The organism is Ferrovibrio sp. MS7, from assembly GCF_038404985.1.
GTDB classification, from domain to species: Bacteria; Pseudomonadota; Alphaproteobacteria; order Ferrovibrionales; family Ferrovibrionaceae; genus Ferrovibrio; species Ferrovibrio plantarum.
On sequence record NZ_JBBKBA010000001.1, the window covers coordinates 2,081,803 to 2,529,491 of the forward strand.

The window sequence follows — 447,689 nt, forward strand, 5'->3', positions numbered from 1 at the left end:
CGGCCATTGCCGGTCGGCTTCATGCCCATCAGCCGCGCGTTGAGGCGGTCCTGCATGTAGCCCTTGAGGATGCCATCCTCAATCAGCACGGTATTCTCGGTCGGCGTGCCTTCGTCATCGACGCTGAGCGAGCCGCGGCGGCGGTCCAGCGTGCCGTCATCGACGATGGTGACGCCGGGGGCGGCAACGCGCTGGCCCATCAGGCCGGCGAACACGGATGTCTTCTTGCGGTTGAAGTCGCCTTCCAGGCCATGGCCGATGGCTTCGTGCAGCAGGATGCCGGGCCAGCCGGGGCCAAGCACCACCGGCATTTCGCCAGCGGGTGCAGGCACCGATTCCAGATTGGTCAGTGCCATGCGGAGGGCCTCATCCACTTCCGCCTGCCAATGGCTCGGATCGAAATACTTGGCGAAGCTGACGCGGCCCCCGGCGCCCCGGCTGCCGCTTTCCTGGCGGTCGCCCTGGCCGGCAACGACGGCAATGTTCAGCCGCACCAGCGGGCGGATGTCTTCCACCAGGGTACCGTCGGCGCGCAGGATCGCCACCGCCTGCCATGAGCCCGCGAGGCTGGCACTGACCTGCCGCACGCGGCTGTCCTTGCCGCGCGCATAGGCGTCGATGTCCTGCAGCAGCTTCACCTTGCGGTCGAAGGAAATCTCGGCCAGCGGATTGTCGTCGCCATAGAGGTGGCGGTTGGTCGCCAGCGGCGGCGCGCTCATCTCGCCGCCATGGCCGGCGCGCACCGCACGCACGGTGCTGGCGGCACGGCGGATGGCTTCCTCGCTCAATTCGGATGCATGGGCATAGCCGGTCTGCTCGCCGGAGACGGCGCGCAGGCCGAAGCCCTGGCTGGTGTCGTAGCTGGCCGATTTCAGGCGGCCATCGTCAAAGCTCAAGGATTCCGACTGGGCATATTCGAGATACAGCTCGCCGTCATCGGCGCCATGCAATGCGTCGCCCACAAGCCGGTCCAGCCGGGCGCGGTCGAGGCCGGCGCGGGTGAAAAAGAGCTGCTGGGCGGTGTCGATACCACTCATGGCGGTTTCCTCGGAAAAACGAACGGTCTTAACGGATTATATGGGGCACGGCAGGGGAAAGAACAGGCCTGAAGCGTGCTTCAGGGAACCTGTCGGCTCAGTGGCGGCGGCGGTCGGCCTGGCGCAGCATGTCGGCCATGGCCTCGGCCGGCATCGGCCGGCTGATCAGGTAGCCCTGCAACTCGCTACAGCCGACGCCGCGCAGGAAGTCGCGCTGCGCTGTGGTCTCGACGCCCTCGGCGACGACGGGCAGATCGAGACCTTTGGCCATACCGACCATGGCGCGGACCAGGGCGACATCCTTCTCATTGGTCGGCAGGTCGGCGATGAAGGCGCGGTCGAGCTTGATCTTGCGGATCGGCAGCCGCTGGATGTAGCTCAAGCTTGAATAGCCGGTGCCGAAATCGTCCAGCGCCGCATCGATGCCGATATCCGCCAGTTCCTGAATGGCGCGCACGGTTTCTTCCATATTCTCGATCGCCGCCTGTTCGGTCAGTTCGATGCCGAGATAGGGGATCAGGTCGGGTTCCTGGTGCGCCATGCGGCGGAAGAAGCCGGGCAGGTCGTCGCGCACGAATTGCTGGCCGGAGACGTTGACGAACACGCGGCGCGGCTCGATCTCTTGCGCCCGCCATTGCCGTATCTGCTCGGCGACATGGCCGATGACCCAGCGGGTGATCGGCACGATGGCACCGCTTTCTTCTGCCAGCGGGATGAATTCCGCTGGCGACACGGCACCGAGTTCGGGATGGTTCCAGCGCAGCAGGGCTTCCAGCGCGGCGATGGCGTTGCTGCCAGCTTCCACCACCGGCTGGTAGACGAGGCTGAACTCCTGGTTCTCGATGGCAGCATCGAGATTGAGCGTCAGGCGCAGGCGGCGCTCGGCGGCACGGGTCATTTCCGGGCTGTAGAAGCGGGTGGAGTCGCCTCCCGAGGAACGCACCAGCTTCTGCGCCAGCTCGGCTTTTGCCAGGGCTTCGTTCACCTTCTCGGCGGGATCGTCGATGATCGCCGCGCCCATGGAAATCTTCATCGTCAGCACGCGGCTCTCGGCCGATACCGGCCGGGTGAGATGGGCATGCAGCGATTGCGCCAGGTTCAGCGCATTGTTGAGGTCGTTCACGGCGGCCAATGCCGCGAACTGGTCGGCGGCGATGCGGCCGACTAGCGCCTCGCGCGGCAAACCTTCGCCGAGCCGCTCGGCCACCGTCTTCAGCACCGTATCGCCGATATGGTAGCCGAAGCCTTCGTTGATATCGCGGAAGGAGTCGACGTCGAGGTCGAGCAGCACCCACAGGCCGGGATCGACGCGATGCTGGGCGCCGAGCATGCGTTCGGCCTCGGCGATGAAGCTGGCGCGGTTGAGCACGCCGGTGAGTGGATCGTTGCGGCTGGCGAATTCGGCCCGCAGTTCCACGTCGCGGCGGTCGGAGATATCGCGGATCACGCCGATGAAGGCCGGCTCGCCGTTGTCGTCGAATTCACCGACGCTGATGTGGATCGGGAAAATCTCGCCGTTCTTGCGCCGTCCTAGCGTGTCGCGGCCCAGGCCCAGAATCTTGGCGCGCTTGGTGTTGAGGTAATTGCGGATATAGCTGTCATGGCCGGAGCGGAACGGCTCAGGCATCAGCACGCGCACATTCTGGCCCACGATGTCGAGCGGGTCGTAGCCGAACAGACCGGCGCCGATGGCGCTCATTGAAACAATGGTGCCCTGCCGGTCGATGACGATGACGCCTTCGCCCATGGTGTCGAGCAGCACGCGCAGGGTGTCTCCCGCCGAGGCATCGAGCTGGCCGGGCTGGCGCTCGGGCTCCTGGCTGGTGCTGGCCGGGCGGGTCTGGGCCGCGCGCGGCGCGGGGGCAGGGGGCGGAGGCACATGCTCGCGCGGCGCCACCCAGCTATCGTCCATATCGTCGATCAGGCGCCAGGCCGGAAAATTGAGGCGTGCCTCGGTGCCGACGCCCACCGTGCTGCTCAGGATCAGGGTGCCGCCATGCAGCTCCATCAGCCGCTTGGAAATGCTCAAGCCCAGGCCGGTGCCGCCATGCTGGCGTGCCACCTCGGCCTTGGCGAGCTGGAACGGCTCGAAGATATGTTCCAGCCGGTCCGGCGGGATGCCGATGCCGGTATCGACCACGCCCAGTACCAGCCCGCCGTCATGGTCCAGGCGGTAGATCACATCGATGGTGCCGCCTGACGGGGTGAATTTCACCGCATTGCCGAGCAGGTTGATCAGCACCTGTTTCAGCACGCGCTCGTCGGCGCGCAGCTTCGGCAGGGCCTCGGGGCAGAGGTTGCGCAGCATCGCGCCGGCGCGCTCGGCCTGGGGCCGCACCATGGTCAGGGCCGAGCCGATTACGGCGCCGAGATCGACCGACTTCTCATCCAGGGCATAATAGCCCGCCTCGATGCGCGACATGTCCAGGATGTCACCAATCACCGCCAGCAGATGGCTGCCCGAGGCATTGATGTCGCGGGCATAGTCGACATAGCGCGGGATGCCGACCGAGCCGAACATCTGGTCACGGATGATTTCCGAGAAGCCGATGATCGCGTTCAGCGGCGTGCGCAGCTCATGGCTCATATTGGCCAGGAACTGGCTCTTGGCCCGGCTGGCTTCCTCGGCCCGGCGCAGGGCGGCTTCGATGCGGCGCTGCTGGCGGTATTGCTCGGTGATGTCACGGCCCGAACCGCGATAGCCCATGAAGCGGCCCGCCGCATCGAAGATCGGCTTGCCGTTGATCTCGATCCACATTTCCTGGTTGTTGAATACCGAGCAGTAGCGGAAGCCCCGGAACGGCTCCCTGCGCTCGAGCTGGCGCCGGTGCTCCTGCCAGAAGGCCTCTTCCTCCTCGCTGGAGACAACACCGACCTCCCAGCGCCGGCGGCCCAGCAGGCGCGGTCGGAATTCGTTGGTAATGATGCTGGCGCTCTCGGAAATCCAGGAAAAACGATGCTCTGAGTCGGTTTCCCAGAACCAGTCGGAGGCCAGTTCGGCGAAATCCCGGATTTTGTGCTCGGCAACCTGCAGGGCGGCATGGTGCACCGCCTCCGGCTGGGTCGCCTCGGCGATCACGATCAGCGCCGCGATGCCGCCTTCCTCGTCGCGGATCGGAGCGATGGTAACGGTCTGACACAACCAGCCGTTGGCCCAGCGCAGCAATTCGTTGACCACCTGGCGACTGCCCGAGTCGCAGACCAGTTCCAGGGCGCCGCGCAGCTTTTCCGCCTCGCCGAGGGCGAAGCCGATGGAAAAATCCTGTCCCACCAGGCCAGCCACGGGCAGGCCGGCGATGGCGGCATAGGCATTGTTGCAGGCGAGGTAGGTGAAGCTGCCGGGGGTGCGACATTCGACGGCGAAGCCCGGCCGGTCGAGCCATTCCAGCACGTCTTGCGTCAGCTTTTTCTGCGCCGGATCGAGCATCGGCAGCCCCCTCGGTTCCCGCAGCTTACGGGTAGCCCGGCCCTGGCGCAAGCATGAGCAAAATCAAAGCGTAAGCAGGTGAAAACCGTGCTGCCGAACGGTCGCGACAAATCGTCGCACAAAGGGCCGGGACTGTCCGTGAAATAGGCTTCGGTGTATGTTCTGCCCTTGAAAAACACGAACCCTGCCCGAGCAGTAGCGAGGAATTGGACAATGCGGCGGATTTTGGATCGGCGGACCCGGCTTGATCAGGTTGGCCTGGTGGCCCGGCTGGGCATGGGCGCGGCGGCTTTTGTGGCCATGCTGACGGTTATGTTCGGCAATGTGGCGCAAGCCCTGGCGCAGCAGGTGCCGCAGCAATTGCCGCATGCCTGGGGCCTGAACTTCCAGGATGCCGCCAGCCCGGTGATGCGCGAAGTGCATAACTTCCACCACATGCTGATGTGGGTCATCACCCTGATCACCATCTTCGTGCTGGCGCTGCTGGTTTACGTCATGGTGCGCTTCCGCGCCTCGGCGAATCCGGTGCCGTCCAAGACCTCGCACAACACCCTGGTCGAGGTCGCCTGGACCGTGGTGCCGATCCTGATCCTGATCGTGATCGCGGTGCCGTCGTTCAAGCTGCTGTATTTCGGCGACAAGACCAAGGAAGCCGGCCTGACCATCAAGGCGATCGGCAAGCAGTGGTTCTGGAGCTACGAATATCCGGATAACGGCAACTTCACCTTCGACGCCATCATGGTGGCGGAGAAGGACCTCAAGCCGGGCCAGCCGCGCCTGCTCGAGACCGACAACACCGTGGTGGTGCCGGTGGACACCAATATCCGCCTGCTGGTGACGGCCGCCGACGTGATCCATGCCTGGGCCATGCCGGCCTTCGGCGTGAAGAAGGACGCGGTGCCCGGCCGCCTGAACGAGACCTGGTTCCGCGCTGAGCGCGAGGGTCTGTTCTACGGCCAGTGCTCGGAAATCTGTGGTGCCTATCACGGCTATATGCCGATCAAGCTGCAGGTTGTCTCGAAGGAGGCCTTCGCCAAGTGGGCGGAGGAAGCCAAGCAGAAATTCGCTTCCGTCGACGGTCCGTCGCCGCGGCTCGCCGCCGCCGACGCTGCCGCGCAGTAATCGACCGCATTAAGCGTCAAGGGGAACAACATGGCCCAGGCTCACGCTAACGTCGCCCACGATCATCACGATGATCACCACGATCTGCCCACCGGCTTCCGCCGCTGGGTGTTCTCGACCAATCACAAGGATATCGGCACGCTGTATCTGATCTTCGCGGTCTGCGCGGGTCTGATCGGCGGTCTGATGTCGGTGCTGATGCGCGCCGAACTGATGAACCCGGGCAACGGCATCCTTGGCGACAACCATCACCTGTTCAACGTGCTGGTGACCGGCCACGGCCTGATCATGATCTTCTTCATGGTCATGCCCGCCATGATCGGCGGCTTCGGCAACTGGTTCGTGCCGCTGATGATCGGCGCGCCGGACATGGCCTTCCCGCGCATGAACAACATTTCCTTCTGGCTGCTGATCCCGGCCATCGGTCTGCTGGTGATCTCGATCTTCGTGCCCGGCCCGGCCGGCGGCAACGGCGTCGGCGGCGGTTGGACGATCTATCCGCCGCTCTCCTCCGATGTCGGCCATCCCGGCCCGGCGGTCGGCTTCGCCATCCTCAGCCTGCATATCGCCGGTGCTTCCTCGATCCTCGGCGCCATCAACTTCATCACCACCATCTTCAACATGCGCGCGCCGGGCATGACCCTGCACAAGATGCCGCTGTTCGTGTGGTCGGTGCTGATCACCGCGTTCCTGCTGCTGCTGTCGCTGCCGGTGCTTGCCGGCGGCATCACCATGCTGCTGACCGACCGCTACTTCGGTACCGCCTTCTTCAAGCCGGAAGGCGGCGGCGACCCGATCCTGTTCCAGCATCTGTTCTGGTTCTTCGGTCACCCCGAAGTGTACATCCTGATCCTGCCCGGCTTCGGCATCATCAGCCAGATCGTGTCCACCTTCTCGCGCAAGCCGGTGTTCGGCTATCTCGGCATGGCCTATGCCATGGTCGCGATCGGCTTCGTCGGCTTCGTCGTGTGGGCGCACCACATGTACACCGTGGGCCTGGACGTCGACACCCGCGCCTACTTCACCGCCGCCACCATGGTGATCGCGGTGCCCACCGGCGTGAAGATCTTCTCCTGGATCGCCACGATGTGGGGCGGCTCCATCGAGTTCAAGGTGCCGATGCTGTTCGCCATCGGCTTCATCTTCCTGTTCACCGTCGGCGGCGTTACCGGCGTGGTGCTGGCCAATGCCGGTATCGACATGGCGCTGCATGACACCTACTACGTGGTGGCGCATTTCCACTACGTGCTGAGCTTGGGCGCCGTGTTCGCCATCTTCGCCGGCTTCTACTACTGGTTCGGCAAGATGTCGGGCTACGAGCTGAGCGAGACGGCGGGCAAGATCCACTTCTGGACCACGTTCATCGGCGTGAATCTGCTGTTCTTCCCGATGCACTTCCTCGGCCTGCAGGGCATGCCGCGCCGCATCCCGGATTATCCGGATGCCTTCCATGGCTGGAACTTCGTCGCCTCGATCGGCTCCTATATCGCCTTCGCCTCGACCCTGTTCTTCGTTGCCTCGGTGATCTACGCCTTCGCGCGCAAGAAGCCGGTGCCGGCCAATCCGTGGGGCGAGGGTGCCAACACGCTGGAATGGACGCTGTCTTCGCCGCCGCCGTTCCACCAGTACGAAAAGCTGCCGGTCATTAAGTAAGAAGTCCCGGCTGGCGGTGGCCGTCATCGGTCGCCGCCGGTCAGGTTCTGGAGTGAATGAAGTCCCGTGACTGACGCGAGCTATACCAGCAAAAGCCCCGAGGCCGGCCAAACCGGCCTCGGCGTCGCTTATGGCGCCGGCAATTTCGCTGGCGAGGGAGACGCGCGCGCTTCCGATTACATCGCGCTGCTCAAGCCGCGCGTGATGTCGCTGGTGGTGTTCACCGGTCTGGTCGGCATGGTGCTGGCGCCGGGTTCGCTGCATCCGGTGCTGGCCTTCACGGCGCTGCTTTGCATCGCCATCGGCGCCGGTGCCTCGGGCGCGATCAACATGTGGTACGATGCCGATATCGATGCGGTGATGTCGCGCACCCGTGGCCGTCCGATTCCTCAAGGGCGTATCGGCGCCAATGAGGCGCTCGGCTTCGGCGTGGTGCTGTCGGTGGCTTCCATCGCCGTGATGGGCCTGGCGCTGAACTGGTCGGCCGCCGCGCTGCTGGCGCTCACCATCGGTTTCTACGTTTTCATCTACACCATGTGGCTGAAGCGCCGCACGCCGCAGAATATCGTCATTGGCGGTGCCGCCGGTGCCTTCCCGCCGATGATCGGCTGGGCCGCCGTCACCGGCGATATCGGCCTGCTGCCGGCCTTGCTGTTCGGCATCATCTTCATGTGGACGCCGCCGCATTTCTGGGCCCTGGCGCTGTACCGCTCGGAAGACTATCAGCGCGCCGGCGTGCCGATGCTGCCGGTGGTGGCGGGCGAGGCCGAGACGCGCCGCCAGATCCTGATCTATTCGCTGCTGCTGGTACCGCTCACGCTCGCGCCGTGGCTGCTCGGCCTGGTCGGACCGGTCTATGGCATCGGCACGACTTTGCTTGGCGGCGGTCTGCTGCTGCTCGCCTTCCGCATCTGGCGCGGCCAGGACATGCGAGCGCCGAAGCAGATGTTTGGCTATTCGATCCTCTACCTTTTCCTGCTGTTCGCGCTGCTGCTGGCTGAACGCGGCCTTGGTGTCGCGCCGGGCTTTCCAGGCTTTGTGGTGACGCCATGAGCCAGGAGAAGAAGCCGAGCCAGCCCCCGCGCCGTGGGCGCAATATCGCGCTGGCGCTCGTCCTCGGTGGCTTGGCGATCCTGTTCTACCTGATCACCATCGCCAAGATGACCGGGCCGATGCTGAAGGGGGGCGCCGGATGAGCCACGCCGACACCACGCCTGTCAGCAGCAAGGCCACCCGCAATAACGCAAACCGCCGCGTCGCCATGATCTGCGTCGGCGTGGTCGCCTTCATGACCGCCGGTGCTTTCGCCTCGGCGCCGCTCTATGACCTGTTCTGCCGCGTCACCGGCTTTGCGGGCACGCCGCAGCGTTCGGCGGCAGCGCCAGGCAGCCAGGGTGTGATGCCGGGCCAACTCGTCACCGTGCGCTTCAATTCCGATACCGCGCCTGACATGCCCTGGCGTTTCCAGCCGGTGCAGCGCGAGGTGAAGGTGGTGCCGGGCGAGGAGACACTGATCTTCTACCGCGCCACCAACCCCACCGATAAGCCCATCGTCGGCACCGCCACCTTCAACGTGGTGCCGGAAAAGGCCGGGCCGTATTTCGACAAGATCGCCTGCTTCTGTTTCAGCGAGCAGGTGTTGCAGCCGGGCGAAAGCGTCGACATGCCGGTGTCGTTCTTCGTTGATCCGCAGATGCTGAAGGATCCGAAGGCGCGCGACGTGAAGACCATCACGCTCAGCTATACGTTCTTCCGCAAGCCGGAAACCCGCGTATCCGACCGTGGCGCTGGCACTCAGCCGGCGAAGGCGGTGAACTGATGTTAACTCGTGAAGTACTGAGGGGGTAAAAGCCATGTCCGCTGGCAGCGCACGCAACCACGACTACCATCTCGTAGACCCGAGCCCGTGGCCGTTCATCGGTTCCATGGGCGCCTTCATCCTGGCCATCGGTTCGGTCGCCTATTTCCATGGCGCCAGCCTGTGGTGGACCGCGCCGGGCTTCGCCATCGTGATCTACACCATGATCGCCTGGTGGTCGGATGTGGTGCGCGAGGCAGAGCATGACGGCCACCATACCCCGGTGGTGCAGCTTCACATGCGCTACGGCATGGTGATGTTCATCGCCTCCGAGGTGATGTTCTTCGTTGCCTGGTTCTGGGCCTATTTCGGCGCCGCGCTGTATCCCACCGAGGCTATCGGCCACCAGTGGCCGCCGGCTTCGATCGAGACCTTCAATCCCTGGGAACTGCCGTTCATCAACACCCTGATCCTGCTGCTCTCGGGCACCACGGTCACCTGGGCGCACCATGCGCTGCTGCATGGCGACCGCAAGGGCCTGATCCAGGGCCTCACGGTCACCGTGATCCTGGGCGTGCTGTTCACCGCCTGCCAGGCGTTCGAATACAGCCATGCCGCTTTCGGCTTCAAGGATGGCATCTACGCTTCGACCTTCTACATGGCCACCGGGTTCCACGGCTTCCATGTGCTGGTCGGCACCATCTTCCTCGCCGTCTGCCTGGGCCGCGCGCTGAAGGGCCACTTCAAGCCGGATCACCATTTCGGCTTCGAGGCGGCTGCCTGGTACTGGCATTTCGTCGACGTGGTGTGGCTGTTCCTGTTCGCCTGCATCTACTGGTGGGGTTCGGCTCCGTCGGTAGCCCATTGATGATCCAAAAGGCGCGATAGCGGTGCTGTATCCGCCGCTATCGCCGGTTTCCACGGGGCTTCGCTGCCGCTGCCCCCGCTGCGGCGAAGCCCCGCTCTTTTCCGGCCTGCTGACCGTGCGGCCGACCTGCCCGGCCTGCGGCCTGGATTACGCCAAGGTCGATTCCGGCGATGGCCCGGCGGTCTTTGTCATCCTGATCCTCGGTTTCATCGTCGTCGGCCTGGCGCTGTGGCTTGAATTGAAATACGAGCCCCCTATGTGGGTGCATATGGTGCTCTGGGTGCCGCTGATCCTGGGCGGTTCAATCGCCATGCTGCGGCCGTTCAAGGCGATCCTGATCGCGCTGCAGTTCCGCCATAAGGCGTCCTCCGATATCGAGTTGCTCGACGAGTAATGCCGTGACCATTTTCGGTTTCCGCCCGGCCTTCTGGCCCACCCTGATCACTGTGCCGGCCCTGGTGCTGCTGCTCTGCCTCGGCACCTGGCAGGTGCAGCGCCTGTTCTGGAAGCTGGACCTGATCGAGCATATGGAACGCGGCCTGGCGGCCGAGCCGGTCGCCTTGCCGCCGGGCAAGCTCGACCCGCATGAATGGATGTACCGCCGCGTCACGCTGCGCGGCACCTTCGACTATGCCAACGAATTCCACATGCTGGCGCATTCCGAGCGCGGTAATTTCGGCTACCTGATTATCGTGCCGATGCGGCGGGCCGATGGCCAGGGCCATGTGCTGGTGCGCCGTGGCTGGGTGCCGCCGGAATTCAAGGCGCCGGAAACCCGCGCCGCCGGCCAGGTGGCGGGCGAGGTCACGGTTACCGGCGTGGTGCATGTGCCCGGTATCCGCGGCTGGATGATCCCCGATACCGACCTCAAGGCCAACCTGTGGTATTATGCCGATGCCCAGGCGATGCTGGCCAAGGCCGGCATCCAGGATGCGCCGCTGCTGTTCGTCGATGCCGATGCCACGCCCCCGGTGCCGGGCGGCTGGCCGCGTGGTGGCCATGCCCGGCTGAATATCCCGAATAACCACCTGGCCTATGCCTTCACCTGGTACAGCGCCGCCGTGGTGCTGGCTGTGATCTACGTGTTGTGGCATCGTCGGCGGCAGCGCAACCTGCTGTGACAGGTCGCCCCGGGATACCTGAACGATGAAACCCCCTGAGCTATGAAACCCTATGCTGCCCTTGAACAGCGATTCCGCCGCCTCTCGGCGCTGAACGGCGCGCTGGCCATGCTCGGCTGGGATCAGTCGGCGATGATGCCGGAGGGCGGCGCCGGGGCGCGGGCCGAACAGCTCGCCACGCTCAGCGTGATCCGCCATGAATGGCTCACCGACCCGGCCTTGGGCGACCTGATCCAGGGCGCCGAGGCGCAAGCGGGCTTAAGCGACTGGCAGCAGGCCAATCTGCGCGAGATCAGCCGCAAATGGCGCCATGCCACGGCGCTGAACACCGATCTGGTGGAGGCTTTGAGCAAGGCCGCCAATGCTTGCGAGATGGTGTGGCGCAAGGCCAAGCCGGCGAATGACTTCAAGGCTTTTGCCAAGGCCTTCGCGCCGGTGCTGGACCTCACCCGCGAGGCCGCTGCCGCCAAGGCCGAGGCTTTCGGCTGCTCGCCCTACGATGCGCTGCTGGATGAGTATGAGCCCGGCGGCTCGGCGGCGCGGATCGACAAGCTGTTCGCCGATCTCGGCAAATTCCTGCCCGGCTTCATCGACAAGGCGTTGGCCCGCCAGGCCAAGCGGCCCGAGCCGCTGTCGCTGGAAGGCCCGTTCGCGGTGGACAAGCAGCGCGAGGCCGGCCTGGCGCTGATGAAGGCGCTCGGCTTCGATTTCAAGCATGGCCGCCTGGATGTCTCGGCGCATCCTTTCACCGGCGGCGTGCCGCAGGATGTGCGCATCACCACGCGCTATGCCGAGGCCGATTTCACCAAGGCGCTGATGGGCGTGCTGCACGAGACCGGCCATGCGCTCTACGAGCTGGGCCTGCCGCGCAAATGGGCCGACCAGCCGGTGGGCGAGGCGCGCGGCATGGTGCTGCATGAGAGCCAGAGCCTGCTGGTGGAAATGCAGGTCTGCCGCGGCCGCGACTTTCTCACCTTCGCCGCGCCGCTGCTGCGTCGCATCTTCGGCGGCAAGGGCCCGGCCTGGGAATTGGATAACCTGCAGAGCCTCTATGCCCGGGTGAAGCCGGATTTGATCCGTGTCGATGCCGATGAAGTGACTTATCCGGCGCATGTCATCCTGCGCTACCGGCTGGAGCAGGCGATGCTGGCCGGCGACCTCGCCATCAACGACCTGCCCGATGCCTGGGCCGATGGCATGCAGACTTTGCTGGGTGTCGATGTGCCGGACCACGCTCATGGTTGCCTGCAGGATATCCATTGGCCGGCAGGCTCGATCGGCTATTTCCCCACCTACACGCTCGGCGCCCTGGCGGCGGCGCAGCTTTATGCCGCCGCGCGCGAGGCCGATCCGGGTATCGCGCCCGGCATTGCCCGGGGCGATTTCAAGCCGCTGCTGCGCTGGCTGCGCGCCAATGTGCACGGCCAGGGTTCGCTGCTGTCCACCGACGACCTCGTGCGCCATGCCACCGGCAAGCCGCTCGGCACCGATGCCTTCAAGGCGCATCTCAAGGCGCGCTACCTGAATTGAGTATGACCATGCGATATGTTTCCACACGGGGCCTGGCCCCGGTTCTCGACTTCGAAGGCGTGCTGCTGGCGGGCCTTGCCAGCGATGGCGGCCTCTACTTGCCGGAAAGCTGGCCGCAATTCTCGGTGGCCGAATGGCGGGCCATGCGCGGGCTGTCCTATAACGAGCTGGCCTTCCGCCTGATGCGGCCATTCCTCGGCGGGCTGATTCCGGATGCCGATTTCCGCCGCATGATTGCCGAGGCCTATGGCACCTTCGGCCACAAGGCGGTGACACCTTTAAGCCAGCTCGATGCCAATGACTGGCTGCTCGAGCTCTATCACGGCCCGACCATCGCCTTTAAGGACGTCGCGCTGCAGTTGCTCGGCCGGCTGTTCGACTGGGCCTTGGCACGTTCAGGCAAGAAGGCGACCATTCTCGGCGCTACCTCGGGCGATACCGGCTCGGCGGCGATCGAGGGCTGCCGTGGCCGCAAGGCGCTGGAGATTTTCATTCTCTTCCCGCACGGCCGGGTATCCGATGTGCAGCGCCGGCAGATGACCACGGTGCCGGATGCCAATGTGCATGCCATCGCGCTGGAAGGCACCTTCGATGATGCCCAGGCGATGGTGAAGGCGCTGTTCGGCGATGCCGGCTTCCGCGACCGCGCCGGCCTCACGGCGGTGAACTCGATCAACTGGGCGCGCGTGATGGCGCAGATCGTCTATTACGCGGCGGCTGCCCTCAGCCTCGGTGCGCCTGATCGCCCGGTGTCGTTCTGCGTGCCCACCGGCAATTTCGGCGACATTTTCGCCGGCTATTGCGCCCAGCGCATGGGCCTGCCGATCCACAAGCTGATCGTCGCCACCAACCGCAACGACATTCTCACCCGCTTCTTCGAGACCGGCGATTACCGCAAGGGCGGCGTCGCCCCCACCATCAGCCCGAGCATGGACATCCAGGTGGCGAGCAATTTCGAGCGCCTGCTGTTCGATTTGCATGGCCGCGACGGCGCCGTGCTGCGCGACATGATGGCGGCGCTGGATGGCAGCGGCGGCTTCAGCGTCTCGTCCAATGCCCTGGCCGAAACGCGGCAGCTTTTCGCCGCCGGCCGAGCCGATGAAGCGGCGACGAAAGCCGCCATCACCCAGGGCTTCCGTGATACCGGCCGGCTGATCGACCCGCATACCGCTGTCGGCCTGCATGTGGCGGCCGAGGCGCGCGCCAAGGGCGTAGTGCCGTCGGATATCCCGCTGGTGACGCTGGCCACCGCCGATGCCGCGAAATTCCCCGCAGCCGTGCAGCAGGCCACCGGCCAGCATCCGCCGCTGCCGGCCCGCATGGCCGATCTGTTCGAACGCCCGGAGCGCATGACCATCCTGCCCAATGATGCCAACGCGGTACGCCGCTTTATCGACAGCGTGATCGCATGAGCCCGCGCCTTACCACGCTGCCCAGCGGCCTGCGCATTGTCAGCGAGACCATGCCGCATGTGAAAACCGCCTCCGTCGGCGTCTGGGTTGATGCCGGTGCGCGCGACGAGACGCCGGAAATCAATGGCGTGGCGCATATGCTGGAGCATATGGCCTTCAAGGGCACCGAGCGGCGCAATGCGCGCGCCATCGCCGAGGAGATCGAGGCGGCGGGCGGGCATCTCAATGCTTTCACCTCGCGCGAGCAGACCGCCTATTACGCCCGCGTGATGCAGCCCGATATGCCGCTGGCGCTGGATATGCTGGCCGATATCCTGCAGCACTCGACCTTTGATCCGGAGGAACTGGAGCGCGAGCGCGAGGTTATCATCCAGGAAATCGGCCAGTCGGAAGACACGCCGGACGACATCATCTTCGACCATCTGCAGGAGCAGGCTTTCCCCGACCAGGCCTTGGGCCGTGCCATTCTCGGCACCGTCGAGCGCGTCGAGGGCATGCGCCGCGAGGATTTGCAGGGCTTCCTGGATCGCCATTATCATGCGCCCAATCTTGTGGTCGCGGCGGCGGGTGCGGTGGATCATGACGCCCTGGTGGACATGGCAGCGAAGCATTTCGCCGGCCTGCCGACCACGCGGCGGCGGCCGAACGAAGCCGCCAGCTATAGCGGTGGCGAGCGGCGTGAGGAGCGCGATCTCGAGCAGGCGCATATCGCCTTCTCGGTGCCGGCCTTTGCCTTCGGCGATCCGGATTTCTATGCCCTGCAGGTCTATGCCACGGTGCTCGGCGGCGGCATGTCCTCGCGGCTGTTCCAGGAAGTGCGCGAGAAGCGCGGCTTGGCCTATTCGGTCTATGCCTATCCCACCAGTTACCGCGATACCGGCCTGCTCACCATCTATGCCGGCACTGGTGGCGACAAGCTCGGCGAACTGACGCCGGTGCTGGCCGATGAAATGGCGGCGCTGACCCAGTCTGTCGGCGCTGATGAAGTGATGCGTGCGCGCAACCAGCTCAAGGTCGGCCTGGTGATGTCGCTGGAAAGCTCCGGCTCCCGCCTGGAGCAATTGGGCCGCCAGATGCTGGTCTATGGCCGCACGCTGGATATCGACGAGATCCTCGCCGCTGTCGAACGCGTCGACGAAGCGGCGGTGAAGCGGGTGGCCGAACGCATCATGCGCGCTGGCAAGCCGGCGGTGGCCGCCCTGGGGCCGATACAGCAGCTCGAAGCCTATGACCGCTTCGCGGCGCGGTTCGGCTGAGGCGGACCGATGATCTTCGGGCGCTTCCTCTCGCAGCCAGCGCCCGCGATGACGACCGACCGGCTGTATCTGCGCAGCCCCGATGCCGGTGATTTCGAGGCCTGGGCGGCCTTGCGCGCGGTCAGCCGCGAGCATCTGCAGCCCTGGGAGCCGAGCTGGGCCGAGGATGCGCTGACCCGCGATGGCTTTCGCCGCCGCCTGATCTGGTTCGACCGCCTGCGTCGCACCGATACCGGCGCCGCCTTTTTCATCTTCGCCCGCCAGAACAACGCACTGCTGGGTGGAATTACCCTGTCTAATCTTCGCCGTGGCGCAGCGCAGTGTGGTGAATTCGGCTATTGGATCGGCAAGCCCTATGCCGGACAGGGCCATATGAGCGAGGCCATCACCATGATGGTGGCGTGGAGTTTTGCCGAACTGAAGCTGCATCGGCTGGAGGCTGCCACCTTGCCTGAGAATCAGCCCAGCCAGCGCCTGCTGCTGCGCGCCGGTTTCAAGCCGGAAGGGCTGATGCGCGAATACCTCAAGATCGATGGCGTGTGGCGCGATCATCGCCTCTATGCGCGCCTCGTCACGGACTAGTTTGACTACCAACATCCTCTTGTTTGCTTTGCGCACGTTGCCGTTTTAAGGTTGCGTGAAACCCGGCACAGACCGTGGTGCGCAGAAGTGGGGAGGGTGTGATGGCTGGCAGCAGAATTGCGCGCTTGCGCCTGATCGCGGCAGGCATGATGGCGGGCCTTGGCTTCGCCACGGCTGCGCAGGCGGCTGATCCCGGCGTATTTTCCGACCGGATCGTTTTCGGCCAGGCAGCGGTGATGGAAGGGCCGGCCTCGGCGCTCGGCACCGGCATGCGCGATGGCATCCTGGCGGCTTTCGGCGAAGCCAATGCCGCCGGCGGCGTGAAGGGCCGCAAGCTGCAGCTTGTGGTGCGCGACGATGGCTACGAGCCCAGCAAGGCGGCAGTAGCGGCACGCCAGCTTCTGAATGAAGACAAGGTCTTTGCCCTGATCGGCCCGGTCGGCACGCCGACCTCGGCCGCCATGGAGCCGATTGTCGCCGCCGAGAAGGTGCCGTTCATCGGGCCGTTTACGGGGGCGGAATTCCTGCGCAATCCCTACAAGCCGCATGTGGTGAATGTGCGCGCCTCGTATTTTCAGGAAACCGAGGAAATGGTGGAGCGCCTCACCACCGACCTGAAGCATGAGCGCATCGCTATTCTGTATCAGAATGATTCCTTCGGCCGTGCCGGCCTTGCCGGCATCCAGCGCGCGCTGGCCAAGCGCAAGATGGAACTGGCCGGCGAGGCGACTTTCGAGCGCAACACCACCGCCGTGAAGCGGGCGCTGCTGGAACTGCGCAAGGGCAATCCGCAGGCCATCATCATCATCGGCCCCTATGCGCCCTCCGGCGAATTCATTCGCGCCGCCAAGAAGATCAATCTCAAGGCGGTGTTCGTGAACATCTCCTTCGTCGGCTCCGATGCGCTGGCCGCCGATCTTGGCACGGATGGTGCCGGCGTGGTGGTGACGCAGGTGGTGCCGTTCCCGCGTGATACCAGCATTCCGCTGGTCGCGGCCTACCAGAAAGCCCTGGCCGAACATGTGCCGAAGGCCTGGGGCGGCTTCATCTCGCTGGAAGGCTACATGGTCGGCAAGCTGGTGATCATGGCGTTGCAGAAGCTGGACGGCGAACCGACGCGGGCCAATCTGCTGAAGGCGCTGAATGCAGGCAGCTATGACCTCGGCGGTGTCACGCTGACCTTCGGGGAAAATGACAACCAGGGCTCGGACGCGGTGTTCCTCACCGTGATTGGTGCCGATGGCAGTTTCAAAGCGATCAAGGCCCTGCAATGACCACGATGACCGAGACTCAGCCGGTGGAGGCCGATATGGATCATGCCGTGACCGCTCCGGTAGCCGCAAACCGTCCCGCCGCCCGGCGCCACGCCCGGGGCATGGGCATCCGCCAGAAGCTGTTCCTGGCCTTCGGCGCCATTGCCGCGCTTACCGTGGTCTGCGCGCTCAGCGCCGGCCTGTTCATGAACCGGATCAATGACACGCTGGATCATGTGATGAAGGATAGCCTGCCGGCGGTGACCGCATCGCTGAATCTGGCGGCGTTGTCCTCCCAGCTCGCCGCCGCCGCGCCGGCCCTTGGTGCCGCGCGCAGCGAGGCGGATCGCAACGATCAGGAGCAGCAGATTCACAAGCGCATCGACGCCATTGCCAATGCGCTGACCCGGATCAAGCAGAGCGGCGCCACCAGCGATACCGGCCGGATCGAGGCGGCGATTTCCACCATGGATCGCCAGATCAACACCATCGGCGAGCGCACCGCCTTGCGGCTGCGGCTAGCCGAACAGCGCGGCGATATCATCCGCAATGTCAACCGCACGCTCGATGCCTATACCGCTTCCACCGCCAAGCTGTTGGACGACACGGTATTCTCCGTCGTCATGACGCTAGAAGGCGTTGCCCAGAGTGGCCGCAATCTGAGGGATGTGGCCGAGTATATGAAAGGCGTGTCCGAGTTCGAATTCGCCCTGGTCGATGGCCTATCGGAACTGACCGCCGGCATGAACCAGGCGGCAAGCCTGCTGGAAGCCATGGCGAATGCGCCGGGTGAGGCGGCATTGAACGGCCTGGTGGACCGTTTCCAGAGCACCGAGACGCGTATGCGTGGTGCGCTGAAAAGGGTGAGTGATGCCTATAACGACGAGGCGATCCGCAAGGCCGTGGATGACATGATCAGCTTTGGCACGGCACGTGATGGCATCATCGCGCTGCGTCGCCGTGAGTTGCAGGCCCAGACCCAGGTCGACAATGCGCTGGCCTCGGCACGCCAGGCGGCATCGACACTCGCCCAGCAGACCGAAGCGATTGTAGCCATTGCAGAGCAAGGTGCCAGCGCGGCGGCGGATGCCTCTTATGCCACGGTGAAAACTGGCATTGCTGTGCTGGCGGTGCTGACCGGCCTGAGCCTGCTGGCGGCAGCGCTGATCGGCTGGCTCTATGTCGGCCGTCGTGTGGTCGACACCATGGTCGGCCTGACCGGCGTGATGGACCGCCTAGCGCATCGCGACTGGAGCACCGAGGTGCCGGACCGCACCCGGCTGGATGAAATCGGCGACATGGCGCGTGCGGTGCAGGTGTTCAAGGAGAACGGCATCGAGAACGAGCAATTGCAGCGGCAGGTCGAGGATAACCGCCAGCGTTTCGAGCGCGAACGCGAGGCGCAGGAGGAACTGATCGACCGCTCGGTCGGCCAGATTGTCTCGGCGGCGGCGGCCGGCGATTTGACCCAGCGCATTGATGCCTCGGCCCTGGATGGCGTGATGCAGCGTCTGGCGGAAGGCGTGAACACGCTGCTGGATAGTTTCGCCGGTGCCATCGAGGCGGTGAACCGCACGCTTGACCAGATGGCCCATGGCGACATGACGGGCCGTGTGCAGGGCGAGTTCAAGGGCGTGTTCGCGGCTTTGCAAGGTAATGTGAATCAGACCGCAGAGCGGCTTGCCGGCGTGGTGCAGCGTATCAGCCAAACTGCCCAGGCAGTGCGCGAGGCGGCGGCTGAAATCTCCGCCGGTTCCACCGATCTTGCCGGGCGCACCGAACAGCAGGCGGCGAGCCTGGAGCAGACAGCGGCCTCGATGCATGAGATCACTTCCACGGTGAAGCAAAATGCCGAGAGCGCGGAAGCCGCCAACCGGCTCAGCCAGGTGGCGCGCAACACTGCCAATACCGGCGGTGATGTGGTGGAGAAAGCGGTGGTTGCCATGGCCGGCATTGAGGCCAGCGCCGGCAAGATTGTCGATATCGTCGGCCTGATCGATGAGATCGCCTTCCAGACCAACCTGCTGGCGCTGAATGCCAGCGTGGAAGCAGCACGCGCCGGCGAGGCCGGCAAAGGCTTTGCCGTTGTGGCACAGGAAGTCCGTGCACTTGCTCAGCGCTCGGCCAATGCCTCAAAGGACATCAAGGCGCTGATCAACGAGTCCAATGTGCAGGTGCGTCAGGGTGCCGATCTGGTGAAACGCGCCGGCGAGGCGCTGACCGAGATCGTGACATCGGTGAAAAAGGTGGCGGACATCGTCGCCGAGATCGCTTCGGCGAGCCAGGAGCAGGCGACGGGACTTGATGAGGTCAACACCGCCGTATCGAACATGGATGAGATGACCCAGCGCAATGGCGCCCTGGTGGAGCAGACCACAGCCTCGGCCCAGGCGATGTCGACCCAGGCCGATCAGCTCAACGAACTGGTGGCGTATTTCAGGCTTTAGGCGTGACCGGCGACGCCTGAGAGATGGCTCAGGTTGATGCCGAGCGTGGCAATCGAGCGTTCCCACAGCGAGTCGAGATCGGGATCGAATACCAGATCGAAATCCGCCGGCACGGTCAGCCAGCCATTCTGCTGCAACTCGGTATCGAGCTGTCCGGCACTCCAGCCGGCATAGCCGAGCGCGAACAGGCGATGTTGCGGCCCGGTGCCGCTGGCGATGGCGCGCAGCACATCCAGTGTGGCGGTGAGGCCGATGCCGCTGCGCTCATCTATCGGCACGCTGCCGGGCTGCATGTAATCGGTGGAATGCAGCACGAAGCCACGGCCGGTTTCGACGGGACCGCCGAGCCGCACGGTGATGTTTGATTCCACCGTGGTTTCGATGCTGAGCTGGCGCAGCAGGTTCGGGAAGGTGAGGCCGGGATAGGGCTTGTTGATCACCAGGCCCATCGCGCCTTCGGCGTTATGTGAACACATATAGATGACGGTGCGGGCGAAACGCGGATCGCCCATCCCGGGCATCGCCACCAGAAGCTGACGCTCCAGGTAGCCAGACATTTTCTTGCCTTTGGCCGATCGTTTCATACCGATCTCCGGACTTGCGAGTCTCACCCGAATGTTACCCCCTTGGGCGGCAATGTCCATATGGCGGCGCCGGTTGATCTTGCCTAAAAAGGGACCATGCGAATCGGGATATGGGCAGTTGTGGCGGCTTTGGGCCTGTTATTGCTGGATGCTGGCGGCAGCCTGGCAGCCGAGCCGGTGCGCGCGCGTCTGGTGCAGGGCACGGCGGGTTCTGCCGGATTGCATTTTCAGTTGGAGCCGGGCTGGAAATTCTACTGGCGCCAGCCGGGTGAGGGCGGAGTGCCGCCGCGTTTCGACTGGTCGGGCTCGCGCAATCTCGCCGGCGTCGATGTGGAATGGCCGGCGCCTCGGCGCATGTCCATCGGCGGTGTCGATCTGATCGGCTACAAGGGCGAGGTGGTGCTGCCGCTGCGCTATCAGGCGCATAAGGCGGGCAAGCCGGTGACGTTGAAGCTGCTGGCCGAATTCGGCGTCTGCAAGGAAATCTGTGTGCTGCGCGAGGAACGCCTGACGCTGACCATCAACCCGGGCGAGGGCCCGGCGGCGGCGCTGATCGAGCGGTTCCGTGCCGACGTGCCGGGCAATCTCGCCGCCGCCGGCCTGGAGCCGCCGGCGCTGCGGCTGAAGGAAGGCAAGCTGCTGCTGCGCTTCGGCCCGCAGGCTGGCCTGCAGGCGCCGGATATCTTTGTTGAAGGTCCGGCGGAATACTGGTTTGGCAAGCCGAAACTGCTGCCACAGGGCGATGGCGGCCTGGAACTGGCCTTGCCCTATACGCCGGCAGCCCAACCGCCGGTTCTCGGCGGCTTGCGTTTCACCCTGGTGGATGGTCGCCGCAGCGCCGAATTCACACCGTGAGCGGCTTGTTTCCGGCTCATTCCCGACCCATGTTATGGGCGCCTTGGCACCGCCATGCGGCTGCCCCACGAACCATAAGCAGAACGAGGACATCATGACGATCAAGGTCGGCGACAGCATCCCTGACGTGACCATTTTCACCCAGGGCGCCAATGGCCCGGAAGCGGTGAAGACCGGTGAGCTGTTCAAGGGCAAGAAGGTGGCGTTGTTCGCCCTGCCGGGTGCTTTCACCCCCACCTGCTCGGCCAAGCACCTGCCGGGCTATATCGAGAAGGCGGCGGAATTCAAGGGCAAGGGCTTCGACCTGATCGCCTGCCTGTCGGTCAACGATGCCTTCGTCATGGGCGCCTGGGGCAAGCAGCAGGAAGCCGGCGAAAAGGTGATGATGCTGGCCGATGGCAGCGGCGAATTCACCAAGGCCATCGGCATGGAATTCGACCTCACCGCGCGCGGCCTCGGCGTGCGCTCGCAGCGTTATTCGATGATTGTCGATAACGGCAAGGTTACCAGCCTGAATCTGGAAAAGCCGGGTGCTTTCGAAGTCTCGGATGCCGCCACGCTGCTCGGTCAGGCTTAAGTAAAAGGCTAGCCGCTGCCATCGCGCTGGGCGGTGGCGGCGGTTCTGGCCAGCACATCGACGCGTTCATTCTCGGCATGGCCGCTATGGCCGCGCACCCATTCCCATTCCACTTTATGCGGCGCCATGGCCGCTTCCAGCCGCTGCCATAGATCCACATTCTTCACCGGCTGGCGGTCGGCGGTTTTCCAGCCACGCGCCTTCCAGGGCCGAAGCCACTTGGTCACGCCATCGATCACATAGCGGCTATCGGTGAACAGATGCACCGCGCAGGGGCGTTTCAGTGCCTCGAGCGCCGAGATCGCCGCCATCAGCTCCATGCGGTTATTGGTCGTGGTCGGGCCTTCGGCGCCGGATAATTCGCGCTCATTGCTGCCAAAGCGCAGCAGCACGCCCCAGCCGCCGGGGCCGGGATTTCCCAAACAGGCGCCATCGGTGAAGGCTTCGACGCGGGTGAGTTCATCCACGCTCATGACGAGCGTTCGATGCCATAGGCGCTGGGGCCAAGCACCAGGCGATGGAAATTCAGCTTCTGCCAGTATTCCATCGGGTCTTTCGGCCGCACCAGGGCGCCGGGCACCTGGTTCAGCCAGTCATACAGCCGGGTCAGCAGGAAACGCAAAGCGGCACCGCGCGCAAACAGCGGCAAGCTGTGAACTTCGCCATCGGTCAGTACCCGCACGCTTTCATAGCCGCTGATTAAGGCCCGGCCCTTGGTGACATTGAAGGCGCCATCGGCCTCGAAGCACCAGGCATTCAGCAGCACCGCCAGGTCATAGGCATAGTAATCGTTGCAGGCGAAGTAGAAATCGAACATGCCGCTGAAGCTGTCGCCGATGAAAAAGATGTTGTCGGGGAACAGGTCGGCATGGATCACGCCATGCGGAAGCGGGCGCTCACCTTGACGGCCCGGCTGTTCGGGCCATGTGGCGCGCAGGCTGTCCCATTCACGCGCCAGTTCCACTTCCAGGCCGGCGCGCACCTTGCTGGCGCGCGGGCCGCAGGCATCGATCAGGCTTTTCCAGCCATCGATGCTCAGTGCATTGGCGCGCTGGCCGGGGAAATCGGCGCCGGCGATATGCAGCCGGGCGGTGGCGGCGCCCACTTCGAAGCAATGTTTCGGGGTCAGCCGTTTCGGCGACACACCATTGAGGAAGCTGATGATGGCGCAGGGCCGGCCGGCCACTTCGCGCAGGATCTTGCCGTCGCGGCCATGCACCGGCACCGGGCAGGGCAGGCCCTTCTGGGCCAGATGATCCATCAGGCTGAGGAAATACGGCAATTCCTCGCGGTTCACGCGCTTCTCATACAGCGTGAGGAAGTAATTGCCCTTATCGGTGCCGAGCATGTAGTTGGAATTCTCGACGCCTTCGGCGATGCCCTTGCAGGACAGCAGCATGCCCAGATCGTATTCGGCAAGCAGGGTGCAGAGCTGGTCTTCGTTGATTTCGGTGTAAACGGCCATGGCTGTTATGCGGCGCTGCTTTCCAGGGCCGAAGGCAGCTTGAACTGCACGGCCTCGGTGGCGGTGGTGACTTCGCGCAAGGTGACGCGGAAGCGGGCGCGGATCGCGTCGATGACTTCTTCCACCAGCAATTCCGGCGCGCTGGCACCGGCGGTAATACCAATGCGCTGCGGCTGGCCGAGCGCCGCCCAGTCGATCTCGCTGGCGCGCTGCACCAGCAAGGCGACGCGGCAGCCGCTGCGCTGCGCCACTTCCACCAGCCGCAGCGAATTCGAGGAATTCGGCGCACCGATCACCAGCAGGGCATCGCATTCCGCGGCAATGGCCTTCACCGCGGCCTGGCGGTTGGTGGTGGCATAGCAGATGTCTTCCTTTTTCGGGCCTTCGATGCCGGGGAAGCGCTGCTGCAAGGCGGCAATGATCTCGGCGGTATCGTCCACCGAAAGCGTGGTCTGGGTGATATAGGCGAGCGGCAGGTCCGGTCGCTCGGGCAGCTTGGCGACATCCGCCACGGTCTCCACCAGGCTGACGGCGCCATCGGGCAACTGGCCCATGGTGCCGATCACTTCCGGATGGCCGGCATGGCCGATCAACAGGATATGGTGGCCCTCGCGGTGATGCCGCTCGGCTTCGCGATGCACCTTGCTGACCAGCGGGCAGGTGGCATCGAGATAGAATAGGGCGCGCGCCTTGGCCGCCGCCGGCACCGATTTCGGCACGCCATGGGCGGAGAAGACTACCGGCACGCCGGCCGGCACCTGGTCCAGTTCATCGACGAAAACCGCGCCCTTGGCGGCCAGGCTTTCGACCACGAAGCGGTTATGCACGATCTCATGGCGGACATAGACCGGGGCGCCATATTTCTCGATGGCGCGTTCCACGATCTGGATGGCGCGGTCCACCCCGGCGCAAAAGCCGCGCGGCGCCGCCAGCACGATTTCCACTGCCGGAAGTGGCGATTCGGCCGTCCTGGTCTCGTGTTGCGGGGGGCTAAGCGGGCTGTCCATCCGGGCCTTGGGGGCTGTCGCTTGTAAGGGGGCGGGGCCTCTTCTATACAGGAATTCGGCCCGCCAAACTGCCGGGCAAGCTATCGTACCTGACGCGGGAAGGAAAGTGCGCCATGACCAGTCCGGCCGGTTCCGGAAGCCTTGTCCGCCGTCTGCGTCCGGCTGCCCTGCTGCTGCCCCTGGTGCTGCTGGCGAGCTGCGGTTCGGGCGGCTGGTTCGGCAAGAAGGAGGTCGAACCGCCATTGCCCTGCCCCCGTATCGGCATTCTGGGCGATGCGCGCAAGGCTGTGCAGTTCCGCCCCGGCCCGGGCCGCGACCTGACCGATGTGGCCTATGAGGTCGAGCTGCTGGACTATAACGGCGGCTGCAAATTCGAGGACAAGGACAAGGTCAAGAATGTTGCCGTAACGGTGACCTTCACCTTGCAGATCGCCGCCACGCGCGGCCCCGCTGCTGGCGACAGCCGCGAGTCGGTGGTGCCGTATTTCATCGCCGTGGTCGACAAGCAGCAGAATATTCTCTCGCGCGATGCCTTCTCGGCGCGGATACCGTTGCCGCCGGGCCGCCGCCGCGTCGCCGTGGGCGACGAACTGGAGCAGCGCATTCCGCTGCCCGCCGGTCGCAGCACGCGGGATATCGAAATCCTGATCGGCCTGCAGCTCGATAACGAGCAGCTCGACTTCAACCGCAAGCAGCGCGGCTTCTAACTTGCTTCTGCCGCCCAGTCGGCAGCCCAGCGGTCCAGCGCCAACAGCAGCGGTTGCAGCTTCATGGCCTGATCGGTGAGCGCGTAGCCGCTTTCGCCGTCATGCCCCACCAGCCGTGCCTCGCGCAGATCGTTCAGCCGCTGTTGCAGCACGCTGGGCGATAGCTGACCGCAGGCCGCCTGCAGGGCGCGGAAGCTAAGCGGTCCACCGCGCAATTCCCACAAGATCCGTAGGCTCCAGCGCCGCCCCAGCAGATCCAGCGCCACCATGATCGGGCGGCCGGTGCTGGAGCCACGCACACGCTTTGCTGTTTTGGTCGTCGTTTTTGCCATGCCGGCCTCTTGCGCTACTAAAACAGTAGCGGTATGGTTTGATTGCTACGGAAAAAGTAGCATAAAGGAAGGGGCCTTGCCATGACCGAACCACGCCTTGCGCCATTGCAGCCACCCTATGACGAAGCGGTGGCCGCCGAATTCGCCCGCATCATGCCGCCGGGCGTGCCGCCGATCGCCCTGTTCCGCCAGGTGGCACATAACCCGCGCGTGCTTGGCCGCTGGCGCGGCGGCAGCCTGCTCGATCCCGGTTCGATCAGCCTGCGGCAACGGGAAATCGTGATCCTGCGCGTCACCGCGCGGCTCAATGCCGAATATGAATGGAGCGTGCATGTCGCCTTCTTCGCCGCCAAGGCCGGTTTCACGCCAGCCGAAATCGCCGGCACCCGGCTGGGTGGCGGCTTCGCGGCAGATGCGGACAAGCTGCTGCTGCGCATCGTCGATACGTTGATCGATGCCAAGGGTCTGGATGATATGCTCTGGGAAGAGGCCAGCGCGGTCTTCTCACCGGCGCAGTTGGTGGAAATCCTCAGCCTTGTCGGCTTTTATCACACGGTATCCTTCACCGTGAACACACTGCGCACCCCGCTGGAGCCGGGTGCGCCGCGTTTCCCGCAGTGATCCAGGCTCAATAAGCGAGCGCGCAGCCGTCCTTGCGCGGATCGGAGCCGGCCATCAGCACGCCATTGGCGTTGAGCATGATGGCCTGGCCGCCGCCATGGGGCATTTCCGCCATCTTGATTTCATGGCCCAAAGCGGCGAGGCCGGTCAGCACTTCCTTTGGGATGCCGCGCTCAGCCTCGAACTTGCCGGCGACATGGAAACCGCGCGGGCTATCGATGGCTTCCTGCACATCCATGCCGAAATCGACGATGTTGGTCAGCACATGGGTCTGCCCGACCGGCTGGAAGCCGCCGCCCATCACGCCATAGCAGAGCCAGGGTTTGCCGTCTTTCAGCGCCATCGCCGGGATGATGGTATGCATCGGGCGCTTGCCCGGCGCCACGTTGTTCGGATGCTTCGGATCGACGCGGAAGCCGGCGCCGCGGTTCTGCAGCAGCAGGCCGGTCTTCGGGCTGCTCAAGCCGGTGCCGAAGGGCCAGAACAGCGAATTGATGAAGGAGCAGCAATTGCCCTCGCCATCCACCACCGAGATATACACCGTGTCGCGATAGACAGCGCCATTGCCGGCCGGGCCGGGCGAGGCCATGGCGCGCTTGAGGTCGATGCGGCTACGCAACTCATCGGCGAAGGCGGCGGAGAGCAGCTTTTCCACCGGCACATCGGCGAAGGCCGGATCGGCGACATAGGTGTCGCGGGCCTGGAAGGCCAGCCGGGTCGCCTCGGCTTCGAGATGGAAACGCTCGACGCTGTGCGGCGCGTATTTGCCCAAATCCAGGCCGGCCAGGATGTTGAGCATGATCAGCGTGGTGATGCCCTGGCCCGAGGGCGGGATTTCCAGCAATTCGACGCCGCGATACTGCGTCGCGATCGGCTCGACCCAAAAAGCCTCCTGGGTGGCGAAATCCTCCAGGCTGTGGGTGCCGCCGAGGCTCTGGCAATAGCTGACAATATCTTCCGCCACCCAGCCGGTATAGAAGCCATCGCGGCCTTTGGCGGCGATTTCGCGCAACACCTTGGCATAGGCTTCAAGCTGCATCAGGTCGCCTGCCTTCGGTGGCTTGCCGCCGGGCAGGTAGACGACGGCGGAATTCTTGTCGGCGCTCAGCTTGTCGATATTGATCTGGCGGCCGAAATCGACGCTGACGCGCTCGGTGATCGGAAAGCCTTCTTCCGCGAATTTAATCGCCGGCTGCAGCAGGTCGGCCAGCGGCAGCTTGCCGAAGCGCTGGTTCAGCTTCGCCCAGGCATCGACGGCACCGGGAATGGTGACGGCATGCACGCTGTTGAGGCCGATTTCCTTGAAGCCCTTTTCGAGCAGGAAATCCGAGGACAGGCCGGCGGGCGCACGGCCGGAGCCGTTCAGGCCGTAGACCTTGCCGCCCTTGCGGGTATCGGTGCCCGCCGGAGCATAGAGCACGAAATTGTCGCCGCCGATGCCGGTGGATTCCGGCTCGACGATACATTGCACGGCGCAGGCGGCAATGGCGGCATCGGTGGCATTGCCGCCGCGCTTCAGGATATCGAGCGCGGTAATGGTGGCGAGCGAATGCGAGGTGGCGGCGGCGCCGTGGCGGCCCATGGCGACGGAACGGCCGGGCAGGTGCAGGTCACGCATGATGGGGAACTCCGGAATGAACATGGCAGGCGACGCCGCCCACGAGCGCGGGCATGGCCGTGCGGCAGGTATTTATGGCATCGCCGCAGCGGGGATGGAACGGGCAGCCGGGGGGCGGATTAAGCGGATCGGGGAAGGCGAGGCCGAGCCCGGTATCGGGCACGCCGAGCTGTGGCTCCGGCGTCAGCACCGAGGCCAGCAGCGCCCTGGTATAGGGGTGGCGCGGGTTTGCAAAAAGTTGCCGCGTCTCCGCCTGTTCGACAACACGGCCCAGATACATCACCGCCACGCGGGTGGCGATATGCTCCACCACGGCCAGGTTATGGCTGATGAAGACATAGGTGAGCGAGAAGTCGCGGCGCAGGTCGAGCAGCAGGTTGATGATCTGCGACTGCACCGACACATCGAGCGCCGAGGTCGGCTCGTCGCAGACCACGATATCGGGCCGCATCACCAGGGCACGGGCGATGGCGACGCGCTGGCGCTGGCCGCCGGAAAGTTCGCGCGCATAGCGGTCGGCGTAGCGGCTGCTCAGGCCCACCCGTTCCAGCATTTCGATGGCCTGGCGGCGGCGCGAGACGGCATCGCCGATGCCATGCACTTCCAGCGGCAAGGCCACCAGGGAGGCCAGGCTGCGGCGCGGATTGAGCGAGGAATACGGGTCCTGGAAAATCGGCTGCACCCGGCGGGCCACGGCACGGCGGCCCAAGGCCGCCAGCGGCTGGCCGTCCAGGGTGATTTCGCCGGCATTGGGCGGCAGCAAGCCGAGCAGGATGCGGGCCAGCGTGGATTTGCCACAGCCGCTCTCGCCGACAATGCCGAGCACGTCGCCGCGTTGGATTTCCAGCTCCACGCCGTTCACCGCATGCAGCAGCCGCTTCGGCTTGAACATGCCCTGGCCGACCGTGAAGCTCTTGGTCACGCCCTTGATGGCGAGCAGCGGCGCAGTTGATGCCATGTCGCTCATGCCGCTCCCCGGATGCAGGCCCAGGCATGGCCGTGATCGTCGTGACGCGGCGGCGTATCGGCGCAGATGGCTTCGGCGAAGCCGCAGCGGCTTCTGAAGCCGCAGCCCTTGAGGCCGCCGACCAGATTCGGCACCACGCCTGGCACCACGCCCAATCGTTCGCCCGGCAGCGTGCGACCCGGCACCGGGATACAGCTCAGCAGGCCTTGCGTGTAGGGGTGACGCGGCTGACGCAGGATGGCGTCAGTAGTGCCGCTCTCGATCACTTCGCCGGCATACATGACGCCGACCCGGTGCGCCACATGCGCCACCACGCCCATGTCATGGGTGATCAACAGCAATGCAATGCCGAATTCCTTCTGCAACTCGAACAGCAGGCGGAGGATCTGCGCCTGGATAGTCACGTCCAGCGCCGTGGTCGGCTCATCGGCGATCAGCAGGTCCGGCTCGCACATCAGCGCCATGGCGATCATCACGCGCTGGCGCAGGCCACCGGAAAGCTGGTGCGGGTATTGGCCCAGGCGTTCGCCGGCCGAGGCAATGCCGACCTTGCCGAGCAGATAGATGGCGCGCTCGCGCGCCGCCGCCGCCGTTGCCCGCTTGTGCTTGATGAAGGCCTCGGTGAGCTGGTCGCCGATGGTGTAGGCGGGATTCAGCGCCGTCATCGGTTCCTGGAAGATCATGCCGATGCGGTTGCCGCGCAGGCTTTCGATGGCGCCACGCTTGGTCAGGTCGATGCCATCGAACACCAGGCGGTCGGCCTGGCGCTTCGCCCGGCGCGGCAGCAGGCCCATGATGGAGAGTGCTGTCATCGACTTGCCGCAGCCGCTTTCGCCCACCAGGCAGAGCGTCTCGCCGCGCATGATGGAAAAGCTGATGCCACGCACCGCCTCCAGTGGCCCGTCGCCGGTCGGCAGGGTCACGCGCAGGTTGGCCAGGTCGAGCAAAGGTGCGGTCATTTCAGCCCCGCCCGTCCGGCGAGAGGAAATCGCGCAGGCCATCGCCGGCCAGATTGATGCAGAAAACCAGCAAAGCCAGCATGGTGCCGGGAATGGCAATCAGCCAGAAGCTGAAGAACATGTAGGTCTTGGCTTCGGCGATCATCAGGCCCCAGGAGGGCAGCGGCGGCTGCACGCCAAGGCCGAGGAAGGACAACGCGGCCTCCAGCAGGATGGCGCTGGCGGCTTCCAGCGTGGCAATCACGATCAAATGCGGCGCCACGTTGGGCAGCACTTCGCCAAGGATGATGCGCGGTGTCGAGGCGCCTGCCGCTTCGGCGGCCGCGATATAGTCGAGCGCACGGGTCTGCTGCGTAGCGCTGCGCATCACCACGGCGAAGCGGTCCCATTTCAGCAGGCCAAGGGTGAGGATCACGACAACGAGCGAGGAGCCGAGGATCGCTACCACTGCCAGCGCCACCAGGATCACCGGCATCGCCAGCCGGGTGGTGGTGATGAAGGTGACGATCATGTCGATGCGGCCGCCGAAATAGCCGGCGCAGAGGCCAATGGCGGTGCCGATGGCGCCCGAAATCGCCACCACCGAGAGGCCGATCAGCAGCGAGATGCGGGCGCCATAGATGGTGCGCGAGAAATAGTCACGGCCGAGATTGTCGGTGCCGAGCGGATAGAGCCATTGGCCCTTCTCATGCCAGATCGGTGGGATCAGCCGGCGTGTCAGGTCCTGGGCATAGGGATCATGCGGCGCCAGCAAAGGCGCCAGGATCGCCATGATGATGATCAGCAGCAGCAGGCCACCACCCCAGAGCAGGCTGGGATTGCCGCGCAAGCGGCGCAGCATTTTGGCGCGCGGCGAGATTTCGGTGAGTACGGCGTCGGTCATGTCACGATACCCGGATGCGCGGATCAAGCCAGGCATTGGCCAGATCGGCGAGCAGGGTGAGCAGCACATAGAATACCGAGAGCAGCATCACCACGGCCTGGGTGACGGGGAAATCCTTGTGCGTGATGCTCTGGTAGGCGAGGTAGCCAAGGCCATCGAGGGCGAAGATCGCCTCGATCACCACCGAGCCGCCGAGCAGGAAGCCGAGTTGTACGGCGGCCAGCGCCACCACGGGAATGGCGGCATTGCGCAGGCCATGCTTGAACACCACCATGCCCTCGTTCAGCCCCTTGGCCCGCGCGGTGCGGATATAATCGGCGGACAGCACCTCCACCATGCCGGCGCGCACCAGGCGCATGAAGGCCGGCGCGATATAATAGCCGAGCGCGATGGTCGGCATCACGAAATGCGCCCAGGACTCGCTGCCCGAGACTGGCAGCCAGCGCAGCTGGATGGCGAACAGCATGATCAGCAGCAGGGCGAAGAAGAAATTCGGCAACGCCTGGCCGAGCACGGCGATGCCGAGCGCCAGGCGGTCGATCCAGCTATTGGCGAAGATCGCCGCCGCGACGCCGAGCGGGATCGAGATGGCCAGGGCGAATAGCAGCGAGCAGAGGCCGAGCATCAGGGTAGTGGGCAGTTTGGCGAAGATCAGCGCGGTGACGTCGGTCTTGAAATACAGCGAGGTGCCGAAATCGCCCTGCAATGTGCGCCACAGCCAGTCGAGATACTGCACGATCAGCGGTCGGTCGAGGCCGTAATTCTTGCGCACGGCATCGATATCGACCTGGCGCGCGCCTTCGCCGGCCAGGGCGGCGGCAACATCGCCGGAAAGCCGCACCAGCAGGAAACAGACAACGGAGACGGCAAGCGCGACGAGCAGCGCAAGGCCGAGCCGCTTGGCAATGAACATCAGCATGCCAGCGGCCCAGCGCTATCGCTTGGCCTCACTTCCAGGTCATTTCCCAGAAGCGCGGCAGTTCATCCGGATAGGCCTTGAACACCAAGTCGGATGTTGCGGCGTAGAACACGGGAAGCGAATAGAGCGGCACCGCATAGGCGCGCTCGGCGATCAGCGCCAGCGCCTTGCGGTAGGCATCCTTGCGCGCCGCCGGGTCCACGGTGTTGTTGCCCTGCTTCAGCAGGTCGCGCACCTCGGGGTCACGGGTGATGTCCTCGCCCTCGAAGGCATAATAGTTCGGCGTCGAAGCCGACACGTCATTGACCGAGAAGGAGCCCCAGGTCTGGTGCGTCAGTGCCGCCTTGTTGGAGCGGATCTGCTCGCGCATTGCCGCGTATTGCAGGAAGTTCAGGTTGGCGGTGATGCCGACGGCCTTGAGGTAGCCGATGATGGCTTCCGATTGCGGCCGTTCGCGGTAGGCGACGAAGGGCAGTTCCAGGCCATTGGGGAAGCCGGCTTCGGCGAGAAGCTGCTTGGCCTTGGCCGGATTATACTCATACCGCTTGGCGCCTTCATCAGTGCAGCCGAACTGGCTCGGGAAGCAGATCGTGTGCAGCACGCGCGAGCCTTCGCCGACCAGCGCCTTGACCATTGCTTCGCGGTCGATGGCATGGTTCACCGCCTGGCGCACGCGGATATCCTTCAGCGCCGGGAAGGCGCTTTCGGCCTGGCTGTTCATCTGCATGAACACGATGCGCATGGTCTCGCCGCTTACCACCTGCAGGCCGGGCTGACCTTTGAGCTGGTCGGCCTGATCCTTCGGCACATGCATCAGGAAGTCGGCGCCCCGGCTCATCAGCTCGGCAAGCTGGGTCTGGCGGTCCGGGATGAAGCGGATCTCGATCTTCTCGATCTTCGGCACGCCCTTGGGCGAGGCCTTGAAGTAATCCGGGTTGCGCTCCAGCGAGATCGACTTGCCGGCGATATGCTGCACCACGCGATAGGGGCCGGAGCCGACCGGCTTTTCGTTCTGCCCCTTCGGCCCGACCTTCTCGTAATACTCATTCGGGTGGATCACCACTGGGCCGGACAGGTATTCCAGGATCGGCGGGAAGATGCCCTTGGTGGTGACACGCACCTTGTACTTGTCGACCTTCTCGGCCTTTTCGATCCAGTTGACGTTGCTTTGGGTCGTGACCTTGTTTTCCGCCTTGCCGACGAAATTCAGGGTGTAGACCACGTCATCGGCGTCGAATTCCTCGTCGTTGTGGAATTTGATGCCCTGGCGCAGGTCGAATTCAGTGGTGCGCTCGTCGATCTGGCGCCAGCCGGAGGCGAGTTGGCCCTTGTATTCGTTGGTATTCGGGTCGCGGTAGACCAGCGTGTCCCAGACATGCTGGCCGATGATCACGCCGATGCGCACATTGTTGAAGAAGGGATCGACATTCTCCGGCACCTGATCGTAGACGAAGCGCAGCGTATTGCTGCGCTTGTCGGCCATCGCGGGACCGGAAAGGCAGACCGCCAGGGCCGCCGCTGCCATCAGGCTATTACGCCAAGTGACTGATTTCATTGTCGTTCCCCTCGTTATCTGGTCCTGCCGGGCGGCGCTGTCCGCCGTCCCTTTCAGGCCATTGTCATCCAGGCCGCCGTTGAGTCGCAATGATTATATGTGCGCGAATGGCGAGGCGGCCGTGAAATAGCACTTCAAAGTGTTGGGGGCTGTCTCTACACTCCCCTATCAGGCGCAAAGCCGATAACGACAAAAGCTATAACCGGGAGCAACGCATGAATCGCCTGGCCACTCTGTGTGCCGCCGGCCTGCTGGCCGTCTTACCCTTCGCCAATTCTTATGCGCAGGCCACTTACCCAAACGGCCCGGTGAAATTCATCGTGCCGTATCCGGCCGGCGGCAGCACCGACATCATCGGCCGCCTGATCGGGCAGAATCTTTCCGATAACTGGAAACAGCCGGTGGTGGTGGAAAACCGCACCGGCGCCTCGGGCACCATCGGTACCAGCGCGGTGATCGCCGCCCCGCCGGATGGCTACAATCTGCTGATGGGCATCACGGTGCTGATCCAGATGCCGCATCTGAAGAACGATCTGCCCTACGATGCCTTGCGCGACCTGACGCCGATTTCCCAGGTGGCGCTCTCCACCGACCTGCTCGCGGTGAGCAACAGCCTGCCGGTCAATACGCTGGAAGAGCTGATCGCACTGGTGAAGGCCAATCCGAAGAAATACAGCTACGGCTCCTATGGCAATGCCACCTCGTCGCATATCCGTGGCGAGACGCTGAACCGCGAAGCCAAGATCGACATGACCCATGTGCCCTATCGCGGCAGCGCACCGATGCTGGCCGATCTGATGGGCGGCCATCTGCCGATTGCCTTCGTCGATGTCGGCTCGGCCTATGGCCATCTCAACAGCGGCAAGTTCAAGGTACTGGCGGTGAGCGGCACGCAAAGGCTGCCCTTCCTGCCGAATGCGCCGACCATGCAGGAACGTGGCTACAAGGGCTTCGAGCCCTATGGCTGGTTCGCCGTGTTCGTGAAGGCCGGCACGCCGAAGGAGATCGTCGACAAGCTGTCGCGTGAAGTCTCGGCCATCGTGAAGAAGCCGGAAATCAGCGCCAAGCTGATCGAACTCGGCCTCGTGCCGGTCGGCGGCTCCAGCGAAGAACTGGCCGCCGCGATGAAGCGCGATTCTGCCATCTGGGGCCAGCTCATCCAGGGCGGCGGCATCAAGCTTGAGTGATCGCCGTCACGCGTCAGGAGCACTAACACCTAAGTATCATCACGGTAACCGGCTGGTGAATGGACACCAGCCGGGGCCTGCGGTGTGATGGCAGGCACAGGCGCGGCGGATGGCGCGGCGAGGGCGGTTTACTTCCCCGCAACTCGGATCATCTTCTGCGGCAGCCAACATCACCCGGAAAGGCTTGTGCCATGTCCATCCGCAGTACGCTTTTCGCCAGTGCGCTTACCTTCGCGCTGATCCTGTTCGCCTATGCCGCCCATGCCGGTCAATACACCCTGGCGCCGGGCGCGCAGACTTATATCGATGTCAGCACGCAAGGCAGCTACACCACCATCACCGTGGTGAATACCGGTTCGGCGCCGGCCGTGGTCGAATTCGATGCACCGCTCAATCGCCGCGTCGACGTGGCGCCGGGCCAGCGCAACGAGTTTTACGGTTCGATCCGCACGCGCGGCAGCCTGCTGGTGCGCAATAGCGGCCAGAGCGCCGTCACCGTCACCTCGAGCTATCAGGATCGTCCGCCATCGCCGTAATGCGTCAGGCGAAAGGATACGGCCCGGGGAAATCGCCGACCGGGACGAAATGCGTGATCAGGCCGGTTTCCGCCCGCCAGTGATGCAGCAGGAAAGCCGGCGGCTCGATATAGGAGCGCGGCTTTGCGGCAGGATCGAGTTGCAGGGCAATCGCCGTGGTGGTGCTGGGCGTCGTGCAAAGAAAAGTACCGCCGAAGCGTAGCTGCATGAAGCGGTGCACGTGGCCGCAGACGACGCGCTCTACTGACCGATAGCGCGCCAGCAGTTCGGCCAGGCCATCGCCGCCCTCGCACCAGTATTTATCCAGATAGGGAATGCCGCAGGCAAAGGGCGGCTGGTGCAGCATGACAATCGAGGGCCGTTGCGGCTCTTGGGCGAGCGCCTGTTCCAGCCAGGCAAGCCGTGCTGAGTCGATGAGGCCGTGATGCAGGCCGGGCAGGGTGACATCCAGCGCCAGGATGCGCAGCGGCCCGGCTTCCACTACATAGTGGAAGGGATGCGCCGCCGGCAGATAGGCGTGATCCTGGAAAGCGTCGCGGAAAGCGGCATGGCCTGCGGCAAAGCCGCCGTCATGATTGCCCGGAATCACCAGGTAGGGTACGCGCAGTTCGCTCAGCAACGCGCGCGCCATCTTGTATTCCGCCGGCTGGCCTTCATCCACGATATCGCCGCTCAGCAGTACCAGGTCGATGGCCGGGCTGAAGGCATTCACCTGGGCGATGGCGGCGGCGAACATGGCATTGGAATCGACCACGCCCTGATACAGTTCGCCGCACGGCCGGATATGCGGGTCGGATAGCTGCGCGATCAGCATGGCGTATTCAACTGCTTCAGGAAAGACAGCAGCCGCTCCGAGATAAGGGCCGGCTGTTCCAGGCTTGGCAGGTGCGCGGTGCCGGGCAGCGGTTCGAAGCTGGCCTTCGGCATCATCCGAGCGATCTGCCGGCCACGCTCCTGGATATAGGGAAAGTCGTAAGCGCCGCAGAGGATCATCGCCGGCGCCGCTATCTCGCCAAGACGCAGGTAATTGGCAACGGCATCGGTATTCGCGCCAACAGGCGGCGCGCGCAAAGCGATGCCATTCATCTCCAGAAACAACTCGCGCGCCGCACCAGACACGCGGCCTTCCGGCTGCAATGGGCCATCGAGCCATAGCCGCGCTTTGAGTTGGTTCAGCGCCGCCGCATCGCCAGCCGCCTCGGCCCGCTTCTGCTCTGCCAGCAGGGCAGCGATTTCCGGCGCGTGCTGCGGTTCCGGCGCGCCGATCAGCGACGGCGAGATCAGGAACAGGCCACGGATGCGCTCCGGATGCAGGATCGCCGCATCCAGCGCGATGCGGCCGCCCTGGGAGCAGGCAACCAGGATGGCCGGTTTGCCATCGGCCAGGGCGTCGATCACCGCCAGCAGGTCGCCGACCGCCGAATGATCCTGCTTTTCAGCATGGCTGGCGCCAAAGCCGCGCCGGTCATAGGCGATGGCGCGGTATTGCCCGCCAACCGCCTGCCATTGCGCCTGCCACTTGCGGCTGTCGCAGATCGCCGCATGCAGGAATACTACTGGAATGCCGTCGCCAGTGACGGCAGCGGCGAGATGGGCCTGGCCGGAAGTGACTTGATGGCTATATCGCATCATCCACTCCGGGCAGGGGCAATGGGCCGATCAAATATCCAGGTTGGCCACGGCCAGCGCGTTGCTCTGGATGAAGTCGCGGCGCGGTTCTACCACGTCGCCCATCAGCGTTTCGAAGATGTTGTCGGCATCCTCGGCGTGATCGACCTTCACCTGCAGCAGGCTGCGCACATTCGGGTCCAGCGTGGTTTCCCAGAGCTGTTCCGGGTTCATCTCGCCGAGGCCCTTGTAACGCTGCATGGTGAGGCCGCGCTTGCCGATGGTCATCACGGCTTCGAGCAATTCCGATGGCCCGCGCACGGCGTGGGTCTCGTCCTTGCGGCGAAGCTGCGCCGGCACCAGATAGGCGGCCTGCAATTCGTCCGCCAGTTCGTTGAGCTTGCGCGCTTCCGCCGAACGGAACAGCGGCGCATCGAGCAGGTAGCTTTCGGTATAGCCGCGCAAGCTGCGGCGGGCCACCAGGGTGCCGTCGCCGGGGGCGGTGCATTCCCAGCCCTTTTCCAGATCGGAGGCGAGCGCATTCAGCCGCTGCGCCATGGCTTCCGCCGCTGGCACTGACTTCGCCGCATCGTCCAGCACATCGTTGCGCAGCAGGCCGAGAACGGCGGCCTGTTCCACCAGCCAGGCATTGTAGCGTTTGCCGGCGGAATCCAGCATGGCGCGGGCCTGGCGGGCCTGGTCCACCATGCGGCGCAGATCGGCACCGGCGCGCTGGCTGCCGTCCTGCAGGTTCAGCACCGCGCCTTCCAGGCCTTCGCCGATCAGGTATTGCTCGAGTGCCGCCTCGTCCTTCAGATAACGCTCCGACTGGCCGCGCTTCACCTTGTAGAGCGGCGGCTGCGCGATATAGAGGTGGCCGGCATCGATCAGCGGCCGCATCTGGCGGAAGAAGAAGGTGAGCAGCAGGGTGCGGATATGGGCGCCGTCCACGTCGGCGTCGGTCATGATGATGATCTTGTGGTAGCGCAGCTTGGCGAGGTCGAAATCGTCATGGCCGATGCCGGTGCCGAGCGCGGTGATAAGCGTGCCGATTTCCGCCGAGCCGAGCATCTTGTCGAACCGCGCGCGTTCCACGTTCAGGATCTTGCCGCGCAAAGGCAGCACGGCCTGATTGGCGCGGTGGCGGCCCTGCTTCGCCGAGCCGCCGGCGCTGTCGCCCTCGACCAGGAAGAGTTCGGACTTGGCCGGATCGCGCTCTTGGCAATCGGCAAGCTTGCCGGGCAGGGAAGAGACATCCAGCGCGCCCTTGCGGCGGGTGAGTTCACGCGCCTTGCGCGCCGCTTCGCGCGCGGCGGCGGCTTCCACCACCTTGCCGACAATGGTGCGGGCATCCGAGGGATGCTCCTCGAACCAGGCGGCAAGCTGCTCATTGACCAGGTTTTCCACCGCCGGGCGGACCTCGGAGGAAACCAGCTTGTCCTTGGTCTGGGAGGAGAATTTCGGGTCCGGCACCTTCACGCTGAGCACGCAGGTCAGGCCCTCGCGGCTATCCTCGCCGGAAAGCGTCACCTTCTCCTTCTTCAGGATGCCGCTCTCTTCCGCGTATTTGTTCACACAGCGGGTCAGCGCGCCACGGAAGCCGGCGAGATGGGTGCCGCCATCGCGCTGCGGGATGTTGTTGGTGAAGCAGAGCACGGCTTCGTGGTAGCCATCATTCCACTGCAGCGAAATCTCGATGCCGATGCCGTCGCGCTCGCCCCGGATGGTCACCGGCGGCTTGTGCATCGGCGTCTTATTGCGGTCGAGATAGGCGACAAAGGCTTCCACGCCGCCTTCATACATCAGTTCCACGCTCTTCGGCTCGACGCCGCGCAGATCCTGCAGCACGATCTTCACGCCGCTGTTGAGGAAGGCGAGTTCGCGCAGACGGCGCTCCAGGGTGGCGAAGTCGAACTCGGTCTTGGTGAAGGTCTCGGGCGAGGGCAGGAAGGTCACTTCCGTGCCGCGCTTGCCGTCCTCAGCCGGGCCGACTTCAGCCAGCGGTGCTTCGGCATCGCCATGGCGGAAGCGCATGAAATACGCCTTGCCGGCACGCCAGATGCGCAGTTCCAGGGTCGAGGACAGCGCGTTCACCACCGAGACGCCGACGCCATGCAGGCCGCCGGAAACCTTGTAGGAATTCTGGTCGAACTTACCGCCGGCATGGAGCTGGGTCATGATGACCTCGGCCGCGGAAACGCCTTCCTCGGGATGGATGTCCACCGGGATGCCGCGGCCATTGTCGCGCACGGTGCAGGAGCCATCGGGATTGAGCACCACGGTCACCTGGTCGCAATAGCCCGCCAGCGCCTCGTCGATGGCGTTGTCCACCACCTCGTAGACCATGTGATGCAGGCCCGAACCGTCATCGGTGTCGCCGATATACATGCCCGGCCGCTTGCGCACTGCATCCAGGCCCTTCAGAACCTTGATCGCCGAGGAATCATAGCCTTCGCCGTTGCGCGCCGCTTCGTCCTTGCGGAATTGCTCTTCACTCATCGTCTCACCCTCATGCCGGGGCGGCCTGGGGCATTACCGCCCCATCCGCCACCGCGAAGAATTCGGCCCGCTCGCGCAGGCCCTTGAACAGGTCCAGGTCGGTGCCGGTCAGCCAGGCTTGGCCGCCGAGCGCCAGGATTTCGCCATACAGCGCCGTGCGCCGCGTGGCATCGAGATGCGCCGACACTTCATCCAGCAGCAGCAACGGCGCGAAGCCCTTGCGCTCGCGGATCAGCCGCGCATTGGCCAGCGTGATGGCGATCAGCAGCGCCTTCTGCTCGCCGGTGGAGCAATGCGCGGCGGCCTGATCCTTGGCGCAATGCCACACCGCGAAATCGCTGCGATGCGGTCCTTCGGTGGCGGCACCGGCATCGCGGTCGATGAAGCGGCGCTCCTGCAGCAGCCGGCGCAGCTTCTCTTCCGCTGCCAAGGCCGGCATTTCCGCCAGCCAGTCTTCCACGATGCCCTTGGCGGCAAGGCGGCCGCGCGGGAAGGCACCATCGCCGGAGGCTTCGCTCAAGGCCATGCCGGCTTCCACCAGCGCCAGGCCGTCACGCCGCGCGGCGGCCACGGCCACGCCATGTTCGGCCATCTGGCCTTCCAGCGCCCCGAGCCAGCTTGGATCGGCGCCGCCTGATTTCAGCAGCTTGTTGCGCTCGCGCATCGCCTTCTCATAGGCGCCGACGCGGCGGGCATGGCCGCCATCCAGGCCATAGACCAGGCGGTCCATGAAGCGCCGCCGGGTGGAAAGGCCATCGACGAACAGGCGATCCATCTGCGGCGTCAGCCACACGATATCGAGATACTCGGCCAGCGCATTGGCACTGGAAGCCGCTTCGCCATTGATGCGCACATGGCGCCGCTCACTGTCCTCGTCGCCGGCGGCTTCCACCAGGCCGGTGCCGATGCTGACCGGGCCGATGCAGCTTGAAAGCTCGGCATGCATTGCCCAGCGGCCACCGCTGGCTGTCTGTCGCGTCACCTCGCCGAGCTTGGCACGGCGCAGGCCACGGCCCGGCGAAAGGAAGGAAAGGGCCTCGAGGATGTTGGTCTTGCCGGCGCCGTTCGGGCCGGTAAGCACCACGGGCATGCCTTGACTGGGCAGTTTCAGCGTCGCGTAGTTGCGGAAGTCCTGCAGCATCAGGCCAAACACCGCCGCACCGGAACGCAGATCCCGGGGCGCTGCCGCTTGGCTTATATTCTGCCTGTCAAGCTCCCCCGCCAATAGCGCGGCGCTGCTGGCCATCACACACGCATCGGCATCAGCACGTAGAGCACGCCATCATCGGCGGGATCGCGCACGATGGTCGGCGCCAGGGCGTCGGCCAGCAGGAAGCGGGCATTCTCGCCTTCGATCTGGCCGGCGATATCCAGCAGATAGCGCGAATTGTAGCCGACCTCGATCGGCGCCGCGCTGTAGGCGATGGTAAGCTGCTCGGTGGCGGAACCCTGGTCCGGGCTGGTCGCCGACAGTTCAAGCCCTTCCGGCTTGAGCGTCAGCTTCACGGCGCGGCTCTTCTCGGTAGAGATGGTGGCGACGCGGTCGACGGCGGCCGAGAAGGCCTTGCTGTCGACTTCCATCACCTTGTCATTCTCGCGCGGGATGACGCGCTCGTATTCGGGGAAGGAACCGTCGATCAGCTTCGACACCAGCACCAGATCGCCGAAGGTGAAGCGGATCTTGGTGTCGCTGAGTTCGATGCGCACTTCGGCGCCGCTGCCATCCAGCAGCTTCTGCAATTCGTTCACCGTCTTGCGCGGCACGATCACGCCGGGCATGCCGCTGGCGCCAGTGGGCAGCGGCGTCTCGACGCGGGCGAGGCGATGGCCATCGGTGGCAACAGCGCGCAGCATCGGCACGCCGGCGGAAGCGGCGGCATGCAGGTAGATGCCGTTGAGGTAATAGCGCGTCTCTTCCGTCGAGATCGCGAAGCGGGTCTTGTCCACCAGGCGGCGCAGCTGATCGGCCGGCAGCGGGAAGCTGTTCGGCAGCTCGCCCGGCGCCATCACCGGGAAATCTTCCTTCGGCAGGCAGGAGAGTTTGAAGCTGGAGCGGCCGGCACGCAGCTCAAGCCGCTGGTCGCCGGCAGAGTAGGTGAGCTCCACTTCCGAGCCATCGGGCAGCTTGCGCACGATGTCGTAGAAAGTATGCGCGGCAACGGTGGTGGCGCCCGGTTTGCTCACCTTGGCGGCGAGTTTCTCCACCACGGCGATGTCGAGGTCGGTGGCGGTCAGCGCCAGCTTTTCGCCCTCGGCCTCGAGCAGCACGTTGGAGAGGATCGGGATGGTGTTGCGGCGCTCCACCACGCTCTGCACATGGCTCAGGGCAGTCAACAGAACGGCACGCTCGATGGTGAGTTTCATGGCTGAAAACCGGGAATGTTGCCTCCCCCGGCGGCGGTTCCGCCGAGTCTGGCGAGTATAGCAAACGGAGACGGCGGAAGCTATTGAAACGCAACGCAAAAACGGGCCGCTGGGGATAATCCGGCGGCCCGTTTAAGTGGTTGATTTCTTAAGGAAATGTTACGCCGTCAGCCTTCCAGTTTGCGGCGCAGCAAATCGATATCCTCGGCAAAGGCGCTGTCGATCTCGCGCAGCTCCTCGATCTTGCGCACGGCATGCATCACCGTGGTGTGGTCGCGGCCGCCGAACTTGCGCCCGATCTCGGGCAGGCTGCGCGAGGTGAGCTGCTTGGCCAGATACATCGCCACCTGGCGCGGGCGGGCCACGGCGCGGGCGCGGCGCGGCGAATGCATGTCGGCGAAGCGGATCGAGAAATGCTCGGCGACGCGCTTCTGGATTTCCTCGATCGTGACCTTGCGGTCATTGGCGCGAAGCAGGTCGGACAGCACTTCCTGCGCCGACTGCACGGTGATCGGGCGGCCGACCAGGCTGGAATAGGCCGAGATGCGGTTCAGCGCGCCTTCCAGCTCGCGGATATTGGACGTAATGCGGCGGGCGAGGAAATCCATCACCTCCGGCGGCACGCCGCGCAGGCCGCTGCGCTCCGCCTTGGCCTGCAGGATGGAAAGCCGCAGTTCGAAATCGGTCGGGTGGATGTCCACCACCAGGCCCCAGCCGAGGCGCGAGCGCATGCGCTCCTCGATGCCCTCGAGATCGGACGGCGAGCGGTCGCCAGAGACGATGATCTGGCGGTTCTGGTCGCACAGCGCATTGAAGGTGTGGAAGAACTCTTCCTGCGTGCTTTCCTTGCCGGCGATGAACTGGATGTCGTCGATCATCAGCACATCAACCGAGCGGAACTGCTCCTTGAACGCCATCGTGTCCTTGAAGCGCAGCGCCCGGATGAACTGGTACATGAACTTCTCGGCCGAGAGATAGACCACGCGGCGCTCCGGGAAGCGCTGGCGGATATGCCAGCCGATGGCATGCATCAGATGGGTCTTGCCCAAGCCCACGCCGCTGTAGAGGAACAGCGGATTGTAGGCGACCTGCGGGCTTTCGGCGACGCGGAGCGCCGCGGCGCGGGCCAGTTCATTCGACTTGCCGGTGATGAAGCTGTCGAAGGTGAAGCGCGGATCGAGCGGCGCGGAAAGCTCGCGCTCGACATCGTCCATGTCGCGCGCCGGCATCGCCACGCCGCGTTCGGCGGCCACAGCGCGCTCGGAGAGGCGGTCGGCGCCATCGAAGCTGGCAGCAGGGCGCAGCAGTGAGGCCTGCTTGGCCGGAACTGCTGCCTGGGCCTGGCCGGGAACATTCGCCTGGGCGGCTGCGGCCGAACCCTGGGCGGCCGGTGCCGTGGCGGCAACACGGACATGGATCAGCACCCGGCGCACATCCGGGTTTTCCAGCCGCCAGATTTCGCGCAGGCGTTCGCTGTAGTGGTTCGCCACCCAGTCGCGCATGAAGCGGGTCGGCACCGAAAGATGCACGTCGCCATCGCCCAGCGTCGCCTTGGCCAGCGCCAGCGGCTTGAGCCAGGAATTGAACGCCGCCTCGCCGAAGGCGACGCGAAGCCGGCTGCGCACGCGCTGCCATTGCGGCTCCAGCGCGGCAGTGGCCTCGGCGGTGGTGTCGATCTGGATCTCGCTATCCTCGGGGCTGATGAGACCCTTGGCGGAGACGGATTTGGGCTGCGGCTGCGAAGACTTCACCATGGCGCGGCCTCAGCTCTGCGACCAGGCGAGGCCGGCGGCCTTCCAACCATTGAGGTGGCCACGCTGCTTCTGGGCATCCATGTCGCCTTCGAAGCCGCCAGCGATATTGTAGCAGGGGCCGAAGCCCGCGGCGGTCATGGCGATAGCCGCGGCGCGCGAGCGGGCGCCAGAACGGCAGAGGAAGTAAAGCGGCTGACCCGGCGCGATATTCTTTGCGCGCAGTTCGTCAGCGAAATGCGAATTCACGGTCATCTCGGGATACACTTGCCAGGAAATCAAAAGAGGAGACTTGGACAGAGCGTTCAGGTCGGGCGTGCCGACATAGCTCCATTCCGGCTTGGTACGTACGTCTATCAGAATTGCGGCCGGATCTTGCTGCAGCTTCGACCAGGTATCGTTCGGTGTGATATCGCCTGCATAGCTATCTACCCCCGTCGTTGCCGCCGCCTGCATCCCCAACCTCGCGCCACGTGATTTGTAACTCGTTTTTGTCGTGCGTAACGCGCTGCCTGCGTCGCCATCACTGCTTGCAAAAAACACGTTCTCAACAAAAACGCGACCACTCACCCCCGCAAACCCAATAGCTTCAGCCTTCATTCATGTCGTCTGTTGCGGTCGGCGCGGCGACCGTTTCCTTATGAGCGCGGGCTTTCGAGATGTCGAAAAACGCACAAAGAAAACTCAATCACCGCACCGCCTGTCGCGTCATGTAATGTCAGCGTCCACCGCGAGGCAGCGGTGCATTAAAGGCAAAAACGCCGGAGCGAAGCAAGCAGACTATTCGCGACTCCGGAAAATAATTTTTCGGTGTTGCAACATTAGAACTTGTCGCGTGGTTTTGCGGCATTTGATGCGTGTTCCATTCGATGCAAGGGAATTGTTGCCGCGCGAAAGAAACAGCAGTGAACATCGCTGCGCGGAGTCGCAACGCGCCATCTCGTTCATAAGGATAAGGCGGCGCCCAAGCCACGGCAGAAGCACAAAAAAATATCGCCACGCACTTAGGGTTAAGTGCGTGGCGATATCGGAATTTTTATGCGGGCGGCGACGGCCAGGCCGGCGCCAGCGCCGATCAACCCATCGTCTTGATGGCGGCGTTCAGACGCGACAGCTTGCGCGAGGCGGTGCCCTTGTGGACCACGCCCTTGTTCACGCTCTTGTCGAGAGCCGGCTGCGCCAGCTTGAAGGCGGCCTGCGCGGCAGCCTTGTCGCCGCTGGCGATAGCGGTCTCGACCTGCTTCACAGCGCTGCGCACCTTGGTGCGGCGGGCGCGGTTGACGGCAGTGCGCTTCGGGGTTTGGCGGGCGCGCTTCTCCGCGGACTTATGCTGAGCCATGGATAGTGTATTCCAGTTGCTTGGATCGTGCCTTGCGGCGAAATCAGAGGGGCGCGTTATAGCCCCCATGCCCCCCGCCGTCAACCCCATGTGACGGCCTGTATTTTTCCGCCTTCGGGGTCCGCATCGGCGCTGGGCCTCGGGGCTGCCTTGCCGGGCTCGGCGGCGCTGGGGCATAGTGCCGCCATGGGCGGATTTTCCTTTCCAGATGTGGGGCTTGTGGCCCAGGCGCTATGCCTGCTCGGCACCCTCGCCGGCTTGCTGCTGGCAGCCGGCAGTCCGCTGCCGGCGGCTTTCTTCTGGGGCATCGGCATCGGCCTGCAGGCGGCGCTGGCCGCAGCGGAACTGGCGGATCGCCTGGATCTGCCTGGAATCGCCGGCCTGTTGCCGCTGCTGCGGTTTCACAGCCTCACGCTGGGCGGCCTCGCCCTGGCACTGGGCGCCCTGCTCGGGCTGGTGTTGCCGCCGGGCAACAAGCGCACCGGGCTGCTCACTGCCATCGGTATCGCGCTGCTGATCGCCGTGGCGGCGGAACGCCTGTCGCTGGGGTCGCTGCCGTTGCCGCTGATCGTGCTGGGCGTGCTGATGCTGGCGGTGCTGATCGGTCTGCGCCACCGTCCGGCCCCCGCCCGCTGGCTGCTGCTGGGCACATTATTACTGGCGCTGGCTGAACTGGCCCGCTACCGCTATCTCGGCGGCCTGCCGATCGCGCCCGAGGCGCTGGCGCGGCTCTGCCTCGGCGGCGGCTTCCTCTGTTGCGGGCTCGCGGCGCGAGCGACGCGGTAGCTTGAGCGACACGCTAAACTAGAAGCCGTATATTTCCGCCGGGTTGTCGACGAAGATGCGCCGCCGGTCGGCTTCGTTCGGCGCCCATTCCAGCATCAGGTCGAGCAGTTTGGCTTCGTCGGGATAGCCGAACTTGTCGGCCTGGGCATGGGGGAAGTTGCTGGCCCAGATCATGCGCTCGGGCGCGTGCCGCACCAGGGCAGAGGCCAGGGCGCCGACATCCTCGTAGCGCGGCTTGCCGGCCTTCGAGGTCTCATACACGCCGGCCAGCTTGACCCAGACATTGCCGGTATCCACCAAGCGCAGCAGGCATTGGAAGGAAGGATGGTCCACCGGCACCGGATCGATGAACTTGCCGACATGGTCGATGATCACCTTGCAGGGCAGGCGGCGGATCATCGCTTCATGCTCAGGTAATTCACGGCCATTCAATTGCAGCAGGATGCTCCAGCCGAACGGTGCGATGCGGTTGGCCATTTGCTCGGCCACGTCCAGCCGCAGCATGCCGCCATAGAGGTTCATGGTGCGCAGCCCGCGTGCACCGCCCTTGGTCAGGCGTTCAAGTTCGGCATCATTCACGCCGGGTTTCACCACCACCACGGCGCGGGCGCGCTCCAGGCCAAGCTCGGCGGTGCAATCCATCGCCAGGCGGTTGTCGTCGCCATAGGCATTGGCCTGCACCACGATCACGCGCTCGATGCCCAGCCAGTCCATCACCTGGCGATATTCGGCCACGCCCACTGCCGGCGGCGTCGGCGTGTTCGGCAAAGCCGTGTAGCTGTCGGAATAGAAATGGATATGGCTGTCGCAGGCGCCCTTGGGCATCACAAGCTTCGGCTTCGGGCCGGTGAAGACACGGGTATAGGTCATGGTCGCAACCCCGATACTATATGTGCGGCTACTTCTTCACGCGCCTACTTCTTCAGACGGGCGAGATCGCTGGAGAATTCCTGGGAGCAGAACGGGCTGCCGCCCTGGAAATAATCGCCGATGGGATCGGCGGGGAGGGCTTTCTGCGCTTCCAGCGCTTCCGCCGCGAAAGCCTCGGACTGGCCTTCCGGCCTGTAGCCGAGGCTCAAGGCATGGCCGTTATCCCACCAGGCGCGCTTGTTATCCGACATGCCATAGACGACTTCATAGACCAGGCCGGGCTTTTCCAGGCCGATGCAGATGAGCTGCACCAGGTCGGCGGGTTTCAGCCAGATCGCCAGGCGGCGCTCGTCGATCGGCTTGTCGCCGAAATTGCCGATGCGGATGCTCAGCACGCCCAGGCCATGCTTGTGGGCATAGAGCGAGCCGAGGCCCTCGCCAAACAACTTGGACAGGCCATAGCGCGTATCGGGCAGCGGCACGGCCTCGATGCCGATTTTCCGCTGGCGCGGGTGGAAACCCATCACATGGTTGGAGGAGGCGAAGACCACGCGCTGCACACCCTGGCGCCGCGCGGCTTCAAACAGGTTGTAGCAGCCGATGATATTTGCGTTGAGGATGGTGTCCCACGGCCCTTCCACGGAAAAGCCGCCCAGATGCACGATGCCATCCACGCCCGCGCAGGCTTTTTCCACGGCGGCGGCATCGGCCAGATCGGCGGCGATGAAGCGTTCGTCTGGCCCAAGGTCGGCCGGCGCCTTGATGTCGCTTAAAATCAGCTCGGGGTAGAGCGGCTTGAGCAACGGGCGCAGGCGGCTGCCGATGCCGCCGGCGGCGCCTGTGAGCAGAACGCGCTTCATCGGTTTTCACTCCCCAGTTATTGCCGCCCCATTTTTTCGGTCAGGGCTTGCGGCATAGTATGTCTTCTTCCGGGCAATCCACCAGCGGCGTCAGCCTGGCTGACTTGGGCTAAGGCTATGGCGGACTGGCGGCACTCTGTTCCATCGCCTTGCGCAGCCGCTCGCGGCTGTTGCTCAGGTGCAGCCGCATCGCCGAGCGGGCGGCGTCGCTGTCCTGGCGCAGTATCGCCTGATAGATGTCTTCATGCTCGCGGTTGACGCGGCTGAGATATTCGCTGCGGTCGTCGGCGAAGAAGCGGAAGGTTTGCAGCCGGGTACGCGGAATCATCAGCGCGCCGAGATAGCTGAATAGATGCGTGAAATGCGCGTTGCCGGTGGCTTCGGCGATGGTGCGGTGGAAATCGAGATCCGGCGCCACGGCATCCTCGGATGCCGCGATGGCGGCCTCCATGCGGTCGAGCGCCACGCGCATCGCCTCCAGATGCGCCTCGCCGCGCCTTTGTGCCGCCAGCGCGCAGGCCTCCGCCTCCAGCGCGATACGCAGTTCCAGCACACTGATCACTTCCTTCAGCAGGTCGAGATTGGCTTCATCGATGCGGAAGGGCTGGGTGAGGGCATCGGCCTGCACGAAGGCGCCGACACCCTGCTGCGTCGTGACCATGCCGGCGGCGCGCAGCGACGAAATCGCCTCGCGCACCACGGTTCGGCTGACGCCGAATTCTCCGATCAGTTCCTGCTCGCTTGGCAGCTTGTCGCCGGGTTTCAGCATGCCCTGGGCGATCCGCCCGGTGAGGGTGCGGGTGAGCTGCGAGGTCAGGGTTTCTCGTCGGCGCAGAGCCGTCACGATATCCTCCGAATGACTGGCTAACTTGTATGACAAGTGGGGGTGCGTGTAAAGTCATCGTATACGTTTTAGTTGGTTTTACTAAAATTCTTGACGGCCTGCCGGCGATCACTTGTATGATGACACAACAATATGCCGGCGACTCAGCAGAACCAGACCGGCGTGCAACAGGAGGAAATCATGCACAAGCTTATTGCCGCCGCGGTCCTCGCGGCGCTGGCTGCCACGGGTGCGACTGCCAAGGAATTCCGCTCATCCGATGTTCATCCCATGGATTACCCCACCGTTCAGGCGGTGGTGCATATGGGCAAGCTGATCAACGAGCGCACCACCGGCAAGCATAGCGTGAAGGTGTTCGGCCAGAGCGTGCTCGGTTCGGAGAAGGACACGATCGAGCAGACCAAGATCGGCGCGCTCGACATGGTGCGCGTCAACATTTCCGCCTTCAACAACATCGTGCCGGAAACCAACGTGCCGGCGCTGCCCTTCGTGTTCAAGTCGAAGGCGCATATGCGCAAGGTGCTGGATGGCGCCGTGGGCGACGACATCCTCAAGGCGCTGGAAGCCCAGGGCTTCATCGGCCTGGCCTTCTACGACAGCGGCTCGCGCAGCTTCTACACCACCAAGAAGCAGATCAAGACCGTGGAAGACATGAAGGGCATGAAGATCCGCGTGCAGCAATCGGATATGTGGGTGGCGATGATGCAGGCGCTGGGTGCCAATGCCACGCCGCTGCCCTATGCCGAGGTCTATACCGCGCTGAAAACCGGCGTGGTGGATGGTGCAGAGAATAACTGGCCGTCCTATGAATCCTCGCGGCATTATGAAGTGGCGCAGACCTATTCGATCACCGAACATTCGATGGCGCCGGAACTGCTGGTGTTCTCCAAGCGGGTCTGGGATGGCCTGCCGGTGAATGAGCGCGACATCATCCGACAGGCGGCGAAGGATTCCGTGCCAGTGATGCGGAAATTGTGGGACGACCGCGAGGCGGCGGCGGAGAAAACCGTCACTGCCGGCGGCGCCAAGATACTCACCGATGTTGACAAGAAGGCTTTCGCCACTGCCATGCAGCCGGTCTATGCCAAGTTCGCGGCGGATGCCAAGCTGCAGGATCTGGTGAAGCGCATCCAGGCCATCGACTGAGCCAAATGCTGGGTTTGCTGCGTTTCATCACGCCGCTCAACGCCACGGTTGCGCGCCTGTGCATGATCGTGGCGGTATGCGGCCTGTTCGCCATCGTCGGCGTGGTGGCGTTGCAGGTCTTTGGCCGCTATGTGCTGAACGACACGCCGACCTGGGCGGAAAGTCTGGCGCTGGTGCTGATCCTCTATGTCACCATGCTTGGCGCGGCAGTTGGCGTGCGCGATGCTGGCCATATCGGCCTGGAATCGCTCCTCGCCATGCTGCTCCCCGAAGCGCACCGGATCTGGGTCGAAATCCTGATCCATGTCCTGGTGGCCTGTTTCGGCATCGCTATGGCCTGGCATGCTGGCGAACTGGCGGCTTCCGTGATGCCCTACAAGATTCCCAATCTCGGCCTGCCGGAAGGCATCAACCATGTGTCGTTGAGCCTCGCCGGCGGGCTGATCGTGCTGTTCTCGATTGAACATATCCTGGCGCTCCTGGCGGGCGAGAAGGTGCGTCCGGCATGGCATTGACGATTCTGGCCGTCAGCTTCTTCGGCTTTCTCATCCTCGGCGTACCGGTCGCTTTCTCCATCGGCCTCTCGGCGGTGGCGACCATTCTCTACGAGGGCCTGCCGCTGGCCGTGGTGTTCCAGCGCATGGCAGCAGGAATGAACATCTTTTCCTTCCTCGCCATTCCGTTCTTCATCTTTGCCGGCGAATTGATGCTCTATGGCGGCGTCGCCGACCGCATCGTGCGTTTCGCCAAGGATGCCATCGGCCATATCCGTGGCGGGCTGGGCATGTCGAATGTGGTTGCCTGCACGCTATTCGGCGGTGTTTCCGGCTCGCCGGTGGCCGATGTCTCGGCCATGGGCGCGGTGATGATCCCGATGATGAAGAAGGAGGGGTATGACGCCGACTATGCCGTCAACGTCACCACCCATGCCTCGCTGGTGGGCGCGCTGATGCCTACCAGCCACAACATGATCATCTATTCGCTGGCGGCGGGCGGCAAGGTATCGATTGCGGCGCTGATCCTGGCCGGGCTTATTCCCGCAGCACTGCTTACACTCTGCATGCTGGTGGCGGCCTATCTGGTGGCGATCAAGCGAGGCTATCCGGCCGGCATATTTCCCGGCTGGCACCAGGTGGCGCGGTCGGCCGCCGCCGCCATTCCTGGCCTGTTCATCATTGTCATCATCCTGTTCGGCATCCTGCAGGGCATCTTCACCGCCACGGAAGCAGCGGCGGTGGCGGTGATCTACGCCATCCTGCTCGCCAGCCTGGTCTACCGCTCGCTCACCTGGGCGCATCTGGTGAAGGCGGCGGCCAAGGCGGTGAAAACCACCGGCATCGTGCTGCTGCTGATCGGCGTGTCGAACACCTTTGGCTATCTGATCAGCCTGTACGAAGCCGCCGAGCTTACCGGCAAGGCACTCTCCAGCATTTCCACCTCGCCCTGGGTGATCTTCCTGCTGGTGAATGTCATCCTGTTCGTGCTCGGCACTTTCCTGGATATGGCGGCGACGATCCTGATCTGCACGCCGATCTTCCTGCCGATCTGCATTCAATACGGCATGGGGCCGGTGCAGTTCGGTATGCTGATGCTGATCAACTGCGCACTCGGCCTCAACACGCCGCCGGTCGGCACCACGCAATTCGTCGGCTGCGCCATCGGCGAAGTCAGCATCGGCCATGTCATGCGCACGATCTGGCCGTTCTACGGCGCACTGATCGCCGCGCTATTCCTCGTCACCTATGTGCCGGGCTTTTCGCTCTGGCTGCCGGATCTATTTCTGGGTGGCAAGCACTAGGTTCTAGAACTTGCGCGCCGCCACCACCAGGGCCGGGATCGCCGCTTCGCCAAGGAAGCGGAAGGCTTCCAGCCGGTGCAGCCCGGCCACCAGCACATAGCGGTCCTTGTCGACACGCACCTGGATTGGTATCTGCAGGCCGTTCTGCACGATATCGTCGGCCAGGGCTTCCATCTTGGCCGGTTCCAGCGTGCCTTTGAATTTCTGCGGCACGTAGATTTTCGCGAGCGGGATCGGTACGGGCTTCATCATGCGGGTAATCTCCGGTGCAGCCGCAGGATGGCCTCATGCAGCGCGGAAAGGAAGGTCGAGCGGTCTTTAGCCGAGAAGGGCCGCGGGCCACGGGTGGCTTCGCCGGCCGAACGCAGGTCGGTCATCAGGTTGCGGGTGGCCAGCGCCATGCCGATGTTGTTTTCGTCGAATGCCTTTCCTGTGGGGGCCAGCACGGTGGCGCCGGTCTTGACGCAGCGCGCGGCGAGCGGAATGTCGGCGGTGATCACGATGCTGGCAGGATTGGCGCGGGCGGCGATCCAGTCATCAGCCACATCTAGGCCTTCCGCCACCTGCTCCAGGCGGATCCATGGCACGCGCGGCAGATTGATGAAGCTGTTCGCCACCACCTGCACGCCGATGCCATGGCGTTCTGCCACCTTGAATATCTCCGCCTTCACCGGGCAGGCATCGGCATCCACCAGTATCTCGATTGCGGTCGGCATTATCCCCCAAGCACCGTCAACGGGTTAGCGCAAATTAACAGCGGCAATGGTGCGACTTTGCCGCTTTGGTATGCGAATTGCTAGTCTGTAAGGCATAAAGCCTGACTTGGGTGAAGCATTGTGAGTGGTTTGCGTATCCTTCTGATCGACGAGAACCCGGAACGGGCCGCGGTATTGAACGAGGCGTTGCGGGCTCAGGGCTATGAACTGGTGGCACGCATGGCGCCACGCGAACTGAGTGCGCGCCGCGTCGCCGAGATTGCTCCCGATGTGGTGATCGTCGACATGGATTCGCCCAGCCGCGACACCATCGACAGCATGCGACAGATCAACGACGACCAGCCGCGTCCCATCGTTATGTTCGTCGATCAGTCCGATGTCGGCATGATCGAACAGGCCATGCAGGCTGGCGTTTCGGCCTATATCATCGACGGTCTGAACGTGAAGCGGGTGAAGCCGATCCTCGATGTTGCCATCGCGCGCTTCCGTGAATTCCAGGCGTTGCGCGATGAACTGAAGAAGACCAAGGCGACGCTGCATGAGCGCAAGCTGATCGAGCGCGCCAAGGGCATGCTGATGCGCGAGAAGAAGCTGAGCGAGGAGGAGGCCTATGCCGCGCTCCGCAAGCTCGCCATGGACCGGCAGCAGCGCCTTGTCGATGTGGCCGAAACACTGCTCGCTTTCGCTGATCTACTGAAGAAGGATTGAGCCCGTCTGCATAGTGCGCGTGCAGGCTTCGCCTGTTTTGTGTGCAGTGCAGCAGAGTCACACCCCCTTCGACTTTCGTCGTGGTGCAGCGGAAAACCGCCAATTTAACTGATTCTGCGACTTGGCACGCTTCATGCTTTGTTAATCCCGACCACCTGCTGCAACGGCGCAGCAGGTTCATATGATCGGACAATGGCGTCCTGCGATGCGGCTCCGGGCCTTTTTGGCTTCGGATCACCTGCATCGGAGGGCGCCTTTTTTGTTGCCGCGAGCACAAGTGGCAACGCAACGGACAACCAGCAGGAGGCTTCGACATGCGTGGCACGATTGGCAAGAAGGGTGTGAACCGGCGTCAGGTGTTCAAGGGGGCGGCGGGCGCGGCGGCTTTGTTCGCGTCTGCGAAGCTGGCTTTGCCGGCGGGTGCTTTCGCACAGGCAGCGGGCCCGGAAGTGAAGGGCGCCAAGCTCGGCTATATCGCGCTCACCGATGCCTCGCCGCTGATCATCGCCAAGGAAAAGGGCTTTTTCGCCAAGTATGGCGTGCCCGACATGGTGATCGACAAGCAGGCTTCCTGGGGCGCCACGCGTGACAATATCGAACTCGGCGAAGCCGGCGGCGGCATCACCGGCGCGCATATCCTGACGCCGATGCCCTACCTGATCACGGTCGGCAAGATCACCAAGACCAAGATTCCGATGGCGATGCTGGCGCGGCTCAACACCAACGGTCAGTCGATCTCGGTGTCGAACACCTACGCCAATATGGGCGTCACCACCGATGCCAAGGCACTCGGCGCTGCCTTCAAGAAGGCCAAGGCGGAAGGCAAGGACATCAAGTGCGCCATGACCTTCCCCGGCGGCACCCATGACATGTGGATCCGCTATTGGCTGGCCGCCAACGGTATCGATCCGGAGAAGGATGTTTCCACCATCGTGGTGCCGCCGCCGCAGATGGTAGCGAACATGAAGGTGAACACCATGGAAGCCTTCTGTGTCGGCGAGCCGTGGAATTCGCAGCTTGTGCACCAGAAGATCGGCTTCACCGCGCTCACCACCGGCGAGTTGTGGAAGGATCACCCCGAAAAGTCGCTCAGCCTGCGCGCCGATTGGGTGGAGAAGAACCCGAAGGCCGCCAAGGCGATTTTGATGGCGGTGATGGAAGCCCAGATGTGGTCCGACAAGATGGAGAACAAGGCCGAGCTGTGCAAGATCGTCGGCGGTCGCGACTGGTTCAAGGTGCCGGTGGAAGACATCCTCAACCGTCAGACCGGTGATATCGATTACGGCGATGGCGGCCGCAAGGTAAAGGTTGGCCTGGATAGCCCGCTGGTGATGAAATTCTGGCGCGACTACGCTTCCTATCCGTTCCAGAGCCATGAACTCTGGTTCCTCACCGAGAATATGCGCTGGGGCTACTTGCCCGCCGATACCGACACCAAGGCGCTGATCGGCCAGGTGAACCGCGAGGATCTGTGGCGCGATGCGGCCAAGACGCTGGGCGTGGCGGCGGCTGATATTCCGGCCTCCACCTCGCGCGGCAAGGAAACCTTCTTTGATGGCAAGGTGTTCGATCCGGCCGATCCGGCTGCGTATCTCAAGAGCCTCGCCATTTCCCGCGTCGCCTGATCAGGAAAGCATGGCCATGAAAATGGAAAGCATCGACAAAGCGGCCCTCACGTATGAGGGCCGCGACTGGCGCGTCACCCTGCTGCCGAAACTGACGGCAGGCGCCAAGCATATCGCCGCACGCGTGTTGCCGCCGGTGCTGTTCCTCGCGCTGCTGCTCGGCATCTGGCAGATCGCCTGCTCCTCGCCCGGCGCCACCTTGCCGCCGCCGACCAAGGTGCTGGACGAAACCTGGATGCTGATCGTCGATCCGTTCTTCGACAAGGGCAACCTGGACAAGGGCCTGTTCTGGCATATTGCCTCCAGCCTCAAGCGCGTCGCCATCGGTTTCTCGCTGGCCGCCGTGATTGGCATCGCGCTTGGTGTGCTGATCGGCCAGTCGACCCTGGCTTTCCGCGGCCTCGATCCGATCTTCCAGGTACTGCGCACGGTGCCGCCGCTGGCCTGGCTGCCGCTGTCGCTGGCGGCTTTCCGCCATGCCGATCCGTCGGCAATCTTCGTTATCGCCATCACCGCGATCTGGCCGATCATCCTCAACACCGCCGTCGGTATCCGCAATATTCCGCAGGATTACTGCAATGTCGCCAAGGTGCTGCAACTCAATGGCTTCGAGTTCTTCTTCAAGGTGATGCTGCCGGCGACCGTGCCGTTCATGTTCACTGGCCTCAAGATCGGCATCGGCCTGTCCTGGCTCGCCATCGTTGCCGCTGAAATGCTGATTGGCGGCGTCGGTATCGGCTTCTTCATCTGGGATGCCTGGAACTCCTCGCTGATCAGCGAGATCATCCTGGCGCTCATCTATGTCGGTCTGGTCGGCTTCATGCTCGACCGCCTGATCGGCTTCATCGGCAGCCGCGTCGGCGGCTACTCCCAGCAGTAACGGGGAACACGTATGGCGCCGCGTCCGAAGAAGAGCAAGCGTGCGGCAGTCGCCAATGCGGCGGCTCCCCTCACGATGCGTATCGGCTTCATTGCTCTTTCCGACAGCGCGGCGCTGTTCGTTGCCCAGGAAAAAGGCTTCTTCGCCCAGCACGGCCTGAAAGTCGAACTGGTGCGGGAGCCCTCCTGGGCCAATATCCGCGACAAGGTGGCGCTCGGTGCGCTGGATGCGGCGCATATGCTGGCGCCGATGCCGCTCGCCGCCACGTTGGGCGCCGGCGGTTGGAAGAAGCCGCAGATCACCTCGTTCGTGCTGGCGCTGAACGGCAACGCCGTCACCATTTCCGCCAAGCTGTGGGATCGCCTCGTTGCCATCGAGCCGAGCTTGCAGCATAGCCGGGCCGAAAGCGCCAATGCGTTGCGCCGTCTGATCAACCAGGACCGCAAGGCCGGCAAGCCGCCGCTCACCTTCGCCACCGTGTGGCCGTATTCTTCGCACCAGATCCAGCTCCGCTACTGGCTCGCTGCCGCCGGTATCGATCCGGACCGCGATGTCAACCTGGTGGTGGTGCCGCCGCCGCAGATGACCGACCGCCTCGGTGCCGGCGAGATCGACGGCTTCTGCGTCGGCGATCCCTGGAACACCCTGGCCGTGCTGCGTGGCGTCGGCCGCATCCTGATTTCCGGCTACGAGATCTGGAACAACCGCATGGAAAAGGTGGTTGGCGCCAACCGCGATTGGGTCGAGCGCAATCCCAATGCGCATAAGGCCATGCTGATGGCGCTGATCGAGGCCGGCGAATGGCTGGATAAGCCGGAGAACCGGCTTGAGGGCGTCGATATCATGGCGCGCGATGCCTATGTCGGCAGCCATGCGGCGGAAGCCATCCGGCTCGGCATGCTCGGCATCGTGCGCTATGGCCTCGATACCAATCCGGAGCATATGCCGGATTTCCATGTCTTCAGCCGCTACACGGCGAATTTCCCCTGGCGTAGCCAGGCGGAATGGTATTTGAGCGAAATGCGGCGCTGGAATCTGATCGATCCGGCCACCGATATCGCGGCGCTGGCCGATCAGGTCTACCGCACCGATCTCTACCGCGAAGCCGCCGCCGCGCTGGACAAGCCTTTCCCGCTGATCGACCGCAAGCCGGAAGGCCTGCATGCCGGCCCCTGGCAGCTCGCTCAGGCCAGTGCCCCGATCCCGATGGGGCCGGATCTCTTCTTCGATGGCAGCTATGTCTCCTCGGCGCGTTCCCAGGCTATCGGCCTGCGCCGCGAGGCCGATGCTGCCGCCAATGCCTCTCCCCGCCGTTTGCCGGCCAACCGCTGACAGGAGTTGCCCCATGTCCACTTATCTTGCCTTCGACGATGTCGGCATGAGCTTCAAGGGTGCCAACGGAACCTTCGTGGCGTTGCGCGAGATCAACCTGCAGATCAAGCAGGGTGAATTCGTTGCGCTGATCGGCCATTCCGGCTGCGGCAAGTCGACCCTGCTCAATATCGTTGCCGGCCTGTTGCGCGCCACCACGGGCGGTGTGCTGCTGCAGGGCAAGGAAGTGAACGATCCCGGTCCGGATCGCGCCGTGGTGTTTCAGAACCATTCGCTGCTGCCCTGGCTGACGGTCTACGACAATGTCCGCCTGGCAGTGGACAAGGTGCACCGCAAGGCCAAGTCGGCGGCGGAGCGCGATGAATGGACCAAGCATAATCTCGCCCTGGTCGGCATGGATCATGCGCTGGAGAAGCGGCCGCATGAAATCTCCGGCGGCATGAAGCAGCGCGTCGGCATCGCCCGCGCGCTGGCCATGGAGCCGAAGGTGCTGCTGCTGGACGAACCCTTTGGCGCGCTTGATGCGCTCACCCGCGCGACGTTGCAAGATACGGTCATGGAGTTGCAGGCAAAGCTGCAGAACACCGTGATCATGATCACCCATGATGTGGATGAAGCCGTGCTGCTGTCCGACCGCGTGGTGATGATGACAAACGGCCCGGCGGCAACCATCGGCGAGGTGCTGAATGTCAACCTGCCGCGTCCGCGCAATCGCCTCGCCATGGTCAGCGACCCGGAATACAACCGCTGCCGCAAGGAGATCATGAACTTCCTCTATGCCCGGCATCGTGCGCCGGCCACGCATGCGGCCTGAGGCCAGGGCGATGACGGGGAATTCAAAACCGGAGCGGCTGGTCATCATCGGCAACGGCATGGCGCCGGGCCGCATGCTGGAGAATCTGTTCGAGAAGGCGCCGGGCCGCTACGCGGTCACCATTTTCAACGCCGAACCGCGCGTGAATTACGACCGCATCATGCTGTCGCCGGTGCTCTCGGGCGAGAAGACCTATGAGCAGATCGTGATTCATGGCGATGGCTGGTATATCCAGAACGGCGTCACCCTGCATAAGGGCACGCGCGTTACCAGTATTGATCCGGCTGCCAAAACGATCAGCACCGATAACGGCCTTGTCGAATCCTACGACAAGCTTGTGATCGCCACCGGTTCGGTGCCGTTCATCATTCCGGTGCCGGGCCACAAGCTGCCCGGTGTGCTGAGCTACCGCGATCTCGACGATGTCGATGCCATGATCCTGGCCGCCAAGGCGCGCGGCAAGGCCGTGGTGATCGGCGGCGGCCTGCTGGGCCTGGAGGCCGCGGCGGGTCTGGCCGAGCAGGGCATGCAGGTCAGCGTGGTGCATCTGATGCCGACGCTGATGGAGCGGCAACTCGATCAATCCGCTGGCTACCTGTTGAAGAAAGCCATCGAGGCGCGCGGCATCACCGTGCATACCGGCGCCAATACCAAGGCCATTCTCGGCGAAAAGAAGGTCGAGGGCGTGGAACTGGAGGACGGCACGGTGCTGCCGGCCGATCTGGTGGTGATGGCGGTGGGCATCCGGCCGAATGGCACCCTGGCCAAGGAAGCCGGGCTGACCGTCAATCGCGGCATCGTGGTGGACGACCAGATGCGCACGTCGGATCCGCATATCTTTGCGCTTGGCGAATGCGTCGAGCATCGCGGCGCCACCTATGGCCTGGTCGCGCCGCTCTATGAGATGGCCGGCGTGCTGGCCCGCACGCTGATCGGCGAGGAAGCCGCCTATACCGGCTCGGTCACCGCCACCAAGCTGAAAGTCACCGGCATCAGCCTCTATTCCGCCGGCGATTTCGCCGAGGCCAAGGACCGCGAGGAAATCGTGCTGCGCGATGCCAGCCGTGGCGTCTACAAGCGGCTGGTGCTGAAGGACAGCCGCATCATCGGTGCCGTGCTCTACGGCGATACCGAGGATGGCGCCTGGTTCTTCCAGTTGCTGCGCGAGGGCAAGGATATTGCTGATCTGCGCGAGACGTTGATCTTCGGCCAGGGCTATGCGGGAGGCAGCCCGCTGGACCCTATGGCGGCCGTTGCAGCCTTGCCGGATGAGGCAGAGATCTGCGGCTGTAACGGCGTATGCAAGGGCAAGATCGTCGCAGCGATCACGGAAAAGAACCTGACCAGCCTGGATCAGGTGCGGGCCCATACCAAGGCATCGGCCTCCTGCGGCTCCTGCACCGGTCTGGTGGAAAAGCTGATCGGCTTCACGCTCGGCGATGGCTACCAGCCGGCCACCGTGAAGGCGATGTGCGGCTGCACCGATCTGGGCCATGACGATGTGCGCCGCCTGATCGTCGCCAAGGGCCTCAAGTCGATGCCGGCGGTGATGCAGGAACTGGAATGGAAAACCTCCTGCGGCTGCTCGAAATGCCGTCCGGCACTGAATTTCTACCTGCTCGCCACTTGGCCTGGCGAATATGCCGATGACAGCCAATCGCGTTTCATCAACGAACGCGCCCATGCCAATATCCAGAAGGATGGCACCTATTCGGTGGTGCCGCGCATGTGGGGCGGCGTCACCTCGGCCAAGGAACTGCGTGCCATCGCCGATGTCGCCGAGAAGTACAATATCCCGACGGTGAAGGTGACGGGTGGCCAGCGTATCGACCTGCTCGGCGTGAAGAAGCAAGACCTGCCCGGCGTGTGGGCCGATCTCAATGCCGCCGGTATGGTTTCCGGCCATGCCTATGCCAAGGGCCTGCGCACAGTGAAAACCTGCGTCGGCACCGAGTGGTGCCGTTTCGGCACCCAGGATTCCACCGGCCTCGGCATCAAGCTGGAGAAATACACCTGGGGTTCCTGGACCCCGCACAAGGTGAAGATGGGCGTCTCCGGCTGCCCGCGCAATTGCTCGGAAGCGACGGTGAAGGATATCGGCATCATCTGCGTCGATTCCGGCTATGAGCTGCATATCGCCGGTGCCGCCGGCCTGGAAGTGAAGCAGACCATCCTGTTCTGCAAGCTGGAGAGCGAGGCGGAGGTGCTGGAATATACCGGCGCCCTGATGCAGCTCTATCGCGAGCAGGCGCATTATCTCGACCGTATCCATAAATGGGTGCATCGCGTCGGGCTGGACAGCATCAAGCAGCAGATCATCGAGGATGCGGCGCGGCGGCGCGAACTGAATGCCCGTTTCGTGTTCTCCCAGACCTTCGCGCAGATCGATCCCTGGGCCGAGCGCGTTGCCGGCGCCCAGGCGCATGAATTCAAGCCGATGGCCGATCTCACCGTGCGCGAGGTGGCGTGATGACAATGATGCAGGATGAATGGGTTGAAATTGGCGGCATCGAAGAAATTCCGCGCCGGGGCGCTCGCGTGGTCAAATCGCCGGTGGGCGACATCGCGGTGTTCCGCGCCATGGATGACAGCATCTTCGCGCTGGAAGACCGTTGCCCGCACAAGGGCGGCCCGCTGAGCCAGGGCATTGTGCAGGGTCATGCGGTTAACTGCCCGCTGCACAATTGGCTGATCAGCCTGGAAACCGGCAAGGCCCAGGGTGCCGATGAGGGCTGTGCCCGCACCGTGCCGGTGAAGCTGCAGGGTGGCCGTATCCTGCTTGGCCTTTCCGCGCTTATCTCCCGCGCCGCCTGAGATGACGGAAACCCGCACCACCTGCCCCTATTGCGGCGTCGGGTGCGGCGTGATCGTCACGCGGGACGACACAAACGGCGCGGTGTCGCTGCGTGGCGACCCGGAGCATCCGGCCAATTTCGGTCGCCTCTGCTCCAAAGGCTCGGCGCTCGCCGAAACGCTCAGCCTGGATGACCGGCTGCTGTATCCGGAACTGCACGGCGAACGCATCGGCTGGGATGCGGCCCTGGATCATGCCGCCGCGCGCTTCACCCAGGTGATCGATGAATATGGCCCGGAGGCGGTGGCCTTCTATGTCTCGGGCCAGTTGCTGACGGAGGATTACTACGTCGCCAACAAGCTGATGAAGGGCTATATCGGCTCAGCCAACATCGACACCAATTCGCGGCTCTGCATGGCGTCCGCCGTGGTTGGCCATAAGCGTGCCTTTGGCAGCGACACAGTGCCGGTGAATTACGAGGATCTGGAGCTTGCCGATCTCGTGGTGCTGGTCGGCTCCAATCTTGCCTGGTGCCATCCGGTGCTGTTTCAGCGGCTGGCGGCGGCCAAGGCGGAACGGCCGCAGATGCGCGTGGTGGTGATCGACCCGCGCCGCACCATGACGGCGCAATTCGCCGACCTGCATCTGCCGTTGGCGCCGGGTTCGGATGTCGCGCTGTTCAATGGCCTGCTGGCCTATCTGGAAGCCGATGGCCGGGCCGATGCCGGCTTTCTTGGCGATCATACCGGCGGCGCCGAGGCGGCCCTGAAAGTCGCGCGCGAGGCTGGCATCGATGCGGCGGTCAGCGCCACGGGCTTGAGCCGCGCCATGTTGCTCGATTTCTATACGCTGTTCGCGCGCACCGAGAAGGTGATCACCGGTTTCAGCCAGGGCGTCAACCAGTCCAGCCATGGCGTCGACAAGGTCAATGCGATTCTGAATTGCCATCTCTATACCGGCCGCATCGGCAAGCCAGGGCAGGGGCCATTCTCGATCACCGGCCAGCCCAATGCCATGGGCGGGCGCGAGGTCGGCGGTCTCGCCAACCAGCTTGCCGCGCATATGGAGATAGACAACCCGACGCATCGCGCGCTGGTGCAGGGTTTCTGGCAGTCGCCGGCGATGGCCGCGAAGCAGGGCTTGAAGGCAGTCGATCTGTTCCAGGCGGTGCGCGAGGGCAAGGTGCGGGCGGTGTGGATCGCCGGCACAAATCCAGTCGATTCCATGCCGGATGCCGATGCGGTGCGCGATGCCCTTAAAGCTTGCGATTTCGTCGTGGTCTCCGATGTCACGCGGCACACCGATACGGCGGCGCTGGCACATCTGCTGCTGCCGGCCGCCGCCTGGGGCGAAAAGGACGGCACCGTCACCAATTCCGAACGCCGGGTTTCGCGCCAGCGCGGCTTCCTGTCGCTGCCGGGAGAGGCGAAGCCGGACTGGTGGATCTTCGCCGAGGTGGCACGCCGCATGGGCTGGGGCGCGGCTTTCGCCTATGAGAATGCCGCCAGCATCTTCGCCGAACATGCCGCGCTCTCCGGCCATAATAATGCCGGCAGCCGCGATTTCGACCTGTCGCATTTAAGCGGCATCACGCCGGAAGCCTATGACGCCCTGGCGCCGCTGCAATGGGGGCCGGCGCGGTTTTTCGGCGATGGCCGCTTCTACACGCCCGATGGCCGCGCGCGGCTGCTGCCCACGGTCTATGTGCCGCCGGCCAGCCAGCCGGACGACCGCTATCCGCTGATCCTCAATACTGGCCGGGTGCGCGACCAGTGGCATACCATGACACGCACCGCCAAGACGGCGCGGCTGATGAGTCACATCGCCGAGCCATTCGTCGAGCTGCATCCTGACGACGCGGCGGCGCGCGGCATCGCACCGGCTTCGCTGGTGCGGCTGGAAAGCGAACGCGGCCATGTCATCGCCCGTGCCCTGGTGACGCCGGAGCAGCAGCGCGGCTCGGTCTTCGTGCCGCTGCACTGGACCGATCAGTTGGCGTCGCGCGGCCGCGTCGATGCCCTGATCGCGCCGCATCGCGATGCGCTCTCCGGCCAGCCGGAACTGAAATACACCATCGCCGAAGCCAAGCCGTATCAGGCCGCCTGGTATGGCTTTGCCGTGCTGGCCGAACGGCCGGCGGTGCTGGAGGCGGAATACTGGGCGCTGGCGCCGGCCAAGGCCGGCTGGCGTGTCGAACTCGCCGATGCCGCCCTGCCGGATGATTGGGATGCCTATGCGCGCCGCCTGTTCGCGGCTGATGATTTCACGGCGGGCGATGATGTGGAGATGCTGGCCTATCGCGATGTCGCCGGCGGCCGGCATCGTTTCGCGGCCTTCAAGGCGGGCAAGTTGCTTGGTGCGCTGTTCGTGGCGCCGGAACCGGTGGCGGTATCGCGCGCCTGGGCCGCCGAAAGGCTGGAAGAGGAAGCGCAGGACGCCGCCGCGCGGCTGCGGCTGCTGGCTGGCCGCGCCGGTGCCGACCGGCCGGAGCGTGGCGCCATCGTCTGCGCCTGTTTTGAAATCGGCGTCAACCAGATCGTCGCGGCTATCGGGCAAGGCTGTGCCGATGTCGAAGCGGTCGGCGCCGCGCTCAAGGCTGGCACGAATTGCGGCTCCTGCCGCAGCGAAATCCGGAGGCTGATCGATGGCACCCGTATCCAGAAAGCCGGCTGAGGCCGAACCGGCGCGCATCGCGCCGCTGGCCCGCCTGCCGCTGTTCTTCGATCTGCATGGCCGCCGTGCCGTGGTCGTGGGGATGAGCGAGGCGGCGGACTGGAAAGCGGAATTGCTGCAGGCCGCCGGTGCCGACCTGCTGCGACTGGAAAGCTGGCACGCAGCGGATTTCGCCAATGCCGTTCTCGTGGTCGCGGATATCGATGATCTCGACGAAGCCGCCGCCCTGCAAGCTGCCTGCCGCGCGGCCGGCGCGCTTTGCTGCATCATCGACAAGCCGGCTTTCTGCGATGTGCAGTTCGGCGCCATCGTCAACCGTTCGCCGGTGGTGATCGGCATTTCCACCGATGGTGCGGCGCCGGTGCTGGCGCAGGCGATCCGCCGCCGTATCGAAACCGCCTTGCCGCTGGCGCTCGGCGCTTGGGCAGCGGCTGCCAAGGCGATCCGGGGCCGGCTGGCGGCGCTGCTGCCCGACAAGGCGGCGCGGCGCGGCTTCTGGGAACGCTTCGCCGATCACGCCTTCAATCGCCCCGCCGAGGAAGCGCAGGCGGAAAGCCTGCTGGCCTTGGCCGATCCGGCTGGCCGCGTCATGGGCGAGGTCGCCCTGGTTGGTGCCGGGCCGGGCGATGCCGAATTGCTCACGCTCAAGGCGATGCGCGCGCTGCAGTCTGCCGATGTGATCCTGTTCGACGATCTGGTTTCCGACGATGTGCTGGAGCTGGCGCGGCGCGAAGCGAAGCGGATGATGGTGGGAAAGCGCGGCAAGCGGGCCTCCTGCAAGCAGGACGATATCAACGCGCTGATGATCAAGCTGGCCCGCCAGGGCAAACGCGTGGTGCGGCTGAAATCCGGCGACCCGATGATTTTCGGCCGCGCCGGCGAGGAGATCGAGGCATTGCAGGCTGCCGGCATCAGCGTGCGCGTGGTGCCGGGCATCACCACGGCGCTGGCGGCGGCGTCCGAGCTTGGCGTGTCGCTGACCCATCGGCAGGCGGCGCATTCGGTGCGTTTCGTCACCGGCCATTCACGCCAGGGCAGCCTGCCCGAAGGCCTCGACTGGCGCGGCCTCGCCGACCCGGAAACCACGCTGATCTTCTACATGGGCGGTCGCACCGCACCGGAGATCGCGGCAAAGCTGATCGCCGAAGGCATGCCGGCAGACCTGCCGGTGGTGGCGCTCAGCAATGTGTCGCGCCCCGATGCGCGCCGCTGGTGCGGTCGCCTGGACGATCTGCATCAGGGCTTGGACATGAACGATGGCGCGCCGCTGCTGCTCGGCATTGGCGCGGTATTCAAGGGGGCGCGAACCAGCGCGTTACCTGCCGATCCGGCAGCACAGCCAGCAGCTTCGCCAGCGCAGCCACGATCAGCAGCGTAAGCAGCAGGCGGCCGACCAGGATCACCATCAGGTCGCCGCCCATCGCCAGCATCAGCAACGTGTCCTCGATCAGGCCATGGCTCAGCGACAGCCAGGCTAATGCCAGGAAGCGCGGGCGCGGCGGAATATTCTGCTCGCGCGCCTGTTCGATGATCAGGCCGCCGCCATAGGTGAGGCCCAGCAGCACGCCGACAGTGGTGACCGGTGCCGCCTGGGCATCGAGGCCAGAGACGCGCAGCAGCGGCTCCAGCATGCGGGTGATGCGTTGGGTAATACCGCTGCGGTCGAGCAGGTCGAGCAGCAGCAGCAATAGCAGGATGATGGCGAAGATCAGCGCGAAGCTCTGCACTGTACCCCAGGTCCAGGCGAGCCAGCCGGCCTCTCCATCGCCGCCGCTGCTGGCGATGCGCGAGAGATCGGCGGGCTCGGCGAGCCAGCCGGTAGCGTTTGAGACCGCGACAATCGCCCAGCCATAGGCGAGGCCCGTGCCGATCCGCAGCAACGTCGTGAGCCAGAAGCTGGCACCAGCGCGGCGCACGATGGCCTGCTCGACGGGCAGCGAATGGGCGAACAGCATCATGGCGGCGAGGGCGGAGAGCTGCGCCACGCTTACCTGCATATGACCGGCAAGGCCGACCAGGGCACCGACACCGCCATACATGCCGACCAGCGCGGTTGTCACCCAGACGATGCCGGCTTCCACCGGCAGGCCGACCGCGCGGGTGATCGGGTCCAGGCTCTGCGCCGCGCGCTCGATCAGGCCCAGTTCCTCGGCGACTTTGACGGCCAGCATCACCGGCAGCATCACCTTCACCAGATCGAGGAACAGCCGGCGGCTGCGCCGCAGCATGGTCAGCGTGTAATCAAGCATGGCCGTCAGCGCACCGTAGCCATGGGGAAAACCAGTGTGGCGGTGGTGCCTTCGCCCTTGCGGCTTTCGATTTCGAGCCGCCCGCCATGCAGTTCGATCAGCGATTTCACCAGCGGCAGGCCAAGCCCGGTGCCGGCCTGGCCACGGCTGAGCGGGCCGCTGCGGGCACCGTCATATACCTGGCCGAAAGGTTCGAGCGCGATCTTGATATCGCCCGGCGCCATGCCGATGCCGCTATCGGCAACACTGATGCGGATCTGTCCCGGCTGCGCCTGGGCGGCAAGATGGATGCGGCCGCCGGAGGGGGTGAATTTCACCGCGTTGCTCAGCAGGTTGAGCAGCATCTGACGCAGCATGCGCTCATCCGCCAGCAGCAGCGGCAAGGTCTGCGGCACTTCCGAACTCAAGGTAACGCCGGCCTTGGCTGCATCAGGACGGATCAGATCAAGGCAATCGGCCACGGCATTGTCGATTTCGAGCGGCGAGGGATGCGGCTCCATCTTGCCAGCTTCGATCTTGGCGAGGTCGAGCACATCGTTGATGAGTTGCAGCAGATGCCGGCCGGATTTGTGGATATCCTCGACATAGGATTGCTGCTTCTCGTTCAGCTCGCCGAAATAGCGCGCCGCCAGCATTTCGGAAAAGCCGATGATGGCATTCAGCGGCGTGCGGAATTCGTGGCTCATATTGGCCAGGAAGGTACTCTTGGCGCGGTTCGCCACTTCCGCCATTTCCTTGGCGCGGCGCAGTTCGCGCTCGGCGCGGCGGCGCTCGTCCACTTCGCGGGTCAAGGCTTCGGTGCGCTCGCCCACGCGGCGCTCCAGGCTTTCCGCCACATCGCGCAACTGGTCCTGGGCGCGGCGCAGTTCGGTGATATCGGAATAGGTGGTGACGAAGCCGATGCCCGGTACCGGCGTGCCGATTACCTCGACGACGCGGCCATCGGGCCGCACGCGCTGCAGCCGATGCGCCTCGAAACGCTGTGCCAGTTGCATCCGCTGCGCCACAAGTTCATCGATATCGCCGGGGCCGTATTCGCCGCGCTCGGCATTGAAGCGGTATTGCGCCGCGATCGGCGTGCCGGGACGCATCAGATCTTCCGGCAGATCGAGAATGTCCATCATCCGCTTGTTGCACAGCACCAGATCCAGGTTCTGGTCGAAAAGGGAAATGCCGTGGCTCATGTTGCTGACGATGACGTCCAGCATGCGGTTCTTGCGCAGCAATTCGGCCTCGCGCAACGCCAGATCCTGGGTGCGGCGGACGACCGTGTTTTCCAGTTCGTCGCGGGCCTGGCGCAGCGCATCCTCGGCGCGGCGGCGCTCGGTAATGTCGGTATAGGTGGTAACCCAGCCGCCGCCGGGCAGCGGCGTGCCGCGGATATCCAGCACGGTGCCGTTGGTGCGCGCGCGTTCCAGCCGGTGCGGCAGGAAACGCAACGCCAGTGCGACGCGCTCCTGAACCATCTGTTCCACATCACCGGGGCCGTATTCGCCGCGTTCGGCATTGAAGCGATAGATCGCATCTACGGGTGTACCGGGGCGGCAGAGTTCATCCGGGAAGTCGTAGAGTTCGGCATAGCGTCGGTTGCAGGCGACCAGCCGCAGGTCGCGGTCGAAAACGCTAATCCCCTGGTTCAGGTAATCCAGGCCCTGCAACAATAGGTCGGCGTGCCCCACCGGCATGCTCCCGAGACATTTTGACTAGGGTCCGAACCCGTTGGGGATGGCCCGTGACGCTGTGATTTTCTTGCCTGGCTAGGAGAAAAGCCGAAAGCGATGTGGGGCATCGGTGAGGGTTTTCGACAACGCCAGGCAAGAAAATCACAGCGCCCGCAAGGGTTGGTCTGGGAAGGTCGCCGGATGTCGTCGCAAATCTTGCCCGTAGCCCCACTACGCGCTGCGATTTGCTCCTAACCGGCGACCTTCCCAGACCAATCCCGGACCATCCCCAACGGGTTCGGACCCTAGAGTCTATGCCAGCGCCGTTCAGGGCGCCAGTATTCCCCACAGCAGCGGTACGAGCAAAGCGGTGAGCAGGCCGGTGAGGCCGAGCGCAATGCCGGCGAAACTGCCGGCGGCATCGCTGTGCTGGAAGGCGCGTGCGGTGCCGATGCCATGGGCGGAAAGCCCCAGCGCCAGACCGAAGGCGGCATCGTTGCCACGTGCGATTCGGCGCAGCAGCAGCGGTCCGAGCAGGGCGCCGCACAGCCCGGTGAGGATCACCATGGCGGCGGTCAGCGATGGCAGGCCGCCCAGGCTTTCGGCGATGCCCATGGCAATCGGCGCGGTGGCCGATTTCGGCGCCAGCGCGGCGAGCAGGCCCGCATCCAGCCCGAAGGCACGGCCGATCAGGATGGCCGAGCCGGCGGCGACCACGGCACCGACCAGCAATGCCGCCGCCATCGGTGCGGCGGCGCGGCGCACCATGTCGCGATGGCGATAGAGCGGCACGGCCAAGGCCACCGTGGTTGGCCCGAGCAGGAAATGCACGAACTGCGCGCCTTCGAAATAGCGGCTGTAAGGCGTGCCGGTGAGCAGCAGCACCGGGATCAGCAGCGCCACGCTCAAGCCCACCGGGTTGGCCAGCGGCGCATGGTTGCAGCGTTCCGCGAACCAGCTTGCGAAGGCATAGGCGGCGAGCGTCAGGGTCAGCCACAGCAGCGGCTGCGCCGAGAGATAGACCCAGATATCGCCGACGCGGCTCATCGACCCAACACTGCTCATTTGCGTAGCCAGCGCTGCACCAGCACGAACGCACCGGCGGCGGCGAGTATGGCGAGCAGGGTGGAAGCCACCAGGGTCACGGCCAGCGGCAGCAGCCGGGCCTGCAACAATTCCCAATGCTGCACCACGCCGACGCCGGCCGGCACGAACAGCAGCGAAAGATGCTTGAGCAGGAAATCCGCGGCCTGACCGAGTGGCGCCCAGGTAGTGCCGCGCCTCAGCAGCAGGGCGAACAGCAGCGCCATGCCGAGCACCGGCCCCGGTATCGGCAGGCCGAGGGCGCGCACGATCAGTTCGCCGACAAGCTGGCAACCGAGCAACAGGGTAAGGGCAGGAACCATGCGGCAAGCTTAAACGAAAAAAGCCGCCCGGTTGGGCGGCTTTTCCTGCAGCGCAGCTATGCGCGCAATACTGATATACTAGGAGCGGCTGCCTTAGGCAGCGGTGCCTTCGCGCTGGGCGCGCTTGCGGGCCAGCTTGCGGGCGCGGCGGATCGCCTCGGCCTTCTCGCGGGCGCGGCGCTCCGAGGGCTTCTCGTAATGGCCGCGCAGCTTCATCTCACGGAAAATACCTTCGCGCTGCATCTTCTTCTTCAGCGCCTTCAGAGCCTGGTCGACATTGTTGTCACGAACGAGCACTTGCACGTCTGATATTTCCTTTCAGTCGTTTTCCGCCGTCCAAGGCAGAAACTGTAGCTATCAAATTCCGTGGCCGGGGCCGGGGGCACGCCAGCGAGGTTGGGCTTGTACCATGCCCGATTTGCCTTGTGAAGCGGGTTTTACCCCCGGATAGTCGCTTTTTTATGAGGTTTTTTCGCGGTTTACCGGCTAATGCCGGCTTCTGCGGCAGCCTGTCCCTCGCTCCTTGGCCGGCTTTGCCCTAGATTCCGGCCATGGCCATCCTGAAAATCGCCCGCATGGGGCATCCGATTCTGGCCCAGCCGGCCGCCGAGGTTCCCGATCCTCTGGCGCCCGAGGTGCTGCAACTGGTGGACGACATGGTGGAAACCATGTTCGACGCCCCAGGACAGGGCCTGGCGGCGCCGCAGGTGCATGTCGGGCTGCGCGTGGCGGTGTTCATCACCCCGCCCGATGCCGCGGGCAAGCGCGAACTGGTGCGGCTGATCAACCCGACCTGGGAGAAGCTGGACGACGCGCAGGACATGGCCTGGGAAGGCTGCCTCTCGGTGCCGGGCCTGCGCGGTCTGGTACCGCGTTACACCCGCATCCGCTATGCCGGCATCCTGCCCGATGGCGGGCGGCTGGAGCGCGAAGTGGAGGGCTGGCACGCCCGTGTCGTGCAGCATGAATTTGACCATCTCGATGGCATACTCTATCCGCAGCGCATGCAGGATCTGCGCGATCTGGTATTCGAGAGCGAATTGCGCCACCGTCAGGCGCTGAAGCCCGAGGAGCAAGAGGAATGAGCGAGCATCTGGAAACCGAGAAGCGAGCCCTGCTCGACGCGATGTTGCCCAATGTCGCCTTCGATGGCTGGAGCATGGCGGCGCTGAAGGCCGGTGCGGAGTCGATCGGCATGGATGCCGGCCTGGTCAGCCGGGCTTTTCCCGGCGGCGCGCTGGAAGCCCTGGATTTCTGGGTGCGCGAAACCGACCGCGCCATGATCGAAGCCTACGAGGCGCGCGAGGGCGGCGCGCTGAAGATCCGCGAGCGCGTGGCGCTGGCGGTGATGCTGCGTTTCGAACTGGTGGCGCCGCATCGCGAGGCGGTGCGCCGCGCCATGACGCTGGCGATGCAGCCGCATCTGGCGCCGCGTTTTCTCGCGCAGCTTTACCGCACCGTGGATGCGATCTGGTATGCCGCCGGCGACAGGTCGACGGATTTCAACTTCTACACCAAGCGTGCCCTGCTGGCGGGCGTGTATTCCTCGACGCTGCTGGTATGGCTCGACGACAAGAGCGAGGATTTCAGCGTCACCCGTGCCTTTCTGCTGCGCCGCATCGACAACGTGATGCAGATCCAGAAGGCTCGCGGCAAGCTCGAAACCCTGGCCGAGCGCCTGCCGAATCCATTGCGTCTGTTCAAGCGGGCGTAATCTGGCGAGCATAAAAAAAGCCCCGCCGGAGCGGGGCTTTTTCATTCCTGCGGAATGCTTATACCGAAAGGCTCAGCCGCTGGCCGGCCTGGTTCGGGTTGCTCGACGTGTTCACCGCGCCATTGGCGCTGAAGCTGAACGGCACGCCATTCTGATTCTGATCTTCCTGGGCGCGGCCACCGGCCGGCTGCTGGCGATCATTTGCGGCGCCCTGTGCCGCCTGGTTACCCTGGGGCGAACGGATGTCGAGGCGGAAGGCCTGATCGAAGCCGCCGTTATCCTGCTGCTGCTGCACCCGGTTGTCGCGGGTATCGCCGCCGCGTTCCTGCTGTCGGGTCTGGTCGACAATGGTCGGACGCTGCGCCGCTTCAGTGGCGGCATTCACCGAACCCTGATTGACGGCAGAGCCGGTCTGCGCGCCAACCGTGCGGTTGTCGCTGCCCGAGGATTGCTCAGCGGCAGGCTGGGAACGCTGCAGCAGCGATTGCTGCAGCGTGGTGGTCGAAGACGAAGTATCAATGGTTGCCATGATGGGCCCTGATGGCGCGCTGCCTCCATGCCTTCTGGCGGGAGGGCGCTGCCGGCAACCATTCTGGGTCGCCTAACGTGTAATTTCGCCAGAATTATAGCGCGTTGAACGGGAAGAGTCCAAGCCAAGCCGAACTGGCTGCTAAAGCCTTGATTCGCTTATTGCTCTGAGGCCGGCGGCCGCTGGCCGAGGGGGTAGAGGCGGTTGACATGGCCCATCTTGCGGCCGGGTCGGGCTTCGGCCTTGCCGTAGAGATGCAGCTTGGCCATCGGCTCTTTCAGCAGGTCCGGCCAGGCATGTACTTCGTCGCCGATCAGGTTCTGCATCACCGCATCGCAAAGCCGCGCCGGATTGCCCAGCGGCAGCCCGGCTACGGCGCGCACATGCTGCTCGAATTGCGACGTGACGGCGGCATCCATGGTCCAATGGCCGGAATTATGCACGCGCGGCGCCATCTCGTTGACCACGACGCGGCCCTGCACCACGAACATCTCAACCGCCAGCACGCCGACATAATTGAGGCCGACGGCCAGACGGCGCGCCATGGCTTCAGCCTCGGCGGCGAGTGCCGCATCGATGCCGGCCGGCGCATAGCTGCGCCACAGGATGTGATGGCGGTGAATATTCTCCACCGGGCCGAAGCTTGCGACGGCGCCATCCAGGCCGCGCGCCAGCACCATCGAGATTTCCTTCTCGAACGGCACGAAGCCTTCGGCGATCAGCATATCCGAGCGCAGGTCGTTATAGGCGGCTGCGGCCTGTTCGCGCGTATCAATGCGGCGCTGGCCTTTGCCGTCATAGCCCATGCGGCGGGTTTTCAGGATCAGCGGCAGGCCCAGCGCGTCAATCGCGGCATTCAGGTCGGCAAGGCTGCTGACGGCATGAAAGGGCGCGGTGGGCGCGCCATGCTTGTTGGAGAAATCCTTCTCGAACAGGCGGTCCTGGGTGATGCGCAGGGCGGCAACGCCGGGGCGCACCGGCACCAGATCGGCCAGCATCGCCACCGGCTCCACCGGGATATTCTCGAATTCATAGGTCACGACATCGACGGCGCCGGCGAAGCGTTCCAGCGCGGTGCTGTCGGTATAATCGGCGCGGGTGACTTGCGCCGCCACCTGGGCCGCCGGCAGATCGGCTTCCGGGGCAAGGATATGGCAGCGGTAGCCCAGCGGTGCGGCGGCGAGCGCGATCATGCGGCCAAGCTGGCCACCGCCCAGGATGCCGATGGTGCTGCCGGGCGGTAGCGCCGTCACGCTCAGGCCTCGTCGCGCGGTTGCAGCTTCACCGCCTTGGTCTGCTTGGCCCGCCAGGCCTTGAGGCGGACGGCGAGCGCCTCGTCCTGCAGGCTGAGGATCGCCGCCGCCATCAGGCCGGCATTGATCGAGCCGGCGCGGCCGATGGCCAGGCAGCCGACCGGAATGCCGGCCGGCATCTGCTGGATCGAGAGCAGGCTGTCCAGACCCTTCAGCGTCTTGCTTTCCACCGGCACGCCCAGCACCGGCAGATGCGTCATCGCCGCGGCCATGCCGGGCAGATGCGCGGCGCCGCCGGCGCCGGCGATGATCACCTGCAGGCCGCGTTCCGCCGCCGAGGCGGCATAGGCATAGAGGCGGTCCGGCGTGCGATGCGCGGAAACGATGCGGTGTTCGGCGGGAACCTTCAGCTCGCGCAGGATATCGGCGGCATGCACCATGGTGGCCCAGTCAGACTGGCTGCCCATGATGATGCCGACCAGCGGCGCGCGGGTTGCGGCGGTTGTGCTGGTGCGGGTCTTGGTTACAGAAGTCTTACGCGGGCTCGCCATGCCGGTTCCTTCCGGGCGGGTGCTGGAAAGCGGGGGATTATAGGGATGGGGGAACGCCTGTAAAGCTCGGCATCGCTAGGCTTTATTAACAAACTCGGATGCTATAGTGCGGATTGTTCTAAACTAGGCCAGGACCTTCTGCGCATGGTGGCGCGCGCATGACCAGGATCGACGACCGCAGGCCGCTGGGGCCGGCGCCTACAGGGACACCGCAGATCGGCGCGGTGGGCTCGGGTGCGGCTGCGTCGCGGCCGGCTCCCTCGGCGGCGGCTAGCGCCTATGGCGCGGCAGCGGGCGGCACTGCCAATCCGGCTGCCACCGCCACGGTGATGGGGATTCCAGAAACCGAGCTGACGCCCCGGGTGCGCGACGCGGTGATGGCGCTGATGCGCGAAGTCGACCACCTGCGCAACGAACTCAATCGTACCAAGCTGCGGCTCGCTGATCTCGAACGCCTGGCCGACCGCGACACGCTGACGCCGCTCTACAACCGCCGGGCGTTTGTACGCGAACTGAGCCGTGCCATGGCGCATGTCGAGCGCTTCAACCGGCCATCCTGCCTGATCTACTTCGACCTCAACGGCCTGAAGGAGATCAACGACAAATACGGCCATGCCGCCGGCGATGCGGCGCTGATCCAGGTCGGCCAGATCCTGATCGACGCCACCCGGGATACCGATGTGGTGGCGCGGCTGGGTGGCGATGAATACGGCGTCATCCTGGCCGAGACCGATGCGCAGCAGGGGCGCGAGAAGGCGGATCAGTTGGCGGCCGCGATCCAGCGCCGGCCATTGCATTGGGAAGGCAAGGTGCTGCCGCTGGATGCCGCCTATGGCGTCTATCCGCTGAAAGCCGGCGAGGATCCTGGCAGCGCCCTGGCCGCCGCCGACCAGATGATGTACAGCCATAAACTCGCACGGCGCGCAGCGCGCGCTTGAAGCACCAGTCCGGGAGCCGGGAAGCATGAGTAACGAGGCCGCATCCTTGCCGCTCGCCGGCCTGCGTGTCGTGGAATTCTCCCACATGGTGATGGGGCCGACCTGCGGCCTGGTGCTGGCCGATCTCGGCGCCGAGGTGATCAAGATTGAGCCGGTGCCGGAAGGCGATGGCACCCGCCGCCTGGTTGGCGCTGGCGCCGGCTTCTTCGTGATGTTCAATCGCAACAAGCGCAGCTTCGCCATCGACAGCAAAAGCGAGCAGGGCCGCGCCGCCTTGCTCAAGCTGATCGACAGCGCCGATGTGGTGACGGAGAATTTCCGTCCCGGTGCGCTGGAAGCTCAAGGCTTCGGCTACGAAGCGCTGCGGCTGCGCAATCCACGGCTGATCTATTGCTCGCTGAAAGGCTTCCTCGCCGGGCCGTATGAACATCGCACGGCGCTTGATGAAGTGGTGCAGATGATGGGCGGCCTGGCCTATATGACCGGCCCGCCCGGGCGGCCGTTGCGTGCCGGCTCGTCGGTGAACGACATTATGGGCGGCATGTTCGCCGCCATCGCGATTCTGGCCGCCCTGCGCCAGCGCGAAGCCACCGGCTTGGGCCAGTATGTGAAAAGCGGCCTGTTCGAGAACAATATCTTCCTGGTGGCGCAGCACATGGCGCAGTTCGCCGTCACCGGCAAGGCGCCGGCGCCGATGCCGAACCGCATCTCGGCCTGGGGCATTTATGATCTCTTCACCGTGAAGAATGATGAACAGGTTTTCGTCGCGGTGGTGTCTGATACGCAGTGGAAGATTTTCTGCGACGCCTTCGATCTGCCGGATCTCTTTGCCGACAAGACGCTTGCCACCAACAGTCAGCGCGTGGCCGGGCGCGACCGCCTGATTCCGCGCCTGGCGGAAACCTTCGCCGCCTACAGCAAGGCTGAGCTATCCGCCAAGCTGGAGCGCCATGGCCTGCCTTTCGCGCCGGTGACGCGGCCGGAGGAATTGTTCGACGACCCGCATCTCAACCAGTCCGGCGGCCTGCTGGAGATGACATTGCCCGATGGCCGCGTTACCAGGCTGCCGGGATTGCCGGTTGAAATGGGCGAGGGCCGCCTGCCTTTGCGCCGGTCGCCGCCGCAGATCGGCGAGGATGGGGCAGCACTGCTTGCCGAACTCGGTTATAGCCGCGAGGAGATCGCGGCGCTGGCGGCGCAGGGCGTGGTGCGGCTGGCGGATTAGTCGAGCACCAGCTCGCTCTTGGCGTTGATATCGAACGGGATCGAGATCACGAAGCGTCCGTTCACCGGCACGGTGAGGCGGCGATAGGTAGTGATGGCGGAGCTGATCCGGTGCAGCATCGGGCGGTCGCGCTGCAGCAGTTCGCGCGCCTGGCGATGCAGCAGCGCGCCATAGGCCTGATCGCTCAGATGCCGCACATCGCGGCCGAACACATCCGGCCCCAGCCGCATCGGCAGCTTGGCGCCGACATGCACCGGCATCACCGCATCATCGGCGCGCAGCAGGATGCTGCAGTTTTCCAGCAGGCCCTGCGCGGCCAGCAGTACCGCCGGCTGGCGTATTTCGGCCCGCAGGGCCTGGGCGATCTCGGTGTATTGCGCCGGCAGTGATTGCAGCGGCAATTCTTCCGCCTGCCAGGCGGCGCTGCTGGAATCCGTGCGCATCTCATCCAGCAGGCCGGGCAGGCCCTGGCGGGCGAAGAAACTGTCCAGGATCACCGCATCCTCAAGCGTGACGCGGTTCACCCCGCGCAGCCAGGCACGCACGGTTGTAGGGTCACGGTTGATGGATTGGGCCAGGTTGGCGAGTGACAGGCTCAAGAGGTTACAACGCCCCTGAACTCCAGTTCGCAGTTTCTCTGCGACGATTTTGCGCATGCTTGTCGGCCCATTCTGTCTCGGGGAGCATTCTGTCCCCTTTTTGTGTGGTATAGTTAACCGCAATCTGGGGATGTATGCCAGCGAGTAGTCATCTCGCCATCATTTTTTCTGCTAATAAGGGGCAGAAAAAAACCGCTCCAATCCTATCCAGGGATGTTGTTGCAGGCGCTGGCTGCGGTTCTGACGAGATGCAGGATGCTGGCGCGCAGCGCGCCATCCCGGATGCGGCCGAAATGCTGCAGCAGTTCCACCGCCTGGCGGTGGCTGTTGCCGGCATCATCCTGACGGCCATCCAGCATCGCCGCCACTTCGGCAAAGCCGGGCACGCTGGTCGGCGCCAGCGGTTCGGGCGTCCGCAGCGGGAAAGCCGCGCCATTGCTGCCAAGTGCGGCATTGGCGGCCTGGCCGTCATTCAACTGCTCGAAGAAATAGCCCGGCGGTACATTCAGCAGTTGGGCGAATTGCTGCAACCGGCTGGCACCGATGCGGTTCATGCCCTTCTCGTATTTCTGGATCTGCTGGAAGGTGAGGCCGACATGGTTGCCGAGCCGGCTCTGACTGAAACCGGCGAGCAGCCGGGCGGCGCGCAGACGTTTGCCAACATGGACATCCATCGGGTGCGGCACGCCAGAAGACTTACGTTTCATGCGGGCTTCTTCCTTGTCCGACTGGCCCGGCTAGCAAGCCGCGCGGGCATACGACGCTAATCATCGCGACCTTCACGGAACTTTCCCACGAAGTGTGGGGCACATTTGGGGAAACTTCCTCTCCCGGTGATAGTTGAGTGTCGCGATATACTTACTATTGATAAGTATTAATCACGTTTATCTCGGTTTGCTTAGAATGCAAGTCGTATTGCTCAACTAGAACAAACTTTTCCAGGATAATATTTCCTTAAAATACATATCAAATACTTATATATCCTTTTTGGATATGTTGCCCTAAGGGTATGATTTAACATGCCCTGTGGCTTTTGCCGGGCACTGAACGAGCAAAAAACCGAGACGAATCAGCGGTAGCGGTGTTCCAGTATGTGCAACAAGGCACGCAGCCCCATGGCCTCGCCACCAACCGGCCGGCCAGGGCGCGGACGCGCTGTCCAGGCATAGACGTCGAGATGCGCCCAGGCCTTGGTGTTGCTGATGAAATCCCGCAGGAATAGCGCGGCGGTGATCGAGCCGGCGAAGGGCGTGTCGCCGGCATTGTTGATGTCGGCCACCTTGCTGTCGAGATAGTCGCGATACGGGCTGTGCAATGGCAGCCGCCAGAACGGATCATTGGTGACGCGGCCTGCCGCCAGCAGCGCATCGGCCAGCGCGTCATCTGGGCTGAACAGGGCCGGCAGGTCCGGGCCCAGCGCCACACGTGCGGCACCGGTAAGCGTCGCCGCATCCAGCAGCAAGGCCGGCTTCTCGCTGTCGGCTTCGGCCAGGGCATCGGCCAGGATCAGGCGGCCTTCGGCATCGGTGTTGCCGATCTCGACAGTGAGGCCCTTGCGGCTCTTGCAGACATCGCCGGGGCGGAAGGCATCGGCGGAAATCGCATTCTCCACCGCCGGGATCAGCAGCCGCAGCCGGATCGGCAGCTTCAACGCCATGATCGCCTGGGCGAGGCCAAGCATGATCGCGGCGCCGCCCATATCCTTCTTCATCATCAGCATGCCCGATGGCGGCTTGATATCCAGGCCACCGCTATCGAAGCACACGCCCTTGCCGACCAGAGTCACCTTCGGCGCCTTCGGATTGCCCCAGGTGATGTCGATCAGCCGCGGCTGGCGATGCGCGGCTGCGGCACGGCCCACCATATGCACCAGTGGATAATTCTGCTTCAGCAACTGCTCGCCGACGATGACGCGGCATTGCGCCTTGAAGCGCTTGGCCACGGCCTGCGCGGCGACGGCGAGTTCAGCGGGCCCGAGATCGTTGCTCGGCGTGGTGATCAGGTCGCGCGCCAGCGCGATGGCTTCATAGATCGCCTGCACCCGGGCCTTGTTCGCGGCCCTAGGCAAGGCCAGCCGCGCCAGCGGCTTGGCTGAAGGCTTGCGGTAGCGGTCGAAGCGGTAGCCGGCCAATGCCCAGCCGAGCGCCGCATCGTCGGCATCGTGGGGCTGGAAATCCAGGCGGTAATCGCCTTCCGGCAAGGCGGCTGCAAGGGCGGCATAGCTCCACAGGTCCGGCTGCTCCGGCAGGCCGGCGAGCACGGCGCGCGGCTGGCCGGCGGCATCGGGCAGCAGCAGCACCTGGCCGGGCTTGGCGGCAAAGCCCTGGGCTTCGGCCCAGCTTCGGGTGGCAGCGGGTTCGCGGCGGCTGTCCTTGCTCCAGGCGGCGGCGGTGAAGCCACGGATCGGCAGCGCTTTGGCGCTGGTCTCGGCAAAGGGCAGCTTCAAGGCGGACAGCTTCACGGCAGGCTCCAGGTTGGCAGCGGGGGTACAAGCGTTTTATAAGCCGGGCGGGAACGCGGCAAAAGGCGGAGACGCAGCACAATGACCAGCCTCATCCTGGTGATCGGCAACAAGAACCACTCTTCCTGGAGCCTGCGGCCCTGGCTGGCGCTGAAGGCGGCCGGCCTGGCCTTCGAGGAACGCCTGATCGGCCTGCGCCGGCCGGAAACCAAGGCGGAGATCCTGCGCTATTCGCCGTCGGGCAAGCTGCCGCTGCTGATTGACGGCGCCTTGAGCGTCTGGGACTCGCTGGCGATCTGCGAATATGTCGCCGAGCGCGCGCCGCAGGCCGGGCTGTGGCCAGAGGCCGCCGATGCCCGCGCCGTAGCCCGCGCGGTGGCGGCGGAAATGCATTCCGGCTTCATGCCGCTGCGGCGCGACTACAGCATGGATATCTCCCGCCGCTTTCCCGACCAGGGTTCGCCGGAAGCCAAGGCCGATGCGCTGCGGGTGCAGGAAATCTGGCGCGACTGCCGCGCCCGCTTCGGCCAGAGCCGGGGCGACTTCCTGTTCGGCGGCTTCGGCATCGCCGATTGCATGTATGCGCCGGTGGTAACGCGCTTCCGCACCTATGGCCTCGCGCTCGATCCGGTGAGCCAGGCCTATTGCGATGCGGTGATGGCGCATCCGGCGATGCGCGAATGGTGCCAGGCGGCGGAACAGGAAACGCCGCTCGAGAATACGAACTAATCTAACTGAGCAGGCCGGCTTCGCGGTAATACCGCTCGGCGCCGAAATGCAGCGGTGTCGAGAGGCCGCTTAACGCGCTGTCGCGGCGGATCTGCTGCGCCTTCACATGGCCGCCATCCAGGATCTTGCGGCTGGCCGGTTGCCACAATGCCGAGACGATATCGTAGACCAGCCCGGCATCGGCGGATTCCGCCACTACCCATTGCATGCCGATGCTCAGCGTTTCCGTTTCCGGCACGCCGGCATAGGAATTGGCCGGGATCACCTCGCGGCTGAAAAAGCGGTGCCGCTTCAACGCGGCCTCGATCGCGCGGGCGGCCAGCGGCACCACGGTGGCGCCCTGCTTCTCGGTGAGATCGGCAACGATCTGCGCCGGATAGGCGGCGATGACGAAGAAGGCGTCGATCTCGCCGCGCGTCAGCCGGTCGCTGGCTTCGCCGGGATCGAGTTCGGCGACCTTGATCTGGCTCAGCCTCACGCCATAGGCATTGAGGATGATCTCGGCGTTGAATCGCGTGCCGGAGCCGGCGCGGTCGATGGAAACCGTCTTGCCCACCAGGTCGCGGATATCCTGGATGCCGCTGCCGCGCCGCGCCACCAGATGCACGGTCTCGGGGTAGAGATTGGCGATCACCCGCAGGTTGGGGAAACGGGTGCGGCGGAAATAGAAGCCTTCGCCGTTATAGGCGGAATAGACTAGGTCGGCCTGGGCGAAGCCGCTTTCGATGGATTCATTGGCGATGGCTGCCAGGTTGGCCACCGAGCCGGCGCTGGTCAGCGCCACGGCGATCAGGCCGGGCACGCCGCAGGAGCCGCCCCGGTCGCACGGTCGGCTGCCGGCCGGATTGGAAATCGCCGAGGCGACCAGGGTGCCGATGGGAAACGCTGTCGCGGCGGCCGAGCCGGTGAGGATGCGGAAAAAGCGCAGGTCGTCGGCAGCCGTGCGCGCGGTTGCCGGGCCAGCCAGGGATAGACTGGAAGCGGCAAGGGCAAGCGGGGAAAGCAGCAGGTCGCGGCGGCGCATGCGCCTTTATAGCCGGATCAGGCGGCGCGGTCGAAACGCAATTTGCCGATCAGGATCAATGTGGCCAGAATCAGCGTGACGGTGTTGGAGAGGATCAGCGCCAGCGAGCCGATCAGCAGGCCATAGGCGAGCCAGAGGAGGAGACCGACCACCATCAGGCTGAACATGCCGAGCGAGACATCGCGGGCGGAGCGGCTGCGCCACACTTTCAGCACCTGCGGCAGATAGGCGGCCGTGGTGAGAAACCCCGCCACCAGGCCAATGATTTCGACCCAGTTGGTAATTTCAACCCACTCGGCGGCAGCCTCGGCAGATGGCATGAAAAGAGGTCAGATGCGGGAGATGAAGGCGTTCTGCAGTTTGGCGATGATACCGCGCAAAGCGGCCGGGTCATAGGCCTTCGGCGCCACCTTGCCCCAGATCGGCTGCGGCCAGGCCGGGTCGTTGTGGAAGCGGCCGATAACATGCACGTGCAACTGAGAGACCTGATTGCCGAGCGCGCCGACATTCATCTTCTGCGGCTCGAACACGCTTTTCAGCACCCGCTGTGCCTGGGCGATCTCGTTGATCAGCAGCTTGCGCTGTTTCTCATTCAGATCGGCGATCTCGACCATGTTTTCCACTGCGGGGACCAGCACCAGCCAGGGATACTGATTGTCGTTCATTAGCTGGACCAGACAGAGCTTCATGCGACAAATCGGCAATGTGTCGCGGCGAAGCTGGTCATGCAGTTGGAACATCAAACTTCTCGCTTTATCGTTGTTTATCGAGTATCGCCTGGGCTGGATAACGCATTTGCGGGGGAAATGTCCATGCCTGTATCGAGTATGCCCGTCCTGCGCGTGCAACCACGCGAAGATCGCCGCATTCGTAGCGGCCATCCTTGGATCTACGCGAACGAACTTGTTCTCGACGCTGCAGCCAAAACGCTACCGCCGGGCGAGATGGTGCGCGTCTACGACGCTCACGGCGGCGGTTTGGGTATCGGTAGTTTCAACCTGCATTCCCTAATTGCCGTGCGATTGTTCGTTAGGCATATGGAGACGCGCATTGACACGCGTTTCCTGTCCGACAAGTTGGCTGCGGCGGAAGCGCGCCGCCGGCCTTTCTTTTCGCAGCCGTTTCACAGGCTGATACATGCCGAAGGCGACGGACTGCCTGGAATCATCATTGATCGCTTCGCCGATTCGTTTGTCGTGCAGGCGAACACTGCCGGTGCCGAGCTGCTCACGCCGCTGCTGCTCGAGGCGCTGCAGGATACCTTCAAGCCGCGCGCCGTGGTGTTGCGCAACGACAGCCCGGTACGACGCCTCGAAGGCCTTGGCGAGACCATCGCGCTTGCCTATGGCAGTCTCGATCCGGCACCTCAGGTGGAGGAGGGCGGCGTGCGTTTCTCGCTCGATCTGCTGGAGGGGCAGAAGACCGGCTGGTATTTCGATCTGCGTTTCGCCCGCGACCTGATCGCCCAACTCGCCGCCGGCGCCCGGGTACTCGACTGCTACTGCCATACCGGTGCCTTCGCGCTCCGCGCGGCCAAGGGCCTGAACGGTGCCGGGGCGGCCAGCGTGCTTGGCGTCGACCGCTCCGAGCTTGCGATCCAGCTTGCCGGCCAGGCGGCGGCGGCGAATGGCCTCGCCGCCACCTGCCGCTTCGAGAAGGCGGATGCCTTTGAAAAACTCGAGAGCCTGAATGCCGCCGGCGAGCGCTTCGACCTTGTTGTCACCGATCCGCCCAACTTCGTCAAAAGCCGCAAGGATCTCGGGCCGGGCAGCCGGGCCTACCGGAAGTTGGCACGGCTGGCGGCTCCACTCGTGACACCAGGTGGCTTCTGGTTCGTTGCCTGCTGTGCCCATCTGCTGCCGGGCGAGCTGTTCGCCAAGGAGGTCGCGGCCGGGCTAACTGCTTCCGGACGCGAGGGCAGGCTGCTGGCCCAGGGCGGCGCCGGCCCGGATCATCCGGTGCACCCGCATCTGCCGGAGAGCGCGTATCTCAAGTGGTTGCTCTATCAGGTCGACTAAGTCACCGAAAAATATGCGTAACCAGTTTTTGAAACGCCCGCAAAACAGGCAGTGGAGCGGATGTCACAATTTGACATTAATGCCTGTGAAACATAGATAATTCGCGTATTGACCGCGTTGACCATATAGTTGATAAGCACAAGGTCACCTAGAATTGAGTTGCGTTGATTTTCTCGTGAACCGGATCGCCACCCCGCAGAATGCGATGACCAAGAAACCCCGCAAAACCTCTCGCAAGGCAATGTCACCGCTGCTGGAAAAGATCCTCTCGGATCGTTCCAACGTGGTTTTCAATGTGCCGAAGAAGGTGAAGAAGATCGGGCGTGACTTCTTCGACAATCCGCGTCTGAACAAAGCGATCATCTTCAAGTATCCGAATTTCGAAACCGATATCGATGAATTCATCGATGGCGGCGGCAGCAAGAAAGAGCGCCCGGTCGAGACCTGCCTGTATTTCCCCTATGACACCAACGTGCCGCAGGATGGCGGCCATGGCGTCTATCTGCGCGAACAGGATTTCTCGGCCAAACTGAAATACTTCATAGGCATCGACCTCGATGTGATCTCGCCGGAGAATGCGCGCGATCTCGAATTGCTGTCGCTGCTGGACGATATCCCGTCGCTCGATCCGTTCCTGATGCGCGTGAAGTTCGATGAGGCGCGGGTTGGCATCGATGCGGAATTCCTCGGGCTGGACAAGGTCGAGGAGCTGAATATCAAGAGCATCGTCACCCGCGATGTCTATCCGATCATCACCAAGGCGTTTCCGCCGGGCTATATCGAGAAGCGCTCGCGCTCGCTTTCCGACTTCATCAATTCGCTGTGGAAGGCACAGTCGGCGGAAGCCGAACTGTTCATCGAGTCGTTCAAGATCGACAAGTCGCTCTCGAACCGCATCCTCACCGCCTGGAAGGGCGTGGCATATTACGAATACAAGTATTCGGAAAATATCCGCCGCTCCACCGAGATCATCAAATGGCTCGCCTCGCCGGATTCCGATCCGTATGACCTGGCGATGGTCGGCCATATGAAAGAGCTCTACAGCATGCACAAGCGCACCACGATCGAGCAGATCCGTGGGCTGACGCGGAGCACGATCAATATCTTCAAGAGCTACCGCGAGTGCCACACGCTGTTCATGGAGCGCAACGATCCGGGGCCGTTCCGCGACTTCCTGAGCAAGGCGAATGAGCGGTTCTGGGCGCTGGGCTTCTGCGTCAACGCGCTCGACCACTGCAACTACATCTTCGAGACCGATGTGATGGACAAGCCGGGCATGAAGCTACGCTCGGACCAGTTCGAGGTGTTCCTGAACAAGCTGAACGCCACCATCGAGGCGAATTCCAACCCCGAGCAGCAACTCAATTAGGGCAGCCGCTCAACTGATTGTTCTGAATTTTGGAACGAACATCACGCCCAGGCCCAGGACCAAATCCTGCCCTGGGCGTTTTGCGTTTCAGCCGGCAATAATTCAGTCGGTCTTTTCGCCGACCTTGTCGACGGCGCGGTTCAGCATTGACAGCATCGCCTTCTCGCTGGCGCCGCCGACACCGGTAACATGCTGCCCCAGCATCACATACATGGCGTCGACATGGATGCGGATGACCTCGAACTGGGCATCGGTGGGCATACCCAGCGCGCCGATGAAATCGTTCAGCGACTTCGCCAGCATGGTGAGCAGAGGATAGCCGAAGGTGCCGCCCATGCCCTTGATGTCGAGCGCCATCTCGGCCACCGAGGGCAGCATCAGCATGCGCGCGATGCTGTCCGGCCCGACTCCGTTGATGGTGGCGCGCATGGTCTTGAGTTTCTCCATCACCTCGATCGCGAAGGCGTCGCCGTTAGCGGAGATGGTGGCTTCCAGTTTTTCGGTGATCTCATCGGTCAAATTGACCGAGAAGCCAGTCTTGTAGTTGACGGCTTTGCGCTTCAGCTCTTGCGGCGGATTAATGAATTGCGGCTTAGCCATGAACACCGTTGCGACAAAAGCGCCACCCAAAACCCGGCAGCTTGCGGTGAATCATAACAAATCGCCCCACAGACGCAATATTACGTCAGCGGATGGGAATTAGAGATTGCTGTAGTGGCCAGTATTAACGGCGGTTTTGCCGTGGCAACCACTCAGAGAGTCTGTTGATGGCTTGGTCTACAACTTCTGGCTCAACGCAGAATGAGAATCTGACAAAATGTGATCCATTTGCGGTGTCAAAGTCGGCGCCGGGCGCGGCCACCACGCCGGTTTCATCCAGCATGCGACGGCAGAAGCCTTCGGCATCGTCCGTGAAGGCGCTGACATCGCAGAACAGGTAGAAGGCGCCATCGGCCGGCGCGATGCGATCCAGCCCGAGACGCGGCAGGGCTTCGAGCAGGCGGGCACGGTTGCGGGCATAGACCGCGACGCGCTCGCTCATCTCGTCATCGGAATCGAGTGCCGCCTCGGCGGCGATCTGCGACAGTGTCGGGGCTGAAATCTGCAGACTGCCGGACAGCGCCTCGACGCGCGGCACCAGGCGCTCGGGCAGCACCAGCCAGCCGATGCGCCAGCCGGTCATGCCCCAGTATTTCGAGAAGCCGTTCACCACGATGGCTTCCGGGCCCTGGCTCAGCACAGTCTCGGCGGCCTCGCCATACGTCACGCCGTGATACAGTTCATCCACGATCAGCCAAAGGCCCCGGCGGCGGCAGGCGGCATAGAGCGCGGCCAGGTCGTCGCGGCGCAGCATGGTGCCGGTGGGATTGGCCGGGCTGGCCAGCACCACGCCGGCGATATCGGCCGGCAGCGCCTCGATCATCGCGGCATTGGGCCGGAAGCCGGAAGCGGCATCGGTGCCAAGGCGGTAAGGCTCCAGGTTCACCGCGCGCAACGCGCCGCGATAGGCCGGGTAGCTCGGCTCCACCACAGCAACGCGCTGGCCGGCCTCGAAGGCGGCGAGGAAGCTGAGCATGAAGCCCGACGACGAACCAACCGTGACGGCGATGCGCTCGGGCGCAATGTCGAGGCCGTAGCGGCGGCCGTAATAGCGCGCGATGGCCTGGCGCAGGCGGCGCAGGCCCAGGGCTTCGGTGTAGGGGATCGGGCCGGCGCGCAAAGCCGCTTCAGCAGCGGCGATGGCGCGGTGCGGCGGCGGGAAATACGGCTCGCCGACCAGCAGGTTCACCACCTCGTCGCCGCGCCGCTTGCGTTCCAGCAGCGCATTATAGATGCGCCACATGCGGTAAATCTCGATTTCGCTGCGCCCGGAAAGCTGCGGCAGTTTCACGTCATCCAGCAAATCCGCATCCATCACTGAAATCTCCGTAAGGCAACCGCACCGGAGGCGAGCGCCACGCCGGTGCCGATCAGGGCAATGCCGCCCCAGGTCACCGGCTCGGGCCATTCGCCGAGCAGCGGGATCGCCAGCAGGGCGGCGAGCGCCGGCACCAGGGCGGCGAAGGCGGCGGCGCGGCCAGGCCCTAAGCTGCGCACCGCATAGCCATAAGTATACATGCTGACCAGGCCGGAAAAGATCGACTGCGCCACCTGGAGCCAGACCTCGAAGGCCGGCACCTGCAGCAGCCTTGGCTCCAGGGCGAGGAAATAGATCGGCAGATAGAGCAGCCAGGAATAGACGTAGATCACTGCCGCGCCATGCCAGGGGCTGAGGCCGCTCTGCCGCACCGCCAGCGTATAGGTCGCCCATAGCGAGCCGCCGAGCAGGAACAGCAGATGGCCGCGCCACAGGCCCGGCTCGCCGGCAAACAGGTGATAGCCACCCAGCGCGATCACGCCGACGAGGATGCAGGCAAAGCCGATCAGGCGGGTGCGGCCCACCATTTCGCGCAACACCAGCCAGGCCAGCAGGGCGGTGAACAGCGGCATGGTGCCGGGCATCATCGCACCGGCATGGGCCGCCGGGGCAAACAGCGTGCCGGCGCTGCTGACGCAGACGAAGGGCAGGCCGGCGCACAGCACCACCAGGCTGACCGAGCCATGGCGGCCGCGCGCGAAGCCGGGGCCGAGCTTGAACAGCACCGGGATCAGCAGCAGCGCCGGGGCGGTGAGGCGCAGGAAGATCACGTCCCAGAGGCTGAGCGCGTGGGTGACGCCGAAGCGGGTGATAGCGAGGCCGGCGGCCCAGAGCAGCATGGTGGTGAGCGCCGCCACCACGCCCAGGACGGGGAGGGCAGCGGCATCAGGCTTGGTCAGGGCGGCGGCTGGGCTGGTCATGGCCGGAAGTGTCGCCGAAAACCGCCCGGCATGTCCTTGCGAATTTCATCCTCCTATCCGGGATTTTTGGCATATCATGCCAATGTAGGCATATTAGGGGATAAAACATGCCAAGTGATGCCCTCGACCGCTTCGATCATGCCATTCTGGCCGCTTTGCAGGCAGATGGCCGCCTGAGCAATGTCGAACTCGCCGAGCGGGTTGGCCTGTCGCCGTCGCCCTGCCTAAGGCGGGTCAAGCGGCTGGAGGCGGAGGGCTATATCGCCGGCTACCGTGCGGTGCTGGACCGCGACAAGACCGGGCTCGGCCTCACTGTGTTCGTCGAGATCAAGGCGGCGCGCCACCGCATCGACGATTCCCAGGCCTTGCAGGCCCATCTCGCCGCGATCCCGGAAGTGGTGGCGGCGCATATGGTATCGGGCGAGGCGGATTTCCTGGTCGAGGTGGTGGTGCCTGACCTCAAGGCCTATGAGCGTGTGCTGAACGAGCGCCTGCTGGTGCTCGACATGGTGAAGGATATCCGCTCCAACTTCGCCATCCGCATCATCAAGACCGCCGCGCCGCTGCCGCTGGCGGCGGCGGCTGCCTAAATGCCGTGAATTCGCCGCAATGCCGCCGTGCTGGCGGCACGATGGCAGCATAAACCTGCTGTCCCAAGGGGGCTGACACAGGCGCCGCTCCCTTCGGAGGCGGACATGACCAGGGTCGGGGGATGGGTATTGGGCGGGCTGCTGCTGGCCTTGGGCGGCTGTGCCGAGGTGAGCTGCATGACGGCCCCGGACCGCAACGCCTGCTATGCCGCCTATGACACCTACGAGGGCTGCAAGACCGCCCATGCGCCACTGATCCGGCGGATTGGCGAACAGCCGGTTACCACCTGCCGCCGCGATCCGATCCAGCATTGCTCGCGCGGCCGTGACGGCAAGCGGCGCTGCTACACCGCCACCTATACCGAAACCTGCGCCACCCGCTGGGAACCCATCTATGACTTCAGCCAGTACAATATCGGCGTCCGCTCCTGCATGGCCCTGGCCGGGCAGGGGGGCTATACCGGGCGTTTCACCGCCTGGGATTAATCGCCGGAAACCAGCTCTGCCCTCGACTCTTGGCCGGGGCCGGCGGTATAGTCCGCCAGCGCCGTAAAGCCGCCATATTCCACAGCTATTTCCCAATGCCACGCGGCGGATCGCGTGGCGGGAAAAGCGTGGCGGGCGGAGCCGGCGCAGACAGCAACGGCCCTTCTCATCACCAGCCTGTCTCATCACCAGTATCAGGCCCCATCAGTATCAGCTTCGCAGGCATCCATGCGCTATTCGGGACTGTTCGTCCTTCTTCTCGTTATCGCCGCCAATATCGCCGGGTGGATTTATCTCAATCCACCGGTCGAGCCGCGTCCCTGGGGTGAGCTGATCAACGGCGTCGACTATTCGCCGTTCCAGGCCGACCAGGGGCCGCAGCAGAAAAAGTATCCGAGCGCCGACGAGATCGACCGCGATCTGCAATTGCTCTCGAGCAAGGTGAAGTATCTGCGCACCTACTCGGCGCTGGATGGCCAGGGCGAGATCGCGCCGATTGCCAGCCGCTATGGCATGGAAGTGCTTCAGGGCATCTGGCTCGATGGCCGGCTGGAGCGCAACGAGGAAGAGATCGCCAACCTCGTGCGCATCGTCAAGCAGAACAAGAATGTGCGTCGCGTGCTGGTCGGCAACGAAACCATGTTGCGGCTCGACATGCCGATTTCCGACCTGATCCAGTATATCCGCCGCGTGCGCACCGAGCTTGCCGGCACTGGCGTCGAAATCTCTACCGCCGAGACCTGGGATATCTGGCTGCGCTATCCGCAGCTTGGCCGCGAGGTCGATTTCATCGCCATCCATCTGCTGCCCTATTGGGAAGGGCAGGCGCCGGACAAGGCGGTGGAATACGCGCTCGGCCGCTATCAGCAGGTGAAGGACGCGCATCCGACCAAGAAGGTGGTGATCACCGAGATCGGCTGGCCATCGGAAGGCCGCACGCGCCGCGAAGCCGTGCCGAGCCCGACTTCGCAGGCCACCTTCCTGCGCCACTTCCTCAATATCGCCAATACCCGTGGCCTCGATTACTTCATCATGGAAGCCTTCGACCAGCCCTGGAAACGCAATATCGAAGGCTCCGTCGGCGCCTATTGGGGCATCTACAACGCCGACCGCACGCCGAAATTCCCGATGATCGGCCCGGTGGAGGATCGCCCGCACTGGCCGCAGCTTGCCGCCGGCTCGATCCTGATCGCGCTGCCGCTGATGGTCTGGTTCCTGGCGCGCTGGAGCGACCTGCGTTTTTCCGGGCGGCTGTTCTTCGGTGCGCTGATCCAGGTGGTTGCCGCCGCCATCGTCTGGGTCGTCGATACCGGATTCCGCACCTACATGAGTCCCGGCGTGGCGCTGATGTGGGCGATGCTGCTGCCGCTCTTGGTGATGCTGTTCATCATGGTGCTGGCGGAAGGCCTCGAAATGTCGGAGGTGATCTGGTCGAACCGGCGCAAGCGCCTGTTCCTGCCGCACAAGGCAGACCTGTCGCGCCAGCATTGGCCGAAAGTGTCGATCCATGTGCCGGCCTATAACGAACCGCCGGAAATGCTGAAGCAGACGCTGGATGCACTGGCGGCGATGGATTACCCGAATTTCGAAGTGCTGGTGATCGACAACAACACCAAGGACGAGGCGGTATGGCGCCCGGTGGAGGCGCATTGCGCCAAGCTGGGGCCGCGTTTCCGCTTCTTCCATGTCTCGCCGCTGAAGGGCTTCAAGGCCGGCGCGCTGAATTTCGCGCTGCGCAACATGGCGCCCGATACCGAGGTGGTGGGCGTGGTCGACGCCGATTACCTGGTGGAGCCGGACTGGCTCAGCGCGCTGGTGCCGCATTTCGACCAGCCGGATGTGGGCTTCGTGCAGGCGCCGCAGGACCACTACGACTGGAAGGAAGATGCGTTCAAGGAATACATCAACTGGGAATATGCCGGCTTCTTCCAGATCGGCATGGTGCAGCGGAATGAACGCGACGCCATCATCCAGCACGGCACCATGACCCTGGTGCGCCGCGCCGCCATCGATCATGTCGGCCCCTGGGCGGAATGGTGCATCTGCGAGGATAGCGAGATGGGCCTGCGGCTGCTGGCCGGCGGCTGGAAGTCGATCTATACCGACCGCCGTTTCGGCTATGGCCTGACGCCGGACAGCTTCGGCGGCTACAAGACCCAGCGTTACCGCTGGGCCTATGGCGCGGTGCAGATCCTCAAGCGCCACTGGCGCGATATGCTGCCGGGCGACACGCGCAAGCTCGATCCGATGCAGCGCTATCATTTCGTCGCCGGCTGGCTGCCCTGGTTCGCCGATGCGCTGGGTCTGGTCTTCGCCATCTCGTCGCTGGCCTGGACCGTCGGCGTGCTGGTGATGCCGAAATATTTCGAACTGCCGCTCGGCCTGTTCCTGCTGCCGGTGGTGGCGGTGTTCATCGCCAAGGTGGCGCAGTTCCTGTGGCTCTATAAGATTCGCGTGCAATGCAGCTTCCGCCAGCGCCTTGGCGCCGGCCTCGCCGGCCTGGCGCTCACCTACACCATCGCCAAGGCGATGCTGGCCGGCCTGTTCACCTCGAAACTGCCCTTCATCCGCACGCCGAAGCATGAGAACCAACCCGCCCTGGTGCAGGCGATGATCATTGCCCGCGAGGAATCGCTGCTCGGTGCGCTGCTCACCGCCGCCGGCATCGCGATGTGGAATTTCCAGGGCGGCCAGGACCCCGAAGCCCGGCTCTGGGGCGTGGTGATGCTGGCGCAGGCTTTGCCTTATTATGCCACGCTGGCGCTGGCGATGATCTCGACCGCCAAGGGTCGCTTCCGCAAGCCCGGCGACGTGGCGAAGAATGCCCCGGTGCCCAGCCTGTTCGCGCTGCCGAAAGCCGGCTCCCCCAACCCCAGCGCCGGTGCCGACTAGGCGCCGCCGCATAACGATCCGAGTAGAGACCGACGATGACCGCGCCGGCCCGCCGCTTCCTGTATCTGCTGTGCTTCCTGGCCCTGGCGGCTTTGCTCAACGCCGCCGCCTGGTGGTATCCGAACCGGCCGCTGCCCTATGGCAACACCGCCGTCGGCCAACCCATCGGGCAGGTGAAAAGCGTGTCCTTCGCGCCGTTCAAGCGCGGCCAGAGTCCGCTCACCAAGGTCTATCCGACACGCGAGGAAATCGCCGAGGACCTCAATGCCGTGCGTGCCGTGGCGCGCGGCGTGCGCACCTACACCTCGCGCGAAGGCCTGGAGGCGGTGCCTGAACTGGCCGGCCGCTACGGCCTCGAGGTGACGCATTCGGCCTGGCTCGGCCAACTGCCGAATGTCAACGAGGAAGAGGTTGAGGCGCTGATCGATCAGGCCAACCGCTATCCCGATACCATCAAGCGCGTCATCGTCGGCAACGAAGTGCTGCTGCGCAAGGACCTCACGGTCGACCAGCTCATCAGCTATATCCGCCGCGTCAAGGCGGCGGTGAAGCAGCCGGTTTCCTATGCCGATGTGTGGGAATTCTGGCTGCGCAATCCGCAACTGCTCGACGAGGTCGATTTCGTCACGGTGCATTTCCTGCCCTATTGGGAGGATGTGCCGATCGCGGTCGATCACTCGATGCCGCATATCCTGGATGTCTACAACATCGTGCAGGCCAAGCTGCCGGGCAAGCCGATCCTGATCGGCGAAGTCGGCTGGCCATCGCTTGGCCGCTCGCGCCGTGAAGCCGTGCCGACGCGCCATGAGGCCGCCAGCTTCATCAGCGATTTCATCCGCCTCGCCGAAGAGAAGAAGCTCGACTACAACCTGGTCGAAGCGTTCGATCAGCCCTGGAAGGTGGCGCTGGAAGGCACCGTCGGCGGCGCCTGGGGCCTGCTCGATGAATTGCGCCATCCGAAATACGACGCCGATGGCCGGTTGTCTGAGCTGCCTAACTGGTCGATCTATGCCGCGCTGGCCAGCCTGATCGGCCTGATTCTGGCGGTGCTGCAGGTCTCGCGCCTGATCAGCCTGCCGCCCTGGCGCATGCTCGGTGCCGTGCTGCTGATCCAGGTCGCCGGTGCCGCACTGGCCGCCTGCGTCGAGCATGGTGTCAGCTACAATTTCAGCACGCTGCGTTTCAGCGAATTCCTCATCATGCTGGGGCTGCAATCGATCTTCGCGCTGCTGCTGTTCTCGGAAGTGCTCGACCGCCTCTCCGGCAAGGAGGCGCCGCGTGCCGCCTTCATCGGCCTGGGCCAGCGGCTGCGCGAACTGAAATCCTTCGCGCCGCTCTATCTGCCGCTCGGCAATCACACCGTCAGCGAAGCCAAGCTGGCGGAATACCGCCGGCTTTATCGCGTGCGGCTCGGCGAGTGGCTGTTCGCTGCCTTCGCGCTCTATGCGCTGTACCAGAATCTGATGCTCGCCATCGCCGGCCGCTATCGCGATTTTCCCATCGATTACGCTTTGCTGCCGATTGCTGGATTCCTGCTGCTGGCGGTTTTCGGTGCCGCCTCGCGCGGCAGCTCTCTGGCCACCGGCTTTGCTTTGCCCGATAAAACGGCAGAATCGCCAATCACCTTGCGCTGCGAAGCGATTCTCGCCTGGCTGCTGCTCTGTTCGGCGGTGATGGTGGTGCTGATCGAGCGCCCGAGCAATCGCGAAGGCCTCGCCTGGGCGCTGATTTCCGCGGCGTATGCGCTGCCGCTGCTGGGCAATCTGCGGCTTCTGGCCCGGGATGGCATTGCCCGGTTGGCAGCGGCGCGCTGACCACTTATAGTTGGGGCGAGGGACAGCCAATAGTTCCCGTCAAGATCCCATAAACGGAGGAACGAACGATGAAGCGGATTCTGTTTAGCATGGCGCTGATCGGCGCGGTTGCGATGGCGGGCAGCGCCGAGGCGCAGTCGCGCAACCTGTCGATCGCCACCGGCGGTACCGGCGGCGTCTATTATCCGATGGGCGGCGGCCTCGCCAATCTGCTCACCAAGTATGTGCCGGGCTGGCAGGCGACTGCCGAAGTCACCGGCGGTTCGGTCGACAATCTGAAGCTGGTTGGCGCCAAGAAGGCGGATATCGGTTTCTCGATGGCCGATGCCTCGCTCGATGCCTCGCGCGGCGAGGACAAGTTCAAGGGCGCCCCGGTGGCACATAAGGCGCTGGCCGTGCTGTATCCGAACATCATGCATGTGGTGTCGGTGGATGGCTCGGGCGTCAACAGCATGGCGGACCTCAAGGGCAAGCGCGTCTCAACCGGCTCGCCGGGTTCGGCCACCGAAGTGATGGCCTTCCGCGTGCTCGAAGCCGCCGGCATCGACAAGGACAAGGACCTCAAGCGCGAGCGCCTGGGTGCGGCCGAGTCCACCAACGCGATGAAGGACAAGAAGATCGACGCCTATTTCTGGGTCGGCGGCCTGCCGACCGCGGCGGTGACCGATCTCGGCGCCACGCCGGGCACCAAGCTGAAGCTGATCGATCATTCCGATCTGGTGGCGAAGATGAACGCCAAGTACGGCCCGCTCTATGCCGCCGGCACCATCCCGGCCGGCACCTATCCGGGCCAGGACAAGCCGAACGCCATTTCCAGCGTGTGGAACATCCTGCTGGCGCATGACTCGATGCCGGACGACGTTGCCTACAACATCGTCAAGACCATCTTCGAGAAGCGCGATGAACTGGCCCAGGTGCATGCCGAGGCCAAGAACATCAAGGCCGAGACCCAGAAGAAGACCAACACGCCGGTGGCCTTCCATCCCGGCGCGCTGAAGTACTTCAACGAAAAGGGCATCAAGACCGAGTAAGCCTGAGCGTCAGCGTTCAGGCCGAACCCTGCTCCAGCGGAGGCTGGAGCAGGGTTTGTTTTAAGTGGGGTGCGTAAACTCTACATAAGATAAGCAGGGATTCAGATAAACGTAGCGTAAGGGGGAGTGGGATGAGCGACGACAGCGGCAAGATCACGCAGGGCCTGGACGCCGACACTCAGCGCAAGGTCGAGGAATATATCGAGCAGGAAGAGGGCGCGGCCAACCGGCTTTCCGGCTGGAGCGGCCATCTGATCACGGCTTTGGCGGTGATCATGACGCTGTTCCATCTCTATGCCGCCTACGACATCGTGCCGACCCAGGAATTGCGCCCGATCCATGTCGGCTTCGTGCTGCTGCTCACCTTCCTGCTGTTTCCCATCGCCGCCCGTTTCCGCGACCGCATCCGTTGGTGGGATGTGCTCACCGCCCTGATCGGCATCGGCACCATCTGGTATCTGCTCCAGGGCGGCGAGGACCTCACCGACCGCGCCACCTTGCCGAACCAGACCGACATGATGGTCGGCGCCGTGTTTATCCTGCTGGTGCTGGAGGCAACGCGCCGCACCACCGGCTGGATCATGCCGGTGGTGGCAATCCTGTTCATCCTGTATGCGCTGTTCGGGCCCTACCTGCCGGCGCCCTGGACTCACAAGGGCTATGATCTCGACCGGCTGGTCGGTCATCTCTACATGACGCTGGAAGGCATCTTCGGCACCGCGGTCGATGTGTCCTCCAGCCTGATCATCCTGTTCACCATCTTCGGTGCCGTGCTGCAATTCTCCGGCGCCGGCAAATTCTTCATCGATTTCTCCTTCTCGGCGCTGGGCGGCAAGACCAACTCGACCGGCCGTGCCATCGTGCTGTCCTCCTTCCTGCTCGGCGGTCCCTCGGGCTCCGGCGTCGCCACCACCGTCACCATCGGTTCGGTGGCCTGGCCGATGCTGAAGCGCGCCGGCTATCTGCCGGCAGCCGCAGGCGGCTTGCTGGCGGCGGGCGGCCTCGGCGCCATCATCTCACCGCCGGTGCTGGGCGCGGCGGCCTTCCTGATCGCCGAGTTCCTCAAGATTTCCTATCTCGACGTCATCCGCATGGCGGCGATCCCGACGCTGCTCTACTACTTCAGCCTGCTGGTGATGGTGGAGCTGGATACCGGCAAATACGCCATCGCCAATGTTGATATGGGCGAGCGCCAGAGCTTGTGGGCGCTGACCAAGCAGTATGGCTATCACTTCACCTCACTGATCTCGATCGTGGTGCTGATGCTGCTCGGCTTCTCGCCGGTGTTGAGCGTGTTCTGGGCCACTATCCTGGCTGTCGCCGTGAGCTATTGCCGCCGCGATACCGCCCTGGTGCCAAAGAAGCTGATCGAGGCGCTGGCATCGGGCTCGGTCGGCGTGCTTGGCACGGCGGCGACCTGCGCTGCCGCCGGCATCATCGTCGGCGTCGTCACGCTCACGGGTCTGGGCTTGAAGTTCAGTTCCATCGCCATCGCCTATGCCGGCGGCAGCCTGGTGCTGACAGCGGTCTACACCGCGCTGATCGTGTGGATCGTCGGCCTCGCCGTGCCAGTCACGGCGTCCTACATCATCTGCGCGGTGATCGCGGCGCCGGCGCTGATCCAGCTTGGCGTGAAGGATTACGCCGCGCATATGTTCATCTTCTATTACGCGGTGCTCTCCGAAGTGTCGCCGCCGACTGCCCTGTCGCCCTTCGCGGCGGCAGCGATCACTGGCGCCAGCCCCTACACCACGACGCTGCAAAGCTGGAAATACACCATGCCGGCCTTCCTGGTGCCGTTCGTGTTCGTGCTCGATCCGCTCGGCATCGGTCTGCTGCTGGAAATGCCCAAGGATGGCTCCTGGCTGCAGATCGTCTGGGTCAGCTTCTCCACCTGCGTCGGCATCTTCGCCTATGGCATCGCCACGCAAGGCTTCTTCATGAAGCGCACCGGCCTGGCGCTGCAGCTTGCCTTCATCCTGGCCGGCACGATGCTGCTGTTCCCCTCGATCATGGATGCCCTGTTCGGCTTCATCGAGGTGCAGCATATCGAGCCGATCAAGATCGCCGGCATCCTGCTCACCGCCGTGCTGTGCGGCGTGCAATGGCTGGGAAGAAGTAAGCCGGCGGCGGCTTAAGCGCGCGACCTGGGGACGACGAGGCGATGCGGGAATTGCGTTTCTCCACTGATGGCCTGCCGGCGTCGCAACGCGCCGAGGCCTGGAGAACCGTACTGTCCGGTATCTGGGGCGAGGTGGAGATCGAGCCGACCGGGCGCGAGCCGCTCGCCGGCTCGATCCATAGCCGTGCCATGGGCGGGCTGGTGTTCAATACCGTGTCCTACCGTGGCCAGAACCTGATCCGCACCAAGCGCAATCTTGCCGCCATGGCGGATCAGTTCTATGCACTCAGCCGGCCGCTGTATGGTCCCTGGGGCATCAGCACGGCGCGGGGCGAGGTTCTGCTGGCGCCGGGGCAACTCTATCTGTTGTCCAATGCCATTCCTTATCGCTCGCATGACCGGAGCGGTTTCGACACCGCGAATGTGATGATCCCGCTGGGGCGTCTGCGCCAGCGCCTGCCACGGCTGGCGCCTACCTACCAGTTCGCGCTGGGCGGGCCGGGTTGCCGCGCCAATCTGGTTGCCGACTTCGCGGCGCAGGTATCGGCAACATTGGCGGGCTGCACCGAAGCCGAAGCGGATTTCCTCACCGAGCGGCTGATAGACCTTGTCGCCTTCCTGCTGGCGCGACCGGAAGATGACATGGAGGCTGATGACGGTAGCGTGCGTGCCGCCCATAGCGCCCGCATCCGTCGCCATATCCGCCAGAACCTGGCTGGCGACCTCTCGCCTGCGGCGGTGGCTGCCGGGGTGGGGATTTCTGTGCGCTACCTGCATCAGGTGCTGCGCGCCACGGGCCAGAGCCTTGGCGAGCATGTGCTGGAAGCCCGGCTTGAGCATTGCCGCCGTACCCTGCTGGATCCGCGGCAGTCCGGCCGTAGCCTCACGGATATCGCTTTTGCCGCCGGCTTCAACCACCCGACCCATTTCAGCCGCGCTTTTCGCCGCCGTTTCGGCGAAACCCCCAGCGCGTTGCGCCGGGCCGGAATGCGCTCTGGTGCATGACGCGGTGCGCGCTGGGTTGAGCCCGGCCTGAGCGTTTCGGCGAAGATCCCGGCAACCAGAACCCGCCGGGAGGAAATCATGCTGAAATGCCGCCTTACCGCTGCCGCGCTCGTTAGCTTGCCGGCCATGTTCGCTGCCTCGCCGGCTTTGGCGCAATATTCCGACAATGCCATTGTCATTGGTGTGCTGACCGACCAGGGCAGCGTCTATTCCGATGCTAGCGGCACGGGTTCGATCATCGCCGCCCGCATGGCGGTGGAGGAATTCGGCGGCAAGGTCAACGGCGTGCCGGTCGAACTGGTTTCCGCCGACCATCAGAACAAGCCCGATGTCGGCTCCGCCATCGCGCGCCAGTGGTTCGACAAGGATCGCGTCGATGTCATCGCCGACCTGCCCACCTCCTCGGTGGCGCTGGCGGTGCAGGAACTGGCCAAGCAGAAGGGCAAGGTCAGTCTGGTCTCCGGCGCCGCCACCACGGCGCTGACCGGCAAGGCCTGCTCGCCCACCGGCTTCATGTGGACCTACGACACCTATGCCTTCTCGGTCGGCACCGCCAAGGCGGTGTTCCAGGAGGGCGGCAAGAGCTGGTATTTCATCACGGCTGACTATGCCTTCGGCCATGCCATGCAGGCCGATGTGGCCCGCCTGCTCGATAGTGTCGGCGGCAAGATCGTCGGCGAGGCGAAGCATCCGCTGAACAGCGCCGATTTCTCTTCCTTCCTGCTGCAGGCGCAAAGCTCCAAGGCGGATGTGATCGGTCTGGCCAATGCCGGCGGCGATACCAGCAATGCCCTGAAGCAGGCCGCAGAATTCGATATCGGACGCGGCAAGCAGCGGCTGGTGCCGATGGTGGTGTTCATCAACGATGTGCATTCCATGGGCCTGCGGGTGGCCCAGGGCCTGAATTTCACCACCTCCTTCTATTGGGACCGCACGCCCGCCAGCCGGGCCTGGTCGGCGGAATTCGAGAAGCGCACCGGCAAGAAGCCGAGCGGGCCGCAGGCGGGCACGTATTCGTCGGTGCGGCATTATCTCAAGGCCATCGAGCAGGCCGGCACCGATGATGGCGCCAAGGTGGCGGCGGCGATGCGCACCATGCCGGTGAACGACATGTTCGCCGAGGGTGGCAAGATTCTCCGTAATGGTCGCATGGTGCATGACATGTATCTGGTGCAGGTGAAAACGCCGCAGGAATCCAAGGGGCCGTGGGATTACTACAAGATCCTGCGCACCCTGCCGGGTGAGCAGGCCTTCATGAGCGAAAAGGAAAGCGGCTGTCCGCTGATCGGTGGCTGAGCGAATTGGTCGGGTGTGGCGATGAAAATTGAACCATCCCTGTCGGCATTCATCGCCGCGCTCGACCAAGCCTTTCCTGAGCCGCCCGAAAGCCTGCCGGTGGTTGAATACCGCCGCCGCATCGCGGCATTGGCCGGGCCACCCGCGCCGTTGCCCGAGGCGCTGCTGGTGAGCGACCATGATGCCGATGGCGTTGCCGTGCGCTGCTATCATCCGAAAACGGTGCGTGGACCGCTGCCGGCCCTGCTTTACTTCCATGGCGGCGGCTGGGTGATGGGCAGCATCGCCAGCCATGAAGCGATCACCGCCGCATTGGCATTGCAGGCCGGCATTACTGTGTTCAGCGTCGAATACCGACTGGCCCCGGAGCATCCTTTCCCTGCCGGCTTCATCGACGGCGTCAGCGCGCTGCGCTGGCTGCACCGCAAGGCGACGGCACTGGGGATTGACGCGGCGCGGCTGGCCATTGGCGGCGACAGCGCCGGCGCGAATATCGCCGCGGCCATAGCGCAGCAACAACGGACCGTGCCTCTGGCCGCGCAATGCCTGATCTACCCGGCGCTGGACGATTATTTCGATACGGTTTCCTATCACCAGAATGCCGGCGGGCCGTTTCTCAGCCGCGCCCTGGCGCGCAGTTTCTGGATGCATTACACGGCGGGAGAGGGGTCACGCGGCCGGCCGGAAGTGGCGCCCCTGCGCCATGAGGAACTGCAAGGGCTGCCACCCACGGTCATTCTGGTGGCAGAGCATGATCCGCTGCGCGATGAGGGCCGCGCCTATGCCGCCAAGCTGGCCAACGCCGGCGTCGCTGTCGATTTTCATTCTGCCGAGGGCATGATCCACGGCTTTCTGCGCGCGGCTGCCATGTCGCCGGCCGCTGCCCGACACCTTGCCTGGCTGGCAAGCCGGCTTGTGGAACGGCTCAAGCCATCGGGGTGAGGCCTAAGCCATCTGCGTAAGGATCGGCAGGCGGGTCAGGCGTGGCCCGCCGGCACGCTGGATGGCGTTGGCTAAAGCCGGCGCCAGCGGCGGCACGCCAGGCTCGCCGGCACCGCCGGGGGGCGCGCCGCTGGCGATGAAATGCACCGCAATCGGCGGCGTGTCGGCCAGGCGCGGCATCTGGTAGCTGTCGAAATTCTCTTCCACTACGCCGCCGTTCTTCAGGGTCACTTCGCCATGCAGCGCGGCGGCCAGCGCGAACACCACGGCGCCGGAGAATTGCGCCTCGGCGATATTCGGGTTCAGCACGCGGCCGATATCGGCGGCCACGGTGATGCGGCTGAGGCGCGGCTTACCCTTATCGAGTTCCAGTTCCACGACTTGCGCGACGATGGCGCCGAAGGAGGTGTGCAACGCCAGGCCACGGCCCTGGCCGGGCAGCAAAGGCGCATCCCAGCCAGCCTTGGCGGCGACGAGTTCAAGAACAGCCTGATGGCGCGGCGCATTGGCCAGCAGCTTCATGCGGTAGGCCAGCGGATCGATGCCGGCCTGCAACGCCGCCTGGTCGATCATGGTTTCCTTCACAAAGGCGGTATGCGAATGGCCGACCGAGCGCCAGAAGCCCACCGGCACCGGGGTTTCCACCGGCAGCCAGTCCAATCGCAGATCGGGTATCGCATAGGCCGCTTCATGGGCGCCCTCGAAGGCGGTTTCGTCCGGCCCGAGGAAGCGTGAAGGCGGAAACACCCGGCGCATGATCGAGGGGCAGGCGATGGTCTGTTTCCAGGCGGCGATATTGCCCTGTGCATCCAGGCCGACGCGCAGGCGATGCAGGCTGGCCGGGCGGTAGAAATCGTTGCGCATATCCTCTTCGCGCGGCCACAGCACCTGGATCGGCAGGCCGGGTACCGCCTTGGCGACGCGCGCCGCCACCGCCACGAAATCGCCTTCCGCGCGGCGCCCGAAACCGCCACCAAGGAAGGTGGTATGCACCCGCACCTTGTCGGCATCAATGCCGGTGCCATCGGCGGCGGCCTTGCGTGCGAGGTCCTGGCCCTGGGTCGGCGCCCAGACATCGACAAAGCCATCGCGGCCGAGCCGTACCGTGGCATTCATCGGCTCGAGCGCAGCATGGGCCAGCAGCGGCAGGCGGTATTCGGCATCAAGTGTTGTCGCGGCGGAAGCCAGTGCCTTGTCGGCATCGCCATGGCTCACCGCCTTGTCCGGCTTGCCGGTGACGAAGCTTTGCTCATACATGCGCCATAGCGTGGCGCTATCCAGCAGGTCCTGCGCGCCCGGGCCCCATTGAGCGTTTACGGCGTCGCGCGCGCTCAGCGCCCGCCAGGTGCTGTCGGCGACCACAGCGAAGCCATTGTCCAGCGCCACCACGGCCTTCACGCCGGGCAGCGCCAATGCCTTGGTGCCATCCAGGCTTTTCAGCTTGGCGCCCAGTTGCGGCGCGAAGCGCACCACGGCGAAAAGCTGCCCCGGTTCGCGCACATCGATGCCGAAGCGCGCTGAGCCGTCAATCTTGGCCGGCGTATCGAGGCGCTGCTGCGGGCTGCCGAGCAGGGTCCATTGCTCAGGGTCTTTCAGCACCACATTGGCGGGCGCGGGCAGTGATGCTGCGGCTTCCGCCAGTTCGCCATAGCCGAGGCTGCGGCCTGAAGCCGGATGCAGCACACGGCCGGCCTCGGCGCGGCATTCCTGCACGGCCACGCCCCAGGCCGAGGCTGCGGCCTGAACCAGTTGCAGCCGTGCCACGGCGCCGGCGCGGCGCAAGGGCTGGAACAGCCAGCGCACCGAACTGGAGCCGCCGGTGATCTGCTGCCCGGCGACACGGCCCATGCGTTCCAGCAGCCAGTCGGCGGCGGGCCCAAGTTTCTCCGGTGTGCCGCCGGCCAGCATCGCCTTCACCAGATAGGTGTTGCGGTAGATCGCATCCGCCGGCGCATTGCGCACGTCGATGCGCTCCAGCGGCATTTCCAGTTCCTCAGCCACCAGGGTCGGCAGCATTGTATGCACGCCCTGGCCCATTTCCGACTGGCACAGCAGCACGGTGGCGCGGTCGTCGGCGCCGATATGCAGCCAGATGCCAAGCTGGAAGCTCTGCACGCTGCGCACGCGTTGCTGTCCCTGGGCTTGAGCCTCGAAGGGAAGCGGCATGCCCACCAGCAGGCCGGTCGCCGCGATGCCTTTCAGCAGGTCGCGGCGGCTTACTGACCGAGTTTCATCGTGGAGGGAAGCCATAGCGCCACTTCCGGAAACAGCATGATCAGGGCAATACCCAACCCGAGCATCAGCATATAGGGGATGGCGGCCTTGTCCACCTCGACCAGCGGCGCGCCGGTGATGGAACGGATGACAATCAGGTTCATGCCAACCGGCGGCGAGATCAGCGCCAGTTCCAGGTTGATGGTGAGCAGCACGCCATACCACACCTTGTCGATGCCGAGCGCCGCCATCACCGGCAGGATCACCGGCGTGGTGATCAGGATGATCGAGAAGCTTTCCAGGATCAGGCCCAGGATGAAGATAACCACCATCAGAATGGCGAGGAACTGGTACTTGGTCAGGTTATTCTCGACCACTATGGCAACGAGTTGATCCGGGATATGCAGCTTGGTCAGCATATGGCCGAACAGGCCGGCGGAGACGATGATCAGGAACAGCACCGCCGAGGTGCGCGCCGCTTCCTGGCCGCCCTGCCAGAGATCCTTGAGGCCGAATTTGCGGTAGATGAAGGTGGCGATGAACAAGGCCCAGAGCGCGCCGGTGGCGGCGGCCTCGGTGGCGGTGAAGATGCCGAGATACATGCCGCCGAGCACGAAGGGCGGCAGCGTGAAGGCCCAGAAGGAACGTTTCAGCGCGGCGCCCATCTCGGCCGGCGAGGCGCGGGCCGGGCGGATATAGCCGCCGGCATTGATGCGCTTCTGCTCCATGCGGCCTTCGGTGAACCAGCAATAGGCGGCGAAGATCACCGCCATCAGGATGCCGGGGAACACGCCGGCCATGAACAGCGCGCCGACCGAGGTATCGGAGGCGACGCCGTAAAGCACCATCGGCGCGGAAGGCGGAATCAGGATGCCAAGGGTGCCGCCGCCGGCCACCACGCCATAGGCGCCGCGCGGCGTGTAGCCGTATTTCAGCATCTGCGGAATGGCGACGGCGCCGATGGTCAGCGCGGTGGCCACCGAGGAGCCGGAAATCGCGGCAAAGACCGCGCAGGCGAAAACGGTGGCGATGCCGAGGCCGCCGGGGATATGGCGCATGAAGGTGTAGGCGGCGCCGTAGAGGTCATCCACCACTTTGCCGCGCACCATGAAATGCGACATCAGCATGAATAGCGGGATCGCCACCAGCAGGTAGCCATCCAGTTGCCCGATGATGAATTCGCCCAGCGTCGGGATGCTGCCCTCGACGTAGAACAGCACGGCGGCAGAGAACAGGAACATGCCGGCGAACATCGGCAGGCCGGTATAGAGCAGGGCGATCAGCAGCGTGAGGATGATGATGAAGGACATGGCGCTGCGTTACTCGTGGCTGCGGGTGCCGTGGATCGGATCATCGGCGACCGGCGGCTGCCATTTCGGGCTCAGGGCTTCGGCCAACTGCACCAGGGCGACCAACAGCAGCAAAGTGCCGCCGATGGGCAGGAAAATATGAATCCACCACATCGGCACCCAGGCCAGCGTGTTGGCCTTCACGCCGATCATCTGCGAGAAGCTGACGGTATCGATGCCGGCCCACAGCATCAGGCCGCCGACCACCGCCACGGATGCGGCGGAAAACACCGCCAGCAGACGCTGGCCGGTGCGGTTGAACTTCGTCACCAGGGCATCGACGCCGATATTGGCGTTCAGCCGTTGCGCTTCCGGCATCGCCAGCAGCACCATGATGATCACCAGCCAGGTGGCGCTTTCATCGATCCAGCTTTGCGCCGCATGGAAGAAATAGCGCGCTACCACGCCGGCACCCACCAGCGCAAGGCAGACCAAAGCCGCGAGCCCCGCCACTTGCGCGGCGAGGCCCGACAGCAACGCGATGAAGCGTGTGATCAAAGCCATCTCAGAGCTTGTTGAGCGCGTCGATCAGCTTCGGGCCGTTTTCTGGCACCGCCTTCACGAAGGCATCGATCACCGGCTTCTGCAGCGCCGCCTTCCAGGTGGCGGCCTCGGCCGGGGTCTGCATGTGGATGGTCATGCCCTTCTGCGGCAGTTCCTTGATCGCCGCTTCGGCGGTTGCCTCGGTCAGGCCGATCATGTCGGCTTCGGCCTTCTTGGCGGCGGCCGCCAGCGCGTCCTTCTCGCCGGTGGTGAGGCGGTTATACCAGGCCGGATTGGCGAACATGTGGAAGTAGACCGAGAAATACGGCGCCACGGTGCCGAACTTCTGCACTTCGTAGAAGCGGCGGCTGACGGCGGCCGACACGTCGGTGAGGCCGGCATCGAGCACGCCGGATTGCAGCGCCTGATAGACTTCCGGTGCCGGCGTCGGGGTCGGCGAGGCGCCTATGGCGGCCAGACCGGTATCGGAAAGCGCCGAGAGGCCGCGGATCTTCAGGCCCTTGAGGTCTTCAAGCTGCACCAGCGGCTTCTTCGCCGAGGTGAAGATCGATTGTCGCGTGGTGTAGAACCAGGTGATGTTGCGCACGCCCTTGGCCAGCAAGGCCTGCTCCAGGATCAGCGCCGCCGGCGAGCCCGGAAACTTCTTGATCCTCTCCAGGTCGGTCAGCAGGTAGGGGATGGTCAGCACGTTCATCTCAGGGACGGTGTTGCCCCAGGTGAAGTTGGTCAGCACGCCGGCCTCGAAGGCGCCGCGCGCCACGCTGGCATGGGTCTCGCTCTGCTTGGCGAGCTGCTCGGCGGGGAAGATTTCCACCCGCATGGTGCCCTTGGTGCGGGCTTCGAGATCGGCCTTGAAAGCTTCCACGGCCTTGTGCACGTGGTGCGCGGTCGGCACCGGATGGCTGATGCGCATCACGGTCTGGGCCTGGGCGGCGCCGGCCATCAACGAGCCGGCGGCGAGGGCGGCAATAGCGGTAACACTGAGCGCGACGAGACGCATGGTTGTTGTTCCTCCCGAAAATTCGATCCGGTGTATTTATCAGAACCCTAAGTTTAAGGTAACTGCCCGGTTGGGGCGAACAAATTTATCTCCCGCGTGGCTTGAGCGTGGCTCCGTCCGGGCGTAACGATCCGGCATGGAAACGCCCGCCGAGACCCCGAACCCGGCCACACCCCCACTTGCGCATAAGCCCCAGAACTGGGCCCTGGCGGCCTTGATCATCGGCGCGCTGGCCATCGCCTTCTCACCGATCTTCGTGCGGCTGTCCGAGGTCGGCCCCACCGCCACCGGCTTCTACCGCACTGCACTCGCGATCCCGCCGCTATGGCTGTGGTGGATGGTGCGCGCGCCGGCACCAGAGCGCGCCACCCTGCCGCCGCTCAGCCTGATCCTGCTGCCCGGCCTGCTGTTCGCCGGCGACCTGTTCTTCTGGCATCTGGCGATCAAATACACGTCGGTCGCGAATGCCACCTTGCTCAGCAACTTCGCCCCCGTCATCGTCACGCTCGGCGCCTGGCTGATACTGCGCGAGCGCATCAACAGGCTGTTCATGTTGGCGATGGCGGTGTCGATCTGCGGCGCCCTGATGCTGGTCGGTTCCAGCTTCCAGCTTGGCGGCACCAATGTGTTCGGCGACATGCTGGCCTTCGCCACCGCCGGCTTCTATGGCCTCTACATGATTGCCGTGGCCAAGCTGCGCGGCCGCCATGGCACGCAGTCGCTGATGCTGTGGTCCAGCCTGGTGACGGCGCTGGCCTTGCTGCCGGCGACCTTGCTGATGGGCGAGGGGCTGCTGCCGGCGACGGGGCAGGGCTGGCTGACGCTGTTCGGCCTCGCCTGGGTCAGCCATGCGCTGGGCCAGGGATTGATCGCCTATGCGCTTGGCCACCTACCGGCGTCATTTTCCTCGCTGGTGGTGCTGCTGCAGCCGGTGGCGGCCGCCTTCTTCGGCTGGCTGTGGCTCGGCGAAAGCCTGAGCGGCCTGCAGATCGGCGGCGGCCTGGTGGTGCTGTTCGGCATCTACCTGGCACGCCGCGCGCAGCTCAAGTGAAGACCGCGCCGTCCACTCACTACCGTCATGCCGGCGAAAGCCGGCATCCCATTTTTTACCATTGAAATGGGACTCTCGCTTCCGCGAGAGTGACAAACAATAAGTATCGTCATGCGCGGACTTGATCCGCGCATCTCTCTCCGTACGGCATGAGATCCTTGGGTCGAGCCCGAGGATGACGAGCTAAAAAAGCATTGTCATGCCGGCGAAAGCCGGCATCGCATTTTTGCCGTCGAAATGGGACCCTCTGTAAGCGCGCGAACGCCAGAGGCGTTCGTGGGCGCACAGGCCCGAAGGGCTGGCGCGAGGGTGACAAAGAACTTCAGCCGTTCAGCTTGCGGGCGTAATCCGCATACCATTTCAGGCTGTGCGGATTGCTCATGGCGCCGGGATTGGCGACCTTCTCCATCGGCTGGCCGAGCAGGATTTTCTTCACCGGCACTTCCAGCTTCTTGCCGGAAAGCGTGCGCGGCACATCCGCCACCTGCACCATGTCGTTGGGGATGAACCGCGCCGACACCGCCTGGCGGATAGCGCCATTGATCTTCTGCTTCAGCGCGTCGTCCAGCACCAGGCCCTCGCGCAGCACCACGAAGAGCGGCATGAAGCTTTCGCGGCCCAGGTATTCCAGGTCGATCACCAGGCTATCCAGCACTTCCGGCAATTCCTCGACGGCGCGATAGATTTCCGCCGTGCCGAGGCGCAGGCCATGGCGGTTGATGGTGGCATCCGAACGGCCGTAGATGATCGAGCCACCGCGTGGCGTGATGCGGATCCAGTCGCCATGGCGCCAGATGCCGGGATAGACATCGAAATAGCTGCCCTTGTAGCGCGCACCATCGGGATCGTTCCAGAGATAGAGCGGCATCGAAGGCAGCGGCTTGACGCAGACCAGTTCGCCCACCTGGTCGATCACCGGATTGCCGCCTTCATCGAAGGCCTGAATGTCGGCGCCGAGGCAACGCACCTGCATCTCGCCGGCATGGACCGGCAGCATGACGCAGCCGCCGACAAAGGCGCCGGCGAAATCGGTGCCACCGGAAATCGAGGTCAGCCATACGTCGTCGCCCAGTTCGCGATAGATCCAGGCATAGGCATCTTCCGAAAGCGGCGAGCCGGTGGAACCGACCGAGCGCAGGGCGGCAAGATCGGCGATCTGGCGCGGCTTGATCTCGGCTTTCAGGCAGGAAGCGAAAAACGCCGCGCCGGCACCGAAGAAGGTCGCCTTGGCCTCGCCGATGAAGCGCCACAGCCGGCCCCAATCCGGCCAGGCCGGGCTGCCGTCGTAGATCGCGATGGTGGCGCCGGTACACAGGCCGGCGACCTGCGCGTTCCACATGATCCAGCCGGTGCTGGAATACCAGTGGAACACATCATCGGGGCCGAGGTCGTTATGCAACTGCATCATCTTCATCAATTCGAGAATGATGCCGCCATGGCCATGCACGATGGGCTTGGGCAGACCCGTCGTGCCGGAGGAATACACCACCCAGATCGGATGGTCGTAAGGCACCGGCAGCACTTCAAGTTCCGCGGGCTGGAAGGCGATATCGGCCCAGCGTGCCACTGCGATGCGTTCCGGCAGGCTCACCGCCTCGGCCTGGCTCGGCAGCAGGATCACGTCGCGCAAGCTCGGCAAGGCGGCGACGATCTCGCCCACCATGTCGCGCCGGTCGATCGGCTTGCCATTGTAATGCACGCCTTCCACGGCGAACAAAGCCACCGGCTCGATCTGCTTGAAGCGGTCGAGCACCGCCTGCAGGCCCATATCGGGGGCGCAGACCGACCACACGGCGCCGGTGGAGACGGTAGCGAGGAAGGCGATCAGGGTTTCCGGCGTGTTCGGCGCATAGGCCACCACGCGGTCGCCCGGCTTGATGCCGCGCTGGCGCAGATGGGCGGCAACGGCAGCGACGCGGTCGCGCAGTTCATGCCAGCCCATCGCCTTGAGCGGCTCGGTCTCGGAGGCATAGAGGATCGCCGGGCGGCTGTCGGTGACATGGCGCATCACCTGATCGACATAATTCACCTCGGCGCCGGTGAACCACTTGGCGCCGGGCATCGACGCATCGGCCAGCACCTTGGTGTAGGGCTTGTGCGTCTTGATATCGTAGAAATGCCAAAGGCTGTCCCAGAACGGCTCGGTCTCGGTCACCGACCAGCGATAGAGCGAGTCATAGTCCTTGAAATCGAGGCCGCGCTTTTCCTTCAGCCAGGTCATGTAGCGGTAGAGCTGGCTGCGGCGGATGCGGTCGGGCGTCGGGGTCCAGAGCGGCTTTTCGCTCACGGTCATTGCGATTCCTCCGGGGAAGCTTTCGGCCCTTTTACCCCGGCCGGCGCCGGGGCAGCAACTGGGCTTGGCGCCCAGGGAGTAGTAAACTGCAGCAAGAGCCTCTGGCGTGGCGATCACAGGGAACGGGCAATCGATGAAGCTTTGCACTTACAGCCATCCCGGCACCGGCAGGATGCGGCCCGGCGCCTTGACCTCGGACGGCGCCATGATCGTCGATCTTTCGGCGCGGTTCCCCGACGTATTGTCGCTGATCAAGGCCGGCGATGAAGGCTTGGCAGCGGCCCGCAGCCATCTCGATGACGGCGAAATCCGCGTGCCGGCGCTGGATGCCACCCTGCATGCGCCGCTGCCGGTGCCGGAGCAGATCCGCGACTGCATGCTGTTCGAGAAGCATGTGCGCCAGGCGATGCAGCGCATCGCGGTGATGCGCAAGCCACTACTCGGGCCCTGGCTGGTCAAGGCTGGCTTTGTGAAAGTGCCGGCAAGCTGGTACGCGATGCCGGTCTACTACAAGGCCAACCGCTTTTCCGTGATCGGCACCGGCGAGGATGTGCTCTGGCCGCGCTACAGCCAGGTGATGGATTTCGAACTCGAAATGGGCTTCGTGCTCGGCAAGGGCGGCAAGAATATAAAAGCCAAGGATGCCCGTCGGCATATCTTCGGCTACACCATCTTCAACGATTTCTCCGCCCGCGATGCACAAAGCACCGAGATGCAGTCGATGCTCGGTCCCTGCAAGGGCAAGGATTTCGATACCGGCAACGCGATGGGGCCGTATCTGGTCACCGCCGACGAGATCGACGACCCCTACGCGCTACGCATGCAGGCCCGCGTCAACGGCAAGACCTGGTGCGACAGCAATTCCTCCACCATCCACCATACCTTCGAGGCGTTGCTCGAACGCATCTCGGCTGACGAGACGCTGCATCCGGGCGAGTTCTTCGGCTCAGGCACGGTCGGCGACGGAAGCGGCCTGGAACATGGCCGCTTCCTCAAACATGGCGATGTGGTGGAGCTTGAGGTCGAGAAGATCGGCGTGCTGCGCAACCGCGTACTGCGCCAGGGGTGATGGCCTTTGTGATTACCAGTCGTCATGCCCGGCCTTGAGCCGGGCATCTTACGCAATTCGGGAAAAGACCGCCGGGTCAAGCCCGGCGGTGACGATGTGTTTTAGTAGAAGCTAGTTCTGCTTCTGCGGCGGCACCGGCAGGTCGAACAGCAGCACCTCGGCGCCTTCCGGCGCGGTGATCTCCACCGACTTGGCTTCGAACACCGCCATGCCGTCGCGGGTCGAGAGCTTGTTGCCGTTGACGATGGCGGTGCCATCGGCCACCACCACATAGGCGATGCGCTGGGCCTTGTCGTCCCAGGGCAGCGTATGGGTGACGCTGTCGCCCTTGCCCAGCAGCGCGCCGTAGAGCGTGGCGTCCTGGTGGATCAGCAGGGTTTCCGGGTTGGCCGCGCGCACGGCTTCCTCACCGGAGGCGAGGGGCACAAGCTTGCCGGCGCGGTCATCCTTGGGGAACTGCGCCTGCGCCCAGCGGGGCTTGAGGCCGCGCTGGCGCGGCTCGACCCAGATCTGGAACAGATGCGTCGCCTCGTTCTCCTCGTTCCACTCGGCATGCATGATGCCGGTGCCCGCAGACATCACCTGCACGTCGCCGGCCGGCGTCCGGCCGCGATTGCCGAGCGAGTCTTCATGGGTGATGGCGCCGCGCCGCACATAGGTGATGATCTCCATGTCGCGGTGGCCATGCATCGGGAAGCCGGAATGCGGCTTGATATGATCGTCGTTCCACACCCGCAGCGGGCCGAAGCCGAAACCCATCGGCGCGGCAACGCCCGAGAAGTTGAAGTGGAAGCGGCTGTCGAGCCAGTCATTGCCGAAGCGGCCAAGACGGTCGAAGGGAATGGCAACGGTCATGATACGTCTCCTTGCCTCGTTGGTCCCGGGCGCCTGGCCCGGGACCGTCGCTGAGGCGGCGTGTTGGTTACTCTATGGCTGCTCGTTACTTGGCGAGCTTGGCGGCGATACCCGCCACATGCTTGCCCTGGAAGCGGGCGATCTTCAGTTCGGTCTCGCTCGGCTGGCGCGAACCATCCGGGCCGGCGATGGTGCCGGCGCCATAGGGCGAGCCGCCGCGCGGGGCCGACACATCCATGGTCTCCGGGATGGCGTAGGGCACGCCCACCACCACCATGCCATGATGCTGCAGCGTCACCTGGAAGCTGGTGATCGTGGTCTCGTTGCCGCCGCCGGTGCCCGTCGAGGTGAACACGCTGCCGACCTTGCCGACCAGGGCGCCCTTCATCCACAGGCCGCCGGTCTGATCCAGGAAGGTGCGCATCTGGCCGCTCATCATGCCGAAGCGGGTCGGCGTGCCGAAGATGATGGCGTCGTAGTTCGGCAGTTCGTCGATGGTGGCGACCGGCGCGGCCTGGTCCCACTTGCCATGGGCGGCCTTGAAGGCGGCTTCCGGCATGGTTTCCGGCACGCGCTTCACCACCACCTCGGCGCCGGCCTCGCGGGCGCCCTCGGCGACGGCCTGGGCCATGGTCTCGATATGGCCGTACATCGAATGATAGAGAACCAGAACCTTGGTCATCGAAGTCTCTCCTTAAATCCTGCCGCCGCCCCAGCGGCGTCGGATGAGAGCAATCTAAGCTTCCTATTTATGGAAACAATATTATATTTGGAACATTATTGTTTCCTGTAGAGGATAATACCCATGGACTATCTATCCGACCTGGCGGTTTTCGCCCGGGTGGCCGAGCAGATGAGTTTCACCGCCGCCGCCCAGTCGCTCGGCCTGTCGAAATCCGCCGTTTCCAAGCAGATCGCCCGGCTGGAACAAAGGCTCGGCAGCCAGTTGCTGCAGCGGACCACGCGGCGGCTGCAACTCACCGAAACCGGCCGCATCGTGCAGGCCCATGCCGAGCGGGTGATGGCCGAGGCCCAGGCCGCCGAGGCGGCGGTGCAGAACCTGCAGGAGGCGCCGCGCGGGCTGCTCAAGGTCAATCTGCCGATGAGCTTCGGCTTGAGCCATGTGGCGCCGTTGCTGCCCGAATTGCTGGCGCAATGCCCGGACCTGCGCATCGAGGCGAGCTACAACGACCGCCGCGTCGATCTGCTGGAAGAGGATGTGGATGCGGCGGTACGCATCGGCGACCTGGCGGATTCGACGCTGAATGCGCGGCGTCTCGGGCCGGCCCGCGTCGTCTATGCGGCGGCGCCCAGCTATATCGAGAAATTCGGCACGCCGAAGCACCCGGATGAACTGAAATGGCACCATTGCCTGATCTACAGCTATCTAGCCGATCCGCTGCTCTGGCGTTTCGCCTCACAGCCCGGCGGCGAGTCCGATATTGCCGTGCGGGTGCAGGGGCCGCTCACCGCCAATAACGGCGATGCGCTCAGGCTGGCGGCACTCGCCGGCACCGGCATCGCCCGGCTGCCCAGTTTTGTGATTGGCCCGGATATCGCCGCCGGCCGGCTGGTGCCGATCCTGGAGGAATACCGTGTGGCGGATCTGGGCATCTACGCAGTCTATCCGGCGCAGCGCCACCTGACGCCCAAGCTGCGCGCCTTCATCGACTTCCTGGCCGACAAATTCGGGCCCGAGCCGCCCTGGGATTGCGCCTGGATCGGCCTGCGGCAAAAGTGAAGAGCCTGCGGCAGCCTGCCGCAGATAACCGTTTACGGCCCGGAGTCGCCATGCTAAACAGGCCGTCCGAAAACGGGAAAGTCAGATGATTCGCCCCATGATGCACCGACGAGCTAACCGACGCGTAGCGCAACGAAAGCGCTGCGCGGCCGTTGTTCGCGTGCATTGAGGCCCTGGATCAGACCTGACAGCCTGATCGTCTCCCAGCAGACACCCAGCACTTCCAATGCACCCGAACAACCGGCCGGTCGGACGGAAGGCGAAAGCCGCTCCCCCGCTCACGTTGGTCTCGGATCTAGTGCCAGGAAGCAAGCTGATGTTCCCGATTTCCCCAGAGCGGCCCTCGGACGCCGCCCAGATTGAAAATCTCCTCGACCTGACTTTCGGCTCCGGCCGCACCGCCAAGACCGTCTACCGGCTGCGGGAAGGCGTGGCGCCGATCAAGGCGCTGAGCTTCTCCGTGCGCCAGGGCAGCCGGCTGCTCGGCTCGATCCGCTATTGGCCGATCTCGATTGGCGAGGCAGCAGTGCCGGCGGTGATGCTCGGCCCGGTGGCGGTGCATCCGGATTTCCAGGGCCAGGGCATCGGCCGGGCGCTGATCCGGCACAGCCTCTATGCCGCCACGCGCCAGGGCCACAAGCTCTGCATGCTGGTGGGCGACAAGGACTATTACGAGCCGTTCGGCTTCGTCAGTGCAGCCGAGCGCGGCCTCGAGATGCCGGGCTGGGTGGAGCTGGAGCGGTTCCAGATCATGGAGCTGGTGCCGGGCGCGCTGGAAGGCGTCAGCGGCATGGTGGCCAAGCCGAAAATGCCGCGCAGCCGCAAGTCGGCCGCCTGAACCATGCGGCGGGCGGCGCCGGATGTGCATGATCCGCGCGTTCAGTTGCTCGACAGTATCACCGAGATCAAGCCGGAGGATCGGGGCCGCGTCATCGTCGCCGCCTCCCATGCCGGCGTCTCGGCGGTGAGCTACGCCTTCAACGACCAGCCGCTGGCCTGCTTCTTCAACGATGCCGGCGTGGGCAAGGATGCCGCCGGCATTTCCGGCCTCGGGCCGCTCAATGATCACGGCATCATCGCCGCCACCTACAGCCATGACAGCGCCCGCATCGGCGATGCGTCGGATGCCTGGGCCAGCGGCATCCTCACTCATGTCAACGCGCGTGCCGTCGCGCGTGGCATCGCCGCCGGCATGAGCGTGCGCCAGGCGGCGCTACGGCTGCTCGGTCGGAGCTAAAGCCCGCGCGCGGCAATTTCTTCCCGCACCAGGCGGGCCACGGTGGCGGCAACCTCCTGGCGCCGTGCCGTCATGTCCGCCGCCGTGCTCGCCGCCCGCAGGTCCAGTTCGGCGCGGGTGAAGCCGCGCAGGCTGCGCAGCCGTGCCAGGCCTTCCAGCTCGGTGCCGCTGGCGGAATCGCCGAGCCGGGTGATGGTGATCTCGATCAGTGCATTGCTTGGCTGTGCCGTGTTGCGCGGCACCGCCGCCAATACCGCCTCGCGCAACGCAGCAGAGAAGCCGTCATCCAGGGCAACGCCGATATTGCCCGCCACCCGCACCGCTTCGATATTCAAGGCGCCGCTGTCATTGGCGGCGGCCATGCGCGTGAGTTCGGTTTCGCGGCAGCCGCCAAGGGCCAGCAGGATCAGTGCCAGCGCCCCTATGCCGCTGCGCCGGGATAAAGTAGTCGCACCAAATGTCACGCGCATTGTCGGCCCCCCAATTTCATCTTTGATATTTGATTCAGCCGGCGCAGGTCGCAACAAGTATCTTCGTCACATGCTGCCGCCATAATTCCCCGCCTTCGCCATGATGCTGCCATCGCGCGGCTTATCCTGTTCACTGCCGGCGGCCCCCATGCCCCACAATCAGGCAGCCGGTGGAACAGGAAGGATGCCATGCATCGCAGCACGGGTTTTGTTTCCAAGGTTATTCTCGCCGCCGCTATCGGTGCCGTCGCCTTCGGCAGCACGGCCTGGGCCGATGGGAAGGGCCGTGGCCGCCATGACGACGATGACCGCCGGGGTCCACCGCACCACCATGACCATGGGCCACGCGGCGGCGACACCAACATCCAGATCAATTTCCAGTTCGGCGACAGCGACCGCCGCGCGGTCTACGATTACTACACCGCGCCGCGCTATGCCGTGCATTGCCCGCCGGGCCTGGCCAAGAAGGGCAAGGGCTGCGTGCCACCGGGCCATGCCAAGCGCTGGGTGGTGGGGCGTCCGCTGCCGCCCGACGTGATCTTCTATGAGGTGCCGCGCGACCTGATCGTGGTGCTGCCACCGCCGCCACCGCGCCATCGTTATGTCCGCGTCGACAGCGACATCCTGATGATCGCCATCGGCACCGGCATGGTGCTGGACGGCATCCAGAATCTCGGCCGCATGTAGCAACGCCTGCGGCCCAGGCGCCATTGCTGGTGCCTGGGCCGCGGTGTTTGCTGCGGCTGCTTAAGCCACCTTGTTCTGCTGGAAGTCGGTTGAGAGCGTCAGCGTCTTCCACGCCTCCAGTTCGCCCTCGACAAAGGCATGCTTGCCCTTGATGCGCTGGTAGGTGTCGCTGCCCAGCGCCAGGCGCAGCGGCGGCAGGCCGCTTTGCGTCAGCAGCAGAATCGCCTTGGCCAGCTTCGCCGGGTCGCCCGGCTGGGCATGGTTGACCTGGGCGGCGAAGCTGCGCATGGCGCCGACGGTCTCATGGTAATCGGCAATCTCGGTGCGGGTCTTCACCAGCGACTGCTCATCGAGGAAGTCGGTGCGGAAGAAACCGGGCTCCACCACCGTCACCTGGATGCCAAGCGGCTTCAGTTCCGCATGCATCGCTTCCGAGATGCCCTCCACGGCGAATTTGGTGGCGCCGTAAACGCCCCAGCCGTGATAGCCGCCATAGCCGCCGATCGAGGAGATGTTGATGACATGGCCGCTCTGCTGGCGGCGCATATGCGGCAGCACGGCGCGGGTGACGTTAAGCAGGCCGAACACGTTGGTGCGGAACACGCCTTCCACTTCCTCTGCGCTGGTTTCCTCCACGGCGCCGAGCACGCCATAGCCGGCATTGTTCACCAGGATGTCGAGGCGGCCGAATTTGGCGACCGCCTGGTCGGCGGCGGCATGGGCCTGGGCTTCGTCGGTGACATCCAGCCGCACCGGCAGCAGGCGGGGATGGCTGCCCAGCCGCTCGATCACGGTCCTGGGGTCGCGGGCGGTGGCGACCACGGCGTCGCCGGCATTGAGGGCTTCCTGGGCAATCAGGGCACCGAAACCGCGCGACGCCCCAGTGATCAACCAAACACGCATGGCACTCTCTCCTTCGTTCGTTTCTGGCGCCGGACCATCCGGGCCTGATGGAGAGAGGTTTACCCCCTGGCTTTCGATGAATTAATCCAGTAATAATTCGTAAGACTACTGAGATAAACTCATCAATGAAACGGATCGACCCGGCCGACCTGATGGTCTTCCTCGCCATCGCCCGGCATCGCAGCTTCCGCAAGGCGGCCGTCGAGCTGGGTGTGACGCCCTCGGCGCTGAGCCACAGCCTGCGCGCCATCGAGGAGCGGCTGGACCTGCGGCTGGTGAACCGCACCACGCGGTCGGTGGCGCTGACCGAGGCCGGCGAGCGGCTACAGGCGCGGCTGCTGCCGGCCTTCCGCGATATCGACGATGCGCTGGAAGACCTCAACACGCTGCGCGGCAAACCAAGCGGGCGCCTGCGCATCAACGCCTCGCAGGTGGCGGTGCGGCTGGTGCTGCTGCCGGTGCTGCGCCGCTTCCTGCCCGCCTATCCCGATATCGAGGTGGACCTGGTGGCCGATGATGCCTTCGCCGATGTGGTGGGCGAGGGCTTCGATGCCGGCGTGCGGCTGGGCGAAAGCCTGTCCGCCGACATGATCGCCACCGCCATCGGCCCACGCCAGCGCTTCGTTGCCGTGGCAGCGCCCGAACTGCTCAAGCAGCATCGCCGCCCGGCCATGCCGCAGGATCTGCACGAACTACCCTGCATCCGTTTCCGCCTCGCCAGCGGCATGCTCTACAACTGGGAATTCGAACGCGGCGGCATCGCCCAGGAAGTCAGCGTGACTGGCGCGCTCACCCTGAACGACATGGATGCCATGATCGACGCCGCCCTGGCTGGCCTCGGCGTTGCCTATGTGATCGAGGCGATGGTGCAGCCGCATCTCGATGCCGGACGGCTGGAAGTGCTGCTCGGCGACTGGTCGCCCTACGATCCCGGCTTCTTTCTCTACTATACGAGCCGCCGCCAGATGCCGGCGGCGCTGAAGGCCTTCGTCGATTTCGCGCGCGGCGATGCGAAGGCAGGCAAATCAGGCTAGGCGGTTTCCGCGTCGAGTTGATCGGCGACCAAGGTGGCGATGGCGAGCGAGGCGGTGAGGCCAGGGCTTTCGATACCGAAGAGATGCAGCAGGCCGGGCGCGCCATGCTCGGCGGCGCCATGGATCACGAAGTCATCGGCCTTGCCGCCGCCCGGCGACAGCTTGGGGCGGATGCCGGCATAGCCCGGCTGGATCGCGCCATCGGGCAGGCCGGGCCAGTAGCGCCGCACGGCGGCATAGAACTTGTCGCCGCGCGCCGGATCGACACGGTAGTCGATGGCGTCGATCCATTCGACATCGGGGCCGAAGCGCATCTGACCGCCGAGGTCGATGGTGACATGGGTGCCAAGCCCGCCCGGTTCCGGTACCGGGTAGATCAGACGCGAGAAGGGCGGCTTGATCCCTGAGAGCACGAAGTAATTGCCCTTGGCATAATAGGTGCCGGGAATCAGGTCGTGGCGCGTGCCGGCAATGGCTTTCGCCACCGCCTGGGCATGCAGGCCGGCGGCATTCACCACAAAGCGCGCGGCAAGCTGCATCGCATCGGGCCCGCCGGTCTCGATCTCGAAACGGCCATGGCGCCAGGCGGCGCTTTGCAGCGGCGCGTTCAGCGCCAGCATGGCGCCGTGTTCCTCGGCTTCGCCGAGATAGGCCAGCATCAGGCCGTGGCTGTCGATAATGCCGGTGGACGGCGAGAGCAGGGCGGCGGTGCAATAGAGGTCCGGTTCCAGCGCCCGGGCTTCCTCCGCGCTCAGCATGCGCAGATCATGCACGCCATTCGCCGCCGCCTTGGCCTGCAAGGCTTTCAGTTCGTCATTCTGCGCCGTATCGGTGGCGACGATCAGCTTGCCGATGCGGCGCGCATCGACGCCGCGCTCCTGGCAATAGCTGTAGAGCCGGTCGCGGCCCGCGACGCAGAGCCGCGCCTTCAGGCTGCCCTGCGGATAATAGATGCCGGCATGGATCACTTCCGAATTGCGCGAACTGGTTTCGGTGCCGAAGGCATCGGCGGCTTCCAGGATCACCACTTCGCGGCCGCGCCGCGCCAGTTCGCGCGCCACCGCCAGGCCCACCACGCCGGCGCCGATCACCAGGCATTCCACCGAATCCATTGCCGCTCCAGGCCTCTGTGAATACTCGCCGCGTTGGTTATCCCTCGGAGGCCGGGGCGGTTTCAAGCCGGGGCATCACCCGGGCATGGAATGTTACTGGCAGGGCTTGACGGGGCAGGCGCTTTCCCGTATCACACCGCCCTCGACGGGACCCCCGGGTCACGCGATGCCCAGATGGCGGAATTGGTAGACGCGCTAGCTTCAGGTGCTAGTGACCGAAAGGTCGTGTAAGTTCGAGTCTTATTCTGGGCACCAATTCTTTTCGTTGCTCTTTCGCCACCCGGCGCGGCAGCGCATAATCCCCCTCCGAAAATCAGCGAATCAGAGCAAGCGGCGCGCATGGCTATCACCCTGCATCAAGGCGACCTGCCCGATGGCCTCGACCTCGGCGCCAGCGTGGCCGTGGATACCGAAACCATGGGCCTGCGCACGGCCCGCGACCGCCTCTGTCTGGTGCAGCTTTCAAGCGGCGACGGCAATGGCCATCTGGTCCGCTTCGGCGCCGGCAAGGGCTATGACGCGCCCAACCTGAAGCGCCTGCTGGGCGATCCCAAGGTGTTGAAACTGTTCCATTTCGCGCGTTTCGACCTGGCCGCGATCCAGCATTACCTGGGGGTTGCCTGCACGCCGGTCTACTGCACCCGCACCGCCTCGCGCCTGGTCCGCACCTTCACCGACCGCCATGGCCTGAAGGATCTCTGCCGCGACCTCATCGGGGTGGAGATTTCCAAGCAGGAGCAGAGTTCCGACTGGGGCGCCCCGGCGCTTACCGAGGCGCAGCAGAAATACGCCGCCTCCGATGTGCTCTACCTGCACCAGCTAAAAGTCGTGCTGGATGGCATGCTGGCCCGCGAAGGCCGCACCGCCCTGGCCCAGGCCTGCTTCGATTTCCTCCCCGCCCGTGCCGCCCTGGACCTCGCCGGCTGGCCGGAAGAAGATATTTTCGCCCACAACTAGATTGAGGGCTAACCCGCCGGGCTGTTTGCTTTTTTCCTGGGCATTCCCCATACTTGGCACGAATCTTGTTAGACGGTTTCCTGCAGGTGGGTCTCGCTGCGTATGTCCAAAACCGCCCTGTCGTCGGCAGCGCCCCGCAAGGCCGCCGGCTCCCGTACCAAAACGCGCCCGGCCAAAGCGCCGTCTGGGGCTAAGGCTGTGGCTAAGCCCAAGGCTCGTGCCGGGGCCGTGGTGACGCGTCTGCCCAGCGCCCCTGGGCAATCGCCATTTGGGCAACCGCCATTTGGCCAGCCTGCTGGCGATATCGCTGTCGCGCGCCGCGTACTGCTCACCGAAGCCAATGGCCTTGCCGCGCTGGCAGCCAATCTCAACAGCCAGTTCACCCAGGCCATCGACGTGCTGAACCGCATCAGCGGCGATGGCAGCCAGGGCCGTGTCATCGTTTCCGGCATGGGCAAGTCCGGCCATGTGGCGCGCAAGATCGCGGCGACCATGGCTTCCACCGGCACGCCGGCGCTGTTCGTGCATCCGGCCGAGGCCAGCCATGGCGATCTCGGCATGGTCACCACCAGCGACGTGCTGCTCTGCCTGTCGAATTCCGGCGATGTGCCGGAGATGGCTGACCTCATCGCCCATGCCAAGCGGTTCGGCCTGCCGCTGATCGGCATGACCTCGAAGCCGAAATCGGCGCTGGGCCAGGCCGCCGATATCGCGCTGATCCTGCCGCCGGTGGAGGAAGCCTGCCCGATGGGCCTGGCGCCTACCACCTCCACCACCATGATGCTGGCGCTGGGCGATGCGCTCGCGGTGGCGCTGATGGAGCGCAAGGGCTTCAACCGCGACCATTACCGCGTGTTCCATCCCGGCGGCCGGCTCGGCAAGCAGCTCATCAAGGTGAAGGACCTGATGCATGCCGGCCAGGCGATACCGCTGGTGCCGGCCGGCACCGCGATGCGTGAGGCGCTGGTAACGATGGCCGGGCGCAGCTTCGGCTGCATCGGCATCACCGGCCGCCAGGGCCGCGACAAGGGCCGCCTGATCGGCATCGTCACCGACGGTGACCTGCGCCGCCATATCGATGGCGATATCCTGGCGCGCAAGGTGGAAACAGTGATGACCAAGTCGCCGCTCACCATCCGCCAGGACATGCTGGCGGTGGAAGCCCTGCGCGAGATGAACCAGCGCCGCATCACGGCGCTCTTCGTGATCGACGCCGGCCGCCCGATCGGCATCCTGCATATGCACGATTGCGTGCGCGCCGGGATCACCTGAGGCAACGATGACCAACGCGCCGCAGGATACTGCTCCCAGCCCCAACCGCCGCCTGCGCGATGATTTCGCGCCGCGCAGCGAGCAGGGCATGGTAGGCCAGGTGGTGCAGCGGCGGCGCGGCTTCGTGCGTTTCATGAAATTCGTGCTGCCGATGGGCGCCGTGGCCCTGGTGGGCGTGATCGCCGCCTGGCCGCAACTGACCAAGCGCGATACCGGCTTCCGGCTCTCTTTCTCCAATATCGAGACTCAGGAGATGGCGCTGGTGATGAATAACCCGCGCTTCCGTGGCAACGACAGCAACGGCCAGCCCTATATCGTCACCGCCGACCGCGCCTTGCAGGATCCGAACGATTCCAAGCTGGTGACGCTGGACAAGATCGCCGCTGACATCACCATGAATGACGGCGCCTGGATCTCGCTCACCTCCAATACCGGCGTGTACAACAACACCACCCGGATGCTGACGCTGCATGGCGATATCAACGTCTACAGCGACCGGGGCTATGAGTTTCACGGCATCAATGCCGAGATCGACCTCAATACCGGCGTGCTGGCCAGCGACGACAAGGTCTGGGGCCATGCATCGCTCGGCAGCATCCGCGCCAACGGCATGCGGGTCTATGATCGCGGCAAGACCATCGTGTTCATCAACGGCGTGAAAACCACGCTCAATCCCCGCGGCGCAGGATGACCAGCATGCGCAGAATTACCGCCCCCTCTGTTGTTGTTGCCGGCCTCGCCTTGCTGCTGGCCGCCCAGGCTTTTGCTCAAGGCTTGCCCGGCCAGCGGCGCGGCAACAACTCGAACAATTCCAACCTGCCGATCGAGATTGCCGCCGATAATCTCGAGGTGCTGCAGGAGCGCCAGCAGGCCATCTTCCGTGGCAATGTCGATGTCGCCCAGGGCGACATGCGGCTGCGCGCCGATGAACTGGTGGTGTATTACCGCGACCGCAACAACAGCGCGCCGCAAGGTCAGCGTCCGGCGCAGCAGCAGTCCCGCCCGGCGGCGCCGGTGCCGTCTGCCGGCGGTCCCGATATGGGCGCGATCAGCCGTATCGAGGCCAAGGGCAAGGTTTTCATCTCGTCCGCCGACGAGAAGGCGCAGGGCGATTACGCCGATTACAATGTGGATAAGAAGCTGATCGTGCTGCAGGGCAATGTGGTATTGACGCAGAAGGAAAGCGTGCTGCGTTGCGCCAAGGTGACGATGCAGCAGGATATCGGCCGTTCGGTCTGCGATCCGCTGCCGGGCCAGCGCGTAATTGGCGTGTTCCGCCAGGGGGGCTGATGACGCCGCAGAACGACGATAGCGTGATGAACGGCCCGCGCCTGGTGGCAGACAACCCGCATCCGGGATTGTCCGCGCATCGCCTGGGCAAAAGCTTCAAGAAGCGGCCGGTGCTGCGCGATGTTTCGCTGAGCGTGCAGCGCGGCGAGGCGGTCGGCCTGCTTGGCCCCAATGGCGCCGGCAAGACCACCTGTTTCTACATCATCACCGGGCTGATCTCCGCCGATCACGGCTCGATCATGCTCGATGGCGTCGATATCACTGGCCTGCCGATGTATCGCCGCGCCCGCCTCGGCATGGGCTACCTGCCGCAGGAAGCCTCGATCTTCCGTGGCCTCACGGTGGAGCAGAATATCCGCGCCGTGCTGGAACTGGTGGAAGCCGAGACCGACAAGCGCGAGGCGATGCTGGAAGACCTGCTCGCTGAATTTTCCATCAGCCATCTGCGCCGCACCCCGGCGCTGGCCTTGTCTGGCGGCGAGCGGCGGCGCTGCGAAATCGCCCGTGCCCTGGCAACACGGCCAAGCTTCATGCTGATGGACGAGCCGCTGGCCGGCATTGATCCGATTGCCGTGGGTGAAATCCGCGAGCTGGTGTCGCATCTCAAGCATCGCGGCATCGGCGTGCTGATCACCGATCATAATGTGCGCGAGACCCTGGATATCATCGACCGTGCCTACATCCTGCATGACGGCAAGGTGCTGATGGAGGGGTCGCCGAACGAGATCGTCGCCGACGAGAACGTTCGCCGGGTCTATCTCGGCGAGCGTTTTAGCTGGTGACCCATTAGCATGGCAATCGGCCCGCGTCTGGAGCTGCGGCAGGGCCAAGCCCTGGTGATGACGCCGCAGTTGCAGCAGGCGATCAAGCTGTTGCAGCTTTCCAATATCGAACTCACCGCCTATGTCGAGCAGGAGTTGGAGCGCAACCCGCTGCTGGAGCGCCAGGATGGCGAGGGCAGTGCTGAGGATGCTCGCGATTCCTTCGAGGTTGCGGAAGGTGGCGGCGATCCTGCCCGCCTCGATCTCGATGGCGACGCCAGCGTCGTCTCGGCGCGCGAGGCGATGGATGTGGAGGCCGATGGCCCCGATAGCGGCGCCGATGCCTATGGCTATGGCGGCGAGGGCGGTGGCCTGGGGCCATCCGATTCCTATATCTCGGGCCGTGGCGGCGACATGCGCTTCGAGGATGGCGAGAGTTCGCTCGAGCAGACGCTGTCGGAAGACCTCTCCCTGCGCGCCCATGTCGAGGAGCAATGGCGCCTGGTGCCGGCCAGTCCGGCGGAACGGCTGATCGGCCAGGCGCTGATCGACAGCCTGGATGAAGCCGGCTACATCACCGAACCGTTGGCGGATCTGGCGGATCGCCTGGGGGCGCCGCTGAGTGTTGCCGAGGCGGTGCTGGCCAAGCTGCAGCAGATCGACCCGGCGGGTCTGTTCGCCCGCAGCCTGAAGGAATGTCTGGCGCTGCAGTTGCGCGAGCGCAACCGCCTCGACCCGGCGATCCAGGCGTTGCTCGACAATCTCGAATTGCTTGCCAAGCGCGACATACCGGGCCTGCTCAAAGTCTGCGGCGTCGATCAGGAAGACCTGACCGACATGATCAAGGAAATCCGCGCGCTGAACCCGAAGCCGGGACTGGTATTCGGCGGCGAGCCGGTGCAGACGCTGATCCCGGATGTGTTCGTGCGCCGCGGCCCGGATGGCGGCTGGCTGGTGGAACTGAACAACGACACGCTGCCGCGCGTGCTGGTCAACACGCGCTATTATGCCCGCGTCGCGCGCAGCAAGCCGGAGGCCAAAGGCGAGGGCCGTGGCGGTGAGGGCAAGGGCGAGCGCGAGAAGGCGACCAAGAGCTATCTTTCGGAATGCCTCAACTCGGCCAACTGGCTGGTGAAGTCGCTCGACCAGCGGGCGCAGACCATCCTCAAGGTGGCGAGCGAGATCGTGCGCCAGCAGGAGGCTTTCCTGCGCCTCGGCATCGATCATTTGAAGCCGCTGAACCTCAAGGCGGTGGCGGAAGCCATCGAGATGCATGAAAGCACGGTCAGCCGCGTCACCTCGAACAAGACCATGGCGACGCCGCGCGGCATTTTCGAGATGAAGTATTTCTTCACCGCCTCGATCGGCGCTACCGATGGCGGCGACAGTTTCTCGGCCGAGGCAATCCGTCACCGCATCAAGGATCTGATCGACGCCGAAAGCGCCGACGATGTGCTGTCCGACGACAAGATCGTGGAAATTCTCGCCGGCAAAGGGGTGGACATCGCCCGCCGCACCGTGGCGAAATACCGCGAGGCAATGAACATTCCGTCCTCGGTGGAGCGGCGCCGCTTGAAGAAAGCTGGCCTGCTTCCCGTTGGCTAAGTTGAGCACGAGGACCCATGTCCGATATCGAAAAGCTTTTTGACAACAACCGCGCCTGGGCCATCGGCAAGCTCTCGGTCGATCCCGGCTTCTTCGACCGCCTGTCGCATCAGCAGAATCCGGCCTATCTGTGGATCGGCTGCGCCGATAGCCGCGTGCCGGCGAATGAAATCGTCGGCCTCGATCCGGGCGAATTGTTCGTGCACCGCAATGTCGCCAACCTGGTGCAGCCGTCGGATATGAACTGCCTGGCGGTATTGCAGTACGCCATCGAGTTCCTGAAGGTGAAGCATGTCATCGTCACCGGCCATTACGGCTGCGGCGGTGTGCGCACGGCGTTGTTCCAGGAACAGCTCGGCCTGATCGATCATTGGCTGCGCCCGATCCGCGATACCCGCGAACGCAATGCCGCCGAACTCGATGCCATCGTGGATGAGTACAAGCGCGTCAACGCGCTCTGCGAAATGAATGTACGCGAACAAGTGCTCAATCTGGCCAAGACGACGATTGTTCAGAATGCCTGGGCCAGCGGCCAGCCCTTGAGCCTGCATGGCTGGGTCTACGGCATTTCCAATGGCCTGGTGCGCGACCTTGGTGTCACGGTCAGCAGCCCTGACCATCTCTCGCCGATTCATCGCACGGCGCCGCCGAAAACGTCTTAAGGCCCCTTGAATCTCAAGGATTCATAACCAGATCAAATACATAGGTGCGGTTGACAGTCCTGGGGCGCTTCTCTATGGTCCGCCCCCGCTGGTCGCCCGTATCGACCGCCGTTGCAACCCTGCCGGCAAAGCCGGCAAGAATAGTTTGTATCTCGGCGGCGAATTGTGGATCATGCCGTAACCGACCGTCATTCGGATCGTGAGACACCATGAAAATCCTCATCTCGGGTAAGCAAGTCGATCTCGGCGAGGCCCTGCGTGGTCATGTCGAGATGAAACTCATCGCCGCTGTCTCGAAGTACATGGAAAATGCCATCGAGGCGAATGTGGTGTTCAGCCGTGAAGGCAGCATGTTCCGTTGTGCCTGCGCCGTGCATGTCGGCACCAGTATCGACATGCAGGCCGATGCCAGCGACCCGGAGATCTATGCCAGTTTCGACCAGGCGCTGGACAAGCTGGCCAAGCAGGTGCGGCGCGACAAGCGCAAGCGCCGCAATCATCACGCCCGCAAGCCGGATCTCGATGCCACCGTCTGATGACGGCATGGCAGATCGAGCGAAGCCGCGCGGCAACAGGATTCATGGATAAAGACGCGTCATGGAAATACACGAGCTTTTGAGCCCCGATGGCGTTGTCGCCAATCTGAAGGCCAACAGCAAGAAGCAGGCCTTGCAGGAACTGGCATCGCGCGCTGCGCGGCTGACCGGCCTGCATGAGCGGCAGATTTTCGAAACCCTGCTCGAGCGCGAGCGGCTCGGCACCACGGGCGTCGGCAATGGCATCGCCATTCCCCATGGCCGCATCGCCGGCCTGCCGAAGCTCTACGGCCTGTTCGCCCGCGTCGAGCGGCCGATCGACTTCGACTCGATCGACGAGATGCCGGTGGATCTGGTGTTCCTGCTGCTGGCGCCGGAATCGGCGGGCGCGGACCATCTCAAGGCACTGGCTCGCGTGTCGCGCCTGCTGCGCGACAAGGGCATCTGTGAGAAGCTGCGCGGCGCCGACAGCGCCGATGCCATCTACGCGCTGCTCACCGATACCCCGGCCAGCCACGCGGCTTGAGCGAAAAGCTGCCACGCGGCTTGAGCGAAAAAACCGCCACGCCGCGTAAGGGTTATAAAACCCGCATAAATCGCAGCTAAGACTTAATCTCGCACCGAGGCATCGTGCCGCAGGCGGCGGCCACACCAACATGACATAACCTCGGCCTTGCCGGCGCATTCGCCGCAGGGAGATTTGTCATGGTGTTGCATCGCTCATTCTCTATCCTCATCCTGGCCGCACTGGCTGGTTGTGCTGCCGCCACGCCGCCCGGCGCCACGCCGTCTGTCGTCCAGGCGCTGCCGGCCGATGGCATGGCGCGGCTCTATCTCTATCGCACCACGTTCACTCTTGGCGCGGCTGGCGGCCTGATCGGCGGCGCGGCGGAAAAGCCGCTGGCGGTGGATGGCCGGCGTGTGACGGCGCTCGGCAATGGCGGCAGCGCCTATTGCGATCTGCCGCCGGGCCGGCACCGGGTCACGGATATGGAGAATGGCGGCGAATTGCTGGTCGATCTCACCGCCGGCCAGGCGGCGTATTTCCGCCTCGATACCGGCATCAACGGCCTCACCCGCCAGGGCCGCGTCGCAGTGGTGGACGCGGCTTCGGGGGCGGCTGAATTGCAGGGCCGCCAGCCGCAGGCGATCACCTGCGGCGGCTGACCTGGCACTACATTGCTGCAGTCTGAATTACTGCAGGCTGACCGGCTCCAACTCGTGCTGGCGCGCGGCGGCGAAAGCTAGGTCGCGTTCCGGCGCGTAGCCGAGCTGCTGCCCGCTGGCCGAGAAGATGCCGAAGATTTCGGCGCCATCGGGGCCCTGCACCGGACGGATATAGGCAAGCTGCGGTGCGCCGAGATTGGCGAAGGCTTCCGGCGTCATTGCCAGACTCGCCGGCTTAGGGCTGGCGGTGTTGTTATCGTTGTTGCTGGGGATAGCCATGACGAACTCCTTTCATGGTACGCGCTACTGGAAAGACTGAAGCCGGCTCTACTCGCCGAGGCCGATACGGCCCTCGCCGCTGCCGTCGCCGGCATTGATCTGGATGGTGCGCACCTGTGGCTGCGGCTTCGGCCGCACCAGGTCGATATGCAGCAGGCCGTTGCTGAGCTGGGCGCCAGTCACCTGGATGCCTTCCGCCAGCACGAAGGCGCGCTGGAATTGCCGCGCCGCGATGCCGCGATGCAGGAAGATGCGGTCCTTGTCCTCGCTCTGGCGGCCCCGGATCACCAACTGGTTGTCCTCCAGGGTGATCGCCAGGTCAGCCATGCTGAAGCCGGCGACCGCGAGCGTGATGCGCAGGCCGTCTTCGCCGATCTGTTCGATATTGTAGGGGGGGTAGCCTTCCGCACCCGACTTGGCGGCGCGCTCGATCATCCGTTCCATGTGATCGAAGCCGAGCAGCAGCGGGCTGGAAAAAAGCGATACGCGTGTCATGGCCGGACTCCTAAACAATAGCGAGTGCCTTGCACGGGGCCCGGTATCGGCACCCCGCTTGACTCAATAGATGGGGCGGGCAGGCTTGCGGTTCAAGGGCCGCAACGGCAGGATGGCGGCCCGCCGTAAGCGGGCGAAAAGATGAAGCAATAAAGGAGGATAGGCCATGGCACTGAGCATCGGGAGCGTTGCCGTGATCGGCGCTGGCGCCATGGGCCGGGGCATCGCGCAGGTCGGCATCCAGGGCGGCATGCAGGTATGGCTGTTCGATGCCGCGCCGGGCGCCGCCGCCAAGGCCGCCGAGGCGATTGCCGCCCAGCTCGATTCGCTCGTCGCCAAGGGCCGCCTGCCGGCGGACGAGGCCGCTGCCGCCAAGGCACAGCTCCGCGTTGCCGATGCCTTGGAGCAGATCAAGGAGGTCGATCTGGTGGTCGAGGCGATCATCGAGAATCTGGAAGTGAAGCAGCAGCTTTTCACCCAGCTCGAGGCCATCGTGCGCCCGGATTGCCTGCTGGCCTCCAACACCTCGTCGTTGCGAATCGCCGCCATCGCACGGAGCTGCCAGTATCGCGAGCGCGTCGGCGGCCTGCATTTCTTCAATCCGGTGCCGCTGATGAAGCTGGTGGAAGTGATCCGCGCGCCGGCCACCAGCGACGAAACCGTCGCCGCCCTGGTCAAGGTCGGCGAGCGCATGGGCCGCAGCCCGGTGGTGGTGCAGGACAGCCCCGGCTTCCTGGTCAATCTCGGCGGCCGCTGCTTCACCCAGGAAGGCCTGCGCATCGTCTCGGAAGGCGTTGCCACGCCGTCCCAGGTCGATGCGGTGATGCGCGATTGCTGGGGCTTCCGCATGGGCCCGTTCGAGCTGATGGACCTCACCGGCATTGACGTGAATTTCCCGGTCAGCCAGATCATCTCGGCGGGCTATTTCCATGACCGCCGGCTCGCCACCGCGCCGCTGCATCAGGCGATGGCGGAAAGCGGCCAATTGGGCCGCAAGACCAAGCGCGGCTTCTATGCCTATGACGATGCCGGCCGGATGCTGGCGCCGTCGCCCGATGCGGCATCCGAGTCGGCGCCGATCGAGAAGGTGGCACTCGCCGAGGATGACGATGCCTTGGCCGAATTGCTGCGCGAGCTTGGCTTCTCGGTATCGAATTTCGATGATGGCCAGAGCCCGATCCTCTGCGCGCTGCTGGGCGAGGATGTGTCGGGCTACGCGGCGCGGCGCGGCTTCGATCACCGCCGCCTGTTCGCCATCGACCTCACCGGCCGGCTGGACAAGCGCCTGACCCTGATGCAGGCGCCCGGTGCGGTGCATGCCTTGCGCGATGGCCTGGTGGCGCAATTCAACAAGGCTGGGCGCAAGGTGACGGCGATCCGCGACAGCGCCGGCTTCATCGGCCAGCGTGTTGCCGCGATGGTGGCCAATCTCGGCTGCGAGATGGCGCAGATCCGCGTTGCCGGGCCGGCCGATATCGACAAGGCAATGACACTCGGCCTGAATTATCCGCTCGGACCGCTGGCGCTCGCCGATCATCTCGGGCCGCAGACGGTGCTGAATATCCTCACCCAGTTGCAGGCGATCACCGGCGACGACCGCTATCGCCCCAGCCTGTGGCTGCGCCGCCGCGCACTGCTCGGCCTTTCGGCGCTGACCGAGGATTAAGGTAAAATCAGCCGTCATTCCCGCGCACGCGGGAATCCCATTTTTTCTCACTGACAAAAATGAGACTCTCGCTTTCGCGAGAGTGACAACTCAGTCTCTGTCGTCATGCGCGCCGGGCCCTTCGGGCCTGTGCGCCCATGAACGCCGTAAGGCGATCGCGCGCTTACAGTGATCCGCGCATCTCTTTGGGAACGGGGTGAGATGCCCGGGTCAAGCCCGGGCATGACGATGATTATTATTCCCTAAACCCGCAGCCGCAGGAACGGCACCGGCTGGGTGAAGCCTTTCAGTTCGGCCATCTCGCGGCTGGCGGGCAGGCCGTCGAGCAGCGGCGCCACGGCGGGATCGGCGGCGAGCGCCTGCGACAGCACGATCTCGCCGCCACGGCTGCGGCCCTGCAGGCGGGCGGCGAGGTTGACGCTGGAGCCGAAATAGTCGAGCCGGTCATTCAGGTTCACGGCGATGCAGCGGCCGCCATGCAGGCCCATCTTCAAGGTCACGGCCTCGGCGATCTGCCGGCCTTCGCCTGCCGTCTTGGCGTGAAACTTGGCATTGAAGCGCTCGATGCCGCGCTGTGCCGCCAATGCCGCGCGCAAGGCCTGCGCCGGATCGGCGAAAGCCGCCATCACGGCGTCGCCGATGGTTTTCACCAGGGTGCCGTCGAAGGCGCGCACTTCTTCGGCGAGATAGGCGAAATGCCGCCGCACCATGCGGTAGGCGGCCCCATCGCCGATGCGTTCATACAGCGCGGTCGAGCCTTCCAGGTCGGTGAACAGCAGGGTCACATGCTCGATGGCGACGGTTTCCCCCGGCCGCAGCACCTGGGTCGGCAGCAGGTCGCGGAACGCCTGCAGGGTCGTCACTTCATGCGCCGTCACCGCTTCCTGGCGCCAGTGCCGCGATTCCATCACCAGGGTCAATGTCCGCTGCGTGCGATTCTCGAAGCGGGCGATGCCACGTGCCGGGTCGAGGCCAGGTCGGATGCTGAAGCTGCCGCCCTCGACCGGTTCGGCGATCATTGCGGCGCCGCCGCCGGCCAGCGTCACGATACATTCGCCGCCCGGCTCCAGCGCGCGCAGGCGGTATTCGCCGGGCGGCAGTTCGGCGACCACATCGCGGCTTTCGCCGGGTGCCAGGATCTGCTGCACCAGGATATGGCGCGAGACATGCGGCCCGCCCATGCAGAACTCGCCCAGCGATAGCGGGCGCAGATTGGCGGCGGGCTGAAACGCGATCTCGACATTGCGGGCGAAATCGCCGTCATAGACGATGTTGCAGGAGGGGCAATGCGCCTGGCCGGGCAGGTCGGCGAGCGACGAGACCTGGCTCTTGGCACCACCGCAGCGCGGGCAGAGCAGATTCCAGCTCATGGTCAGCATGCCGCGCTTGGTGGCATCGAGGCAAAGCTCAAGCACATGGCGCAGCGGCGCGTTCCAGGCGGCGGCCAGCCGGCGCGGGCGCATCCGCACCAGGTCGACTTCCTGTGCGGTGGTGATTTCTGCTGCCAGCCTTTCCGCCAGGCCATGGGCATAGCCGCCGCCATTCAGCGCCAGGATCAGGCCCTGCAGTCTTTCGGCAGCACCCGCAGGCGGTGGCGGCGAGGTATAGTCGAAAGGCAGCGGGCGGTGGCCCAGGGCATGCTCGGCGGCCTGGCGCAGCATCGCTTCAATGGAGACACCGGATTTCCGGATGAAGCCGGTGAGCAGCAGCAGGCGGCCAAGAAAACCGCGCGGCACCGCATGCAGGCGGTAGGTGATACGGCTGCCGTCTTGCTCCGGTTCGAGCGAGACATCGATGCCGAGCTGGTGCAGCGGTCCGTTGTCGAAATCCCGGCGATGCCGGAAATGCCGTCCCGCCACCCATTCATAGGGGCGTTCCTCCCAGCGAACCTTGATGCCTTTGTAGTCGGCTTCTGCCTGACGCTGCACCGAGCCATCGGGGCGCGGGGTTTCATTCACGCTGTAGCGCGGCGTGCCGGCGGCTTCATTGAAGCGGGCGGTATCCGAAATCAGCGGCCACAGGGCATCGGGCGATGCCGGCAGATGCCAGACCCAGGTTTTAGTCTGGCCGCCAGCGAGGGCGTCGGCAGTCATGGCTCATATGTAGCATGAAGGCGGCGGGATTGCCTGCCGCCTCAAGCGGTTTTGAACGGAGGCCGACGGTTTTGAACGGAAGCTGGCGGTTTTGAACGGGAACCCGTTGTTGGTCACTGCGCCGGCTGCTGCTGTTGCAGCGGTTGTTCCTGGGGCAAACCGGCGGCGGAGGGCGCCATCGGCACCTTGGCACTGTTCTGGCGCTCGAATTCGGCCTTGGCAGCGGCCTCGCGGGCCATGGCTTCCCTGCGCTGATTCTGCATGTCCTGGTCCAGGTTCTCCACCACCTTCTGCAGGTCGTTGGGCCGTGGTTCCATTGGCATGCGCGGATCGGCAAGCTGGCGTGGCGCGGTCGGCAGCGAACGCCCGGCGAGCATGTAGGGGTCGCGCTCAGCGTAGCAGTCGACGCCGCCGAGTGTCTTGAAGCAGAAAACTTCCTGGCGGTCGGTCGGCTTGTATTTGTGGACGCAGTATTCGCCCTGCTCAAGGATATTGAAGACGCTGCATTCCACGTCGTAGCGCTTCTCCACCTTCTTGACCGTGTAGTCGACACCGAGGCCGAGCGCGCCGGTGGTGCCGGCGGAAGGCAGTGGCGAAGAACAGGCGGCAAGGCCCAGCAGCAGGGGCAGGGCAAGCAATGAGAGCAGGCGGCGTAGGGGGAGCAGGGTGGGCAGCATGGTCGTTTCTCCATCGGTGGCGCGCTGATGCGGGCCACAGCCTTTTTGGCATGATGCAGCCTAGAGCAAATGGATTGAACTTTGCGTTAAACGACGTGGTTAACCCTGGTTAACCACGTTTTTCAATCCTCGCCGCCTTCGCTATGGGGCAGCAGGATGCGGAAGGTGGTGCCGACCGGGCCGGTGCGGGCGAGTTCCAGTTCGCCGCCATGGCCGCGCACCAGTTCGCGGGCGATGGCCAGGCCCAGCCCGGTGCCGCCGCGCCGCGCGCCGCCCCGGAACGCCTCGAACAGATGCGTTCGTGCCGCATCGCTCAAGCCGCTGCCGGTATCGGCGATCTCGATCGCCACCTGGTTTTCCAGCACGGCGGCGTTGACGCGGATTTCGCCGCCCTGCGGCATCGCCTGCACGGCATTGCGCATCAGGTTGCTCATCAGCCGGTAGAACTGCGCCGGATCGGCGCGGATCACCAGGCCCTCAGGGACGCGGTTCTTCCACAGCATGCCGGGCGCGTGGTTGATGCCCAAGGCCGCCGCCACGTCGTCGCAGAACTCGTGCAACGGCACGGTCTCGGGCTTCGGCGCCGGTTCCTCGGCCTTGCCGTAGCGCAGGATCTGGGTGCAGAGCGCGATGGCGCGGTCGAGGCTGTCGACCAGGCGCGGTGCCGCCTGGCGCACCGTCGGGTCGTCGGATTCTTCCAGGCGGTCCGACACAAGCTGCGCCGAGGCCAGCATGTTGCGCAGATCGTGGTTGATCTTCGACACCGCGATGCCGAGCTGTGCCAGACGCTGGCGCTGGGTCAGGGCCTGGCGCAGTTCCTGCTGCATCATTTGCAATTCGCGCTCGGCGAGGCCGAGCTCGTCGCTGCGCGCCGAAGGCTTGATGATCTGGCGCGCATCTTCCGGCGCGGCGCGGAAGCCGACGATGGAATGGGTCAGCCGCCGCATCGGCCGCACCAGCAGCCATTGCAGGCTGAGATAGACCAGCGAGGCGGTGAACACGGAGATGGCCAGCGACACCCAGAAGATGCGGCTGGAAAAATCGCGCATCGCCTGTATCAGCGGCTCGGATGGCAGCACCACTTCGATAAGCGCATCCGGGCTGCGCGGCGAGGGGCCGACGACGCGCAGGAACGGATCGACCTCGCCGATCAGCGTCATCGCGGCATCGCTCATCGCTTCCCACCACATCCAGTTGCGCAGGTCGATGGGCGGCCCCAGCATCGGCAATTCGCGGCGGTCGGAAAGCATCAGCGCGCGGGTGTTGTCGCGCCGCATCGCCACCAGCCGGGCGCCGACGCCGCGCAGCAATTCATCTTCCAGCTCCTCGCTCAGCATGGCATCGGGCGCCGCCAGCAGCGCCAGGGCGGCCTGGTTGGCCAGTTCGATGCGGGCGGTGAAATAGTCGATGCGGAAACGGGCCGCCGAAGGCAGGTAGATCAGTACTTCGGCCAGCATGGCGAACATCAGGGTGAGCAGCAGCAGGCGTCCGGAAAGGCTGGTGCGACCGCGCAGGGGCGCAATGGCGGGCGGCGCGGCCTGGCGCGATGCGGCCTCGGCTTTGTCCCTGGCCTCGCCGGCTGCCGCGCCCAGGCTGGTGCCTGAACCGGTAGCCGGGGCGGAAGCAGTGGCGGTATGCAGCGCCTCGTCCATGCCGGTTGATTTTACCTTTTGCGCGTCAGGCTTTCCAGCAATCGAGGCTGGTAATTGATACGGGACAGTTCCCGGTCAGGTGAGTGCCGGGGTCTTGATTTTGCCCAATTCCCCTTGCAATCAGGATACGCTTGTTCCCCGGCGCCGGATCACTGGCCGCCGGCGGGGTGGATTTGTTTCCGGGAGTGCCGTATGCGTCGCCTGTTCATCCTTATGTTCCTGCTGTTGGCCGCGATTGGCCCCCTGCCGGTTGCCGCTCAGACTGGCCCGGGAGCGTCTGCCGCTGCCTATGACCAGGCGCGGCTCGGCATGCTGCGCGACCTCGACCGGCTCGACCGCCAGCTCAACGACCCGCGGCTTTCCGATAGTGATATCGACCGCCTGCGCAGCGAGCTGGAGCAGCAGCGCGATGTTGTGACCAAGCAGCGCACGGCGCAGCGCGAGGAGGCCACCGCCGCCCAGACATTGCTGGAGGCGCTTGGCCCGGCGCCAGACGCCAACCAGCCGCGCGAGAGTGCCGCCGTAGCGGAAACCCGGCGGCAACTGACCTTGCGGGCGCAGCGGGCGCAGGATGCGGTGAAGGAAACCGACCTCGCCTTGGTGCGTCTGGCAGCGATGCAGGAAAAGCTCACCACGGAATCGCGCGAACAATTCACCCGCCGCCTGGCCTATCGCGGTACGGCGCCGATTGTGCCGGATTTCTGGGGGCAGGCGTTAACCGACCTGCCGACGGCGTGGAACGAAGCCATGAATGGCCTGGCGCCTGAGGCACTGCCTGGGCGCACCACCCTGATCCAGACCGCGCTGGTGGCGGTTGCCATGCTGCTGCTTGGCCTGCCGCTGGCGGCGCTGTTGCGCCGCCGCCAAGGCGTCAATGGCCACGTTACCTCGCCGACCGCCGAACGCCGCTCTGTCGCCGCCCTGGTGGAATGGCTGCGCCGTGCTGCTGTGCCGGTCGCGGCGCTGTGGGCCTGCTATGCCGTGTTGAATGCCAATGGCTGGCTCGATGCCGGGCCGTTCGGCTTGCTGGTTGGCGGGCTGGGCTATGGCTTGAGCCTCGGCCTGCTGGCAACCGGCCTGGCCGGCGCCGCGCTGGCGCGGCGGCATCCGGAATGGGCGCTGATTGACCTGCCGAGCGGCGAACGCGACAGCCTACTCGTCCGCGTGAAGGTTTTCAGCCTGCTGGCCTTGCTGGGGGCGCCTTTCGTGACGCTGTTCGGCGCGCATCAGACTGGTAGTGCCGGGCGTGATGTCGTCGCTCTGGTGGTGACGCTGTATTTCCTCAGCTTCAGCCTAGCGATCGCCGACCGCCGCCTGTGGCGTGCCACCACCGCCGAACAGCGCCGCCTGCTGGGCAGTTGGTATTCCGTGCTGGGCATAGCGGTGCTGGCGCTGTTCGCGCTCCTGCTCGGCTATTACAGCATCGGCCGCTTCCTGGCCGCCGGTCTGCTGCTGACGCAACTGAGCTTCGGCACCTTCCTGCTGCTGCGCTTAGGGTTTCGTGATGCCCTGAAGCCCGCCGCGGAAAACCCGAGCGTTGAACTCGGCGACGGCCAGAAGCCGGGCAGCGAGGCCGCGCGCCGGCTCAGTTCCACCGGCCGCTTCATGGCCGGCCTTGCCATCGATCTGCTGCTGCTGTGCGGCTTCATCGCCATGCTGCTTCTGGCCTGGGGCATGAGCGTGTCGACGCTCGGCGGCTACGCGCTGCAACTGGTCTATGGCGTCACCATCGGCTCGGTCACGCTGTCACTGGTCGATGTACTGGTGGCGATGCTGCTGCTGGCCGGCGGCGTCGGGCTGACCCGCTTCATCAGCGGCGGCCTGAACATGCGGCTGGAAGGCCAGACCCAGATCGATGTCGGGGTGCGCAATTCCATTGTCACCGGCGTGGCCTATATCGGCTATGTGCTGTCCGGCATCCTGGCGGTGGGTGCGCTCGGCCTCAACCTGTCGAACCTCGCCATCATCGCCGGTGCGCTTTCGGTCGGTATCGGCTTCGGCCTGCAGAATATCGTCAACAACTTCGTCTCCGGCCTGATCCTGTTGATCGAGCGGCCGGTGAAGGTCGGCGACTGGGTGGTGGTCGGCGGCAAGGAAGGCTATGTTCGGCGCATCAACGTGCGCTCCACCGAGATCGAGACGTTTCCGCGCGCCTCGGTGATCGTGCCGAATTCCGAGCTGATTGCCAACTCGGTGATGAACTGGACGCATCGCGACAAGTTCGGCCGCGTCGACATCGAGATCGGCCTCGCCTATGGCTCGGATGTCGACAAGGCCGAGACGGTGCTGCTCGGTTGCCTCAAGCAGCACAAGGAAATTCTCGCCTATCCGCCACCCTATGTGGTGCTGCGCAGCTTCGGCGACAGTGCCCTGAACTTCGTCATGCGCGGCCATATCGCCAATGTCGAGCGCCGCATGACGGTGGAAAGCGAAATCCGCAAGGAGATCTACAAGGCCTGCCTGCGCAACGATATCGCCATTCCCTATAACCAGACCGATGTCCACTTCGCCGACCTCGACCGCATCGAGGGTTTCCTGCGCGACCTCAAGGGCAAGGGGCGCGATGGCGTGTGAGCCTTGGCACCTGTGTGCCGGCGAACGGTGTACGCTCTATAGTTGACGGATCGCCATCTGTGATTTATAAATCACAGAAATGGAGATTGAGGTCCAACTCACCGAGACATTCGAGCAATGGCTCTCTGACCTGCGTGATCGTCAGGCAAGGGCCAGGATTACCGCTCGGTTGGCCAGACTCCAGATCGGTAATTTTGGCGATGTGAAGTATTTCGATGGCATCGGAGAGCTTCGTATTCCCTATGGGCCTGGATAAAGGCTGTACTTTGTGCGGCAAGGACTTGTCGCGGTGATCATGCTCTGTGGCGGCGACAAGGACTCTCAGGCGCGGGATATCGAGCGAGCCAAACTTATGGCGAAGGAAATCGAGGTGTAAAATGGTCAAGACAGTGCCATTTGACGCGACCAAGTATCTTTCCGACCCGGAATCGCAGATTGTATTTCTGGAAGAAGCATTCGAGAGCGGAGACCCGCAATTCGTTGCTCATGCTCTAGGCATTATTGCACGCGCGCGCGGCATCTCGAGCATCGCCCGAGAAACCGGACTAAGCCGAGAGGCGCTGTATCGGTCGCTAAGTAGTGATGGCAATCCAACAATTACGACAGTAATGGATGTGATGCGGGCGCTAGGCTTGAAGCTGTCGCCCCATAAAACTGCGGCTTAGACCAAAGCCATTTTTCGGCGACGACGGCAATATGCCGTCATCACGCCTTACCGGCTCTCGCGGCGCCACATCAGCATCAGGCCGGAGACGGCAAGCGCCAGCATCAGCAGGGCGGGCGCCAGCGGCGTCAGGGTCAGGCCGGTGATGACGTAATCCTCCTGGCGGATCAGGCCGAGCCAGCCGCGGCCCGCGGCTTCCCGCGTACTGCTGCCGCGGCCTTTATCAAGCTGGCGGATATCCGGCAGGCCCTCGCGCAGCCAACTGATCCCGCCATTGGAGGCTGTCACGATGGGGCGCAGCTTGTCCGGTGTGGCGCGCACATCGGCGAATTCGCGCGGGTTGACGGCGCCGACCGTGGCGAGCGCCTCGCGCTGGCCATCGCGGATGCGCCAGATACCCGGCAGCGTGGCGCCGAGCGCACCAGCCGCCGAGCCGTCGCCGCGCTCATCCAGTTTCAATTGCTGTTCGGTGCCATCGGGGCGCAGAACCGTGACCGGTTCCTCGCTCGGCTTCAGGCTGCGGCGCTCGATCTCGATGCGACCGTCACGCGCCTCGGCGCGCAACGCTTCCTCCTCGAGATCAGGCTCCTTCATCAGCCAATGCGCCAGCCGGCGCAGCAATTCCGCCTGCGGCCCGCCGCCCTCGAAGCCGCGCGCCCATAGCCAGATGTGATCCGAGTAGAGCTGCGCCACGCGGCCCTTCTCGTAGCGGTCGAGCAGCAGCAGCGGCTCGTTGGTAGGGGTCCGCATCAATGTCTCGCCGCGCTTCGGCTCGACGATCACGGTGCGGAACCAGCGGCTCCAGTTCGGTGCGCCGCCGGCTTCGCCGGAACCGCTCAGGTTGGCGGTCACCGGATGGCGGCGGCCGATCTCGGAAAGCTGCGGCACGAAGGGCTCGTTGCGCACCTGGCCGGTCGGGCGGCCCGGAAACACTTCGGATAGCGGCGTGCGGTAGAGCGACAAAGGCGTGGCATAGGCCGGGCCGGAGGCTTCCAGCAGGGCGCCACCGCGCGCCACATAGCGCCCGATATTCTCGTAATACGCATTCGGCAGGATGCCGCGCCGGCGATCACGGTCGAAAATGATCAGGTCGAATTCATTCAGCTTGATCTCGAACAGCTCGCGGATCGGGAAGGCGATGAGCGAGAGTTCGCGGATCGGCGTGCCGTCCTGCTTGTCCGGCGGCCGCAGAATGGTGAAATGCACCAGATCGACATTCGGATCGGCCTTGAGCAGGTTGCGCCACACGCGCTCGCCGGCATGGGCCTCGCCGGTCACCAGCAGCACACGCAGGCGGTCGCGAATGCCGTTGATCGAAAGGGCGGCGCGGTTGTTCAGCGGCGTCAATTCGCCCGGCACCGGCGGCACGTCCAGTTCGATCAGGCTGCGGCCGGCGCGGTCGAGCTTGAACGGGATGTTGACGTCGCGGCCCACCGGCACGCTCTGGGTGAAGCTCGGGCCATCCTGCTGCTTGAAGCGCAGTTCGGCCATCTCGCCGGGCTGGATGGCGCTGTCCTCGACCCGCAGCGTCATGCTGAGCTGCTGGTTCAGCATGCCGAAGGTCGGCGCGTTCTTCACCACCAGGCGGCGGTCGCGTTCGTTGGGCTGGCCGGTAAGCAGCACATGCAGCGGCGCGCGCGTATAGTCGCCGGCAGCCGCCGGCTCGGGAATGTCATGCACCTGACCATCGGTGACCAGGAAGGTGCCGGCGAGGCGATGGCGCGGCACATCGGTCAGCGCCTGGTTCAGCGCCTGAAACAGCCGCGTGCCTTCATCGCGCCGCGCCGTCTCGGCATCCGCCGCGCCGGCCTTCACCACACGCAGTTCAAGGTTCGGCAGCGCGTTCAGCTTCTCGGTCAGGTCGCGCGCCGCCTGTTCGGTCTGGCGCTTGCGGTCGGCGATGCCCTGGCTCGGGCTTTCATCCACCACCACCACGGCGATATCGGGCAAGGCCGCGCGGTCTTCCTTGCGTGCCACCGGATTGGCCAGCGTGATCAGCAGCAGCAAAGCCACGCCGCCACGCAGCAGCGAGCCACGCGCGCGGCGGAACAGGCCGAAGCCGAGCAGCAAGGCCGAGAGCGCCGCCAGCAGCCACAGCACCGGCTCCGGCAGCAGCGGCGCGAGGGTCAGCGTGGTGGCGGACACGGCATCCATCAGTTGCCGAGCCTTTCCAGCAGGGCCGGGATATGCACCTGATCGGCCTTGTAATTGCCAGTCAGCGTGTACATCAGCAGATTGACGCCGAAGCGGAAGGCATATTCGCGCTGGCGCGGCGTGTTCGGCTGCGTCGGTGCCATCGGGCGGCCCTGGTTGTCGATGGCCCAGGCGGCGGCCCAGTCATTGCCGCCGATGACGATGGAGGTGACGCCATCCTTGTCGCCGCCGGGATTGCGTTCCACCCAGACCGGCCCGCCGACATAGCGGCCGGGAAAGTCCTGCAGCAGATAAAATGCCTTGGTCAGCACATGGTCGTCCGGCACCGGCATCAGCGGCGGAATGTCGAGCCGGCCGAGCAACTGGCGCAGCTTCTCGGTGCCGGGACTCGCCGCTGTGCCGGCAAACGGCATGCCCTGGTCGCGGGTATCGAACAGGATCAGGCCGCCGGTCTTGGTGAAGGTATCCAGGCGGCGCAGCGCGCTATCGGAAAGCGGCGCCTGGGTCGCGGTCATCGGCCAATAGAGGAAGGGCAGCAGCGAGATGTCATCCTGCTCCAGGTTGACGCCGATGGGTTCGGAAGCCTCAATCGAGGTGCGGCGGTACAGCACATCGGTCAGGCCCTGCAGGCCGGCGCGGCTTAAACCATCGGCGGTCGGATCGCCGGTGATGACATAGGCGAGCCGCAGGTCCATGGCGGCGCGGAGCACGAAATCTTCCGCCGGCGAGGGCTGCCCCGGCTGTCCTCCCGGGCGGCGCTGTTGCGCATCGGCAACGTTCGGCATGAGCATCAGCCCAAGCAGCAGGCCGGCAGTGGCAACGCGGCGAGGTACATTCGGCAGCAGGCCGCGCAGCCACAGGCCGATCAGCCAGTCGGCGAGGAATAGCAGCAGGGCGAAGGCCATCAGCCACGGCATCAGGCGGGTTTCCTGGCCGGCTTCATCCAGCGCCACCAGGCGCACGTCTGAGGGCCAGCGCGTTATAAGCTGCGGCTTGCTCTGCGCATCCGAGAGATTGACGGCCTGGCGCGCATCCCAGCGGCCATAATAGCCCGGCGGCGTGCGCGGCGTCGGCTTCGCCGTCTCACGCGCCTTCAAAGGCTGCACGGCGGGGCCGGGCTCGTTGGCGCGGCCGAAGCCATCCAGCACGCTCAAGGGCGCCAGCGCCTGATCGGCTGCCGCGTCGCCGCCGACGCCATGGGAAAGATCGACCACCTTGCGCAGCAGATCGACGAAGAAGCCCGACAGCGGCAGGTCGGTCCACAGCGAATTGGCGGTGGTATGCACCAGAATCAGCCAGCCCTTGCCGCGCTTCTCTGCGGTGATCAGCGGCGTGCCGTCTTCCAGCCGCAGCCAGGTCTTGTCACCGAGATTGGGTTCCGGATCGGCCAGTACCTGACGGCTCACGGTCACTTCGCCGCTCACTGTCAGTCCCTGCAGCGGGCTGGCATCCGGGATCGGGCCAAGTTTCAGCGGCTGCGCCCAGGACAGCGCACCGCCCAGCTGGCGTGAGCCCTGGCGCAGCTTCACCGGCAGCAGGTTGTCGGTGGTATCGGCCATGCGCGGACCGGCAAAGCGCAGCAGCACGCCGCCCTTGTCGAGCCATTCGCCAAGCTGGCGCGCTTCGCCGCCGACAATATTGCCGACATCGGCCAGCACGATCACCGCGATCTCGCGTTCCAGCAATTGCGCGATATTGCCCTGGCGCAGTTCGGCAAACGGCGACAGCGCGCGGTCCAGATAGAACAGGTCGGCAAGCAAAGGCTGGCGCTGTTCCAGGCCGGCGCCGGAAATCAGGCCCACCGGGCGACGGCGCCAGCGGTCGTCGAGCAACTGCACCGCGCCGACGCCGGGCTGTTCCTCGATTTCCAGCCGCGCCAGCATGTTGCGCAATTCGGTCGGCAGGTTCAGCAGCACGCTGGCCTCGGTGGCATTGGCATCGAAGCTCATCGGCTGGCGCGACAGCACGCGGCCCTGGTCGCTCACCGCTCGCAACGTGTAGCTGATCGCTGCGCCGGCTTCGGCGCGGCGCAAGACAACGCGGTCGCCCTGGGCTTCGGTGATCGGCGGCAGCAGCGTCAACGCGGTATCGCTGCGGCGCGGATTGAGCACGCTGACATCGCCGAGCCAGCGCAGCCGCTCGGCCAGCGCATAGCTGCCATTGCCATCGGCATCATCCATCAGGCCATCGGCCAGCCAGACGACTTCGGCATTTTCCGGCAGCTTGGCCTTGGTCAGCACTTCGGCAAGCTGCGCGCGATCGCTGGGCCAGGATTTCGGCTGCAGGCCATTCAGCAGCGGCCGCACGTCGCCGGCCGGCAGCAGCGCGCCGGGCTGCATCGGTTCGCCATTGGCAGGCGGCGCCGTGGTTATCAGCAGGGCGGCGCGGCCTTCGCGCTCGGCACGTTCCAGCAAGGCATTGCCGCGTTCGATCTTGTCGCGCCAGCGCGGCGCGGCGCTCCAGCCATCATCCATCACTAGCACCAGCGGGCCGCTGGTGATGCGGGCGCGGTCCGGGTTCAGCAGCGGCTCGGCCAGTGCCAGGATCACCAAGGCCGCGACGATCAGGCGCAGCAGCAGCAGCCACCAGGGCGTATGCGCCGGGGTTTCTTCCCGGGGCCGCAACGCCAGCAGCAGGCGCAGCGGCGGGAATTCCACCAGCTTGGGCCGTGGCGGCGTGATGCGCAGCAGCCACCACAGCACGGGCAGCGACGCCAGGGCGGCGAGTGCCCAGGGTGTAGCGAAAGCGAGAGCGCCTAAGGAAAGCACTAGCGGCGCCTCCCATCGCGGCTGCCGCCGCCTTCCAGCGCCAGGTACAGCGCCATCAGCACCGATTCAGCCGGCTTGTCGGTGCGGTGCTTGATGTGATGCCAGCCGAGCCGGCGGCAAATTTCGGCAACGCCTTCCTGATGCGCGGCGAAGGCCGGGCGCCATTCGGCGGCAAGCTGTTCGGCGCGCGGCGCCAGCATGTCGCCCTCGCCTTCCAGGCCCAGAAAACGCGTGCGACCGCGATAGGGGAAGTCTTCTTCCGCCGGATCGACAATGCGCACCACGCAGCCCTTCACGCCCTGGTCGGCCAGGCCGCGCAGCCGCGCCGCGATCTCGGGCAGCGGATAGAGGAAGTCGCCGATCAGCACGGTCTGGCCGTAGCGCGGCAGCGGCACCAGTGGCGGCAGGCTGGCCTCGGCGCGTTTGCTGGCTTCCAGGCCGCGCTGGATCGCCAGCCGTTCGGCCATGCGCGGCAGCACGCTGCGGCCATTCGCCGGGCGTTCCGGTGCGCCAAGCAGGGCAACGCGCTCGCCGCCGCGCAGCAGCAGGCTGGCGCAGGCCAGCAGCAGCAGGTCGGCGCGCTCGTCCTTGCGTTCGCGCGCCTGTTCCGAGGCCCAGGCCATCGAGGGCGAGGGGTCGCGCCACAGCCACACGCTTTCGGCGGCTTCCCATTCATTCTCGCGCACGAAGGCCTGCATGCGCTTGGCGGTCTGGCGCCAGTCGATGCGGCCGATACTGTCGCCGGGGCTGTAGCGGCGGAATTGCCAGAAGGCATCGCCGGCGCCGGTGCGGCGGCGGCCATGCACGCCCTGCTCGACGGTAGCGGCAACGCGTTCGGCTGCCAGCAGCAGGGGCGGCAGGAAGGCGGCGAAATGCTCCGCCCGCGTCACGGTATTACGTGGATTGGCTGCGTTATTCGACGCGGCTGTTTTTTGCTGAACCACGGCCGCTGCCGCCATGATCACCGCAGCGGCTGAGTCAGGCGATTGATGACATCGCCGACACCGACGCCCTCGGCGCGTGCGGCGAAGGTCAGCGCCATGCGGTGACGCAGTACCGGACCGGCCAGCGCCAGCACGTCCTCGATGGACGGCGCCAGGCGGCCCTGCAGCAAGGCGCGGGCACGCACCGCCAGCATCAGCGCCTGGCTGGCGCGCGGGCCGGGGCCCCAGGCAACCAGGTTCTTCACCTCGGCATCGGTGCTTTCTTCCGGGCGGCCGGCGCGTACCAGGCCAAGGATGGCTTCCACCACGCTCTCGCCAACCGGGATGCGGCGCACCAGGCGCTGCGCGGCGATCAGGTCGGCGGCACTCAGCACCGTCGGCACTGTTTCCTCGGCGGCGCCGGTGGTGGCGAACAGCATGCGCCGCTCGGCCTCGCGGTCGGGATATTTCACGTCGATCTGCAGCAGGAAGCGGTCAAGCTGCGCTTCGGGCAGCGGATAGGTGCCTTCCTGCTCCAGCGGATTCTGCGTTGCCAGCACATGGAACGGCGCCGGCAGGTCGTGGCGCTGGCCGCCGACGCTGACCTGGCGTTCCTGCATCGCCTGCAGCAGCGCCGACTGGGTGCGCGGGCTGGCGCGGTTGATTTCGTCGGCCATCAGCAACTGGCAGAACACCGGCCCCTTGATGAAGCGGAAGGAGCGGCGGCCTTGCTCGTTCTCTTCCAGCACTTCCGAGCCGACGATATCCGCCGGCATCAGGTCTGGCGTGAACTGCACGCGGCGGGCATCCAGGCCCAGCACCTTGGCCAAGGTCTCGACCAGCTTGGTCTTGGCCAGGCCGGGCACGCCCACCAGCAGGCCGTGGCCGCCGGCCAGCAGCGTCACCAGCGTTTCCTCGACCACATCATTCTGGCCAAAGATGACGCGTTCGACGGCTTCGCGTACCGCGCCCAGGCGTCCGCCCAGGCGATCAATTTCGGGGAGGATTTGGTCGGCGGTGTCGCTGAAATTCTGCATGCGTCATACTATATAAGGATTCCGATTTGAAAGCCCAGCACAACCAATGCCAACGCAGCAGCCTTCACCCGCGTTTCTCAAAGAGTTGATGAGCCGCTTCGGCAACCTCGACGAGGCGGCGCCGCGCCGGCTGCCGCCGGTGCATCTCTGGAACCCGCCGCATTGCGGCGTGATCGACATGCGCATCGCCCGGGATGGCCGTTGGTATTATATGGGCACCACCATCGACCGCCCGGCGATGGTAAAACTTTTTAGCGGAATTCTGCGCCGCGAGCCGGATGACTCCTATGTCCTGGTAACGCCGGTGGAGAAGGTCGGCATCCATGTCGACGACGCCCCCTTCGTGGCCGTTGAACTGGCGGTAAGCGGCAGCGGCAAGGAGGGCAGGCAACTCGCCTTCCGCACCAATCTCGACGACGTTGTGCCACTGGATGGCGAGCACCCGCTGCGGGTGGCCGAAGATCCCGAGACGGGGGAACCATCGCCCTATATCCTCGTCCGCGACCGACTCGAGGCGTTGATCAGCCGCCCGGTTTATTACGAACTGGTGGCCCTGGCGGAAGAACGCGCTGTTGCCGGTGGCACGGAATTGGGCGTCTGGAGTGCCGGGCGGTTCTTCCCGCTGGGGCAGATTGAGCAAGATGCAGATTGAAACCATGACCTCTCCGCTGGCGCTGAATGCCGGCGGCTATCTTGAGAAGCTGCGCCACAGCCTGGCGCCGCCGCCGCCGCTCGCCAGCTTGCCCCAGGGGCCGGAGGCGGCGCGCTTTGGCGACTTCCAGCTCAATCCAGGCGTGGCGCCCTTGCGCAAGGGACCGCTGATGCCGGCCGCCGTGCTGGTGCCGGTGGTGTCTTATGGTGATGGCGAGCGCGTCATCCTGACCAAAAGACAGGCAAACCTGTCCAACCATGCCGGGCAGATCAGTTTCCCCGGCGGGCGCGTCGATCCCACTGATGCCGATGTGGTCGCCGCCGCCCTGCGCGAGGCGGAAGAGGAAATCGGCTTGGCGCGGCGCCATGTTGATGTGATCGGAGCGCTGGATCCTTATGTCACCGGCACCGGCTTTGCCGTGGTGCCGGTGGTGGCGCAGGTGACGCCGGGCTTCGTGCTGAAGCCGGAGCAGGGCGAGGTGGCGGAAGTCTTCGAGGTGCCGTTCGGCTTCCTGATGGACGAACGCAACCACCAGCGCCATTCCGGCATCTTCAATGGCGTGCAACGCCATTGGTGGGCGATGCCCTATCATGATTATTATATCTGGGGCGCCACGGCCGGGATGCTGCGCAATCTGCATCAGGCGCTGGCGCGTAACGTATAACCAAGGGAGGGCAAGCATGGGCCGCGTCCTGGTGCATGGCTTTGTGCTGATTCTGCCTTTCCTGCTCTATGGCCTGTATCTCTGGCAGGTGAAGCGCGCGGGCAAGGATGGGCCGGAAACCACGCCGTGGTTCTGGCTCTCGGTTGCCGGCCTGGTGCTGATGATCTTGAGCTTCGTTGCCTATGGCGTGCTGGGCGAGCATGGCGATGGTTCCTATGTGCCGGCGCGCTGGCAGGATGGCCAGATCGTGCCCGGCGATATCAAGCGATGAGTCTGCCGGCAGCCATGGCACGGCGCCTTGAGCCCCAGCAATGGATGCAGGCGCCCTGGATGCATGCGGCAGCGGTGCGGCGCCTGCTCGATGTACTGGGTCCGCAGCCGGCTTTGTTCGTCGGCGGCTGCGTGCGCGATGCCCTGCTGGGCCAAGCGCCGGCCGATATCGATATCGCCACGCCGCTGCTGCCCGATGAGGTGCTGCGGCGGCTCCGCCAAGCCGGCATCAAGGCGATTCCCACCGGCATCGCGCATGGCACCGTCACGGCGCTGCTTTTGCCCGCGCAGTTTGAGATCACGACGCTGCGCCGCGATGTCGCCACCGATGGCCGCCATGCCGAGGTTGCCTTCGGCACCGACTGGCAGGCCGATGCCGAGCGGCGCGACTTCACCATCAATGCGCTTTACGCCGATGCCGAGGGCGTGCTTTACGATCCGGTCGGTGGTCTGGCCGATCTGGAGCAGGGCCGCGTGCGCTTTATCGGCACGGCTGCGTCGCGGGTGGCGGAAGACTATCTCCGCGTGTTGCGCTTCTTCCGCTTCCATGCCCGCTTCGCCAGCGGCGCGGCAGATGCGGAGGCAATGGCGGCCTGTGGCGCAGCGGCCCAGGCCGGCGCGCTTGAGCGGCTGTCGGCTGAACGGGTGCGCGACGAACTGGTGAAGATCCTCGGCCTGCCGCGTGTGGTGGAGGCATTGAGCCTGATGCAGCAGAGCGGCGTGCTCGATGCGTTGTTGCCGGGCCACCGATTCGCGCCAATTGTGTTCGAGCGGCTGGTGGCTTTGAGCGATGATGCCTGGCTGCGGCTGGCGGCGTTGCTGCCGCGTCAATCCCCAGGGCAATCCGTGGCGGCGATCGAGCGGCTGAAACTCTCGCGCGCGCAGCAGCACCGCATGGAGGTGCTGACCGCGCCGGCGCCGTTCGACTGGGCGGCCCTCACGGATGAAGCCGCCTGGCCGTCGCTGTTCTATGCCCATGGCGCCGAGTATTGCCGCGACCACGCCATCCTGATGGCGCTCGAAGACGGGACGCGGCTCGATCTGCTGCCGCGCCTGATCGACGCGGCCGCGCGCTATCGCCGCCCGGTCTTTCCGCTGCGCGGCGCCGATCTGCTGAAGCATGGCGTGCAGGCCGGGCCGGGCGTCAGCTATATCCTGAAAGAACTGGAAGCCTGGTGGCGCGATGGCGGCTTTGCTGCCGGGCGCGAGGCCTGCCTGGCGGAAATGCGGCTGCGTATCCGCTTTGCCGGCGATGAACCGCCGCCGGAAGAAGAGCAGCCAAAGCCGCCGGCTGAGGTATGACGCTCTAAACCCGCCGCGTCCCCCTCCGTCGTCATGCGCGGACTTGATCCGCGCATCTCAGTGTGAATTGGAGAAAGATGCCCGGGCTCTAAGCGCACGCCGCTGAAGGCGGCGTGGGCGCAGAGGCCCGAAGGGCAGGCCCGGGCATGACGACGTGAAATTGCATGATGCCCAGGTCTCTGTATGCGCGCGAACGCTTAAAGCGTTCGTCGGCGCACGAGCCCGAAGGGCTTTGGCTCGTATGATGAGGGGTAAAAACGGGGCAATCCCCACAGGCTTAGCCCACCGGCATCGATCCCTATACGAATGGACTAGAAGGGGCCCATATGGGCAATAAAAAAGGCGCCGCTGGCGCCCGTGAAAATCTGTCTGATGTTTTACTTCCTACCCAGTTTTACCCCCTTGAGCGGGGGAGGGTGGAACTCGAGCTCCACGCCGGCGCCGTAATCCCGGTCGTCGATGTGGAGCTCGAGGCCATAATCATAAGACGAAGAATTACTTCTTCTTCGCGGCCTTCTTGGCGGCCTTCTTCACGACCTTCTTAGCGGCCTTCTTGACGGCCTTCTTAGCAGCCTTCTTCTTAGCAGCCATGTTCTCCTCCATGGATTAAGCGGTTCACCTGAACCGCACGAAGTTTCGAGAAATGTTTCTCGAACATCATTTCTGTAGCATAGAGATTGCCTGTTAACCACTAAATCTTGCGTCGGCGCAGAATTTTTTTGACAGCGTGATTTTTTTGCCATAGGCGCCGAAAAGAAGCCGAACGAGAACGGAATGCATCGTCCTGTTTTCTTCTCATCGATGCTGTTTGCAGCACACAAATTCTGTCGCTGCAAAATTTCCGACATATAAAAAAGCCGCATGAAATGCGGCTTTTTCAGCTATGGCCATTTCACTTCTGGCGGCATCGACATCAGGATCGCTTCGGTGTTGCCGCCGGTCTTCAGACCGAATGTTGTGCCGCGATCATAGATCAGATTGAACTCGACATAGCGGCCGCGGCGGACGAGCTGATGTTCGCGATCAGCGTCGCTCCAGGTCTCGTGCATGCGTTTTTGGACGATTTTTGGGTAGGCGGCGAGGAACGATTCGCCGACCGCTTTGGTGAAGGCGAAATCCTGATTCCAATCACCGCTGGAGAGGTTGTCGTAGAAGATGCCGCCGGCACCGCGCGGCTCGTTGCGGTGCGGTAGGAAGAAGTACTCGTCGCACCATTTCTTGAAGCGCGGATAGTAATCCGGGTTGAACGGATCGCAGGCGCTGCGCATCGCGGCATGGAAGTCGGCGGCGTCTTCCTCGTTCGGCCGCATCGGCGTCAGATCGGCGCCGCCGCCGAACCAGGCGCGGCTGGTGGCGATAAAACGCGTATTCATATGCACCGCGGGCACCTTGGGCGAGCGCATATGCGCCACCAGCGAGATGCCGCTGGCCCAGAACTGGCCATCTTCCGCCGCACCGGGAATCTGTTTGCGGAATTCCTCGCTGAATTCGCCGTGTACGGTGGAGACGTTGACGCCGACCTTCTCGAAGACCCGGCCGCGCATCACGCTCATCACGCCGCCGCCGCCACCCGGACGGTCCCAGGCCTTGCGCTCGAAGCGGCCGGCAGGCAGCGACGCATGCGGCGTGCCCTGCAGATCATCTTCCAGTTTCTCGAAGGCGGCGCAGATAAGATCGCGGAGGTTGACGAACCATGCGGCGGCCTTGGCCTTGCGCTCCTCGAGTTCGGTCTTATTCAATACAGGGGCATCCGCCATGGTCACGCTGCTCATTATATATATGTCTCCGTTTGGGGCGGCCGGTCAGCTTCGGTGATCTGTCAGGCCTGCGGCGCCGAGGGGAAGCCGCCGGTCTGCCGCAATGCTTCACCGAGTACCATGGCTGCCGCCGTCGCCACATTGATCGAGCGCAATCCGGGGCGCAACGGAATGATCAGCCGGGCATCGGCGGCTTCATGCACATAGTCCGGTGCGCCCTTGCTCTCGCGCCCCATCAGGATGATGTCGTCAGGTTGAAAGCTGAACTGGGTGTAGGGCACCGGCGCCTTGGTGGTCAGCAGCAGCAGCCGGCCGGGCGGTTTCTCGACCAGGAAATGCTGCCACGAATCATGGCGGAGGATTTCCGCCTGGTCGAGGTAATCCATCGCGGAACGGCGCACGGCAGCGACCGAGAAGGGGAAGCCGCAGGGCTCGATGACATGCACCGGCACGCCAAGGCAGGCGCCAAGCCTGAGCATTGTGCCCAGATTGGGCGGGATATCGGGTTCGAACAGGGCCAGACGCATGGCCCCGGAATGGCAGCCTAAGCTTTCGTAATCAAGCGGTTTTCCGCACTTCCAGCCCCTGCGGCAACCTGTCGCACACGGGCGGCGGACTACTGGACATGAGCGATGGATAATGAGAAATAACGGGCTCGTTTTCCGTTACTTATCCCGAGGGAACAATGGCAGGGACTGCGCCCCATTCCCAGGCTGGCAATGCCGAGCCGACCCGTCGTGACTTTATCGTCGTGGCGGCTTCGTCCTTTGCTGCGGTTGGTGCCGCCGCCGCGGCCTGGCCGTTCATCCACCAGATGAACCCCTCGGCCGACGTGCTGGCACTGTCCAGCACCGAGCTGGACCTGAGCCAGATCGCCGCCGGCCAGAGCGTCACCGTGCTGTGGCGCGGCAAGCCGGTCTTCGTGCGCCACCGCACCGAAGCCGAGATCGAGCAGGCGAAGAAGGACGACACCGCCGCCCTGCCGGATCCGGCCAAGGACGCCGATCGCGCCAAGAAGCCGCAATGGCTGGTGATGATGGGCGTCTGCACCCACCTGGGTTGCGTGCCGCTCGGCCAGAAGGGTGAATACGGCGGCTGGTTCTGCCCCTGCCATGGTTCGCACTACGACACCTCGGGCCGCATCCGCAAAGGTCCGGCGCCGGCGAACCTGCCGATCCCGGAATACACCTTCCTCTCTGACAGCCGCATCCGCATCGGCTGAGGAGCAAAAAGATGGCCACGAACGAAACCGGCTTTTTCGCCAACCCCGTCGTCAAGTGGATTGAATACCGCCTGCCGGTCTTCTCCACCATCGACCACATGGTCGGCACCAAGTACCCGACGCCGAAGAATCTGAACTACTGGTGGAATTTCGGCTCGCTCGCCGGCCTCTGCCTGGTGGTGCAGATCATCACCGGCATCGTGCTGGTGATGCATTACACGCCGCATACCTCGATGGCGTTCGACTCGGTCGAGCACATCATGCGCGACGTGAATTACGGCTGGCTGCTGCGCTACATCCACGCCAACGGCGCGTCGATGTTCTTCATCGTGGTCTATATCCATATCTTCCGCGGCCTGTATTTCGGTTCCTACAAGAGCCCGCGTGAAATCCTGTGGTTCCTCGGCGTCATCATCCTGCTGCTGATGATGGCCACGGCGTTCATGGGCTATGTGCTGCCCTGGGGCCAGATGTCCTTCTGGGGCGCCACCGTGATCACCAACCTGTTCTCGGCGCTGCCGGGTGTGGGCGAGCCGATCGTCACCTGGCTGTGGGGCGGCTTCGCCGTCGACAACCCGACGCTGAACCGCTTCTTCTCGCTGCATTACCTGCTGCCGTTCGTCATTGTCGGCGTGGTGCTGCTGCATATCCTGGCGCTGCACCAGCATGGTTCGAACAACCCGCTGGGCATCGACGTGAAGGGCCCGCAGGACACCATCCCGTTCCACCCGTATTATACGGTGAAGGATGCGGTCGGCGTCGGCGTGTTCCTGCTCGTCTTCTCCTTCTTCGTGTTCTATCAGCCGAACATGCTGGGCCATCCGGACAACTACATTCCGGCCAACCCGCTGGTGACGCCGGCGCATATCGTGCCGGAATGGTACTTCCTGCCGTTCTACGCCATCCTGCGCTCGGTGCCCGACAAGCTCGGCGGCGTGCTGCTGATGTTCGGCGCCATCGCCATCCTGTTCCTGCTGCCCTGGCTCGATACCTCCAAGGTGCGCTCGGCCAAGTTCCGCCCGATCTACAAGCAGTTCAGCTGGATTTTCCTGCTGGTCTGCGTCGGCCTGACCTGGGCTGGCGGCAAGCCGGCGGAAGGCATGTACCTGATCATCGCGCGTATCTGCACGGCATACTATTTCATCCACTTCCTGGTGGTGATGCCGCTGGTCGGCTGGTTTGAAAAGCCGAACAAGCTGCCGGCCTCGATTGCCGAACCGGTGCTCAAGCCGGCCAGCGCCGCGGCGGGGGAGTAAAGCCAATGAAGACCAGCATCAAGACCCTGCTCGCCGCCCTGGCGCTGACGATGGCTTCGGGCCTGACTGCCCTTCCGGCCCTCGCGGCTGGTGGTGAAGAGCTGCCGCCGCCGAAGCAGAACTGGACCTTCGGCGGTCCGTTCGGCACCTACGACCGGGCCGAGCTGCAGCGTGGCTATCAGGTCTACAAGGAAGTCTGCGCCGCCTGCCACGCCATGAAGTTCGTGGCCTTCCGCAACCTCGCCGATCCTGGCAGCCCGGGCTTCACGGCGGCCGAGGTCAAGGCGCTGGCGGCCACGTTCCAGGTCACCGATGGCCCGAACGACTCGGGCGAGATGTTCCAGCGTCCGGGCCTGCCGCAGGACAAGTTCCCGTCGCCGTTCCCGAACGAGAAGGCGGCCCGCGCCGCCAATGGCGGTGCCTATCCGGTGGATCTTTCGCTGGTTGCCAAGTCGCGCGGCCATGGCGAAACCGGTGGTCCGGATTACATCCGCGCCCTGCTGACCGGCTATGCCGAACCGCCGGCCGGCTTCCAGCTTGGCGAAGGCCTGCACTTCAACAAGTATTTCCCCGGCCAGCAGATCGCCATGCCGAATCCGCTGAACCCGGACCAGGTGACCTTTGCCGATGGCACCAAGGCCACCGTGGAGCAGATGGCGCATGACGTTTCCGCCTTCCTGATGTGGGCCGCCGAGCCGAAGCTCGAGGACCGCAAGCGGCTGGGCTTCAAGGTGATGATCTTCCTGGTGATCCTCACCGGCCTGTTCATCGCCGCCAAGAAGCGCGTCTGGGCCAGCGTCAAGTAAGCTTCATCCACAGCTTGAGAAAAGGCCGCCTTCGGGGCGGCCTTTTTTATTGCGCCGGGGGGCCGCCTTTGCTTAAGTCGGCCCCGACTTTACCCCTCTGATTCCGGGAGCGATCACCCTATGGCGAAAGCTAAGAAGACGGCTAAGAAGCCAGCCAAGAAGACGGCGAAGAAATCCGCCGCCAAGCCGGCCAGCAAAGCTGCCGTGAAGAAGGCTGCGGTGAAGAAAGCCCCCGCCAAGAAAGCGGCCAAGAAGGCGCCCGTCAAGAAAGCGGCTGCGAAGCTTTCCTGGACCAAGCCGCATATCGCCAAGTCCGGCGATCCGGTGCGCATCGGCGTGCTTGGCGGCAGCGGCCTCTATGGCATGGCCGGCCTCACCAACACCCAGTGGCGCAAGGTTTCGACGCCCTGGGGCGATCCTTCCGATGAATTGCTGTTCGGCAAGCTCGAAGGCGCCGAACTGGTATTCCTGCCCCGGCATGGCCGTGGCCATCGCCACTCGCCGTCCGAAGTGAATTACCGCGCCAATATCGATGCGCTGAAGCGCGTCGGCTGCCACGATGTCATCTCGGTTTCGGCCTGCGGCTCGTTCAAGGAGCATCTGCCGCCGGGCAGCTTCGTCATCGTCGATCAGTTCATCGACCGCACCTTCATGCGCCAGAAGAGCTTCTTCTCCACCGGCATGGTGGCGCATGTCTCGGCGGCCCATCCGGTCTGCCATCGCCTCGGCGATGCGCTGGAACAGGCAGCGAAGGACGCCGGCATCAATGCCCAGCGCGGCGGCACCTATCTCTGCATGGAAGGCCCGCAATTCTCCACCCAGGCCGAGAGCTTCCTCTACAAGAGCTGGGGCTGCGACGTGATCGGCATGACCAACGCGCCGGAAGCCAAGCTCGCCCGCGAGGCCGAGCTTTGCTACGCCAGCGTCGCCATGGTCACGGATTTCGATTGCTGGCATCCGGACCACGACCATGTCGATGTCGCCTCGGTGATTCGCGTGCTGCTGGATAACGCCTCCAAGGGCCAGTCGCTGGTGGCGCATGCGGTGAAGTACCTCAAGGACCGCCCGGAGCATTGCCACCAGGGCTGCGACCGCGCGCTCGACAATGCCCTGATCACCGCGCCGGAAAAGCGCGACCCGGCGGTGCTGAAGAAGCTCGACGCTGTCGCCGGCCGTCTGCTCAACGCCTGATTTCTGGAATAAGGACCAAGTCTCCCATGCAGGGCATCAAGGAAAAGATCCGCACCATCCCCGATTATCCGAAGCCGGGGATCATGTTCCGCGACATCACCACGCTGCTGCAGGATGCGCGCGGCTTCCGCAAGACCATCGACGAAATGGTGCAGCCCTTCGCCGGCACCCGCATCGACAAGGTGGTGGGCATCGAGGCGCGCGGCTTCATCCTGGGCGGCGCCATCGCGCATCAGCTTTCCATCGGCTTCGTGCCGGTGCGCAAGCGCGGCAAGCTGCCGCACAAGACCCTGGCGCAGGAATACCAGCTCGAATACGGCACCGATTCGATGGAAATTCATGTCGATGCCATCAATGAGGGCGAGAATATCCTGCTGGTCGACGATCTGATCGCCACCGGCGGCACCGCGGAAGCGGCGATCAAGCTGATCCGGCATTACAAGGGCAACGTGATCGGCGGTTCCTTCATCGTCGATCTGCCCGAACTCGGCGGCCGCAAGCGGCTTGAGGCGCTGGGCATCAAGGTGCTGGCGCTGACGGAATTCGACGGCCACTGATGGCGCATAACCTCATCGGCATCGACCATACCGTCGTTGCCGCCAGCGATCTGGAGGCGGCGCGGGCAACCTATGCCCGCCTCGGCTTCACGCTGACGCCGCGTGGCCGCCATATCGGCTGGGCGACGGGCAATTACTGCATCATGTTCCAGGGCAATTACATCGAATTGCTCGGCATCGCCGAACCGGGCGGCTTCACCGCCGGGCTCGAAGACGTATTGGCGGCGAAAGGCGAGGGGCTGCACAAGATCGTGCTCGGCTCCGATGATGCCGAGAAAAGCCGCGCCGCGCTGAGCTTAAGCGGCCTGAACCCGACGCCGGTGCAGAGCCTGAAGCGCGAATTGCAGTTGCCGGAAGGCACCGTGCTGCCGGCCTTCGCGCTGGTGCATCTGCCGCCGGAAGCCACGCCGCCGGTTTCCATGTTCATTTGCCAGCATCTGACGCCGGAATTGCTGCGCCAGCCTTCCTGGCTGCTGCATCCCAATGGCGCCACCCATCTCGCTGGCTGCGTCGTGGTCTGCGACGATCCGCTCAGCGTTGAAGAGGCTTACGAAAAGCTGTTCGGCGCCGGCTCGGCGGTGCGCACCGACCGCATGATCGCCGCCCGCATCGGCAACGAACATGTGCTGTTCGTAACGCCCACCGATCTCGCTACGCTGTTCCCCGATCTCGATCACGACGAAAATCGCCCGACGCCCTATGTCGCCGGCATGCGGCTCCGCGTGCATAACCCGGAAGCCGCAGCGGCTTATTTCAAGGCCACCGGCGCCGACCATGTCCGCGCCATCGACGGCACCGTGCTGGTGCCTTCGGAAGCGGCGCATGGGGTGTTCCTGGAATTCAGCAGCCGGGTTTAGGCGCCTTACCGTCTCGCGTCACTCCCGGGCTTGACCCGGGAGTCTTTCGCAAACCCGACGAGGTGCCCGGGTCACTTTAAGCCCACGAATGTCCTGTGGACATTCGTGGGCGCAACGGCCCGAAGGGCTGGGGCATGACGTGATAGTTGAAGCATTGCCTCGAACCGGGCGAAGGTTAGGGCGGCATATATTCTGGCGCCTGTAATTTAATGGATTCATAGGGTGACACGACCGAAATTCGATGCGATCCCACTCGGTCCATTGCCTGTGGACTTAATAAATCTGGCTCTTGGTGTGGTGCTGGCACCTGGCAATGCACGCTTAAGCGCACAGGCGCACCGGCATATGGCAACGGACCACCCAGAGGACTACCCCCTTTGCGTGGCCTCTTTAGGAAATGCGATAAAATATCCGCACTATGTCGGGCAGGGGCCGCAGCATGAGGCCAATTTTGAGTTGATCTATCGGATTCCGAGGATTGGGCCTCGCGCGATGCTTTTAGCTATCAGCATGGAGCGGGACGCAAATGGCGATTATTCGGTGCGTACCGCCTATTTGATATCTCAGGCCAAATTAGAGCACCGCCGGCAGCAAGGCCGCATAAAGCCCATAAATCAAAAAGGCCCGGCGTGAGCCGAGCCTTTAGATTTGCCTGATCCGGATGCAAACTCGGATCTCTTGGCCGCCGAAGCGGTTAGTTACCTAGCGTTGCCACTAGGTGCGTGGGGTAGCCGTTCCCACCTATCAGGCATGTCCTGAATATTAGGACGTGGCGGGGCGATATACAAGTGAAATACACCCGACTACACCCCGCTCAGCGGCAGAAAACGATAGTTAAGCTCTATTAATTATTGGGTTTTTCGCTTTAATAGTGACCACGCCGCTGGCTATCGGCACGCCGGCTGACGTAGCTCTCTGATGCGGCTAGGGTAAAGTAAGGAATTTTCCTTGCCTCATTCTGAGGGCGCCCTATAATTCCAGCCATGGCCAATCTCGAAGAATTCTCCACTGTCACCACCAAGGGGCAGACGACTCTGCCCAAGGCGGTGCGTCAGGCGTTGCAGCTCAATGCCGGCGACAAGGTGCGTTTCCGTGTCGAGGGCGACGCCGTGGTGCTGTCGCGCGCCGAGGAGAAGCCCGATCCCGCCATGCTGGCCTTCCTGGATTTCCTGGCGCGCGATGTGGCCGCGCATCCCGAAGCCGTGCAGGCGCTGACACCGGCCTTGAAAGCCCGGCTGGATGAACTGGTGGCCGGTGTCGATGACGATCCCGATCAGGATATCGAGGGCGAGGTCGCGCTCTGATGCTCTCGGCCAACGGCTGGGCGCTGTTTGCCCATCCGCTGTTTCTCGATCAACTTGAGAAACTGTCTGCCGCCGTTGCCAAGGAACGCGCGAAAAACCCAACAAAGGCGCGCGATTCCACCAATGCCAAGCTGCTGGCGATGATCCATCGCCTGATCTTCCGCGATATTCCCGCCGATCCGCTGAGTCCGCATTTCCGCCAGGGCGTTACGCTCGGGGCGGGACGCCAGCACTGGTTCCGCGCCAAGTTCGGCAATGGCCGTTTCCGTCTGTTCTTCCGTTTCGACAGCGCGTCGAAAACCATTCTCTATGCTTGGGTCAATGACGAGACCACGTTGCGCACTTATGGCTCACGCACGGATGCCTATGCGGTGTTTGCCCGCATGCTTGATGGCGGCAATCCCCCGGAGGATTGGGCGAAGCTGTTGCCGGAATGCCGCGCGGCGGAAAAGCGTTTTGCGGCGGCGGCACCAGATTGAGCACTGGAGATCATGTGCGGCCTGAATTCCTAGGAATTCATATGTTCTTCTAATGTTCTGAAACTGTGGTAGGATGGCCGATCCTGAAAACGGAGGCCGTCATGACTGACCTCAATCCGCCTGTTTCTGATCCGCCTGTCGCAGATCAGCCGATCCCCGATCCATCCGGCGCCGAAGCCGCCCAGCCCCCTAAGCCATCGCCAGCCCAATCATCATCGCCCTGGCAGCGCGAGCCGGTGCGGATTTCCGGCCGGGCTTCGCCGCGCCGCTATGACTGGCCCCAGGCCGCCAAGCTGCTGGCGGTCGGCACGCCGGCTGCCGAAGTCGCCGAGGCCCTGGGTTGCGACGAGGCGCGGGTGTGGCGCCATCTGCAGGCCAGCGCCACCTTCCGTGCCATGGTGGAGAAGGAAGCAGAGCGCAATCGCCTGCTGCATGGCCTGCGGCTGCAGGAATTGCAGCGGGATTTTGCCGAGGCACTTTACGCCCGCCAGGATCACGCGCCTGAAACCATCGAGCGTATGGCGGCGGCCCAGCCCGAGGTTACGGGCACTCAACTGGCGGCAGCGGCGCGGCGGGCGCGGGCGCCGGGCAGCCGCAAGGTGACCCTGCTCAGCGGCGAAAAGGAATCGATCAGGGCCGGCCTGCGCGCCAACCAGATCATCCGCGAGGCGGCGGCGGCGCGGCGCGAATTGCGCGAGGCCATGGCACCCGCGCGCGTCCCGGCAGCATCAGCGGCTGCGCCTGTGACAAAAACGCCGGAATGTCCGGGAAGCACAGCGAAGCTTTCCGAAGCGAGTGGGAAGCCCGGAGATGCCGACGCGGGACAGGGCGAAGCCATGCGCAAACCGCCGCCGGTCTGGCCGCCGCCGCCCAAGACCTATCCGCTGGTGCCGGAGGGCTGCGAGTATCTCTATTACTATGGCACGCGGGTGCCGATCATGCCGGAATACTGGGGCAAGGAGATGGCCGAGGGCTGGAGCATCACGCCAAACCCGCGCAGCCCAGAGCCGCCGCCGTGCGATGTTGAACCCGATGATACGGACACATGAGAGGCCCCCCCTCCGTCGTCACTCCCGGGCTTGACCCGGGAGTCTATCGCAGGCTTGCATGAGATGCCCGGCTCACTTTAAGCACGCGAGTGTCCTGTGGACGCTCGTGGGCGCAAAGGCCCGAAGGGCCCGGGCATGACGATGGTAACGAAGAACTACAGCACCGCCTCGAACAGTGCCAGCGTGCGGCGCCGCGCCAATGCTGCCGAGAAGGCATCGTAGGTGCCGCGCTGGTCGCAGTTGAAGCCGTGGTCGGCATCGTAGATATGCGTGGTGATGCTGGGATGCCGCGCCTTCATGCTGTCGGCGATGCTGGTCGGGATCATCTTGTCCTTGGCGCCGAAATGCAGCAGGGCAGGGCAGGCAGGCGCGCGCTCGGCCAGTTCGGCCCAGTTGCCGCCGTAATAGCAGCTTGCCGCCGCCAGCCCATTGGCGGCGCAGGCGGCGAGCCAGGTGACGCTGCCGCCGAAGCAATAGCCGACCGTGCCGACGCGGCCGGCCGAGGCAACGGCGGCAATCGCGGTGTTGGTGTCCTTCAGCACCTCGGCCCAGCTCAGTTTGCCGCGCAGCTCGCGGCCACGCGCCACGTCATCCGCCGTATAGCCGAGTTCGATCTCGCGGTCGGTGCGGTCGAACAGCGCCGGGGCGACGCAGTAATAGCCATCGGCGGCATAGCCATCGGCCACGGCGCGGATATGGCTGTTGACGCCGAAAATCTCCTGCACCACCACCAGGCCGCCTTTGGGGGTGCCTTTCGGTTCGGCGAAATAGGCGGCGAAGCGGTGGCCGTCCTCGGCGGTAAGCGTGGTGAAAGCACCCATAATCAATCCTCCAGCGAGACCTATGCCAAACTAGACCTATCGGCCTGATGATCCGTAATGACGTATTTCCGTTACCGTGGCATGATCGTCATCGTCTCGCAACAATCGTTAACGCCGCCGCCGGCCCCCTGATGCAGCGCCGCCGGTCGGTCGGTTTCCCAATCAGAACAGTTCCCAAAAAAATGGCTTTGGATCCCTTCGTCGCGGCCCTGGTGCTGCTCGCCGCCCTGATGCACGCCACCTGGAACGCGGTGGTGAAATCCGATACCGACCGCCAGACCAGCATGGCCCTGGTGATGCTGGCCGGTGTCGGCATGGGGCTGGTGCTGCTGCCCTTCACCAACGATCCGTTCGGCGCCGGCATGGGGCGCGAAGCCTGGGGCTGGCTTGCCTGCTCGGCGCTGATCCATTGCGCCTATTATACCTGCCTGCTCAAGGCCTATCGCCATGGCGACCTGAGCCAAGTCTATCCCATCGCCCGCGGCATGGGGCCGCTGGCGGTGGCCTTGCTCTCCGGCTTCGTGTTCGGCGAAACGCTCTCATCGCGCGAGATGCTCGGCGCCCTGGTGATTTCGCTCGGCATCGCCAGCCTGGCCTTCGGGCCGTATCGTGGCACGCCGGAGCAGCGCCGCCATTCGCTGCTTTATGCCGTGCTCACCGGCTGCACCATCGCCGGCTATCTGGTGTTCGATGGCCGTGGCGTGCGCGCCGCCGGCGATCCGATGGCCTATATCGCCTGGCTCAATATCGTCGAAGGGCCGTGGGTGGCGCTGTTCGCCTTCGCCACGCGCGGCACCGAATTCCTCTCGGCGGCGAAACGCGGCTGGAAGCGCGGTCTGGCCGGCGGCGCCATCGCCACGCTCGGCTATGGCATCGCCATGTGGGCCTTCACCAAGGGCGGCGCGGCGCATGTGGCGAGTTTGCGCGAGACCAGCGTGATCTTCGCCGCCGTGATCGGCGCCGTGCTGCTGGGCGAGGGCTTCGGGCCGCGCCGCATCATCGCGGCGGCAGCGGTCGGCGCCGGCCTCGTGTTGATGAACTGGCGCGGCTGACGCTAATTCAGCTTGCGCAGCCAGCTATCCTGTGGCGGTTGGCCAGTTTCGGTGCGGCGGAATTTCAGCCTTCCATCGGCTTCCAGGCTGAGGTCGAGGCTCAGGTTGCCCTGGCTCCAGCGCTGGCGCCGGCCTTCGCTCACCAGCGGCACCGGCTGGCTCGAGGCCGCCTCGTTGTTGATGCTGCGGCCAAGGCCATAGAGCGCCTCGCGCTGCTGACCCGCCCCCAGCGGGCGCAGCTCCAGCAGCATGTAGCGGCCATTGGCGCTGGTGCCCTGCCACAGCCCGGCAAAGGCATCGCTTGGGCTTGAGGGCAAGGCAGCGGGGGTTGTGAGGCCGAAGGTGGCGATGGCATTGCGGTCGCCATCCTCGCAGGGCGGCGGCCTGCCCTGGTCCAGCATCACCACCAGGCAGGGCGCGAAGCGGCGCGCGAAAGGCAAGGTCATGCCGGCGGCGTGGCCATGCAGCACGGCGGGCGCAGGGCGGTCCAGCACCAGGGCGGGCAGGCCGAGTTCGCCCAGGCGCTGCTTGGCAAAGGGGCCGCGCACGCCCGGTTCGCTCTGCTCGAAATAGGGGTCCTCGGCGAAGAAGGCGGTGAACAAGGCGGTCTGGCGGCCGGCGAAATACTCCCAGATTGGCCGCAGGCGGCTGTCATTCTGGCGCCAGTTCATCGGGCTGGCCGGCGTGCCGAAAGCCGCCGGCGCCAGCGCCAGCACGGCATCGGGACGTACAGCCGCAGCGTCGCGTCGCGCGGTTTCGCCGAGTGCGATCCAGGCCCCGACCGATTGCCCGGCCAGCACGATACGGCGATAGCCCTGGGCGCGGCCGGCATCCAGCCCGGCGCCGACAATGCGCAACGCCACCGCCAGCACGTCATGGGTGCCATGGCGCTGCAGGGTCTGCACATCCCAGCCCTGGCGCGCCAGTTCCCAGATTACCGGCGGCGCCAGCGCCATGGCTTCAACCGCGACATCGCGGCCATGATTCCAGATGATCAGGCCCTTGGCTTGGGCCGGGCCGCGCGGCGGGATCGGCGGCAGGCCGGGCAGGTATTGCGCCGGCTTCAGATCGTAGAGCGCCGGGTCGAGCGGCCCGGATTGCAGGTGGCGCGGATCGCGCTGGTCCACCGGCTCGCGGCTCCAGGCCGGCGCCGGGCCGGAGAACAGCAGCGCACAAAAGCAGGCGGCGGCAAGCGCCAGCCTGCCGCCGCTGCGCATCGTAGCCTGAACCGGGTTCAGGTCTTGGCTGACTGTCGCGCTTCGTATTTCTTCTTCTCCTCTTCGACCAGCTCCTTCTTCGAGAGCTTGCCGATCAGCGTCTTGGGCAGCGCCTCGCGGATTTCCATGGCGGCCGGCATTTCATGCTTGCCGAGCTTGTCCTTGAGGAAGTCTTTCAGTTCATCGAAGCTGATCGCTGAGGCACCCGGCTTCAACTTGATGAAGGCCTTGGCCGACTGGCCGCGATACTCGTCCGGCACGCCGACCACGGTGCATTCCTCGACACTGGGATGCTCGTAGATGGCTTCCTCGATATTGCGCGGATAGACGTTGAAGCCGCCCGAGAGGATCATGTCCTTCTTGCGGTCGACGATGAAGATGAAGCCATCCTCGTCCATGTAGCCGACATCGCCGGTATGGAAGCGGCCGCCGGCAAAGGCTTCTTCGGTCGCCTCCGGCTTGTTCCAGTAGCCCTTCATCACATTCGGGCCGCGGATGCAGATCTCGCCGCGTTCGTTGACGCCTAGCACCTTCAGCGGGTCCTCGACATCGACGATCTCCATGATCAGGCCGGGCAGCGGCAGGCCGCAGGAACCCTTGCGGCGCTCGCCATCCATCAGCGTCTGGGTGCCGGCCGGCGCCGTCTCGGTCATGCCCCAGCCTTCGATCATCTTGCAGCCGGTGGTCTGCTCGAACTTGTCCTGCACTTCGACGGGCAGCGGCGCGCCGCCGGAGCCGCAGAATTTCAGCGACGACAGATCGTAGTCCTTCAGGTTCTGCAGGTTGTTGATCGCGGCATACATGGTCGGCACGCCGGGGAATACGGTGATTTTCTTCTTGTGCAGATCCTCCACCACTGCCTTCAGCTCGAAGCGCGGATGCAGCACCAGTTCCGCACCGATGGCGATGAAGCGCAGCAGCACCGCGCTCAGGCCATAGATATGGAACATCGGCAGCACGATCAGCACGCGCTCCTCGCCCTCCTTCAGCAGGTCGGGCCGCGCATTGGCCCAGGTGAGGTACATCTGCACCGTGGCGACCACGTTGCTGTGGGTCAGCATGGCGCCCTTCGGCACGCCGGTGGTGCCGCCGGTATATTGCAGGATCGCCACTTCATCCGTCGGGTCTTTCACCGGATGCGGCGTGTAGCGGCCGTCATTGGCCACCAGGTCCTTGAAGCGGACATGGCGGTCGTCCTTCGGCACGGCGGCGATTTCCTTGCCCTTGACCAGGGGAAACAGGAAATTCTTCGGGAACGGCAGCACATCGGGCAGGCCGCCGACCACGATCTTCTTCAGCCGCGTGCTGCCCAGCATCTTGGCGATGTTGGGATACAGCGCGTTGAGGTCGAGGGTGCAGATGATGTCGGTCTGGCTGTCCTCGATCTTGTAGCGCAGCTCGCGCTCGGCATCGAGCGGCGAGTAGTTCACTACCCGGCCGCCGGCCTTGAGGATGCCGAAGAAGCAGATCACATAATGCGGCGTGTTGGGCAGGAACAGGCCGACATGCACGCCCGGACCGACACCGAGCTGCTGGAAACCCTTGGCGGCGCGGTCGACGAGGTCGGACACGGCGGCGTAGGTCAGGGTCTTGCCCATGAATTCCAGGAAGGGCTTCGGTGCGAACTTGGCCACCGCCTCGTCCAGCAGCGACCAGATCGGACGCGGCTGCAGGCTCAGCGCCCACTGCACTCCCTCAGGATACGACTTCTCCCAAAATGGCGCGGTCATGCGTTCCCTCCCGTCGGCTCGGAATTGGCCAACCTCTTTCTGGCGTCAGTTTATTGGTCTGGAACAGGGGATTCAACAGCGCCAGAGCCTGCCGTAGGGGTATCCGAGTTGCCGCCACGGTGCGACTCTGGCAGAGTTGGCTTGGCGATTTCGCCCCAGGAACAGCGAAGGATCGATGGATGAGCGGCGATGCCGCCAAGGATATGCGTGCGGAGCGTGATCGCTTCGTCGCCTTCGCTTTCTCCGCCGCCGACCTGATGCTGGAAGTGGCCGAGGATGGCCGGGTCACCTATGCCTCTGGCGCCGGCAAGCATCTCATCGGCGTCGAGCCTGCCGACCTGATCGGGCGCCAGCTTGGCCCCCTGGTTGACGACAGCGACCGCCATTTCCTGCTCAATCTGCTCGCCTCGCTCGGTGTTGGCGGCCGCATCGAGCCGGTCACCATCCGGCTGGCTGGTTCTCCGGGCCGCGAGCCGGTGCTCTGCGTGCTGGGCGGCTGCTGCCTGCCGCGCAAGGAAGGCCGCTATTATCTCACGCTGTCTGGCGCCCGCCTGCCGATGGCGGAAGCGGCGCTGCAGAACAAGCGCGATTACCAGACCGGTCTGCTCACGGCGGAAGATTTCGAGGAGCGCGCCTCCGACCGGCTGAAACTGGCCCGTGAACTCGGTTCGGAAGTGAAGATCACGCTGCTGGAGATCGTCGGCCTCAAGGATCTGGCCAAGGACCTGCCGCCGGAAACCCAGGCGGTGCTGATGGGCGATGTCGGTGCCTATCTGCGTTCCAAGTCGATTGGCGGCGATACGGCGGGCCGCATCGATGGCGAGAAATACTCGATCCTGCATGCCGGCACGGTGGATCAGGCCGCGGTGGCCGACAAGGTGCGCCAGCTTGTCGCCAAGGCCAATCCGGCGGCGCAGGTGGCCCAGGCTTTGGGCGTGCAGGGCGCGACGCTGGAACTGCATGCCAAGGGCATGAGCGATGAGGATGCGGCGTCGGCCATGGCTTTCGCGGTGCAGCGTTTCGCACAGCAGGGTGCTGCCGGGCTGTCTTTCCGCAACACCGAGGAAAGCCTCAAGCTGCTGCTTTCGGAAACCGTGGCACAGGTGCGGGCGCTGCGCTCCACCATGAGCCAGAGCGATTTCCAGATGGTGTATCAGCCGATTGTCAGTCTGGCGGATCGCCGCATGCATCATTACGAGGCGCTGGTGCGTTTCGGCGACGACCAGTCGCCGTTCGAGACCATCCGCCTGGCGGAAGGCGTGCACATGATTGGCGAGTTCGATCTTGCCGTGGTGCAGCGGGTGATTGATCAGTTGCAGACGGCGCGCAAGACCGGGCAGCGGCCAGAGGTGGCGGTGAATCTTTCCGGCCATAGCCTGGAAAGCACCGTGTTCATGGCAGCGTTACGCGAATTGCTGGCGCCCGACCCGGATTTGCGCAAGCAGCTTATTTTCGAGATCACGGAATCGACCCAGATCACCGACCTGGTGCATGCCGGCAACGCCGTGCGCCAGTTACGCCAGGACGGCCATTCGGTCTGTCTCGATGATTTCGGTGCTGGCGCTGCGTCCTTCCCGTATCTGCAGGCGCTGGAAGTCGATTTCGTGAAGATCGACGGCGCCTATGTGAAGGCGCTGCAATCGCGCGAGAAGGAGCGCGACCGCGCCATCCTGCGCGGCATGGTCTGGCTATGCAAGGAATTGAAGATCGGCACCGTGGCCGAAATGATCGAAACCGAGGACCAGGCCCGCCTGCTGCTGGATTTCGGCATCGATTACGGCCAGGGTTGGCTGTTCGGTAGGCCCGAGCCTGATACGTCAAGCTGGCTGCACCGGGATGCAATCCAGGCCGCTGCACCTGGCGGCAACCACCGCGACCCCAGCCAGTTCAGCCTGAAGCGGAAGTGACGTTTTATCTGCCTTGGCAAAAGGCGGAGAATGTCACGTCCTTGCCTTCGCAATTGGCAAGCTTATCGCTGCTGTTGAGCAGATTGGCCAGCACGCGGCCGACATTCTCGCGATAGATATCGCTATGCGAGCCGCCGCCGGTACGGTGGGTGTTGTATTTGATTGAATCCGAGGCATCGAGATAGAGCACGCGTGGCCGGCCTTTTTCTGGTGCCGGGGCCAATGCCGCGCAGGTTTGTCGGTTGCCGGCTTTATCAAGACAGGCGCCGTTCTCGTCCATTATGCCTTGGGCGAACAGCTCGCAATAGGCGGCTTCCTTGCTGCTGGCAAGGTAACCGTCATGCTGGCCGGCATAGGTACCGAAGAAAGCCAGGTTCACCGCCCCGTCACCTTTGGAAGCGGTCAGCACGACACGATTGAAGCCTGCCGCCAATTGGCGCGTCGGCGTTATGCAGCTATGGCGCCGGCCATCGCCATCGAACAGGCGGTCTATCTCGAAGGCACCTTGCAGGGCGAAGAAGATGTCCAGGCCGCCAGGACCGGCGGTCCGTTGGTTCGGGGTGAGGTAACGGGCACTGCGGGCTGACTGCGCCAGCAGCCGGGCGCCGAAGGAATGGCCGACGCCGACGACTTTTAGCTCGACATCCTTTGCTTTCAGATCCCGTTTCAGATCGTCGTCAGTGACAATTTTGGCCAGCGCTTTGTTGATCAGGTAATTCGCTGGCCCGAAACCGACCTCGCGCGCATCGCTGGCCTTGATCGGAAAGCTGGCCAGTTTCGCCAGGGCATCGAAGCCGCCGACGGCGAGCAGGTTGCTCCAGTCCCACAAGGATGGCCAGGTGAGAACGATCACCAGGGGGCGTATTTTGTGGGCCGCTTTGCAATAGTTGTCGTTGGGCACCGGGCAGCCTTCCACCGCGCGGGCGAATTCATTGGCAATGGAGTTGAAGTTGCGCAGCGCCTCGAACTGGTCGGTGTTCCAGCCCATGGCGAAGACTAGCAGATGCGTGTAGGGCCGGTCGGTCTTGGCTGATTCCGCAATATCGGCCTTGGCGTAATCCGCCAGCCGGTCGAGGGCTTTCAGGCCATGCTCCCAGGCATGCACGGGGGCCGGCACATCCAGTGGATTACCCTTCTCGGTTACGTTGATCGCTTTTCCATTGACGGCAGGGCAGGGGCGCGATGGCGCCGGCCCGGTCGCCTCAGGTTTCAAATCACCCCTTTTCTCATAGATCGAATAGAGGAAGCAGGCATCGATGCGGCCAGGCAGACTGCTGGTTACCGGGGTGCCATCGGGCTGTGGCGATTTGGCGCCGATGCTGGCATAGCGCAGGATTTGCGTGACAGTCATCGCCTTCGGTTCGCGGAACAACTTGCCGCGCAGATTCTGCAGGTCGTCTTCGTCATCCGCGTTGGCGGCGTGTTCAATGAGATATTTGTTCACCACCGCCGGATCGGGACCGATGATGCTGCGGGAAATTTTTTCGATACCGACGACATAACCAGGGAAGTTCAGCGTCAGGCCGCTCGGGAAATGTACCGTGGGATGCAGGTTGCGGCTGAGGAAACTGTCGGCGTCGTAGACTTTCTCTTCTTTGACCAGCCGGTTTTCCGGGCCGTTGCAGCCGGCGAGGATCGCTGCCACCACGGTCCCGGCAATCAGGCCGCCGAGCGGCCTTGCGGCGCGATGTAATGTCCGTACTGCCCCGACCATGCCATGCCCCCATGCATAACCGATGCGGGCATGATGTTCTCACTTATGCGAGTGAGTCCAGGGAAATATGCACTAAAATAGGGTATTTAGCGCAATTCGACCTTGCCGTGGTCCAGGGCGACCAGGCCGCGTTCCTCCAGCCGGGCGCGGAAGGACACAGTGTTGCCGTCGCGCCAGATATCGGTGGCGATGGTCTCGCCGGGGAAGACCGGGGCGGTGAAGCGTGCCTCGATATGGGCTACCCGCGCCGGATCATGGTCGCAGGCACCTTTCACCACGGCGCGCACGGCATGGCCGTAGGTGCACAGCCCGTGCAGGATCGGACGCGGGAAGCCGGCGCCCTTGGCGAAATGCGGATCGGCATGCAACGGGTTGCGGTCGCCGCAGAGCCGGTAGAACAGCGCCTGGTTCGGCTGCGTCCTGGCGCTGATGGTGAGGTCCGGGGCGCGGTCCGGTACTGCATGCGGCTTGGGCGGCGGTGGCTGGTTCCCCGGCCCGCCGAAGCCGCCATCGCCGCGCGCGAACACGGTGGAGATCAGCGTGACCAGCAGTTCCTTGCTCGCCGCATCGCGGATCGCGGTTTCCACCAGCACCACGGCGCCCTTGCCGGCACCCTTGTCATAGGCCTCCTTGATCCGTGTCTTGGAGAGGATGCGGCCTTCCGGCGCCAAAGGCTTATGCAGGGTGATGCGCTGCTCGCCATGCACCACCATCATCATGTTGATACCGGAGGCAGCACCCCAGCTATCGTCCCAGCACAGCACCGTCGCCTGGCTCGGCAATGCCTTCAGCTTGGCCGTATAGGCGCCGTTCTCCACCACGAAGGGGAGTTCGTTTTCGTCCATCGGATCGACGCCCATGCCGACGCTCAAGGCATAGAGCATGCTGTCGCGCGTGGAGTAGGAGGCTTCCAGTTCCGGCAGCTCGAGGCCGAGCAATTGATCGTAGACAATCGTCATGTTTCCTCCTTATTTAACGGCAAGTGTAAAGGCGGCTTGTCGACCTGACTAGGGTTGACGCAACGTCAAGGGAGGAAGCCATGAGCTACAGCACGTTCGATTTCAGCGTGACCGATCATGTCGCGCATATCGTGTTCAATCGGCCGGACAAGGCCAATGCCATGGTGCTGCCGTTCTGGCAGGAAATGGTGGATGTGTTCGCCGAAATTGATGACCGCCCGGATGTCCGCGTGGTGGTGATTTCCTCTACCGGCAAGCATTTCACCGGTGGACTCGACCTTTCCGCCTTCGCCGGCATCGCCGGTGACCTGATGAAGGGCGACCGTGGTCGGCTCGGCGAGCAATTCCGCCGCACGGTTGCCGAGATGCAGGAAAGCTTCACCGTGATCGAGCGTTGCCGCGTGCCGGTGCTGGCGGCGATCCAGGGCGGTTGCGTCGGCGGCGGCGTCGACCTGATCTCGGCCTGTGACATGCGCTATTGCACCGACGATGCCTGGTTCTGCATCCAGGAAATCAATATCGGCATGACCGCCGATGTCGGCACGCTGCAGCGCCTGCCGCATCTGATGCCCTCGGGTCTGGTGCGCGAGCTGGCCTATAGCGGCCGCCGTTTCCAGGCCGCCGAAGCGCTGCAATGCGGCCTGGTGAACGCCTCGTTTGCCAATCACGGCCTGATGCTGGAAGAGGTGATGGCGCTGGCGCGCACCATTGCTTCGAAGTCACCGCTGGCGATCCACGGCACGAAGCAGATGCTGAACTACACCCGCGACCATAGCGTGGCCGATGCACTGGATTACATGCAGGTGTGGCAGGCGGGCATGTTCCTGACTGGCGACCTGCTGGAGCAGATCCAGGCCAACCAGGAAAAGCGCCCGGCGAAGTTCGACAATCTGATGCCGAACAAGAAGCTGGTGCAGCGCCGCCGCTACTAAGGTCTTGGGCTACTGGCCCAATATCTTCCAGATACCGTCGCAGACCATCACTTCGGCGCCGGCCACCGTCAGGCTGCCCTGGATGAAGACCAAGGAGCGGGTGCGGCGCACGATGCGGCCGCGCCCCTCCACCAGATCGCCTTCGCGCGCCGGGGCGACGAACTGGCTGTTGAGGCCGACAGTAACGCAGGCCTGGCGGTTGACGGCGTGATACACCGTCCGCCCCATGAACTGGTCGGCGAAGGTCATCAGCATGCCGCCATGTACCAGGTTGCGGGCATTGAGATGCTTGGGCTCGGCCAGGAAGGCATAGGCCCATTGCCCCTCCGCTTCCTGCCGTGACCAGAGCGGCCCGACCAGGCCGGTATATCCAGGGTTTTCCGGGTTGCGCTCGGGCTTCCAGCCATGCTGGCCGGGATCGAAAGTCATCGGGGGCTCGCGTCTGTCTTGCTTGGGTTACTCCCTCTTTACGCCAAGCCGGCAGCTTTCCGCAACGTCACGCCCATTGCCAAGTGCTGCCGGGCCTTGCCTACCCGCCGGGGGCTTACTAACCTTTTCGCCAGAACAGGGGAGCAAGCGCCATGAATTTGGACCTGACGCCGGAAGAGCGTGCTTTCCGCGACGAGGTGCGGGCCTTCATTCGCGAAAATCTGCCGGCCGACCTGGCCGAGCGCAATCGCCGCTCGGTGCATCTGGCCAAGGCTGATTATGTGCAATGGCATCGCGAGCTCTACAAGCGCGGTTGGGGTGCGCCGGGCTGGCCGGTGGAGTATGGCGGGCCAGGCTGGTCGCCGGTGCAGCGCTATATCTTCGATGAGGAAAGCGCCATCGCCGATGCACCGCCGCTGCTGCCTTTCGGCATCGCCATGGTCGGGCCGGTGATCTACACCTTCGGCACGCCGGAGCAAAAAGCCTATTACCTGCCGCGCATCCTGAGCATGGAAGACTGGTGGTGCCAGGGCTATTCCGAGCCGGGCTCCGGCTCCGATCTCGCCTCACTGCGCACCAAGGCGGAAAGCGACGGCGACCATTACATCGTCAACGGCCACAAGATCTGGACCACCCAGGCGCATTACGCGGACATGATGTTCTGCCTGGTGCGCACCGATCCCACGGCCAAGCCGCAGGAAGGCATTTCCTTCCTGCTGATCGACATGAAAACGCCCGGCATCACGGTGCGGCCGATCATCTCGATCGATGAGGGCCATGGCGTGAACGAGGTTTTCCTCGACAATGTGCGGGTACCGAAGAAGAACCTGATCGGCAAGGAGGGCAAGGGCTGGACCTATGCCAAGTTCCTGCTCGGCAACGAGCGTACCACCATTGCCGAGGTGGCGACCTCGAAACAGCGCCTGCGCCGCCTGAAGGAAATCGCCCGCGCCGAATCCGCCACGCTTGGCGGCGCGCTGCTCGATGATGCGGATTTCAGCGCCAAGGTTGCTGCGGTGGAAATCGAATTGCTGGCGCTGGAATATACCAATCTGCGCGTGCTGGCAGCCGAGACTGCCGGCAAGGGGCCGGGGCCGGAAGCCAGCATGCTGAAAATCCGTGGTTCGGAAATCCAGCAGACCATCACGGAACTGGCCTGCGAGGCGCTGGGCTACTATGCCTCGCCCTACGAGCATTACCCGGATGGCACCAACCAGCCGCCGGTTGGCCCCGACTACGCCCAGGGCCGCATGGAAAGCTACCTCTATTACCGTGCCACCACGATCTATGGCGGCTCGAACGAAATCCAGCGCAACATCATCGCCAAGATGGTGCTGGGCCTCTGACCGAAGGAAATACTGACCATGGATTTTCAGCTCAACGACGAACAGAAGCTGCTGGCCGATAGCCTGGAGGGCTGGCTGCGCAAGGAATATTCCTTCGAGCATTGGCGCAAGCTGGTGAAGACCGACCTCGGCTATTCGGAAGCCAACTGGGCGCATTTCGCTGAAATGGGCTGGCTGGGCGTGGCGCTGCCGGAAGGTCACGGCGGGCTGGGCGGCTCGGCCGTGGAAACCATGGTGATCGCCGAGCGGTTCGGCGGCGCCATGGTCGCCGAGCCGTATTACTCCAGTGTCATCCTCGGCGGCGGCCTGGTGGTGGCTGCCGGCAATCAGGCACAGCAGGCGGAAATCCTGCCCAAGCTTGGTGAAGGCAAGGTCAAGCTCGCTTTTGCGTATGCTGAACACGGTGCGCGCTTCGCGCTCAACGACGTCTCGACCAAGGCGGCGAAGAGCGGCAGCGGCTACACGCTTTCGGGCAAGAAGATCGTGGTGGCGGATGCGCCGAGCGCCGATCTGCTGATCGTGCTGGCGCGCACGGCGGGTGGCCGCACTGATGCCAAGGGCCTCGGCCTGTTCTTGGTCGACAACAAGGCCAAGGGCGTCAATCGCCAGGATTACCGCACGGTGGATAATCGCCGGGCTTCCGACATCGTGTTCGAGAATGCCCCAGCCATTGCGCTCGGCGATGCCGAGAATGCGCTGCCGGTCGTGGAAAGCGTGATGGATCAGGCGCTGGCCTATCTCGCCGCCGAGGCCGTTGGCGCGATGCAGAATCTCTACGAAACGACGCTGGCCTACCTCAAGACGCGCAAGCAGTTCGGCCGTGCCATCGGTGAGTTCCAGGTGCTGCAGCACCGCATGGTGGATATGATGATCCATGTCGAGCAGTCGCGCTCGCTGGCGCTCTACGCCACCCTGGCGCTGGGGCTTTCGGCCAATGAACGCGCCAAGGCTGCCGCCGCCGCCAAGGTGCAGGTCGGCAAGTCCGGCAAATGGGTCGGGCAGCAGGCAGTGCAACTGCATGGCGGCATGGGCATGACCGACGAACTCACCGTCGGCCATTACATGAAGCGCCTGATGCAGATCGACACGGCTTTCGGCCATGCCGATCACCACCAGCGCCGTTTCGCCGCGCTCAGCAACGCCGAAGCGGCTTGATCGTCGCTAAACACAAAAGCCCCGGCGGTGCTGCCACCGCCGGGGCTTTTTCATGGCCGCAGCTTACATTGCGACCAGGGTCTTGAATCCACCGCAGCTCATCTTCTTGACGTCGAACGGCATGTTGCCGGGATCGCAGCTATTGGCGATGCGCGGGTCCTTCATCACCTTGGCATTGATGCGCTTCCGGTCGGCCTTGGATTTGTAGAGGATCCAGGAGAACACCACTGTCTCGTTCTTCTTCAGCTTCAGCAGCTTCGGATAGGGCAGGCCGAACGGTATGGCGAGATCGTCGCCGATACATTCGCGGTAATCCAGCGCGCCGTATTCCTTCCACACCTTGCCGGCGAGCTTCGCCAGCTTCTTGTAGGCGGGGAGTTTCTTGGTCGGCACGATCAGCAGAAAGCCATCGACGTAACTCATTGCGTTGCTCCTTGGTGTTTTTGTTTTGACGGGGTGTTTTCGTTTTGATGGGGCGTTTTCGTTATAAGTGAAGCAAGCGGGCTGCCCTAGTTGTCGCTTGACTATATATGTTGATATCAACATAGTCACTGCATGTCAAAGGCGAAACCACCGCACGGGAATCCGCTGCCCTATGAAACCACCATCATGGTGCGCGACACCTGCCTATGCCTGCATGTGCAGCGCGCGGCGCGGGCGGTGGCGCGGCGCTTCGATGAAGCCTTGCGGCCCCTCGATCTCACCAATGGACAATTCTCCTTGCTGATGTCGCTGAACCGGCCGGAACCGCCGGGCATGGCGCCGGTGGCGGAACTGCTGGCGATGGACCGCACCACGCTGACCGCGAATCTGAAGCCGCTGGAACGGCGCGGCCTGCTGCGGGTTGAAGTGGATGCCGACGACCGCCGCCAGCGTCGTCTGATACTCACCGATGCAGGCCGCGCCCTGCTGGCGGCGGCGATGCCGATCTGGACCAGCACCCATGCCGTGCTCGATCCGCTTGTTGCGGCCAGCGGCCTGGAGGATTTCCGCAGCGATCTGCGGGCCTTGTCCTAACCGCCTTCAATTTCCAGCAAAGGAACTGTGATGCAGACCAATCCATACTTATCCTTCAACGGCGATTGTCGCGAAGCGATGACGCTCTATGCCGAAGTGCTGGGTGGCAAGGTGCAGGCAATGATTGCCATCGGCGACACGCCGATGGCGGCCGATACACCCAAGGAGCGGCATCACCGCATCGTGCATGCCAGCGTCAGCATCGGCGGCAGCATCCTGATGGCAGGCGATGTGCCGGGCGAGATGTATCAGCCGCCCGTGGGCATCACGATCAATATCGGGTTGCAGACGGTGGCCGAAGCCGAGCGCGTGTTCAAGGCGCTCTCGGCGGGGGGCAGTGTGCAGATGGAACTGACCGAGACCTTCTGGGCCGACCGTTTCGGCATGTTCACCGACCGCTTCGGCACGCCGTGGATGATCAATTGCGGTTCCAAAGAGGTAAAGCCGGCCTGAATGCAAAAAAGCCCCGGCGGTTTCCCGCCGGGGCTTTTTTTGTGCGGCTCGGAACCGGTCAGGCGGCGTTCGCGGCCTTCACGGCCTCGATGGCGGTTTCCGGATTCCAGTTGGTGTAGGCCTGGGCGCAATGTTCGGCGCAATAGGGCTTGCCCGGCAACGCGACCTTGGAGCAGAAGTCGAATTCAGAACTCTTCGGGTCGCCGATCGGCCATTTGCAGCGCGGCCCCGTTGAGGGGGTGAGGGCGGCCAGCATGGCGGCGGAAAGCTGCTGCGTCGGCTTATCCGGTGCCGGCGGCCGCGGCGTGTCGCTGCTGGCGCGGCTCTCCGGGGCATGCTCGGCGTTGCTGGCGGCAGCCTGGCGCGGCGCATGATGCGTGACATGGTGATGGCCGGTATTGGCCGGGCGCGGCTGGGCCGGCTTGTCGCTGCGCACAATGGGCGAGGCCCGCTTGGCCAAGCCGATGCGATGCGCCTTGCCGACCACGGCATTGCGGGTCATCCCCAGTGCCTTGCCGATCTGGGTGATCGACTGCCCGGTTTCCCAGAGCTGCACGAGCATTTTAACTTTTTCGTCAGTCCACACCATATGTAGCCCCCGTTTTTGGACCAACACGCTACATGCAGTAAGCACCGGGACGCCTTTCCGGTCAATCCGGCTTAAGTGCTTATCCACAGGAAAAACCCGAGTCGCAGCCCGAGTCGCCTCCGATTCCTGGGGATGAAATGGCCAGTAGGGCGATTGAAGGCCGGCAGCCAGCATGACAGGCTAGGGCCATGAGCAACCCCAGCGGCAGTTTCTCCTTCGATATGGTTGTGTTCGGTGCAAGCGGCGATCTGGCGCTCCGCAAGCTGCTTCCGGCACTCTATCTGCGCGACGTCGCCGGCCAGCTCAACCCCGATACCCGCATCCTGGGGGTGGCCAGGGGCGAGATGACCCTGGAGGAGTTCCGCAGCCTGGCCCATGACGGGCTGGCGCGGCATCTGCCGCCAGGGGAACTGAATGATGCCGCCTGGCAGCGCTTCGCCACCCGGCTGAGCTATCGCGCCGCCGATGTCGAACAGCTTGCCGACTTTGCCGGTCTGGCCGACGACCTGCCGCCCGACGACAGCCGCGTACGGGTGCATTACCTGGCCGTGGCGCCGCGCTTCTTCGGCGTGATCTGCCAGCATCTCGGCGCCGTGAAGCTCAATCGCGGCCAGTCCCGCGTGGTGCTGGAAAAGCCTATCGGCCACGACGTCGCCTCGGCGAATGCGATCAACGATGCCATCGGCGCGGTATTCCGCGAGGAACAGATTTTCCGCATCGACCATTATCTCGGCAAGGAGACGGTGCAGAACCTGATGGCGCTGCGCTTCGCCAATGCCCTGTTCGAGCCGGTATGGCATCGCGGCCATATCGAGCATGTGCAGATGACGGTGGCGGAAACCGTCGGCGTCGAGAAGCGCGGCGGCTATTACGACCAGTCCGGTGCGATGCGCGACATGGTGCAGAACCACCTGCTGCAACTGCTTTGCCTGGTGGCGATGGAACCGCCGGCGTCATTCGAGGCCGATGCGGTGCGCGACGAGAAGCTGAAAGTGCTGCAGGCCTTGCATCCCATCGGGCCCAACACCGTGGCGAGCAAGACGGTACGCGGGCAATACCGCGCCGGTGCCATGCAGGGCCAGGCCGTGGCCGGTTATGCCGAGGAAGTCGGCAACCCGGATACCACCACCGAAAGCTTCGTGGTGCTGAAGGCCAAGATCGACAACTGGCGGTGGGCCGGCGTGCCGTTCTTCCTGCGCACCGGCAAGCGGCTGCCGATGCGGCGTTCCGAGATCGTCATCCAGTTCCGCCCGGTGCCGCATCTGATCTTCCCCGGTGCTGAGCGTGATGTGGTGGGAAACCGCCTGGTGATCCGCCTGCAGCCGGATGAAGGCATCGAGCTGCATATGATGACCAAGGTGCCGGGGCCGGGCGGCATGCGCCTGCGTCGCGCGCCGCTGAATCTGAGCTTTGCCGAAACCTTCCGTGGCCGCCAGCCGGAAGCCTATGAGCGGCTGCTGATGGATGTGGTGCGTGGCAATCCGATGCTGTTCATGCGCCGCGACGAGGTCGAGGCCGCCTGGCATTGGGTCGAGCCGATCCTGGCCGGCTGGGCGGCGCTGGGCGATGCACCGAAGCCCTATATGGCCGGCAGTTGGGGCCCTTCCGCCGCCATGGGGCTGATCGAGCGCGATGGCCGCGCCTGGCATGAGGACATGCCGTGAGTCTCGCTTCGGCGCTTAATGAACGGCTCGACCGCATGATGCATCGCCTCATGGTGAGCCGGCAGGCGGGCGATACCGCACCGGGCCGCGTGCGCCTGCAAACCCTGGTATTGCTGCGCTGGATCGCCATTGTCGGCCAGTTACTGGCGTTGCTGTTCGTGCATTTCGGCCTCGGCTTCACCCTGCCGCTGGTGCCATCGCTGCTGGTGGTCGGCGTCAGCACTTTGCTCAACATTGCGCTGTTCCTGATCTACCCGACGGCCAAGCGGCTCTCGGAACAGGGCGCCACCGGCTACCTGGCTTTTGACCTGGTACAGCTTGGCGCGCTGCTCTATCTCACCGGCGGCGTGGAAAATCCCTTCGCGCTGCTGGTGCTGGTGCCGGTCACGATCTCGGCCACCATTCTCAGCCTGCGCTCCACCGTGCTGCTCGGGCTGCTCGCCTTCTCCATTGCCGGCTTGCTCGCCGTGTGGCATCAGCCGCTGCCCTGGAGCGAGCCGCGCCTGGTGCTGCCGCATGCCTATCAGGCCGGTGTGTTCGTGGCGCTGGTGCTCGGTATGCTGTTCATCGCCGCCTATGCCTGGCAGGTGGCGGAGGAAGCACGGCGCATGTCCGATGCGCTGGCGGCAGCACAGATGGCGCTGGCGCGCGAACAGCAGGTTTCGGCGCTCGGCGGCTTGGCGGCGGCGGCGGCGCATGAACTCGGCAGCCCGCTCGGTACCATCGCGGTGGTGGCCAAGGAGTTGAGCCGCGAGGTAGAGGAAAACGATCCGATCGCGGAGGATATCGCGCTGCTGCTGAGTGAAGCGCAGCGCTGCCGCGATATCCTGGCCCGTATCTCGCGGCGCCCATCCGACGAAGCAGACGACGAAGCCTTTGCCGATCTTGGCATCGCCAACCTGCTTACCATGGCGGCCGAACCCTGGCGCCGTTCCGGTATCGATTTCCGTGTACGACTGAAGCAGGAAGGCGTGCCGCCAAGTCTGCCGCGTCGGCCGGAGATCATCCAGGGCTTGAGCAACCTGTTCCAGAATGCCATGGAATTCGCCCACAGCGCGGTGACGGCGGAGGTCAATTGGGATCAATCTTCGCTGCGTCTCGATATCCTGGATGATGGCCCGGGCATCAATGTCGATATCCTTTCGGCTCTCGGCGAGCCCTATACCACCAGCCGGCCCGAATCCGGCGGCATGGGCCTGGGCGTGTTCATCTCGATGAATTTGCTGCGCCGCAGCGGTGCCAGCGTCGGCTTTTCCAATCGCTCCGGTGGCGGCGCCCGGGTGCGGGTTAACTGGCCCCTGCCATTGCCGGTCTCGGCGCGGGTGCCAGGGCAGGCGGCAAGGGTTGCGCCCCAGTCCGGCTCGGGTACATTGGCGCCATGAGTACGGATTTGAGCCTGCTGATCGTCGATGACGATGAACCTCTGCGCCTGCGCCTGGCCCGGGCGATGGAGAAACGTGGCTATATGGTACAGGCGGCCGATAGCGTGGCTGCCGGCATCCAGATGGCGCGCAGCCGTCCGCCGGCTTATGCCGTGGTCGATCTCAAGCTTGCCGATGGCAATGGCCTGGATGTGGTGAGCGCGATCCGTGCCGTGCGCCAGGATGCCCGCGTGGTGATGCTCACCGGCTATGGCAACATCGCCACCGCCGTCGCCGCCGTGAAGGCCGGCGCGGTGGATTACCTGCCGAAGCCCGCCGATGCCGATGACGTCGACCGCGCGCTGCGCGCCGGCAATGCCGCGCATCCGGCACCGCCCGATGAGCCGATGTCGGCCGAGCGGGTGCGCTGGGAGCATATCCAGCGCGTGTTCGAATTGTGCGACCGCAATGTTTCGGAGACGGCCCGCCGGCTCAAGATGCACCGCCGTACCCTGCAGCGCATCCTGGCCAAGCGGTCGCCGCAATAGCGGATGAGCCACGCCCCCCTTGATCTCGACGCCTTCGCCCGCGCCCGCATTCTGGTGGTTGGCGATGTCATGCTCGACCGCTTCATCTATGGCGGTGTGCAGCGCATCTCGCCGGAAGCGCCGATCCCGGTGATGCAGGTGCAGCGTGAACTGGCTATGCCCGGCGGTGCCGGCAACGTCGCGCGCAATATCGCCTCGCTTGGCGCCCATGCACGGCTGATCGGTCTGGTTGGCGACGACAATGCCGGCGATGAATTGCATGATGCCTTGACCCAGACGCGCATCGAGCCGCTGCTGGTGGTGGATGAAGCCCGCCCGACCATCGAAAAGACCCGCTTCATCGGTGGCCAGCAGCAATTGCTGCGTGTTGACCGCGAGCGCAATGGCGAGCCCGGCGAAGCCGCGCTCGGCACCTTGATCGCTACCGTGCTTGAGGCGCTGGCCGATGCACAGGCGGTGGTGGTTTCCGATTATGCCAAGGGCGTGGTCAGCGATGCGCTGCTTGCCGCCCTGCTGCCCGAGGCGCGCAAGCGCGGCCTGCCTGTACTGGTCGACCCCAAGGGGACTGATTTCGCGCGCTATCGCGGCGCCACGCTGGTGACGCCGAACCAGAAGGAAGCGGCGCTTGCCACCGGCCAGCGCTGCGACAGCGATGCCGATGCGGAGGCCGCCGGACGCAAGCTGATCGAAGCCTGTGGCATCGACGCGGCCCTGATCACCCGGGGCGCCCAGGGCATGACGCTGGTGACTGGCACCAAGGCCGGTGCGCTGCATCTGCCAGCGGAAGCGCGCGAAGTGTTCGATGTGTCGGGTGCCGGCGATACCGTGGTGGCGGCCTTGGCCGTGACCCTGGCTGCCGGCCAGCCGCTGGCCCAGGCAGCCCGTCTCGCCAATGCCGCCGCCGGTATCGTTGTGGCCAAGGTTGGTACGGCTGTGGTGCTGCCAGAGGAATTGCGCGCCGCGCTGCATCTGCCAGACCCGCTTGGGTTGGATGGCAAAGTGGCGACAGCGGCACGGGCCAGCGACGTTGTTGCCGCCTGGCGCGCGCGCGGGGAACGCATCGGCTTCACCAATGGCGTGTTCGATCTGCTGCATCCCGGCCATCTCGCGCTGCTTGCCGAAGTACGCGGGCAATGCGACCGCCTGATCGTGGCGATCAATGCCGATGCCTCGGTGCAGCGCCTGAAGGGGCCTTCGCGCCCGGTGCAGAACGAACAGCATCGCGCCCGCCTGCTGGCGGCACTGAGCCTGGTCGATCTTGTGGTGATCTTCGCCGAGGATACGCCGATCCCGCTGCTCGAACAGTTGAAGCCCGACCTGCTGGTGAAGGGCGGCGATTACAGTGTCGATCAGGTGGTTGGCGCCGATATTGTGCGGGCCTATGGCGGCGAAGTGAAAGTCTCGCGCCTGATCGAAGGCCAGAGCACCACCGCGACCATCGCGAAATTGCGGAGCTGAGCGTGCGGCTCGATGTCGCGATCCTCGGGGGCGGCATTGCCGGCCTCTGGCTGCTGGCACGTCTGCGCGCGCAAGGCTACGCCGCGATGCTGTTCGAGGCCGAGGCGCTCGGTGCCGGACAGACGCTCGCCTCGCAGGGCATCATCCATGGCGGCCTGAAATATGCCATCGACCTCAAGCTCGGCCAGGATGCCGATGCGTTGGCTGACATGCCGACGCGCTGGCGGGCCTGCCTGGAGGGCAAGGGCGATGTCGATCTTGCCGGCGTGCAGGTGAATGCCCTGCATCATCTATTCTGGGCCCGGCGCAGCATTGCCAGCCGCATTACCGGCTTCTTTGGTTCCAAGCTGTTGCGCGGCCGCGTCGAAGCCATGCCCGAAGCGGACTGGCCGCCGGCATTGCGTGACCCGGCGCATGTCGGCGCGGTGTATCGGCTGGATGAAATCGTGCTCGATGTGCCGAGCCTGCTGGCGCATTTCGCCACACGGCTTGCGCCCTGGATCAAGCTGTGCGGCGCGGATTTCCGCATTGAGCGCATGGGTGATGGCATCGCGGCTTTGCTGTTGCGTGATCCGATGGGCGAGGAGCGGCGCATCGAGGCCGGGCGTTATGTATTCGCCGCTGGCGCCGGCAATGAGCAGGCCCTGGCCATGCTCGGCCAGCCGGCCAGCCGGGCACAGCGGCGGCCCTTGCGCATGCTGCTGATCGAAGGCGTGCCTTCGCCGCTTTATGCCCATTGCTTCGATACCAGCGACAAGCCGCGCGTCACCGTCACCACGCATCGAACGGCTGCCGGCAAGCTGGTCTGGTATGTCGGCGGCCAGATCGCGGAAGCAGGCGCCACACAGGATGATGCAGCGCTGATTGATGCGGCGAAGCGTGAATTCGCTACGCTGCTGCCGCGCCTCGACCTTTCCACCTGCCGCTTTGCCGGCTGGCATGTCGACCGTGCCGAAGGTGCCACGCCCGATGGTCGCAAACCGGATGCACCGGTGATCCAGGCCCATGGCAATGCCTTGCTGGCCTGGCCGACCAAGCTGGCACTGGCGCCCGGCCTTGCCGATACGCTGCTGCCGATGCTGCCGCCGCCTGCGGTTGGCACTATCGCGGCCGATGGCTGGCCGGCACCGCCTATCGCCACGCCGATCTGGGAGCGCGCGGCATGGAGATGAGGCAACTCGGCAGGGGCGGCCCCAGGGTCAGCGTGCTGGGCCTCGGCACCGTGAAACTGGGGCGCAATCAGGGGGTGAAATTCCCTCAGGGTTTTGAGTTGCCAGACGATACTGCTGCATTGGCCCTGCTCAGCGCGGCGCGGGCACTTGGCATCAACCTGCTGGATACCGCGCCGGCTTATGGCCTGGCCGAAACCCGCCTCGGCCAATTGCTGCCGCGCTTGCCGGATTACCGCCGCGAGGATTGGGTGCTGTTGAGCAAGGCCGGCGAAATTTTTGCAGACGGCGAGTCGCGTTTCGATTTCTCGGCAGCCGCAATCGATGCCTCGGTCCGGGCTTCGCTGCACCGTCTCGGCACGCCCTATCTGGATGCGGTTTTGTTACATTCCGACGGAATCGATGAAGCCGGTGAGCGGTTCCTGCCGGCCATCGCGGCATTGGATGCACTCAAGGCCGAGGGCCTGATCCGCCACACCGGTTTCTCCGGCAAGAGTATTGCGGGCGGACTGCAGATGGTGGATTGCACAGACATAGTGATGGTGACGTATAATGAGCGCGAGACCGAGCAATTGCCGGTGATCGAAGCGGCGGCCGCCAAAGGCCGTGGCGTATTGATCAAGAAGGCGCTGGCCAGCGGCCATAGCAGCGATCCCAATGCGGCGCTGGCGGCAGTGGCGGCGCTGCGGGGCGTGAGTTCGGTGGTGGTTGGCACGATTTCTCCCGCGCATCTGCGCGCCAATGCGGCGGCCTGCGCGGTAAGCTGAGCAGAAGGGTTTGTATGAACGGCGAAGAGGAGCAGGCGGCGCGGCAGGCGGCTGAGGAAGAGTTCCTCGCCTTCGGCTGGCAGCGCAGTCAGATCACCGCGCCTGATACCGGCCACGGCAAGCGCGCGGTGGAAGCTTTCCAGCATGGCGATTTCGCCGCCTATGCCGGTCCGGCCGGCTGGGAGGTGGTGGCGCTGCCCGCCGATATGCTGCTCGGACGCTTGCCGAGCGCGTCTGCGGTGCGCCGCTTCGCGCAGAAATGCGTCAGCTTTCCGGCCCAGCCCAATGGTGCCGTGATCGGCGCTGCGCGTCAGGCGATGCTGCAGGCCGTGGAGGAAGAACTTTCCCTGGCGCGGCAGGCGGCGAATCTACTGGAAGGCAAGATCGACGATCTGATGTCGAGCATTGATGATATTCGCGCCAAGGCGATCCTGTTCGCTCGTGATGATGACGAGGCATCATGAACCAGCCAGTGAAGACATTTCAGCGCGGTGAAGTGATCCTGCGCGAAGGCGATGTCGGCATGGATGCCTATCTGCTGGTGGATGGCAAGGTAGAGGTGTTCCAGGGCAACGGCCCGGACCGCAAGCTGCTAGGATATGTGACGCGCGGCGGCGTTTTCGGCGAAATGGCGCTGATCGATCCGGCGCCGCGCATGGCCAGTGCGGTGGCCATGGAAATCTGCCGCTGCCATGTGGTCAATCGTCCGGCATTGCAGCGCGCCATGGAGCAGGCACCGGCCCTGGCGCGCTACCTGCTGCAAAGCTTCATCCGCAACATCCGCACCGCGGCCGGCAAGCCGGCGACCCTGAGCGGCGTGTTATCGGATAGCGGTAACATCCTGTCGGAACGCCAGCCGCATCGCATCCTGACCCGCAAGTCGTATGCCGCCGGCGACACGGTGTTTCATCAGGATTCCGGCGGCACCACGGCCTATCTGATCCAGACCGGCGAAGTGCATCTGATCCGCACCGAACCCGGCGGCCAGCCCAAGCTGATCCGTCAGCTCGGGCCTGGCGAGGTGTTCGGCGAAATGGCCCTGCTGCATTCGCTGCCGCGCTATGCCACCGCCAAGGCGGCAACAAATGCCACGCTGGAGGTGATCCGTGCGGATCACTTCAACCAGCTTATGGGCGAAGCACCGCCGATCCTGCAGGCGTTGACCCGCATCTATGCCAGCATGATCCGGTCGCAGGCGGCAAAATAACGGACTGAATCAGGAAGTGCGGCGCGGCACTTCCTGCAGGCTGCGGATCAGCACGGCCTTGATCTCCGGGCCCCTGAGGGCGCGGTTCACCTGATACAGCAGGCGGCGCTTCATGCCTTCCAGGTCCTGGTCGGTGACGCGGCCATCGCGGCCAAGCGGCTCGCGGTTGAGTTCCAGGATCACGGCATTGTAGGCGCGCGGCAGCAGGTTATCGACCTGCTGTGCATTCTCCACCGTGCCGCAATCGAGCGTGAAGGTCATGATGATGGTGCCCGGCGGATTGCCGGATACCGGCGCCGTCACGGCTTCGATGGTCAGGAGTGGCGAGTTGACCGGCGGGCGCTCCGGTATCTTGTTCGGATCGCCCTTCTTCTTCTTGTCGTCGGCAGCAAGCGAGATGCCGGGCAGCAGCAACAGGGCCGCCAGCGCTGCCAGCAGATGCCGGCGGCGCGGGCGGAGGCTCGGATCAGGCGCGTTCCCGTGTCGCATGGAAACGTATCTTATCCCATTTTTTCTCTGTGTAAGAGAGTTCCCATGCGTTGCGGGCCAGAAAGACCGGCGCGCCATCGCGGTCGTCGCCGATGGCGGCGCGGTTCTGGTCGATGAACTGATCGACATCTTTCGGGTTTTCCGCGCTGATCCAGCGGGCCGTATCGTAGGGCGCCTGTTCGAAGCCGACTTCCAGATTGTATTCGTCGGCCAGGCGGGCGGAGAGCACATCGAGCTGCAGCGGGCCGACCAGGCCGACGATCCAATCGGAACCCAGCCGGGGGCGGAATACCTGGGTGACGCCTTCCTCGGCCAGATCCTCCAGCGCACGTTGCAGATGCTTGGCCTTCATCGGATCGGAAAGCCGCACGCGGCGCAGGATTTCCGGCGCGAAATTCGGAATGCCGGTGAAGCGCAGATCCTCGTTCTCGGTCAGTGTGTCGCCGACGCGCAGCGTGCCGTGGTTCGGGATGCCGATGATGTCGCCGGGCCAGGCTTCGTCCGCCAGCGAACGGTCGCGGGCGAAGAACAGGGTCGGGTTCGACACCGTGATCGGCTTGCCGCTGCGCACCTGGCGCAGCTTCATGCCACGCTTGAAATGGCCCGAGCAGAGCCGGAAGAAGGCAACGCGGTCGCGGTGGTTCTTGTCCATGTTGGCCTGGACTTTGAACACGAAGCCGCTCACCGCCTTGTCGGTCGGCAGGATCATGCGCTTGTCGGATGGCTGCGGGCGCGGCGGCGGCGCGAATTTTCCCAACCCTTTGAGCAGTTCATCGACGCCGAAATTCTTCAACGCCGAGCCGAAATAGACCGGCGTCATATGGCCCTGTCGATAGCTCTCGACATCGAATGCCGGGCAGGCGCCCTGGATCAGCTCGATATCCTCGCGCAGCTTCGCAAGCTGCGCCGCGGGGATCATCTCGGCAGCACGCGGATCGTCCAGGCCAGCTTCGAGCACGATCACCTCGGGCTCGAGATTCTTGTTTTCCTTGCCCACCAGCAGCAGCCGTTTGCCGAACAGGTCGTAGCAGCCGCGGAAATCGTGGCCCATGCCAACGGGCCAATTGGCGGGGACACACTCCAATGCGAGCGTGGAAGCCACTTCGTCCAGCAGTTCGAACGGATCGCGGCTTTCGCGGTCGATCTTGTTGACGAAGGTGGCAATCGGCACGTCGCGCAGGCGGCAGACCTCGAACAGCTTGCGCGTCTGGGTTTCGATACCCTTGGCGGCGTCGAGCACCATCACGGCGGAGTCGACAGCGGTCAGCGTGCGGTAGGTGTCTTCCGAGAAATCCTCGTGGCCTGGCGTATCGAGTAGATTGAAGGTCCAGGCTTCATACTCGAAATTCATCACCGAGGTGGAAACCGAGATGCCGCGCTGCTGCTCGATCTTCAGCCAGTCGGACCGCGCGCGCCGGCTTTCGCCACGCGCCTTCACCGCGCCGGCGAGATGGATAGCGCCGCCGAACAGCAGCAGCTTCTCGGTCAGCGTGGTCTTGCCGGCGTCGGGATGAGCGATAATGGCGAAAGTGCGCCGGGCGCCGATGGGGTCGGCGCCCGGATGGGATTGGGCAATGGCTTCGGACATGATGGCCGCTGATAACCTCTACGCGCGGTGCAGCGGCTGAAAGGTCTTAGCCCTTCGGCCATCCCGTGCCGGCTTCGGCGCAACGCACCAGAAGCGGAGCAGGGGTCCAGGCCTTGCCATGCACCTTGTGGAATTCCCGGATCGTGGCGAGCACCTTGTCGAGCCCGATCTGCTCGGCCCAGAACATCGGCCCGCCCCGGTAAACGGGGAAGCCATAGCCGAAAAGGTAGGTGATGTCGATATCGCTGGAGCGGATCGCGATGCCTTCCTCCAGGATCAGGGCGCCCTCATTGACCAGCGGATACATACAGCGCTGCACGATTTCCTCGTCCGAGATGCTGCGGCGCTGGATGCCCTGTTCCTTGGCTGAGGCCAGGATGATTTCCTCAACCACCGGGTCGGGCGTGGCGTTGCGGCCCTCGTATTTGTAGAAACCGGCGCCGGTTTTCTGCCCGAAACGGCCCTGTTCACAGAGCCGGTCGGCCACCGGCGAGTAGCGCTCGTCCTTGGGCCGCAGATGCGCCTTGCCCTTGCGGATGCGCCAGCCTACATCCAGGCCGGCAAGATCGCTCATGCGGAACGGGCCCATGGCCAGGCCGAAGGCTTCCAGGGCGTTGTCCACCTGGGCCGGGCTGGCGCCTTCCTCAAGCAGGAAATTGGCCTCGCGCAGATAACCGGCCAGCATGCGGTTGCCGATGAAGCCATCGCAATTGCCGGCCAGCACCGGCACCTTGCGCAGGGTCTTGCCGAGCTGCATCACGGTGGCGATGGTTTCCGGCGAGGAAGCCTTGCCGCGTACATTCTCCAGCAGCTTCATCACATTCGCCGGACTGAAGAAATGCGTGCCGATCACATCCTGCGGCCGCTTGGTGGAGGCCGCGATCTCGTCGATATCCAGAGTGGAGGTATTTGTCGCCAGAACCGCGCCGGGCTTCATGATGGTGTCCAGCTTCTTGAACACCTCCTTCTTTACGCCCATTTCCTCGAACACCGCTTCCACCACGATATCGGCATCGCCGATATCCTCGTAGCGCTGGGTGCCGCTGATCAGCTTCATGGCGCGGTCCATGGCTTCCTGCTTCATCGAGCCGCGCTGCACGCTGGTGGCGTAGTTCTTCTCGATCACGCCGAGGCCGCGGGCCAGGGCTTCCTGCGACACTTCCAGGATTTTCACCGGGATGCCGGCATTGGCGAAATTCATCGCGATGCCGCCGCCCATGGTGCCGGCGCCGAGCACGGCGGCGGACTTGATCGCCTTGGGCTTCACGTCCGCCGGCAGGCCGGGAATCTTGCCGGCTTCGCGCTCGGCGAAGAAGGCATGGATCTGCGCCGCGCGCTGCGGACTCTGCATGCATTGCATGAACAGCTCGCGCTCGCGCTGCAGGCCTTCGGCAAATGGCAGCGTGCAGGCGGCTTCCACGGCATCGACGCAGCGCCAGGGCGAGAAGAAACCCTTGGCCTTCTTCTCCATGCCTTTGCGGAAGGCTTCGAACAATGCCGGGTCGACATTGCTGACCTTCTCGTTGCGCTGGCTGACCAGCGAAACCGGGCGCTTCTCGGCCACCACCTGGGCGGCGAAGGCGACGCCGACAGCGGTGACATCGCCATCCGCCACATGATCGACGACGCCAACATCCAGCGCCTTCTTGGCCGGAATCGGATTGCCGGAGGTGATCATCTCAAGCGCCATCTGCGGCCCGACCAGGCGCGGCAGACGCTGGGTACCGCCGGCACCCGGCAGGATGCCGAGCTTCACTTCCGGCAGGCCGACCTGGGCACTGGGGACGGCCGCGCGCCAATGGCAGGCAAGCGCCACTTCCAGGCCGCCGCCAAGGGCAGTGCCATGGATCGCCGCCACCACCGGCTTGGCGCTGGCCTCAATGGCAGACAGCACCGAATTGAGGTCCGGCGCCTGCGGCGGCTTGCCGAATTCACGGATATCGGCGCCGGCGATGAACGTGCGGCCACCGCCGACGATCACGATGGCCTGGGCGGCGGTATCGGCATTAGCGCGGGTGAGGCCTTCGATCAGGCCCTGGCGCACGGCCTGGCCGAGCGCATTCACCGGTGGGTTGTTTACGGTCAGTACGGCAATATTGCCGGAAAGGCTGTAGAGCACGGCCTCGGTCACGGTTTCTCTCCCAAGCTTTTCATAGGTTTCTGGACTTTGTCGGACAAATTATAGCCCAGGAAACCGGGCGCCTAAAGGCCCGGGCCTTGGCGAAGCCGGGGCGAAGAGCTACCTGTACCCTATGTTCGCAGCCGCAGCAGATTTCCATCACTTAAGCAGCCGACCGGCCAACCGGCGCTGGGTGATGCTTGCCTTGATATTGTCGCTGCTGCTGCATCTGGGCCTGGCCTGGCTGCTCTACCTGCAGCCCTGGAGTCAGGGCCTGAAGATCGCCGAGGCGCCGCTGGAAGTCGAAGTGGTGATCCCGCCGCCAGCACCGCCCCCGCCACCCCCGCCGCAGCCGCAGCGGGCTGCCGAGCCGCCGCCGCCGACAGCGCCCTTGCCCCCGCCGGAAGTGCCGCAATTGCAGCGCGCGCCGCAGGCCGAAAAATCCACCGCGCCGCCACCCAAGGCCCAGGCCGAGGCGCCAAAGCCACTGGCGCCGCCGCCAGCGCCGCCGACACAGCCGCGCACCACCGAGGCCGCCCCGCCGCCGCCGCGCCCGGTGCAACGCCGGACCGAGGCATCATCCGTACCGTTGCCAAAAACGGCAGCGGAAACGATGCAGGCTTTGAAGGTTGCGCCGGAAATGAAGCAGTCTGAGCAGGATTTCTTCCTGTCGCAGATTGTCGACCATTGGCTGCTGAAGCGGGAGGCGCCGCAATTCGAGGAGGTCCAGATCGGCGGCGCTTATCTGGTGCTGCCCAATGGCATGCTGGGGCCGCCCTTCAACGCCAATGATCCGGAAGACTTTCGCCTGATGATCAAGGATTGGGATGTGATCAGCCGGCGCCCGGATTTGGAATCCTTCGCCACGGCGATCCGCACTTTTGTGATTGCCATGCGTCGTGCCCAGCCTTTCGATCTGCCGCCGGATTTTGGCGACAAGCCAAAGCGCATGACGCTGAATTTCCGCGTACGTGATATTCCCTGACCAGGGTCAGCGCTTGATGCCGCGCCGGCCCTGCAGCAGCAAGGCGATGCCGATCAGCGTGGCCACTGCCATCAGCGCGTAAGCGGCGCCATAGCTCATGCCGGCCTTGTCATGCAGGGCGGCGAACAGCGACGGACCGGCCAGCACGCCGGCATAGGTGATGCTGAGGGTGCCGCCGGTGGCGTTGCCGATCTGGCCCGGCGGTGCCTGACGGGCGATCACCGCAATGAACACGCCGTTCCAGCCGATGGCGCAGAAGCCGAACAGCATGGTGGCGGCGGCAATGGCCAACCAGGGCCAATGCGGCGTCATGGCGGCGGTGGCAAAAGCGGCGAGCACGGCGATGGCGCCATTGATGATCAGCACCAGCAGGCCGGAACGCAGCCGGTCTGCAAGCCAGCCCCAGGAGAGGCGGCCTGCGGCGCCGGCCACCTGCACCAGCGCCAGCAGGCTGCCGGCGGCAAGCAGGCTGAACTCGATTTCCGCCACCAGATACGTGACAAGGAAGCCGGTGACGCTCAGCTGCACGGCGGAATAGGCCAGCGAGGCGAGGCCAAGCCAGCGCAGGATCGGGTGGCGCCAGATCATGATCAGGCCATCGAGCGGCCGGCTGAAAATCCGCGTCTCGGTCTCGCGCTCGGCATCCCATTGCTGCCGCACCCGCTGCAACAGCAGGCTGAGGCCCAGCGCCAGCAAGGCGCAGAGCAGCATCGCCGCCTGCCAGTCGAAGGCCAGAGTCATCGGCGGCAGCAGCAGCCCGGCCAGCATGCCGCCGATTGGCACGCCGCATTGCTTGATCGAGAAAATCAGGTTCATCCGCCCGCTGGCGGGCAGCCGGCTGAGCAGCAGCGAGGCTGCCGGATTGGTGAAGCCGTAGCCCGAGCCCATCACCCAGGCACCCAGCGCCATGCTCCACAGGCTGCCATAGGCGGTGAGGGCGCATCCGACGACCGATACCCAGAGCGCGATCTGGCTTGCCCGTGTCGGGCCGAAGCGGCGCACCACGCTGCCGCCGATCAGCGAGGTCAGCATGGCACCAAAATAGACGATGGCGACTTGGTAGCCGACCATGGCCGGGCCGACGCCAAGGGATTCGGCGGCCCGCGGCGCCACGGCGGAAAGGCCGAGCGCACAGAGCGTGGTGAGGGATTGCGTGCCGGTTGTGGCCGCCAGTACCGGCCATACCGGCAGGGCTTGAGTTTGCTGCGTTTCCGTACTGGCGCTCACTGCTGCGCCTGCTGTTGCGCCTGGATCGCCAGCAGATCGGGCCAGCGCGCCAGCTTCTCGCGTGGAGCGCCAGGGCGGGCGGCGGCGATCTCGGCGGCTTCAATGTGTTTCCAGGCGGCGAAATCCAGCACGGCAATACCCTGCTGCTTGAGCCATGCATCCAGGCCGGCACTGCCCGGCTTGGCCGGGGCGGCATCACTGGCGAAATCGGCCAGCAGCCGGTCGGCGACCGTTTTGGCTTCGGAACGATTGGTCGGGATAGTGCCGCTGGGGCCGCGCTTGGCCCAGCCGACCACATAGAGGCCCGGCGCGATCAGGCCGTCGCTGTTCGGCAGCCTGCCGTTCGATGCCGCTGCCGGCAGGTCGCCCTTCGGCGCCGTGTGATAGCCGATGGCGCTGATCACAGTGCCGACGGTCAGCGGCTTGGTGCCGCCGGCAACATGCAGGCCCTCGACGCGGCCGTTGCCGACCAGTTCGAGCGGCGCGCTGTGAAACAGGAAATGCAGCATCACCGGCTTTTCGTCGGTGCGGCCTGCATATTCATGCAGGAGCTGCAGGTTGCGTTCCTTCACCTTGGCCTCATTCGGATCAAGGCCGGCGGGAATGCTGTCGGGCAGGTCGCTCTTGCGCAGCACCGGGCGCAGGCGTTCGAGCTTGCCGAGTTCGGCGAGTTCGGCACTGGTGAAGCTGGCCTCTATCGGGCCGCGGCGACCGATCATGTAGATATCGGTGATGCCGGCGGCCTGGATCGCTGCTGCCGCATGGGCACAGAGATCGCTTGCTGCCAGTTCCGCTGGCGTCTTGGCCAGCAGGCGGGCGATGTCGACGGCCACATTACCCTGGCCGATGATGGCGATACTGTTGCTGAGCTGCGGGTTCAGGTCGGCGAAATCGGGATGGCCGTTATACCAGCCGACGAAAGCCATCGAACCATAGACGCCGGCAAGGTCTGCCCCCGGGATCCCGAGCGGGCGATCCTGGTGCGCGCCAACCGCCAGCACCACGGCATCGTAATGCGCCTGCAGCACGCTGAGCGGCAGGTCGGTGCCGACCTCCAGCCGGCCAAGGAAACGGATATTCGGGTTGGTGAACAGGCGGTCGAATTGCCGCGTCACCGCCTTGGTTCCCTGGTGGTCCGGCGCCACGCCGAAACGCACCAGGCCATAGGGGGTGGGCAGACGGTCGATCACATCGATCTTCAGAGCGGGATTCTGGCGGATCAGGGCATCGGCGCAAAACAGGCCGGAGGGGCCGCTACCGACAATGGCGACATGCTGCAACACTGGGATACCTATGGCCTTTTTTCTTCACGGTCAGTTTATGCGGGCCGGGGTGGCCTTGCAATTAACCGGGGCCGGGCCTATCAACGAAGGGTAGCCTGCCCATGAACGAGCCTGTCTCTTTTCGCATCCTCAACGGTTCCGGTCGCGCACCGGCCGTGCTGCTTTGCGACCATGCCAGCCATGCCGTGCCGGCGGAACTCGGCGATCTGGGCCTGAGCCATGAGCAGATCACCCGACATATCGGCTGGGACCCCGGCGCCGCCCTGGTGACGGAAAAGCTGAGCCGGAGCCTGGATGCGCCGGCTTTGTTCAGCGGCTATTCCCGCCTGGTGATCGATATCAACCGCGCGCCGGATGATCCTACTCTGATCTGCGAGATCAGCGATGGCGTGATCGTGCCGGGCAACCGCGCCCTCGACGATGCCGAACGCCAGCGCCGCATCAGCGCCTATTTCACACCCTACCATTCTGCGGTGGCGGCGCAGATCGACAGCGCATTGCAGCGTTGCGCAAGCCCGGCAGTGCTTTCGATCCATTCCTTTACCCCGCGCATGAAGGGCCGCGACCGGCCCTGGCATGTCGGCATCCTGTGGAACCAGGATGGCCGCCTGGCGATTCCGCTGATGCAGGCCCTGCGCGAGGAGGGCGAACTGGTGGTGGGCGACAACGAGCCCTATAGCGGTCGCAGCCAGGCCGGCTACAGTATCCGCGAACATGGCGAGCGCCGTGGCCTGCCGCATGTGCTGGTGGAAATCCGCCAGGACCTGATCGCGGATGAGGCCGGCGTCGCCGAATGGGCGGCACGGCTGGACCGCTGCTTCCGCCGCATCCTGGCCGAAAACGGCACCGCGATCCTCGCTGCATAAGCCATGGCCGATTTCACCATCGGCATCGAGGAGGAATATCTGCTGGTGCAGCGCGCCAGCGGTGTCCTGGCCGTGGAGCCGCCCGATGCCATGCTGGCCGAGGCACAGCAGGTGGCCGGCGGCCAGGTCAACCCGGAATTCCTCAAATGCCAGATCGAGGTTGCCACCGGGGTCTGTGGCAGCCTGGGTGAAGCACGTGCCGATCTGGTACGGCTGCGCCGTGCCGTGGCAGAGGTTGCCGCGCGCCACGGCCTGGCGCCGATTGCCGCCGGCACGCATCCCTTCGGGCGCTGGGCCGAACAGCGGCATACCGACCGGCCGCGCTATGATGCCCTGGCCAGCGACCTTGCCGGCGTCGCCCGCCGCCTGGTGATCTGCGGCCTGCATGTGCATGTCGGCATCGCTGACGAAGATCTGCGCATCGACCTGATGAACCAGGTCAGCTACTTCCTGCCGCATCTGCTGGCTTTGTCCACATCGTCGCCATTCTGGCAGGGCGAGGTGACCGGCTTGCAGAGCTACCGTGTCTCGATCTTCGACAGCCTGCCGCGTACTGGCCTGCCGGAGCGGTTCGAGAGCTGGGGCGAATATCAGCGGATGGTCGGCCGCATGGCGGGGGCGGGCCTGATCGACGATGGCACCAAGCTGTGGTGGGATATCCGCCCTTCGGCGCGTTTCCCGACCCTGGAACTGCGTGTCACCGATGTCTGCACGCGGCTGGATGATGCCATCAGCATCGCGGCGCTCTATCGCGGCCTGCTCGCCGCGCTGTTGCGGTTGAAGCAGCGCAACCAGCGCTGGCGGCTTTATGCCAATGCCCTGATCGACGAGAACCGCTGGCGTGCCGCGCGCTATGGCGTCGAGGGCCGGCTGGTGGATTTCGGCAAGGGCGAGGCGGTGGACTATGCCCTGCTGCTGGAGGAACTGATTGAACTGGTGCGCGAGGAAGCCCAGGCCGGCGGCTATTGGGCGGAAGTGCTGGGCGCGCGGGCTATCCTGGCGCGGGGCACTTCGGCGCAGCGCCAGTTGCAGGTCTACCGCGCCGCCCTAGATAACGGATTGGACCATGCCGCGGCGCTCCGGGCCGTGGTAGACTGGCTGTGCCAGGAAACACTGAATTTTGATTGAAGGAGAGGGCGATGACCCAGGCCATCGACGATAAGACCCGCACCGAGCTGGAAGCTGCCGCCTTCCGCCGCCTGCTGCAGCATCTCGGCGAACGCACCGATGTGCAGAATATCGACCTGATGAACCTGGCCGGTTTCTGCCGCAATTGCCTGTCCAACTGGTATCAGGCCGCCGCCGAGCAGAAGGGCATCGCGCTGGACAAGATGGCGGCGCGCGAGATCGTTTACGGCATGCCCTACCCGGAATGGCAGGCGAAGTACCAGAAGGAAGCCTCGGCCGAGCAGAAGGCGAAATTCGCCGATGCCCAGAAGGCGCATAACCACTGAGTTGACCCCAGGGGCGACCTATTGAGTTTGCCCACAAGCTGTCATGTTGCTTGTGGATAACTAAGGCGCGGCGGTTCCGCGCCGGCCCGCCTCGGCTATAATCCGGTCCCTGGAATTCCGCCTAGCCTGAGGATTGTCATGGCCACCAAGTTGAAGACCGGCAATTTCGCCGCCGACCAGCTCCAGCAGCTCGTCATGCGCATCGAGCGCCTGGAAGAAGAGAAGAAGGCCCTGGCCGACGATGTGAAGGAAGTCTATGCCGAGGCCAAGGGCCATGGCTTCGACATCAAGATCCTTCGCCAGGTGATTCGCCTGCGCAAAATGGACAAGGCCGACCTGGACGAGCAGACCGAATTGCTCGACCTCTATATGGGCGCGCTCGGCATGCAAGAGGCGGCGGAGTGAGATGCAACGCGGCGCCGCGCTAGTCCTTAGCGTCGCCGCCGCTTTGCTGCCGGCCCTTCCAGCCGTTGCCCAGGGCCGTCCGCCGATCGTCACAGACGACGCCCAGGCATGCGTCACCGTCGCCAATCTGACGCAATATAACTGGCCGATCCGTATCAAGCGCGAAGGCCGCGTGCATTCCACGGTGAATTCCAAGCCGCGTGAAGTGACGCGCTATTGCGCGCCGGACCGCCTTGGCTCCGGCGAATTCATTTATGTGATCCTGCTGTCGTCCTGGCTGCCGCTCGGCGAATGCAAGCTGCGCAATCGCGGCACCATGGAAATCTTCCGCGAACCCAGCACCGAGACGGATAGCGGCGAAGTCACCCGTATCAAATGCTACGAAGGGCGCTGAGCTAAGCGCGCTGCGCTTCCAGCCATTTCGTCACCTCCGGCATCACCAGGGCCGGCTGCCGCACCCAGCGGAAATGGTCGATCTTCTCGAAACCCAGCGCCTTGGGATCGAGGTGGATGCGGGTGAGGGCGGCCTTGGACATCTTGCCGATCAGCGCATCCATGGTGTGGCGCGGCGCAAAGAAATCACCCTGCAATGAGATCGCCAGCACTGGCAGCGTCACCTCGGCGAGTTTCGGCTCGTAATCGACGCGCGGCTGGCCGAGCATGAAGCGGCCGGTGCGCGCCTGGCGTGCCCAGTCGCGCATCACGCCGCGCGCCTCGCGGCCGGCGAAGCGGAAACGCTTGCCGGGAAAATGGCCCAGCAGCCGCCCGATCTGGCCCGCCACCTGGCTGTAGAGCAGGAAGGGGAAACCCCAGAGTTTCCAATGCACCGAGCAGGCCGCGATGATGATCAGGCCATCCAGCTTCGCCGGCTGGGTGCTGGCATAGAGGTTGCTGATCTGGCCGCCGAGGCTGTGGCCGAGCAGATAGAATTTCGATGCCGGAAAACGCGCCTGCATCGCCTGCACCGCCAGCGGCCAGTCCTCATGCAGCATGTCGTGGTAGCTGAAATCGTAATCCCAGCCGGGTCGCTTCGCATCCTCGGCGGCTTCATGGCCGCGCAGTTCGGAAACGCCGACATGGCAGCCGGCGGCATGCAGGGCTTCCGCCAGCAGGCTGTAATAGCCGGCCTGCACGCCCATCGCCGGCTGGATCAGGATGGCGGGTGCGTCGGCCCGTTCATGCTGAAGCAGCGTCAGCGTGAAGCGCGTGCCATTGTTCCGCGTGAGGGTGACTTGTTCGCTCATGCCGCAATCAGGCCATGAGCTAGGCTGCTTGGCAATTACCTTTCTGGTAATGACGCAGCGGCATGCCGCGAGGGAAATGCCGATTTTATCCCTCTCCGTCACCCTCGCGGAAGCGAGGGTCCCATTTTGCCGAAAATGGGATACCGGCTTTCGCCGGTATGACACAGAAAAGGATTTCTACTCCGCCGCCGTCGCCAGCGGGGCCGGGTTGCGGAAGCTGGCGAGCAGGGCAGCTTCCTTTTCCTTCGCCGCCTGCAGGTGCTTCAGCTTCACATGGCCGTAGCCACGGATTTCCTCCGGGATCGCCGCCAGTTCCACCGCCAGGGCGTGATTGGCCGGGGTGAGGTTGGCGCAGAGTTCGGTGAGCAGCTTTTCGTAATCCTTGATCAACTGCCGCTCGGTCTTGCGCTCCTCGGTGTAGCCGAAGATATCCAGGGCCGTGCCGCGCAGATGCTTGAAGCGGGCCAGCACACCGAAGGCCTTCAGCATCCAGGGGCCGAACTGCATCTTCTTCGGCAGGCCGGTCTGCGGGTCTTCCTTGGTCAGCAGCGGCGGCGCGAGGTGGAATTCCAGTGTGAAGTCGCCCTCGAACTGCGCATTCAGCTTGGCCTTGAAGTCGCCATCGGTATAGAGCCGCGCCACTTCATACTCGTCCTTGTAGGCCATCAGCTTGTAGGCATAGCGCGCCACGGTTTCGGCGAGGCCGGTGAAGCCCTTGGCCTTGGCGGTTTCCGCCTGGCGCACGCTTTCCACCAGCGCCTTGTACTTCTCGGCATAGGCCTTGTCCTGGTAGGCGACAAGCAGGTCATAGCGCTTGGCGACGATGTCTTCCAGGCTGGTGGCGAAGACCTGCAATTCCGCTGGCGGGATCGCCGGGCGGGCTATTGCTTCCACCATCTTCGGGTCCTGGGCATAGAGTCGGCCCCAGTTCAGTGCGCGGATATTGCCTTCCACGGCGGCGCCGTTGAGTTCAATGGCCTTGAGCACGGCATTGAGCTTGAGTGGGATCAGGCCGCGCTGCACGGCATAGCCGAGCATGAACATGTTGGTGGCGATGGCATCGCCCATCAACGCCGTGGCGATGCGGGTGCCTTCGAGGAATTCGCTCAGGTTGTCGCCGGCTGCCTTGCGGATCGCCTGCACCATGCCGCTCTCGTCGAACTGGATATTCGGGTTGAGCGTGAAGGCGGCGGTTGGCGTGCGGTGGCTGTTGATCACCACGCGGGTGGCGCCGCTATGCATCTTGTCCAGTGCGTCGGGGCTGGCTGCCACCACCATGTCGCAGCCCAGCACCAGGTCGGCGCCGCCGGCGGCAACGCGCACGGCGTGGATGTTTTCCGGCTCGCGCGCAATGCGCACATGGCTCAGCACGGCGCCGTTCTTCTGCGCCAGGCCGGTGAAATCCAGCACGCTGGTGCCGTAGCCTTCCAGATGCGCCGCCATGCCGAGAATCTGCCCGATGGTGACAACGCCAGTGCCGCCGATACCGGTGATCAGGATGTTGTAAGGCTGTTCCAGGCCCGGCACTTCCGGCTTCGGCAGCTTCTCGATCATCGCCGCGATATCGGCTTCCGAGGGGCCGCTCTTGCTCGCCTGCACCTTGGCGCGCTTCAGGCGGCCGCCATGCACGGTGACGAAGGAGGGGCAGAAGCCGTTGACGCAGGAGAAGTCCTTGTTGCAGGCCGACTGGTTGATCTTGCGCTTGCGGCCAAGTTCGGTTTCCAGCGGCTCGACCGAGACGCAGTTGGATTTCACCGAGCAATCGCCGCAGCCTTCGCAGACGGCATCATTGATGAAGGCGCGCTTCTGCGGGTCGGGGAAGGTGCCGCGCTTGCGGCGGCGGCGCTTCTCGGCGGCGCAGGTCTGGTCGTAGACCAGCACGGTGCAGCCCTCGATCTCGCGCAATTCCTTCTGCACGGCATCCAGTTCGTCGCGGTGGCGGATAGTCACGCCCGGCGCCCAGGGGGTATCCACCGGGTATTTGTCGGGATCGTCGGTCACCACCACGATCTTCTTGGCGCCTTCGCCATAGACCTGCTGCGTTATAGAAGCCGGATTGAGTACGCCGTCATGCTGCTGACCGCCGGTCATCGCCACGGCGTCGTTGTAGAGGATCTTGTAGGTGATGTTCACCTTGGCGGCGATCGACTGGCGCACCGCCAGCAGGCCGGAATGGAAATAGGTGCCATCGCCCAGGTTAGCGAAGATATGCTTCTCGTTGGTGAACGGTGCCTGGCCGACCCAGGGCACGCCTTCGCCGCCCATCTGGGTGAAGGTGGCGGTCTCGCGGTTCATCCACAGCGCCATGAAATGGCAGCCGATGCCTGCGGCGGCGCGGCTGCCTTCCGGCACGCGGGTGGAGGTGTTGTGCGGGCAGCCGGAGCAGAAATACGGCGTGCGCTGGGTGGTTACTTTCAGCGCATTCTTTTCGCGCACCTTCTGCTCCAGGAAGGCGATGCGCTCTTCCATCAGCGGATTGGTATAGAACCGCTTGATGCGGTTGTAGATGGCGCGCGCCACCATGCCGGGATTGATTTCGCCGGCGGACGGCAGAATCCACTCGTGGTTTTCATCGAACTTGCCGACCACGCGGGGACGCACATCCTCGCGCCAATTGTAGAGCTGTTCCTTGAGCTGGTTCTCGATCATGGCGCGCTTTTCTTCCACGACCAGGACTTCCTCGAGCCCTTCCGCGAAATGCCGGGCGCCTTCGCGCTCCAGCGGCCACACCATGCCGACCTTGTAGAGCCGGATGCCGATTTCGGCGGCCAACTTGTCGTCGATGCCGAGTTCATCCAGCGCCTGGCGTACATCAAGATAGGACTTGCCAGTGGTGATGATGCCGAGCCTGGCGCGCGGGCTGTCGATCACCACGCGGTCGATCTTGTTGGCGCGGGCGAAGGCCAGCGCGGCATAGACCTTGTGCTGCTGCAGGCGCAGTTCCTGCTCCAGCACGCCATCCGGCCAGCGGATATTGAGGCCACCTTCCGGCATGGCGAAGTCGGTCGGGTATTGCAGCACCAGGCGTTCAGGGTCGATGGAAACACTGGCCGAGCTTTCCACCGTCTCGGTCTGGCATTTGAAGCCGACCCAGATACCGGCATAGCGCGACATCGCCCAGCCGATCAGGCCGTAATCGAGGAATTCCTGCACGCTGGCGGGATTCAGCATTGGAATCATCGCCGCCATCATCATGTGCTCGGACTGATGCGCCAGCGTGGAGGAAGCCGCACCGTGGTCGTCGCCGCACAAGGCCAGCACACCGCCATTGGGCGAGGTGCCGGCGGAATTGGCATGCTTGAACACGTCCATGGCGCGGTCGACGCCGGGGCCCTTGCCATACCAGATGCCGAACACGCCGTCGTAATTGGCGCCCGGGAACATGCCGACCTGCTGGCTGCCCCAGACCGAGGTGGCGGCCATGTCTTCATTCAGGCCGGGCTGGAAATGGATGTGATTCTCTTTCAGGAACTTGCGCGCCTTCCAGAGCTGCTGGTCGAACATGCCGAGCGGCGAGCCGCGATAGCCGGAGATGAAGCAGCCGGTATTCAGGCCAGCCAGCAGGTCGCGCTTACGTTGCAGCATGGGCAGGCGAACCAGCGCCTGGGTGCCGGTGAGGAACACACGCCCTTTTTCCAGGGTGTATTTGTCGTCGAGCGTGACATTCGTCAGCATCCCGTTTTTCCTCCTGCTGGCGCATTGCCACCGGCCCTTGGGGTCTGGACCAAATAGGTAAGCAATACTGACCTAATTATAAACCAGCCCGTGCCTGAGTCGATAGTCTTATTATCGCCGGGCAGGCGCTATCCGGGCTGGTTGCTCTTTGCTTTGATTCTGGTAGATAGCCGGCCATAGTCAATGAGAGGCACCGCCTAAGCGTTCCAGTCGAGCGTTCCGGGGCGGTTTTCCGGCCCGCATAAGGACCTGTACATGACCGTTCTGCTCACCGGTGCCGCCGGTTTCATCGGATACCATGTCGCCGAGGTGCTGCTGGGGCGCGGGGAAGAGGTCATCGGCGTTGACAATCTGAACGACTATTACGATCCCGCCCTGAAGCAGGCCCGCCTGGCCCGGCTGCAGGGTCGCAAGGGCTTCCGCTTCCTGAAACTGGATATCTCCGATTGGGATGCCATGCGCGAGGCGCTGGCGCATGAGCCGGTCACCCGCGTGGTGCACCTCGCCGCCCAGGCCGGCGTGCGCTATTCGCTGATCAATCCCTTCGCCTATATCCGCGCCAACCTGATGGGCCATACCACGATCCTGGAGCTGTGCCGGCAATGGCCCCAGCTTAAGCACCTGGTCTATGCCTCATCCTCCTCGGTCTATGGCGGCAACACCAAGCTGCCGTTTGCGGTGGAGGACCGCGTCGACCAGCCGGTGTCGCTCTATGCTGCCACCAAGAAGGCCGACGAACTGATCAGCCACGCCTATTCACATCTGTTCCAGATTCCGCAGACCGGCCTGCGCTTCTTCACCGTCTATGGTCCCTGGGGCCGGCCGGACATGGCGATGTATCTGTTCACCAAGGCGATCCTGGAAGGCAAGCCGATCGACGTGTTCAATCACGGCGACATGCAGCGCGACTTCACCTATATCGACGACATCGTGCGCGGCATCATCGCCTGCCTCGACAATCCGGCGCCGCCGAACGAGCAGGGGCGGCCCTACAAGGTCTACAATATCGGCAACAACAAGCCGGAAGAGCTGCTGCGCCTGATCGAGGTGCTGGAACAGGCTTTGGGCCGCAAGGCCGAGAAGCGCCTGCTGCCGCTGCAGCCCGGCGACGTGAAGTCCACCTATGCCGATATCGAGGCGATCCGCAACGACCTCGGTTTCCAGCCCACCACGCCGATTGATGTCGGCGTGCCGCGTTTCGTCGAATGGTACCGCAATTACCATGGGCGGAATGAGGCATGAGCGACATCAACCCGGAAGGCGTCGATCCCAAGGTCATCGACGCCTATATCCGCCAGGGCATTCCGCATTGCGGCGCCACCGGCATGCGGCTGGTGCGGATGGCGGCGGAAGATACCGTGATGGCGCTGCCCTATAACCCGGATCTGGTGGGTGACCCCACCACCGGCGTGCTGCATGGCGGCGCGGTGACAGCGCTGATCGATACCGTGTGCGGCATGGCGGTGCTGGCTGGCACGCGCAAGCTGCAGGCCATCGCCACGCTGGATCTGCGCATAGACTATCTGAAGCCGGCACGGGCGCAGGCGGAATTGCTCGCTGCCGCCCATTGCTACAAGATCACCCGCACCATCGCCTTCGTGCGTGCCCGCGCCTATCACGAGGATGCGCCGGACGATCTGATCGCCTCCTGCGTCGCCACCTTCATGCTGGGTTCCTCCGACAAGCCGGCGGTAAGCCTGCGCCGCAAGGAGAAGCCGGCATGAGCAGCGATCTGGAGACTTTCGTCCGCGAGGCACGCCAGGCCGAGGATTATGCCCGCTTTGTGCAGGCCGTGCCTTACCTGCGCTTCCTGGGCCTGTCCGTGCGCAAGGGCGCCGAAGGGCCGGTCTGCGTGCTGCCGGCCGACCCCAAGCTGATCGGCAACGCGCAACTGCCGGCTTTGCATGGCGGCGTGATCGGCGCGCTGCTGGAATCGGCAGCGATTATCCAGCTCATCTTTGCCGCCGAGACCGACACGATTCCGAAGATCATCGACCTGAGCGTGGATTACCTGCGCTCGGCCCGCCCGGTGGAAACCTTCGCCCGCGCCACCATCACCAAGCATGGCCGCCGCGTCGCCAATGTGCGCGCTGAAGCCTGGCAGGACGATCCGGCCAAGCCGGTCGCCGCCGCCCACGCGCATTTCCTGCTGGGGTAATCGCCCCCCCATTCGTCATGCCCGGACTTGATCCGGGCATCTGTCTCGGATTGCAAGAGATCCCCGGGTCAGGCCCGGGGATGACGATTTGCGATCAATTCAACTGCGCATACACCGCGCGGGCAATCGGCAGCAGCTTGTCGCGCTCCAGCGCGCCGACCAGGGCGTAGCCATAGCCGCCATCGATCCAGTAGAAGCCGGCGGCGCCGTTCTGCTCGTTGAAATGGAAGGCGGTGTCAGTGCCGGGTTCGCCGGAGCGGACATAGAGCGTCAGCCGTTCGCCGCGCTTGTTCTCGTACATGAACTGCGCCGCCGCGCCATTGCTGGCTGCCGGCAGCAGCCGCCCGCCGATCAGGCTGAAGCCGGCTTCCGCCAGATACGGCGCCTTGAGCTGGGTGCCGAGGCGCTTGGAGAGCCAGGCGACGAGATGCTTTTCTTCCGCCGCCGGCACTTCCACCGGATGCAGCACTTCCGCCGTATAGAGCAGATGCGCGCGGGCCGCCTCACGTGACAGCGGCGCTGCTGCCACCTGCGGCTGGCGTTCCAAAACACTGCCGCGGCCCCACCAGCCGAGGCCGGCGCCCAGGGCAGCCACCAGCAGCAGCGCGGCGATACGCGGCAATGCCTTGCGTGCACGCTCGGCGAAAGTCGGGCGCAGGAACACAGCGCCGAGCATCGCCGGCATTGCATCATTGGATTGGACATCATCAAGCTGCGCGCCGAAATGCTGGCGCAGGGCATCGGCCTGTTCCTGCCAGGCGGTGACGCGCGCGGCGGCCTCCGGGTTGCGCAGCAGATAGGCCTCGACGCGGCTGCGTTCGGCGCCGTTCAGCCGGTCATCGACATAGGCATGCAGCGTCGCGTCGTCGATGCTCTCGTCGCGGTCGCTCATTTCACTCTCCTCAGGCTCGGGCTTTTCTGGCGCGGGCGGTTCGGGTCGGCATCGCTTTCGCCATGCAGCAGGCGGTGCAGCCGGTCGCGGGCGCGGGTCAGGCGCGACATCACGGTGCCAAGCGCCACGCCCTGCACGCGGGCGCATTCCTCGTAGCTCAATCCTTCCACGGCGACCAGCAGCAGTAGGCTGCGCTGTTCCTCGCTCAGGCTATCCAGGGCGGTTTGCATATCCAGCAGTTCCAGCCGCTCGAACTGGCCGCCGCTCACCGCCGGTTCGTCGGCGTCATCCAGCGCTGCGCCATCCGGGCGCCGGCCTTCGCGGCGCAGGCCATTGGCCCAGGTATTGTGCAGGATGGCGAACAGCCACGGGCGCAACGCGCCGTCGTCGCGCCGCTGGCCCCAGGCAGCCAGCGCCTTGGCCAGGCTATCCTGCACCAGGTCATCGGCTTGGGCCGCATCGCGGCAGAGCGAACGGGCATAGCGTCGCAAGCGGGGAATCTCCGCTTCCAGCAGATGCGGCGGTTGGCGCCTAAATAGCATCAGAGAAACAGCACAGCATCGGGCGAATCCGGCCCGGGCGCGGCTCGATTGCGCCGCCCGGGCCGGCAGCATGCCTCAGGGCCGGGCGACGTGCCAGGCATTGTTGAGGAAACCGTCGCCGGTGGTGTCGCCCGGCTTGGTATCCTTGGCCCAGGCATAGAGCGGCTTGCCCTTGTAGGCCCACTGCTTGCCGCCATCGTCGCGGGTGATGATGCTCCAGTCGCCCATCGGCTTGGCGTCGGCTGCCGCCATCAGCGGCGGCCAGTTGGTGGCACAGGGGCCGTTGCAGGCCGATTTGCCAGGCGTGGCGTCGCGGTCGAAGGTATAGAGCGTCATGCCCTTGGCATCGGTGAGTACGCTGCCGATGGCGGTGCTGCCGGGCTTGGCCGGCGCCATGTCGGCGGCGCAGGCCGCCAGCAGCAGGGCCAGCCCGAAGCCGGCCAAGGTGGTCTTGAGAGTGCGGGTGGTCTTGATCGTCATATGGTTCCCCTTCTTGGGTGGTTGCACTGTCCTGCCCTCTTTAGGTGAGACGCGCGGGAATGTGATTTATTCCGTCTTGCCGCCGGAAAATTGCGGCACTAACCTCAAGCTCATGCGGATCGGCTGGAGTCTCCTCGTTTTTCTGCTGATTTTCGCGGCGCCCGCCCGGGCCGCCGAGTCGCTCGATGCGCTGTTCGACAAGCTGCATGAAACCGAAAACCCGATCGAAGCCCGCCAGATCGAGCGCAAGATCTGGGAAGCCTGGGGCGTTTCCGGCTCCGACACCCTGGACAGCCTGCTGCAATCCGGCATCCAGTTGATGAACCAGGGCGAGTTGCAGCGCGCCGATCAGGTTTTCACCGCCATGATCGAGCTGAAGGGCGATTTCGCCGAAGCCTATAACAAGCGCGCCACGGTGCGCTTCATGGCCGGCGACTATGCCGGTTCGGTGGCCGATGTGGAGCGCACGCTGCGTCTGGAACCGCGCCATTTCGGCGCGCTGGCCGGCCTGGGCCTGATCATGGAGCGGGTCGACAACCTGCCCGAGGCGCTGCGCGCCTATCGCCGCGCCATGGCGGTGAACCCGCATCTGGCGGATATGGCGAACAAGCTGAAGGAAGTCCGCCGCAAGCTGGACGCCAAGGAACTTTAGCCGCTTCTAGAATTTGAAGATGAATACCACTGCCGCCACCAGGCAGGCGAAGGCGGCGAGATAGTTCCAGCGGATCGCTTCGCCGAGATAGAAGATCGAGAACAGCGCGAAGACGCCGAGCGTGATCACCTCCTGGGTGATCTTGAGCTGCGCCGCCGTGAAGCCGCCGGTGGTGAAGCCGATGCGGTTGGCCGGCACCGCCAGGCAATATTCGAACAGCGCGATGCCCCAGCTTATGGCAATCACCTTCCACAGCACCTGTTCAGGGAATTTCAGGTGCCAGTACCAGGCGAAGGTCATCAGCACATTGGAGCCGATCAGCAGCAGTATCGTGGTCATGAAGGGGCTCCGGGATGTCAGGCCTTGGCGATGCGCAGCACATTGGTGCGGCCGGGCGTGCCGAAAGGCACGCCGGCGGTGATGACGAGATAGTCGTTCGGCTTGGCCAGGCCGCTTTCGCGCGCCATGGCTGAAGCACGCTGCACCATGTCGGAGAAATCCACCGCATCGGGCGAGACCACCGGGTTGACGCCCCAGGCCAGCGCCAGGCGCCGCGCCGTGGCGGTAGAGGGCGTGAGGCAGAGGATCGGCGATTTCGGCCGTTCGCGCGCCGCGCGCAAAGCCGTGGAGCCGGACATGGTGTAGGTGACGATGGCGACGGCGTTGATGGTTTCCGCCACCTGGCGCGCGGCCGCCGTGATCGCATCGGCGGAGGTGGAATCCGGGCTGGCATGCTCGGCATCCATGATGCCGCGGTAATGCGGATCGCGTTCGACCTGGGCGGCAATCGAATCCATGGTGGCGACGGCGGCCACCGGATGATCGCCGGACGCGGTTTCCGCCGAGAGCATCAGCGCATCGGCGCCGTCATACACGGCGGTGGCGACATCCGAGACTTCGGCGCGGGTCGGCACCGGCGCCTTGATCATGCTTTCCAGCATCTGGGTGGCCACCACGACAGGTTTGCCGGCACGCCGCGCCAGCCGCACGATGCGCTTCTGCAGGCCCGGCACTTCCGCCAGCGGCAATTCGACGCCGAGATCGCCGCGCGCCACCATCAGCGCATCGGCCAGTTCCACCAGCCGGGGCAGGCAGGTGATCGCCGCCGGCTTCTCGATCTTGGCCAGCAACGCCGCGCGGCCCTGGATCAGCCCGCGTGCTTCCTCCAGATCCTCGGGCCGCTGCACGAAGCTCAAGGCCACCCAGTCGACGCCCATATCCAGTGCCACCGCCAGGTCGGCGCGGTCCTTCGGCGTCAGCGGGCTCATCGGGATCAGCGCGCCGGGCAGGTTGACGCCCTTGCGGTCGCTCAGGCGCCCGCCCACCAGCACCTCGGCCTCGGCCCAGCCGGCCCCGGTGGCCACCACTCTGAGGCGCAGCTTGCCGTCATCCAGCAGCAATTCGGCGCCGACGCCCAAGGCTGCCATTACCTCCGGATGTGGCAGCGCGACCCGGCTCGAATCGCCCGGTGCCGCTTCGCCATCGAGGCGGAAACGCTGCCCGGCCACCAGCTCCACGGCGCCTTCCTTGAAGGTGCCGATACGCAGCTTGGGGCCCTGCAAATCGGCCAAGAGGCCGATGGGCTGGCCCATTTCCCGCTCCAATGCCCTCACGGCATGGATGCGGGCGCGGTGATCGTCATGGCTGCCATGGCTGAAATTCAGCCGAAAAACATCGGCACCGGCCTCCACCAGGGCGCGAATCTGCTCCGGCTGCGAACTGGCCGGACCCAGGGTGGCGACGATTTTGACATTCCGCGTGCGGTGCATGGCCGATTCCTTCTTTCCCGTCAGCCTAGGGGCAACCGGGCCGCGACCCAAGGGAATCCGTGGATTATGCTACGGCTAGGCGTTGCGGCATATGCTGCGGCGCAGTAAAAGTCTGCCGCATCGCAGCATCCCGGAGCCAGCCATGGACATCGCACGCATTCCGGTGGGGAAGAACCCGCCCCACGACGTCAACGCCGTGATCGAAATCCCGGCCGGCGGCGTGCCGGTGAAGTACGAGCTGGACAAGGATTCCGGCGCGCTGTTCGTCGACCGCTTCATCCACACCGCGATGTTCTACCCGGCGAATTACGGCTTCATCCCGCACACGCTCTCGGGCGACGGCGACCCCTGCGACATCCTGGTGGTGAGCCATATCCCGGTGGTGGCCGGCGCGGTGATCCGCTCGCGGCCGATCGGCGCCCTGCTGATGGAAGACGAAGCCGGCGGCGACGAGAAGATCATCGCCGTGCCGGTGGACAAACTGCACCCGTTCTACACCGATGTGCGCACCTACGAAGACCTGCCGGCCAGCCTGCTGACCCAGATCGAACACTTCTTCAGCCACTACAAGGACCTGGAGAAGGGCAAGTTCGTCAAGAACACCCAGTGGGTCGGCCCGGAAGAAGCCGCCAAGCTGATCACCGATGGCGTGAAGCGCGCGGCCGGCTTGAGCTAACACTTCCTACCAGTCTCGTCATCCTCGGCCCAGTCTCGTCATCCTCGGCCCAGTCTCGTCATCCTCGGCCTTGAGCCGAGGATCTCCCGCAAGCACAGACTCCAGCCGCCACGCGGCCTGAGATGCCTGGCTCAAGGCCGGGCATGACGACGGGTTTTGGCGTCTATCTTACCCCCTTGCATCGCGGATAATGCTCTCGGCGGCCTTCTCCGCGATCATCAGGGTCGGCGAGGCCGTATTGCCCGAGGTGATCAGCGGCATTGCCGAGGCATCCACCACGCGCAAGCCATCAATGCCGCGCACCCGCAACTCGCCATCCAGCACCGCCATGCGGTCGTGGTCCGGCCCCATCTTCGCGGTCGACACTGGATGGAAGATGGTGGCGCCGAGATCGCCCGCCGCCTTTACCATGTCGGCCTCGCTCGCCACCCCGGGGCCGGGCAGGTATTCCTCCGGCTCATAGGGCGCCAGCGCCCGGGCCTGTGCCAGCCGCCGCGTCAGCTTGATGCTGTCCACCGCCACGCGCTGATCCTCTGGTGTCGAGAGATAATTCGGCTGGATCGCCGGGGCGGTGAAAGCATCGCGGCTCTTGATCCGCACATGGCCGCGCGACGTCGGGCGCAGATTGCAGATACTGGCGGTGAAGGCGGGAAACTTGTGCAGCGGATCGCCGAACTTATCCAGCGACAACGGCTGGATGTGATACTCGACATTCGCCGTGGCATGCTCCGGGCTTGAGCGCGTGAACATGCCGAATTGCGAGGGCGCCATGGTCAGCGCGCCGCGCCGGAATAGCGCATATTCCAGCGCGATCTTCGCCTTGGCGAAGAGCGACTGATCGAGTTCGTTGATAGTCGTGACGTTCTTCACCTTGTAGATCAGCCGCACCTGCAGATGATCCTGCAGATTCTCGCCGACGCCGGGTGAGTCATGCAGCACCGGGATGCCATGCTGCTGCAACAGCGCCCCCGGCCCGATGCCCGATAGCTGGAGCAGTTGCGGCGAGGCGATGGCGCCAGCGGTGAGCAGCACTTCGCGCGCCGCGCGCACGCGGTAGCGGCGGCCATTCAGCGTGTAGATCAGCCCGGTGGCGCGGCGGCCTTGCAATTCGATCCGCTCGGCATGGGCCTGCAGGCGCACGGTGAGATTCTGCCGGTGCATCACAGGCTTGAGGAAGCCCGTCGCCGCCGACCAGCGCCGGCCCTTATGCTGGTTGACCTGGAAATAGCCCGCGCCTTCATTGTCGCCGCCATTGAAATCCGCCACCGGCGGAATGCCGATTTCAGCACCAGCGCGGCCCACGGCATCCAGGATATCCCAGCGCACGCGCGGCTGCTCGACGCGCCATTCGCCGCCGCTTTTGTGCAGCGGAGCCTCACCGGCGAAATGATTCTCATGCTTGAGGAAATAGGGCAGCACATCATCCCAGCCCCAGCCGGTGAGGCCAAGCTGGCGCCAGGCATCGTAATCGGCGGCCTGGCCGCGCATGTAGACCATGGCGTTGATCGCGGTGCAGCCGCCCAGCACCTTGCCGCGCGCATAGCCGATGGAACGGCCATTCAGCCCCGGCACTGCCTCGGTCTTGAAGCACCAGTCGGAACGCGGATTGCCGATGGCGAACAGATAGCCGATGGGAATGTGAAACCAGATCCAGGTGTCGTCGCCGCCGGCTTCCAGCACCAGCACGCGGCGCGATGGATCGGCGGAAAGCCGGTTGGCCAGCAGCGACCCCGCCGTGCCGCCACCAACGATCACGTAATCGAATGTGCCGCCATCCTCGAAATCTTCAGCCATGCGTTTCTCCCTTGGCCGCCAGTTTAGGGAAGCCGGGGTGAGGGCGGGAAGGCGCGGCGGAGGGGTAAAACAACTTTACCGAAAATGGGATTTGCAAAAATGGGATGTGCAAAAATGGGATGCTGGCCTGGATACAGAATGGGATGCCCGCCTGCGCGGGCATGACAAGGAAAACAAATAAGGTCGTCATGCTGGCGAAAGCCAGCATCCCATTTCCATATCCCGACGCTTCCCAAACGCTTCCCAAAGCTTCCCGGACATTCCGGCGATTTTGTCACAGGGCTGTTTTCCGCTGTTTACCGACAAAACACTATACAGAACATTATGCGAACAGTCAATCGGCCACTATAGCGCCCCCAGCCCCTACAACGCCCCCAGCAGCGTCATGCCGCCATCCACCAGGATGGATTGCCCCGTCACATAGCCGGCCAGCGGCGAGGCCAGGAACAGCACCGCGCCGGCAATGTCGTCGGGCGTGCCGATGCGGCCCAAGGGCAGGCGGGCGGCCACGGCGGCTTCATTGCCGGCCTGGTTGGCGGTCAGCTTGGTCGGCACGAAGCCGGGGCCGACGCCGTTCACCCGGATGCCCTGCTTGCCCCATTTGATCGCCAGCGCCTTGTTCAGATGCTTCAGCCCGATCTTGCTGGCGGAATAGGCCGGGTTGTTGCGCGCCGCCTGCTCGGCCACCACGGAATCGAGATTGACGATGGCGCCGCCGTGCTTGCCTAAAGCCGGCTGCAGGGTGGCGCACACATCCATGATGCCGGTGAGGTTGATATCCAGCACGCGGGCAAAGCCGGCGCGCTCGAATTCCTGGCCCCGATACAGCACCGTGCCGACGCAGTTCACCAGCACATCCAGTTCGGGAAACAGCGGCGCGAGTGCCGCCACCGAAGCCGGGTCGGAGACATCCAGGCGCTGGAAGCCAAGCCCGGAGAAATCCTGGGCATAGCTTGCCGCCTCGCGCGTGCCGGTGACGGTGACGCGGGCACCCAGCGACGCGAAGGCCCGCGCCACGCCATAGCCGATGCCATCCGAGCCGCCAGTAACCAGCACGCTCCTGCCGGTGAAATCCAACGCGCCCGCGAAGCCTGCTGCGGCCATTTTTCCCTCCCGTTTATCGCCCGATCCTTGCCCAGCATGATGGGCGATCCGGCCGCGCCCTGGAAGCCGCCAATAGCCTCGGCGGAGTGGCATTCGCGCCGCCCGGCGCCGTATACTGGGGCGGAGTATCAGGCCATGCGCCAGGGTGGGACCGACGCGATGACCACACGTAAAAGCCGCCTCCACGCCGAATTGAATCCGGCGCTGGATGACGCGCCGCGCCTCTGCGCGCTGCGCGACTATTGGCGTGCGCGCTGCCCGGCCGATGGCGGCATCCCCCGGCGCCAGGATATCGACCCGACGCAACTGAAAGAGCATCTCGGCAGCCTGTTCATCGCCGAGCCGATAGAAGGCGGCGCCGATTTCCGCTACCGCCTGATCGGCGCCGATCTCACCGCCATACACGGCCATGAATTCACCGGCTCGAAAGTGAGCGAACTCTTCTGGGGTTTCTCCGCCGAGGACGCCGCCACGGTGATCAACGCCTATCAGATCGTGGTGCGCAAACACGTGATCCTGCGTGCCGGCGGCGCCGTGCTCTGGGCCGGCAAGGACTACCTGCCCTTCGACTCCCTCCACCTGCCGATCCTGGCCCCAGACGGGCAGAGCACCTGGCTGCTGGGGGAGTTGATGTTTTTGGGGTAGGGGGGCGAGAGGACGGCGTCGGCCTGTGAAGTGCTAGATATAGGCCGAAGCCTAAAGAGCGCGGTCCTACTGGTGAAATCGGATACGCTAGCAGAGTCCTTTCACCATTATTTCCTCGCGTATATCGCTTGGTGACTACTTGCCTTGATTAGGTGATCGACTGGAATCTTGGCGATTTTTAACGACTAAGGCCGTGCCTTCGGGCGGATATTTGAGAGCAGATGAACGCGAAAAGCATATGTACAAAATTGATAGTTAGGCATAAGAACATTTTATAATTGTATATTTTTAAATTTATGGCCAGCATAGCACGGCATAAATTCAATTATTGATGGATCTTTAAAATGGCTCAAAACGCTAAAAAAAACAAAACTGCCACTAAGAAATCGACGAATAGTAGGAAGACCAACCCCACAACAAAAATGAATTGGGCTCAGCTTATGTCGAGAAAAAGGTTGGGGGTAGAAGCTAGCCCGTCCGATAAAAACCCTCAATTTCCAGAAACAATTTCTATTGAGGAAAGGACCCAATTTGAGTCTGACATCGACCGGATAATATACTCGGGCGCATTTAGACGGCTGGGGCGAAAGACCCAAGTTCACCCATTGGCAGCGAACGATCATATTCACACACGTTTGGCCCATAGTCTCGAAGCGTCGCGAATGGGAAAAGCTTTGGGGAGAGCTATTGGTGTTGAATTAAAACGCCAAAAGAAATTACCTCGCGATATATCACCGGAGGACATATCAACGGTCGTTCAAGCCGCTTCTCTTGCTCATGATCTAGGAAACCCTCCGTTTGGTCATGGAGGGGAAGAGGCAATGGCTCATTGGTTTGAAATTAACGGACCGGAGTTTTTCAAATTCTTTAATAAAGAATATCAAAACGATTTGATTAATTTTGAAGGTAATGCTCAAGGTTTTCGAATTCTCACTCAAACAGAGCGAAGACTTTTCAAAGGTGGTGTTCGACTGACTTGTGCGACATTGGCTGCTTTCCAGAAATATCCCTGGACTAGTCAAAAGAAGGGAAAAAAGTTTGGTGCATTTTTATCTGAGAAAAACATTTTAGAGCAGGTGGCTAAAGAAACCGGATTAATCCAAAAAAATGATCATGAATGGTGTCGGCATCCATTGGCCTATTTAGTCGAAGCTGCGGACGATATCTGTTATGCAATTATTGATATTGAGGATGCTGTAGAATTAAAAATTATTACATATGAGCGGGCACGTGACGCGCTATTAAGCGCTTTTGATTCTGATAGCGCAAAAAGAATTCGAGAAGACTTGAACCCTGAGGGAAACAGTAGAGAAAATCTTGCGATAATAAGAAGTCATATTTTTGATATTGCGGTCCCGGCAGTCAAGGAAGGCTTCATGAATGGATATGATGATATAATGTCTGGCGTTATGTCCGGTTCAATATTTGGGAAAATGCAAGAATACAAAAGGTTCAATCAATTTATTCTAGATGCCAAAAAAATCGCGCACGAGGAAATATTCAAAGATAGAAGAAAAATTGAAAATGAGATTGGCGCATATGCAATTTTTGACACGACATTGAAGGCATTCTGTGAAGCAGCAATAAATAAAGCCAGAGTTTTGTCACATGACCCAAAGCGATCTGAGAGTAGTGAAAAAAGACAGAGTGATACAGCTTTGTCGTGGAAGTCTGATTTAGTTCTTAAATTGCTTGGACATCATGCTCCCTCAGGGACAAATGTGCCTGGAGAGCAAGAAACCTGGACGGAATATCAATGCTTACGGCGAGTGATAGACTACGTAAGTGGTATGACAGATAATTACGCTACGTATATTTCAAAGCAACTTCAGGGCATGGGTTTTTCCGGGGGGCAACGCCCCTAGATATCAGAAAAGGGCTCGGGATTGCTCCCGAGCCCTTCGGCGTTCTCTAACAAGAGATTCGCTGTGATCGATCAGGTCTCCACAGGAGACCTGCTATCCAGCTTGCTCCCGAGTGTCCACTGGACACTCGTCCGCTGCGCTGCCCTTCGGGCCTCTGCGCCCACGAGCCTCCACTGGAGGCTCGCGCGCTTAGAGCCTATCGGACTTTGAGCCGTAGGCTTAAATCGAAAGGGCTCGGGATTGCTCCCGAGCCCTTCAGCATTCTCTAACAAGGGATCCGCTGTTCGCGATCAAGTCCGCACTGCGGACTTGCTATCTCCTGCTTGCTACCGAGTGTCCACTGGACACTCGTCCGCTGCGCAGCCCGTCGGTCTTTAAGTCCGCAACGCGGACTTAAAGACCTTTAACAATATCCTCCACCATCTTCTTGGCGTCGGCGAGCAGCATCATCGTGTTGTCCTTGTAGAACAGGTCGTTGTCGATGCCGGCATAGCCGCTGGCCATCGAGCGTTTCACGAACAGCACGGTCTTGGCCTTGTCCACATCGAGGATCGGCATGCCGTAGATCGGGCTTTTCGGGTCGTCGCGCGCGGCGGGGTTGGTCACGTCGTTGGCGCCGATCACGAAGGCCACATCTGCGGTCTGGAATTCGGAGTTGATCTCCTCCAGTTCGAACACCTCGTCATACGGCACATTGGCTTCCGCCAGCAGCACGTTCATGTGGCCCGGCATGCGGCCCGCCACCGGATGGATGGCGTATTTCACTTCCACGCCTTCCTCCTTCAGCTTGTCGCCCATTTCGCGCAACGCATGCTGCGCCTGGGAGACGGCCATGCCATAGCCCGGCACGATGATGACCTTGCCGGCATTCTTCATGATGAAGGCGGCGTCGTCGGCCGAGCCCTTCTTGTAGGGCTTCTCCACCTTGCTGCCGCCAGTCGCCGCCGCCGTGTCGCCGCCGAAGCCGCCGAGGATGACGTTGAACAGCGAGCGGTTCATGCCCTTGCACATGATGTAGCTCAAGATCGCGCCCGACGAGCCGACCAGCGCGCCGGTGACGATCAGCGCCGGGTTCTGCAGCGTGAAGCCGATGCCGGCCGCCGCCCAGCCGGAATAGCTGTTCAGCATCGACACGACCACAGGCATGTCGGCGCCGCCAATCGGGATGATGATGGTGAAGCCGACGATCAGCGCCAGCAGCGTGACGGCCCAGAACAGTTCCTTGCTCGGGTTCATGCAGAAGGCGACGATCAGGCCGAGGATCACCAGGCCGATCAGGGCGTTCAGCATATGCTGGCCCTTGAAGATCACCGGGCTGCCGGAAACCAGGCCCTGCAGCTTGGCAAAGGCCACCAGCGAGCCGGAGAAGGTGATGATGCCGATGACCACGCCGAGGCTCATCTCGATGCGGGCGGCGACAGTGATGACGCCGGCCGGATTGAGAATGCCGTAAGGCGCCGGATTGTAGAAGGCGGCGGCCGCCACCAGCACGGCGGCAAGGCCGACGAGTGAGTGCATGGCGGCGACAAGCTGCGGCATCGCCGTCATCTGGATGCGGCGGGCCAGCACGGTGCCGACGCCACCGCCGATCACCAGGGCAACCAGCACCCAGGCAATCGAGCCGGAGAGGTCGCCGAGATTGGCGATGGTGGTGAGCACGGCAATCGCCATGCCGACCATGCCGAAGGTGTTGCCCTGGCGGCTGGTCTCTGGGCTGGAAAGCCCGCGCAGAGCCAGGATGAACAACACCGAGCTGACGAGATAGAGCAGGGCGGTAAGTTGGATGGACATGATCTATGGCCCCTTAATGCTTCTTCGCCGGGGCGTCTTTTTTCTTGTACATCGCCAGCATGCGCTGGGTGACAAGGAAGCCGCCGAAGATATTCACCGCGGCGAGCGCGATGGCGAGCAGGCCGAACACCTTGGAGGCATCGAACACCGCCGAGGCACCGGCGGCGATCAGCGCGCCGACGATGATCACCGACGAGATGGCGTTGGTGACGCTCATCAGCGGCGTATGCAGGGCCGGGGTGACGCTCCACACCACGTAATAGCCGACGAAGCAGGCCAGCACGAAAACGGTGAGCAGCGAGAAGAAGGAGTAAATCTCACCCATGATCAGTTCCCCTCTTTCAGCATCGGGTGCACCACGGCGCCGCCGCGGGTGACGCAGGTGCCGGTCACGGTTTCGTCGTCGGCCTTGAACTTGAATGTCTTGCTTTCCTTGTCCCAATGCGGGGAGAGGAAATTCCAGAGGTTCTTCGAGAACAGGTTGGAGGCATCCACCGGCACGCGGCTGGGATAGTTGGTGTAGCCTACCACCTTGACGCCGTCGACATCGACGATCTGGTCCGGCTTGGACAGCGGGCAATTGCCGCCGGCCTCCACCGCCAGATCGATGATCACCGAGCCGGGCTTCATGCTGCGCACCATTTCCTCGGTGACCAGCACCGGGGCGGGGCGGCCGGGGATCAGCGCGGTGGTGATGATGATGTCCTGCTTCTTCACCGTCTCGGCAATGAGGGCTGCCTGCTTGGCCTTGTACTCGGCCGACATTTCCTTGGCATAGCCGCCAGCGGTCTGGCTGGCGCGGGCTTCCTCGTCATCGACCCAGACGAACTTGCCGCCGAGGCTTTCCACCTGCTCCTTGGTCGCCGGGCGCACGTCTGTCGCCGAAACCACGGCGCCGAGGCGCTTGGCGGTGGCAATCGCCTGCAGGCCGGCCACGCCGACGCCCATGACGAAGACGCGGGCCGGCGCGATGGTGCCGGCCGAGGTCATCATCATCGGGAAGGCACGGCCGAACACGGCCGCCGCATCCAGCACCGACTTGTAGCCGGCGAGGTTCGACTGCGAGGACAGAATGTCCATCGACTGGGCGCGGGTGATGCGCGGCATCAGTTCCATGGCATAGGCGTCGATGCCGGCGGCGGCATAGGCCTTCACCTGCTCGCGCTGCTGCAAGGCACCCAGGCCGGCGACCAGGATGGCGCCTTTTTTGAGCAAAGCCAGTTCGTCATTACCTTCGGCGGCGGTCATCGGCCGCTGCACCTTCAGCACCATGTCGGCATCGCCGAGCGCGCTCCTGGCGTCGGGCGCGATCTTGGCGCCGGCTTCGGCGAATTGGCTGTCGGGGATATCGGCACCGGCGCCGGTGCCGGTTTCCACCACCACCTCGGCGCCAAGCTGGGCAAATTTCTTCACCGTATCCGGCGAGGCGGCGGCGCGCCGTTCACCCGGACGGCGCTCCTTCGGAATCGCTATCTTCATAGCTTATCGCTCCCTGAACGCGCTGGCTGCCCGGCGCGATCGACTTTGTACGAACAAAATGACTGTGAATAAGACAACGGCGCCGCTGGGGCGCCGTTGCGGTAATCTTAGTGCACCAGGAATTTCGCCATCAGCGCCAGCGTGATGGCGATGGCGATGCAGGACCATGTGGTTGCCTTCATGAAGCCGCTATAGGCGGCCTTGTGCTGGCTGATATCCATGGTGCCAAGCTTATGTTCCTCGGCCATCGGCTGCTTCCCTCTAGTTCTTGCTGCGAGCGGTGTTTATGGCCCACGCCGGGGCGGGCCGTTTTTCCGCCCGGATACTACGCTTTTACCCCCCGGTCCTACAACCCTTCGCGGCTGCGGTAGGGGGCTCAGGCCCCGGCGTCAGGCCGAGGCATTGACCAGCGCGCCGCCCTGCTGCTGGGCCACCCGGCCGATCAGGCCGTTGAGCGCGGCATAGGCGGCGGAGGCCCGGGCAGCGGGCGATTCGGCGGGACTTTGCCCGGGCGCCGGATTAGGTGCGGGCGCCGTGCCAGCCTCGGCCTGCTGCGCTTCCTGCTCGGCTTTCTTTTCGGCGCGGATCTGCGCCAGGGCTTCCAGCCGCAAGGCCTGGGCGGCGGCGGCCACGGCGCGGTCGGCGCCCGAGGGGTCGGCCGGGGCCAGCGCGGCGGCGGCCACCTGGGCCGCTTTCTGCAGGGTCGCTTCCGGGTCGTTCTCGGCGGAAATGTCGATGCTCACCTCGCCGCTGGTGGCATACATCTGGCCATCGGGGCCGCGCGTGTAGCTGTAGGACGGCGCGCCGGCATATTGCCCGCCCACGGCGGCATGCGCCCGCTCATGCGCCCGCACCTTGGCGTCGATCGCCTTCAGCTTCGCCACCTGGGCCTTTTCTTCTTCCGATAGCTGGTCAGCCGACTGCGCCTTGCCGCTGCCGGCGGCGGGCGTGGCCTGCTCCTGGGCGGTGAGCAGGGTGTTGCTGGCCAGGCGACCGGTGCCGCTGCTGCCGATGCCGCTGCTGCCAGTGCCGGTGCTGGCTGCGGTCACGGCGCCGGGGCCGATGCCGTTCTGCCGCGCCGATTCCGTGCGCGCGCTGGCCAGGCCGGGAAACTGCGCCGCAAGCTGGGCGCGGTTGAAGGCGCCATGTTCGCTGCAATCCAGCGCGCTGCACACCGCGCTGCCGTCATTGGCCCGGCTCTGGGCCGTGGCAAGGGCGGGGGGCGCGGCGCCAAAGGCCGGCAGCGTGGCCGGCGAATAGAGCGACAGGCTGCCAATCATGCCCCGATTGTCGCCCCCTGGCGGGCGCCGTCAACCGGAAAGCTGACTCCTGCCAACAGGAGCGGGTGTTGAGCCGGCAACACGCGCCACTACCCGCGTATCTTCTCCGCCGCCATGCGTCGGAAATTCCGCAACTTGACTCTGCGCGTGCTTGATTGCTCCAGTCACAAGGCGCCGAGACACGGGGCGTATGGAAAACTATAAATGGTTTCGCTATTCGCTCAATCTGATATCAGCGCGGTCCGCCGACGAAGACCGGTGAATAAACCTTGGTCTATGAAATAAAGATGATGCCTGAACTTTAAAAACACGCATGTCGATGGGGACTTTTTCCAAGGATGAGAACATATTCCCGAATCTGCTTCGGTTGTCGTGAACGAGTAGAATTTCATTAGTCATTATATCCACCGCGCCTATGCGATAGGAAATTTCGACGTCACACCCACCAATCAATACAGTGTATTTCCCAGCGTCATTTTCTTCTTCAATAGCTTGATAGAGTTTGCCGGCTACAGGAATACATGTTCTCATCGCCTGCAAATTTTGGGTTTGCCCGTTTACAGACAGCGCCCCATTTCGAATGCTGACGGTATCCCCAGGTATTGCGGCGATTCTTGAAATGAGGAAATTGCCTGCTCGTTCATACACAACGAGATCGCCTCTGCGAGCGGAATTTTTCTTGAAGTAATGATGTTCTATAACAATGACATCATTAGGAAATATGTTCGGAAGCGAAAGTTCTGACGGTCCTTGAAAAAACCCCCAGGCGGATAGTTTGAACAAATGAATGCTGATGATTATTGCCAGGGAGAAAATTGGGTAGGCTCTCAGGAATACCGATAAAAAGAGCACATTCTCAGTGCAAAACGCGGGCGTGGCAGGAAGCAGACGCTTTGGTAAGAATTGAAGAGCTGTAGCCAGCAGCGCCCGCAACAGCATGTATGAGACAGCTGTGGTCAGCTTGAATTGCACTTCGGTGGAGTTTTGAGGAATGTCAAAGAAAACAAAATACAAAACAGCAATATCAAGAACAGTGATAACTATCGACGCAAAGGTCGCGGCACGAAAATTATTGTTTCGATGCAGGATGCGCCCTGGCGCAAGATAGTCGAAAACGATTCGAAGCCCGGATGTGAAAACTTTCCGCATCACCCATTAGCCTCGCAGCTCTCGAAATCGCAGCGCAAAGCCCCAGTATATTCCCGCCGCGAAACCGGCATGCCTTTGCACCTGGATCATCCTGCAAAAATAGAGGCTAGAGTATTTCGCCCCTGTGTAAGTAAAATCTTATCTGTAATTATCAATTGTATATTTTATTGCTCTTTTTTGCAATGCAGCCGGTGTGTCTGACATATTTTTGGGTGCGCGTTTTCCGGTTTAGTCGCAAGCTTTATTCTAATCAGTCTGTTCCAGCCCCGCCGCCTTCAGCGCCGCCTGCTGGCGTTTTTCCAGTGCCTTGGTGTCGAAGCCTTCGATCAGGTCGTGGAACAGGCGGTGCCAGTTGATCGCTGCCTTCAGATGCAGGAATACGCCGCCGAGGCCGATGGCGGCGCGGTCCATGAACACGAATTCGCGCGGCGGCGTCACGCCGCCGAGTTTCTTCAATTCGGCATGCACCTTCTCGGCTACTTCGCGGCCATAGATGCCGCTTTCTTCCATTTCCTGGATGCGGCGCGGGCGGTCTTCCAGCAGCGGCGCGTAGACGAATTCGGCCCAGAGATTGAGCGTGTCGATCACTTCGTTGCTCAAGCCCGAAAAGCCCCAGGTCTCGTAGGCATGCACCGCCAGCGCGCGGTCCTGGGTCGAGATAGCGCGGTAGAGGTCGATCACGCCGCCGACGAACTTTGCTGGGAAAATGCGCACGCAGCCGAAATCCAGCAGGTTGATGCCGAGATCGTCGCGCACCGTGTAATTGCCCAAATGCGGATCGCCATGGATCACGCCGCAGCGGTAGAACGGCACATACCAGGCGCGGAACAGGTTGTAGGCAATCGTGTCGCGGGCTTCCTGCGGCGCGTCCTTGTAGGTCAGCAGCGGCTTGCCGTCCAGCCAGGTCATGGTCAGCAGCCGGCCGGTGCTTAAAGGCTTCACCACGTCGGGCACATGCACCTGCGGCTCGTCTTTCAGCATCGCGGCATAGAGCCGCATATGCGCCGCTTCGCGCTGGTAATCCAGTTCCTCGCGCAGCCGGTCGGCGATCTCGGCATGGATATGGCGGGTGTCGATGGCCGGATCGATGCGGCTGTAGATGCCGAAGATCAGCTTCAACTGCTTCAGATCGGCTTCCACCGCCGAAGCCATGTCCGGGTATTGCAGCTTGGCCGCCAGGTTGCCCTGCTGCTTGGTCGCCGCGCGATGCACCTGGCCGAGCGAGGCGGCGGCGGCTGCCTGCAAATCGAAGCGGGTGAATTTCGCCTGCCAGTCGGGCCCGAGTTCAGCAACCATGCGGCGCTTGACGAAAGCCGGCCCCATCGCCGGCGCATTGGCCTGAAGCTGCGTCAGTTCCTGCACATATTCCTTCGGCAGCGCGTCGGGGATGGTGGACATGATCTGCGCCACCTTCATCAGCGGGCCTTTCAGGCCGCCGAGCGCCGCACGCAGATCCGCCGCATGCTTGCCACGGTCGAGCTTGACGCCAAGCACGCGCTCGGCGCCGAGCTTGGCGGCAAGGCTGCCAACCGAGGCGCCGACACGGGCATAGCGCCGGGCGCGGCCTAAGGCAGTGTCTTCCTCAGCCATTCTGTTTAACCAAGGGCTTCAAGCTCGTCGATAAAGCCGCCGATCACGCCGAGCCCCTTGGACCAGAAGGCGGGATCCGAGGCATCGAGGCCAAAGGGGGCGAGCAATTCCTTGTGGCGCTTGCTGCCGCCGGCCTTGAGCATGGCGAAATACTTCTCCTGGAAACCCTTCTCGGCATCCTGGTAGCGGGCATAGAGCGCGTTCACCAGGCAATCGCCAAAGGCATAGGCATAGACATAGAAGGGCGAATGCACGAAATGCGGGATGTAGCACCAGAAGGTGCTGTAGTCGGCATCGAATTTCAGCGCCGGGCCTAAGCTCTCGCGCTGCACGCCGAGCCAGATATCGCCCAGCGCATCCGGCGTCAGCTCGCCCTCGCGCCGCGCATTGTGCACGCGCTGCTCGAACTTATAGAAGGCGGTCTGCCGCACCACGGTGTTGAGCATGTCCTCCACCTTGGAGGCCAGCATCAGCTTGCGCTGCTTCGGCTTGGCCTGGGCCAGCAGAGCGCGGAAGGTGAGCTGCTCGCCGAACACGGAAGCCGTCTCGGCCAGGGTCAGCGGCGTATCGGCCATCAGCGGGCCCTGCTCGGCGGCGAGCAACTGGTGCACGCCATGGCCCAATTCATGCGCCAGGGTCATCACGTCACGGGTGCGGCCGAGATAGTTCACCAGCAGATAGGGATGCGCGCTCGGCACTGTCGGATGCGCAAACGCGCCCGAGGCCTTGCCCGGCCGCGCCGGGGCGTCGATCCAGTTATTGTCGAAGAAACGCTTGCCGAGATCGGCCAGTTTCGGCGAGAAGCGGCCATAGGCGCCGAGCACGATGTCGCGCGCTTCCTCCCAGGGGATCAGGCGGTCCTTGTCCTCAGGGAGAGGCGCGTTGCGGTCCCACCAGTCAAGCTGGCGCTTGCCCATCCACTTGGCCTTCAGCGCGTAGTAGCGGTGGGACAGGCTGGGGTAGCTGGCGGTCACGGCATCCACCAGGGCGTTCACCACTTCCGGTTCAACGCAGTTGGACAGATGCCGCGAGGATTCGGGCAGCGGATATTTGCGCCAGCGGTCCTCGATCTCCTTGTCCTTCACCAGCGTGTTGGTGATCAGGGCGAAGAGGCGGACATTCTGCTTGAACACCTTGGCCAAAGCCTTGGCGGCCTGGCGGCGCTTGGCCGGGTCGGTGTCGGAAAGCAGATGCAGCGTCTGCTCGGCGGTCAGTTCCTCGGTCCCAAGCTTGAAGCGCAGGCCGGCCATGGTCTCGTCGAACAGGCGGTTCCAGGCGGCGGCGCCGGAAACCTGCTTCTCATGCAGCAACTGCTCGATCTCGTCGGAAAGCTGGTAGGGGCGATAGAGCCGCAGATCATCGAGCCAGGGCTTGTAATGCTTCAGCTTCTTCGACTGGGCGAGTTTCGTCTCCAGCGCCTTGTCGTCCAGCTTGTTCAGTTCCAGGCCGACGAACAGCAGGCGGGTGGTGACGGCGTTCAGCTTCTCCTGGATATCCTGGTAGAAGCGCGCCACCTGCGGATCGGCCATGTCGGCGGCGTAGCTCAGCGAGCCAAAGGCGTAGATGCGGCCGATGGTGTCCTGCAGCTTCTCGTAGTCCTGGATCAGCCCGGCCAGTTCGTCGCCGCTCATCGCGGCGATGCGGCCCTTGCCGCGCTTTTCCAGCGCCTCGGCGGTCTTGGCGGCATTGGCCATGGCGGCGTGGAACGGCTTGGAATCGCGGCCCGGATAGAGGTCGTCGAGATTCCAGTTCGGCAGTTTGCCGAGCTTTTTCGCCTGGGCCGCGGATGCCATACGTCGCTCCTTGCTTTGAACGACTCTAAATATGGGCGGCGGCCGGTGTTAAGGCCAGAGGGCGGGGAATTAAATTCTGGTGAGGAACCGCTGCTTGTTCGGCGGGCTGTTTTATTCAGCGGGTTGGGCCCAGAGGTAATACTGGCTCGCCACCGGCGACCAGATCACCGACCACAGCACCGGCTTCTCCTGGCCGCTGGCATGGCGCACGCGGCCAGGCTGCATGCGCCGGGGCGCACCGCTGCGGGCGGCATCCAGCCGCGCGGTAACGACGAGCTGGTCATTGGCGGAGAACAGCGAGACCAGCGGGCGGCCGATGATCGCCTCGCGCTCCATGCCCCAGATGTCGCGGCAATTCGGCCCGATCTCGACGATACAGGCGGTGTCGTCGAGCAGGCCGGGCACATCGGGGGCGAGGTCGATCAGGCGCCGTGCCCGTGCTTCGCTTTCGCTCAATTGCTCGGCCAGCGCCGAGATACGGCTATTGCTGTCGGCCAGGGCTGCGGCGGCGGCATTCTCGATGGCATAGAGTTCGCGGAAATGCGACACGCCGGCGATCAGCGCCAGCGCCGCCAGTTGCGCCAGACTCCAGCTTACCATGGCATCGAGCTGCGACGAGCCGGCGGCGGCATGCTCGATCAGGTAGGTGCCGACACTCAGCAGGATTGTTCCGGCGGTGATGCCAGACAACCACAGCGCCCGACGCCGCTCATTCACCGCGAACAGGAACAGGTAGACCGGGATCGCCCAGCCCATATGAACGAATACCTTGTCGCCATCCTTGGTCAGGAACAGCGCGTTCGTCACGTTCCCGGCGATGTAGAAGGAAATCCAGAGCGAGAGGCCGAAGGCGATGCGCTCGAGCCAGATGGTGCCGCGCCACAGCAGCAGTACCAGCAACACCAGGCCGGTGAGCAGCATCGGCGGGATGGTGAGCCATTCGAATGGAGAGAGCAGGCCGGCCGGCCCGGCGACGAACAGGCCGTAGCAGCTCCCCAGCGTCATCAGCACGCAGACCGTGATCAGGCATTGCAGGGCAAGCCGGCGTTCGGCGAGGGTGGCGTTCAGTGTGATAGCCATGCCGCTAGCGGGGGATCAGGGCTTCTTTTCCGCCGTCCGCAGATCGCTGTCGGTGGCGCGGTCATGGGCGCGGTAAAGCGGCCAGTCACCGGTGACGGTGGAGGAGAGGCTGTCATGCGGCTGGCCGATGCGGGCGCGGTAGATCCAGTGATTGGTCAGCACGCGCTGCACGAACAGCCGGGTTTCAGAAAGCGGGATACTCTCGATGAACAGCAGCGGGTCTTCCTGGCGGCCTTCGCGCAGCCATTTCTGCAGATTGCCCGGACCGGCATTGTAGGCGGCGGCGAGGTAGAACAGGTTGCCGCGGATCATCGGCATTTCCAGCAGATGCTGCAGGTAGCGCTGGCCCAGCTCGATATTGTATTCCGGCGCCAGCAGGCGGTGGCGGCTGTTCTTCAGCCGCAGGGTATGGTCGCCCGCCACATAGCCGGCGGTGCGCGGCATCAACTGCATCAGGCCGGCGGCACCGGCGCTGGAGGAAGCGCGCGGGTTGAAGGCGCTTTCCTGGCGCATGAAGGCGAAGATCAGCGCACGGTCGAGCGCGAAGCCGCCTTCCGGCTCCCAGGGCGGCAGCGGATACATGGCGTTGTCGTAGGCATCGCCCTTCACGCTGCGCCAGGCCAGGCCGATCTTCATCGCCGAAGCCGGAGTCTGCAGCCGGCCAGCAAGGCCGAGCAGGGCGAAAGCCAGCGGGTCGGAGGCCTGCGAAAACACGCGGGCGATTTCGCGGTCGGCACGCACCGCCTCGCCGATTTCGTTCAGCGCCAGGGCGCGGCGGATCGCCGGCATCTGCGCCAGCTTGCCGGCATCTTCCGCCACCAGCGGCGCCGGCGCCCAGGAGAAGGGCATTTCCTGGCCCAACTGGTTCAGCGCCAGCAGGCCGTAGAAGGTGCGTTCCTGCGTCGCCGCCACCTGCAGCAGGCGCATCGCTTCCGCCGGCTGGCGCAGCCGGAGCATGACGCGCGCGCCCCACCAGGCACCGGCGGCCTTGTCCCAGTTCGAGGCGACCTGCGAAAAGGCCAGGTTTTCGAAATGATGCGCGGCGTTGTCGTAGCGGCCCATGCGCCAGGCAGCGATGCCGGCGACCCAGTCGGCTTCCGGCACGCGGGCGCGTGAACGCTGCGCGGCGGGGCCGGCCAGCGCCAGCGCCTTGGCGTCGTCGCCATTCAGGAACCAGCTCCAGGCGACGCGGCGGCGCCAGTCGTCGAATTCGGAATTGGACAGCCGCGAGCGGATTTCCGGCTTGTTGATCAGCGCCTCGGCCTGGCTGACCTTGTCCTTGCGCAGCAACTGGCCGAGTTCGCCCTCGGCGCGGGCGATCATCTGGGCGGCGGCCGGGTCGCGCTCCTTCGGGATCGGGCGCGAGCGCGTGGTGGCGACGCTGCCTGGATCATTGGGGAATTCGCCGGTATCGACCCCGGTGGGGGCAGGCGGGGCCTTGTCCTTCTTGCCCTTCTTTTTCAGCGCCAGGCGGTAGATTTCCTCGGCGCCGGGATGATCGCGGTAGTCGCGCAGCCAGTTGCTCAATTCGGCATAGCCGGCGTTATACCCGGTCGGATGGGTGTAGCGCTGATGCAGTGCATGGCCGCGCAGGATCGGGTCCTTGATCAGCTTCAGTTCGCGGTCGGCCTCGGCGAAGCGCAGGTCGGCCTGAAGCTCGAAAATACGGCCATAGCGGTCGCTGTCAGCCTGATTGAGGATGGTGGGCAGGTCGGTTTGGGCCAGTGACTGCGCTGGGGCCAGTAATGCCGCCAGCCCCAGGCCAGCAGCCAGCAACAGGGCGCCGAAGCCCAGCCGGGCCACTAGGCGCCGCCGGATTTCCCCCGTCTGCAAAAGCTGCCAGGTCACAATTTGTCGCGATTGGCTTGGCATGACGAGCCGGCATACCCCATGAAACCCGTATGGGCAAGCCTATATTATGTACCATATAAGTTGTATTAGCGGCGGCGCGGCATCACGGCGATGATGCCGGCGCCGATAAGGCAGGTGGTGGCACAGATCAGGATCGGGGCCAGGTAGCTGCCGAAGCGGTCGAAGGCGGCGCCGGCCAGGGTGGGACCGATCAGGGTGGAAAAGGCGACGCTGGTATAGAGCGCGCCGATCACCGCACTGGCGGCGCGGGCGCCGAACAGGTCGACGGTGACCGCCGGGGCGAGCGCCACGAAGCCGCCATAGCAGAGGCCGAAGCCGAGCGCGAACAGCCCCAGCGGGATGAAGCCATCGGCCAGCGGCCACAGCGCCAGCATGATGCCGGAGCCGAACATGGCGGCGGCGAAGGCCGGGCCGCGCCCAACCCGGTCGGCCACCGGGCCGAGCAGGAAGCGCCCGAGCATCGAGCCGATCCCGATCAGCCCGACCAGCCAGACGCCCTGGTCGCGCGACAGGCCCTGGTCCTGGGCATAGGCGGGGAGATGCACGAAAGGTACGAAGGTGCCGATGCAGTTCAGCGCGCAGGCAAGGTAGAGCAGCCAGAACAGCCGGTGGCGCAACGCTTCCGCCAGAGTGAGGCCGGGCGGCGGGGCGTTGGATGGGACAGCTTCCCCGGCCGCCGCGCCGACACCATCCGGGCGCAGGCCCATGCTGGCGGGATTGGGCCGCAGGGCCACCACCGCCAGGGCGCCGAGGATGGCGGCGGCGATGCCGAGCAGCAGATAGGCCTGGCGCCAGGTCAGGCTGTCGATCAGCCAGGCGGCGACCGGCGGCATCACCACCGTCCCTAAGCCAATCCCCATAACCGCAAGACCAGACGCCTGGCCGCGCTTGGCGATGAACCAGTGCTGCACCGTGCCGATGGCCGGCACATAGGAAAAGCCGACGCCGACGCCCATGCCGATGGAATAGGCGATCAGCACTGTCAGCAGGCTATCGGCGAAGCTGGCGGCGATCATGCCGGCGGCGACAGCGGCAAGGCCGAAGCCGATCACCGGCCGCGGCCCGAGCCGGTCGGCGAGCGGGCCGCTGATGGCGCCGAGCGCGAAATAGAGGAAGGCGGCGAGCGAAAACACCAGCGACACGGTGGCGCGGCTGGCTTCGAATTCACGCCGCAGCGGTTCGAAGAAGGCGGGGAAGGAATAGGCGGCGCCGAAGCCGACGAACATCACGGCAAAAGCCGCCGCCACCACGACCCAGCCATAGAAGATGCGGTTCATAAAAGCGTTTCCCGACTTCACGAGATGCGCGGATCAAGTCCGCGCATGACGCTTATTATTATTCTCGTCACCCCCGGGCTTGACCCGGGGGTCTCGTTACGACTGCTCTCAATCGACTTCACCCGCCCAGTTCCTCGAGCTTCACGGCCAGGCTGAGCATGTCGCGCCAGGCTTCGCGCTTCATGCCGGGCTGGCGCAGCAGATAGGCCGGATGCAGCATCGGCAGGGCGGGAATGTTCAGGCCGTCCTTGGCATAGACATGCCAGTTGCCGCGCAGCTTGGTGATGCCCTGGCTGGTGCCGAGCAGGGTGGCGGCGGCATGCCGCCCCACCAGGGCGATCACCTTTGGCCGCACCAGAGCGATGTGGCGCTCGACGAAGGGACGGCAGGCGATGATTTCCTCCGGCGACGGATCACGGTTGCCCGGCGGACGCCAGAAAATGACGTTGGAGATATAGGCGTTGCTTTCGTCGCGCTGAATGGCGGCCAGCATGCGGTCGAGCAACTGGCCGCTCTGGCCGACGAAGGGCGCACCCTGGGCATCTTCGTCGCGGCCCGGCGCTTCACCGATCAGCATGATCGTTGCCGCCGGATTGCCACGCGCGAACACGGTATTGGTGGCGGTGGCCTTCAGCGCGCAGCCCTCGAAGGCGGCTACAGCGGCCTTCAGTTCCTCGACGCTGTTGCAGGCCAGGGCCGCCTTGGTGGCGGCGGTTTCCGCTGCCTGTGCCGAGAGCAGCGCCGGAGAGACCGGCGCACGCACCGGCGGCGCTGCCGGTGTGAAGGTGAAAGCTGCCCCATCGGACAGACCCTGGCCAGATACGGGCGCTTGCGATGCGGAAGCAGCGGGTTTCGTTGCGGCAGGTGTGGCCGGCCTGGCGGCAGCAGGCGCATTGGCAGCGGGGCGGGGTGGCGGTGCCTGGGTGCGGTCCACCGGCGCGTCGCCGATACACTCGTCGGCGCCGGATTCGACATAGAAACGCAGCAGCGCGCCGGCGCTGAGCGTCTCCCCGGTTATATCATTTGTGTGCATAAACCTGTCCTGGCCCGGCGCCGTTGGCTTGGGCAATATAGTCTGGTAAGCAGGGGCCAATCGTCAACAGTGCCAGAAGACCAGCAATAGGTGCGGGATGGAACGCGAAACAATGGAATATGATGTGGTGGTGGTGGGAGCCGGCCCCTCCGGCTTGTCCGCCGCCATCCGTCTCAAGCAGCTTGCCGCCGAGCAGGACCACGAAATCTCGGTCTGCGTGATCGAGAAGGGTTCGGAAGTCGGCGCGCATATCCTTTCCGGTGCCGTGGTCGATCCGATCGGCCTCAACGAACTGATCCCGGACTGGAAGGAAAAGGGCGCGCCGCTCAATACGCCGGTGACCGAGGACCGCTTCCTGATCCTGACCGAAGCGAACCACATCTATATCCCGAACTTCATGCTGCCGCCGCTGATGAACAATCACGGCAACTACATCGTTTCGCTCGGCAATGTCTGCCGCTGGCTGGCGACCCAGGCGGAAGAACTCGGCGTCGAGATCTTCCCCGGCTTCGCCGCCGCCGAAGTGCTGTATGGCGACAAGGGCGAAGTGGTCGGCGTTGCCACCGGCGACATGGGCATCGGCCGTGATGGCGAGAAGAAAAGCGGCTACACGCCTGGCGTGGAACTGCGCGCCAAATACACGCTGATCGCCGAGGGCGTGCGCGGTTCGCTGGCCAAGGAAATCCAGCAGAAGTTCAATCTGCGCGAGGGCGTCGAGCCGCAGAAGTTCGGCATCGGCATCAAGGAGCTGTGGCAGATCGATCCGGCCAAGCACAAGCCGGGCCTGGTGGTGCATACGCAAGGCTGGCCGCTCGACAGCAGCACCGCCGGCGGCAGCTTCATGTATCACCTCGAGGACAACCAGGTCGCCGTCGGCTTCGTGGTCAACCTCAATTACCAGAATCCCTATCTCTCGCCGTTCGACGAATTCCAGCGCTTCAAGACGCATCCCTCCGTGCGCGAGTATTTCGAGGGCGGCAAGCGCATTGCCTATGGTGCCCGCGCCATCAACGAAGGCGGCCTGCAATCGGTGCCGAAGCTGAGCTTCCCGGGCGGCGCGCTGATTGGCTGCTCGGCCGGCTTCGTCAACGTGCCGCGCATCAAGGGCAGCCACAACGCCGTGAAGAGCGGCATGCTGGCGGCGGAAGCGGCCTTCGCGGCGCTCAAGGGCGGTTCTGATGGTAGCGTCGAACTGGGCGATTACAACGAGGCGGTGCGCGAAAGCTGGATCTGGAAAGATCTGTGGAAGGTGCGCAATGTCAAGCCGGCGCTGAAATACGGCATGTGGCTCGGCACCCTGATCGGCGGCGCCCATATGTGGCTGAACGACCTCGGCCTCGGCTTCCTGGTCGGCTGGACTTCCAAGCATGGCAAGGCCGACCATGAGACCCTGAAGCCGGCGGCCGAGTGCAAGCCGATCCAGTATCCGAAGCCGGACGGCAAGATCAGCTTCGACAAGCTGTCCTCGGTGTTCCTGTCCTCGACCAACCACGAGGAAGACCAGCCGATCCATCTGCGGCTGAAGGACCCCAGCATCCCGATTGCCAGGAATCTCCCGCTTTATGACGAGCCGGCGCAACGCTACTGCCCGGCGGGCGTGTACGAAGTGCTGCGGGATGCGGATGGCAGCAATCCCCGGTTCCAGATCAACGCGCAAAATTGTGTTCACTGCAAGACTTGCGACATCAAGGATCCGGCCCAAAATATCAACTGGACCGTGCCGGAAGGTGGTGGCGGCCCGAACTACCCGAATATGTAGTCCCCCGATATGTAGTTCTCAGAAGCGAGGCAGCTTGATGCGTCCGGCCGAAGCGAAAGTTACCCCCTGCGCCCGCCGGATCCATGGCCTGGCCTCGCCTGGAACAAAATCCTGGGCGAAACAACGCGCGGCGCTGGCGGTGATGCTGGCGCCGCTGCTGCTTTCGGCCTGCGTCACCGCGCGGGCGCCGCAGCCGGTGCCCGTCGACGTGGCGGTGGCCGAAGAGTCCGACATGCTGTCGCCCTACGGCCATTTCCTCGCCGCGCGCCATGCCCGCCTGAGCTTCGACTACACGGCTGCCGCCGACTACTATCTCAAGGCACTGAGCGAGGAGCCGAATTCCGGCCTGCTGGCCCAGGGCGCCTTCCTCTCGCTGCTGGCCGATGGCCGCGTGCCACAGGCGCTGGAACTGGCGCCGGTGCTGCGCGACAACAATCCCGCCGACCATATGGCGCGGATCTCGGTCGCCACCGGGGCGATGCTGCGGCGCGACTATGATTCGGCCCTGCGCGTGGTGGCGGAGGGCCCGACCTCCGGCATCCACGCCGCCTTCAATCCGCTGATCGCCGCCTGGGCCTATGCCGGCAAGGGCGAGGCCGACCGCGCCCTTGAGGCTTTGGGCCGGCTCGACCGCAATCCGCTGTTCGGCGGTGTGCATGATCACCTGAAGCCGATGCTGCTGGAACTGCTCGGCCGCTATCGCGAGGCGGAAGCGGATTACCGCGAGGCGATGGCCAAGCCGGAGCGTGTCGGCATTCGCATGAGCGATGCCTATGCGCGTTTCCTCGAGCGCCGTGGCCGCGCCGACGAGGCGCGCGCCCTCATCGCCAGCCAGCTCAAGCTCAATCCCGACAACGGCACGCTGATGCGTGCCGAGCGCCGCCTGCGCAGTTCGAACAGCCTGGGCAGCAATGTCGCGCCGATGATCGGCAATGCCAATGAAGGCTTCGCCGAAAGCCTGCTGGCGGCGGCTACCGCCTTTGGCCGCAACGATGGCGGCGAGTTGACCGAACTGCATCTCCAGCTTGCCCTGGCGTTGCGCCCCGATCTGGATGATGCCCGCGTCACGCTGGCCGACATCTACGAGAGCCGCAAGCAATGGGACCGCGCCATCAAGACCTATGGCACGGTGCAGTCCGACGGTGCCTTCGCTGACGTGGCGCAATTGCGCATCGCCTGGTGCATGAACGAGCGTGGCGACCACGATGCCGCCGTGCGCATGCTGCGTAAGATCGCCCGCGACCGCCGCGACGACGCCCGCCCGCTGATCACGCTCGGCGACCTCTACCGCCAGATGGAGCGCTGGCAGGAAGCGGCGACTGAATACACCGCTGCCTTCCAGCGCATTCCGGTGCTGGAGAACCGGCACTGGATCCTGCTGTTCAGCCGCGGCATCGCCTATGAGCGCTCGAAGCAGTGGAGCAAGGCGGAAGCCGATATGCTCAAGGCGCTGGAATTCCAGCCCGAGCAGCCGATGGTGCTGAACTATCTCGGCTATACCTGGATCGATATGAACCGCAATATCGACCGCGCCACCGACATGATCCGCCGCGCCGTGACGATGCGGCCGAACGACGGCGCCATCGTCGACTCGCTCGGCTGGGCCTATTACCGCGTCGGCCGCTACGACGAGGCCGTGGTGCAGCTTGAGCGCGCCGTGGAACTCAAGGGCGGCGATCCAGTGATCACCGATCACCTGGGCGATGCCTATTGGAAAGTCGGCCGCCGCGCCGAGGCGCAGTTCCAGTGGCGCCGCGCGCTCGGCCTCAAGCCGGAGCCAGAACTGGAGCAGCAGATCCGCCGCAAGCTCGAAACCGGCCTCGATCCGGTCGCGCAGAAGTGAAAAGCAGCGCGTCATGCCCGGCCATGGCCGTTCGTGCCTGTGCGCCTACGAACGCCACTAGGCGTTCGTAGGCTTACAGTGAGCCGGGCATCTCTTCCAATTTGGCGGAAGACCCCCGGGTCAAGCCCGGGGGTGACGACGGTTTTTGATGGTGGGCGGTTTTTGATGTTCGGTGGCTTCTGATGGCTGCTGCAATAGCCCGCCTGGCGCCGGCCAAGGTCAACCTGTTCCTGCATATCACCGCCAAGCGGCCCGATGGCTATCACACGCTGGAAAGCCTGGTGGTATTTGCCCGCGATGTAGCGGCAGCCGACCGCGTGGCGGTGGCCCCGGCGGACGCGCTTTCACTAAAGATCGATGGGCCTTTCGCTGCCGGGCTGGAAGCCGATGACGGCAATCTGGTGCTGCGCGCGGCGAAGCTGCTGCGTGGCGATAAGCGGCTCGGAGCGCTACTGACCCTGACCAAGACCTTGCCTGTTGCTTCCGGCATCGGCGGCGGCTCGGCGGATGCGGCGGCGGCCCTGCATCTGCTGAACCAGCATTGGCAGTTGGGCCATGATGCCGCCGCGCTGGCGCGGATCGGCCTGCAGCTTGGTGCCGATGTGCCGGTCTGCCTGTTGGGCCGTCCGGCGATGATGACCGGCATCGGCGAGCAAGTCGTGCCGCTGGATGGCCTGCCGCCGGCCTGGCTGGTGCTGGCCAATCCCGGCATCGCGCTGCCGACGCGCGAGGTATTCACGGCACTCAACGGCACCACCGGTCCGGCGCAGCCTTTGTCGCGCCCGCCGGCCAGTGCCGCCGACCTGGCGATCCTGCTGCGCGAACGGCGCAACGATCTGGAAGCCCCGGCGCGGTTCTTGAGCAGCGCCATCGACCCGGTGCTGGCGGCGCTGAAGGCGCAAAGCGGCTGCCTGCTGGCGCGGCTTTCCGGCTCGGGCGCCACCTGTTTCGGGCTGTTCGCGGAACAGCGTCTGGCCGAGCATGCCGCGCGCATGCTGGCCCGCGCCTATCCCGATTGGTGGCTGGCGGCAACCGCGATCTGACGCCGGCCCAAGGGCGGCCAGAGCAGCGTGCCAATATCAAAGTGGCGTAAAGGTGATCCGTACTTTCTCGTTGCCGGGAAGAGGTTTTCCCGGGCTGCCGAGATCGTAGAGGGTGGCGCCGATCAGGAAACGCACATCGCCGCTATCATCGGCCAACGGCAGTGCAAGCCGCTCGCCCTGGCCGGTGCCGCCCAGTTTCTCGAAAACATGGCCGATATTATGCATCACGCAGACTTCGTCGCAGACCTTGGCGTAGCGCTCGCGCACGGCCGCTGCCGCTTCGGGCGGAAATATCTCGTCGAGGCGGGCGCCCTGGCGCACGGTCTGCACCATGTCGCGGATGTCGTTGCCGGCGAGCCGCACCTGGAAATCCCGGTTGGCGCGGTCGTATTCGTAGAGAAACACGCCGGACAGCAGGTTGCGCAAATCCACCGGGCTGATGCTGGAGCGCAGCGGCACCCGTGCGCCAGCGCGCTTGCCGAGATAGAAGGCAAGCAGGTCGCGCAACGGCGCCGCCACTACATGACCGAAGGCCGACATGTCGGGTTGCTGGCCGACAGCCGCCGGCTCATGGGGTAGATTGTTTCCGTGCGGCAAAGTAGCCCTCTGCTGTTTTGCGCATCCTAGGCGGGATAATCCTTGGGCGCAAACAAGCCAGGCATTTGGCAAACGGCGGTTTCCTGAGGCTGGAAAAGCAGGGGGCTTCCGACTATCTTCCGGCCCGCTCAGCGCTCAGCCGGCGGCAAGCCTGCCTGCGCTGCTGCTGGGGTGTAGCCAAGCGGTAAGGCAGCGGTTTTTGGTACCGCCATCCCTGGTTCGAATCCAGGCACCCCAGCCAGTTTTCCCCGGAAATCCGAAACACCTGTCATGCGCCGTTCAGCGCGCATGCGATGTCCGGTCAGCCCAGCGGTAGCAGCTTGGCATGGAGGGAATGTTAAGCATTCCCTCCCTAGAAAGACTCTTCATGACGGATGAGCGCGCTTCCGATGCCGATGCCGCAACCGTTGCGGGGCCACAGGCCGCGCAGCGGCGGCTGAGTCATGGCGTCTGGCTGACCAAGACTGCGCAGCCGATCGCGGTGTCGAAGATGCAGGCTGGCCCTAAGCTGCCGCTCGGCAGCACGCGGCCCCTGGCTTTGCTGCTGCATGGCATGACCATGGACCGCACGGCGATGCTGCCGCTCGGCGCCGAACTGCTCGCCGATTTCGATATCCTCTGCCTCGACCTGCCTTGCCATGGCGAGTCGCTGGATATTCCGCCCGATGGCGATGGCAGCCCGGCGGCGTTGGCCGAGCTGATCCTGCCGGCGCTGGCGATGGGCATGCCTCGCCTGCTGCGGGACCAGCCGGTGCTGCTGGTCGGGCATTCCTTCGGCGGCCTGGTGGCGGCGGTGCTGGCGCGGCATTTCCCTGGCGTGATCGGCCTGGTGCTGGGTGATACGCCGCTGGCGATGGCCAAGCAGCGGGCGGCCACGGCGATACTGCGCCTCGGCCTCGATGATGGTGAAATCCGCCGCCATGCGGCGATCACGCGCGACGGTTTCGGCGTTGTCCCCGGCGGCAACGAGGAACGGATTTACTACGATCTGCCGCTGTTGCAGCCGGCGCCGGTGCTGCTGCTGCATGCCGCCCTGCCGTTTGGCAGCAAGCGGGTGGATGAGCGGGTACCGTCCTGCATCGACAGCATGGACCTGGCCGTGATGGCAAAATTCGGTGCCGGCAAGGTGACATGCCAGGCCCTCGAAGGCACCTCGCATATCCTGTTCAACGAAGCGCCCGAGGCGGCGGCCACAGCCATCCGGGAATGGCTGCGGCAACAGCATTAAGCCGCCTCAGTTCACCACGCGCCAGGCGCCGTCGGGCATCAGGCAGGCGGTGCCATAGCTCGCCTGCGGCACGCCGGCCACCACCACGGTGGCCTGGTATTCGCGGCAATACTGGCCGTTCTGCGCCTGGTAGACCGGCGAGGCCGGCACGGCGGAAAGATTCGGCCCGCCATAGGGGGCTGGGGCATAGACCACCGGCGGCGGCGGCACGTAGTAGCGCACCGGCGGCGGCTGCACCACGACGACGCGCGGGCGATAGGCCGGCGGGCCCCAATAGCCGCCGCGATAGGCGTAATGCGGGCTACCATGGCGATGACCGCCACGATAGCCGTAATCGTACCAGGGCCGGCCATGCCAGGGACCGGTGGAATAGCCGAAGGAAAAGCTGTCAGCGGCGGCGGGACGCGGCGCCAAGCCTGCCGCAAGCAGGGCGGCACTGGCAGCCAGCACCAGCATTTTGCCGCGCGCGGGGCGCTTGTTCATGACACGATATCTCCTCAACGATTGGCACCCTGGGGAACCGGCTTCATGATGAAACCATGGCACAAGGCTGCGGCTTGATCATGGCGTATTGATGGCGCAGGCTGAGCTTGTAACCACATTACAGCCTGTTTCAGCCTCATCGCAGAGCGTGTCATGACCGAAGCCAAACCCGAACGCCGCTTCATTCCCTGCCGCATCGCCGTGCTCACGGTGTCGGATACGCGCCAGGCCGCCGAGGATAAATCCGGCCAGACCCTGGTCGACCGCCTGACCGAGGCCGGCCATGAACTGGCAGCACGCGCCATCGTCACCGACGATATCCCGGCGATTCAGGCCAAGCTGCAAGAGTGGATCGCGGATGACGGCATCGACGTGGTGCTTTCCACTGGCGGCACCGGCGTCACGGGGCGCGACGTGACGCCCGAGGCCTTCGAGGCTTTGTATGAGAAATCCATCCCGGGCTTCGGCGAGCTGTTCCGCATGCTCAGCTTCCAGAAGATCGGCACCTCCACCATCCAGTCGCGCACCACCGCCGGCGTGGCGCGCGGCACCTATCTGTTTGCTTTACCGGGTTCCCCAGGCGCTTGCCGCGATGCTTGGGATTTAATTCTTAAAGATCAGCTTGATTACCGCCATCGCCCCTGTAATTTTGTTGAATTGTTCCCTCGTTTGCGCGAACATGAGCGCCGCAAACCCAGTTAGCCCGCCTTGCGCATGACTTGCGGGGCTGCCGGCTGTGCTGGAACCGAGGCCCCGTGAAGAAATTCGTCGCCCGCGCCATCACCACTGAAGCCGACCAGGCTCGCCCGGATGCCCGGCGCGGCCGGGGCGCCTTGAGCGATGTCGGCAGCCGCTACGATACGCTCAAGCGCGAACGCCAGGATGATGGCTGGGGCGTGTGGGATGAGGTCGAGCCGCTCAAGACCATCCTGCATGACGACACCACGCGCAGCATCATCGCCTGGAACAAGTCGCCCGATATTCCCTTCGACCGCTCGATCAATCCCTATCGCGGCTGCGAGCATGGCTGCGTCTACTGCTTCGCCAGGCCGAGCCATGCATATCTCGGTTTCTCGCCCGGCCTGGATTTCGAAACCCAGATCATGGTGAAGCGCAACGCCGCGACGCTGCTGCGCCAGGAACTCAGCAGTCGCGGCTATCGCGTCGCGACCATGAACATGGGCACCAACACCGATCCCTATCAGCCCGTCGAGCGCGACCTCGGCATCACGCGGCAGATCGTCGAGGTGCTGCGCGAGACGAAGCATCCGCTCGGCATCGTCACCAAGAATCATCTTGTCACCCGCGACATAGACCTGTTCAAGGACATGGCGCGCGACGGCCTGGTGAAGATTTTCCTTTCCGTCACCACGCTGGACCGCCAACTTGCCCGCCGCATGGAGCCGCGCGCCTCGACGCCGCCGAAGCGGCTGGAGGCGATCCGCATGCTGGCCGAGGCCGGCATCCCGGTGGGCGTGATGGTGGCGCCGATCATCCCGATGCTCAACGACATGGAGATCGAGGGCATTCTTGCCGAGGCCCATGCCGCCGGCGCACGCGAGGCCGGCTATGTCATGCTGCGGCTGCCCTTCGAACTGAAAGAATTGTGGCGCGAATGGCTGGCCGAGCATTATCCCGACCGCGCCGCGCGGGTGATGAAGCTGATTCAGGAATCGCGCGGCGGTAAGGATTACGTGCCGCAATTCGGCAGTCGCATGCGCGGCGAGGGGCCATACATGGAACTGGTGGCACAGCGTTTCGCGCTCGCCACGCGCAAGCTCGGCTTCAACACCAACCGCCTGCGGCTGCGCAGCGATCTGTTCCAGCCGCCGGCCAGGGATGTCCGGCAGGGGAGTCTGTTCTGATGGCGGCCAAACCCCCAAGCCAGCGGCTGCGCGAAATCTGCCTTGCCCTGCCGGAAGCCGCCGAGCAGGAAACCTGGGAGGTGCCGACCTACCGCGTGCGCGGCAAGATCTTCGCCATGGAGGTTGCCCGCCCAGGAGCAGATGGCCGCGATCGCCCTGCCTTCTGGTGCAAGGGCCAGCCGGGCAGCCAGCAGATCCTGGTTGGCGCCGATCCGCAGCGTTTCTTCGTGCCGCCGTATTTCGGGCCGAAAGGCTGGGTCGGGATGTGGATCGACCGCAAGGCCGATTGGGCGGAAGTGGCCGAACTGGTGCGCCGCAGCTACCGCCAGGTGGCGCCGAGGAAGCTGGCGGAGCGGGTGTGAAAGCTTCTCTATGCATCGTCATGCCCGGGCTCGACCCGGGCATCTCCTTCCACTTGGCCTGAGATCGCCGGGTCAAGCCCGGCGATGACGAGAGGGGGGCAGATGGTCCGCCGGGGCCTGTACTAGGGTCGGACTACGGCCTAGCCCGGCGGCAGACTATGACAGGGTCTGTTTTGGACTCTGGCCGCGCGGGAATGGCGCAGTGACAATCATGGCCGCATGAATTCCCAGTCGCGGTCTTCCAGAGTGTCGATGGCGAAGTGTAGCGCCGAGCGCACATCCTCGGGCTTGCGGTGTTGCTTGAGGATGCGCACGGCTTCCGCCAGCAGGTTGGTCGCCACCACGTCCGGCGCAATCGACTGCTTTGCCGCTTCCGCCAAAGCGGCTTCGACATGGCGGCTGACCATCTGATAGGCACTCATGGCTGACAGGCCCTCATCGCGGCATCTCCTCTAGCTATCCTGCGATCATGGCGATGGCAGCAAGACCTGCCTTGATCCGGATCAAGCCGTGGCGGGGGCGGTGAGCACGTTCTGCACCATGTCGGGCAGCAATTCGAGGTGGCGCAAGGCTGCCTTGAGCCGGGTGCGGTCCTGGCGCGGCAGCGCATCCAGCGGCAGGCGGCTGCCCGGCGGCGTGCCGGCGGCAAGGGCGGCGAGCTGCTGGCGCAGCAGCAGGCGCAGGATCAGGTCATGGGCCTGCAGCAGGCCATCGAGATCGTCGGCTTCGATCAGGCCGCGCGCGGCGGCGGCGCGCAGCCGCGCCTGGGTGCTGGTTTCGGTGAGGCCGAGTTTCAGCGCCATGCAGCGCGCGGCACTCACCAGCGGCAGCAGGCCGCCGAGCTTGAGGTCGATCAGCCCTTCCTTTTCGCGCAGGCGGCCGAACAGGCCGATGGCGGGATGGATCTGGGCGGCCTGCTCGGCCAGCAGCCGCAGGAACAGCGGCGAGGCCCGCGCCGCCGCCAGGGCTTCGCGGCGCAGGTTTTCGCCGAGCCGCCGCTCGCCATGGATCGGCTGCAGGTCGAAGAAGATATCAACATTGAGCAGGGCTTCCGCCGAATGGCGCCGCACCCATTCGGTGACGCGCGCGCGCCATTGCCCCTGGGCGCCGCGCCAGGCGGTGTTCATCGCCATCACGCCGCCCTTGCAATAGGGAATGCCGGCGGCGTTCAGCAGGTCGGAGAGCTGCGTGCCGGCGCGCGCATACCAGCCATCATCCTCGCTGCTGCCGGCATGGATGATGGCGTTGTCCTGATCCGGCACCAGCAGGCTTTCGCCGCGCCCGCCGGAGCCGAGCATCAGCAGGCACCACGGTGCTGGCGCCGGCTCCAAAAGCTGCTCAACCAGGGCGGCGGCGCGGGCCGTGATATCGGCATAGATGCCGCTGATCACGGCGGCGATTTCCACCGGCTCGAGTTTTTCTTCCAGCAGCATGCGGCACAACGCCGGCAGGCTGGCGCGCGCCGCATTCAATTCCGCCGCCGTGGTTGCCGCCTCGATTGCATCGGCCACCGATTGGGCTTCCGTCGCGCGCTGGCGCAGCAAAGCGCGGGCCGAGACCATGCCGATATAGGCGCCGCGTCCATCCGTCACCGGCAGGTGGCGCAGATTGAACCGCCGCATGCGGCCGATGGCGCGGAACAGCAGGGTATCCTGCGGCAGGCTGATGATCTGCGGCGTCATCACGGCTTCGGCGCGCATGGCGGCGCTGGCGGCACCATGCTGCGCCAGGGCACGGGTGAGGTCGCGCTCGGTGAGGATGCCGACCACCTGGTCGTGGCGGCGCACCAGCAGCACGCCGATATTCTCCGCCGTCATCGCTTGCGCCGCCTGGGCCAGCGGACAATCGGCATCGATACTGCTGACCGGCTGGCGCATCACCTCGGCGAGGTGCCGGCGATACGGCATCAGGTCGAGCAGGCGCCGGCTGTCGTCACTCGCATGATTGCCCATGTCAGTCATGTGGCAGTGTCAGTCATGCGGCAGCACCAGATCCATCGCCCAGCCGGCACGCTGCTGGCCATGGATCAGATCGCGGGCGCGGCGCATCACGGCTTGCGCACCGCCGAGCGTGCCGATGCCATGGCCGATCAGGTGTGGCCGGAGGGCGCACCAGAGTTTCGCCGCCGTCTCGGCATCGCCGGTGGCGGAATGGCGGGCCTCGATCTGTATGCCAAACTGTGCCGCGATGGCCTCGATGCCGCAATCGCGGCTGCGCGGATACAGGCCGCCATAGAGCAGGCCGATATCCAGCACTGCCGGCGGCGGCATGAAGCCAAGCTGCGCCCGCGCCGCCTCCTCGCGCAGCAACGCAAGATCGAAGCCGATATTGTGCCCGAGCAGCACGCGGTGATGCCAGAAGCGCAACACCGTGCCGCCGACCAGCGCAAAACTCGGCGCGGTGGCCACCATGGCATCGTCGATACGATGGATCGCGGTAGCGCTGGCCGGGATTTTGCGGCCCGGATGCAGCAGCAGATCCAGCAGCGCGCCTTCCGCCTGATCGCCGCGCCAATGCAGGCCGCCGATGCTGACAATGCGGTCGCGCGCCGGGTTCAGCCCGGTGGTTTCGGTATCGAGCACCGCGAGCGGCAGGTCATGCAGCGACAGGGTGGCAGGCAGGCGCGGGCCAGCCTCGGGCCCATGGCGCCGGGCGGCAAAATGGGTGCGCCAGGATTGCAGCAACCGGCGCGGCAAGGATGTCGGACGGGCCATGGCCCGGACTCTATGCCGCATAAAGGCAAAATAAAACCCCGCCCGGATCGCTCCGGGCGGGGCCGATAGACTAAAGGACTGGCCGCTTAGTCGGCGGTGATGTCCTTGCCGTTGTTTTCCGGCACGAACAGGGCGCCAATCACCACGGTCGCGAGCGCGATGATGATCGGATACCAGAGGCCGAAATAGATGTTGCCGGATTCCGCGTTCATGGCGAACGAGGTCGCCGGCAGCAGGCCGCCGAACCAGCCGTTACCGATATGGTAGGGCAGCGACATGCCGGTGTAGCGGATGCGGGTGGGGAACAGTTCCACCAGCGCCGCCGCGATCGGGCCGTACACCATGGTGACCAGGATGACCAGGTAGGTCAGCGCCAGCACCAGCGGGAAGGCCTGGCCGGTGAACACGCCGAAGAAGCTCGTCACCTTGACGATGCTGTCATTCGGCTTGCCCGGCACCGGATAGCCGACGTCGCCCAGCGCCGCGTTGATCGCGCCGGTGAAGGCTGCCGGCACGGTGCGGGCGGCGTCGCCGCTCAGCTTGGTGGTGTCATAGGAGGTGATCTCCTTGCCACCGATCTTCACCTTGGCGACGGTGCCGCTCGGGGCATCCTCGACATGGTAGTTCACCGACGAGCGGGCCAGCAGCGAGCGGGCGTTATCGCAGGACGAGGTGAACTTGGACGTGCCGGTCGGGTTGAACTGGAACGAGCAATCGTCCTTCGCGGCGACCACGACCACTTCCGACTTCTGATGCGCGGCATGCAGCATCGGGTTGGCGGTGGCGGTGATGAACTTGAACACCGGGAAGTAGGTGATCGCGGCCAGCACGCAGCCCGCCAGGATGATCTTCTTGCGGCCGATCTTGTCCGACAGCGCGCCGAAGATGATGAAGCCGCCGGTGCCGAGGATCAGCGACCAGGCGATCAGGATGTTGGCGGTGAACAGGTCAACGCGCAGCACCGACTGGATGAAGAACAGGGCGTAGAACTGGCCCGTGTACCACACCACGGCCTGACCGGCGACGAGGCCAAGCAGGGCGAGGACGGCGAACTTGGCGTTCTTCCACTGGCCGAAGGCTTCGGACAGCGGTGCCTTCGACTGGCGGCCCTCTTCCTTCATCTTCTTGAACGCCGGGCTCTCTTCCATCGACAGACGGATATAGAGCGAGATGGCGAGCAGGAAGATCGAAAGCAGGAACGGGATGCGCCAGCCCCAGGCGGCGAAGTCCTTTTCGCCGGTATAGGTGCGCACCACCAGGATGATCAGCAGCGACAGCAGCAGGCCGAGCGTGGCGGTGGTCTGGATCCAGGAGGTGAAGTAGCCGCGCTGGTTGCGCGGGGCATGTTCGGCCACGTAGACGACCGCACCGCCATATTCACCGCCCAAAGCCAGGCCCTGCAGCATGCGCAGCGCGATCAGGATGATCGGGGCCGCGGCGCCCATGGTCTCGTAGCTGGGCAGCAGGCCGACCAGGAAGGTGGACGAACCCATGATCAGGATGGTCATGAGGAAGGTGTATTTGCGGCCGATCAGGTCGCCTAAGCGGCCGAAGAACAGGGCGCCGAACGGGCGCACCAGGAAGCCGGCGGCAAAGGCCAGCAGCGCGAAGACGTTACGGGTCGCTTCCGGGAAGGAAGAGAAGAACTGGGCGCCGATGATCGCCGCCAGCGAGCCGTAAAGGTAGAAATCGTACCATTCGAAGATGGTGCCGGCGGAGGACGCCAGGATGACCTTGCGTTCCTCCTTGGTCAGCATGCGCGAGCTGCGCTCCTGCTGCATGGTCAATTCGCTCATGAGTCTCAAATCTCCCTAGCTGCCGGTTGTTGTTAAATCTCCACGGGTGTGGCGACGGCAGTTCAATTCGCAGCATTAACCGCATTCGCAGGGAGCCGCCATTCAACCAAAGTCTAGCCGGGAGTGGTTATAAGTTATTGATTGTATGTAAATATTTTTGATTCTAATGTAAATAATCCGTAAACAGATTGCCGCCTCTGGCGAGGATGCCGGCCTGGCTGTGGTTACAGACAATGTATAAATAATGTAAACAATCAGTAATTGTGTTTTATGCCACAAGCAGTTGCTTTGCAGCAAAAGCGAGAGCCGGAATCAGGCGGCGGCGGGCAGGCGGCTCAGGTCGGCGATCAGATCCTGGCTACGGAAGCGTTTGCCCATGCTGGTGCGGAGCGCCACCATGTTGAAGCCGAGATCGCCAGCAATGACTTCGAGGTCGTTGCGCTTCAGCTTGATGTGGATCGGCGCCAGTTCCAGGATCAGCGCCGCGGTGGACCGGATCACATGCTCCGGCGGCAGCGGGTCGACCTGGCAGCTCAGCGCGAAACGGGCCTGGAAGGCTTCGATGCGGTCGTTCCAGCCTTCGGTGCGATGCCCCGGCACATGCTCATTCAGTATCTCGCCGTAGAGGCGCGCCAGATGCGCAGAAACCGCCTGTCGCGCGGCAGCATCCGCCGGTCGCAGGCAGCCTTCGGTTACGATCAGCGTGTCCGCCAGGGTCATGGAGAAGGCTTCCCAGCGGCAGATTTCCATCAGCTCGGTGAAGGTCTTTTCCTTCATCAGCTTTTCGAAAGCCAGCAGGGTTTTCACGCGGCAATAGCCGATCACCGACTTCTGCGCCAGGTAAGCGGCCTCGCCGGCCACGAACTGGCGCAGCTCGGCGGCATCGGCCACCTTGGGCGGAAAGAAGAATTCGATGCTGCGCCGCAGCAGACTGCGCTCGGCTATTCCCTGGTTCATTTTGCCTCCCTGACACTGCCCCGGTTTATCCCTGCCGGCGGCGTCGCGCACGGGATTTCACTTGCAGGAACAATAATTTACTAAATATTTATACAAATTGGAAAATTGTTTCGCGCTAGGGTTTCGACCTTGGTCTAATGAGTCAAAGTTTACACCGTGGTTATAGTTTACGCCACGTAGGGGAGGATTCGAGGGGTTCGCAATGCCTCTCCATGCGCTGGCTCAACAACAACACAAACCTAAAGGGGTAGGAGCGCCAAAAATGACTCAACTTTCACCGGACAAGGCTAAAGCCTATTGGTCCCGCACGTCGGGGCTGATGTGGACCATGCTGGCGATCTGGTTCCTGGCGGGCTTCGGCGTGCATCTCTTCGCGCCGCAGCTCAACAGCATCCGGATCATCGGTTTTCCGCTCGGCTTCTACATGGCCGCGCAAGGCTCGCTGATCATCTTCGTCGTGTCGCTGTTCTGGTTTGCCCGCAAGCAGAACGAGATCGACGAGGAATTCGGCGTGGCTGAAGAAGAGTAAGGGGGAACACAGCCATGGCTAACAATTCGCAAAGCGGCGGCGGTTTCATCAATAACCTCGGCAAGATCTACGGCATCTATACCGGCGGCTTCGCTGGCTTCGTGATCTTCCTCGCCATCCTCGAGAAGATGGGTGTCTCGAACCAGGTGATCGGTTACCTGTTCGTGTTCATGACCATCGGCGTCTACGCGCTGATCGGCATCATCTCGCGCACGGCGGAAATGGGCGAATACTATGTCGCCGGCCGGCGTGTGCCGGCGCTCTACAACGGCATGGCCACCGGTTCCGACTGGATGAGTGCTGCGTCGTTCATCGGTATGGCCGGTTCGCTCTACCTGCTCGGCTACGATGGCCTTGCCTTTGTGCTCGGCTGGACCGGCGGCTACCTGCTGGTGTCGATCCTGCTCGCGCCGTATCTGCGCAAGTTCGGCCAGTACACGGTGCCGGACTTCCTCGGTGCCCGCTACGGCGGCAACGTGGCGCGCTTCTTCGGTGTGATCGTGCTGATCTCGGCGTCCTTCACTTATGTGACGGCGCAGATCTTCGGCGTCGGCATCATCGCCTCGCGCTTCCTCGGCATCTCGTTCGAGGTTGCGGTGTTCGTCGGCCTCGCCGGCATTCTGGTCTGCTCGATGCTGGGCGGTATGCGCGCCGTCACCTGGACCCAGGTGGCGCAGTATATCATCCTGATCATCGCCTACCTGATCCCGGTGGTGATCCTTTCGGCCAAGACCACCGGCGTGCCGATCCCGCAGTTGATGTACGGTCAGGCGCTGGAGAAGATCGAGGTGCTGGAGAAGACGCTGGGTGTGGTGAAGGCCCACACGGCGACATTCGCGAATGCCCAAGGCGTGGTGAACTTCACCGACGGCTTGAACTTCTTCGCGCTGATCTTCTGCCTCATGGTCGGCACCGCTGCGCTGCCGCACATCCTGATGCGCTACTTCACCACGCCCAGCGTGCGTGAAGCGCGTCAGTCTGTCGCCTGGTCGCTGTTCTTCATCTTCCTGCTCTACTTCACGGCGCCGTCCTACGCGGCTTTCGCGAAGCTGGAAGTGTACCAGAACGTGATCGGTCAGCAGATCACGGCTCTGCCCGCCTGGGTGCAGTCGTGGGGTGCCATTGGCCTCGTCGGCGCTTGCGACGCGGCCAATGCCGATACCATCTACGCGCTCTGCAAGGGCGTGAAGGGTAATGCGGACGGCATCCTGCAGCTTTCCGAGTTCCGTATCCACACGGATGCGATCGTGCTGGCAACGCCGGAAATCGCGGGTCTGCCCTATGTCATCGCCGGCCTGGTGGCCGCTGGTGGCCTGGCGGCGGCGCTCTCGACCGCCGACGGTCTGCTGCTGGCGATCGCCAACGCCCTGAGCCATGACGTGTACTACCGCATGATTGATCCGCAGGCTCCGACCGCTCGTCGCCTGATCATCAGCCGCGTGCTGCTGGTCGTGGTGGCGATCGCCTCGGCGTATGTGGCCGCGCAGAAGCCCTCTACCATCCTCGCGATGGTGGCCTGGGCCTTCTCGATTGCCGCATCGGGCTTGTTCCCGGCGCTGGTGATGGGTATCTGGTGGAAGCGTACCTCCAATGCCGGTGCCATCGCGGGCATGATCGTGGGCTACGGCGTTTGCCTGTACTACCTGATCACCACGCAGTTCTATGGCGCACCGCTCTGGTTCGGGGTGAAGAACATCTCCTGTGGCCTGTTCGGTATCCCGGCGGCCTTCATCACCACCTACGTGGTCAGCCTGTTCACGGCGGCCCCGTCGAAGGAGATGCAGGACTTCATCGACTCGATCCGTGTTCCGGCAGGTGAGGTGAAGCTGGCCGACGAACGCGACGCCGTATCGCATTAAGCGACACGGGCAAGCGCTCTGCTTGTCACGGGCGGCGGGGACCTTATAGTGGTCCCCGCCGCTTTCTTTTGTCCGTATTAAGGTTGCTCAATGCCTGCAAAGCCTGATTTCTTCTGGGACTTTCTGCCCTTCTGGATTGTCGCCTACAGCCTCGCCGTGATCGGCTGGACCTGTGTCGGCCGCTTCCTGATGAGTGCCTTCCTGCCGCCGGACAGCCCGAATTACATCCATCGCTGGTTCGTGCGGCTGACCGCCTGGCCGGTGCAGTTCGTGGCCTTCTTCACCCCGGCCTTTGTGCTGCCGCGCATTCTGCCGCTGGTCACCGCCTTCTGGGCCTTCCTGCTGCGCTATGTCGCCTATGTGATTTTCGCGCGCTATGGAATGGCGCCGACGCTGGGAGTGAACTGAAGCCATGCTCAACGCGCAAACCCTGTTCGTTGCCGTGCTCGGCGTCACCCTGATCAACGGCTTCGTCTCGCCAATCCTGCCGCTGGTGTTTGTCTGGGCGCCGGTCTGGATGCCGGAATTCGCGCCGCAGACGCCCATCGCCATTCTCTACGGCACCTCGCTGATCGTCTCTCTTTCCACCCTGATCATCTCCGGCGTGCCGGCGGCTTTGTTCGAGCGCTTCACCGGCCGGCAGGCGACCGATACCGTGTCGATGCTGGTTTGGCTCGGCACGGCTTTTCTGCTTACCCTGCCTGGCCTGATCTGACGGAGCTGAATGGACGAGGATATCGAGGCCATCGACCAGCGCATCCGCCGCCTGGCTGGCCTCTCGGTCGGCCGCGGTTGTTTCTTCGCTGCGCTGGCGATCTGGTGCACGATGATCGGCCTGATCTACGAGCCGGTCCTGTCGCTGAAAAGCGGCGCCATCCTCACGCTGCTGGTGGCCGCTGCGCTGGTGCTGAAGGCGCAGACGGTGCGGCGCTATTCCTACAAACAGACGGAAGTCTGGATTCTGCTCGACCGCAAGGTCGATCTGCTGCCGGCGCATGCACAGCGCCTGATCACGCAGGCGCTGCACCAGATGTATCTGCGCTACGCATTGTTTGCCATGCTGCTGGCTTTGCTGTTCTGGGGCCTGGCGCTGCTGTTTTCAGTCGTCGGCAAGCCAGGCTAGAACAATCTACGCCGCCGCTGGCAGGACCGGCTCCGCAGGCTCCTGCCCGCTACCGATATGCTGCAGCGAGATCAGCGGTACCAGCTTGTCGCCGATAGTTGCCACGCCATCCACCAGCTTCGACGACCAGGCCTCATTGGTTTCGGCGCGGGTGATCTGGCTGGTGTCGACGGAGATGATGTCGGATACGCCATCCACCAGCAGGCCGAAAGGCTTGTTTTCCAGCATCGCCACCACGATCACATCCTGCGGTTTTGGTGTTGGCGCCGGCTTGCCCATCAGCAGGCGGGCATCCAGCACCGCCAGCACCTGGCCGCGCAGGTTCAGCAGCCCGAGGCAGCTTGCGTCACAGTTGGGCAGCGGCGAAACATTGGTCCAGCCGCGGATTTCCTGGATCTGCAGCAGCGGCAGGGCATAGGCCTGGTCGCCAAGCGTCACCAGCAGGGCATCGAAATTTTCCATAGCTTGCTCTCCTTTCGCTCAGGCGGCGCGGGCCAGGGGCGCTGACCGCTGTATCTTGAAGAAGCTGACCAGTTGCGCCAGGTCGCTGGCCTGGTTGGAAAGCGCCTGGGCGGAAGCCGAGGTCTCTTCCACCAGGGCGCCATTGCGCTGGGTCATCTCGTCCATCGAACCGACGGCGGTGTTGATCTGCTCCAGGCCCAGCGCCTGTTCGCGGCTGGCAGCGGCGATTTCGGCGACGATGGTGGAAACCTTCTGCACCGCTGTCATGATCTGCTCCAGGCTGCGGCCGGCATCGCTTACCAGCTTGCCGCCTTCGCGCACCTGGCCGTTGGACTGGCTGATCAGTGCCTTGATATCCTTCGAGGCATTGGCGGAACGCTGCGCCAGCGCCCGCACTTCCTGCGCCACGACGGCAAAGCCCTTGCCGGCCTCGCCGGCGCGCGCCGCTTCCACGGACGCGTTGAGCGCCAGCAGGTTGGTCTGGAAGGCAATCTCGTCGATCAGGCCGACGATGTCGGTGATCCGGGTCGCCGAGGTTTCGATCTCGCCCATCGCGGTGACGACATTGCGCATCACCTTGCCGCCATTCTCCGCCGCGTCGCGCGCCGTCTCGGCGAGCTGGTTGGCGGCCTGGGCGTTGTCGGCATTCTGCTTCACCGTGGTGGTGATTTCATGCATCGATGCCGCCGTTTCCTCGATGGCGGCGGCCTGCGCTTCGGTGCGTTGCGCCAGGTCCTGGCTGCCGCTGGAAATTTCCGCCGCCGCCTCGTTCACATTGGCGGCGCTGGTGCCAAGATCGCCAGCGATTTCGCGCAGCTTGGCCGCCATGCGGTTCATGTCGGTCTTGAGCTGGCCGAAAACACCCTGGTAGTTGCCACGGATGTCATGGGTCAAATCACCCTGGGCCATGCCGCCGGCCACCGTGGCGACTTCGCTGGTCACCTGCTGCAGCATGCCGGTGAGGCCGTTCAGCCGCTGGCTGATGGTAAGCAGGAAGCCTTCCTTGTCGCCTTCGTTCAGCCGCATGCCGAGATCGCCGGCCGAGGCCTTGTCGCAAAGCTGCGAGATTTCCTCGATCGCCTTGCGCTCGCGGGCTTCACGCTCGGCACGCTGTGCCTCGGAGGTGCTGCGCTGTTCGGCGATATCGGCTTCGGCTTTTTCGCGGGCGATCATGCTGTCCTTGAACACCTGCACCGCGCCGGCCATGGCGCCGATCTCGTCCTTGCGCTCGGCGCCGCTGACGGCGACCGTGGTGTCGCCACCAGCCAGCGTGGTCATGGTGGCGGTCATGGCGCGGATCGGGCGAATGATCGTGCCGATGGCAATGAAGCCGCCGATCAGCAGGCCGAGCACCACAGCCGCCGCCACCGCAATCAGCAAAGTCCAGCGCTGCTGGCGATAGAGTTCGGTAACGGCTTCGTTCGTGTCATTCACCGCCTTGCTGAGTGTCGTTGCGGTGTCGCGCAGGTTGTTCACGGCGGCATCGCGCGCGGCACCGACTTCCGGGCGCCGCTGATAATCGCGGGAGGCTTGCGCGCCTTCGGCGCGGGCAATGCGGGCGATCTCGCGACGCGTTGCGGCGAAGGCATCCACCATGCGGCGGGTCTCGGCGAAGCTGGCGCTCTCGGCGGCCGGCTGGATCTTCGCCCAGGCATCCAGATCCGCGTTGATCTGACTCAGGCTTGCTTCGATGCCTTTTGCATATCGCTCGGTTTCCTCCGGCGTGTTCGCCAAGTAGAGGCCGCGAGAATCGGCAATAGTCGTCTGGGTCAGGGCAAAGACATGGTCGCTGTAGAGGGCGCGGGTTGCCTTGTTCGCCATCTCATCGGTCACCTGATCCGAAACATCGATGATGTAGCGGGCCATTACGCCGACGCCGATCGTGGCGAGCGAGAGCAGGATCAGCAGGGCTGAAATGCGGGTGAGGATCTTGGTGTTGTTGATCAGGCGCAACATGGGGCTCTCCAGGATGCCAGCAAAACGTCACCGGGCAGGCGGCGCCTGTCCGATACCGTTGGTCTAATCCTGGAGCTGGTTCTGGCCGAGTGACAATCCGCTAACAGCGACAAGGTGTTAGCGGATTTTAACCGGCAGGGCTGTGGAATCGGCGCGACGCGGTAGAAAGCGTCACATTGCTATAAGCAGGCGCTAATCCCGCCGCCAGAGCGGCCACATGCGGCGCGGATCGACGCCATAGGGATAGCGCAGCGCCAGCATCATCGCCATGCCGAGCAATGGCCAGTGGAACCAGATGCTGTGGCGGCTGGTCAGCAGATTGATCAGGGCAAGGAAGACGATGACGACGACACCGCGCATGGCATTGCGGCGCCATTTGCGGATCGCCTCTTCGCTATCCTGCGGCCCGCCATCCGTCTCATCATGCTGCGGGCGGCCTTGATAAACCGGCGGCTGGGCGCTGGCGCGGGCCGGCTGGTCCACCTGGATGCGGTAGGCCGGCACCGGCTCGGCGATATTCTTGATTTCGCGCGAGCCGATGAAGTCGAAGCAGAAATCCAGCTTCTTGCGCACCTGCTCGAATACCGTGCCGGAAATGCACACACCACCGGCTTCGGCGAGCGATTCCAGCCTTGATGCGATATTCACGCCATCGCCAAGCAGGTCGGTGCCATCCACCATCACGTCGCCGAGATTGATGCCGATGCGGAATTGCAATGGCGGCGTGCCGGGCGCATCCAGTTTCAGCGCCGCATTGCGCGCGGCGACGCGGCGCTGTGCTTCCACGGCGGCGAACACGGCTTCCACGGGGGAAGAGAATTCCGCCAGCAGGCCATCGCCCCAGGTATTCACCACGCGGCCATGATGCCGCTCGATCTCCTGGATCATCTCGCCGCGATAGAGCTTGAGCCGCTGCACGGTGCCGACTTCATCGGCTTCCACCTGGGCGCTGTAGCCCTGCACATCGGCGCAGAAGATCGTGGTCAGCTTGCGCGGCAGCGGACGCGGGGCCTCCGTCTTGGCATCAGGGGAGGTGGGGCCAGGGGGCGGAGAGCCGGGATCAGTCTGCATCAGGGCAGCCTCGTCTGGCGCGGATGAAAAGCGGGCAGCAGCCAGTATAGCCCTACTGGCCCGGGACCGGGGAGGGCGGATCTGCGCCAAAAAATGTGACGGCGGCTGCTTGGGCAGCGGTTTCCGGCAGGTTTGCAGTCGTGGCTAACCACATGGCTAACCCGTCTGGCTAACCCAGATGCAAGATTTTGAAATATAAAGGAAAATGGTGGGCCCGGAGGGACTTGAACCCCCAACCAGACCGTTATGAGCGGCCGGCTCTAACCAGTTGAGCTACAGGCCCGGAGACTTGAGGCGCTATTTATGCGCCTCAAGTATCAAGGAATGAGCGCAATTTACGCGAGCGGCTCGGGTGCTTCAACTTCCGCAGCGCCTTGGCCTCGATCTGGCGGATACGCTCGCGGGTGACGTTGAACTGCTGGCCGACTTCCTCGAGCGTGTGATCGGTGTTCATGCCGATGCCGAAGCGCATGCGCAGCACGCGTTCTTCGCGCGGGGTAAGGGTGGCCAGCACCCGCGTGGTGGTCTCGCGCAGGTTGGAGTTAATCGCTGCATCGAGCGGCAGAACGGCGTTCTTGTCCTCGATGAAATCGCCGAGATGCGAATCTTCCTCGTCGCCGATCGGTGTTTCGAGGCTGATCGGCTCCTTGGCGATCTTGAGCACCTTGCGCACCTTCTCCAGCGGCATGCCGAGCTTGGTCGCCAGTTCTTCCGGCGTCGGCTCGCGGCCGATCTCGTGCAGCATCTGGCGGCTGGTGCGCACCAGCTTGTTGATCGTCTCGATCATGTGCACCGGAATACGGATGGTGCGGGCCTGGTCGGCGATGGAGCGGGTGATGGCCTGCCGGATCCACCAGGTGGCATAGGTCGAGAACTTGTAGCCACGGCGGTATTCGAACTTATCCACCGCCTTCATCAGGCCGATATTGCCTTCCTGGATCAGGTCGAGGAATTGCAGGCCGCGGTTGGTGTATTTCTTGGCAATCGAGATGACGAGGCGCAGGTTGGCCTCGACCATTTCCTTCTTCGCCATGCTGGCTTCGCGCTCGCCCTCGCGCACCTGCTTGTAGATGCGCTTGAACTCGGAAACCGGCAGGCCGATCTGGGTAGCGACCACGGCGATCTCGTTGCGGATCGGCTTCACCTGGGCGGCGCCGGATTCGGCGAAGCGCGGCCAGTTCTTGTGGCCCTTCACCTTGGCGACCTTGGACAGCCAATTCGGATCGAGTTCGTTATTCTCGTACTGCTTGATGAATTCCTCGCGGGGGATCTTGTAGCCCTCCGCGATACGCAGCATGCGGCCTTCCAGCATCATCAGCTTCTTGTTCAGGCCGTAGAGATTCTCGACCAGGCTTTCGATGCGCATGTTGTTGAGATGCACGGAATCCATCAGCCGCACCATCTCATGGGTCAGCTTCTGGTAGGCCTTGTCGCGCTTCGGGTCGATCGGCTCATGCGCCAGCGCCGATTGCAGGCGCTCTTCCTGCGTCTTCTGCAGCTTCTTGTAATGCTTGGCGATGGCGTCGAAGGCTTCCAGCACCTGCGGCTTGAGCTGCGCTTCCATGGCGGCGAGCGACAGGTTGGCCTCGTCGTCCTCGTCCATTTCCTCTGGCGCCGGGGCGCCATCGGGGCCGACGCCCGAACCACCACCCGGGCCGCCAGGCGCGGCGGCCTTCGGTGCCTCGGCCTTCACCGACGGCTTCGGCGCGGCTTCCGGCTTCGCCACCGGCTTCGGGTCGAGCTTGGACGGCTGGCCTGCGGCTTCCGCCGCGGCCGCTTCTTCTTCCTCTTCCAGGCCGCCTTCGGGAACGCCGCCGCCCATGGTGGCTTCAAGGTCAACCACGTCGCGCAGCAACAGGCGGCCTTCCACCAGGTCGTCGCGCCATTGCACGATGGCCTGGATGGTCAGCGGGCTTTCGCAGATCGCCGAGATCATCTTCTCGCGGCCGGCCTCGATGCGCTTGGCGATGGCGATTTCGCCCTCGCGCGACAGCAGCTCCACCGAACCCATTTCGCGCAGATACATGCGCACCGGATCGTCGGTGCGGTCGGACTCGGCCTTCGGGCCAGCGGTCTCGCTCGCTTCGCCATCGACGGCTTCGGCCTCGGCCTCTTCCTTCTCCGGCTGCGCGTCTTCCTGCTCTTCCGATTCCACGATGGTCACGCCCATCTCGGAGAGCATGGCCATGGTGTCTTCGATCTGCTCGGAGGAAACCTGCTCCGGCGGCAGCACGGCGTTGATCTCGTCGTAAGTGACGTAGCCGCGCTCCTTGGCGCGGGTCAGCATGCGCTTGATCGCAGCAACGGATGCGTCGATCAGCGGCGTATCAGCCGTGTCTTCCTTTTCCGGAGCTTCGGTCGCATCGGGTGCCGCTGCTTGTTTCGCCATGCCGCTTCCTAAACCGTTACCTCGGCGCTTTTGCACCGGGCCTGTCCAAAACACACGGAGCCGCCCCGCGAGGAACGGCTCCATTCACATCATCACTCGTCGTCCGAGGCCGATACCTGGCTTCGGGCCGCGCCCACTTCCGCCTGCAGTGCCGAAAAACGGCGCCAGGCATCCGGGCTCATATCCTCGGCGAGTTCCGCCTGGGCGGTCGCCAGTTCCTTTTCCAGCTCGTTCAACCGATAACGCTGCACGGCCTGGAACCAGCCTCTCTCAACCTTGTCTCGCAGGGTCTCTGCCTTGGTAAACGGCTCAAGTACCCGATATTCCTCGCCGAACACGAGGTCGAGCGACGTGCCAAGGCCCTGGCCCCTGAGATGGGACGCCAGACCCTCGCCGTCAAGACCGGGATGGCGGGAGGCTTCTTCTAGAATCCGCATCTTGAGGCTGTCAAGCAGGTGATTCGGGAATGTCAGCCGCGCCACCGCCTCGGCATGGTCCTCAACCAGCCAGGGATGGCGGAGTAATCCCAGCAGCAGGGCCTTTTCCCGCCGGTCGCCGGCATCCGGGGCCTGGGGGGCGGCCAGATCCCCGATCGGGCGGCCAAAACCCGGTCGTCCACCGGTCCAGCGCTCGCCGGCCCAGCCGCCAGCGAAGCCGGGGCGGTTCTGGCCGCCACGCATCTGGCCGGGGCCGGGTGGGCGGCTGGGGCGGGCAGGGGCGAACAGGTTGCGCAGCCTCTCGCGCAGATGCTCGCGGTAGTGGTTCTGCACCGCCGGGTGCTTGATACGGAAGGCGGCAGCCTTGAGCGTGTTTTCCAGCGCGGCGCGGCGTTCCGGGGTGTCGATGGCCTGGCCCTCGGTTTCCTTGCGCCACAGCATTTCGGACAGCGGCAGGGCCTGGGCCAGCACTTCCTCCATGGCGGCGCGGCCGCCGGCCTTTACCAGATCGTCGGGGTCCTGGCCGGCGGGCAGCAGGGCGAAGCGGAAGGACTTGCCCGGCTCCAGCAGCGGCAGCGCGCGGTCGACAGCCCGCAACGCCGCCTTGAGGCCGGCCTTGTCGCCGTCGAAACACAGGATCGGCTCCGCTGCCATGCGCCACAGCAACGCCATCTGATCCTCGGTCAGCGCGGTGCCGAGCGGCGCCACGGCATGGCTGATGCCGGCCTGGGCCAGCGCGATCACGTCCATGTAGCCTTCCGCCACCAGCACCGTGCCGGCCTCGCGTGAGGCCTCGCGGGCCAGCGCGATGTTGTAGAGCGTGTGGCTCTTGTGAAACAGCGGCGTTTCCGGCGAGTTGAGGTATTTCGCCGGCGCATCCGGGTCCAGCGCCCGGCCGCCGAAAGCGATCACCCGGCCGCGCCGGTCACTGATCGGAAACATCACCCGGTTGCGGAAACGGTCATAGCTCGCACCGCCATCGTCCGGCTTGATCAGCATGCCGGATTCGATCAGCAATGCTTCCGGGATATTGCGCGCCAGCATGGCCTCTTTCAGCGCCGTGCGGGCTCCCCCTTTGCTGGAACCGGGGGCGTAGCCGATGCGGAAGCGGGCGATGGTTTCGCGCGAGAGGCCGCGGCGCTCGACATAAGCCTTGGCTTCGCGGCCCACGGCGGCCTGCAACTGGCCCTCATACCACTTGGCGCATTCTTCCAGCGCGGTGGAAAGCGAGGCCGCCTGCTTGTCGCGTTCGCGGTCCTCGGGCCGCTGCTGTGGCACCGCGAGTCCGGCTTCGCCGGCAAGCTGCTCGATAGCCTCGTGGAACGAGAGGCCACCCTTGCTTTTCATGAACTCGATGGCGTCGCCATGGGCGCCGCAGCCGAAGCAATGGTAATGGTCGTCGTAGACGTGGAAGGACGGCGTCTTTTCGTTATGGAACGGGCAGAGGCCGAGATAGTCGCGGCCACGCTTGGTCAGCCGCACATGCCGGCCGATCAGGCCAGGCAGCGACACCCGGTTACGCAGCTCCTCGAGAAACGACTCGGGAAATTGGGCCATGGCCCTTCCAGTCTATACCCGCTCTAGGTCAGCAGGCCCTTGAGTACCGCCGATGCCTTGCCGAAATCCATCTGGCCGACATATTTGGCTTTCAGCACGCCCATCGCCTTGCCCATATCCTTGATGCCGGTGGCGCCGACCTCGGCAATCGCCGCCTTGGCGGCGGCCTCGATCTCGGCCGGCTCCATCTGCTTGGGCAGGAACGACTCGATGATGGCGATTTCTTCCTTTTCCTGGTCCACCAGGTCCGGCCGGCCGCCCGTTTCGTAGGCGGTGATCGATTCGCGGCGCTGGCGCACCATGGTCTGCAGCATGGAAAGGATGTCCTGCTCCGGGATGCCGGTGCGGTCGGCGCCATCGGTGCGGGCGTTGATGTCGCGGTCCTTGAGCGCCGCCAGGATCAGACGCAAGGTACTGATACGGCGGGTATCTTTGGCCTTCATCGCCTCTTTCAAGGCGTCGTTCAGCGTCGTCCGCAGCATCGTTTTATATCCCCACTTAAGCTACCGGAAAGGGGCGAGCATACTCGAACAACCGATTCCAGGCAAAAACTATAACCTGTTGATAACTCTGAATGTTTCGATACATGTTGCGACTTGACGGAACGGCCTGATTTGCTATGGTCCGGCCCCGGTCGGCGGGGCAGGTCAGCGCCCGGCCGCTCATCCACAACAGGGCCCTTAAAGCCCGGAGCCGAGGTTTTCGCTTAACCCCGCTCCGGCAGCTTCATGCGGCCCGAATACTGCGCCTGCAGTGGCGCCAGATGGAGTACCGGACATGTCGCCGCAGCCGATCGACCCGCAGCCGCCGCAACCAGGGCTGACGGGAATCGTCGTTCTGGCCGATGGCAGTGTCTTCCGCGGCTATGGCCTCGGCGCCGAGGGCGTGGCGGAAGGCGAAATCTGCTTCAACACCTCGATGACAGGCTACCAGGAAATCCTCACCGATCCTTCCTATGCCGGCCAGATCATCACCTTCACCTTCCCGCATATCGGCAACACCGGCACCAACCCGGAAGATATCGAGACCCAGGGCATCGCCGCGCGCGGCCTGATCCTGCGCGCCCCGATCACCGATCCGTCCAACTTCCGCAGCGATCATCACCTGGATGCCTGGCTCAAGGCGCGCAACCTGGTCGGCCTCTCCGGCATCGACACCCGCGCCATGACCCGGCGCATCCGCGATCTTGGCGCGCCGAATGGCGTCATCGCCTACCGTAAGGACGGCAAGTTCGACCTTGCCGCGCTCACCGCCCAGGCCAAGGCCTGGCCGGGCCTGGAAGGCATGGATCTCGCCAAGGATGTGAGCTGCCGCCAGACCTATGGCTGGGACGAGACGCTGTGGACCCTGGGCCAGGGCTACGGCAAGCAGACGGCGCCGAAATATCACGTCGTGGCGCTCGACTACGGCATTAAGCGCAACATCCTGCGCAATCTGGCTTCTGTCGGCTGCCGTGTCACCGTGCTGCCCGGCAACAGCACGGCGGAAGATGTGCTGCGCCACAAGCCGGACGGCATCTTCCTGTCCAACGGCCCCGGCGATCCGGCGGCCACCGGCGTCTATGCCGTGCCGACGATCAAGGCCCTGGTGGAGAGCGGCAAGCCGGTTTTTGGCATCTGCCTCGGCCACCAGATGCTCGCGTTGGCGCTTGGCGGCAAGACCGCGAAGATGGAACGCGGCCATCGCGGCGCCAATCACCCGGTGAAGGACCTGGAGACCGGCAAGGTGGAGATCACCAGCCAGAATCACGGCTTCTGCGTGGTGGAGGAAAGCCTGCCGGCCAATGTCGTGCGCACCCATGTGTCGCTGTTCGACGGCTCGAATGAAGGCATCAAGCTGACCGACAAGCCGGTCTTCTCGGTGCAGTATCACCCGGAAGCCTCGCCTGGCCCGCAGGACAGCCACTACCTTTTCCAGCGCTTCGTCGGCCTGATCGAGAAGGCCCAGGCGAAGTGACCCAGACCGAGATTTCCCATGCCTAAGCGCACCGACATCCAGAGCATCCTGATCATCGGCGCCGGTCCCATCGTGATCGGCCAGGCCTGCGAATTCGATTACTCCGGCACCCAGGCCTGCAAGGCGCTGAAGCAGGAAGGCTACCGCGTCATCCTGATCAACTCCAACCCGGCCACGATCATGACCGATCCGGGCCTGGCGGATGCCACTTATGTGGAGCCGATCACGCCCGAGATCGTCGCCAAGATCATCGAGAAGGAACGGCCGGACGCGCTGCTGCCCACCATGGGCGGCCAGACCGCGCTGAACACCGCGATGAAGCTGGCCGAGGACGGCACGCTGGAAAAGTTCAAGGTGAAGCTGATCGGCGCCAGCCGCGATGCCATCGCCATGGCCGAGGACCGCGAACTGTTCCGCCAGGCGATGCAGCGCATCGGCCTCGACATGCCGAAATCGGCTACCGCGCATACCCTGGATGAAGCCCGCGCCGTGCTGGTGGAAACCGGCCTGCCGGCCGTGATCCGTCCCAGTTTCACGCTGGCCGGCACCGGCGGCGGCATTGCCTATACGCGCGATGAATTCGACGAGATCGTGCTGCGCGGCCTCGATGCCTCGCCGACCACCGAAGTGCTGATCGATGAATCGGTGCTCGGCTGGAAAGAATACGAGATGGAGGTTGTCCGCGACCGCAACGATAACTGCATCATCGTCTGCTCGATTGAAAACATCGACCCGATGGGCGTGCATACCGGCGACAGCATCACCGTGGCCCCGGCGCTGACGCTCACCGACAAGGAATACCAGATCATGCGCGACGCCTCGATGGCGGTGCTGCGCGAGATCGGCGTTGAAACCGGCGGCTCGAACGTGCAGTTCGCGGTCAACCCGGATGATGGCCGCATGGTGGTCATCGAGATGAATCCGCGCGTGTCGCGCTCCTCCGCGCTGGCCTCCAAGGCCACCGGCTTCCCGATTGCCAAGGTGGCGGCGAAGCTGGCGGTGGGCTACACGCTCGACGAATTGATGAACGACATCACCGGGGTGACACCGGCTTCCTTCGAGCCGACGATTGATTACATCGTCACCAAGATGCCGCGCTTCACCTTCGAGAAATTCCCGGGCACCGAGAAGCTCTTGAACACCTCGATGAAGTCGGTGGGCGAGGCGATGTCGATGGGCCGCTGCTTCCAGGAGAGCCTGCAGAAAGCCCTGCGCTCCATGGAAACTGGCCTCACCGGCCTGAACGAGCTGGTGATCCCGAATGTCGAGGATGACGACAAGGAGCTGATCAAGGCGGCTTTGTCCAAGCCGACGCCGGATCGCCTGCTGGTGATCGCCCAGGCTTTCCGCCACGGCCTGACGGTCGAGGAAATCCAGGGTGCCTGCAAGTTCGATCCCTGGTTCCTGCGCCAGATCGAGGAGATCGTGCAGGCGGAACAGGCGATCCGCAAGCACGGCCTGCCCAAGGATGCCGCCGGCCTGCGCCGGCTGAAGCAGATTGGCTTCTCCGATCCGCGCCTGGCCGAACTGGCAGGCGTGAAGGAAGCCGAAGTGGCTGCCGCGCGGGCCAAGGCGAAGGTGCACCCGGTGTTCAAGCGCGTAGATACCTGCGCCGCCGAGTTCGAAAGCCGCACGCCGTATATGTATTCGACCTACGAATTCGGCGAGAGCGCCGAATGCGAAGCGCAACCGAGCGACCGCAAGAAGGTGATCATCCTCGGCGGTGGCCCGAACCGCATCGGCCAGGGCATTGAGTTCGACTATTGCTGCGTCCATGCCGCCTATGCGCTGAAAGAGGCCGGCTATGAGACCATCATGGTCAACTGCAACCCGGAAACCGTGTCGACCGATTACGACACCTCCGACCGCCTGTATTTCGAGCCGCTGACCGTCGAGGACGTGCTGGAGATCGTGCGCGTCGAGCAGTCGAACGGCAAACTGCATGGTGTGATCGTGCAGCTTGGCGGCCAGACGCCGCTGAAACTCGCCGCCGGCCTCGAAGCCGCCCATGTGCCGATCCTCGGCACCTCGCCGGATGCCATCGACCTGGCCGAGGACCGCGAGCGTTTCCAGCAGCTTCTGCAGCAGCTCAACCTGAAGCAGCCGACCAACGGCATCGCGCGGTCGGAAGCCGAGGCTCGCGAAGTGGTCGCTCGCATCGGTTATCCGGTGGTGATCCGCCCGAGCTATGTGCTTGGCGGCCGCGCCATGGAAATCGTGCGCAACAACGCCCAGCTTGAACGCTACATGACCGAGGCGGTGCGGGTTTCCGGCACCTCGCCGGTGCTGATCGACAGCTATCTCTCGGATGCCATCGAAGTGGATGTGGACTGCCTGGCCGATGGCGAGGCGCAGTTCGTCGCCGGCGTGATGGAGCATATCGAGGAAGCGGGTATCCATTCCGGTGACAGTGCCTGCGCGCTGCCGCCCTACAGTCTGGCCCCGGCGATCATCGACGAGATCAAGGCGCAGACCCAGGCGCTGGCCCGCGCCCTCAAGGTCGTCGGCCTGATGAATGTGCAATACGCGGTCAAGGACGGCGTGGTGTTCATCCTCGAGGTCAACCCGCGTGCCTCGCGCACCGTGCCCTTCGTCGCCAAGGCCATCGGCGAGCCGCTGGCAAAGATCGCCGCCCGCGTCATGGCCGGCGAGAAGCTGGCCAGCTTCGGCCTGCAGCAGAAGCGCCATGACCATATCGCGGTGAAGGAAGCAGTGTTCCCGTTCGCCCGTTTCCCCGGCGTGGATATCATCCTCGGCCCGGAAATGAAGTCGACCGGCGAGGTCATGGGCATCGACCGTGATTTCGGCATGGCCTTCGCCAAGGCGCAGCTTGCCGCCGGCACCATCCTGCCGCGCGAGGGCAGCGTGTTCATCTCGGTGCGTGATGGCGACAAGCCGGCCCTGGTGGAAGCCGCCCGCAGCCTGGTGGCGATGGGCCTGCAGGTGGTGGCCACCGCCGGCACCGCGCGCTTCTTCGAAGGCCACGGCATCCCGGTGAAGGTGGTCAAGAAGGTGATGGAAGGCCGCCCGCATATCGTCGATTCGATGAAGAACGGCGAAATCCAGCTGGTCTTCAACACCTCGGAAGGGGCCGCCTCGATCCGTGACAGTTTCGATCTGCGCCGCACCGCGCTGATGAATAAAATCCCGTATTTCACGACCGTGGCCGGTGCAAAGGCCGCCGTGCGCGCCATTGAGGCGTTGCGCTCGGGAAGCCTTGCCGTTGCTCCCTTGCAGGCTTATTTTTAGGGTTTGCGAGGAAGGGAACCATGCAGCGCATACCCATGACCGCATCAGGCTTTCACCGCCTGGAAGCGGAATTGAAGCACCTGAAGAGCGTGGAACGGCCGGAGGTGATCCGGGCGATCTCCGAGGCGCGCGAGCATGGTGACTTGTCGGAAAACGCCGAATACCACGCCGCCAAGGAAAAGCAGGGCTGGATCGAGACCCGGGTGATGGAGCTGGAGGACAAGCTGGCCCGCGCCGATGTCATCGACGTGTCGAAGCTGACCGGCTCCACCGTCAAGTTCGGCGCCACCGTGGTGCTGGCCGACGAGGATACCGACGAGAAAATGACCTACCAGATCGTCGGCGCCGATGAATCCGACATCAAGGGCGGCCTGCTCTCGATCACCGCGCCGCTGGCCCGCGCCCTGATGGGCAAGAGCGCCGGCGACAGCGTGGAGGTGGCCGCCCCCGGCGGCGCCAAGGGCTACGAGATCGTTTCCGTCAGCTTCAAGTAACTGCCCGCATAAAGGGTGGTTCGCCCGCGCGGCCACGGCAGCCGGGCATTCTCCCGCAATGCACCCGGCAGACGGGGGAGTGACGGCGGTCACAGAGCTATTTTCCGCCCTTTTCGCTATACTGGTCTTTCCGGGGCAACCCGGACCGGTCGCCTGTCCGTGTGGCGGGGCCGGGTTTGAGCCAGGCAGCGAGGAGCGCATAGCGCATGAGTGGTCCGAAGCGCGTTCTGCTGGTCGATGACGACCGTACCCTGCAAGGCCTGCTGGCTGAACAGCTGGAGGCGACTAAGGAATTCGCCACCACCTGCGTCAATGACGGCAAGGCGGCCTTGGATATCGTGCAGCGCGAGCTGTTCGACCTGATCCTGCTCGATGTCGGCCTGCCGGACCTGGATGGCCGCGAGGTCTGCCGCGAAATGCGTCGCCAGAGCGTGCGCACCCCGGTGATCATGCTCACCGCCGCCGATAGCGAAGCCGATACCATTCACGGCCTGGAAGCTGGCGCCAACGACTACGTCTCCAAGCCGTTCAAGATGGGCGTGCTGATCGCCCGCGCCCGTGCTCAGTTGCGCCAGTTCGAGCAGAGCGAGGATGCCGTCTTCGCCATCGGGCCCTACAGCTTCCGCCCGGCCAACAAGCTGCTGCTCGACAATGAGAAGGTGGGCAAGAAGGTGCGGCTGACGGAAAAGGAAACCGCGATCCTGAAATACCTGCTGCGCGCCGGCCAGAAGCCGGTGCCGCGCGAGACCTTGCTCACCGAGGTCTGGGGTTACAATGCCGGGGTTTCCACCCATACTCTGGAAACCCATGTTTATCGCCTGCGCCAGAAGATCGAGCGTAATCCGGCGGAAGCCAAGCTGCTGCTGACCGAACCGGGCGGCTACCGGCTGTCGCCATGAACGCAGTGGCGTCGCGTCATTTGCCCTGGAAGCGCGGCGGCCGTTTTTCGGCCATCGCCTGGCGGCCTTCCACGGCATCGGCGCTGCGGAAGGAATTGGCCGAGCGGTCGCGCGCGGCGCGCTCGTCCAGGATGCCGTTGGCGATTTCGTTCAGCGTCTGCTTCATGCCCTTGAGCGAGAGCGGCGCCAGGCCGGTGAGCGTAGCGGTCAGCGCCTCGGCGCGGGCCTCGAGTTCGGCGGCCGGCACCAGCCAGTCGAGGAAGCCGGTGCGCAGCATTTCAGTGGCATCGAATGTCTCGGTGGCGAGGAACAGCCGCTTCGCAGCACTGAGGCCCAGTCGCGACACCGCGCGCCGCAGCCCATGCGGATGGTACTGGATGCCAAGCTTGGCCGGCGGGATGAAGCTGCGGATGCCTTCGGCGCCGAGCCGGAAGTCGCAGGCCAGCGCGATATCGGTGCCGCCGCCATACACGCCGCCCTGCAGCACGCAGAGCGTCGGGCAGGGGAAGGCTTCGAGGCGGTCAGCAACGCGCTCCAGCGGATTGTCGCGCCAGTCATGGCTGCCGACATCGCCCAAGTCGACGCCGGAACAGAAGCTCTTGCCCTTGGCGCGCAGCACCAGCAGCCGCAGCGCCGGCTTCGCCGCCAGCTCCAGCAGGGCGGCGTCAAGCGCGTCTAGGTCGTTGATGTCCAGCGCGTTGTGCTTTTCCGGCCGGTTCAGGGTCAGCGTTGCACGGTCGTCCTGGGTCTCTACAATGAAGGCGTCGGACATGGCGTTTGGGGACCTGTTCTTGGAGAGGGTGGCGGCATTTCCGCATAGCGCGGCTGTGGCTGCAAGCGGCAGCCGGGAGGCAGGCGCATGAGCCAGGATTTTTATGTCCGCTTCTGGGGCGTGCGCGGCTCCATCGCCGTCGGCTCGGCCGATGTGATGCGCTATGGCGGCAATACCTCCTGCCTGGAAATCCGCTGCGGCGAGCATGTGCTGGTATTCGACAGCGGCACCGGCATCCGTGCGCTGGGCAATTTGCTGCAGCGCCAGGCGCCGATCAACGCCGATGTCTTCCTCACCCATACGCATTACGACCATGTTTGCGGCATGCCGCATTTCTGCCCGTTCTTCGATCCGCGCAATACATTCCGCATCCATTCCGGCCATGTTACCGATACCGGCGGTATCAAGAGCGTGCTGAAGCAGTTGATGACCTCGCCGCTTTTCCCGGTGCCGCTGGAAATCTTCCAGGCGAATCTGAGTTTCCATGATTTCCGCCAAGGCGAGGTGATCGAGCCGGCGCCTGGCATCAAAGTGCGCACCGCGCCGCTCAGCCATCCCGATCTTGCCACCGGCTACCGCGTCGAATTCCAGGGCAAGTCGATCTGCTACCTCACCGATACCGAGCATCCGCCGGAAGGATTCTGCGCCGAGCTGGCCGAATTCGTGCGCGGCGCCGATATCGTGGTCTATGACTCGATGTATACGCCGGCGCAGTACAAGACGCGCAAGGGCTGGGGCCATTCCACCTGGGAGGCTGGCGTTGCCTTGTGCGACGCCGCCAAGGCCAAGACCTATGTGGTGTTTCACCACGAGCCCGAGCATGACGATGCCGCCATGGATGCCATCGCCGCCGATGTCGAGGTGGCGCGGCCTGGCTCTGTGGTGGCGCGCGAGGGCATGGTGCTGCGGCCCTGATGACGCCGCGTATCTACTGGCGCCGCCTGCGCATGGGGCTTGAAACGCTGTTCGGCCTCCGCCGTCAGGGTTTTTTCATTCCCTATCGCTATGCCGATGGTATTGCGCCCGCGCAGCCGCTCTATGCTGAAGTGGCGACGCTGATGCAGGGGCGCGAAGCGGCGTTCCGCGAGGTGCTGGCCGGCATCGCAGAGCATGCGGCGGATTTCGCCGGCTTCAAGGGCAGCCCGCGTTTCGAGCAGGACTGGTTCCCCACCCTGGATGCGGCGGCAGCCTATACGCTGGTGCGGCGCTGGCAACCCGGCCGCATTGTCGAGGTCGGCTCCGGCCATTCCACCCGCTTCATGGCCCGCGCCGTGAGCGATGGCGCGCTCCACACCAGTATCACCGCGATCGACCCGGCGCCGCGCGCCTCGCTGAAAGGCCTGGCAGTGGATTTCCGCCCCGGCATCGCCCAGAGCGCCGACCCGGCAATCTTCGATGCCTTGCTGGCCAACGACCTGCTGTTCATCGATTCCAGCCATATCCTGATGCCGGGCAGCGATGTGGACTGGCTGTTCAACCGCGTGCTGCCCAGGCTGCCCTCGGGCTGCCATGTGCATATCCACGATATCTTCCTGCCCGATGATTATCCCGCCGACTGGCTGTGGCGCGGCTATAACGAGCAGCAGGCTTTGCCGCTGCTGCTGGCCGGCGGCGGCTGGCGACTGGATTTCGCCAGCCATTATGCCGCGACAAGGCTTACCAAAGAGGTGGATCAGGCATTGGGGCCGCTGCCGCGCGCCGCCGGCGCCCGCCCGGCCAGTATCTGGCTGACGCGGCTTTAGCCGCGCAGGACGATAGCAATCTTGGCTTCCAACTGCTGCGGCGTCACCGGCTTCACCAGATAGGCGTTCACGCCGACATCGCGCGCCTTGATCACATAGTCGCGCTCGCCATGGCCGGTGATCATGATCGCCGGGGTGTCGCTCGGTGTCGCCCAGGGCAGGTCGCCGGAGCGCAGCTTGGCGACCAGGGCGGCACCGCTATTCCCGGTCATGGCGTAATCGGTAAGCAGCAGATGGAAGGATTGCTTGTTCAGCAGTTCCTCGGCCTCGCGTGCGCTATGCGCGGTATGCAGATCGGCAAAACCCATGCGCCGCAGCATGCGCGACAGCAGGTCGATCATTTCGCTCTGGTCATCGACAATCAGGACACGGTAGGCGGCAAAGGATTGGCGGCTCATGCGGGCGGCGTTTCGCTGGAGAGGAGGGTTCCGATCTTGCTCAGCAGCCGGTCGAGGTCGACCGGCTTGGTGTCGTAGTCGGCGCAGCCGGCGGCGAGGCATTTCTCGCGGTCGGTGGCCAGCGCATGGGCGGTGAGCGCGATGACCGGGATCTGTGTCATCAAAGGGTCGGCCTTCAGCCGCCGCGTCGTCTCCAGCCCGTCGATGCCTTCGCCAAGCCCGATATCCATCAGCACCAGATCCGGCATCTCGCGCGGCGCCACATCCAGGCATTCCTCGCCGGTGATGGCGAAGCAGACGGCGAAGCCGCGCTTGGCCAGGCGTCGGCCCAGCATGTCGCGGTTCATTTCGTTGTCTTCGACAATCAGGATCTTGGTCATGCCGCTTCAACTTCCGCCAGCCGCGCCGGCATGGTGAATTCGAACACCGAGCCTTCGCCGACCTTGGAGCGGGCGGTGATATCGCCGCCGAGCAGGCGGGCGATCTTGCGGCTTAAGGCAAGGCCGAGGCCGGTGCCGCCGAAATGCCGCGCGGTGTTGCTGTCGCCCTGATTGAATTCATCGAAGATATTATCGATCTGGTCCTCGGGGATGCCGATGCCGGTATCGGTGACGGTGAAGCGCAGCCAGTCGGCACCGTCGCGCTGTTCCGAGGTGACGCGGATCACCACGCTGCCATCGCGGGTGAACTTGGCGGCATTGGACAGCAGGTTGATGATGGTCTGGCGTGCCTTGGTCACGTCGGTCCACAGCGTCTGCACCGTGGCGTCGTTCTCCATGATGAACCGGTTGCCGTTCTTTTCCATCAGGCGGCGGATCACGGCGCCGACATCGCCCATCAGGTCGGGCAGCGTGACATGCTCCGGCGTCACTTCCATCTTGCCGGCCTCGATCTTGGTGATGTCGAGGATGTCGTTGATCAGCGCCAGGATGTGACGGCCGGCGGTGCGGATCTTGCCGAGGTCGTCGGCGTAGATCTTGTTGCCCTCCTCCTCGGCTTCTTCCAGCAGGATTTCGGAATAGCCGATGATGGCGTTCAGCGGCGTGCGCAGCTCATGGCTCATCGAGGCGAGGAAATCGGTTTTGGCGTTGCTGGCGAGTTCGGCCTGTTCCTTAGCCTTGGCCAGTTCACGCTCCACCTTCATGCGCTCTTCCATCGGCATGATGGCGTTGATCCAGGCGTCGCCGCCGCCGAACTTGATCGGCTTGCAGGAAACCAGGGCCCAGAAGGTGTTGCCATCGGCGCCGTTGAACAGCACCTGCATTTCCGGCACGGCTTCGTTGCGCAACTGGCAGCCGGCGAGATAGCGGAAATCCTCGTCGCGCGCGAAGTAGCGGCGGTTCGATATGTCGGGGTTGTTGAGGTCCTGCGGCTTGAGGCCGAAGACCCGCATCGCCGAGGGGCTGGCGAACAAAGCCATTTCGCCGCGCGTCACCACCAGCGGGAAGGGCAGGGCTTCCATCAGGCCGCGCTGGGCGCTGGCGATGGCTTCCTGGGCATTCAGGCGGTCCTGCAGGGCGCGGCGCGACACATCGGTGCGCACATGCTCGACGAAGGCCAGCCAGTTGAAGCGCAGCACCTGGGCATAGGCGATGATGCCCATCACCACGCCGAAGGTGACGACGCGGTTCGGCGTGCGGTCGAACACCACGCCGCAGACCAGCAGCACGATGCCGAGCGGCAGGCCGAAGCTGACGCCGCTGCTCGGCATGCGCGAGAGCGCCGAGCCGCCGCCCACCATCATCACGCCCATGATGCCGACGAACATCGATTGTTCCTGGGCGTTGAGATGCGGGAACGTCATGATACAGGCAGTTGCCCAGGTGAGGCCGAGCAGCAGGGCATGGATGCTGGCGCGGCGCACGCGGCCGCGGCTCACCCGCTGCGGGGCCGGCGCATCGGCATATTTGCGCCAGTTCATCAGCATCGGCAGCATCAGCAGCGTGATGATGGCGTAGGGCAGGTAGACGTAGTGGTTCAGAAAGACGTGCGGGGCATTGAGGATGCTGGCAGCCATGCAGAGCAGGTTGCCGAAGACCATGAACGGCACCATCTTGACCAGATGCACCGCCTGATGGACCCGAATCTCGTCGGTATTCTCCTTGTGCCGGAGAAATTCGACCCTGGGCACTTAAGCCATCCCCGCTTGCCAACAACGCAGGCCATATGATGCTCCCCGCCCACGGAAATGGAAAGGGAAAACAACCACCAAGGGTTGCTGAACTTTTAGGCGCAAAGCGGCGGCATCAACGATAGGGATCGGCTGCGTCGCGCAACCCGTCGCCGAAGAAGTTGAAGGCCAAAACCACCAGGACGACCGGAATGGCCGGGGCCATCAGCCACGGGTAAAGCGCCACCACGTTGATATTCTGCGCCTCGTTCAGCAGCACGCCCCAGGAGGTGATTGGCGGCCGCAGGCCAAGGCCGAGGAAGGACAAAGCCGTCTCGCCCAGGATCATGGACGGGATCGACAGCGTTGCCGAGGCGATCAGGTGGCTCATGAAGCTTGGCATCAGGTGACGGCCGATAATGCGGCTGGGGCTGGCGCCCATGAGCTGCGCGGCAGTGCAGAAATCCTCCTCGCGCAAGCTGAGCAGTTTGGAGCGCACGGCGCGGGCGAGGCCCGGCCAGTCGAGTAGGCCGAGGATGATGGTGATGCCGAAATAGACCAGGATCGGCGACCAGGTGACCGGCAGGGCGGCGGATAGCGCCATCCAGAGCGGCAGTTCGGGCAAACTTCGGATGATTTCGATCATGCGCTGGATCACATTGTCGATCCAGCCGCCGTAATAGCCAGAGATGCCGCCCAGCACGATGCCGATGATGAAGCTGATGGCGATGCCGATCAGGCCGACGGTAAGCGAGATGCGGGTGCCGTAGACGATGCGGGAGTAGATGTCGCGCCCGAGCCGGTCGGTGCCCATCAGGTAGAAATGCCCATCCTCCGCCGGGCAGACGAAGTGGAAGCGCATCGGGATCATGCCCCAGAACTGGTAGGCATCGCCCTGGCAGAAGAAGCGCAGCGGCAGCACGCGCCGCGTATCCTCGGTATATTCGCGTTTCAGCGTATCGACATTGAGCTTGAAGCGCAGGCCATAGACAAACGGGCCGACGAACTCGCCCTCATGGAACAGGTGGATCTCGCTCGGCGGCGCGTAGATGGCGCGGGCGTTGCGAGTCTGCACATTGTAAGGCGCGATGAATTCGGAAATCAGCGTCGAGCCATAGATCAGCAGCAGGATCACGGCGCTCCAGACGCCGAGGCGGTGGCGCTTGAACTTCCACCACATCATCTGCCATTGCGAAGCTTGGTAGTAGCGCTCCTGCTCCGGCGACAGCTTCTCGACGGAATAGGGATCGAAGGGCTCCTTCGAGACCCAGTGTTGCAGGCGGGTGTCGTTGGTGCTGTCGGTCATGCTACTTGGCCTTGCCGCCGGTGAGCCGGATGCGCGGATCGAGCAGGGCCAGCAGAATATCGGAAACCAGCATGCCGAACACGGTCAGCACCGCCAGGAACATCAGGAACGAGCCGGCGAGATACTGATCCAGCGATTGCAGCGCGCCGAGCAGCATCGGGCCTGCGGTCGGCAGGCTCATCACCACCGAAACGATCACCGAGCCGGACACCATATGCGGCAGCAGGTTGCCGATATCGGCGATGAACGGATTCAGCGCCATGCGGATCGGGTATTTCACCAGCAGCTTAATCGGTGGCACGCCCTTGGCGCGCGCGGTGGTGACATACTGCTTCTGCAATTCATCTAGCAGGTTGGCGCGCAGGCGGCGGATCATCGCCGCCGTGCCGGACGTGCCGATCACCACCACCGGCACGATCATATGTGCCATCAGCGACTTGAATTTCTCCCAGCCCCAGGGTGCATCAATCAGATGCTCGTCCACCAGGCCGCCGATGCTCATGCCGAACCAGATGTTGAAATAATACAGCATCACCAAAGCGAGCAGGAAATTCGGCGTCGCGAGGCCGAGATAGCCGAGCAGGGTGAAGCCGTAATCGCCCCAGCTATATTGCCGCGTGGCGGAATAGACGCCGATCGGGAAGGAGACGATGTAGACGAACAGGATGGTGAAGAAATTGATCACCGCCGTCATCACCAGGCGGTCGCCGATCAACTCGCTCACCGGCCGGTTATACTCGAACGACCAGCCCCAATCGCCCTGCAGCAGGCCGGCAAAGCCGTTCGGGCCAGGAATGAAGCCCATCCAGATGGCGTATTGCTCGATCAGGCTGCGGTCCAGTGCATATTGGTGGCGCAGGTATTCGGCACGCTCCATCGCCGAGCCTTCGCCCTGGGCGCGCAGCTCGGCAATCTGGTTGCTGAGGAAGTCGCCGGGCGGCAGCTTGATGATGATGAAGATCAAGGCGCTGATGATCAGCAAGGTCGGGATCATCAGCAGCAGCCGGCGGGCCAGGTACATCAGCATGGAATGGCGCTCACTGCTTCATCCAGAAAATTTCCGGCCGGTACATGCCGATCAGTGCGCCGGGATCCCAGTTGTAGATGCCTTCATCGGGCACATTGGCCAGCTTGCGGTTCACCACGATCGGCTGGAACACGCCGGTGATCACGCCGATGGTGTACATCTGGTCCATATGGATGGTGAGCATGCGGTGCCAGATCTGCTCGCGCGTCGTCAGGTCGCCGGCCTCGGTCCAGTCCTCGTTCAGCTTCAGCAGTTCCTTGGCCTCGGTCATGTCCGGCGCTTCGCCATTCTGGCCCTTGGTCTCATAGAACTGGCCCCATTTCGGCCATTGCAACTGGAACTGCGAGGTCGGCGCCAGTTCGGACGGGCTGGCGGCGGCATTCGGCACGCCATTCTCCAGGCCCGACCACACGCTCATCAATGCCTCGCCGGCGAAGATGCGGTTGCGCAGCACGTCGCGCTGGCTCGGCTTCGGGAACATCTTGATGCCGAGCTTGAGCCAGCTTTCGGCGATCAGTTCCAGGATGTCGATCTGCTCGGAAACCTCGCCGGCGGTCTCGATGATGATTTCCATCGGTCGGCCATCGGGCAGCAGGCGGATGCCATCGGCGCCACGCTTGGCAAGCCCCAGTTCATCCAGCAGCTTGTTCGCCTTGGCGATGTCGAACTCGATGTCGCGGGTCTGATACATCGGGCGGAACAGCGGGCTGTCGGGCAGCACGGTGTTGTTGGCTTCCTGCGCCAGGCCGTAGAACAGCGACTGGTTCACCGCCTCGCGGTCGATGCCATGCGAGAGCGCGCGGCGGAAGCGCACGTCGCGCACCAGCTTGCGCCAAGTGGCATCATTCACGTTGAAATTCGGGAAGATGGTGAAATGCGAGCCCTTGGCGGTCTTCCACAGCAGGGTGCGGTAACCGGCGCGCTTCTCGTTCTCTTTCAGGAAGGTGAAATTGGAGAAGGCGATGGTGCGGAACTGCACATCGGCCTCGCCGGCACCGGCCTTGGCCGGGATCAGCTTCGGGTCGGCCTGGGCCAGCACCACGCGGTCGAGATAGGGCAGTTGTACGCCATTGGCATCGACGCGGTGGTAATAGGGATTGCGCACGGCAACGAAGCGGATCGATGGCGGCCGGGTCTGGATCATCCAGGCATCCAGCGTCGGCAGGTCCGGGTTGTCGTTCTCCACCATGTTGTCGATCTTGTTGTGCAACGCCGCCCAGTTGGCGCGCTTCTCGGCCGCCGCCAGCTTCGCCAGCGCCGCCGGATCGGCGTATTTGGCGTGGTATTTCTTCAGGTAGGTGGAGGGGCGGTAGAGATAGAAGGCCGAGGTGCCGGCAATGCGCGGCAGGAAGCGCGGGTTGCGCTGCTTCCAGCTATAGCGGACGGTATAGGCGTCGGGGAATTCCACCAGCGGCCGCTCGCCATCCACCAGCAGGTCGACCGGCGGGCCCGAAGGGCTCAATTCCGGATTGTTGGCGATATCTTCCCAGTAGTAGCGGAAATCCTCCGCCGTGAAGGGCGAGCCATCGGACCATTTATGGCCCTTGCGCAGATGGAAGGTGAAAACCCGCTCGTCCTCCACCTCGAAGCGTTCGCAGAGGTCCGGCACGAAATCGTATTTCTCGTTATAGACCACCAGGCGGTTGTAGCTGATGGTGTTGAGCAGTCGCAATTCGCGGGCGCGGCCGATCAGGGTGCGCATTTCGCCACCCTGCTGGCCGATCTTGTAGGGCGGCTTGAACTCCACCAGCATCGGCTTTTCCGGCAGCCGCTTTTCAATCGGCGGCAGCTTGCCGGCGCCGACATCGGCGGCCAGCGAAGCGGTTTCCTTCAGCGTCACCTGTGCCCAGGCTGCCGTGGTGGATGTGGTAGTGAGAGCGGCGAGCAGAAGGGCGGCGCGGGCGAAGTGTTTCATGCCACAAGCTCCCGGGCATCGGCGGAAGCCGCAGCCCGAACGTAATGGCCCTCGCCGAGATCGATCAGGGCGGGGCGCGTGGTGCCATCAATGGTGAAAGGGGCGGGCCAGGCTGCGGGGATGGAGGCCTTGCCTTCCATCAGCAGCTTGAGATCGAGCCGGGCATTCGGATCCGGCTTCGGCACGGCGGCAAGCAATGCCTTGGTGTAGGGATGCACCGGGCGCTTGAACAGCAATTCGCGCGGCGCCAGTTCCACCAGCCGGCCGGCGCACATCACCGCGATGCGGTCGGCGATATAATCGACCACGGCGAGATTGTGCGAGATGAACAGGTAGGTGAGGCCGAGTTCCTTCTTCAGGTCCTTCAGCAGGTTCAGTACCTGGGCCTGGATCGACACGTCGAGTGCCGAAACCGGCTCGTCGCAGATCAGCAATTCCGGCTGCAAGGCGAGCGCGCGGGCGATGCCGATGCGCTGGCGCTGGCCGCCGGAGAAACTGTGCGGATAGCGGCGCAGGTGGCGCACATCCAGGCCGACCAGGGTCATCAATTCCTTCACGCGCTCGAACCGCTCCGTTTCGTCGCCGATCTGGTGGATCACCAGCGGCTCGGACACGATGTCGAACACCGTCATGCGCGGATTGAGCGAGGAGAACGGGTCCTGGAAGATGAACTGCACCTTGCGGCGGAAGTCGAACAGCGCCTGGCCTTCCAGTTGCAGCACATCAACATCCTGATCGCCGCCATGGAAGCGGATGCTGCCTTCGTCCGGCGTCAGCGCCCGCATGATCATCTTGCTGGTGGTGGTCTTGCCGCAGCCGCTTTCGCCCACCAGCCCTAAGCATTCGCCGCGCTGCACGGCGAAGCTGACATCATCCACCGCCAGCGCCACGGCATTCGACTTGCCACTGAAAAAACCGCCCTTGCGGATGGAGAAGCGCTTGGTCAGGCCGCTCACTTCCAAGAGCGGCTTGCCGGCCTGTTCGGCCACGGGTGCGCGGCGCTTCAGCATACCGCCAACTTCCGCCTTGATTTCGCGGATCGGCACCAGCCGTTCGCCCGGCTTCATGTCGAAGCGCGGCACGGCATTCAGCAGCGCCTTGAGATAGGGATGTTCGGGATGGCGGAAGATGTCGTCGAGCGAACCGCGCTCCATCACCTTGCCGTGGTACATCACCACAATCTCGTCGGCCATGTTGGCAACAACACCGAGATCATGGGTGATCATCAGCACTGCCATGCCGAGTTCGGTCTGCAGGTCCTTGATCAGTTTCAGGATCTGCGCCTGGATCGTCACGTCCAGCGCCGTGGTCGGCTCGTCGGCGATCAGCAGGGCCGGGCGGCAGACCAGCGCCATGGCGATCATGGCGCGCTGGCGCAGGCCACCGGAAAGCTCGAAGGCATAGGTGTTCATGGCGCGGGCCGGATCGGGGAAGCCGACCAGGCGCAGCATGTCGGTGGCGAGCTTGTCGGCCTCTTCCTGGCTGGCGTTGCGGTGCAGCCGCAGGGCTTCCGTCACCTGGTTGCCGATGGTGTGCAGCGGCGACAGCGAGGTCATCGGCTCCTGGAAGATGATCGAGAGGCGGCCGCCCTGCAGCTTGCGCATCTCATCGCCATCGCGCTGCAGCTTGGCGATATCGACAATGGTGCCGCTCCGCGCCGGGTCGCGGAACAGGATCTCGCCGCTGGCGATGTGTGCCGCCCGCGGCAGGATGCCCATGATCGCCTGGCTGACCACTGACTTGCCGCTGCCGGACTCGCCCACCAAAGCCACGGTCTTGCCCTGTGGGACGCGGAAGCTGATGCCATCCACCGCCTTGATCACGCCTTCGGAGACGCGGAACTGCACCCGCAGGTCGCGAACGTCGATCACCGGGGTGAAGTCATCGGCGGCACTCATGCCCTGGCCTCGTCGTGCAAGGCGCCGGCCTGCAGCAGGCGGGCATTGTTCAAGGTGTCGGCATCCGGCGTCAGGCCAAGTTTGTCAGCAGCCGCCAGAGCCACGGCAGCAAGACGCTCGAATCCCTCAAGGTCGCTATCGGCGCGCAATGTTGTTCCCCCGCGGCCCGTTATACTCACCGTCATCCAGCCGCCGCTGCGGTCGCGCCTGGTGGAGTAGTAGCGCAGCCGGACGCTGCGTAATTCCTCCCAGGCCACGCGCCGCCGAGACGCCAGGCCCCAGCGACTGATCCGTGCCACGCCCAGGTCGTCGAGTTCGAACTCGATCTGTTGGCGCCACAGCGTGTGGCAGCCCAGCCAGGCCAGCAGCAGGCTCACGCCGCCAAGTAGGAAAAAGATGACAGATATAGGGGAGTTAAACAACATCAGAGCGAGGCAAAAGGCGAGCGCGGGCCAGGCGCGGAGATGGTCGCGCCAGAGGTGATGCAGCGGGTAGTACAGCCGGGTCATGACAGGGATATTACGTGCAAAAATTAACCCGGTGGCGGCCCGGCGCCGAAGGCCGTATCGATATCCACCCAGAACGCGGCGCGATGCGCCTGGGTATGGGCAATGAAGCGGGCGGTGAAAGCCCAGGTCGCCTCATCCTGCTGCGCATGGTGGGTGAGCAGGCCGAGCGGCTCGGCATCAGGGGTTTCCCGCGCCAGACGAAGCTGGCGCAGCGCCTGGTCGAGGCAGGCGGCTTCACCGAGAAAACCCGCACCCTGGCGCCAATCCACCGGATCGAGATGGGTATTCACCTGCATCAGGCCCGGCGCCGCCCATGCTTCCTCGCGCGCCTTGTAGGTGGAAAGGCCATGCAGCCCCAGGCGCGGCAGATGTGGCAGCAGGGCGGGCGCGATGCGGTTCCAGGGCGGCACCAGCACCGGGCGCAGGCCGATACCGAACAGTTTTTTCAAGCTTTCGCGGCCCTGGCGCAGGTCGGCCAGGGCTTCCTGGGCCGGGCGGGCACTGGGGAATTCCGCCTTCTTCTCGCCCGCCGGGGCATGGTTCCGGTGCGCGAAACCATGTTGCAGTACAGCAATCGAGTCACGGCCCCGCAGCGCCTGGGCCAGCTCGGCGCCGGCGCGGGCTGGGATCACCGCCAGGCTGAGCGGCGCAGCGTTTGCCGCCTGCAGGTCCAGCAGCCGCTGCAATTCTGGCGTCAGTGCGCCGGCATCATCGTCGCGCCACCAGAACAGGGCTTTGCGGCCCAGCGTCGCCCAGGCATCGAGTTCGGCATCAAGTGCTGCCCAGTTACTCACGCGAGCAGCCGGTGGAGAAGGGCAGCCGTGTTGGCGGCGCCATCCAGGTCCAGCACCGGCTTGTCGGGCAAAGCCATGTCCAGGGCGCGGTCGACAGCCTCGGCCAGCGCCGCCGGCGTTGCCTCGGACTCGCGCAGGGCCTGCACTGCGCCGCGCTGGCGCAGCAGGTCGGCGCGCAGGGCCTGCTCGGTCTCGTCGCCGCCCGAGAACGGCACCACCACGGCGCGGGCGCGGGCGGCGAGTGTTTCCATCACCGTGTTGTAGCCGGCCTTGCTGATCGAGACGCGGCAATGCCGCAGCATGCTGGGGAAATCCGGCCGCGCCCAATCGACGATCACGCCATCGGGTGCCATGGCGCGCAAGGCCGCCACATCCTCGGCGCTTTCCTGCCGGCTTACCAGCAGGCGCCAGGTGAGATCGCGCGCCCGCGAGAGTGGCCGCGCGGCGATGGCCGTGCGGAACAGCGGCATGCCGACCGCGCCGCCGCCGGCCGAGACCAGCACTTCATCGCGCCCGGCCTCGGTCGGCTGCAATTCGGATTGCTCGACGATATAGCCGGTGTAATGCAACGGGGTGGTGATGCGGCCAGCCAGCGGGAAAGTCTGCTCGAACGGGATGAAACGCGGGTCGCCGTGGATCAGCGTGCCGTCGTAATGGTTTTCCAGCCAGGCCAGCACATCCAGGTCGCGCTCTGGCTTGGTGCGGTCGACCAGGATGTCGCGCACCGAACTCAGCACCAGCGGGCGCGCTTTGCTCGAACGGATATGCGCCAGCCAGGGCAGCAATTCATGCCGCATCGGCCGGCGCGCATAGGGAAACAGTTCGGTGATCACGGCCGCCGGCTGGAACTCATCGAACAGGCGGTAAAGCTCGGCGCGGCGCTGTTCCCACCAGGCATCATCGACGCGGTTGCCGGCGAAATCGAGGATGATGCGGAAACTGGCATCGGCGGCGCGAGCCGGCGGCAATTGTGCGAAGCGGATACCATCCAGCTTGCCCAGTGTCGGATCGGGATAGCCGCCGGAAACCAGCAGCACCTCGAAGTCGGCGCGGGCCAGCGCGCGGGCAATCGCGGCGACGCGGTGCAGATGGCCGACGCCAAGCAGATGCTGCACATAGATCAGGACTTTGGCACTCATCGCGGCACCAGCGGAATATTCATCTGTTCGGGGCGCGGCAAGCCGTCGGCCTCCAGGCGGAAGACATGCAGGCAGGTCCAGTCCAGCTTCACCGGCGGCTTGCCCAGCATCGGCCAGTCATAGGCCAGCGCCAGTATGGCACGGATTACGCCCTTGTGGCTCATGGCGCCGCAATTCACGCCGGCTTCGGCACGGGCGCGCAGCCAGGGCTTGAGGCGGTCCTGCACCTGGCGCGGGCTTTCGCCATTCGGCGGCTGCAGGTCCAGGCCGCGCGATTCATTCTCCAGGAAATCGCCGAGATGACTCAGGTCGTCCAGCGTCTTGCCTTCATACTCGCCCCAATGGGTCTCGATCAATGCGGCGTCAGGCGCCGGTTCAAGGCCGAGGGCTTTTGCCGTCTGCCGCGTGCGGATCAGCGGGCTGGTGAACCACGGCCAGGCATCGTAGGGCGCAGGCAGCTTCTGCTGTTGCAGTTTCGCCAGCGCGCTATCGAGTGCCGGAATATCGGCGCGGCCTTGCAGCCGGCCGGCTTCGTTCCAGGCGGTGCGGGTATGGCGGTAGAGCGCGAGCAGCGTCATGCCGGCAGGCCGAGTTTACGGAACACGGCATGGAAATGGCGCTGCGCCGCCGGGATGTCATGCTCCATGGCGACATTGCTCAGTGCCGCCTCGCGCATGCGTGCCAGCCGGCCCGGCGCATCCAGCAGGTCGCCGAGCGCCACCGCCATCGCCGGCCAATCATCCATCGGCGTCAGCCAGCCGGTTTCGCCGGTCTTGACGATATCGGGCACGCCGCGCGTATCGGAAGCCAGCACCGGCAGGCCGCAGGCCTGGGCTTCCAGCAAGGCCATGCCATAGGCCTCATTCACCGCCGGCCAGACATAGAGATCGCTCACGGCATAGACGCCTGCGAGTTCTTCCGGCGTCAGCAGCCCGGTGAAGGTGGCGCGCGCACCAAGCGGCGCCAGGGCGGCTTCCACATCGGCGCGTGCCGAGCCGTCCCCCACCACCAGCAGCCGCCAGGGTTTATGCAGCGCGCGGCGCAGCACGTCGCCGAGCGCGCGGAAGGAGGCAAGCTTGTCGCCCGGCCGCATCATGCCGACAGCCAGCAGCCAGGGCTCGTCGGTGGGCAGGCGATAGCGCTGGCCCCAGACCGGGCGCAGCGCATCGCGGTGCGCCAGCACGCGGGCATAGGGTTGCGCATCGAGGAAGGGCGGCAGCGAATACACCCGCTCCGCGCCGGCCAGGCGCTCGACGCAGGTGCGGTCCAGGTTGGTGAGGCAGAACAGCGCATCGGCCATGCGGATGGCATTGGCCGCCTGCACATAGCCCTTGGCCCAGGCGGAATTGGCGCGCTTCGGTGCCACCGAAGGCTCGGCGATCACGTAAGGCTTGCCGAAGCGCTGCTTCAGCGCCGGGCCGATATAATCGGCGGCCTTGTGATAGACGTGATAGGTGAAGAACAGGTCCGGCAAGGACGCCGGCGGGCCGGAGAAAACCCGCGTCAGGCGCGAGACTTCGGCGGTGCTGGCGTCCGCGATGCCGGTTTCGCGTGCCGGATTGCCATCGCTGTTATAGGTGCGCAGATCGGAGATCACCTGCACCTCATGGCCCATGCCCTGCAACGCCGCCATCAGCAGCCGCGCCATGCGGCGGTCGCCGGATGGCGAAGGATGGTCGGGCGGTTTCAGCGGGGCGTAGAAGCCAATGCGCATCGCTACACTGCCTCCAGGCCGAAGCGCCGCGCCAGGTCGGCAATGCCGGCCTGCATGCTGAAAGTCTCGCGCACCCGGTTTGCTCCGGCTTCGCCCAAGCCTTGGCGCAAGGCCGGATCGGTGATCAGGCGCTGAAGGGCAGCGGCGAGCGCCGTTGCATCTTCGGGCGGCACCAGCAGCCCGGTTCGTTCCGGCTGGATCAGTTCGGGAATGGCGGAGAGATCGGTGCTGACGCAGGCGAGCCCCTGGCTCTGCGCTTCCATCAGCACATTCGGCAGGCCATCCATGTCGCCATCGCCATCCTGTCGGCTCGCCAGCGCGAACAGATCGGCCTGACGATAGGCCTCGATCACCGCATCCTGGGCCTGGGCGCCACGCCAGGCGATACGGTCGGCAAGGCCGAGCCGCTGCGCCTGTTGTTTCAGCGCCGGCAACAATGGCCCGCCGCCGATATGCTCGAAACGCCAATGCAGGTCGCGCGGCAGCTTTGCCAGGGCATCGAGCAGAATGTCGTAGCCCTTCTTGGCGACCGCGCGGCCGACCGAGACCAGCCGCACCGGATCGGCGGCGTCGCTGCCATCGCGCGCCGGGCGCGCTGCGGGTGGCGAAGGAAAGCGGCTGGCATCGATGCCGTGATAGACCAGGCTGACTTTCTCTGCGGCATTGATGCTGCGCAGATGCGCGATGTTATGCGCGTTGCAGGTGACGGCCCATTGGCAATCGGCAAGTTTCTCCTGCTTCTCCCAGGCTGGCGTGGTCCACAGGTCGCGGGCATGGGCCGAGGCGGTCCAGGGCAGGCCACAGAGATGCGCCGCGTAGCGCGCCACCGAGCCTGGTGTGTGCACGAAATGCGCATGGATATGGCGATAACGCGCGGGCAGTTCGGCGGCCAGCACCAGGGCCTGACCGAGCCGGCGGGCCCGGTTCGGCGTCAGGTCGCGCAGCAGGTCGCGCCACCACAGTTTCAACGTTTCGCCATAGCCGGGCAGGCGACGGGCCTGCCACCAGCCGCGCAGCACGCGCAGCGGTTCCTGGTAGAGATATTCCGGCAGATACAGGATCGGCGCACGGATGGCGTCGTTCAGCGCATGGCGCTTCTTATCGGTGGGATGGCGCAGCGAGACGATCATGATCTCGAGGCCAAGTTTTTCCAGCGCGGCGATTTCCTGGGCGATGAAGGTCTCTGAGAGACGCGGATAGCCCTTGAGCACAAAAGCGACGGGAACTGGACTCACGCGCGGAACTCGACCACCTGGCCGGTCGGGGCTTCGCGCGGGGTCGGGCGCAGCCAGGGATGCACCAGACGGTTCACATTCTCCAGGCCTTCCAGCAGGCCCGGAATCACCACTTCGGAAGGCAGGCGCTGGCGCGGCAGGGCGCGGATCGCCGCCGACATCTCGGCTGCGTCATAGCGCTCGTCATCTTCCAGCATGCGGACCAGGCCCAGCTCCTGGGCGCGGGCGGCGCGGATATACTGCTCCATGCGCGGCTTCTTGCGCGGCACGATGATGGCGCGCTTGTTCAGCGACAGGATCTCGCAGAAGGTGTTGTAGCCGCCCATGGCGATGACACCGACGGCATTCTGCACCAGATGCTCCATATGGGCATCGAAGGTGATGGCCTCGACGCGCGGCAGCCGTGCCACGCGGGCGAGGAATTCCGCCCGGCGCTCGCGCTGCATGAACGGGCCCAGCACCAGCAGGGCCGGGTAGGGCAGCATCTCGTTGCTCTCATAGGCGCGCAGCACCCATTCGATCAGGCCTTCGCCATCGCCGCCGCCGCCCGGCGTCACCAGCAGGAACGGGCGCTGGGTGATTTCGGGCAACTGGTGCTCGTTCGGCGGCTCACCGGAGGTGCGCGGCAGGTAGCCGGTATAGACGATCTTGCGCGCCACCTTCTCGGGCAGGTCGATGCCTTCCAGCGGGTCGCAGAATTGTGGCAGGCCGTAGACCCAGATCTGGTCATAGAGATTGCGCAAAGCCGGCATCACATTTTTACGCCGCCATTCCGGCTCCAGCGCCTTCGGCTCGTCCATCACGTCGCGCAGGCCCAGTACCAGCTTGGTGCCCCGGGTCTTGAGCATGCGCAGCGTATCGGCAACCTCACCGCGCAGACCCAGGGGCTCCTTATCGACGATAAAGATATCGGGATCGAAAGCCTGGGCGGTGTGCTGGATGATCTCGGCCCGCAGCTTCAGCGTATCCTCGATATGGATCGGCAGGCTCAGCGAGGTGTATTGCCCGTCGCGTAGCTTGATCACGCCGGGAATGCGCACGAAATCGACCCGGCTGCGGAAATCGAAACTGCCAATGATCGGTGAGCCGGACAGGATCAGCACCGACATATCCGGATTGTTCTCGACCAGGGCATGGCCAAGGGTACGGCAACGGCGCAAATGGCCGAGGCCGAACGTGTCGTGGCTGTAGATCAGCACACGCGTTCCGTCGCTACGCGACACCATGAGAACCCCCCGAGGGTCGAAACTTGCCCCGACTATGGCATGCCGGCCGGGGCCGGGCCAAGGGGTAACGGGGGGAGCTAACGTGTTAATATTCCATACACAAGTATAAGAATCTGAAGGCCGGGGTGCCGGTTGGCGGCGGCCTGCCGGCTGTTATAGAGTGGCCGGAACCCGCAGGGGGCAAGGCGTGGAAAAGAACCTATACAAATTCATCATCAAGCATTCGTTGCGTCAGCAGGTGATCATTACCCTGCTATCGGTCGCATCCTTCATTCCCTACTACTATTACCTGTCGATGCCCAAGACGATCATCAACGAGGGCATCGCGGGCAAGGGCGTGCATTACCCCGTCGACCTCTTCGGCCTCGGCATCGTGGATCTCGGCAAGGTCGATTACCTGATGGTCCTGTGCCTTGGCTTCCTGTTCCTTGTGCTGGTGCAGCAGGCATTCAAATACGCTATCAACGTGTTCCAGGGCATTGCCGGCGAACGCATGCTGCGTCGCCTGCGCTATGACCTCTACTGCCATGTGCTGCGCTTTCCGCTGCCGACTTTCCGCAAGACCAGCCAGGGCGAAATCATTCCGATGATCATCGCCGAGGTGGAGCCGGTTGGCGGCTTCATCGGCGAAAGCTTCGCGCTGCCGATCTTCCAGGGCGGCATGCTGCTGGTGATCTTCGGCTTCCTGCTGATTCAGAATCCGGTGATGGCGCTGGCGGCGGTGGCGCTGTATCCGATCCAGTTCTACATCGTGCCGAAGCTGCAGCGCCGCGTGCGCGCGCTGGGCAAGGAGCGCATCAAGAACCAGCGCCGGCTCTCGGACCGCATCGGCGAGACGGTGACCGGTGTGGTCGAACTGCATACCCATGACGGTTCCAACCGCATGCTGGCGGATTTCTCCAAGAAGCTCGGCGTCAGCTACTGGATCCGCGTCGAAATCTTCCAGCGCAAGTTCGTCATCAAGTTCGTCAACAATTTCATCCAGCAGCTTGGGCCGTTCTTCTTCTACACCATCGGCGGCTATTTCGTGATCAAGGGCCAGATGGATGTGGGTACCGTGATCGCGGCGGTGAACGCGCATAAGGAAATGGCGGCGCCGTGGAAGGAGCTGCTGAACCACTACCAGACCCGCGAGGATGTGAAGCAGAAATACGAACAGGTGGTGAGCCAGTTCGAGCCGCAGGGCCTCAAGCCCGCGACCGACATCCTGGAAGAGCCCGCCGAGCCGGTGTCGCTGGCCGGCCCGATTGTCACCAGCAGCCTGGCCTTGAGCGACGACCAGGGCGTGACGGTGCTGGACAATGTCGGTGTCACCTTGCCCTGGCCGGCACGCGTCGCCGTGGTTGGCGGCAGCGGACGCGAGGAATTCCTCCAGACCCTGGCGCGGCTGCATGAGCCGACACGCGGCAAGGTGTCGATCAATGGCTGCGTGCTGGCCGACCTGCCGGAAACCGTCACCGGGCGTCAGCTCGCCTATGTCGGCGCTTCGGCGCATATCTTCAACGCCACGCTGGGCGACAACCTGTTCCTCGGCCTGCGCCAGCGCCCGGTGCATGAGAAGCAGCGCGATGACGAAGCCAAGCGCCTCTATGCCCGCGAGATGACCGAACTGCAGGCATCCGGCAATATCCTCTACGATGTCGATGCCGATTGGACCGATTACCGCCGCGCCGGCGCGGAAAGCCCGGAGCAACTGACCCAGCGCGCCATCCAGGCGCTGCAAGTCGCGGCCTTCGACGACGACGTGTATCAGCTAGGCATGCGCGGCACGATCAATCCGAAGCAGCAATTCCGGCTGGCGGAACAGGTGCTGGAGGCCCGGCGTGCCTTCCGCTCGCGGCTGGCCGATAGCGACATTGCCGATCTGGTCGAGGGCTGGGATCCCGGGCGCTACAATTCCAACGCCACGGTGGCGGAAAACCTGATGTTCGGCACCGCGCGCGACGGCGCTTATGATGTCGACAACCTGTCGCGCGATCCGCATATCCTGAAAGTGCTCGATGAAGTGGGCCTGCGCGACCGCTTCGTGCAGATCGGCTATGACGTGGCCTCCACCATGGTCGAATTGTTCGCTGACCTGCCGCCGGACCATGAATTCTTCCAGCAATTCAGTTTCATCTCGTCGGAAGACCTGCCGGAATACAAGGACATGCTGGCGCGCGCGCGGCCCGATGCGCTGGGCCAGTTGCGCGAGGAAGACCGCGTGCGGCTGATGTCGCTGCCGTTCAAGCTGATCCTAGCGCGGCATCGCTTGGGCCATTTCGACGAGGCCGAGCGCGAACAGATCCTCAAGGCGCGCAAGATTTTCGCCGACACGCTGCCGCCGGAACGCCGCGCCAGCATTGCCTTTTTCGATCCCGAGACCTTCAACGCCTCGGCCAGCATCGTCGACAACATCCTGTTCGGCCGGGTCGCCTATGGCCAGGCCCAGGCGCAGGAGAAGATCGGTCGCGTGATGGCCGATGTGATCGAGCAGGGCGGCCTGCGCGAACCGATCATCGCCGTCGGCTTCCAGTTCGAGGTCGGCATTGCCGGTGCCCGGCTCGGCGCGGCGCAGCGTCAGAAGCTGGCGATTGCGCGCGCCTTGCTGAAACAGCCGGACTGGCTGATGCTGTCGGAAAGCACCGCCTCGCTCGATCCGCGCAGCCATGCCGCCGTGCTGCGGCAGATGCTGGAGCAGCGCCAGGGCGCCGGCCTGGTCTGGTCTTTGCAGCGCGCCGCCGATGCGGCTGGATTCGATATGGTGCTGGTATTCGAGGAAGGCCATCTGGTTGCCCAGGGCAATTTCGCCGAACTGGCCGAACATAACGCGCGATTCAAACATCTGCTGGCCGGCTGAGCCGCCGCAGGAGCGAAAGGATTGAGCCATGAGCCTGAACGAAGAAGTGGAAGCCCTGCGGCGTATCCCGCTTTTCGCCAAGATCGAGCCGGCCAAGCTCAAGCTTCTGGCCTTCACCAGCCAGCGCATCACCTACAAGCCGGGCGACGTGCTGTTCAATCAGGGCGATCCCGGCGATGCCGCCTATGTCATCTTCGGCGGTGAGGCCGATGTTTCGGTCAACACGCCGAATGGCCCGCTCACCGTGGCGCGGCTGAAGCAGAATGATTTCGTCGGCGAAATCGCCATCCTCTGCGACGTGCCGCGCACCGCTACCGTCACCGCCAAGACCGAGCTGGTGACCTTGCGCATCGCCAAGGACCTGTTCTTCCGCCTGATCAACGATTTCCCGCAGATTGCCATCGAGATCATGCGCGTGCTGGCGCAGCGCCTGGAGCGCACCACCGCCGACCTGCGCGCTGCTGCCGCAAAGAATTCGTGATCGGGTGAGGCAGCGCGCGTGAGCCGGCTCGACAGTTTCATCCGTCGCCTTTCGGCGCAGCGTAGCGTGCTGGATTGGGCGGCCCAGGCGATCCGCGATGTGTCTGGCCCGGTGCTGGAAGTGGGCTTGGGCAATGGCCGCACCTACGATCACCTGCGCGAAAAGCTGCCCGGCCGCGACATCTACGCTTTTGACCGCGCCGACAACGCGCATCCGCAATCCAAGCCGGCCGGTGATCTGCTGGTGCTTGGGGAATTCTCCGTCACGCTGCCTGCCTTCGCCGCGCGCCATGGCGCTGTGGCGGCGCTGATCCATTGCGATACCGGCTCGGGCGACGCGGCGGCGAATGCGCGCCAGGCCGCCTGGCTGTCCGATCTGGTGCCGACCCTGGGCCGCACTGGCGCCATCGTGCTCTCCGACCAGCGTCTGACGCATCCTCGCCTCAGCGTCATGACGCCACCGGTGGAAATCCCGCCGGAACGGTATTTCCTCTACACAATTTTCTAAAGCACGCTCACAAACAAACTAGGCCTCTCAGAACCCTGGCCGGCTATACTGTAGTTGGTTAGCATCACGTCCTTCGCAGTTGCGGGAGGGATGGAATGGGCGCGCCAGGGCCGCTCAATCGCATAACGGATATACCGGGTCTGCTGGTCGGCCAGGCCGCCGATGAAGCTGTGCGCAGCGGCGTCAGCGTCATCCTGGCGGATAAGCGTTTCGCCGCCAGTGTCGATTGCCGTGGCGGGGCGCCGGGCACGCGCGAGACCGATCTGCTGCGGCCCGAGGCGATGATGCCGGAGATCGACGCCCTCTGCCTTGCGGGCGGCTCGGCCTTTGGCCTCGATGCGGCGTCGGGCGTGGTGCATGCGCTGGCGCGTCAGGGCAAGGGCTTCGCCATGGCGCAGTTGCGGGTTCCAATCGTGCCCGCCGCGATCCTGTTCGACCTGATGAATGGCGGGAATAAGGACTGGCCGGAAGAATCGCCGTATCGCCGCTTAGGCATTGCCGCCTGTGGCGAGGCACGCGCCGATTTCGCGCTCGGCAATGCTGGCGCCGGGTTTGGCGCGGCGGCCGGCCGTATCAAGGGCGGCATCGGTTCCGCCTCCTGGGTCAGCGATGATGGCCTGATCGTCGGCGCCTATGTGGCGGTGAATGCGGTCGGCAGCGTGCTGACGCCAGGCAATCGCGCCTTCTGGGCGGCGCCCTGGGAACAGGGCAATGAATTCGGCGGGCTCGGCGTGGATACGCAGACCGGCGCCCTCGACCATGAACTCGCCGCCGAGGGCCGCATCGCCGGCCATACCTGCATCGGCGCGGTGGCGACCAATGCGCGGCTGGACAAGAGTTGCCTGCGCCACATCGCCACCATGGCGCATGATGGCCTGGCCCGCGCCATCCGACCGGTGCATACGCCGTTCGATGGCGATACGGTATTCTCCCTGTCGCTGCCATCCTGGCAGGGGCAGCCGGATGATGCCGCTATGCTGCCGCGCCTGGTGGCGCGCATCGGCAGCATCGCCGCCGATTGCCTGGTCCGTGCCGTGGCGCGCGGCGTCTGGGAGGCCGAACCGCTCGGCGCGCTGCCGGCGGCGAAACAGATTCTGCAACGGGTTTGAGCACAGCTAAGTCAGGAGGCATCATCATGCTGCGACGCTATTTCCTCACCGGTACGCTTGCCATTGCCGCGCTGCTGCTGGCCTTGCCCGGCGCCAGTGCCTTGGCGCAAGCGAAGAAGGATACCGTGACGCTCGGCATGGTGCTGGAGCCGCCGGGGCTCGATCCCACCGTGGCGCCGGCCGCCGCCATCGGCGAGATCACGCATTTCAATATCTTCGAGGGCCTGACCCGCATCCGCGAGAATGGCACCGTGGCGCCGCTGCTCGCCGAAAGCTGGGTCGCCAGCACCGACATGAAGGAATTCACCTTCAAGCTCAAGGCCGGCGTGAAGTTCAGCGACGGCACGCCGCTCACCTCGGCGGAAGTGAAATCCTCCTTCGAGACCTATGGCGGCGCGCAGAGCACCAACAAGCGCAAGGCGGTGTTCACCAACATGGCCGAGATCGGCGCACCCGATCCGCTCACCGTCACCATCAAGCTGAAGGAGACGGATGCGAATTTCCTGTTCTCGCTGGGTGAGAATACGGCGGTGATCACCGCGCCGGCCAGCCGCGCCAGCAATGCCATAAATCCCATCGGCACCGGCCCCTACAAGCTGGAGAAATGGGTGAAAGGCGATTCCGTCACGCTCGCGGCGCAGCCGAATTTCCGCGATCCGGCTGCCATCCGCATCAAGACCGTCACTTTCCGCATCATCGCCGATCCGGCGGCGCAGGTGGCGGCATTGCTGGCCGGCGATATCGACGGTTTCCCGATCGGCATGAGCGGCGAGAATGTGCCGCAGTTCCAGAAGGACAAGCGTTTCCGCGTCACCACCGGCACCACCGAGGGCGAGGTGATGCTGGCGCTCAACAACAAGCGCAAGCCGCTGGATGACCTGCGGGTGCGCCGCGCGCTGGCCCATGCCATCGACCGCAAGGCACTGATCGAGGCGGTGGCGTCGGGCTACGGCACGGTGATCGGCAGCCATTTCCCGCCGCATGATCCGGCCTATGTCGATCTCTCGAATGCCTACCCGTATGATCCGGCGAAGGCCAAGGCGCTCTTGAAGGAAGCCGGGCTTGAGAAGCTGGAACTCACCCTGCGGCTGCCGCCGCCGGCCTATGCCCGGCGTGGCGGCGAAGTGGTGGCGGCGATGCTGGCGGAGGCCGGCATCAATGCCAAGATCGAGAATATGGAATGGGCGCAGTGGCTGGACGTGGTGTTCAAGAATTTCAACTACGACCTGACCATCATCAATCATGTCGAGCCGAACGACATCATCAAGTATGCCGAGCCGAATTACTATTGGCAGTATGACAGCCCGGAATTCCGCAACCTGCTGGCCCAGGCCAACACCACGCTGGATGGGAAGGAGCGCACCGAGATCATGCAGCGCATGCAGCGGGTGCTGTCGCGCGATGCGGTCAATGTGTGGCTCTACAATGCTTCGCGGGTCGCCATCTACAAGGTCAACCTCAAGGGCTTCTGGTCCAGCGCGCCGATCTTCGCCAACGATCTTTCGGCGGTGTATTGGGAGTAGGGGGCGCTAAAGGAAATGGGCTCCTCGCTTTCGCGAGGATGACAATTGAGAAGCATCCGTCATGCCCGCGAAAGCGGGCATCCCATTTTCTGGTTACGCGGACTTTCCGGCGACGTTGAAAGACCCGGCCTAATTCGCCGGTGGGGCGCCCATGAAGCTTTCGACCAGGGCGGCGCAGACCAGGTTCCAGCCATCCACCAGCACGAAGAAGATCAGCTTGAACGGCAGCGAGATCACCACTGGCGGCAGCATCATCATGCCCATCGACATCAGGATGGAGGCCACCACCATGTCGACGACAATGAAGGGAATGAACAGCAGGAAGCCGATCTCGAAGGCGCGTTTAAGCTCGCTGATCATGTAGGCCGGCACCAGCACGCGCAGCGGGATGGCTTCCGGGTTGGCTGGCGGCGCTAGCCGGGCGAAATTGGCGAACAGCGCCAGATCCTTCTCGCGCACATGGCCGCGCATGAACTGGTGGAATGGCGCCACGGCGCGGTCAAATGCCGTCTGCTGGTCGATGCGCTCCTCGATCAGCGGCTGGATGCCTTCGTTATAGGAACGCTCCAGCGTCGGCTGCATGATGAAGAAGGTGAGGAACAGCGCCAGGCTGATCAGCACGGTGTTCGGCGGCGTCGACTGGGTGCCGAGCGCGGTGCGCAGGATCGAGAATACCACGACGATGCGGATGAAGCTGGTCAGCACGATCAGGATCGAGGGCGCCAGCGTCAGCACCGTGGTGAGCGCGACGAGCTGGATGACCCGGCCGGTGAGTGAGCCGGTGCCCTCGCCAAGATCGATATTGATCGATTGCGCCATGGCCGGGCCGAAGAAGGCCAGCGCGGCATAGGCGAGCGCGGCACCGCTGAGCAGCATCACCATGCTGCCCGGCAGCCAGCCAGCGCGGCGTTTCCAGGCAGCCCGGCATTTCCACGCGGCGATCTCAGTCCGCACCGCTGGCTCCGTCCTTGTTCGGGTCGCGGCCGGGCATGCGCAGGGAAGGGAACATCGGCGCCTTGGGCAAGGTATCGGCTTCGGTCTTGGCCACCGGGATGCCGGTTTCGATCACCACGTCGCCATCATCGCCGAGCAGCAGCAGATGCTCGACATTGTCGCGCCGTACCAGGATGAGGCGGCGCGTGCCATCCACCGGCGCCAGTTCGATCACGCCGATGCGCTGGCCGCTGCGCCATTTGCCGACACGCATGTTGCCGGCGAAATATTTCATCGCCCAGTAGAACGCCCCGAGCAGGATGAGCACGACGCCCAAGCCAATGCCGACGCGCATATAATCGATCTGGTCCATGGTGCTCCTGCTTCGGTCGAATGTGCGTGCCACGCCCGATTCGCGTCAAGGAAGATTGGGTCGGGTCAAGGAAGATTGGTCCGCGGGCTTAAGCGCCCGGCGTCTTGCCCTGGGTGCGGTAGATGTAGCTGAGGATTTCCGCCACGGCGGCGAAGGCCTCGACCGGGATCAGGGTATCGATATCGAGCTTGCCGAGGATCTCCACCAGGTCCGAATCCTGGCGGATGGTGATGCCGTTATCCATGGCAATGCGGATCACTTGTTCCGCCATATGCCCTTGGGCATTGGCCACCACGCGAGGCGCATCTTCCTTTGCGGCATCGTAGCGCAGGGCTACGGCCTTTAGTTTTTTTGGCGGTTTTCCAGTCTCGTCAGCCATTTCTCAGGCCCTCAGACGGTTTCATTTATTAATATATCCCGGCAATTCGTTAATAAATGATTCAATGATTCCGGGCATCCTCGCCGCCATGGACCTGAACCGCATCAACATCATGAAAGCGATTGCCCGCCGGATGGAGTATACCGGCGAACGGCAGCGCGTGCTGGCCGAGAATATCGCCAATGCGGATACGCCGAACTACAAGCCCAAGGACCTGCAGAAGGCCACGTTCACCGATCTGGTGAAGGGGCCGAGCCAGCGCGTTGCCATCGCCGCCACCCAGCCCGGCCATATCAGCCGCACTTCGGCGGGCAGCAGCAACGGTAGCTGGAAGGTGGAACGCGCCAAGGGCGATTTCGAAGTGGCGCCGAACGGCAATGCGGTGAACCTGGAACAGCAGACCATGATGCTGGCGGAAAACCAGGGCGAACATAATCTGATGACCAACCTGTATCGCAAGCAGGTCGGTCTGCTGCGCAAGGCCCTCGGGCCGCGTCAGCAATAAGCAATAGGAGCGGGCGATGGAACTCAAGGATGCGATGAAGATTTCCGCCTCGGGCATGAAGGCCCAGAGCGACCGCCTCAAGGTCATCGCGGAAAACCTCGCCAATTCGGACTCGCTGGGCAAGACCCCGGGTTCCGACCCGTATCGCCGCAAGGTGGTAAGCTTCAAGAACGAACTCGACCGCGCCACCGGCGTTACCATGGTCAAGACCAAGCCGCCGACCCGCGACCGCTCGGATTTCGAGCTGAAATACGATCCGGGCCATCCGGCCGCCAATGCCGATGGCTATGTGAAGCTGCCGAATGTGCGCCCGGTGATCGAAATGGCCGATATGCGCGAAGCGCAGCGGTCCTACGAAGCCAATCTGAACGTCATCGAAGGCGCCAAGTCGATGGTCAACCGCACCATCGACCTGCTGCGCAACTGATCCGGATAGGGGCAAAGCATGGCTGACATACGTATCGGCGGGCTTGCCGACGGGCTTGCCATCGTAGGCCGCGCCAACCAGGGCGGCGGCGCTAATCCGGTGGGCGACAGTGGTTTCGGCGATATGGTGCGCCAGGCGCTGAATTCCACCGTGGAAGCCCAGCAGAAGGCCGAAACCCTGTCCACCCAGGCGGTGAACGGCAAGGCCGATGTCACCGAGATCGTCACCGCCGTGACCAACGCGGAACTGGCGCTCGATACCGCCATCGCGGTGCGCGACAAGGTGATCAACGCCTACCAGGAAATCATGCGCATGCCCATTTGATGGCCCATTTGTTGGGTCGCATCGCGCGAATCAGGTATACACTGCGGAAAACGAGCGAATCGATGACCGCAGTAGAAGTAACCGATGTGATGCGCGATGCCATCTGGGTCCTGATCAAGGTCTCCGGGCCGGCGATGGCTGTCTCGCTGATCATCGGCTTGGCGATTGCGCTGTTTCAGGCGCTGACCCAGTTGCAGGAACCCACGCTCACCTTCGTGCCCAAGATCCTGGCGATTTTCGGCACCCTGATCATTTCCATGCCGTTCATGATCGGCACCATGGTGGCCTTCATGGAGCAATTGGCGCAGCGCATCGCCGGATTGAATTAGCGGCGGCCCCGGATGCTGCAGCAGATCGTCGCCGGCAACGTCTTCATCTTCATGCTGATCCTGTGCCGGATCGGCAGTGCCATGATGTCGCTGCCGGGCATCGGCGAAGCCTCGATCCCGCCGCGCGTCCGCCTCAGCCTGGCCTTGCTGATGTCTGGCCTGCTGGTGCCGATCCTGGGGCCGAGCCTGCCGACCTTGCCGGCACAGCCGATGAACCTGGCCTTCCTGCTGCTCACCGAAATCGGCTTCGGCCTCGCCATCGGCCTGGTCACCCGCATGCTGCTCACCGCCATGCATGTCGCCGGCACGGTGATCGCCATGCAGGCCGGCCTTTCGGCCGCCACCTTCTTCGATCCCAACATGGGCGGCCAGAACGCCATCCTCAGCGGCGCACTGATCTTCATGGGCACTGCCTTGCTGTTCGCCACCGACATGCACCTGGTGCTGTTGCAGGCGGTGTATGACAGCTACACCCTGTTTCCGCCGCTGCGCGTGCCGGCTTTTGGCGATTTCGCGCAAGTCACCGTGCAACTCCTCAGCGATGCCTTCTCGCTCGGCATGCGCATGGCGGCGCCCTTCATCGTCTATGGCGTGGTGTTCAACGTTGCGCTCGGGCTGCTCAACCGCCTGATGCCGACCCTGCAGATTTTCTTCATCATGCAGGCGCCGCAGATCGCCCTGTCCTTCGTGCTGTTCGGCTTCACGCTCACCGCCATCGGCATCGCCTACACCACGTATTTCGAGCAGACCGTCGCCCAGTTCCTGGCGCCGGCCGCGCCGCGATAGGGAGGCCGCCGCATGTCGGAAGATGCCGATCCCGAATCCAAAACCGAAGACCCATCTGAGAAGCGGCTGCGCGATGCCGAAGAGAAAGGCAACATCGCGCGGTCGCAGGAAATCGGGCACTGGTTCACCTTCATGGCCGCGATGATCGGCATGTACATGCTGGGCGACGCCCTGGTGCGCCGCTTCACCGGCAGCACAACGGTATTCTTCCAGGCGCCGCATAAAATTCCGATGGACCCGGCGCATATCACGCGCCTCGCCATGGACATGATGATCGACATCAGCGCGGTGCTGCTGCCGATCCTCGGCCTGTTCGCGGTGTTCGGCCTGGCCGGCAGCCTGATCCAGAATCCGCTGCATTTCAGTCCCGACAAGCTGATGCCGGATATCAACAAGCTCAACCCGCTGACCGGCCTCAAGCGCATCGCCTCGGTGGCGACCCTGGTGGAGTTCGTCAAGAACATCATCAAGATCACGGTGATCGGCGTGCTGCTGGTCTACCTGATCCTGCCGGAACTGGATTCGCTGGAAACCCTGGTGGCGCTGGATATCAGCCTGATGCTGCCGCATACCATGCGCATCGTGTTCAAGCTGCTCGGCGCCATGCTGATCATCGTGTTCCTGGTGGCCGTGGCCGACTATCTCTACCAGCGCTACAACCACATGAAACAGCTCCGCATGACCAAGCAGGAGTTGAAGGACGAATACAAGGAAAGCGAAGGCGACCCGCATATCAAGGCGCGGCTGCGCCAGTTGCGCATGCAGCGCGTGCGCCAGCGCATGATGGCGGCGGTGCCGGAAGCCAGCGTGGTGGTCACCAACCCGACCCACTATGCCGTGGCGCTGAAATACGAGATCGGCAAGATGGACGCGCCCATCGTGGTGGCCAAGGGCGCCGACCTGATCGCCAAGCGCATCCGCGAACTCGCCACCGAGCATGAAGTGCCGATTGTCGAGAATGTGCCGCTGGCCCGCGCGCTGTTCCTGGTCGAGATCGACGACCCGATCCCGGTGGAGCATTACAAGGCGGTGGCCGATGTCATCAGCTACGTGATGAAGCTGAAGGACAAGCTGAATTAGGGGCTGCTGGGTTCAAGCCCAACCATCCTCCGTCGTCATGCCCGGACTTGATCCGGGCATCTTGTGCAAGCAGACTATGAGACCGCCGGGTCGAGCCCGGCGGTGACGACGCTATAAAAATATGATCGCGGAAGTTAAACGGGTAACTCGTCACTCCTGTCCCACCGCCGCTTATTTCACAAAATGTTCTCATTTGCTCCGCCGGCATCCCCCGGGCGGTTAATTCTTTGCGTCCTGACGTTGCGTCAGGACTTGACAGGCGACACACCCCGCGATTCGCTGGAACTATGGTAAATAGCCGTAAACTATGCAGTTTTTGCCGCTGGAGGCACAATCTGCCGGGGTGTTATCCACAGCTTGAGGTTAACCCCGGTTAACCCTGCGGTAATAATTCTTAAGATTGAATGACTTAAGTATTTTTTCCTATTTTGGCATGCGCCTTGCTCTCCGGTGGGTGCGGTTCCGCCGCGCGACCCTCAGCAAGGAAAAGGAGACAGCATGTCCATCAGTGCCGCGATGCAGGCGGCCTTGGCCGGCCTGAACGGCCAGGCCGCCGCCATCGGCTTCATATCCGACAACGTCGCCAATGCCTCGACGCCTGGCTACAAGAAGGTGGAGTCGCGTTTCTCCACGCTGATCACGCAGTCGAGCGCCCAGGCCAACAGCCATTCGCCGGGCGGCGTGCAGAACCGCCCGTTCTTCGCCAACAATGCGCAAGGCCCGATCCAGCAGGTCGCCTCGGGCACGTCATTCGCCGTCTCGGGCGATGGCTTCATCCCGGTGTCGAAGCAGGTCGGCATCGGCGCCGATGGCCAGCCGGTGTTCGAGCAGACCGCGTATTACACGCGGGTCGGTGATTTCACCCAGAACACCAAGGGCTATCTCGTCAACTCGTCGGGTTACTATCTGCAGGGCTGGGCGGTGGACCCGGTGACGGGGGCGGTGGATACCTCGCAGACGCGCGAGATCCGCGTCTCCGATCTGCTCGACCAGCCGGTGCAGACCAGCCAGATCGAGTATTCCGCCACGCTGCCGGCCAATGCGCTGGACGCGGATGGCAACCTCCCGGCGACGCTGCCGGTTTCTTCCTTCCAGGTCTATGACGCGCTCGGCAATGCCCGCACGCTGAACCTGACCTGGACCCGCACGGCAGCGAGCGAATGGGAATTGACCATCGACGCGCCGGGCAGCACGCCATCGAGCTTCGGCCCGGCCACGGTGAGCTTCGGCGGCGATGTCAACGGCACGGCAGCACCTGCCGGCACCATCTCAGGCCTTGGCACCGGCGGCGGCCTTACCGGCACGGTCGGCACTGCGCTTGGCGACGATGCCTCCTTCAGCCTGGATCTCGATTTTGGCTCCGGGCCGCAGGCGGTGCGTTTCGATCTCGGCTCGTTCGGTTCCACCAACGGCACCACGCAGTTCGGCGGCACCACGCTGCAGCTCAACGATTTGCAGCAGAACGGCGTGCCGCAGGGCAATTACAAGAGCCTGGCGATCGATGCCAACGGCATGGTCTCGGTCACCTTCGACAACGGCAATGTGAAAACCTTCTACCAGGTGCCGTTGGCGAAATTCCGCGACCCCACCGAACTCGACCGCGTCGATGGCAATGCCTTCGTCGCCACGCCGCAATCGGGCACTGCCGTGCTCGGCCAGGCCGGCGGCAGCGGCGTCGGCGACATCGTCGCCTCGGCCATCGAGCAATCCAACGTCGATATCGCGGAAGAGTTCGCCAAGATGATCGTGGCGCAGCGGGCCTATTCGGCCAATGCCCGGCTGGTCACGGTGGCGGACGAATTGCTGCAGGAAACCCTCAATATCAGCCGTTGAGATACCGGCTAAGCCAAAAGGAACGACACCATGACCATGATCTCCACCGTCGGTAACAGCACCGCGAACCAGAACACGACGCAGAATGCCGCCTCGAACAAGCTCACGGCGGATATGCAGACCTTCCTCAAGCTGCTGACCACGCAGCTCAAGAACCAGGACCCGACCAACCCGATGGACCCGAAGGACTTCACCGAGCAACTGGTGCAGTTCTCGCAGATCGAGCAGCAGATCCAGCAGACCGGCAAGCTCGACCAGATTCTTGCTGCGCTGGATGGCAGCAAGTCCAGCGATGCCCTGGCCTATATCGGCAAGGAAGTGCAGGCGATGGGCAACGTCAATTACCTGGAGGATGGCGAGGCCAAGTTCTCCTATGGCGTGCCCAAGGGCGCCGTCACCGTCGAGATCAAGGTCTATGACGCGGATGGCAAGGTGGTCTACACCGGCACCGGCGACACTTCCTTCGGCCGGCATGATTTCACCTGGGACGGCAAGACCACCGAGGGCGTGCAGAAGCCCGATGGCGGTGCCTACAAGATCGAGGTGACGGCCAAGGATGCCAAGGGCGAGAAGCTCGAAACCGACGTGCTGGTGCGCGGCGTGGTCGATGCGGTCGAGACCATGGACGGCAAGGCCTATCTGGTGATCGGCAAGCTCGGCATCGACCCGGATGACGTGGTGCTGTCGCGCCAGCCCAGCGATGCCTGAACTCTGGCAATAAGGGCAGGGGCTTCAAGCGGTGTACGGGCCGGTTTGCCGCTCTCCCGGGCGGCAGGCCGATAAATGCGACGGCACCTCTTGACGTTCCCAGCAAGGCTTCCCACTTGCGCTCTGAACCCTTGGTCCGGGCCCCTCTGGCGAGCGTAGCCGGCTTACTCGCGATGTCGGACCTGCTTCTGACATCGTTTTCCGGCTGACATGGAGAGATCCGTGGCGTTCGAATTCCTGTATGCCGACTGGCTCGGCAAACCCCTGTGGATGTGGTTCGTTTTCCTTGGCATTGTGGTCGCGCTGCTGGTCTTTGACCTCGGCATCCTGCACCGCGAGACGCGCGAAATCGGTGTGCGTGAAAGCCTGGTCATGTCGGGCGTGTATCTCAGTCTCGGCATGCTGTTCGGCACCTGGATCTGGTGGCAGCTTGGCGCCACTGCCGGCATGAACTATGTCACCGGTTTCGCTGTGGAGAAGGCGTTGGCGATGGACAACGTCTTCGTCATGGCGATGATCTTCGCATACCTCGGAATTCCGGCAAAATACCAGCATCGTGTGCTGTTCTGGGGCATTCTGGGCGTTATCGTGCTGCGCGCGGTGATGATCGGCGCCGGTGCGGCGGTGGTCAGCCAGTTTTCCTGGGTGCTGCATGTTTTCGCGGTATTCCTGATCGCCACCGGCATCAAGATGCTGGCCTTTGCCGACAAGGAATATGATGTCGGCAGCAACCCGATCCTCCGCTTCATGCGCCGGCGTTTCCGGGTCACCGACGAACTGCATGGCGAGAAATTCTTTGTCATGCAGCCGAATGCGGCCGGTGCCAATGTGCGCTACATGACGCCGCTGTTCATGGCGCTGGTGCTGATCGAATTGGCGGATGTCATCTTCGCGGTTGACTCGGTGCCGGCGATTTTCGCCATCACCACCGATCCGTTCATTGTCTACACCTCGAATATCTTCGCCATCCTGGGCTTGCGCGCGCTGTATTTTGCCCTGGCGGCGATGATCCATCGCTTCCACTACCTGAAATATGCGCTGGCGGCGGTGCTCATCTTCATCGGCGGCAAGATCATCGGTGCGGACCTGCTCGGGATCGAGAAAGTTCCCGCCGTGGTTTCGCTCGGTGTCACCTTCACGCTGCTGATTTCCGGTGTGGTCTGGAGCTTGTACAAGACGCGGGCGACAGCCGGCGTCAGCGAAGAAAGGATATAATGCCATGGAAGCGCTGTTTACCTGGGTCATCAACGCCATCCTGCTGGGGCCGCTGCAGGCGGAGATTTTCGGTGAACTCGCCTCGGCCCGAACCGTTGCACCGATCATCACGGAAGCCAAAACATGCATCGCGGCCGGTATCCCTGCACTGGCGCAGGATATGCTAAGAGAACCCGGCGCGGCCTTTGACTCTCTGGTGCGTTACTGGCTGGATATGACACAGCCACGGCAACTGGTTGCCGAGATGCTGCCGCAATGCGCCAATCTGATTGATGCGGCTGGGCTGATCGAGCGCACGGCATCGCGCTGATCCGAATCTGAGGGTGGATAATAATGGTGTGGTCGCGCGCGGCAGGATCGAGAAGGACACAATGGCGCTTGCTGCTGCTTGCCCCCATCGTTCTGCTGCTGCTCGGCTGCACCGCGCCGCCGGATGGCGTGACACCGCTATCGGATTTCGATAGCCGGCGCTATCTCGGGCAATGGTACGAAATCGCCCGCCTGGATCACCGCTTCGAGCGCGGCCTGTCGAATGTCACCGCGCAGTATGAGGCCAATGCCGATGGCAGCCTGCGAGTCATCAATCGCGGGCTGGAGCGCGGCGCCTGCAGGTGGAAGCAGGCCGAGGGCAAGGCCCGGTTTCTCGGGGCACCTTCGGTTGCCAGCCTCAGCGTGACCTTTTTCTGGCCGTTCTCCGGCGGCTATCATGTCATTGCCCTCGACCGCCAGGATTATGCCTGGGCCATGGTTTCCGGCCCGTCGCGGGACTATCTATGGATTCTGGCCCGGCGGCCTGAACTGGACGCGAAAATCCAGGCGCAACTGATCGAACAGGCGCGCGGCCTGGGTTTCGAAACCGCGGCGCTGATCCTGGTGGATCAATCCACACCGCCCTGCGCGCCTGCCAGCGCCCCGGCCCGGTGAAACAGCCGGCTTGACGCCCCAGCACGGCAACGCCCATAACCGATGACGCAAGACTCAGCGGAGTCGGTTATGGCGCAAACATGCCCGCGTCCATAACCGGTATTCCGCGACAAGGCGGAGTACCGGTTATGGCGCAATCATGGTTGTCCGGGCTGCTGGGCGGCGCTGCCGCTCCGGACCGCGCGGCTTTGGCGCAGATCGTTGCCGATGCCGCGCCGCATGCCCGCGTCATCACCCGCGCCGCCGCCTTGCCGGGCCAGTCGAAAGCCCTGGTGGTGGTCTGTGCCAATGCCATCTATGGCCGTCTGGCGCAAAGCTGCGGCCAGCCCGAGCGGGTCTCGCCGCTGGAACTCAGCCCCCAGGCGCAATTGGCACTGGAACGCCTCAGCCGCCGCGTGCCGGCCTCGGGTGCCGTCACCGATCAGGTGATGTTCAGCCGCGCCGATGGTGCTGAACTGTGGCTCGCGGTCAGCGTCATGGTGCGGCCCGATGAAGCCGCCGAGCTGATCTGGGATTTCGCCGATATCACCCATGAGCATCACGCGCTGATGGACATGGCGGTGCAGCGCGATGCGCTGGCCGGTTTTCTGGACAACGCGCCGGTGGGACTCTATTCCATCGCGCCGGACGGGCATTTCCTGTTCGCCAACCGGACCTTCTCGGCCTGGCTGGGCTTGAGCCCCGATGCACTGACCGGCGGCGCGCTGAAACTCAACGATGTGCTGCTGCCAGCCGATGAGTCCGGTACTGCGCAAGGCACGGGCCGCGCCATCACGCCGGATTGGGAGGGCGGCGAGGCCAAGCTCAGCCCGCCCGGCACGGCGCATGGCTCGGCCGCCGAGCCGCTGCGTCTGGTCGGCGTCAGCCAGTCGGCGGTGCCGGGCGCCGATGGCCATGTCCTGCGCTATTCCGCCGTGGTGCATGACCTGAGCCGCGAATTGCGCGTGCGCGGCACTTTGCGCCCGGTGGAAGCCGAGTTCCGCCGCTTCTTCGATCAGGCCCCCATCGGCATCCTGGTGCTGGATGCGGCGGGCAGCATCATCGAGGGCAATGCGGCTTTCGGCGTGCTCTGTGGCCGTCATGACTGGCCGGGCCAGCGCCTTGCCGCCGTGGTGCGTGAGGAGGATGGTGCCGAACTGAACCGCCATCTCATGGCGGTGCGGCGCAACGAGGCGGTGACGCGGCCGCTGGAGGTGCGTTTCCCGGGCCAGGACCCGGCGCGGCCGCGCATTGCGGAATTGTTTGCCGCCTCGCTCGATGCCGGCGCCGACAGTCAGGCGACGCAGCTTGTCTACCTGGTCGACACCACGCACCAGCGCAACCTGCAACAGCAATTCAATCAGAGCCAGAAGATGCAGGCGGTGGGCCAGCTCGCCGGCGGCATTGCGCATGACTTCAACAACCTGCTCACCGCCATGATCGGCTTCTGCGACCTGCTGCTGCAGCGCCACCAGCCCGGCGACCAGAGCTTCGCCGATATCATGCAGGTGAAGCAGAATGCCAACCGCGCCGCCAATCTGGTGCGCCAGCTGCTCGCCTTCTCGCGCCAGCAGACTTTGATGCCGAAGGTGCTGGATGTCACCGATGTGTTGGCCGACCTGCGCAACCTGATCGGTCGCCTGATTGGCGAGACCATCCAGCTTCGCCTGGTGCATGGCCGCGATCTCGGCCTGGTGCGCGTCGACCAGGGCCAGCTTGAACAGGTGATCATCAACCTGGCGGTGAATGCGCGCGACGCCATGCTGCATGGTGCCGGCGGCAGTGCGGGAAGTGGCGGCGAATTGCGCATCCGCACTGCCTATTGGCGGCCGCAGCAGCCGACGCTGACGCTCGGCGGCGAAATGATGCCGCCCGGCGATTATGTGCTGATCGAGGTCAGCGACAGCGGCCACGGCATCGCGCCGGAGAATCTGGCGAAGATTTTCGATCCCTTCTTCACCACCAAGGCGGTGGGCGCCGGCACCGGGCTTGGCCTCTCCACCGTCTACGGCATCATCAAGCAGACCGGCGGCTTCATCCAGGTGGAAAGCGAAGTCGGGCAGGGCGCCACCTTCCGCATCTTCCTGCCGCGCCATGAGCCGAGCGCCACCGAACGCTCCGCCACCCGCGACGATGGCCGCGCGGTCGCCGCGCCCGATCTCACCGGCCAGGGCCTGGTGCTGCTGGTGGAGGATGAGGATGCGGTGCGCGCCTTCGCCACCCGGGCTTTGCGCAACAAGGGTTACACCGTGATCGAGGCCAATTCCGGCGAGCAGGCATTGAGCCTGCCGGCGGAACAGCTCGATCGTGTCGAGGTGCTGGTGACCGATGTGGTGATGCCGAACATGGATGGGCCGACCTTGGCCGAACACATGCGCCAGCGCCGCCCGGATTTGAAGATCCTGTTCATCTCCGGCTATGCCGAGGATGCGCTGCGCCGCAGCCTCGCCAATGCCGATAACGTGTCGTTCCTGCCCAAGCCGTTCTCCCTCAGCCAGCTCGCCGGTAAGTTGAAGGACGTGATGGGCTGACAGCCCCGGCGCGTGGCTGTTCCGTGGGAATCGCTAAGGCGTGCCCGGAAACCGGAACGGGCCAGAACAGAGCCGGGTATGTTCCCGGAACAAAGCAAAAAAATGAGGGAAACCAGCGAGTTATAGATTTCGCTGGACAACGCATACAAAATTAGAACATATACGGGGTTAACCGAGCCTCGTTGCAATTCCGCGGGGGCCGTGAAAGGATGGGGTCCACCAATGGCAGCCACTGCCGCCGCTACTTCCGCCAGCCTCCGTTTAGTGGACAAGGACAACATGGATAAGGGTAAAGCTCTCGAAGCCGCGCTCAGCCAGATCGAGCGTTCCTTCGGCAAGGGCTCGATCATGCGCCTCGGTCAGCGCCAGAGCATGGAAGTGGAGGAAATCTCCACCGGTTCGCTCGGCCTGGATATCGCGCTCGGCATCGGCGGCCTGCCCAAGGGCCGTATCATCGAAATCTACGGCCCGGAATCCTCGGGCAAGACCACCGTCGCCCTGCATGTGGTGGCGGAAGCCCAGAAGCGTGGCGGCACCTGCGCCTTCGTCGACGCCGAACATGCCCTCGATCCGGCCTATGCCCGCAAGCTGGGTGTGAATATCGGCGACCTGCTGATCTCGCAGCCCGATACCGGCGAACAGGCGCTTGAGATCGCCGATACCCTGGTGCGCTCCGGCGCCATCGAGGTGCTGGTGGTCGACTCGGTCGCCGCCCTGGTGCCGAAGGCCGAACTGGAAGGCGAGATGGGCGATTCTCTGCCCGGACTGCAGGCCCGCCTGATGAGCCAGGCTCTGCGCAAGCTCACCGCGTCGATTTCCAAGTCGAACTGCATGGTGATCTTCATCAATCAGATCCGCATGAAGATCGGCGTCATGTTCGGCAACCCGGAAACCACCACCGGCGGCCATGCGCTGAAATTCTATGCTTCCGTGCGCCTCGATATCCGCCGCATCGGCGCGATCAAGAACAAGGACGACGTGGTCGGCAACCAGACCCGCGTCAAGGTGGTGAAGAACAAGGTGGCGCCGCCGTTCAAGGTGGTCGAGTTCGACATCATGTATGGCGAAGGCATTTCCAAGACCGGCGAACTGGTCGACCTCGGCGTCAAGGCCAATGTGGTCGAGAAGTCGGGCGCCTGGTTCTCCTATGACAGCCAGCGCATCGGCCAGGGCCGTGAGCAGGCGAAGAACTTCCTGAAAGAGAATCCCGAAGTCGCCGCCAAGATCGAGGCCGCGATCCGCGCCAATGCCGGCGTGGTGGCCGCTGCCATCGATGCCGGGCCGGGCGAGGATGACGACGAGGAATAGTTTCTAGTTTTCCCAGCGTGGGCAGCCGGTAATCCACGGCTTCCCCCACGATTTTTCTCCTCCATGGGACCCCCGGCGCCGGAACTCGGCGCCGGGGTTTTTTTTGGCCCCGCGCAAGACTTTCGCCCCGGGCAAAGCTGTGGCGCGGTTCCAAAGGCCGGGCCGGTTGCTATAGTGAGCAGCAATATTCAGCCGGAGGAAAAACGCCCATGTCCGTTGAAGCGCAGCCGCTCGATCCCCAGGTGATCGAGACCCTGAAGGGCATCACCACAGCCACGCTCACCACTGTGCTGTTGAAGAAGGGCCTGCGCAATGTCTGGCTGCGCGGCGCCAAGCCGTTGAAGCCCGGCCAGCCGCGCATTGTCGGCCGTGCCTTCACGCTGCGCTTTGTGCCGGCGCGCGAGGATCTGGCGACGCCGGAATCCTGGGCCTCGCCGAAATCCACCCGCGGCGCCATCGAGGCGATGCCAGCGGGCTGCATCGCCGTGGTCGATGCCATGGGCGTGAAAGACGCCGGCATTTTCGGCGATATCCTTTGCGCCCGCATGCAGAAGCGCGGCGTTGCCGCCCTGGTGACGGATGGCGTGGTGCGCGATGTCGCCGGCGTGCTCGGCACCGGCCTGCCGGTCTGGTGCGATGGTTATGCCGCGCCGCCCTCGGTGGCCGGCCTCACCTTCGTCGACTGGCAGGAGCCGATTGCCTGCGGCGGTGTCGCCGTGTTCCCGAACGACATCATCGTGGTGGATGACGATGGCGCCGTGCTGATCCCGCAGGCTCTGCTTGATGCCGTGCTGCCGCTGGCCGTCGAGCAGGAGCGCCAGGAAGCCTGGATCATGGGCGAGATCGATGCCGGCGTGCCGCTGCCCGGTCTCTATCCGCCGAATGAAGCCACCAAGGCGCGCTACGAAGCCTCGAAGAAGAAGTGAGCCGACCATGAGCCAGGGCACCAGCAAGCGGGGATTGCGCAAAGGCCTGACCAGCTATGGCGATGCCGAATTCTCGCTGTTCCTGCGCAAGGTGTTCATCAAGGCGGCGGGCTATTCCGACGATGCGCTGGACCGCCCGATTGTCGGCATCACCAACACCTACAGCGATTTCAATCCCTGCCACGGCAACGTGCCGGACCTGATCGAAGCGGTGAAGCGCGGCGTCATGCTGTCGGGTGCGCTGCCGATGGTGTTTCCCACCATCTCGATCCATGAAAGCTTCGCCCATCCGACCTCGATGTTCCTGCGCAACCTGATGGCGATGGACACCGAGGAAATGCTGCGGGCGCAGCCGATGGATGCCGTGGTGCTGATTGGCGGCTGCGACAAGACCGTGCCGGCACAGCTCATGGGCGCGATCAGCACCGATCTGCCCACCGTGTTTCTGCCCGTCGGCCCGATGGTGGTGGGGCATCATCAGGGCGAGGTGCTGGGCGCCTGCACCGATTGCCGCCGGCTCTGGGGCAGCTATCGCGGCGGCCAGATGGCGGAAGCCGAAATCGAGGCGGTGTCGAACCGCCTGGCGCCCTCGGTTGGCACCTGCATGGTGATGGGCACCGCCTCCACCATGGCCTGCATTTCCGAGGCGCTTGGCTTCACCCTGCCGCTCGGCGGCACCGTGCCCGCGCCCCATGCCGAACGCCGCCGCATCGCCGAGGCCTCTGGCATGCGCGCCGCCGAAATGGCCAAGACCGGCGGGCCGCGCCCCAGCGAACTGATGACGCCGGCCAGTTTGCGCAACGCCCAGGTGGTGCTGCAGGCCATTGGTGGCTCCACCAACGGCATCGTGCATCTGGCCGCCATGGCCGGCCGCGCCGGGCTGGAGCTGGACCTCAACAGCTTCGACGAGATCGGCCGCAACACGCCGGTACTGATCGACCTCAAGCCGTCCGGCAACGATTACATGGAGCATTTCCACCATGCCGGCGGCGTGCCGCGCCTGATGCGCGAACTGGCCGACCTGCTGGATCTTTCCGCCCCCACCGTAGCCGGCGGCACGCTGGCCGATGTGGTGGCGGCTGCCGAGGAAGTGCGCGGCCAGACTGCCATTCGCCCGCGCAGCAATCCGCTCAAGGCGGAGGGCGGCATGGCAGTGCTGCATGGCAACCTGGCGCCGCGCGGCGCGGTGATCAAGCAGGCGGCGGCTTCGCCCAAGCTGATGCAGCATGAGGGCCGCGCCGTGGTGTTCACCTCGGTTGAGGACATGACCAACCGTGTCGACGACCCGGACCTGGATGTGACCGCCGATGACGTGCTGGTATTGCTCAATGCCGGGCCGAAGGGCGCGCCGGGCATGCCGGAAGCCGGCTATCTGCCAATCCCGAAAAAGCTGGCCCGCCAGGGCGTGAAGGACATGGTGCGAATCTCCGATGCGCGCATGAGCGGCACGGCGTTCGGCACTATCGTATTGCATATCACACCGGAATCCGCCGATGGCGGCCCGCTCGGCCTGGTGCGGACCGGCGACCGCATCCGCCTGGATGTGGCAAAGCGCCGCATCGACCTTCTGGTGGAAGATGACGAATTGTCACGCCGCGCCGCCGAGCCTGTCACATTGCCGCATGAACTGCCGACGCGCGGCTATGCCAAGCTGTACATGGACACTGTATTGCAGGCCGATGGCGGCTGCGACTTCGACTTTCTGGTGCCTGGTAAACAAGCATAAGCAATAGGTCATACTGAGAAGTATTGCCTTGTAGCGCGAACTACCTTATTCGGGAGTTATGCTTCCCGAATCATTCATCTTTGGCAGCCAGCGTTTCTTCCCGAAGGACACCGATGTGGTCGTCGCCCGTTGGTGCGCCGATCAGGGTCGCACGCTGGATGACCTCGCGCCCAAGGTCGGCCTGTCGCGCATGGCGCTGAGCCTGATCCTGCGCGGCATCGATCCGGTCACCCCGGCCATCGAGCGCAAGCTGCGCGAATTGATGACCGGCGCGCAGCAGCGCTCGGCTTAAAGCAGCCACAACATTCCAGTGTGTTCGTCATGCCAGGACTTGATCCGGGCATCTCGCGCAAGCACGCAGTGAGACCGCCGGGTCAAGCCCGGCGGTGACGACATTAAGGAATCAGGGCTTAATGGCAGGCTAAAGTCGGGCATGACGATGTGTTAGGGTTGATCGCACAAGCTGAAACGAAAAAGCCCGGCGCTAAGGCCGGGCTTTCCGTAGTTGATGTAGCCGTGTCTCAGCCGAAGGCGTCGGCGATGATGCCGGCATACCAGCCCAGCGTATGCTCGGCTTCCTGCTTGCGGAAGGCCGCATCGGCGCGGGCGGGGCTGACGCCGCCGCTGTTCGGCACTTCCGCCACGGTTTCGCCCGGGCGATAGGTGCCGGTGACGGAGATGCCGTAATCCGGCGACACCAGGCTGTAGCAGGTGTTGTGGAACACCGCCGGCGGCGCGGCCTGGCCGCGCAGCGAGGCGACGATGTTGGCGGCCACCACCTTGGCCTGGCTGTTCGCCGCCGAGCCGGATTTCGGCATCGCGCCGGCAATCGAGGCATCGCCCAGCACATGCACGTCGGCCGCCTTGCGCGAGGCGAAGGACTTCGGATCGACGGCGCACCAGCCGTTGCTTTCGGCGAGCCCGGCATCGATGGCGATCTTGCCGGCGGTCTGCGGCGGGATCAGGTTCAGCACATTGGCCTTCTCGGTGCCGAAGCCGGCCTTGATCGAGAGATTGGCGACATCTACTTCCTCCACCTTGCCGCCATCCTTGCCGGCGACCCAGGTGATCATGCCGGGATATTCCGACTCCCAGGCAGCCTGGAACAGGCCCTGCTTGGAGAAGGCATCCTTGGCGTCGAAGATCAGGATCTTCGACTTCGGCTTCTTGGTCTTGAGATACCAGGCGATCATGCTCACCCGCTCATACGGGCCGGGCGGGCAGCGGAACGGATTGGCCGGCGGCGCGATGATCACGGTGCCGCCATCGGGCATGGCTTCAAGCTGGCGGCGCAGCAGGGCGGTCTGTGCTCCGGCCTTCCAGGCATGCGGCACGCGCTCGGCGCCCTTTTCGCTGTAGCCCGGCACGCCGCCATAGTTCAGCTCGATGCCCGGCGCCACCACCAGCTTGTCGTAGGGCAGCACGGCGCCATCGGCCAGCCGCACGCGCTTGGCGCCGGTGTCGATGGCGGTGGCGCTGGCCCGCACCAGCTTCACGCCCCAGCGCTGCTGCAGCGGATCGCGGCGGTGCTGGATCGAGTCCAGGCTGCGCACGCCGGCCAGCACATAATTCGAGAACGGGCAGGTGGTGTAGATGGCGTCGCGGTCGATCAGCGTCACGTCGAGGCTGGGATCGAACAGCTTGAGATAGCGTGCGGCGGTGGCGCCGCCGAAGCCGCCGCCAACCACGACCACACGGGCCGGGGCATTGCGGTTGACCTGGGCTGCGGCGAAGCCGGGGAAGGTGAAGCAGGCGCTGGCGGCGATGCCGGCGCCGAGCAGTTGACGGCGATTGAAGTCGGTCATGGCATCCCCCTTCAGTTACGCGCCAGATGTTCGGCGATCGCCTTGAGCTGATCGTCCGAATAGCCGCGCGCGATGCGGCCCATGATGGTGGAGGGCTTCTTGTTGGTCTTCACCTCGATCAGCGCCTCATACAGCGTCTTGGCATCGACGCCGTGGATCGGCGGCATGGTCGGCGACACATAGGTCGGGCTGCCATGGCAGAGGTTGCAGGTCTGGGCCGCGAAAGCGGCTTCCGAAAGCGGTTGCGGAGCCTGCTGCGCGAGCGCGGGGGCAGCAAGCCCGAGGCCGGCCACAAGCGCGGCGGCAAGCATAGTGGGGCGGTACATCGACATCCTCCCTGGTGACGAACCGGGAGGACGCTATCCCAGAGTAAAAATTCAATCAACTTCGTTTGTGATTATATTAATTAAACAAAGAAATTATGTTTTTTATGGTTCGCCAGGAATCTTCGGCGTGCCTCGCGCGGAAACCACAATGGCCAGCAGGATAAGCCCGGCCCCGGCCAGCATCGGCCAGGAAATTGGCTCGGCGAAGGCCAGCAGGCCGACCAGCAGCGAGGTGATGAGTTCACCAGCGCCGGCAATCGCCGAACGCTCCGGCCCGGCGATGGGGGCGCCCAGCAGCAGCAGGCCGAGCGCGCCGAAGGTGCTCAAAATCGCCAGCGCCGCGGCCGCGCCCCAGGCCTTGAAGGATGTCGGCACGATCACGCCGCCTTCCCAGATCAGGCATAGCCCCAGCATTGCCAGGAAGCCGCCGATGAACACGCCGCCGAGCCGCACCGGCACGATGATGTGGCTCAGGCGCCGCGCCGCAATATGGATGAACAGGGAATAGGCGGTGGGCGGGATGAAGCAGAGCAGCACCGGCAGCAAAGGCGCGCCGGCCACTGCATCGGGAGAGAGGATCAGGGCGGCGGCGATGAACACCAGGGCAGCGGCGATCAGATTGGCGCGGGTCAGCTTCTCGCCGAAGGCCAGCCAGCCGAGCAGGATGGTGAACAAAGGATAGGTGAACAGGATCAGCACCGTCAGCGCCACGGTGAGGTATTGCAGCGCGATGAAGTAGAACAGCATCGAGCTCATATAGGCGGCGCCGGCGATGAAGGCGAAAACGAAGTCGCGGCGCTGTTTCAGAATGGCGGGCAGGAAGGGCAGGCAGCAGGCCGCCGCGATGGCGAAGCGCCACACCAGCAGCGATAGCGGCGTTTGACCTTCCTCGTAGGCCATGCGGATGAACAGCGGCATGATGCCGAAGCCGATGGCACCGAAACCGACCAGGGCCATGCCGAAAAGCGGCGAGCGGGTGAAGCGGGGAGACGACATGGCGGCGACCGGAGGTAAGCTGACGGGGCGTCACCTTGGCATGGCCCGCCGAATCATGAAAGCCGCGTGATCGGATCGAAAACCGCTATGGCGCGAAAGCGGTTTACGCCTAGACTTGTCCTCAGCCGCGCTCAAGACGGCGGGAGGAAACGATGCGTATTCCAATGATGCGTGTTGTGTTGTCGCGCCTTGGTTTGGTGGCGGCACTGCTGATCTCGGGAGAAGCCATGGCTCAGACCGCCGCGCCACCGCTGGATGTGCTGGCGCCAAAAGGCCCGTTGCGCGTCGCCATTGCCATTTCGCCCGCGCCCTCGGCGCTCTATGCCGTGAAGGATGCCGGCGGCCAGTTCAAGGGCGTCACCGTCGATCTCGGCCGCGCCTTGGCTGCCAAGATCGGGCGCCCGCTGCACTTCGTCGACTACGCTTCCACCGGTGAAATCACGGCTGCCGGCGACAAGGATGCCTGGGATGTCACCTTCATGCCGCATGACGCGGCACGCGCCAAGCTGGTGGATTTCGGCGCTGCCTATCACCTGCTGCAAAGCACGCTGCTGGTGGTGGAGCGCGCCAAGGCGAACACGTTGGCGGAAGTCGACCGCGCCGATATCCGCATCGCCGGCGTGGAAGGTACCGCCACGGGTCGCGCTGCCTCTGTCTATTACAAGCAGGCCAAGATTGTCTGGGTGCGCGGCGTCGATGATGCTGTGGCCTTGGTCAATGCCGGCAATGCCGAGGCTATCGGGCTATCGCGCGAGTCTTTGCTTGGCCTGCTCGGCAAGGTGCCGAATTCCAAGGTGCTCGATGGCGGCTTCCTCAATTCCACCACGTCGGTCGCCGTGCCGCGCGGCAAGGGCGCGGCGGTTTTGCCTTATGTGAATGCCTTCATTGAGGAGCAGAAGGCCAATGGCAATGTGCGCAAGTCGCTCGATGCCATGGGGCTTACAGCGTCGATGGTGGCGCCCGCCGGCATGAAAGCGGAATAGGGCGGAGAGAAGCCGTCATACCCGCGCCCCCTTTACGTCATACTCGCGAAAGCGAGTATCCCATTTGGTAATGAGCTGACAAGAAAATGGGACCCTCGCTTTCGCGAGGGTGACAAGTAAGGCGGGGTCTCTATTGCGTCACGCCCCGAACATCATTTCCAGCGGCGCCATGCCGGCGAAGCTGCCGCGCAGGCGGGTGCCGGGCTTGAAAAAGCGCAGGCCGGTGAAAGCGCCGGTGGTGACGATCTGGCCCGGCTGCACGCCGCCGCAATGATCCTTCACCTGGCGCAGCAATTCGATCAGCAGATCGAAGGGCGAGCCGCCCGGCTGGGTCAACAGGCCATCGACGACAATGCTGGCATCGGCGATCAGTTCACCGTTCAGGCGAATGAAATCATCGGGCTGCCATGGCTTGTCATACGCCGTGCCGGTGATCATCCCGGCATTGATCTGCATATCCGCCAGTCGCCAATGCGCGTCAGTGGTTTCCATGTTGAGCAGCCGGCTATCCAGCACCTCGAAGACCGGCAGCGGCGTGACCGAGGCGGCGAGTTTCGCGGCATAGTCCGGCGCATCCAGGGGCGGCAGGGCGCTGTCGATGCGGAAGGCGATTTCCAGTTCCAGGCCGCAGAGCCGGGAGTCTTCGCGCGGCCACAGCTTGGGCGCGGCCGCGATGCCGCTGGCGCGGATCGGGGCGAAGATGATCGGCTGGTCCGGCGCACCGCGCCCGACCTTCCAGCCGCCGACCGGGCCTAATGCTGCCATCACGCCGGCCTGAATGGCGAGGACATCGGCATGGTCGATGGCAATGCCGGCGGGGTCGAATAGCGGGCCGCCCTGGCGGGCGGCGAGCAGCCGCGCAACGATCTCGCCGCGCTGCTGATCCGTGATCATTTGAAATCGCGCGCGTTCAGCCATTCGCCATGGCGCGTCGAGCTTGCCTCGGCCAGCGCGACGAAAATCTCCACGATGTCTTCTGGCGCTGGCAGGGTCAGTGGGTCTTCGCCGGGGAAGGCGGCGGCGCGCATCTCGGTGCGGGTGCCGCCGGGATTGACCACGTTGACACGGATGCTGCCGGCTTCGACCTCGCGGGCATAGGTCAGCGCCATGTTGTCGAGCGCTGCCTTGCTGGCGGCATAGGCGCCCCAATAGGCGCGCGGCTCGCGGGCGACGGTGGAGGAAACGAAGATGACGCGGCCCGAACCCGAGGCATGCAGCAGCGGATGCGTGGCGCGCAGCAGCCGCTGGTTGGCATGCACATTCAGCTTGAACACCTTCTCCCACAGATCCGGCGGATATTGCGGCGTCGGTGTCAGCTTGCCGAATAGGCCGGCATTGGCCACAAGGATGTCGAGCTTGCCGAACCGCTCGAACAGCGGCGCGGCCAGGCCGTCGATCAGCTCGGTCTTTTCCATGTCCATCGGCACCAGCGTGGCGCTGCCGCCGATGCCGCGAATCTCGTCATCGAGTTCTTCCAGCGCACCGACGGTGCGGGCGACCAGGATGACGTGGGCGCCCTCGCGGGCATACTGCTTGGCAATCGCGGCGCCGATGCCGCGGCTGGCGCCGGTGATCAGCGCGATCCGGTCCTTGAGACGCATGATTGAGATTCTCTAACGTTCAGCGATCAGCCGGTTTCGGCCAACAGGGTGAGCTGGCGCGGGCCGCGCGCGGTACGATCTGCTTCATCGGTCAGCCCGATGGGGTAGTCGCCGGAGAAGCAGGCATCGCAATAGGCCGGGTTGGCCGGATCGCGGCTCTGGCGGCCCATGGCGCGGTAGAGGCCATCCATGCTGAGGAAGGCAAGGCTGTCGGCCTTGATGAACTTCGCCATCTCTTCGACGCTGTGGGTTGCCGCCAGCAGCTTGGAGCGTTCCGGTGTATCGACGCCGTAGAAGCAGCTATGCGTCGTCGGCGGCGAGGCAATGCGCATGTGCACTTCCTTGGCGCCGGCTTCGCGCACCATTTCCACGATCTTGGTGGAGGTGGTGCCGCGCACGATGGAATCGTCCACCAGGATCACCCGCTTGCCCTGGATATAGGCGCGGTTGGCATTGTGCTTCAGCTTGACGCCGAGATGGCGGATCTGGTCGGTCGGTTCGATGAAGGTGCGGCCGACATAATGGTTGCGGATGATGCCAAGCTCGAACGGGATGCCGCTCTCGGCGGCATAGCCGATCGCCGCCGGCACGCCGCTATCGGGCACCGGGATCACCACATCGGCATCGACATGATTCTCGCGCGCCAGCTCGGCGCCGATGCGCTTGCGCGATTCATAGACGCTCAGGCCCTCGACCTGGGAATCGGGCCGCGCGAAGTAGATATACTCAAAAATGCAGAAGCGGCGCTTCACCGGCGGGAAGGGGTGATGGCTGTGGATGCCCTCGGCGTCGATCACCACCAACTCGCCCGGCTCGACATCGCGCACATAATCGGCGCCCATGATATCCAGCGCGCAGGTCTCGGAGGCGAGGATCGGCGCACCCTTGAGGTTGCCCAGCACCAGCGGCCGCACGCCCCAGGGATCGCGCACGCCGATCAGCTTCTTCGGCGTCAGGCAGACCAGCGCATAGGCGCCCTCGATCTGCTTCAGCGCATCGACGATACGCTCGACCACGGAAGCCTTGCGGCTGAGCGCCACCAGATGGGTGATCACCTCGGTGTCCATGGTGGACTGGAAGATCGAGCCCTTGGCCACCAGGTCGTCGCGGATCTGGCGCGCATTGGTCAGGTTGCCGTTATGCGCCAGCGCGATGCCGCCGCCTTCGAGATCGGCATAGATCGGCTGCACGTTGCGCAGCAGCGTCGCACCCGAGGTCGAGTAGCGCACATGGCCGATGGCGGTGAGGCCGGGCAGTTCGCGGATCACCTTCTCGGAGGAGAAGTTCGGCGCCACATGGCCGAGCGCGCGGTGGCTGTTGAAGCGGCCTTCGTGGAAACTGACGATGCCGGCGGCTTCCTGGCCGCGATGCTGTAGCGCATGCAGCCCCAGCACCGTGTTGGCCGCCGCGTCGGGCGTGCCGTAGATGCCGAAGATGCCGCACTCCTCGCGGAGTTTGTCGTCGTCGAAGGGGTTGGTGTGCAGCATCATCATTGCTCCGCCGCCCGATGGCATGTCGCCAACGGACGGTTCATGGCTTGTCCTGCGTGCGGATTAGGCTCTCGATGCCCCGGCGTTCCTCGGTCTTATAGCCGGAATCGCGGCCGGAGTCAGCGCCGCTGCCGACCGGTGTACGGTTCGGCACCGGCGTCGGACGGCCGCCGCCTCCGGATGTTGGGCTGGCCGGCGCGGGGCTAGCTGCCCCGGCGCCCCGGCTGCCAGTGAGTTGCTCAATGACGCGGTCATGCAGCCAGGTATAGGCCTGGGTCGCCAGGGGGCGGGTACGCGACTCGGTGTACCAGCCCGGCTCTGCATTGGGTTTCATCACGAACTTATCCAGGACCCAGAAGGCCACCACCACGATCAGCGCACCACGGGCCAAACCGAGCAAAAAGCCCAGCGAGCGGTCGATGGCGCTGATCGCAGAGGTGCGGACCCGCTCGGCGATGAGATGGGTCAGCAGGGAGCAAAAGATAAGGGTGGGGAGGAAAATTCCTGCGCCGGCGGCAATGCCGGCCAGCAGCCCGGACTGGATATACTGCCGCGCGAAGGCCTCGGCGGGCACGAAGAAATACCAGGTGGCGATCACCGCGGCGATCCAGCCGGCGGTGGACAGCACCAGCCCGACAAAGCCCCTAAACAGCGCCAGCAACGCGGAAATCAGCAGAATCGCGAAGACGCCGAGGTCTACCGGGTTGATCGGCAGCTTGTCCATCAGCCTCTCACTCCTCGTCGTCCATGGCGCCGGAACGGCCACCCTGGCGGCCGCCATACTGACTGGCGCGTTGGGACGCCCGGCGGGCATCGGGGAACAGTTCCACCAGCTCGCCCAGGCGAATCAGCTCCACGCCCTTGATGCCTTTTACCTTACTTTTGCCGGCAAGGGGCATAATGGCTTGCTGGAACCCGAGTTTCGCCGCCTCTTTCAGCCGTGCCTCGGCCTGGCTGACCGGGCGGACCTCCCCGGCCAGGCTGATCTCGCCGAAAAACACGCTGCGTTCCGGCACCGGGGTATCGGCGAGCGCCGAGAGCAGGGCGGCGGCCACCGCCAGGTCGGCGGCAGGCTCCACCACCCGCAAGCCGCCGGCAACGTTGAGATAGACGTCGCAGCCGGCGAAGCGCAGGCCGCAGCGGGCATCCAGCACCGCCAGCACCATGGCCAGCCGGCCAGAATCCCAGCCGACCACGGTGCGGCGCGGGGTGGCCAGCGGCGAGGGCGCCACCAGGGCCTGGATCTCCACCAGCAGCGGCCGGGTGCCTTCCATGCCGGCCAGCACGGCGGCGCCGCTCATCGGTTTGGTCTTGCCGGCATCCTCGGCGCCGCCGAGGAACAGGGCGGAGGGATTGGCCACTTCCGACAGGCCACCATCGGTCATTGAGAACACGCCGATCTCGTCGGTGGCGCCGAAGCGGTTCTTCACCGCGCGCAGGATACGGAACTGGTGCCCGCGCTCGCCCTCGAAATACAGCACCGTGTCGACCATGTGCTCGACCACGCGCGGGCCGGCGATCTGGCCATCCTTGGTGACATGGCCGACCAGGAACACGGCGGCCGAGGACCGCTTGGCGACGCGGATCAGCTCCTGGGCGCAGGTGCGGACCTGGGTGACGGTGCCGGGTGCGGAATCGATATTGTCGGCGAAGATGGTCTGGATCGAGTCGATCACGATCACAGCGGGGCCGGCTCCCTTGGCGGTCACGCTCTCGATGCCGGCGAGGATGTCGCGCAAGGAATTGGCCGAAGCCAGCTTCACCGGTGCATCGGCAAGGCCCAGCCGCTGGGCCCGCATGCCGATCTGGCCGACGGCTTCTTCGCCCGAGATGTACAATGTCGTGACACCGCGCCGTGCGATGGCGGCGGTGGCCTGCAGCAGCAAAGTCGATTTGCCGATGCCGGGATCGCCGCCGATCAGGATGGCCGAGCCGGGCACCAGGCCGCCGCCGAGCACGCGGTCGAATTCGTTGATCCCGGTGATGGTGCGGGTGACATTCTCCGGCTGTGCATCCAGGGCGGAGAAGGCCAGCGCCTTGCCCTTGCCCGCCGAGAGACCCTTGGGCACCGGCGTCGCCGCGGCTTCCTCCTGGATGCGGTTCCAGGCACCGCAGGCATCGCAGCGGCCCTGCCATTTGCGGTAGACGGCGCCGCAATCCTGGCAGACGAAATTTTCCGAGGCGCGCGCCATCAGGGCTTCAGCACGTCCATCTTGATCGGACCTTCGGCGCGGCCATGGATGAACTGATCGACATAGGCATTGCCGGAATTGTCGATTTCGCTCACCGGCCCCTGCCAGATGATGCGGCCCTTGTAGATCATGGCGATGCGGTCGGCGATCTTGCGCGCCGAGGCCATGTCGTGGGTGATGGAAAGGGTGGAGGCGCCGAGCTTCTTGGCGCAGGAAACGATCAGGTCGTTGATCACATCGGCCATGATCGGATCGAGGCCGGTGGTCGGTTCGTCGAAGAAGATGATTTCCGGCTCGGCGGCGATGGCGCGCGCCAGCGCCACGCGCTTCTGCATGCCGCCGGAAAGCTCGGCTGGCGACAATTCGCCGACATCCGGGGTGAGGCCGACCTGGGCCAGCTTGTCCAGCGCGATCTGCTTCGCCTTGGTGCGTTCCATCTTGCGGCCCTGGATCAGGCCGAAAGCCACGTTCTCCCAGACCTTGAGGCTGTCGAACAGCGCACCGCCCTGGAACAGCATGCCGAACTTGCGCAAGGCCTGCTCGCGCTGGGTGGCATCGAATTTCATCGACTCCTGGCCGTCGATCAGGATGCTGCCGCTATCGGCCTTGATCAGGCCTAGCACGCATTTCAGCATCACCGACTTGCCGGTGCCGGAGCCGCCGATCACCACCACGGACTCGCCCTTGCGCACATCCAGCGACAGGCCGTCGAGCACTGTCTTCGGCCCGAAGCGTTTTCTCACATCCTTGAGGGAGAGTTTCAGGTCGGTCATTTGGTGGCGAAGAACAGTTCGGTGACGAGGTAGTTCGACACCAGGATCAGGATCGAGGCGGAGACCACGGCATCGGTGGTGGCGCGGCCGACGCCCTGGGCGCCGCCCTTGGAATGGAAGCCGTGGTAGCAGCCCATCAGCGCGATGATGAAACCGAACACCCCGGCCTTCACCAGGCCCGACACCACGTCCAGCGTTTCCAGGAAATCGAAGGTGTTCTTCAGGTAGGTGCCCTGGTTGAAGCCGAGCTTCTGCGTGCCGATGACATAGCCGCCCATCACGCCGATGATATCGGCCACCAGCACCAGGATCGGCAGCGTGATGATGCCGGCATAGAGGCGCGGCGCCACCAGATACTTGAACGGGTTGGTGGACAAGGTGGTCAGCGCGTCGATCTGCTCGGTCACGCGCATGGTGCCGATTTCGGCCGCCATCGCGGAGGCAACGCGGCCCGCCACCATCAGGCCGCCGAGCACCGGGCCGAGTTCGCGGGTGATGCCGATCACCACGATGGTGGCGACGGCGCTTTCGGCGTTGAAGCGCGCCGAGCCGATATAGATCTGCAGCGCCAGCACCATGCCGGTGAACAGGGCGGTGAGGCCGACCACGGGCAGCGAGTAATAACCGATCACCATCATCTGGCGCAGGATCAGCCGGCCGTAGAAGGGCGGGGTGAGGCAATGGCGCAGCCCGGTGCCGGCGAACATCGCCAGACGGCCAATCGCGGCAAGGAAATCGAGGAAGATGCGGCCGACGATGGCAAGCGGGTTCATCGGTAGACTCGTGCGTAGCGCTTGCCGAGATCGGTGAGCAGTTCGTAGGCGATGGTGCCGGCATGGCCGGCCTGCTCATCGAGCGGCACGGCGCCGCCGATCAGCGTGGCGCGCATGCCAGGGCGGCAATGCTCCGGCGGCAGGGCGGAAACGTCGAGCGTGATCATGTCCATGGAGACCCGTCCGACCAGCGGCACCCGCATTTCGCCCGCTTGCCCATCCGGTCCAATTCCCTTGAGCGCGGCAAAGCCACGGTTGGAGAGAGAGCGGAGAAAACCGTCCGCGTAACCCACCGCCAGGGTGGCAATTCGGCTCGGTTTTTCAACGCGATACGCGGCACCGTAGCCAACCGTTTCGGGGAAGTCAATGTCGCGTACCTGCAGGATCGCAGCTTCCAGCCGCACCACTTCGCGCATGCTGATTCCGGGCCCCGGACTGGCCCCATAAAGCGCAATGCCGGGGCGCAGGATATCGTGATGGTAGGGCTTGCCCAGGAAGATGCCGGCGGAATTGGCGAAGCTGGCCTTGAGGCCGGGGAAGCAGGCGCGCAAGGCATTGAAACGCAGCCGCTGGGCCTCGTTGAGCGGATGCTCCGGCTCGTCGGCGCAGGCCAGGTGGCTCATCACGAAATCCAGCGTGATTCCATCCAGCGCCTTGGGATCGGCAAGCAGGGCATCCACTTCGCTGGGCTGCAGGCCTAAGCGGTTCATGCCGGTATCGGCCTGCAAGGCAGCGGGCAGGGCGCGGCCGGCTTTGCGTGCCGCTTCGCGCCAGCGCGTGATCTGCTCGGGCGTGGAAAGCACCGGCACGATGCCGGCGATCAGGCAATCGGTTTCGGCCCCGGCGGGAATGCCATGCAGGCAATAAATCGTCGCCTTGGGCAGGGCCTGGCGCAGCTTTATGGCTTCTTCCATATGCGCCACGAAGAAGCGGCGGCAGCCGGCCTCGAACAGCGCCTGGCCAACTTTGTCAGCGCCCAGGCCATAGCCATCGGCCTTCACCACGGCGGCGCATTCGGCCTCGGGCGCCATGGCACCGAGGCGGCGCCAATTGGCCACCAGGGCAGCGAGGTCGATGGTCAGGATGCCCCGATCACCGAAAATGGCCGGGGTGCCGGAAATGCTGGTCATGGGCTGTGTTTATCCTGAAAGCAGCGGGGTTAAAACCCTTGGCATTGCTTGCCCGGGTACAGCTAGCCCAGGCACAGCTTGCCCAGGCACAGCTTGCTCTGGCAGGTCGGGCAGGGCAGACTGGCCGGGTCGGGGGACCGGCCCCGGAAGAGGGCTGCCACTACATACTATTCCAGTTGTCAGGACGGCATCCGGCCGGCCAGTCCGAGGTTTCATGTCCGCCCCGTCTTCCAATTCTGGCCCGTCTTCCGCCTCTGGCCCGCCCTCAGCTTCCCCTCCAGGCCTGTTCGCGCGCCTCAATGGCAATGCCTATCTGCTGCTGACCCTGACCATGATGATGTGGGCGGGCCATGCCTCGGTCAGCCGTCTGGCGGTCGGCGAAATCTCGCCGGCCTCGCTCACCTTCCTGCGCTGGTTCGTCGTCGCCGGCATCATGTACGGCCTGTGCCGCCAGGGCCTGCGCGAGCATTGGCCGGTGCTGAAGCCGCGGATGTTCTATCTCGCCCTCATGGGGGCGCTGGGCTACACCAGCTACAACATCCTGCTCTACTGGTCAGCGCATAGCACCACCGCGATCAACATCAGCATCATCAACGGCGCCATGCCGGCGCTGATCTTCATTTTCGCCCTGGTGTTTTTCGGCCAGCGGGTTTCGGCGCTGCAATGGATCGGCATGCTGGTTTCGATGGCCGGCGTGATCCTCACCGGCGCCAAGGGCGATTTGCAGCATCTGCTCGAGTTGCGCATCAACCATGGCGACCTGCTGATCCTGATCGCCGCCATCCTCTATTCCGGCTATTCGGTGCTGCTGCGCAAGCGGCCCATCGTGCCGAGCCTGGTATTCTTCGCTGCGATGACGCCGGCGGCGCTGGTCTCATCCTTCATTCCGCTGGCCATCGAGATCGCGGCGGGCGAGTTCTACTGGCCCAGCACCAAGGGCTGGCTGCTGCTGCTCTATGTCGCGATCTTCCCGTCGCTATTGTCGCAGATCTTCTTCATCCGCTCGGTGGAATTGATCGGCGCCGGGCGTGCCGGCCTGTTCACCAACCTGGTGCCGCTGTTCGGCGCCGGCTTCGCCATGCTGATCCTGGGCGAGGAACTTGCGCTGTATCACATCGTGGCGCTGGTGCTGGTGCTGGGCGGCATCCTGCTGGCGGAATGGCGCGCAAATCGCTAGGTGGTAGGCGGCGATCAACCCAGCGTCACTCAGCCTAGCGTCACATCCAGGAACAGCATCACCACGAAGCCGCCGAACAGCGAGGCGGTGGCGCCGCGCTCGGAGCCATGGCGATGCGTCTCCGGGATCACTTCCGATGAGATGATGAACAGCATGGCGCCAGCGGCAAAGGCCAGCGCCCAGGGCAACAAGGCGGCGGACATCACGATGGCGCCGGCACCGACCAGGCCGCCCAACGGCTCGACCACACCGCTCAGGAAAGCCACCAGGAAGCTGCGGCCCTGGCTGTAGCCTTCGCCACGCAAGGCCACCGCCACGGCGAGGCCTTCCGGCATGTTCTGCAGGCCGATGCCGAGCATGACGCCGACGCCGGCAACCGGATCGTTGCTTGCCGCTGCCAGGCCGACCGCCAGCCCTTCCGGGAAATTGTGGATGGCGATGGCGGCAACGAACAGCCAGATGCGGCTCAGGCGCGAGGCGTCGGCATTCTCGCGGCCTTTCTGGAAATGCTCATGCGGCACCAGGCCATGCGCCAGATGCATCAGCAGGGCACCGACCAGCAGGGCGGCGATGACGCCGCCGGCCGCACTTGGCCGGCTGCCAAGGCCGATTTCGGCAGCATCAAGCGCCGGCAGCAGCAGCGAGAAGAAGGTGGCGGCCAGCATCACCCCGGCGGCGAAGGCCAGCATGGCGTTCTGCACCGCCGGATTGATGCGCTGGATGAAGAATACTGGCGCGGCGCCGAGCCCGGTCATCACCACGCCGGCAAACACGCTGGCGCTCACGCCGGCCCAGAAGGGCGGCAGGGCGGCGAGCGGCGCGGCAAGGGCGGAGACGAAATCCATTTTTAGTTCCGGCAGGGAGAGGCGTTCCGGTATGGCGTCTAGCGCCCGCTGCCGTCAAGGGCGGGGTTGGGGAGGCCGGCTTGGCTGTGTTTGCGAGCTATCCCCTTGACGAATGTAAGAGCTTGGCCTATATTCTCTGCAACAGGAGGCAATCATGGCTAAGCAATTCACTGTACAGGACTTTTTCCGCCGCTTTGGTACGGACGATGCCTGTCTTGACCACCTTATGATGGTCCGGTTTGGTGAGCGGCTGGCGTGCCCGAAGTGTTCCAAGGTTGGCCGCTTTGTGCGGATCAAGGGCATCCCTGCTTACGGCTGCCCGCAGCCCCATTGCGGCTATCACATTCACCCCATGGCCGGCACCCCGTTTACCCGGTCGCATATGCCGCTGCAAAAGTGGTTCTACGCCATGTACCTGTTCACCACGTCCCGGCATGGCGTGTCCGCCAAGGAACTACAGCGCCAGCTAGGCGTGACCTACAAGACCGCGTGGCGCATCGCGCACGAAATCCGCAAGTACATGGCCGAGGTTGACGGCACCCCGCCGATGGGCGGTCACGTCGAAATGGACGAAACCTTTATCGGTGGTGAGAACCGTGGCGAAGGCTCCGGCTCGGGCCGTAAGGGTAAGTCTGTGGTGTTCGGCATGATCGAGCGTGAAGGCGTGCTTTACACCCGGGTCATTCCCAATGTGAAGCAGGCGACGATTGAGCCGATTGTCCGTGAACTGGTGGCAGATGGCAGCACGATCAGCACCGACGAAGCCCCGGCCTATCAGGGCCTGTCCAACGGCTACGACCACGGCGCCGTCAACCACCGCAAGGACGAGTGGGTCCGTGGCAAGCACCACACGAACACCATTGAGAATTTCTGGGCGATCTTGAAGCGGTCAATCCGCAGCACGCATATCAGCGTTTCCGCGAAGCATCTTCCGAAGTATCTAGGCGAGTTTGAGTATCGCCACAATATGCGGAACCATCCGGAGAAGATGTTTGGCCGTCTGCTGCTTTCGTTTTCGTCATAGCACCTAGCAGACGGTCAAACGCATCCTCGTCACCTATAGAGCGATGTTCTTGTGCGAACTTCCCCAGCTTATTCTCGCGGCGAGCTTCTTCCAGATTCAGATAGCCGTCTATCGGCATGTGATCCTCACTGTTCGGCCAACTTTGCGTCCATTACCGTCAAACGATGAATGGCGCCCCCTTTAAATGTTGGCTTGGCCGTAATCTCCAGCATCTTGTGTCGAATATTCTGCGTGTAGATATTCGGATATACCTTAGCCTGTGGATCGGCAAGATCACCCGTAATATGAGATTTATCGTCTCCATTTATGAACATCTGCACGGTCATATTATGGGCTACAAAGCCGTCTATCACCACCCGATACTGAGTAAGATCACCAATCTCCACTTTGTCCGGCGAACGGATAGATTGGGCAGTAGGAATGTCAATTACAACGCCGCCAGTACGCAGCTCACCGAGCTGCATTTGAGAGCAAGTATTACCTATTGCCGTGGTGGCCTCGATGACAAATTTCTGATTTTCTTTCGTTAAGTGTTTAACAAGATCAATGAGCCGAGACTCGGACTCGGCATTGCGTGCCAAAAGCAATTGCTGGGATGCCGCAGCATCTTCCCTAATCTTTTGGGTCAGTTCCATCAGTGCTGCAAAGTGCGCGTCCACTTCATTGCTCCTTGCGCTTGATGATAGCATGACGATAGAAAAGAGCCGCTGAATAGCCTCTGATCCCAACGCAGCCAACCATTCCGACATCAAGTTTATTGTACTTGGGTCTGTGAAAAGAGCTTCGACGGGGATGGGGTACGAGCCAGGTTTTTCTACCGGCGCGGCATAAAATTTTATCCGAGGAATAGCCTTTTTCTTCGGGACCTCTCCCCACAAAAGCGTTGAAGCGGCAGAGTTCAGAATCTTGCTCACACCCGATATGGAGACGCCCAACGTCCGCAAATCCATGCGGTTGTGGTGAGCATCCAACCCGTCGAATTTGATAGTGAATGGCGTGAAAACCGGTTGTGTCGCAGCCATACATTTCCCCCGATGCCTTTGGCACCACCTTAGCGGGCCAAGCGAGGGGATTATACTCCCAATCTCTTACATTCTTAAAAGGGATAGTCATGCTGTGTTTCACGTGAAACACTACAGGAACACTTCCCGGTTTCGGGCCGTTTTCGGCTGTTTCACACCGGAATGACTTGGCGCGGCGTCTTGAGTGCCCAGCGGTTGGCGTCCGGTTCCACCAGCAGCATGTCGCCCTGGGCGATCAGGCCGAGGCCGGGCAGTTGCAGGCTCGGATGCAGTTCGAACAGGCTCGGCGCTGTCAGGGTTTCCGGCTGCGCTGCCTGGTTGCTGAGGTTGCTGGCGCGGTCGAAGGGCTGCTGGAACAGGGCGGAAAGCGGCGGGTCCTCGTAGGCATAGCCGAGCGCATGGCCGAGGCGGAAGGCGAAGCCTTGGGAATAGCCGCGTGCCGCCAGTTCGGCGCGGGCCTCGGCTTCCAGGGCGGCGATACGCTGGGCGGCGTCCGGGCCCGGACCCGTATTAGGGCGCAGGCCCAGGAACAGCAGGTCGCCAGCCGCGCGCAGGGCCTCGTGGGCGGCCAGCAGGGCGGCGGGCGCGGGGCCGATGCTGTAGCTGCGGATGGCATGGCCGAAGGCGCCATCCAGGGTCAGCATCAGGCCGACCGTGACACTGCTGGCGGCAGCGCCAAGCTGTGCCGGATCGGGTGCCATGATGTCGGCATCGGTGCCGGCCGGACCATAGGAAATCCACGAGCGGCAATCATTGCAGCCCTGGTCATAGGCCTCGCGGCGCAGTGATTCCTGCAGGCGTGGCGCGTTCGGCTGTTTCACGAGAAACCGGGGCACGGCGGCAAACAGATGGTCGCAAAGCGCGGCGGCGGCTTCGTGGCGTTTGAGGTCGCGCGGTGCCTTGGCCTGGCGCAGGCGGTGCGCTTCGGCATCCAGCGCCAGCCATGCGGTTTGCGACAACGCGGCCTGCAAGCCGGTGAACAGCCAGGCCGGCATCTCGCCGCCGCCGATCAGGCCGACGCGGTGCGGCTGGTCGATCCGCGCCGCGATCCAGCCGGCGAGTTCCGGCGTCGCCACATAGGAGACGCCGAGATCGGGGCGATGCTTGGCGAGATGGGCGGCGAGGAAATAGTTCGGCGTTGCCAGCGCGGCGAAATGATTGGCGCCGGGCAGCAGCAGGCCGAGCAGCCAGCCATCCAGCGCATCGGCATCGAGCAGGAAACGGCCATGGGCGCGGGCTGCGGAGCCGAGGCCGGCACCACTGCCGGGCATGAAGACCAGTGCCGCGCCGCACGCCGCTGGCGGCAGCAGGCCGGCATAGGCGGCGATGGCCTCGGACGGGGCTGTGGCCTTGGAAAGAAGTGCGGCCATGATGGCTCCGGCAGGATGAAGGGCGTAAGCCCAGCATCGGCCAGAGACCAGGGGATGTGCAAATCGTTCCTTGCTATGGCCCGCGATAAGCCGGGCTTATCGCAGCTTATGCCGGCTGTGCCAGCAGCGGCCGCATCCGGTCCTCGGCGATGAAATACTTGCGCGCATAGGCAACGATCTGGCCGTCGGTGGGATGGTCCACGGTCTCGACACCAGCGATGCGTGCTTCAAGCTGCGGCTTGGCGCGATGGGCGTAGCGGATGAATTCCAGCTTGGCATTGCCGGGACCGAGTACCAGGATTTCGCCGCTGCCATCGAGCGACGCGGCAATGGCGTCGAAGAAGCCGGTGTCGATGGCCTGCTTGCCGGCGCCGGGTTGGCCGGCCTTGTGATGCAGGTGATGCTTGTGGCCGTGCACGGTGAGCTTTTCCGCTTCCTCGCGATTGAACTGGAAGACGCGGGCCTCGGCATGGTCGAGCCAGACAACGGCGTGGTAATGCGACATGGGCTGCTTCCTTTGCTGCAATGGAAGCAGGCTAGCGCGGCGCTCTCCGCCGCGCCTTGACGCAGGTCAATCGCCGTAGCTTTCGGGCAGGTGATCCGGGCCGGCATAATCGCTGAAGCGGGTCAGGTTCGGCTCGAAATGCAGCACCACGCGGCCGATCGGGCCGTGGCGCTGCTTGCCGACGATGACTTCGGCGAGGTTGGCGATGCGCGCCATCTTGTCCTGCCACACGGCATGCTCGGGCGTGCCTTCCGTGGGCTGCTTGCGCATCTCGTAATATTCCTCGCGGTAGACGAACATCACCACGTCGGCGTCCTGCTCGATGGCGCCCGATTCACGCAAGTCGGAAAGCTGCGGCCGCTTGTCGTCGCGGCTCTCAACGGCGCGGCTGAGCTGGGACAGCGCCACCACCGGCACGTTCAGGTCCTTGGCCAGCGCCTTCAGCGCCTGGGTCACTTCCGAGATTTCCTGCACGCGGTTGTCGTTGCGGCGCGAATTCGAGCCGCGCACGAGCTGCAGGTAGTCGACGACGATCAGCCCGATATTGGCGGTACGTTTCAGGCGCCGCGCGCGGCTGCGCAGCAGCGAGATCGAGATGGCGCCGGTATCGTCGATATAGAACGGCACCTGGCTCAACAGCTTGGCCGTCGGCACGATCTGGCGGCTGAATTCCTCTTCCGAGATTTCGCCGCGGCGCAGCTTCTCGGACGTGACGCCGCTCTGCTCGGAGAGAATACGCGTGGCGAGCTGTTCCGCCGACATTTCTAGGCTGAAGAAGGCGACCGGGGCGCCGCGCTCGCCGCCGCTCTCGAAATAAAGCTTGGCGGCGTTGAACGCCATGTTGGTGGCCAACGCGGTCTTGCCCATGGAGGGGCGGCCGGCGAGGATCAGCAGGTCGCTCTTGTGCAGGCCGCCGAGCTTGCCATCGAGATCCTTCAGCAAGGTCTCGACGCCGCTCATGCCGCCCTTCTTCCAGGCGGCGTCGATCATCTCGATCGACTGGCGCATGGAATCCTTGAAGGCGATGAAGCCGCCTTCGGCGTTGCCTTCATCGGCGAGCTTGAACAACTGCTGCTCGGCATCCTCGATCTGGCCGCGCGCTGCTTCGTCCACCTTGGGATCATAGGCGCGGTTCACCATGTCCTCGCCGACGCGGATCAGTTCGCGCCGCATGGCGAGATCGTGGATCACGCGGGCGTAATCCTCGGCATTGATCACCGTGGTGGCAGCGGCGGCGAGGCGGGCGAGGTAGGAGGTGCCGCCGACCTGCGCCAGCAATTCATCGCGCTCGAAATACGCCTTCAGCGTCACCGGGTTGGCGATCTCGCCGCGCTCCACCAGGGTCAGCGCCGCTTCATAGATGCGGCGATGCGCTTCGTTGTGGAAATGCTCCGGCCTTAAGAATCCCGAGACGCGGTGCGCCGCGTCGTTATTCACCAGGATGGCGCCAAGCAGTTCCTGCTCCGCATCCAGGTTGTGCGGCGGCACGCGGTAGATCGGCTCGTCGCTATTGGCGGCGGGGGAGGCGGGGAGCGAAACGGGTGCGTTCATGACGGCGGAATGACTAACCAATGACAGGAGAGGCCGGGCGGGGCATTAAGACGGATTGAAGAAGCGGGCGCCATGCTGGCGTGTTTTCATTCACACCAAATATTCCGGTGGATAAACCGCCCTCGAATATCAATGCTTTGCGGATGCTTATCCACAGCTACAACAACAGCGTGCGCTTGCTTGCCTAAGATCCTCGGCTCGGAGGCCGAGGATGACGATGCTGTAATTTTCATCGCCATGCCCGGACTTGCCCCGGGCATCTCGAGGAGATTGAGGCAAAGAAAAACCCGCCGGAAAAGTTCCGGCGGGCTGATCTTGAGCGCCGACGCGCGGTTGTCGAAGCTTAGGCTTCGGCTTCCTCGGTCTCTTCGGCTTCCTCGGCTTCCGGCTGCTCGAAGAAAGCCTCGCCGGTGCCGGCCTGGGCTTCGGCTTCGGACGCCGAGCGGGCGACGTTCACCTTGACCGAGACGCTGACTTCCGGATGCAGGGTGACCTGCACTTCCGAGATGCCGATGGCCTTGATCGGGGTGGTGAGCACCACCTGACCGCGGCTGATGGTGAAGCCGGCCTCGGTGGCGGCTTCGGCGATGTCGCGGGCGCTGACCGAGCCGTAGAGCTGGCCGCTGTCGCCAGCCTGGCGCAGGATGGTGACCGACAGGCCGGTCATCTTCTCGGCAACCTTCTCGGCTTCGCCGCGCTGCGCGAGGTTCTGCGCCTCGAGCTGGGCGCGCTGCTTCTCGAACTGGGCCTTGTTGGCGGCAGTGGCGCGCAGCGCCTTCTTGCGCGGCAGCAGGAAGTTACGGGCAAAGCCGTCCTTCACCTTCACCACATCGCCCATCTGGCCGAGCTTCTCGACCCGCTGCAAAAGGATCACGTCCATCAGTCACTCTCCCGGCTGGTTCCTGCCCCGGCGCCACGCCGGCGGAAACCCGCCCATTCCTCGATCAATCCCAGGCCCACCACCAGTATTCCAACCAGTGCGCTGGCCACCACCAAGGCAGCGTAGAACGCCGCCAAAATCAAACCCGTCGCTGGCGCCCTGCCGGCCAGCGCATGCACCACCGCCAGCCCCTGCAAAAAATAGGGGAAGGCGAGGATCGCCGCCGCCGTGGCAGCGATGAAACGCGTCTCCTGCGGCAGCAGCAGCGCCAGCCCGACCGCGCCCGCCAGTGCTATGGCAAGGAAGCGCGGCAAGGTCAACGCGGCGTATTGCGGCGTCGGCCGGGCATTCTGCTTCACCAGCACCGCCAGCCCCTGGGCCAGGGTGCCGTTGATGGTCAGCATGGTCAGCCAGCTCATGGCCACCACCGCCGGCATCAACCGTGAGGCCGTTGCCGCCAGGTCCTTCGCCGTCTGCTGCCCGCCTTCGGGCTGCATCACCGAGAAGAACTGCGCCAGCACCGGCTGCAGCACGCCCGGCAAGCCGCCTTCGCGGCCCGCCGTGGCAAGCAGGGCAAGGGCAAACAGAAGCCCAGCCCAACCTGCCAACCGCATAATCAGGCCGCCGACCGGATACCAGTCGAGGCCATCAACCACATTGGCGCCGCTATCCGCTTCCTCTGCCGGGCGGGCAAGCAAGGCCTGCCGCACCAGCCAGAGCGCCGGCAGACCGAACAGCAGCGCGAACACCACTGCGGCCTGCAGGCCATTGAAGCCCGACACCAATGTGCCGGCAGCCACCGCCCACCCTGCTGCACCGACGCCCTTGGTGAGGCCGGCAAAGAACAGCGGCAGCGGGGCCAGATACCCGAGCATCAATCCCAGCGGACCAGCGGCGGCAGTCATCACCAGCAGGGCGCTGGCTATGCCGGCAAGCAGGCCGAAGACGAGACTGCGAGTCATCGCGACGCCATACCAACCGGGCGGAACCAGAAAAGGTGCCGCCCGGCCTTACTCACATCACTTGATGACGAAGGGCAGCAGAGCCAGGTTGCGCGCGCGCTTGATGGCGGTCGCCAGCTCGCGCTGCTTCTTGGCCGAAACTGCGGTGATGCGCGACGGCACGATCTTGCCGCGCTCGGAGATGAAGCGCGACAGCAGCTTCACATCCTTGTAGTCGATCTTCGGGGCATTGGCGCCGGAGAACGGGCAGGTCTTGCGACGGCGGAAGAACGGACGGCGCGCGCCGCCAGCACCACCAGCCGCGCCACCGGCACCGCCGGCGCCGCCACGACGCTCACCACCCTGCGAGGAACCACGCTGCTGGAAAGCCATTATTCAGTCTCCCCGGTGGAGTCTTCACGGTCGCGCGGACGACGGTCGCCACGATCACCACGGTCGCCGCGGTCACCACGATCGAAACGGTCGCCACGATCGAAGCGGTCGCCTTCGCGGCGCGGACGATCTTCGCGGTTCTTGTTCTGCAGCATCACGGAGGGGCCTTCCTCCAAAGCTTCCACGCGCACGGTCATGTAGCGCAGGATGTCTTCGTTGATGCGCATGTTGCGCTCCAACTCGGCCACAGCGCCGCCCTCGGCGGTGATGTTCAGAAGGACGTAGTGGCCCTTCTTGTTCTTCTTGATGCGGTAGGTCAGGTTGCGCAGGCCCCAATTCTCAGTCTTGGTGACTTCGCCGCCCTGGCCCTTGATGATATCGGTGAATTGCGCCGCCATTGCCTCGACCTGAGCGGTCGAGATATCCTGGCGCGCGATGAAAACGTTCTCGTAGAACGCCATCGTGCAGCTCTCCTTCTGGCTGTTAGCGGTCCGGTGCCGGGCGCCCCATGCGCTGGCGGGTCGGACCTAGCCGGAATTCCATGCGGAACCCCAGCAAGGAGCTATGTAGGCGGCGGACTATACACATCGGCGGACGGCCCGCAAGCGCTTTTTACCCTCTTTTGTACCCGGATTAACGATCTGCGCTTGCCTCGGGGGCGGGCCACCCTATAGTGCGCCCCCATGAATTCCCTCGGTTTCGCCAAGCCCGAAGGCCAGACCCGCGTGGTTGTGGCCATGTCCGGTGGTGTCGACAGTTCGGTGGTGGCCGGGCTGCTGAAGCGCCAGGGCTATGACGTGGTCGGCATCACGCTGCAGCTTTACGACCATGGCGAGGCGATCCGCCGCAAGGGCGCCTGCTGCGCGGGCCAGGATATCCACGATGCCCGCACGGTCGCCGCCCGGCTCGACATGCCGCATTACGTGCTGGATTACGAAAGCCGCTTCCGCCAGAGCGTGATCGACGATTTCGCCGATTCCTATATGCGCGGCGAAACCCCGATCCCCTGCATCCGTTGCAACCAGACGGTCAAGTTCCGCGACCTGCTGGCCGCCGCCCGCGACCTCGATGCCGATTGCCTGGCCACCGGGCATTATGTCCGCCGCGTGCTGGGGGCGGATGGCGCGGAAATGCACCGGGGCCGTGATCCGCGCCGCGACCAGAGCTATTTCCTCTACACGACGACGCGCGAACAGCTCGATTACCTGCGCTTTCCGCTCGGCGACATGGAAAAGCCCGCCGTGCGCGCCATTGCCGCCGATCTCGGCCTCTTGGTGGCCGAGAAGCCGGACAGCCAGGATATCTGCTTCGTGCCGGAAGGCGACTATGCCAGCGTGGTGACGCGGCTGCGCCCGGCCGCCGCCGAGCCCGGCGATATCGTGCATGTCGATGGCAGCATTCTCGGTCGCCACCAGGGCGTGATCCATTTCACCGTCGGCCAGCGCAAGGGGATCGGCATCGCGCATCACGAGCCGCTTTATGTGGTGCGGATCGAGGCCGGCCAGCGCCGCGTCATCGTCGGCCCGAAGCCGGCCCTGGCGCAAAGCCGCGTGCGGCTTACCGGCCTCAACTGGCTGGCCGCCGAGCCGCTCAGCGAACAGGGCCGCGCCGTGCAGGTGAAACTGCGCTCGGCGCAGCCGGCAGTGGCGGCAATGGTCCATCCCGGCCAGGCGCCCGGCGAGGCGCTGTTGCTGCTCGATCAGCCGGAATACGGCGTGGCACCGGGCCAGGCCGGCGTGATGTATGACGGCGACCGCCTGCTCGGCGGCGGCTGGATCGCGCGCGAGGCGGCGGCGCAGGCGGCATAAAGCTGACTGCTTGAGCATTCTGGATTTTCAGGGGAAATCGGCGCCTGAGGCTGGTAGCGGGGGGCGGGATTGAACCGCCGACCCAAGGCTTATGAGTCCTTTGCTCTACCACTGAGCTACCCCGCCATAGGCAGCCTCAGGCGCGGCGGCAGACATAAGAGTCCGGCGCCGCCTTGTCAAGCGACCTTGGCCGCTGCCAGGGGACAAAAAGCCAGCAATCAGCGACAAAGAATGCGAGGGCAGCGACAAAAAAAGCCGGGGTTGCCCCCGGCTTTTCGGTTCCGCGCCCGAGGCGGCGGAAATCAGTTCACGGTCTGCTTCAGCTTGCCGGTGGCGTAGCGGCGCGACATCTCTTCCAGATCGACCGGGGTGATCTTGCCGGCCATGCCGGCGCAGCCGAACGAGATGTAGCGCGCCTTGCACACTTCGGTCGCCGCCTTCTGGGCGTCGGCGAGATACTTGCGCGGGTCGAACTCGCTCTTCTTGGTGGCGAGGTGCTTACGGATCGCGGCGGTCATGGCGAGGCGGATATCGGTGTCGATATTCACCTTGCGCACGCCATACTTGATGGCTTCCTGAATCTCGCTCACCGGCACGCCGTAGGTTTCCTTCAGCTCGCCGCCATACTGGCGGATCTCGGCCAGCAATTCCTGCGGCACCGAGGAGGAGCCGTGCATCACCAGATGGGTGTTCGGGATGCGCTTGTTGATTTCCTTGATGCGGTCGATGGCGAGGATGTCGCCGGTCGGCTGGCGCGAGAATTTGTAGGCGCCATGCGAGGTGCCGATGGCGATGGCGAGCGCGTCGCACTGGGTCTCGGCGACGAAATTCGCCGCTTCGGTCGGATCGGTCAGCAGCATCTCGCGGGTCATGGTACCTTCGGCGCCATGGCCGTCTTCCTTGTCGCCGCGCATGGTCTCGAGCGAGCCAAGGCAGCCGAGTTCGCCTTCCACGGTGACGCCGATGCTATGCGCCAGGTCGGTCACCTTCTTGGTCACGGCGACGTTGTATTCGTAATCCGACGGCGTCTTGGCGTCTTCCTTGAGCGAGCCGTCCATCATCACCGAGGAGAAGCCCGAGCGGATCGCGGCGATGCAGATCGCCGGCGAGGCGCCATGGTCCTGGTGCATCACCACCGGGATATGCGGATAGGCTTCGACGGCGGCGACCACCAGATGGCGCAGGAAATGCTCGCCGGCATATTTGCGCGCACCGGCCGAGCCCTGCAGGATCACCGGGCTGTTGGTCTCGTTGGCCGCTTCCATGATGGCGCGGACCTGTTCCATGTTGTTGACGTTGAAAGCCGGCAGACCGTAGCCGTGCTCGGCCGCGTGATCCAAAAGCTGCCGCATCGACACCAACGCCATGATTTCCTCCGAAGATAAAGTGAAACTGCCCGGGTCCCTCCGGGTGCGGGCGGAAGGTATTGCAAAACGGCTGTCATATCCAGCCTGATCAGGGGAAACCCCGCCAGGAACCGCGACGCTCCCGGGTGTGGCGGAAAACCGCCGGAATTAACGCAGCTTCTGGCGCTGTTCCAGGCGGCGGACACGTTCCCGGTGCAGCACGTAGAGGCCGGAGCCGACCACCACCACGATGCCGATCCAGGCCAGCATGTTGGGCCAGTCACCCCAGATCAGGTAGCCGAACAGCAGCGAGAAGATCAGCGCCACATAGCGGAACGGCGAAACCAGCGACAGGTCGCCATGCCGCATGGCGTCGATCACCATCTGGTAGCCGCCGATCAGGAAACAGGCGGCGCAGCAGAGCAAGGCCACGCTATGCAGGTTCATCGGCTGCCAGCCTTCCGCCACCGTCATGATGCCGCCGCCCAGCATCACCAGCACCGAAGTGCCCAGGGTGACGATCAGGGAGGGGATGCCGAGGCTGACCTGGCGGGTGATCATGTCGCGCGCGACGATGAACACCACCGAACCCAGCGCCACCAGCGACCAGCCATTGAAGCCCTCGGCACTCGGCTGCACGATCAGCAGCACGCCACCAAAGCCGCAGACTACCGCCGTCCAGCGCCGCCAGCCGACGCTTTCGCGCAGCACGATTGCCGCCACGGCGGTCAGCGCCAGCGGCGAGGTCATGCCGATGGCGCTGATATTGGCGATTGGCATGTGGAACAGGGCGGCGAGGTAAAGCACGGAGGCCAGCAGGTCGAGGATGCCGCGGCCGATCACGATCTTCTGCAGCACCAGGCCGAGCTGCGGCAGCAGGCCGTTGCTCCAGGCCAGCAGCAGGATCAGCACATTGGCGACAATGCCGCGCACCAGCAGCACCTGCCCGAGTGAGGTATGCTCGCCGGCCAGCTTGATCAGCGTGTCGTTGGCGACGAACAGCATCATGCCGAGGATCATCGACATGACGCCACGGCGGTTGCCTTGGCCGAACAGCGGGGCGAGCAGGGACATTTCTCGGGCGGGGGTAAGCGTCGGAACGGGAGCGGGCGAGGGGGTAGAACGAACGGAGGGTCGTTTGTATGCACCCTAACCCCGGCAGCGGACCCTGACCAGGGCTCGGGCTGTGGAAAAGACTACTTCCAGTATGTAACTGGCCAGTGTGTAACTGGCATGTGAGCGCAAAGGGTGCTTGACCCTGGCCGGCCAAGGGCCACATTGGCACAGCAACGCCCCAGGAGGCCCGCCATGTTCTTCATGACCCCGCGCCACAAGACTGCGATGCCCGAGCCGGCCCGTGCCCTGAAGGGGCGGGCGGAAGCCATGCCGGTGCCAGGGAAGCACTTCATCAATGGCCGGCCGCTGCAGGCACCGTTCCCTGAGGGCCTGGAACAGGTGATCTTCGGGCTTGGCTGTTTCTGGGGCGCCGAGCGCAAATTCTGGCAATTGCCTGGCGTCTACTCCACGGCGGTCGGCTATGCCGCCGGCTACACCCCGAACCCGACCTATGAAGAGGTGTGCAGCGGCCTGACCGGGCATAATGAAGTGGTGCTGGTGGTCTATGATCCCAAGCTGGTCAGCTTCGATACCCTGCTCAAGACCTTCTGGGAAAGCCATGACCCGACTCAAGGCATGCGCCAGGGCAATGATGTCGGCACGCAATACCGCTCCGGCATCTATGTCACCACGCCCGAGCAGCGCCGCGCGGCGGAAGCTTCAGCGAAAGCCTACCAGGGTGCGCTGAGCGCCGCCCGGCGTGGCCGCATCACCACCGAGATCCTGGAGGCGCCGCGCTTTTACTATGCCGAGGATTATCACCAGCAGTATCTGGGCAAGAATCCGGGCGGCTATTGCGGCCTCGGCGGCACCGGCGTGTCCTGTCCCATCGGTACCGGGGTAGGGGCCTGATTCATTTACCGGGGCCGGTCTGGGCTCTTGTATTCACCAGCGGGGCTGGGGCAATCTTCTAGTAACTGGCGCATAAACGCGCCCTGACAGGAGGTTGTAACGATGCGACGCCACCCGACCCGCAGGTCTTTCCATTTGCTCGCCAGCACGGCCGTTTTCGGCCTCGGCATGGCGCTTTCCGTGCTGCCGGCCCAGGCCCAGGCGCAGGAACTGAAGATCGGCCTGTCGGCCGAGCCGAGCGCGCTCGACCCGCATTACCACAACCTGACGCCGAACCATCAGATCGCGCAGCATCTGTTCGACACCCTGACCTTCCAGGACGAGAACCAGAAGCTGGTGCCGGGCCTGGCCGAGAGCTGGAAGCCGGTCAGCGAGACGACCTGGGAATTCAAGCTGCGCAAGGGCGTGAAGTTCCATGACGGTTCGCCCTTCACCGCCGCCGATGTGGTGTTCTCGCTGAATCGCCCGCCGAAGGTGCCGAACAGCCCGTCGTCGCTGTCGATCTACACGCGCCCGATCACCGAGATCAAGGTGGTGGACGAGTTCACCCTGCATCTCTCCACCAAGGCGGCCTATCCGCTGCTGCCGACCGACATGAGCCGCGTCTACATCATGTCGTCCAAGGCCGCGAAGGCCGATGTGGCGGAAGGCATGACCACGGAAGCCCTCTCCAAGGGCGAGGGCCTGATCGGCACCGGTCCGTACAAGTTCGTCGAATGGGTGCGCGGCAATCGCCTGGTGCTGGCCGGCAACAAGGATTACTGGGGCGAAAAGCCGCGCTGGGAGAAGGTGACCTTCCGCCCGATGTCGAATGACGCCGCGCGCGTTGCCGCCCTGCTGGCGGGCGATGTCGACATGGTGGAGAATCCGCCGCCGGCCGATATGAAGAAGCTGCGCGAGAATCCGAATGTGAAGATCAGCCAGGCGGTGTCGAACCGTCTGATCTATATCCATCTCGACACCTTCACCGATGCGCCGGTGACTGTCTCCGACGTGCCGGCGGGCAAGAACCCGCTGAAGGACCGCCGCGTGCGTCAGGCGCTGTCGCAGGCGATCAACCGCGATGCCATCGCCAGCCGCATCATGGAAGGCCTCGGCCAGCCGACCGCCGACTTCATCCCGTATCCGATGTATGGCACCCGCAAGGATGCCAAGCTGGATCCGTATAACGCCGATGCCGCCAAGAAGCTGCTCGCCGATGCCGGTTATCCGAACGGCTTCTCGATCACGCTCGGCACGCCGAATGACCGCTACATCAACGATGCCGAAGTGGCGCAGGCGGTGGCCTCGCAATGGACCCGCATCGGCGTCAAGACCAAGGTCGATGCCGTGACCCGCAACGTGTTCTTCAAGAACCGCGACGAGTTCAAGTATTCGGCCTATCTCGCGGGCTGGGGCGCGGGCACCGGCGAAATGTCCGATCCGCTGCGCGCGCTGGTCGCCACGCCGAACCGTGAAAAGGGCATGGGCACCACCAACAAGGGCCGCTATTCCAACCCGGCGCTGGACGCCGTGCTGGAAGAGGCGCTCTCGACCGTGGACGACAAGAAGCGCGAGGAGCTGCTGCAGAAGGGCTCCAAGATCGCCATGGACGATTACGCCCTGATCCCGCTGCATATCGAAGTGACGCCCTGGGCCACCCGCAAGGGCCTGACCTACAAGGCGCGCGCCGACCAGTTCACGCTGGCCAACGGCGTGGTCAAGGACTAAGCAGCCACGCGCTGTACCGAAGACGCCGCGGGAGCGATCCCGCGGCGTTTTTTTGTTTTTGGGAGCTAACTAATAAGGCCGTCACCCTCGCGAAAGCGAGGGTCCCATTTCATCTGACAATCCATTCTGTCTGACAATAATGGGATGCCCTGTAAGCGCGCGAACGCCTGACGGCGTTCGTGGGCGCACAGACCCGAGGGGGCGCGGGCATGATGATGACTAGGGTGTGAACGTGTTACGGCGCGAACTGCTCGGCGAGGATGCGTTCCTCGAGGTCGTGGCCGGGATCGAACAGCAGTTGCAGCGCGATGTCGCGCGCCTCGGCGATTTCCACTTCCACCACGTCGCGCACCTCGAAGGCATCGGCGGTGGCGCTGACCGGGCGCTTGAAATTATCCAGCACTTCGAACTTCACCTGGGCGGTGCGCGGCAGCAGGGCGCCGCGCCAGCGGCGCGGGCGGAAGGCACTGATCGGCGTCAGCGCCAGCACGCCAGCGGAAAGCGGCAGGATCGGGCCATGGGCGGAAAGATTATAGGCCGTCGAGCCGGCCGGCGTGGAGAGCAGGGCGCCATCGCAGACCAGTTCATCGACGCGCACGCGGCCGTCCACGGTGATGCGCAGCTTGGCCGCCTGGCGGGTCTGGCGCAGCAGCGACACTTCATTGATCGCCAGCGCTTCGCGCTCGCCGCCGGATTCCGACTGCACCTTCATGCGCAGCGGATGCAGCGTCGCCGCCTTCGCCGAGGCAACGCGGGCGGGCAGATCGTCCTCGTCATACTCGTTCATCAGGAAGCCGATGGTGCCCTGGTTCATGCCGTAGATCGGCAGTTTCCGGGTCATGTAGCGGTGCAGGGTCTGCAGCATGAAGCCATCGCCGCCAAGCGCCACGATGACCTCGGCTTCGTCCGGCTTCACCCCGCCATAGCGCGCGATCAGGCGTTCGCGCGCTGCCTCGGCGGGTCCGCCCTTGGCGGCCACGAAGGCGATCCGGTGCAACTGGGTCATGGGGTATCCGGCGATTGAGGTCAAATCACCGGCTCGCAACCGCCGGCAAAGGCAGTATAACCATAGGCTTGGGGCAAGCCAGCCCCGCCAGGGGATCGATACAGGAGCGGGCGTATGCTTGGGGGCAGGGTGAAGCGGATACTGGGGGCTTTGGCGGCACTGTTGCTGGTTGGTGCCGGCACGGCCGTGGCGCAGACCAAGGCCAATGAGGCCAAGGCCAGCGCGCCGACGCTAAACAACGAGGATAGCCGCCATGCCGGCTATTACTACCCGCCGCTGACCTCCACCGAAGTCTACAAGGCGCGCGGCCAGGTGTTGCAGCAGGCGACGCGGGAAACCCGGCTGGCCTTCGTCACCGGCCTGACGCAGCAGCAGATGAGCCGGCCCTATCCGCCGAACTTCGCCATCTTCGCCAAGGGGGAGGATGCCGAGAAGATGATCATCGTGTCGATCGGCGATACCGGCTTCCGCGGCCTCTATCAGGCGCGCGCGCTGCTGGCGCAGCTTACCGCCGTGTCGCGCACCAGCCAGTTGCTGCGCGATTTCGCGGTGGAGGACCTGTTCACTTTCCTCGATCTCGCGCGCATGCTTGGCTTCGAGCAGCTTACCATCTCGGATGGCGATACGTTCGCGCATCAGATCGATATTCGATAGGGTGTCACTATCAAATACGTCGTCACCCTCGGGCTTGACCCGAGGGTCTCATGGAATGTTGTCGGGAGATGCCCGGGTCAAGCCCGGGCATGACGATGAAGTTGGGCATGACTATGGCGCAGGGCGTTCAGCCCCCGGTCACGCTCATGTGGCGCGGCACGGAAACCGCCGGGCGGCGGCGGTCGATGACGAAATCATGGCCCTTGGGCTTGCGCGCGATGGCATCCAGGATGGCGCGGTCGAGCCGTTCGTCGCTTTCCGAGGAGCGCAGCGCGCTGCGCAGATCGGCGGAATCGTCCTGCCCTAAGCACATATAGAGCATGCCGGTGCAGGTCAGACGCACGCGGTTGCAGCTTTCGCAGAAATTATGCGTCATCGGCGTGATGAAGCCCAGCCGGCGCCCGGTCTCGCGCACGGTATAATAGCGCGCCGGGCCGCCGGTGCGGTAATCGGTCTCATCCAGGGTCCAGGATTTCTGGATCTGGGTGCGGGCCATGGAGAGCGGCAGGTATTGATCGACGCGCTGCTCGCCGATATCGCCCATCGGCATCACCTCGATCAGCACAAGATCGAAGCCTTCCTCGCCGCACCACCGGATCAGGTGGTCGAATTCCATGTCGTTGACGCCGCGCAGGGCCACGGCATTGATCTTCACCGCCAGGCCGGCGGCCTTGGCCGCCTGCAACCCGGCCATCACCTTCTCCAGCTTGCCCCAGCGGGTCAGCTCGGTGAATTTCACCGGATCGAGGCTGTCGAGCGACACGTTGATGCGGCGCATGCCGGCGCGGTAGAGGCCTTCGGCATATTTCTCAAGCTGGCTGCCATTGGTGGTCAGCGTCAATTCATCAAGCCCATGGCCCAGCTTCTGCCCCAGGCTGTCGATCAGGGTCATGATGCCGCGCCTGACCAGCGGCTCGCCGCCGGTCAGGCGCAGCTTGCGCACGCCATTGCGGATGAAGGCGGTGCAGAGCCGGTCGAGTTCCTCGAGGCTCAGCACCTCGGCCTTGGGCAGGAAGGTCATGTCTTCCGCCATGCAATAGACGCAGCGGAAGTCGCAGCGGTCGGTGACCGAGACGCGCAGGTAGCTGATGCTGCGGCCAAACGGATCGATCATGGCGTCACGGGGGCGGAACGGGGCATGTCCATGGGACCCAAGATAGGGCCGCCCAGGCCCCCCGGCAACAGCATCGGTTCAGGATATTTTCCCATCCACCGCCCGTTGGCCATCGGCCGGCTTGGGATGCAATGGCAGCCGCACCTCGATGGCGTCGCTGCCCATCACCGGCAGGGTCTGGAACCCGAGTTCGGCGGCCAGGGTACGCATCGCCTGGTTCTCGCGCAGGATGTCGCCGATGATCTCGGCCGTGCCGCGCTGGCGGCAATAGGCGATGATCTTGCGCATCAAGGCATCGCCCAGGCCTAAGCCCTTCATGTCGCTGCGCACCAGCACGGCGAATTCGGCGCGGATATTGTCCGGGTCGGTGATGGCGCGCACCACGCCCAGCGTTTCACTGCCATTACCGCCAGAAACCGGTCGTGTGGCGATGAAGGCCATTTCGCGCTCGTAGTCGATCTGGGTGAAGCGCGCCAGCTCGCGGTGCGGCAGGCGGCGCATCGGCGAAAAGAAGCGCAGGCGGAAATCCTCCGGCGAGACGCGGGCGAGGAAATCCTGGTGCGCCGGTTCGTCCTCGGGCCGGATCGGGCGCAGCAGCACGCGGCTGCCATCGCGCAATTCGATGGTTTCCTCCAGCGCCGTCGGATAAGGCCGGATCGCCAGATGGTCCGGACCATGCAGGCTGCTCGGGCTCACCACCATGCGGGCATCCAGCGCCACCAGGCCCTGGTCGTCGGCATAGAGCGGGTTGATGTCGAGTTCCTTGATCTCGGCATGATCGGAAACGAGCTGCGCCACCCGCACCAGCAATTGCGCCAGTTCGGCGCGGTCGACAACGGGGAAGTCGCGGTATCCCGACAGCAGCCGGCTGACCTTGGTGCGCTCGATCAGGTCGTTGGCCAGATGCATGTTCAGTGGCGGCAGCGCGATGGCACGGTCGCCGATCACCTCGACGCCGACGCCGCCCTGGCCGAACATGATCGCCGGGCCGAAGATCGGATCGGTGAGCGCGCCGACGATCAGTTCATGCGCGCGGGCACGGCGCACCATCGGCTGGATGGTGAAGCCGTCGATACGCGCATCGGGCTTCAGGCGCTTCACGCGCGCCAGCATGCCTTCGGCCGCCGCGCGCACTTCCGCCAGATCATCGAGATTGAGCGCCACGCCGCCGACATCGGATTTATGCGTGATGTCGGGCGACAGGATTTTCAGCGCCACCGGGAAGCCCAGGCGCCGCGCCGCGCTCATCGCCGCCTGCGAGGTCTCCGCCTTCTCGGTCGGCACCGTGGGGATGCCATAGGCGGCGAGGATGCGCTTGCCCTCGATCTCGTTCAGCATGCTGCGGCCTTCGCTCAAGGCCGCCGTGATCACCGCGCGGGTTGCCGCATGATCGGGGATGAAATCCTCCGGCAGCTCGGCCGGAATTTCCATCAGGTTCTTCTGGTTGCGGCGGTAGTCGATCATGTGCTGGAAGGCGCGCGCCGCTGCATCCGGGGTTTCGTAGGAGGGCACATTCGCTGCCGCGAAAGCGCGCCGCGCCGATTGCACCGCTTCGCCGCCGGACCAGCAGGCCAGCAGGTTCTTGTCGGTCTTGGCCGCTGCCGCCACCACCGCCTTGGCCGGCTCGATCGGCGGCACGATGGCGGTGGGCGCATACATTGCCAGCACCGCATCGACATTGGGATCGGCCAGCACGATATCGAGCGCGGCGGTGTAGCGTTCCGCCGGGGCGTCGCCGATCACATCGACGGGATTGCCATGCGACCAGGTGGCTGGCAGGGCGGCATCCAGCGCTGCCAGGGTTTCGGGCGAGAGATCGGCCAGCCGCCCGCCATAAGCGATCAGCTTGTCCACCGCCATCACGCCGGGACCGCCGCCATTGGTGATGATCGCCAGCCGCTCGCCGGGCAGTTTGCGCATATGCGCCAGGGTTTCCACCGCGTCGAACAATTCCTCCACGCCATCCACACGCACGATGCCGGCGCGGCGCAAGGCGGCGGTGTAAACGTCGTCGCCGCCAGCCAGCGCGCCGGTATGCGAGGCGGCGGCCTGGGCGGCGCGGGCATTGCGGCCCGATTTCACCGCCACGATCGGCTTGGTGCGCGCCGCCGCGCGGGCCGCGGAGATGAACTTGCGCGCGTGTTTCACGCTTTCGATGTAGAGCAGGATGGCGCGGGTATTGGCATCGTTGGCGAGATAATCCAGCACATCGCCGAAATCGACGTCGGCTGAGTCGCCGAGTGAGATGAAGTGGCTGAAGCCGATGCCGCGCTCGCGGGCCCAGTCCAGCACCATGGTGCAGAGCGCGCCGGACTGGCTGACGAAGGCCAGCCGGCCCGGCTCGGCGGAAGTATGGGCAAAGCTGGCATTCAGCTTGATGCCGGGAATCAATTGCCCGACGCAGTTCGGCCCCAGGACGCGCAGCAGGTGCGGCCGCGCGGCATCCAGCATCGCCTGCGCCAGGCTGCGGCCATCGGGTGTCTTGTTGTTGCCAAGGCCGGCGGTGAGCACCACGGCTGCCTTGCAGCCCTTTGCGCCCAGTTCGGCGATCACCTGCGGCACTGCTTCCGGCGGCACGCTCACTACCGCCAGGTCTGGCGCGGCTGGAAGGGCTGAGATGGTTGGGAAGCAGGGCAGGCCGCCGAGCAGGCGGTATTTCGGATTCACCGGCCAGATCGGCCCGGCGAAACCACCGTCGATCAGGTTTTTCAGCAGCACGGTGCCGACGCGGGCCGGGCGCTCGGAGGCGCCGATCACGGCAACGGATTGCGGCGCGAACAGTTTGTCGAGATTGCGGATGGTCATGGCGCCACTATACCCCGTCGCCTGTTACACTGGCATGGCCAGATTGCCACATCTCCCAGCCGGCGAGCAGCAGCAAGGGCAGTGGCAACCAGAGCGGCAGGCCGCCGTACCAGAGCGCGAACGGTGCCAGCAGTACCAGCAGGGCGAGCAGTATCCAGGCGCCTACCGCCGGCTGTTGCGGACAGAGCTTGCGGCCCTGGAGATACAGGATCAGGCCGGTGATCAGATTCACCACGGCGATGGCCAGGGCGGCGCCGCCAGCGCCGCTGAGCTGCATCAGCGGCCAGGCCAGCGGCACATAGAGCGCCAGGGCCAGCAGGTTATTCTGTGCTGCCCAGGTGGTGTCTGGCAGCCGCAGCAGGCCGGCGCCGAGGGGCGATTTGATCAGGATGAGATATTGGCTCAGCAGCAGGGCGGCGAAGAGCGGCGCCAGATCGAGCCGTTTTTCGCCGGTGAAGAGCAGGAACAGCCAGGGTTGCAGCAGCACCAGCAGCAGGTAAAGCAGCCCGCCGGCGGCAATGCTGAGATTGGACACCAGGCCGATGATCGCGGCGGCGCGCGGGCGCTGCAGCGCATGATGCACCAGCCCGCCCCAGGCCATGAAGAAAGGCAGCGCCAGCAGGGCATCGAACAGCACCGCGATGCGGGCGGCGATCAGATAATCGGCGGCGGCCTCGATGCCGACCCAGGCGGCAAGCAGAAAGCGGCTGAGGGAATCGAGCGAATAGCGCAGCAGCAGGCCGGCCATCAGCGGGATGCCATAGCGCAGCAGCGGCTGCACCTGTGCGCCATCCCAGGCAAACAGCGGACGGCGCCGGATGCCGGCGAGCCCGATCAGCGCCGCGAGCGTCTGGCCGCAGGTCTGGCCGATCAGCAGGCCGGGCAGGCCGAGACCAGCCCATAATACGAGGACACAACTGGCGAGCAGCCAGACCGCCAGATTGCCCACCGCCAGGAAGCCGGCCAGCGCCACCCGGCGCTCGGCGCGCAATTCGGTGATCAGCAGGGTCTGCACCGCGCCGCTGAGCATCAAGGGCAGCAGCAGCCAGGCGGAGTCGAGCGGTGCGGCATCGAACAGCGCCATCGCCTTGGCGCTGCCATAGAACAGCGCCAGCAGGCTGCCGGTGACGATGCCGGAGGCCAGCGCCACCAGCAGCACGGTGCCGAGCAGGGCCGGGCGGGCCGATTCGGGCTGGCGCGCATGGTGGTAGAGATAGGCGAATTTCAGGCCCAGCAGGCTTAAGGTGAGGCCCGGCGTGGCGCCAGCCTCCACCAGGCTGTAGAGCCCGATCTCTTCCGGCGACAAGGCCGTGATCATCAGCGGCAGCAGCAGCAGGTTGCCCAGCGCCAGCAGGCCGATGGAGACCAGATAGCCGCCAAAATCGCGGTAGAGTGCGTGGCGGAAATCCTCCGGGCTGTGCAGATCGGCGGTATTCATTTTTCCTGCCCGTTTTCCGGCCCTGGCGATTCAAGGTTTACCATTCGTTACAGGTTATGGCCTATTCGGTCGAGAGATGCCCACCGAATTGCACAGCGCGATTGCCGAGGCCCTGGCCGCGGCGAAACAGATGATCCGAGTCGGCGATTTCGTCGGCGCCTCCAAGTTGTGCGACAAGCTGCTGCGGGCAGCGCCGCGCCATGGCGAAGTGCTGCTGCTGCTCGGCCATGTGAAACTCTGCCAGGAAGATGCCGCCGCCGCCTCGCAGGCCCTGCGCGACGGCCTGGCGATCCGCCCCGATATCGCCGAAGGCTGGGTGCATCTCGGCCTTGTCAGCCGCATGCTGGGCGATAGCAATGGCGCCGCTGCGGCGTTTGGTTATGCGCTGAAGCTGGATCCGAAGAATTACCAGGCGATGAATGGCCTCGGCTCGCTGGCGCAGGATGACAGCGATGTGTCCACTGCCGCGCAATGGTTTGCCCGCGCCAGCGAAGCCGCGCCGCTGGATCCGGTGCCGCGCAAGAATCACGCCTTCAACCTTGGAGTCATGGGGCGACTGGACGAAGCCGAAGCACAATTCGCCAAGGCCCTGGCGATCGATCCGAAGAATTACGAAACGCGCATGGATTTCGGCATGTTCCAACTGTCGCGCGGCGATTTCGCAAGCGGCTGGGATCTTTATGAAGGCCGCTGGCGCAGCCGCGCCTTCAAGGAGCCCGATTGGGGCGGAGCCAAGCCGCGCTGGCAGGGCGAAGCCTTGGCCGGGCGCTCGCTGCTGCTCTGGGGCGAGCAGGGCATCGGCGATCAGGTCCTGCACGGCACCATGCTGCGCGATGCGATCCGCCGCGTCGATGCGGCAGGCAGTGGCAGCGGCCACGTCATCATTGCCGTGACCGACCGGCTAGTGCCGCTGTTCGAGCGGGCGCTCGCCGATCTATCGCTACCTGGTATCACCCTGGCCGTGACGCAGCGCCAGGGCGCGGCGGCAGCGGCCGATCTGCAATGTCCCTTCGGCAGCCTCGGGGGCATCCTGCGCCGCTCGGCAGCCGATTTCGCGACGCATGATGATGGTGCTTATCTGCGCGCCGACCCGGCGCGGCGCGATGCTTTGCGCCAGCGCTATCAGGCCTTGGCGCCGGGCAACCGGCTGCTTGGCGTCGCCTGGCGCAGCATCAACCCATTCCTGGCCAAGTCGAAGAATCTGTCGCTGGCCGATCTGGCGCCGGTTTTCGCACTGCCCGGCATTACCTGGGTGAACCTGCAGCATGGCGATGTGGCCGCGGAAATCGCCGCAAGCGGCGTGCCGCTGCATAACGACACTACAATCGACACATTCCGCGATCTCGATGGCCATGCGGCCCAGCTTGCCGCGCTCGATGGCGTCGTTGCCATTAGCTGTTCCACGGTGCATCTCGCCGCGGCCCTCGGCGTGCGCGTCGATCTGCTGCTGCCGCGCGGGCCGGGCCGGCTGTGGTACTGGTCGCGGCCGGAACTGCCGGGGGCCGAGCGCAGCCGCTGGTACAAGTCGGTGCGGCTGTGGCATCAGCAGCAGCCGGGTGAGTGGCAACAACCGGTCGCGGCCGTGGCCGAGGCGCTGCGCCATGGCTGATGCTGTTATGGTCCGGCTGCAGGCGGCATTGATGCAGCATCAGGCCGGCGACCTCGCGGCGGCACGGGCCGGCTATGAAGCCGTGCTGGCAATGCAGCCGGAACAGGCTGATGCATTGCATCTGCTCGGCGTGCTGGAGGATCAGCAGGGACACCATGCCGAAGCCGTGGCGCTGATCCGCCGCGCCGTTGCCGCCAGTCCGCGCGCCGCGAATTTCCAGGGCAATCTCGGCAACGCCTTGCGGGCGCTGGGCGACCATGCCGAGGCCGAGGCCGCCTATCGCGAGGCCAACCGGCTAGATCCGGGTGATCCCGAGGCGCTCTATAACCTCGGCAACCTGCTGCGCGACATGCGCAGGCTGGGTGAGGCGGAAGCTGCCTTCCACGCCACCCTGCGCCTGGCACCGAGGCATCGCGATGCGCTGCATAACCTCGCCATGCTGCTGTGGGAAGAATATGACGCGCCGGAAGCCGATGCCTTTTTCGCGCAGGCACTTGCTCTCACCCCGCAGGATCATGCACTGCGCATGCATTACGGCCTCTATTGTCTGGGACGCGACCGCTTCGATCCCGGCTGGGCGCTCTATGAGTCGCGCTGGCAGAGTGGCCTCTATCCCGAACGCGACTGGGGCATGGGCAAGCCGCTGTGGCGCGGCGAACCGCTCGCGGGCCGCCATCTGCTGCTGTGGGGCGAGCAGGGTGTCGGCGACCAGATGCTGTATGGCACCATGCTGCGCGAGGCGATTCAGCGGGCTGGTGCGGGCCGTGTAACGATTGCCGTCAGCGACCGTCTGGTGCCGCTCTATGCCCGTGCCTTCAGCGCTCTCGGTGTTGCCGTGACCACGCGCGAAGGCGCGGCGGCGGCAGCCGATCTGCAATGCCCCTTCGCCAGCCTCGGCGGCATCCTGCGCCGTGCGCCGGCGGATTTCGCCGGGCATGACGGCGCCTATTTGCGCGCCGATCCGCAGCAGCGCGATACGTTGCGTCAGCGCTATGCTGCCTGGGCGAAACCCGGCGACCGCCTGCTCGGCATTTCCTGGCGCAGCACCAATGCGCGGCTGGCGGATCACAAGAGCATTCCGCTGCCGCTGCTGGCGCCGCTTTTCGCGCTGCCCGGCATCACCTGGATCAGCGTGCAATATGGCGATGTGGCCGCAGATATCGCCGCCGCCGGTGCACCGGTGCGGATTGATGACAGCATCGACGCCATGCGTGACATGGATGGCTTCGCGGCGCAGCTTGGCGCTCTGGATGGCGTGGTCTCGATCAGCAACAGCGCCGTGCATATGGCCGGCGCGCTGGGGCTGCCCTGCGATCTACTGCTGCCGCTCGGGGCAGGGCGGCTATGGTACTGGCCGCGACCAGCCCCCGTACCGACGGCTGTACGGGCGGCAGTATCGGATAGCGATACCGAATCTGACGCGAAAAGCCGCTGGTATGGCTCACTGCGGCTCTGGCATCAAACTGTCACGTGCGATTGGCGCGCGCCAATAGCGAACCTGGCGGGTTGCCTCAACCCGGGTTAGAGGCTTGATTCTCTAAAACAATTCCGGTTTTCGGGGATATTTCGGGCGAGACGTTAACCAAACTGTTAAAAAATCGCTTGACGGGTGTGTTCCCCGCCACTAATCTCACTCCGACTTCCAAAAGGGAGTCGACCTCAATCCTAGAACAGGAGTGACTACTATGGCCAATTCAGTAAATACCAACATCGGTGCCCTCGTCGCGCTTTCCTCGCTGCGCTCGACCAACGCCGACCTCGACAAGACCTCCAAGCGCATCCAGACCGGCTTCCGCGTTGCGGACGCGCAGGATGATGCCGCCGTTTTCGCCGTTGCCCAGGGTATTCGTGGCAACGTTAAGGCCTACGCCTCGGTGCAGTCCTCGCTGGCTGCCGGTGAAGGCCTCGGCCAGGTGACTGGCGCCGCTCTGACCGGCATCTCGAACCTCGTGGGTGACCTCAAGGCCAAGTTCGCCAACCTGGCGGACGGCTCGCTGACCGCTGAGCAGCGCACCACCTACCAGAACGACGCCAACCAGATCCTGAGCCAGATCACCAACTTCGTGAATCAGGCCACCTACAACGGCAAGAACCTGCTGAACACCACCGCCACGGTGACCTTCGTGGCCGACGTGTCCGGCACCACCTTGACGCTGCAGACCGGCAACAACACGCTGAACGGCGCGACCGACCTCGGCCAGGTGATCACTGACTTCACCGACGCCTCGCAGTACTCGACCTCGCTCGCCAGCCTGAACACCTTCGAAGGCCTGGTGAACTCGATCTCCGCGCAGGTTGCCGCGCAGAGCCGTTCGCTGTCGCTGCAGCGCAGCTTCGTGAACGACCTGGTGGACGCGACCAAGAAGGGCCTCGGCGCCCTGGTGGACGCGGACGTCGCCGCCGAATCCGCTGCCCTGCAGTCCCTGCAGGTTCGTCAGCAGCTCGGCGTCCAGGCGCTCTCGATCGCCAACCAGCAGCCGAACACCCTGCTCAGCCTGTTCCGCTAATAGCGGTCAAGCTAAACCGATTGCCGGCAGCAGCCGGCGGAAAAGGGGCCGCAAGGCCCCTTTTCTTTTTGCCATAATGTGACGGTGGGGAGGTAAACCGCGCAGGGAGCTTCCATAAGCGCGGACAATCGTCTAGCGTCCAGCCAATAACGTCCATGCAGAAAGAGGACCGGGGGCCTTCATGGCGCCCGGAGGTTGTCCGTGCCGCTCATCATCACGCTTAAAGCAGGCGAGAAGTTCATCCTGAATCGGGCAGTGCTGAGTCTGTCCAAGTCAGCCAGCATCGTGATCGAAAACAAGGCTTCCTTCCTGCGCGAAAAGCATATCATGCGCCTGGAAGACGCAGTCACCCCAGCCAAGAAAATCTACTATCTATGCCAGCTCACATATTTGTGGGAAGATCGCTTCGAAGAATTTTATCCCCAGATCAAGCAGCTTTGTTTGGACTTCGTTAATGCCGCCCCGAGTACCAATGCCTTGATCGCGAGTATCGGTGCGGCCTTGGCGCAACAGGACTTTTTCCGCCTCCTGAAGCATGCCCGCCGGCTGATTGAAGTGGAGAGGAGATTGCTCGATGTCGGGAATAAATCCGTACACCAAAGCCCAGAACGTCCTTGAGACGCCGCGCCAGATTGAATATCGGCTGTTCTCGTCGGTGACGCGTGCGCTGATGGATGTGCGCCAGCTGATGCAGAGCAAACATCCCGGCGATGTTGCCCGCGTCGCCTATGCTATCGGCTGGAACCGCGATGTTTGGAACCATCTGATGCCGGAAGTGCTGGACGAGAAGAATCCGATGAACCGCGACCTCAAGCTGTCGCTGATCAACATCTGTATTTTCGTCAACAAGCGCACCGACGAGATCACCGAAGGCCGCTCCACCGATATCGAGCCGCTGATCGCGGTCAACCGCAATATCATGGAAGGCCTGAAGTAAGGCCCGATGAATGGCGTGCCGGAGGAAGCCGCAGCCATAGGCAAGCTGTGGCTGGAAGCCAAGAGCGCGCGCCAGTCCGGCAATCTTGCCGCCTCTACCGAACATCTGCGCCGGGCGCTCGCCATCGCGCCTGACAATCCACTCATCCTGCGCCAACTGGCGGTGCAGTTGCGCCATGCTGGCGCGCTGCAGGAAGCTCTGGCCTTGCTCGAACCCGCCTTGCCGCTGGCCATCGAGCATCCCGACCTGGCTTTGACCCTTGCCGATTGTCTGCTGCAGCAGGGTGGCCCGCGCGCCGCGCTTGCCACGCTTGACTATGTGCTGCGCCAGCGCGGGGACCAGCCGGCAGAACTGCTGCTTGGCAAGGCGCGGCTGCATTACATGCAGCATGAATTCCCCGCCGCCGAAGCCGCCTTGCGCGACGTGGTGCGCCAGTCGCCGCAGCGGGCGGAAGCCTGGTCCTTGCTCAGCGCCATTGCCATCGAACTCGGCCGCGATGAGGAAGCCGGCACCGCCAGCCGGCTGGCGCTGAAAATCGACCCGAAGCAGGTGATTGCACTCGGCACCAAGGGGCAGCTTGCCGCCGAGGCCGGCGATAGCGATGCGGCGCGGCATTTCTTCGATCGTGCCCTGGCGCTGGAGCCGGATAACGCCCGCATCCACTACATGCTCGGCCTGCTCGATCTCTCGCTCGGCAATTATGCCGCGGGCTGGCGCGGCTTTGCCTGGCGTCACCGGGTGACACCGCGCATCGCTGCCGATTTCAGCTACGGCCTGCCAGCCTGGCAGCCGGCGGAGACCGCGCCGCAGGGCCGCCTGCTGATCTGGGGTGAGCAGGGCATCGGCGACGAGATCATGTTTGCCGGCATGGTAAGTGGGTTGCTGGTGCGCGAGGTGCGGCCGCTGCTGCTCACCGATCCGCGCCTGGCGCCGCTGTTTTCACGGTCGCTGCCGGGCATCGATGTGGCCGCGCGCCACCCTGGATTTGCCCCGCGCAGCGAAGGCATCACGCGCCAGATAGCGGCTGGCGATCTCGGTGCGCTGCTGCGCCCAGACCGCGCGGCGTTTCCGGTGCGCAGCCGCTACCTTGCCGCAGACCCGGCAAGGGTACGCCACTTCCGCGCCAAATATGCCGAATTGGCGCGCGGCAACAAACTGGTCGGCATTGCCTGGCGCAGCAGCAACGCGGCGCAGGGGCCTTACAAGTCGCTGGCGCTCGACGATTTCGCCCCGCTGCTGCGGCAGCCGGGCTGCTGCTTCATCAATCTCCAGTATGGCAATAACGCCGCCGAGATCGCGGCCTTGCGTGAGACGCATGGCCTTGTGCTGCATGACGACGACGAGGTCGATCCTTTGCGCTCGCTTGAAGACCAGGCGGCACAGATCGCGGCGCTGGATTGCGTGGTCAGTACGTCGAATTCCGCCGTGCATCTGGCCGGCGCGCTGGGGGTGCCGACCTGGCTGCTGCTGCCGCACCGGGGGCGTGGCGTGCAGTGGTATTGGGGGCAGGCCGGTGCCGAGACGCCATGGTACAGCAGCCTCCGGTTGTTGCGATCTGCCGCCAGCGAAACCCTGGCCGTGCAGCTCCAGCGGAGAATGGCCGAGTTCGCCGCCTGGCTGGCCGATTTCCGCGCTGTAACCGCTAATTGAATGGTAATCTCGGGAAGGTTAACCGTATTTACAAATGGTCAACTAGTTTGTGGGAAGAAGAGGGCGTAGGCTCTGCACCGAGCCGGGAATAACTTGAAAAGGGGGCTTGGCCCATGGCGATGTCGGAAGAGGAACAGAGCAAGGTGACGCGCGAAGCCTTTGTGGCTTCGTGGGAAGCGCTGGTGAATGGCGGCGTGTCGCGCGAGATCGTGGCGGCGATTGCCATGAGCATGGCGTTGGCTGAGCTCACGGCCATCTTCGGCAAGGCGGTGACCGCCCATGGCTTGGAGAAGCTGCCCGATACCATCCGCTCGGGTGCCTTTGATCCCAAGTAAGGGTGATCCCAAGTCAGGGGTGAGCTGACTTAACAGTTCCTGCGAATTTTTCAAACGGCACCGGCTGCAGACGCAGCCGGTGCCGTTCGTCTTTTCGTCAGCAGGCTGGGCGAGGCACAAACATTAAGGGCGGCCATTGGCCGCCCTTGACGCTTGCGCAGGACTCCGGCTTTACGCCGACACATCCACCTGACCACCAACACCTTCGGGCAACGGGCCCGCTGATGCACTGGTGCCGCCGCCCTGGTTGGCAGCAGCGGTGATCTGCTTGATGTTGTCGAGGCTGGCGGAGACGGCGCTGAGCACGCTGAGCTGCGTATCGCGGGCGACTTTAAGCCCGACCAACTGCAGTTCCTGGGAAATCGCGGTCATCGATGCCTCCTTCTGAAGCGACGTGGGAATTTTACGACTCACCGCCCAGCGGCGGCAAGGGGCTGTTTAGCGCTTTATTGTGTCGGGTATCACGCCTATTTTTGTTTCAATTGTTTCACGGGAGGAAGCCATGCTGGGGCCGACGCAGTTCGCGGCCACGCCAAAACCGGCGCTGCCGCACGGTGCGGTGGAACAGCGCCAAGTGGTGATCGTGGGCGGCGGGCCGGTGGGGCTTACGGCGGCGCTGGATCTGGCCCGCCACGGCATTGCCGTGCTGCTGCTGGATGACGACGACACGGTCAGCACCGGCAGTCGCGCCATCTGCTACGCCAAGCGCACGCTGGAAATCTGGGATCGCCTGGGCGTGGCGCAGCCGATGCTGGAACACGGTGTCACCTGGCAGGTCGGCAAGGTGTTTCATGGCGAGCGCGAGCTTTATCGTTTCGACCTGCTGCCGGAAAGCGGCCATTGCTTCCCGGCCTTTATCAACCTGCAGCAATATCATGCCGAGTCCGCTCTTGTTGCGGCGGCGCAACGCGAACCGCTGATCGACTTGCGCTGGCGCCACAAGGCTGTTGCCGTGCAGCCGCGCAACGATGGCGCGCGGCTGAGCATCGAAGCGCCCGATGGCGCCTATGAGATCGACGCCGAGTATGTGTTGGCCGCCGATGGTGCGCGCTCCACCTTGCGCCGCAGCCTTGGCCTCGATTTCCACGGCCAGGTATTCGAAGACCGCTTCCTCATCGCCGATGTGAAGATGCAGGCCAGCTTTCCGACTGAACGCTGGTTCTGGTTCGAGCCGCCGTTTCATGGCGGCGGCTCGGCCCTGCTGCACAAACAGCCCGACGATGTGTGGCGCATCGACCTGCAATTGGGCCGCGATGCCGACCCGGAAATCGAACGCCAGCCGGAGCGCGTGCTGCCGCGTCTGCGCCAGATGCTGGGGCCGGCGGCGCGGTTCGAACTGGAATGGGTCAGCGTCTACACGTTTCAATGCCGCCGGCTGGAGCGTTTCCGCCATGGCCGGGTATTCTTCATCGGCGATGCCGCGCACCAGGTTTCGCCCTTCGGCGCACGCGGCGCCAATTCCGGCGTGCAGGATGCCGATAACCTGGCGTGGAAGCTGGCGGCTGTGCTGCGCGGCGAGGCGGATGACGCCTTGCTCGACAGCTACGATACGGAGCGCGTGGCGGCGGCGGACGAGAATATCCTGAACTCGACGCGCTCGACCGATTTCATCGCGCCCCAGGGCGAGGCGGCGCGGCTGTGGCGCGATGCGGTGCTCGAACTGGCCGCCAGCCAGCCCTTCGCCCGCCGCCTGGTCAATTCCGGCCGCCTGTCGCTGCCGACGGCCTATGCCGGTTCAGGCTTTTTCGCGCCGGACGATCCCGGCTTCCAGGCCGGCCCGCCGCCCGGCGCCCCGGCCCTGGATGCCCCTCTGGAGGATGGTTCCTGGCTGCTCAGCCACTGCCAGGCGGGCCGGTTCATCCTGCTGCGCTTCGGCCCCGGCGGCCCGGAGGCTCCCCAGGGGATGACCGTCCTGGACCTGCCCACGGACGGAGCGGCGGCCCAGCGGTATGGTGCCCAGGCAGGCAGCGCCTATCTGCTCAGGCCAGATCAGCATGTGGTGGCCCGCTGGCTGGCGCCGGTTCCGGTGGCGGCGGTCGTTGCGGCCCGGAACCAGGCCCTGGGAGCCGCCACCGGAACCGGGCAAGAGCCGGGCAGGCTTGCAGGCGAGGGTTGACACCACCCGGTAGCCGTCTATCACTGGCGCCGGTTTTTCGACGCTTCAGAGGGAGTCCGCGGTAATGACACGCGCCTTTTTGTTTCCCGGCCAGGGCAGCCAGGCCGTCGGCATGGGCAAGGATCTGGCGGGGGCCTTCGCGGCGGCCCGGCTGGTATTCCAGGAAGTGGACGACGCCCTATCGCAGAAGCTCTCCAGCCTGATGTTCGAAGGCCCGGAAGCCGACCTGACCCTGACCGAGAATGCCCAGCCGGCCCTGATGGCGGTGAGCGTGGCCGTCGCCCGGGTGCTGGAGCAGGATTTCGGCGTCAACCTGGCGGCCAAGGGCGCCTATGCCGCCGGCCATAGCCTGGGTGAATATTCCGCGCTCTGCGCCATGGGAGCGATTTCTTTGAGCGACACCGCGAAGCTTTTGAAGCTGCGCGGCCAGTCGATGCAGAAGGCGGTGCCGGTGGGCGAGGGCGCCATGGCGGCCCTGCTTGGCGCCGAACTGGAGCAGGCGCTGACCGTGGTGGCCGAGGCTGCCCATAATCAAGAGACAGGGCAGAGTGAAATCGTCGGTTGCGCCAACGACAATGGCGGCGGCCAGGTGGTGATCTCGGGCAAGAAGACCGCCGTTGAGCGTGCCATCGAGGTGGCCAAGACCAAGGGTATCAAGCGCGCCATGCTGCTGCCGGTGAGCGCCCCGTTCCATTGCGCCATGATGCAGCCCGCCGCCGATGCCATGGCGGAGGCGCTGGCGAATGCCAATGTGCAGCCGCCGAGGCTGCCGATCGTGTCCAACGTCACCGCCAAGGGCGAGACCAACCCGGCCGATATCCGCAAGCTGCTGGTGCAGCAGGTGACCGGCCTGGTGCGCTGGCGCGAGAGCATGCAATGGCTGAAGGGCCAGGGCGTGACCCAGGCCGTCGAGCTTGGCTCGGGCAAGGTGCTGGCCGGCCTGCTGAAGCGCATCGACAAGGATATCGAGCCGCTGAGCCTCGGCCAGCCGGCCGAAATCGAAGCCTGGGCCAAGACGGTCTAACGAAAAGGAAGCCGACGATGTTCGATCTTACTGGCAAGACCGCGCTGGTCACCGGCGCCACCGGCGGCATCGGCGGCGCCATCGCCGCCGCTTTGCATGCCCAGGGCGCCACCGTGGCGCTTTCCGGCACCCGCGAGGCGGTGCTGCAGGAAGCCGCCGCGAAGCTCGGGAGCCGTGTGCATGTGCTGCCGTGCAATCTCGCCGATGCCGCCGCCGTGGATGCGCTGATCGGCCAGGGCGAGGCGGCAATGGGCCAGGTGGATATCCTGGTGAACAATGCTGGCATCACCCGCGACGGCCTCGCCATGCGCATGAAGGACGAGGATTGGCAGAGCGTGCTGGACGTCAACCTCACCGCCGCCTTTCGTCTGGGTCGCGCCGCGCTCAAGGGCATGATGAAGCGCCGCTGGGGCCGCATCATCTCGATCACCTCGGTGGTTGGCGTCACCGGCAATCCGGGCCAGGTCAACTATTCCGCCGCCAAGGCCGGCCTGATCGGCTTCTCCAAGTCGCTGGCCCAGGAAGTCGCCTCGCGCAACATCACGGTGAACTGCGTCGCCCCTGGTTTCATCGAAACCGCGATGACCGACGCCCTTAATGAACAGCAGAAGACCGCCATCCTGACCAAGGTGCCGGCCGGCCGGCTGGGCCAGAGCCCGGAAATCGCCTCGGCGGTGGTTTACCTGGCCTCCACGGAAGCCGCCTATGTCACCGGCCAGACCTTGCACGTAAACGGCGGAATGGCCATGATTTAGGCCGGAACAGCCGGGGAATCGCCCGGCGGACCGGGGTAACAGGGTGCTTGGAAGCCCCGGCGTTCTATGCTAAGGGAGGCCCCCAACTGCCGGCCAGCCTGCATAAGACGGCCCAGGCAGCAACGAAACACAAGGACTTAGGACAATGAGCGACATTGGTGAGCGCGTTAAGAAGATCGTCGTCGAGCATCTCGGCGTCGAGGCCGAGAAGGTCACTGAGAACGCGAGCTTCATCGACGATCTGGGCGCTGACAGCCTCGACACGGTCGAGCTGGTCATGGCGTTCGAAGAAGAATTCGGCGTCGAAATCCCGGACGATGCGGCCGAGAAGATCCTCACCGTGAAGGACGCGATCGACTTCATCACCGAGAAGTCCGCCTGAGGGATTGCCGGTTGGCTTCCTGCCAATCGCTTGAGCCGGCGCGGGCCACCGCGCCGGTTTCCCGTTTTTACCAGCATGTTTTAAAAGAGGCTCCGCCATGCGTCGTGTCGTCGTCACCGGCCTAGGCTTGGTCACGCCGCTGGCTAGCGGCGTTGAAGCCACCTGGACCCGCCTGATCAATGGCGAGTCGGGTCTTGGCCCGATCACCCGCTTCGATGCCAGCGAAATGCCGGCGAAGATTGCCGGCCAGGTGCCGCTCAAGGCGGATCACCCGGATCGCGCCGATGCCTTCGATCCCGATCAGTGGATGGAAGCCAAGGAGCGCAAGCGGGTCGACGATTTCATCGTCTACGGCCTTGCCGCCGCCAAGCAGGCGGTGATCGATTCCGGCTGGGTGCCCCAGGATGAAGAACAGCGTTGCCGCACCGGCGTGCTGATCGGTTCCGGCATCGGTGGCCTCAACGGCATCGAAGAAGCGGCGATCACGCTGAAGGAAAAGGGCCATCGCCGCATCAGCCCGTTCTTCGTGCCCGGCCGCCTGATCAATCTGGTCTCCGGCCATGTTTCCATTGAATACGGCTTCAAGGGTCCGAACCACGCGGTGGTGACGGCCTGCTCCACTGGCGCCCACGCCATCGGCGATGCCGCCCGGCTGATCATGCTGGACGATGCCGACGTGATGGTGGCCGGCGGTGCCGAAGCCACCATCGGCCCGCTCGGCGTTGCCGGCTTCGCCGCTGCCCGCGCGCTGTCCACCGGCTTCAACGACAACCCGACCGCCGGTTCGCGCCCCTGGGACAAGGGCCGCGACGGCTTCGTGATGGGCGAAGGTGCCGGCTGCGTGGTGCTCGAGGAACTCGAGCATGCCAAGGCGCGTGGCGCCAAGATCTATGCCGAAGTGGTCGGCTATGGCCTTTCCGGCGATGCTCACCACATTACCGCGCCGCATGAGAGTGGCGATGGCGCCTTCCGCTGCATGCAGATGGCGCTGAAGCGCGCCGGCATGACGCCGGGCGATATCGACTATGTGAATGCGCATGGTACCTCGACGCCGCTCGGCGACGAGATCGAACTCAAGGCCGTGAAGCGCCTGTTCGGCAATGCCGTCGCCAACCTGTCGATGTCCTCGACCAAGTCGGCTATCGGCCACCTGCTCGGTGCCGCTGGTGCGGTTGAAGCGATCTTCTCGATCCTGGCGATCAAGACCGGCACCGTGCCGCCGACGCTCAACCTCGACGATCCCTGCGATGGCGCCGAGGGTATGGACCTGGTGCCGAAGCAGGCGAAGCAGCGCGAGGTGCGTGCCGCGCTCTCCAACTCGTTTGGCTTCGGCGGCACCAACGCCTCGCTGGTGCTGAAGCGCTACGACGCCTGATGTCGCGCCCAGAATGATCCGTCTGGTGCGCCTGCTGCTGGCTTTAGTGCTGGTGGCTGGTGCAGCCAGCGGCGGCGCGCTTCTCTGGTTTCAATCCTGGCTTGATAATCCAGGGCCGCTGAAAGCGCCGGCCCTGGTGCAGCTGCCGCGCGGCAGCGGCGTCGATGGCATCGCGCTGCGGCTGGAAGCGGCGGGGGCCGTGGGCGACCACCGCCTGTGGCAACTGGCGGCGCATTGGACCGGCAAGGCGGCTTTGCTCAAGGCCGGCGAATATGCGCTCGAGCCCGGCGACAGCCCGCGCGCCCTGATCGACCGCATCGCGGCGGGCCGCGTGCATTTCCGCAAATTCACCCTGGTTGAAGGCTGGCGCAGCGCCGAGATCATCCAGGCCCTGGCCCAGGCCGAGGCCTTGCAGGGTGCGGTGGCGCAGCCGCCGGCAGAAGGCACGCTGCTGCCGGAAACCTATCTCTATACCTGGGGCGATACGCGGCCTGAGCTGCTGCAGCGCATGGCCAAGGCGCGCGACGAATTGCTCAATCGCCTGTGGGCGCAGCGGGCGCGCGACCTGCCGCTCGAGACGCCGGCCCAGGCGGTGATCCTGGCGTCGATCATCGAGGCCGAGACACCGGTGGCCGCCGAGCGCGCCCAGGTGGCTGGCGTGTTCGTCAACCGGTTGCGGCTGCGCATGAAGCTGCAATCCGATCCCACGGTCGCCTATGGCATCACCAAGGGCTTGACCGAACTCGACCGCCCGCTCAGCCGCGCCGACCTGGCGCAGCCGAGCCCCTGGAATACCTACACGATTGATGCGTTGCCGCCGACACCGATAAACCATCCCGGCCGCGCCAGCCTCAGTGCGGCGCTCAATCCGGCGGCGACCAAGGCGCTGTATTTCGTCGCCGATGGCAAGGGCGGGCATGTCTTTGCCGAGACCTACGAACAGCATCTGCGCAACGTGGCCGCCTACCGCGCCAGCCAAGGGCGCTGACCTTCCAGCGGTTTTGCACTGTCATAATAGCTTCATTTGAGTTCGCGATTTTATTTTCATATTTATCGAAATATGAAAACGACTCAGGCAGTACGCGCCCTGGCGGCGCTGGCACAGGATGACCGGCTGAAACTCTACCGCCTGTTGGTCAAGGCTGGGCCGCAAGGCATGCCGGCAGGCCAGTTGGCACGCAGCAGCCGCATGCCGGCACCGACGGTCAGTTTCCATCTGGCCAAGCTGGTGGCGGCGGATCTGGCCTGGAGCCGCAAGGAAGGCCGCTTCGTGATCTATGGCCCGGATATCGCGGCCATGAACCGGCTGCTGGGTTATCTCACCGATGAATGTTGCGGCGGCCAGCCGGCATTGTGTTGTCCTCCAGGAGAGCAATGAGATGAAGAACGTGCTGTTTCTCTGCACCGGCAATTCGGCGCGCAGTATTCTGGCGGAAAGCCTGATGAATCACTGGGGTGGGGGCCGTTTGCGCGGCTTCAGCGCCGGCAGTTTCCCGAAAGCCGAGCCGCATCCGATGGCCCTGGATCTGCTGCGTTCCCTGCAGTTGCCGGTGGAAGGCCTGCGCAGCAAGAGCTGGGATGAATTCGCCGTCCCCGGTGCGCCGGCAATGGATTTCATCTTCACCGTCTGCGATGCGGCGGCCGGCGAGGTCTGTCCGATCTGGCCCGGCAAACCGATCACGGCGCATTGGGGGCTGCCTGATCCGGCGGCGGTGGAGGGCGATGAGATGACCCGTCGCGCCGCTTTCCGCGAGGCGTTCCGCCTGTTGGAAAACCGCATCAAGATTTTCGCCAGCCTGCGCTTCGATGATCTCGACCGGAATGCCCTGACAGCCGAGACCAAACGCATCGGCCGCGAGTAACCCCGGTGACGCTCGCCCGCCGACTTGCCGCCGAAGCCCTGGGTAGCGGCCTGCTGCTGGCCGCCGTGGTCGGTTCCGGCATCATGGCCGAGCGCCTGGCGGGCGGTCAGGTCGGTCTGGCGCTGCTGGCCAATACCCTGGCGACGCAAGGTGCGCTGGTGGCGTTGATCCTGGCTTTCGCACCGATCAGCGGGGCGCAGTTCAATCCTGCCGTCAGCCTGTTTCTCGCCCTGCGCGGCTTATTGCCCTGGCCGCATCTGCCGCTTTATGCCCTGGCCCAGATTGGTGGCGCCATCCTCGGTGTCTGGCTGGCGCATGGCATGTTCGGCGAGGCGATCTGGCAATGGGGCGTGAAGGCGCGCGCCACGCCGGGCGAATGGCTGAGCGAGATCGTGGCGGCTTTTGGCCTGATCCTGACCATCGGTCTGCTCGAGCGCCAGCGACCGGAGGCGATACCCTATGCCGTGGCCGGCTATATCGGCGCCGCCTATTGGTTCACGGCTTCCACATCCTTCGCCAATCCTGCCGCGGCCATCGCACGCGGCCTGACCGCCAGCTTTTCCAGCATCCGGCCCGAGGACGTGCCGGCATTCGTGCTGGCGGAACTGCTCGGCACGCTGCTGGCGGCGGCTGCCGTTGTCTATTTCTGCGGTGCGCGGCGCAGCAGCCAGTCGGTGAGCGGGTAGGGCAGGGATTCCAGGATGCGGAGCAAGGCCAGCATGCGCCAGGGGAAGGCAATGCGGCCCTGATCGCGTGCCAGCCCCTTGGCGATGATGCGCGCGGCGCGTTCGGCATCCATCAGGAACGGCATCGGAAAGCGGTTCTTCGCTGTCATGCGGCTGACCACGAAACCGGGGCAGACGGCGGAGACGCGCACGCCATGGCGTGCCAGTTGCCCGCGCAGGCTTTCGGCATAGAAGCGGGCGAAGGCCTTGGAGGCGGAGTAGATCGCGGCGCCCGGCATGCTGACGAAACTGGCCATCGAGGCGATCACCGCGATCTGGCCATGGCCCTGCGCCACCAGCAGCCGTGCCGCCGGGTTCACGGTGTTGAACACGCCATCGATATTCACCGCCGCGATGCCGCGCACATGGGCATCGAATTCGTCCCATGACTTGAAGTTGCCCGAGACGCCGGCATTTGCGACCACGAGGTCGAGCGGCATGCTGGCCTCGATCAATGCTGCCATTGCCTCACGGTCGGTGACGGCGGTTGTATGGCCGCTGGCCTCGGCACCCTTGGCGCTGCAGGCAGCCACCACGGCCTGCAGCCGATCGGCATCGCGGCCGGTCAGCACCAGGCGCACGCCGGGGGCGGCGTAGTGCAGTGCCATGGCTTCGCCGATGCCGCTGGAACCACCGGTAATCAGGATATTGCGCGGTGCCGATTCGGCCATGGCTTCGCCTCGTTTCCCTGCGATATACTTAGGTTCGCAGATTACCAGGGAGGCGCTTGCGTGTCGCTGCAGAGTATGACCGGGTTTGCCCGCGCCGATGGCCGCGTGCCGGGTCCGCCAGGCCGCGCCTGGATCTGGGAGTTGAAATCGGTGAATGGCCGTGGCCTGGAACTGCGCTTCCGGCTGCCTTCCGGCCTCGAAGCCGTGGAAGCCGAGGCCCGCGCCCTGGCGCAGCAGAAGCTTGGGCGCGGCAATGTCACGCTCAATCTGAATTTCCTCGACGATGCCGCCTCGGCGCCGAGCTACCGGCTGAACGAGGCACTGCTTGATCAGCTCATCGCGCTGGGGAGCAAGCTGGCTGAGCGCGGCGTTGGTGCGCCGAGCCTGGATGGCCTGCTGGCGGTGCGCGGCGTGGTCGAACCGGTGGCGGAAGCCGCCGATGCCGAGGCCCAGGCGAAGCTTGAGAAGGCGTTGAGCGCCAGCTTCGCGGAGGCCATCGACAAGCTGGCCGCCACCCGCGCGGCGGAAGGCGCCAAGCTTGCAACGCTGCTGGCCGGCCTGCTGGACGAAATCGAAGGCTTTGTAGCCAAGGCGGCGGAAACCGAAGCGGCGCGGCCCGATGGCCTGCGCCGCCGGCTGCAGCAGCAGATGGAAGAATTGCTCGGCCTCAATCCGCCGGTGGCGCCCGAGCGCCTGGCGCAGGAACTGGCGATGCAGATAACGCGGCTGGATGTGCGCGAGGAACTGGATCGCTTGCGCGCCCATATCCAGGCGGCGCGCGCCCTGCTCTCGGGCAAGGAAGCCAAGGGGGCCGGGCGCAAGCTGGATTTCCTGGCGCAGGAATTCAATCGCGAAGCAAATACGCTCTGCTCCAAGGCGTTCGATCCGGCGTTGACCCGGATCGGCCTTGACCTCAAGCTGGTGGTCGACCGCCTGCGCGAGCAGGCACAGAACGTGGAATAGGGGCCGCTTCGATGAGCGAACCGATGCAATTGGCACGGCGCGGCCTGATGCTGGTGCTGTCCTCGCCCTCCGGTGCCGGCAAGACCACGATTTCCCGCCGCCTGCTGGAAGCCGACAAGGAGCTGCATCTCTCGGTTTCGGTGACGACACGCAAGCCGCGTCCCGGCGAGGTGCATGGCACGCATTATCACTTCATCAGCAACGAGGAATTCGGGCTGATGGTGAACCGCCAGGAATTGCTCGAACACGCCAAGGTGTTCGACTATTACTACGGCACGCCGAAGGATCAGGTGGAGAAGCGGCTATCCAGCGGCCAGGATATTCTGTTCGATATCGACTGGCAGGGCACGCAGCAACTGCGCCAGCATGCCCGCGACGATCTGGTCAGCGTGTTCATCCTGCCGCCTTCCACGCGCGACCTGGAAAAGCGTCTCAAGACCCGCGCCCAGGATTCAGCCGAAGTGGTGGCCAAGCGCATGTCCAAGGCCGCCGACGAGATGAGCCATTGGGCGGAATACGATTACGTGGTGGTGAACCACGATATCGAGCAATGCCTGGCGGAAGTAGATGCCATCCTGCGCGCCGAGCGGCTGAAGCGCCACCGTGGCGTCGGCCTGGTCGATTTCGTCAAGCGGCTGCGCGAAGGCTACTGAGCCTTATAGCTGCCGAGCAATCTGGCAGAATTCTTCGATGGAGAGCGTTTCGGCGCGGCGCGTGGCATCGATGCCAAGCGCCTGCAGCCGCGCTTCGGCATCGGGCCACAGGCTTTTCAGCGAGGCGCGCAGCATCTTGCGGCGCTGGCCGAAGGCTGCCGCCGTGACGCGCTCGAGTTTCGCCGTTTCCGCTTCCGCCAGCGGCTGGCGGCGTGGCACCAGTTCCACCACGGTGGAGGTGACTTTCGGCGCCGGCACGAAGGCCTTGGGGCCGATATCGAACAGCATCCGCACCTCCGCGCGCCATTGCACGATCACCGAGAGCCGGCCATAAGCCTCGCTGTTCGGCGCCGCCGCCAGGCGCTCGGCCACTTCCTTCTGCACCAGCAAAGTCAGCTTGGCCGGTGGCTCTGGCCCCAGCAGCCAGCGCAGGATCAGCACGGTGGCGATGTTGTAGGGCAGGTTGGCGGCGATCTGGTAGGGGCTGCCCGCAAGGACAGGAAGATCGGCTTCCATGGCATCGCCTTCGATCACCGAGAGGCGCTCGGCCGATGCCGCAACCAGTGGTGCGAGTGCAGCGATGCAGCGTTCGTCACGCTCAATAGCCGTGACGCGTGGCGCGTCTTCCAGCAGCAGGGCGCGGGTCAGGCCACCGGGGCCTGGGCCGATCTCGATCACCGTGCCGCCGCACCACGGCATGGCGGCGCGGGCGATCTTGCGGGTCAGGTTGAGATCGAGCAGGAAATTCTGTCCGAGCGACTTCTTCGCCGCCAGGTCATGGGCGGCGATCACCTCGCGCAGCGGCGGCAATGCCTCGATTGCACTGTTATCCATGGCGGCCGCTATCCACGCAGCCGGTGCCGGGCCATCTCGCCAGCCAATTGCAGTGCCGCGATCAGGCTGTCCGGCTTGGCGATGCCCTTGCCGGCGATATCAAAGGCGGTGCCGTGGTCGGGCGAGGTGCGGATGATCGGCAGGCCGATAGTGACATTCACGCCACGGTCGAAATCCAGTGTCTTGAGTGGGATCAGGCCCTGGTCGTGATACATGCAGATGGCGGCGTCATAGCCTTGCCGGGCCTCGGCATGAAACATGGTGTCGGGCGGCATCGGGCCTTCGGCAGCAATGCCGAGGCGGCGCAGTTCGGCGACTGCGGACGCCACAATGGTGGCATCTTCGTGGCCCATGCTGCCGGCCTCGCCGGCATGCGGGTTCAGCCCGGCAATGCCAAGGCGCGGCTTGGCAAGGCCAAAATCACGGCGCAGGGCGGCATCGGCAATGCGGGCGATCTTCACGATACCGGCGGTGGTCAGGGTTTCGATGGCCTGGCGCAGGGAGACATGGATCGACACCAGCACGACGCGAAGCTGCGGCGAGGCCAGCATCATCGCCACGTCGGCATTATCGCAGAGCGCGGCGACGAATTCGGTATGGCCGGGATACTTGAAACCGGCGCCATAGAGCGCCGCCTTGTGGATCGGATTGGTCACCACAGCCGCCGTTTCGCCGGCCTGGGTCAGGCGTACCGCCTGTTCGATCGCGGCGATCACCATGGGCGCGTTGGCGTCAGCCGGCTGGCCAGGCGTGACCGGCGCCGCCAGTTGCAGCGGCAGTACCGGCAATGCCGTGCCGAAACAGGCCAGGGCCTCCGCCGGCCTGGCGATGGCCGTCACCGGCACATCAAGGCCGAGGGTCTTGGCCAGGGCGGTGAGGCGCGCGGGATCGTCGAGCAGCAGGAAAGCCGGCAAGGCGGCGGCGTTACGCAACGCCCAGGCTTTCAGCGCGATCTCGCCGCCGATTCCGGCCGGCTCACCCATGGTGAGGGCGAGCGGCAGCGGCAGACGTTCAGCGGAATTCACCACAGCGTCAGCGGAACTCAATAGTTGCGTCACGGCGCAGGTCCTGCAGGTAGCGCTGGCTCATCAGCGCCAGGCGCTGCTGCAGGATGGTGCCGCGCACCTGGTTGCGGTCGATGCCGGATTTCGGCTCCTCGCGGTCGCAGACGGTGAAGAGATGCACCGCGCGCGGCACGGCCACCGGCTGCGATGTCTCGTTCACTTTGAGATCACTGACAGCGGCGCGGAAATTATCCGGCAGGTCGGCCAGGCGCACAACACCGACGCTGCCCGAGCCCTGGGCTTTCAGTTCGCGCGCCAGCGGCTCGATATCTTCGCATTTGGTGATGGTCTCCCGCACGGTGCGGGCCAATGCCACGGTTGCTTCCACATCGCTCGGCTGAGCATTTGGCGCCAGGCCGAGCATGATCTGGCTGAGATTGACCTTGATGTCCTCGGGCGAGGCCTCGGCGACCCGGCGGCGGTCACGCAGGCCCATGATGTAATAGCCGCCTGTGGAGCGCGTCGGTTCCGAGAAGCTGTTGCGCTCCAGCTTCGCCACCACAGCATCGAGTTCATCCGGCAGGCTGCCGCGCGTCACCCAGCCGATATCGCCACCGTTGGCTGCCGTGGCGCCACGGCTGAACTGTTGTGCCAGGGCGGCGAAGTTGCCACGCTGGCGCAACTGCTCGGATACTTGGGTGGCGGTCTGGCGGGCGCTCTCTTCCTGATCGGGGCTATCCACCGGAATCACGATCTCGGAAAGCAGGTCCTCTGTCTGGCCGGCGGTGGCGCGCAGCTTGGCCATGGCCTCGTCGATCTCCGCCTCGGAAATAGTGTTGGAGGCAAAAAAGCGGGCGCGCACCAGGCGGCTCCAGGTCAGGTTGGCACGCACATTCTCGATGAAGGCATTCGGATCGATGCCCATGCGCGGCGCCACCTGCTCGAAACGGCCCGGCGGAATGTTCATCTGCCGCTCGATTGACTCGATGGTGCGGTCCAGTTCTTCCTGCGGCACGCTGAGGCCACGCTTCTTGGCTTCCTGCATGTAGAGGCGTTCATCGACCAGCACGCGCAAGGCCTGCTCGCGCAGCCGGCGGCGGATTTCCGGCGTATCGGGAATGCCCGTGGTGGCGAAGGTCATGCGCATGCGCTCGACCACGTCGCGCACCGTCACCACCTCGTCATTCACCACGGCAACGATGCGCAGGCTGCCATCCTGGGCCATGGCTGGCACCGATATGGCAGTGAACAGGGCCGCAGTCAAAAAGACCTTGCGGGTCATCTGCGGAAGGGATTTGAGCAGGGATCGCATCGGCCGCCTCGACTCAATTGAAATTGGCCAGCCGGAAGCGCAGCCCGAACGTCGTGGCTGGCTGCACATCGCGGTTAACCGTGAAGGTACGCTCGGCGAAGAACATGATGTCGAAACACTCGTCGGTGTAACGCAGGCCGAGGAAGTTTAGCAACGAGCCGCCGCGCTCACCAAGATCGCGGATATGGCGGGCCTCGAAGTTCCAGAATTGGCCGAGCCGGGCCTTGAACGTGCCGGATACCGCCTCGCGTTCGCCAATATCCCCAGTGAAGGTATTATTGGCGATGTCGGCATAGGAAAGTGTCAGGCGCGACGCCTTGGGGCCGATGCCGAGACTGATTTCCTGCCGCTGCACCTCGGATTGGCTGTTCGGCGAGATGCGCAGGCGGTCGGTGAACGTAAGGTACTCGTTCGGCGAGATGGTGATGCGGGCAACATAGTCGGACATCTGTTCGCTGATGCCGGTGCCGGGACCGAATGTATCGTCGCTTTTCAGCCGGTAGGACTGGCCAACCAGTACTTCCGAATAGCCGCCACGGCTGCCATAGACGGCGCTGCGCAGGGCGTAGTTCAGTTTCGGCCCGCCATCGACGCGGTCGGAACCGGGGAAGCGGTTGAAGGCGAAAAGGTTGGTTTCGTCGAATTCAAAACTCAGCGAATCCTCGTTCGGGATCCCGCGCGGATTGCCGCCATAGGGTGCCAGCACCACGCCGACGATCGGTTCCACCAGTTGGCGGATGCTGCCGCTGTCGCGCACCAGCGGATAGCGCCAGTCCAGCGCCAGCATCGGAATGGCGCGACCGGCAAACTGCGTGTCGGCCTCGTTGGTGGCGAGATAGGGGCGGTCCTGCAATTCGTTGACCCAGTAGCCATCGGTCTTGAGCAGGGCGGTGGCCGTATAGACTTCGCCCGATGGCGCGAAATAGGGCTGCGACCACGATACCGTGGTGGAAAGCCGCCGGCTGTCGGTGCCGCCGGTGCGGTAGAGCGCAGCCAGGCTGCTGTCGATGGCCCAGCGGCCGCCATAGGCACCCGGCTGGCCGATAAAGGAGTAGTCGAGCAGCGGCACCACGAAGGGCGTCAGGCCCGGCACATCGGTAGAGCGCAGGCCCTGGAAGCTATAGGCATTCGCCGCCATGAAGCTGCGGTTGTTGATATTCTCGGCGAACAGCCGGCTGGTCAGCACGTTGTTGTTGCCGCGATCCGGGATCTGGTAGCGCGACAGGTAGGTGTCGTCGCTGGAGCGGAACAGGTTGAAACCGTAGGTCAGGTCGCTGCTGTTGCGGAAGATGCCATCGGCGCGAAGGTGGCCGCGGAAATATTCATCCTCGGTACGGTCGCCATTGTTGTTGCGCACATGGGCCCGCGTCACCGACGCATCCATGCGCAGCTCGCCCTTGGCGGTGCGCTGGCGATACTCGCCCATCAGGAAGGCACCTTCCTTGGTCGAGTATTGCGGCGTCATAGTCAGGTCAGCGCTGTCGTCGATCACGTAGTAATAGGGCGTGCGCACAGCAACGCCGAAATAATTGTTGGTGCTGGCGCTGGGCGACAGGAAGCCGCTCTTGCGCCGCACGGTCGGGTCGGGATGGCTGAAATACGGCGTGTAGAGCACCGGGATGCCGAACATCTCGAGCGTCGCATCCTGATAGGTAATCTGCTGTTCCTGTTCGTCATGCGTAACGCGCTCACCCTTGAGCTGCCACAGCGGCGGCTTCGTCGGGTCGGCGGCGCAGAGCGTGCAGGAGGTGTAGACCGCCTTATTCATCACTGTCTTGTTGCCGCCAGTGCGCGTGGCGGAGGCGGCAGCGGCGCGCGAGTTGTCGGAAAGCAGGATGCCGATGTCGCGGATGAAACCGTTGCGCATGCCGTCGGTGAGTTCGACATAGTCGGCGAACAGCACCGTGCCATCATCCTGCATGATGCTGACATTGCCCGATGCCGTGACCTTGCCGTCGCGCTCGCTGTAGCTCACCGTATCGGCCAGCAGGGTACGGCCTTCCTGCACCAGTTCAACATTGTCACGCGCGGTGACGATGCCGAGATTCTGGTCGTAGCTTAGGCTGCCGGCGGTAAGCAGCACCGGATCGCGGTTGCCGAGCGACATCTGTGCCATGGCCGGTCCGGCCAGCAATGTGGCGGCGAATATGCCGGCGGCGAGCAGGGCGGCGGCGAAAATCGGAGGCTGGGCCATGGTCTCAGCCATCCTCCAGATGGAACAGCATCGAAAGGCCAAGCATCAGGCAGATGCCGGTGGGGGCCCAGGCTGCCAGCACCACGGGCAGGGTGCCGTTGAGGCCGAAGGGCTGTACCAGTTCGATGGTGAAATAAAGCAGGAAGCCGACGCCGACGCCCAGGCCGAGCATGACACCAACGCCACCGCGCCGGGTCAGGCGCAGCGAAAAGCTGGCGGCGATCAGCAGCATGGCGCAGAGCAGGAAGGGCGCCGCCAGCAGGGTCTGGAAATGCAGCCGGTGGCGCAGGGCCGAGAAGCCGGCCTGTTCCAGCGTGGTGATGAAGGATGGCAATTGCCAGAACGGAATCGTGTTCGGCGAGGCAAAGCTGTCCTGGATGCGGTCGAAGGTCAGCGTGGTCGGCACTTCCAGCACCGCGTTGAAACTGCTAGCGCGGTCCGGATAGCTGGTGGTGGCGTTGTGCAATTCCCAGAAGCCATCGCGCAGATAGGCTTCGGTGGCATCGATGCGGCGCACGAACTCGTCCGTACCTTCATAGTAGAACAGGATCACGTCACGCAATTCCACGCCCTGCTGCGCTACGCGCAAAGCATGCACCACGATCTGGCCTTGAGCATCGGCCTCGCGCAGCCACAGGCCGGTATTCGATACCGCCATCATCGAGGCGCGGCCGCGCAGCACGCGGGCCTCGATGGCCTCGTAGCGCGACAGCAGCGCAGCCGCCAACGGGTTGTAGACGGTGATGACGAAGCTGCCGACCAGGATCGCCAGCGCCATCGCGGGCGCCAGGAATTGCCACACCGAAACCCCGGCGGCGCGCGTCACGGTCAGTTCCTGGCTGCGGGTGAGGCGGGTGAGTGCCAGCATGCCGCCGAACAGGGCGGCGAACGGAATCAGCTTGATCGACAGGTTGGGCAGCCGCAGCAGCGACATGGCGAATACGGTATCGACGCCCGCCTCGGGCCGGTTGGCGGAGCGGCGCAGCAATTCGATGGTATCGAAACTGTAGGCCAGCACCACCAGCACGGCGAACACCATGGCGATGGCTGCCAGGTAATGCCGGCCGAGATACAGCGCGAGGGTCCAGGAGATCCGCATCAGGTGGCATCCACCGGCGGCAATGCCGGGGTGCGGCGGCTATCGGGTTCGCGCAGCAGCCATAGCGCGCCGGCCAGGAAACCCAGCGGCGCCAGATAGAGCAGCGGGACCAGCAGCGGCTGGCGCATTGCCGCCTGGGCAACGCCGAGGCTGGCAAGCTGCACCACTATGGCAACGCCGGCGGTGCCGAGCAGGCGCAGGCCCTGGCCGCGGCGATTGAACTGGCCGCCGATCACGCCGGCGATGGCGATCATCATCAGTGCCGGGGTATAGAGCGGTGAGGCGAGGCGGCGGTGGCCCTCCACCATCAGCTTGGTGCGGTTGGCGACATCGTCCAGATCCTTCTCGTTGATCCAGAACAGTTCATGCAGGTAGCGTTCGGAAGGCTCGCGCCAGCCTTCGCCATCCTGCTTGCTGTAGGTCGAGAGATCGAGGCTGTAATTGTCGAAGTAGAGAATGCTCAGGCTGCGGCGGCCCTGTTCCACCTGCTGGCGGTTGCCTTTCGCCATCACCAGGCGCGGCCCCTGCGCGGTGAGTACCAGCATGGCGCGTTCCGCCATCATCGTAACCGGGCGCTGCGCATCGCGGCTGTCATGCACCAGGATGCCGCGCATCTCGCCTTCGGCATTGCGTTCGCGCACATAGACGGTGAGATTGTTCGACAGCGTGTTGAACACGCCTTCCATGATCACCATGCCGGCCAGCGCGGTGCGGAATTCGTATTGCGTGGTGCGCAGCGTGCGGGCGCTTAAAGGCCCGAGGAACAGGCCGATGGTATAAAGCAGCAGCACCAGGCCGCCGGCCAGGATCCAGGCCGGGCGGGTGAGGCTGAGGCGGCTGAAGCCGGAGCCGGAAAGCACCACCAGTTCGGAATCGCCGGCCAGGCGGTTATAGGCATAGAGCGTGGCGCAGAAGGCGGCGATGGGCAGGATGATGGCGGTGACGCCCGGCAGCACCAGCATCGTGAGATAGAAAAATGACCCGATCGAGAGGTTGTTGTTGACGATGCGGTCGATGAAGCGCAACGACTGCGTCAGCCAGATCACCCCGACCAGGGTGAGCGACGCGAACAGCAATGGCCAGGCGACCTGCCGGATGATGTATTGGGTGATGCCCCGCATGGGGCGGGAGTATAGCCATTTCCAGGGGTTATGCCACCCGCCAGGGGCTTTTTCGGGGCTGCTCGGCCGGGCCCTGGCTGCGTTGATCCGGAGGCTTCGGCGCCGCTATAGTGGCGGCTCGACATCGCTTATCCACCCCGGGATGAAATCATGAAAATCGACCTTGCCTCGCTCGCCCGCCCCAAGCAGGGCGCCCTTGTCGTCCTGGCCGCCGATGGCGGCAAGCTGAGTGCTTTCGGCACCAGCCTCGACAAGGCTTTGGGCGGCGCCCTGGGCCGCGCCCTTGCCGGCGCACCGCGCTTCAAGGGCGAGCGTGGCCAGGTGCTGGAAGTGCTGGGGCCGGGCGCCGGGCTTGGCCGGGTGCTGATCGCCGGCCTCGGCAAAGCCGCCGATATCAAGCCCGATGCCCTGGAAGCGGTGGCCGGCGAGGCGGTGCGCCGCCTGGCGCTGACCGGCGAAACCGCGCTGGCCATCGCGGTCGAGTTCCCTTCCGGTGCCAAGGCCGATGCGGCGGAAGCGGCGGCCCGCGCCGCGCTGGGCGCCCGGCTCGGCGGCTATCGTTTCGATAAATACCGCACCACCCGCAAGGACCATGAGAAGCCGTCGCTGAAAACCGTGACCGTGCTGACCGATTCGGTGCCGGCGGCCAAGAAGGCCTATGCCCCGTTGGCGGCGCTGGCCGATGGCGTCACCCTGACCCGTGACCTGGTGAGCGAGCCGGCCAACATCATCTATCCGGAGACGCTCGCCGCCGAATGCCGCAAGCTTTCGAAGCTCGGCGTCAAGGTCGAGGTGCTGGGCGAGAAGGCGATGAAGAAGCTCGGCATGGGCGCGCTGCTTGGCGTCGGCCAGGGTTCCGTGCGCGAATCGCAGCTCGTCGTCATGCAGTGGAACGGCGCCAAGAAGGGCACCAAGCCGGTGGCCTTCGTCGGCAAGGGCGTCTGCTTCGATACCGGCGGCATCTCGATCAAGCCGTCCGCCGGCATGGAGGAGATGAAGTGGGATATGGGCGGTGCCGGCGCGGTGATCGGTGCCATGGCGGCGCTCGCCGGCCGCAAGGCCAAGGCCAATGTGGTCGGCGTGGTCGCGCTGGTGGAAAACATGCCGGATGGCAACGCGCAGCGCCCCGGCGACGTGGTCACCTCGATGTCCGGCCAGACCATCGAAGTGCTGAACACCGATGCCGAAGGCCGCCTGATCCTCTGCGACGCGCTGTGGTATTGCCAGGAGCGTTTCAAGCCGCAATTCATGGTCGATCTCGCCACGCTCACCGGCGCCATCATCATCGCGCTGGGCCATGAGCATGCCGGTCTGTTCTCCAACGACGACAAGCTGGCCGAGCAGCTCACCAAGGCCGGCAAGGAAGAGGGCGAGGCGCTGTGGCGCCTGCCGCTGTCGGATGCCTATGACCGCGCCATCAACTCGCCCATCGCCGATGTGCAGAACATCGCCGGCCCGGGCGCCGGCGCCGGTTCGATCACGGCGGCGCAGTTCCTGCAGCGTTTCGTCAACAAGTACCCTTGGGCGCATCTCGACATCGCCGGCACCGCCTGGAGCAAGGCCGACAAGCCGACCGTGCCGCGCGGCGCCACCGCCTTCGGCGTGCGCCTGCTGAACCGCCTGGTGCAGGACAATTACGAAGGCTGATAATAGGTTTCGTCACCCTCGGGCTTGACCCGAGGGTCTCATTTTCCCTGGTGGCGGAATGAGATTCGCGGGTCAAGCCCGCGAATGACGATGAAGAAGGGAGTGTCCGTGGCCGAGTTGCTCTTCTACCACCTGACGCGCAGGCGCCTGGAGCAGGTGCTGCCCGATCTGCTCGGGCGGTCGCTGCAGCGCGGCTGGCGCGCGGTGGTGAAATGCGGCAACGCCGAGCGCGTCGAGGCACTGGCTGGCGAACTCTGGACCTATGACAAGGCGGCTTTCCTGCCGCATGGCACCAAGCTCGATGGCCATCCCGAACGCCAGCCGATCTGGCTGACGGCGGCGGATGAACGCCCGAATAATGCCGAGGTGCTGTTCCTGGTCGATGGCGCCGACAGCACGTTGCAGGGCGATTTCACCCGCGTCTGCGACCTGTTCGACGGTAACGACGATACAGCCGTGCAGGCGGCGCGCGACCGCTGGAAGCGCGCCAAGGATGCCGGCCACAAGCTGACCTACTGGCAGCAGAATGAAAACGGCTGGGTGAAGGCGGCGGAGGGCTGAGCATGCTGAATGCGCAGCATCATGCCAGGGTGCCGCCGGCTTTGTCGGCGGCCCTGGATGCCGGCGAGAGATTGCTCTGGTGGGGTGTGCCGAAACGAGGTTTCGTTCTGCGGCGTACCGATGGCGTGCTGATCCCCTTCTCATTCCTGTTTCTTGGCATCGCCGTCTTCTGGGAGTGGCAGGTCGTACAGGCCGCGGAGCCGGTTTTCGCCATCTTTGGCATACCGTTCATTCTGGCGGGATTGTACGTCGTTGCCGGCCGTTTCGTTCACGATGCCATGCGGCGGCGCAGGATCGTGTATGGGATCACGGATAAGCGGGTGCTGATAATTGCTCCCCGCAGTCTGGAAAGCATAGAGCTGTCGTCGCTCGACCAAATTCATTTGGAGAAAACGGCGGGCCATGTCGGCTCAGTCGTATTCGGCCCGAAACTGCCCCTTGCCAACGTATTTGCGCAAGATTCATTCTTTCGCACATCACCACGGGATATTCGGCTTTGGACTGGAGAGCCGATACTCCCCACCCTTGAGTTCGTCGCGGAAGCCGAGAAAGTGCTGAATACGGTTCGTGCAGCTAAAGCAGCCGCCCGCTAGGCGTCACGCCGCGTCCTCAGCCTGAGCCGCTTCCAGCTTCGACTGGGCGTCGAGCCAGGCTTCCTCGGCGGCTTCCAGTTTTTTCGCCACATCGCCATGCTGCTTCTGCAACTCGGCCTGCTTGGCCGGGCTCAGCTTGGTGTAGGTGTCCGGGTCGGCCAGCATGGCATCCAGGCGCATCTTCTCGGCGCTGAGCTTGGCCATGGCTTTTTCCGCGTTATGCACGGCGACGCGCAACGGCGCCAGCGCCTGCCGCGCGGCGGCGGCGGCCTTGCGGTCTGCCTTGCGGTCGGCGACGGGGGCGGCAGCCCCACTACCAGTACCGGCGCCGCCCTTCAGCTTCACGCTGGCAGCAGCGCGGCGGCGGTCGGCCAGCAGCTTGGCGTAATCGTCGAGGTCGCCGTCGAAATCCTTCACCGTGCCGTCGCCCACCAGCCAGAAGCGGTCGGCGCAGGCTTCCGCCATGTGGCGGTCATGGCTCACCAGGATCACCGCGCCCTTGAACTCGTTCACCGCCTGCACCAGGGCGTCGCGCGTATCCATGTCGAGATGGTTGGTCGGCTCGTCGAGGATCAGCAGATGCGGTGCATGATGCGTCACCATGGCGAACAGCAGCCGCGCACGCTCGCCGCCCGAGAGCTTGCCGGCCACGGTCTGCGCCTTCTCGCGCACCAAGCCGAAGCTGCCGAGCCGCGTGCGCAACTGCTCGATGGTGGCTTTTTCCATCAGGTCCTGCAGATGCTCCACCGGCGTGCGGTTCTCATCCAGGATGTCGTCCTGATCCTGCGCGAAATAGCCGACCCGCAGCTTGCCCGAACGCTGCAGCTTGCCGGCCTGCGGCTTCAGCGTGCCGGCCAGGATTTTCGCCAGCGTCGACTTGCCGTTGCCATTGGCGCCGAGCATGGCGATGCGGTCTTCCATGTCGATGCGCATATCCAGGTGGCGCAGCACCGGCTTGTCGGCGGTGTAGCCCGCCGTGAGGTTGTCGAGCACGATCAGCGGCGGCGGCAATTCCTCCGGGTCGGGCAGGCGGAAGATCACGTTGGGATCTTCAATCGCCGCCGCGATCGGCTGCATCTTCGCCAGCATCTTCAGGCGGCTCTGCGCCTGGCGCGCCTTGGAAGCCTTGGCGCGGAAGCGGTTGACGAAATCCTCCATATGCTTGCGCTGCTCGGCCTGGCGCGCGGCAAAGGCATTCTGCTGCTCCATGCGGGCGCGGCGCTCGGCCTCGAAGGTGTCGTAATTGCCGCGATAGAGCACCAGCTTGGTGTTGTCGATATGCAGGATATGTTCGATGGCCGAGTTCAGGAAATGCCGGTCATGGCTGATCAGCAGGAAGGTGCGCGGATAGGTTTTCAGATAGCCTTCCAGCCATAGCGAGGCTTCGAGGTCGAGATGGTTGGTCGGCTCGTCCAGCAGCAGCAGGTCGGGCTCGGCGAACAGGCAGCCGGCCAAAGCCACGCGCATGCGCCAGCCGCCCGAGAACGTATCCAGCGGCCGGTTCTGCATCTCTTCATCGAAACCAAGGCCGGCGAGGATCACGGCGGCGCGGGCCGGTGCGGCATGGGCGTCGATCTCGGCCAGCCGCATATGCACGGCGGCGATGCGCTCGGCATCCTCCATGCTGGAGGAATCTTCCAGTTCCTCGGCCTCGATCAGCAGGGCTTCGCGCTCGGTATCGGCGGCCAGCACATAGGCAATCGGCGTCTGCTCGCCGCCCGGCGGCTCCTGCGGCAGCTTGGCAATCTTGCAATCAGCGGGCAGCTCCACGCCGCCGGTTTCGGTCTGCAAATCGCCGGTGATGATCTTGAACAGCGTCGATTTGCCGGTGCCGTTGCGCCCCACCAGGCCGACTTTATGCCCGGCCGGGATCGTGGCCGACACGTGGTCGAGCAGCACACGGCCGGCGATGCGGTAGGTCAGGTCGCGAAATACAAGCATTTCCAGTTACTTAACTGTATGGCCGGGGAGCAGGCCGGGTTTTGCTGAGGAACCGGGACGCTAACCGGGCGGGTTGCGGCTTTCGGGCGGAGCCTCTATATACCCGCCACCGATTTTTAGCCAACACCCACCAAACGGATTTAAGGACCACATCCATGGCCATCGAGCGCACCTTTTCCATCATCAAGCCGGACGCCACCCGCCGCAACCTGACCGGTGCGATCAATGCCGTGATCGAGAAGGCCGGCCTGCGCATCGTGGCGCAGAAGCGCATCCAGATGAGCAAGGCCCAGGCCGAGACCTTCTACGGCGTGCACAAGGCCCGTCCGTTCTTCAATGATCTGGTCAGCTTCATGATCTCCGGGCCGGTCGTCGTGCAGGTGCTGGAAGGCGAGGGCGCCATTGCCAAGTACCGCGAAGTGATGGGCGCCACCAACCCGGCCAATGCCGCGCCGGGCACCATCCGCAAGGAATTCGCCGAGAGCATCGAAGCCAACTCGGTGCATGGCTCGGATGCCCCGGAAACCGCCGCCGTCGAAATCGCCTATTTCTTCTCCGGCCTGGAGATCGTCGGCTAAGCCGAGCACTGCTTTATTCCAGTATCGTCATGGCCGGGCACAGTCCCGGCCATTTCTTTTTCCGGCATGAGACCCTCGGGTCAAGCCCGAGGGTGACGATTATGGGATCGGATTGATCGGCGCCATCGCCCACGCCAACCAGATGGCCGTCTCCACCCGCGATACCGGCCCGTTCGAGGCAGCGGGTGTGCGCGTGATCAACCCGTGGCGGGAATAGGTGGGAGCGCCAGAAGTCACCTCGTCATGCGCGGACTTGATCCGCGCATCTCGTGCCAACCTGGCTAAGATGCCCGGGTCAGGCCCGGGCATGACGTGTGTGTTTCAGCGCAACGCTGCGCACGAAACACCCTATGGCGGCTTATTTTTTCTTATTCCGCCTTATTCCTTCTTATTCCGCCTTATTCTTCCTTATTCCGGCTTATTTCCGCTTACCCGGTATTCGCTGCGCGCCCGATCCCGGTACGCGCGGCGCAGGCCGTCAGCCTGCAATAATGTCGCGCATTCAAGAACATATATGGTACATATCGCGGGTCAAAAGTCAAGCCCGCGCGGTTTTGCGCCGGTTTGTGCAAGACCGGGTGATTGCATTCTGTTAGAATGATTGCAGTGCAAGCATTTTGAGGAAGTGAAATCATGGCCTCGATCACCGTGCGCAATGTGCCGGATGAAATTCACCGCGCGCTGCATGTGCGGGCGGCGCGCAAGGGCGTGAGTGCCGAGGCGGAAATGCGCGCCATCCTGGAGCAGGCTCTGCGGCCCGAGGGCAGCGTCAAGCTCGGCTCGCTGCTGGCGCAGATCGGCCGCGATTTCGGCGGCGATGAGCTGGTAATCCAGCGCGACAAAACGCCGGCTGCACCCCCAGTCTTAGAATGACACGGGCGTTTGAATGATCATCCTGGATACCAACGTCATCTCCGAACCGCTGCGCCAGCAGGCCAGCGCGGGCGTCATCGCCTGGATCGATCGCCAGCCGCTCGAGACATTGTTCCTCACCACGTTCACCGTGGCCGAATTGCGCTTCTGCATTCTCGCCATGCCGGCCGGCAAGCGCCGCGCCGGCATGGCATCGCAGGTCGAGGAGAATGTGCTGCCGCGATTTGCCGGGCGCATCCTGCCCTTCGACATGGCCGCGACATTGTCCTACGCCATCATCATGGCCGGCGCGCGCGCAGCAGGCGGCGCCATCGCAACAACAGACGGCATGATCGCCGCCATCGCCCACGCCAACCAGATGGCCGTCGCCACCCGCGATACCGGCCCGTTCGAGGCTGCCGGCGTGCGGGTGATCAATCCGTGGCGGGAATAGGCAAGAGCGCCGTGTCATGAACGGACTTGTCTTTGCCGTTTGTTTTACGCATAGAGAGAAAAAATTTGCGCCATTACTCGTTCGCCGCAAATCAGCCGTAATTTTATCCGCTACTACAGTGCAGGCGATACATCGGACGAGGCCCGGCCGTGCTGCACAAATGGATTTTGTCTGCCGTTGCGTTACCCGTTAGTGTGTTACTCGTCTCTCCGGAGGCTAAGGCTCTCACAATCGGAGCCGCGGAGTTCACTTGCCCGCTGACCAATGAGAAATTTGTGGCGCAGTCGGTTGCGTCTGGAACCTCGTTTGGAGCCCGCCTGGATTTACGCAGGATTGGGCCCATCGCTTCACCTTGGCCGCTGGTGAAATGTCCTGATTCCGGTTTGCCGCTATTCGAGCGCGATTTCAGCCCAGAAACAGTGGCATATCTGAAGGCGTATACCGCTACCGAGGAATACCGGAAACTCCGCGCGGAACATGCCGATTATTATGTCACGGCGAAGCTGCAATCCGGCCTGGGCTATGCCCCGGACAAAATCATGTTCAGCATTCTGAGTGCGGCCTGGGAGGTCGAAGGCAAGAATGCCGCCTTGGAAAAGATTTATCTGACCGAGGCGCGCGAACATATACTGGCGCTGCTGCAAGCCATGCCGCACAGCGAAGAGAGATGGCCTACATACTATTTTCTCAGTGTCGAGCTATCGCGCCGCCTTGGCATGTTTGACGAAGCCGATAATCGCCTCAAAGCGGAGCGCGCGAGGTTGGCGGGTTCCATTCCGGCTGACTTCATGGAATTGCAAGCGAAGCTGATCGAAACACGGGAGACGAAGCCGGACGCTCCGTACTATCACCGGCAAACCAAGAATTAGGCCGGAGGGTTGGCAATGAGTGTTTTGTTGCCATCCACCCGCAGCCGCCCTTCCGCCAGCAGCTTGAGTGCCTGCGGATAGAGTTTGTGTTCTTCCGCCAGCACCAGGTCGGCGAGCTGCTCGGGCGTCACGCCATCGGGTACGCCTACTTCGGCTTGGCAAATGACCGGGCCTTCGTCCATTTCGGGGACCACGAAATGGACGGAACAGCCGGTGAGGCGCGTGCCGCTTTCGATCACCCGTTCATGCACGCGGGTGCCCTTGAAGGCCGGCAGCAGCGAGGGGTGGATGTTGATCATGCGGCCATGCCAGCCCTCGACGAAGCCGGGCGTGAGCAGGCGCATGAAGCCGGCGAGGCAGACGATTTCGACGCCATGGCGCTTCAGCGCCGCATCGAGTTCGGCATCGAATGCGGCGCGGTCCTTGCCCTTGCTCGGGATCACGAGGGTAGTGATGCCGGCGGCCTGCGCGAGGCTAAGCCCTTCGGCATCGGCGCGGTTCGCAATCACCACGGCGATATGGGCGGGATAGCCGGGCTGCCGGGCGGCCTCGATCAGCGCGGCCATGTTGCTGCCGCGCCCGGAAATCAGGATGCCGACAGCCTTGGTACTGATTGGCTTAGCTCCCGTCTGACTCATCGTCAGTTCCAGGCGCCCGCCATGTTGGTCATTTCGGTATAGGGCTCGGCCTTGGCGTCAGACAGCGCCTCGATGCGGCCGATCTGCGCCACGCTCTCGCCGGCAGCGCTGAGCGCCTGGGCCACCGCCTCGGCCTGATCGGCGGCGACAGCCACCACCAGACCAATGCCGCAATTGAAGGCGCGCGCCATTTCGGTGTCGCTGATCTTGCCTGCCGCCTTCAGCCACTTGAATACCGGCGGCAGAGTCCAGGCGGTGGCATCCACCACCGCCTTGGTGCCATCGGGCAGCACGCGCGGGATATTCTCAGTGAGGCCGCCGCCGGTGATATGCGCCATGGCCTTGATCTGGCCGGAGCGCACCAGCGGCATGCAGCTCTTGATGTAGATGCGGGTCGGCACCATCAGGATATCGGCCAGCGGCTGCGCGGGATTAAAGGGCGCTGGGCTTTCGAAATGCAGGCCGTTATCGGATATGACCTTGCGCACCAGCGAGAAGCCGTTGGAATGCACGCCCGAGGAGGCGATGCCCAGCAGCACGTCGCCGGGCTGCACATTGCTGGGCAGCAGGCGGCCGCGCTCGGCGGCGCCGACGGCGAAGCCGGCGAGGTCGTAATCCTTGGCGGCATACATGCCGGGCATTTCGGCGGTCTCGCCGCCGATCAGGGCGCAGCCGGCCTGGCGGCAGCCCTCGGCGATGCCGGCGACGACGCGCCTGGCGACGTCCACTTCCAGCTTGCCGGTGGCGTAATAGTCGAGGAAGAACAGCGGCTCGGCGCCCTGCACCAGGATGTCGTTCACCACCATGGCGACGAGATCAATGCCGACGCCGTCATGCCGGCCAGTCTCGATGGCGATTTTCAGCTTGGTGCCGACGCCATCGGTGGAGGAAACCAGGATCGGATCCTGGAACCCGGCGGCCTTGAGGTCGAACAGCGCGCCAAAACCGCCCAGCGAGGCATCGGCACCCGTGCGGCGGGTGGAGGCGGCGAGCGGCTTGATCGCATCGACGAGAGCCTCGCCGGCATCGATATCGACCCCGGCGGCTTTATAAAGCGGCGACGTGTTGATGGCGCCCTCACATATCGGCTAGATTTGACGGCGCCACCATAGCCATTTCACCCCCATTTGCAATGCCCCGTATGATCCTCCCCGCCATGCCCTGGCGCACTGCCCTTGCTGCGCTGATGCTCGCGGTTTTCCCGGCTTTTTGCCCGGTGCAAACCGCCCTGGCGCAAGGCGTGCCCCAAGCCCAGCCAGTGCCCCAGCCCGGCACTGCCCCGGCCTCGGTTTTCGTCGTCAGCGGCGTTGCCGTGGATGCCTCCGCCGATAGCAGCGCCGCCGCCCGGCCGGTTGCCCTGGCGCAAGGCCAGCGCCGCGCCTTCACCCAGCTGCTGCAGCGCCTGACCCTGATCGAAGACCGTGGCCGCCTGCCGCAGCCGACCGAGGCGCTGCTGAACGACACCATCGCCGGTTTCGAGATCGACGAGGAGCGCACCTCGGCCACCCGTTATCTGGGCCGCATCACGGTGCGGTTCCGGCCCGAGGCGGTGCGCCAGTTGCTGCAGAACCAGCGGCTTGGCTATGCCGAGGTGCAGAGCCGTCCGATCCTGCTGCTGCCGGTATGGCAGACGGCGGAAGGCGCGAAGCTGTGGGAGGCCGACAATCCCTGGCGCGATGCCTGGAAGCGGCGGGCCGAGCCCGATGGCCTGGTGCCGTTCATGATCGCCGAGGCCAGCACGGCGCCAGAAGCCTTGCCGATCGACCGCTTGCTGGTGGATAGCGCGCAACTCAGCTTGCTGGCCCGCCAGCGCAATGCCGGCGAGACCCTGGTGGTGGCGGCCAGCCCGGTTTCGCCCGAAGGCGCCGGCGCGCGGGTGGAAATCTTCCCGTATTTCGATGCCGACGAAGCCAGCGACCACCGGCTGGAGCCTTTCGTCGCTCAAGGGGCGACGATGGAGGAGGCGCTGGCAAGCGCTGCCAGCGAACTCGCCCGCCGGGTCGAGAACCGCTGGAAGCGCGCCACGCGGCTGGATCTCGACAAGCCCGGCCAGATCAGTGTTGCCGCCGGCTTCAAGAGCCTGGCCGACTGGGTGAAGCTGCGCGACAAACTTGCCGAAGTGCCGTCGATCCGCCGCCTTGAGGTGCTGCGCCTGACCCATCGCGATGCCCAGGTGCAGCTCGGCTTTTTTGGCGAGCCGCAGCAGCTCAGCGTCGCCCTGGCGCAGAAGGATGTGGAATTGCGCCAGCGCGACGGCTTCTGGGAACTCGGCCTGCGGGGAACATGGAAGCCATGACGCGGCAGCAGCATATCGCCATCTGGGCGCTGATCATCTCCGGCTTCCTGCTGGTGCTGATGGCGCTGAGTTCGGTGCTGCTGCCTTTCGTCGCCGCCATGGCGGTAGCCTATCTGCTCGATCCGGTGGCCGACCGCCTGGAAACCAAGGGTATCAGCCGCACGGTGGCGACGGCGCTGATTACGGCGGTGTTCTTCATGGTGCTGCTGATCGTGGTGCTGGCGCTGGTGCCGGTGCTGCTGAGCCAGCTCAATGGCTTCCTCAGCCGCCTGCCGGGCTATGTCGAGAGTTTCCGCGACAACCTGTTGCCGAACCTGATGGAACTGGCGCAGCAATACGGCATCCCGCTGAAGCTGGATGTGAAAACCGCCATCGGCCAGCATGCCGGCGAAGCCGCCAGCGTGCTCGGCAAGCTGGTGGCCGGTGTGCTCGGCGGTGGCCAGGCGGTACTCAGCATGCTGTCGCTGCTGGTGGTGACACCGGTGGTGTCGTTCTATCTGCTGCGCGACTGGGACACCATGATGGCGCTGATCGACGAGCATCTGCCGCGCCGCCAGGCCGAGGTGATCCGGGCCCAGGCGCGAGCCATTGATGGCGTGCTGGCCGGTTTCGCGCGCGGCCAGATGATGGTGTGTCTCGCGCTCGGCAGCTTCTACGGCATCGGCCTGTCGCTGGTCGGCCTGGATTTCGGCCTGGTGATCGGCCTGGGTGCCGGCGCGATCTCGTTCATTCCCTATGTCGGTACGATCCTTGGCTTCGTCGTCAGCATGGGCGTGGCCCTGGTGCAGTTCTGGCCGGACTGGACGATGATTGCCATTGTCGCTGCCGTGTTCGGCGCCGGGCAGTTCATCGAGGGCAATTTCCTCACGCCCAAGCTGGTCGGCGACCGCGTCGGCCTGCATCCGGTGTGGATCATGTTCGGCCTTTTTGCCGGCGGTGCACTGTTCGGCTTTGTCGGCATGCTCATCGCCGTGCCGGTCTGCGCCGTGATCGGCGTGCTGACCCGCTTCACGCTGGAACGCTACCGCGCCAGCGCACTCTATCATGGCGGCCCGGCGAAAATCGAACCGCCCGCCGAGCCCCCCGCTAGTTCATGAACAAGTCACAACTGAGTCTCGGCCTCGCGCTGCCGGTCTCCTGGGCGCGGGAGGATTTCCTCGTGGCGCCGGGCAATGAAACCGCGCTGGCCTGGATCGACCGCTGGCCGGACTGGCCGAATGGCATCCTGGTGCTGCATGGCCCGGATGGCAGCGGCAAGACTCATCTCGGCCATATCTGGGCGACACGTTCCGGCGCGCGTTTCGCGGCTGCCGCCGATCTGCGCGTCGAGAGCGTCGATGCCCTGGCAGAGACAGCCTTGGTGCTGGAGGATGCGGCCACGGCGGCAGCGGCCGAGCCGGCGGCGTTGTTTCACCTGATCAACCTGATGCGCGAACGCGGCCACGGCCTGTTGCTGTTGAGTGAGGCGCCGCCGGCCGCCTGGGGTGTCACCTTGGCCGATCTGGCCTCGCGGCTGAAAGCCATGCCGGTCGCCGCCATCGCACCGCCGGACGATGCCTTGCTTGGTGCCGTGATGGTGAAGCTGTTCGCCGACCGCCAGCTTATCGTCGGCCAGGATGTGATCGCCTATCTGCTGCCGCGCATCGAGCGCTCGTTCCATGCAGCGCGCCATTGGGTGGCGCGGCTGGATGCGGCGGCCTTGGCCGAACAGCGTGCCATCACCATCGCGCTGGCACGCAAGCTGCTGGAAGCAGACAGCGCGGCGCAACTCCCTGGACTTTAGCCGCGCCTCACCAGAAGCAGGCAGCCGCCGATGATCAGGCCGGCGCCGGCCCAGGTCGCGGGGCCGGGCAGGTGGTTGAAGGCGAGCCAGCCGATCAGCGCGCCGAAGGCGACCGAACTGTAGCCGAACGGCGCCAGCCAGGCGGCATCGGCGAGGCGGTAGGCGCGCACATTGCACATTTGCCCCAGGATCGCCATCGGCCCGAGCAGGCAGAGCGCGCCGAGCGTGGTCCAGCTTGCATCGGTCCACAGAAACAGCATCGCCGGCAACAGCAGCAGCACGGCAAAGCCGTTCACATGCAGCAGCATGGAAAGCATGGTTTCATGCCGCGTCAGATACTTGATCAGAATGATCTCGCAGGCGGTGAGCAGGGCGCCGAGGATGGCGGCCAGCGGCGCGATGCCGTGATCAAGCAGATTGGTGAGGTTGCCGTCAGGTGTATTGCCGCGCACGATGACGAAGGCGCCGGCAAGGCAGATAATGGCTGCCACGATCTGCGCCCGGCGCAACCGCTCGCCAAGCAGCAGCACCGCCAGCAGCATCACGAACAGGCCCTGCAGCAGCGCGAGTGCTGAAGCGTCAGCCAGCGGCATATGGGTGGCGCCGTAGATCGAGCAGGCGCCGCCGAACACGCCGCAGCAGGCGCGCAGCAGATGCAGCCAGCGCCGCCCGGTGCCGAGCGCGCGGGCCGGGGAGAGCCGCTGATAGGCGGCGATGCCCGACACGGTGGCGAAGCCGGAGAGATAGCGGATGAACACGATCTGCAACGCCGGCAGCATGCCACCGGTGAGCTTGCCGGAAGCATAAAGCAGCGAGAAGGCGAGCGAGGCGGCCAGCACCCACAAAGCTGCTGAAAGATTCTGGGCTGCAGAAAGCTTGGGGGCAGTGGCGATTTTGCGGGCTTCGGGTTCCATCGGCGCCGCGCAGTATAGGCGGCAGCCGGAATCCGGCAACACTGTGGCGGCCACTATTTGGGCGGGTGAAACTGCCACAATATGGCTTCATTCGCGCCCAGCCCGCGCCTGAATCCAGCGGCGATATCGGATCACCCGCAACCGACTAAACGGGATGATCGTGATGTTCGCGCTGCGCTTTCACGGCCGATTCCTGGTTATTTGCTGCGCCATGCTCTGCACGGTTTCAGCCCGGGCTTCGGCGCAGGAAACCATCCGTATGCCGGTGGAGATCGATGGCGAGCATGTCAGCCTCTCGACGCAGATATACCGCCCCGTCGGCAAAGGGCCGTTTCCGACCTTGATCTTCCATCATGGCTCGACCTACCGGGGCACCAAGCCGCAGCAATTCGCCATGGTGTTCGATCCCAAGCCGATGGCGGAATGGTTCGTGGCGCACGGCTGGGCCGTGGTGCTGCCATCGCGTCGCGGCCGTGGCGGTTCGGATGGGGTTTATGATGAAGGCTTCGCCGAGGACCGCGACTTCGGCTATAGCTGCTCGCCCGCGCGATCCATCCCCGGTGCCGACCGCGCGCTGCGCGATATCGATGCCGCCACCGACCTGATCCTGAAGATGACCTTCGTCGATGCTGCGCAGGTGGTGGTGGGTGGCCATTCGCGCGGCGGCATCCTCAGCATCGCCCATGCCGGACGCAACCCCGATATGTATCGCGGCGTACTGAACTTCGTCGGCGGCTGGGTCGGCGAGGATTGCAACCACGTGATCTACAAATCCGCGCCCTATATCGACCGCCTGCTGATGGGGCGTGGCACCACCACGGCATTACCGATGCTGTGGCTCTATGCCGAGAATGATTCCTATTGTTCGGAAGATTATTACCGCCGCAACTTCGAGGTCTTCATCAATGCCGGCGGCCATGCCGAATATCGGCAATACACCCTGCCGAAGCGGGTGGATGGTCATGCCCTGGTGTTCTTTCCCAAGGTCTGGGGTGGCGCGGTGGAGCAGTATCTGGCGGCGCGCGGCCTGCCGGTGCAGGCGGGCGAAACCAGAATGGCCGCAAACTAGGCGCTAGTCTTCCAGCTTGCTGCCGTCGATCTCGCGGCGGATGCGCTCGGCCTCCTTGGCGGCCTTTTCGCGCTCGGCCTTGCTCATGCCATGCCGGGCGCGGTTGGCCGCCGCCTGGGTGGCCTTTGCATCGCGTGCCTTGGCCTTGCGCGCCTTGTTCAGGTTGACGATGTTGCCCATGGCGTCACTCTGCTTCATCCAGCATGGTGGGTGTAACGAAGCTTGCCAGAAAACCCGATTTGGGCGCCACATCCGCCCAGCGCTTGATCGCGAAGCTGATCTCGGCCAGGCCGCCGGTGGGGTATTTGGTTTTCAGCCGCTCCAGGGCATCGCCGGCCCCGGCGCTGCACAGCCGCGCCGCCAGGTCTTCCAGGCCGGGATTATGGCCGATCAGCATCAATTCGCGGCAAGTGGTCGGCGCCGCCCGCAGGGTTGCCAGCAGGTTTGTCGCCTCGGCCAGATAGAGGCTGTGGTCGAAGCGGGTTTCGATATCCGGCCCCAGCCGCTTGGTCAGGCGTTCCCAGGTCTGCCTCGTGCGCTGGGCCGGCGAGCAGAGCACCAGGTCGGGCCGCACCGCGCGTTCGGCCAGGTGGCGGGCGAGGCGGCGGCAGGCCTTCTTGCCGCGCGGCGCCAGGGGGCGGGCGAAATCATCCAGCCCGGGATCGTCCCAGGCGGATTTAGCGTGCCGCAGCAGCCACAGGCGCAACATGGGAATCTCCTTGGAATTACACGAAAAATACTGAAAATTCGTCTGGTTTCGGGCAGGAGTCGCGGCTTTGACATATTCCGCCGTTACACCTATACCCGAACCGGGCCCTGGCATACCGCCACCGGGCCGGTCGGACAAGGCAGGATACTCCGACATGCCGTTGAGCAGCCCAAGCGCGCTTGAAAAATTTGCCCCCGGCGGCCAGCCGCCCGCCGAGCCCTTCGTGCCGCCGCCGGCGGTGGCGGCGGTGCCGGTGCGCGAGCGCTACATCAACCGCGAACTCTCCTGGCTGGCCTTCAATCTGCGCGTCATGGAAGAGGCCAACAACAAGCGCTACCCGCTGCTGGAACGGCTGCGCTTCCTCTCCATCTCGGCCAACAACCTGGATGAATTCTTCATGGTGCGCGTTGCCGGCCTTTACGGCCAGGTGCGGGCGGGTGTTGAGGAAATCAGCCAGGACGGCCTTACCCCGGCGCAGCAATTGGTGCTGATCAACGAAGCCGCTGCCGATCTGATGGCGAAGCAGCAGGCCTGCTGGCGCAAGCTCTGCGTTGAACTGGAGCATGCGGGCATCGCGGTGCTGGAACCGGAGAGGCTCACCGACGACGACCGCAAATGGCTGGAGGATTATTTCCTCGCCCATATCTTTCCCGTGCTGACGCCGCTGGCAATCGATCCCGCGCACCCGTTCCCGTTCATACCCAATCTCGGTTTCGCGATGGTTATGCAAATGCGACGGATTCGTGACGGTCGCAGCCTGAATGCCTTGCTGCCGCTGCCGGGCCAAGTTGACCGTTTCATCCGTCTGCCGGGCGAGAAGATCCGCTTCCTGTCGCTGGAGAATCTTGTCGGCCTGTTCATGCATAAGCTCTTTCCGGGCTATGAGAGCATCGGTCGCGGCCTGTTCCGCATCACGCGCGACAGCGATATCGAAATCGAGGAAGAGGCCGAGGATCTGGTGCGTCTGTTCGAGACGGCGCTGAAGCGCCGCCGGCGCGGCAACGTGATCCGCCTCAAGATCAACGCCGACATGCCGGAGGATCTGCGCCGCTTCGTCTGCGAGGAACTGGAAGTCAGCCCGCAGGCGGTGGTGCCGGTGGATGGCCTGCTCGGCCTCGCCGATACCAAGCGGCTGATCGTCGACGATATTCCCGAGCTCAAGTTCCCGACCTTCAGCGCCCGTTTCCCGGAGCGTATCCGCGATTTCGGCGGCGACTGCTTCGCCGCCATCCGGCACAAGGACCTGGTGGTGCATCACCCCTACGAGAGCTTCGACGTGGTGGTGCAGTTCCTGCGCCAGGCGGCGGCGGATCCGCAGGTGGTGGCGATCAAGCAGACGCTGTATCGCACCTCGGATGACAGCCCGATCGTCAAGGCGCTGATCGAGGCGGCGGAAGCCGGCAAGTCGGTGACGGCGCTGGTGGAGTTGAAGGCGCGCTTCGACGAGGCGGCGAATATCAAATGGGCGCGCGACCTGGAGCGTGCCGGCGTGCAGGTGGTGTTCGGCTTCATCGAGTTGAAGACCCATGCCAAGATTTCGCTGGTGGTGCGCCGCGAAGGCGGCTCGCTCAACACCTATGTGCATTTCGGCACCGGCAACTACCATCCGATCACCGCGAAGGTCTACACCGACCTAAGCTTCTTCACCGACGATCCCGATCTCGGCCACGATGCCACCTATATTTTCAACTTCCTCACCGGCTATGCCGCGCCGGAGCAGTTGAAGCAGATCGCGATCTCGCCATTCTCGCTCAGGCCGCGCCTGCTTGATCTGATCCATGCCGAAATCGAGCACGCCAAGGCGGGCAAGCCGGCGGCGATCTGGGCGAAGATGAACAGCCTGGTCGATCCGGCGGCGATTGATGCGCTCTATGCCGCCAGCCAGGCCGGGGTGCAGATCGACCTAGTGGTGCGCGGCATCTGCTGCCTGCGGCCGGGCGTGAAGGGCCTGTCCGAGAATATCCGCGTGCGCAGCCTGATCGGCCGCTTCCTCGAGCATTCGCGCATCATCTGTTTCGGCAACGGCCATGGCCTGCCGTCGCCAGATGCCAAGGTGTTCATCACCTCGGCGGACTGGATGCCGCGCAATTTCGACCGCCGCGTCGAAGTGCTGGTGCCGGTGGGCAATCCCACCGTGCGCGAGCAGGTGCTGGACCAGATCATGGTGGCGAGCCTGAAAGACGAGGCGCAGAGCTGGGCGCTCGGTGCCGACGACAAGTATTCGCGCGTCTCGACGAAACTTGACGCCTTCAGCGCCCATACCTACTTCATGACCAACCCCAGTCTTTCGGGCCGTGGCAAAGCGCTGAAGTCGCCGGCCGCGATCCGGCGCCTCCAGCTTAAATCCGGATAGTATGACCGCCATTCATTTCGCGCCGTCGCCCATTGCCGCCCGCAAGAATGCGGCAGAGTTGCTGCCGCTGGGTGTCATCGACATCGGCTCGAATTCCGTGCGTCTCGTGGTGTTCGACGAGCCCTTGCGCCTGCCTACGCCGCGCTTCAACGAGAAAGTGCTGTGCGGTCTTGGCCGTGGCCTGGGCGAAACCGGCAAGCTGCATGAGGACGGTGTCACTCTGGCGCTGGCGACGATCCGCCGTTTCGTTGCGCTGGCGCGTCACATGCAGGTGAAGCAGTTGCAGGTGGTGGCCACCGCCGCCGCCCGCGATGCCGCCAATGGCCCGGATTTCATCAGCCGCATCGAGCGTGAGACTGGCGTGAAGGTGCGGCTCCTGTCCGGCACCGAGGAGGCGCAGTATTCGGCGCTCGGCGTGCTTTCCGGCATTCCCGATGCGGAAGGCGTGATGGGTGATCTCGGCGGTGGCAGCCTGGAACTAGTGGCGGTCGAGAAGCGCCGTATCGGCGACAGCGTCACCCTGCCGTTGGGGCCTTTGCGCCTCGCCAGCACCGGCAATTACAACCAGACCAAAGCCTTCATCGACGCCCGCTATGGCGAAGTGAACTGGCTAAAACGCTGGCAAGGCAAGCCGCTCTATGCCGTCGGCGGCTCCTGGCGTGCCATCGCGCGCGTGCATATGGCGCAGACCCAGAGTCCGCTGCATATCATCCACGAATACAATATGGGCCGCGACGAAGCGCTGGAATTCACCCGCCTGCTCGGTCGCCAGGGCAAGGAATCGGTCAGCCGCATGGAAGGCGTGCCGCGTCGCCGCCAGGATTCATTGCCACTCGCCGCCTTGGTGATGCGCCGGCTGCTGAAAGTGTTGCAGCCGAGCGAGGTGGTGTTCTCAGCGCATGGCCTGCGCGAGGGCCTGGCCTATGCCATGCTGGATGATGCGACGCGCGCGCTCGATCCGCTGCTCAGCTATTGCGCCCATATGGCGGCGCGCGAAGGCCGCTATGCCGAGCATGGCGCCGAACTCGACCGCTTCATCGCGCCGCTCTTCGAGAAGGAAAGCATCGCCGAGAAGCGCCTGCGCCTGGCGGCGGCGATGCTGGCCGATATCGCCTGGCGGGTGCATCCGGATTATCGCGGCGAGCAGGCGCTGGGCCTGATCCTGCATGCGCCATTCGGGGGCATCAGCCAGCATGAACGCGCGCTGCTTGGCCTCGCGGTATTCGCGCGCTATGCCGGCACGGTCAGCGATCCGGTGGCCTCGCCGGCCTGGCGCATGCTAGAAACCCGGCAGGCGGATTACGCACTCGCCATCGGCCTCGGCCTGCGGCTTGGGCAGACGCTATCCGGCGGCGTGCCGGGCCTGCTGCGCGATTGCCGCCTGCGCTTCCTCAATGGCAACCTGGTGCTGGAATTGTCGCAGCAACTCGCCGTGCTGGATGGCGAACAGGTGCAGCGCCGCGTCGAGGCGCTGGGCAAGGCGCTCAACCGCGGCTGGGATATCCGCATCGCCAAGGGGTGAGGCATTGCATCCCTTTTTTGTCATTCTCGCGCACGCGAGAATCCCATTTTTTTTGTGATGAAATGGGACTCTGGCTTGCGCCAGGGTGACAAGAATGGCGCGGGAGTAACGACTTCAAAAACAATGGCGTCATGGCCCGCCTGCGCGGGCCATGACGGTTTCATTATTTTTTAAGTTCTACCAGCTTGATGCGGTTGCCGTTCACGGCCAGCGCCAATTCGCCGCGCTTGAGGCGCAGGGCGTCGTTGCCGAACAGCTCGCGGCGCCAGCCCTGCATGGCGGGCACCTGGGCCTCGTCATCGGCGGCGATCTTGTCGAGATCGGAAGAGGCGGCGACCAGCTTCTGCGCCACGTCATGCTCGTCGCATTTCTGCTTCAGCAGCACTTTCAGCAATTCGACAATCGGGCCGATGCCGCGCGGCAATTCCGCCTCGCGCTCGATCTGCGGCCAAGTCTCGCGCGGTGCTTCCAGCCGTGCGGTGATCGCGGCCAGCAGGCCCTGGCCCATCTTGCCCTCGGCGAAGCCCTTGGAGAGGCCCCGGATATGGCCGAGGTCTTCCGCGCTCTTGGGCGGGTGGCCGGCGATTTCCATGGCGGCTTCGTCGCGCAGGATGCGCTGGCGCGGAATGTCGCGCTGGCGGGCTTCCTGTTCGCGCCAGGCGGCCACCGCCTGCAGCACGGCGAGGTATTCCGGCCGGGTGACGCGGGGCTTGAGCCGGCGCCAGGCATCCATCGGCGCCAGATCGTAGGTCGCGGGATCGGTCAGGGTCGCCATCTCGGCATCGAGCCAGGCGGCGCGGCCACTCTTTTGCAGCTTGGCGGAAAGCTTCTCGTAGCATTTCCGTAAATGCGTCACGTCCGAGAGGGCGTAGAGAATCTGCTTGGGCGTCAGCGGCCGGCGGGCCCAGTCGGTGAAACGCGAGCTTTTGTCGATCTGGGCATTGGCCAGCTTGCCGGCCAGGGTCTCGTAGGACACCTGGTCGCCGAAGCCGCAGACCATCGCCGCCACCTGGGTATCGAACAGGGGCGCGGGCACTTCGCCCATCTGGCGGACGAAGATTTCCAGGTCCTGACGCGCCGCATGGAACACTTTCAGAACATTCTTGTTCCGCAGCAGGTCGAAGAGCGGCGCCATATCGAGGCCGTCGGCCAGCGGGTCGATCACCCGGGCTTCCTCCGGGCCGGCCACCTGGATCAGGCAGACCTTGGGCCAGAAGGTGGTTTCCCGCATGAATTCAGTATCGACAGTGACAAACTCGGCCGTGCTCAGCGAACCGCAGAATTCGGCCAGGGCGTCGGTGGTGGTAATCGGAGTCGGATCAGCGTTCATATCCTGGCCCTCATAACACGCTTAGAGCGTCAACCCAATACAATCAGCAGGGAAAATCCGGCCTCAGATGGCTTGACTTTCCCCCCCGTTTCGCGACTGTTCCGCTTCGTTTTCACGGCTTTTATTCAGGATTCCCCCATGTCCCGCTACCGCACCCATACCTGTGGCCAATTGCGCGCTGAATCAGTCGGCGCCACGGTCAAGCTTGCCGGCTGGGTGCATCGCCGCCGCGACCACGGCAACCTGATGTTCATCGACCTGCGTGACCATTACGGCATTACCCAGGTGGTGGCGGAAAGCGGCTCTGAGGCCTTCAAGGCGCTGGAGAAGCTGCGCTCCGAATTCGTCATCTCGGTCAGCGGCAAGGTGGTGGCGCGCACGCCGGAGACGGTGAACCCGAACCTGCCGACCGGCGCGGTTGAACTGGTGGTCGAGGCCGTGGAAGTGCTGGGTGAGGCGCAGGAACTGCCGATGCCGGTTTTCGGCGAGCAGGAATACCCCGAAGATATTCGCCTCAAGTACCGCTTCCTCGACCTGCGCCGCGAACGCCTGCATAACAACATCATCCTGCGCTCGAAGGTGATCTCCTCGATCCGCCGCCGCATGACCGATCAGGGCTTCATGGAATTCCAGACCCCGATCCTCACCGCGTCATCGCCGGAAGGCGCGCGCGACTTCCTGGTGCCGAGCCGCCTGCATCCCGGCCGCTTCTATGCGCTGCCGCAGGCGCCGCAGCAGTTCAAGCAGCTCATCATGGTCTCGGGCTTCGACCGCTATTTCCAGATCGCGCCCTGCTTCCGCGACGAGGATGCGCGCAAGGACCGTTCCCCCGGCGAATTCTACCAGCTCGATGTCGAGATGAGCTTCGTGGAGCAGGACGACGTTTTCAACGCCGTCGGCCCGGTGATCCATGGCGTGTTCCAGGAATTCGCCAATGGCCGCGATTGCGGTCCGGCTGAATTCCCGCGCATCCCGTATCGTGAATCGATGCTGAAATACGGCTCCGACAAGCCGGACCTGCGCAACCCGATCATCCTCGCCGATGTGACCGAGGTGTTCCGCGGTTCGGGCTTTGGTGTGTTCGCCCGCAGCATCGAGAATGGTGGCGTGGTGCGCGGCATTCCGGCACCGGGCGCCGCGGGCCGTCCGCGCAGCTTCTTCGACAAGATGAATGACTGGGCGCGCCAGGAAGGCGCCGCCGGCCTCGGCTACATCATCTTCGACAATGGCGAGGCCAAGGGGCCGATTGCCAAGTTCCTGGATGCCGAGCGTATCGCCAAGCTGAAGGCCGTGGCCAATGTGAAGGATGGCGATGCCATCTTCTTCGCCTGCGACAAGGAATTGCCGGCGGCCAAGCTGGCCGGCCAGGCGCGTATCCGCATCGGCGACGAACTCGATATCTGCGAGAAGAATGTCTTCAAGTTCTGCTGGATCGTCGACTTCCCGATGTTCGAGTATAACGAGGACGAGAAGAAGGTGGATTTCAGCCACAACCCGTTCTCGATGCCGCAGGGCGGCCTGGAAGCGCTGAACAGCCAGGATCCGCTGACCATCAACGCCTACCAGTACGACATCGTGTGCAACGGCGTGGAGCTTTCCTCGGGCGCCATCCGTAACCACAAGCCGGAAATCATGTACAAGGCATTCGAGATCGCCGGCTATGGCCCGGAAGTGGTGGAAGGCAAGTTCGGCGGCATGCTGAATGCGTTCAAGTATGGCGCCCCGCCGCATGGCGGCATCGCGCCGGGCATCGACCGCATCGTCATGCTGCTGGCCGATGAGCCGAATATCCGCGAGATCGTGCTGTTCCCGATGAACCAGCAGGCGCAGGACCTGATGATGCAGGCGCCGAGCGAAGTGACGCTGAAGCAGCTCCGCGAACTGCATATCCGTATCCACGCGCCCGAACTCGACAAGAAATAGTCCCATTAATTGCGTCATGCGCGGACTTGATCCGCGCATCTCTTGGTAAATCGAAAACCAGATGCCCGGGTCGAGCCCGGCCATGACGATGGTGTGGGCTGGAACTGCGCTAGACGGTAGCACCGACAGACAGCAAGGAGGGGCGTATGCGTGATAGCTTCGAATATATCCGCTACGCCATCACGCTGTTCTCGATCCTGGATCCGTTCGCGGCCATCCCGCTCTTCCTGATGCTGATGGAAGGCCGCTCGGGCGCGGAGAAGGCCAAGACAGCCCGCACCGCTGCCATCGCCGTGTTCGGCGTACTGGTGGTCTCCGCACTCTCGGGCGACATGATCCTGCGGCTGCTGGGCGCCAGCCTTGCCGCCTTCCAGGTTGGCGGCGGTATCGTGCTGTTCCTGATGGCGCTCAGCATGGTCAATGCGCAGATGAGCCCGCAGCAGCAGACGCCGGAAGAGGCGGCCGAGGCCGGCGCGCGCGATGCCGTGGGCGTGGTGCCGATTGCCATGCCGCTGCTGGTCGGCCCCGGTTCGATTTCCGCCACCATCATTACCATGCAGAGTGGTGACGGCTTCCTGCATCAGGGTGTGGTGATCCTCGCCATTCTGGTTGTGTGCGTTGCGGTATGGATCGTGCTGCGGCTGGCGGTTCCCATCGGCCAGCGCATGGGCCGCACCGGATTGAATATCCTCAACCGCATTTTCGGCTTGCTGCTGGCCGCCGTTGCAGTGCAGATTTTTGCCAACGGCCTGCGTGGGCTGTTCCCCGGATTGCACTGAATAAAAATCGCTACTGAACGCCAAGCAAAAGGCACCAAGCCATGCTCGATCCTGAAGCCAAGGCCCTGCTCGACGCGGTGGCCGCCGCCAATCGTCCCGCCTATGAGTCCATCGGCGCCGAGGCGGCGCGCAAGCTGTACAAGGAAACCCGTGGCGCGGTGTCGCCGGAACCGCCGGAAGTTTCCGAGGTCGGCAATTTCGCCTGTCCGGGGCCGAATGGTCCGATCCCGCTGCGCTATTACCGCCCGATCGACGTCGATAAGAAAGACGTATTGCCGGTGCTGGTGTTCTACCATGGCGGCGGCTGGGTGATCGGCGATCTCGATACCCATGATGTCGTCTGCCGCACCCTGGCGAATAATTCAGGCTGTGCCGTGGTCAGCGTCGATTACCGCATGGGGCCGGAATTCAAATTCCCCGCCGCCATCGAGGATGCCTATGCCGCGCTGGTCTGGGTGGTGGAGGAAGCCAAACATCTCCGCGTCGATGCCGAGCGCCTCGCCGTAGGCGGCGATTCCGCTGGCGGCAATATCGCCGCCGTGGTGGCGTTGCTGGCGCGCGACGCGGGCAAGCCGGCGATCAAGTTCCAACTGCTGATCTATCCCGCCACCAACATGGCGATGGAGACGGAGTCGCACAAAAACTTCGCCACCGGCCATCTGCTCACCCATAGCAGCATGACCTGGTTCCAGCTCATGTATCTGAACGGCCCGGCCGACTGCGAGGATTGGCGTGCCTCGCCGCTGAAGGCGCCGTCGCTCGCCAACCTGCCGCGCGGCTATGTGGTAGTGGCTGGCAACGACCCCTTGCGCGATGAAGGCGTCGCCTATGCCCAGGCTTTGCAGGCAGCCGGTAACGTGGTGCAGTTCCGCGAATTCCCCGGCACCATCCACGGCTTCATCACCATGGGCAAGGTGCTGCCGCAAGCCAACGAGGCCCTCGCCGAAATGGGCGCGGTGCTGAAGGCGGGATTGTAGTTTTTGTTTAGACGCTGCCCGCCGGCATGAAGCCGAAGGCCTGATCCAGCATGGCGCCACGGAAATCGGCGCCTTGGATGTCGGCGGCGGAGAGATTGGCGCCGCGCAGGTCGGCGCAGATCAGCTTGGCGCCACGCAAGCTGCAGCGCGCCATGTTGGCGCCGACCAGGTTGGCGCCGGAGAGTTCGGCGCCGTCGAGATTGAGCCCGACCAGATTCCAGTTGGAGAGGTCGGCGCGCTGGCCGGCCCTGCCGTCGCTCTGCACCCAGGAGGCATGGGATTCCAGCGCCATGTAGACGGCCGCCGGCTTGGCCGCCTTGGGCACCTTGCCGCCGCCGGAAATGATCTGCTCGCCGAGTTCGCTTGGCATGTCGGCCATGGAGAAATCGGCGCCGCGCAGGTCGGCGCCTTTCAGCGACAGGCCGGTGATGCTGGCATAGGCGAAATTGGCGTCCTGCAGGTTCGCCTTGTCGAAGATGGTGTCGTTCAGCGTTGCCGCCACGAAGGAGGCGCCGCGCGCCGAGGCGCCGCCGAGCTTGGTCTCCTGCCGGCCATCGGCGACATTCTCCGGCGGCGTGTAGGGCCGGAAATCGGCGCTGTCGAAACGCGTGTTGTTGAGGATGGCGCGGCTCAAGTCGACGCCACGCATCAGCGCCTGGGCGAAATTGCCTTCGCTGAGATCGGCGGCGGTCATGTCGCTGCCGTTGAATTCGGCTTCCACGGCATCGACGCCGCGCATGTCGGTGCAGAACAGCCGGCATTGCTGCAGCACCACCCGGCGCAGGTTGCGCCGCGTCAGCTTGGTGGAGCCGAGATCGGTGCGGGCCAGCTTCAACTGCCGCCCGACCTTGACCGAGGTGCCGATGGAGAGCGTGAACCGGGCGTGGGAATCCAGCCGGTCGCCGAGATCGGTGGGGCAGGTTGCATAGCTGGGGCCGCTGGTCATGCCACCAGTATAGGGGGGCAGGCGTGATTCGGTAAACGCATCAGCGCCGGCTGCCCAGCACCATCACCCAGAGTGTCTGGCCCTGCAATTCACCCTGGGCGATACCGGCCTCGCGCAATTCCGGCCGCAGCAGATTTTCCCGGTGGCCCGGGCTTTCCAGCCAGGCGGCCAGGGTCTCGGCGGCATTCGGCGTGCCATGCGCCAGGTTCTCGGCGGCGAAGGCGAAGGGATAGCCGGCGCGGACCAGGCGTTCGCGCAGGTCGCTGCCATCGCAGCCCTGGTGGCTGAGGCGGCCGCAGCGCGGCAGGTCGGCGGCGAGTTCGGCGGCGGCCAGGCGGAGCTGCGGATTGTCGCGCAGCACGTCCAGTCCGCTCCGGGCGCGGGTGGCGTTCACCGCCACCAGCAAGGCGCGGGTCTCATCCGCCCAGGCAGCGGGCGCCCAGGCAAGCTGGGTCGCCAGCAGCATCGCAGCCAGAATCAGGTGCCTCAGGAGCATCCTGTGGTGCCGCCACAGGAATCGCATTTCAGGCAGGTACCGTTGCGCACCAGGGTGAAGTTGCCGCATTCCGGGCAGGCATCGCCTTCATAGCCCTTCATCCGCGCTTCGCGGATGCGGCTGGAGCGGCTGCTGCTGCCTGCGCCTTCTTCATGGCTGCCGGCCAGCACATTCACCGCCGCCGTGATGTTGAGGCCATCGGTGCCGGTTGCCTGAAGCTGCATGGTGGCGGCGCCCGTGCCAGCCGCGGCATTGTTCAGCACATAGAGGTTGGAGCGGACATAGCCGTTCGAGGCCATGGCGGCCACGGGTGCCATCTCCGTGGTGTGGGCTTCCTTGGCGCCCAGTGCATCGGGGCGCAGGTCTTCCGGCTGCACATGGGCGAGGTCGGTGCGGCCCAAGTAGCTCACCGCCAGTTCGCGGAACACATAGTCGAGGATCGAGGTCGCCATCTTGATGACGTCGTTGCCTTCCACCATGCCCGAAGGCTCGAAGCGGGTGAAGGTGAAGGCATCGACGAATTCCTCCAGCGGCACGCCGTATTGCAGGCCGATGGAGATGGCGATGGCGAAATTATTCATCAGGCTGCGGAAGGCGGCGCCTTCCTTGTGCATGTCGATGAAGATTTCGCCGAGCTTGCCTTCGTCATATTCACCGGTGCGCAGATACACCTTGTGGCCGCCGACCACGGCCTTCTGGGTGTAGCCCTTGCGGCGCAGCGGCAGGCGCTGGCGGCCGGCGATGTATTTCTCGACAATGCGCTCGGCAACGATCTGGGCGCGGGCGGCAGCCGGCGCTTCGATCACGCGGTCGAGGGTGTCTTCAACCGCCTCGGCATCGTCGTCGAGCAACTGCGATTGCAGCGGCTGGCTCAGCTTGGAACCGTCGCGGTAGAGCGCGATGGCCTTGCAGCCAAGCTTCCAGGCCGAGAGATAGGCCTCCGTGCATTCCTCGACGCTGGCCGAATTCGGCATGTTGATGGTCTTGGAGATGGCGCCGGTGATGAAGGGCTGCGCCGAGGCCATCATGCGGATATGGCTGGCCGAGGACAGGAAGCGGGTGCCGTCCTTGCCGCAGGGGTTGGCGCAGTCGAACACCGGCAGATGCTCGTCCTTGAGATAGGGCGCCCCTTCCAGGGTCATGGCGCCGCAGCAATGCAGGTTGGCGGCGGCGATCTCTTCGGCCGTGAAGCCGATGGCGGTGAGCAGGTCGAAATCCGGCGCGTTGAGCCGCTGTTCCGGGATGCCGAGTTCGTTGGTGCAGAAAACCGTGCCGAGGGTAAAGCGGTTGAGCACGAACTTGATGTCGAAGGCGGTGCGCAGGCCGGCTTCCACCTTGGCGATGGCTTCTGCCGTGAAGCCCTTGGCCTTCAGCGTGGTGTGGTTGACGCCCGGCGCGCCGCGCAGCGTGCCATGGCCCACGGCGTAATCGATGATGGCGCGGATTTCGCCTTCGGTATAGCCGAGCGTGCGGAGCGCAAGCGGCACGGTGCGGTTGATGATCTTGAAATAGCCGCCGCCGGCCAGCTTCTTGAACTTCACCAGGGCGAAATCCGGTTCGATGCCGGTGGTGTCGCAATCCATCACCAGACCGATGGTGCCGGTGGGAGCGATGACGCTGACCTGGGCGTTGCGGTAGCCATGCGCCTCGCCGAGCGACAAGGCGCGGTCCCAGGCTTCCTGGGCCGCCGTGCGCAGCGCGGCATCGGCGCAATGGCCGTGATCCAGCGGCAGCGGTGCGATATGCAGGCCCTCATAGCCGGCAAGCTGGCCTTGCGCGGCGCGGCGATGGTTGCGCACCACCCGCAGCATCTGGTCGGCATTGCGGCTGTAGCCGGGGAAGGCACCGAGTTCGGCCGCCATCTCGGCGGAGGTGGCATAGGCGGCGCCGGTCATCAAGGCGGTGATGGCACCGCAGAGCGCGCGGCCCTCATCGGAATCATAGGACATGCCGCAGCTCATCAGCAGCGCGCCGAGATTGGCATAGCCGAGGCCGAGCGTGCGGAATTCATAGGAGCGGCGGGCGATTTCGCGGCTCGGGAACTGCGCCATCAGCACGCTGATTTCCAGCGTCACGGTCCACAGCCGGCAGGCATGCTCGAAGCCCTGCACGTCGAAGCGGCCATCATCGCTGCGGAAGCACATCAGATTCAGCGACGCGAGATTGCAGGCCGTGTCGTCCAGGAACATGTATTCCGAGCAAGGGTTGGAGGCGTTGATGCGGCCATCCTCAGGGCAGGTATGCCAATCGTTGATCGTGGTGTCGTATTGCAGGCCGGGGTCGGCGGAGGCCCAGGCAGCTTGGCCGATCTTGTCCCACAGCTTGCGCGCCGGCAGGGTCTTGGCAGCCTTGCCATCGGTGCGCCGCGTCAGCGTCCAGTCGGCATCGCGCTCCACGGCGAGCAGGAAGTCATCCGGCACGCGCACGGAATTGTTCGAGTTCTGGCCGGAAACGGTGAGATAGGCTTCGCCATCCCAGTCGGTGTCATAGGCGCGGAAATCGAGCTGGTCATAGCCCTGGCGGGCCATCTGCAGCACGCGCTGCACATAGTTTTCCGGGATCATCGCGGCGCGGGCGGCGCGGATTTCCTTGCGTAAAGCGGCATTCTGCTTCGGGTCGCAGCCACCGGCCTCATTGCAGGCGGCAAGCACGCGGCCGAGATGCTGGCGCGACAGCTTGGAGCCGGCGACCAGAGCCGCCACCTTCTGCTCCTCGATCACCTTCCAGTCGATGAAGGCTTCGATATCAGGATGGTCGATGTCGCAGATCACCATCTTGGCGGCGCGGCGCGTGGTGCCGCCCGATTTGATGGCGCCAGCGGCGCGGTCGCCGATCTTGAGGAAACTCATCAGGCCCGACGACTTGCCGCCGCCGGAAAGCTTTTCGTCCTCGCCGCGCAGGCGCGAGAAGTTGGAGCCGGTGCCGGAGCCGTATTTGAACAGCCGCGCCTCACGGGTCCACAGATCCATGATGCCGCCCTCGTTGACGAGGTCGTCCTCCACCGACTGGATGAAGCAGGCATGCGGCTGCGGATGCTCATAGGCCGAGTCCGACTGCACCAGCTTGCCGGTGCGGTAATCGACATAATGATGCCCCTGGGCCGGGCCATCGATGCCATAGGCCCAATGCAGGCCGGTGTTGAACCATTGCGGCGAGTTCGGCGCACCGACCTGGGCGGCCAGCATGTAGCGCATCTCGTCGAAATAGGCGCGGGCATCCTCTTCCGAATCGAAATAGCCGCCCTTCCAGCCCCAATAGGCCCAGGTGCCGGCCAGGCGGTCGAAAACCTGCCGCGCGCTGGTCTCCTGGGTATAGCGCTCGGCCTCGGGCAGCTTCTCCAGCGCCGCCTCATCGGCTTCCTGGCGCCACAGCCATTGCGGCACGTCCGATTCTGGCACCGGCCGGCGGGCGGCGGGAATCCCGGCGCGGCGGAAATACTTCTGCGCCAGCACGTCGGCAGCCACCTGCGACCAGGGGGCCGGCACTTCCAGCTTATCCAGGCGGAACACCACGGAACCATCCGGATTGCGGATTTCGCTGGCCGTGAAACGGAACTCGATGCCGTCGTAAGCTTCACCCGCCGCATTGGTGTAGTGCCGTTGAATACGCATTGCCGCCTGCCCCTCGTGCCCTGGAAATCGCCGCTGAATCAAAGACTTGAGGCCGCCAGAGCTACCAAATCTGGTGGCTCGGCGACCTCGGATGGGCTAAATCTAGGGTAAGGCCGGCGCGCGGGTCAATTCTTCAAAGGGCGGTGTGCCTTATTAAAACCACAAGCATTGTGCTAGACTCGGGCCATGCGCCGCATCCATTCCCTGCTGCTGATTCTTCTCCTGGCGGTTACCACCGCTGTTCCCCTGGGCGTTGCCGCCCAGGACCGGGTAACCCGGCAGGCGGCGGACAAGCTGATGGAGACTCTGAGCCTGGAAAAGCGGGTCGACTCCATCGTGCAGCTCTATTTGCAGTTCATGCCGCAATCGACTCCGGAGGAGCAGGCCCGCGCCCGGCTGCTGCGCGAACGCGCGCCCGGCGCCGGCCAGCGTTTCCGGGGCGCCGTCTCCAATGCTGCCGCCGCCCATTACAATCGTAATGAGCTGGCGGCGCTGGATCAGTTCTTCGCCAGCGACGAGGGCCAGCGCCTGATCGCCACCGCCGTGGGTCGGGCGCTGATGTCGATGGGCCGTGGCGGCACCCTGAAGCAGGGCGACCTGCTGAAGGCAGAGGATTTCGCCGGCCGGCCGGGGCTCGAAAAGGTTGTGTCCAAATACCCCGCTTTCGAGACCGCCGCGCGCAATGAACTGGGCCGCGAATTCGCCATGGAAATCGGCCTTCTGGTGATGAAATAGGACGGCCGAATAAGGCTTTACGCAATGTTCGGGCAGTGCCATAGTCCGCCCATAATTCAGCGCACCAGCAGCGCGGAGACAGTGAGACCATGAGCCTGATCGGCACGAAGCTCTATACTTGGTGGAAAGGCGAGGCGGTCGGCAGCGACAGCTTCGGCAACAAGTATTTCCGCGAACGGAGCGGCGGGCGCCGCCGCTGGGTGATCTTCAACGGCCGCCCGGAAGCATCCAAAGTGCCGCCGGAATGGCATGCCTGGCTGCACCACACCGTTGATGACGCGCCGGTCGCCGGCGTGAAGAAGCATGTGTGGGAAAAGGAGCATCTGCCGAATCTGACCGGCACGCCCTACGCCTATCATCCGGCGGGGCAGGGCGGCGGCACGCGGCCCAAGGCCACAGGCGACTACGAAGCCTGGAAGCCGGAGTAGGCGACGGCCCATGCAAGGCAATCTGGTCGAGACCCTGATCGGCGCCGTGGTTCTTGCGGTGGCTGCGTTCTTCCTGGCATTCGCCTATTCCACCGCCGGCGTTGGCGGCAACGTGTCTGGCTATGAACTGAAGGCGCGCTTCAACCGCGCCGATGGCCTGGTAACGGGCGGCGCCGTGCGGCTTTCCGGCATCAAGGTCGGCACCATCACCGGCCAGACGCTCGACCCCAAGACCTATGATGCCGTTGTCACCTTCACCGTCGATGGTCGCTACAAGCTGCCGGAAGACTCGGCGGCGAAGATCGCCTCCGAAAGCCTGCTCGGCGGCAATTACCTGTCGATCGAGCCGGGCGGCAGCGATGTGATGCTGAAGCCGGGTGAGGCGATCAAGTTCACCCAAGGCTCGGTCAGCCTGCTCGATCTGATCGGCCAGGCGATTTTCAGCGCCACCACCGGCTCGGGTAACGGCGACAAGGCCAAGGCGCAGTAAAGCAGCATGTTTCGGCAAGCGTCCTGCCTGCCCCGCGCAACTTTCGTTGCAGCACTGCTGCTATGCGCCGCCACGGGGGCCATCGCGCAGCCGGCCCCGGCGAGTGACGCCTTGCCGAGCAATCCGATGCCGCTGGCGATCCTGCAGGGCCTGGATAAGATCACCGCGCGCATCTACACGCTGGAAGTCGCCATCGGCCAGACCGTTGGTTTCGGCACGCTGAAGGTGACGCCGCGCGTCTGCCGCAAGCGGCCGCCGGAATATCCACCGGAAAGCGCTGCCTATCTCGATATCGTAGAAGAACGCCCCGGCGAGGCGGCAGTGCAGCGCTTCTCCGGCTGGATGTTCGCCTCCAGCCCGGCGCTCAATCCGCTGGAACACCCGGTCTACGATGTCTGGGTGATCGACTGCCGCGCGCCGCGTCCCGCCGCCCGCTAGAATCTCAGTGCGCTAACGCCCCAACACACCATCGCGTATTTCTGCCAGGCCGGCACGGGTGAAACCGGGCCGTTCCGACAGCCGCTCCGGCTCGCCGAGCAGGCGGCCTGCGGCATCGACACGGAAGCGCAGGCCCCAGAAGCCGAGGATACTGTCGCCGGGCATGCCATAGCGGTAGTCGCGCGCCTCGACGAGAGTCGGCGTGCCGGGCTTCACCGTCCAGTGCAGATGATCGCCTGAGAACCAGCGGAACACCTTTGCTTCATAGCTGGCCTGTGCCGCATCAAGCGCTGGGCTGGAGGGCAGCCGGGCGAAACGCTGCCAGGCAATCGGCTTCTCAGTGAAGGGTGAGGCAAAGCCGATCAGGATTTCGTCGGGCAGATCGACAACGATGCGGCGCCACCAGGGCTGAAAAATCACTGGATAGGCGCTGATGCGGACGCCGGTGGTGTTCGATGATGTTCCCTGCAATTCCTCGCGCGCCCGCTGCTCCAGATGCAGGCCTATGCCCCAGGCCATCGTGGTGTAGAGAAAGATATAGACCAGCGCCAACTGGGCCGCGCGCTGTGCCGCAGCGGCGAAGCGCTCGCTTACCAGGGCGAATAGAAACACCAGCAGCAGCGGCAGGGAATAGACTGGATCGATGATCGGCATCGCGTTGATGGCGAAGCGCACGCTGCTGAACGGGGCCAGCAACTGCGTACCATAGGCGGTGAACAGGTCGATCAGCGGATGGGTGACGGCCGCCAGTGCGCCGAGCCACATCCAGTTGCGGCGGCGCTCTGGGCTGTCATCGGGTCCGAGCGCCGGGCGGTTCGGCGCCCTGCTGCGCAGCCGCTCGGCTTTCCAAAGCATCCAGCCGACCACCGCGCCATAAACCAGCGTGGCGGGAAAGGAATGGCTGATGGCGCGGTGGTCCTGCCAGGTGTCGACCACGCTCTGATGGCCGAACAGGCCGGTTAAGACATCCAGGTCGGGCAGGGTGCCGATCAGGCCGCCTGCCGCCACCGCGCGCCGGCCCAGGCTTTTGCGGAAACCGGCAGCGCCCAGCACGCCGCCGAACAGAAGCTGCGTCACGCTATCCATGCACTATCCTCTCCGATAATGCCGCCAGCACTTCGGCGGGCGCTGCATCCAGTGGCATGCGGCCGAAATCGGCGGTCACATCCAAGGCTTCGCCCAGGCGTTCGAGATACTCGGCGCGGCGGATTTCCTCGGCGCCGAAGCGGGCGAGATGCGAGGTGATGAACTGTGTATCCAGCAGCACGAAGCCGCCCAGGCGCAGGCGGGCCACCAGATGCACCAGAGCCACCTTGGAAGCATCAGTGGCGCGGCTGAACATGCTTTCGCCGAAGAAGGCGCCGTTGAGCCGCACGCCATAGAGGCCGCCGACCAGCCGGTCCTCGCCATCGTAGCATTCGACGCTGTGGGCGAAGCCCTTGCGGTGCAGCTCGGTATAGGCGTTGCGTATCACCGTATTGATCCAGGTGTTGCGGCGCTGGCTTAAGAGATCGCGCGAGGGTTCGGCGCAGGCCGCGATCACGGCCGCGAAATCGCGGTCGACATGGACGCGGAAGCAATTGCTGCGCACCGTCTTGGCCAGCGAACGTGGCAGGTGGAAGCGGTCCAGCGGGATGACGCCGCGATATTCCGGATAGACCCAGAAATAGCCCGGATCGTCGGCGCTGTCGGCCATCGGAAAATAGCCGCTGGCATAGGCATGCAGCAGCAGGTCGGTGGTCAGCGGCTGCGGGTTATGCGGCATGCGCTCTTCTTCGCACCGTCGTCATGCGCGGGCTTGACCCGCGCATCTCTTGCCAGGCTGGATGAGATGCCCGGATCAAGTCCGGGCATGACGATCCTTCCTGAAACCCCATTCTCACCCCTGGCGCGCGATGAATTCCTCGAGCCAGTGGATGTCATAGGCACCGTTGACGAAATCCGGATCGCGGATCAGGGCCAGATGCAGCGGGATGGTGGTTTCCATGCCGCCGATGACATATTCCTCCAGCGCCCGGCGCAGCCGCATCAGGCATTCATTGCGGCTGGTGCCATGCACGATCAGCTTGCCGATCAGCGAGTCATAATGCGGCGGCACCTGATAGCCGGTGTAGAGCGCGCTATCGACACGCACGCCAAGACCGCCCGGCACATGGTAGTCGCTGACGCGGCCCGGCGAGGGCGCGAAGGTGCGTGGGTTCTCGGCATTGATGCGGCATTCGATGGCGTGGCCGCTGAACTTGATGTCGTCCTGGGTGTAGCCGAGCGGCGCGCCGGCGGCGACGCGGATCTGCTCGCGCACCAGGTCGAGGCCGGTGATCATCTCGGTCACCGGATGCTCCACCTGCAGGCGGGTATTCATCTCGATGAAGTAGAACTGACCATTCTCGTAGAGGAATTCGATGGTGCCGGCGCCGCGATAGCCGAGCTTGGCGATGGCATTGGATGCGATGGCACCAATCTGCTTGCGCTGTTCCTCGTTCAAAGCCGGCGAGCGGGCTTCTTCCAGCACCTTCTGATGCCGGCGCTGCAGCGAACAGTCGCGTTCGCCGAGATGCACGGCATTGCCATGCATATCGCCGAAAATCTGCATCTCGATATGGCGCGGGCGGGTGAGGTACTTTTCGACATAGACGGCGTCGTTGCCGAAAGCGGCGCGCGCCTCGGCCTTGGCCTGGGCCAGCGCGGGGCCGAATTCCTCCGGGCTGCGCACCACCTTCATGCCGCGACCGCCGCCGCCGGCCGTGGCCTTGATCAGCACCGGATAGCCCATGTCGTCGGCGAGCTTGCGGCCTTCCGCCTCATCGGCGATGGCGCCATCCGAACCCGGCACGCAGGGAATGCCCAGCGAGCGCGCGGCTTCCTTGGCGGCGATCTTATCGCCCATCAGGCGGATATGTTCCGGCGTCGGGCCGATGAAAGTGATGTCATGGGCTTCGACGATCTCGGCGAACTTGGCGTTCTCGGAAAGGAAGCCATAGCCGGGATGGATCGCATCGGCGCCGGTGATTTCGGCCGCCGAGATGATCGCCGGGATATTCAGGTAGCTCTGGTTGGATGGCGGCGGGCCGATGCAGACGGATTCATCGGCGATGCGCACATGCATGGCATCGGCATCCGCCGTGGAATGCACCGCCACGGTATGAATGCCCATTTCCTTGCAGGCGCGGTGAATGCGCAACGCGATCTCGCCGCGATTGGCGATCAGCACCTTATCGAACATCGGCGCGGTCCCGCGGGCCGGTTATTCGATCACCAGCAGGGGCTGGCCAAATTCGACCGGCTGCTGGTTCTCGATCAGGATGCGGGTGACGCGGCCGCCCTTCGGTGCGGTGATCGGGTTCATCGTCTTCATGGCTTCGACGATCAGCAGGGTCTGGCCGGCGGAAACATTGCTGCCGACCGAGACGAACGGCGCCGCGCCGGGTTCGGACGCGGTGTAGACGGTGCCGACCATCGGCGACTTCACGGCACCGGGATGGCTGGCGGCATCGTCGCCACCGGCGGCGGCTGGAGCGGCGGCGGCAATGGCGGCCGGGGCGGCGGCATAGACCGGGGCGCTGACGGCAGCCACGGTCTTGGCAACACGGACTTTCAGCGAGCCTTCATTCCACTCGATTTCGCTGAGGCCGGTCTCATTCAGCAATTCCGCGAGGTCGCGGATCATCTGCTGGTCGATGCGGCTCTCTTTCTTGTCCTTGGCAGGCGTCGACGCCATCCTGGAAATCCTTTTTCTGCTGCTGTCAGGCGATGATATCGGCAAGGGCTTCCAGCGCCAGGGCATAGCCCTTGGGGCCGAGGCCGAAAATGCCGCCGCGCGCCGCCGGCGACACATAGGAATGGTGCCGGAAGGATTCGCGCTTGAAGATGTTGGAGATATGCACCTCTATCACCGGCTTGTCGAAGGCGTTCAGCGCATCGAGCATGGCCACCGAGGTATGGGTGAAGGCACCGGCATTAATCACGATGGCGGCGGCCTTGGTGCGGGCCTCCTGGATGCTGTCGATCAGCACGCCTTCGTGGTTGGTCTGGCGGAAGTCGATCTCCAGGCCCAGCCGATCAGCGGTGAAGCGGCACAGGGTTTCAACATCGTCGAGCGTGTCGCGGCCATAGATTTCCGGCTGGCGGGTGCCGAGCATGTTGAGGTTCGGGCCATTCAGCACATAGACCAGCGGCTTCGCGGCCTTGCGCCCGCCGCCACCCTGCTTGCCTGCCTGCGCCATCCCGGCCGCTCCTACAAAGGTATAACACCGGGCGGCCTGTCACTTTGGCAGCACCCTGGGGGATTGCCCTACACTATTCCGCCCCGCCGGGGCAACTGCCGGGGCCCTGGATGGGGCCAGACAGGGGCGGTTTCGGTGGTTTACGGGCTAGATGGGGGTGGGGTGGCGCCAGTACAAGATGAGGGACGAGGCCAGCCCCGCAATGACCCTGGCGCCAACTGGGCGGATTTGCGATAAACCCCTGTCATGACAGAGAAACCGCCCCTCCAGATCGAAATAATCCCGGTTACCCCGTTCCAGCAGAATTGCAGCCTGGTTTGGTGTACCGCCAGCATGCGCGGCGCCCTGGTGGATGCCGGCGGCGAGCCGGATCGGCTGCTGGAAGCAGTAAAGCGCCAGGGCGTGACGCTGGAAAAGCTGCTGGTCACCCATGGCCACCTGGACCATGCCGGGGCAGTGATGGAACTCTCGGAAAAGCTGAACCTGCCGATCGAGGGGCCGCATCGCGAGGACCAGTTCTGGATCGACGGCATGCCCAAGGCGGCACAGCAATATGGTTTTCCGCCCAGCCGCAGTTTCACGCCGGGCCGCTGGCTGGAGCAGGGCGATACCGTCACGCTTGGCGACCTCATCCTCGATGTCTACCACTGCCCCGGCCATACGCCGGGCCATGTGGTGTTTGTGCATGCAGAAAGTCGCGTGGCGTTGGTTGGCGATGTGCTGTTCCGTGGCTCGATCGGCCGCACCGATTTCCCGCGCGGCAACCATGAACAGCTCATCAAAGCCATCCGTGAGCGCCTGTTCCCGCTCGGCGACGACATCACCTTCGTGCCCGGCCATGGCCCGCTTTCCACCTTCGGCGCCGAGCGCCGCAGCAACCCCTTCGTGTCTGATCTCGCCCTGGGATTGGCTTGAGTTCCTGGGGGCTGGCCTAAGTTCCAGTTGTTAAAGGATTATTTACCCTTTTTTACGTGCCAGGACCGGGGATTCATGGTAAATATTAACCATGGTTCAGTCGGTCACGGGCAGCAATCTGCTCGCAGTCTTTCCGGCCTCAGCCGCGGCGCGCAATCTGGCCCAACAGAATTTGGTCCTGCCGTCCCCGTTGCCCTCGCCCCAAGAACAGGCGCAGCAGCGGGCGTCTTCTGTTGTGCGCTTCAACGCACCGACTTTAAGCAATGCCACGCTCGCGACCCTGCGGGATGCCGCTTTGCGCTCGCAGGTATCGCCGGAATTGAATGGCAGCAACACAGCGGCCGACAGCGACAGTGCCTCGCGCGCGGCGCAGGCTTATAGCTTGGCGGCGAATTCGCTGCGGCCGTTGATCGCGCTTGGCACTGCACCGGGGCCGGTGCCGAATCTGCAGGCCTTGGCGCCCGGCGCCGCTGAGCAGGGCGGCGAAGCCGGGAATAGCCGCGCGGCACAGCGTCAGCAGAGCGAGCGGAGCCAGGAGAATGAGCGCGGCCAGTCGCGGATCAATGGCAGCCAGGAACGCTCGAACCCGCTGCTGGCGCCGGAGCGGCAGAATTTCTCCAACCCGGCCCCTGTGGCGGCGCCAGTGGCAGCCGGCGGCAACAGCAACAATGCTGCCGCCAGCAATGTCGTGCCTGGCAGCGCCCGCATCGGTGCCAGCCTCGGCCTGCGGGTTGATGTCGGGGTTTAGGCCAGACGTACTGACCAATATAAAATACGTCGTCATGCCCGGGCCCAGACCCGGGCATCTTTCTCCAATTGACAATGAGATGCCCGGATCAAGTCCGGGCATGACGAGATGAATTAGGACGCCCCGGCGTATTTCACCACGCGCTGATCGATGGCGCCGAAGATCGAGCGCCCGGCGCGGTCGAACATCTCGATCCGCACGCGGTCGCCGAATTTCAGGAAACCGGTTTTCGGCTTGCCCTCGTTGATCGTCTCGATCATGCGGATTTCGGCCAGGCAGGAGAAACCCCGGCTGGCATCGCGGTTCGAGACCGTGCCGGAGCCGACGATGCAGCCGGCGCGCAGCCGCCGTGTCCTGGCGGCATGGGCGATCAATTGCGCCAGGCTGAACTGCATGTCGTCGCCGGCTTCAGGCGCGCCGAACTTGGTGCCGTTGACATGGCTGACCAGGGCTAAGTGAATCTTCTCATCTTTCCAGGCATCGCCGAGCTCGTCCGGCGTCACCGCCACGGGCGAGAAGGCAGTGGAGGGTTTGCCGTGGAAAAAGCCGAAGCCCTTGGCCAGTTCGTTCGGGATCAGGTTGCGCAAGGATACATCGTTGACCAGCAGCAGCAATCGGATATGGCCGGCGGCGGCCTCGGCCGAGATACCCATCGGCACATCGCCGGTGATCGCCGCCACTTCGCCTTCCAGGTCGATGCCATAGGCTTCGTCGGCGACCAGAATATCCTCGGTGGGGCCGAGGAAATCATCCGAGCCGCCCTGGTACATCAGTGGATCATGCAGGAATTCCGGCGGCATCTGCGCGCCACGCGCCTTGCGCACCAGTTCCACGTGGTTGAGGTAGGCCGAGCCATCGCACCATTGGTAGGCGCGCGGCAACGGCGCTGCAAGCTTGGTGGCGTCGTAGGCGAGGGCGGCGCCAGCCTCGCCGGCATTCAGCGCCGCTGAGGCGGCTTCCAGCTTGGGCGCAGCCACGGCCCAGGAATCGAGCGCCAGTTGCAGCGTCGGCACCAGGCTATCGACGGGCAGCATTTTCGTCAGGTCGCGGCTGACGACGCAGAGACGGCCATCGCGGCCATGATTCAGCGAAGCGAGTTTCATCTTGGTCTAATCCTGACTATTCGGCGGCGTGGCGGAAGCCTTGCGGATTCCAGCTCGCGACATAGCCGCCGAATTCGACGCTTTCGGCCGCGGGTGAGACATCCAGGGCATCGCGGGTATCCAGCATCACCGCCACTTCATCCAGCATACGCGGCGGCGCCGGAACATCGCTAGCCTGTTTCGCTGCCTTGGTCGCCATCTGGAAGGCCTTGGGATGTGGGCCATGCGGGAAGCCGCAGGGGTGCAGCGTGATCATGCCGGGATGAATGTTGTCGCGGCTGAAAAACTGGCCGTGGTGATAGAAGATCACCTCGTCGTAATCGTCGTTGTTATGGAAGAAGGGCAGCTTCAGCGCGTCGGGATCGCTTTCCGCCGGGCGCGGCACAAAGGTGCAGACCACGAAGCGGCTGGCCAGGAAGGTGGTGTGGGCCGAAGGCGGCAGGTGGTAGCGGTGGCTCATCAGCGGGCGGATATCGCGCCAGTTCAGTTTCACCGGGGCGAGGTCGCCCTTCCAGCCCACGGCATCGAGCGGGTTGAACGGATAGGTGACGGTGGAAAGCTTGTCGCGCCGCTTGATCACCACGCGCCAAGTTTCGCTGCTGCTCTGCTGTGCCTTGAAGGCATCGTCCAGCGCCGGGATTTCCAGCACGGCGGGATCGAAGATGGCATGCGGGCCGACCAGGCCTTTTTCCGGCAGGCGGTAACTGTCGTTGGTCGCCTCGATCAGCAGCAGCTTGGTTTCCGCCGAAGGCTCGAGCCGCCACATGGTTCCGCGCGGCAGCATGATATAGTCGCCTTCGGTATAGCGCAGGTGGCCGAAATCGCAGTAGAGCGAGCCGTAGCCGGCATGCACGAACAGCAATTCATCGCCATCGCCATTGCGCACCAGATGATCCATCTTCTCAGCGATGGTGCCGGTGCGGTATTTCACATGGGCATTGCCGAGCAGCAGCCGCGCATCCCAGGGCGAATTGCCATGGCTGGTGAATTTCGTGGTGTCGAAGGCGCGCGGCTTGAGCGGGCCTTCCCAGTCGATCCAGCCGGTGGGCGGATGCGCATGGTAGAAATGCGCCGCCGGACCAAAGAAACCTTCCTTGCCCATCTCGCGCTCATAGGTGCCGGCGGGCAGGGCAACATGCGCCTGCCGCGAGGCATTGCCCTCGCTATGGGTCATCGGAATCCAGGTCTTTGCCATGGCGTTTCCTCCGTTTGTATTGTTAGGCGTTTCTTGTTGTCAGGCGTTGGCCTTCAGCACGCCGCGGCGGATCTGGTCGAGCTCGATGGATTCGAACAGCGCCTTGAAGTTGCCTTCGCCGAAGCCGTCATTGCCCTTCCGCTGGATGATCTCGAAGAAAATCGGGCCGATCACCGTGTCGGTGAAAATTTGTAAGAGCAGGCCTTGGCCGGCAGTTGGCGCGCCATCGATCAGGATACGCAATTCGCGCAGGCGGTCCAGATTCTCGCCATGGCCCGGTACGCGTTTGTCGACGCCATCGTAGTAGGTGCTGAGCGTGTCCTGGAACGGCACGTCGCGCCCGCGCATGTTGCTCACGGTGGCATAGATGTCGTCGCTGCCCAAAGCCACATGCTGGATGCCTTCGCCATGATAGGCGTGCAGGTATTCCATGATCTGCGACTTGTCGTCGGAGCTTTCGTTGATCGGGATGCGGATCTTGCCGCAGGGGCTGGTCATGGCCTTGGACTTCAGGCCGGTCAGCTTGCCCTCGATGTCGAAATACTTGATCTCGCGGAAGCCGAACAGGCGCTCGTAGAAATCCGCCCACTCGCCCATGCGGCCGCGATGCACGTTATGGGTCAGGTGGTCGATATAGGTGAGGCCGCAGCCGGCCGGGTTGCGTTCCACCGGCTTGCCGTCCGCGCCCTCGATGGGCACGAAATCGACGTCGTAGATGGTGCCGCGCGGGCCGTAGCGGTCGACCAGGTAGATCAGGCTGTCGCCAATGCCCTTGATCGCCGGGATGTTCAGTTCCATCGGGCCGGCCTTGTTCTCTACGCCCCAGGCGCCGAGCGAAACGGCACGCTTGTAGGCAAAGGCGGCATCCTTGACGCGGAAGGCGATGGCACAGATGCAGGGGCCGTGGATGCGGGCAAAGCTCTGGGCGAAGCTCGCCGGCTCGGCATTGAGGATGAAGTTCACATCGCCCTGGCGATAGAGCGTCACATTCTTGGAGCGATGCCGCGCGACGGCGACGAAGCCCATGCGCTCGAACAGGGCGGCAAGCTTCTCTGGCTCTGGCGCGGCATATTCCACGAATTCGAAGCCGTCGGTGCCCATCGGGTTGTCCCAGAGATCGGCCATTGGTTTCCTCCATGGAGAATTTGCATCTGCCCCGCATATTAGTTACATTTGTAACTAAATCAAGCGAGACCACGCCCATGTCGAAAACCCCGCTCGTGCTGGAAAATTTCCTGCCCTACCGGCTGTCGGTGATGACCAACCGGATCAGCGGCGCGCTGAGCCGGCATTACGCCGAGCGTTTCGGCATCGGGATCCCCGAATGGCGGGTGATCGCCAATCTCGGCCGCCATCCCGGCATCACCGCCAACGAGGTGGTGGAACGCGCGGCGATGGACAAGGTGACGGTGAGCCGTGCCGTGGCGGCGCTGGAAAAGAAGAAGCTGGTGGAACGCCGCCGCGACGATGGCGACAAGCGCAAGACGCAATTGACGCTCTCGAAGGCCGGCGAGAAGGTCTATGGTGAGATCGTGCCGCTGGCGCTGGGTTTCGAGCACGAATTGCTTGAGAAGCTGACAGCGGAGGAGCGCCGCGTGCTGGATCGGGTAATCGACAAGCTGCTGGCGGCGGCCTGAGCGGCGTTAACCCCGCACCACGCTGCGGTAGGCGGCAGAGAGCGCGGCCAAAGCCGCGCGCGGCTTGGCGCCACGCACGCGGGTATGCAGCAGCACCGGCAGCCGCGGCAAGACCGGCAACCCCAGCCGGGGGCCGATATCCATGGCGCCGAAAGGCAGCATGCGTGGCGCCAGCGCGCTGACGCCGACACCGGCCATCACCGCCGCCGCCACCGCTGCCACGCCGCCGCCGACAAACACTTCCGTCCAGGCGATGCCGGCTGTATCGAGAAGCTGGCCGGCCAGCGCGCGCACGCCGCAAGGCTCCGCCATGGTGGCGAGCGGCAAAGGTTCGCCGGCACGGTGCTGCCAGTGCGGCGCCGCGAACCAGCCGAATTTCTCCTCGGCGAGCAATTCGCCATCGCTGCGCCCGGCATGCAGGCGCACGATCACGGTGTCGAATTCGCGCCGGTCAAAACGCTGCAGCAGGTCACCCGATGAACCGATATGAATCTCGATCAGCAGGTCCGGGTCCTGGGCGTTCATGCGGGCGATCAGCGCCGGCAGTTCCGGCCCGGCAACATGGTCGCTGATGCCGATGGTCAGGCGCTGACGCGCCGCGACAAAGCCGGCCAGCGCGCGGTCATGCACCGCCAGCAATTCGCGGGCATGGTCAAGGAAGGAAGCGCCGCGCGGCGAAAGTTCCAGGTGGCGCGGGGTGCGTTCCAGCAGCCGGCAGCCGAGCCGCTTTTCCAGCCGCTGCAGCTTAAGGCTCACCGCGCCCTGGGTGGTCTGCAGGGCTTCCGCGGCGCGCGTGAAGCTGCCGAGTTCGGCGATGCGGATGAAAGCCCGCACGGCATCCAGATCGAGGGGATGTTCAGTCATTTGTATTCATAATAGCTGATATCATTATTAATTCGCTATAAAAATGACTGGCTGCAGCGGTAGGAGTTGTTAGGACAACAGAAAAAGGGGCGATCATGCCGCTGCTTCATATCTCTCTGCGCGAAGGCAAGCCGGAAGCCTACCGGCAGGCAATTTTCGATAGTCTCTATCTGGCGCTGCGCGACGCGCTGGCGGTGCCCGAGGATGATCAGTTCATGACCATCACCGAGCATGCTGCGGCGAATTTCCGTAAAGGGAATGCCTTCGGCGTCACGCGCAGCGATGATCTGGTCTATATCCAGATCACCGTGTTCAGCAGCCGCACGGCGGCGCAGAAGCAGGCTTTGTTCCGCTGCATTGTGGAGCGGCTTGGCGCCAGTCCGGGTATCCGGCCTGAGGATGTGTTCGTGACGGTATTGGATGCGCCGAAGGAAAACTGGTCCGTCGGCCACGGCCTGGCGCAATTCGCCTGACGGGTTTTAACCGCGTCACTCCGCCTTGGTTTCAGGCTTGCTGGCGTCGGGCAGCTTGGCTTGTTCGGCGGCCTGCTGCTCGGCGATCTTGCGCTCGAAGCTGGCCTTGCTGCGGCGGTGGGTGAAGAACAGGATCACACCAACCAGGGCGAACACGCCGAGCATGACTAAGCCGAAATCCTTGGCGACATCGCCAAGCACGGCTTCGAAAGTCTTGCCAAGCAGGTAGCCACCCCAGGCGAAGGCATTGGCCCACAGGCCGGCGGCGATGAAGTTCAGCGCAGCAAAGCGCGGCCAGCCAATCGGGCTCATGCCCATCGCCAGCGAAGAGAAGTTGCGCACACCGTAGATGAAGCGGAAGGAGAGGATGAAGCCGATGTGATACTTGTGCAGCATCCCGAGCGCGACATTGACACCGCCCTGCATGCGCGGGAAGCGCTTGAGCAGGCGGTGGCCGTATTTGCGGCCAATCCAGAAGTAGAGCTGGTCGCCGGAGAAGCTGCCGAGCCAGGCGGCGGCGATCAGGATATACTGGTTAAGCATCCCCTGACTGGCGGCGGCGCCGGCGAAGATCACGAAAGTCTCGCCTTCTAGGAAGGTCCAGATGAAGGTGATGACGTAGAAGAGGTCGCGGTACTCTTCGATCAGCTTATAGATATCGAGGTCCACTTTGGGGCCTTTGCGCTACGAGGGCAGATTGGGGCGCTACGGGTTTAGATCAGGCCCGCGAGCGGGGACGAAGGATCGGCATAGCGCTTTTTCGGCATGCGGCCGGCGCGATAGGCCAGCCTGCCGGCTTCCACCGCCATGCGCATGGCATGTGCCATGCGGATCGGGTCGCCGGCTTCGGCGATGGCGGTATTCATCAGCACGCCGTCGCAGCCCAGCTCCATGGCGATGGCGGCATCAGACGCCGTGCCAACGCCGGCATCCACCAGCACCGGCACGCGGGCGTTTTCCTTGATGATGCGGATCTGCACCGGATTCTGCACGCCGAGGCCGGAGCCGATCGGGGCGGCCAGCGGCATGATGGCGCAGGCGCCGAGGTCTTCCAGCTTCTTCGCCGCGATCGGATCGTCGGCGCAGTAGACCATGACGTCGAAGCCTTCCTTCACCAGGATCTTGGTGGCGGCGAGGGTCTGCTCCATGTCGGGGTACAGCGTCTTCTGGTCGCCCAGCACTTCCAGCTTCACCAGCTTCCAGCCGCCGGCCTCGCGCGCCAGGCGCAGGGTGCGCAGCGCGTCGTCGGCAGTGAAGCAGCCGGCGGTGTTGGGCAGGTAGGTGTATTTCTTCGGATCGACGTAATCCATCAGCATCGGCTGCTTGGGGTCGAGCACGTTCACCCGGCGCACCGCCACGGTCACGATCTCGGCGCCGGAAGCCTCGATGGCGGCCTTGGTTTCGGCCAGGTCCTTGTACTTGCCGGTGCCGACCAGCAGGCGGGACCGGAAACGGCGGCCGGCGACCTCGAAATAGTCGTCATCCGGGTGCTGCGCGGCATTGCCGCCGCCGATGAAATGCACGATTTCGACGGCATCGCCATCTTTCAGCGCCGTGGCGCCATAGGCCGAGCGCGGCACGATCTCGCGGTTCAGCTCAATCGCGATCTTGCGCGCATCGAGTTCCAGCGTGGCCAGCAATTCGGCAACATTGGCCGCTTGGCCCATTTCACGGGATTCACCGTTAATCGACAGCCGCATTTGTCCTGCTCTTCCTCTAACCCCTCCCGGTGCCGCCTTATCACATGGGGGCTGCCGGGCGTTCCGACAATAGAGCCCCGCCCAACCAGGGGCAACCGCTCCGTGGCCCTGGCTGTACTATCTCTTTGTTACGGCTCAACGCTGGGTTAGGATTGCGGCAAAACAGGAGGACGGCGTGAAGCTGTTTGGGTATTTCCGGTCGTCTGCGGCTTACCGCGTTCGAATCGCCCTGAACCTGAAGGGGCTGGATTACGAACTGGTGCCGCTGCATTTGCAGAAGAATGAGCATCTCTCGGCGGATTATGCCCGGCTTAACCCGCAGCAACTGCTGCCGTCCCTGGAAGTGGATGGCGCGGTGCTGACCCAGTCGCTGGCCATCATCGAATATCTCGACGAGGTGTATCCGAAACCGGCCTTGCTGCCCAAGGAACCAGTGCTGCGTGCCCAGGTGCGGGCCATGGCGCAGGCCATCGCTTGCGATATTCACCCGATCAACAACCTTCGCGTGCTGCGCTACCTGGTGCACGACATGGGGCTGTCGGACGAGAAGAAGAACCAATGGTACCGCCATTGGGTCGAAAGCGGTCTGGCCGCTGTGGAACAGATGCTGCGCCAGAGTTCACATAGCGGTGATTTCTGCTTTGGCGCGGCGCCCGGCCTGGCCGATGCCTGCCTGGTGCCGCAGGTGGCCAATGGCCGCCGGTTCAATTGCGACCTATCAGGCTGTCCCACGGTGGTGCGCATCGTCGATCACTGCAACACACTCGATGCCTTTCGTCGTGCCGCGCCCGACCAGCAGCCGGATGCCGAATAGCCGATGCGACGCCGCGACGCGCTGCTTGCTTTTGCCGCCACTGCCGCCGCCGGCCTTGTCTGGCCGGCCCGTGCCGATCACCAGGTTCGGCCAAGCGCCCAGGCAATGCCGGCTTTCTTCCGCATCGGCACCGGCGGCACCGCCGGGGTGTATTTTCCACTCGGCAGCCTGATCGCCCGCGTGGTGGCGGAAAGCCATGGCGCGCCCGATTGCGCGCCGCCATTGCCGCAGCCCTGCGGCGTGCCTGGCCTGCTGGCGGTGGCGCAAACCTCAAACGGCTCGGTGTCGAATGTCGATGGCATGCAGGCCGGCGCCATCGAGGCCGGGCTGGTGCAGTCCGATATCGCCCATGGCGCCTTCCATGCCAACGGCATCTTTGCCGGCAAGCCGGCGGCGACGCGGCTGCGCTTCGTGGCCCGGCTCTATCCGGAAGCGGTGCATGTGGTGGTGCGGCGCAATGCCGGAATCCAGACTATTGCCGATCTTGCCGGCAAGCGCGTCAGCCTGGACGAACCCGGCTCCGGCACGCTCGCCATGGCGCGCATGCTGCTGGCCGCCCATGGTCTCTCGGAAAGCCGGCTGCGCCCGGAATATGTGAAGCCCGATCTGGCCGCGCCGCGTCTGGCTGCTGGCCAGCTCGATGCCTTTTTCTTCGTCGGCGGCTGGCCGGTGCGCACGGTTGCCGATCTCGCCAGCGCCGGCCATGTCGATATCCTGCCGGTGCGGGGCGAAGCCGCCGCAGACCTCTTGCAACGCAATCCCTTCCTCAGCCGTGGCACCATTCCCGCCGGCATGTATGCCGGAGTCAACGCGGTGGAAACCGTCACCGTCTCGGCGCAGTTGCTGGTGCGCGCCGATCTTGACGATGCCCTGGTGGAAGGGGTGTTGCGGCAGATCTGGAGTGAGCGCGGGCAGAAGCTGATCCGCGCCGGCCACCCGCGCGGTGCCGACCTGGCCCTGGCCCAGGCGCTGGAAGCGCGTGGCATTCCGCTGCATCCTGGCGCCGCGCGCTTCTACCGCGCTGCCGGCCTTGATCCCGGCCCGGCCGCAGCGGCCCGCTGATGCGGCAGCCGCTCAGGCATTGGAGTTTCGGCCGGCGCCAGATCACCGCCGCGATCATCGCCGTGGTCGCAGCGGCCTTCGTGATCGGCGCCTATGTGCAGCAGAGCCTCAGTTCCATTGCCCGCGACCTGCCGGTGACCCTGCTGGACCAGGAGCGCGACGCCGAAACCCTGATCCGCGAGATGGCCAATCTGGCCTGGGCCATCGAGTTCTGGCGTGTGCAGCCCAGCGAAGCGACCCGCGAGCGGGTGCGCGAGCGGTTGCAGGTGGCCGTGCGGCGCACGGAATTGCTGCGCACCAACTACAATCTCGACAATCTGGTGGGGGCCGCCGGCATGTATGCCGTGGCGCGGCCGGCCTTGCAGGATATCGAACGCTGGTTCGCCGAGGGTGCCATGGGGCAGCCGGCCGGCTCGCCTTCCGCGATCTGGCTGATGCAGGCCCGCGCCCGTGATGCCGAGGCGCGGCTGATCGTGCTGCTGGGCGAGGGCCGGGACAGCGCGCGCGAATTGCTGCTGGCCCAGGAGGCGCGGCTCGACCGCTTCTCGCTCGGCGTTGCCATGCTCACCGCCTTTGCCGCCCTGCTGGTGCTGGGTCTGGTGTTGCTGCTCTACCGCCAGCGCGTGCTGCTGGAACTGCGCGAGGAAACCGAGGTTACGCTGCTGGCGGCGATGCGCTCGGCGGAGGAGGCCAACCGGGCGAAAAGCGATTTCCTCGCCAATATGAGCCATGAGCTGCGCACGCCGCTTAATGCCATCATTGGCTTCTCCACCATGATCAAGGACGAGATGCTGGGGCCGGTGGGCCAGAAACGCTATCGCGACTATGCCGCCGACATCCATGGCAGCGGCGAGCATCTGCTGGCAATTATTAGTGACATTCTCGATCTCTCCAAGGTCGAGGCCGGCAAGATGGAACTGGTGGATGCCGAATTCGATGCCGCCGAGGTGATGCGCGCCGCCATCCGGCTGGTACGCGAGAAAGCGGAAACCGATGGCTTGGCCTTGATTCTGCGGCCTTTGGAAAAGCCGGTGAAGCTGCATGCCGACCGCCGCGCGGTGCTGCAGATGCTGCTCAACCTGCTGAGCAATGCCGTGAAATTCACCGAGCGGGGCAGCGTGGAATTGGCCGCCAGTCTGACCCCGTCGGGTGGTTTGCGCTTCAGCGTGCGTGATACCGGCATCGGCATGACGGCGGCGCAACTCGCCAAGGTGCTGGAGCCATTCTACCAGGTGCAGAATGCCCTGACCCGCGACCAGCCCGGCACAGGCCTGGGCCTGCCGCTGGTCGATCGCCTGATCCGCCTGCAGGGCGGCCGGCTGGAGATCGAGAGTCAGCCCGGCATCGGCACCACGGCCAGCATCGAACTGCCGCCGAACCGTGTGCTGACTTAGGCGGTTTGCAGCGAATCCAGCACGGCGCGCAGATCGTCGAAATGATGGATCAGCCGGTCGGCGCCAAGTTCGGCGGCGGGGATGCGGGTATAGCCGAAACTCACCGCCACGTTTGGTAGCTTCGCGGCTTTGGCGGCATCGATGTCGTTCGAGGAATCGCCAACCATTGCCGCCCAGCTGATTTCGCCGCCGATGCGCGCCAGGGTGCCAGTGATATGGCCGGGATCGGGCTTCTTCACCGGGAAGGTATCGCCGCCGACGATGGCGTCGAAGAACGGCGTCAGTTGCAGTTGATCGAGCAGCGGGAAGGTGAAGGCCTCCGCCTTGTTGGTGCAGACCGCGAGCTTGTAGCCATCGCGGCGCAAAGCCTCCAGGCAGGCGACCACGCCGGGGAAGGGCTGGCTGGTGGCGACCAGATTGGCGGCGTAATAGACGAAGAAGGCGTCCACGGCAGCCTTGAACTGCTGCTCGGAAACGATGCCGCCGGTGGCGATCAGCCCACGCTGCACCAGCGCCACCGCGCCATCGCCCACCATGCTGCGCACCGCGTCCAGGCCGACAGTGGGCCGGCCCTGGCTGGTCAGGGCATGGTCGAGCGCGGCAGCCAGGTCCGGCGCGGTGTCGACGAGGGTTCCGTCAAGGTCGAACAGGATCGCTTTCATGGCCATTGAAACACTCGGAAAAACCTTGAAACACTCGGAAAAACCTTTTGATTTCCGATGTTGCCCAAGGATATGAGACAAACACCGCCAGCCCCCGAGGCTGGCGATTCACCTTGTTTGGTTGTAGACGGCATTCGGTCATGGCGAAACACTCACTAGCAGTAATTGTGCTGGCGGCAGGGCAGGGCACGCGGATGCGGTCCGGCCTGCCCAAAGTGCTGCATCCGGTGGCCGGCCTGCCGATGCTGCGGCATGTGCTGAACGCGGCTGCCGCGCTGAAACCCGAACGCAATGTGCTGGTGCTCGGCCGTGGCATGGAGGCCGTGGCCAAGGCGTTTGCGCCGATTGCCGTGGCGGTGCAGGACCCGCCGCTCGGCACCGGCCATGCGGTGCAGGCGGCGATGCCGGCGCTCAAGGGCTTCAAGGGCGACGTGCTGGTGCTCTATGGCGACACGCCGTTGCTCACCGCCGACACGCTAAAAAAACTGGTCGCCGCGCGCCGCTCCAAGACGGACCCAGCCGTGGTGGTCTCCGGTTTCCGCCCGGCCGATCCTGCTGCCTATGGCCGCCTGATCCAGGATGCCAAGGGCAATCTCGACGCCATTGTCGAATTCAAGGACTGCACGCCCGAGCAGCGCGCCATCGGCTTCTGCAATGGCGGCATGATGCTGCTGGATGGCGCCCGCCTGCCGGCTTTGCTCAAGAAGCTGGATAACAACAACGCCAAGGGCGAATACTACCTCACCGATCTGGTGCATCTGGCGCGCGCCAAGGGCTGGGCCTGCCGTGCCGTCGAGGTTTCCGAGATCGATGTGATGGGCGTGAACAACCGCGCCGAACTCAGCATCGCCGAAGGCCATATGCAGGCCCGCCTGCGGCTGGCGGCACTGGAAAGCGGCGTCACCATGACGGCGCCGGAAACGGTGTATCTGCGTGCTGATACGAAGCTCGGCCGCGATGTCACCATCGAGCCACATGTGGTGTTCGGTCCCGGCGTCGAGATCGCCGACAACGTGATCATCCGTGCCTTCAGCCATATCGAAGGCGCGCGCGTCGCTTCCGGCGCCACTATCGGACCTTACGCGCGGCTGCGGCCAGGCGCCGAGATCGGCGCGGAAGCGCATATCGGCAATTTTGTCGAGGTGAAGCAGGCGCGCATCGAGCAGGGCGCCAAGGTGAACCACCTGACCTACATTGGTGATGCCCGGGTCGGCGCCAAGGCCAATATCGGCGCTGGCACCATCACCTGCAATTACGATGGCTACAACAAGCACCATACCGATATTGGCGCCAATGCCTTCATCGGCTCGAATTCGGCGCTGGTGGCGCCGGTGAAAATTGGCGATGGCGCGCTGATCGCCGCTGGCAGCACCATCACCCAGGATGTGCCGGCAGATGCGCTGGCGCTGGGCCGCGGCCGGCAGGAAACCAAGCCGGGCCTTGCTGCCCGTCTGCGTGCCCAGCTTGCCGCCCAGAAGCTGAAAGCCAAATCGAAGAAGTAGCCTCCCGTCCAGTTTCCAGGAGTTAGCCTATGTGTGGAATTGTCGGCGTAATCGGTACCCGCGATGTGGTGCCGCTGCTGGTCGATGGCCTGAAGCGGCTGGAATATCGCGGCTATGATTCCGCCGGCGTTGCCACACTGATGAGCGATGGCACCATCGAGCGCCGCCGCGCCGAGGGCAAGCTGGTGAACCTGGAGGCACGGCTGGAGGAACAGCCGCTGCAAGGCCTGATCGGCATTGCCCATACCCGCTGGGCCACCCATGGTGTGCCGAACGAGGTCAACGCGCATCCCCATGCCACCGAGCGCGTCGCCATGGTGCATAACGGCATCATCGAGAATTACCGCGAACTGGCGGATGAACTGATCGCCAAGGGGCATCGCTTCCAGAGCCAGACCGATACCGAAGTGGCGTTGCGCCTGATCGACCAGTATCTGCTGGAAGGCCAGAAGCCGGAGGAGGCGGTGAAGACCGCGCTTGGCCGTCTGCGCGGCGCCTTCGCGTTGGCGATCATGTTCCACGGCGAGGATGACCTGCTGATCGGCGCACGGCGCAATGTGCCGCTGGCGGTCGGCTTCGGCAATGGCGAGATGTATCTCGGTTCCGATGCGCTGTCGCTGGCGGCGCTCACCGACAAGATCGCCTATCTGGAAGAAGGCGACTGGGTGGTGCTGACGCGCGGCACGGCGCGCTTCTTCGATGCCGCCAACCAGTTGGTCGAGCGCGAAATCCGGCCCACCGCGATCAGCGGCGCGATGATCGGCAAGGGCAATTACCGCCACTACATGCTGAAGGAAATCTACGAGCAGCCGGCGGTGATGGGCGATACCATCAACACCGTGCTGAGCCCGACCGACCGCTGGGTGCATCTGCCCGATCTTGGCATTGATCTGGCCAAGTTCAGCCGCATCACCATCGTCGCCTGCGGCACGTCGTATTACTCGGGCCTGGTGGCGAAATACTGGCTGGAGCGCTATGCGCGGATCAATGTGGAGGTGGATGTAGCCTCTGAATTCCGCTATCGCGAGGCGCCGGTCGATCCCAACAGTCTTTCGATCTTCATCTCGCAATCGGGCGAGACCGCCGACACCCTGGCGGCGATGCGTTATGTGAAGCAGGAAGGTGGCCGCACACTGGCCATCGTCAACGTGCCGGAAAGCAGCATGGCGCGCGAGGCCGATGGCATGCTGCCGACCAAAGCCGGGCCGGAAATCGGCGTTGCCTCGACCAAGGCTTTCACCTGCCAGCTTGTCACGCTCGCCGCTTTCAGCCTGGCTGTGGCGCGGGCGCGCAAGGCGCTGAGCGAGGAAGAAAGCGCCCGCCTGATGGCGGCGCTGATCGAGGTGCCGGCCCAGGCGGCGGAAGTGCTGAACCATGACGACGAGCTCAAGGCGCTGGCCGAGAAGATCATGGATGCCCGCGACGTGCTCTATATCGGCCGCGGTCCCTGCTTCCCGCTTGCCCTGGAAGGCGCGCTGAAGCTGAAGGAAATCTCCTACATTCATGCCGAGGGCTATGCCGCCGGCGAACTGAAGCACGGCCCCATCGCGCTGATCGATGAACAGGTGCCGGTGATCGTGATTGCGCCGACCGATGCGTTGTTCGAGAAGACCATCTCGAACATGCAGGAAGTGATGGCGCGCGGCGGCAAGGTGATCTTCATGTCCGACAAGCCGGGCCTGGCGCATGTCGATGACCGCACCTTCGCCACCGTGGTGCTGCCGCAGGTCGAGCCCTTCGTGGCGCCGATCCTCTATGCCATCCCGGTGCAGCTTCTAGCCTACCATGTCGCGGTGCTGAAGGGCACCGATGTCGACCAGCCGCGCAACCTCGCAAAGTCGGTGACGGTTGAATGATGAGGAATGGGGAATGAGCGCCGTAGCCCTGGGCCTGCTGCCCTTTGAAGTGAGCGTCTGCGGTGTCAGCGAGCTGCCCGGCTTCGCCGGCCGCGAGGTCTCGCACCTGATCGGCATTCTCGATCCGGGCACGCGGCGGCCCGAGGCCTATCAGGATGTTTCGCCCCGCCACATGGCCGAATTCCGCTTCCACGATATCGTGCTGCCGGACTCGCTGCGCCTGGCCCCGAGTGCTGCCGACATGGCGGCGATCATTGCGGCCTGCGAGCGGGTGCTGGATGACCAGCCGCAGCATGTGCTGGTGCATTGCTGGGCCGGCATCTCGCGCTCCACCGCCACCGCCACCATCCTGATGGCGCTGCGCAACAAGGGCCGCGAGGCCGAGGTATTCCAGGCGCTGGCGAAAATCCGCCCGCGCTCCTGGCCGAACAGCTTGATGATCCGCCAGGCCGACCGCATGCTGGGCCATGGCGGCGCCCTTGTCGCGGCCATGGAAGCGCACCATCTTGCCGTGGCGCGGCAACATGCCGATATGTGCGATCTGATGCATTCGGTCGGACGCGGACACGAAGTGCCCGCCGGCCCCTGAAGGACGGGCGAGGCGTTATGACCCAGTATGATTTCGACCTCTTCGTGATCGGCGGTGGCTCGGGCGGCGTGCGCGCCGGTCGTATTGCCGCCGGCCACGGCGCCCGCGTCGCGGTGGCGGAGGAATACCGCTATGGCGGCACCTGCGTGATCCGGGGCTGCGTGCCGAAGAAGCTGCTGGTCTATGCGTCGGAATATGCCCATGGCTTCGAGGATGCCGCCGGCTTCGGCTGGAGCGTCGGCGAGCCCCGCTTCGACTGGCCGACCCTGATCGCCAACAAGGACAAGGAAATCGGCCGGCTAGAGCGCATCTATCGTGGCCTGTTCGAGAATGCCGGGGCTAAGACCTTCGATGGCCGCGCCACCCTGGTCGATGCCCATACCATCGAGGTGGCCGGCCAGCGCGTCACTGCCGGCACGATCCTGATCGCCACGGGTGCCGCCGCCGTGAAGCCGGGCGTGCCCGGCGCCGAGCATATGATCACCTCGAACGAGGCTTTTCATCTGCCCAGCCAGCCGAAGCGCGTCGTGGTGCTGGGCGGCGGCTATATCGCGCTGGAATTCGCCGGCATCTTCAATGGCCTCGGTTCCAGAACCACGGTGCTCTATCGCGGCGAGCAGATCCTGCGCGGCTTCGATGATGATGTGCGCAACCACCTGGCCAATGAACTGGTGAAAAGCGGCATCGAACTGCGGGTCAAGACCGATGTCACTCGCCTCGACAAGCAGGCCGATGGCACGCTGCGCCTGACGCTCACCGATGGCAGCCAGATCGAGGCCGACGCGGTGATGGCGGCGACCGGCCGCAAGCCGAACACTCAAGGGCTTGGCCTCGAGGTGCTGGGCGTGGCGCTGGACGGGCAGGGGGCGGTGAAGGTGGATGGCTTCTCGCGCTCCAGCGTGGCGCATATCTATGCCGTCGGCGATGTCACCAATCGGATCAACCTGACACCGGTGGCGATCCGCGAGGGCCATGCCTTCGCCGACACGGTGTTCGGCAACAAGCCGCGCCAGGCGGATCATGCCGACGTGCCGTCTGCGGTGTTCAGCCAGCCACCGGTTGGCAGTGTCGGCCTGACCGAAGCGCAGGCGCGCGAGAAATACGGCCAGGTGGATATCTATCGCACCAGCTTCAAGCCGATGCGCCACACGCTTTCGGGCCGCGACGAGCGCGTGCTGATGAAGCTGATCGTCGATGCTGCCACCGACCGCGTGGTCGGCGCCCATATGGTCGGCCCGGAAGCTGGCGAGATCATCCAGGGTATCGCGATCGCCGTGAAGGCCAAGGCGACCAAGGCGGATTTCGACGCCACCGTGGGCATCCACCCAACGGCGGCGGAGGAATTTGTCACCCTGCGGGAGAAGGTGAAGGCCTAGGGCCTTCGCGCAAGCCTTCACCAATTTATCCACAGACTGTCACGCCACCGTCACCGAACTGCGATGCAATCATCGCGTGTTGCATTGAGGGTGAACGGTCGTCATGCGGATCTTGATTATATCGGATGCTTGGCATCCCCAGGTGAACGGCGTGGTGCGCACGCTGACCAAAACGGTGGAGGTGCTGAAACAGCGCGGCCTTACCGTGGAAGTGGTCGGCCCGAGCGAATTCCGCCGCGTGCCGTGCCCGACCTATCCCGAGATCGAACTGGCGATCCTGCCTTATCGTGCGCTGGTGCGGCGGATCGAGGCCTTCCAGCCAGATGCCATCCATATTGCCACGGAAGGGCCGCTGGGTCTGGCGGCGCGGCGCTATTGCCAGCGCCATGGACTGGCCTTCACCACTGCCTACCACACCAAATTTCCCGAATATGTCGAGGAGCGCGCCAAGCTGCCGCTATCCTGGTCCTATGCCTTCATGCGCTGGTTCCATGGCGGCTCGTCGGCGGTGATGGTGGCGACCAAGAGTCTGGCCGAGAGCCTGGAGGCGCGCGGCTTCCGCAACATGCGCACCTGGTCGCGTGGCGTCGATACCGAGCGCTTCCGGCCGCGCGACAAGAGCCTGCTCGATCTGCCGCGTCCGATCCATCTCTATGCCGGCCGCGTCGTGGTCGACAAGAATATCGAAGCCTTTCTCAAGCTCGACCTGCCGGGCACCAAGCTGGTGGTCGGTATCGGGCCGCAGCTTGAGGAATACCGCGCCAAGTATCCTGAAGCGGTATTCGCCGGCTATCTGGAGAATGGCGCGCTGGCGAGTTACTTCGCGGCTTCCGATGTTTTCGTGTTCCCGAGTCTTACCGATACATTCGGCCTGGTGCTGCTGGAGGCGCTGGCGTCGGGCATTCCGGTTGCCGCCTATCCGGTCACCGGGCCGCTTGACGTGATCGGGCCCAATCCGGAAGTCGGCTGCCTGCATGAGGATCTCGGCGAAGCGATCAAGGGCGCGCTCGGCAAGTCGCCGGAAGCCTGCCGCGCTCTTGCGCTGCAATATTCCTGGGATGCCTGCACCGATCAGTTCCTGGCCAATCTCAACCCGTTCCGGGAGCCGGCTGCCCGTGCTGCTTGAAGCCCGTGCTGCCTGAAGCCCATGCTGCTTGAAGCCTAAGCGGCTTGAACCGGCAGCGAACCACCACTAGGCTTTCTCTGGTTGCGTATCAGATGCCAGAGGGTGGAAATGCCGATTGAGATTTTGCAGGCCGGGCCGTTGCTGCCGAGCGTCGAACAGGCGCTTAACGCTGCCTATACCGTGCATCGTTTGTGGCAGGCCGAGGACCGCAAGGCGCTGCTGGCGGAAATCGCGCCGCGTGTACGCGCCATCGCCACGTCCGGCAATGTCGGCGCCAAGGCGGAATTGATCGACGCGCTGCCCAAGCTTGAAATCATTTCCTGTTTCGGCGTCGGCGTCGATGCCATCGATACCGGCTATTGCGAGAAGAAGGGCGTGATCGTCACCAACACGCCCGATGTGCTCACCGATGAGGTTGCCGACCTCGCCATCGGCCTGACGCTGGCGACGCTGCGGCGAATTCCCCAGGGCGATGCCTTCGTGCGCGCCGGGCAATGGCCTGGGGGCAAATTCCCGCTCACCGACAAGCTCGGCGGCAAGACCATGGGCATTCTCGGCTTCGGCCGCATTGGTCAGGCTATCGGCCAGCGCGCCGAGGCATTCGGCGTCACCGTGGTGCATAGCGGCCCGCGCGACAAAGGCACCGGGCATCGCTACTACGCCGACCTGGCTGAGATGGCGGCGGCAGTCGATATCCTGATGATCGCCTGCCCCGGCGGGCCGGAAACCGAGAAGCTGGTGGATGCCAGGGTGATCGCCGCGCTGGGGCCGAAGGGCTATGTCATCAACATCGCGCGCGGCAGCGTGGTGGATGAACCGGCCCTGGTCGAAGCCCTGGTGCAGGGCAAGCTGAAGGGCGCCGGCCTGGATGTCTTTGTCAACGAGCCACAGGTGCCGGAAGCCCTGTTCACGCTCGAGAATGTGGTGCTGCAGCCCCATGTCGGCAGCGCCACGCACCAGACCCGTGCTGCCATGGGCGACCTGGTGGTGCGGAATCTGGCGGCGCATTTCAGCAACCAGCCGCTGCCCAGCCGCTATTGCTGAAGGTCTAACGCCGCGCCACTGCCTTCAGCGCCAGCTTGGCGATCTGATCAGGGTAGAGGAACTGGTAGGCGATCTCGGTCAGCGGTGCGCCGCCGATGGTGATGCGCCGCCGAGATGCCGGCATGCCGCCGAGGATTTCGTAGAAATCGCGGGCGCGAGTATTGTCGGCCAGCACCCAGAGGAAGAAGGGCGTCAGGCGCCGGCCGCTCAGCCAGTTGGCGGCATGCACCAGCAGGCGGCGGCCATGGCCACGGCCCTGCAGGCTCGGCAGGATATTCATGGCATGCACTTCGCCGCGATAGACCGCGGCGCCGCCGGGCGGCAGGTCCACCGGCCTGCCGGCGGAGAGGAAACCGCCGAGCGTGCCGTTCTCGGCTTCCAGCAGCAGGACCAGCCGGTCCGGGTCGGGCTCGGCCAGCAGGTGAGTCCAGAATTGCGTGCGCTGTTCCAGGGACAGGGCATCAAGGTAGGAATCCGGCATGATGCCGCGATAGGCGCTCTGCCATACCGCCACATGCAGCGCCGCCAGGGCAGGGGCGTCCTGCGCCGTGGCCGGGCGGATGCTCAGATGGGTCAATCGGGCATTGCTCATGGCCTGCCGCTTCCTCCGTGGAGCGAGTGTAGTGGCCCGGCCTTACTCATTCGTTAGCGGGACCATCGCGCTCCTTTACGGCGAATAGTCTGCCCGCCAATTCAGGCAGCATTGCGGCCCAATTGTGCCGTTTCCTGGTCCAGGGCCGCCCGCATCGCCTCCAGCAGCGCCTCCACCGCCGCGCCGCGCGCAGTGCGGGCGCGATGCAGCACCAGCTCGGCCTCTGGCAGCGGCGGCAGGCCGCTTTCCGGCCCCAGCACACAATGGTCGGGCCGGAGCGCGGTAGTGCCCAGCGGGCCGATGCCGATGCCGCTGGCAATCGCCGCCTGCAGCCCGGCCAGACTGGGGCTGGTATAGGCCAGCCGCCAGGCCCGGCCGGCTTTCTCCAGGGCATGAATGGCGCGGTTGCGGTAGATGCAGCCTTGCGGGTAGACCGCGAGCGGCAGGGGGGCCTGGTCCAGTGGTGCCGCCTCGCGGGCTGCCACCCAATGCACCGGATCGCGCCAGGTGGCGATGCCGCCGCGCTCGCCCGGCTCCTGCTTCACCAGGATCACATCCAGTTCGCCGCGCTCGATCTCGCCGCGCAGCACCACGCTGAGGTCGCAGCGCACATCCAGGCGGGCGCCGCCGCGCTCGCGGGCGAAGCGGGCCAGTACCTCGGTGAGATGCCGGCTGGCGAAATCCTCGGTGATGCCGAGCCGCAGCAGCGGCTGGCCGGGCGTGGCGCCGACAAGGGCGCGGGCTTCGTCGTGCAGCGACAGGATACGGCGGGCATAGGCGAGCAGCCGTTCGCCCTCGTCGGTCGGGCTGACCTTGCGACCTTCGCGCAGCAGCAGCGGTTTGCCCACCGCCGCTTCCAGGCGCTGGATCTGCTGGCTGACGGTGGATTGGGTGCGGTGGACCCGCTCGCCGGCGCGGGTGAAGCCACCAGCATCCACCACCGCCACCAGGCAGCGCAGCAGGTCGATATCGAGGTCTGGGATCATATCATTCACAAATCCAATCAAATGAATTCTATCATTTAATTTCCAAATGTCAGGCGGTTTCCATAAGGTCGCGGCCGGTTTAAGGAGAAAGCCATGTCCACCGCCGTTCCTATCCCTGAAGCCGCTCAGCCGGGTCGCAGCGGGCTTCTGGCCCTGGCGTTGCTGTTCTGCCTGATCTGGGCCTCGGCCTTCACGGTGGCGAAGATCGGCCTGGCCGATGCGCCGCCGAAGCTGTTCCTGGGGGTGCGCTTCCTGCTGGCCGGGCTGCTGCTGCTCGGCCTGGCGGCCTGGCGTGAGGGACGGGCGCTACTCACCTGGCGGGCGCTTGGCATCGCCGTGCTGCTCGGGCTGCTTAACAACGCCATCTATCTCGGCTTCAGCCACCATGCCATGGCGCGGATTTCCTCCGGCCTGGCCAGCGTGATCATCTCCACCAACCCGATCCTGACCGGTTTCCTGGCCGCCCTGCTGCTGCGCGAGCGGCTGGGACTGGCGCGGCTGGCCGGCCTTGCCCTGGGGCTGTTCGGGGTCTGGTGGATCCTGCGTCACCGGGTGGTGATGGGGGATGATCCGCTGGGCCTGGCCTATGCCGTGGCCGCCGTCCTCTCCATGGTGCTCGGGACGGTGCTGTTCAAGCGCCTGGGGGGCGGGCTTGGCCTGGTCTGGAGCACCGGCCTGCAATGCCTCAGCGCCGGCCTGGCCTTGTTGCCGCTCGGGCTCTGGCTGGAAGGCTGGGAGAGTCTGCATTGGACGCCGCGCTTTATCGGCAGCCTGGCCTACCAGGTGCTGGCGGTATCCATCGGCGGCTACCTGCTCTGGCTGCACCTGCTGCGGCAATACAGCGCCACCGCCGCCAGCAGCTACCACTTCCTGATTCCGCCGCTCGGCCTCGGCCTCGGCTGGCTGGTACTGGGCGAGGCGGTCGACCCGGCCGACCTGATCGGCTGCCTGCCGATCGTGCTCGGCATCTACCTTGTGAACCGTCCAGCCCGACCGTAAGGTCCGGGAATGGAAATGCGCCGCTACCTGATCGCCGGCAAAGTGCAAGGCGTCGGCTTCCGCTTCTGGACCGTCGGGCGGGCCCGGCTGCTCGGCCTGGCCGGCTGGGTGAAGAACCGTGCCGATGGCGGGGTCGAGGTCGTCGCGCGCGGTCAGCCCTACAACCTGGACATGCTGGCCGGCCAGCTCTGGGATGGCCCGGCCATGGCCCGCGTCGAGCGCGTCGAACTGGCGCCGCTGGCCGAGGAGGGCAAGGCCGCCCTGCTTGCCACCCACAGCTTCGACCAGACGCAGTAATCTCTCGTGAAATCGGCTTAAGAATATGGAAAAGAAGAAAAATCCAGTTAAACTGACATGGCAGCAATGGATCACCTGCTATGTGGCTTCAATGGCCGGTGGCGGCCTGACCTGGTATCTGAGCGGCAATGTCTGGCTTGGCGGCGGCGTTCTTGCTGTTATTACAGCAATTTACGTCTTCTATCTGTCAGGCAGGGCGATCCGGGCGCAAAAGCTGCAGGAAGTCGATCCGGCAACCATGACACGGCAGCAGCGCCGCGCCATGGAAAGAAAGAAAAATAAGTAAATATAGTTATTTATAATATTATTATGATCTAATTTTTTAGATTAACCGCAGCGTGATGCGGTCAGCCGGGCGAACAGGCTGCCATCGATGCTGGCGCGGAGCTGGCTGTCGACATCCGCCAGGCTGACCGGCAAGCCCAGATCGACCAGGGAGGTAACGCCGAAGGGTGTCGCTTCCTGGTTGTGAATGCCGCACGGCACGATGCCGCCGTAATGGCTCAGCTCGGGCTCCACATTCAGGCTCAGGCCATGGAAGCTGACCCAGTGGCGGACGCGGACGCCGATGGCTGCGATCTTGTCCTCGCGGCCTTCCGGGGCCTGATCCGGGCGCGGCACCCAGACCCCGACCCGGCCTTCCCGGCGCTCGGCGCGGATATTATATCGCCCGAGTGTGTGAATAACCCAGTCTTCCAGTCCGCAGACGTAATTCCGCAGGTCGCGGCCGCGCCGGCCGAGATCGAGCATCACATAGACAATGCGCTGGCCGGGGCCATGGTAAGTGTATTGCCCGCCGCGCCCGGTGGCGAAGACCGGGAAGCGCGAATCCAGCAGGTCGCCGGGCTTGGCCGAGGTGCCGGCCGTGTAGAGCGGCGGGTGCTCCAGCAGCCAGATCATCTCATTGGCCTGGCCGGCATGGATCGCGGCGACCCGGGCCTCCATGGCCGCCACGGCTTCCAGGTAAGGCACCGGGGCGTCGCTGACGGCCCAGTCAATGGCGCCGGCCTCGGTTTCCAGGCGGTCGGAAGCAGGGGGTATCACTTGCATGGATTTACCATATACTAACCAGACAGCGGCTATGTAGCAGGGGCTATGTAGCGGCGCCGGCTGCCGAAGGAAAGGCCGGGGAAAGGTTTGCCATGCCCGCCAATAATGCCGTCAACGATGTGACGGTCGAGATTTCGGTCGTGCTCGGCAAGGCCACCATGCCGATCCACCAAGTGCTGAAAGTGGGCCGTGGCGCCGTCATCGAACTGGATGCCAGCGTCGACGACCATGCCTGGATTTTCGCCAACAACAAGCTGATTGCCCGGGGCGAAATCGTGATTTCCGGCGAGAAGGTGGCGGTCTCGATCACCGACACCATGTCGGATGACTGACGCGAATGGGTCGGATGACTAATTTGCCCAAATCGGTCCGCCAGGGTCCTTGAAGGCGGGGTGAGGATTTGCTACACCCCCGCGTCGCCCGGTTTGCGGTCGTGGCGGAATTGGTAGACGCGCAGCGTTGAGGTCGCTGTGGCCGAAAGGCCGTGAAAGTTCGAGTCTTTTCGACCGCACCATTATTTGCCCCCGCAGCGGGTAGACCGCCGGGGCCTTCCCGGAAGCACCAGACACATGACAGACGAGCTTGATCGCGCAGCCCTCGAATATCACCGGCTGCCGCGGCCGGGTAAACTTGAGATCGCGGCCACCAAGCCGCTGGCTACCCAGCGCGATCTTGCACTCGCCTACAGCCCCGGTGTCGCCGCCGCCTGCCGCGCCATTGCCGACGATCCGGCCCAGGCCGCCGAGCTGACCGCGCGCGGCAATCTGGTTGCCGTGATCTCCAATGGCACCGCCGTCCTCGGCCTTGGCAATATTGGCCCGCTTGCCTCCAAGCCCGTGATGGAAGGCAAGGCGGTGCTGTTCAAGAAATTCGCCGGCATAGATGTGTTCGACATCGAGGTGAACCAGACCGACCCGGAAAAGCTGGTCGAGATCGTCGCTGCCCTGGAACCGACCTTCGGCGGCATCAACCTGGAAGACATCAAGGCGCCGGAATGCTTCGTGGTGGAGCGCGCCTTGCGCGCCCGCATGAACATCCCGGTATTCCATGACGATCAGCACGGCACCGCGATCACGGTCGCCGCCGCGATCCTCAACGGCCTGCGCGTGGTCGGCAAGACCATGGAAGACGTGCGCCTGGTCGCCTCCGGTGCCGGTGCCGCGGCGCTGGCCTGCCTCGACCTGCTGGTCGAACTCGGCATGAAGCGCGAGAACATCGTCGTCACCGATATCGTCGGCGTGGTCTATGAAGGCCGCACCGAGCAGATGGACGAATTCAAGGCGCGCTATGCCCGCCCGACCAACCACCGCACGCTCGGCGACGCCATTGCCGGCGCCGATGTGTTCTTAGGCCTTTCCGCCGGCGGCGTGCTGAAGCCGGAGATGGTGGCCAAGATGGGGCCGAAGCCGCTGATCCTGGCACTGGCCAACCCGACGCCGGAAATCCTGCCCGAAATCGCCAAGGCGGCGCGGCCGGACGTGATCATGGCCACCGGGCGTTCGGACTATCCGAACCAGGTCAACAACGTGCTGTGTTTCCCGTTCCTGTTCCGTGGTGCGCTCGATGTCGGCGCCACCACCATCAACACCCAGATGGAAATGGCCGCCGTGCGTGCCATCGCCGATCTGGCGATGGCCGAGATTTCCGATGTGGTGGCCCGCGCCTATGGCCCGGACCAGGATATCAGCTTCGGCCCGGACTACTTCATCCCGAAACCGTTCGACCCGCGCCTGATCCTGGAGATCGCGCCGGCGGTGGCCAAGGCGGCAATGGAAAGCGGCGTGGCGACGCGCCCGATCGCCGATCTTGAAGCCTACCGCCAGAGCCTGGAGCGCTTCGTCTACCGCACCGGCTTCATCATGCGCCCGATCTTCGAGCGCGCGAAAAGCCGTGCCATGCGTCTGATCTATGCCGAGGGCGAGGACGAGCGCGTGCTGCGCGCGGCCCAGATCGTGGCCGACGACAAGCTGGCGCTGCCGATCCTGATCGGCCGCCGCAGCGTGGTGGAGCGCCGCATCGAGAAGCTCGGCCTGCGCCTCAAGCTCGGCGAGAATGTCGAACTGGTCGATCCCGAGCGCGACGACCGCTACAACGAATACTGGACCGGTTACTTCAACCTGATGGCCCGCCGTGGCGTGGCGCCCGACGATGCCCGCACCATTATCCGCACCAATACCACAGTGATCGCCGCCATGGCGGTGCATCGCGGCGATGCCGATGCGATGATCTGCGGCGCCGTTGGCCAGTATGACCACCATCTGCCGCATCTGCTCGATGTGCTGGGCCTGCGTACCGGCGTGTCGCGTCCGGCCGCGATGCAGCTGCTGGTGCTGCCGCAGGGTGTGATCTTCATCGCCGACAGCAATGTCGCGGCCGATCCGACGGTGCCGGAAGTGGTGCAGATCACCCGTCTGGCGGCGGAAGAGGCTTTGCGCTTTGGCGTTACGCCGAAGATCGCGCTGCTGTCCAATTCAAATTTCGGCTCATCCAATTCCGTCGCCGCGCGCAAGATGCGCGATGCGGTGCGCCTGCTGCAGGCGGAATTCCCCGATCTGGAGATTGAGGGCGAGATGAAGGCGGATGCCGCGCTGTCCGCCGCGATCCGCGAAAAGACGATGCCGAACAACAAGCTCAGCGGCGCCGCCAATATCCTGATCATGCCGAACTTGGAAGCGGCCAATATCGCCGCCAACCTGGTGCGCCAGCTTGAGCAGGGCTTCTATGTCGGCCCGATCCTGATGGGCATGGCGCGCTCGGCGCATATCGTGTCGCGCAATGTCACTGTGCGTGGCCTGGTCAACATGAGCGCCGTCGCTGTGGTCGATGCGCAGGACCATGCCGATGGCCTGATGGGCAAGAGCCTGCGGTCGCTGCACCAGGGCTAGCGGCGGCTCAATGCCCGATCGGCGTCTCGGCCATGCTCCAGGTATGGCCGGCGGCATAGGCGGTGAGCAGGCTGAGTGCCGGGCCGGGTTCGCCCTGCCACAGCAGCCCGATGCGGTGATACAGCTTCAGTTCCGGTAAGCTCAGGCTGGCCACCGCTTCGGAATGGCTGAGCCAATGCGGCACAATGGCGATGCCTAAGCCGGCTTCCACCAGCGCCAGCAGGGCGGCATCGCTTTCCGCCTTGCCGACAATGCGCGGGCGGGCATTATGCTGGGCGAAAAGCTGTTCGCTCATCGGCATCACCGCCGCATCGGGGTGAATCACGAAAGCCTGGTCATGCAGTTCAGCGATGCGCACGCTGGCACGGTGCGCCAGCGGATGCCTTGCCGGCACCACCAGGCGATAACGCTGGCGGAACATCGGTAAGGCCGTGTCGCCGGCATTCTCGGTGAGCAGCAGCAGGGCGGCATCCAGGCGGCCAAGCTCCAGCCGCCGCTTGAGCGTGGCCGGCGGCGCCTCCAGGGTTTCCAGGGCTACGTCCGGCTGCGCTGCGGCGAAACCGCCGAGCAGGCTGGAGAGGCCACGCAGCGGCAGACCGGGCATATGGCCAAGCCGCAGCCGTTGCCGCGCCGGCCTGGTCTGGCGCAATTCACGCCGCGCGGCGGTCCATTCCTGCAGCATCACCCGGGCGCGCGGCAGGAAGCGGGCGCCGGCCGGTGTCAGCGCCGCGCCCCGGCCGCGCTCGAACAGGGCGGCGCCGAGGTCTTCCTCCAGGCGCTTGATGCCGGCGGAAAGTGTCGGCTGGGTGATGTTGGCACGCTCGGCCGCCTTGGTGAAATTGCCGGTTTCCACCACGGCCATGAAATAGCGGATCTGGCTGATGTTCATGCGGCATAGAGAAAGCCTATTCCCCAGATAAAAACAATCGATTTCCTCTATTCCTGCTGCCTGGCTAGCATTGCGGGCGAGGAAACCGATCCCGGAGGCCGCCATGACGGACCGTTACGTCGAAACCCTGCGCCTGATGGCCCAGGCCTGGCATTGCGATCATCTCGGGCATGTCAATGTCAGTCACTATATGGGCTGGCTTGGCGATGCCGCTTTTGCCTTCCTGGCCATGCATGGCCTCGACCGTGCCCGGTCGGCCGAGGAGAATCTGGGCGTTGCCGCGGTGCGGGCGGAGATCGACTACCAGGCCGAATTGCGCGGCGGCGATCTGGTGCGGATGGAAACCGGGGTGGAAACCATCGCCGAGCGCAAGATCGTGTTCCGCCACCGGCTGGTGCGCGTGGGCGATGACAGGATAGCGATGGCGGCGCGGCTGACTGGTGTCTGCCTCGACCTGAACAGCCGCCGCGCCCGGGCGTTTCCGGCTGCATTTGCCGCCGGCGTGGCCTCGGCCTTTGGCCTGCCAACGCCAGGACAGAATCTGGCCCAGGGAGCCGCCGCATGACGGCGTTTATTCCCAAAGACCCGGATTTTGCCGCCCGCTGCCGCGACAGCTTCAACCGCCAGCCGGCGATGCATCTGATCGGCGCCACCATGAGCCGGATCGAGCCCGGCTTCTGCGAGGTGGAACTGCTGCGGCGCCATGAGGTGACGCAGCAGCATGGCTTCGTGCATGGCGGCATGGTCGGCATGATTGCCGACAGCGCCGCAGGTTATGCCGCCTATAGCCTGTTTCCCACTGACGCCACGGTGCTGACCGTGGAATACAAGCTGAACCTGCTGGCGCCGGCCGATGCCGACCGCCTGCTGGCGCGCAGCCAGGTGAGCAAACATGGCCGCACCCTGACCATCTGCACCATGGACGTGGTGGGCATCCAAGGGGGCCGTGAGGTCGCCTGCGCCACCGGCCTGGCCACCATGATGTGCCTGCTTGGGCGCCCAGATGCCCCGCCTAAAAAGTGATACCCGCCAGGAAATGACAGTCACTTGGTGGCAGGCTAAAGTCCCGCCCGCTTTGAAGAGTCTTGAGGAAACCCCGCCATGATCTCCAACAGCTATCCCACCCTGGATTTCGACCTCGGTGAAACCGCCGACATGCTGCGCCAGTCGACCCGCGCCTTTGTCGATGCGGAACTCGCGCCGCGCGCCGACGAAATCGACCGTACCGACGAGTTCCCGCGCGACCTGTGGCCGAAGATGGGTGAACTCGGCCTGCACGGCATCACGGCGGAGGAGGAATATGGCGGCTCCGGCCTCGGCTATCTCGAACACGTCATCGCCATGGAGGAGGTGAGCCGTGGCTCGGCCTCCGTCGGCCTGTCCTATGGCGCTCATTCCAATCTCTGCGTCAACCAGATCAGCCGCAACGGCTCGCCCGAGCAGAAGCGGCGTTACTTGCCGAAACTGATCTCTGGCGCGCATCTCGGCGCCCTGGCGATGAGCGAGCCGAATGCCGGCTCCGACGTGGTGTCGATGAAGCTGCGCGCCGACAAGAAGGGCGACCGCTACATCCTCAACGGCTCGAAGATGTGGATCACCAACGGCCCCAGCGCCGATGTGCTGGTGGTCTATGCCAAGACCGATCCGGCCGCCGGCCCGCGCGGCATCACCGCCTTCCTGATCGAGAAGGGCTTCAAGGGCTTCTCCATCGCGCAGAAGCTGGACAAGCTCGGCATGCGCGGCTCGGAAACCGGCGAGCTGGTGTTCCAGGATTGCGAAGTGCCGGAGGAGAATGTGCTCGGCACGGTCGGTCGTGGCGTCAACGTGCTGATGAGCGGCCTGGATTACGAGCGCGCCGTGCTCGCCGCCGGTCCCATCGGCATCATGCAGGCGGCGTTCGATATCGTGGTGCCCTATGTGCATGACCGCAAACAGTTCGGCGAGCCGATCGGCACCTTCCAGCTTATCCAGGCCAAGCTGGCCGACATGTATACCGAGATGAACGCGACCCGCGCTTACGTGTATGCCGTGGCGAAAGCCTGCGACAAGGGCAAGACCACGCGCAAGGATGCTGCCGGCGCCATTCTCTTTGCCGCCGAGAAGGCGACCAAGGCGGCGCTGGATGCGATCCAGATTCTCGGCGGCAACGGCTATATCAACGACAATGCCACCGGCCGCCTGCTGCGCGATGCCAAGCTCTACGAGATCGGCGCCGGCACGTCTGAAATCCGCCGCATGTTGATCGGCCGTGAAATCTTCCAGGAGACCGCGTGACCCGCGCCTGGCTTGTTCTCGGCTGCCTGATCGCCACGCTGCTGGCAACTGCTCTGCACGCAGATGAGCGCTGGCAGGTGCTGCGCGGTGCCGAGGCGCGGCTGCATTGGCGCGCGCCCGGCCTGCAGGCGCATCCTGAAAAGGCGGAGGCGATGGCCAGCTCGATTGGCTACCGCGTCGAGCGCTATTTCTGGAAGGCACAGGAAACCGGTGGCGCCTTCGCCCTGGCCGGCCTGCGCGATTTCACCGACAGCGAGCATTACATCGGTGGCCGCGTCGATCTGCAAAAGAGCGCGGCCACGCTGCTGAAGGGCCTGGAAACGCCGCCGCTGAAACCGCTCGATCAGGCCGACCGGGTGTTGTTCACCGGCTTGGGGCTGGCGACGGCCCGGCGCTTTTCGCTTGGCGTACGCGAATGCCTGAGCCTCGGGCTCTACGCCCCGAGTGCCGAGCCAGCCGAGCCACCGAACGGCAAGGCCAAGGCTGAACCGATGACCGAGGGCAACCTGCGCCTCGATGCGCTCTATTGCGCCAAGGCCGGCAAGCCGCTGGCGGTGGAAGACCTGCCCGATCTGGCGAAAAGCCTGGGCGTGAAGCAAACGGGAGAGAACTAACCATGCTGAGCCAGGACCAGAGCATGATCCGCGACATGGCGCGCGATTTCGCCCGCGACCGCCTGGCGCCGGGGGCGCAGGAACGTGACCGCAGCGCCAAGCCGCCGCTGGAACTGCTGCGCGAGATGGGCGGGCTTGGCCTGCTCGGCATGGGCGTGCCGGAGGAATGGGGCGGGGCGGGAGCCGATTTCGTCAGCTATGTGCTGGCGCTGGAGGAAATCGCCGCCGCCGATGGCGCCGTCAGCACGATCATGTCTGTCAATAATAGCCCTGTATGTGCAGCGATCCTGCGCTATGGCAACGAACAGCAGAAGCGCGACTTCCTGCAGCCGCTGGCGCGCGGCGAATGGATCGGCGCCTTCTGCCTCACCGAGCCGCAGGCCGGCTCGGATGCCGCCAACCTCAAGACCAAGGCGCGGCGCCAGGGCAGCGACTGGGTGATCAGCGGCACCAAGCAGTTCATCACCTCTGGCAGTATCGCCAAGGCGGCGCTGATCTTCGCCGTTACCGATGCGGCAGCCGGCAAGCGCGGCATTTCCTGCTTCCTGGTGCGCACCGACCTGCCGGGCTTCAAGGTCGCCAGCATCGAGAGCAAGCTCGGGCAGAAATGCTCCGATACCTGCCAGTTGGTGTTCGAGGATATGGTGGTGCCGGGCGATGCACTGCTCGGCGCCGAGGGCGAGGGCTACCGCATTGCGCTGGCCAATCTGGAATCCGGCCGCATCGGCATCGCGGCGCAGTCGGTGGGCATGGCGCGGGCGGCGTTCGAGGCGGCGCTGGCCTATGCCGGCCAGCGCCAGGCCTTCGGCACCGCGATCATCAACCACCAGGCGGTCGGCTTCCGGCTGGCTGACATGGCGACCCGCATCGAGGCGGCGCGGCTGATGGTGCACAATGCCGCCCGGCTCAAGGATGCCGGCCAGCCCTGCCTGAAAGAAGCCAGCATGGCCAAATTGTTTGCGTCTGAAATGGCCGAACAGGTATGCTCCGAATCGATCCAGATCCATGGCGGTTATGGCTATCTTGCCGATTTCCCGGTGGAGCGAATCTACCGCGACGTGCGGGTGTGCCAGATCTATGAGGGCACCAGCGACGTGCAGCGGCTCGTGATCAGCCGTTCGCTTGCCGGCAGCGGATAAAACAACAGAAGGAGACGGGGTGGGTTGAGCCAGGCCAACAACATACTGTTCATCGCCTCCCTGTTGATCCTGGTCAGCATTTTTGCCGGCTCGGCCTCCAGCCGTTTCGGCGTGCCTTTCCTGCTCGTCTTCCTCGGTCTCGGCCTGCTCGCCGGTGTTGATGGTCCTGGCGGCATTGATTTCAGCGATTTCAACCTGACCTATTCGGTCGGTTCGGCGGCGCTGGCGATCATCCTGTTCGACGGCGGCCTGCGTACCAAATTCACCACCGTGAAACTGGTGGCGGGGCCAGCCCTGGGCCTTGCGACCGTGGGCGTGGTGTTGACTGCCACGCTTGTTGCCGTGGCGACCCACTCGATTACCAATCTCGGCTGGCTGGAATCCTTCCTGGTCGGGGCCATTGTCGGCTCAACCGACGCGGCAGCCGTGTTCTTCCTGCTCAATGTGCGCGGCATGGCCTTGCAGAAGCGCGTCAGCGGCACGCTGGAAGTCGAGTCCGGCATCAACGATCCGATGGCCATCTTCCTCACCATGGCCTGCGTCGAATTGCTCAGCCTGGGCCAGCCGCCGAGCAACATGATGCTGCTGCTGCAGTTCCTGGCGCAGATGCTGGGCGGCTGTCTGGTCGGCGCGGTTGGCGGCTTCGCCCTGGTGGCGCTGTTCAACCGGGTGCCGGTGGCCGGCGGCCTTTATCCCATTGTTGCCATGGCAGCGACGCTGCTGATCTTTTCCGGCGCGCATTTCGTGCTGGCGTCAGGCTATATCGCGGTCTATGTCGCCGGTCTGGTGCTGGGCAACCGGCGTCATCGCGGCGCCCAGGTGGTGCTGCGCTTCTTCGATGGATTGAGCTGGCTCGGCCAGATCGTCATGTTTCTGCTGCTTGGCCTGCTGATGACACCAAGCGAGATGCGGCCCGATATCGTGCCGGGCGTCGTGGTCGCCATTTTCCTGATCGTGGTGGCGCGGCCGCTGGCCGTGGCGCTCTGCCTGCTGCCATTCCGCTACACCTTGCCGGAGATCGGCTTCATCTCCTGGGTCGGCCTGCGCGGCGCGGTGCCGATCTTCCTGGCCACCATCCCGGTGCTGTTCGGTGTGCCAAATGCCGGCATCTATGTCTCCATCGCCTTCTTCTGTGTTGTTGCGTCGCTGCTGCTGCAAGGCTGGACCATTGGCGTGGCGGCGCGGCTGTTCGGCCTGGAATTGCCGCCGCCGGTGGAGGCGCCGACCCGTACCGATATCGACCTCGGCAATGCGCTGGACCGCGATATCGCCAGCTACCGGGTGGAGCCGAACTGTATCGCTCAAGGCTACAACTACGCCGAAATCCCGCTGCCGCGACGCTGCCGTATCATCACGGTGATCCGCGATGGCACAGTGATGGACCGTTCCAAGCTGGAACGGCTGGAAGCCGGCGACTATCTGCTGGTACTGGCGCCGCCTGAGCAGCTTTTCTCGCTCGACCGCCTGTTCGCGCTGCCAGACCGCAAGCGCCGCGCCAATGTGCCGGGCGACGAGGTTTTCGGCGAGTTCACTATTCCAGCGGATACCTTGCTCGGCTCCCTCAGTGCGATGTATGGCGTCGAGGTTGAGGCGCGCCATCGCGAGGAGTCGCTCAGCGCCTATATCCGCCGCCGCCTGCGTCATGCGGCGGTGGTCGGCGACCGCGTGCGGCTCGGGCCGGTGGAGCTGATCGTGCGCGAGATCAAGGGCAATCGCATCACCCAGGTCGGCCTCGAACTGGAGCCGGAGGAGCATCCGGTGGTGCGGCGCTTCAGGCAATTGTTCCGCTTCGGTTAGACTTTACAAAAAACAGCCCTACCTGGAGGAAGCATGGCCGCCCCGCTGGATTTCTATTTCGATTTTTCCTCGCCCTACGCCTATATCGGTGCCATGCGCATCGAGGCGCTGGCGGCGAAGCATGGCCGTAGCGTCAACTGGCATCCGATGCTGCTCGGCGTTGCCTTCAAGATCGCCGGCACCCAGCCGCTGACCCAGTATCCGCTGAAAGGCGATTACTCGCGGCGCGATTTCGACCGCTCGGCGCGTGAACTCGGCATCCCGTTCAACATGCCGGCGATTTTCCCGCTGGCCACCCAGGCGGCGGCGCGCGCTGTATACTGGCTGCAGCAGCATCTGCCGGACAAGACCGCCGCTTTCATCAAGGCGGTCTACACTGCGTATTTCGTCGATGGCCGCGACATCTCTTCGCCCGATACCGTGGTGGCGATTGCCGAAGGGCTGGGCATCGATGGTGCCGCGTTGCGCGCCGGCTTTGAGAGCGCCGAGACCAAGGCGGCGTTCAAGCAGGCGGTGGAGCAGGCGGTGACGGAACGCGGCGTGTTCGGTGCGCCATTCGTGTTTGCCGATGGCGAACCCTTCTGGGGTGCCGACCGCTTCGACATGCTGGACCGCTGGCTGAGCCGTGGCGGCTGGTAGAGGCGCGACTGGTGAAGAAGGATAGCCTGTGAACCCAGCGCCAAAAGCGGGCAGCGGCCTGGCCATTGCCGGCCTGGTGCTCACGTCGCTCCTGTGGGGCGGCATGATCCCGATGACCCATGCGCTGGCAACGGAAGTCTTCGATCCGTTCTTCCTGGCGCTGATCCGCTATCTGCTGCCGGCCGGGCCGATGTTCCTGCTGTGCCTCATCGTTGACCGCCATTCGCCCTTTGCCGGCCCGCTGCCGCGCCAGCCTTTGGTGCGGCTCGGCGCCATGATGGCCTGCTTCTCGCTGATGTTCACTTTCGGCATCATGCTGTCGGACCCGATCAGTTCCGCCATCGTGATCTCTTGCGGCCCGCTGATCGCCACCGTCTTGAGCAAGCTGCTCTACCGTGTGCCGCTGGCGCGCGGCTTCGGCATGGCCCTGCTGGCGGCGGTGGTCGGCGGCGCCCTGGTGGCGGTGGATGCGGTGCGGCCGCGTGCGGAAGCCAGCGGCGGCACGCCGTATCTTGGTGAATTGCTGCTGATCGGCGCCCAGCTAAGCTGGACGCTCTATTCGCTGAAAGCCCAGGAATGGCTGGCGCCCTCGGGCTGGAGCCAGCTCCGCATCAGCTTCCTCACCTCGCTGGCCGGCGCCGGCTTCATCATCGTCGCTTTCGTCATCATCAACCTGCTGTCGCCGGGCCGGCTGCCGACCGAGTGGCCGAGCGCCGGCACCTGGTTCATGCTGGCCTGGATGGCGCTGGGCGGGGCAGGGGCGGCCATCGTGCTGTGGAATTACGGCGTCAGCTATGTCGGCGTGCCGGTGGCATCGCTCTATGGCAATCTGGCACCGGTCTTCTCGGTGCTAGTGGCGGCCTTGTTCTTCGGCGCTGCCGTGTCGCCGCAGCAGATCATCGGCGGCGGGGTGATCCTGGCCGGCATCCTGCGCATGCAATGGCTGCGGCTCAGGCCGGGTTGATCAGGCGCTGCGCGGCCCGAACAGGATGATGCTGGCGCCGGCGAGGCAGAGCAGGCTGCCGGCGATATCCCAGCGATCCGGCCGCATGCCCTCCACGGCCCACAGCCAGAGCAGCGAGGCGGCGATATAGACGCCGCCATAGGCGGCATAGGCGCGGCCGGCTGCATCGCTGTCCACCTTGGTCAGCAGCCAGGCGAACAGCACCAGCGCCGCTACGCCGGGCAGTAGCCAGAGCGCGGATTTGTGCATCCGCGCCCAGGCCCAGAAGGCGAAGCAGCCGGCGATCTCGGCAAAAGCCGCTCCGATATAGGCGGCGATGGTCGGCATCAGAAGATGGTGTAGGCGCCGTCGATGACGAAACTGTCGCCGGTATGGTAGCGGCTGCCGTCGCTCATCAGATACACCGCGATGCCGGAGAAATCGTTGCCCTGGCCCCAGCGCCGCGCCGGGATGCGCGGCAGCACGGCGCCGGCAAAGCGCGGATCGGCAACACCGGCGGCGGTCATCTCGGTTTCGATCCAGCCCGGCAGGATGGAATTGGCGGTGACATTGTAGCGCGCCATTTCCACGGCCAGGGCGCGGATCACCGACAGCATGGCGCCCTTGGTGGCGGCATAGGAGGTGGCCCCCGCGGCACCATGGATGCCGGCGGTGGAGGCCATGCCGACCAGGCGGCCGAAGGCATCGCCGGTCTTGGCGCGCTCCACCATATGGCGGGCGGCGGCGCGCAAAGTGTAGAAGGCGCCGTCCAGGTTGACGCCCAGCACGCGCTTCCATTCCTCGGTGCTCAACTGGTGCATCGGCGCACGCTTCTGGCTGACGCCGGCATTGGCAAAACAGCCGTCGATGCGGCCCATGGTCTGCACGGCTTCCGCGAAGCAGGCTTCCACCTCGGCCTCGTTGACCACGTTGCAACGCTGCACCAGCACGCGGCGGCCATAGGCCTTCAGCTTGGCCTCGGCGGCGGCATTCTTCTCCGGGTTGCCGCCCCAGATCACCAGGTCGCAGCCGGCCTGCGCCAGGCCCTCGGCCATCCCTAAACCAATGCCGCCATTGCCGCCCGTCACCAGCGCCACCTTGCCGGAAAGATCGAAATCGTTCATCGCTGTGTTCCCTCCATAGCTGGCGTCGATTATCGCGATAGAAAAGGGAAATTGCCAGGGGTGGGCAATTCCCCGGCTCCCCCTTGCGGCTCCCGGAGCAGGCTGGCATGGTTTGGCCACGCCCGAGAGCGAACCTATTCCAAGAGCAAGGCAAAAAGGCCGTCCATGAGCGCGCTCAGCACCCAGCTAGACCCGCGATCCGCCGCGTTTCAGGAGAATGCCGCCCATATGGCAGCGCTGGTCGCCGACCTGAAGGCTAAGGTCGGCATGATCAAGCAAGGCGGTGGCGAGAAGGCCCGCGAGAAGCATCTCTCGCGCGGTAAACTGCTGCCGCGCGACCGCGTGCGCACGTTGCTCGATCCCGGCTCGCCGTTCCTGGAACTCAGCCAGTTCGCCGCCTACGACATGTATGGCGGCGATATCCATGCCGCCGGCATCATCACTGGCATCGGCAGCGTGATGGGCCGCGAATGCGTGGTGATCTGCAACGATGCCACGGTGAAGGGCGGCACCTACTTCCCGATGACGGTGAAGAAGCATCTGCGTGCCCAGGAAATCGCGCGCGAGAACCGGCTGCCCTGCATCTACCTGGTCGATTCCGGCGGCGCCAACCTGCCGACCTGGGACGAGGTGTTCCCCGACAAAGAACATTTCGGCCGAATCTTCTACAATCAGGCCAATCTTTCCGCCGACGGCATTCCGCAGATCGCTGTGGTGATGGGCTCCTGCACGGCTGGCGGCGCCTATATGCCGGCGATGTCGGATGAAACCGTGATCGTGCGCAACCAGGGCACCATCTTTCTCGCCGGCCCGCCGCTGGTGAAGGCAGCCACCGGCGAGGTGGTGTCGGCGGAAGACCTGGGCGGCGCCGATGTGCATTCGCGCACCTCGGGCGTGACCGACCACTACGCCATGAACGATGCCCATGCACTCGGCATCGCGCGCCGCATCGTCGGCAACCTGAATTCCACCAAGCAGGTCTCGGGCGATGTGCGGGCGCCGAAGCCGCCGCGCTTCGATCCAGCTGAACTCTACGGCATCATCCCGAAGGAAAGCCGCGTGCCCTTCGATGTGCGCGAGATCATCGCTCGCCTGGTGGATGATTCCGAATTCGACGAATTCAAGAAGCTCTATGGCGCCACACTGGTCTGCGGCTTCGCCCGTATCCATGGCTACCCGGTCGGCATCATCGCCAATAACGGCATTCTGTTCTCGGAAAGCTCGCTGAAGGGCGCGCATTTCATCGAGCTGTGCTGCCAGCGCGGCATCCCTTTGCTGTTCCTGCAAAACATCACCGGCTTCATGGTCGGCAAGAAATACGAGGCCGGCGGCATCGCCAAGGATGGCGCCAAGCTGGTCACGGCCGTGTCCTGCGCCAATGTGCCAAAATTCACCGTGATCATCGGCGGTTCCTATGGTGCCGGCAATTACGGCATGTGCGGCCGTGCCTACAGCCCGCGCATGCTGTTCATGTGGCCGAATTCGCGCATCTCGGTGATGGGTGGCGAGCAGGCGGCCAGCGTGCTGGCAACCGTGAAGCGCGATGGTATCGAGGCATCCGGCGGCCAGTGGAGTCGCGAGGACGAGGAAGCCTTCAAGAACCCGATCCGCGCCCAGTATGACCGCCAGGGGCATCCCTACTACGCCTCGGCGCGGCTGTGGGACGATGGCATCATCGATCCGCTGGATACCCGCATGATGCTGGCGCTGGGCCTGAGCGCCGCGCATAACGCCCCCTTCGCGCCGACCAAGTTCGGCGTCTTCCGGATGTGATGATCATGAGCGACGAACTGGTTCTCTTCGATACTGATGCGCGCGGTGTGGCGCAGGTGACGCTCAACCGCCCGGCGGTGCATAACTGTTTCAACGATCAGGTGATCGAGCGCCTGCTGGCGATCTTCACCGAGATCAAGGGCCGCAGCGATATCCGCGTGGTGGTGATCCGTGGCGAGGGCAAGAGCTTCTCGGCCGGCGGTGATCTCGACTGGATGCGCCGCTCCGGCCAGCAGGATTACGCCACCAACCTGGCGCAGACCCTGGTGCTGGCGCAGTTGTTCAAGACGCTGAACGACCTGCCGCAGGCAACTGTGGCGCTGGTGCAGGGCAATTGCATGGCTGGCGGCACCGGCCTGGTCTCCTGCAGCGATATCGCCATCGCCGTGCGCGACACCAAGTTCGCGCTGACCGAAGTGCGGCTGGGCTTGAGCCCGGCCACCATCTCGCCCTATGTGGTGGCGGCCATCGGCCCGCGCCAGGCGCGGCGCTATTTCCTCACCGCCGAGCGGTTCGACGGTGCCGAGGCGCAGCGCATCGGCCTGGTGCATGAACTGGCCGAAGATGTGGACGATCTCAGGGTGCGCGGTGAGCGCGTGGTGGCCGATCTGCTGCTCGGCGCGCCGGGCGCGATTGCGGACAGCAAGCTGCTGATCCGCGAAGTGGCCTATGAGGCCGATGTCACCGAGGACGTGATGCAGTTCACCGCCAGGAATATCGCCGACCGCCGCGCCAGCGCCGAAGGCCAGGAGGGGCTTGCCTCCTTCTTCGCCAAGCGCAAGCCGGCCTGGACGATTTGAGGCGAACGGGAGAGACGCGCATGTTCCGCAAGATCCTGATCGCCAATCGCGGCGAAATCGCCTGCCGGGTGATCCGCACCGCAAAGCGCCTCGGCATCGCCACCGTGGCGGTCTATTCCGACGCCGATGCCAATGCCCGCCATGTGGCGCTGGCCGATGAGGCCGTGCGTATCGGCCCGGCGCCGGTGCGCGAGAGCTACCTGCGCGCCGATGTCATTATCGCCGCTGCCAAGGCCAGCGGCGCCGAGGCCATCCATCCGGGCTATGGCTTCCTGTCCGAGAATGCTGAATTCGCCGATGCGCTGGCCGAGGCCGGGCTGGTTTTCATCGGCCCGCCGGCTTCTGCCATCCGCGCCATGGGCCTGAAAGGCGCCGCCAAGGCGCTGATGCAGGAAGCCCGCGTGCCAGTGGTGCCGGGCTATCACGGCGACAACCAGGATGCCGATTTCCTGCTTGGTGAGGCCGAGCGCATCGGCTGGCCGGTGCTGATCAAGGCGGTGGCAGGCGGCGGTGGCAAGGGCATGCGCCGGGTCGACAAGGCTGCCGAGTTCAAGGCGGCGCTGGCCGGGGCGCAGCGCGAAGGCGCCAATGCCTTCGGCAATGATCGCGTGCTGCTGGAAAAATATCTGGTCAAGCCGCGCCATATCGAGATTCAGGTGTTCGCCGACAAGCAGGGCAATGCCGTGCATCTGTTCGAGCGCGATTGCAGTGTGCAGCGCCGGCATCAGAAGGTGCTGGAAGAAGCGCCGGCACCGGGCATGCCCGCGGCGATGCGCCAGGCCATGGGCCAGGCGGCGGTGAATGCCGCCAAGGCGATTGGCTATGTCGGCGCCGGCACGGTCGAGTTCATCGCCGATGTCAGCGACGGGTTGAAGCCGGACCGTTTCTATTTCATGGAGATGAACACCCGCCTGCAGGTGGAGCATCCCGTCACCGAGATGATCACCGGCCAGGACCTGGTGGAATGGCAGCTCCGCGTTGCCGCCGGCAATCCGCTGCCGCTCAAGCAGGAAGAACTGCGCATCGACGGCCATGCGGTCGAGGCGCGCATCTATGCCGAGGACCCTATTAAGAATTTCCTGCCCTCGGTGGGCAAGCTGCACCGCCTGCGGCCACCGGCGGAGGATGCGCATGTGCGGGTCGATACCGGGGTGCGCGAAAATGACAGCGTGACGCCGTTCTACGATCCGATGATCGCCAAGCTGATCGTGTGGGACCATGACCGTGGCGCTGCCCTGCGCCGCATGGGCCAGGCGCTGGCGCAGTATCAGGTCGCCGGTGTCACCACCAATATTCCGTTCCTCATCGCGCTCGCCGGCCATCCGGCGTTTGGCGAGGGCGATCTCGATACCGGCTTCATCGAACGTTTCCGTGCCGACCTGATTCCGCCCGTGCAGGGCGCCGATGCCAGTGCCCTGGCGCTGGCGGCATTGGCCGTGGTGCTGGAGCGCCGCGCCCAGCGCAGCGGCGGCAAGGGCGATCCGTGGTCGCCCTGGGCGGCGGTGAATGGCTGGCGGCTCAATGACCAGGGCTATGATGAATTGATCTTTCGCGAAGGCGAGAGCGAAACCCGGCTGCGGATTGAGTATGCCGCCGATGACGCGATCCGCGTGAAACTGCCGGGTGGTGCCGTGTTGACGGCCGCGGGCAAGCTGCAGGATGGCAGCCTGGATGCGGTGCTGGATGAGCGCCGCTTCAGCATCGGCCTGGTCCGTCAGGGGCTGGACCTGACCCTGTTGCTGCCGGGCCGGGTGCAGAAGCTGAGCCTGGTGGATCCGCTTGCCGCCGGTGAGATGGATGAAGCTGCTGGCGGCGCGCTCACCGCGCCGATGCCGGGCAAGGTGGTGCAGGTGCTGGTGGCGGAAGGTGTGGCGGTAGAGAAGGGCCAGGCGCTGATGGTGCTGGAGGCGATGAAGATGGAACACACCATCGCGGCGCCAGCGCGCGGCAAGGTAGCCAAGCTGAACTTCAAGGCCGGCGATCAGGTGAGCGAAGGCGCCACTTTGATCGCGCTGGAAGCGGAAGGATGATGCCATGAGCCTGCCCAGCCAGATCCGCCTATGGGAAGCCGGCCCGCGCGACGGGTTGCAGAACGAGAAGAGCGTGGTGCCCACCGATGTGAAGGTGGAGCTGATCGAGCGCCTAGTGGAATGCGGCGCTACCTATATCGAGGCGACCAGTTTCGTGTCGCCGAAATGGGTGCCGCAGATGGGCGATGCCGCCGATGTGATGACGCGGATTTCGCGCAAGCCCGGCGTTACCTATCAGGTGCTGACGCCGAACGAGAAGGGCTACGATTCCGCCAAGCAGTATGGCGCCCGCGCCATCGCGGTATTCGCGGCAGCAAGCGAGAGTTTCTCCCAGCGCAATGTGAATTGCTCCATTGAGGAGAGCCTGGAGCGGTTTCGTCCGGTGGTGCAGAAGGCCAAGGCGGATGGCGTGCGCGTGCGCGGTTTCGTTTCGGTGGTGCTGGGCTGCCCCTTCGAGGGCGAGGTCGATCCGGTGAAAGTGGCCGGTATCGCCAAGCAGCTTGCCGAGATGGGCTGCGATGATATTGGCTTGGGCGACACTATCGGCACCGGCACGCCGGGCAAGACCAAGCGTCTGATCGAGGAAACCGCGAAATTCATTCCGCTCGACCGCATCGGCATGCATTTTCACGATACCTACGGTCAGGCGCTGGCGAATACCTATGCCTCGCTGGAAATGGGCATCACCAGCCATGATGCCTCGGTTGCCGGCCTTGGCGGCTGTCCTTACGCGCCAGGTGCCACCGGCAATCTTGCCACCGAGGATCTGGTTTACATGCTGGAAGGCCTCGGCATTGACAGCGGCTTCGATCTCAAGCAATTGGTGCGCACCGCCTGGTGGATTTCCGAGAAGCTCGGCCGTCCGCCGGTGTCGAGTGTCGCCAAGGCCTTGAAATCGAAGATTTGATGCCGGTTCATCTGCTCAAGCTTGCTGTTGGTATTGAAAGCCTGGAGCATTTCCGCGAACGCCTGAAGGCGCGTGCGGAAGGCGCCAAGGGCAAGAAGCAGCCTGGGCATTTTACCCATGTGACACGCCACCGCCCGAAGCGCGACAAGGAAGTGCTGGATGGCGGTTCGCTCTACTGGGTGGTGAAGGGCCAGCTATGCGCCCGCACCCGGATTCTCGCCCTTGATGACGTGACGCTGGACGATGGCCCGCATTGCGCCATCAAGCTGGAAGCGAAACTGATCCCGGTGCTGCCGCAGCCGCGCCGTCCGCATCAGGGCTGGCGTTATCTCGAAGATGCCGATGCGCCGCCCGATCTCAGCAAGGCGGGCGAAGGCGCCGCCGAGCTGCCGCCCAAGCTGATGGCGGAACTGCGCGCCCTGGGCTTGCTGTAAGCCGATGCCGCGCATCATCGTCGTCGGCAACGAGAAGGGCGGTTCGGGCAAGTCCACCACCGCAATGCATGTGCTGATCGGCCTGGCGCTGGAAGGCGGCCGGGTGGCGGCGATCGATCTCGATGGTCGCCAGCGCACGCTGGCGCGCTACCTGGAAAACCGGCAGGCCTATATCACCCGCCATGGTGTGCGACTGGCGATGCCGTCCTATGCCGTGGTGCCTTTGAGCGACCGCGATACCCGCGCCGAGGCCGAGGCCGATGAAGCGGCGCGCTTCCGTGCCGCGCTGGATGGCTTCGCGCCGGACCACGATTTCATCCTGATCGACTGCCCCGGCGCCGATACGCATCTCTCGCGCCTTGGCCATTCCTTCGCCGACCAGCTTCTGACTCCGGTGAATGACAGCTTTATCGATGTCGACCTGCTCGCCACCGTGGATGCCGAGACGCTGCGGGTGCTGAAGCCCAGCCGCTATGCCGAAATGGTGTGGGAGCAGCGCAAGCAGCGCTTCAACCGCGACCGCCAGAGCATCGACTGGGTGGTGATTCGCAACCGCGTGTCGCATCTCGACGCCCGCAACAAGCGCCATGTCGGCCAGGTGCTGCAGGCGCTGGAAAAGCGGATCGGTTTCCGCTTCCTGCCGGGCCTATCGGAACGCGTGATTTTCCGCGAATTATTTCTCTCCGGCCTGACCCTGCTGGATCTCGATAAAACCGGCGGCGGCCTATCCATGGCCCAGGCTGCAGCACGCCAGGAAGTGCGAAATCTGCTGCTCGGCCTCAATCTGGTTACGGATTAGGCATTTCCCCTAAATGCAGCGCAGCATTGCGGAAAAGGCTTGCCAGCAGGCCGCCGCGTAACAATATTAGCGGCCGATCAAAGCGCTCTGCTCAGAGGGCGCTGGTTAAGGAGGGACACCCTATGAAGAAGTTGCTTACCGGCATTGCCGCCGGCCTGATCGCCATCGCCGGCAGCGCCGCTCAGGCGCAGGATTATCCGAACAAGGTCATCACCATGGTGGTGCCGTTCGCTGCGGGTGGCCCGACCGATACCGTTGCCCGCCTGCTGGCGCAGTCGATGGGCACTTCGCTGAAGCAGCAGATCATCGTCGAGAATGTCGGCGGTGCCGGCGGCACCCTTGGTGCTGCCCGCGTTGCCCGTTCGGCCGGCGATGGCTACACCATCTTCCTGCATCATATCGGCCATGCCACCAGCGCCACGCTGTACCGCAAGCTGCCCTATGACACCATCAACGATTTTGAGGCCATCGGCCTGGTCACCGACGTGCCGATGACCCTGGTGGCGAAGTCCGATCTGCCGCCGAAGGATTTCAAGGAGCTGATCTCCTACATCAAGACCAACAAGGACAAGATCTCCTACGGCAATGCGGGCGTTGGCGCCGCGTCGCATCTCTGCGGCCTGATGCTGATGAGCGCGCTGCAGACCCAGATGACCACCGTGCCCTACAAGGGTACCGGCCCGGCCATGAACGACCTGCTGGGCGGCCAGATCGACCTGATGTGCGACCAGACCACCAACACCACCGGTCAGATCAAGGGCGGCAAGATCAAGGCCTATGCCGTCACCACCAAGACCAAGGTGCCGGCGCTGCCGGACCTGCCGACCATGGACAGCTCGGGCCTGCCGGGCTTTGAAGTGGCGGTGTGGCACGGCGTCTACGCCCCGAAGGGCACGCCGAAGCCGGTGATCGACAAGCTGGCGACCGCGCTGCAGGCGGCGCTGAAGGACCCGATGGTGGTGCAGCGCTTCGCCGAACTCGGCACCGAGCCGGTGGCGCAGGAGAAGGCGACCCCGGCGGCGCTCTCGGCCCATCTGAAGGCTGAAATCGCCAAGTGGGCCCCGGTGATCAAGGCCGCTGGTGAATACGCCGACTAAAAAAGTTCCGTGTTTCAATAATTTGTCGTAAACGATACGCCTGTTCCGCTTGCAGCGGGACAGGCGTAAGCGTATGGCGGAGGGCAGGGAGGCCCAGCCGCCTGTAGTCAGGCACCCACCAAGTGGGGCCGGTAGCCTTATAGCAGTGGCCAGACTCAGAGCGGCCGCCACGAAGGGGGATGTGATGCAGGGATTGATCCGCAATCCGAAGGATTTCTGGTCGGGGGCGCTGTTTCTTGCGCTTGGTCTCGGCTTTCTCGTCGTCGGCCAGGATTATTCGTTCGGCACGGCGCGGCGCATGGGGCCGGCTTTCTTCCCGACCGTGCTGGCTGCCATTCTCTGCATCATCGGCGTGGCTGTTCTGGTGCGCGGCCTGCTGACCCGCGGTGAACCGATTACCGGTTTCGCGCTCAAGGGCTTGGTACTGGTCACCGTAAGCTGCATCATTTTCGCCGTGACGGTGCGAGGCGCCGGTCTGGTTGCCTCGGTGGCCTTGCTCACGCTGATCAGCGCGATCGCTTCCGTGCATTTCAAGTTGAAGAACACCATCATCATGATGGTGGCGCTGGGCGCCTTCTGCGCCCTGGTCTTCGTCAAGGCATTGGGATTGCCGATCCCCATCCTGGGCCCCTGGCTCGGCGGCAATTGAGGATCGCGTCATGGAACTGCTGCAAAATCTTGCCATCGGCTTTGACGCGGCGCTGACGCCGCTGAACCTGCTCTACTGCCTCGGCGGCGTTTTTCTCGGCACGCTGATCGGCGTGTTGCCGGGCCTCGGCCCGGTGGCGACCATCGCCATGCTGCTGCCGGCCACCTTCGCGCTGCCGCCGGTTTCCTCGCTGATCATGCTCGCCGGTATTTACTACGGCGCCCAGTATGGCGGCTCCACCACGGCCATTCTGATCAACCTGCCGGGCGAAAGCTCATCGGTGATCACGGCCTTGGATGGCTATGCCATGGCGCGCAAGGGCCGCGCCGGCGTGGCGCTGTCCACGGCCGCGCTTGGCTCCTTCTTCGCCGGCACGGTCGCCACCTTCCTGCTGGCGGTGTTCGCGCCGCCTTTGGCCGAGATCGCGTTGAAATTCGGCCCCGCCGAGTATTTCTCGCTGATGGTGCTGGGCCTCGTCGCCTCGGTGGTCCTGGCGCATGGCTCGCTGCTCAAGGCCATCGGCATGATCGTCATCGGCCTGCTGTTCGGCATGGTTGGCACTGACGTGAATTCCGGCGTGCCGCGCTTCACCTTCGAGACGCCCGAACTGGCTGATGGTATCGGCTTCGTCGCCGTTGCCATGGGCATGTTCGGCCTCGGCGAGATCATCAAGAATCTCGAGGATGAGAGCGAACGCGCGGTCTTCGTCAAAAGCGTTACCGGCCTGATGCCGACGAAGCAGGATTTCAAGGACATGGTGGCCCCGATCCTGCGCGGCACGGCGCTCGGCTCGGCCCTCGGTATCCTGCCGGGCGGCGGCGCCATGCTGTCGTCCTTTGCCGCCTATTCGCTCGAAAAGAAGATGTCGAAGAACTCGGCGAATTTCGGCAAGGGCGCCATCCAGGGTGTGGCGGCACCGGAATCGGCCAACAATGCCGGTGCGCAGACCTCGTTCATCCCGATGCTGACGCTGGGCATTCCGTCCAATCCGGTTATGGCGCTGATGATCGGCGCCATGATCATCCAGGGCATCCAGCCCGGCCCGGCGGTGATGACCGAACAGCCGGCTTTGTTCTGGGGCATCATCGCCTCAATGTGGATCGGCAACTTCTTCCTCATCGTGCTGAACCTGCCGCTGATCGGCATGTGGGTGCGGATGCTCAGCATCCCCTACCACATCCTGTTCCCAGGCATCCTGGTGTTCTGCGCCATCGGCGTGTACAGCCTCAACAACACATCCTTCGATGTGTTTCTGATGGCTGGCTTCGGCGTGCTGGGCTACATCTTCGCCAAGCTGGAATGCGAGCCGGCGCCGATGCTGCTCGGTTTCATCCTTGGCCCGATGATGGAGGAATACCTGCGCCGCGCCATGACGCTCTCGCGTGGCGACCCCACCGTGTTCTTCACCCGCCCGATCAGCGCCACCATGCTTGTGCTGGCGGCCCTGGCGCTGGCCGTGGTGCTGATGCCGGCGATCCGCAAGAAGCGCGAGGAAGCTTTCCAGGAGGAGTGATCTTCCCGGATACTCTCTTACGGCAGGGCGCGGCTTCCTTGGGAGCCGCGCCCTTTGCTTTTCGGTTTAAGGCTGTCGCAGCAGGGTGCGACGGAAGAAATCGAGCATGTCGGCGGTGGCGGCGACGCGCGCCTCGGCATCGGCGCCGACGGTAGCACCGATCCCGCCGCAGGAGGCCATCACGCGGGCGGCGAATTCCTTCCAGCCTTCGCGGCTGCTGGCGCCGGATTTGGCATCGCGGATCTGGCCGTCATCCTCGATCCTGAGGTCGCATTCGCCGAAGGTCTGCACATTGCTGCGGCGCGCCGGGTAATCCGCCATCCAGGCATGGCCGGCAGAATCATAGAGCCTCGTGCGTATGTCGGCGCCGGCCACCCTTAGCCGCACAGCGTAGCCGAGGCAGTTGGCGGCCGGTGTGTAGTCGTCGCGCGCGCCGAGCAGCAGCAGCAAAGGCGCCGCGCTGGGCCGCGGATTGTCCCATTGCGTGCTGCAGCCGGGATAGAATGGCAGATGCGCGGCGAAGCGTGGCTGGCCGGGAAGCGCATCGGCCAGACGGCGCTCGGCGGTGAACAGGGCCGCGACGCCGCCGCGCGAGAAGCCGGTGATGCCGATCCGCCGGGCATCGATCCCCGGCTGCCGCGCCAGCAGGGCAAGGGCCTGGAAGCCATCCAGCACCGAGGCTGCCATCGGCACCCGGCCCTGGTCGCGGGCGGTTTCCTTGACGCCGCGGCCGGCGAAGCTGTCGACGATCAGCGTGGCGATGCCGATGCGGTTCAGCGGCTCGGCCACCGTATCCTGCATCCATTGTGCGTAACCACCGCTGCCCGGAATGATCACCACCGCAGGTACAGATGCGGCAGCATTGTCTGGCCGCGAAAGATGGCCCTGCAGTTCCACCGGACTCTGGCGATAGCTGCCGTTGATGATCTCGGCATAATCCTGCGGCGTGAAGCTGCCGAAAGCCAGTACCTCCACTGGCCCGGCCCTGGCCGCTGCAGAAGCGGCAGCAGCCAGCAGGCCGAGAGCGAGGAAGGCTGCGCGCATGGCCGGGTTAGCGCAGGCCGGCCGGCGAAGGGATACTGGCACCCGGGTCGCTGCCATTGCGGGCGCGCTGGTATGCCCAGATGCCGATGCCGATGGCCAGGCCGGCAAAGTCGGTGATGGTCTCCGGCACGATCAGCATGATCGCACCGGCAAACAGCACCACGCGCAGCGGCCAGTTCAGCGGCCCGTTCAGCCAGCCTTCGGTGGAGCAGGCGAGGAAGAACACGCCGGCCGAAGCGGTGGCGACGACATGCAGGATGGTGAGCAGATCACCCTGCGCCAGCAAGGCCGGGCTGATGAAAAACATGAACGGCACGATGAAGGTGGCAAGGCCCAGCTTCACCGCGATGATCGAGGTGCGCCACTGGTCCGCCTGGGCTATTGCCGCCGCAGCGAAGGAAGCCAGCGCCACTGGCGGCGTGATCGAGGAGATCACCGCGTAATAGAAGATGAACATATGCGCCACCAGCGGCTCGATGCCGATGCGGATCAGGCCCGGTGCCACCACCGACGCCGCCACCGCATAAGCCGCCGTGGTCGGCATGCCCATGCCCAGGATCAGGGAAATGAACATGGCGAAGAACATCGCCAGCACCTGATTTTCACCGGCGATGCTGAGTATCAGGTGCGAGAAACGGCCGCCGACACCGGTAAGCGCGATGACACCGACAATGATGCCGGCGCAGGCGCAGATCGCCACCAGCTGCGCTGTCTCGCGCGCCGCCAGGGCCAGGGCATCCAGCGTGGCGCGCGGCCCCATGCGGTGCTCGCGGCTGATCCAGCTTGCCACCAGGGCGGAAACCAGGCCGAGCGTGCCGGCGCGGAACTCGGAATAGCCCGCCATCAGCGCCCAGATCAGCACCACGATGGGCGCCAGCAGATAGAGCTTGCGCAGCATGGTGGTGATCGGCGTCAGTTCGCTGCGCGGCAGGCCGCGCAGGCCATGCTTCACCGCATGCAGGTCGCAATGCACATAGCAGGCGATATAGAACAGCAGGCAGGGAATGACTGCCGCCAGCGCGATTTCGGTATAGGCGATGCCGGTGATTTCGGCCATCAGGAAGGCGCCGGCGCCCATCACTGGCGGGGTGATCTGGCCGCCGGTCGACGAAGTGGCCTCGATAGCGCCGGCGGTGGAGCGGTCATAGCCGACACGCCGCATCATCGGGATGGTGATCATGCCGCTGGCCACCACATTGCCGACAGCACTGCCGGAAATGGTGCCGAACAGCACGCCTGAAAGCACCGCCACCTTGGCCGGACCGCCGCGCGCCCAGCCGACCAGCGATACCGCGAGGTCGTTCATGTAGTCGCCGGCCTTGGAGGCGGTGAGGAAGGCGCCGAAGGTGATGAACAGCACGATATAGCTGGAGGATACCTGGGTGGTGACGCCGAAGATGCCCTGGTCGGAATAGATGTAGGAGAAGAAGAAGGGCAGGCTGTAGCCCTTGTGATAGAGCATGCCCGGCAGCCAGGGGCCGACGAAGCAATACAGAATGAACACGCTGGCGATGATCGGCAGCGCCAGGCCGGCGGTGCGGCGGGTCATCTCCAGGATCAGCAGGGTGCCGATGAAGCCGGCGGCGACATCGCCCGGCTCATACAGCGCACCGGCACGGAATTGCAGTTCATCGATATTGAAGGAGACATAGCCGGCGCAGGCGATGGAAAGCAGGATGAACAGCCAGTCGAGCAAAGGGATGCGGTCCAGCGAGCGGCCAGCCTTGGCGGCATAGAGGCCGAAGCAGATCACGCCGCCCCAGCCAACATGGATGGCGCGAAACATGATGGAGTCGATGGGGAAGGCATTCAGCACCAGCAGGTGAAACACCGTGAAGCTGACGCAGAGCCAATAAAACAGATGCCCAGGCAGGCCGGGCAGGTCGCGCTTGAAGCCGGTGAACTCATATTTGTCCGCGGCGGCGAGATCGACGCTTTCCTGCTGTGCCGTTGCCATGCCTTCCCCCGTGTAATTTTTTGTTTACGCACGCCCTTGATATAAAAGAGGCCGCCATCGTGATTTGCACGATGGCGGCGCCCTTATACTTGCAGGATTGTGGCGATCAGCTCGCCGGCGGCATGGCAGCCGGATTCAGCTTGATGCCCTTTTCCTGATAGTACTTCACCGCACCCGGATGGAACGGCAGGAAGCCGTTGCGCGACGCATTGGCGGCAATGGTCTCCACAGCGGCGGCATGGCCCTTGACCATGCGGTCGTTGTTTTCCAGCACCGACTTGACGATCTTGTAGGCGACGTCATCCGGCAGGCTCTTGTGGGCGATGCCGAAATTGTACACGCCGACCGTCTTCTGGTCGCCGGGCATCGACTTGTAGGTGCTCTTCGGGATCACGCTGTCGGAAAGTTCCGGCATCGCCTTCTTCAGCATGTCGAGCTGCGCGTCGGTGAAGGAGATGAAGCGCACCGGGCGCTGGGCCTCGAGTTCCGAATAGGAGGCGATCGGCAGGCCAGCGGCGAAGGCGAAGACATCCAGCAGGCCATCGGCAAGCTGGTTCTGCATGTCCGAAGCCTGGCCGAAGCGCCAGTTCGCCTTGATGCCGAGCGTATCGAACATCAGCGGGAAGTAGGTGCCCGGCGTGCCCGCCTTCGGCCCGGCGCCGATATTCTTGCCGGCCATTTCGGCGACGGTCTTGATGCCGGTCTTTTCCGTGGTGACGAAGTGGAACGGCGTGTCATACATCGGGAACAGGGCGCGGATGTTGGAGAACTTCTTGCCCTTGGTCCACTCGCCGGTGCCGTTCCAGGCCTGCAGCGCGATGCCCATGGTGGTCATGCCGAGTTCGATATTGCCGCCTTCCACCAGAATGATGTTCTGGTTCGGGCCCTGGGTCTGCTGCGTCGAGACGTTGATGCCGATGGTGTCGGTGAGCAGGGTTGCCACCACACCGCCATAGATGAAGTAGGTACCGCCGACCGAGGCCGTGCCGAGCGTCAGCGACTTCGGCTGCGCCATGGCCGTACCGGCGAGGCCGATAGCGGCAACGGCCGCAAACGCAAGGGTCTTCAAGGGCGTGAAACGCGTCATCTAGTGTTCCTCCGGTTTATTATTATCGGTCTTGGGCGCCGCGTAGCGCCCTGCCGCCGACAACCTTAACCACTGCGCTGCCCCAGGCCAACCCTAAAATCCCCCAGAGGTTGGGTGCCTGGGGTTGGGTGCCAGGGTAGTGCGCCTGGGCAGGCTGCCCTGGCAAACCAGGCACATGGCCTCTATATCTGTTGGCATGACGGATGCGCCGAGTGGCAAGCCAGGACAATCGCTGCCCGCCGCTGCCAATGCGAAGGCGGTGGAGGCATTTCTGCGCCAGGCGGCTTTGGCGCCGCGCCCGGTGCCGCAGACTGGCCGGGGGCGGCTGATTTTCGCCATGGATGCCACCGCCAGCCGCGGCGGCACCTGGGCCGAGGCGCAGAAGATTCAGGCCGAGATGTTCAAGGCCGTGGCGGGCCTCGGCGGCCTCGATATCCAGCTCGTCTTCTTCCGTGGCATGGGCGAATGCCGGGCCTCGCCCTGGGTGTCGGATGCACAGGCGATGCTGCGGCTGATGCGCCAGGTGGAATGCGTCGGCGGCCATACCCAGATCGAGCGCGTGTTGCGCCACACCGCGGCCGAAGCGCGAGAGGCGGTGGCGAATGGCGCCCGCGTCAATGCGCTGGTCTATGTCGGCGATTGCCTGGAAGAGAGCCCCGACGAAGTGGCAGCAAAGGCCGGCGAACTCGGTTTGCTCGGCGTGCCGATCTTCGCCTTCCAGGAAGGCGAGGAACCGACGGCGCGGGCCTGCTTCAAGGATATGGCTCGGCTGACGCGCGGCGCTTTCGGTGCTTTCGATGCGGCTTCGGCTGCCACGCTGCTGCAACTGCTCACCGCCGTCGCGGTCTATGCTGCCGGCGGCTACAAGGCGCTGAGCCAGTATTCCGCCAATGCCGGTGCCGAAGTGCGCCGGCTTACCAGCCAGCTCGGCTAGCCTATGGCTCTGGTCCTCGGCATCGGGCTCGCCGCCCTGGCGCTGTTCCTGTTCGGCGGCAGGCTGTTCCTGCAGGCTGACCCCAAAGCGCTGGCCAAGGGCATCCGCATCGGGCTCGGCATCGTGTTGGGCGGCTTGGCCGGCTTCCTGTTCCTGCGTGGCCGCATCGATATGGGCAGCCTGCTGGCGCTGGCTGCGGCGGCGATGTTTGGCAAGGGGCGGCTGGCCGGGCTGTTTGGCGGCTGGTTCGGCGGCCCCGGCGCCAGTTCCTGGAACCGCGCCCGCACCGGCCATGAGGCCACGAATGGCGGGGCTGGCGGCAGCACGGCCGAGGCCGCGCCGCAATCCGCCGTCGAGACCGCCTGGCTGCGCATGCGGCTGGACCATGCCAGCGGCACCATGACCGGCGAGATATTGCAAGGCCCGCTGGCCGGGCGGCGGCTGGATGATCTGGACCCGCCGGGCCTGTTCGCCCTGCATGCCGCCCTGGGGGCCGAGGACCCGAACGGCATCGCGCTGCTGGAGGCTTATATGGAGCGCCGGCTGGGGCCTGACTGGCGCGATCAGGCGGGCGAGGGCGGTGCAGCGACAGGCGATGCCGGCAGCATGAGCCGCGAGCAGGCTTATGCCGTATTGGGGTTGCAGCCAGGGTCGACCGAGGGGGAAATCCGTGCCGCGCATCGTCGCCTGATGCGGACGGCCCATCCCGACCATGGCGGTTCCACCTATCTTGCCGCCCAGATCAACCGGGCCAAGGATGTGCTGCTCGGCTGACGCCGCAATTGGTTGAAATTGTGGGGCGGCGGAGAACGCGCAAGTATGGTAAATTTCGAGTTATCCGATTCGCCGGGGGACCGAGAGAGCGTATCCATGAAAACTCGAGTCATTGGCCTTGCGGCAATTCTTGTGACCTGTGTTGCAGTCACCGGTTGTGCCAACAATCAGCTTACCAGCAGTGGCGGCGGCGCGCGCGCCGACAACGCCTCGCGTGCGGCACCGCCACAGATCGCCGGCATTGCCCTGCCGGATGGCTACAATCTGGATACCAACCGCACGATCATCCTCGGTGAGGGCGACCGCTGGATCGGCCGGTTGTCCTATGCGATCAATTCCAGCTCCGACGACATGTTCGATTTCATGCGCCGCGAGATGCTGAATTACGGCTGGACCGAAGTCGCCGTGGTGCGCTCTGAGATCAGCCAGCTTACCTATCTTTCGGCTGCCGGTGACCGCGTTGCCTCGATCCTGATCAGCAAGCAGTCGCTCTATGGCTCCAAGGTCGACATGACCGTGTCGCCCGCCGCTGGTGCTGCTTCCGGCGCAGGCATCGCACCGCCGCGCAGCACCGGCAACCGCCGCTGATTGGCGTCGCTAACTGGCGCCGCTGATTTGGCGCCAAGCATAGTGGCGCTTGCATCGCGGGCAGGGGCGCGGTAGTCAGCCGCATGCTTACCGGCTATCTCGCCGCAGAGGGCTTCGAGCCTGAATTGCGCACAGAATTGCAGGATCGGCGCATCGTCGCCGAGCATGGCCGCCTGCTGCTGGCGGAAGGCGAGCCTGTGGCGGCCGCCTGGGCAGCGAATATCTGGCATCAGCCGCAGGAATTTCCCATTGCCTCGATCGGCGAGGCGGCGGGCATCCTGAAAGGCATGCAGCGCAACTGGGCCGCCTATGCGCCGCTGCATCACCGCCGCGCCAAGCTGATCCAGGAAAAACTGCCGCATGTTTCGGCCAAGCCGCTGCGCTTCGGCGACTTGCCGCCGAAAGCCCCGATGGGCAGTTTCACCTTGCTGGCACCGGACCGCATGCTGGCATCCGGGCAATGCTCAAGCCCGCTGCCGCATGGCGACTGGGCGTTCCAGGAGGACCGCGAGGGACCGCCGAGCCGCGCTTACTTGAAGCTCTGGGAAGCGCTGACCCGCTTTGCCCTGCTGCATGGCGAGATGCCGAAGCCGGGCGAGGCGACCATTGATCTCGGCGCCTGCCCGGGGGGCTGGACCTGGGTGCTGGCCGGCCTCGGTGCCCGCGTCGATGCCATCGACAAGGCACCGCTGGCGCCGAATGTCGCCGCCATGCCGGGGGTCACCTGGCGCCAGGGCAGCGCCTTCGCGCTCGATCCGCGCCAGGAGCCAGCGGTCGACTGGCTCTGTTCCGACGTGATCTGCTATCCGGCCCGGCTGCTGGCCCTGGTGCAGCGCTGGATCGCAGCGGACAAAGCGCTGCGGATGATCTGCACGCTGAAGTTCCAGGGCGAGACTGACCACGCCACGGCAGCAGCTTTCGCGGCCATTCCCGGCGGCACTTTGCTGCACCTGCACCACAACAAGCATGAGCTGACATGGTTGTGGCGCAAGCCGGGCCTGGAAGCCTAACCGAACCGTCACGGATCAGTGCTGGTAGAATCAGGCTCGCCACGCCTATACTTGCGGCAACGACAACGCGAATAGTCTCACCTTCAGGAGGGGCAGCATGTGGTGGGTGCTGGGTGGGATCGTCGCCATTGCTGGCGGCACCTTTGTTTATTTCTACGTCTATGACCGTTGGGTGCAGCGCGATCATGCGATCCGCCGCAACTTCCCGATCTATGGCCGTTTCCGCTACATCATGGAGAACCTGGGCGAATACTTCCGCCAATACTGGTTCACTGCCGATTGGGAAGAGCGCCCGTTCAACCGCCTGACCCGCGCCTGGGTCTACCGTTCGGCCAAGGCGGTATCGAATTATGTTGCCTTCGGCTCCGAGGTGGATGCGCAGCAGCCCGGCCATATCTACTTCCTGCATTCCGCCTTTCCGGTGAATGACGACGAGGCGGAACCCTATACCGGCAAGTGGATCGGCAAGGGTGTGGTGGCAAACCCGTTCAAGCCGAACAGCTTCTTCAATATCTCCGGCATGTCCTACGGTGCGTTGTCTTCCGCCGCCGTCACCGCGCTGTCGGAAGGCGCGGCGCTGGCCGGCATCTGGCTCGATACCGGCGAGGGTGGCCTGTCGCCCTATCACCTCAAGGGCAATTGCGACGTGGTGTTCCAGATCGGCACGGCGAAGTATGGCGTGCGTGACAAGGACGGCCGTCTCGATGAGACCAAGCTTGCCGCCATCGCGGCCTTGCCGCAGGTCAAGATGTTCTGCGTCAAGCTCAGCCAGGGCGCCAAGCCCGGCCGTGGCGGCATCCTGCCGGCGGCGAAGGTGAATGAGGAGATTGCCGGCATCCGCCTGATCGAGCCGCACAAGGCGTCGATCTCGCCAAGCCGGCATCCCGAGATCACCGATGTGCGCAGCCTGGTGAATTTCATCGGCCGGGTGCGCGATGTCACCAACAAGCCGGTTGGCATCAAGATGGCGCTGGGCGACGACAGCTTCATCGACGCCCTGTTCGAGTATCTGCGCGAGCGGCCGATGGAGGCACCGGATTTCATCCAGCTTGATGGCGGCGAGGGCGGCACTGGTGCGGCGCCGGCGCCGCTGGCCGATTATGTCGGGCAATCCATCGTGCAGGCTTTGCCGTTGCTGGCGGAGAAGCGGCGGCAATATGGCCTGCGCAACCGCATCCGCATCATCGCTTCGGGCAAGCTGCTGACGCCGGACAAGGTTGCCTGGGCGCTGTGCCAGGGCGCCGATTTCGTCGTCTCGGCGCGCGGCTACATGTTCGCGCTCGGCTGCATCCAGGCAATGAAGTGCAATACCGGCCATTGCCCGACCGGCGTGACCTCGAACGAACCGCGCTTCATGCGCGGCCTTGATCCGGCACGCAAGGCGGTGCGCGTGGCGAACTACGCCAAGGCGGTGCAGCATGACGTGGAAGCCATCGCCCATGCCTGCGGCTGCAAGAGCCCGCGCGATTTGAAGGCGCATCACGTGCGGGTGCAGGGTGAGACGCTGAAACTCTAGCCCTTGACGCTCAGACCAGCGTGGTGGCTACCAGCCGCTCGAAGCAGCCGGCATCGTCGTGCTTCACGCTGTTGACCCGGTCGCTGACACGGTAGCGTGCCATCGGCTCGTCTGGAAACGGGCGCAGCAGGCCGATGGCCGGCGGACCCGGTGTCAGCCAGCTTGCGTAATCCTCCGGCGCCACGATCACCGGCATGCGCTCATGCAGCGGCGCCAGATAGTGGTTGGCGGCGCAGGTGAGGATGGTGAAGCGCTGGAAGGGCTGGCCCGTCTTGTCGGCAGCGTCTTCCCACAGGCCGGCAAAGGCAAACGGCGTGCCGCCTTTCATGCCGATGCGCCAGGGCTGCTTGCGTTTCTCGTCAAGTTGCTGCCATTCGTAGAAACTATCCGCCGGCACCAGGCAGCGACGCAAGTTGAGCGCGTCTCGGAATGTCGGTTTGGTCGCTGCGGTCTCGGCGCGTGCATTGATCAGCGGCGCCCCGTTCGGCCCCTCGAAACCCCAGCGCATGCTGGTGAGGTGGCGGCTGGCTTCGTCCTGCATCACCACCCAGGCCTGCTGCGTCGGTGCAATATTCCAGCGCGGCGCCACATTCGGGCGTTCAGCCGGATCGAACATCTGCCCCAGCACTTCCATGGTCACGGTCAAGGCGAAGCGGCCACACATAGCCGGCTATTCCAACAGGCCGTGGCGCGCCAGGATGTTGGTGGCAATGCCGTTCTTGCTGATCCGCTCCATGCCCTGCTCGAATTCCGCCAGCAGGCTTTCGCCGCCGATCCTGGAGCGTGAGACCATCAAGTGCAGGGTTGAGCGCGAGAGCGGCTGATCAGAAAAGCGGAACAGGCGGCGCGGCAATTCCTCGCTGCGCATCAGATGCCAGCCAACCGGCTTGCTGACGACGAAGAAATCGACGCGGCCAGCCTGGATCATCTTCAGGCAACTGGCGGCAGCGGTGGTTTCGATCTGCCGCGCCGTGCCGTTTTCGAGCAGCGCGCGCAAGGCTGGCTGCGGTGTCCAGCCGAGCGGCAGACAGGCACGCGGCCCCGGCATGCCAGGGCCGATTGCCTTCACCGCAGCATCGCGTTCGCTGCTGCTCAGCACATAGGTGTCGATGTTAAACAGCGCGCTGGAGAAGAAAAAGCTGGAGGCACGCTCGGGCGAGGGCACATAGGGCAGGGCGGCGTCGTAGCGCCCGAGCTTGGTTTCCTCCAGCGCACGATTCCAGGAAGTGTAGGCAATGGATGTTTCGCGTCCCGAGGCGCTGAACGCAGCGCGAACCAGTTCAGTCAGGGCGCCGCCATCGGGCAGCTTGGGATCGGCGAAAGGGGGGTAGTCGGTGCCGGTGACCAGCCGCAGCGGTTCTGCCGCCGGCACAGGGGCGGCAGCCAGCAGAAGCGGCAAAAGAAGCAGGAGCCGGCGCAGCATGCCGCGACGTTATGCGGTTTTGCCGGTCGCCGGAAGGGGCTGGCAGACACAAGCCGGGCGGCTTACCCCAGCGTGGCGAACCAGGGGAAGGTTTCCAGCAGGAAATAGCTGAACTGCCCAAGGCTGTTGGTGAAGATCAGCACGCCAGTGGTGACCAGCAGGGCGCCGGCGGCAATCTCCACCTTGCGCATGTGACGGCGGAAACGCTGCATGAAGCGCATGAACGGCTTCATCGCCAGGGCCGCGAGCAGGAACGGGATGCCAAGGCCGAGAGCGTAGGTGGCGAGCAGCGAAACGCCGTAGCTGAGATCCGAGCGGCTGCCGGCGATGGTCAGGATGCTGGCCAGGATCGGCCCGATGCAGGGCGTCCAGCCAAAGGCGAAGGCGAGGCCGATGACATAGGCGCCGAGCCATGAGGTCGGCCGGTTTTCCGGATTGATGCGGGCCTCGCGGTAGAGCAGGCCGATCTTCAGCAGCCCCATGAAATGCAGGCCGAACAGGATGATGATGCCGCCGGCAATCTTGCCGATGATGTCGAGATGCTGCACCACAAGCTGATTGATCGCCGAAGCCGAGGCGCCCATGATCACGAACACGGTGGAAAAGCCGAGCACGAAGGCGATGGCCGCCATCAGCACGCGGCGTGTTTCCGCCTTGTCGATCTCCTGGCGCTCCAGCATCTCGTCCAGCGACGTGCCGGCGACGAAGCAGAGATAGGCCGGCACCAGCGGCAGCACGCAGGGGCTGAGAAAGCTCAGCGCCCCGGCACCGGCGGCGACGGCATAGGAAACATCGAGACCGTTCATCTGGTTCCTTCAGCGCGCGGCGAACAGGGCGCGCACGGCATCGCGCAGATTGCCCTCTTCGAGATAGCGCACCCCCAGCACGCCGCCAAGGCAGATGCCGCCGAAGGCGATCACACTGGAGAGAGCCAGGGTTGAAAAGCCCGTAAGGCCCTGGCCGATGGTGCAGCCGAGCGCGAAGACGCCGCCGACGCCCATCAGCGCGCCGCCGAGCAGATGGCCGATCAGGTCGTCGCGGCTGGAAAAGCTTTCGATGCGGAAACTGCCGTCGAGCTTCGCCACCAGGAAGGCGCCGAGGATCATGCCGCCCACGGTGCTGATGCCGAAATTCAGTGTCGCGCCGGTGAAGGTCATCAGGTAGAGCAGGCTGTCGGCCACCGGCGCCACGAAGGTGACGGAAGCCAGCGGTACCGGTTCGAATTCGTCGTTGCCGAGAATCCCGGTAACGGCCCAGCCGGCGACCGCGATCAGCCCGACGCCGATGCCGCCAATCACCAGCTTAGGTCTGGCGCGGAAGCGGGCATTGCTCAAGGCATAGGCCACCAGGCCACCGCCGATGCCGAGTGCCAGCAGGATGCGCAGGGGACGGGCCGGCAGGCCGAGCGCGGCGAACAGATCGGGCAGGGACTGGGTCGGAATGCCGCGCGCCTTGAGGTCGATCACCGTCAGGCCCTCGAACCATTGCCGCGCCGGGCCGATGATGCCGCGCAAGGTGGCGTAGGCGGTGACGCCCAGCACCAGCAGGGCGACCAGGGATTTCAGGTTGCCGGCACCGAAGCGGACCAGGGTGCGGCTGCCGCAGCCGCCGGCCTGCACCATGCCGAAGCCGAATACCAGGCCGCCGAGTAGGGCGCCCAGCCAGCCGAGATTGGTGGTGGCGTAGATGGCCCCATCCAGGTTCACCAGGCCGGCCAGATGCAGGCCCTGGGCGCCCAGGATGGCGGTGCCGATGGCCAGCAGCCAGGCGCGGAACCGGCTGCCATCGCCCAGCAGGACCAGGTCGCTGATACCGCCCATGGTGCAGAAGTTGGTCCGCTGTACCAGGCCGCCGAAAATCACGCCCAGCAGCAATCCGCCGCCATTCACCAGCAGCGCCGTCGAAATCTCACCCATCGCGGCCGGCTCCCTAAAACGCCCCCGACGCCGAAGAGCGCCAAGGGTTTCCAAAATTGTCGCTGTGATTATATAAACAACAGGGCGAAAGTGAAGTTTCGGCCATTCTCGCTTGTTGGTCGGTGGAATGAGGGTGCGGCGATGAGCCAGGTTCTGGATTTGCGTGGGCTGACTTGCCCGCTGCCGGTGTTGCGCACCAAGAAGGCGATGCAGTCGGTGCCCAAGGGCGGCAGCCTGACCGTGGAAGCGACAGACCCGGCGACCCAGGCGGATATTCCGGCTTTGTGCGAAGCAGCCGGCTACACACTGCTGAGCAGCACTGAAGCCAACGGCATATATACTTTCAATATTCAGCATCCGGGCTGAAGCGGGCGTTGGCGCGCTGGCACGAATCCGCTACGCTGCCAGTAACAGTAACAGGGATGCCTGATGGCAAAGTTGACCGCTTCCGACATCGTTCCGGGCCAGCGTTTCGAGCAGCGTCAGGGCTTCACCTGGCGGGTGGCACGCCTGATCCAGTTCCCCAGCGAGGATGTGGTGCATGTGCAGCTCATTAATGAGCGCGATGCCAGCAGCACCAAGACCGTTTCGGTCAGCGCCTTGCTCGACCGCCACATGTTCCGCCTCATCGACAAGTGATCCAGGCTATGCCGTATCGGCCAGCCATTGCCACGCTGATCCTGGCGCTGGTGCTGGCTGGCTGTTCCGGCATGAAGGCGATGGCCGATAAACCGGCGGAACCGCCCGCTGCCGATGCTGCGCCTGTCGATCTGCCGCCGCCACCTGCGATGGTGGAGATGAAGGCGGAACCGATGCCGGCGCCACCGCCGGCGCCCCCGCCAACTCCCGCGCCGCCAGTGCCGCGTTTCGCCGGCCATGTCGCCAGTTTCAAAAACCTGGGTGACGCCGAACGCGGCTGGGTTGCTTTGTCGAAGCGCTATTCCATTTTGCAGGGTTTGATGCCCCGTTACGTCGAAGTCGATCTCGGCAGCAGCCGCGGAAAGACCGTGCGCGTGCTGCTCGGCGGCTTTGTCGACCGCGATGCCGCCCGCGCTTATTGCTACGATATGCGCCGCGAAGGCCTGTTCTGCGCACCGCATCCCTTGCCAAGTGCGGCGCCCTTGCCGAACCCCGGTTCTCCCTCGCCGAGTCCAGGTTCCTTATCGAACGCGGGCTGAACGCGTAGATAACACGCGCAGTCCGAGGTTGCAGTTCCACGGTTGCGCATTTAGTATCCTTCTAAATAAGCCCCCAGACGCAAGGATTGCAGTCGCGTGACGGTGAATAAGTCCGTCGTTCAGGAGACCCTCCGGCTTATCGGCGTGGTTGAAAACCAAAGCCGTGAGCTGATGGCTTTTTGCCAGGACTCCTCGAATTCCAGCCCGCATTTTCAGGACTACAAACGCTTCGTCGAGAAGATTGAGCATTTCTATGTCTTCGTCGATCTGGTGGAAGGCCGCATCCCGGAATTCGAGACGGCCAAGCGGGAACCGCTGAACAAGCATCTCTCGAAGATCCGCTGGAAGGTCATCATCCTGGAACTCGATACCACGCGTATCTACCTGGTGAAGATCACCCAGTCCGGCCGCAAGCTGCCGCTTGGCGCGCGCGAGTTCCTGGTCCGCCGGCTCGAGCGCCTGAGCGAGATTTCGCAATACTACGACCGCTTCGGCGAAGAGCATGAATTGGCGCCGCCGGCCCAGGCGCTGATCGAGGCGGTGGAGAAGCTGCTGCGGGCCGGCATCGAGCAGGCGCCACGGCTCGAGGAATTCACCAATTCGATGACGA

436 protein-coding genes, 5 tRNA genes and 2 pseudogenes (2 of these 443 only partly in view) are annotated in these 447,689 nt (G+C 64.4%); 242 read left to right on the forward strand and 201 right to left on the reverse strand.

Going from position 1 to position 447,689, the window contains the following annotated elements; all coding sequences use genetic code 11:
* Both tldD and V6B08_RS09940 read right to left on the reverse strand, forming a co-directional pair.
* A protein-coding gene (gene tldD / locus V6B08_RS09935; protein WP_341980214.1) for a metalloprotease TldD crosses the window boundary here: on the reverse strand, nt 1-1,037 show its 5' portion. It extends 400 nt beyond the left edge of the window; 1,037 of the gene's 1,437 nt are visible here — the first part of the coding sequence; it begins with the start codon at nt 1,035-1,037; its stop codon lies off the left edge, out of view.
* Between the two features lie 97 nt (nt 1,038-1,134).
* On the reverse strand, nt 1,135-4,464 hold the full coding sequence (locus V6B08_RS09940) for an EAL domain-containing protein (RefSeq protein WP_341980216.1): 3,330 nt from the start codon (nt 4,462-4,464) through the stop codon (nt 1,135-1,137).
* 213 nt (nt 4,465-4,677) lie between these two features.
* Between V6B08_RS09940 and coxB the strand changes: the two genes are divergently transcribed.
* The 14 genes from coxB (at nt 4,678) to V6B08_RS10010 (ending at nt 19,506) form a co-directional block, all read left to right on the forward strand.
* Complete coding sequence (gene coxB, locus V6B08_RS09945) at nt 4,678-5,586, forward strand: cytochrome c oxidase subunit II (RefSeq protein WP_341980218.1); 909 nt, start codon at nt 4,678-4,680, stop codon at nt 5,584-5,586.
* Nucleotides 5,587-5,616: 30 nt separating this feature from the next.
* Nucleotides 5,617-7,239, forward strand: a complete 1,623-nt coding sequence (ctaD, locus tag V6B08_RS09950; RefSeq protein ID WP_341980219.1) for a cytochrome c oxidase subunit I — start codon at nt 5,617-5,619, stop codon at nt 7,237-7,239.
* A gap of 180 nt (nt 7,240-7,419) precedes the next feature.
* A complete protein-coding gene (locus V6B08_RS09955; RefSeq protein ID WP_440588812.1) occupies nt 7,420-8,292 on the forward strand; it encodes a heme o synthase in 873 nt (290 codons plus the stop codon).
* Entirely contained in the window at nt 8,289-8,435 is a 147-nt protein-coding gene (locus V6B08_RS09960; RefSeq protein ID WP_341980223.1) for a cytochrome c oxidase system small membrane protein, read from the forward strand. Before V6B08_RS09955 ends, V6B08_RS09960 begins: the two co-directional genes overlap by 4 nt.
* Nucleotides 8,432-9,058, forward strand: a complete 627-nt coding sequence (locus tag V6B08_RS09965; RefSeq protein ID WP_341980225.1) for a cytochrome c oxidase assembly protein — start codon at nt 8,432-8,434, stop codon at nt 9,056-9,058. The genes V6B08_RS09960 and V6B08_RS09965 overlap by 4 nt, the downstream gene beginning before the upstream one ends.
* A gap of 34 nt (nt 9,059-9,092) precedes the next feature.
* Entirely contained in the window at nt 9,093-9,905 is an 813-nt protein-coding gene (locus tag V6B08_RS09970) for a cytochrome c oxidase subunit 3 (protein WP_341980227.1), read from the forward strand.
* Between the two features lie 22 nt (nt 9,906-9,927).
* A complete protein-coding gene (locus V6B08_RS09975) occupies nt 9,928-10,299 on the forward strand; it encodes a DUF983 domain-containing protein (protein WP_341980229.1) in 372 nt (123 codons plus the stop codon).
* Between the two features lie 4 nt (nt 10,300-10,303).
* A complete protein-coding gene (locus V6B08_RS09980) occupies nt 10,304-11,026 on the forward strand; it encodes an SURF1 family protein (RefSeq protein ID WP_341980230.1) in 723 nt (240 codons plus the stop codon).
* A gap of 42 nt (nt 11,027-11,068) precedes the next feature.
* Nucleotides 11,069-12,556: a carboxypeptidase M32 gene (locus tag V6B08_RS09985; RefSeq protein ID WP_341980231.1), complete on the forward strand. Its 1,488-nt coding sequence runs from the start codon at nt 11,069-11,071 to the stop codon at nt 12,554-12,556.
* A gap of 8 nt (nt 12,557-12,564) precedes the next feature.
* A complete protein-coding gene (thrC, locus tag V6B08_RS09990; RefSeq protein ID WP_341980232.1) occupies nt 12,565-13,968 on the forward strand; it encodes a threonine synthase in 1,404 nt (467 codons plus the stop codon).
* Nucleotides 13,965-15,224, forward strand: a complete 1,260-nt coding sequence (locus V6B08_RS09995; RefSeq protein WP_341980233.1) for a M16 family metallopeptidase — start codon at nt 13,965-13,967, stop codon at nt 15,222-15,224. Before thrC ends, V6B08_RS09995 begins: the two co-directional genes overlap by 4 nt.
* Nucleotides 15,225-15,233: 9 nt before the next feature.
* Nucleotides 15,234-15,806, forward strand: a complete 573-nt coding sequence (locus tag V6B08_RS10000; RefSeq protein WP_341980235.1) for a GNAT family N-acetyltransferase — start codon at nt 15,234-15,236, stop codon at nt 15,804-15,806.
* A gap of 101 nt (nt 15,807-15,907) precedes the next feature.
* Complete coding sequence (locus V6B08_RS10005; RefSeq protein WP_341980237.1) at nt 15,908-17,080, forward strand: ABC transporter substrate-binding protein; 1,173 nt, start codon at nt 15,908-15,910, stop codon at nt 17,078-17,080.
* Nucleotides 17,077-19,506, forward strand: a complete 2,430-nt coding sequence (locus V6B08_RS10010; protein ID WP_341980238.1) for a methyl-accepting chemotaxis protein — start codon at nt 17,077-17,079, stop codon at nt 19,504-19,506. Before V6B08_RS10005 ends, V6B08_RS10010 begins: the two co-directional genes overlap by 4 nt.
* Here the strand turns inward: V6B08_RS10010 and V6B08_RS10015 are convergent.
* Nucleotides 19,503-20,090 (reverse strand): YqgE/AlgH family protein, encoded by a 588-nt coding sequence (locus V6B08_RS10015; protein ID WP_341980240.1) that lies wholly within the window; start codon nt 20,088-20,090, stop codon nt 19,503-19,505. The genes V6B08_RS10010 and V6B08_RS10015 overlap by 4 nt on opposite strands.
* Before the next feature lie 96 nt (nt 20,091-20,186).
* Here V6B08_RS10015 and V6B08_RS10020 point away from each other — a divergent pair, with 96 nt between their 5' ends.
* Both V6B08_RS10020 and V6B08_RS10025 read left to right on the forward strand, forming a co-directional pair.
* Nucleotides 20,187-20,945, forward strand: coding sequence for a protein-disulfide reductase DsbD domain-containing protein (locus V6B08_RS10020; RefSeq protein ID WP_341980242.1), 759 nt, complete (start codon nt 20,187-20,189; stop codon nt 20,943-20,945).
* A gap of 94 nt (nt 20,946-21,039) precedes the next feature.
* Entirely contained in the window at nt 21,040-21,522 is a 483-nt protein-coding gene (locus tag V6B08_RS10025; protein WP_341980244.1) for a peroxiredoxin, read from the forward strand.
* Between the two features lie 8 nt (nt 21,523-21,530).
* Here V6B08_RS10025 and rnhA read toward each other — a convergent pair whose 3' ends face one another.
* Genes rnhA through ispH form a run of 3 tightly spaced genes read right to left on the reverse strand, consistent with a single transcriptional unit; the run spans nt 21,531 to nt 23,994 of the window.
* Nucleotides 21,531-21,995, reverse strand: a complete 465-nt coding sequence (gene rnhA, locus V6B08_RS10030) for a ribonuclease HI (protein ID WP_341980246.1) — start codon at nt 21,993-21,995, stop codon at nt 21,531-21,533.
* Nucleotides 21,992-22,987, reverse strand: coding sequence for a homoserine kinase (gene thrB / locus V6B08_RS10035; protein WP_341980248.1), 996 nt, complete (start codon nt 22,985-22,987; stop codon nt 21,992-21,994). Before thrB ends, rnhA begins: the two co-directional genes overlap by 4 nt.
* A 5-nt stretch (nt 22,988-22,992) precedes the next feature.
* Nucleotides 22,993-23,994, reverse strand: a complete 1,002-nt coding sequence (gene ispH, locus V6B08_RS10040) for a 4-hydroxy-3-methylbut-2-enyl diphosphate reductase (RefSeq protein ID WP_341980250.1) — start codon at nt 23,992-23,994, stop codon at nt 22,993-22,995.
* A 113-nt stretch (nt 23,995-24,107) separates the two neighbouring features.
* Between ispH and V6B08_RS10045 the strand changes: the two genes are divergently transcribed.
* Nucleotides 24,108-24,701: a hypothetical protein gene (locus tag V6B08_RS10045; protein ID WP_341980252.1), complete on the forward strand. Its 594-nt coding sequence runs from the start codon at nt 24,108-24,110 to the stop codon at nt 24,699-24,701.
* Here the strand turns inward: V6B08_RS10045 and V6B08_RS10050 are convergent.
* Nucleotides 24,698-25,033, reverse strand: coding sequence for a winged helix-turn-helix transcriptional regulator (locus tag V6B08_RS10050; protein WP_341980254.1), 336 nt, complete (start codon nt 25,031-25,033; stop codon nt 24,698-24,700). The two genes, V6B08_RS10045 and V6B08_RS10050, sit on opposite strands and share 4 nt — an antisense overlap.
* 81 nt (nt 25,034-25,114) lie before the next feature.
* Here V6B08_RS10050 and V6B08_RS10055 point away from each other — a divergent pair, with 81 nt between their 5' ends.
* Entirely contained in the window at nt 25,115-25,654 is a 540-nt protein-coding gene (locus tag V6B08_RS10055) for a carboxymuconolactone decarboxylase family protein (RefSeq protein WP_341980256.1), read from the forward strand.
* A gap of 7 nt (nt 25,655-25,661) precedes the next feature.
* On the opposite strand, the gene ggt is transcribed toward V6B08_RS10055, so the two are convergent.
* Genes ggt through V6B08_RS10085 form a run of 6 tightly spaced genes read right to left on the reverse strand, consistent with a single transcriptional unit; the run spans nt 25,662 to nt 32,555 of the window.
* Nucleotides 25,662-27,272, reverse strand: a complete 1,611-nt coding sequence (gene ggt, locus V6B08_RS10060; RefSeq protein WP_341980258.1) for a gamma-glutamyltransferase — start codon at nt 27,270-27,272, stop codon at nt 25,662-25,664.
* Entirely contained in the window at nt 27,265-28,239 is a 975-nt protein-coding gene (locus tag V6B08_RS10065; protein WP_341980260.1) for an ABC transporter ATP-binding protein, read from the reverse strand. Before V6B08_RS10065 ends, ggt begins: the two co-directional genes overlap by 8 nt.
* Nucleotides 28,236-29,198 carry an ABC transporter ATP-binding protein gene (locus V6B08_RS10070; protein WP_341980262.1) on the reverse strand — a complete coding sequence of 321 codons (963 nt, stop codon included), beginning with the start codon at nt 29,196-29,198 and terminating at the stop codon, nt 28,236-28,238. Before V6B08_RS10070 ends, V6B08_RS10065 begins: the two co-directional genes overlap by 4 nt.
* A gap of 1 nt (nt 29,199) precedes the next feature.
* Nucleotides 29,200-30,081, reverse strand: a complete 882-nt coding sequence (locus tag V6B08_RS10075) for an ABC transporter permease (protein WP_341980265.1) — start codon at nt 30,079-30,081, stop codon at nt 29,200-29,202.
* 1 nt (nt 30,082) lies between these two features.
* Entirely contained in the window at nt 30,083-31,000 is a 918-nt protein-coding gene (locus tag V6B08_RS10080) for an ABC transporter permease (protein WP_341980267.1), read from the reverse strand.
* Between the two features lie 28 nt (nt 31,001-31,028).
* Entirely contained in the window at nt 31,029-32,555 is a 1,527-nt protein-coding gene (locus tag V6B08_RS10085) for an ABC transporter substrate-binding protein (RefSeq protein WP_341980269.1), read from the reverse strand.
* A gap of 215 nt (nt 32,556-32,770) precedes the next feature.
* Between V6B08_RS10085 and V6B08_RS10090 the strand changes: the two genes are divergently transcribed.
* Nucleotides 32,771-33,742 (forward strand): Bug family tripartite tricarboxylate transporter substrate binding protein, encoded by a 972-nt coding sequence (locus V6B08_RS10090; protein ID WP_341980271.1) that lies wholly within the window; start codon nt 32,771-32,773, stop codon nt 33,740-33,742.
* A 191-nt stretch (nt 33,743-33,933) separates the two neighbouring features.
* Entirely contained in the window at nt 33,934-34,278 is a 345-nt protein-coding gene (locus V6B08_RS10095; RefSeq protein ID WP_341980273.1) for a hypothetical protein, read from the forward strand.
* 4 nt (nt 34,279-34,282) lie between these two features.
* On the opposite strand, the gene V6B08_RS10100 is transcribed toward V6B08_RS10095, so the two are convergent.
* From V6B08_RS10100 to rpsT, 8 genes are all read right to left on the reverse strand, one after another.
* Complete coding sequence (locus V6B08_RS10100) at nt 34,283-35,092, reverse strand: phosphodiesterase (RefSeq protein ID WP_341980276.1); 810 nt, start codon at nt 35,090-35,092, stop codon at nt 34,283-34,285.
* A complete protein-coding gene (locus tag V6B08_RS10105) occupies nt 35,086-35,907 on the reverse strand; it encodes an alpha/beta fold hydrolase (RefSeq protein WP_341980278.1) in 822 nt (273 codons plus the stop codon). Before V6B08_RS10105 ends, V6B08_RS10100 begins: the two co-directional genes overlap by 7 nt.
* Nucleotides 35,908-35,937: 30 nt before the next feature.
* Entirely contained in the window at nt 35,938-38,385 is a 2,448-nt protein-coding gene (gyrB, locus tag V6B08_RS10110) for a DNA topoisomerase (ATP-hydrolyzing) subunit B (RefSeq protein WP_341980280.1), read from the reverse strand.
* A gap of 10 nt (nt 38,386-38,395) precedes the next feature.
* Nucleotides 38,396-39,526, reverse strand: coding sequence for a DNA replication/repair protein RecF (gene recF, locus V6B08_RS10115; protein WP_341980282.1), 1,131 nt, complete (start codon nt 39,524-39,526; stop codon nt 38,396-38,398).
* A gap of 104 nt (nt 39,527-39,630) precedes the next feature.
* Nucleotides 39,631-40,749 carry a DNA polymerase III subunit beta gene (dnaN, locus tag V6B08_RS10120; protein WP_341980284.1) on the reverse strand — a complete coding sequence of 373 codons (1,119 nt, stop codon included), beginning with the start codon at nt 40,747-40,749 and terminating at the stop codon, nt 39,631-39,633.
* Nucleotides 40,750-40,916: 167 nt separating this feature from the next.
* Nucleotides 40,917-42,503 (reverse strand): chromosomal replication initiator protein DnaA, encoded by a 1,587-nt coding sequence (dnaA, locus tag V6B08_RS10125; protein ID WP_341980287.1) that lies wholly within the window; start codon nt 42,501-42,503, stop codon nt 40,917-40,919.
* A gap of 9 nt (nt 42,504-42,512) precedes the next feature.
* Nucleotides 42,513-43,100, reverse strand: coding sequence for a rhodanese-like domain-containing protein (locus V6B08_RS10130; RefSeq protein WP_341980289.1), 588 nt, complete (start codon nt 43,098-43,100; stop codon nt 42,513-42,515).
* A 475-nt stretch (nt 43,101-43,575) separates the two neighbouring features.
* Nucleotides 43,576-43,839, reverse strand: coding sequence for a 30S ribosomal protein S20 (gene rpsT, locus V6B08_RS10135; protein ID WP_341980291.1), 264 nt, complete (start codon nt 43,837-43,839; stop codon nt 43,576-43,578).
* A 219-nt stretch (nt 43,840-44,058) separates the two neighbouring features.
* On the opposite strand from rpsT, the gene V6B08_RS10140 reads away from it, so the two are divergent.
* Nucleotides 44,059-44,625, forward strand: coding sequence for a hypothetical protein (locus V6B08_RS10140; protein WP_341980293.1), 567 nt, complete (start codon nt 44,059-44,061; stop codon nt 44,623-44,625).
* A gap of 18 nt (nt 44,626-44,643) precedes the next feature.
* Here the strand turns inward: V6B08_RS10140 and V6B08_RS10145 are convergent, their stop codons facing one another.
* The 3 genes from V6B08_RS10145 to V6B08_RS10155 all read right to left on the reverse strand — a co-directional run bounded on the left by V6B08_RS10145 (nt 44,644) and on the right by V6B08_RS10155 (nt 47,199).
* On the reverse strand, nt 44,644-45,495 hold the full coding sequence (locus V6B08_RS10145; protein WP_341980295.1) for an amidohydrolase family protein: 852 nt from the start codon (nt 45,493-45,495) through the stop codon (nt 44,644-44,646).
* Between the two features lie 44 nt (nt 45,496-45,539).
* Nucleotides 45,540-46,355 carry an NAD-dependent epimerase/dehydratase family protein gene (locus V6B08_RS10150; protein WP_341980297.1) on the reverse strand — a complete coding sequence of 272 codons (816 nt, stop codon included), beginning with the start codon at nt 46,353-46,355 and terminating at the stop codon, nt 45,540-45,542.
* Between the two features lie 115 nt (nt 46,356-46,470).
* Nucleotides 46,471-47,199, reverse strand: a complete 729-nt coding sequence (locus V6B08_RS10155) for a FadR/GntR family transcriptional regulator (RefSeq protein ID WP_341980299.1) — start codon at nt 47,197-47,199, stop codon at nt 46,471-46,473.
* Nucleotides 47,200-47,379: 180 nt separating this feature from the next.
* On the opposite strand from V6B08_RS10155, the gene V6B08_RS10160 reads away from it, so the two are divergent.
* The 3 genes from V6B08_RS10160 to V6B08_RS10170 are packed head-to-tail and all read left to right on the forward strand — an operon-like array spanning nt 47,380 to nt 50,143.
* Nucleotides 47,380-48,345, forward strand: coding sequence for a TRAP transporter substrate-binding protein (locus V6B08_RS10160; protein ID WP_341980301.1), 966 nt, complete (start codon nt 47,380-47,382; stop codon nt 48,343-48,345).
* A 5-nt stretch (nt 48,346-48,350) separates the two neighbouring features.
* Nucleotides 48,351-48,860: a TRAP transporter small permease gene (locus tag V6B08_RS10165; protein WP_341980302.1), complete on the forward strand. Its 510-nt coding sequence runs from the start codon at nt 48,351-48,353 to the stop codon at nt 48,858-48,860.
* Entirely contained in the window at nt 48,851-50,143 is a 1,293-nt protein-coding gene (locus V6B08_RS10170; RefSeq protein WP_341980303.1) for a TRAP transporter large permease, read from the forward strand. Before V6B08_RS10165 ends, V6B08_RS10170 begins: the two co-directional genes overlap by 10 nt.
* A 3-nt stretch (nt 50,144-50,146) precedes the next feature.
* On the opposite strand, the gene V6B08_RS10175 is transcribed toward V6B08_RS10170, so the two are convergent.
* Nucleotides 50,147-50,395: a ParB N-terminal domain-containing protein gene (locus V6B08_RS10175; protein WP_341980305.1), complete on the reverse strand. Its 249-nt coding sequence runs from the start codon at nt 50,393-50,395 to the stop codon at nt 50,147-50,149.
* Complete coding sequence (locus V6B08_RS10180; protein ID WP_430399048.1) at nt 50,392-50,847, reverse strand: YaiI/YqxD family protein; 456 nt, start codon at nt 50,845-50,847, stop codon at nt 50,392-50,394. The genes V6B08_RS10175 and V6B08_RS10180 overlap by 4 nt, the downstream gene beginning before the upstream one ends.
* Nucleotides 50,848-50,979: 132 nt before the next feature.
* On the opposite strand from V6B08_RS10180, the gene V6B08_RS10185 reads away from it, so the two are divergent.
* The 9 genes from V6B08_RS10185 (at nt 50,980) to cysG (ending at nt 63,063) form a co-directional block, all read left to right on the forward strand.
* The gene (locus V6B08_RS10185) at nt 50,980-51,567 is read left to right on the forward strand and encodes an ANTAR domain-containing response regulator (protein WP_341980309.1); all 588 of its coding nucleotides are present in this window, start codon (nt 50,980-50,982) and stop codon (nt 51,565-51,567) included.
* 314 nt (nt 51,568-51,881) lie between these two features.
* On the forward strand, nt 51,882-53,192 hold the full coding sequence (locus V6B08_RS10190; RefSeq protein ID WP_341980311.1) for a CmpA/NrtA family ABC transporter substrate-binding protein: 1,311 nt from the start codon (nt 51,882-51,884) through the stop codon (nt 53,190-53,192).
* Between the two features lie 16 nt (nt 53,193-53,208).
* Nucleotides 53,209-54,072 carry a nitrate ABC transporter permease gene (gene ntrB / locus V6B08_RS10195; protein WP_341980313.1) on the forward strand — a complete coding sequence of 288 codons (864 nt, stop codon included), beginning with the start codon at nt 53,209-53,211 and terminating at the stop codon, nt 54,070-54,072.
* A 12-nt stretch (nt 54,073-54,084) separates the two neighbouring features.
* Nucleotides 54,085-55,404, forward strand: coding sequence for a CmpA/NrtA family ABC transporter substrate-binding protein (locus V6B08_RS10200; RefSeq protein ID WP_341980315.1), 1,320 nt, complete (start codon nt 54,085-54,087; stop codon nt 55,402-55,404).
* Between the two features lie 13 nt (nt 55,405-55,417).
* A complete protein-coding gene (locus V6B08_RS10205) occupies nt 55,418-56,218 on the forward strand; it encodes an ABC transporter ATP-binding protein (RefSeq protein WP_341980317.1) in 801 nt (266 codons plus the stop codon).
* Between the two features lie 10 nt (nt 56,219-56,228).
* Nucleotides 56,229-58,688 (forward strand): nitrite reductase large subunit NirB, encoded by a 2,460-nt coding sequence (gene nirB, locus V6B08_RS10210; protein WP_341980319.1) that lies wholly within the window; start codon nt 56,229-56,231, stop codon nt 58,686-58,688.
* Nucleotides 58,688-59,032 (forward strand): nitrite reductase small subunit NirD, encoded by a 345-nt coding sequence (gene nirD, locus V6B08_RS10215; RefSeq protein ID WP_440588800.1) that lies wholly within the window; start codon nt 58,688-58,690, stop codon nt 59,030-59,032. Before nirB ends, nirD begins: the two co-directional genes overlap by 1 nt.
* 1 nt (nt 59,033) lies before the next feature.
* Nucleotides 59,034-61,685: a nitrate reductase gene (locus V6B08_RS10220; RefSeq protein ID WP_341980321.1), complete on the forward strand. Its 2,652-nt coding sequence runs from the start codon at nt 59,034-59,036 to the stop codon at nt 61,683-61,685.
* Complete coding sequence (gene cysG, locus V6B08_RS10225; protein WP_341980323.1) at nt 61,657-63,063, forward strand: siroheme synthase CysG; 1,407 nt, start codon at nt 61,657-61,659, stop codon at nt 63,061-63,063. Before V6B08_RS10220 ends, cysG begins: the two co-directional genes overlap by 29 nt.
* Here the strand turns inward: cysG and V6B08_RS10230 are convergent.
* The 5 genes from V6B08_RS10230 to rpsU form a co-directional block, all read right to left on the reverse strand.
* A complete protein-coding gene (locus V6B08_RS10230; protein ID WP_341980325.1) occupies nt 62,978-63,934 on the reverse strand; it encodes a nucleoside recognition domain-containing protein in 957 nt (318 codons plus the stop codon). The two genes, cysG and V6B08_RS10230, sit on opposite strands and share 86 nt — an antisense overlap.
* A gap of 5 nt (nt 63,935-63,939) precedes the next feature.
* Nucleotides 63,940-65,613: a sensor histidine kinase gene (locus V6B08_RS10235; protein WP_341980327.1), complete on the reverse strand. Its 1,674-nt coding sequence runs from the start codon at nt 65,611-65,613 to the stop codon at nt 63,940-63,942.
* Between the two features lie 309 nt (nt 65,614-65,922).
* On the reverse strand, nt 65,923-66,660 hold the full coding sequence (locus V6B08_RS10240; protein ID WP_341980329.1) for an LrgB family protein: 738 nt from the start codon (nt 66,658-66,660) through the stop codon (nt 65,923-65,925).
* Complete coding sequence (locus tag V6B08_RS10245; protein ID WP_341980331.1) at nt 66,657-67,001, reverse strand: CidA/LrgA family protein; 345 nt, start codon at nt 66,999-67,001, stop codon at nt 66,657-66,659. Before V6B08_RS10245 ends, V6B08_RS10240 begins: the two co-directional genes overlap by 4 nt.
* Nucleotides 67,002-67,094: 93 nt before the next feature.
* Nucleotides 67,095-67,304 carry a 30S ribosomal protein S21 gene (gene rpsU / locus V6B08_RS10250; RefSeq protein WP_290979586.1) on the reverse strand — a complete coding sequence of 70 codons (210 nt, stop codon included), beginning with the start codon at nt 67,302-67,304 and terminating at the stop codon, nt 67,095-67,097.
* A 248-nt stretch (nt 67,305-67,552) separates the two neighbouring features.
* On the opposite strand from rpsU, the gene def reads away from it, so the two are divergent.
* Together def and V6B08_RS10260 are read left to right on the forward strand one after the other, a co-directional pair.
* Nucleotides 67,553-68,086, forward strand: a complete 534-nt coding sequence (gene def, locus V6B08_RS10255; RefSeq protein WP_341980334.1) for a peptide deformylase — start codon at nt 67,553-67,555, stop codon at nt 68,084-68,086.
* Nucleotides 68,083-68,715 carry a COQ9 family protein gene (locus V6B08_RS10260; RefSeq protein ID WP_341980337.1) on the forward strand — a complete coding sequence of 211 codons (633 nt, stop codon included), beginning with the start codon at nt 68,083-68,085 and terminating at the stop codon, nt 68,713-68,715. Before def ends, V6B08_RS10260 begins: the two co-directional genes overlap by 4 nt.
* Before the next feature lie 58 nt (nt 68,716-68,773).
* On the opposite strand, the gene V6B08_RS10265 is transcribed toward V6B08_RS10260, so the two are convergent.
* From V6B08_RS10265 to purE, 3 genes are all read right to left on the reverse strand, one after another.
* Entirely contained in the window at nt 68,774-69,244 is a 471-nt protein-coding gene (locus V6B08_RS10265; protein WP_341980339.1) for a hypothetical protein, read from the reverse strand.
* A gap of 158 nt (nt 69,245-69,402) precedes the next feature.
* Complete coding sequence (locus V6B08_RS10270) at nt 69,403-70,497, reverse strand: 5-(carboxyamino)imidazole ribonucleotide synthase (protein ID WP_341980340.1); 1,095 nt, start codon at nt 70,495-70,497, stop codon at nt 69,403-69,405.
* 2 nt (nt 70,498-70,499) lie between these two features.
* Nucleotides 70,500-71,048 carry a 5-(carboxyamino)imidazole ribonucleotide mutase gene (gene purE, locus V6B08_RS10275; protein ID WP_440588801.1) on the reverse strand — a complete coding sequence of 183 codons (549 nt, stop codon included), beginning with the start codon at nt 71,046-71,048 and terminating at the stop codon, nt 70,500-70,502.
* A gap of 158 nt (nt 71,049-71,206) precedes the next feature.
* Between purE and V6B08_RS10280 the strand changes: the two genes are divergently transcribed.
* Together V6B08_RS10280 and V6B08_RS10285 are read left to right on the forward strand one after the other, a co-directional pair.
* Nucleotides 71,207-71,986 (forward strand): GGDEF domain-containing protein, encoded by a 780-nt coding sequence (locus tag V6B08_RS10280; RefSeq protein ID WP_341980341.1) that lies wholly within the window; start codon nt 71,207-71,209, stop codon nt 71,984-71,986.
* A 25-nt stretch (nt 71,987-72,011) separates the two neighbouring features.
* Nucleotides 72,012-73,211 carry a CaiB/BaiF CoA transferase family protein gene (locus tag V6B08_RS10285; protein WP_341980343.1) on the forward strand — a complete coding sequence of 400 codons (1,200 nt, stop codon included), beginning with the start codon at nt 72,012-72,014 and terminating at the stop codon, nt 73,209-73,211.
* Here V6B08_RS10285 and V6B08_RS10290 read toward each other — a convergent pair.
* The 3 genes from V6B08_RS10290 to V6B08_RS10300 form a co-directional block, all read right to left on the reverse strand.
* On the reverse strand, nt 73,208-73,810 hold the full coding sequence (locus V6B08_RS10290; RefSeq protein ID WP_341980345.1) for a hypothetical protein: 603 nt from the start codon (nt 73,808-73,810) through the stop codon (nt 73,208-73,210). The two genes, V6B08_RS10285 and V6B08_RS10290, sit on opposite strands and share 4 nt — an antisense overlap.
* Nucleotides 73,811-74,013: 203 nt before the next feature.
* Entirely contained in the window at nt 74,014-74,517 is a 504-nt protein-coding gene (locus V6B08_RS10295; RefSeq protein ID WP_341980347.1) for a helix-turn-helix domain-containing protein, read from the reverse strand.
* A gap of 362 nt (nt 74,518-74,879) precedes the next feature.
* A complete protein-coding gene (locus V6B08_RS10300; protein WP_440588802.1) occupies nt 74,880-76,271 on the reverse strand; it encodes a leucyl aminopeptidase family protein in 1,392 nt (463 codons plus the stop codon).
* Between the two features lie 81 nt (nt 76,272-76,352).
* Between V6B08_RS10300 and V6B08_RS10305 the strand changes: the two genes are divergently transcribed.
* Complete coding sequence (locus V6B08_RS10305) at nt 76,353-77,000, forward strand: glutathione S-transferase family protein (RefSeq protein ID WP_341980349.1); 648 nt, start codon at nt 76,353-76,355, stop codon at nt 76,998-77,000.
* Between the two features lies 1 nt (nt 77,001).
* Here the strand turns inward: V6B08_RS10305 and V6B08_RS10310 are convergent, their stop codons facing one another.
* From V6B08_RS10310 to V6B08_RS10320, 3 genes are read right to left on the reverse strand one after another with little or no spacing between them, the layout of a single operon-like run.
* Entirely contained in the window at nt 77,002-78,024 is a 1,023-nt protein-coding gene (locus tag V6B08_RS10310) for a TAXI family TRAP transporter solute-binding subunit (protein WP_341980350.1), read from the reverse strand.
* A gap of 17 nt (nt 78,025-78,041) precedes the next feature.
* Entirely contained in the window at nt 78,042-78,344 is a 303-nt protein-coding gene (locus V6B08_RS10315) for a SemiSWEET family sugar transporter (protein WP_341980351.1), read from the reverse strand.
* A 9-nt stretch (nt 78,345-78,353) separates the two neighbouring features.
* Nucleotides 78,354-78,764 carry an HIT family protein gene (locus tag V6B08_RS10320; protein WP_341980352.1) on the reverse strand — a complete coding sequence of 137 codons (411 nt, stop codon included), beginning with the start codon at nt 78,762-78,764 and terminating at the stop codon, nt 78,354-78,356.
* On the opposite strand from V6B08_RS10320, the gene V6B08_RS10325 reads away from it, so the two are divergent.
* Both V6B08_RS10325 and V6B08_RS10330 read left to right on the forward strand, forming a co-directional pair.
* On the forward strand, nt 78,750-80,042 hold the full coding sequence (locus V6B08_RS10325) for a class I SAM-dependent rRNA methyltransferase (RefSeq protein WP_341980353.1): 1,293 nt from the start codon (nt 78,750-78,752) through the stop codon (nt 80,040-80,042). The two genes, V6B08_RS10320 and V6B08_RS10325, sit on opposite strands and share 15 nt — an antisense overlap.
* 205 nt (nt 80,043-80,247) lie before the next feature.
* A complete protein-coding gene (locus V6B08_RS10330; protein WP_341980354.1) occupies nt 80,248-81,411 on the forward strand; it encodes a hypothetical protein in 1,164 nt (387 codons plus the stop codon).
* 102 nt (nt 81,412-81,513) lie between these two features.
* Here the strand turns inward: V6B08_RS10330 and V6B08_RS10335 are convergent, their stop codons facing one another.
* The 3 genes from V6B08_RS10335 to V6B08_RS10345 all read right to left on the reverse strand — a co-directional run bounded on the left by V6B08_RS10335 (nt 81,514) and on the right by V6B08_RS10345 (nt 84,249).
* Entirely contained in the window at nt 81,514-82,011 is a 498-nt protein-coding gene (locus V6B08_RS10335) for a hypothetical protein (protein ID WP_341980355.1), read from the reverse strand.
* 124 nt (nt 82,012-82,135) lie between these two features.
* Nucleotides 82,136-83,326 carry a pyridoxal phosphate-dependent aminotransferase gene (locus V6B08_RS10340; protein ID WP_341980356.1) on the reverse strand — a complete coding sequence of 397 codons (1,191 nt, stop codon included), beginning with the start codon at nt 83,324-83,326 and terminating at the stop codon, nt 82,136-82,138.
* Nucleotides 83,326-84,249, reverse strand: coding sequence for a DMT family transporter (locus V6B08_RS10345; RefSeq protein ID WP_341980357.1), 924 nt, complete (start codon nt 84,247-84,249; stop codon nt 83,326-83,328). Before V6B08_RS10345 ends, V6B08_RS10340 begins: the two co-directional genes overlap by 1 nt.
* 107 nt (nt 84,250-84,356) lie before the next feature.
* On the opposite strand from V6B08_RS10345, the gene V6B08_RS10350 reads away from it, so the two are divergent.
* The 9 genes from V6B08_RS10350 (at nt 84,357) to V6B08_RS10390 (ending at nt 96,427) form a co-directional block, all read left to right on the forward strand.
* Nucleotides 84,357-84,839: an Lrp/AsnC family transcriptional regulator gene (locus V6B08_RS10350; protein ID WP_341980358.1), complete on the forward strand. Its 483-nt coding sequence runs from the start codon at nt 84,357-84,359 to the stop codon at nt 84,837-84,839.
* Between the two features lie 105 nt (nt 84,840-84,944).
* On the forward strand, nt 84,945-85,325 hold the full coding sequence (locus V6B08_RS10355; RefSeq protein ID WP_341980359.1) for a hypothetical protein: 381 nt from the start codon (nt 84,945-84,947) through the stop codon (nt 85,323-85,325).
* A gap of 228 nt (nt 85,326-85,553) precedes the next feature.
* Nucleotides 85,554-88,217: a glycosyltransferase gene (locus V6B08_RS10360; protein ID WP_341980360.1), complete on the forward strand. Its 2,664-nt coding sequence runs from the start codon at nt 85,554-85,556 to the stop codon at nt 88,215-88,217.
* Between the two features lie 35 nt (nt 88,218-88,252).
* Nucleotides 88,253-90,031 (forward strand): glycoside hydrolase family 17 protein, encoded by a 1,779-nt coding sequence (locus V6B08_RS10365; RefSeq protein WP_341980362.1) that lies wholly within the window; start codon nt 88,253-88,255, stop codon nt 90,029-90,031.
* Nucleotides 90,032-90,099: 68 nt separating this feature from the next.
* Nucleotides 90,100-91,062 carry a TAXI family TRAP transporter solute-binding subunit gene (locus V6B08_RS10370; RefSeq protein ID WP_341980364.1) on the forward strand — a complete coding sequence of 321 codons (963 nt, stop codon included), beginning with the start codon at nt 90,100-90,102 and terminating at the stop codon, nt 91,060-91,062.
* 131 nt (nt 91,063-91,193) lie between these two features.
* A complete protein-coding gene (locus V6B08_RS10375) occupies nt 91,194-93,200 on the forward strand; it encodes a TRAP transporter permease (RefSeq protein ID WP_341980367.1) in 2,007 nt (668 codons plus the stop codon).
* 26 nt (nt 93,201-93,226) lie between these two features.
* The gene (locus V6B08_RS10380; protein WP_341980369.1) at nt 93,227-94,189 is read left to right on the forward strand and encodes a helix-turn-helix domain-containing protein; all 963 of its coding nucleotides are present in this window, start codon (nt 93,227-93,229) and stop codon (nt 94,187-94,189) included.
* A gap of 78 nt (nt 94,190-94,267) precedes the next feature.
* Nucleotides 94,268-95,485, forward strand: a complete 1,218-nt coding sequence (locus V6B08_RS10385) for an ABC transporter substrate-binding protein (RefSeq protein WP_341980371.1) — start codon at nt 94,268-94,270, stop codon at nt 95,483-95,485.
* A 21-nt stretch (nt 95,486-95,506) separates the two neighbouring features.
* On the forward strand, nt 95,507-96,427 hold the full coding sequence (locus V6B08_RS10390; protein WP_341980372.1) for an alpha/beta hydrolase: 921 nt from the start codon (nt 95,507-95,509) through the stop codon (nt 96,425-96,427).
* Nucleotides 96,428-96,430: 3 nt separating this feature from the next.
* Here V6B08_RS10390 and V6B08_RS10395 read toward each other — a convergent pair whose 3' ends face one another.
* Genes V6B08_RS10395 through dctP form a run of 4 tightly spaced genes read right to left on the reverse strand, consistent with a single transcriptional unit; the run spans nt 96,431 to nt 101,494 of the window.
* Nucleotides 96,431-98,677: a xanthine dehydrogenase family protein molybdopterin-binding subunit gene (locus V6B08_RS10395; protein WP_341980374.1), complete on the reverse strand. Its 2,247-nt coding sequence runs from the start codon at nt 98,675-98,677 to the stop codon at nt 96,431-96,433.
* Nucleotides 98,644-99,951, reverse strand: a complete 1,308-nt coding sequence (locus V6B08_RS10400) for a TRAP transporter large permease (protein WP_341980376.1) — start codon at nt 99,949-99,951, stop codon at nt 98,644-98,646. The genes V6B08_RS10395 and V6B08_RS10400 overlap by 34 nt, the downstream gene beginning before the upstream one ends.
* 9 nt (nt 99,952-99,960) lie before the next feature.
* Nucleotides 99,961-100,494: a TRAP transporter small permease gene (locus tag V6B08_RS10405; RefSeq protein WP_341980378.1), complete on the reverse strand. Its 534-nt coding sequence runs from the start codon at nt 100,492-100,494 to the stop codon at nt 99,961-99,963.
* Between the two features lies 1 nt (nt 100,495).
* Nucleotides 100,496-101,494 carry a TRAP transporter substrate-binding protein DctP gene (gene dctP, locus V6B08_RS10410; protein WP_341980380.1) on the reverse strand — a complete coding sequence of 333 codons (999 nt, stop codon included), beginning with the start codon at nt 101,492-101,494 and terminating at the stop codon, nt 100,496-100,498.
* A gap of 136 nt (nt 101,495-101,630) precedes the next feature.
* On the opposite strand from dctP, the gene V6B08_RS10415 reads away from it, so the two are divergent.
* Nucleotides 101,631-102,545, forward strand: a complete 915-nt coding sequence (locus tag V6B08_RS10415; RefSeq protein ID WP_341980382.1) for a DMT family transporter — start codon at nt 101,631-101,633, stop codon at nt 102,543-102,545.
* A 322-nt stretch (nt 102,546-102,867) separates the two neighbouring features.
* Here V6B08_RS10415 and V6B08_RS10420 read toward each other — a convergent pair whose 3' ends face one another.
* Nucleotides 102,868-104,838, reverse strand: a complete 1,971-nt coding sequence (locus tag V6B08_RS10420) for an acetoacetate--CoA ligase (RefSeq protein ID WP_341980384.1) — start codon at nt 104,836-104,838, stop codon at nt 102,868-102,870.
* A 133-nt stretch (nt 104,839-104,971) separates the two neighbouring features.
* Here V6B08_RS10420 and V6B08_RS10425 point away from each other — a divergent pair, with 133 nt between their 5' ends.
* Nucleotides 104,972-105,907, forward strand: a complete 936-nt coding sequence (locus tag V6B08_RS10425; RefSeq protein ID WP_341980385.1) for a fumarylacetoacetate hydrolase family protein — start codon at nt 104,972-104,974, stop codon at nt 105,905-105,907.
* Nucleotides 105,908-106,018: 111 nt separating this feature from the next.
* On the opposite strand, the gene V6B08_RS10430 is transcribed toward V6B08_RS10425, so the two are convergent.
* Both V6B08_RS10430 and wrbA read right to left on the reverse strand, forming a co-directional pair.
* Nucleotides 106,019-106,762 (reverse strand): pirin family protein, encoded by a 744-nt coding sequence (locus tag V6B08_RS10430; protein WP_341980387.1) that lies wholly within the window; start codon nt 106,760-106,762, stop codon nt 106,019-106,021.
* An 85-nt stretch (nt 106,763-106,847) separates the two neighbouring features.
* On the reverse strand, nt 106,848-107,444 hold the full coding sequence (gene wrbA / locus V6B08_RS10435) for an NAD(P)H:quinone oxidoreductase (RefSeq protein WP_341980389.1): 597 nt from the start codon (nt 107,442-107,444) through the stop codon (nt 106,848-106,850).
* Nucleotides 107,445-107,567: 123 nt separating this feature from the next.
* Here wrbA and V6B08_RS10440 point away from each other — a divergent pair, with 123 nt between their 5' ends.
* The 3 genes from V6B08_RS10440 to V6B08_RS10450 all read left to right on the forward strand — a co-directional run bounded on the left by V6B08_RS10440 (nt 107,568) and on the right by V6B08_RS10450 (nt 109,740).
* Complete coding sequence (locus V6B08_RS10440; RefSeq protein WP_341980391.1) at nt 107,568-108,503, forward strand: LysR family transcriptional regulator; 936 nt, start codon at nt 107,568-107,570, stop codon at nt 108,501-108,503.
* Between the two features lie 316 nt (nt 108,504-108,819).
* Nucleotides 108,820-109,341, forward strand: coding sequence for a GNAT family N-acetyltransferase (locus V6B08_RS10445; protein ID WP_341980393.1), 522 nt, complete (start codon nt 108,820-108,822; stop codon nt 109,339-109,341).
* Between the two features lie 3 nt (nt 109,342-109,344).
* Nucleotides 109,345-109,740: a hypothetical protein gene (locus tag V6B08_RS10450; RefSeq protein ID WP_341980395.1), complete on the forward strand. Its 396-nt coding sequence runs from the start codon at nt 109,345-109,347 to the stop codon at nt 109,738-109,740.
* Here V6B08_RS10450 and V6B08_RS10455 read toward each other — a convergent pair.
* The gene (locus V6B08_RS10455) at nt 109,737-110,210 is read right to left on the reverse strand and encodes a hypothetical protein (RefSeq protein WP_341980396.1); all 474 of its coding nucleotides are present in this window, start codon (nt 110,208-110,210) and stop codon (nt 109,737-109,739) included. The genes V6B08_RS10450 and V6B08_RS10455 overlap by 4 nt on opposite strands.
* 189 nt (nt 110,211-110,399) lie before the next feature.
* On the opposite strand from V6B08_RS10455, the gene V6B08_RS10460 reads away from it, so the two are divergent.
* Nucleotides 110,400-110,897, forward strand: coding sequence for an RcnB family protein (locus V6B08_RS10460; protein ID WP_341980397.1), 498 nt, complete (start codon nt 110,400-110,402; stop codon nt 110,895-110,897).
* A gap of 60 nt (nt 110,898-110,957) precedes the next feature.
* Here V6B08_RS10460 and V6B08_RS10465 read toward each other — a convergent pair whose 3' ends face one another.
* Nucleotides 110,958-111,800: an oxidoreductase gene (locus V6B08_RS10465; RefSeq protein WP_341980398.1), complete on the reverse strand. Its 843-nt coding sequence runs from the start codon at nt 111,798-111,800 to the stop codon at nt 110,958-110,960.
* A 125-nt stretch (nt 111,801-111,925) separates the two neighbouring features.
* Here V6B08_RS10465 and V6B08_RS10470 point away from each other — a divergent pair, with 125 nt between their 5' ends.
* Nucleotides 111,926-112,834: a LysR family transcriptional regulator gene (locus tag V6B08_RS10470; protein WP_341980399.1), complete on the forward strand. Its 909-nt coding sequence runs from the start codon at nt 111,926-111,928 to the stop codon at nt 112,832-112,834.
* On the opposite strand, the gene V6B08_RS10475 is transcribed toward V6B08_RS10470, so the two are convergent.
* Entirely contained in the window at nt 112,831-113,946 is a 1,116-nt protein-coding gene (locus V6B08_RS10475; protein WP_341980400.1) for an NAD(P)/FAD-dependent oxidoreductase, read from the reverse strand. The two genes, V6B08_RS10470 and V6B08_RS10475, sit on opposite strands and share 4 nt — an antisense overlap.
* A 168-nt stretch (nt 113,947-114,114) precedes the next feature.
* On the opposite strand from V6B08_RS10475, the gene V6B08_RS10480 reads away from it, so the two are divergent.
* The 11 genes from V6B08_RS10480 (at nt 114,115) to V6B08_RS10530 (ending at nt 122,196) form a co-directional block, all read left to right on the forward strand.
* Nucleotides 114,115-114,201, forward strand: a tRNA-Leu gene (locus V6B08_RS10480).
* A gap of 84 nt (nt 114,202-114,285) precedes the next feature.
* Nucleotides 114,286-114,903, forward strand: coding sequence for a ribonuclease D (locus tag V6B08_RS10485; RefSeq protein WP_341980401.1), 618 nt, complete (start codon nt 114,286-114,288; stop codon nt 114,901-114,903).
* Between the two features lie 198 nt (nt 114,904-115,101).
* On the forward strand, nt 115,102-116,175 hold the full coding sequence (locus V6B08_RS10490) for a KpsF/GutQ family sugar-phosphate isomerase (RefSeq protein ID WP_341980402.1): 1,074 nt from the start codon (nt 115,102-115,104) through the stop codon (nt 116,173-116,175).
* A gap of 7 nt (nt 116,176-116,182) precedes the next feature.
* Nucleotides 116,183-116,866: an LPS export ABC transporter periplasmic protein LptC gene (gene lptC, locus V6B08_RS10495; protein WP_341980404.1), complete on the forward strand. Its 684-nt coding sequence runs from the start codon at nt 116,183-116,185 to the stop codon at nt 116,864-116,866.
* A 5-nt stretch (nt 116,867-116,871) separates the two neighbouring features.
* Nucleotides 116,872-117,465 carry an LptA/OstA family protein gene (locus V6B08_RS10500; protein WP_341980406.1) on the forward strand — a complete coding sequence of 198 codons (594 nt, stop codon included), beginning with the start codon at nt 116,872-116,874 and terminating at the stop codon, nt 117,463-117,465.
* Nucleotides 117,465-118,247 (forward strand): LPS export ABC transporter ATP-binding protein, encoded by a 783-nt coding sequence (lptB, locus tag V6B08_RS10505; RefSeq protein ID WP_440588803.1) that lies wholly within the window; start codon nt 117,465-117,467, stop codon nt 118,245-118,247. Before V6B08_RS10500 ends, lptB begins: the two co-directional genes overlap by 1 nt.
* Before the next feature lie 9 nt (nt 118,248-118,256).
* Nucleotides 118,257-119,831, forward strand: a complete 1,575-nt coding sequence (gene rpoN / locus V6B08_RS10510) for an RNA polymerase factor sigma-54 (protein WP_341980408.1) — start codon at nt 118,257-118,259, stop codon at nt 119,829-119,831.
* A gap of 17 nt (nt 119,832-119,848) precedes the next feature.
* Nucleotides 119,849-120,493 carry a carbonate dehydratase gene (gene can, locus V6B08_RS10515; RefSeq protein WP_341980410.1) on the forward strand — a complete coding sequence of 215 codons (645 nt, stop codon included), beginning with the start codon at nt 119,849-119,851 and terminating at the stop codon, nt 120,491-120,493.
* Nucleotides 120,494-120,702: 209 nt separating this feature from the next.
* Nucleotides 120,703-121,029, forward strand: coding sequence for a ribosome hibernation-promoting factor, HPF/YfiA family (gene hpf, locus V6B08_RS10520; RefSeq protein WP_341980412.1), 327 nt, complete (start codon nt 120,703-120,705; stop codon nt 121,027-121,029).
* A 61-nt stretch (nt 121,030-121,090) separates the two neighbouring features.
* Entirely contained in the window at nt 121,091-121,555 is a 465-nt protein-coding gene (gene ptsN, locus V6B08_RS10525) for a PTS IIA-like nitrogen regulatory protein PtsN (RefSeq protein WP_341980414.1), read from the forward strand.
* A 179-nt stretch (nt 121,556-121,734) separates the two neighbouring features.
* Nucleotides 121,735-122,196 carry a DUF2846 domain-containing protein gene (locus V6B08_RS10530; protein ID WP_341980416.1) on the forward strand — a complete coding sequence of 154 codons (462 nt, stop codon included), beginning with the start codon at nt 121,735-121,737 and terminating at the stop codon, nt 122,194-122,196.
* Between the two features lie 27 nt (nt 122,197-122,223).
* Here the strand turns inward: V6B08_RS10530 and V6B08_RS10535 are convergent, their stop codons facing one another.
* Both V6B08_RS10535 and V6B08_RS10540 read right to left on the reverse strand, forming a co-directional pair.
* The gene (locus V6B08_RS10535; protein ID WP_341980418.1) at nt 122,224-122,475 is read right to left on the reverse strand and encodes a DUF1150 family protein; all 252 of its coding nucleotides are present in this window, start codon (nt 122,473-122,475) and stop codon (nt 122,224-122,226) included.
* Nucleotides 122,476-122,523: 48 nt separating this feature from the next.
* Complete coding sequence (locus V6B08_RS10540; protein WP_341980420.1) at nt 122,524-122,970, reverse strand: Hsp20 family protein; 447 nt, start codon at nt 122,968-122,970, stop codon at nt 122,524-122,526.
* Nucleotides 122,971-123,136: 166 nt separating this feature from the next.
* Between V6B08_RS10540 and V6B08_RS10545 the strand changes: the two genes are divergently transcribed.
* Nucleotides 123,137-124,636 carry a 3-hydroxyacyl-CoA dehydrogenase gene (locus tag V6B08_RS10545; protein WP_341980422.1) on the forward strand — a complete coding sequence of 500 codons (1,500 nt, stop codon included), beginning with the start codon at nt 123,137-123,139 and terminating at the stop codon, nt 124,634-124,636.
* A 242-nt stretch (nt 124,637-124,878) separates the two neighbouring features.
* Here the strand turns inward: V6B08_RS10545 and V6B08_RS10550 are convergent, their stop codons facing one another.
* The 3 genes from V6B08_RS10550 to V6B08_RS10560 form a co-directional block, all read right to left on the reverse strand.
* Nucleotides 124,879-126,729 carry an adenylate/guanylate cyclase domain-containing protein gene (locus tag V6B08_RS10550; RefSeq protein ID WP_341980424.1) on the reverse strand — a complete coding sequence of 617 codons (1,851 nt, stop codon included), beginning with the start codon at nt 126,727-126,729 and terminating at the stop codon, nt 124,879-124,881.
* A 113-nt stretch (nt 126,730-126,842) separates the two neighbouring features.
* Entirely contained in the window at nt 126,843-127,406 is a 564-nt protein-coding gene (locus tag V6B08_RS10555; RefSeq protein ID WP_341980426.1) for a hypothetical protein, read from the reverse strand.
* A 122-nt stretch (nt 127,407-127,528) separates the two neighbouring features.
* On the reverse strand, nt 127,529-129,058 hold the full coding sequence (locus V6B08_RS10560; RefSeq protein WP_341980428.1) for a sensor histidine kinase: 1,530 nt from the start codon (nt 129,056-129,058) through the stop codon (nt 127,529-127,531).
* A 192-nt stretch (nt 129,059-129,250) separates the two neighbouring features.
* Here V6B08_RS10560 and V6B08_RS10565 point away from each other — a divergent pair, with 192 nt between their 5' ends.
* Nucleotides 129,251-131,632, forward strand: coding sequence for a DUF3772 domain-containing protein (locus V6B08_RS10565; RefSeq protein WP_341980431.1), 2,382 nt, complete (start codon nt 129,251-129,253; stop codon nt 131,630-131,632).
* A 377-nt stretch (nt 131,633-132,009) separates the two neighbouring features.
* Entirely contained in the window at nt 132,010-132,297 is a 288-nt protein-coding gene (locus V6B08_RS10570) for an addiction module antidote protein (RefSeq protein WP_341980433.1), read from the forward strand.
* A gap of 47 nt (nt 132,298-132,344) precedes the next feature.
* On the opposite strand, the gene V6B08_RS10575 is transcribed toward V6B08_RS10570, so the two are convergent.
* The 4 genes from V6B08_RS10575 to V6B08_RS10590 are packed head-to-tail and all read right to left on the reverse strand — an operon-like array spanning nt 132,345 to nt 139,178.
* Nucleotides 132,345-134,450 (reverse strand): hypothetical protein, encoded by a 2,106-nt coding sequence (locus V6B08_RS10575; protein ID WP_341980435.1) that lies wholly within the window; start codon nt 134,448-134,450, stop codon nt 132,345-132,347.
* Nucleotides 134,450-137,218, reverse strand: a complete 2,769-nt coding sequence (locus V6B08_RS10580) for a DUF4159 domain-containing protein (RefSeq protein WP_341980437.1) — start codon at nt 137,216-137,218, stop codon at nt 134,450-134,452. Before V6B08_RS10580 ends, V6B08_RS10575 begins: the two co-directional genes overlap by 1 nt.
* Entirely contained in the window at nt 137,218-138,177 is a 960-nt protein-coding gene (locus tag V6B08_RS10585; protein ID WP_341980439.1) for a DUF58 domain-containing protein, read from the reverse strand. The genes V6B08_RS10580 and V6B08_RS10585 overlap by 1 nt, the downstream gene beginning before the upstream one ends.
* 2 nt (nt 138,178-138,179) lie before the next feature.
* Entirely contained in the window at nt 138,180-139,178 is a 999-nt protein-coding gene (locus tag V6B08_RS10590; protein WP_341980441.1) for an AAA family ATPase, read from the reverse strand.
* Between the two features lie 88 nt (nt 139,179-139,266).
* On the opposite strand from V6B08_RS10590, the gene V6B08_RS10595 reads away from it, so the two are divergent.
* From V6B08_RS10595 to V6B08_RS10610, 4 genes are read left to right on the forward strand one after another with little or no spacing between them, the layout of a single operon-like run.
* Entirely contained in the window at nt 139,267-139,830 is a 564-nt protein-coding gene (locus V6B08_RS10595) for a DUF1285 domain-containing protein (RefSeq protein WP_341980443.1), read from the forward strand.
* A gap of 4 nt (nt 139,831-139,834) precedes the next feature.
* Nucleotides 139,835-140,494: a CoA pyrophosphatase gene (locus tag V6B08_RS10600; RefSeq protein WP_341980445.1), complete on the forward strand. Its 660-nt coding sequence runs from the start codon at nt 139,835-139,837 to the stop codon at nt 140,492-140,494.
* A gap of 16 nt (nt 140,495-140,510) precedes the next feature.
* Nucleotides 140,511-140,765, forward strand: a complete 255-nt coding sequence (locus V6B08_RS10605) for a DUF6111 family protein (RefSeq protein ID WP_341980447.1) — start codon at nt 140,511-140,513, stop codon at nt 140,763-140,765.
* Nucleotides 140,762-142,066, forward strand: a complete 1,305-nt coding sequence (locus V6B08_RS10610; RefSeq protein ID WP_341980448.1) for a CCA tRNA nucleotidyltransferase — start codon at nt 140,762-140,764, stop codon at nt 142,064-142,066. The genes V6B08_RS10605 and V6B08_RS10610 overlap by 4 nt, the downstream gene beginning before the upstream one ends.
* 881 nt (nt 142,067-142,947) lie before the next feature.
* Here V6B08_RS10610 and hemF read toward each other — a convergent pair.
* Nucleotides 142,948-143,838 (reverse strand): oxygen-dependent coproporphyrinogen oxidase, encoded by an 891-nt coding sequence (hemF, locus tag V6B08_RS10615; protein WP_341980450.1) that lies wholly within the window; start codon nt 143,836-143,838, stop codon nt 142,948-142,950.
* A gap of 47 nt (nt 143,839-143,885) precedes the next feature.
* Nucleotides 143,886-144,350: a tRNA (cytidine(34)-2'-O)-methyltransferase gene (locus tag V6B08_RS10620; protein ID WP_341980452.1), complete on the reverse strand. Its 465-nt coding sequence runs from the start codon at nt 144,348-144,350 to the stop codon at nt 143,886-143,888.
* A gap of 158 nt (nt 144,351-144,508) precedes the next feature.
* Here V6B08_RS10620 and petA point away from each other — a divergent pair, with 158 nt between their 5' ends.
* The 10 genes from petA to V6B08_RS10670 all read left to right on the forward strand — a co-directional run bounded on the left by petA (nt 144,509) and on the right by V6B08_RS10670 (nt 152,544).
* The gene (petA, locus tag V6B08_RS10625) at nt 144,509-145,045 is read left to right on the forward strand and encodes a ubiquinol-cytochrome c reductase iron-sulfur subunit (RefSeq protein WP_341980454.1); all 537 of its coding nucleotides are present in this window, start codon (nt 144,509-144,511) and stop codon (nt 145,043-145,045) included.
* A gap of 11 nt (nt 145,046-145,056) precedes the next feature.
* Entirely contained in the window at nt 145,057-146,301 is a 1,245-nt protein-coding gene (locus V6B08_RS10630; protein ID WP_341980456.1) for a cytochrome b, read from the forward strand.
* A gap of 5 nt (nt 146,302-146,306) precedes the next feature.
* Complete coding sequence (locus V6B08_RS10635) at nt 146,307-147,107, forward strand: cytochrome c1 (protein ID WP_341980459.1); 801 nt, start codon at nt 146,307-146,309, stop codon at nt 147,105-147,107.
* A gap of 120 nt (nt 147,108-147,227) precedes the next feature.
* Nucleotides 147,228-148,298: an S-methyl-5'-thioadenosine phosphorylase gene (locus tag V6B08_RS10640; protein WP_440588804.1), complete on the forward strand. Its 1,071-nt coding sequence runs from the start codon at nt 147,228-147,230 to the stop codon at nt 148,296-148,298.
* Between the two features lie 26 nt (nt 148,299-148,324).
* Complete coding sequence (locus V6B08_RS10645) at nt 148,325-148,855, forward strand: adenine phosphoribosyltransferase (protein WP_341980461.1); 531 nt, start codon at nt 148,325-148,327, stop codon at nt 148,853-148,855.
* Nucleotides 148,855-149,712: a VOC family protein gene (locus V6B08_RS10650; protein WP_341980463.1), complete on the forward strand. Its 858-nt coding sequence runs from the start codon at nt 148,855-148,857 to the stop codon at nt 149,710-149,712. Before V6B08_RS10645 ends, V6B08_RS10650 begins: the two co-directional genes overlap by 1 nt.
* Before the next feature lie 222 nt (nt 149,713-149,934).
* Nucleotides 149,935-150,345 (forward strand): hypothetical protein, encoded by a 411-nt coding sequence (locus tag V6B08_RS10655; protein WP_341980465.1) that lies wholly within the window; start codon nt 149,935-149,937, stop codon nt 150,343-150,345.
* Between the two features lie 350 nt (nt 150,346-150,695).
* Nucleotides 150,696-151,016, forward strand: a complete 321-nt coding sequence (locus tag V6B08_RS10660; RefSeq protein WP_341980467.1) for a type II toxin-antitoxin system PrlF family antitoxin — start codon at nt 150,696-150,698, stop codon at nt 151,014-151,016.
* Nucleotides 151,016-151,495, forward strand: a complete 480-nt coding sequence (locus V6B08_RS10665) for a type II toxin-antitoxin system YhaV family toxin (RefSeq protein ID WP_341980468.1) — start codon at nt 151,016-151,018, stop codon at nt 151,493-151,495. Before V6B08_RS10660 ends, V6B08_RS10665 begins: the two co-directional genes overlap by 1 nt.
* A gap of 101 nt (nt 151,496-151,596) precedes the next feature.
* The gene (locus tag V6B08_RS10670) at nt 151,597-152,544 is read left to right on the forward strand and encodes a hypothetical protein (RefSeq protein ID WP_341980470.1); all 948 of its coding nucleotides are present in this window, start codon (nt 151,597-151,599) and stop codon (nt 152,542-152,544) included.
* A gap of 155 nt (nt 152,545-152,699) precedes the next feature.
* Here V6B08_RS10670 and V6B08_RS10675 read toward each other — a convergent pair whose 3' ends face one another.
* On the reverse strand, nt 152,700-153,365 hold the full coding sequence (locus tag V6B08_RS10675; protein WP_341980472.1) for a dienelactone hydrolase family protein: 666 nt from the start codon (nt 153,363-153,365) through the stop codon (nt 152,700-152,702).
* 182 nt (nt 153,366-153,547) lie between these two features.
* Here V6B08_RS10675 and V6B08_RS10680 point away from each other — a divergent pair, with 182 nt between their 5' ends.
* A complete protein-coding gene (locus tag V6B08_RS10680) occupies nt 153,548-154,417 on the forward strand; it encodes an EamA family transporter (RefSeq protein WP_341980475.1) in 870 nt (289 codons plus the stop codon).
* A 2-nt stretch (nt 154,418-154,419) separates the two neighbouring features.
* Here V6B08_RS10680 and V6B08_RS10685 read toward each other — a convergent pair whose 3' ends face one another.
* On the reverse strand, nt 154,420-155,634 hold the full coding sequence (locus V6B08_RS10685; protein WP_341980477.1) for an alpha/beta fold hydrolase: 1,215 nt from the start codon (nt 155,632-155,634) through the stop codon (nt 154,420-154,422).
* 17 nt (nt 155,635-155,651) lie between these two features.
* Nucleotides 155,652-157,364, reverse strand: coding sequence for a long-chain-fatty-acid--CoA ligase (locus V6B08_RS10690; RefSeq protein WP_341980479.1), 1,713 nt, complete (start codon nt 157,362-157,364; stop codon nt 155,652-155,654).
* 179 nt (nt 157,365-157,543) lie between these two features.
* Here V6B08_RS10690 and V6B08_RS10695 point away from each other — a divergent pair, with 179 nt between their 5' ends.
* A complete protein-coding gene (locus V6B08_RS10695; protein WP_341980481.1) occupies nt 157,544-159,271 on the forward strand; it encodes an EAL domain-containing protein in 1,728 nt (575 codons plus the stop codon).
* A 4-nt stretch (nt 159,272-159,275) separates the two neighbouring features.
* Here the strand turns inward: V6B08_RS10695 and V6B08_RS10700 are convergent, their stop codons facing one another.
* Nucleotides 159,276-160,985, reverse strand: coding sequence for a hypothetical protein (locus tag V6B08_RS10700; protein ID WP_341980483.1), 1,710 nt, complete (start codon nt 160,983-160,985; stop codon nt 159,276-159,278).
* A gap of 86 nt (nt 160,986-161,071) precedes the next feature.
* Nucleotides 161,072-161,944, reverse strand: a complete 873-nt coding sequence (locus V6B08_RS10705; RefSeq protein WP_341980486.1) for a MaoC/PaaZ C-terminal domain-containing protein — start codon at nt 161,942-161,944, stop codon at nt 161,072-161,074.
* An 80-nt stretch (nt 161,945-162,024) separates the two neighbouring features.
* Between V6B08_RS10705 and V6B08_RS10710 the strand changes: the two genes are divergently transcribed.
* Nucleotides 162,025-162,876, forward strand: a complete 852-nt coding sequence (locus tag V6B08_RS10710; RefSeq protein ID WP_341980488.1) for a crotonase/enoyl-CoA hydratase family protein — start codon at nt 162,025-162,027, stop codon at nt 162,874-162,876.
* 9 nt (nt 162,877-162,885) lie between these two features.
* On the opposite strand, the gene V6B08_RS10715 is transcribed toward V6B08_RS10710, so the two are convergent.
* The gene (locus V6B08_RS10715; protein ID WP_341980490.1) at nt 162,886-163,305 is read right to left on the reverse strand and encodes a PaaI family thioesterase; all 420 of its coding nucleotides are present in this window, start codon (nt 163,303-163,305) and stop codon (nt 162,886-162,888) included.
* 152 nt (nt 163,306-163,457) lie between these two features.
* Here V6B08_RS10715 and V6B08_RS10720 point away from each other — a divergent pair, with 152 nt between their 5' ends.
* Both V6B08_RS10720 and V6B08_RS10725 read left to right on the forward strand, forming a co-directional pair.
* The gene (locus V6B08_RS10720) at nt 163,458-164,651 is read left to right on the forward strand and encodes an acyl-CoA dehydrogenase family protein (protein WP_341980492.1); all 1,194 of its coding nucleotides are present in this window, start codon (nt 163,458-163,460) and stop codon (nt 164,649-164,651) included.
* 18 nt (nt 164,652-164,669) lie between these two features.
* A complete protein-coding gene (locus tag V6B08_RS10725) occupies nt 164,670-165,806 on the forward strand; it encodes an acyl-CoA dehydrogenase family protein (RefSeq protein WP_341980494.1) in 1,137 nt (378 codons plus the stop codon).
* Between the two features lie 63 nt (nt 165,807-165,869).
* Here V6B08_RS10725 and V6B08_RS10730 read toward each other — a convergent pair whose 3' ends face one another.
* The gene (locus tag V6B08_RS10730; protein WP_341980496.1) at nt 165,870-166,229 is read right to left on the reverse strand and encodes a DUF1428 domain-containing protein; all 360 of its coding nucleotides are present in this window, start codon (nt 166,227-166,229) and stop codon (nt 165,870-165,872) included.
* A 132-nt stretch (nt 166,230-166,361) separates the two neighbouring features.
* Here V6B08_RS10730 and V6B08_RS10735 point away from each other — a divergent pair, with 132 nt between their 5' ends.
* Nucleotides 166,362-166,823 (forward strand): MarR family winged helix-turn-helix transcriptional regulator, encoded by a 462-nt coding sequence (locus V6B08_RS10735; RefSeq protein ID WP_341980497.1) that lies wholly within the window; start codon nt 166,362-166,364, stop codon nt 166,821-166,823.
* A gap of 30 nt (nt 166,824-166,853) precedes the next feature.
* A complete protein-coding gene (locus V6B08_RS10740) occupies nt 166,854-167,276 on the forward strand; it encodes a VOC family protein (protein WP_341980498.1) in 423 nt (140 codons plus the stop codon).
* 58 nt (nt 167,277-167,334) lie between these two features.
* Here V6B08_RS10740 and V6B08_RS10745 read toward each other — a convergent pair whose 3' ends face one another.
* Entirely contained in the window at nt 167,335-168,039 is a 705-nt protein-coding gene (locus V6B08_RS10745; protein ID WP_341980500.1) for a GcrA family cell cycle regulator, read from the reverse strand.
* 14 nt (nt 168,040-168,053) lie between these two features.
* On the opposite strand from V6B08_RS10745, the gene zwf reads away from it, so the two are divergent.
* Genes zwf through V6B08_RS10785 form a run of 8 tightly spaced genes read left to right on the forward strand, consistent with a single transcriptional unit; the run spans nt 168,054 to nt 176,039 of the window.
* The gene (gene zwf / locus V6B08_RS10750) at nt 168,054-169,529 is read left to right on the forward strand and encodes a glucose-6-phosphate dehydrogenase (RefSeq protein WP_341980501.1); all 1,476 of its coding nucleotides are present in this window, start codon (nt 168,054-168,056) and stop codon (nt 169,527-169,529) included.
* Nucleotides 169,526-170,911 carry an ActS/PrrB/RegB family redox-sensitive histidine kinase gene (locus V6B08_RS10755; protein WP_341980504.1) on the forward strand — a complete coding sequence of 462 codons (1,386 nt, stop codon included), beginning with the start codon at nt 169,526-169,528 and terminating at the stop codon, nt 170,909-170,911. Before zwf ends, V6B08_RS10755 begins: the two co-directional genes overlap by 4 nt.
* On the forward strand, nt 170,908-171,438 hold the full coding sequence (locus tag V6B08_RS10760) for an ActR/PrrA/RegA family redox response regulator transcription factor (protein WP_341980506.1): 531 nt from the start codon (nt 170,908-170,910) through the stop codon (nt 171,436-171,438). The genes V6B08_RS10755 and V6B08_RS10760 overlap by 4 nt, the downstream gene beginning before the upstream one ends.
* Nucleotides 171,439-171,441: 3 nt before the next feature.
* Complete coding sequence (gene hldE, locus V6B08_RS10765) at nt 171,442-172,896, forward strand: bifunctional D-glycero-beta-D-manno-heptose-7-phosphate kinase/D-glycero-beta-D-manno-heptose 1-phosphate adenylyltransferase HldE (protein ID WP_341980507.1); 1,455 nt, start codon at nt 171,442-171,444, stop codon at nt 172,894-172,896.
* Between the two features lie 2 nt (nt 172,897-172,898).
* Nucleotides 172,899-174,068, forward strand: a complete 1,170-nt coding sequence (locus V6B08_RS10770) for an FAD-dependent oxidoreductase (protein ID WP_341980509.1) — start codon at nt 172,899-172,901, stop codon at nt 174,066-174,068.
* Nucleotides 174,059-174,832, forward strand: a complete 774-nt coding sequence (locus tag V6B08_RS10775) for an aldo/keto reductase (RefSeq protein WP_341980510.1) — start codon at nt 174,059-174,061, stop codon at nt 174,830-174,832. The genes V6B08_RS10770 and V6B08_RS10775 overlap by 10 nt, the downstream gene beginning before the upstream one ends.
* Before the next feature lie 14 nt (nt 174,833-174,846).
* Entirely contained in the window at nt 174,847-175,296 is a 450-nt protein-coding gene (locus V6B08_RS10780; protein ID WP_341980511.1) for a hypothetical protein, read from the forward strand.
* Entirely contained in the window at nt 175,293-176,039 is a 747-nt protein-coding gene (locus tag V6B08_RS10785; protein WP_341980513.1) for a cyclic nucleotide-binding domain-containing protein, read from the forward strand. Before V6B08_RS10780 ends, V6B08_RS10785 begins: the two co-directional genes overlap by 4 nt.
* A gap of 9 nt (nt 176,040-176,048) precedes the next feature.
* On the opposite strand, the gene V6B08_RS10790 is transcribed toward V6B08_RS10785, so the two are convergent.
* The 3 genes from V6B08_RS10790 to V6B08_RS10800 are packed head-to-tail and all read right to left on the reverse strand — an operon-like array spanning nt 176,049 to nt 180,247.
* A complete protein-coding gene (locus V6B08_RS10790; RefSeq protein WP_341980514.1) occupies nt 176,049-176,528 on the reverse strand; it encodes a hypothetical protein in 480 nt (159 codons plus the stop codon).
* Nucleotides 176,506-178,116 carry a peptide chain release factor 3 gene (locus V6B08_RS10795; RefSeq protein ID WP_341980516.1) on the reverse strand — a complete coding sequence of 537 codons (1,611 nt, stop codon included), beginning with the start codon at nt 178,114-178,116 and terminating at the stop codon, nt 176,506-176,508. The genes V6B08_RS10790 and V6B08_RS10795 overlap by 23 nt, the downstream gene beginning before the upstream one ends.
* Nucleotides 178,117-178,162: 46 nt before the next feature.
* Complete coding sequence (locus V6B08_RS10800; RefSeq protein WP_341980518.1) at nt 178,163-180,247, reverse strand: 3-hydroxyacyl-CoA dehydrogenase NAD-binding domain-containing protein; 2,085 nt, start codon at nt 180,245-180,247, stop codon at nt 178,163-178,165.
* A gap of 121 nt (nt 180,248-180,368) precedes the next feature.
* Between V6B08_RS10800 and V6B08_RS10805 the strand changes: the two genes are divergently transcribed.
* Nucleotides 180,369-181,220: a hypothetical protein gene (locus V6B08_RS10805; RefSeq protein ID WP_341980521.1), complete on the forward strand. Its 852-nt coding sequence runs from the start codon at nt 180,369-180,371 to the stop codon at nt 181,218-181,220.
* A gap of 6 nt (nt 181,221-181,226) precedes the next feature.
* Here the strand turns inward: V6B08_RS10805 and V6B08_RS10810 are convergent, their stop codons facing one another.
* Nucleotides 181,227-182,447 carry an MFS transporter gene (locus V6B08_RS10810; protein ID WP_341980523.1) on the reverse strand — a complete coding sequence of 407 codons (1,221 nt, stop codon included), beginning with the start codon at nt 182,445-182,447 and terminating at the stop codon, nt 181,227-181,229.
* Complete coding sequence (locus V6B08_RS10815) at nt 182,444-183,730, reverse strand: FAD-dependent oxidoreductase (protein ID WP_341980525.1); 1,287 nt, start codon at nt 183,728-183,730, stop codon at nt 182,444-182,446. Before V6B08_RS10815 ends, V6B08_RS10810 begins: the two co-directional genes overlap by 4 nt.
* Before the next feature lie 101 nt (nt 183,731-183,831).
* Here V6B08_RS10815 and V6B08_RS10820 point away from each other — a divergent pair, with 101 nt between their 5' ends.
* The 5 genes from V6B08_RS10820 (at nt 183,832) to V6B08_RS10840 (ending at nt 186,849) form a co-directional block, all read left to right on the forward strand.
* Complete coding sequence (locus V6B08_RS10820; RefSeq protein ID WP_341980527.1) at nt 183,832-184,596, forward strand: N-formylglutamate amidohydrolase; 765 nt, start codon at nt 183,832-183,834, stop codon at nt 184,594-184,596.
* 3 nt (nt 184,597-184,599) lie between these two features.
* Entirely contained in the window at nt 184,600-185,724 is a 1,125-nt protein-coding gene (locus V6B08_RS10825) for a carboxylate-amine ligase (RefSeq protein ID WP_341980528.1), read from the forward strand.
* A gap of 11 nt (nt 185,725-185,735) precedes the next feature.
* Complete coding sequence (locus V6B08_RS10830; protein WP_341980530.1) at nt 185,736-186,050, forward strand: DUF1244 domain-containing protein; 315 nt, start codon at nt 185,736-185,738, stop codon at nt 186,048-186,050.
* 138 nt (nt 186,051-186,188) lie between these two features.
* Nucleotides 186,189-186,455, forward strand: a complete 267-nt coding sequence (locus V6B08_RS10835; protein ID WP_341980532.1) for a DUF2312 domain-containing protein — start codon at nt 186,189-186,191, stop codon at nt 186,453-186,455.
* Between the two features lies 1 nt (nt 186,456).
* A complete protein-coding gene (locus tag V6B08_RS10840; protein ID WP_341980534.1) occupies nt 186,457-186,849 on the forward strand; it encodes a hypothetical protein in 393 nt (130 codons plus the stop codon).
* A 1-nt stretch (nt 186,850) separates the two neighbouring features.
* Here the strand turns inward: V6B08_RS10840 and V6B08_RS10845 are convergent, their stop codons facing one another.
* Both V6B08_RS10845 and V6B08_RS10850 read right to left on the reverse strand, forming a co-directional pair.
* Nucleotides 186,851-187,699 carry an alpha/beta hydrolase family protein gene (locus tag V6B08_RS10845; RefSeq protein ID WP_341980536.1) on the reverse strand — a complete coding sequence of 283 codons (849 nt, stop codon included), beginning with the start codon at nt 187,697-187,699 and terminating at the stop codon, nt 186,851-186,853.
* Nucleotides 187,700-187,876: 177 nt separating this feature from the next.
* On the reverse strand, nt 187,877-191,374 hold the full coding sequence (locus V6B08_RS10850) for an indolepyruvate ferredoxin oxidoreductase family protein (protein ID WP_341980538.1): 3,498 nt from the start codon (nt 191,372-191,374) through the stop codon (nt 187,877-187,879).
* A 255-nt stretch (nt 191,375-191,629) separates the two neighbouring features.
* Between V6B08_RS10850 and V6B08_RS10855 the strand changes: the two genes are divergently transcribed.
* Genes V6B08_RS10855 through V6B08_RS10865 form a run of 3 tightly spaced genes read left to right on the forward strand, consistent with a single transcriptional unit; the run spans nt 191,630 to nt 193,532 of the window.
* The gene (locus V6B08_RS10855; protein WP_341980539.1) at nt 191,630-192,616 is read left to right on the forward strand and encodes an NAD-dependent epimerase; all 987 of its coding nucleotides are present in this window, start codon (nt 191,630-191,632) and stop codon (nt 192,614-192,616) included.
* The gene (locus tag V6B08_RS10860) at nt 192,613-193,098 is read left to right on the forward strand and encodes a PaaI family thioesterase (RefSeq protein ID WP_341980540.1); all 486 of its coding nucleotides are present in this window, start codon (nt 192,613-192,615) and stop codon (nt 193,096-193,098) included. Before V6B08_RS10855 ends, V6B08_RS10860 begins: the two co-directional genes overlap by 4 nt.
* On the forward strand, nt 193,095-193,532 hold the full coding sequence (locus V6B08_RS10865; protein ID WP_341980542.1) for a PaaI family thioesterase: 438 nt from the start codon (nt 193,095-193,097) through the stop codon (nt 193,530-193,532). Before V6B08_RS10860 ends, V6B08_RS10865 begins: the two co-directional genes overlap by 4 nt.
* Nucleotides 193,533-193,626: 94 nt before the next feature.
* Here V6B08_RS10865 and V6B08_RS10870 read toward each other — a convergent pair whose 3' ends face one another.
* From V6B08_RS10870 to V6B08_RS10880, 3 genes are all read right to left on the reverse strand, one after another.
* On the reverse strand, nt 193,627-194,424 hold the full coding sequence (locus V6B08_RS10870) for an anti-sigma factor family protein (RefSeq protein WP_341980544.1): 798 nt from the start codon (nt 194,422-194,424) through the stop codon (nt 193,627-193,629).
* Nucleotides 194,421-194,915: an RNA polymerase sigma factor gene (locus V6B08_RS10875; protein ID WP_440588805.1), complete on the reverse strand. Its 495-nt coding sequence runs from the start codon at nt 194,913-194,915 to the stop codon at nt 194,421-194,423. Before V6B08_RS10875 ends, V6B08_RS10870 begins: the two co-directional genes overlap by 4 nt.
* Before the next feature lie 126 nt (nt 194,916-195,041).
* Nucleotides 195,042-195,446: a COG4315 family predicted lipoprotein gene (locus V6B08_RS10880; protein WP_341980548.1), complete on the reverse strand. Its 405-nt coding sequence runs from the start codon at nt 195,444-195,446 to the stop codon at nt 195,042-195,044.
* Nucleotides 195,447-195,507: 61 nt separating this feature from the next.
* Between V6B08_RS10880 and V6B08_RS10885 the strand changes: the two genes are divergently transcribed.
* Entirely contained in the window at nt 195,508-196,098 is a 591-nt protein-coding gene (locus V6B08_RS10885) for a tetratricopeptide repeat protein (RefSeq protein ID WP_341980549.1), read from the forward strand.
* Between the two features lie 6 nt (nt 196,099-196,104).
* On the opposite strand, the gene V6B08_RS10890 is transcribed toward V6B08_RS10885, so the two are convergent.
* Nucleotides 196,105-196,437: a DMT family protein gene (locus tag V6B08_RS10890; RefSeq protein ID WP_341980550.1), complete on the reverse strand. Its 333-nt coding sequence runs from the start codon at nt 196,435-196,437 to the stop codon at nt 196,105-196,107.
* Nucleotides 196,438-196,454: 17 nt separating this feature from the next.
* Entirely contained in the window at nt 196,455-197,867 is a 1,413-nt protein-coding gene (pyk, locus tag V6B08_RS10895) for a pyruvate kinase (protein WP_341980551.1), read from the reverse strand.
* A gap of 142 nt (nt 197,868-198,009) precedes the next feature.
* On the opposite strand from pyk, the gene ppa reads away from it, so the two are divergent.
* Nucleotides 198,010-198,543 (forward strand): inorganic diphosphatase, encoded by a 534-nt coding sequence (gene ppa / locus V6B08_RS10900; RefSeq protein ID WP_341980552.1) that lies wholly within the window; start codon nt 198,010-198,012, stop codon nt 198,541-198,543.
* 168 nt (nt 198,544-198,711) lie between these two features.
* Here the strand turns inward: ppa and V6B08_RS10905 are convergent, their stop codons facing one another.
* From V6B08_RS10905 to V6B08_RS10915, 3 genes are all read right to left on the reverse strand, one after another.
* Nucleotides 198,712-200,337, reverse strand: coding sequence for a GMC family oxidoreductase (locus V6B08_RS10905; protein ID WP_341980554.1), 1,626 nt, complete (start codon nt 200,335-200,337; stop codon nt 198,712-198,714).
* Nucleotides 200,330-200,545 carry a hypothetical protein gene (locus V6B08_RS10910; RefSeq protein WP_341980556.1) on the reverse strand — a complete coding sequence of 72 codons (216 nt, stop codon included), beginning with the start codon at nt 200,543-200,545 and terminating at the stop codon, nt 200,330-200,332. Before V6B08_RS10910 ends, V6B08_RS10905 begins: the two co-directional genes overlap by 8 nt.
* A gap of 155 nt (nt 200,546-200,700) precedes the next feature.
* Entirely contained in the window at nt 200,701-201,441 is a 741-nt protein-coding gene (locus V6B08_RS10915) for an SDR family NAD(P)-dependent oxidoreductase (RefSeq protein WP_341980558.1), read from the reverse strand.
* A gap of 159 nt (nt 201,442-201,600) precedes the next feature.
* On the opposite strand from V6B08_RS10915, the gene V6B08_RS10920 reads away from it, so the two are divergent.
* Together V6B08_RS10920 and V6B08_RS10925 are read left to right on the forward strand one after the other, a co-directional pair.
* A complete protein-coding gene (locus tag V6B08_RS10920) occupies nt 201,601-202,086 on the forward strand; it encodes a PAS domain-containing protein (RefSeq protein WP_341980560.1) in 486 nt (161 codons plus the stop codon).
* A 344-nt stretch (nt 202,087-202,430) separates the two neighbouring features.
* Nucleotides 202,431-203,951 (forward strand): deoxyguanosinetriphosphate triphosphohydrolase, encoded by a 1,521-nt coding sequence (locus tag V6B08_RS10925; RefSeq protein ID WP_341980562.1) that lies wholly within the window; start codon nt 202,431-202,433, stop codon nt 203,949-203,951.
* Nucleotides 203,952-204,344: 393 nt separating this feature from the next.
* Here V6B08_RS10925 and V6B08_RS10930 read toward each other — a convergent pair whose 3' ends face one another.
* From V6B08_RS10930 to V6B08_RS10985, 12 genes and pseudogenes are all read right to left on the reverse strand, one after another.
* On the reverse strand, nt 204,345-205,742 hold the full coding sequence (locus V6B08_RS10930) for an NAD(P)(+) transhydrogenase (Re/Si-specific) subunit beta (protein ID WP_341980564.1): 1,398 nt from the start codon (nt 205,740-205,742) through the stop codon (nt 204,345-204,347).
* Between the two features lie 13 nt (nt 205,743-205,755).
* Nucleotides 205,756-206,049 (reverse strand): annotated as a pseudogene (locus V6B08_RS10935) (proton-translocating transhydrogenase family protein); the annotation flags it as partial.
* 20 nt (nt 206,050-206,069) lie between these two features.
* Nucleotides 206,070-207,221: a Re/Si-specific NAD(P)(+) transhydrogenase subunit alpha gene (locus V6B08_RS10940; protein WP_341980566.1), complete on the reverse strand. Its 1,152-nt coding sequence runs from the start codon at nt 207,219-207,221 to the stop codon at nt 206,070-206,072.
* Between the two features lie 107 nt (nt 207,222-207,328).
* Nucleotides 207,329-207,469: an aa3-type cytochrome c oxidase subunit IV gene (locus V6B08_RS10945; protein ID WP_341980568.1), complete on the reverse strand. Its 141-nt coding sequence runs from the start codon at nt 207,467-207,469 to the stop codon at nt 207,329-207,331.
* Between the two features lie 141 nt (nt 207,470-207,610).
* Nucleotides 207,611-208,501, reverse strand: a complete 891-nt coding sequence (locus V6B08_RS10950; protein WP_341980570.1) for a putative metalloprotease CJM1_0395 family protein — start codon at nt 208,499-208,501, stop codon at nt 207,611-207,613.
* 213 nt (nt 208,502-208,714) lie between these two features.
* Nucleotides 208,715-209,650, reverse strand: coding sequence for a S26 family signal peptidase (locus V6B08_RS10955; protein WP_341980572.1), 936 nt, complete (start codon nt 209,648-209,650; stop codon nt 208,715-208,717).
* Nucleotides 209,651-209,896: 246 nt separating this feature from the next.
* Nucleotides 209,897-211,240, reverse strand: a complete 1,344-nt coding sequence (locus V6B08_RS10960) for an ABC1 kinase family protein (protein WP_341980574.1) — start codon at nt 211,238-211,240, stop codon at nt 209,897-209,899.
* A gap of 5 nt (nt 211,241-211,245) precedes the next feature.
* Nucleotides 211,246-213,033: a M3 family oligoendopeptidase gene (locus tag V6B08_RS10965; protein ID WP_341980576.1), complete on the reverse strand. Its 1,788-nt coding sequence runs from the start codon at nt 213,031-213,033 to the stop codon at nt 211,246-211,248.
* A gap of 111 nt (nt 213,034-213,144) precedes the next feature.
* Nucleotides 213,145-214,113, reverse strand: a complete 969-nt coding sequence (locus V6B08_RS10970) for a PAS domain S-box protein (protein WP_341980578.1) — start codon at nt 214,111-214,113, stop codon at nt 213,145-213,147.
* A 15-nt stretch (nt 214,114-214,128) separates the two neighbouring features.
* Entirely contained in the window at nt 214,129-215,916 is a 1,788-nt protein-coding gene (locus V6B08_RS10975) for a lytic transglycosylase domain-containing protein (protein ID WP_341980580.1), read from the reverse strand.
* Between the two features lie 134 nt (nt 215,917-216,050).
* Entirely contained in the window at nt 216,051-217,262 is a 1,212-nt protein-coding gene (locus tag V6B08_RS10980; RefSeq protein ID WP_341980582.1) for an MFS transporter, read from the reverse strand.
* A gap of 118 nt (nt 217,263-217,380) precedes the next feature.
* Entirely contained in the window at nt 217,381-218,295 is a 915-nt protein-coding gene (locus V6B08_RS10985; protein WP_341980584.1) for a uracil-DNA glycosylase, read from the reverse strand.
* A 97-nt stretch (nt 218,296-218,392) separates the two neighbouring features.
* On the opposite strand from V6B08_RS10985, the gene V6B08_RS10990 reads away from it, so the two are divergent.
* The 3 genes from V6B08_RS10990 (at nt 218,393) to V6B08_RS11000 (ending at nt 222,940) form a co-directional block, all read left to right on the forward strand.
* Nucleotides 218,393-220,054, forward strand: a complete 1,662-nt coding sequence (locus V6B08_RS10990) for an electron transfer flavoprotein-ubiquinone oxidoreductase (protein WP_341980586.1) — start codon at nt 218,393-218,395, stop codon at nt 220,052-220,054.
* A 37-nt stretch (nt 220,055-220,091) separates the two neighbouring features.
* Nucleotides 220,092-221,897 (forward strand): tetratricopeptide repeat protein, encoded by a 1,806-nt coding sequence (locus V6B08_RS10995; protein WP_341980588.1) that lies wholly within the window; start codon nt 220,092-220,094, stop codon nt 221,895-221,897.
* Between the two features lie 182 nt (nt 221,898-222,079).
* Nucleotides 222,080-222,940, forward strand: a complete 861-nt coding sequence (locus tag V6B08_RS11000; protein ID WP_341980590.1) for a 4-(cytidine 5'-diphospho)-2-C-methyl-D-erythritol kinase — start codon at nt 222,080-222,082, stop codon at nt 222,938-222,940.
* A 36-nt stretch (nt 222,941-222,976) separates the two neighbouring features.
* Here V6B08_RS11000 and V6B08_RS11005 read toward each other — a convergent pair whose 3' ends face one another.
* On the reverse strand, nt 222,977-223,480 hold the full coding sequence (locus V6B08_RS11005; protein WP_341980592.1) for a PAS domain-containing protein: 504 nt from the start codon (nt 223,478-223,480) through the stop codon (nt 222,977-222,979).
* 224 nt (nt 223,481-223,704) lie between these two features.
* Here V6B08_RS11005 and V6B08_RS11010 point away from each other — a divergent pair.
* Nucleotides 223,705-223,778 (forward strand) — tRNA-Gln (locus tag V6B08_RS11010).
* Nucleotides 223,779-223,904: 126 nt separating this feature from the next.
* Complete coding sequence (locus V6B08_RS11015) at nt 223,905-224,765, forward strand: alpha/beta fold hydrolase (protein WP_341980594.1); 861 nt, start codon at nt 223,905-223,907, stop codon at nt 224,763-224,765.
* 6 nt (nt 224,766-224,771) lie between these two features.
* Here V6B08_RS11015 and V6B08_RS11020 read toward each other — a convergent pair whose 3' ends face one another.
* Nucleotides 224,772-225,248 carry an RT0821/Lpp0805 family surface protein gene (locus tag V6B08_RS11020; protein ID WP_341980596.1) on the reverse strand — a complete coding sequence of 159 codons (477 nt, stop codon included), beginning with the start codon at nt 225,246-225,248 and terminating at the stop codon, nt 224,772-224,774.
* A gap of 153 nt (nt 225,249-225,401) precedes the next feature.
* Between V6B08_RS11020 and moaB the strand changes: the two genes are divergently transcribed.
* Genes moaB through V6B08_RS11035 form a run of 3 tightly spaced genes read left to right on the forward strand, consistent with a single transcriptional unit; the run spans nt 225,402 to nt 227,475 of the window.
* Nucleotides 225,402-225,950, forward strand: a complete 549-nt coding sequence (gene moaB / locus V6B08_RS11025) for a molybdenum cofactor biosynthesis protein B (protein WP_341980598.1) — start codon at nt 225,402-225,404, stop codon at nt 225,948-225,950.
* 53 nt (nt 225,951-226,003) lie between these two features.
* Complete coding sequence (locus V6B08_RS11030) at nt 226,004-227,113, forward strand: PA0069 family radical SAM protein (protein ID WP_341980600.1); 1,110 nt, start codon at nt 226,004-226,006, stop codon at nt 227,111-227,113.
* Nucleotides 227,113-227,475, forward strand: coding sequence for an MmcQ/YjbR family DNA-binding protein (locus V6B08_RS11035; RefSeq protein WP_341980602.1), 363 nt, complete (start codon nt 227,113-227,115; stop codon nt 227,473-227,475). Before V6B08_RS11030 ends, V6B08_RS11035 begins: the two co-directional genes overlap by 1 nt.
* Before the next feature lie 209 nt (nt 227,476-227,684).
* Here V6B08_RS11035 and V6B08_RS11040 read toward each other — a convergent pair whose 3' ends face one another.
* The 5 genes from V6B08_RS11040 to V6B08_RS11060 all read right to left on the reverse strand — a co-directional run bounded on the left by V6B08_RS11040 (nt 227,685) and on the right by V6B08_RS11060 (nt 232,942).
* Nucleotides 227,685-227,897 carry a hypothetical protein gene (locus V6B08_RS11040; RefSeq protein WP_341980603.1) on the reverse strand — a complete coding sequence of 71 codons (213 nt, stop codon included), beginning with the start codon at nt 227,895-227,897 and terminating at the stop codon, nt 227,685-227,687.
* An 81-nt stretch (nt 227,898-227,978) separates the two neighbouring features.
* Nucleotides 227,979-229,436: a DUF294 nucleotidyltransferase-like domain-containing protein gene (locus tag V6B08_RS11045; RefSeq protein WP_341980606.1), complete on the reverse strand. Its 1,458-nt coding sequence runs from the start codon at nt 229,434-229,436 to the stop codon at nt 227,979-227,981.
* A 9-nt stretch (nt 229,437-229,445) separates the two neighbouring features.
* Complete coding sequence (locus V6B08_RS11050) at nt 229,446-230,189, reverse strand: 3'-5' exonuclease (RefSeq protein WP_341980608.1); 744 nt, start codon at nt 230,187-230,189, stop codon at nt 229,446-229,448.
* Between the two features lie 86 nt (nt 230,190-230,275).
* Complete coding sequence (locus tag V6B08_RS11055; protein ID WP_341980610.1) at nt 230,276-231,985, reverse strand: MFS transporter; 1,710 nt, start codon at nt 231,983-231,985, stop codon at nt 230,276-230,278.
* A gap of 312 nt (nt 231,986-232,297) precedes the next feature.
* On the reverse strand, nt 232,298-232,942 hold the full coding sequence (locus tag V6B08_RS11060; RefSeq protein WP_341980612.1) for a hypothetical protein: 645 nt from the start codon (nt 232,940-232,942) through the stop codon (nt 232,298-232,300).
* A 262-nt stretch (nt 232,943-233,204) separates the two neighbouring features.
* Between V6B08_RS11060 and V6B08_RS11065 the strand changes: the two genes are divergently transcribed.
* The 5 genes from V6B08_RS11065 (at nt 233,205) to V6B08_RS11085 (ending at nt 236,453) form a co-directional block, all read left to right on the forward strand.
* Nucleotides 233,205-233,471, forward strand: coding sequence for a DUF4212 domain-containing protein (locus tag V6B08_RS11065; protein ID WP_341980614.1), 267 nt, complete (start codon nt 233,205-233,207; stop codon nt 233,469-233,471).
* A gap of 14 nt (nt 233,472-233,485) precedes the next feature.
* Entirely contained in the window at nt 233,486-235,330 is a 1,845-nt protein-coding gene (locus V6B08_RS11070) for a sodium:solute symporter family protein (protein ID WP_341980616.1), read from the forward strand.
* 90 nt (nt 235,331-235,420) lie between these two features.
* Nucleotides 235,421-235,738, forward strand: a complete 318-nt coding sequence (locus V6B08_RS11075) for a YggT family protein (protein WP_341980618.1) — start codon at nt 235,421-235,423, stop codon at nt 235,736-235,738.
* A 4-nt stretch (nt 235,739-235,742) separates the two neighbouring features.
* Entirely contained in the window at nt 235,743-236,045 is a 303-nt protein-coding gene (locus V6B08_RS11080) for a hypothetical protein (RefSeq protein ID WP_341980620.1), read from the forward strand.
* 9 nt (nt 236,046-236,054) lie between these two features.
* Nucleotides 236,055-236,453, forward strand: a complete 399-nt coding sequence (locus tag V6B08_RS11085) for a hypothetical protein (RefSeq protein ID WP_341980622.1) — start codon at nt 236,055-236,057, stop codon at nt 236,451-236,453.
* 6 nt (nt 236,454-236,459) lie between these two features.
* Here V6B08_RS11085 and V6B08_RS11090 read toward each other — a convergent pair whose 3' ends face one another.
* The 7 genes from V6B08_RS11090 to V6B08_RS11120 all read right to left on the reverse strand — a co-directional run bounded on the left by V6B08_RS11090 (nt 236,460) and on the right by V6B08_RS11120 (nt 244,807).
* Nucleotides 236,460-236,915 (reverse strand): chemotaxis protein CheW, encoded by a 456-nt coding sequence (locus tag V6B08_RS11090; RefSeq protein ID WP_341980624.1) that lies wholly within the window; start codon nt 236,913-236,915, stop codon nt 236,460-236,462.
* 18 nt (nt 236,916-236,933) lie between these two features.
* Entirely contained in the window at nt 236,934-238,871 is a 1,938-nt protein-coding gene (locus V6B08_RS11095; RefSeq protein WP_341980626.1) for a methyl-accepting chemotaxis protein, read from the reverse strand.
* Between the two features lie 192 nt (nt 238,872-239,063).
* Nucleotides 239,064-239,942 (reverse strand): adenylate/guanylate cyclase domain-containing protein, encoded by an 879-nt coding sequence (locus V6B08_RS11100; protein ID WP_341980628.1) that lies wholly within the window; start codon nt 239,940-239,942, stop codon nt 239,064-239,066.
* 206 nt (nt 239,943-240,148) lie between these two features.
* A tRNA-Ile gene (locus V6B08_RS11105) sits at nt 240,149-240,225 on the reverse strand.
* 27 nt (nt 240,226-240,252) lie between these two features.
* Nucleotides 240,253-242,331, reverse strand: coding sequence for an RNA polymerase sigma factor RpoD (gene rpoD / locus V6B08_RS11110; protein WP_341980629.1), 2,079 nt, complete (start codon nt 242,329-242,331; stop codon nt 240,253-240,255).
* 92 nt (nt 242,332-242,423) lie between these two features.
* On the reverse strand, nt 242,424-244,325 hold the full coding sequence (gene dnaG / locus V6B08_RS11115) for a DNA primase (RefSeq protein WP_341980631.1): 1,902 nt from the start codon (nt 244,323-244,325) through the stop codon (nt 242,424-242,426).
* A gap of 23 nt (nt 244,326-244,348) precedes the next feature.
* Nucleotides 244,349-244,807: a GatB/YqeY domain-containing protein gene (locus tag V6B08_RS11120; protein WP_341980633.1), complete on the reverse strand. Its 459-nt coding sequence runs from the start codon at nt 244,805-244,807 to the stop codon at nt 244,349-244,351.
* A 295-nt stretch (nt 244,808-245,102) separates the two neighbouring features.
* Between V6B08_RS11120 and carA the strand changes: the two genes are divergently transcribed.
* From carA to V6B08_RS11140, 4 genes are all read left to right on the forward strand, one after another.
* Nucleotides 245,103-246,281 (forward strand): glutamine-hydrolyzing carbamoyl-phosphate synthase small subunit, encoded by a 1,179-nt coding sequence (carA, locus tag V6B08_RS11125; protein WP_341980635.1) that lies wholly within the window; start codon nt 245,103-245,105, stop codon nt 246,279-246,281.
* Nucleotides 246,282-246,299: 18 nt separating this feature from the next.
* The gene (gene carB / locus V6B08_RS11130; protein ID WP_341980637.1) at nt 246,300-249,530 is read left to right on the forward strand and encodes a carbamoyl-phosphate synthase large subunit; all 3,231 of its coding nucleotides are present in this window, start codon (nt 246,300-246,302) and stop codon (nt 249,528-249,530) included.
* Between the two features lie 20 nt (nt 249,531-249,550).
* Nucleotides 249,551-250,024: a transcription elongation factor GreA gene (greA, locus tag V6B08_RS11135; protein WP_341980639.1), complete on the forward strand. Its 474-nt coding sequence runs from the start codon at nt 249,551-249,553 to the stop codon at nt 250,022-250,024.
* 206 nt (nt 250,025-250,230) lie between these two features.
* Nucleotides 250,231-250,923 (forward strand): response regulator transcription factor, encoded by a 693-nt coding sequence (locus tag V6B08_RS11140; RefSeq protein ID WP_341980641.1) that lies wholly within the window; start codon nt 250,231-250,233, stop codon nt 250,921-250,923.
* 16 nt (nt 250,924-250,939) lie between these two features.
* Here V6B08_RS11140 and V6B08_RS11145 read toward each other — a convergent pair whose 3' ends face one another.
* Nucleotides 250,940-251,695: an enoyl-CoA hydratase/isomerase family protein gene (locus tag V6B08_RS11145; protein WP_341980643.1), complete on the reverse strand. Its 756-nt coding sequence runs from the start codon at nt 251,693-251,695 to the stop codon at nt 250,940-250,942.
* An 87-nt stretch (nt 251,696-251,782) separates the two neighbouring features.
* On the opposite strand from V6B08_RS11145, the gene V6B08_RS11150 reads away from it, so the two are divergent.
* Nucleotides 251,783-252,610, forward strand: coding sequence for an MBL fold metallo-hydrolase (locus V6B08_RS11150; protein WP_341980645.1), 828 nt, complete (start codon nt 251,783-251,785; stop codon nt 252,608-252,610).
* Nucleotides 252,610-253,437 (forward strand): class I SAM-dependent methyltransferase, encoded by an 828-nt coding sequence (locus tag V6B08_RS11155; RefSeq protein WP_341980647.1) that lies wholly within the window; start codon nt 252,610-252,612, stop codon nt 253,435-253,437. Before V6B08_RS11150 ends, V6B08_RS11155 begins: the two co-directional genes overlap by 1 nt.
* Here the strand turns inward: V6B08_RS11155 and V6B08_RS11160 are convergent.
* The 14 genes from V6B08_RS11160 to V6B08_RS11225 all read right to left on the reverse strand — a co-directional run bounded on the left by V6B08_RS11160 (nt 253,434) and on the right by V6B08_RS11225 (nt 268,708).
* Nucleotides 253,434-253,835, reverse strand: coding sequence for a response regulator (locus V6B08_RS11160; RefSeq protein ID WP_341980649.1), 402 nt, complete (start codon nt 253,833-253,835; stop codon nt 253,434-253,436). The two genes, V6B08_RS11155 and V6B08_RS11160, sit on opposite strands and share 4 nt — an antisense overlap.
* Nucleotides 253,832-254,215: a response regulator gene (locus V6B08_RS11165; RefSeq protein ID WP_341980650.1), complete on the reverse strand. Its 384-nt coding sequence runs from the start codon at nt 254,213-254,215 to the stop codon at nt 253,832-253,834. The genes V6B08_RS11160 and V6B08_RS11165 overlap by 4 nt, the downstream gene beginning before the upstream one ends.
* Nucleotides 254,212-255,966, reverse strand: a complete 1,755-nt coding sequence (locus tag V6B08_RS11170) for an ATP-binding protein (protein ID WP_341980653.1) — start codon at nt 255,964-255,966, stop codon at nt 254,212-254,214. Before V6B08_RS11170 ends, V6B08_RS11165 begins: the two co-directional genes overlap by 4 nt.
* 115 nt (nt 255,967-256,081) lie before the next feature.
* The gene (locus tag V6B08_RS11175; protein WP_341980654.1) at nt 256,082-257,251 is read right to left on the reverse strand and encodes an ABC transporter permease; all 1,170 of its coding nucleotides are present in this window, start codon (nt 257,249-257,251) and stop codon (nt 256,082-256,084) included.
* A gap of 1 nt (nt 257,252) precedes the next feature.
* Nucleotides 257,253-258,278 (reverse strand): ABC transporter permease, encoded by a 1,026-nt coding sequence (locus V6B08_RS11180; protein ID WP_341980657.1) that lies wholly within the window; start codon nt 258,276-258,278, stop codon nt 257,253-257,255.
* Between the two features lie 10 nt (nt 258,279-258,288).
* Nucleotides 258,289-260,193, reverse strand: a complete 1,905-nt coding sequence (locus V6B08_RS11185; RefSeq protein ID WP_341980660.1) for an ABC transporter substrate-binding protein — start codon at nt 260,191-260,193, stop codon at nt 258,289-258,291.
* The gene (locus V6B08_RS11190) at nt 260,190-262,091 is read right to left on the reverse strand and encodes an ABC transporter ATP-binding protein (protein ID WP_341980662.1); all 1,902 of its coding nucleotides are present in this window, start codon (nt 262,089-262,091) and stop codon (nt 260,190-260,192) included. Before V6B08_RS11190 ends, V6B08_RS11185 begins: the two co-directional genes overlap by 4 nt.
* Complete coding sequence (locus V6B08_RS11195; protein WP_341980664.1) at nt 262,088-262,600, reverse strand: hypothetical protein; 513 nt, start codon at nt 262,598-262,600, stop codon at nt 262,088-262,090. The genes V6B08_RS11190 and V6B08_RS11195 overlap by 4 nt, the downstream gene beginning before the upstream one ends.
* 23 nt (nt 262,601-262,623) lie before the next feature.
* Nucleotides 262,624-263,394: a polysaccharide deacetylase family protein gene (locus tag V6B08_RS11200; protein WP_341980666.1), complete on the reverse strand. Its 771-nt coding sequence runs from the start codon at nt 263,392-263,394 to the stop codon at nt 262,624-262,626.
* Complete coding sequence (locus tag V6B08_RS11205; protein WP_341980668.1) at nt 263,391-264,533, reverse strand: glycosyltransferase family protein; 1,143 nt, start codon at nt 264,531-264,533, stop codon at nt 263,391-263,393. Before V6B08_RS11205 ends, V6B08_RS11200 begins: the two co-directional genes overlap by 4 nt.
* On the reverse strand, nt 264,530-265,111 hold the full coding sequence (locus tag V6B08_RS11210) for a histidine phosphatase family protein (RefSeq protein ID WP_341980670.1): 582 nt from the start codon (nt 265,109-265,111) through the stop codon (nt 264,530-264,532). The genes V6B08_RS11205 and V6B08_RS11210 overlap by 4 nt, the downstream gene beginning before the upstream one ends.
* On the reverse strand, nt 265,108-266,247 hold the full coding sequence (locus tag V6B08_RS11215) for a glycosyltransferase family 4 protein (RefSeq protein ID WP_341980672.1): 1,140 nt from the start codon (nt 266,245-266,247) through the stop codon (nt 265,108-265,110). Before V6B08_RS11215 ends, V6B08_RS11210 begins: the two co-directional genes overlap by 4 nt.
* A gap of 2 nt (nt 266,248-266,249) precedes the next feature.
* A complete protein-coding gene (locus V6B08_RS11220; protein ID WP_341980674.1) occupies nt 266,250-267,482 on the reverse strand; it encodes a glycosyltransferase family 4 protein in 1,233 nt (410 codons plus the stop codon).
* Complete coding sequence (locus V6B08_RS11225; protein WP_341980676.1) at nt 267,479-268,708, reverse strand: glycosyltransferase family protein; 1,230 nt, start codon at nt 268,706-268,708, stop codon at nt 267,479-267,481. Before V6B08_RS11225 ends, V6B08_RS11220 begins: the two co-directional genes overlap by 4 nt.
* A 187-nt stretch (nt 268,709-268,895) precedes the next feature.
* On the opposite strand from V6B08_RS11225, the gene V6B08_RS11230 reads away from it, so the two are divergent.
* The 5 genes from V6B08_RS11230 to V6B08_RS11250 all read left to right on the forward strand — a co-directional run bounded on the left by V6B08_RS11230 (nt 268,896) and on the right by V6B08_RS11250 (nt 275,167).
* A complete protein-coding gene (locus V6B08_RS11230) occupies nt 268,896-271,547 on the forward strand; it encodes an ABC transporter transmembrane domain-containing protein (RefSeq protein WP_341980678.1) in 2,652 nt (883 codons plus the stop codon).
* A 28-nt stretch (nt 271,548-271,575) separates the two neighbouring features.
* The gene (locus V6B08_RS11235; RefSeq protein ID WP_341980680.1) at nt 271,576-272,028 is read left to right on the forward strand and encodes a cyclic nucleotide-binding domain-containing protein; all 453 of its coding nucleotides are present in this window, start codon (nt 271,576-271,578) and stop codon (nt 272,026-272,028) included.
* A gap of 18 nt (nt 272,029-272,046) precedes the next feature.
* Nucleotides 272,047-272,535 carry a class I SAM-dependent methyltransferase gene (locus tag V6B08_RS11240; protein WP_341980682.1) on the forward strand — a complete coding sequence of 163 codons (489 nt, stop codon included), beginning with the start codon at nt 272,047-272,049 and terminating at the stop codon, nt 272,533-272,535.
* A 95-nt stretch (nt 272,536-272,630) separates the two neighbouring features.
* Nucleotides 272,631-273,644 (forward strand): P1 family peptidase, encoded by a 1,014-nt coding sequence (locus tag V6B08_RS11245; RefSeq protein WP_341980684.1) that lies wholly within the window; start codon nt 272,631-272,633, stop codon nt 273,642-273,644.
* Between the two features lie 26 nt (nt 273,645-273,670).
* Nucleotides 273,671-275,167 (forward strand): ABC transporter substrate-binding protein, encoded by a 1,497-nt coding sequence (locus tag V6B08_RS11250; protein ID WP_341980686.1) that lies wholly within the window; start codon nt 273,671-273,673, stop codon nt 275,165-275,167.
* 129 nt (nt 275,168-275,296) lie between these two features.
* On the opposite strand, the gene fliP is transcribed toward V6B08_RS11250, so the two are convergent.
* From fliP to V6B08_RS11265, 3 genes are all read right to left on the reverse strand, one after another.
* The gene (gene fliP / locus V6B08_RS11255; RefSeq protein ID WP_341981634.1) at nt 275,297-276,043 is read right to left on the reverse strand and encodes a flagellar type III secretion system pore protein FliP; all 747 of its coding nucleotides are present in this window, start codon (nt 276,041-276,043) and stop codon (nt 275,297-275,299) included.
* Nucleotides 276,044-276,110: 67 nt separating this feature from the next.
* The gene (locus tag V6B08_RS11260; RefSeq protein WP_341980689.1) at nt 276,111-276,473 is read right to left on the reverse strand and encodes a hypothetical protein; all 363 of its coding nucleotides are present in this window, start codon (nt 276,471-276,473) and stop codon (nt 276,111-276,113) included.
* An 88-nt stretch (nt 276,474-276,561) separates the two neighbouring features.
* Entirely contained in the window at nt 276,562-276,852 is a 291-nt protein-coding gene (locus tag V6B08_RS11265; RefSeq protein WP_341980690.1) for an EscU/YscU/HrcU family type III secretion system export apparatus switch protein, read from the reverse strand.
* A 64-nt stretch (nt 276,853-276,916) separates the two neighbouring features.
* Here V6B08_RS11265 and flgB point away from each other — a divergent pair, with 64 nt between their 5' ends.
* From flgB to V6B08_RS11345, 16 genes are all read left to right on the forward strand, one after another.
* Nucleotides 276,917-277,357 carry a flagellar basal body rod protein FlgB gene (gene flgB / locus V6B08_RS11270; RefSeq protein ID WP_341980692.1) on the forward strand — a complete coding sequence of 147 codons (441 nt, stop codon included), beginning with the start codon at nt 276,917-276,919 and terminating at the stop codon, nt 277,355-277,357.
* 16 nt (nt 277,358-277,373) lie between these two features.
* The gene (gene flgC / locus V6B08_RS11275; protein ID WP_341980694.1) at nt 277,374-277,784 is read left to right on the forward strand and encodes a flagellar basal body rod protein FlgC; all 411 of its coding nucleotides are present in this window, start codon (nt 277,374-277,376) and stop codon (nt 277,782-277,784) included.
* Nucleotides 277,785-277,802: 18 nt separating this feature from the next.
* Nucleotides 277,803-278,108: a flagellar hook-basal body complex protein FliE gene (gene fliE, locus V6B08_RS11280; RefSeq protein ID WP_341980696.1), complete on the forward strand. Its 306-nt coding sequence runs from the start codon at nt 277,803-277,805 to the stop codon at nt 278,106-278,108.
* 62 nt (nt 278,109-278,170) lie between these two features.
* A complete protein-coding gene (fliQ, locus tag V6B08_RS11285) occupies nt 278,171-278,437 on the forward strand; it encodes a flagellar biosynthesis protein FliQ (protein ID WP_341980698.1) in 267 nt (88 codons plus the stop codon).
* A 12-nt stretch (nt 278,438-278,449) separates the two neighbouring features.
* Nucleotides 278,450-279,223, forward strand: coding sequence for a flagellar biosynthetic protein FliR (fliR, locus tag V6B08_RS11290; protein WP_341980700.1), 774 nt, complete (start codon nt 278,450-278,452; stop codon nt 279,221-279,223).
* Nucleotides 279,224-279,235: 12 nt separating this feature from the next.
* Nucleotides 279,236-280,303 (forward strand): flagellar biosynthesis protein FlhB, encoded by a 1,068-nt coding sequence (flhB, locus tag V6B08_RS11295; RefSeq protein ID WP_341980702.1) that lies wholly within the window; start codon nt 279,236-279,238, stop codon nt 280,301-280,303.
* A gap of 498 nt (nt 280,304-280,801) precedes the next feature.
* Nucleotides 280,802-282,136: a flagellar hook protein FlgE gene (locus tag V6B08_RS11300; RefSeq protein WP_341980704.1), complete on the forward strand. Its 1,335-nt coding sequence runs from the start codon at nt 280,802-280,804 to the stop codon at nt 282,134-282,136.
* A gap of 30 nt (nt 282,137-282,166) precedes the next feature.
* A complete protein-coding gene (locus tag V6B08_RS11305) occupies nt 282,167-282,844 on the forward strand; it encodes a flagellar hook assembly protein FlgD (RefSeq protein WP_341980706.1) in 678 nt (225 codons plus the stop codon).
* A 222-nt stretch (nt 282,845-283,066) separates the two neighbouring features.
* Complete coding sequence (locus V6B08_RS11310) at nt 283,067-284,059, forward strand: TerC family protein (RefSeq protein ID WP_341980708.1); 993 nt, start codon at nt 283,067-283,069, stop codon at nt 284,057-284,059.
* Nucleotides 284,060-284,063: 4 nt separating this feature from the next.
* Nucleotides 284,064-284,369 carry a hypothetical protein gene (locus V6B08_RS11315; protein ID WP_341980710.1) on the forward strand — a complete coding sequence of 102 codons (306 nt, stop codon included), beginning with the start codon at nt 284,064-284,066 and terminating at the stop codon, nt 284,367-284,369.
* A 68-nt stretch (nt 284,370-284,437) separates the two neighbouring features.
* The gene (locus V6B08_RS11320; RefSeq protein ID WP_341980712.1) at nt 284,438-284,983 is read left to right on the forward strand and encodes a lipocalin family protein; all 546 of its coding nucleotides are present in this window, start codon (nt 284,438-284,440) and stop codon (nt 284,981-284,983) included.
* A gap of 128 nt (nt 284,984-285,111) precedes the next feature.
* On the forward strand, nt 285,112-287,493 hold the full coding sequence (locus tag V6B08_RS11325; protein WP_341980714.1) for a hybrid sensor histidine kinase/response regulator: 2,382 nt from the start codon (nt 285,112-285,114) through the stop codon (nt 287,491-287,493).
* 222 nt (nt 287,494-287,715) lie between these two features.
* A complete protein-coding gene (recA, locus tag V6B08_RS11330; RefSeq protein WP_341980716.1) occupies nt 287,716-288,801 on the forward strand; it encodes a recombinase RecA in 1,086 nt (361 codons plus the stop codon).
* Between the two features lie 209 nt (nt 288,802-289,010).
* Nucleotides 289,011-289,727, forward strand: a complete 717-nt coding sequence (locus V6B08_RS11335; protein ID WP_341980718.1) for a ribonuclease activity regulator RraA — start codon at nt 289,011-289,013, stop codon at nt 289,725-289,727.
* A 7-nt stretch (nt 289,728-289,734) separates the two neighbouring features.
* Entirely contained in the window at nt 289,735-291,453 is a 1,719-nt protein-coding gene (locus V6B08_RS11340) for an IlvD/Edd family dehydratase (protein WP_341980721.1), read from the forward strand.
* Nucleotides 291,454-291,511: 58 nt separating this feature from the next.
* Nucleotides 291,512-291,745 carry a hypothetical protein gene (locus V6B08_RS11345; RefSeq protein WP_341980723.1) on the forward strand — a complete coding sequence of 78 codons (234 nt, stop codon included), beginning with the start codon at nt 291,512-291,514 and terminating at the stop codon, nt 291,743-291,745.
* A gap of 229 nt (nt 291,746-291,974) precedes the next feature.
* On the opposite strand, the gene V6B08_RS11350 is transcribed toward V6B08_RS11345, so the two are convergent.
* The 3 genes from V6B08_RS11350 to V6B08_RS11360 all read right to left on the reverse strand — a co-directional run bounded on the left by V6B08_RS11350 (nt 291,975) and on the right by V6B08_RS11360 (nt 294,580).
* The gene (locus V6B08_RS11350; RefSeq protein WP_341980726.1) at nt 291,975-293,258 is read right to left on the reverse strand and encodes an FCSD flavin-binding domain-containing protein; all 1,284 of its coding nucleotides are present in this window, start codon (nt 293,256-293,258) and stop codon (nt 291,975-291,977) included.
* An 11-nt stretch (nt 293,259-293,269) separates the two neighbouring features.
* Nucleotides 293,270-293,584 (reverse strand): c-type cytochrome, encoded by a 315-nt coding sequence (locus tag V6B08_RS11355; RefSeq protein ID WP_341980727.1) that lies wholly within the window; start codon nt 293,582-293,584, stop codon nt 293,270-293,272.
* A gap of 102 nt (nt 293,585-293,686) precedes the next feature.
* Nucleotides 293,687-294,580: a DMT family transporter gene (locus V6B08_RS11360; RefSeq protein ID WP_341980730.1), complete on the reverse strand. Its 894-nt coding sequence runs from the start codon at nt 294,578-294,580 to the stop codon at nt 293,687-293,689.
* A 152-nt stretch (nt 294,581-294,732) separates the two neighbouring features.
* On the opposite strand from V6B08_RS11360, the gene V6B08_RS11365 reads away from it, so the two are divergent.
* On the forward strand, nt 294,733-295,563 hold the full coding sequence (locus V6B08_RS11365) for a transporter substrate-binding domain-containing protein (protein ID WP_341980733.1): 831 nt from the start codon (nt 294,733-294,735) through the stop codon (nt 295,561-295,563).
* A gap of 138 nt (nt 295,564-295,701) precedes the next feature.
* Here the strand turns inward: V6B08_RS11365 and V6B08_RS11370 are convergent, their stop codons facing one another.
* The 8 genes from V6B08_RS11370 to alr are packed head-to-tail and all read right to left on the reverse strand — an operon-like array spanning nt 295,702 to nt 303,522.
* A complete protein-coding gene (locus tag V6B08_RS11370) occupies nt 295,702-296,457 on the reverse strand; it encodes a hypothetical protein (RefSeq protein ID WP_341980735.1) in 756 nt (251 codons plus the stop codon).
* The gene (locus V6B08_RS11375; RefSeq protein WP_341980738.1) at nt 296,454-297,164 is read right to left on the reverse strand and encodes an SDR family NAD(P)-dependent oxidoreductase; all 711 of its coding nucleotides are present in this window, start codon (nt 297,162-297,164) and stop codon (nt 296,454-296,456) included. The genes V6B08_RS11370 and V6B08_RS11375 overlap by 4 nt, the downstream gene beginning before the upstream one ends.
* A 26-nt stretch (nt 297,165-297,190) precedes the next feature.
* On the reverse strand, nt 297,191-298,651 hold the full coding sequence (purF, locus tag V6B08_RS11380) for an amidophosphoribosyltransferase (RefSeq protein ID WP_341981636.1): 1,461 nt from the start codon (nt 298,649-298,651) through the stop codon (nt 297,191-297,193).
* 43 nt (nt 298,652-298,694) lie between these two features.
* A complete protein-coding gene (locus V6B08_RS11385; protein ID WP_341980740.1) occupies nt 298,695-299,378 on the reverse strand; it encodes a CvpA family protein in 684 nt (227 codons plus the stop codon).
* Between the two features lie 7 nt (nt 299,379-299,385).
* Nucleotides 299,386-300,846, reverse strand: coding sequence for a DNA repair protein RadA (radA, locus tag V6B08_RS11390; protein WP_341980742.1), 1,461 nt, complete (start codon nt 300,844-300,846; stop codon nt 299,386-299,388).
* A complete protein-coding gene (locus tag V6B08_RS11395) occupies nt 300,846-301,619 on the reverse strand; it encodes an ABC transporter ATP-binding protein (protein ID WP_341980744.1) in 774 nt (257 codons plus the stop codon). Before V6B08_RS11395 ends, radA begins: the two co-directional genes overlap by 1 nt.
* Nucleotides 301,616-302,392, reverse strand: coding sequence for an MlaE family ABC transporter permease (locus V6B08_RS11400; protein ID WP_341980746.1), 777 nt, complete (start codon nt 302,390-302,392; stop codon nt 301,616-301,618). Before V6B08_RS11400 ends, V6B08_RS11395 begins: the two co-directional genes overlap by 4 nt.
* A complete protein-coding gene (gene alr / locus V6B08_RS11405; RefSeq protein ID WP_341980749.1) occupies nt 302,389-303,522 on the reverse strand; it encodes an alanine racemase in 1,134 nt (377 codons plus the stop codon). The genes V6B08_RS11400 and alr overlap by 4 nt, the downstream gene beginning before the upstream one ends.
* A 214-nt stretch (nt 303,523-303,736) precedes the next feature.
* On the opposite strand from alr, the gene V6B08_RS11410 reads away from it, so the two are divergent.
* Complete coding sequence (locus V6B08_RS11410; protein ID WP_341980751.1) at nt 303,737-304,699, forward strand: DMT family transporter; 963 nt, start codon at nt 303,737-303,739, stop codon at nt 304,697-304,699.
* A 29-nt stretch (nt 304,700-304,728) separates the two neighbouring features.
* Here the strand turns inward: V6B08_RS11410 and V6B08_RS11415 are convergent, their stop codons facing one another.
* Nucleotides 304,729-305,544, reverse strand: coding sequence for a ZIP family metal transporter (locus V6B08_RS11415; protein WP_341980753.1), 816 nt, complete (start codon nt 305,542-305,544; stop codon nt 304,729-304,731).
* Nucleotides 305,545-305,695: 151 nt separating this feature from the next.
* Between V6B08_RS11415 and V6B08_RS11420 the strand changes: the two genes are divergently transcribed.
* Nucleotides 305,696-306,568 (forward strand): IS1595 family transposase, encoded by an 873-nt coding sequence (locus V6B08_RS11420; RefSeq protein WP_440588813.1) that lies wholly within the window; start codon nt 305,696-305,698, stop codon nt 306,566-306,568.
* Between the two features lie 125 nt (nt 306,569-306,693).
* On the opposite strand, the gene V6B08_RS11425 is transcribed toward V6B08_RS11420, so the two are convergent.
* The 8 genes from V6B08_RS11425 to rpsF form a co-directional block, all read right to left on the reverse strand.
* Nucleotides 306,694-307,590 (reverse strand): DUF7946 domain-containing protein, encoded by an 897-nt coding sequence (locus V6B08_RS11425; RefSeq protein WP_341980757.1) that lies wholly within the window; start codon nt 307,588-307,590, stop codon nt 306,694-306,696.
* A gap of 152 nt (nt 307,591-307,742) precedes the next feature.
* Complete coding sequence (locus V6B08_RS11430) at nt 307,743-308,960, reverse strand: M24 family metallopeptidase (protein WP_341980759.1); 1,218 nt, start codon at nt 308,958-308,960, stop codon at nt 307,743-307,745.
* Between the two features lie 106 nt (nt 308,961-309,066).
* The gene (locus V6B08_RS11435; RefSeq protein WP_341980761.1) at nt 309,067-309,465 is read right to left on the reverse strand and encodes a hypothetical protein; all 399 of its coding nucleotides are present in this window, start codon (nt 309,463-309,465) and stop codon (nt 309,067-309,069) included.
* Nucleotides 309,466-309,531: 66 nt separating this feature from the next.
* A complete protein-coding gene (locus tag V6B08_RS11440; RefSeq protein WP_341980763.1) occupies nt 309,532-311,016 on the reverse strand; it encodes a replicative DNA helicase in 1,485 nt (494 codons plus the stop codon).
* Nucleotides 311,017-311,359: 343 nt separating this feature from the next.
* Nucleotides 311,360-311,896 carry a 50S ribosomal protein L9 gene (gene rplI / locus V6B08_RS11445; protein WP_341980765.1) on the reverse strand — a complete coding sequence of 179 codons (537 nt, stop codon included), beginning with the start codon at nt 311,894-311,896 and terminating at the stop codon, nt 311,360-311,362.
* Nucleotides 311,896-312,858 (reverse strand): DUF2232 domain-containing protein, encoded by a 963-nt coding sequence (locus V6B08_RS11450; protein WP_341980767.1) that lies wholly within the window; start codon nt 312,856-312,858, stop codon nt 311,896-311,898. Before V6B08_RS11450 ends, rplI begins: the two co-directional genes overlap by 1 nt.
* Before the next feature lie 57 nt (nt 312,859-312,915).
* Nucleotides 312,916-313,230, reverse strand: a complete 315-nt coding sequence (gene rpsR / locus V6B08_RS11455; protein WP_341980769.1) for a 30S ribosomal protein S18 — start codon at nt 313,228-313,230, stop codon at nt 312,916-312,918.
* The gene (gene rpsF, locus V6B08_RS11460; protein WP_341980771.1) at nt 313,230-313,691 is read right to left on the reverse strand and encodes a 30S ribosomal protein S6; all 462 of its coding nucleotides are present in this window, start codon (nt 313,689-313,691) and stop codon (nt 313,230-313,232) included. Before rpsF ends, rpsR begins: the two co-directional genes overlap by 1 nt.
* Before the next feature lie 222 nt (nt 313,692-313,913).
* Between rpsF and mnmA the strand changes: the two genes are divergently transcribed.
* Nucleotides 313,914-315,038, forward strand: coding sequence for a tRNA 2-thiouridine(34) synthase MnmA (mnmA, locus tag V6B08_RS11465; RefSeq protein ID WP_341980773.1), 1,125 nt, complete (start codon nt 313,914-313,916; stop codon nt 315,036-315,038).
* A gap of 51 nt (nt 315,039-315,089) precedes the next feature.
* Here the strand turns inward: mnmA and V6B08_RS11470 are convergent.
* From V6B08_RS11470 to V6B08_RS11480, 3 genes are all read right to left on the reverse strand, one after another.
* Nucleotides 315,090-315,164: transfer RNA gene (locus V6B08_RS11470), tRNA-Met, on the reverse strand.
* A gap of 176 nt (nt 315,165-315,340) precedes the next feature.
* Nucleotides 315,341-316,405: a class II fructose-bisphosphate aldolase gene (gene fba, locus V6B08_RS11475; RefSeq protein ID WP_341980776.1), complete on the reverse strand. Its 1,065-nt coding sequence runs from the start codon at nt 316,403-316,405 to the stop codon at nt 315,341-315,343.
* 147 nt (nt 316,406-316,552) lie between these two features.
* Nucleotides 316,553-317,458 (reverse strand): DMT family transporter, encoded by a 906-nt coding sequence (locus V6B08_RS11480; RefSeq protein WP_341980778.1) that lies wholly within the window; start codon nt 317,456-317,458, stop codon nt 316,553-316,555.
* A 234-nt stretch (nt 317,459-317,692) separates the two neighbouring features.
* Here V6B08_RS11480 and msrA point away from each other — a divergent pair, with 234 nt between their 5' ends.
* The gene (msrA, locus tag V6B08_RS11485) at nt 317,693-318,352 is read left to right on the forward strand and encodes a peptide-methionine (S)-S-oxide reductase MsrA (RefSeq protein ID WP_341980780.1); all 660 of its coding nucleotides are present in this window, start codon (nt 317,693-317,695) and stop codon (nt 318,350-318,352) included.
* A gap of 102 nt (nt 318,353-318,454) precedes the next feature.
* On the forward strand, nt 318,455-320,062 hold the full coding sequence (locus V6B08_RS11490) for an ABC transporter substrate-binding protein (protein WP_341980783.1): 1,608 nt from the start codon (nt 318,455-318,457) through the stop codon (nt 320,060-320,062).
* 235 nt (nt 320,063-320,297) lie between these two features.
* On the opposite strand, the gene V6B08_RS11495 is transcribed toward V6B08_RS11490, so the two are convergent.
* Entirely contained in the window at nt 320,298-321,068 is a 771-nt protein-coding gene (locus V6B08_RS11495; RefSeq protein ID WP_341980785.1) for an NAD kinase, read from the reverse strand.
* Between the two features lie 114 nt (nt 321,069-321,182).
* Here V6B08_RS11495 and V6B08_RS11500 point away from each other — a divergent pair, with 114 nt between their 5' ends.
* On the forward strand, nt 321,183-321,722 hold the full coding sequence (locus V6B08_RS11500) for a molybdopterin-guanine dinucleotide biosynthesis protein A (RefSeq protein ID WP_341980787.1): 540 nt from the start codon (nt 321,183-321,185) through the stop codon (nt 321,720-321,722).
* A 127-nt stretch (nt 321,723-321,849) separates the two neighbouring features.
* Here the strand turns inward: V6B08_RS11500 and moaA are convergent, their stop codons facing one another.
* From moaA to V6B08_RS11515, 3 genes are all read right to left on the reverse strand, one after another.
* On the reverse strand, nt 321,850-322,836 hold the full coding sequence (gene moaA, locus V6B08_RS11505) for a GTP 3',8-cyclase MoaA (protein WP_341980789.1): 987 nt from the start codon (nt 322,834-322,836) through the stop codon (nt 321,850-321,852).
* A 78-nt stretch (nt 322,837-322,914) separates the two neighbouring features.
* Nucleotides 322,915-325,641: a bifunctional acetate--CoA ligase family protein/GNAT family N-acetyltransferase gene (locus tag V6B08_RS11510; protein WP_341980791.1), complete on the reverse strand. Its 2,727-nt coding sequence runs from the start codon at nt 325,639-325,641 to the stop codon at nt 322,915-322,917.
* A gap of 7 nt (nt 325,642-325,648) precedes the next feature.
* Nucleotides 325,649-327,079 (reverse strand): lipopolysaccharide biosynthesis protein, encoded by a 1,431-nt coding sequence (locus tag V6B08_RS11515; RefSeq protein ID WP_341980793.1) that lies wholly within the window; start codon nt 327,077-327,079, stop codon nt 325,649-325,651.
* 76 nt (nt 327,080-327,155) lie between these two features.
* On the opposite strand from V6B08_RS11515, the gene V6B08_RS11520 reads away from it, so the two are divergent.
* The 7 genes and pseudogenes from V6B08_RS11520 to V6B08_RS11550 all read left to right on the forward strand — a co-directional run bounded on the left by V6B08_RS11520 (nt 327,156) and on the right by V6B08_RS11550 (nt 334,117).
* Nucleotides 327,156-328,688, forward strand: a complete 1,533-nt coding sequence (locus V6B08_RS11520) for a tetratricopeptide repeat protein (protein ID WP_341980795.1) — start codon at nt 327,156-327,158, stop codon at nt 328,686-328,688.
* Complete coding sequence (locus V6B08_RS11525; RefSeq protein ID WP_341980797.1) at nt 328,681-330,213, forward strand: tetratricopeptide repeat protein; 1,533 nt, start codon at nt 328,681-328,683, stop codon at nt 330,211-330,213. The genes V6B08_RS11520 and V6B08_RS11525 overlap by 8 nt, the downstream gene beginning before the upstream one ends.
* 160 nt (nt 330,214-330,373) lie before the next feature.
* Nucleotides 330,374-331,195: a flagellin gene (locus V6B08_RS11530; RefSeq protein WP_341981638.1), complete on the forward strand. Its 822-nt coding sequence runs from the start codon at nt 330,374-330,376 to the stop codon at nt 331,193-331,195.
* Nucleotides 331,196-331,396: 201 nt separating this feature from the next.
* Complete coding sequence (locus tag V6B08_RS11535) at nt 331,397-331,813, forward strand: flagellar biosynthesis repressor FlbT (protein WP_341980799.1); 417 nt, start codon at nt 331,397-331,399, stop codon at nt 331,811-331,813.
* Nucleotides 331,770-332,132: a flagellar biosynthesis regulator FlaF gene (flaF, locus tag V6B08_RS11540; RefSeq protein ID WP_341980801.1), complete on the forward strand. Its 363-nt coding sequence runs from the start codon at nt 331,770-331,772 to the stop codon at nt 332,130-332,132. The genes V6B08_RS11535 and flaF overlap by 44 nt, the downstream gene beginning before the upstream one ends.
* Nucleotides 332,133-332,138: 6 nt before the next feature.
* Nucleotides 332,139-332,828: pseudogene (locus V6B08_RS21935) on the forward strand (tetratricopeptide repeat protein); the annotation flags it as partial.
* A gap of 1,067 nt (nt 332,829-333,895) precedes the next feature.
* A complete protein-coding gene (locus V6B08_RS11550; RefSeq protein WP_341980806.1) occupies nt 333,896-334,117 on the forward strand; it encodes a hypothetical protein in 222 nt (73 codons plus the stop codon).
* A gap of 171 nt (nt 334,118-334,288) precedes the next feature.
* Here V6B08_RS11550 and V6B08_RS11555 read toward each other — a convergent pair whose 3' ends face one another.
* Nucleotides 334,289-334,489, reverse strand: a complete 201-nt coding sequence (locus tag V6B08_RS11555) for a hypothetical protein (protein ID WP_341980808.1) — start codon at nt 334,487-334,489, stop codon at nt 334,289-334,291.
* 130 nt (nt 334,490-334,619) lie between these two features.
* On the opposite strand from V6B08_RS11555, the gene V6B08_RS11560 reads away from it, so the two are divergent.
* The 9 genes from V6B08_RS11560 (at nt 334,620) to V6B08_RS11600 (ending at nt 342,317) form a co-directional block, all read left to right on the forward strand.
* Nucleotides 334,620-336,233 (forward strand): FAD-dependent oxidoreductase, encoded by a 1,614-nt coding sequence (locus V6B08_RS11560; RefSeq protein WP_341980810.1) that lies wholly within the window; start codon nt 334,620-334,622, stop codon nt 336,231-336,233.
* A gap of 64 nt (nt 336,234-336,297) precedes the next feature.
* Complete coding sequence (fabD, locus tag V6B08_RS11565) at nt 336,298-337,257, forward strand: ACP S-malonyltransferase (protein ID WP_341980812.1); 960 nt, start codon at nt 336,298-336,300, stop codon at nt 337,255-337,257.
* 17 nt (nt 337,258-337,274) lie between these two features.
* Entirely contained in the window at nt 337,275-338,012 is a 738-nt protein-coding gene (gene fabG, locus V6B08_RS11570) for a 3-oxoacyl-ACP reductase FabG (RefSeq protein ID WP_341980814.1), read from the forward strand.
* Nucleotides 338,013-338,157: 145 nt separating this feature from the next.
* Nucleotides 338,158-338,394 (forward strand): acyl carrier protein, encoded by a 237-nt coding sequence (locus tag V6B08_RS11575; protein WP_341980816.1) that lies wholly within the window; start codon nt 338,158-338,160, stop codon nt 338,392-338,394.
* Nucleotides 338,395-338,491: 97 nt separating this feature from the next.
* Nucleotides 338,492-339,769: a beta-ketoacyl-ACP synthase II gene (gene fabF / locus V6B08_RS11580; RefSeq protein ID WP_341980818.1), complete on the forward strand. Its 1,278-nt coding sequence runs from the start codon at nt 338,492-338,494 to the stop codon at nt 339,767-339,769.
* 13 nt (nt 339,770-339,782) lie between these two features.
* A complete protein-coding gene (mltG, locus tag V6B08_RS11585; protein WP_341980820.1) occupies nt 339,783-340,757 on the forward strand; it encodes an endolytic transglycosylase MltG in 975 nt (324 codons plus the stop codon).
* A gap of 72 nt (nt 340,758-340,829) precedes the next feature.
* A complete protein-coding gene (locus V6B08_RS11590; protein WP_341980822.1) occupies nt 340,830-341,147 on the forward strand; it encodes an ArsR/SmtB family transcription factor in 318 nt (105 codons plus the stop codon).
* Nucleotide 341,148: 1 nt separating this feature from the next.
* Complete coding sequence (locus tag V6B08_RS11595; protein ID WP_341980823.1) at nt 341,149-341,631, forward strand: arsenate reductase ArsC; 483 nt, start codon at nt 341,149-341,151, stop codon at nt 341,629-341,631.
* A 5-nt stretch (nt 341,632-341,636) separates the two neighbouring features.
* Nucleotides 341,637-342,317 carry an aquaporin gene (locus V6B08_RS11600; protein WP_341980825.1) on the forward strand — a complete coding sequence of 227 codons (681 nt, stop codon included), beginning with the start codon at nt 341,637-341,639 and terminating at the stop codon, nt 342,315-342,317.
* Here the strand turns inward: V6B08_RS11600 and V6B08_RS11605 are convergent.
* Complete coding sequence (locus tag V6B08_RS11605; RefSeq protein WP_341980827.1) at nt 342,272-343,027, reverse strand: SDR family NAD(P)-dependent oxidoreductase; 756 nt, start codon at nt 343,025-343,027, stop codon at nt 342,272-342,274. The two genes, V6B08_RS11600 and V6B08_RS11605, sit on opposite strands and share 46 nt — an antisense overlap.
* A 60-nt stretch (nt 343,028-343,087) precedes the next feature.
* Here V6B08_RS11605 and V6B08_RS11610 point away from each other — a divergent pair, with 60 nt between their 5' ends.
* Together V6B08_RS11610 and gmk are read left to right on the forward strand one after the other, a co-directional pair.
* Entirely contained in the window at nt 343,088-343,990 is a 903-nt protein-coding gene (locus tag V6B08_RS11610; RefSeq protein WP_341980829.1) for a YicC/YloC family endoribonuclease, read from the forward strand.
* Between the two features lie 11 nt (nt 343,991-344,001).
* Nucleotides 344,002-344,643, forward strand: a complete 642-nt coding sequence (gene gmk, locus V6B08_RS11615) for a guanylate kinase (protein WP_341980831.1) — start codon at nt 344,002-344,004, stop codon at nt 344,641-344,643.
* A gap of 3 nt (nt 344,644-344,646) precedes the next feature.
* Here gmk and rsmA read toward each other — a convergent pair whose 3' ends face one another.
* From rsmA to lptF, 6 genes are read right to left on the reverse strand one after another with little or no spacing between them, the layout of a single operon-like run.
* Nucleotides 344,647-345,477, reverse strand: a complete 831-nt coding sequence (rsmA, locus tag V6B08_RS11620; protein ID WP_341980833.1) for a 16S rRNA (adenine(1518)-N(6)/adenine(1519)-N(6))-dimethyltransferase RsmA — start codon at nt 345,475-345,477, stop codon at nt 344,647-344,649.
* An 8-nt stretch (nt 345,478-345,485) separates the two neighbouring features.
* A complete protein-coding gene (gene pdxA, locus V6B08_RS11625; RefSeq protein WP_341980835.1) occupies nt 345,486-346,535 on the reverse strand; it encodes a 4-hydroxythreonine-4-phosphate dehydrogenase PdxA in 1,050 nt (349 codons plus the stop codon).
* A complete protein-coding gene (locus V6B08_RS11630) occupies nt 346,510-347,793 on the reverse strand; it encodes a peptidylprolyl isomerase (RefSeq protein ID WP_341980837.1) in 1,284 nt (427 codons plus the stop codon). The genes pdxA and V6B08_RS11630 overlap by 26 nt, the downstream gene beginning before the upstream one ends.
* A 13-nt stretch (nt 347,794-347,806) precedes the next feature.
* Entirely contained in the window at nt 347,807-349,987 is a 2,181-nt protein-coding gene (locus V6B08_RS11635; protein ID WP_341980839.1) for an LPS-assembly protein LptD, read from the reverse strand.
* Between the two features lie 4 nt (nt 349,988-349,991).
* Entirely contained in the window at nt 349,992-351,086 is a 1,095-nt protein-coding gene (gene lptG, locus V6B08_RS11640; RefSeq protein ID WP_341980841.1) for an LPS export ABC transporter permease LptG, read from the reverse strand.
* Nucleotides 351,086-352,207 (reverse strand): LPS export ABC transporter permease LptF, encoded by a 1,122-nt coding sequence (lptF, locus tag V6B08_RS11645; protein WP_341980843.1) that lies wholly within the window; start codon nt 352,205-352,207, stop codon nt 351,086-351,088. Before lptF ends, lptG begins: the two co-directional genes overlap by 1 nt.
* A gap of 150 nt (nt 352,208-352,357) precedes the next feature.
* Here lptF and V6B08_RS11650 point away from each other — a divergent pair, with 150 nt between their 5' ends.
* From V6B08_RS11650 to V6B08_RS11660, 3 genes are all read left to right on the forward strand, one after another.
* Nucleotides 352,358-353,854 carry a leucyl aminopeptidase gene (locus tag V6B08_RS11650; protein ID WP_341980846.1) on the forward strand — a complete coding sequence of 499 codons (1,497 nt, stop codon included), beginning with the start codon at nt 352,358-352,360 and terminating at the stop codon, nt 353,852-353,854.
* Nucleotides 353,855-353,962: 108 nt separating this feature from the next.
* Nucleotides 353,963-354,415 carry a DNA polymerase III subunit chi gene (locus V6B08_RS11655; RefSeq protein ID WP_341980848.1) on the forward strand — a complete coding sequence of 151 codons (453 nt, stop codon included), beginning with the start codon at nt 353,963-353,965 and terminating at the stop codon, nt 354,413-354,415.
* Nucleotides 354,416-354,417: 2 nt separating this feature from the next.
* Complete coding sequence (locus tag V6B08_RS11660; RefSeq protein ID WP_341980850.1) at nt 354,418-355,008, forward strand: hypothetical protein; 591 nt, start codon at nt 354,418-354,420, stop codon at nt 355,006-355,008.
* A 3-nt stretch (nt 355,009-355,011) separates the two neighbouring features.
* Here the strand turns inward: V6B08_RS11660 and V6B08_RS11665 are convergent, their stop codons facing one another.
* Nucleotides 355,012-356,949 (reverse strand): ABC-F family ATP-binding cassette domain-containing protein, encoded by a 1,938-nt coding sequence (locus V6B08_RS11665; protein ID WP_341980854.1) that lies wholly within the window; start codon nt 356,947-356,949, stop codon nt 355,012-355,014.
* A gap of 155 nt (nt 356,950-357,104) precedes the next feature.
* Here V6B08_RS11665 and ndk point away from each other — a divergent pair, with 155 nt between their 5' ends.
* The 4 genes from ndk (at nt 357,105) to V6B08_RS11685 (ending at nt 359,702) form a co-directional block, all read left to right on the forward strand.
* Entirely contained in the window at nt 357,105-357,527 is a 423-nt protein-coding gene (gene ndk, locus V6B08_RS11670; RefSeq protein WP_341980856.1) for a nucleoside-diphosphate kinase, read from the forward strand.
* A 633-nt stretch (nt 357,528-358,160) separates the two neighbouring features.
* Nucleotides 358,161-358,400, forward strand: a complete 240-nt coding sequence (locus tag V6B08_RS11675; protein WP_341980858.1) for a FitA-like ribbon-helix-helix domain-containing protein — start codon at nt 358,161-358,163, stop codon at nt 358,398-358,400.
* Nucleotides 358,401-358,413: 13 nt separating this feature from the next.
* Nucleotides 358,414-358,833, forward strand: coding sequence for a type II toxin-antitoxin system VapC family toxin (locus tag V6B08_RS11680; RefSeq protein ID WP_341980860.1), 420 nt, complete (start codon nt 358,414-358,416; stop codon nt 358,831-358,833).
* Between the two features lie 149 nt (nt 358,834-358,982).
* Nucleotides 358,983-359,702 (forward strand): hypothetical protein, encoded by a 720-nt coding sequence (locus V6B08_RS11685; RefSeq protein ID WP_341980862.1) that lies wholly within the window; start codon nt 358,983-358,985, stop codon nt 359,700-359,702.
* On the opposite strand, the gene purN is transcribed toward V6B08_RS11685, so the two are convergent.
* Together purN and purM are read right to left on the reverse strand one after the other, a co-directional pair.
* A complete protein-coding gene (gene purN, locus V6B08_RS11690; protein WP_341980864.1) occupies nt 359,699-360,340 on the reverse strand; it encodes a phosphoribosylglycinamide formyltransferase in 642 nt (213 codons plus the stop codon). The genes V6B08_RS11685 and purN overlap by 4 nt on opposite strands.
* A 2-nt stretch (nt 360,341-360,342) precedes the next feature.
* Nucleotides 360,343-361,425: a phosphoribosylformylglycinamidine cyclo-ligase gene (gene purM, locus V6B08_RS11695; RefSeq protein ID WP_341981639.1), complete on the reverse strand. Its 1,083-nt coding sequence runs from the start codon at nt 361,423-361,425 to the stop codon at nt 360,343-360,345.
* Nucleotides 361,426-361,481: 56 nt separating this feature from the next.
* Here purM and V6B08_RS11700 point away from each other — a divergent pair, with 56 nt between their 5' ends.
* Genes V6B08_RS11700 through V6B08_RS11710 form a run of 3 tightly spaced genes read left to right on the forward strand, consistent with a single transcriptional unit; the run spans nt 361,482 to nt 364,419 of the window.
* Nucleotides 361,482-362,636 carry a DUF2066 domain-containing protein gene (locus V6B08_RS11700; protein ID WP_341980866.1) on the forward strand — a complete coding sequence of 385 codons (1,155 nt, stop codon included), beginning with the start codon at nt 361,482-361,484 and terminating at the stop codon, nt 362,634-362,636.
* Nucleotides 362,633-363,733, forward strand: coding sequence for an AI-2E family transporter (locus tag V6B08_RS11705; protein ID WP_341980868.1), 1,101 nt, complete (start codon nt 362,633-362,635; stop codon nt 363,731-363,733). The genes V6B08_RS11700 and V6B08_RS11705 overlap by 4 nt, the downstream gene beginning before the upstream one ends.
* Complete coding sequence (locus V6B08_RS11710) at nt 363,730-364,419, forward strand: HdaA/DnaA family protein (RefSeq protein WP_341980870.1); 690 nt, start codon at nt 363,730-363,732, stop codon at nt 364,417-364,419. The genes V6B08_RS11705 and V6B08_RS11710 overlap by 4 nt, the downstream gene beginning before the upstream one ends.
* On the opposite strand, the gene V6B08_RS11715 is transcribed toward V6B08_RS11710, so the two are convergent.
* Nucleotides 364,416-365,333: a DMT family transporter gene (locus V6B08_RS11715; RefSeq protein WP_341980873.1), complete on the reverse strand. Its 918-nt coding sequence runs from the start codon at nt 365,331-365,333 to the stop codon at nt 364,416-364,418. The two genes, V6B08_RS11710 and V6B08_RS11715, sit on opposite strands and share 4 nt — an antisense overlap.
* A 163-nt stretch (nt 365,334-365,496) precedes the next feature.
* Between V6B08_RS11715 and V6B08_RS11720 the strand changes: the two genes are divergently transcribed.
* Nucleotides 365,497-366,402: an alpha/beta hydrolase family protein gene (locus V6B08_RS11720; protein ID WP_341980874.1), complete on the forward strand. Its 906-nt coding sequence runs from the start codon at nt 365,497-365,499 to the stop codon at nt 366,400-366,402.
* 3 nt (nt 366,403-366,405) lie between these two features.
* On the opposite strand, the gene V6B08_RS11725 is transcribed toward V6B08_RS11720, so the two are convergent.
* Nucleotides 366,406-366,600 carry a DUF4169 family protein gene (locus V6B08_RS11725; protein ID WP_341980875.1) on the reverse strand — a complete coding sequence of 65 codons (195 nt, stop codon included), beginning with the start codon at nt 366,598-366,600 and terminating at the stop codon, nt 366,406-366,408.
* Entirely contained in the window at nt 366,587-367,111 is a 525-nt protein-coding gene (locus V6B08_RS11730) for a SixA phosphatase family protein (RefSeq protein ID WP_341980879.1), read from the reverse strand. The genes V6B08_RS11725 and V6B08_RS11730 overlap by 14 nt, the downstream gene beginning before the upstream one ends.
* Before the next feature lie 154 nt (nt 367,112-367,265).
* Between V6B08_RS11730 and V6B08_RS11735 the strand changes: the two genes are divergently transcribed.
* Together V6B08_RS11735 and V6B08_RS11740 are read left to right on the forward strand one after the other, a co-directional pair.
* Nucleotides 367,266-369,464, forward strand: a complete 2,199-nt coding sequence (locus V6B08_RS11735; protein WP_341980881.1) for an RNA degradosome polyphosphate kinase — start codon at nt 367,266-367,268, stop codon at nt 369,462-369,464.
* A 1-nt stretch (nt 369,465) separates the two neighbouring features.
* A complete protein-coding gene (locus tag V6B08_RS11740; RefSeq protein WP_341980884.1) occupies nt 369,466-370,986 on the forward strand; it encodes a Ppx/GppA phosphatase family protein in 1,521 nt (506 codons plus the stop codon).
* A 163-nt stretch (nt 370,987-371,149) separates the two neighbouring features.
* Here V6B08_RS11740 and rnd read toward each other — a convergent pair whose 3' ends face one another.
* Entirely contained in the window at nt 371,150-372,316 is a 1,167-nt protein-coding gene (gene rnd, locus V6B08_RS11745; RefSeq protein ID WP_341980886.1) for a ribonuclease D, read from the reverse strand.
* A 138-nt stretch (nt 372,317-372,454) separates the two neighbouring features.
* Between rnd and aspS the strand changes: the two genes are divergently transcribed.
* From aspS to lipP1, 3 genes are all read left to right on the forward strand, one after another.
* Nucleotides 372,455-374,239, forward strand: a complete 1,785-nt coding sequence (gene aspS, locus V6B08_RS11750) for an aspartate--tRNA ligase (RefSeq protein ID WP_341980888.1) — start codon at nt 372,455-372,457, stop codon at nt 374,237-374,239.
* Nucleotides 374,240-374,385: 146 nt separating this feature from the next.
* A complete protein-coding gene (locus tag V6B08_RS11755) occupies nt 374,386-375,018 on the forward strand; it encodes a MarC family protein (protein ID WP_341980890.1) in 633 nt (210 codons plus the stop codon).
* A 41-nt stretch (nt 375,019-375,059) separates the two neighbouring features.
* Nucleotides 375,060-375,995: a LipP1 family hormone-sensitive lipase gene (gene lipP1, locus V6B08_RS11760; protein ID WP_341980892.1), complete on the forward strand. Its 936-nt coding sequence runs from the start codon at nt 375,060-375,062 to the stop codon at nt 375,993-375,995.
* Between the two features lie 7 nt (nt 375,996-376,002).
* On the opposite strand, the gene V6B08_RS11765 is transcribed toward lipP1, so the two are convergent.
* The 3 genes from V6B08_RS11765 to V6B08_RS11775 are packed head-to-tail and all read right to left on the reverse strand — an operon-like array spanning nt 376,003 to nt 381,048.
* A complete protein-coding gene (locus tag V6B08_RS11765) occupies nt 376,003-376,941 on the reverse strand; it encodes a pentapeptide repeat-containing protein (protein ID WP_341980894.1) in 939 nt (312 codons plus the stop codon).
* Nucleotides 376,942-376,981: 40 nt separating this feature from the next.
* The gene (locus V6B08_RS11770) at nt 376,982-377,437 is read right to left on the reverse strand and encodes a CAP domain-containing protein (protein WP_341980896.1); all 456 of its coding nucleotides are present in this window, start codon (nt 377,435-377,437) and stop codon (nt 376,982-376,984) included.
* Nucleotides 377,428-381,048, reverse strand: coding sequence for a vitamin B12-dependent ribonucleotide reductase (locus tag V6B08_RS11775; RefSeq protein ID WP_341980899.1), 3,621 nt, complete (start codon nt 381,046-381,048; stop codon nt 377,428-377,430). The genes V6B08_RS11770 and V6B08_RS11775 overlap by 10 nt, the downstream gene beginning before the upstream one ends.
* 186 nt (nt 381,049-381,234) lie before the next feature.
* Here V6B08_RS11775 and V6B08_RS11780 point away from each other — a divergent pair, with 186 nt between their 5' ends.
* The 4 genes from V6B08_RS11780 to V6B08_RS11795 all read left to right on the forward strand — a co-directional run bounded on the left by V6B08_RS11780 (nt 381,235) and on the right by V6B08_RS11795 (nt 383,139).
* The gene (locus V6B08_RS11780; RefSeq protein ID WP_341980903.1) at nt 381,235-381,783 is read left to right on the forward strand and encodes a hypothetical protein; all 549 of its coding nucleotides are present in this window, start codon (nt 381,235-381,237) and stop codon (nt 381,781-381,783) included.
* A gap of 89 nt (nt 381,784-381,872) precedes the next feature.
* The gene (locus V6B08_RS11785; protein WP_341980904.1) at nt 381,873-382,211 is read left to right on the forward strand and encodes an NADH:ubiquinone oxidoreductase subunit NDUFA12; all 339 of its coding nucleotides are present in this window, start codon (nt 381,873-381,875) and stop codon (nt 382,209-382,211) included.
* 10 nt (nt 382,212-382,221) lie between these two features.
* On the forward strand, nt 382,222-382,701 hold the full coding sequence (mlaD, locus tag V6B08_RS11790; RefSeq protein WP_341980907.1) for an outer membrane lipid asymmetry maintenance protein MlaD: 480 nt from the start codon (nt 382,222-382,224) through the stop codon (nt 382,699-382,701).
* A 6-nt stretch (nt 382,702-382,707) separates the two neighbouring features.
* Complete coding sequence (locus V6B08_RS11795) at nt 382,708-383,139, forward strand: DUF2155 domain-containing protein (protein WP_341980910.1); 432 nt, start codon at nt 382,708-382,710, stop codon at nt 383,137-383,139.
* 12 nt (nt 383,140-383,151) lie between these two features.
* Here V6B08_RS11795 and V6B08_RS11800 read toward each other — a convergent pair whose 3' ends face one another.
* From V6B08_RS11800 to aroQ, 5 genes are all read right to left on the reverse strand, one after another.
* A complete protein-coding gene (locus V6B08_RS11800) occupies nt 383,152-384,225 on the reverse strand; it encodes a metal-dependent hydrolase (RefSeq protein ID WP_341980913.1) in 1,074 nt (357 codons plus the stop codon).
* Entirely contained in the window at nt 384,218-384,904 is a 687-nt protein-coding gene (aat, locus tag V6B08_RS11805; RefSeq protein ID WP_341980914.1) for a leucyl/phenylalanyl-tRNA--protein transferase, read from the reverse strand. The genes V6B08_RS11800 and aat overlap by 8 nt, the downstream gene beginning before the upstream one ends.
* A gap of 114 nt (nt 384,905-385,018) precedes the next feature.
* Nucleotides 385,019-386,362, reverse strand: coding sequence for an acetyl-CoA carboxylase biotin carboxylase subunit (gene accC / locus V6B08_RS11810; protein ID WP_341980916.1), 1,344 nt, complete (start codon nt 386,360-386,362; stop codon nt 385,019-385,021).
* 21 nt (nt 386,363-386,383) lie between these two features.
* Nucleotides 386,384-386,857 (reverse strand): acetyl-CoA carboxylase biotin carboxyl carrier protein, encoded by a 474-nt coding sequence (gene accB / locus V6B08_RS11815; RefSeq protein ID WP_341980919.1) that lies wholly within the window; start codon nt 386,855-386,857, stop codon nt 386,384-386,386.
* A gap of 25 nt (nt 386,858-386,882) precedes the next feature.
* Entirely contained in the window at nt 386,883-387,362 is a 480-nt protein-coding gene (gene aroQ / locus V6B08_RS11820) for a type II 3-dehydroquinate dehydratase (RefSeq protein WP_341980921.1), read from the reverse strand.
* Between the two features lie 246 nt (nt 387,363-387,608).
* On the opposite strand from aroQ, the gene V6B08_RS11825 reads away from it, so the two are divergent.
* Nucleotides 387,609-388,277, forward strand: a complete 669-nt coding sequence (locus V6B08_RS11825) for an MBL fold metallo-hydrolase (protein ID WP_341980923.1) — start codon at nt 387,609-387,611, stop codon at nt 388,275-388,277.
* Nucleotides 388,278-388,467: 190 nt separating this feature from the next.
* Entirely contained in the window at nt 388,468-389,025 is a 558-nt protein-coding gene (locus tag V6B08_RS11830) for a hypothetical protein (RefSeq protein WP_341980925.1), read from the forward strand.
* 113 nt (nt 389,026-389,138) lie between these two features.
* On the opposite strand, the gene V6B08_RS11835 is transcribed toward V6B08_RS11830, so the two are convergent.
* The 3 genes from V6B08_RS11835 to hppD are packed head-to-tail and all read right to left on the reverse strand — an operon-like array spanning nt 389,139 to nt 392,448.
* Entirely contained in the window at nt 389,139-390,128 is a 990-nt protein-coding gene (locus V6B08_RS11835) for a fumarylacetoacetate hydrolase family protein (protein ID WP_341980927.1), read from the reverse strand.
* A 16-nt stretch (nt 390,129-390,144) separates the two neighbouring features.
* The gene (locus V6B08_RS11840; protein WP_341980929.1) at nt 390,145-391,323 is read right to left on the reverse strand and encodes a homogentisate 1,2-dioxygenase; all 1,179 of its coding nucleotides are present in this window, start codon (nt 391,321-391,323) and stop codon (nt 390,145-390,147) included.
* Nucleotides 391,324-391,362: 39 nt separating this feature from the next.
* Nucleotides 391,363-392,448: a 4-hydroxyphenylpyruvate dioxygenase gene (gene hppD, locus V6B08_RS11845; protein WP_341980931.1), complete on the reverse strand. Its 1,086-nt coding sequence runs from the start codon at nt 392,446-392,448 to the stop codon at nt 391,363-391,365.
* Between the two features lie 77 nt (nt 392,449-392,525).
* Between hppD and V6B08_RS11850 the strand changes: the two genes are divergently transcribed.
* On the forward strand, nt 392,526-392,960 hold the full coding sequence (locus V6B08_RS11850) for a MarR family winged helix-turn-helix transcriptional regulator (protein WP_341980933.1): 435 nt from the start codon (nt 392,526-392,528) through the stop codon (nt 392,958-392,960).
* A gap of 6 nt (nt 392,961-392,966) precedes the next feature.
* On the opposite strand, the gene V6B08_RS11855 is transcribed toward V6B08_RS11850, so the two are convergent.
* Nucleotides 392,967-393,824 carry a LysR family transcriptional regulator gene (locus V6B08_RS11855; protein WP_341980935.1) on the reverse strand — a complete coding sequence of 286 codons (858 nt, stop codon included), beginning with the start codon at nt 393,822-393,824 and terminating at the stop codon, nt 392,967-392,969.
* Nucleotides 393,825-393,919: 95 nt separating this feature from the next.
* Here V6B08_RS11855 and V6B08_RS11860 point away from each other — a divergent pair, with 95 nt between their 5' ends.
* A complete protein-coding gene (locus tag V6B08_RS11860; RefSeq protein WP_341980938.1) occupies nt 393,920-394,297 on the forward strand; it encodes a tautomerase family protein in 378 nt (125 codons plus the stop codon).
* Nucleotides 394,298-394,312: 15 nt separating this feature from the next.
* Here V6B08_RS11860 and V6B08_RS11865 read toward each other — a convergent pair whose 3' ends face one another.
* Nucleotides 394,313-394,966 (reverse strand): DedA family protein, encoded by a 654-nt coding sequence (locus V6B08_RS11865; protein ID WP_341980940.1) that lies wholly within the window; start codon nt 394,964-394,966, stop codon nt 394,313-394,315.
* 44 nt (nt 394,967-395,010) lie between these two features.
* The gene (gene thiS / locus V6B08_RS11870) at nt 395,011-395,997 is read right to left on the reverse strand and encodes a sulfur carrier protein ThiS (protein ID WP_341980943.1); all 987 of its coding nucleotides are present in this window, start codon (nt 395,995-395,997) and stop codon (nt 395,011-395,013) included.
* Nucleotides 395,998-396,172: 175 nt separating this feature from the next.
* Between thiS and maiA the strand changes: the two genes are divergently transcribed.
* From maiA to V6B08_RS11885, 3 genes are read left to right on the forward strand one after another with little or no spacing between them, the layout of a single operon-like run.
* Nucleotides 396,173-396,811, forward strand: a complete 639-nt coding sequence (gene maiA / locus V6B08_RS11875; RefSeq protein WP_341980945.1) for a maleylacetoacetate isomerase — start codon at nt 396,173-396,175, stop codon at nt 396,809-396,811.
* Between the two features lie 3 nt (nt 396,812-396,814).
* A complete protein-coding gene (locus V6B08_RS11880) occupies nt 396,815-397,873 on the forward strand; it encodes a TAXI family TRAP transporter solute-binding subunit (RefSeq protein ID WP_341980947.1) in 1,059 nt (352 codons plus the stop codon).
* Entirely contained in the window at nt 397,873-399,267 is a 1,395-nt protein-coding gene (locus tag V6B08_RS11885) for a sensor histidine kinase (protein WP_341980949.1), read from the forward strand. The genes V6B08_RS11880 and V6B08_RS11885 overlap by 1 nt, the downstream gene beginning before the upstream one ends.
* Here the strand turns inward: V6B08_RS11885 and gph are convergent.
* Entirely contained in the window at nt 399,264-399,935 is a 672-nt protein-coding gene (gph, locus tag V6B08_RS11890) for a phosphoglycolate phosphatase (RefSeq protein WP_341980951.1), read from the reverse strand. The two genes, V6B08_RS11885 and gph, sit on opposite strands and share 4 nt — an antisense overlap.
* Before the next feature lie 134 nt (nt 399,936-400,069).
* Here gph and glmU point away from each other — a divergent pair, with 134 nt between their 5' ends.
* The 6 genes from glmU (at nt 400,070) to V6B08_RS11920 (ending at nt 407,422) form a co-directional block, all read left to right on the forward strand.
* On the forward strand, nt 400,070-401,431 hold the full coding sequence (gene glmU, locus V6B08_RS11895; protein ID WP_341980953.1) for a bifunctional UDP-N-acetylglucosamine diphosphorylase/glucosamine-1-phosphate N-acetyltransferase GlmU: 1,362 nt from the start codon (nt 400,070-400,072) through the stop codon (nt 401,429-401,431).
* Between the two features lie 29 nt (nt 401,432-401,460).
* A complete protein-coding gene (glmS, locus tag V6B08_RS11900; RefSeq protein ID WP_341980956.1) occupies nt 401,461-403,287 on the forward strand; it encodes a glutamine--fructose-6-phosphate transaminase (isomerizing) in 1,827 nt (608 codons plus the stop codon).
* A 13-nt stretch (nt 403,288-403,300) separates the two neighbouring features.
* On the forward strand, nt 403,301-403,876 hold the full coding sequence (locus V6B08_RS11905) for a tyrosine phosphatase family protein (RefSeq protein WP_341980958.1): 576 nt from the start codon (nt 403,301-403,303) through the stop codon (nt 403,874-403,876).
* A 17-nt stretch (nt 403,877-403,893) separates the two neighbouring features.
* Complete coding sequence (gor, locus tag V6B08_RS11910) at nt 403,894-405,252, forward strand: glutathione-disulfide reductase (RefSeq protein WP_341980960.1); 1,359 nt, start codon at nt 403,894-403,896, stop codon at nt 405,250-405,252.
* A 103-nt stretch (nt 405,253-405,355) separates the two neighbouring features.
* A complete protein-coding gene (locus V6B08_RS11915; protein WP_341980962.1) occupies nt 405,356-406,378 on the forward strand; it encodes a glycosyltransferase family 4 protein in 1,023 nt (340 codons plus the stop codon).
* Nucleotides 406,379-406,486: 108 nt separating this feature from the next.
* A complete protein-coding gene (locus V6B08_RS11920) occupies nt 406,487-407,422 on the forward strand; it encodes a 2-hydroxyacid dehydrogenase (RefSeq protein ID WP_341980964.1) in 936 nt (311 codons plus the stop codon).
* Between the two features lie 4 nt (nt 407,423-407,426).
* Here V6B08_RS11920 and V6B08_RS11925 read toward each other — a convergent pair whose 3' ends face one another.
* Together V6B08_RS11925 and V6B08_RS11930 are read right to left on the reverse strand one after the other, a co-directional pair.
* Nucleotides 407,427-408,014, reverse strand: a complete 588-nt coding sequence (locus V6B08_RS11925; protein ID WP_341980967.1) for a GNAT family N-acetyltransferase — start codon at nt 408,012-408,014, stop codon at nt 407,427-407,429.
* A 101-nt stretch (nt 408,015-408,115) separates the two neighbouring features.
* Nucleotides 408,116-409,000 (reverse strand): LysR substrate-binding domain-containing protein, encoded by an 885-nt coding sequence (locus tag V6B08_RS11930; RefSeq protein ID WP_341981641.1) that lies wholly within the window; start codon nt 408,998-409,000, stop codon nt 408,116-408,118.
* 93 nt (nt 409,001-409,093) lie between these two features.
* On the opposite strand from V6B08_RS11930, the gene V6B08_RS11935 reads away from it, so the two are divergent.
* From V6B08_RS11935 to V6B08_RS11945, 3 genes are read left to right on the forward strand one after another with little or no spacing between them, the layout of a single operon-like run.
* Nucleotides 409,094-409,999 carry a DMT family transporter gene (locus V6B08_RS11935; protein ID WP_341980969.1) on the forward strand — a complete coding sequence of 302 codons (906 nt, stop codon included), beginning with the start codon at nt 409,094-409,096 and terminating at the stop codon, nt 409,997-409,999.
* Between the two features lie 15 nt (nt 410,000-410,014).
* On the forward strand, nt 410,015-410,296 hold the full coding sequence (locus tag V6B08_RS11940) for an acylphosphatase (protein WP_341980971.1): 282 nt from the start codon (nt 410,015-410,017) through the stop codon (nt 410,294-410,296).
* A 25-nt stretch (nt 410,297-410,321) separates the two neighbouring features.
* The gene (locus V6B08_RS11945; protein WP_341980974.1) at nt 410,322-410,582 is read left to right on the forward strand and encodes a hypothetical protein; all 261 of its coding nucleotides are present in this window, start codon (nt 410,322-410,324) and stop codon (nt 410,580-410,582) included.
* Between the two features lie 41 nt (nt 410,583-410,623).
* Here V6B08_RS11945 and lipB read toward each other — a convergent pair whose 3' ends face one another.
* Nucleotides 410,624-411,346: a lipoyl(octanoyl) transferase LipB gene (gene lipB, locus V6B08_RS11950; RefSeq protein WP_341980977.1), complete on the reverse strand. Its 723-nt coding sequence runs from the start codon at nt 411,344-411,346 to the stop codon at nt 410,624-410,626.
* A 92-nt stretch (nt 411,347-411,438) separates the two neighbouring features.
* On the opposite strand from lipB, the gene V6B08_RS11955 reads away from it, so the two are divergent.
* From V6B08_RS11955 to V6B08_RS11965, 3 genes are all read left to right on the forward strand, one after another.
* Nucleotides 411,439-411,678: a FliM/FliN family flagellar motor switch protein gene (locus V6B08_RS11955; RefSeq protein WP_341980980.1), complete on the forward strand. Its 240-nt coding sequence runs from the start codon at nt 411,439-411,441 to the stop codon at nt 411,676-411,678.
* Nucleotides 411,679-411,773: 95 nt separating this feature from the next.
* Nucleotides 411,774-411,860: transfer RNA gene (locus V6B08_RS11960), tRNA-Leu, on the forward strand.
* Between the two features lie 55 nt (nt 411,861-411,915).
* Complete coding sequence (locus V6B08_RS11965) at nt 411,916-414,231, forward strand: NADP-dependent malic enzyme (RefSeq protein WP_341980983.1); 2,316 nt, start codon at nt 411,916-411,918, stop codon at nt 414,229-414,231.
* A gap of 7 nt (nt 414,232-414,238) precedes the next feature.
* On the opposite strand, the gene V6B08_RS11970 is transcribed toward V6B08_RS11965, so the two are convergent.
* Nucleotides 414,239-415,120 (reverse strand): LysR family transcriptional regulator, encoded by an 882-nt coding sequence (locus V6B08_RS11970; RefSeq protein ID WP_341980986.1) that lies wholly within the window; start codon nt 415,118-415,120, stop codon nt 414,239-414,241.
* A 103-nt stretch (nt 415,121-415,223) separates the two neighbouring features.
* On the opposite strand from V6B08_RS11970, the gene V6B08_RS11975 reads away from it, so the two are divergent.
* The 8 genes from V6B08_RS11975 to V6B08_RS12010 all read left to right on the forward strand — a co-directional run bounded on the left by V6B08_RS11975 (nt 415,224) and on the right by V6B08_RS12010 (nt 422,547).
* On the forward strand, nt 415,224-415,685 hold the full coding sequence (locus tag V6B08_RS11975) for an acyl-CoA thioesterase (protein ID WP_341980988.1): 462 nt from the start codon (nt 415,224-415,226) through the stop codon (nt 415,683-415,685).
* Nucleotides 415,682-416,143, forward strand: a complete 462-nt coding sequence (locus V6B08_RS11980) for a PaaI family thioesterase (protein ID WP_341980991.1) — start codon at nt 415,682-415,684, stop codon at nt 416,141-416,143. Before V6B08_RS11975 ends, V6B08_RS11980 begins: the two co-directional genes overlap by 4 nt.
* 78 nt (nt 416,144-416,221) lie before the next feature.
* Entirely contained in the window at nt 416,222-417,394 is a 1,173-nt protein-coding gene (locus tag V6B08_RS11985; RefSeq protein ID WP_341980993.1) for an isovaleryl-CoA dehydrogenase, read from the forward strand.
* Complete coding sequence (locus V6B08_RS11990) at nt 417,391-418,008, forward strand: hypothetical protein (RefSeq protein ID WP_341980995.1); 618 nt, start codon at nt 417,391-417,393, stop codon at nt 418,006-418,008. Before V6B08_RS11985 ends, V6B08_RS11990 begins: the two co-directional genes overlap by 4 nt.
* A 2-nt stretch (nt 418,009-418,010) precedes the next feature.
* Entirely contained in the window at nt 418,011-419,147 is a 1,137-nt protein-coding gene (locus V6B08_RS11995; RefSeq protein WP_341980998.1) for an acyl-CoA dehydrogenase family protein, read from the forward strand.
* A 24-nt stretch (nt 419,148-419,171) separates the two neighbouring features.
* On the forward strand, nt 419,172-420,944 hold the full coding sequence (locus tag V6B08_RS12000) for a potassium/proton antiporter (protein WP_341981000.1): 1,773 nt from the start codon (nt 419,172-419,174) through the stop codon (nt 420,942-420,944).
* Nucleotides 420,945-420,977: 33 nt separating this feature from the next.
* Nucleotides 420,978-421,583, forward strand: a complete 606-nt coding sequence (locus tag V6B08_RS12005; RefSeq protein WP_341981002.1) for a 2-hydroxychromene-2-carboxylate isomerase — start codon at nt 420,978-420,980, stop codon at nt 421,581-421,583.
* Nucleotides 421,584-421,611: 28 nt separating this feature from the next.
* Nucleotides 421,612-422,547: a DMT family transporter gene (locus V6B08_RS12010; protein WP_341981004.1), complete on the forward strand. Its 936-nt coding sequence runs from the start codon at nt 421,612-421,614 to the stop codon at nt 422,545-422,547.
* Here the strand turns inward: V6B08_RS12010 and V6B08_RS12015 are convergent, their stop codons facing one another.
* On the reverse strand, nt 422,548-422,874 hold the full coding sequence (locus tag V6B08_RS12015; RefSeq protein WP_341981005.1) for a YnfA family protein: 327 nt from the start codon (nt 422,872-422,874) through the stop codon (nt 422,548-422,550).
* Nucleotides 422,874-423,650 carry an SDR family NAD(P)-dependent oxidoreductase gene (locus tag V6B08_RS12020; protein WP_341981007.1) on the reverse strand — a complete coding sequence of 259 codons (777 nt, stop codon included), beginning with the start codon at nt 423,648-423,650 and terminating at the stop codon, nt 422,874-422,876. The genes V6B08_RS12015 and V6B08_RS12020 overlap by 1 nt, the downstream gene beginning before the upstream one ends.
* Nucleotides 423,651-423,815: 165 nt before the next feature.
* Between V6B08_RS12020 and V6B08_RS12025 the strand changes: the two genes are divergently transcribed.
* From V6B08_RS12025 to V6B08_RS12065, 9 genes are all read left to right on the forward strand, one after another.
* A complete protein-coding gene (locus V6B08_RS12025) occupies nt 423,816-425,423 on the forward strand; it encodes a carboxyl transferase domain-containing protein (protein ID WP_341981010.1) in 1,608 nt (535 codons plus the stop codon).
* Nucleotides 425,424-425,428: 5 nt separating this feature from the next.
* Complete coding sequence (locus V6B08_RS12030; protein WP_341981012.1) at nt 425,429-426,223, forward strand: enoyl-CoA hydratase-related protein; 795 nt, start codon at nt 425,429-425,431, stop codon at nt 426,221-426,223.
* 20 nt (nt 426,224-426,243) lie between these two features.
* Nucleotides 426,244-428,253: an acetyl/propionyl/methylcrotonyl-CoA carboxylase subunit alpha gene (locus V6B08_RS12035; RefSeq protein ID WP_341981014.1), complete on the forward strand. Its 2,010-nt coding sequence runs from the start codon at nt 426,244-426,246 to the stop codon at nt 428,251-428,253.
* A 4-nt stretch (nt 428,254-428,257) separates the two neighbouring features.
* Entirely contained in the window at nt 428,258-429,160 is a 903-nt protein-coding gene (locus tag V6B08_RS12040) for a hydroxymethylglutaryl-CoA lyase (protein ID WP_341981016.1), read from the forward strand.
* On the forward strand, nt 429,160-429,594 hold the full coding sequence (locus V6B08_RS12045) for a DUF1489 family protein (RefSeq protein ID WP_341981017.1): 435 nt from the start codon (nt 429,160-429,162) through the stop codon (nt 429,592-429,594). The genes V6B08_RS12040 and V6B08_RS12045 overlap by 1 nt, the downstream gene beginning before the upstream one ends.
* A gap of 4 nt (nt 429,595-429,598) precedes the next feature.
* Nucleotides 429,599-430,393, forward strand: coding sequence for a division plane positioning ATPase MipZ (locus V6B08_RS12050; RefSeq protein ID WP_341981018.1), 795 nt, complete (start codon nt 429,599-429,601; stop codon nt 430,391-430,393).
* A 122-nt stretch (nt 430,394-430,515) separates the two neighbouring features.
* Nucleotides 430,516-431,490, forward strand: coding sequence for a tripartite tricarboxylate transporter substrate binding protein BugD (locus tag V6B08_RS12055; protein ID WP_341981019.1), 975 nt, complete (start codon nt 430,516-430,518; stop codon nt 431,488-431,490).
* Between the two features lie 184 nt (nt 431,491-431,674).
* A complete protein-coding gene (locus V6B08_RS12060) occupies nt 431,675-432,139 on the forward strand; it encodes a tripartite tricarboxylate transporter TctB family protein (RefSeq protein WP_341981020.1) in 465 nt (154 codons plus the stop codon).
* Nucleotides 432,140-432,149: 10 nt separating this feature from the next.
* Nucleotides 432,150-433,652 (forward strand): tripartite tricarboxylate transporter permease, encoded by a 1,503-nt coding sequence (locus V6B08_RS12065; RefSeq protein WP_341981022.1) that lies wholly within the window; start codon nt 432,150-432,152, stop codon nt 433,650-433,652.
* 66 nt (nt 433,653-433,718) lie between these two features.
* Here V6B08_RS12065 and V6B08_RS12070 read toward each other — a convergent pair whose 3' ends face one another.
* The 3 genes from V6B08_RS12070 to V6B08_RS12080 form a co-directional block, all read right to left on the reverse strand.
* Nucleotides 433,719-434,696: a dienelactone hydrolase family protein gene (locus V6B08_RS12070; protein ID WP_341981025.1), complete on the reverse strand. Its 978-nt coding sequence runs from the start codon at nt 434,694-434,696 to the stop codon at nt 433,719-433,721.
* Between the two features lie 7 nt (nt 434,697-434,703).
* Complete coding sequence (locus V6B08_RS12075; protein WP_341981026.1) at nt 434,704-436,653, reverse strand: TRAP transporter permease; 1,950 nt, start codon at nt 436,651-436,653, stop codon at nt 434,704-434,706.
* 106 nt (nt 436,654-436,759) lie between these two features.
* Nucleotides 436,760-437,740, reverse strand: a complete 981-nt coding sequence (locus V6B08_RS12080) for a TAXI family TRAP transporter solute-binding subunit (RefSeq protein ID WP_341981027.1) — start codon at nt 437,738-437,740, stop codon at nt 436,760-436,762.
* Between the two features lie 175 nt (nt 437,741-437,915).
* Between V6B08_RS12080 and V6B08_RS12085 the strand changes: the two genes are divergently transcribed.
* The 5 genes from V6B08_RS12085 (at nt 437,916) to V6B08_RS12105 (ending at nt 442,562) form a co-directional block, all read left to right on the forward strand.
* Entirely contained in the window at nt 437,916-438,674 is a 759-nt protein-coding gene (locus V6B08_RS12085; RefSeq protein WP_341981028.1) for a vWA domain-containing protein, read from the forward strand.
* Between the two features lie 3 nt (nt 438,675-438,677).
* Nucleotides 438,678-439,448, forward strand: a complete 771-nt coding sequence (locus V6B08_RS12090; protein ID WP_341981030.1) for a DnaJ domain-containing protein — start codon at nt 438,678-438,680, stop codon at nt 439,446-439,448.
* A 96-nt stretch (nt 439,449-439,544) separates the two neighbouring features.
* Entirely contained in the window at nt 439,545-440,036 is a 492-nt protein-coding gene (locus V6B08_RS12095) for a hypothetical protein (RefSeq protein WP_341981033.1), read from the forward strand.
* Nucleotides 440,037-440,119: 83 nt separating this feature from the next.
* Entirely contained in the window at nt 440,120-441,046 is a 927-nt protein-coding gene (locus V6B08_RS12100; RefSeq protein WP_341981035.1) for an SAM-dependent methyltransferase, read from the forward strand.
* 97 nt (nt 441,047-441,143) lie between these two features.
* The gene (locus tag V6B08_RS12105; protein ID WP_341981037.1) at nt 441,144-442,562 is read left to right on the forward strand and encodes an FMN-binding glutamate synthase family protein; all 1,419 of its coding nucleotides are present in this window, start codon (nt 441,144-441,146) and stop codon (nt 442,560-442,562) included.
* Nucleotides 442,563-442,572: 10 nt separating this feature from the next.
* Here the strand turns inward: V6B08_RS12105 and V6B08_RS12110 are convergent, their stop codons facing one another.
* The 4 genes from V6B08_RS12110 to V6B08_RS12125 form a co-directional block, all read right to left on the reverse strand.
* Nucleotides 442,573-443,226 carry an SOS response-associated peptidase gene (locus V6B08_RS12110; RefSeq protein ID WP_341981039.1) on the reverse strand — a complete coding sequence of 218 codons (654 nt, stop codon included), beginning with the start codon at nt 443,224-443,226 and terminating at the stop codon, nt 442,573-442,575.
* A 6-nt stretch (nt 443,227-443,232) separates the two neighbouring features.
* Nucleotides 443,233-443,985: a substrate-binding periplasmic protein gene (locus tag V6B08_RS12115; protein WP_341981042.1), complete on the reverse strand. Its 753-nt coding sequence runs from the start codon at nt 443,983-443,985 to the stop codon at nt 443,233-443,235.
* A gap of 62 nt (nt 443,986-444,047) precedes the next feature.
* Nucleotides 444,048-444,791 carry a cytochrome c biogenesis CcdA family protein gene (locus V6B08_RS12120; protein WP_341981045.1) on the reverse strand — a complete coding sequence of 248 codons (744 nt, stop codon included), beginning with the start codon at nt 444,789-444,791 and terminating at the stop codon, nt 444,048-444,050.
* A 9-nt stretch (nt 444,792-444,800) separates the two neighbouring features.
* A complete protein-coding gene (locus tag V6B08_RS12125; protein ID WP_341981047.1) occupies nt 444,801-445,901 on the reverse strand; it encodes a YeeE/YedE family protein in 1,101 nt (366 codons plus the stop codon).
* A gap of 141 nt (nt 445,902-446,042) precedes the next feature.
* Here V6B08_RS12125 and V6B08_RS12130 point away from each other — a divergent pair, with 141 nt between their 5' ends.
* The 4 genes from V6B08_RS12130 to V6B08_RS12145 form a co-directional block, all read left to right on the forward strand.
* The gene (locus tag V6B08_RS12130) at nt 446,043-446,267 is read left to right on the forward strand and encodes a sulfurtransferase TusA family protein (RefSeq protein WP_341981050.1); all 225 of its coding nucleotides are present in this window, start codon (nt 446,043-446,045) and stop codon (nt 446,265-446,267) included.
* Between the two features lie 63 nt (nt 446,268-446,330).
* Nucleotides 446,331-446,540 (forward strand): hypothetical protein, encoded by a 210-nt coding sequence (locus tag V6B08_RS12135; RefSeq protein ID WP_341981052.1) that lies wholly within the window; start codon nt 446,331-446,333, stop codon nt 446,538-446,540.
* A gap of 8 nt (nt 446,541-446,548) precedes the next feature.
* Nucleotides 446,549-447,079, forward strand: a complete 531-nt coding sequence (locus V6B08_RS12140; RefSeq protein WP_341981055.1) for an SPOR domain-containing protein — start codon at nt 446,549-446,551, stop codon at nt 447,077-447,079.
* A gap of 171 nt (nt 447,080-447,250) precedes the next feature.
* On the forward strand, nt 447,251-447,689 hold the 5' portion of the coding sequence (locus V6B08_RS12145) for a hypothetical protein (RefSeq protein ID WP_341981062.1). It continues 374 nt past the right edge of the window; the window shows 439 of its 813 coding nt (coding positions 1-439); the start codon lies at nt 447,251-447,253; its stop codon lies beyond the right edge, outside the window.

Bases quoted from the DNA above. Each gene is read 5' to 3' on its own strand.
- V6B08_RS11015 (WP_341980594.1), top strand. From the start codon at position 223,905: ATGACGGATGAGCGCGCTTCCGATGCCGATGCCGCAACCGTTGCGGGG.
- V6B08_RS11350 (WP_341980726.1), bottom strand. From the start codon at position 293,258: ATGACCGACTTCAATCGCCGTCAACTGCTCGGCGCCGGCATCGCCGCC.
- V6B08_RS10425 (WP_341980385.1), top strand. From the start codon at position 104,972: ATGAAGCTTTGCACTTACAGCCATCCCGGCACCGGCAGGATGCGGCCC.
- V6B08_RS10840 (WP_341980534.1), top strand. From the start codon at position 186,457: ATGCAACGCGGCGCCGCGCTAGTCCTTAGCGTCGCCGCCGCTTTGCTG.
- V6B08_RS10670 (WP_341980470.1), top strand. From the start codon at position 151,597: ATGACTGACCTCAATCCGCCTGTTTCTGATCCGCCTGTCGCAGATCAG.
- V6B08_RS11725 (WP_341980875.1), bottom strand. From the start codon at position 366,600: ATGAAGCAGAGTGACGCCATGGGCAACATCGTCAACCTGAACAAGGCG.
- V6B08_RS10960 (WP_341980574.1), bottom strand. From the start codon at position 211,240: ATGGCTGAGGAAGACACTGCCTTAGGCCGCGCCCGGCGCTATGCCCGT.
- V6B08_RS12005 (WP_341981002.1), top strand. From the start codon at position 420,978: ATGGCCGCCCCGCTGGATTTCTATTTCGATTTTTCCTCGCCCTACGCC.
- V6B08_RS10170 (WP_341980303.1), top strand. From the start codon at position 48,851: ATGGCATTGACGATTCTGGCCGTCAGCTTCTTCGGCTTTCTCATCCTC.
- V6B08_RS11370 (WP_341980735.1), bottom strand. From the start codon at position 296,457: ATGATCACGGATCAGCAGCGCGGCGAGATCGTTGCGCGGCTGCTCGCC.
- V6B08_RS10160 (WP_341980301.1), top strand. From the start codon at position 47,380: ATGCACAAGCTTATTGCCGCCGCGGTCCTCGCGGCGCTGGCTGCCACG.
- V6B08_RS10000 (WP_341980235.1), top strand. From the start codon at position 15,234: ATGATCTTCGGGCGCTTCCTCTCGCAGCCAGCGCCCGCGATGACGACC.
- mnmA (WP_341980773.1), top strand. From the start codon at position 313,914: ATGAATTCCCTCGGTTTCGCCAAGCCCGAAGGCCAGACCCGCGTGGTT.
- V6B08_RS09965 (WP_341980225.1), top strand. From the start codon at position 8,432: ATGAGCCACGCCGACACCACGCCTGTCAGCAGCAAGGCCACCCGCAAT.
- rpsF (WP_341980771.1), bottom strand. From the start codon at position 313,691: ATGGCGTTCTACGAGAACGTTTTCATCGCGCGCCAGGATATCTCGACC.
- V6B08_RS11425 (WP_341980757.1), bottom strand. From the start codon at position 307,590: ATGGCTGCGACACAACCGGTTTTCACGCCATTCACTATCAAATTCGAC.
- V6B08_RS10635 (WP_341980459.1), top strand. From the start codon at position 146,307: ATGAAGACCAGCATCAAGACCCTGCTCGCCGCCCTGGCGCTGACGATG.
- V6B08_RS10025 (WP_341980244.1), top strand. From the start codon at position 21,040: ATGACGATCAAGGTCGGCGACAGCATCCCTGACGTGACCATTTTCACC.
- V6B08_RS10640 (WP_440588804.1), top strand. From the start codon at position 147,228: ATGGCGAAAGCTAAGAAGACGGCTAAGAAGCCAGCCAAGAAGACGGCG.
- V6B08_RS11720 (WP_341980874.1), top strand. From the start codon at position 365,497: ATGTTCGCGCTGCGCTTTCACGGCCGATTCCTGGTTATTTGCTGCGCC.
- V6B08_RS12040 (WP_341981016.1), top strand. From the start codon at position 428,258: ATGAGCCTGCCCAGCCAGATCCGCCTATGGGAAGCCGGCCCGCGCGAC.
- V6B08_RS11715 (WP_341980873.1), bottom strand. From the start codon at position 365,333: ATGGAACCCGAAGCCCGCAAAATCGCCACTGCCCCCAAGCTTTCTGCA.
- rpoD (WP_341980629.1), bottom strand. From the start codon at position 242,331: ATGGCGAAACAAGCAGCGGCACCCGATGCGACCGAAGCTCCGGAAAAG.
- V6B08_RS10280 (WP_341980341.1), top strand. From the start codon at position 71,207: ATGACCAGGATCGACGACCGCAGGCCGCTGGGGCCGGCGCCTACAGGG.
- V6B08_RS10835 (WP_341980532.1), top strand. From the start codon at position 186,189: ATGGCCACCAAGTTGAAGACCGGCAATTTCGCCGCCGACCAGCTCCAG.
- V6B08_RS11940 (WP_341980971.1), top strand. From the start codon at position 410,015: ATGCGCCGCTACCTGATCGCCGGCAAAGTGCAAGGCGTCGGCTTCCGC.
- V6B08_RS11765 (WP_341980894.1), bottom strand. From the start codon at position 376,941: ATGACCAGCGGCCCCAGCTATGCAACCTGCCCCACCGATCTCGGCGAC.
- V6B08_RS10685 (WP_341980477.1), bottom strand. From the start codon at position 155,634: ATGCGCAGCGGCGGCAGGCTGGCGCTTGCCGCCGCCTGCTTTTGTGCG.
- V6B08_RS11860 (WP_341980938.1), top strand. From the start codon at position 393,920: ATGCCGCTGCTTCATATCTCTCTGCGCGAAGGCAAGCCGGAAGCCTAC.
- V6B08_RS10220 (WP_341980321.1), top strand. From the start codon at position 59,034: ATGACGGAAACCCGCACCACCTGCCCCTATTGCGGCGTCGGGTGCGGC.
- V6B08_RS10630 (WP_341980456.1), top strand. From the start codon at position 145,057: ATGGCCACGAACGAAACCGGCTTTTTCGCCAACCCCGTCGTCAAGTGG.
- V6B08_RS10705 (WP_341980486.1), bottom strand. From the start codon at position 161,944: ATGACGATTGTCTACGATCAATTGCTCGGCCTCGAGCTGCCGGAACTG.
- V6B08_RS10130 (WP_341980289.1), bottom strand. From the start codon at position 43,100: ATGAAGGCTGAAGCTATTGGGTTTGCGGGGGTGAGTGGTCGCGTTTTT.
- V6B08_RS10305 (WP_341980349.1), top strand. From the start codon at position 76,353: ATGACCAGCCTCATCCTGGTGATCGGCAACAAGAACCACTCTTCCTGG.
- V6B08_RS12125 (WP_341981047.1), bottom strand. From the start codon at position 445,901: ATGGGTGAGATTTCGACGGCGCTGCTGGTGAATGGCGGCGGATTGCTG.
- V6B08_RS11730 (WP_341980879.1), bottom strand. From the start codon at position 367,111: ATGTTGCGCCTGTGGCTGCTGCGGCACGCTAAATCCGCCTGGGACGAT.
- V6B08_RS10055 (WP_341980256.1), top strand. From the start codon at position 25,115: ATGACCGAACCACGCCTTGCGCCATTGCAGCCACCCTATGACGAAGCG.
- V6B08_RS10500 (WP_341980406.1), top strand. From the start codon at position 116,872: ATGCGCAGAATTACCGCCCCCTCTGTTGTTGTTGCCGGCCTCGCCTTG.
- hemF (WP_341980450.1), bottom strand. From the start codon at position 143,838: ATGAGCAGCGTGACCATGGCGGATGCCCCTGTATTGAATAAGACCGAA.
- V6B08_RS10485 (WP_341980401.1), top strand. From the start codon at position 114,286: ATGGCTATCACCCTGCATCAAGGCGACCTGCCCGATGGCCTCGACCTC.
- V6B08_RS11305 (WP_341980706.1), top strand. From the start codon at position 282,167: ATGACCATGATCTCCACCGTCGGTAACAGCACCGCGAACCAGAACACG.
- V6B08_RS10015 (WP_341980240.1), bottom strand. From the start codon at position 20,090: ATGAAACGATCGGCCAAAGGCAAGAAAATGTCTGGCTACCTGGAGCGT.
- V6B08_RS11395 (WP_341980744.1), bottom strand. From the start codon at position 301,619: ATGACCGACCTGAAACTCTCCCTCAAGGATGTGAGAAAACGCTTCGGG.
- V6B08_RS10390 (WP_341980372.1), top strand. From the start codon at position 95,507: ATGAAAATTGAACCATCCCTGTCGGCATTCATCGCCGCGCTCGACCAA.
- hpf (WP_341980412.1), top strand. From the start codon at position 120,703: ATGAAAATCCTCATCTCGGGTAAGCAAGTCGATCTCGGCGAGGCCCTG.
- purN (WP_341980864.1), bottom strand. From the start codon at position 360,340: ATGAGTCAGACGGGAGCTAAGCCAATCAGTACCAAGGCTGTCGGCATC.
- V6B08_RS11555 (WP_341980808.1), bottom strand. From the start codon at position 334,489: ATGACCGCGATTTCCCAGGAACTGCAGTTGGTCGGGCTTAAAGTCGCC.
- aroQ (WP_341980921.1), bottom strand. From the start codon at position 387,362: ATGGCGCAGGCAGGCAAGCAGGGTGGCGGCGGGCGCAAGGCCGCGAAG.
- V6B08_RS11365 (WP_341980733.1), top strand. From the start codon at position 294,733: ATGCGTATTCCAATGATGCGTGTTGTGTTGTCGCGCCTTGGTTTGGTG.
- V6B08_RS10710 (WP_341980488.1), top strand. From the start codon at position 162,025: ATGAGCTACAGCACGTTCGATTTCAGCGTGACCGATCATGTCGCGCAT.
- V6B08_RS11055 (WP_341980610.1), bottom strand. From the start codon at position 231,985: ATGAGCGAATTGACCATGCAGCAGGAGCGCAGCTCGCGCATGCTGACC.
- rnd (WP_341980886.1), bottom strand. From the start codon at position 372,316: ATGAACGCTGATCCGACTCCGATTACCACCACCGACGCCCTGGCCGAA.
- V6B08_RS10205 (WP_341980317.1), top strand. From the start codon at position 55,418: ATGTCCACTTATCTTGCCTTCGACGATGTCGGCATGAGCTTCAAGGGT.
- V6B08_RS11650 (WP_341980846.1), top strand. From the start codon at position 352,358: ATGAAAATCGACCTTGCCTCGCTCGCCCGCCCCAAGCAGGGCGCCCTT.
- V6B08_RS09940 (WP_341980216.1), bottom strand. From the start codon at position 4,464: ATGCTCGATCCGGCGCAGAAAAAGCTGACGCAAGACGTGCTGGAATGG.
- V6B08_RS10050 (WP_341980254.1), bottom strand. From the start codon at position 25,033: ATGGCAAAAACGACGACCAAAACAGCAAAGCGTGTGCGTGGCTCCAGC.
- V6B08_RS11590 (WP_341980822.1), top strand. From the start codon at position 340,830: ATGAAAACGACTCAGGCAGTACGCGCCCTGGCGGCGCTGGCACAGGAT.
- V6B08_RS10430 (WP_341980387.1), bottom strand. From the start codon at position 106,762: ATGACCGTTGCCATTCCCTTCGACCGTCTTGGCCGCTTCGGCAATGAC.
- lptF (WP_341980843.1), bottom strand. From the start codon at position 352,207: ATGCGGGGCATCACCCAATACATCATCCGGCAGGTCGCCTGGCCATTG.
- dnaN (WP_341980284.1), bottom strand. From the start codon at position 40,749: ATGAAACTCACCATCGAGCGTGCCGTTCTGTTGACTGCCCTGAGCCAT.
- V6B08_RS10855 (WP_341980539.1), top strand. From the start codon at position 191,630: ATGACCGTTCTGCTCACCGGTGCCGCCGGTTTCATCGGATACCATGTC.
- V6B08_RS11095 (WP_341980626.1), bottom strand. From the start codon at position 238,871: ATGTTGCGCCTGATCAACAACACCAAGATCCTCACCCGCATTTCAGCC.
- V6B08_RS10970 (WP_341980578.1), bottom strand. From the start codon at position 214,113: ATGGCTATCACACTGAACGCCACCCTCGCCGAACGCCGGCTTGCCCTG.
- hppD (WP_341980931.1), bottom strand. From the start codon at position 392,448: ATGGCCGATCTCTGGGACAACCCGATGGGCACCGACGGCTTCGAATTC.
- V6B08_RS11905 (WP_341980958.1), top strand. From the start codon at position 403,301: ATGAGCGCCGTAGCCCTGGGCCTGCTGCCCTTTGAAGTGAGCGTCTGC.
- zwf (WP_341980501.1), top strand. From the start codon at position 168,054: ATGAGCAACCCCAGCGGCAGTTTCTCCTTCGATATGGTTGTGTTCGGT.
- V6B08_RS11665 (WP_341980854.1), bottom strand. From the start codon at position 356,949: ATGCTTGTATTTCGCGACCTGACCTACCGCATCGCCGGCCGTGTGCTG.
- V6B08_RS10420 (WP_341980384.1), bottom strand. From the start codon at position 104,838: ATGACCGTGAGCGAAAAGCCGCTCTGGACCCCGACGCCCGACCGCATC.
- V6B08_RS11985 (WP_341980993.1), top strand. From the start codon at position 416,222: ATGATCTCCAACAGCTATCCCACCCTGGATTTCGACCTCGGTGAAACC.
- V6B08_RS11195 (WP_341980664.1), bottom strand. From the start codon at position 262,600: ATGACCCGGCTGTACTACCCGCTGCATCACCTCTGGCGCGACCATCTC.
- V6B08_RS11495 (WP_341980785.1), bottom strand. From the start codon at position 321,068: ATGACCCAGTTGCACCGGATCGCCTTCGTGGCCGCCAAGGGCGGACCC.
- V6B08_RS11705 (WP_341980868.1), top strand. From the start codon at position 362,633: ATGACGCGGCAGCAGCATATCGCCATCTGGGCGCTGATCATCTCCGGC.
- recF (WP_341980282.1), bottom strand. From the start codon at position 39,526: ATGCTGCAGGACTTCCGCAACTACGCGACGCTGAAACTGCCCAGTCAA.
- gyrB (WP_341980280.1), bottom strand. From the start codon at position 38,385: ATGAGTGAAGAGCAATTCCGCAAGGACGAAGCGGCGCGCAACGGCGAA.
- lipP1 (WP_341980892.1), top strand. From the start codon at position 375,060: ATGCTCGATCCTGAAGCCAAGGCCCTGCTCGACGCGGTGGCCGCCGCC.
- V6B08_RS11035 (WP_341980602.1), top strand. From the start codon at position 227,113: ATGGCGGCCAAACCCCCAAGCCAGCGGCTGCGCGAAATCTGCCTTGCC.
- V6B08_RS10405 (WP_341980378.1), bottom strand. From the start codon at position 100,494: ATGGCTTTGATCACACGCTTCATCGCGTTGCTGTCGGGCCTCGCCGCG.
- V6B08_RS11045 (WP_341980606.1), bottom strand. From the start codon at position 229,436: ATGACTGACATGGGCAATCATGCGAGTGACGACAGCCGGCGCCTGCTC.
- V6B08_RS10100 (WP_341980276.1), bottom strand. From the start codon at position 35,092: ATGCTGATCGCGCAGCTATCCGACCCGCATATCCGGCCGTGCGGCGAA.
- V6B08_RS11375 (WP_341980738.1), bottom strand. From the start codon at position 297,164: ATGCGTCTCAAGGACCGGATCGCGCTGATCACCGGCGCCAGCCGCGGC.
- fliQ (WP_341980698.1), top strand. From the start codon at position 278,171: ATGACCGCAGTAGAAGTAACCGATGTGATGCGCGATGCCATCTGGGTC.
- V6B08_RS11430 (WP_341980759.1), bottom strand. From the start codon at position 308,960: ATGGCCGCACTTCTTTCCAAGGCCACAGCCCCGTCCGAGGCCATCGCC.
- V6B08_RS10150 (WP_341980297.1), bottom strand. From the start codon at position 46,355: ATGAAGCGCGTTCTGCTCACAGGCGCCGCCGGCGGCATCGGCAGCCGC.
- V6B08_RS12095 (WP_341981033.1), top strand. From the start codon at position 439,545: ATGAAAACTCGAGTCATTGGCCTTGCGGCAATTCTTGTGACCTGTGTT.
- V6B08_RS10005 (WP_341980237.1), top strand. From the start codon at position 15,908: ATGGCTGGCAGCAGAATTGCGCGCTTGCGCCTGATCGCGGCAGGCATG.
- V6B08_RS10095 (WP_341980273.1), top strand. From the start codon at position 33,934: ATGTCCATCCGCAGTACGCTTTTCGCCAGTGCGCTTACCTTCGCGCTG.
- V6B08_RS10545 (WP_341980422.1), top strand. From the start codon at position 123,137: ATGGCACTGAGCATCGGGAGCGTTGCCGTGATCGGCGCTGGCGCCATG.
- V6B08_RS11770 (WP_341980896.1), bottom strand. From the start codon at position 377,437: ATGCTCCTGAGGCACCTGATTCTGGCTGCGATGCTGCTGGCGACCCAG.
- fliR (WP_341980700.1), top strand. From the start codon at position 278,450: ATGCTGCAGCAGATCGTCGCCGGCAACGTCTTCATCTTCATGCTGATC.
- V6B08_RS10675 (WP_341980472.1), bottom strand. From the start codon at position 153,365: ATGGGTGCTTTCACCACGCTTACCGCCGAGGACGGCCACCGCTTCGCC.
- V6B08_RS10995 (WP_341980588.1), top strand. From the start codon at position 220,092: ATGCGTCCGGCCGAAGCGAAAGTTACCCCCTGCGCCCGCCGGATCCAT.
- V6B08_RS10165 (WP_341980302.1), top strand. From the start codon at position 48,351: ATGCTGGGTTTGCTGCGTTTCATCACGCCGCTCAACGCCACGGTTGCG.
- V6B08_RS11840 (WP_341980929.1), bottom strand. From the start codon at position 391,323: ATGGCAAAGACCTGGATTCCGATGACCCATAGCGAGGGCAATGCCTCG.
- V6B08_RS11660 (WP_341980850.1), top strand. From the start codon at position 354,418: ATGCTGAATGCGCAGCATCATGCCAGGGTGCCGCCGGCTTTGTCGGCG.
- V6B08_RS11005 (WP_341980592.1), bottom strand. From the start codon at position 223,480: ATGTCGGCCTTCGGTCATGTAGTGGCGGCGCCGTTGCGCGACCTGCTT.
- V6B08_RS10825 (WP_341980528.1), top strand. From the start codon at position 184,600: ATGGCCGATTTCACCATCGGCATCGAGGAGGAATATCTGCTGGTGCAG.
- V6B08_RS11800 (WP_341980913.1), bottom strand. From the start codon at position 384,225: ATGGATAGCGTGACGCAGCTTCTGTTCGGCGGCGTGCTGGGCGCTGCC.
- V6B08_RS09970 (WP_341980227.1), top strand. From the start codon at position 9,093: ATGTCCGCTGGCAGCGCACGCAACCACGACTACCATCTCGTAGACCCG.
- V6B08_RS10045 (WP_341980252.1), top strand. From the start codon at position 24,108: ATGACCAGTCCGGCCGGTTCCGGAAGCCTTGTCCGCCGTCTGCGTCCG.
- V6B08_RS11630 (WP_341980837.1), bottom strand. From the start codon at position 347,793: ATGCGATCCCTGCTCAAATCCCTTCCGCAGATGACCCGCAAGGTCTTT.
- V6B08_RS11065 (WP_341980614.1), top strand. From the start codon at position 233,205: ATGACTCAACTTTCACCGGACAAGGCTAAAGCCTATTGGTCCCGCACG.
- V6B08_RS10455 (WP_341980396.1), bottom strand. From the start codon at position 110,210: ATGCGCGTGACATTTGGTGCGACTACTTTATCCCGGCGCAGCGGCATA.
- V6B08_RS11000 (WP_341980590.1), top strand. From the start codon at position 222,080: ATGGCTGCTGCAATAGCCCGCCTGGCGCCGGCCAAGGTCAACCTGTTC.
- aat (WP_341980914.1), bottom strand. From the start codon at position 384,904: ATGCCGCATAACCCGCAGCCGCTGACCACCGACCTGCTGCTGCATGCC.
- V6B08_RS10865 (WP_341980542.1), top strand. From the start codon at position 193,095: ATGAGCAGCGATCTGGAGACTTTCGTCCGCGAGGCACGCCAGGCCGAG.
- V6B08_RS10565 (WP_341980431.1), top strand. From the start codon at position 129,251: ATGCGTCGCCTGTTCATCCTTATGTTCCTGCTGTTGGCCGCGATTGGC.
- V6B08_RS12060 (WP_341981020.1), top strand. From the start codon at position 431,675: ATGCAGGGATTGATCCGCAATCCGAAGGATTTCTGGTCGGGGGCGCTG.
- V6B08_RS10585 (WP_341980439.1), bottom strand. From the start codon at position 138,177: ATGGCGGCAGCGGCCGTGGTTCAGCAAAAAACAGCCGCGTCGAATAAC.
- moaB (WP_341980598.1), top strand. From the start codon at position 225,402: ATGACCGAAGCCAAACCCGAACGCCGCTTCATTCCCTGCCGCATCGCC.
- ggt (WP_341980258.1), bottom strand. From the start codon at position 27,272: ATGCGTGACCTGCACCTGCCCGGCCGTTCCGTCGCCATGGGCCGCCAC.
- V6B08_RS10190 (WP_341980311.1), top strand. From the start codon at position 51,882: ATGCGTGGCACGATTGGCAAGAAGGGTGTGAACCGGCGTCAGGTGTTC.
- V6B08_RS12065 (WP_341981022.1), top strand. From the start codon at position 432,150: ATGGAACTGCTGCAAAATCTTGCCATCGGCTTTGACGCGGCGCTGACG.
- V6B08_RS10930 (WP_341980564.1), bottom strand. From the start codon at position 205,742: ATGTCCATCCAACTTACCGCCCTGCTCTATCTCGTCAGCTCGGTGTTG.
- V6B08_RS10550 (WP_341980424.1), bottom strand. From the start codon at position 126,729: ATGACTGCCGACGCCCTCGCTGGCGGCCAGACTAAAACCTGGGTCTGG.
- V6B08_RS11120 (WP_341980633.1), bottom strand. From the start codon at position 244,807: ATGCTGCGGACGACGCTGAACGACGCCTTGAAAGAGGCGATGAAGGCC.
- V6B08_RS10830 (WP_341980530.1), top strand. From the start codon at position 185,736: ATGACCCAGGCCATCGACGATAAGACCCGCACCGAGCTGGAAGCTGCC.
- V6B08_RS11525 (WP_341980797.1), top strand. From the start codon at position 328,681: ATGGCTGATGCTGTTATGGTCCGGCTGCAGGCGGCATTGATGCAGCAT.
- V6B08_RS12020 (WP_341981007.1), bottom strand. From the start codon at position 423,650: ATGAACGATTTCGATCTTTCCGGCAAGGTGGCGCTGGTGACGGGCGGC.
- V6B08_RS10355 (WP_341980359.1), top strand. From the start codon at position 84,945: ATGACCAGGGTCGGGGGATGGGTATTGGGCGGGCTGCTGCTGGCCTTG.
- V6B08_RS10075 (WP_341980265.1), bottom strand. From the start codon at position 30,081: ATGACCGACGCCGTACTCACCGAAATCTCGCCGCGCGCCAAAATGCTG.
- flgC (WP_341980694.1), top strand. From the start codon at position 277,374: ATGGAACTCAAGGATGCGATGAAGATTTCCGCCTCGGGCATGAAGGCC.
- hldE (WP_341980507.1), top strand. From the start codon at position 171,442: ATGAGCCACGCCCCCCTTGATCTCGACGCCTTCGCCCGCGCCCGCATT.
- cysG (WP_341980323.1), top strand. From the start codon at position 61,657: ATGGCACCCGTATCCAGAAAGCCGGCTGAGGCCGAACCGGCGCGCATC.
- V6B08_RS10295 (WP_341980347.1), bottom strand. From the start codon at position 74,517: ATGAAACGTAAGTCTTCTGGCGTGCCGCACCCGATGGATGTCCATGTT.
- V6B08_RS10665 (WP_341980468.1), top strand. From the start codon at position 151,016: ATGCTCTCGGCCAACGGCTGGGCGCTGTTTGCCCATCCGCTGTTTCTC.
- V6B08_RS12090 (WP_341981030.1), top strand. From the start codon at position 438,678: ATGGCTCTGGTCCTCGGCATCGGGCTCGCCGCCCTGGCGCTGTTCCTG.
- V6B08_RS10370 (WP_341980364.1), top strand. From the start codon at position 90,100: ATGAAGCGGATTCTGTTTAGCATGGCGCTGATCGGCGCGGTTGCGATG.
- V6B08_RS11360 (WP_341980730.1), bottom strand. From the start codon at position 294,580: ATGTCGTCTCCCCGCTTCACCCGCTCGCCGCTTTTCGGCATGGCCCTG.
- V6B08_RS10445 (WP_341980393.1), top strand. From the start codon at position 108,820: ATGTTCCCGATTTCCCCAGAGCGGCCCTCGGACGCCGCCCAGATTGAA.
- V6B08_RS12085 (WP_341981028.1), top strand. From the start codon at position 437,916: ATGGCCTCTATATCTGTTGGCATGACGGATGCGCCGAGTGGCAAGCCA.
- V6B08_RS11515 (WP_341980793.1), bottom strand. From the start codon at position 327,079: ATGAATACCGCCGATCTGCACAGCCCGGAGGATTTCCGCCACGCACTC.
- V6B08_RS10905 (WP_341980554.1), bottom strand. From the start codon at position 200,337: ATGGCTGAAGATTTCGAGGATGGCGGCACATTCGATTACGTGATCGTT.
- V6B08_RS11325 (WP_341980714.1), top strand. From the start codon at position 285,112: ATGGCGCAATCATGGTTGTCCGGGCTGCTGGGCGGCGCTGCCGCTCCG.
- flhB (WP_341980702.1), top strand. From the start codon at position 279,236: ATGTCGGAAGATGCCGATCCCGAATCCAAAACCGAAGACCCATCTGAG.
- V6B08_RS11075 (WP_341980618.1), top strand. From the start codon at position 235,421: ATGCCTGCAAAGCCTGATTTCTTCTGGGACTTTCTGCCCTTCTGGATT.
- V6B08_RS10345 (WP_341980357.1), bottom strand. From the start codon at position 84,249: ATGACCAGCCCAGCCGCCGCCCTGACCAAGCCTGATGCCGCTGCCCTC.
- mltG (WP_341980820.1), top strand. From the start codon at position 339,783: ATGATCCGTCTGGTGCGCCTGCTGCTGGCTTTAGTGCTGGTGGCTGGT.
- V6B08_RS12100 (WP_341981035.1), top strand. From the start codon at position 440,120: ATGCTTACCGGCTATCTCGCCGCAGAGGGCTTCGAGCCTGAATTGCGC.
- accB (WP_341980919.1), bottom strand. From the start codon at position 386,857: ATGGCGTCGACGCCTGCCAAGGACAAGAAAGAGAGCCGCATCGACCAG.
- V6B08_RS10940 (WP_341980566.1), bottom strand. From the start codon at position 207,221: ATGAAGATAGCGATTCCGAAGGAGCGCCGTCCGGGTGAACGGCGCGCC.
- V6B08_RS11385 (WP_341980740.1), bottom strand. From the start codon at position 299,378: ATGGACAAGCTGCCGATCAACCCGGTAGACCTCGGCGTCTTCGCGATT.
- V6B08_RS10340 (WP_341980356.1), bottom strand. From the start codon at position 83,326: ATGGATGCGGATTTGCTGGATGACGTGAAACTGCCGCAGCTTTCCGGG.
- fabG (WP_341980814.1), top strand. From the start codon at position 337,275: ATGTTCGATCTTACTGGCAAGACCGCGCTGGTCACCGGCGCCACCGGC.
- V6B08_RS10595 (WP_341980443.1), top strand. From the start codon at position 139,267: ATGAGCCGCTTCGGCAACCTCGACGAGGCGGCGCCGCGCCGGCTGCCG.
- V6B08_RS10460 (WP_341980397.1), top strand. From the start codon at position 110,400: ATGCATCGCAGCACGGGTTTTGTTTCCAAGGTTATTCTCGCCGCCGCT.
- V6B08_RS11180 (WP_341980657.1), bottom strand. From the start codon at position 258,278: ATGCTGATGTACCTGGCCCGCCGGCTGCTGCTGATGATCCCGACCTTG.
- gph (WP_341980951.1), bottom strand. From the start codon at position 399,935: ATGGCCATGAAAGCGATCCTGTTCGACCTTGACGGAACCCTCGTCGAC.
- V6B08_RS11740 (WP_341980884.1), top strand. From the start codon at position 369,466: ATGACCGCCATTCATTTCGCGCCGTCGCCCATTGCCGCCCGCAAGAAT.
- V6B08_RS11850 (WP_341980933.1), top strand. From the start codon at position 392,526: ATGTCGAAAACCCCGCTCGTGCTGGAAAATTTCCTGCCCTACCGGCTG.
- V6B08_RS11265 (WP_341980690.1), bottom strand. From the start codon at position 276,852: ATGGCTGACGAGACTGGAAAACCGCCAAAAAAACTAAAGGCCGTAGCC.
- V6B08_RS10805 (WP_341980521.1), top strand. From the start codon at position 180,369: ATGTTCGCAGCCGCAGCAGATTTCCATCACTTAAGCAGCCGACCGGCC.
- V6B08_RS10735 (WP_341980497.1), top strand. From the start codon at position 166,362: ATGTCAAAGGCGAAACCACCGCACGGGAATCCGCTGCCCTATGAAACC.
- V6B08_RS11855 (WP_341980935.1), bottom strand. From the start codon at position 393,824: ATGACTGAACATCCCCTCGATCTGGATGCCGTGCGGGCTTTCATCCGC.
- V6B08_RS11050 (WP_341980608.1), bottom strand. From the start codon at position 230,189: ATGGCCCGTCCGACATCCTTGCCGCGCCGGTTGCTGCAATCCTGGCGC.
- dctP (WP_341980380.1), bottom strand. From the start codon at position 101,494: ATGCGTCTCGTCGCGCTCAGTGTTACCGCTATTGCCGCCCTCGCCGCC.
- V6B08_RS10870 (WP_341980544.1), bottom strand. From the start codon at position 194,424: ATGAGCGACCGCGACGAGAGCATCGACGACGCGACGCTGCATGCCTAT.
- V6B08_RS12120 (WP_341981045.1), bottom strand. From the start codon at position 444,791: ATGAACGGTCTCGATGTTTCCTATGCCGTCGCCGCCGGTGCCGGGGCG.
- V6B08_RS10820 (WP_341980527.1), top strand. From the start codon at position 183,832: ATGAACGAGCCTGTCTCTTTTCGCATCCTCAACGGTTCCGGTCGCGCA.
- nirD (WP_440588800.1), top strand. From the start codon at position 58,688: ATGACAATGATGCAGGATGAATGGGTTGAAATTGGCGGCATCGAAGAA.
- V6B08_RS11575 (WP_341980816.1), top strand. From the start codon at position 338,158: ATGAGCGACATTGGTGAGCGCGTTAAGAAGATCGTCGTCGAGCATCTC.
- aspS (WP_341980888.1), top strand. From the start codon at position 372,455: ATGTCCCGCTACCGCACCCATACCTGTGGCCAATTGCGCGCTGAATCA.
- V6B08_RS11930 (WP_341981641.1), bottom strand. From the start codon at position 409,000: ATGATCCCAGACCTCGATATCGACCTGCTGCGCTGCCTGGTGGCGGTG.
- def (WP_341980334.1), top strand. From the start codon at position 67,553: ATGGCCATCCTGAAAATCGCCCGCATGGGGCATCCGATTCTGGCCCAG.
- V6B08_RS11680 (WP_341980860.1), top strand. From the start codon at position 358,414: ATGATCATCCTGGATACCAACGTCATCTCCGAACCGCTGCGCCAGCAG.
- V6B08_RS10330 (WP_341980354.1), top strand. From the start codon at position 80,248: ATGACCAAGAAACCCCGCAAAACCTCTCGCAAGGCAATGTCACCGCTG.
- V6B08_RS10380 (WP_341980369.1), top strand. From the start codon at position 93,227: ATGCGGGAATTGCGTTTCTCCACTGATGGCCTGCCGGCGTCGCAACGC.
- purF (WP_341981636.1), bottom strand. From the start codon at position 298,651: ATGCTGCACACCAACCCCTTCGACGACGACAAACTCCGCGAGGAGTGC.
- V6B08_RS10395 (WP_341980374.1), bottom strand. From the start codon at position 98,677: ATGGCTTCCCTCCACGATGAAACTCGGTCAGTAAGCCGCCGCGACCTG.
- V6B08_RS11795 (WP_341980910.1), top strand. From the start codon at position 382,708: ATGTTTCGGCAAGCGTCCTGCCTGCCCCGCGCAACTTTCGTTGCAGCA.
- V6B08_RS11520 (WP_341980795.1), top strand. From the start codon at position 327,156: ATGCCCACCGAATTGCACAGCGCGATTGCCGAGGCCCTGGCCGCGGCG.
- V6B08_RS10850 (WP_341980538.1), bottom strand. From the start codon at position 191,374: ATGCTGACGAATGTCACGCTCGACGACAAATACACCCTGGAAAAAGGG.
- V6B08_RS10775 (WP_341980510.1), top strand. From the start codon at position 174,059: ATGGAGATGAGGCAACTCGGCAGGGGCGGCCCCAGGGTCAGCGTGCTG.
- pyk (WP_341980551.1), bottom strand. From the start codon at position 197,867: ATGCACCGCACGCGGAATGTCAAAATCGTCGCCACCCTGGGTCCGGCC.
- V6B08_RS11340 (WP_341980721.1), top strand. From the start codon at position 289,735: ATGAGCCAGGGCACCAGCAAGCGGGGATTGCGCAAAGGCCTGACCAGC.
- V6B08_RS10320 (WP_341980352.1), bottom strand. From the start codon at position 78,764: ATGTTCCAACTGCATGACCAGCTTCGCCGCGACACATTGCCGATTTGT.
- nirB (WP_341980319.1), top strand. From the start codon at position 56,229: ATGACGGGGAATTCAAAACCGGAGCGGCTGGTCATCATCGGCAACGGC.
- V6B08_RS10285 (WP_341980343.1), top strand. From the start codon at position 72,012: ATGAGTAACGAGGCCGCATCCTTGCCGCTCGCCGGCCTGCGTGTCGTG.
- rsmA (WP_341980833.1), bottom strand. From the start codon at position 345,477: ATGGATAACAGTGCAATCGAGGCATTGCCGCCGCTGCGCGAGGTGATC.
- thrC (WP_341980232.1), top strand. From the start codon at position 12,565: ATGCGATATGTTTCCACACGGGGCCTGGCCCCGGTTCTCGACTTCGAA.
- V6B08_RS10260 (WP_341980337.1), top strand. From the start codon at position 68,083: ATGAGCGAGCATCTGGAAACCGAGAAGCGAGCCCTGCTCGACGCGATG.
- V6B08_RS10540 (WP_341980420.1), bottom strand. From the start codon at position 122,970: ATGACACGCGTATCGCTTTTTTCCAGCCCGCTGCTGCTCGGCTTCGAT.
- V6B08_RS11155 (WP_341980647.1), top strand. From the start codon at position 252,610: ATGACGCCGCGTATCTACTGGCGCCGCCTGCGCATGGGGCTTGAAACG.
- V6B08_RS11825 (WP_341980923.1), top strand. From the start codon at position 387,609: ATGACAGAGAAACCGCCCCTCCAGATCGAAATAATCCCGGTTACCCCG.
- V6B08_RS10575 (WP_341980435.1), bottom strand. From the start codon at position 134,450: ATGGATGCCGTGTCCGCCACCACGCTGACCCTCGCGCCGCTGCTGCCG.
- V6B08_RS10955 (WP_341980572.1), bottom strand. From the start codon at position 209,650: ATGCGGAAAGTTTTCACATCCGGGCTTCGAATCGTTTTCGACTATCTT.
- V6B08_RS10740 (WP_341980498.1), top strand. From the start codon at position 166,854: ATGCAGACCAATCCATACTTATCCTTCAACGGCGATTGTCGCGAAGCG.
- V6B08_RS11205 (WP_341980668.1), bottom strand. From the start codon at position 264,533: ATGAGTGCCAAAGTCCTGATCTATGTGCAGCATCTGCTTGGCGTCGGC.
- V6B08_RS11260 (WP_341980689.1), bottom strand. From the start codon at position 276,473: ATGGACCAGATCGATTATATGCGCGTCGGCATTGGCTTGGGCGTCGTG.
- msrA (WP_341980780.1), top strand. From the start codon at position 317,693: ATGTTCTTCATGACCCCGCGCCACAAGACTGCGATGCCCGAGCCGGCC.
- V6B08_RS10945 (WP_341980568.1), bottom strand. From the start codon at position 207,469: ATGGCCGAGGAACATAAGCTTGGCACCATGGATATCAGCCAGCACAAG.
- V6B08_RS10780 (WP_341980511.1), top strand. From the start codon at position 174,847: ATGAACGGCGAAGAGGAGCAGGCGGCGCGGCAGGCGGCTGAGGAAGAG.
- rpsR (WP_341980769.1), bottom strand. From the start codon at position 313,230: ATGGCTTTCCAGCAGCGTGGTTCCTCGCAGGGTGGTGAGCGTCGTGGC.
- ptsN (WP_341980414.1), top strand. From the start codon at position 121,091: ATGGAAATACACGAGCTTTTGAGCCCCGATGGCGTTGTCGCCAATCTG.
- V6B08_RS10560 (WP_341980428.1), bottom strand. From the start codon at position 129,058: ATGGACGAGGCGCTGCATACCGCCACTGCTTCCGCCCCGGCTACCGGT.
- V6B08_RS11975 (WP_341980988.1), top strand. From the start codon at position 415,224: ATGACGGACCGTTACGTCGAAACCCTGCGCCTGATGGCCCAGGCCTGG.
- lipB (WP_341980977.1), bottom strand. From the start codon at position 411,346: ATGCAAGTGATACCCCCTGCTTCCGACCGCCTGGAAACCGAGGCCGGC.
- V6B08_RS12035 (WP_341981014.1), top strand. From the start codon at position 426,244: ATGTTCCGCAAGATCCTGATCGCCAATCGCGGCGAAATCGCCTGCCGG.
- V6B08_RS11160 (WP_341980649.1), bottom strand. From the start codon at position 253,835: ATGAGCCGCCAATCCTTTGCCGCCTACCGTGTCCTGATTGTCGATGAC.
- V6B08_RS10385 (WP_341980371.1), top strand. From the start codon at position 94,268: ATGCTGAAATGCCGCCTTACCGCTGCCGCGCTCGTTAGCTTGCCGGCC.
- V6B08_RS10965 (WP_341980576.1), bottom strand. From the start codon at position 213,033: ATGGCATCCGCGGCCCAGGCGAAAAAGCTCGGCAAACTGCCGAACTGG.
- V6B08_RS11595 (WP_341980823.1), top strand. From the start codon at position 341,149: ATGAAGAACGTGCTGTTTCTCTGCACCGGCAATTCGGCGCGCAGTATT.
- V6B08_RS11915 (WP_341980962.1), top strand. From the start codon at position 405,356: ATGCGGATCTTGATTATATCGGATGCTTGGCATCCCCAGGTGAACGGC.
- fliP (WP_341981634.1), bottom strand. From the start codon at position 276,043: ATGCTGCTCAGCGGTGCCGCGCTCGCCTATGCCGCGCTGGCCTTCTTC.
- V6B08_RS11410 (WP_341980751.1), top strand. From the start codon at position 303,737: ATGTCCGCCCCGTCTTCCAATTCTGGCCCGTCTTCCGCCTCTGGCCCG.
- V6B08_RS11040 (WP_341980603.1), bottom strand. From the start codon at position 227,897: ATGAGTGCCTATCAGATGGTCAGCCGCCATGTCGAAGCCGCTTTGGCG.
- V6B08_RS11530 (WP_341981638.1), top strand. From the start codon at position 330,374: ATGGCCAATTCAGTAAATACCAACATCGGTGCCCTCGTCGCGCTTTCC.
- V6B08_RS10620 (WP_341980452.1), bottom strand. From the start codon at position 144,350: ATGCGTCTGGCCCTGTTCGAACCCGATATCCCGCCCAATCTGGGCACA.
- flgB (WP_341980692.1), top strand. From the start codon at position 276,917: ATGATTCCGGGCATCCTCGCCGCCATGGACCTGAACCGCATCAACATC.
- glmS (WP_341980956.1), top strand. From the start codon at position 401,461: ATGTGTGGAATTGTCGGCGTAATCGGTACCCGCGATGTGGTGCCGCTG.
- ctaD (WP_341980219.1), top strand. From the start codon at position 5,617: ATGGCCCAGGCTCACGCTAACGTCGCCCACGATCATCACGATGATCAC.
- V6B08_RS11225 (WP_341980676.1), bottom strand. From the start codon at position 268,708: ATGGTGTCGCGTAGCGACGGAACGCGTGTGCTGATCTACAGCCACGAC.
- V6B08_RS12030 (WP_341981012.1), top strand. From the start codon at position 425,429: ATGAGCGACGAACTGGTTCTCTTCGATACTGATGCGCGCGGTGTGGCG.
- V6B08_RS10375 (WP_341980367.1), top strand. From the start codon at position 91,194: ATGAGCGACGACAGCGGCAAGATCACGCAGGGCCTGGACGCCGACACT.
- V6B08_RS11500 (WP_341980787.1), top strand. From the start codon at position 321,183: ATGCTTGGGGGCAGGGTGAAGCGGATACTGGGGGCTTTGGCGGCACTG.
- V6B08_RS10725 (WP_341980494.1), top strand. From the start codon at position 164,670: ATGGATTTTCAGCTCAACGACGAACAGAAGCTGCTGGCCGATAGCCTG.
- V6B08_RS10065 (WP_341980260.1), bottom strand. From the start codon at position 28,239: ATGAGCGACATGGCATCAACTGCGCCGCTGCTCGCCATCAAGGGCGTG.
- V6B08_RS11235 (WP_341980680.1), top strand. From the start codon at position 271,576: ATGAGCCTGAACGAAGAAGTGGAAGCCCTGCGGCGTATCCCGCTTTTC.
- V6B08_RS10240 (WP_341980329.1), bottom strand. From the start codon at position 66,660: ATGAGCAGTGTTGGGTCGATGAGCCGCGTCGGCGATATCTGGGTCTAT.
- V6B08_RS11560 (WP_341980810.1), top strand. From the start codon at position 334,620: ATGCTGGGGCCGACGCAGTTCGCGGCCACGCCAAAACCGGCGCTGCCG.
- V6B08_RS11880 (WP_341980947.1), top strand. From the start codon at position 396,815: ATGCGACGCCGCGACGCGCTGCTTGCTTTTGCCGCCACTGCCGCCGCC.
- V6B08_RS11935 (WP_341980969.1), top strand. From the start codon at position 409,094: ATGTCCACCGCCGTTCCTATCCCTGAAGCCGCTCAGCCGGGTCGCAGC.
- V6B08_RS10475 (WP_341980400.1), bottom strand. From the start codon at position 113,946: ATGGATTCGGTGGAATGCCTGGTGATCGGCGCCGGCGTGGTGGGCCTG.
- accC (WP_341980916.1), bottom strand. From the start codon at position 386,362: ATGTTCGATAAGGTGCTGATCGCCAATCGCGGCGAGATCGCGTTGCGC.
- lptG (WP_341980841.1), bottom strand. From the start codon at position 351,086: ATGCGGATCTCCTGGACCCTCGCGCTGTATCTCGGCCGGCATTACCTG.
- glmU (WP_341980953.1), top strand. From the start codon at position 400,070: ATGGCGAAACACTCACTAGCAGTAATTGTGCTGGCGGCAGGGCAGGGC.
- V6B08_RS10145 (WP_341980295.1), bottom strand. From the start codon at position 45,495: ATGACCTATACCCGTGTCTTCACCGGCCCGAAGCCGAAGCTTGTGATG.
- V6B08_RS11100 (WP_341980628.1), bottom strand. From the start codon at position 239,942: ATGCAGACTGATCCCGGCTCTCCGCCCCCTGGCCCCACCTCCCCTGAT.
- V6B08_RS10020 (WP_341980242.1), top strand. From the start codon at position 20,187: ATGCGAATCGGGATATGGGCAGTTGTGGCGGCTTTGGGCCTGTTATTG.
- V6B08_RS10245 (WP_341980331.1), bottom strand. From the start codon at position 67,001: ATGGTTCCTGCCCTTACCCTGTTGCTCGGTTGCCAGCTTGTCGGCGAA.
- V6B08_RS10085 (WP_341980269.1), bottom strand. From the start codon at position 32,555: ATGAAATCAGTCACTTGGCGTAATAGCCTGATGGCAGCGGCGGCCCTG.
- V6B08_RS10915 (WP_341980558.1), bottom strand. From the start codon at position 201,441: ATGGCCGCAGCAGGCTTCGCGGGCGCGTTGGATTTCACCGGCAGGAGC.
- petA (WP_341980454.1), top strand. From the start codon at position 144,509: ATGGCAGGGACTGCGCCCCATTCCCAGGCTGGCAATGCCGAGCCGACC.
- gmk (WP_341980831.1), top strand. From the start codon at position 344,002: ATGAGCGAACCGATGCAATTGGCACGGCGCGGCCTGATGCTGGTGCTG.
- V6B08_RS11335 (WP_341980718.1), top strand. From the start codon at position 289,011: ATGTCCGTTGAAGCGCAGCCGCTCGATCCCCAGGTGATCGAGACCCTG.
- V6B08_RS11245 (WP_341980684.1), top strand. From the start codon at position 272,631: ATGGGCGCGCCAGGGCCGCTCAATCGCATAACGGATATACCGGGTCTG.
- V6B08_RS11755 (WP_341980890.1), top strand. From the start codon at position 374,386: ATGCGTGATAGCTTCGAATATATCCGCTACGCCATCACGCTGTTCTCG.
- V6B08_RS11450 (WP_341980767.1), bottom strand. From the start codon at position 312,858: ATGACTCGCAGTCTCGTCTTCGGCCTGCTTGCCGGCATAGCCAGCGCC.
- V6B08_RS10700 (WP_341980483.1), bottom strand. From the start codon at position 160,985: ATGGTCGGGGCAGTACGGACATTACATCGCGCCGCAAGGCCGCTCGGC.
- V6B08_RS12025 (WP_341981010.1), top strand. From the start codon at position 423,816: ATGAGCGCGCTCAGCACCCAGCTAGACCCGCGATCCGCCGCGTTTCAG.
- V6B08_RS12045 (WP_341981017.1), top strand. From the start codon at position 429,160: ATGCCGGTTCATCTGCTCAAGCTTGCTGTTGGTATTGAAAGCCTGGAG.
- V6B08_RS10845 (WP_341980536.1), bottom strand. From the start codon at position 187,699: ATGAGCGAACAAGTCACCCTCACGCGGAACAATGGCACGCGCTTCACG.
- V6B08_RS10650 (WP_341980463.1), top strand. From the start codon at position 148,855: ATGGCGCATAACCTCATCGGCATCGACCATACCGTCGTTGCCGCCAGC.
- V6B08_RS10950 (WP_341980570.1), bottom strand. From the start codon at position 208,501: ATGATTGGCAGCCTGTCGCTCTATTCGCCGGCCACGCTGCCGGCCTTT.
- V6B08_RS10265 (WP_341980339.1), bottom strand. From the start codon at position 69,244: ATGGCAACCATTGATACTTCGTCTTCGACCACCACGCTGCAGCAATCG.
- V6B08_RS10365 (WP_341980362.1), top strand. From the start codon at position 88,253: ATGACCGCGCCGGCCCGCCGCTTCCTGTATCTGCTGTGCTTCCTGGCC.
- V6B08_RS11175 (WP_341980654.1), bottom strand. From the start codon at position 257,251: ATGACCGACAGCACCAACGACACCCGCCTGCAACACTGGGTCTCGAAG.
- V6B08_RS12110 (WP_341981039.1), bottom strand. From the start codon at position 443,226: ATGTGTGGCCGCTTCGCCTTGACCGTGACCATGGAAGTGCTGGGGCAG.
- V6B08_RS11440 (WP_341980763.1), bottom strand. From the start codon at position 311,016: ATGAACGCACCCGTTTCGCTCCCCGCCTCCCCCGCCGCCAATAGCGAC.
- V6B08_RS10315 (WP_341980351.1), bottom strand. From the start codon at position 78,344: ATGCCATCTGCCGAGGCTGCCGCCGAGTGGGTTGAAATTACCAACTGG.
- V6B08_RS11980 (WP_341980991.1), top strand. From the start codon at position 415,682: ATGACGGCGTTTATTCCCAAAGACCCGGATTTTGCCGCCCGCTGCCGC.
- V6B08_RS11775 (WP_341980899.1), bottom strand. From the start codon at position 381,048: ATGCGTATTCAACGGCACTACACCAATGCGGCGGGTGAAGCTTACGAC.
- V6B08_RS09985 (WP_341980231.1), top strand. From the start codon at position 11,069: ATGAAACCCTATGCTGCCCTTGAACAGCGATTCCGCCGCCTCTCGGCG.
- V6B08_RS10200 (WP_341980315.1), top strand. From the start codon at position 54,085: ATGGCGCCGCGTCCGAAGAAGAGCAAGCGTGCGGCAGTCGCCAATGCG.
- V6B08_RS10925 (WP_341980562.1), top strand. From the start codon at position 202,431: ATGGCTCAAAACGCTAAAAAAAACAAAACTGCCACTAAGAAATCGACG.
- ispH (WP_341980250.1), bottom strand. From the start codon at position 23,994: ATGGACAGCCCGCTTAGCCCCCCGCAACACGAGACCAGGACGGCCGAA.
- V6B08_RS10990 (WP_341980586.1), top strand. From the start codon at position 218,393: ATGGAACGCGAAACAATGGAATATGATGTGGTGGTGGTGGGAGCCGGC.
- rplI (WP_341980765.1), bottom strand. From the start codon at position 311,896: ATGGACGTGATCCTTTTGCAGCGGGTCGAGAAGCTCGGCCAGATGGGC.
- V6B08_RS11635 (WP_341980839.1), bottom strand. From the start codon at position 349,987: ATGGCCCAGCCTCCGATTTTCGCCGCCGCCCTGCTCGCCGCCGGCATA.
- V6B08_RS10980 (WP_341980582.1), bottom strand. From the start codon at position 217,262: ATGAACCGCATCTTCTATGGCTGGGTCGTGGTGGCGGCGGCTTTTGCC.
- fba (WP_341980776.1), bottom strand. From the start codon at position 316,405: ATGGCGTTGGTGTCGATGCGGCAGCTTTTGGATCACGCGGCCGAGCAC.
- V6B08_RS11315 (WP_341980710.1), top strand. From the start codon at position 284,064: ATGGAAGCGCTGTTTACCTGGGTCATCAACGCCATCCTGCTGGGGCCG.
- coxB (WP_341980218.1), top strand. From the start codon at position 4,678: ATGCGGCGGATTTTGGATCGGCGGACCCGGCTTGATCAGGTTGGCCTG.
- V6B08_RS10695 (WP_341980481.1), top strand. From the start codon at position 157,544: ATGAGCGGCGATGCCGCCAAGGATATGCGTGCGGAGCGTGATCGCTTC.
- flaF (WP_341980801.1), top strand. From the start codon at position 331,770: ATGTCGGGAATAAATCCGTACACCAAAGCCCAGAACGTCCTTGAGACG.
- V6B08_RS10440 (WP_341980391.1), top strand. From the start codon at position 107,568: ATGGACTATCTATCCGACCTGGCGGTTTTCGCCCGGGTGGCCGAGCAG.
- rpsT (WP_341980291.1), bottom strand. From the start codon at position 43,839: ATGGCTCAGCATAAGTCCGCGGAGAAGCGCGCCCGCCAAACCCCGAAG.
- V6B08_RS10105 (WP_341980278.1), bottom strand. From the start codon at position 35,907: ATGCGATATAGCCATCAAGTCACTTCCGGCCAGGCCCATCTCGCCGCT.
- V6B08_RS10450 (WP_341980395.1), top strand. From the start codon at position 109,345: ATGCGGCGGGCGGCGCCGGATGTGCATGATCCGCGCGTTCAGTTGCTC.
- V6B08_RS10920 (WP_341980560.1), top strand. From the start codon at position 201,601: ATGACCACACGTAAAAGCCGCCTCCACGCCGAATTGAATCCGGCGCTG.
- V6B08_RS10310 (WP_341980350.1), bottom strand. From the start codon at position 78,024: ATGCGCCGCCGCGACCTGCTGCTTTCCCCGCTTGCCCTTGCCGCTTCC.
- moaA (WP_341980789.1), bottom strand. From the start codon at position 322,836: ATGATCGATCCGTTTGGCCGCAGCATCAGCTACCTGCGCGTCTCGGTC.
- V6B08_RS10690 (WP_341980479.1), bottom strand. From the start codon at position 157,364: ATGACCGCGCCATTTTGGGAGAAGTCGTATCCTGAGGGAGTGCAGTGG.
- V6B08_RS10230 (WP_341980325.1), bottom strand. From the start codon at position 63,934: ATGCTTGATTACACGCTGACCATGCTGCGGCGCAGCCGCCGGCTGTTC.
- radA (WP_341980742.1), bottom strand. From the start codon at position 300,846: ATGGCGCGCGCCTCGGAAAATTTCGTCTGCCAGGATTGCGGCGCCGTC.
- V6B08_RS10795 (WP_341980516.1), bottom strand. From the start codon at position 178,116: ATGTCCGAAGCCATTGCCCAATCCCATCCGGGCGCCGACCCCATCGGC.
- V6B08_RS11415 (WP_341980753.1), bottom strand. From the start codon at position 305,544: ATGGATTTCGTCTCCGCCCTTGCCGCGCCGCTCGCCGCCCTGCCGCCC.
- V6B08_RS11060 (WP_341980612.1), bottom strand. From the start codon at position 232,942: ATGAACCAGGGAATAGCCGAGCGCAGTCTGCTGCGGCGCAGCATCGAA.
- dnaG (WP_341980631.1), bottom strand. From the start codon at position 244,325: ATGGCCCAATTTCCCGAGTCGTTTCTCGAGGAGCTGCGTAACCGGGTG.
- V6B08_RS10070 (WP_341980262.1), bottom strand. From the start codon at position 29,198: ATGACCGCACCTTTGCTCGACCTGGCCAACCTGCGCGTGACCCTGCCG.
- V6B08_RS10570 (WP_341980433.1), top strand. From the start codon at position 132,010: ATGGTCAAGACAGTGCCATTTGACGCGACCAAGTATCTTTCCGACCCG.
- V6B08_RS10715 (WP_341980490.1), bottom strand. From the start codon at position 163,305: ATGACTTTCGATCCCGGCCAGCATGGCTGGAAGCCCGAGCGCAACCCG.
- V6B08_RS10645 (WP_341980461.1), top strand. From the start codon at position 148,325: ATGCAGGGCATCAAGGAAAAGATCCGCACCATCCCCGATTATCCGAAG.
- V6B08_RS11020 (WP_341980596.1), bottom strand. From the start codon at position 225,248: ATGAACAAGCGCCCCGCGCGCGGCAAAATGCTGGTGCTGGCTGCCAGT.
- V6B08_RS11780 (WP_341980903.1), top strand. From the start codon at position 381,235: ATGCGCCGCATCCATTCCCTGCTGCTGATTCTTCTCCTGGCGGTTACC.
- fabF (WP_341980818.1), top strand. From the start codon at position 338,492: ATGCGTCGTGTCGTCGTCACCGGCCTAGGCTTGGTCACGCCGCTGGCT.
- V6B08_RS10790 (WP_341980514.1), bottom strand. From the start codon at position 176,528: ATGCGACACGGGAACGCGCCTGATCCGAGCCTCCGCCCGCGCCGCCGG.
- V6B08_RS10860 (WP_341980540.1), top strand. From the start codon at position 192,613: ATGAGCGACATCAACCCGGAAGGCGTCGATCCCAAGGTCATCGACGCC.
- V6B08_RS10090 (WP_341980271.1), top strand. From the start codon at position 32,771: ATGAATCGCCTGGCCACTCTGTGTGCCGCCGGCCTGCTGGCCGTCTTA.
- V6B08_RS10335 (WP_341980355.1), bottom strand. From the start codon at position 82,011: ATGGCTAAGCCGCAATTCATTAATCCGCCGCAAGAGCTGAAGCGCAAA.
- V6B08_RS10745 (WP_341980500.1), bottom strand. From the start codon at position 168,039: ATGCTGGCTGCCGGCCTTCAATCGCCCTACTGGCCATTTCATCCCCAG.
- mlaD (WP_341980907.1), top strand. From the start codon at position 382,222: ATGCAAGGCAATCTGGTCGAGACCCTGATCGGCGCCGTGGTTCTTGCG.
- V6B08_RS10985 (WP_341980584.1), bottom strand. From the start codon at position 218,295: ATGCACACAAATGATATAACCGGGGAGACGCTCAGCGCCGGCGCGCTG.
- greA (WP_341980639.1), top strand. From the start codon at position 249,551: ATGCAGCGCATACCCATGACCGCATCAGGCTTTCACCGCCTGGAAGCG.
- fabD (WP_341980812.1), top strand. From the start codon at position 336,298: ATGACACGCGCCTTTTTGTTTCCCGGCCAGGGCAGCCAGGCCGTCGGC.
- dnaA (WP_341980287.1), bottom strand. From the start codon at position 42,503: ATGGTGAAGTCTTCGCAGCCGCAGCCCAAATCCGTCTCCGCCAAGGGT.
- V6B08_RS09995 (WP_341980233.1), top strand. From the start codon at position 13,965: ATGAGCCCGCGCCTTACCACGCTGCCCAGCGGCCTGCGCATTGTCAGC.
- V6B08_RS11970 (WP_341980986.1), bottom strand. From the start codon at position 415,120: ATGAACATCAGCCAGATCCGCTATTTCATGGCCGTGGTGGAAACCGGC.
- wrbA (WP_341980389.1), bottom strand. From the start codon at position 107,444: ATGACCAAGGTTCTGGTTCTCTATCATTCGATGTACGGCCATATCGAG.
- V6B08_RS12075 (WP_341981026.1), bottom strand. From the start codon at position 436,653: ATGGCAACGGCACAGCAGGAAAGCGTCGATCTCGCCGCCGCGGACAAA.
- ndk (WP_341980856.1), top strand. From the start codon at position 357,105: ATGGCCATCGAGCGCACCTTTTCCATCATCAAGCCGGACGCCACCCGC.
- V6B08_RS11080 (WP_341980620.1), top strand. From the start codon at position 235,743: ATGCTCAACGCGCAAACCCTGTTCGTTGCCGTGCTCGGCGTCACCCTG.
- V6B08_RS10535 (WP_341980418.1), bottom strand. From the start codon at position 122,475: ATGGCTATCCCCAGCAACAACGATAACAACACCGCCAGCCCTAAGCCG.
- ntrB (WP_341980313.1), top strand. From the start codon at position 53,209: ATGAAAATGGAAAGCATCGACAAAGCGGCCCTCACGTATGAGGGCCGC.
- V6B08_RS10785 (WP_341980513.1), top strand. From the start codon at position 175,293: ATGAACCAGCCAGTGAAGACATTTCAGCGCGGTGAAGTGATCCTGCGC.
- V6B08_RS11145 (WP_341980643.1), bottom strand. From the start codon at position 251,695: ATGTCCGACGCCTTCATTGTAGAGACCCAGGACGACCGTGCAACGCTG.
- V6B08_RS11955 (WP_341980980.1), top strand. From the start codon at position 411,439: ATGCCCGCCAATAATGCCGTCAACGATGTGACGGTCGAGATTTCGGTC.
- V6B08_RS10605 (WP_341980447.1), top strand. From the start codon at position 140,511: ATGGGCCGCGTCCTGGTGCATGGCTTTGTGCTGATTCTGCCTTTCCTG.
- V6B08_RS11300 (WP_341980704.1), top strand. From the start codon at position 280,802: ATGTCCATCAGTGCCGCGATGCAGGCGGCCTTGGCCGGCCTGAACGGC.
- V6B08_RS11925 (WP_341980967.1), bottom strand. From the start codon at position 408,014: ATGAGCAATGCCCGATTGACCCATCTGAGCATCCGCCCGGCCACGGCG.
- V6B08_RS11345 (WP_341980723.1), top strand. From the start codon at position 291,512: ATGCTTCCCGAATCATTCATCTTTGGCAGCCAGCGTTTCTTCCCGAAG.
- V6B08_RS10555 (WP_341980426.1), bottom strand. From the start codon at position 127,406: ATGCTGCCCACCCTGCTCCCCCTACGCCGCCTGCTCTCATTGCTTGCC.
- thiS (WP_341980943.1), bottom strand. From the start codon at position 395,997: ATGCGGCTGTCGATTAACGGTGAATCCCGTGAAATGGGCCAAGCGGCC.
- V6B08_RS11785 (WP_341980904.1), top strand. From the start codon at position 381,873: ATGAGCCTGATCGGCACGAAGCTCTATACTTGGTGGAAAGGCGAGGCG.
- V6B08_RS10890 (WP_341980550.1), bottom strand. From the start codon at position 196,437: ATGACCACGATACTGCTGCTGATCGGCTCCAATGTGCTGATGACCTTC.
- V6B08_RS10910 (WP_341980556.1), bottom strand. From the start codon at position 200,545: ATGCTGGCTTTCGCCAGCATGACGACCTTATTTGTTTTCCTTGTCATG.
- V6B08_RS12080 (WP_341981027.1), bottom strand. From the start codon at position 437,740: ATGACGCGTTTCACGCCCTTGAAGACCCTTGCGTTTGCGGCCGTTGCC.
- V6B08_RS11710 (WP_341980870.1), top strand. From the start codon at position 363,730: ATGAACAAGTCACAACTGAGTCTCGGCCTCGCGCTGCCGGTCTCCTGG.
- V6B08_RS10730 (WP_341980496.1), bottom strand. From the start codon at position 166,229: ATGAGTTACGTCGATGGCTTTCTGCTGATCGTGCCGACCAAGAAACTC.
- V6B08_RS11920 (WP_341980964.1), top strand. From the start codon at position 406,487: ATGCCGATTGAGATTTTGCAGGCCGGGCCGTTGCTGCCGAGCGTCGAA.
- V6B08_RS10880 (WP_341980548.1), bottom strand. From the start codon at position 195,446: ATGACGATCAAGACCACCCGCACTCTCAAGACCACCTTGGCCGGCTTC.
- recA (WP_341980716.1), top strand. From the start codon at position 287,716: ATGGCAGCCACTGCCGCCGCTACTTCCGCCAGCCTCCGTTTAGTGGAC.
- V6B08_RS11490 (WP_341980783.1), top strand. From the start codon at position 318,455: ATGCGACGCCACCCGACCCGCAGGTCTTTCCATTTGCTCGCCAGCACG.
- V6B08_RS10660 (WP_341980467.1), top strand. From the start codon at position 150,696: ATGGCCAATCTCGAAGAATTCTCCACTGTCACCACCAAGGGGCAGACG.
- V6B08_RS12115 (WP_341981042.1), bottom strand. From the start codon at position 443,985: ATGCTGCGCCGGCTCCTGCTTCTTTTGCCGCTTCTGCTGGCTGCCGCC.
- V6B08_RS11140 (WP_341980641.1), top strand. From the start codon at position 250,231: ATGAGTGGTCCGAAGCGCGTTCTGCTGGTCGATGACGACCGTACCCTG.
- V6B08_RS11550 (WP_341980806.1), top strand. From the start codon at position 333,896: ATGGCGATGTCGGAAGAGGAACAGAGCAAGGTGACGCGCGAAGCCTTT.
- V6B08_RS10465 (WP_341980398.1), bottom strand. From the start codon at position 111,800: ATGCGTGTTTGGTTGATCACTGGGGCGTCGCGCGGTTTCGGTGCCCTG.
- V6B08_RS12140 (WP_341981055.1), top strand. From the start codon at position 446,549: ATGCCGTATCGGCCAGCCATTGCCACGCTGATCCTGGCGCTGGTGCTG.
- rnhA (WP_341980246.1), bottom strand. From the start codon at position 21,995: ATGAGCGTGGATGAACTCACCCGCGTCGAAGCCTTCACCGATGGCGCC.
- V6B08_RS11995 (WP_341980998.1), top strand. From the start codon at position 418,011: ATGCTGAGCCAGGACCAGAGCATGATCCGCGACATGGCGCGCGATTTC.
- V6B08_RS11250 (WP_341980686.1), top strand. From the start codon at position 273,671: ATGCTGCGACGCTATTTCCTCACCGGTACGCTTGCCATTGCCGCGCTG.
- V6B08_RS11190 (WP_341980662.1), bottom strand. From the start codon at position 262,091: ATGAGTGCCGCCGATGACTTCACCCCGGTGATCGACGTTCGCGACCTG.
- ppa (WP_341980552.1), top strand. From the start codon at position 198,010: ATGGACATCGCACGCATTCCGGTGGGGAAGAACCCGCCCCACGACGTC.
- V6B08_RS11355 (WP_341980727.1), bottom strand. From the start codon at position 293,584: ATGTACCGCCCCACTATGCTTGCCGCCGCGCTTGTGGCCGGCCTCGGG.
- fliE (WP_341980696.1), top strand. From the start codon at position 277,803: ATGGCTGACATACGTATCGGCGGGCTTGCCGACGGGCTTGCCATCGTA.
- V6B08_RS10760 (WP_341980506.1), top strand. From the start codon at position 170,908: ATGAGTACGGATTTGAGCCTGCTGATCGTCGATGACGATGAACCTCTG.
- V6B08_RS11480 (WP_341980778.1), bottom strand. From the start codon at position 317,458: ATGTCCCTGCTCGCCCCGCTGTTCGGCCAAGGCAACCGCCGTGGCGTC.
- V6B08_RS10720 (WP_341980492.1), top strand. From the start codon at position 163,458: ATGAATTTGGACCTGACGCCGGAAGAGCGTGCTTTCCGCGACGAGGTG.
- V6B08_RS11885 (WP_341980949.1), top strand. From the start codon at position 397,873: ATGCGGCAGCCGCTCAGGCATTGGAGTTTCGGCCGGCGCCAGATCACC.
- V6B08_RS10530 (WP_341980416.1), top strand. From the start codon at position 121,735: ATGGTGTTGCATCGCTCATTCTCTATCCTCATCCTGGCCGCACTGGCT.
- V6B08_RS12105 (WP_341981037.1), top strand. From the start codon at position 441,144: ATGTGGTGGGTGCTGGGTGGGATCGTCGCCATTGCTGGCGGCACCTTT.
- purE (WP_440588801.1), bottom strand. From the start codon at position 71,048: ATGGCGAGCCCGCGTAAGACTTCTGTAACCAAGACCCGCACCAGCACA.
- V6B08_RS10600 (WP_341980445.1), top strand. From the start codon at position 139,835: ATGACCTCTCCGCTGGCGCTGAATGCCGGCGGCTATCTTGAGAAGCTG.
- V6B08_RS11835 (WP_341980927.1), bottom strand. From the start codon at position 390,128: ATGAAACTCGCTTCGCTGAATCATGGCCGCGATGGCCGTCTCTGCGTC.
- V6B08_RS11150 (WP_341980645.1), top strand. From the start codon at position 251,783: ATGAGCCAGGATTTTTATGTCCGCTTCTGGGGCGTGCGCGGCTCCATC.
- V6B08_RS10680 (WP_341980475.1), top strand. From the start codon at position 153,548: ATGGCTTTGGATCCCTTCGTCGCGGCCCTGGTGCTGCTCGCCGCCCTG.
- can (WP_341980410.1), top strand. From the start codon at position 119,849: ATGTCCGATATCGAAAAGCTTTTTGACAACAACCGCGCCTGGGCCATC.
- V6B08_RS11675 (WP_341980858.1), top strand. From the start codon at position 358,161: ATGGCCTCGATCACCGTGCGCAATGTGCCGGATGAAATTCACCGCGCG.
- V6B08_RS12055 (WP_341981019.1), top strand. From the start codon at position 430,516: ATGAAGAAGTTGCTTACCGGCATTGCCGCCGGCCTGATCGCCATCGCC.
- V6B08_RS11700 (WP_341980866.1), top strand. From the start codon at position 361,482: ATGATCCTCCCCGCCATGCCCTGGCGCACTGCCCTTGCTGCGCTGATG.
- lptB (WP_440588803.1), top strand. From the start codon at position 117,465: ATGACGCCGCAGAACGACGATAGCGTGATGAACGGCCCGCGCCTGGTG.
- V6B08_RS11735 (WP_341980881.1), top strand. From the start codon at position 367,266: ATGCCGTTGAGCAGCCCAAGCGCGCTTGAAAAATTTGCCCCCGGCGGC.
- gor (WP_341980960.1), top strand. From the start codon at position 403,894: ATGACCCAGTATGATTTCGACCTCTTCGTGATCGGCGGTGGCTCGGGC.
- V6B08_RS10010 (WP_341980238.1), top strand. From the start codon at position 17,077: ATGACCACGATGACCGAGACTCAGCCGGTGGAGGCCGATATGGATCAT.
- V6B08_RS11185 (WP_341980660.1), bottom strand. From the start codon at position 260,193: ATGAAACACTTCGCCCGCGCCGCCCTTCTGCTCGCCGCTCTCACTACC.
- V6B08_RS10470 (WP_341980399.1), top strand. From the start codon at position 111,926: ATGAAACGGATCGACCCGGCCGACCTGATGGTCTTCCTCGCCATCGCC.
- V6B08_RS11090 (WP_341980624.1), bottom strand. From the start codon at position 236,915: ATGGAAAATTTCGATGCCCTGCTGGTGACGCTTGGCGACCAGGCCTAT.
- V6B08_RS10590 (WP_341980441.1), bottom strand. From the start codon at position 139,178: ATGCAGAATTTCAGCGACACCGCCGACCAAATCCTCCCCGAAATTGAT.
- V6B08_RS11165 (WP_341980650.1), bottom strand. From the start codon at position 254,215: ATGACCAAGATCCTGATTGTCGAAGACAACGAAATGAACCGCGACATG.
- V6B08_RS12070 (WP_341981025.1), bottom strand. From the start codon at position 434,696: ATGCGCGCAGCCTTCCTCGCTCTCGGCCTGCTGGCTGCTGCCGCTTCT.
- rpoN (WP_341980408.1), top strand. From the start codon at position 118,257: ATGGCAATCGGCCCGCGTCTGGAGCTGCGGCAGGGCCAAGCCCTGGTG.
- V6B08_RS10350 (WP_341980358.1), top strand. From the start codon at position 84,357: ATGCCAAGTGATGCCCTCGACCGCTTCGATCATGCCATTCTGGCCGCT.
- V6B08_RS12015 (WP_341981005.1), bottom strand. From the start codon at position 422,874: ATGCCGACCATCGCCGCCTATATCGGAGCGGCTTTTGCCGAGATCGCC.
- V6B08_RS11400 (WP_341980746.1), bottom strand. From the start codon at position 302,392: ATGAACCCGCTTGCCATCGTCGGCCGCATCTTCCTCGATTTCCTTGCC.
- carB (WP_341980637.1), top strand. From the start codon at position 246,300: ATGCCTAAGCGCACCGACATCCAGAGCATCCTGATCATCGGCGCCGGT.
- alr (WP_341980749.1), bottom strand. From the start codon at position 303,522: ATGACCAGCATTTCCGGCACCCCGGCCATTTTCGGTGATCGGGGCATC.
- V6B08_RS11085 (WP_341980622.1), top strand. From the start codon at position 236,055: ATGGACGAGGATATCGAGGCCATCGACCAGCGCATCCGCCGCCTGGCT.
- carA (WP_341980635.1), top strand. From the start codon at position 245,103: ATGTCGCCGCAGCCGATCGACCCGCAGCCGCCGCAACCAGGGCTGACG.
- V6B08_RS11510 (WP_341980791.1), bottom strand. From the start codon at position 325,641: ATGACCATCCGCAATCTCGACAAACTGTTCGCGCCGCAATCCGTTGCC.
- V6B08_RS10415 (WP_341980382.1), top strand. From the start codon at position 101,631: ATGGAAACGCCCGCCGAGACCCCGAACCCGGCCACACCCCCACTTGCG.
- V6B08_RS10325 (WP_341980353.1), top strand. From the start codon at position 78,750: ATGCAGTTGGAACATCAAACTTCTCGCTTTATCGTTGTTTATCGAGTA.
- V6B08_RS11070 (WP_341980616.1), top strand. From the start codon at position 233,486: ATGGCTAACAATTCGCAAAGCGGCGGCGGTTTCATCAATAACCTCGGC.
- V6B08_RS10400 (WP_341980376.1), bottom strand. From the start codon at position 99,951: ATGTCCTTCATCATCATCCTCACGCTGCTGATCGCCCTGCTCTATACC.
- V6B08_RS10080 (WP_341980267.1), bottom strand. From the start codon at position 31,000: ATGCTGATGTTCATTGCCAAGCGGCTCGGCCTTGCGCTGCTCGTCGCG.
- V6B08_RS11945 (WP_341980974.1), top strand. From the start codon at position 410,322: ATGGAAAAGAAGAAAAATCCAGTTAAACTGACATGGCAGCAATGGATC.
- thrB (WP_341980248.1), bottom strand. From the start codon at position 22,987: ATGGCCGTTTACACCGAAATCAACGAAGACCAGCTCTGCACCCTGCTT.
- V6B08_RS10610 (WP_341980448.1), top strand. From the start codon at position 140,762: ATGAGTCTGCCGGCAGCCATGGCACGGCGCCTTGAGCCCCAGCAATGG.
- V6B08_RS11965 (WP_341980983.1), top strand. From the start codon at position 411,916: ATGACAGACGAGCTTGATCGCGCAGCCCTCGAATATCACCGGCTGCCG.
- V6B08_RS11435 (WP_341980761.1), bottom strand. From the start codon at position 309,465: ATGTCGCATTACCACGCCGTTGTCTGGCTCGACCATGCCGAGGCCCGC.
- V6B08_RS09960 (WP_341980223.1), top strand. From the start codon at position 8,289: ATGAGCCAGGAGAAGAAGCCGAGCCAGCCCCCGCGCCGTGGGCGCAAT.
- V6B08_RS11605 (WP_341980827.1), bottom strand. From the start codon at position 343,027: ATGGCCGAATCGGCACCGCGCAATATCCTGATTACCGGTGGTTCCAGC.
- lptC (WP_341980404.1), top strand. From the start codon at position 116,183: ATGACCAACGCGCCGCAGGATACTGCTCCCAGCCCCAACCGCCGCCTG.
- V6B08_RS11210 (WP_341980670.1), bottom strand. From the start codon at position 265,111: ATGACGCTGCTCGCGCTCTACCGCCATACCCGCACCGCCTGGAACGAA.
- V6B08_RS12050 (WP_341981018.1), top strand. From the start codon at position 429,599: ATGCCGCGCATCATCGTCGTCGGCAACGAGAAGGGCGGTTCGGGCAAG.
- V6B08_RS12135 (WP_341981052.1), top strand. From the start codon at position 446,331: ATGGCAAAGTTGACCGCTTCCGACATCGTTCCGGGCCAGCGTTTCGAG.
- V6B08_RS12130 (WP_341981050.1), top strand. From the start codon at position 446,043: ATGAGCCAGGTTCTGGATTTGCGTGGGCTGACTTGCCCGCTGCCGGTG.
- V6B08_RS10175 (WP_341980305.1), bottom strand. From the start codon at position 50,395: ATGATGAAGCCCGTACCGATCCCGCTCGCGAAAATCTACGTGCCGCAG.
- V6B08_RS10360 (WP_341980360.1), top strand. From the start codon at position 85,554: ATGCGCTATTCGGGACTGTTCGTCCTTCTTCTCGTTATCGCCGCCAAT.
- V6B08_RS11215 (WP_341980672.1), bottom strand. From the start codon at position 266,247: ATGCGCATTGGCTTCTACGCCCCGCTGAAACCGCCCGACCATCCTTCG.